The organism is Brucella sp. LJL56, from assembly GCF_054871705.1.
On sequence record NZ_JBTXLQ010000001.1, the window covers coordinates 1,087,274 to 1,548,646 of the forward strand.

Below are 461,373 nucleotides of genomic sequence, written 5' to 3' on the forward strand. Positions count from 1 at the left end.
GGCGAAAATTATCAGCAGCTTTTCGCTGTCCTTAAGCGGCTTTTCATCAATTGCCGAAACAGCAAACAAACCTCTTTCCTCGGCATTGCCGAGGGATAGCTCACTCAAAGTCAGACGATCTTTCAGTTCGGCAAAGGCGATGGCCTCGGTTTTAGGTGTAACGACGTGCATCCGCAGCTTGTTACGATCGAGCCAGATTTGACCGGTAGCACTTTCAAACAAGCCCTGCGAAGGACTGGTTGCGTTATCATCCGCAAGAAGTCCTGCTGCCTTCAAGCGCTGCAACACGTTGTCGAGTGACACGTTCCGGTAGTCAACCGCGACCTTTTTCTGCAAGCCTTGCGGCGACGCAAGTTCCTTCGTGGCAAGACCAATCCCACCAAGAAGTGCTAACGGTTTCAACCGGGCCGGTTCTCGAAGTTCGAGCGATTCACCAAGGCTCGTCTCCCCTTGCATCGTGAATGGCACATCGAAAGCTGCGGTTTCCACGTCTCCCCGGCGAAACAGGAGCGCCGCCAGTGTTTCGCCGGCACGCGCAACAGGATCTACCGCGAAAGTGTACGGCACGATACGCTGACGAAAAGGAGCTGCCTCGTCAAATGCAAGCGTTAGCGGCCCCTGCCCATGACGGCAGATACCGTCCCAACCTTGCAATGCGGCATAGGCCGGAAACACCAGACCTGCCTCATACCGATAACGGTTCCAAAACAGATGCTCATACTCGGTCACAAGAAAGGGCCGGCCGATCCAGCGCCCGGCAGCGATCTCACTGATATAGGCAGCAGCGTCGGCAATCGAACTCGTATGCTTGATTTCCGTACCGGGACTGAGGGTTCCGATCCAGTCATGATAGGTGTTGGCGGCCACCACTTTCTGAGGCTGTCGCGAAAGGGCGGTCTGGACGGTGAACCAGTTGTTATAAGGGGCGATCAGACCACGATAGCCAAGATCGCGCAGCGCCTGCTCCATCCGTTGCGCCAGCAAACGTTCACTTTCGACGAGAAAGGCCTGAAAGTCATGGAGCCGCCTTCCACCACTGCTGCGGCTTTCGGGCAAATAGATGGTTTGCTGCTCCAGATTTTCGCCGGATGCCAAACCACCCCATGCTCTCGACAAGGCAGCGGTGTCGGCATAGCGTTTTGTGAGAAATGCATTGAACGCTGGACGATAACCTGGCCAGAATGTGGCCCCGTCGTCATTCTCATGCAAGAAGCTCGTAAACTCGATGCCGTTCTCGTTGAGCGGAATGACCAGAGCGAGTGCGGGGTCCTCAAGAGGTGAAAGGCCGGTATAGGGATTAACAGTGGCGTAGACTTCTTTCTGGAAGCGCAGCCAATGTTCGAATGCTTCATTTTCGACATAGGCCCGGCGTTTCAGATTACCCTCCGGACCCCAGCGATTAGTGTCCTTTCCGCCCAAAGCGCCGCTTTCGGAAGTAAGTCCGTCAATGATCCAGTAAATGCCCTCACGTTTGAGCGCCGCCATCAGGTAGCGCATCCGGTCGAGAGCTTCGGGACGGAAATCGAAATCGTCTGCCTGTCCCAGCATCAGATCGGCATCAACGAAATGAAACCGCGCTATATTGTAGCCGTGCAGGCGAAGCTGTTGGACGTAACGATCGATGAATGCATGGTCCACGATGCCTGAAGATGGAGGCCCCCAGCCAATCGCCGCACACTGTAGTCGCATTGCTTGGTCCGGCTTGTCGGCCTGTGCGAAATGCCCTGCAGTATTGGCGATCAAACGATTTTTTTCTTCAATCGGCGTATTTGCCAGAAACCTCGAAAAATCCAGCGGGCTTCCCGCAGAAATTTCGAGATTTTTTTCAGTGACCGGAAGCCATTCTTCAGCATCGGCACCGGGCATAGCGAGACCTATAAGCGAAGCAAATATGGCCAGCCGCAGGATTTTCATCAAGGTTCTCTTATAACCTTGCTTTCGATCCAGTCCGTTGGTTTGCGGCGGGGCTGAAAAAAGCCAAGCGGTAGCGCTGCTGCATGAAATATCCATGCGACCACCGCATAGATACCCAGTTCGATACTACGAGACCGGACAGACATCGCCACGAACGGAGCCGCAGCAATTACGGCCGCGATCAGAATTGCCAGCGGCCATCCTGGTACAAAAACAAGAGCTGTTATGATCGCCAGCCACCAAAAATAGACCGCCCCCCAAAGCCGGAGTTCCGGCAGCTCACGGAACAAGTTTTTCTGATGCGGCTGTCCAATCGCGGCACGCAACACTTCACCGGTTCCACGCAGATATTTGCTTTTCCAGCGTCGGACCAGAAGCTTGTAGGCATTCATCGTATAGCCAAAATGCTGCACGAAAGGACGATCCAATCGGTAGAGCTTCCAGCCATTGCTGCGCAAGCGAACGCCCGCGTCAAACTCTTCGTGACCATGAAGATTGCGATCCGAGAAATACCCCGCCTGTTCGATCGCGCTGCGCCTGTAAAGCCCACCGCCGTTCATGCGATCAATATCGCCTGCGCGCGCCTCCGGTGAATGGCGCTTCGCACGACGCTGGAACTCCAGACTTTCTAGAATCTGGTCCACGACATGGCCGGTCACCCCGCCCACGTCAGGATGTTTGTCGAGATAATCGAGGGCTGTCGGCAGGAAATCCGGCTCGAGTATCATGTCGCCATCAATCAGGCAGATATAGGGCTGTGTCGAATACTGGAAGCCTAGCTGCGGGCCGAGACCACAGCTAGCCTGCGCAGGAGGCTCGATCTGCACAATTTTGATCGGATAGGATCGTGCGATCTCTATCGTGCGATCGGTCGATCCACTATCCGCTACAATTACTTCCACCTGCCCGCCGGGCAGAGCTTTCAAGGCGCTCTCCACAGCCTCGGCGATGCGCTTTTCCTCATTCAAAGTTTTGATGATAATCGAAATAGACATCGTTGCCCTATTTGAGAGAAAGCATGTGCAAAGCAATCTAATGGCTCAGGCCAGTCAAGCCAGCATTTCATAGTTTCCTTTGGTTTCAAATCTACTAAACACTTCAACTATAAAATGAGATTCGGCAGGCTCACACCGTTGAGATTTCCCAAATTTTAGGATGCTCTGAAAGACCCTCATGCTGACCAATGATTTCGACATTCGGGTTTACAGCAGCACGAAGCAGCTATCCACCGACTGGCCGGATGCCGATGACAAAGCGGGCAGCGCATTTTTCGTGTTTCAAGCCAGATCCTTCCTGAAGGCATGGGAAGCGAGTTACGGGCAGAAACTCGGCGTACAGCTATGCTTGAGCGAGGTTCGCCAGAACGACGGTACCCCACTTCTTTTCCTGCCATTTGCTATTACCCGTGTCTACGGTTCCCGCGTGCTTTCATTTATCGATGAGGGTATGAGCGATTATAATGGGCCCGTCGTATTTCCAGCCGCAGCGCAACTATCACAAAATACGGTAATGCGTCTTCTCGAAGCTGTTGTCGCATCCGTCCCCGCTCACGATGCGATTGCGCTCCGAAAAATGCCGGAGCGTGTTGAAACCCTTGCAAATCCTTTGTGGCAGTTGACGAACCTCTCGTCAGAAGCCTCCACACATGCGATCTCTTTGGCACGTCCAATGGAGGCAATAGAGCAGTCTATACGAAGTATCCGTAACATAAAAAAGCACGGTCGAGCGCTTCAGCAGATGGAAGGATATCGTTTCTTTGTCGCGCATACCGAAGCTGAGCGGCACGCCATTCTGGAGGTTATGTTGCGTCAGAAACAACGGCGTTTTGAAGAAACCATGGTCCCTGGTTTCGATGCGCATCCTGAAAAGCAGCGCTTTTTTGAAGAAGCGACCGAACAACTGGCTCGACACAACGCCCTGCATCTTTCAGCACTCGCGATAGGGGAAACAATATTGGCCACCATGTGGAGCGTCGTCCGCAATGGTCACTACTGTGCAATGATCACAACGTTCGAAAATGGCAAATGGAGCAGGTTTTCGCCCGGAAAAGTCCTGATATTGCGCCTGTTATATGCACTGAAAACAGACGGCCACATGTGTTTCGATCTTGGGTTTGGCGACGAGCCATGGAAAATCGGCTTACGTGACCAAACGACACCACTGCGCGACTATGTTCGCCCGGTTACTTTCCAAGGGCGTATGTCGCTTATCCTCGCCCGCTCGTTGGAACGAATACGCGCGGTTTCCATCTATCAAAAACTGCGTCCGTTGAAATGGCAGTTGCTTCGTAAACTTAGATAGAGCTTATGCGGCTCGCTTTGGCAGCCGCACCGTGAATGTCGATCCTTCGCCCAATTGGGAGCGAACGACCAGACGGCCTCGATGGCGAGCGAGAATATGCTTGACGATGGCAAGCCCCAGACCTGTGCCCTTCTGAGCGCGGCTTGTCTCGACGTCAATTCGATAGAAGCGCTCGGTGAGACGCGGTAAATGCTCGGCGGCAATACCCGGACCGAAATCCTGAATTGACGTCACGACTTCCGCAGAACTGCCGCTATTGTCTTCGTCCAGCTTTACGATGACACGCTTACCAGCCTGTCCGTATTTACAGGCATTCTCGACGAGGTTCTGGAAAACCTGGATAAGCTCATCGCGCGCACCGGTAACATTCACAGGATGATCTGGCAGATCACGCTCGATACTGATATCGAGGCCTGCCGCCAATGGTGTCAGCGTGTCGGCAACGTGATTGAGAATGGAAGTCATGTCCACGCATTCATTGATTGCCAGATGCGCCCGCATTTCAAGGCGCGACAGGGACAATAGATCGTCGATCAGCCGTGACATCCGCTCGGCTTGTTTTTGCATGATATCCAGAAATCGATCACGCGCAGCCGTATCGTGTCGGGCTGGCCCTTGCAGCGTTTCGATGAACCCGCGAAGCGATGCCAGGGGCGTGCGCAATTCATGGCTTGCATTGGCGATGAAATCCGAACGCATGCGGTCAATGCGCCGCGTTTCACTCTGATCGCGAAACAACAGAACAAAAAGTTCAGGCCTGCCATCCTTGTCAGGCAGAGCCTTGACCATGGCTTTGAACCAGCGATCCATCGGGACACGCTCAAAATATTCAATGCTTCGCGCTCCGCCATCTGCAATAACCCCTTGAATGAGGGCATGCATTTCCGGCGCTCTGAAGCGCAAATAAAGCGCCGTGCCGGTTTCCAGCGACTGAAACGCGTCGAGAGCCGCAGAATTGGCGAATCGAACCGTGCCGCCATGATCGAAAACGACCATCGGATCGGTTAGAAGATCAGCCAGGCGCTCGCCAGAGACCCCCGCCATTTCATTGGGCACTATATTTTTCGTCGGTGCTTCATCCGACTCGCTGCTTGCAACTTCGCTTGAAAGCCATACAGCCCCAAGAACGACGACGGCCAGGAGTCCTGCGCGAAACCAGAATGGGAGATCGAGGGCCAACACGCAGACAGCAAGAACCATGCTGGCAATCACAACACCCTTGACCCGGAGAAGCGGTTCGAAAATCGACTTCTCGGCTTGTGGTTCTGGATCCGTGCGGTTGCCTGCCTCGCTCATGCTGTTTCCTTCTGCGGTTGTGGCATCGACTTTGTCCGGAAATGTTGGAACGTCCTTTACGCGGCTTCCAAACAGCCCATATCATGGTTTGCTATAAACGAAAGGGAATTGCCGTGGGTGACAGTTCAAAGACAGCTAACAAAAAGAAAGACAAAAAAGACGAAGCAAAGCCAGGCGACAAGGCGATCAAGCTCATAATTGACGGAGCAGCGCATTCGTTTGACATAAACGATCCGAAATTGCCGAAATGGATCGACGATAATGCACTGCAATCGGGCGGATTCCCTTATCCTTCCAAAATGAAGTCGGATGAATATGAGGAAACACTCGAGCGGCTTCAGATCGAACTTGTCAAACTGCAATACTGGCTTCAGGAGACAGGCGGACGCGTCATCAGCGTTTTCGAAGGTCGCGACGCCGCAGGCAAGGGTGGAACCATCTTTACAATCCGGGAGTTCATGAACCCCAGAACCGCCCGTAACGTTGCATTGCCGAAGCCGACAGAAACCGAACAAGGCCAATGGTATTTCCAGCGTTATGTCGCACATTTCCCGACCGCAGGTGAGTTCGTCACGTTTGACCGTTCGTGGTATAATCGAGCAGGTGTGGAACGGGTGATGGGCTTTTGTACGTCGACACAGCTTGAAACCTTCCTGACCGAGACACCCGATTTCGAGCGCATGATCGTTACAGATGGCATTCATCTTTTCAAATTCTGGCTGGATATTGGTCAGGAAATGCAGCTCAAGCGCTTTCATGAGCGTCGCCACAGCCCGCTCAAGAACTGGAAGTTCTCACCTATGGATGTGGCGGGCATTTCTCGCTGGAATGATTATTCCGACGCATTGCACATCATGTTTGAAAGGACCGATACAGGTTACGCGCCCTGGACAATCATTCGGTCGAATGACAAGAGGCGCGCCAGACTGGCTGCAATCCGGCGCATCCTTTTGACATTGCCCTATGAAGGAAGAGACCTTCAGGCAATTGGAGCCGAGGATCAATCGATCATCGGCCGCGGTTCTACATTCCTCACCTCGTCATTCGCAGAGATGTAAAACAGGCTGGGCTGGTGCGGAGTCTTTTCCCACAGATGCGGCACCCGCACCAGTTGCCATAGCGCACGCCAGGCCGATATCGAAATCAGTACCCAGTAAATCGGGATCGAAAGCAGGTAGGCATAACCTCCCAGTTCCGTCGGCTCCATAGTTCTGGAGCCAAGAAGATAAAAGCTCACATAAGCCATCAGAATGTTCATTACGTCGAGCGCCAGCAACCATATGCTGTGAGGCGTCAGCGGACCGAATGCTGTGCTCACAAGCAATGTGAAGAACATGACCAGCATAAGCGGATGCAACAATGCAGAGCCGATAATACCCAGGGTATAGATCTGATTGACGGTGAATCTGAACCAACCCAGTTCGCGCCAGGTATTATAAGGCTGGCGCCCGTGAACGAGCCAGGTCTGCATCCATCCCTTGAGCCAGCGCGTGCGTTGCTTTCTCCAAATATCATAGTTGACCGGTGCGTCCTCAATCGTTCCACGCGTGATGACACCGATACGATAACCAAATCGAGCGAGCCTCACACCTAGATCGGCATCTTCCGTGACATTGTAGGCATCCCAGCCACCGACCTCCTCCAGACACGACCGCCGGAAATGATTGGAAGTACCTCCGAGCGGAATGACAAGCCCTCGAGAAGCAAGCCACGGCAGGAGCCCGCGGAAAAGTGCGGCATACTCGAAGGCAAACATTCGCGTCAGCAGATTATGGCGAAAATTTCCGATAATCAGGGGCGCCTGTACACAGGCGAGCTTGTCGCCTTCTGCCTGAAAGGTCTGCCATGCTTCAAGCAACTGATCGGGATGGGGACGATCTTCAGCATCGAAGACCGCAACAATTTCGCCTCGTGCAAACTGCAATGCATAATTCAGCGCTTTTGGCTTTGTCTTAGGCCCGCCAGACGGCACGAGAACCAATTCGAAATTTGATGGCAGTCGCTCACGACGTATTGCAGCTATCGTATCAAAGTCATCCTTCTCGCAGACAAGCTTGATATCAAGTTTGCTTGCCGGCCAGTTCAGCCGCTTCAGGCTGATAACAAGCTGACCGATCACGTCCTGCTCCCGATACAGCGGGACGAGGACGGAATAGTTCGGTAAATCGCGCGGTCTGCATTTCTGAAGCTCAAGAAATTTCAATCTTCGTCCCGAGGCAGCCGCGAACAATCGGATCATCACGCAACCAAAGAAGAATATCGACAGCGTCACGTGAAGCACCAGAAGCGTTATCATCGGCCAGTTGAACATGCAGGCGAAGAACGCATAGATCGCCATAGCAATGATAAACGCCTGAGGCGTATCCAGAACGCGTGCCGCTGAAAGCGACTGCGGCGTCATTTCATGTGCCCGTGTGATCAGATCCTTCTGATGTCGCTGCCGCATGATTTGCTTCAAGAGGGTCGGTGTGCAGATGCGTATTCTGCTCTTCAATGTCGGCGTCGCCAGGATATGATCTCGAAGAGTTCCAATGCGATTTTCTGGCGGGGCGATGTAGAGATAACTCCCTCCATCCGTACCGAGCAGCATGACTTGTCCTACATCAACGAAAGCCGATGGTTTCTCCTCGCCCGATACGAAAATACGCGACGGTAAAGCCTCGCTTGTGAACTCCACTCCTAAAAAGTCAGCAATAGCTGCATAAACGACCGTTTCCGAGACGTCACCCCGCTGCACCAGTTCCACGCAAAACGATGTCCCATGGTGAATAGCCTCACTATAAGCCCCCAACAACACATCTCTGGACACGCCACATTGTTCCAATCTGGCTGATATAGCACTGCATATCTCCAGATCAAACGCAATCGATACACTACTCATAGCACCCCCGCACTACTGAATATCTATAATTATGTTTTAGGAATTTACATTTATACTTAATTTACCGATTGCTTTATTAGGAATTTATCTCGGTAAAACTACAATCAGAACGTAATATACTTAGAGCGAATTGCAACCTTTATTTTCATTGAACCTTAGTTGAGTATTGCTCGTCACTCGATTTTTCAGTTAATGCGAGATTATAGAGAAAAAGGCAGAAGCCGATCATGAAACGCTACCTCCCAAGGCTTCTAATCGCGCTGGTATTCGCATGTGGCACTCATGGTGCCCTCGCTTCAGACACTCAACCGGAGGCTCCATCCTTCATCAACCAGAAAGAACGCCTGCCATTGCCGTCCTTGCAAGCGCTCAATCGGTTGCGGTTCATCACGACCGTCGACTTCCCTCCGTTCAACATGCTGGGTGATCAGGCGCAGCTTTCCGGCTATAACGTCGATCTTGCCAAGGCGCTTTGCCATCAATTGGGTGTCGATGACATCTGTCAGATTGAAGCTGTGCCATGGAACGAGCTTGAAGGGCGTCTGCTTAGCGGACAAGCCGAAGCGATCATAGCCGGGTGGAAGCCGACCGAAGCAAACCGCGAACAATTTGTCTTCTCACGCTCCTATATGCGATTGCCTGCACGATTTGTGACGACCAATGCAGGCGCGTTTAGCGACGACGCAGTTATGGCAACGAAGGGAAAGAGTGTTGGCGTGATTGCGGGTACCGCCCATGAGCAGCTTCTGAAAAGCTATTTTCCTGAGGCAGTTGCTAAATCTTACACTGATGATTCACTCATGCTCGCCGACCTCAAAAACGGCAAGATAAGTGCTGTGTTCCATGACGGCATGTCACTTTCGATGTGGTTGAATAGCCCTGAAGGCCATGCATGCTGCACATTCGCAGGTGGCCCCTATCTTGCGCCGCAATATCTTGGCGGTGGCCTCAGCATTGCTGTAGCGCAGCAAAACATTCCCCTCGTCAATGCCCTCAACAATGCTCTCCAGGCCCTGCAGCAGAAAGGCACGCTAACGGAGCTCTATCTGCGCTACTTTCCCAACAGCTTTTACTAAGCCGAGCATCAAACGGATCTAGCCGCTAAAATCGGGCCTGTCATTGCGTGCCATTTTGACGCAGAGAAGATTCGGGAAAAACGAATTTTCAGATATTTTTGAAAATTCTGATATGTCGATACTTACAGCATGAAAGTAAAATTATTTTTTATCAAATATATAACTCGATCTGGTCGCATGAAAGCCGATACCAGTAGGCAATCTTCAGTACGAGTTGCGCCGCTTCTAACATAAAAAGCAAAATAAATACATCCATTTATTTTTACTTGAACAAATCATCCTCTCATCAATAATTAGATTGAGGGAGAAGGAGGATTTATACAATGTTCGATGGTGTACCTGCTCAATGGCACAAGACTCCGGAGCAAACAAAGCGCTCGCCTAATGAGGCTGCCTACGTGTTTCTTGGCATCATGCTTGCGGCACTGAGTGTGCCGGCAACTTTTCTAGGGTGGGCAATCGTTCAGAGCATTGCATCGCTGTTCTAGGATCTGCGGGGCTTCTTTTTCGAAGTCCTGTCGCAATGGAGTTCCAGTCTCACCTATGAGTGCAAGCATAGGCTGATGCAAAAAGCCCCGCCTTTCGGCGGGGCTTTTGTTTGAACTTCGAGACTGACTAGATTTGGTTATCCGTCTGCCCGTTCGGATCGGTCGTTGTTTCATTCACATCTTCATCCTCCGGCTTCTTCGGAGGCTTGCGCGCTATCAAACTATAGAACATCGGAATGAAGAACGTTGCGATAAACGTCGCCGCCAACATGCCGCCGATGACGCCTGTACCAATGGAGTGACGGCTTGCCGAACCGGCACCTGTGCTGATCGCAAGCGGCACCACACCGAGAATGAAGGCCAACGAAGTCATCACAATCGGACGGAAGCGCAGGCGAGCAGCCGACGCCGCCGCCTCAATGGCAGATTTACCGGTCTCTCGTTCAAGCACCGCGAACTCCACGATCAAAATCGCGTTCTTCGCTGCCAGACCTATGAGTGTCACCAGACCAATCTGGAAATACACATCATTGGTCAATCCGCGCAGATCGGTCGCCAGCAATGCACCGAAGATTGCAAACGGCACTGCCGTGATGACAGCGAGCGGCAAGCTCCAGCGCTCATACTGTGCGGCAAGAATCAGGAACACCATGACGAGACCGAAGATCATAGCCTGCGTGCCTGTGCCGCTGGTGGTCACTTCCTGATAGGCCGAGCCGGTCCATGCAATCTGATAGCCTTGCGGAAGAACTTCCGCAGCGACTTCCTGCATTGCCTTGATCGCATCACCGGATGTGAAACCCGGTGCCGGGTTGCCGGTAATTTTGGCTGCATTGAAGGCGTTGAAGCGTTCAAGCTGATCGGGACCGACAATACGTTTGACCGTCACGAGGGCATCGAGCGGGATCATGCTGCCGGAATTAGCCCGTACAAAGACGTGCTTGAGGTCGCTTGGATCGCGGCGGAACTCAGCTTCCGACTGTAGATTGACCTGATAGTTGCGGCCAAACAGCGTAAAGTCGTTGACGTAGAGGCTGCCGAATGTTGCCTGCATCGCAGTGAATACAGAGTTGATCGGCACACCCATAGCCTTCGCCTTTTCGCGATCAAGCTGGATGTCGTACTGTGGAACATTCGGATCAAACGTCGTGCGGACGCCCTGCAGCTCCGGCCGCTTGGCCGCAGCTTCGGTAATGAGCTTGGTTGCACGCGTCAGCGATTCCACGCCGCCGCCCGTACGATCCTGAACATAGAGTTCAAAGCCACCCGTGGTGCTCAAGCCCATGATTGGCGGAGGATTGAACGCAAGAACAAGCCCATCCTTGATGCCCGCATTCATCGCCATGATGGCACCGGGAAGATTGCGCGCGTCGGTTTCAGGCGTCGTGCGTTCCTTCCAATCCTTGAGCATGATGAACATCGTGCCCGCACTGGTTTTCAGACCACCCGACAGAAGGTCGAAACCGGATACCGCGAAGACACTTTCCACAGCCGGGCTCTTCCGGATATTCGCGCTCGCCTGATCGAGAACCGCCGTTGTACGCTCCAAAGAGGCCGCAGGAGGAAGTACGGCAACACTGAACAGGAAGCCCTGATCCTCATCCGGCAGCAGCGATCCTGGAACTCTTTCGAAAAGATAGTATGTCGCGCCGAGAAGACCTGCAAACAGGATGAGGCCGATTGCTGCGCGCTTCAAAAAGAAGCGAACACCGCTGGAGTAACCATCTGTCACCCGCTCGAAGAAGCGGTTGAAAATACGGAACGGCAACATCGGCTCGTGATGACCCGGCTTGAGGATCAACGCACAGAGCGCCGGTGTCAGCGTCAGAGCCACAAGACCGGACAACGTCACCGAGATCGCGATGGTGACGGCGAACTGCTTGTACATTTCGCCGACAAGACCGCCCATGAAGGCCACCGGAATGAACACGGCGCAGAGCACGAGAACAATCGCGATAACCGGCCCCGTCACTTCACCCATAGCCTTGATGGCGGCCTTGCGCGGCGAAAGTTTCTCGGTCGTCATGATACGTTCGACGTTTTCCAGAACCACGATAGCATCATCGACCACGATGCCGATTGCCAGCACCAGACCAAAGAGCGTCAAGAGGTTGATGGAGAAGCCGAGCACATACATGCCAGCAAATGTACCGATAATAGAGATCGGCACTGCGATGATCGGAATAAGCGTCGCGCGCCAGTTCTGCAGGAAGATGAACACAACCAACACAACAAGAATGATCGCCTCGATAAAGGTGTGAACCACTTCCTCGATGGAGACCTTGATGAACTTGGTCGTATCAAACGGGATCGAGTAATCGATACCAGCCGGGAAGCTCGCCTTCAGCTCATTCATACGGTTCTGAATGAGTTCCATCGTATTGAGCGCGTTTGCGCCGGGTTGCAGATAAATTGCAATCGGAACAGCAGACGTGCCGTTAAGATTACTGTCGACGAGATAGCTTTCTGTCCCCAGTTCGATGCGCGCAACGTCCTTCAGACGGAGAGTCGCAGCGTTGGGGCTTGAACGCAGGATAATGTTTTCAAATGCCGCAGCATCCGGCAGACGTCCCTGCGTGGTCGCCGTATAGGTGAACGGCCCGGCTTGCGGGTCCGGCTGGTCGCCGAAGCGGCCCGCGGCAAACTGCGCATTCTGTTCTTGAATAGCCGTCGAGACATCGCTCGGAGTCAGATTATACTGCGCCAGCTTATCCGGACGCAGCCAGATGCGCATCGAATAGTCGATATTGCCGAGCAACTGCACATCGCCGACGCCCTGCAAACGTTTGAGGTCATCGACCACGTTTAGAAGCGCGTAGTTACCGACATAGGTGCGGTCATAGCGATCGCTATCGGAGAACATGGCGACCATGCCCAGAATCGTGGTGGAGCGCTTGTCCACCGTGACACCGAGACGCTGCACTTCCTGCGGAAGGGACGAGGTCGCACGCTGCACGCGGTTGTTGACATTGATGGTGGCCTGATCCGGGTCAGTGCCCAGAGCGAAGGTTACCGTCAACTGCATGGTGCCGCTACCAAGGCTCGAGGACTGCATATAAAGCATGTTCTCGACGCCGTTGATCTGCTGTTCCAACGGTGCCGCAACAGTTTGCGCCACCGTTTCGGCACTTGCACCGGGATAGGTAGCACTGACGACCACCTGCGGCGGTGTCAATTCAGGGTACTGGGCGATCGGCAGGATCCGGATGCAGATCAGGCCAGCCAGCACGAGCACAATGGAGATGACCGCCGCGAAAACGGGGCGGTCGACGAAGAATCTATTCATTGCTTGCCTGCCGCCTGTTCTTTGCCAGCATCAACACCAGCCTTATCGGGCGATGTCTGATTGCTTGCTTCAGTAGCTGCGTCGACTGGATTCACGGGCTTACCCGGAGCTGCCTTGATAAGACCGTCGGTGATAACCCGATCACCTGCGTTAAGGCCCTCGGAAACGAGCCATGCGTCGCTCAGTTCACGAGCAACGGTGATCGGCCGCACTTCAACAACGTTGTCCTTGTTGACCACATAAACGAATTGCGTTTGCGGGCCCTGAAGCAACGCGGCCTTCGGGATCGTGATAGCGTTTTTGACCTGAATGCCGAGAATCACTGCGCGTACGAACTGACCAGGGATCAGGCGCCGATTCGGATTCTCTACGACCGCACGAGCGCCGAGCGTGCCCGTTTCGGTATCGAGCGACGACGAGGTGAAGTCGATCGTACCTTCATGATCGTAAGCCTGTCCGTCGCCGAACAGAACCTTGATCTTGAGGCGATCGGCATCTTCACCCGTTGCACCGCGTTCAGCGCGCAAACGGTTGATTTCGGCTGCTTCCGTGTCTGTGAAGGAGAAATTCACGTAAACCGGATCGAGCTGCATGATCGAGGTCAGGAGGCTTGAGGATGCATCGGTACCGATGAGGCTGCCCTCATTGACCTGTTCGAGGCTGGTGATGCCGCTGATTGGTGCGGTTACCTTAGTATAGCTCAGATTGAGCTCTGCCGTACGTAATTGTGCCTTGGCTGCTGCAACCGATGCCTTGTTCAAGTCACGGGTCGCAAAAGCTGAGTCGCGAACGGCTGTGCTCTGTACCTTCTGCTGAACCAATTGTTCGGCGCGCTCGGCATCTCGGATGGATTGCTGATACTGCGCTTCAGCCTGAGCTACTTGTGCTTGAGCCTTTTCAAGCTCCGCCTCATAAGGTGCAGGGTCTATTTCAAATAACACGTCGCCAGCTTTGACTTCCGTGCCTTCGGTGAAATTGCGGTGAAGCAATATTCCGCCCACACGCGCACGCACCTGAACATCACGATAGGCACTGATACGTGCCGCATATTCATAGGTAACGGGTACATCATGCGGCTTAACCGCGATAACGGATACCTGTGGCGGAGGTGGTGTTGCGCCTCCCGGTGCTTGCGCCAGAACGGGTTGCCCCGCAAAGACAAGAAATGCGGCCCCTGCCGCAAAAAGCCGAATAGAACGGTTCATAGTCATGATGGGAGTGCCCTTGCTGTCGCGCGGTGCTGCCAATTTAACATACACGAGTGTTTGTAAACACGAACTACTGTGTTATAGTCAATCACCTAATATTACAGATCACGAATGAGTTATCCAGATTTAGCGATAAATTGGGCCATTAGCCTGCATCCACCCGAGAGAAGTCATGCGAAGAACGAAAGCCGAGGCCGCCGAAACCCGGGAAGCCATTCTGGTGGCTGCCGAGCAGGTTTTCCTCGAGCGTGGTGTCAATCAATCTACACTGATGGAAATCGCCTGTCATGCCGGAGTAACGCGTGGTGCTATTTATTTCCACTTTCACGACAAGCTTGAGATCTTACGCACAATCATAGGCAGTGTGCGGTTCCCGCAAGAAGAAATCATGTTGCAGGCAGCGGCGGTCAATCACCCCAATCCGATGCATGTTCTGGAACAATCGATTATTCAAGCACTACAGCTTTTCTCGAACGATGAGCGCCAACAGAACATCTTCATAATCATCAACCAGCGATGCGAGTTCGTTGGCGAAATGGCCCCGCTCGAAGACCGCCTCAGAGAAGCGCGTGCCAATGCCCTCTCATTGTTCGCGGGATTGCTGGACGTGGCCGCAAGACGCGGCGAACTTTCGAAGGAATGGACATCTGATACGGCAGCACCAGTCCTGCTCTCCATATTGAGCGGACTTCTCAATGAATGGTTGCGAGGCGACAGAGGCTATGATCTTGTAACCTATGGCGGCAAGGCGATCTCAATACTCATTCGATCCATGAGAAATCAGGTGGCCGAAGCCCATTAGAGCGCATCCTGAAAAGTGTGAAACGGCTTTCGGAAAAGATGCATGTTAAAACAATTATTTAGAGTGCCGATCTGATTCAATCAGATCGAAACGCGCTCCAGAGGCATTGCCGGATACAATTGCGATATCGTTCGCCTGCCGGTCCCGCTATTTTCCCCAGTGGCGAGTTTCAACCTATTGTGATTGTCAAACTTCAAAATTGGGAAAGACGCTCGACTCTTTTATAATTTACGCTTACGTCAATGTAACTCTTGCGAAGAGTGTAAAACTCGACCACATTTATGAACGAGGAAGCTGTCCGTGGGGCGGACGGCTTGGGAGACGGCGGGCGCACAGGCTGCCCAATTTAAGACGGAGCAATCCGGGGAGAAGAAATGGCGAAAAAAACGACTGGGCGAAGTGCATCCGTAGTTGAATCCGTCGCGGCAGACTCAACAGGCAAGAATACGCCGACACAAGAAAAAATCTGGTTCAAATCATATCCGGCAGGCGTTCCGCACGAGATCGACCTCAGCAAGGCAACCTCCATTGGCGATATGATCCTGGCGTCTTGCCGACAATTCGCAGACAGCCCCGCATTTACCTGCATGGGTAAAGATCTTACCTATAAGGCACTCGACGAACACTCGCGCGCATTGGCTTCTTTTCTACAGTCGCGCGGCCTCGTCAAGGGTGACCGCGTTGCGGTGATGATGCCGAATATCCTGCACTATCCGATTGCCTTTACGGCAATTCTCCGTGCGGGCTTTGTCGTCGTGAACGTCAATCCGCTTTATACCCCACGCGAACTTGAGCACCAGTTGAACGATTCGGGCGCCAAGGCACTCATCGTCCTTGAAAACTTTGCAGCGACCGTACAGAAGGCTCTGCCTTCCATCCATGTACCCAACATCATTGTCGCGTCGATGGGCGATATGCATGGTTTCAAGGGGCACATCATTAATTTTGTCGTCCGCAAGGTGAAGAAACTTGTACCCGAATGGACGATCCCTGGCCATGTCCGTTTCAAGGACGCACTCGCGCAAGGGCGTGCTAAATCGTTCAACCCCGTGCCTGTTGAGGGCTCCGATCTCGCTTTCCTGCAATATACTGGTGGAACAACGGGCATATCGAAGGGTGCGATGCTCACCCACACCAATATCATCGCCAATGTCGAGCAGATGGATGCCTGGATAGCGGTAGCGTTCCGCAACAAGGGCAAACCGAAGGCGATGAATTTTGTGTGCGCGCTGCCGCTCTATCACATCTTCGCACTCACCGTGAATGCGATGACTGGCCTGAAACTCGGTGCACGCAATATTCTCATCCCCAATCCGCGCGATATTCCCGGCTTCGTCAAGGAACTCAAGAAATATCCGTTCCATATCTTTCCGGGGCTCAATACGCTGTTCAACGGGCTGATGAACAATCCGGATTTCCAGACGCTCGATTTCAAGCCTTTGCTTCTGACACTTGGCGGCGGCATGGCTGTCCAACGCCCTGTTGCCGAACGATGGCAGAAAATGACCGGCTGCGTCATCACCGAGGGTTACGGCCTGTCTGAAACCTCGCCCGTCGCCAGTGCTAATGTGCTTGATGCGACCGAGTTTTCAGGCACGATAGGCGTACCGATTCCGTCCACCGATATCGCAATACGCGATGATGATGGAAATGACCTCGCGCTCGGCGAAGTGGGAGAGATCTGCGTGCGCGGCCCGCAGGTGATGAAGGGATATTGGAACCGTCCCGACGAGACCAAACGCTCAATCATGCCCGATGGTTACTTTCGTACCGGCGATATGGGCTTCATGGACGAACGCGGATATACCAAGATCGTCGACCGCAAGAAGGACATGATCCTCGTATCCGGTTTCAATGTTTATCCGAACGAGATCGAGGAAGTGGCTGCCGGCCATCCCGGCATCGTGGAATCGGCCGCCATCGGCATACCGAACGAGCATTCCGGCGAAGTGGTGAAACTCTACGTCGTCAAACGCGACCTGAGCCTGTCCGAAGATGATGTGAAGGCTTATTGTGCTGAACGTCTCACCAACTACAAGCGCCCGCGCGAAATCGAATTCCGCGAAAGCCTGCCGAAAAGCAATGTGGGCAAGATTTTGCGTCGCGAACTACGCGACTAATGCATGTCTCCCAAAAGTGGGAACCGGTTTTGGGAGACATGCATGAAAACAAATGCTTAAAGCGTGTCGTACGAGTACGATAGAATGCGACACGCTTTAAGGTCATTGGCCTGACGCGATAACTGCCGGGGTTTTCATCCCGGCCACTATCTTTCGATCACGCCGACGGCGGAGCCAGCGGCTGCACAATTTCCTGAAATGGTGCGAGGGCCTCGCAGCGCCCCGCCAAGGTGGCCAACGCCGGATATTTCGTTTCGTCGAAAAGATGCGAATGCGCCTCGCACAGAAAACGCAAGGCGCAGGCCACCGCTATATCCGCGTGGCCGATATCGGCTCCAAACCAAAACGGCGAGCCACGTGCGGCAAGGTCCTGTTCGAGAACGTCCAGCACACGGCCGATCTGCATTTCGCATCGCTCCACCCAGACCGGCGATTGTTCGCTGCGCAGCAGTCCTTCATAGAGAAGGCTCACCGCCTTGTCGGCAAGGCCCGTGCCCAAGGCACAAATCTTAAGCGCCTGACGCCGTTCAACGCCGTGACCCGCAATTAGCGGCTTTCTGGCCTCGGCAATCTCATCAAGATAATCGAGGATGGCAGCACTTTCGATCAGCACATCACCATCGGCGAGCGCCAGGGTTGGCACGCGGCTGAGCGGATTATATTCCGCCAACCGGTCGCGGTCGCCGAATGTGGACCACGGCCAATGCTCGAAAGGCAGATCGTAAAGGCGCATGGCGATTGCGACACGTCGCACGAATGGAGAATCATATTGCCCGATAAGGATCATAGGTATCGCTCGGATCAGATTGTCATCCGAGCATGCTACCGCAGGTCCAGTCGTCCGCAAGAGCCGCCAGGATGAATTCTTCTGAAGACAGCATCAGAAAATGGAATGATTCAACCTTTAACTTTCAGCAGTTGCGGCAGACCCGCGACGGAATCGAGCACCACATCGGCATGCGGTTCCAGCGCCTCACGCGGGCTGTTGCCTGACAGAACGCCGACCGCAAGCCCCGCAGATGCCGCATGAGCGGTTTCAAGATCGTGCAGATTATCACCCACCATGGCAATGGCGCTTGGATCAAGTCCCAGCTTGTCGGCAAAATAAAGCAATGGATCTGGATAGGGTTTCGGGCGCGCCGCCGTGTCGTAGCCGATGATCACATCGAAGAAGCCTTCGATGCCGAGCGCCTTGGCGGTCGCATGTGCGCCTGCCTCGGAATCATTCGTCGCAATGCCAAGTCGATAGCCCATAGCACGCAATGCTTCCAACGTTTCGCGCAGCCCTTCGATGGCAACCGCCGAACGCGCACCTTCCTCGACCGCATAGCGGTCATATTCGCCGATCAGATGGCGCAGATCGGCGCCGTCCAGTTCCGGATGCCAGAGCGAGACGATGTCTTCCACCGTTCCCGCCGCAATCACCGAATTGGCACGAAAGCGCTTTGCCGTCCAGTCATAGCCACCGGCATCAAGCAGGGAACGCGCATGCGGTTCATCGCCCTTTCCCAATCGCTGGGCCGAACGTTGGGCCAATGTCCACGACACCGAAAACCAGGTGCGGTCGAAATCGATCAGCGTGCCGTCCTTGTCGAAAAGAACGGCACGGATTTCTTTCAGGCGATCGGCAAAGGACACCGCACTCATGCTTCGAGAGCGCCAGCACGCTTCTTGACAGAAGATGGCTTAGCGCCGAGCAGCTTGAGAAGATCGTCGCCCCGGCGTACATAACGCAGCGAGCGGCGCGTCAGGATGCGACCGGCCTGCGGTGCGGTCATGACGATGTCGTGCTCCGGTTCGCCCGGCACGGTAACAATCGTGACGAGCTTCGCGCCCGCTTCCACCACATCGCCCGGTTCGGCATGGAAGAACACCATACCGCCTTGTGGCGCGCGGACCATTTCGACATTCGAAAGCGGCGATATGAGGCCCTTATAGTCGAGGTCAAGCTTGACGCTCTCGTCGCGGATGACGCCGCGATGCACCAGGAACTTATAGAGACCTTCCGCGTCGCCCTTGCCCATATCGGCATAGACATCAGTCAGTCCGCGGAATTCCACCGTGGTCACTGCGCGGCGCTTCATGTCGCGCTTGTCCTTCGGCAATTGCAGAACGGGATGCGCGCAGGCTTCCTCGAAGGCAGCATCCGCCGTGGTGTCCCAGGCAAGGATTGCCGTGGAATTGAGCGCGACGGCCAGATCCTTCATGTCTTCAACGAAATCATCCGCGATATAGACATAGTTTTCGCTCTCATCGTCGCAATGCAGATCGAGCACGATGTCGTTCGGCAGTGCGAGTTTCAGAAGCGTCGCCTTGAGACGCTTGGCCAGCGCTTCCGGCGCATCGGGACCAGGCAGTTCCGACGTGTCGAAATCCGGCAGAAGCGGGAATGCGCGATTGAAGTTCACCGCCGAGAACATCTCGAAACGGCCCTGATGCTGATAGGCCTGCCATTGGTTCGACCCGATCGGATTGGCCTGCGGCACGACGGTGATGTTGCCCAGAATGCGCCCTTCTTCACCAGCCTTTTTCAGCATCGGGATAAGGAAATGAAGTGCAGCCTGCCCTGGCAGTTCCGAACCGTGCAGCGAGGATTGCAGATAAGCGGTCGGCGCATCGCCACCCTTGCCCGCAAAGCGCAGCACGCGCAGTTCGATGGCATTGCCCGGCACGTCGCCCGCAAATTTGATGATCTCAGTCTTCATTTCTCATCCCATTTCATTTTATACGAATGGAGCCGGGTTAGACCCGGCTCCACATCATTTCTATTCCGATGGATAATGGCGTCAAGCTTTGCGTCGTGCGTGCAGATGCGCGACAAGACCTTGCGTCGAGGCGTCGCGACCGCCAGCCGATTCCTTGCCGGAAACCACCGGCAGCAATTCGGTCGCAAGTTCCTTACCCAGTTCTACGCCCCACTGGTCGAAAGCATTGATGCCGAAAATCTGCGCTTCGACGAACACGCGGTGTTCATAAAGCGCGACCAGGCGACCCAGCGCATAAGGATCGAGCATGTCGTGAACCAGCGTCAACGACGGGCGGTTGCCGGAGAACACGCGATGCGGCGCAATGCGTTCGGCATCGGCGTCCGGCAGCTTTTTCGCCTGCAACTGGGCGCGGGCCTCGTCCAGTGTGCGGCCCTTCATCAGCGCTTCCGACTGCGCAAGGCAGTTTGCCAAGAGCATTTCGTGCTGATTGTCGAGAGCCGGTTCATGGCCCTTCGCAGCCACGATGAATTCCAGCGGTATCGTATCCGTACCCTGATGCAGAAGCTGGAAGAAAGCGTGTTGGCCGTTGGTACCCGGCTCGCCCCAGACAACCGGACCGGTCGGGCCGGAAACCGGCTTGCCGTCCACGGTCACGCTCTTGCCGTTCGATTCCATGTCGAGCTGCTGGAAATAGGCGGCGAGACGCGACAGACGCTGATCGTAGGGGATAATCGCCCGGCTGCCATAGCCGCAGATCGCCCGGTGCCAATAGCCGATCAGGCCAAGCCACATCGGCAGATTCTTTTCCATCGGCGCATCGCGGAAATGCACATCCATGGCGTGCGCACCGGCAAGGAACTTGCGGAAATTATCTGGACCGACAGCAATCATCACCGGCAAGCCGATGGCGGACCATACCGAATAGCGACCACCCACCCAGTCCCAGAAGCCGAAGACACGGTCTTCGGCAATGCCGAAGGCCGCGACCTTGTCGAGCGCCGTCGACACGGCAGCGAAATGCGCGCCAACGGCGGCTTCGCCCAGCGCATCGGCAATCCATTTGCGCGCAGTCTGCGCATTGGTCATGGTTTCAATGGTCGTGAACGTCTTCGAAGCGATGATGATCAGCGTCGTCGCCGGATCAAGCGGGGCCAGCGTGTCGGCAATATGCGCGCCATCGATGTTGGAAACGAAATGGGCGCGCGGACCATCGTGATAAGGGGCCAACGCAAGCGTCGCCATAACCGGACCGAGATCGGAACCGCCAATGCCGATATTGACGATGTCGGTGATCTTCTTGCCTGTCGCGCCCTTGATAGAGCCGGAACGGATGCCATCCGAAAACGCCGCCATACGGTCGAGCACTTCTTTCACGTCCGGCAGAACATTGTGACCATCAACAAGCACTTCTTCAGAGGAAGTATCGCGCAGCGCAACATGGAGAACGGCACGGTCCTCCGTATTGTTAATGTGCTCACCCGCAAACATCGCCGCACGACGGCCTTCAACATCGGCAGCAACGGCCAGTTCCTTGAGGAGCGTGATCGTTTCGTCGTTGACCCGGCATTTTGACCAGTCAAACAGAAGGTCATCCAGGGATAGCGAATACCGCTCGAACCGGCCTGGGTCTGATTTGAACGCCGCACGCATATCGTGCGGGGCCGAATCTGCCCAGTGCTTTTTCAGCTTTGCGACCGTTGCTTCAAGCTTCGTCGCGTCTCTTGCCATGATGCTACTCCCGAATCAAATCGATTTAATCGCGGATATTAGGGCAGTTTAAGAAAGTTTGTGACGATTAAATCACCGAAACTTACTATTTGGATAGATTGCCATATACATCTTATCAATCAAATTACATTGATAGCAGGACGCGTCTGGAGCAAAGCATGGACCTGACCGGTGAAGAACGCATAGCAGCGCCAAGACAGGCGGTGTGGGACGCGCTGAACGACATTGAGACGCTGAAAGACTGCATTCCCGGTTGCGAAGATATCGAGCGCATTTCGGAAACCGAAATACGCGCCGCCCTCAAAGTGAGCTTCGGAATCCTGAAAGTACGCTTTCACGGCATTCTGGAATTGTCGAATATGAAACCGCCGATCTCCTATACGATTTCGGGTCACGGTGAAGGTTCCATAGCCGGGTTTGCACATGGCGCGACCGATGTGCGACTGGAAGAAGATGGTGATGATACCGTGCTATCCTACACGATACGGGGAGATGCCGGTGGCAAGGTGGCCCAGATCGGGACTAAATTGCTCGGCTCGGTCGCGCGCAAGATCGCAGACCGCTTCTTTGCCAATATCGCAGAAGCGGCGTCGAACGCCGCCGCAAAAACGACCTGATCCAGCTACACCCTTATAGAACCGATAGTCCTGCCTTCCCTTTTCGCAATCCGGTATTCGATAATTCACAATACTTTCTGAAAGTCAGTCGGCATGAAACCGAGAGATATCGCGACCTATATTTTCCTTGCCCTGGCATGGGGGCTATCGTTCCTCGTGGTGCTGCGTGTGGTCGAAGCTTTCGGCTGGGTTGGTGCGGTTGCCTTTCGCTCCTTCATTGCTGCCGGAACGCTTTTTGCGATTACAAAACTCTCCGGACGTAAGCTTGATTTTCACGCTGGCTGGAAACCCTTTGCCGTTGTTGGTGCAACCACCGTTGCTGGCCAGTTGATCGGTCTTTCCTACGGCACGCCGCTGATCGGAACGGCGATGGCCGCGATCTGCGTTGCATCCATTCCGCTTTTCTCGATGGTCATCAGCCAGCTCTGGGGGCTTGAGCGCATTACATCACGCGGCCTGATCGGCCTGCTGCTTGGTGTCACCGGCATCGTGCTGCTGGTTGGCTTCCCGGCTGTTGCGGTGACGCCTGAATTTATCATGGGCTGCATTGCTGTGCTTTTCTCCTGCTTCTCGGCAGCATTCGGCAGCAATTATGCCAGCCGCCGCCTGTCAGACACCGGCTCATGGGAAACCACCATTGGCGCATTCGTCTTTGGCGGCATCCTGACCTTGCCGCTGATCGTTGCCATCCCTGTACCAGCTATGCCGGGACTTGTTGACCTCATCTACCTGCTGATTTCGGCCTGTGTGATGAGCGCCCTCACCTATGTGCTTTATTTCAGACTGGTCGGAAATGTCGGACCGACAAAAGCCATCAGCGTCGAATTTGCAGTCACGGTGATTGCGGTTCTGGTCGGTGCGGTTTTCCTGAAAGAACAGCTCTCCATCATCCAGTTTGTCGGCGCTGCCGTCATCATTGCTGGCTGTGCGCTGGTGCTAAGCTCACGCCCTGCCTTGCCTAAAGAATTGGCAACTTTCCCAAACGCAGAAGCGACAACGGAACCTGCGACGGGCGGCCTCAAGTCCGATCCACTCTGATTTCCCATCTCAGCTCAATGTCAAAGGCCCGCGCTTCCAAAGCCGGGCCTTTTCTGCATTTGTAGTGCGCGGCCGCCATAAATTGACCAGATGATAAAAAATTTGACCTTCCGTAAGAATCTGTCATCCTGTCATTAACGGGCATCATGCGACGGTAAAGATCGCAGCCCGGAACAACGTTCAAGGTGCGCAAAGGGAACCCGCGCCTGAATAAGCAAAAATGGGAGATGCGATCGATGAGATCAGCAGAGAATTCGCCTATTGATGCAATTGATAATTCGGGACACGCGAACGGGCCTGATATTCACGGCTCGCGGCTTCAGAAGGCCGATTATGCGCATGTTTTCGATGATCTGCATCCGCCGCTCAACAAGCATGAAGCTCTCGTTGAATCCGACCGCTGCTATTATTGCTATGATGCGCCCTGCATGAATGCATGTCCGACCAGCATCGACATTCCGCGTTTTATTCGCCAGATCAATACCGGCAATGCAATCGGTGCGGCAAAGACAATTCTTTCAGAAAACATTCTGGGTGGCATGTGCGCTCGTGTCTGCCCGACCGAGACACTCTGCGAAGAAGTGTGTGTTCGCGAAACTTCGGAAGGCAAACCGGTCAAGATTGGTGAATTGCAGCGTTATGCCACCGATGTTCTGATGGAAACCGGCAATCATCCGTTTAAGCGCGCACCCGATACCGGCAAGCACATCGCTATCGTTGGCGCAGGCCCGGCAGGTATCTCCGCAGCACATCGCCTTGCCATGCACGGGCATCAAGTGACAATGTTTGAAGCCCGACCCAAGGGCGGCGGTCTTAATGAATATGGTATTGCCGCCTACAAGACCGTCAATAATTTCGCCCAGCGCGAACTGGAATTCGTGCTGAAGATTGGTGCGATCAACATCGAATATAACCAGGCACTCGGTCAGGACATCACCATCGAGGCACTTAAGGCCGGATATGATGCTGTGTTCCTCGGCATGGGCATGCCCGGCGTCAACGATCTGGGGCTTGCTGGCGAGGACGCGCCCAACGTGATCGATGCTGTCGATTACATCGCCAATTTGCGTCAGGCAAAAGACCTCTCGTCCCTGCCCGTTGGCCGCAATGTTGTGGTTATCGGTGGCGGCATGACGGCGGTGGACGTTGCGATCCAGACCAAGAAGCTCGGCGCTGAAAACGTTACAATCGTTTATCGTCGCGGCCAGGAAAGCATGAATGCCAGCGCCTATGAGCAGGAACTGGCGCAGATTCACGGCGTGGTGATCCGTCACTGGTTGCAGCCGCACGCCCTTGAGCGGAGCGAAGACGGCACGGTCAATGCCGTGGTCTTTGAATATACCAATGCCGATAGCGGCAAGCTTTCAGGCACCGGCGAATATCTCATTCTTGAAGCCGATCAGGTCTTCAAGGCAATCGGTCAGAAGTTTGAACCAGAGCCAATTGCAGGTTCAGGCATCGGGCTCTCCAAAGGACGCATCAGCGTCGATGACCAGCGTCGCACATCCGTTGAAGGCATTTGGGCGGGGGGCGACTGCGTTGCGGGTGGTCAGGATTTGACTGTTGCATCGGTGGAAGACGGCAAGGTTGCCGCTGAATCAATCCACGCCACTCTTACCAAGCAACCGGAAGCAATCGAGGGCTTTGCCGATGCGGTACTGTCGGGCGGCGCGCTTCACGCGCCAACCCCGTCTGCTTCGCGTGACCGCAGTGTGCCTTTGGGCCAGGAACAGGGCTGAGGAGAGTAAACATGGCTGATCTTTCAACGAATTTCCTCGGTATCAAGTCTCCAAATCCGTTCTGGCTGGCATCTGCTCCACCGACCGACAAAGCATACAATGTCGAGCGTGCGTTCAAGGCTGGCTGGGGTGGCGTGGTCTGGAAAACACTGGGAGCTGAAGGCCCTCCGGTCGTCAACGTCAATGGTCCGCGCTATGGCGCTATCCATGGCGCTGACCGGCGTCTGCTTGGTCTTAACAATATTGAGCTGATCACCGACCGGCCGCTTGAAGTAAACCTTCGTGAAATGAAAGAAGTGAAGATGCGCTGGCCCGACCGCGCATTGATCGCTTCGATCATGGTACCGTGTGAAGAAGAAGCATGGAAAGCCATTCTGCCTCTGGTGGAAGAAACCGGCGCTGACGGTATCGAGCTGAACTTCGGCTGTCCTCACGGCATGAGCGAACGCGGCATGGGTGCGGCTGTCGGTCAGGTGCCGGAATATGTCGGCATGGTCGTCAAATGGTGCAAGCAATATAGCCGGATGCCGGTGATCACCAAGCTGACGCCGAACATCACAGATATCCGCAAGCCCGCGCGTGGCGCAAAGGCCAATGGCACCGACGCCGTATCGCTGATCAACACGATCAATTCCATTGTGTCGGTCGATCTCGACAGCATGTCGCCGGTTCCGTCCATTGACGGCCGCGGCAGCCATGGCGGCTATTGCGGTCCGGCAGTCAAGCCTATCGCGCTGAACATGGTGGCGGAAATTGCGCGTGATCCGGAAACGCACGGACTGCCGATTTCAGGCATTGGCGGCATTACCACATGGCGCGATGCAGCCGAGTTTATTGCACTGGGCTGCGGCACCGTTCAGGTTTGTACCGCTGCAATGACCTATGGTTTCAAGGTCGTTGAAGAAATGATCGACGGTCTTTCCGACTGGATGGATAGCAAGGGCTATCAGACGCTTGATGATTTCCGCGGCATGGCGGTGGGACATGTCAGTGACTGGCAGTATCTCAACCTCAATTATGTCACCAAGGCGCGGATCGATCAGGATTCCTGCATCAAGTGCGGTCGTTGCCATATTGCCTGCGAAGACACCTCGCATCAGGCAATCACCAATCTCGTGAATGGTGCGCGGCACTTTGAGGTGATCGATGAGGAATGCGTTGGCTGCAATCTTTGCGTCAATGTCTGCCCGGTCGAGGACTGCATCACCATGGAGCAGATCGGCGATTTTGATCCGCGCACAAAGGCACCGATCCCGGCACAATATGCCAACTGGACGACCCATCCGAACAATCCGATGGCCGTCAAGGAAGCAGCCGAGTAAAACAAGAACGCCGGGGGAAACCCCGGCGTTTTCTTTCTGATATTTGGTGTTAGCGACTGACGCGTTTGCCTTTTTCAGGCTCGAACACATGGCTGGTTGCCGGATCAATCGCAATGGTCAACACATCGCCTGGACGTACTGTCAGGCGCTCGCGGAACAGGCAGGTAATCGGCTGCTCACCGAGCTTGCCCATGACCATGATTTCCGAGCCGGTCGGCTCAACGATTTCGACTGTGACCGGCACGCCATTATCAGCAATCTTCATATGCTCAGGGCGAACGCCATAAACGGCCTTGCCTGAAAGGCTTGCATAATCCCCTTCGGGCAGCGGCATGCGGAAACCGCCGTCAGCGAGGAAAGTACCCTCGTCGATCTTGCCGTTAACGAAATTCATCGATGGCGAACCGATGAAGCCCGCGACGAACATATTAGCGGGGCGGTCATAAAGATCGAGCGGCGCACCAATCTGCTCCACTAAACCATCACGCATGACGACGATCTTGTCGGCCATGGTCATGGCTTCGATCTGATCGTGGGTCACATAGATTGTGGTGGTCTTCAGGCGCTGATGCAGGCCCTTGATTTCGCCGCGCATCTGCACGCGCAGCTTGGCGTCAAGGTTGGAGAGCGGTTCGTCAAACAGAAACACCTGCGGATCGCGCACAATCGCACGGCCCATCGCGACACGCTGGCGCTGACCACCGGAAAGCTGACGCGGAAAGCGGTCGAGCAGCTTGTTGAGGCCGAGGATTTCCGCTGCACGATTGACGCGGCTGTCGCGTTCTTCCTTCGGCGCGTTTTTCAACATGAGCGCGAAGCCCATATTGTCGGCCACCGTCATATGCGGATAGAGCGCATAATTCTGGAACACCATGGCAATATCGCGTTCCTTCGCGCGCAGGTCATTGACCACGCGCGGACCAATGGCGATTTCACCATCGCTGATTTCCTCAAGCCCCGCGATCATACGCAGAAGCGTGGATTTCCCGCAGCCCGACGGGCCGACCAGCACGACAAATTCACCATCTTCGATATCGACCGACACGCCATGCAGAACGCCGACATTGCCATATTTCTTGATTGCATTTCGGATGGATACAGATGCCATCTTGAACCTCAACTCTTATTTGACAGCGCCTGCAGTCAGACCCGCAACGATCTGGCGCTGTGCGAAAACTGTCAGCAACAGGACCGGCAATGTGACCACAAATGCTGCGGCGGCAAGCGGACCCCAGCTTACCTGTTCAAAGGACAGCATGTTGTAGACCGCGACCGGCAGGGTGCGTGTCTCGCGGCTTGCGAGCACGATGCCGAAAACGAAATTGTTCCACGAAAATATCACCGCAAGGATGAGCGACACCACAACGCCGGGCTTGGCAATTGGCAGTGCAACCTTCATGAAAACCTGCCACGACGATGCACCATCGATAATGGCTGCCTCTTCAAGCTCCATCGGTGTTGTCTCGAAATAGCCGATCATGATCCAGATCACGATTGGGACGGTGACAACAAGATGGATTATGATCTGCGGCCATAGCGTGCCGAGCAGGCCGAGCGTCTGGAACAAAAGGAACAGCGGGATCAGGTAAGACAGGCCCGGCGTCATACGTGCAATCATGATGACGATTGCCGACTTGTTGGCACGCAATCGTGCGATGCCATAGCCTGCCGGAACACCAACCAGCAGTGCCAGCAAGGTCGCGGTTCCTGTGACCAGAAGACTGTTCCAGAAATAGAGCAGGAAATCGTTGGTCTCGAAAATTCCGGTATAGTTCGACCACGCAATGCGGTCGGGGATCAGGATCGGCGGATAAGCGCCGTTGTCGATTTCGTATTTGAGCGAAAGCGACAGCATCCAAACGAAGAAGAAGATTGCAGGCGACACAATGATGAAAACCATGAGTGCCGTGCCAAACTTGGAAAGAATTGACTTGCGTGCCATGGTCGGTCCTCAAGCGTTCCACTTGGTCCGCTGGCGCAGAGCCAGAAGAACCATAGACATGGCGATAATGACAATGAAGAACACCACGGCAATCGCCGAGCCGTAACCAATGTCGTAATAGGAAAACGCCACGTTATAGAGATAGATATTGATGGTTTCCGACGCGGTTCCCGGACCGCCTTGCGTCATCGCATAGATGATGTCGAAGCTTTTCAGCGCATCAATCGAGCGGATGATGACAGCCACCATGATGAACGGCAGGATCATCGGAAGGGTGATGTAGCGGAATTTCTGCCAGCCATTGGCGCCATCGATTTCCGCGCTTTCAAACGGATCGCGCGGCATGGAGGCAAGGCCACCCAGCACGATCAGCATGACGAGCGGCGTCCATTGCCAGGTTTCAACAGCCACCAGCGACGGGATAACCGTGCTCTGGTTGAATATCCATTCCTGTGGGCCAATGCCGATCAGCGACAGAAGATAGTTCAGAACGCCGAGTTGCGGGTGATACATCATCGTCCAGACAAGGGCGACCGCCACCGGTGTTGCCATCATCGGCATGACGAAGATACCGCGCAAAAGCCCGCGCATTGGCAGTTTGCTGTCAAAGACAAGCGCTGCAATCGTGCCCAATATCATCGGGGCAACGACTGACAGAACCGTATAGACAACCGTATGCCACATGGATTCCCAGAAGCGCATGTCGGTTGCAAGACGCAGATAATTGTCGAAGCCGACAAAGCTCTGCTCTCCACCAAGCTGCCACTGGTTAGCGCTCATCCAGAGTGTGAACACCCATGGGAAGACGATCACCGCCCCGACAGTGATCAAGGCTGGAAGAACAAACGGCCAGTAACTGGGCCGCAAGCGGCTCGTGACCGACTTGGTGGAGGAAGCTGCTTTGGCAGCAGCTCCCATTTTTGCTCCTATCGGGGCGGCAGATGTCATTTTCCTTCGCTCCGTGCGAGGACTGGACGGAATTCTTCCGTCGCGCGTTTCATTTCAGCTTCTGCGTCAGCACCATTGAGAAGATTGGTAAGGCCGACACCGATGATGTCGCGGAATTCCGTGACGGGCACGATGACCGGCAGGCAAAGCTGGCTGATCGGAGCAGACTTCGAAAGCGCTTCTACCCAGCCTGCCGGCATGGTGACGCCCTTGCGCACTGCTTCATCGTCGATGACCGACTTGCGGAACGGAACGCCCGACCCAGATTGCAACAGGCGAGCACCCATTTCCTTGGAAATAGCCCACTGGCAGTAGAGATATGCAGCTTCCTTGTTCTTGGAAGCTTCGGTCACACCGATGCCGTCGCCGGTCGTTGGTGCTGCCTGTGCGTTCGGGCCTGCTGGCATGACGCCATAGCCAACCTTGCCGACAACGCGCGACTTGTTCGGATCTTCAAGCGGTGGCGCAAAACCGATACCGTCAAGCCACATGCCGACACGGCCCTGCAGGAAGTTCGACTGGCATTCAGCCCAGTTGAAGCCCGCAACGCCGGGAGGTGCCGATTTGGTCATCAGGCGTTGATAGAGCTTGGCAGCTTCAATACCTTCAGCCGAATCCGTCTGCAGGTTGCCATCCGCATCAACCGACTGCTTGCCATAGCCGAGCAGAAGGCTGGTATAGACCGGCGCATTGGCATTCTTCATGCCACGCGCAACGAAACCATAGGTGTTGGTCGATGGATCGGTGAGCGCTTCAGCGGCTGCAACCAGCTCTTCGAAGGTCTTCGGGAATTCAATGCCCTTGGCCGCGAACAGGTCCTTGTTCCAGTAGATGATCCAGTAATCGACCGAGAACGGCAGTGCGCCAAAGCGGCCATTGGCATCCTTGGCGAAGGTCAGACCGGCGCTCGCGAAATCATCTTCTGTAAGCGACGCATCGGTCAGCGTCGGGTCTTTCAGGAATGGGTTCAGGTCGGCAAGCCAGCCGCCCTTTTCAAACTGGCGCTTCTGAACGTGATAGCTGATATGGATGACGTCGAAGCTTGGACGGCCCGAAGTGAGCTCGATCACGGCCTTCTGGCGCTGCTGCTGTTCCGGCATTTGCTCGGAGTTCACCTTGATGCCGGTCAGCTCTTCGAATTCCTTCTGATATTTCTGAAGGATTTCGCCGCGCGGGCTCTTGATGAGATTTACTTCAAGCGTTGTGCCAGCATACTTCTTCCAATCGACGGTCGACTGGGCGAAAGACGGACTTATGCCCGTCATGCCAGACGCAGCGATTGCTGCTGTTCCCGCCAGAAACTGACGACGTGTTGGACGTAATAGATTCATTGCATGCTCCTCCCCTATAATTTTTCCGGCCCGGCAACTCCTCTTGCCCAGCCCTGGTCGTTAAATCTGCAAAGCCAGCTTCCGTGCGTTGTTGATATGAACGGCGATGGCATCCATGGCAGTCTGCGGATCTCGTGTTTCGATTGCGGCAAGGACGGCTAAATGTTCCTGCATGACCGGTATAACGCGCCCGGTTATGCGGAACCGCTCCTGATTGATCAGGCGCATCTTGATCGTGTTTGTCTGGTAGGCGCGCCAGATGATCTCATTGTCGAGCGAACCGACGATAGTGTCATGCAGGCTCCAGTCGATATTCTGTGCCCGTTCTTCAAGCTCCGGCGTCTCGCCTTCACTCATAGCCCGATTCAACGTATCTTCGTGCTCGGCGCGCAGCGACCGCAGCAATTCGTCGGAAGCCGACTGGCAGAAAATCGCAATCGACTCCTTTTCGATGAAAAGCCGGAACTGAAATGCTTCACGGATGAGATTAAGATCGATATGGGCGATCTGGAGCCCGCGCTGCGGTACAGTTTTGATAAGACCTTCCGCTTCAAGGCGCGGGATCAGTTCGCGGATCGCACCCAGTGGCAAGCCCGTCATAGTAACGAGCTGGCGCTGAGAAACGAATTGGCCCGGATGGAAATCACGTGCCAGCAAATGCTGGGTGAAGCTCTGATAAGCCTTGTCCCGCAATTTTACCGGTTCGTTGTGATCTTCCGCCAAAGTCTATCCCCTCCCAGTCCCGTTTGCTTATGCCGTGGTCAGGCCGCTTTTGCCATATGCAAACGGTCGAATACACTGCCAATTGCATTGAGATCCGCGTCGTTGAGTGAAACGAGCGGTGCACGCACGCGACGCCATTCCATATCGCCCGTATGACGGGCAACCATAGCCTTGACCGCAGGCGTGACCGGATAGTTCAGCAACTGCTGCACGGCGCTGACGAGTTCAGCGTCGTCCTGACCATCGTTGACCATGCGCAGAAGACGATCCGGGAACAGGTTGGCCATGCCGGAAATAGCGCCCTGCCCGCCGAGGCGTACACCGGCGGCAAGATCGCGCTCATCGCCGATCAGGATCGCAATGTCCTTGTGCGCTGCAAGCAGCTTTTCCGTATAGGCCCAGTTACCGGATGAATCCTTCACCCCAGTGATAATGTCACGGAAGGCTGCACGCAGACGGCTGATGAGATCGACCGACAATTCAACCGCCGTCACCGACGGGATATTGTAGAGAATGATGCTGCGCGCATCATCGCCAAGACCTTTGAAGACAGCAGAAAACCAGTTGAACAGGCCATCATCGGAAAGGTTTTTGAAATAGGACGGAGGTGCTAGAAGAATGGCCTTGCAGCCGCGACGGAGCGCATCACCTGCCTGCAGGATCGCATCGGCAACCGAGTTTTCCATAACGCCGACTACGATGTTGGAAGCCTCAAAGCCTTGAGCAATGAAGCTATCCAAAAGTGCCGCACGTTCGGCATCGGCGATCGACGAACCTTCGCCTGTGGTGCCAAACAAGGTCACGCTTGAGCAGCCATTGTCGAGGCGTGCGCGTGCATGGCTAAGCACACGACTAACATCGATTTTGCCGTCCGCATCGAATGGCGTCGTAAGTGCTGCAGAGAGCCCAAAGCGCTCCCGACCAGAATTATCTTGTGCCAAAACTGGCTCCTCCCAAATTTGAACTTTAAGTTTGCACATACTAACATGTTAGTAAATAGTCAATTCGGGTTCAGTGTGTAATCGCATGATTTTGGGAGAATGGGAGAGACAGCAAAATACCTGAAACGCGAGTCAGTTCAGAGCGCTGATATCTCCCTCCCTCATCCTGAGGAGCTGTTGCAAACAGCGTCTCGAAGGACGAGGGAAAGCGAACCAAATGCCTGCCCTATTCCTTCGACACGGTGCTGCGCACCAGCTCAGGATGAGGGAGAAAGATGTCCTACACTCGACCTATCGAGTTGGAACAACGCCGCTTTCGATAAACGAAAGAACTTCCGCTTTATGTGGTGAACCGGCCCGTCCGCCGAAACGCGTGCATTTAATGGCGGCAGCGGCATTGGCAAAGCGAATGATGTCCGTCATCGGTTTGCCCTCAACCAAACCATGTGCAAAAGCACCATGGAACACGTCGCCCGCAGCCAGCGTATCCACTGCATCGACCTTGAAGCCAGCCACATGGGAAACCGGTTTGCCAGCACCTTCCGCCCAATAGCAGCCATCTGCGCCAGCGGTGACTGCCGTGATTACATCATAACGATTGGCAAGAATACGGACACATTCGCTCAAATCTCTCGTCGCTGCCACGCTGATTGCTGCAGGTTCTGATGCTACAATATGGGTCGCAAGCGGCAGAAGCGTTTCGAGCAATTCGACCGGTGCTGTATCGGCATCAAGTATAGCCGGAATACTTGCATCGCGTGCCGCACGGAGTGCCGTTTCCGCGGCCCACGGCCAACGCACATCGGTCATGACAGCCGCATAGACACCCGTCGCAATCGGCGGCACTGGATCAGATGGACTTGCAAGCCTGCTATCATAAAAAGGCACGATGATGCGTTCACCGCTCACATCGACAAGGATCGAAGAAAATGCAGTGCGCGCGCCTTCCAGCCGCCGAATATAGGTGCAATCGATACCTTCAGCCTCTAGTTCTGCGACGGCACGATCGCCCACCGGATCAATTCCCGCAGAAGCCCAGAGCGCCACATCGCCGCCAAGCCGCGCGATGGCAGCGGCTGCACTTGAGGCCATGCCAGCAGCAATCTCAACCGCCTCGCGCGGCAGATATTTACCCGCCACGTGTGGGAGTTCATCAAGACGGAGAATGGTGTCCATGGTGAGGGCACCGACGCAGAGAATTTTGGACGTCATGATTACGAGGTGAGACCTTCCGAGCGAAGCGTGGTCCAGAAGTCATCCGGGATCATCTGCTCGAACCAGACGACATTCTGTTTGATCTGTTCTGGCGAACGGACACCGATCAGAATGGAGCTGACGGCCTCGTGCCTCAACGGGAACTGCATGGCAGCAGCGGCGAGCGGCACATGATACTCATCGCAAATATCATGCAGGCGATTGGTGCGTGCAATGATTTCTGCAGGCGCATCGGCATAATCGAATTTCTGTTCGCCGCCGCGCGGTGCCGCCAGAATACCGGAGTTGAACACACCGGCAATCACCAGCGCCATGCCACGCTTTTGTGCCAGTGGCAGAAATTCCTTTTCCGACACCTGATCAAGTAGCGAATAACGGCCAGCCAAAAGCGAACAATCAAGGTCAGCCTCTTCTAGCGCATCGCGAATGACCTGCCATTCGTTCACACCAAGACCAAAACCTCTGATGTTGCCTGCCTCGCGTAATTCGGTCAGCGCACGGAAGCCGCCACCCTTGGTCAGCGCATTCCAGTGAAGCTCGTGCCTGTCGCCATGAGTCACACGGCCAATGTCATGGACATAAAGCAGATCGATTTCAGGAAAGCCGAGACGCTGCTGGCTGTCATCGAAGCTACGCATGATACCGTCATAGCTGTAATCAAAAACCTCACGAAAATTGAGGCCATTGTGCCAGCCTGAATCGAACGGATTTTTTGGCAGCGGCGGAGGCAAAGTGCGGCCAGCGCGCTCATTGGCCATCAAGCGCCCGACCTTGGTGGAAACAACTGCGCGCTCGCTCTTTTCGCGCAGCATATCGCCAAGCAGATGCTCACAGCGACCATAACCATACATCGGCGCGCTGTCGAAATAACGGATACCGCTGTTCCAACCGGCTTCCAGCAAAGCATTCGCATTGGCACGGGACACAGGAGCATAAAGCCCGCCCAAAGGCGCCGTTCCCAAACCAAGCGCAGTTACGGTCAGACCGGTACGGCCAAGCGTCTGCTTTTCTGCTGCTTTTAACTGCATGCGATTTCACTCCCTTGCAACGCAAACAATACGCTGCCTCCTCACGGGATTGATAGGGACAACCTCTTCTGTCCGCAACAAGAAAAACTGCACATGCGAATGGCCCATTCACATGCAAATGAATTCGGCAAACTGGCCGCTTGACACAGATAGTTTTTCAACCATAGTACTATGATGTCAGACCAATTTAGTCATAATTGGGAACAGGTCTGGTCAAGCTGTCGTCACTAAAGCAGACAACAGGACAGGATTTGTAATGGGAGATGGGAAGCTTTCCATAGCACCTCTGCCGCCCATGGACCGGGCGCGGCAGGTCACGGAGGCACTTGCCACCTATATCCAGACTGCGCAGCTTCAAGCCGGCGATCGCCTGCCGGCTGAACGGGAACTCATGACCGCACTTGCCGTCGGGCGCTCCACCATTCGGGAGGCCATCCGACATTTTCAGGCCCTCGGCGTCATTGAGACCCGCAAAGGCAGCGGCACCTATCTTCTCAAGCCAATTACTGCGGCCACCATTCATATGCCGCTTTCCTTCAACCCCACCCAATTGCGCGATGCCTTGCTGCAAACGCTGGAGATACGGCGCGGCATAGAAGCCGAAGCCAGCATGGTTGCCGCCCGCAAACGAACTGCCGAAGACCTTGTGACAATCGAGGAAAAACTCAATGAGATGGAGCGTGTGCACCTCGCTAAGGGCACATCTGGCCCAGAAGACCTCGCATTTCACCTGGCGATCTATGACGCCACCCACAACCCATTATTTAGGCAATTGCTGGAACAGATGCGCGATGCCTTTGTCAGCTTCTGGTCGGAGCCATTTGACCGGCCTGATTTTGCACGACGGACCTTTCCATTTCACCGCACACTCTTCAACGCCATCGCGGCTCAAGATCCCGAGACCGCGAGGCAGGAAACTCTGAAAATCCTCGACATTGTCGAGGAAGACATCAAGGAAATGTCCAAATGACTGACGGGATAGCCCCGCTCGATTTCGCTGCACTGACAGTTGCACATGATGAGGGAAATGCCTTCGACGCGGTCGTACCGCCGATCGTGCAGACATCGCTTTTTACCTTCCCTAGCTATGACGACATGGTCGCCTCCTATCGGGGCGAGAAGGTGAGGCCTATCTATACGCGCGGCCTCAACCCCACCGTGCGGGCATTTGAAGAAATGCTGGCCAAGCTGGAAGGCGGAGAAGACGCGCTGGGCTTTGCGAGCGGCATGGCGGCGATCTCAGCAAGCGTTCTGGCTTTTGTTCAGCCGGGAGATCGTATTGTCGCCGTGCGCCATGTCTATCCCGATGCATTCCGTCTGTTCGGCACGATCCTGAAGCGGATGCGTGTCGAAGTCGACTATGTCGATGGCCGCGACGAAGAAGCGGTCGCGCAAGCCCTCCCCGGCGCCAAGCTCTTTTATATGGAAAGCCCGACGAGCTGGGTCATGGAAGCCCATGATGTTGGCGCGTTAGCCGCCATCGCCAAGCGCAATGGCGTCCTCACCATCATCGACAACAGTTGGGCAAGCCCGATCTTTCAGCGTCCGTTGACGCTCGGCGTCGATCTCGTGGTGCATTCGGCATCCAAATATCTCGGCGGACACAGCGATGTCGTGGCCGGCGTTGTAACCGGATCGAAAGTCCTCGTCGACATGATCCGCGCTGAAACCTATCCTTATCTTGGCGGCAAACTTTCGCCTTTTGATGCCTGGCTGCTCGTCCGCGGTATGCGCACATTGCCGACACGCATGAAAGCACATGAGGCGTCCGCGCTGGAAATCGCCAAACGCCTGCAAGCTCTCGATATTGTCGAAACCGTCTGCCACCCGGCGCTGGCCAACCGCCTGCCTGCCGGATTATCGGGCACATCGGGGCTTTTCTCTGTCATCTTCAACGACAGTGTTAACGTCCGAACACTCTGCAATCATTTGAAGCTGTTCAAACTCGGCGTGAGCTGGGGCGGGCATGAAAGCCTGATCGTCCCTGGCGAGGTCGTATTGCAGCAGCGTGCACAGCCCAATTCCGCGCATACGTTTGGTATCGATCCGCGCTCCGTCCGCCTGCACGTCGGCCTGGAAGGTACGGAGGCCTTGTGGCGGGACCTTGAGGAGGTAATCGCCGCATCCACAGCATAAACAAACAGTCGTGAGGATAATAAAGGGGAACGACACATGAAAAAACTGATCGCAACCGCATTCGCCGCCATGTTGATGAGCGGTACGGCCATGGCCGATACGACCTTGAAGCTGGTGGAAGTCATCACCAGTCCAGAACGCACCGAAACGCTGAAGTCTATCGTTGCTAAATTTGAAGCGGCAAATCCCGGCACGAAGGTGGAAATCATCTCGCTACCCTGGGGTGAATCCTTCCAGAAATTTGCGACCATGGTGTCGTCGGGCGAAATTCCCGACGTCATGGAAATGCCGGACACCTGGGTTTCGCTCTATGCCAACAACGGAATGCTGGAAAGCCTAGAGCCGTATCTGAAGGAATGGCAGACTACGCCGGACCTGACCGACCGCGCGCTGGAACTTGGCCGTAGCGTCAAGGATACGGCCTACATGCTGCCTTATGGCTTCTACCTGAACGCCATGTTCTACAACAAGAAGCTGCTCGCCGAAGCCGGTGTTTCCGAACCGCCGAAAACCATGGACGAATTCCTCGAAGCCTCGAAGAAAATTTCGGCGCTTCCGGGCAAAGCGGGCTATTGTCTGCGTGGCGGCCCCGGCGGCCTGAACAGCTGGGTTATCTTTGGCGCTTCCATGGCAGGCAACAATACGTTCTTCAACGAGGATGGCACCTCGACCATGAACAGCGACGGCTGGAAGAAGGGCATTGCCTGGGTCGTCGATCTTTACAAGAACGGCCTCGCGCCAAAGGACAGCGTCAACTGGGGCTTCAATGAAACCGTGGCCGGCTTCTATAGCGGCACCTGTGCCTTCCTCAATCAGGACCCGGACGCGCTGATAGCCATCGCCGAGCGTATGAAGCCGGAGGATTTCGGCGTGACCGTCATGCCGAAGGGGCCTGATGGCAAGACCTTCCCGACCATAGGCTTTGCCGGATGGTCGATCATGAGCGCCAGCCAGAACAAGGATCTGGCCTGGAAGCTGATTGCGACACTGGAAGGTCCGGAAGGCAATGTCACGTGGAACAAGCGAACCGGAGCATTGCCGGTTCTGAAATCCGCACAGGATGATCCGTTCTACAAGACGCCGCAGTTCAAGGGCTGGTTCGACGAGCTTGCCGACAAGGACGTGACGCCGACTGTTATGCCGACTTACCTCGAAGAATTCGCCTTCTTCAAGGATTCGCTCGTCATCAAGACATCGCAGCAGGCGTTGCTCGGCGAAATTACCCCTGACGAACTGGCTGACCAGTGGGCGGAATATCTGACCAAGGCACAGCAAAAATTCCTGGCTGGCAAGAAGTAAGCCGAGAAGACAGGCGCGGATCATCTGCGCCTGTCTCCTGAATTGGCGCGAACTTTCATGTCGCAGCCCATCCACGCTCCAACGGGAAAGCGAGTGATGACCACCACTATCCCCCAACAAGACAGACGCAGTTTCCTGCAGCGGTTTGCCCATGCATCGGAACCCTATCTTTATAGCGCTCCAGCATTGATCCTGATCGGTGCTATCATGCTCGTGCCGCTGGTTCTTGGCATTTCCTATGCGTTTCGCGACATCCAACTCCTCAATCCATTTTCCGGCGGTTTTGTCGGACTGGAACATTTTCGCACGCTGGCCGACGACCGCTCTTTTTATGGTGCGCTGAAAAATACCCTGTGGTGGACCGGCGGTTCCGTATTGCTGCAATTCATCTTCGGGTTGATTCTGGCCCTGCTCCTGGACAAGCCCTTTGCCGGACGTGGTATCGCTCAAGCTCTGGTTTTCCTGCCGTGGGCCGTACCCACATTCCTCTCCGGTTTGAACTGGGCCTGGCTCTTCAATCCCGTCATCGGCCCCCTGCCGCACTGGTTCTATGCGCTCGGTCTGATGAGCGAGCCGAACAACATTCTCTCCGATCCCAATCTGGCCATGTGGGGTATCATCACTGCAGGTGTCTGGTGGGGGATTCCCTTCTTCGCGATCACCATGCTGGCCGCGCTTCAAGCCATCCCGCGTGACCTCTACGAGGCGGCAGCTATCGACGGTGCCGGGCCGGTACAGCGTTTTCTCTCGATCACACTCCCCTATCTCGCTCCGACCATGGCCATAACCATTTTGTTGCGCACAGTCTGGATCGCGAACAGCGCGGACCTGATCGTCGTTATGACCGGCGGCGGGCCCGCCGACCGGACGCAGATCGTAGCAAGCTATATTTTCACACAGGCTTTCAAGCGTCTGGATTTCGGTTATGCCTCGGCAATTGCGCTCGTGCTGCTTTTGCTACTCCTCGTCTACTCCATGCTGATCGTGCTCCTGCGTCAGTCATTGCTGAACAAGGATTGAGGTCATGGCCGCTCGTAAACTTCTCCTAACCGGAGCCCACCGCGGTGCAATTCTGCTCTACGTGCTGTTTGCCCTGTTTCCGCTCTTCTGGGTTCTGAAAGTATCGGTCACACCCAACGACCTCCTCTACAGCGAGGGCGTGAGACTCTGGCCATCGCGCACCACGTTCGAGCATTTCGGTCATGTCCTGAATCACAGTTCGTTTCCGCTTTTCTTTCGCAACAGCCTGATTGTTTCCGGGTCGACGGCAATTGTCGTGACATTGTTCGCATCACTGTCCGGCTACGCTCTGTCCCGGTTCAATTTTCATGGCAAATACTGGATTGTCGCGCTGATGCTTTTGACCCAGATGTTCCCCCTGGTGATGCTTATCGCGCCGATCTACAAGATCATGGCACCGCTCGGCCTGACAAACAGCCTGTTCGGTCTGGTCGTCGTCTATTCGGCATTCAATGTGCCCTTTGCCACGTTTCTGATGCAGTCATTCTTCGACGGCATTCCGAAGGATCTTGAAGAAGCTGCCAAGATCGACGGGGCAACGCAGTTCATGGCTTTCCGTCAGATTATCCTGCCGTTGACCCTGCCGGGCATCGCGGCAACGCTCGGTTTCGTTTTCACCGCCGCATGGAGTGAGTTGCTCTTCGCGCTGATGCTGATATCGGGCAATGACGCTGCGACCTTCCCGGTTGGCCTCCTGACTTTCGTGTCCAAATTCTCCGTCGACTTCGGGCAGATGATGGCGGCAGGCGTTCTGGCTCTTATCCCGGCCTGCGTCTTTTTCTTTCTCATTCAACGCTATCTCGTTCAAGGCCTGACAGCCGGCGCAGTCAAAGGCTGAAAGGGTTTCCAATGGCTTCCATCAACATTCAGTCTGTACGCAAAAGCTATGGCGAACTGGCCGTGCTCCACGGGGTCGACCTTGAAATCGAAGACGGTGAATTTATCGTCCTGGTCGGCCCTTCGGGCTGCGGAAAATCCACACTCCTGCGCATGATTGCGGGGCTCGAAGAGATAACCGCAGGTCAGGTGCAGATCAGCGGCAAACGCATCAACGAGCTTGCACCCAAGGACCGCGACATAGCTATGGTGTTTCAGTCCTACGCGCTCTACCCGCATATGAGTGTCGCCGACAATATGAGCTACAGTATGCGGCTGCGTAAAACGCCGAAAGAGAAGATCGCAAGCGCCATCAAATCCACGGCCACCAAGCTCGGCCTTGAACCCTTTTTGGAGCGACGCCCCAAGGCATTGTCAGGAGGGCAGCGCCAGCGTGTTGCAATGGGCCGCGCCATCGTGCGCCAGCCAAAGGCATTTCTCTTTGACGAACCGCTTTCCAATCTCGATGCCCGGCTGCGCGAGCAGATGCGTGCCGAAATCAAGAAACTGCACGGCGAGCTGAAAGCAACCTCGATCTACGTCACCCATGACCAGATCGAAGCCATGACCCTTGCCGACCGCATCGTGGCCATGCATAGCGGCGTGGTGCAGCAGGTCGGCCCTCCGCTTGAACTCTATGACCGTCCGGCAAACCTTTTTGTGGCGGGTTTCATCGGCTCACCAGCGATGAATTTTCTGGATGTTACCTACCAGGAACAAGACAGCAAAGCGCATCTGAGCCTCACGGACGGAACGCAGATCGCATTGGCATCGCCCATGTCCCTTGACGACGGAGACAGGGCGACACTCGGCATCCGGCCAGAGCACGTGACGCTGGAGCAATCAGGCAGTCTTCCCACGCATGTGGATCTGGTCGAGCCAACCGGTTTTGGTATTATCCTGCACCTCAGCCTGCATGGATTGCCGTTCAAGGTTTTCACGCTCGATCGCGATGCACTGCGCGCTGAAGGTACAGTTCACGTGAGTTTTCCAACTCAACACCTGCATCTGTTCGACAAGGATGGAAATCGCGTAGAGCCGCGAAGGGCTCAGTAATCCTTCGCGAAACGCGCTTGAATGCTCTGTGACAGAAGCGCGACCGGACGCGTTGTGTCACCCGGCGGATTCCATAGAAGCTCTTCGATCTCGCTGGAAGCAACAGGCATCTGACCGTCTTTCAACCGGAGATGAAATAACTCCGCCTCGACCGTTGCATCGTCTTCGTTGGCGGCGGGCGCCGACATCTTTGCCGCATAGCGCAACTGGCTCTCGTCAATGAGAATGCCGAGCTCTTCCTCAATCTCGCGGATAAGCGCAATTTCAGGCTGCTCGCCTGCATCGATTTTGCCGCCTGGCTGAAAGAAAATATCGCTGCCGCGCTTGCGTACGAGAAGGAAACGGCCCGCTTCGTCACGGACAATGGCTGCTGCAATAAGAATCGTTTTCATGATGGCGGATTTTCGTTCCGGGGGCGGATGCCGTCAAGAATGATGGCGCTCAACGCCTTGGCCGTTTCGTCATAGAACCCAGCCTCCTCCGAACGCCGACCGAGAACGGCACCGACCTGTACAGAGAAATCCGAGTAATGCTGTGTTACCGCCCAAATGGTGAAGATCAGATGATAGGGATCGACGGGAGCCAGACGCTTTTCAGCTATCCATCGATGAATAACCCCCGCCTTTTCATCCACCAACTGCTTCAGATGTCCTTTCAGAAAATCGGAAATTGCCGGAGCGCCGTGTAGAATTTCATTGGCAAAAAGGCGCGAGGCCTCCGGCTTTTTCGCCGACATTTCCAACTTCACGGCGATATAACGGCGCAACTCGTCCAGCGGGTCACCCTCGGGGTCGATGTGCTCGAAAGGCTCCAGCCAGGTGGCAAGCGTATCTTCCAGCACGGTCACGTAGATGTTCTGCTTGCGCGGAAAATAATAAAGCAGATTCGGCTTCGACATGCCCGCCTTCTCGGCGATCTGATCGACCGTCGAACCGCGAAAGCCATAAGCCGAAAAAACCTCCAGAGCGGCATCGAGGATCAGCCTGCGATTTATACCCTGAATACGTGTCGCACCTTCCGATTTCTCGTTCGACATCTTCTCGTTTCCGACTGTGTCGGTCCGTGAGTCTGAAGGAGCTGTGGCCATTTGACACCTTTCAGCAGTGTAGAATTTTTCAAAAGCGCTTGACCATATTCAAACGCTCTTCTAGCCTGCAATTTGACCAACTAGTCAAGTTTTTGCGCGCAAGGCAAGAATATTGTGGCCAAAGAGCCGGGTCGTGGGAACATATATTGGCGGGTGGATGCGGGCTAGCAGTATAATGGCTCGAATTTGAACGCACATACATAATGCGGAGGCAGAGCGCATGGTGCTCACCAGCAATCTTAGAGTCAACGGCGATCGTCTTTGGGACAGTCTGATGGACATGGCCCAGATCGGCCCCGGTGTGCGTGGTGGTAACAACCGCCAAACCTTGACCGATGAAGACGGCGAAGGCCGTAAGCTATTTCAAAGCTGGTGCGAAAAATCCGGGCTTACCATGGGCGTGGACACGATGGGGAACATGTTCTTCACGCGCCCCGGCGAAGATGCCGACGCTGATCCGGTCTATATGGGCAGCCATCTCGACACGCAGCCGACGGGCGGTAAATTCGATGGCGTGCTGGGCGTTCTCGGCGGCCTCGAAGTCATGCGCACGCTCAACGATATGAATATCAAGACAAAGCGACCTATCGTCGTCGTCAACTGGACGAATGAGGAAGGCACGCGTTTTGCCCCGGCCATGCTCTCATCGGGTGTTTTTGCCGGTGTGCACGAGCAGGACTGGGCCTATCAGCGCACAGATGCCAAAGGCAAGAAATTCGGAGACGAACTGGAGCGCATTGGCTGGAAAGGCAATGAACCGGTCGGGCAGCGCAAAATCCATGCGATGTTCGAGCTTCATATCGAGCAGGGGCCGATCCTTGAGGCCGAGCACAAGGATATCGGCGTTGTGAATCATGGCCAGGGGTTGTGGTGGCTGCAGGTCACCTTGACCGGCAAGGAGGCACATACCGGCTCTACGCCTATGAAAATGCGCAAGAACGCAAGCCTTGGCCTTGGCAAGATGCTGCAGCTCGTCAACGAGATCGCCATGTCCCACCAGCCGGATGCGGTGGGCGGCGTGGGCCATATCGATGTCTCACCTAACTCGCGCAATGTGCTGCCAGGCCAGATCGTTTTCACGGTCGATTTCCGCTCGCCCAACCAAGATGTGCTGGACGACATGAAAACGCGGTTTGAAAAGGAAGCGCCGAAGATCGCCGAAGAACTGGGCATCGGCATCGAGATTGAAGTGGCCGGACATTTCGACCCGGTGACCTTTGATGACAGCTGCGTGGTGGCGATCCGCAACGCGGCGGAACGGCTCGGCTATAGCCACCGTAACATCGTTTCTGGCGCGGGCCACGATGCCTGCTGGGTCAATCGCGTTGCGCCGACTGCGATGGTCATGTGTCCATGCGTGGATGGGCTCAGCCATAATGAAGACGAGGATATTTCGAAGGAATGGGCGTCGGCGGGAACCGACGTGCTTCTGCATGCGGTATTGGAGACTGCTGAAATTGTAAGCTGATTTCACAACCATCCACTACTGCTACTGTTCGCAACAAAACCAAAAAGGGGAACGACGAACAATGGCAAAGGTCATCAAAGGCGGAACCGTCATCACGGCTGACCGCACCTTTAAAGCCGATGTTCTCATCGAAGGCGAAAAGATTGTTGCTGTCGGCGACAATCTCTCCGGCGATGAAGTCATAGATGCATCCGGCTGCTATGTCATGCCGGGTGGTATCGACCCGCACACTCATCTGCAAATGCCCTTCATGGGCACCTATTCATCCGACGATTTCGACACCGGCACCGCCGCAGCCCTTGCCGGTGGCACGACGATGGTTGTGGATTTCGTTCTACCTGGACCGGAAGGCAATCTGCTCGACGCATTGCAGGAATGGTTCCAGAAGGCAGGCAAAGCCCGCACCGATTATTCTTTCCATATGGCGATCACCGGCTGGAGCGAACGCGCTTTCAATGAAATGCCTGAAGTGGTGAAGCGCGGCATCAATACCTTCAAGCACTTCATGGCCTATAAGGGTGCGTTGATGGTGAATGATGACGAGATGTTCGCCTCGTTCCAGCGCTGCGCGGAGCTGGGCGCCATGCCGCTCGTTCATGCCGAAAACGGCGATGTCGTCGCGCAGTTGCAGGCCAAGCTGATGGCCGAGGGTAACGATGGACCGGAAGCCCACGCCTATTCGCGCCCACCGGAAGTGGAAGGGGAAGCAACCAACCGCGCCATCATGATCGCCGATCAGGCAGGCGTGCCGCTTTATGTCGTGCATGTTTCCTGCGAGCAGAGCCATGAAGCGATCCGCCGTGCCCGCCAGAAGGGTATGCGTGTTTATGGCGAGCCGCTCATTCAGCATCTGACGCTTGACGAAAGCGAATATCACAATCGGGATTGGGATTATGCGGCACGCCGCGTGATGTCTCCGCCATTCCGTGACAAGCTCAATCAGGATAGTCTTTGGGCCGGTCTAGCGGCCGGAAGCCTGCAATGCGTGGCGACCGACCACTGTGCGTTCACCACCGAGCAGAAGCGTTACGGCATCGGCAATTTCACCAAGATTCCGAATGGAACGGGCGGTCTCGAAGAACGCATGCCAGTGTTGTGGTCGCGCGGCGTGCGCACAGGGCGCCTGACGCCAATCGAGTTCGTGGCTGTCACCTCGACCAACATTGCCAAGATCTTGAACATCTATCCGCAGAAAGGCGCAGTGCTGCCGGGAGCGGATGCCGATCTTGTCATCTGGGATCCGGAGGCCACCAAGAAGGTTTCTGCAAAAACACAGCATTCCTCCATTGATTACAACGTTTTCGAAGGCTTCGAACTCAAGGGCCTGCCGAAGATGACCCTTTCACGTGGGCGTATCGCCTTCGACAAGGGCCACGTCACGGCAGAGCCGGGCGACGGGCGCTTCATCGAACGTGAGCCGAACGGTGCGGTCAATCGCGCGCTGTCGCAATGGAAGGAAATCGTTGCGCCGCGCAAAGTGGAGCGCAGCGCCGAACATATGCCGATAGGGGTCTGAGACATGGCCATCGTCCAGCTTCGGGAACCGCGCATGAGTTTGAATGACAGCATGGCCCCGGAGAGGGGCGAGGCAAATGCGCAGACAGTGATCGACATCAAAGATTTGTCGCTCGTCTTCGAGACGAATGACGGGCCGGTCCATGCGCTGTCCAACATTGATCTTGCCGTCAAGCGCGGCGAGTTCGTTTCCTTCATCGGACCTTCGGGATGCGGCAAGACCACGCTGATGCGCGTCGTGGCCGATCTGGAACAGCCCACATCAGGCTCCGTAACGGTGAACGGAAAGACGCCTGAACAAGCCCGCCTCGACCGATCCTACGGTTATGTATTTCAGGCGGCCGCTCTGTTTCCCTGGCGCACCATCGAAGACAATATCAGCCTGCCGCTGGAGATTATGGGGTTCTCCAAGGCAGAAAGGCGCGAGCGGATCGAAAAGAATCTCGCGCTCGTCAATCTCTCAGGCTTTGACAAAAAATATCCCTGGCAGCTTTCCGGCGGCATGCAACAGCGCGCATCGATAGCTCGCGCATTGTCATTCGATCCGGACATGCTGCTGATGGACGAGCCCTTTGGCGCTCTGGACGAAATCGTGCGCGATCATCTGAACGAGCAGCTTCTCAAGCTTTGGGCCGCGACCCGCAAAACAGTGATTTTCGTCACGCACTCGATCCCGGAAGCGGTGTTTCTCTCGACCAAAATCGTTGTCATGAGCCCACGACCCGGCCGCATTCATGAAATCATCGATTGCGACCTTGGCCCGGACAGGCCGCTTGAAATCAGAGAGTCCGAAGCGTTTCTGAAAATTGCCCATCGGGTTCGTGAGGGGTTACGTCTGGGGCATATCCATGAATGAGGGCGTTCATCAACGGCATCGCGCAGGAGATCGCCCATGAAAGGCTTCCTGCACGATAGGTTTATCCCCGTGGCAACCATACTCGCCGTCATTATTGCACTTTGGTACGGCCTGGCGGTGGTGCTCAACGCTCCGTTTGAGCGTGATCAGGCCACACGCGCAGGGACAGAAATCACCTTCTCGACGCTTGTTGCCAATACGATGCATCAGGACCGACCCGTCCTGCCCGCCCCCCATCAGGTAGCTGAAGAAATCTGGAAAACTGTCTTCGGGGTCAAGCCCAGTTCCAAGCGCAGTCTGATCTACCACGGATGGGTAACACTATCGTCCACCCTACTCGGTTTTGTGCTTGGATCGACACTGGGCGTTCTTCTCGCCGTGGGGATCGTTCATTCCCGCACACTCGACAAGAGCCTGATGCCGTGGATCATCACCTCACAAACGATCCCGATCCTCGCCATCGCGCCGATGATTATCGTGGTTCTGAACGCCATTGGCATATCGGGCTTGCTGCCCAAGGCTATCATCTCGACCTATCTGTCCTTCTTCCCGGTCGCTGTCGGTATGGTGAAAGGGCTGCGGTCGCCTGATGTGATGCATCTCGACCTCATGCGCACCTATAATGCATCAAGATCGCAGGTGTTCTGGAAACTGCGCTGGCCAGCGGCCATGCCGTTCCTCTTTACATCGATGCAGATCGCCGTCGCGATCAGCCTCGTCGGTGCAATTGTGGGTGAATTGCCAACCGGCGCGGTTGCAGGCCTCGGAGCGAGGCTGCTTGCAGGCTCTTATTATGGACAGACGGTCCAAATATGGGCCGCGCTTGTTGTCGCTGCCCTGATGGCTGCTGTGCTGGTTGCACTGATTGGAATTACAGCACAACTTGTGAATCGACGAATGGGCGCAAAGCCGGAAAGGGGAGCCGCATGATGACAGGCATTCTTTCCGTCATAGCGCTCATCGCTGTCTCATGGTTACTTGTCGGTTGGGTAGCAAGCCTGAAGACCCGCAATCCCTTAGGCCAAAAGCTTCTGGATATCGCAGTGCCAGCGCTCTTTGGCATCGCGATGTTATTGCTCTGGGAAGTAACCGTCCGGCTTTTCGCTATTCCTCAGGTTCTCCTTCCAGCACCGTCAGCAATCTGGGCACGCATAACGGCGTCCGTACCAATTCTCTGGGCGGATTTCCGACAGACTTTTCTGAAGGCCGTCATCATCGGCTATGTGGCGGGATGCGGTCTCGGTTTCATAACCGCCATCATCGCAGACCGGATTCCATTTCTGCGGAAGGGGCTGTTGCCGCTCGGCAATCTGGCCGCCGCACTTCCCATCGTGGGCGTCGCGCCAATCATGGTGATGTGGTTCGGCTTCGACTGGCAGTCGAAGGCGGCGGTCGTCATCATCATGACCTTCTTTCCTATGCTGGTGAACACGGTTGCGGGCCTTGCCAGTACCGGGTCGATGGAACGGGACATGATGGAGACCTACGGCTCAAGCTACTGGCAGACATTGTTTAAGCTGCGTCTTCCAGCGGCCATGCCATTCATCTTCAACGCGCTCAAGATCAATTCCACCCTCGCGCTTATCGGAGCGATCGTAGCGGAATTTTTCGGCACGCCGATTGTCGGCATGGGCTTCCGCATCTCTGCGGAAATCGGACGCATGAATGTCGATATGGTCTGGGCTGAAATTTTCGTAGCCGCTCTGGCGGGGTCGCTCTCTTACGGGCTGATCGCGCTGATCGAGCGGAAAATGACATTCTGGCACCCGTCTTACAGACGAGGTTAACGGAACAATTTGGCATCCGTCACCATAAGACGGAGCTAATAACCAGAGGAGAACTGAAATGAAAAAGGCAATTTCTTTATGCCTTGGAACAGCCGGACTGGCGCTCGCGCTCATGAGCAGCTCGGCAATGGCAGCCGACAAGCTGACCTTGCAGCTCAAATGGGTGACGCAGGGACAGTTTGCAGGCTATTACGTCGCCAAGGACAAGGGCTTTTATGAAGCCGAAAATCTCGACGTGGATATCAAGCCGGGCGGCCCAGACGTTGCTCCACCACAGGTGATCGCCGGTGGTGGTGCTGACGTGGTGGTAGACTGGATGCCTTCAGCCCTTGCCACTCGCGAAAAGGGTGTTCCGCTCGTCAACATCGCACAACCATTCAAGAAATCCGGCATGATGCTGACCTGCCGCAAGGACACCAACATCACCAAGCCTGAAGACTTCAAGGGTCGCACGCTTGGCGTCTGGTTCGGCGGCAATGAGTATCCGTTCCTGTCATGGATGAGCCATCTGAAAATTCCGACCGAAGGCGGCAAGGATGGCGTAACTGTTTTGAAACAGGGCTTCAACGTCGACCCGCTGATCCAGAAGCAGGCCGACTGCATTTCCACCATGACCTATAATGAATATTGGCAGGTGATCGACGCCGGGATTCCAGCCGACCAGCTCGTCGTCTTCCCATATGAAGAACAAGGCGTAGCGACACTGGAAGACGGGCTATATGTCCTTGATAAGAGCCTTGACGATCCTGCAATGGTCGACAAGCTTGCCCGGTTTGTCCGCGCGTCGATGAAGGGCTGGCAATATGCCTCCGAACATCCTGACGAAGCAGCCGAAATCATTCTCGACAATGATTCTTCCGGTGCGCAGACACAGGAAGTTCAGGAGCGTATGGTCAAGGAAATCGCCAAGTTGATCGACGGCTCGGACGGCACACTCGATGTCGCCGCTGCCGACCGTACGGTTGACACGCTTCTCGGTGGAGGCTCCGATCCGGTCATTACCAAGAAGCCGGAAGGGGCATGGACCGCTAAGGTCACCGATGCCATGAAGAAATAATCCTCGGCATTTCCATATGAAAAACCCGGAAGCGCGCTTCCGGGTTTTTGTTTGTCTACCTTATCGCTCTATTTCAACTTCTCTTCCAAAGCCACGGCCCGAACAAGCTCGCGTTCCAGACGCGCTTCTTCCTCTGCTTTGGGCTGCGTAAAGCGTCCCAGCAGCAGATAGGCGACCGGCGTCACATAGAGAGTAGCAATCGTTGCAAGACCGAGGCCGCCCACGATCACCCACCCCAAAGCCACGCGCGCTTCCGCGCCTGCCCCGCTCGCCAAAACCAGCGGCACGCCGCCAAGAACAGCGCAAATCATCGTCATGCAGACAGGGCGGAGGCGAATATTCGATGCCTCCTCGATTGCTTCGCGAACACTCAAGCCTCTGTCCCGCAACTGGTCGGCGAATTCCACGATCAGAATACCGTTCTTCGCCATGATACCGACCAGGAGCACAAGGCCTATCTGGCTATAGACGTTCAGGCTTGTACCCGTAAGCAACATCGCGAAAACCGCACAGCCAAGGCCCAGAGGAACTGTCGCCATCACAATCAGTGCGCTGATGAAGCTTTCGAACTGCGCGGCGAGCACCAGAAGAATGATGATGATGGCAAAGCCGAACACCATCGCAAGACCGCTCGATGTTTCGCTAAGCGTTGAAGCTTCTGCCAATGGGATGATATGGCTTCCCGGCGGCAGCAAAGGTGCTGCGATTTCCTGCGCCACCTTGTAGGCATCACCCAACGCAAAATCGTCGCGCAGATTTGTCGTTATAGAAACCGACCGCTGGCGCGTCTCGCGATTGAGCTGCGGTGGGACCGCTTTTTCAACAACCGTTGCAATGGACGACATCGGTACATAGCGGCCGTCCGTTGTTTTCATGAATATGTTTTCAAGATCAGTCGGGTCGTTGATCGGGTTGGTGGTGGCGACGAGTTTCACATCGAAACTGCGATCCCCTACATAGACCGATCCGATCTTGCGACCATCAAGGACCGATTGCACGGCATTCGCGAGCCCCGTGATGTCGATACCGAGATCGGAGGCCCGCTCACGATTAATCTCGACGGAAAGCTGCGGCTGGGTCGGTTCAACGGAAAGGCGGGGCTGCACAAAGCGCGGATCTTTTTCAAGTGCGTCGACGACCGCCTGTGCAGCAGGCTGTAGCTTGGCATAATCGCTGCCCACAATGGCAAATTGCAATCCGTTACCCGCACCACGAATACCGAGGCTGTTCGGCTGGGTCGTAAAAATACGCACCGCTGTTATGCCTTTGATGCGTTGGGTAATGTCAGCCATGATTTCCTGCTGGCTGCGTGCACGCTCTTTCCACGGTGCCAGCGTCAGGACAACAAAACCGTTATTGGACGATCCGCCCGAGCCCGCGATGGCATAGGTGGTGGTGATTTCACCACTATCGCGCAGAGGCTGGACCGCCTCCTCAATTTTATCGAGTTGCGATTGGAGGAATTCCACGCTGATACCCTGCGGCCCGTTGACACGCAGCAGTGCAACGGCACGATCTTCCGATGGCGTCAATTCCTGACGGATCAGGCCGTAGCCGATAAAGGATGCGCCTGCGAAAAGCGCGGCCACGAGCACAACAACGAACGGCGCCGACAGACAGATGTGCAGCGTCTTTTTATAAAAGCTCGCGAGCCCGCCGCCGATACGACGCAGGAAAAGCGGACCGTGGCCGCCATCTTCCCCACTTCCTTCCTTGAGGAAACGAGAAGCAAGCATCGGACAAAGCGTCAGCGCTACAACTGACGACAGAAGAACTGCAATCGCCAGCACGAAGCCGAATTCACGGAACAGGCCACCCGCCTGCCCCGGCAAAAACGAAATGGGAACAAAGACTGCCGCCAAAGTCAGCGTGGTAGCGATGACGGCAAAGAACACTTCCTGGGTACCAAGCACCGCAGCCGCGCGTGGCCCCATACCCTGATTGCGTCGTCGAACAACGTTTTCCAGCACGACGATGGCATCGTCCACCACGAGACCTGTGGCGAGCACCAGCGCCAGAAGGGTGAGAATATTGACCGAGAAGCCCGCCAGATAGATGGCTGCAATCGTGCCTATGAGGGCGACAGGCATGGACAAGGCCGGGATGAGCGTAGCGCGAATATCCCACAAGAAGACGAAAATGATCGCAACTACGATAATCACCGATGCGATCAGTGCGATTTCCACCTCGTGGATAGCACCATTGATGAAATTCGCATCATCACTGGTGACCGCAATATTGACACCCTCAGGCAAAGTCTTCTGCAAATTGGCAACCGCAGCACGTATGCCTTCCGAAATGTCGAGCGTATTCGACTGTGCCTGACGCACGATACCAAGACCGATTGCCGTCTTGCCATTGGAACGCACTGCAGAACTTTCGATATCCGGCCCAAGCGTAACGGTCGCAACATCGCGGATCTGCGTCCGTCCCTTGATATAAACGTTCTCGAAATCTTCAGGTTTTTCAAGATTTGCCGTTGCACGGACCACAATGGACTGATCAGCGCTGCGCAGGGAACCGGCAGGGGCGTCGAGCCCCATGGAAGAGAGCGCTGTGGTTATATCGGCAATGGTCAGACCGTAGCTCGCGAGGCGCGCTTGATTGATATCAATGCGGAAAATCTTGTCGCGGTCACCGTTGATCTGAACGTCGGCAACGCCAGGCACCGCTGACAGAATATCCTGAATCTGGTCTTCGACCAGCACCGTCATGTCATCGACAGACATGGTGTCGGAGGTCACTGCCAGACGCATCACCGGATCAGCATTGGAATCCGCCTTGATGATGCGCGATGGGTCTGCCTCTTCCGGCACATCGTTGGCGACGCGGGAGATAGCATCACGCATATCCGCGGCTGCAACGTTCAGGTCCACACCGTCGTTGAATTCCACCGTAACGCGGCTGCGTTCGAAGGAAGATGTCGAGGAAATAGACTTCACGCCTGAGACGCGTGCGACGGCGTTTTCGAGAACCTGCGTCAACTGACGGTCGATGGTTTCAGCGGAAGCACCACTGAAATCCGTGCTGATTGTCACGACAGGCCGGTCGACATCCGGCAGTTCGCGAATATCGACGCCTGTGAAAGCCGCAAGCCCCGCGACGATGATCAAAACATTGATAACGAAAGCAAAAACCGGACGACGGATAAATAATGCCGTCGATCCACCGTTGCTGGACGGAGAATTGTGACCTGTCACGTTCTCATCCTCATCCTGCAACGCGTTTTGACGGGGCGGGTTCAGCCAGCGCTGTGCCCTGTTCACCCTTTACACGCACCGGTGCATCGTCTCGCACGGTTTGAACACCTTGCGTAACGATCATGTCGCCCTGCTTCACCGGGCCATCAATGAGGATGTTGGTTGAATTGCGCTGAACGATACGCGCGACGATTTTCTTGGCCACACCATCCTCGATGCGCCAGATATAGGAACCCTCAGCTCCCCACTGAATGGCCAACGGGTCAACAGAGGGATAGCGATCACCGGGGAAGAGAACGGTGACAGAAAACGACATGCCTGCGCGTAGACGATCCTGCGTGTTTGGAACTTCTGCACGAACATGCAACGTGCGGCTCGCCTCATCCAGCATATTGTCAACCGCGTTGATCTCGCCGCTGTAGGTCTCTCCCGGGAAAGCGGTCGATTCTGCAGTCAATGGCTGGCCAACCTTGATTTGCGGCGCAAAGCGCTCCGGCACCCAGATATCGATCAGCACCTTGGATCGGTCATCGATACGACCGATGGAGGTCTGAGCAGTAATGTAGTTACCCACATTGACAGGGAGAATGCCGACGATACCGGAAATCGGCGCGCGAACCGTGCGGCGGCTCAAAGCAAGCTGCGCATCCTGTAAAGCAAGCTGCGCATTGGCGACCGCCAGTTCCGTCTCTACGACCTGAACTTCAGTTGCAGTATTCGTCGCCCTCAACTTCGCGATGCGCTGGCGGGTCGTCTGCGCATCCTTCAACGCTGTCTCGGCTTTGGCTACGGCAATCTTCTCGGTCTCGGCGTCAAGTTCGGCAATAGGGTCGCCTTCCTTCACGCTATCGCCAGCCTTGACATAGAGCTTCGTCATGTAACCGCTGGAATATGGTGTTATTGATACGGTACTGAGAGCCCGTGCCGAGCCGATAGCCGTCAAACGGTTATTGATGGTCTCTTCGCCGGCCGCCTCGACAACCACGAGCGGCGCTGAACGTCCGCCCTCGTCTTTTGGTGCTTCTCCGCCCGCCCCGACAGCCTTCACCACATCATTCTTGTTCTTGTATGCATACCAGCCGCCGACCGCGACCGCAGCTATGAGCAGGCACAAGGCAATCTGCTTCCAGGATTTCATTCAGCTCTCCGGCAAGGTTTACCGTCACCCTGACGGACCTCGTATTCGAATACCACTATGTCGGACGCGGAAAATGCCAGCAAATAGTATCAGAATGATGATTGCCTTCACATCACGCAAATCACACAACCCATAAGGATGCATGGATTTTTCCCGACCAAGATTTTGCACGCAGGACTTCAAGCCGTCGAGTTAAATTTCGGTAATGCTGTCCATGAGCGTTAAGTAGCGAGTGTGTTCTTAACCGATTGAACAAAGGCTGTTGGATTTATCGGTTTGCTCCATATATAGGAGGCTACCTTTATGTATTGCGTTTCGACGGCGCACCGGTTGAAGCACCGCGGCAATTAGGCCGGTGCGCTTTGAATTGGAAGCAGGCTATGGCGGTTGTTGAAAAGACCACAGACACAGGCACGCCTTCCCCTGAAGCGGCCTCTCGGACTGCGACCGTTGAACGGCTCTCACCAACTCAATTCACACGTTTGCCCTGGCGCAACCGGCTTTCAAGCAAACTGCTGCTCTTGACGGCGCTTGCAGTGCTGATCACTGAAGTTCTGATCTTTGTCCCTTCCGTCGCCAATATGCGTGTGCGCTGGATGAGCTCCAGACTGGATACCGTGGGGGCCGTCAGCGAGGTTCTCGCCGCCGGTGGCAACATGGATGTACCGCGCGATATTCAGGACAAGGTGCTTCTGGCAACCGGCACCAAGGCCATCGCTATGCGTGAAGCCGGTGCATCGCGTCTGCTCGCCATGTCGGAAGTTCCTGGCAAGATCGATCAAGTCATTGATCTCAACAATATCAGCGAAGCGGCTGCCATTTGGGACGCATTCGGAACATTGTTCAACGGCGGAAACAGGACTTTGCGAATCTATGGTTCGGTTTCCAGTTCTCCGGATCGAATCATTGAAATCGTGACCTCGGATGCTCCTCTCCGACATGCCATGCTCGTCTATGCGCGCAACGTGACTTTCATCTCGCTCATCATTTCGGTGATAGCAGCAAGCCTGATCTACCTGATTATTCACGAAATGCTGTTGCGGCCGGTGCGCATCATGCATCGCAACATGATCGATTTCGCCTCATCCCCGGACAATCCCGCGCTCATCCTCGTGCCTGAAAGCCGCAAGGATGAATTTGGCGTTGCCCAGCGCCAGATATCCCATATTCAAAGCGATCTTCAGAGAACACTCAAGGAACAAAAACACCTCGCCGACCTCGGCCTCGCCGTTTCCAAGATCAACCACGATATGCGCAATATTCTGGCTTCGGCGCAATTGATGTCGGACCGGCTTGCCGATACCGAAGACCCGATGGTGCAGCGATTTGCACCCAAACTCATTCGCACACTCAGCCGTGCAATCAGCTATTCGGAAAGCGTGATGGCCTATGGTCGCTCGCAAGAAGCACCACCACGCCCGCGCCGTGTTCTGCTACACACAATTATCGCGGACGTACAGGAAACCCTGAGCCCCAATTCAGAAAGCATCATAGAGTTCGAAAATCTTGTCCCGGAAGATTTCGAACTGAATGTCGATTCGGAGCAGCTATTCCGTGTACTGAGCAATCTCTGCCGGAATTCTGTGCAAGCGATGGAACGCGATCAGACCAACGATGAGGCGACCATCAAACGGCTCACAATTTCTGCTGGAAGAATTGGGACAACGGCGATCATCGGTGTTGAGGATACCGGTCCCGGCCTGCCACAAAAGGCACGCGACAATCTCTTCACGGCTTTCAAAGGATCGACACGTAGTGACGGCACTGGCCTCGGCCTCGCTATCGCACAAGAACTGATCCGCGCGCATGGTGGGACAATCGAGCTTCGGGAAGACCGTCCTGTTGGAGCGCATTTCGAGATTCGCATCCCTGATTTGCCTACGCAACGCGAAGACCGCAACAACCAGCGCACCGAAGAAAACGCCTGAGCAATCTGCCGTTGTGCCAGCTTGCAATCGAAAGGCCCGGAAATGCGGGGCCCGACAAGAAATCTTCACAGAACCACATTTTTTTCTAAGAAGACGCTTGCATTTGGCGATCTGTCCGATTATCAACCGCCCATCGCCGCAGCGAGCGGCACCAAGGCAAGCACCCGTAGCTCAGCTGGATAGAGCACCAGACTACGAATCTGGGGGTCAGAGGTTCGAATCCTTTCGGGTGCGCCATTTTTCTCAAATGTCGAATGACACGATATTTGGCCTTTTTGGCCACTATGTTGCCATTGGGTCAGCATCGCTGACCATTCTCCACGCCCCCTCGATCTGCGTCCGTTGGAAACTGCGACGCAACCTCGGCGCATAGATTTCGCCCATGGTCGGCTTCCGATCCCGCTCCCGCAGTTTACCGGGTTGATCGAAGCATTACTAATCGAACATGGTACGAAAGCTGAACACGTCGCAGGTTTTGGGATTTTTGCGACGATGCGTCAGAAGGATGAAGGATGGCTCAGCTGCATGAAATTCAGAATATCGCATCGGCCGCGAGACGATTTATCGAGCCCGTATGGCACCACTGGCATCAATCGCGAGGCCGAACCGTGCCACATCCCACGTCGAGATATACTTGCGGCAGAACCAGCTTGTTTCTACGGGACGTGCTGAGGCATGAGGGGCATCCTGCCGAATGGGTGAGCGGGACACCATATACCGGAGGCAGCGGCGCACCTGTTACCGCATGTGGCTACTATTCCGGAACACGATGGGAAGGTCATGCTTGGGTTATTTCTGAAGACACCATAATTGACATCACTGCCGACCAATTCGGCGGTGATCCTGTCCTCATTACTTCGGTATCCGACGCCCGCTATGTTGGCTCCATAGATTTGGCTGACCCTGATGCCATAAAGGCACGTCGCGAGGCTGTGGCAGCACTATGGCCGGATTGGATGGCCTTCCGCTCAAAATCCGATCCGTCGCACAAATCCTGATTTTTGCAACGGGACATGATACGAAATAATTATCCTTGGCCGTATGTGAAACTTATAGTCTTTGAGCATGTACCGATTGAAGCCCGGCATAAAAAAGGACCCCGTGCGCAGATGGGCGCTGCCTGATCGCGTTTTTTTTGGAAATGGGGCCTGCGCTATTCTTGCCGGTGTCTTCCTGCGAAAACCGCCCCTTCCCGGATTCTATGCCGAGCGGATTATTCCAACCGAAGGTTTTGCAGGGAACCATATTTATGTGACAGACGGTTTAATCGCATTCGATAACCATGGCTATTCACTAAGGCGACGCCTGCTGTTGTACCATACGTCGGGATGGTCGAGCCGCTACCCGGAAGGTTGGGCCTGCTCTCTGGAATTAGTAAGCTTCGATCTGCTTGATACTTGTGATCTCAATGACAACAAAATGTTGGGCCCGGATCAGTACCTTCACGATCCAATCATCCGCGCGCACAAATATCTCGCAAAGATAGATCACATAGAGGCGAGCGCCCGTGCGCGAGCTAAGCTTTCGCAAAATTCCTAAAACGTGCATCACGTCCGCAACGTGTCGCAAAAGTCAGTCGCACAAGTTTGACTTTTGCACATGATTTTTGCGACGGAAATTTCCCTGAAAAATCAGTGCTGATGATTTTGTCGCGAAACTTAGGAATTACGCGACATGGTAATTTCGCCCATGTATTGATCGAGGTGATTCTTCCATAGCGCAGGCTTGAACATCAACGCATGGCCCATGGGGGCAGCAACAAACTTTCCCTGTCCTCCGGCTGACAGAAACCTTTCGAAATTCCCTCTACAGTGCCCAATCCTGTAGTACTGGTCATAACTACCGTGCAGCCAGAGCGTTGAAATGCCGCTAGATGCGCCACGTTCGAATATTAGCGGGTTGACGATTTCATGGCTGGGGCAGCCTCTTCCAAGCCAACCGCCGTTGAAATTGATTGCACCCCGAAACGTGTTCGGCCGCATCCCCGCATGTGCTATCGCCAAGATGCCGCCGCGAGAAACACCCCCGATGACAAGCTGGTCCTGATCTACATCAGGTCGCTCGCGCAGATGACGCACCACAGCATCCACATCCTCTATGGCCCGCTCGAAGCCCGCAATCGCGACCTCAACATTGCAGGAATAGCCGGAGCCATCAGGAGCAAGTCCCTCTCCGTAGATTCCACCCGATTCCCCTCGTCCTCGGCGCTGCGGAAATAGAGCCATCCAGCCCCGTTCAACAAAATAGTTTCCTACGACAGTCGGACACATCGTTCTCGAATAGAGGGCCTTGTTTTGACCCCGCCCGGTAGAGCCGTGGTTGAAAATGATCGTCGGATATGGCCCGTCATGTTGGGGCTTGGCTGCAACGACTTCTAATTGAACCCCGGCCTCGCCAGATGGTATGAAAAACTTCTGATACTTCATTGAGCCTCATGCGCGATCATCTGCCGCGAAATTCCCGAAACATGCGACACTTAAGAGTATGACGGGTAAAATATCGTGGCAAAAATGGCAATTTAACTGCAACTGATAAAATTTGACCTCATGATTTTCAATGGGTTATACTAAGTGCAGAGGCCAAATATCGTGTCATTCGACATCAAAATTGTCGAATGACACGATATTTGGCCTTTTTGGCCACTATGTTGCCTTTGGGATAGTATTGCTGACCTTTCTCAACGATCCTTCCCTCTGCGTCAGTCCGAAACTGCGACGCAACCTCGGCGCATAGATTTCGTCCAGGGTGGGCTTCCGATCCCATTCCCGCCGCTCACCGGGTTGATCGAAGCATTACAAATCGAACATGGTACGATAGTTGAACGTGCCGCAGGTTCTGGGATTTTTGCGACATCAGTTTTTAGGCCAGTCATTGTTATTGAATGAGTTGGACGACCACGTCAGTATTCGAGCATGTCCCAAGAATCTCTACGCATCAGGCATGCCAGCCGAAATGACCTTCCCCGTCTGCTTGACCTATATCAGCATCTTGCACCCGGCGATGTGCGACCAACATCAGGTCATGCCGAGGAAGTGTTTGACCAGTTCATGGCCTATGGCGGCAGCGCAATCTTTGTCGGTGAGATAGGAGAGGTTCTGGCTTCATCCTGTTCGTTAGTGGTCGTGCCTAATCTCACCCGAGGAGGCAGCCCCTATGGTCTGATCGAAAACGTCGTGACGCACAGCGATTTCAGAAAGCGTGGATTCGGGAGAGAGCTTCTGAATGCTGCATCGGATGCGGCTTGGCAGGCCAGTTGTTACAAGGTCATGCTGATGACGGGATCGAAAAGGCCCGAGACGCTTAACTTCTACCTCGGTGCGGGCTTCGAGCAGACAAAGACCGGCTTCCAGAAACGCCGTTTCGAGTCGCATAAATCCTAAGTTTCGCGACAAAATCGGCGGCACTGAATTTTTCAGGGAAAATTCTGTCGCAAAAGTCGTGTGCAAAAGTCACACTTGCGCGACTGACTTTTGCGACACGTCGCGGCCCGGAATCCGGGCCGCCGCGGACGTGATGCGGGTTTCAGGAGTTTCGCGACAGCCGAAGGCGATGTCTGGTGGAATCCGGTCTGGCCGCTTATAGGTTATTCTTCATAGGACGCGGACATTCAATCGCCAGCAACATTGAGGTTGCGAGCTGTCGTTCGTCGGAGATCAGCACATTGAGGTTTCAGTCGGGTGATGAACGATCAGGTTACACGAGCATTGGCGCATCTGCGCGGAGGCAGCGCACAAAGTGTCGAGGACAAATCCTATCCAATCACGCTGAACTTTCACCCGGATATTTCGGTTGATGGCAATTTGGTCATCGATCTCCTCGCCCGGCACAGAACCTATCGTTCTCAATTCGAGACTGGCACAAGCAATGGCGGTCTCTCAGCTCATCCGGGCGGTGATCGATGGAATTGGGAAAGCCGGATATTCGGGGGCGTGTATGACGAGGGTCACCCATCGCTCCGACCGAAATATGGAGCCCTGAACTATCGCCTTGATCCTGTTGGCGGATCACGTCGCTTTGGATCATGTCACCTTCGCCTGGCGCTGCACGTCCGTTCCCGCACTTCATTTTGCTACCCCGACAGCCATTTGGAGCCGCGCCATTTCGCAGTCGATGATGTCCGTTCGCTTGTCGCTCTTGCCTCGGAAAATGAACTCGCTCTCGACCCTTGGCTCGACAACTACATCGAAGCGCATATTCATGGCTCGCTGAGCACGGCGGACGATGTCGATGCTGTCGTTCTCGATCCGTCGTTTCGCGGCACTTCGATAGAGGAAGCCGCTGGTTCGCTCGGTTGCCGGGTGGAATGGCACGACGGTTTCCGGTTGCCAGTGGAGCGGATTGCCGAATGCGAAGCATACCGGGGTCCGGTCGCGGTGAGCGCGATCACAAGGATCGCAGAGGACAAGGTGGTAACGCCCGCCATCCTCGGACATGCTCGCGACCGTCTGCTCGATTATCAGACGGCGAAATGGGTCTGGCACTGCATCGCCCGGTTTGGTCACGAGTAAGGGATCGATAGCATTTGGAAGGAAGAGGGGCGAAGCTACCGTTTTCGCGTCGCAAAATTCCCAAGACTTGCGACACTTAAGAATATGACGGGTAAAATATCGTGGCAAAAAAGGCAATTTAACTGCAACTGGCAGAATTTGACCTTAGGATTCTCAATGGGTTATACTGAACCCAGAGGCCAAATATCGTGTCACACGACACAAATGTCGAATGACACGATATTTGGCCTTTTTGGCCACTATGTTGCCATTGGGTCAGGATTGCTGACCTTTCCGAACAATTCCAGCCAAATGTGTCCGAGCCGTATCGTAGGATTGGATGTCCAGTGACTGGCGCGTGTCGGTGATGGGGTGGGTTCCCGACTGTCGGCTTATGGTCTCGGCCCTTCCAAAGCAGACATGCGTGGGTCTTTTGCCGTCCTCGCGTTGAATTTCATGAAATGCTTGCGGAAGGCGATGACTAGTCCATCATCCTTGGTGTCTTTGCACAGCGACAGAATTTCCGCACCCAGGCGCCAGCTGATCGTGTAGCGCGAAGGCCTGATTTCGCCCTTAGCCTTTTCAAGAAGCGCGATCGACTCTTCCGTAAGCGGCGCTGTGGTCCAAAATTCGAAATGCACGGGAAGATTCTTCCAGTCTGGGTGCTCTTTGGCGGCTTTGAAAAAGATCGGCACGTTGTGCTGAAGCCATTTCTCCACCTCGCTGTGAGGCGTCTCTCCATATGGAGAATGGCCTTTGCACTCGATAAAAGTTAGGGATATGTCGTCACGTACGGCGATAACGTCGGCCTCTGCTTCTTTCCCCCCGACCTTATAGATCCTGTTCAAGCGTACCTGGTGAGCGCCGGCCCTTCGGAAGACGTCAGCCGTCAGGTACTCGAACAATGTGCCTCGGAGCTGGTTGGCTGCACCTTCGATCTTGCCAAATTTGCTGAATAGCGCATCGAACTCGGTCGGATCGATCGTCGATAGTATCGCGGCTTTGTTCAACACCGCCGAAAGCTGCAGCAGCCCCGCCGCCACTTCTTCCCCGAAAAGGTTCGCCGGCGTCGCGGGTACGATGCCGTTCTCCTTGAATAGCTGAAAGGCATCACCATGGAACTTGCCGGCCACGAACATCTGCAAGCACGGGCCGACATTGCGAAGGTTTCGTAAGGTTCGGCACTTGCTCACGAACGGGCGTGCACCCGCGACGGTGACCGGATCTCCCAGATGAACGTCACAGGCGACGAAACCCGGCCTATTCTTACCATCCTTGCCGACTTTTATCATCGCGCCCAGATAGCTGGGTGCGGTCAAATCCCACGCGAACGTTCCCACGCGCGGCAATGTCTCTGAATCTCGTGTCGTCACCTTCCCATAGCTAACAATCCCGAGCTTCTTCAGCCAATCGCTGACGGCCGTCAGAAGAAATCCCTCCGTTATAAGGCGTGTTCGGACCATGGGTGCCAAGCCTTCGTAGAAGCCATCGGCCTGCACGATCGCAATGCAATCGCCAACGCCGGGCAACGTCACCCGTTTGAGAAGACCCGCCTCATTGAGCCGAGTAAAGATGGTTTCCGGTGACAAATGCCTGAGCTGTCTTACGGGTGCGCCGCAAATGATCGGAAATAGTCGCTCCGGAACGACGCCCCCTCGCTGCCGAAGCGCGGCTATGGCATCGCCGTAGGCCGATTTGGTCTGCATGAGCGCTGCGACGAGGTTCTCCCAATAGATGGGTGAGCCAAATTGCCGCTCGAGATACAAGAATCGGGCTTTGCGGGGGAAGGTGATATAGCTGAGACGCCGCACATTACCGGCCACTCTCGATACGCGCTTTCGCGCAGCGGCCTCGGAAACCCCGAGCGTTTTGACCAAGTGCCCCGCAACTTCGCCAGAAAGGCGGGGACCGCAACGTTCCAGGAATTGTTCGATCAGATCGCTCATGATTTTGGCACGTGTCACACAGCGCTGTTAATAATATGAATACATATACGGACGCCAGTTTTCGCGCGATCCGTACTTCTCGTTGAAATTACAGGATAATGCGACGATCAGATAAGCACGAAATCCGGTCCATGTCACAGTGGGGCTGTCCGATAGAAAATTTTCGGCCTCATGACCTGCCGGATTCGGCGCTCGTCGGCACGGCATCCGAGCAATGGGCGTGGTATCAAGGCTACAGATCAACAAACGACCAGCCCCTGTGGTCCGTGAGCGTTAACCTGTCCTGCTGAGAGATGCGATCGCGGTGCATCGCTATGCAGACCAGTTGCCGTGCCCTAGTAGTCGCTACGTACATCTTTTTCATAAAGGATGCTCTGATGGATGCGTGGGTGGCAGCATGAGCTGGGTCGAACACCGGTCTCTCCAACACCGGATTGATCAAGAAGGGCAGCATTTCCTTTACGTCAAAAAGAGCCCCGAACTTAGTTTCGAGGACGAGGGTGGCGTCGTGGGTTTCTCCTTTGACGGCATGAATGGTGGAAACCTCCATCGGGATGCCACCCGCGCTCAGATACACGTTGCCAGGCAACACCGCTTCATCAAACAATTCCGGCGCATGGTCCGCATAGGCCAGATATTCGGCAATGGCGATACGACCAATATCGATATCGCAGATATCGCAGAGCGTTTGCGCAATGTCTGTCCATTCGGCAGCCGTGAGTGTAGTGCGAAGCAGCAAGTCTGCCATCAGCGCATTGATCAAAGATGTCTTCTCCGAGACATCAAAGTAGCGCCTTAAATTTGCGCGCGTGATCGGCATAGCACCTCCGGATCGTCCGATGACAGTCTTACCGCCCAGACGTAAGAGTTCCACCAACCCTTGCCTCAGGTGCTGGTAGTGAGAGTGAACCGGCCCATTTTTCAAATCCAAGGTGCCCCTAACGCATTCACAGAAAGTATCAGGAGTCCTCCCCCGGTTCGCCTGATTCCGATCGAATGCCTGCCAGTAAGATTGTATGCTGAGTGCTCCGCCTTCGGCACGCCCTCCAACTGCTTTTACGATCCTGCGCTCGACTTCCGGAAGCCCGGCGAGTATCGCGCCGAACTGATCCAGAACGGCTCCTATCGTATCATTGCCATAAAGAATGAATGTACAGTCAGGAGCATTCACGGATGCAGGGCGGGAGCCCGTCAAAGCAATCCGCCTTGTACTGAGTCCGCAGAATTTGTCAGCTATGGTCGCGGTAAACCGGCCGCTGTCCGGGATGGGTGCAAGGTTCAAAGCCGCATTGAACGTTTCGTTTGGCGGCTCGCCCGCCATGCCGTCGAAAATCGCCTGATCGGGATCGCCAATCTTTTGTAGCGTGCACTCTGCAGCATCGCCAAACAGATGATTGATCAGTTCGTCCTGATATCTCTGCGTGTCCTGCATTTCATCGATTAGTATGAGAGGGAAGCGCTGTCGCAGGGCATCAATGATAGATGGATTGGCCGAGATCAGTTCTCTTGCGAGCGCGTACATTTCAGAGAAGAAAAAATAACCATTTTCGAGAGCCTGATTTTTTGCCGCGATCATATTCCGGTAGGAGGCTGTATGGGTGCCTGGCGATCCCGGGACGTCGACGGATAACTGGTCTTGAACCCACTTTAGGCGTAGTCCGGAAATGCTGGTATTCCTGTTGTCCAGATATGCGCGCGTACCGAAGGTCAGGCGGCGATGCATGTAGGCCGCTGTGGCCGTGTCATCGATCTGACGGATCGGGTATCCCTTGGAGCGACAGGCCGGCAGCGCGAGAAAAGTTTGTACGAAATCCTGGATCGTCCCGATGAAGTGCGGGTAGCTGAGCAGCGATCTCGCCGCAGCATTGGTGCCAACACGCTTTTGAATCTCATTCTTTGCCACATTCGTATGGGTTAGGACACATAGACCGCGATGGCGCCAGCGCCATTTGCGGGCAAGGAGGATCAGCTTCAAGCCGATGAGCGTCGTCTTACCTGCTCCGGGACAGGCATGGACGTGGTGGTGCTCCCGAATTACCGCACGCCTTGCCTCGTTAAGAGTCAGCGTTTCGTCCATCGACGCAGCATTGATCTCTTCAAGCAGCGCGTCAATGTCGGCGTCGTCTATGGCAGGTATCGGCATCAGCAAACCCCTATGCCGCTGCCACAGGGGCTTCATGCCCTGTCACATAATCTATAGCCCGCACGATATATGCTGGTAGTGCTGCCCGAAACACGGCTCTCCGTGCCGCAGTCTGCGCGTGGTCAGCTTGTTGTCTCACGTCAACCTGTTCGGGCGATTCATTCTCGAGAGCAGGCGTAATGATCGGCCCGAACTTTTCAGCCAGCACGCTCGATAGCGCGTAGGCCAACTTGGTCTTCGCACTGGATTGCGTAGCGACATCCTTGTAGATGGCAACTGCCCGCAATTCCGGATCAGCCGGTAGCTGGTCATAGCCATCGAGCGTGCCTTTCAGCGCTTGATATACTTCCGCTGCTAAGCCGGCCCGCACAAGCGCATACTCGAACGTCCAATGGTCCGCCACCTCGACCCTCACATTCTGCCCCGCAAGCAATTTGCGGTTTGCAATCCAATTCAATCGGCCTTGAACATCTTCCGCGTAGTGGCTTTCCCAGTACTGTTGATTACCGGGCTTTGCTTCCAGAAAGCCGTAAATGTTGCCTTCCGCGATGCGAGCCGGTTCGGGCCACAGATCGAGATCGCGCAGGCAAACGACGCGCGTACCAAGCCATGCGGCAACGTTCGCAGGATTGTCCATTCCCGTCCGTTGGAAGATGCGGGCGAAGGGCGCAAAGGCGATGCTGCCGACATTAACGACGGATACGCCAAAATCCTCGAATGGTCTCCCTAGAAGATCTGCAAATGTTGAAAGGAGGATATTCTCACCATCGCCCTCGACGATTATGACGCCCTTGGCGAAGAAGAGGTTGGATTTTGTTACATCCAAGAATTTCTCTAGATACACATAGTTCTGCGCATCCAGCTGCGTTTCCCCCTTGCGCAGGGAAAAAGCCTTGCCCTCCGCCATGATGATTATGTTTTCAAGCGGCGCTTTCGACGCCAGGTTCGGGCTGTGGGTTGTAAGGATACTCTGCAACGAGGAATTCTGCCCGCCAAACCCCTCTCTAAGTGCCCGTAGAAATTTCATTTGAAGCTGCGGATGAAGATGCGCTTCTGGCTCCTCGATTAGCAGAAGCGGAAAATCATGCTGCTCCTGCTCAAGAAGCAGGAGCTCCGTCGCCATAAACAGCAGATTGCTGTATCCGAGGCCTTGGTAGCGCTCCTGTGAATCGATGAGCAGTTGCAAGCGTTCCAGAATTGCGCGGAACATCTGTTTGCGTTCAGTCGCATCGAGTTGTTCGAGATCGGTTCCGCCCATGATGCTGATCAGCGGGCTTAAGGGTTTCGTGCGGAAATCCAGCCTGCGAATCTGCTCTTCAATACGTGCACGGGTTGCGCTCACTCCATCATTCTCGATGATCGCTGCGTTAGCCGCCATGATCGTCGTCAGCAGATTTTCAACGACGGCAGCTTCGCCGAACTGTTCAGAGGAGCCGAGAATCTGCGCCAGACGCGATCCGCGACCGCCCATTAGTTCGGCATCCGCATCGCGCAGGGGACGGAGATAGGTGGTTGCGAGAAAATCTCTCGTCTCTCGTTCCACCGGTGGGCCTTCTGCATTCGCGCCGGACCGCAACTCAGTCCGGATCTGCCGAGCACCGCGTATGAGATGTGTTGTCAGTTCCGCCTGATAGTTGAGATAGAGGACTGAGCGCCGGTTGTTGGTACCTGGGATCGTTTCGTGCGTCAGATGCTCAACGAATGCGGTCGCCTGCCGGGCAGTGATATCCTCAAACTTCAACTGGATTGAGAGCGATGTAGCCCCTCGACTAAAATCGCGGTCCTGAATCCGTATCCACTCCCCGGAGTTCACGGAAAGCGCATAACGTAGGGCATCAACAAGCGCTGTCTTTCCGCTGTTGTTCTCGCCGACAATCAAATTGATGCCGGGATTCAAACGCACCCTGAAATCTGTAAGGATGCGAAAATTCTTTATTGAAACGTCAGAAAGATACATTCCGATTCCCCCTCATCGATAGTAGTTCGTGAGGGGGTGATCTACAATCGCAGGTTTCGCCCGGCGTTGGAATTTTCCCGAACGGCGACAATTAAGGTCGGAGGCCGACGCGACCTTTCACGAACGCATTCACTTCTGCGAACGTTCTTTCGTGTAACGCATTTGGAATGCCGGAACACGAATCGCCATACATGACAAATTGGTGTCCGCCTGATTTCGGAAGAAGTGCGGTGATAGGTTCATCCGCCATCGCCTAACCTAATCCTCTATTCCGTTTGGTTATGGACGCGACCGTGTTTTTGCTAATACCGAGATCACGAGCGATCCACCGATAGCTTCGCCCTTCGGCGACTGATGCCATGACTCTCGGCGCGAGCCGATCAGATTTCGGGCGTTCTCCAGCCTGACGGCCGAGCTTTTTGCCGCGTGCCTTTGCTGCGGCGAGACCGGATTTGACGCGTTCGCTGATCAAGTCGCGCTCGAACTCAGCAATGCCAGAGAGAAAAGTCGCCAGCATGCGTCCGTGCGGCGAAAACAAATCGAAGGTCATGCCGTTCATAGCGATAACGGACACTTTCCAGTTTTCCAGTTCTCGCAGGGTATTTAGAAGGTCGATAGTCGAACGGCCCCATCGGGAAAGTTCGGTGACCAGGATGGCATCGATCTGTCTGGCTTGCGCGAGTGCCATCGCCTTCTTGCGCTCAGTACGATCGAGTTTCGTGCCAGAGCCTGTTTCCTTGAATATCGCGGCAACCTCATATCCGGCTCGGTCAGCGAAAGCAGCTAGGTCGCGTTCTTGCCGCTCGCATGACTGGTCGGCAGTCGAAACGCGGCAATAAATGACAGCGAGCTGTCCCAATTGAACCCTCATAGATTTTGGTGCCGGAAGGCCCCGATTTCTATGGGCTGATTGTTGTCCAAAATAGACCATACTTCAATGGGGACAGGTTTCCATTCGATGGCGCGGAAGTAACATTATTCGTCCGGCGTGTTCTGGTTAATCCTGCATCACCAGATCGCGTTTCGCCACCGTGGATGATCGTGGCAATCGACATGAAACAAGTTGTCGAGTGTCGATTATCACTATATCGTTCCTCCAACGAATACTTGGTAAGAATCACTGACGATGCACCCAGGAACGACAGTCCGGCAAGATTGCCTTGAACGAAACGGATTGAGCGTCACGGACGCCGCTCGGGTTCTTGGGGTGGACAGACAGACTCTTAGCAACCTGCTGAATGCCCGGTCGGGGATTTCGCCGGAGATGGCTGTCCGGTTGGAAAAGGCGTTTGGCACACCTGCCCGCGAGTGGCTGATACGGCAGCTCGATTACGAGCTGGCCGAGGTCATGCGCCGGGCCAAGAAGATCGAGGTCGAGCCTTTCCGTGCATCGACTACGGAAAGTGGGGGAACGCATGAACGCCGTCGAGATTGAAGAGGCTATATCCGTGCTCGCCGAGCAGCCGTTCGATGCGATAGAATTCCCTTATCTCTTCCTCGAAGCCTTCGGCAACAAGGCCACGACTATCAAGCGGCTGCGTTCTGGCGCATCGAACAAGTCTGACGTGGGCGGCCTTCTTCAGACCAGCAACATCCATATTGCCACCGCTGACGCTGGTAGCGTGACGGAAAAGCTCGCCGCGCTGCGGGCCAGTCCCGCCACAACGCGCGGCAAGGCCAAGTTCATCCTGGCCACCGATGGCGTGACATTCGAGGCCGAAGACCTCGAATCTGGCGAAACTGTTGCCTGCGCCTATGCCGATTTCCCAAACCATTTCGGCTTCTTCCTGGCTCTTGCCGGGATCACCACCGTCAAGCAGGTGCGGGACAGTTCATTCGATATCCGCGCTACGAGCCGCCTAAACAAGCTCTATGTCGAGCTGCTGAAAGACAACCCCGAGTGGGGAACCGCCGAGCGCCGCCCCGACATAAACCACTTCATGGCTCGGCTGATCTTCTGCTTTTTCGCGGAAGATACCGACATCTTCCACGGCACGGGCTTGTTTACTGCGACCATCGACCAGATGAGTGCACGGGACTCGTCCAATACGCATGAGGTGATCGGCGAGATTTTCCGCGCAATGAACACCAAGATCGCCGACCGGAAGGACGCAAAGCTGTCTCGCTGGGCAGATGTGTTTCCTTACGTTAATGGCGGGCTGTTTTCGGGTCGCCTCGACGTGCCGCGTTTCAGCCGGATCGCGCGAACCTACCTACTCCATATAGGCGGCCTCGATTGGCGGAAGATCAATCCGGATATTTTTGGGTCGATGATTCAGGCCGTCGCCGACGATGAGGAGCGCGGGGCCTTGGGGATGCACTACACCAGTGTCCCAAACATCCTGAAAGTGCTGAACCCACTCTTTCTGGACGACCTGCGCGAGCATCTTGCAGAGGCGGGAGATAATCCCCGAAAGCTGCTCAATCTACGCAATCGCATAGCCCGCATCCGGGTTTTCGACCCTGCTTGCGGCAGCGGCAACTTCCTTGTTATAGCCTACAAGGAAATGCGGGCCATCGAGGCCATCATCAACGATCGTCGCGACGAGGAAGGCCGGAAGTCTGATATTCCGCTCACCAACTTCCGGGGCATCGAACTTCGTGACTTTCCCGCCGAGATCGCTCGGCTGGCACTTATCATCGCCGAATATCAGTGCGACGTCCTCTATCGCGGGCAGCAACTCGCCCTGAATGAGTTTCTGCCGCTCAATGCCGAAAACTGGATTACCTGCGGCAACGCGCTTCGGCTCGACTGGCTGAGCATCTGCCCGCCGACCGGCACCGGCGTGAAGTTGGTAGGTGACGATCTGTTTCACACACCGCTGGACCAAGCCCAGATCGACTTCGAGAACGAAGGCGGTGAAACTTATATTTGTGGTAATCCGCCATATCGTGGCTCGACATGGCAAGATGAGCAGCAAAAATCTGATCTACAAGCGATATTCGAGGGTCGTGCGAATAGCTGGAAATCTCTCGACTATGTAGCAGGATGGTTCATTAAGGCAGCAGACTACGGCACACATACAAATGCCGCAGCGGCGTTCGTGTCCACTAATTCTATTTGTCAAGGCCAGCAGGTTCCGATCCTTTGGCCCCTTATCGCATCAACCGGCCACGAAATCGTATTCGCACATACCTCATTTCAATGGGCAAATCTGGCGAGCTACAACGCGGGTGTTACGGTCGTCATTGTCGGCATTTCGAGGAATTCTAGAAAAATTAGGCGCATATTCTCTATTGGAGATGATGGCAGGTCCGTTGTTAAGGACACAGACAATATTAACGCCTATCTCGTCGCCGGCCCCAGTTTAATTATTAATAAGCTGTCCGTTCCACCCGACGACAGAGCAACAATGACGTGGGGAAATAAGCCCGCTGATGGAGGAAATCTCCTCCTAGATTTTTCTGAACGTCAGGAGCTTCTCAACAGAAATCCAGAAGCTATCCAATTTATTCACCCGTTCCCCGGTGCTTCTGAGTTTATTCAAGGCGTTCAGCGATATTGCCTTTGGATAGACGACGATGATGTAGAACAGGCGAGACAGGTTCCAGAGATAGATCATCGATTGAACGCTGTTGCAACCATGAGAAGTCAGAGTCCGAAAAGGACTACACTGGAAGCCGCGAAAACACCTAACCGTTTTGTAGAGATCAGGCAGACTGGCGATGAAGAGATCATCGTTATTCCGGGCATTAGTTCGGAAAATCGACCATATTTGCCCTGCGGCATTGCAGAAAAGGGAACTATACTGAGCAATAAGAACTACGCCTTTTTTAATGCACCTCTCTGGAACATGGCGCTGATTGCGGCGCGCCTACATCTAGTTTGGATTGCAACGGTCTGCGTCCGACTGCGAACTGACTATTCCTATTCCAACACGCTCGGTTGGAACACCTTTCCGGTGCCCGCGCTAACCGAGAAGAATAAGGCCGACTTGACCCGTTGCGCCGAGGATATTCTGTTGGCGCGAGAAGCACATTTCCCCGCCACTATCGCGGACCTTTACGAAGTCAAAGACGGTGAAAACAAAATGCCCGCCGATCTGCGCGAAGCGCATGAGCGCAACGACGAGGTTTTGGAGCGCATCTATATCGGGCGGCGCTTTCGCAACGACACCGAGCGGCTGGAAAAGTTGTTCGATCTTTATACAAAGATGACCGCATCGGCGGGGACATCGCAGAAACGGAAAGCGGGGGCAACAGCGTGACCATAGAAATGAAATCAGTTCCTTCCGTCTCGGTTTCTTATGCCCACAACGGTAGTTCCAACAAGGCCAATTCACTTGGCATGAGGCCGATGCAGGAACGCGCCTACGAGAAGCGTGGCGAGCAATATCTTCTCATCAAGTCGCCCCCGGCGTCCGGCAAAAGCCGCGCCCTCATGTTCATCGCGCTCGATAAGCTGGCGAACCAAGGGCTGAAGCAGGCAATCATCGTCGTGCCGGAGAAAAGCATCGGCTCCAGCTTCGCCGACGAGCCGCTGACCAAGTTCGGCTTTTGGGCCGACTGGACCGTGACACCAAAATGGAATCTCTGCAACGCGCCGGGCGAGGACGGCGGCAAGGTCAACAGCGTAGGGGCCTTCCTTGAAAGCGACGACAACGTGCTGGTTTGCACCCATGCGACCTTCCGCTTCGCGGTGGACAGGTTCGGCGTGGAGGCGTTCGACAATAGGTTGATCGCGGTGGACGAGTTCCACCATGTTTCGGCCAATCCCGACAACAAGCTGGGTCTGCACTTGGGCCAGTTCATTACTCGGAACAAAGTGCACATTGTCGCCATGACGGGCAGCTATTTTCGGGGCGACGCTGAGGCCGTCCTTGCCCCGCAGGACGAGGCTAATTTCGATACCGTCACCTACACCTATTACGAGCAGCTAAACGGCTACGAGTATCTGAAATCGCTCGACATCGGCTATTTCTTCTACTCCGGCGCTTACTCTGACGACATCCTTGCGGTGCTGGACCCAGCCGAGAAAACCATTATCCACATCCCTAATGTCAATTCGCGGGAAAGCACCGGGCAAAAGATCAAGGAAGTTGAACACATCATCGAGGAGCTTGGCGAATGGCAAGGCATCGACCCGTCCACCGGCTTCCAACTGATCAAGACGCCGGAAGGCCGCGTCCTTCGCATCGCCGACCTTGTTGATGATGATGCAACCAAGCGGGATCGTGTGTCCGCCGCACTCAAAGATCCCACGCAGAAGAACAACCGCGATCATGTGGACATCATCATTGCGCTCGGCATGGCGAAGGAAGGCTTCGACTGGATTTGGTGCGAACACGCGCTGACGGTCGGCTATCGGTCCAGTCTGACCGAGATCGTGCAGATCATCGGTCGCGCCACCCGTGATGCGCCGGGCAAGACCCGCGCCCGCTTCACTAACCTAATCGCCGAACCGGATGCCGCCGAATCCGCCGTGACGGAGGCTGTTAACGACACCTTAAAGGCCATCGCCGCCAGCTTGCTCATGGAGCAGGTCTTGGCCCCGCGCTTTGAGTTCAAGCCCAAGAACCCAACAACCAGCACTGCCGAACCCGGCTTTGACTATGGCGACGCTGGCTATCAGGCAGACAAATGCAATGTCGGCTTCAACGAGGAGCGCGGCGTTTTCCAGATCGAGATCAAGGGGCTTGCCGAACCCAAATCCCCCGAAGCCACCCGCATCTGCCGCGAGGATTTGAATGAGGTCATCGCCAGCTTCGTGCAGGACAAGCCTTCTATAGAGCGTGGCCTGTTCGATGAGGAGCTTGTTCCCGAGGAACTTACCCAGCTTCGCTTGGGCAAGATCATAAAGGACAAATATCCCGAACTGGACGAAGAGGACCAAGAGGCCGTGCGTCAGCACGCCATCGCCGCCCTCAATCTCACCCAGCAAGCCAAGAAGATCGCCCTTGGCGGCGACGATTCTGACGACGAGCCGGGCGCGAATACAGCATTGATCGACGGCGTTCGCAAATTCGCGATGGACGTGCGCGAACTCGACATCGACCTGATTGACCAGATCAATCCGTTTCAGGAGGCTTATGCCATCCTCGCCAAGACCATGAGCGAGGAAAGCTTGAAACAAGTCGCTGCTGCCATTTCCGCTCGCCGCACCAGCCTCACCCCGGAAGAGGCCAAGCAGCTTGCCGTTCGGGCGGTCCAGTTCAAGAAGGAACGCGGGCGGCTTCCGTCCATCAGTTCTACCGACGCATGGGAAAAGCGCATGGCGGAAGGTGCTGCCGCTTTCGTGCGCTTCAAGGATGAGGGTCGCTATGATTAACCTCGATCTTGATGAACTGCGTGACGAACTGGCTGACTTCGCCCAGCCGGAGAAGAAGGTCGGGCGGAGTCCCCGCGAGGAACGCATCATCGCTGGGTTCGAGGAAATCCAGCGTTTCACCGATGAACATGGCCGCGCGCCGCAGCATGGCGAGGACCGCGATATATTCGAGCGGCTGTATGCCGTGCGGCTGGACCGGCTTCGTACCTTAGAGGGGTGCCGTTCGCTTCTAGCGCCGCTCGACCGTCAGGGGCTTTTGTCTACCGCGGAAGACGACGCGACCGCGACGCCCGAGGAAATGGACGCCGACGCGCTCATGGCCGAGCTTGCCGGGGCCGCAGGTGCTTCCCAAATCACCGAGCTTCGCCATGTCCGCTCCACCGCCGAGAAACGCGCTGCCGAGGAGATCGCCAACCGCGAGCCATGCTCCGATTTTTACAGGTTCAAGCCCCTATTTGAGCAGGTGCGGATCGACCTTGATACCGGTGTTCGCACAACGCGGCAGTTTGTGAAGGATGCCGGTTTCCTGAAAGCAGACATTACCGAGGGGCAGTTTTTCATCCTTGGCGGTCAGATCGCCTATGTCGCCGAAGTCGGCGAAATCTTTCGCGCTCCGAATGGACAAAATGACGCCCGGTTGCGAGTCGTCTATTCCAACGGGACTCAAAGCAATCTGCTTCTCCGTTCGCTCCAGCGGGCGCTTTACAAGGACGAGGCAGGACGGCGCGTCACCGAACCGAGTGCTGGCCCGCTGTTCGCCGGCGAAAGTGACGACGAGGATATTGCGAGCGGGACCATCTACGTCCTTCGCAGCAAAGCGGATCATCCACTCGTCGCCGCCAACCGCGACGTGTTGCATAAGATTGGCGTGACCGGCGGCGATGTGGCGCGGCGCATCGCCAATGCTAAGCTGGACCCGACATTTCTGATGGCAGACGTAGAGATTGCCGCCACCTACACGCTCTACAACATCAATCGCGCTAGGTTGGAAAACCTGATTCACCGGATTTTCGATTCGGCGCGTCTCGACATCGAGATCAAGGACCGTTTCGGCAATCCTGTCGTGCCTCGCGAATGGTTCCTCGTGCCGCGCTTTATCGTGGATGATGCAGTGGAGCGGATTAAGGACGGCACGATCACGGATTATATCTACGACCCGGCAGCGGCGCGGTTGGTACGCCAAAAAGAAAAATCAGGGGAACGCCCATGACTTCGATGCGGGGGGATATTGTCAATCGTGTGAAACGGCTCCCAAAACCGTCACTGGCGGCGGAGGCGCTTCAACCTGTGTTCGAGGCCGTCAGCAATTCCCTTCATGCCGTCGAGGATGCATTCGGCGACCAGTATCAGCAACAGGGAAAAATTACTGTCACCATCGCCAATCCCCGGTCGCCGGATGATATTGAAATCACGGTTGATGATAATGGCGTTGGGCTAGAACCGGCCCGATTTGAAGCATTTTGCACCACCGATACGGACTATAAAATCTCCCGTGGCGGAAAAGGAGTCGGGCGACTTCTTTGGCTGGACGCTTTCGACAGCATCAGGGTTGCGAGCATTTACCGTGACCAAGGAACGCTGTTCCGCCGGTCCTTCACCTTCCGTTTGGAAGCGCAGGATCAGATAACGGAGGAGCAAAACGAACCCGCAACTGGCGCGACCAGCACCGGCACGGCGATCACCTTCAAGCGACTTCGCGGAACGGCCTACCGCGACAAGTTTCCGAGCCAGACTGCTACCATCGTCAAGCATTTCGGATCGCATTTTTTCGCGGACTTTATCATGGGGCGGTCCCCGAGCGTCATTGTCGATATAGACACTAACGCGACGATATTTCCTCAAGAAATCCAAAATCTCCGGGTCGAGGACCGAGGCGTTGCCACCATAGAAAGCCACGAGTTCGGCACACTGTCTCTCGCAAGTTTCGTTTGTGACAAGGCAGCGAGTGCCAATTTTGACGGACTGCATCAGATGCACCTGGTCGCAAACGGGCGCACGGTTACAACCCGGAAGATCGACGGGCTGGTCGGGATCGGCCGTTTTGGCTCCGATGGCACGAATGTATATCATGGCTGCGTTACCGGAGATTTTCTGGATGAGCGCGTTAATCAGGAACGGACGCAATTCAACTTCGATGAAAGCATCATCGAAGCGATCGTGCGGGAGTGTTCCGACCATGTGCGGACGAATGCAATCCACGAGGAAATCACACAGTTCGACAACCAGCGCCTCGGAACGATGCAGGAGTTCATGCAGGAATATCCATCGTTCGCCTTCGAGGAAGCGCCTGAACTTCTGGCGAGGACGCCAAAGAACGCCGTAAAGCCGGAGCAATTTGCTCAAGCCCTGATCCCCATTCGGATACGTCGCGATAAAGAACGGAATGACACAATCCAAAAGATCGTTTCGCAGCTTGGAGGAAATGACGACGTGCCTGAGAACTTCGCCGAGGCCGTCCGCAAAGCCACAGACGACATTCGGGCCGAGGAACAACGACAACTTACAGAATATGTGTTGCGGCGCAAAACTGTCCTTGACGTGATGGAAGTTCTGACCCGTCGTATCCGGGAGCGTGCAGACGGATCACAGGATTTCCATCTCGAAGAAACGCTCCACCAATTCATTTGTCCTATGAAGCTACGAGGCGACGATCCATCGAAATTGGAGCGGTCAGATCACGATCTTTGGATCATCGATGAACGCTTGACCTTCACCAAGTATTTCGCGTCGGATGTGCCATTCACGCAAATTGTCGATGGCGAAACCAGCACAAAGCGACCTGACCTTCTCATATATAATCGCCTTTACGGACTCGGGGCAGAGGGTGAAGACCCGCTGAGACGCGTAATGCTTGTTGAGTTCAAACATCCTGGCCGGAAGGATTACGACGAGCGATACTCTCCGATGAGCCAGATCAGTGAGTATATTACAAAGCTCAAGAATGGCGAGATCATTGATTTTCGGGGCGGTCGAGTCCGTGTAGCGGACGATTGCATCTTCTACTGCTATGTCATCGCCGACATCGTTGGGAAGCTCGAAATCCATACAAACGGCTGGCGCACGACATCGAATGGCCGGGGTCGCATTCAGGAGTTGAGCGGGAAATTCCGGGGCATCATCGAAATCATCGAATGGGTCGATCTGCTTGATGACGCCCGCCTGCGGAACCATGCTTTCGTGTCCGCAGCGGGGCTTCGATACGAAAAACATCCGTAAGTAAAGACTATGGAATCTGTTACCGGGCGAGACAGTCTGTATGTCCGACGCCATGCGTTAATCAGGAAAGAAAGAACCCGGAGCAGCTGGTCACTGACTATCCGGGTCCTCATCTGTGAGAAAGGGGCGCGCTGTTAGCTCGCTTCCACTAAGAAAACCAATTTACCTCAGTCTATCAAGGGTTTCAAACAATCATCATGTGTCGGAGCCCACGACATTGAGTTCGATGTGGCCAGCCTCATGATCACCTTAAAGTGCAAGTGTCAGCAACGCTCGTTGATGAACATTTCGGTCTACGAGAGCGCCGACTTGAAAGGGCACGCAACGATGCCTCCGATTATACTTAACTGTTATAGTCGAGTAGTATGTTATTTTGCTCAAACTGCCAGCAATGCGCGACGAGGAACTCGACAAGGAGAATTAAGTGGCACGTTTTCAGTGCGCAGCATGTTCGTTTGATGATCATGCCACTTGGGCAGGAGAGCTTATTTGCCCGCGGTGTGGCAGTGCGACTGGAGTTCGCGCAGCGATCGGGATCGAAGAAATGACTGATCACGAAGCAGAGGCGTTCACAGCTCTGGCCGCTCAACTGTCGGAAGACCCTGAGGATGAAGAGTAATCCGCCACTGCCATAATGCCGAGAGGTCGCCGGCCCTGTTTATCGGCGCAATTGTTATCCGATACCACTGCCATCATGAGCATTTTGCGCACGTCTGTAGGCGATGTACCGATCACCGTGTTCGAAAATCTCATCCATAGTCATGACGCCATGGTTTTCGAGCGCGGAGAGAAACTCCTCGAAAGGGCCAAGTTCATTGCCTGAACCACGCATAATAGCCAGACTTCCTCGATGAGATTCACCGATCATCGCTTGGCAATGGCGTGAAAATACATGCAAGTCGCCGGTTTTATAGAACCTATCGATCACGGTCTCGGCTTGCTCGCGAGTGGTAATAACGTCAGGTACTGTATTCTGCATGGCCCACTTCTTTCTAAACCTATATGTGTATTAACGGCGGTTTTGCAAATTTAGCATCGAAGGGTGGTAAGGTTTCGTTGGAAACACGTCGGCTCACAATTCTCAAAATATCCACAGAATTATAGATGTAAATATTACACTGCAGTATAATTTATTGAAATTACTGCCATTTTTCCTTGAATGATCCGAATAAACCACCGTAATTTATTTTATAACTGATTCGCGAGATCCAACGATAAAGGATCTGTCATGTATGTTGACATTGAACGTCACGACGGGATCAAACGCCGCCTACGTGCAAAGGGTATAACTTTCACCCAGATTGCCGAGGAGCTCGGCATTACAAGTGTTGCCATCACAAGGGTTTGCCAAGGGCACGGTCGATCAGAGCGCGTTCAGTGCGCCATTGCTCGCAAACTCGGCACCGCACCCCACGAGCTATGGCCCGATCGATATACACATAAGGAGTATCAGATGAAAAAGTGACGAGAACCATAAATGGGAACGACCCCGGAAGCTGTAACTTCCGAGGCCGTTAAGAAAAATCGATTTGCGATCGATAGTTCTTTTTCCCCCTATCCGAACAAAGAGTCAAGTCTGCCCGCCGCATTCGGCGGCGGGAGGCCTTTTGTTAACTCACAGGACAGGAGGCGTCTGATTGATCATCAGACGAGAACGGCATGAATCATGCAATCACAAGCTCTTTTCGTTTTCCACGCCCAAGCCGGTCGACCCGGCACATATCACCGAGATCCAGAGCAAGCCTGCGTGGAGCATTGGTAGCTCAGCTACCGGCGGATCGGCATCCAAGACGTATCGTTTTCGAGAGCAAGCTGGAGCAGCGCGTTCTTCATCTGTTGCTGGCACGGCCTGATATCAAGGATATCTGGGACCAGCCGCCTGCTATCACTTATCGCGCTGAAGACGGACGGGAAAAGCGTCACGTCTTCGATTATCTTGCAACGTTCACGAGTGGGCGACGGGTCGCGATCGTCGTTAAGCCCGCTCATCGTGCCGCGAGACCAAGTTTCCGAAACGAGTTCCAATTAATCCGGGCCTCGACGAACGTCGCGTTTGCCCACGATGTTATTCTGGTCACAGACCAATCGTTTAACCCGGCCGACGCACGCAACGCAGCCCGGCTCCACGAATTTCGGCGTGTCTCCGATCCAGAAGCAGATACCTGCGTCCGGAACATCATTGCGACCCTTATAGGTGAGACGACGATCGCTGAAGTAGTTTCCAGCAGTGGTCTGGGTGGGCGCGGCTTTCGTGCCGTTTTCCGTGCGATCTATTCCGGCATCGTCCAAGCACTCGATGATGGGGATATCGAGACGACGACCCGTATAGCCAGGGGGATTGCGTAATGACTATCCGTTTCAGGCTCTCTCAAACTGACTGCATCAGTATTAACGGAGCCGATCATTTTCTCCACAGCCAGGATGAGAACGGTGTCAGGCTTTGGCGCGTCGACGATGGTGCGGCTTGTATATCTTTCACTCACGACCAATTGGTCAGTCTGATCGCATCACCAGAGGTTAGATATAAGCGAGGTTTCTTCTCGTCCGGACAAGCGGCCCTCCGGCTGCGGTGCGATCATCAATATCTCAATACCCTCAATCCGGACAAACGTACGGAGTTGCTGTGGAAGGCAGCATATTGCCAAGCTTTTTTAGAGGTAGAGGCCAAGGGTGACGCTTGCCGGACAGAAGAGTCCATACATTCCGCTCTTCCCCAGATGTCGGTACTGGTCAATGCCAGAGAAACAGAACGGCAGACCGCCGAACGAACGAACCTGGCTGCTGTAAAAGTTACACACCGCCTTCCTCCCTCCGCATCGACCCTGCGAAAATGGATCCGCAAGTTCGAAGCATGTGGGCATAGTCCGCTCGGCTTCTTGCGCAAGAGGCACAACGTTCCGACGTACACCCGAAAATTTTCTGTGGAGGCGGATAGGCTCCTCGCGAATTGCACCTCTGGTTATCTCTCCCGCAACGAACCGACTGTGAAGGAGATCATCAAAGAAACTCAGGGTGAGTTCAAAGAGGCGAACAGGGCCCGCGCAACAGTTGGTCTTTCGCCTTTCCAGATACCTTCCGGTCGCACCATTCGTCGCCGGATTGCTGCATTCGATCCGTTCGAAGTTGTCGCTCAAAGAAAGGGAGTAGAGGCCGCAAAGCGGAAATTCTCGTTCTATGAGAATGGTGTTGCTGCCAGCCATCCGCTCGAGCGCATCGAGATGGACGAGTGGCAGATCGACGTGGCTTCACTTTTCGGCAACTCGGGCACCCTTGATTCTTTGAAACCACAGGATCGGGCTCGGTTCGAAGTGGGCAGGCGATGGGCCTATGTTGCAATCGATTGCGCCACGCGATGCATCCTGTCGTTTCGGATCGCCGCCAATCCTTCAGCCGAAGACGCGATACGCGCTCTGGAATTGATTACATTGGATAAAACGCCAATCGCACAAGCCGCCGACTGCGATTCCCCGTGGAATTATTGTGGTGGCATTGGCTCCATTGTTACCGATCAGGGTTCAGCGTTCAGTTCTATTGAGTTTCGCACGGCGGTAACGGATCTGGGCGCCACATATGAAGCGCCGCCAGCCGGCGTACCAAAACTTCGTTCAACAATAGAACGTGTTTTCAGGACATTTGGCCAACAGCTGGCTCCAATGTTGATTGGACGCACCTTTTCAAACCCTCAGGAACGCGGCGACTATCCATCAGAGCAGTGGGCGTCACTGACGGACGATGAGCTTGCTGCAATATTCACCGTATTCATTGTCGACATCTATCACAACACGCCTCATTCGGGCCTCAAGGGCGAAACGCCTGCGAATGCCTGGAAGCGCCTTAATGCAGAGCAAGGAGTTACCACGCCACCCGACGCGAACAGCCGGCGCGTAGTTTTCGGTATCCCTCTGACCAGAAAAATCAGCAGGCATGGCATTCTGGCCCTGGGAATTCACTACACTTGCCCCGAGCTTCAGAAGGCACTGCTGACCGGCCATCCTCGCGAGATTCAGGTCAGGATGGATCCTCACGATCTAACCTTCATATCGGTTTGCCTCAACGAGAACTGGCACCCTGCCGAGGCAGTGCCGAAGGTCGTATGGGGGTTATCCCTCGCTGAATGGCAGGCGATCGTGCATGATCTGCGGACCAAACACCGCAATGAAGCTGTTCTGACAGAAGAGGTTATTCAGCGGGCCCGCGATAGGATCAGGGCGATCGATCAGCGCGCCAGAGATTTGATGCGCATACAGCCGACTACGCTGACTCCTGCTGATCTCAAGCGATACGAGCACGACCTGTACCTCGGGTTGCGGATTAAACCAGCTACCGAGCTATCCAGCGAACCGCCGGCTCAGATCGATGACCTACTTCGCGATCCGAGCCATGAGCAGTCTGAATCTCCGGCCAACGACGAGTCCAACTCGCCCATGCCTCGAGACAAAAAGCCTTGGGAGCTATCCGATGACTGACCGACAGACAGAAATTGCACGCCGGGTGCTCACGCTACGGCAGATTTTTGCTCACCATGACGCATACCAGCAGGCGCAGGAGCAGTTTCAACTGCTCCTCGACCGACGTCGCGCGGAGCTCGCAGCTGGCGTCGTAATGGAAACACGAGGCCTTGCAATCATCGGAGCCTCAGGATCCGGAAAAACCACCGCCGTTTCCCGGATTTTCACACATACACCAAGGCTGATTATCAAGGATCCCGAAAGTCCGCGCAGGGACGCTGTCAGTTGTCAGGTTTCCTCGCCGGCAACCCTTAAATTTGTGGGGCAAACAGTTTTGGAGGCGTTGGGATATCCGCTGCGACGGAACAAAACCGAAATGATCATCTGGGCAATGGTCAAGCAACAAATGCAGGCTCAGCGAACGCTCTTCCTGCATTTGGATGAAGCCCAGGATCTGTTGCGCCATCAAACCCCGAAGGGATTGCAATCGGTCGTGCGGACCTTGAAGTCTCTTATGCAGAATGGGGACTGGCCAGTGAGCATCATTTTGTCGGGCATGCCCGAATTGAAGGAACTGCTCAATCATGATCCTCAACTCGGCCGACGGTTCTTCCCGATAGAGTTTCCCAAGCTTCATCCGGATATTGACGGCGACAATGCGATCCAAATGACTGCGTCTTATGCTGATCGGGCTGGCTTGGGCGTAAGCGATCACTTTGACAATCGTTTTGCCGCACGGCTCATTCATGCTGCGGACAGCGAATTCGGCCTAATCATCGAGCTTGTCATCGGAGCGATAGAGGAAGCTCTTCTTTCTGACGCCAGAATCTTGGAAGCAAAACATTTTTCCTACAATTTTCGACGTCGATCGGGCTGTGTGAATGCACTAAATCCATTCATCGCAGAGGATTTCGAGCGGATCGATACACGACTGCTCTTGCAAGCCGAGGTGTTGCCATGAGCGCGCGGTCATTAGCCCTGACCTGCGATCTTGCAGAGCGGGAGACGCCAACATCTTTTGCGGCTCGCCTCGCGATCAGGAACATGTCAGGCGGCGCACAAGAATTTTGTCGAGATATGGGGTTGGACTGGAAGGCCCTGATCCGTGGAGAGACAACAGAAATTTTCCGCTTGGCTGGTTTAGCGAGAGCAGATGAAACCGCCTTGCAACGAAATGCATTCAAGATACTCAGCCATGGACATCTTCGAATAGGTTGTGAGGAGGTAAGAGCCGCGTCTCTGCTTCGTGCGCAAATCCGCGTCTGTCCGATGTGTTTGGTCGAACGGGTCGCAGCTGATGGTTTCGTCGGAGCCTACCGTCCTACTGACTGGCAGTTTTTGTCGATCCGGACCTGCGCGTGTCATGGAGTTCCGTTGACACGGCTCCCATCTGAACCCGCCCCAGTGCAGAACTACGACTTCGGCTTCATCGTTCAGAAGAACTGGGCAAAGATCAAGGAAACAGCGCCAAAAGTCCCCCGATGGAAACCGTCAAACTTGGAAATCTATCTCCGAAAACGGATTAGCGGCTGGAAGGGCCAACGCTGGATCGACCAAATGCCATTATCAATCATCGCCAAGGCTGCAGAAGTTCTCGGAGCCAGAGTGGAGTTTGGACCCGATGTCACCGCAAATGCCATTGGCGAGGAACAATGGCACCACGCGGGGAACTGCGGGTTCGATATTCTACATAACGGACCCGAGTGCCTTCAGCGTGCTCTATTCGATCTGATGGGTAAATTTGAAGGAGGAAGCGGATTTCATAACCGCGACCTTGGCATTTTTTACATATGGCTGAACCGTGCCCGTCGCTACCCGGGTATTGAAACCATAAAGAATCTCGTACTCGATCACATCGTGCAGAATTACCCGCTTGAGCCCGGCGTAATGGTTCTCGGCCAGCGTATTGAACGACCACGTTGCGTCACCTGGACAAATGCAAGGCGCAGGCTTGGCGTTCGGCGGGAACGGATGACCTATCTGGTTGGCGATTTGACAGGCTCCGCAAACACCCCCGGAAACAAGCCAATGAATCTGACTTCTCTGCAGATCGATGCCTTGCAGGCGAAGATGAACGACATGATCTCCATAACCAACGCAGAGAAAATTCTAGGCTGCGAATACGAATTGGTCGTGCGCTTCGTGGAGAGCGGAATGTTAAGCCGTTGGGGGGAAGCTTCGACAAGGCCCTATCTTTCCAGAGCGGAAGTTGAAGCGCTAGTTGCTCCCGTTCGAACGCTGGATGGCGCAAGCGACACGCTGAATTTAAAGCCCATGGAGAGGATTTGCGTAATCACTAAGGCAAGAGCCCACGAAATCTATAAATGTTTTCTGGAAGGCAGACTCAAAACTGCCTTTCGTGACAAGACAAAGGCCGGGCTTCGGTCATTACTGCTGGACCCTATGGAGGTGAAGTGCAGCCTTCCGGTTCACGATAAAACTGACCCGGCGATGCTGGACGTAGCGGCGACGTTAAAAACGAACACCAAGACCCTTCGTTATCTCGCACAACTTGGTGAGCTCCGAATTTATCGGGCACGCGATGCCACCACGCGATGTCTGCAAAGCTACGTGGGTGAAGATGAGCTTCGGCAATTCCAAGCAAAATTCATGACCATCGGCGAGGTGGGCGATTTTTTTGACATGCATTCGGGGCCGCTATCCGTCAAGCTCGATGCCTTGGGACTTCGCCCGAGACGAGTGCCTGCGCGCGTTAGTCGGATTTATCAGCGAGCAGACATCGAGCGACTCTCAACTTCATATTGGCGAAAGCTTTGAAAGCAAACCTGAATAGTCGCGCGTGCGGTCGCTAGGCACCCGGCTCGTACTCAACTCCGAGACAGTGGATCATCCGCGCTACGCCGCAATCGAGGGAAAAAGACATGGCTACTCTGACTATCCGAAACGTTCCTACCTCCGTGCATTCCAGCCTTCGCCGCATAGCCAAGAAGCATCACCGCAGCCTTGAGGCCGAAATTCGGGCCATTCTTACCTCCATCGCAGCCACCGAAATGGGTCAAGGGCTCGGGCAGCAACTTCATGCCCAGTTTTCTGACGTCTACGGTGACGAACTTTCAGAATTGCGGGATCAGTCGCCGGTGGAAGGAGCAGTCTTCAAATGATTATTCTCGATACCGATGTCATTGCGGAAATGCAGAAAGTTGATCCAGACCCAAACGTCATAGCCTGGCTCGACACTCTCGATTCAACGACGACCTATATCACCGCCATCACCGTGACCGAACTGCTCCTCAGAATTGAAAGGCTACCTTCAGGGAAACGTCGGACGGCTCTGGCTGAAACTGTCGACAGGGTTATTAATAGCGATTTCAAGGCCCGCATCCTGGCATTTGATGTGACGTCCGCTTCAATTTTCGGACACCTGGTCGCCGCTGCAGAAGGTTCCGGGTTCGCAGTCGGCTTCTCAAACGGGGCGGTCGCCGCCATTGCTCGAGCTAACAAATTCTGCACCGTCGCAACCCGCAATGAAACGGCGTTTGCTGCAATGCGGATCGAAACGATCAATCCTTGGGCCGGGCGGGTGCAACTGCCAGCTTGATCAATTGACATTGCCGGGTTTGTCCAAGCTACGCGGTGATGTAACGTAGGCTAGACGCTTGGAGCTGCTCAAATGGCACTGCATATTCGCAATCCGGAGGCCGATAGGCTTGCACGAGAGCTTGCGCGCATTGATCGCACAAGCATCACCGATGCTGTGATCGTCGCTCTTCGAGAAACCATCCGCAACCGGATAGGCCAGAAAGCGCCATGGGAGACAGCACAAAAGATTCTTGCCAAACATGGCCAATCTTTCCCGCAAGATCGAAAGCCCGTTCCTCCAGAAGCCTATCACGAGCTTGATCACGATCTGACGGATGACGAATAGTTTTCGTCAACAGGCACCGCTGTGCCAAAAATCCTGATGCCAAAAACCTGTTGTGAGGTACGCCTTTTCCGGATCGCGAACGCCTTAATTATTTCAAGGGCAAAATCTCGTGGCAAAAAGGGCAAAATATCTGAAACCAGTTAAATTTGACATGTTTGTTTTCAATGACTTAGAATAACCTCAAGGGCCAAAATTCGTGTCACTCGACACAAAACAATTCAGTGATTTGTTTCGACGCATGACGAAAATGTTCATGCGCTGCTTTGCATATTTCCCGAATTAACTGATCCCGACCTCGTGACGTTTTTTCTCTCTCCGCTATATGTGGGTCGACGTATCGGCATCACATTTCTGCAGTGGAATTTTTCTTATGAAGCATCACGCGCTTGTCTGGCTGCGTAACGATCTTCGAATCAATGACAATCCCGCGCTGGATGCTGCCGCAGAAACAGGTGGCCATATCACAGCGGTTTATATTCACGAGACTATCGAAGCAGTTCGCGCACCGGGCGGCGCGGCGCGGTGGTGGTTGGATCAAAGTCTGGAAGCGTTAAGAAAACAACTGGCTGACCGCAGCATCGAACTCGTTATTGAGACGGGTGACCCGAGGGATATCCTCCCTCAATTGCTCACAAAATTGGCCGTCACCGAGTTGTTCTGGAACCGTCGCTACGCACCGGCGGAACGCGAACTCGATGCAGAATTGAAGGCACAGTTCAAAGAAAACGGCACGCGTGTAACATCCCTTCCCGGCAATCTTCTCCTCGAACCCTGGGAGCTGAAAACGGGTAGCAATGCGCCGTATCAGGTCTTTACGCCATTTGCGAAAGCCCTGCGCCAGCATCATGTGCCCCGGCCGCTTCCGCGAAGGCGATGGGACATCAAACCCATGCAAGACGTCCGCCCATCGCACGATAAGCCTGCATGGTCAAAAAAACTGAATGGTCTTTGGGCCATTGGAGAAGATGCGGCGCGCGACTGCCTGACACGTTTTTTGAAGGACACGCTATTGACTTACGCCGGGGATCGCGATGTTCCCGGCACCGAGGGAACATCGAGACTTTCGCCTCATCTCAGGTTCGGTGAAATCAGCGCCCGTCAGGCGTGGTATGCCACGTTGGCGTTTATGGACGAGCATCATTCGGCACGTGCAGGCGGCGAAAAATTCCTGTCCGAGTTGATCTGGCGCGATTTTAACTATCACCAGCTCTTTCACCGTCCGGACATCAGCCGATACGATATGCGTGACACACTGTCCGGCATAGAATGGCGCAACGATCCAATTGCATTTAAAGCATGGCGTCGCGGACTGACGGGCTTTCCCATTATCGATGCTGGCATGCGTCAGCTTTGGGCGACGGGTTGGATGCACAACCGTGTGCGCATGCTGGTTGCATCTTTTCTTACCAAGAATCTGCTTATTGATTGGCGGAAGGGCGAGGAATGGTTCTGGGACACGCTCGTGGACGGCGATGTCGCCAGCAATCCGGGAAGCTGGCAATGGGTGGCAGGCTGCGGCATGGATGCAGCGCCCTATTTTCGGGTGTTCAATCCTATATTGCAGGGCGAAAAATTCGATGCCGAGGGACGATACGTCCGGCATTGGGTGCCAGAGCTATCCGGCCTGCCGAACAAATGGCTGCACAAGCCGTTTGAGGCACCCAAGGATGTGCTGGCCAGCGCTGGAATTGCGTTGGGCAGTACCTATCCCAAACCAATCATTGACTTGCAGGCCTCACAACGCGAGGCCCGCAAACGGCTCAACAGCCAGCCGTGATCAACGCGAATCCAGTCCACCATTCTCAACGATAAACTCGATGATTTCGGGGACGCCCTTGCCGCGATGGAGGTCGGTGAAACCGAATGGACGCTTGCCGCGCATGCGTGCCGCATCGCCTTGCATAATATCGAGATCGACATGAACGTGAGGGGCAAGATCGCTCTTGTTGATCACAAGAAAATCTGACCGCGTGATACCCGGACCGCCTTTGCGCGGAATTTCTTCGCCCTGACAAACAGAGATGACATAAAGCGTCAGGTCCGCCAGATCAGGTGAGAATGTGGCTGCGAGATTGTCACCGCCGGATTCGATGAAGACGATTTCCAGATCGGGAAATCGCCGGTTCATTTCGGCAATTGCCTGCAGATTGATGGAGGCATCCTCGCGGATTGCCGTATGCGGGCACCCACCCGTTTCGACGCCCATGATCCGGTCTTCTGACAAAGCCTGAGAACGCGCCAGAATGAGAGCGTCTTCCTGCGTGTAGATATCATTGGTAATCACGGCGACCGAGTATTTATCGCGCAGCGCTTTGCAAAGCTTTTCGGTCAGCGTCGTCTTTCCTGATCCCACCGGTCCACCGATACCGATACGCAAGGGTCCGTTTTTCTGTGTCATGTGCGAAAGAGCCTCGAATGTTGGGTTTCGTGTTTCATGGCCATGATATCGCTAATGTAAGTCGCGGAACCAAGGTCACTCAATGAAGTTTTTTCTATTCGCGCCGCTGTTTCGGCGAGAACCGGTTCCAAGTCTGACATTGTTGCAGTCACGCCGTTCTGCCCCATGACCGAAAGACGGATGGATGCCTGCAAAAGATTGATACAGAAGGCTTGCAGAAAGGCGGCGAGTGTCAATCCAAGCGATACTCTGTTGCCGCCCGCTACAGCACCGACTGCCACCGGATAGGGACAATCGGCTGGCAGGCGGTCGAAAACGGAGTTGGGCCAGCTTCGGGCTGCAGCCAGAAACGCCTCGCCCTGCAGCATCGTCTCCATATGACGTTCGCGCGAACCGGCCAGTGCTTCGGCCAGTTCTGCAACTTCGACAAGATCGCCTTCGGCAACCGCACGCCGCCAGCTTTCCGCGCAAAGCACGGCATCGTTCCAGCCGGAGCCACGTGTTACAAGCCAGCGCAGCCAATCGCCCATCGTGGCCGTGTCTGCGACATAGCCGTCATGGACGGCCCGCTCCAGCCCATGACTATAGCTGAACGATCCCACCGGAAAGACGGGCGACAGCCAGGCCATCAGCCGCAGCAAAGCGGTGGTGGTATCAGTCGTGGTGGTGGTGATTATGTTCATGATCGTGTTCGTGATGACCATGATGATGATGATGATGATCGTGGTCATGCCCATGGTCATGATGCGAATGGCCGCCGGAATAAGCACCGCGTAGCGGACTGAAAATAGCCGTGACATCCGTAACCGTCGCACCGAGCCCCTCAAGCATCGCCTTTATGACATGGTCGCGAAGAATGAAGATGCGATCACTCTCGATCTGAGCCGCAAGGTGGCGGTTGCCGATATGCCAGGCGAGTTCGGCAATATGCAGCGGATCACGCCCGCAGATTTCGTAAAGTTCCTCGCTTGCGGCGCGGATTTCGATCTCGCGTCCGTCATCGAGGACGAGCCGATCGCCGTGTTCGAGCACGATTGGCTCTGCAAAATCAACGAGCACCTTCTCGCCGCCTTCCAGAACGATGGCCTTGCGCCGCAAATGACGTTCATCGCGTTCGAGAACGGCGTGGCCCGCAGGCACAGCATCGATCACCTTATCTGCACGAATAATGGCAGTGGCACGAAACATTTGTTTGCCTTTCAAGATCAAAACATGAAGTAGCGTTGCGCCATTGGCACGACGTCGACGGGCTCGCAGGTCAGAAGTTCGCCATCCGCGCGCACCTCATAGGTTTCCGGATCAACTTCCATTTGCGGCATCGCATTGTTGAGGATCATGGAATGCTTGCCGATGCCACCTCTGGTATTGGCCACGGCAATCATCTGCTTGTCCACCCCAATCTTCTCTCGAAGCCCTTCATCCATTGCGGCCTGCGAAACGAAGGTAATGGATGTATTGGTGCGGGCTTTCCCGAATGAGCCGAACATCGGGCGGTAATGCATCGGCTGCGGCGTTGGAATCGAGCCATTCGGATCCCCCATCGGCGCGGTGGCAATCCAGCCGCCGAGCAGCACCATTTCCGGCTTGATGCCGAAGAAAGCAGGGTTCCACAAAACGAGATCGGCGCGCTTGCCGACTTCCACCGAACCGATTTCATGCGCCATGCCATGGGCGATAGCAGGGTTGATGGTGTATTTCGCAATGTAGCGACGCGCCCGGTAATTGTCATTGCCCGGCTTGTCTTCGGGAAGACTGCCGCGCTGCTTCTTCATCTTGTCCGCGGTCTGCCAACAGCGAATAATCATTTCGCCGACACGGCCCATCGCCTGGCTGTCGGAGGAAATGATGGAGAACGCCCCCATATCGTGCAGGATGTCTTCTGCCGCGATGGTTTCCTTGCGGATACGGCTTTCTGCAAAGGCAATATCTTCCGGGATTGCCGGGGACAAATGATGGCACACCATCAGCATGTCGAGATGCTCTGCAATCGTATTGACCGTGTAGGGCCGGGTCGGGTTTGTCGACGCTGGCAACACGTTCGGATACTGACACACGCGAATAATATCCGGAGCATGTCCGCCACCGGCGCCCTCCGTATGGAAGGAATGGATCGTGCGCCCCTTGAAGGCGTTGAGCGTGTCTTCGACGAAGCCGCCTTCGTTCAGCGTATCGGTGTGGATCGCAACCTGAACATCGAACCGATCTGCAACCGAAAGGCAATTGTCGATTGCGGCCGGTGTCGAACCCCAGTCTTCATGCAGCTTCAAACCGCAGGCACCGGCGCGGATCATTTCTTCCAATGCGCCGGGCAGCGAGGCGTTTCCCTTGCCGAACACACCGATATTCATCGGCAGCCCGTCGAACGACTGGATGAGGCGAGCTATATGCCACGGCCCCGGCGTGCAGGTGGTCGCAAGCGTGCCATGGGCCGGGCCGGTGCCACCACCCACCATGCAGGTGATGCCCGCATTGAGTGCTTCATCCACCTGTTGCGGCGAGATGAAATGGATATGCGTGTCGATACCGCCCGCAGTGAGTATTTTGCCCTCGCCTGCAATGATTTCGGTGCCGGGTCCGATGATGATCGAAACGCCGGGCTGCGTATCCGGATTTCCGGCCTTTCCGATCACCGCGATACGCCCGTCTCGCAGTCCCACATCGGCCTTGTAGATACCGGTATGATCGAGGATCAGGGCATTGGTAATAACCGTATCCATTGCGCCGTCGGCGCGGGACAATTGGCTTTGCCCCATACCGTCGCGGATAACCTTGCCTCCGCCGAACTTCACCTCTTCACCGTAGGTGGTAAGATCGCGTTCGACTTCGATAAAAAGTTCCGTATCGGCGAGGCGCACCTTATCGCCGACAGTAGGGCCGAACATCTGCGCATAGGTGGCGCGACTAATTCTGGCTGGCATGAAATGTCTCCGTCACCTGTTCTAAAGCTTTCCCATGACCATCTGGCGAAATCCGTAGATTTCGCGCTTGCCGCTCACGGGAACCAATGTCACGTCGCGCTCCTGGCCGGGCTCGAAGCGCACGGCAGTTCCTGCCGCTATATCCAGCCGCTGTCCGAGCGTCTTGTCGCGCTCAAAAGAAAGGGCCGCATTCACTTCGTAAAAATGAAAATGGCTGCCGACCTGGATGGGGCGGTCGCCAGTATTGGCGACCTTGATCGTGATGGTCGGCTGGCCCTGATTGAGTTCTATATCGCCGTCCTGCGTAATAATTTCGCCGGGGATCATGTCACACCTCACCCGGCCATCAACATCAGGCCGCCAAGTGCGGTAGCGCCACCCGCCAGACGCAAAGCAATTTTGCCATTCTTGCCCGCCATGAGGCGTCCTGTGGCAAGGCCGATACCCATGCCAGCGGCGTGTAGCAGGGCCGTGGCGAAAGCAAATCCAGCCGCATAGGACAGGAAGGCTGCGCCTCCGATTTCCCCGCCATGCGCATGGCCATGGAAGAAGGCAAAGAAGCCCGCGATGATGGCACCCACGACCGGGGAAACGGGCAGAGCAAGCGCCACCAGCAGGCCCAGTACGACGACCGAAGCCAAAATGACCGGCTCAACAAAGGGCAGTGGCATGCCCAGAAGTGCCGCCACAAAGCCAAGCAGCATCACGCCGACAAATGCTGCTGGCACGACGAAGAGTGCTCGTCCACCGAGCATGGCGGCCCAAAGCCCTACCGCAACCATCGCCAGAATATGGTCCGTACCGGAGAGCGGATGCGTGAAGCCCGCCGCAAACGAGCCATGTTCGGCCGGATTAAGATGGGCAAAGGCGGGGCTTGCGGTGAGCGCCATCGCTACCGCGGCGAGAACCGTAGTCTTCTTCATTATCGTACCTTTCAAAAAACAGGTTCGCTTTGGCGAAACCTGAAAATCAGCGAATTGGCTCGTGAACCGTTACGAGCTTCGTGCCATCGGGAAATGTGGCTTCGACCTGAATGTCGTGGATCATTTCGGCCACGCCTTCCATCACCTGTTCGCGGGTGATGACGTGCGCGCCTGCTTCCATCAGATCGGCGACCGTGCGCCCATCGCGGGCACCTTCAACGACAAAATCGCTGATCAGTGCGATCGTTTCCGGATGATTGAGTTTTACCCCGCGCTCCAGACGGCGGCGGGCAACCATGGCGGCCATGGCGATCAAAAGCTTGTCTTTTTCCCTGGGCGTCAAATTCATGACTTCGTTCCAAACTTCATACTTTCAAAGCGGTATGCATTCCGCTGGCGTTAAAAGCGGCGGGATTGCCGCGAACTCAAAATGTCCAAACTTTGGGCAGTCCTGCCTTGCCGTTAAGCAGGGCAAGCAATGGCCCCAGACGTTTGCGCAAGGCATAACTATCCGGCGCGTAAAGCCGCGCCATCAGCTTGGTTGCAGCACCAACCTGCCAAAGGCTGGCACCACCCTCCTCTCCAATGATCTGCCGGGCGGCTTCCAGATGTCTCCCGGCTTCGCCTGAAATCAAAAGCACGGTGGCGACGGCAAACGCTCCATCGGCCACTGGACGCGCTTGCAATTCGGCTCCAACATCTGGTCCCAGCCGAAACTCTTCGGCATGCACAAGCTGTCCACCCAACCGCACACGCCAACGATCACTGAACATCGCTTCATCAACCCGCTCACCCATGGCAAGGCGCCCGAATATAGTCGCCTCCACCACCAGGATTTCCGCCCCCTCCTCCAGTTCGACATCCAGCGTTCGTGACAACACGGATTGATTGAACAGAATGGTTTCCTGCGGAAGCCAAGCAAGACGCGTGCCTTTTGCAGCCTTCAAGCGCGTGGCAATGCGTGCCTCGCCGCCCCCTGAGCGATAGATGCGCTCACAGGCCTGCGTGGTAATGACGGCCGAAACGTTTTCGCCAAGCTCCACATCCCATCGCAGTCGGTCACCGCCCGTCAGCCCTCCTGATGTGTTGATCAGGATTGCTTCCAGCGGATCGCCTCCGACCTGCGGCATGCGGATCTTGGCTGCGCCTTCCTGGTAGAGCCTGGAAATGCGCGAACGCCCGTCCTTGAAATGTATCGAAAGCCCGCCCAGCCCGTTGACGCGCTGCGAGGAGAGCTCCGCTAACTTATTGTTATTTATTATCATCTGCGCGAATCTCGTATTGCTCTTCTAAAGCAGAACCGGGCGCAGAATAAAGGGGGGTGGGGGTGCGGCAGGACGCCGCCACACCTCAGAAAGTTTGAAAATGTTTCATCAAAAGTCATCGCAATCCCACCCGAAGCGATGTTTCGGATGGGATCTACCGGTCAATTCCGTCGTCAGCTACGTATTGGCGCTGGGCGCCTAACTGTCTTGCGATACAGATGCCAAGTCGCATGCCCAAGGATGGGTATTGCCAGCGCCAATCCGGCAAACATCGTGGCAAAACCCACGATCAGCATCACAGTTACGATTGCCGCCCAAAGCAGCGATTCCAAGGGATTGCGCATGACGACCCGCAACGATGTCGCAGTTGCCACCGCCGCACCACAGTCCTGATCGAGCAGCATTGGAAAAGTGACAATCGTCGAACACAGCACAACAATGGCAAAAAGCAATCCGACCCCGCAGCCCGCGAAGATCAAACTACGACCTTCTTCAGTCGATGATATCTGGTTCATCATCATGGAGAAGCTCTCGGGAGGCATCGGGCCGAAATAATGAATATAGAGGTTCTGGGCCACCAGTAGCCACGCGACAAAGATTGCGAAGAGAAAAGCACCGACAGCCAGGATAGAAGGCAATGCGGGAGAATGGGTCACATCAAGCGCACGTTTCCACGAGGTATCCAACTTCTCTTCACGACGTCGGCTCATCTCATAAAGTGGCAACGCAGCAATCGGCCCGATCAAAGCAAAACCTGACATCAAAGGGAACAAAAGCGGCAGCGCGTTTGCGTTCGTGCTCCAATAGGTGATGAGCAACCCCGCAAAGGGATATATGAGACAAAGAAAAACATAATGCGAAGGCTTTGCCCAGAAATCTTCAAATCCCAGACGCAAGGCCTCAAATACATCCACCATGCGGATGCGTTTAACTTCGGGGTAGAAGGTTGATTGGTCTCGTCCTGCAATAACATGAAACTGTGCCATGACGCTCCTCCTGCGGGTTAGGCAGTCCTGACGGCAAGGCAGCGGTCAGGACATGGCCTGCACGCAATTTTCGGCTTTCGCACGGTCGCCGGATAAGTCCGCCTGTCCGTGACACCAATCCGCCAGGCTGAAGCCCAGACGGTCTCATTCTATTCAACTGTCGCCCAGTATACATCGAAAAGACCGGTTGCGAAAGAAAAGCGCTTTCCACAATGACCAGCATCAATGGGAACCACGGGTAAAATCAAATTTTGGGATTTCAATCAGAGTATAATGGTGCTGCGAGAGAGGATTGAACTCTCGACCTCTCCCTTACCAAGGGAGTGCTCTACCACTGAGCTACCGCAGCAATCTCTTGAGTGCGGCGGACTTCTGCCACATCATTACGCAAATCGCAAGCAAGCAATTGCATTTCTTTTCACATAATGTGGAAATCTGTCGGGCATGCATTTGAAAGCAGCTTTTCCGGCCCTTTTTCCCGTAGTAGAAGACCGCCATGAGCGAAAATACGACCAGCAGAGGGAAACAATCCCAATCGGACCAGCGCAAAAAGCGCCGAGCCGAAGAATTGCGCGCGAATCTGATGCGCCGCAAAGCGCAATCGCGATCGCGTCGCGCAGGTGAAGCAGATGAACGCAACGATGGTATCACTGCTGCCAGCGACGATACCGACTGAGAATCACAACAACAAAGCCTTCCTTGATGATAGGGAGGCTCTACGGTAAAAGCTCATTTCTGTTCTTTGCAGCGATATCGTCCCATTGTGATTCGTTTTTGACGTAATTTGGCCGCAAGACTCGTAATTTCATGACGCAGCGCCACCGCGCCACAAGGGCTGCCGGATTTGGCGCAATTTTATCGGGCAAGGCATCCGCCCAGAAGGTGACACAGCATGGATCGCATCAAAATCGTCGGAGGCAACAAGCTCAACGGCATCATTCCAATCTCCGGCGCAAAGAACGCCGCTCTGCCGTTGATGATCGCCTCGCTTTTGACTGACGATACGTTGACGCTCGAAAATGTGCCGCATCTGGCCGACGTGGAGCAGTTGATCCGCATCCTCGGCAATCATGGTGTCGATTATTCGGTCAATGGCCGTCGCGAACACCAGAACGGTGCCTATTCGCGCACGATTCATTTTACCGCTCGCAACATTGTGGATACCACCGCACCTTATGAGCTGGTCTCTAAAATGCGTGCAAGCTTCTGGGTGATAGGCCCGCTTCTGGCGCGCATGGGCGAAGCAACAGTGTCCCTTCCAGGCGGCTGCGCCATTGGTACGCGTCCGGTCGATCTGCTGCTCGATTGCCTTCAGGCACTGGGCGCGGAAATCGATATCGAAAACGGTTATGCCAAGGCGCGTGCGCCGAAGGGTGGTCTTGTCGGCGGGCGGTATCGCTTCCCGAAGGTTTCGGTTGGTGCCACGCATGTCATGTTGATGGCCGCAGCTCTGGCCAAGGGTGAAACCGTGATCGAAAACCCGGCGCGCGAACCGGAAGTCGTCAATCTCGCCGACTGCCTCAATGCCATGGGCGCGAAGATTACCGGTGCCGGAACCGATACTATCCACATTGAAGGTGTTACCAGCCTTTCTGGCGCGCGCGTGCGCGTTATACCGGATCGTATTGAAGCAGGAACCTATGCCATGGCTGTCGCCATGACCGGGGGCGATGTGCTGCTGGAAGGCGCACAGGAAAGCCAGCTTTCCGCCGCCCTCGAAACGCTGCGGCAGGCGGGAGCGGAAATCACCGAGACCAATAGCGGCCTGCGCGTCGTGCGCAATGGTCATGGTATCCATCCCGTCGACGTTACGACCGACCCCTTCCCCGGTTTCCCGACCGATTTGCAGGCTCAGTTCATGGGCCTGATGACAAAGGCGAAGGGAACCTCGCGTATCACGGAAACGATTTTTGAAAATCGTTTCATGCACGTGCAGGAGCTTGCTCGCCTTGGCGCAAAAATCTCCCTGTCCGGCCAGACTGCAACCGTCGAAGGCGTGGAACGTCTGAAAGGTGCACAGGTGATGGCAACGGATCTCCGCGCGTCGGTGTCTCTTGTCATTGCTGGGCTTGCTGCCGAAGGCGAAACCATGGTCAACCGCGTTTATCATCTGGATCGCGGTTTCGAGCGCCTGGAAGAAAAGCTGTCTCGCTGCGGCGCAATAGTGGAACGTATCAGCGGTTGATATGACCGGGCCGGAGTGACGTTCATTGCTCCGGCTTTTTCTTGCGTAACGTTTGAGATTCCAGTTGAAGGGCGACAGGCTTGAAAAGTCTGTCGATTTTTTTGTTTTGACATGCCAAGTTGATAATTGGCGAAGTGGGTAATTGATTTTCCGCCCGCTGGAGCTGTTATTGACCGAAAACTGGAAAGTGGTGCTGGAATATGGATATGTTGAAGCTTGTGGCACTAGATGAGGAGGATTTGCAGGTCCTGTCGGCTCATCTTCAGGACGCAGTTTTGAAAGTATCTGATCTCCAGTATCTCGGGCACGAAAAACGTTTCGTGCTGACAGCAAACCGCTTCGTCTGGGAAGAAAGCAAACCGAAATTTCTGCGCAAACCGCAATACCAACGCCGGAAAACGGCCCTGCACTTCAATCGTGTGATAGCAGCCAAAGCAACTGGGATTGACCGCCAAAAACCGGATGACGTGCTTTCCCTGATGGCCATTCAGTTCACTGCCGGTGAAACACCTGCCGGAACAATAGAACTGACTTTTTCGGCAAATGCGGCTATCCGTCTTGAAGTAGAATGTATCGAAGCGCAAATGACGGACCTCGGCGCGGCGTGGGAAACGGAATCACTTCCTCGCCATAACGTCTGAGAGGGGGTCATACTGAACCGTCTTTCGTCAGCCAGACGCCAGTCGGGCAAAGCATATTTGAAGGAATAGAAGCGTGGTCAAGACGCTCAGACAAACCGATCCCGATTTCGAGAAGAATTTCGCTACATTTTTGGCCAGCAAGCGCGAAGCTTCCGAGGATGTAGATCGCGCAGCGCGCGAAATCGTTGATCGGGTGCGTCGTGAAGGCGACAGTGCACTCATCGATTATTCCCGCCGTTTTGATCGTATCGACCTTGAACAGACAGGAATTGCCGTCACCGAAGCGGAAATCGATGCAGCTTTCGAACTCGCTCCTGCCTCGACTATCGAGGCTTTGAAACTGGCTCATGAGCGCATCGAAAAGCATCATGCGCGGCAATTGCCCAAGGATGACCGCTATACGGATGCGCTCGGCGTGGAACTCGGCTCACGCTGGACAGCCATTGAGGCTGTGGGGCTTTATGTTCCGGGAGGGACCGCAAGCTATCCCAGTTCTGTATTGATGAACGCCGTTCCTGCCAAAGTGGCAGGCGTAGAGCGCATCGTCATGGTGGTCCCGGCCCCCGACGGCATCCTAAATCCACTGGTTCTGGTGGCAGCCCGTCTGGCTGGCGTTTCCGAAATCTACCGCGTCGGTGGTGCGCAGGCTATTGCTGCCCTCGCCTATGGCACCGAAACAATTCGACCGGTCGCCAAGATCGTCGGCCCAGGCAACGCCTATGTTGCCGCGGCCAAGCGCATCGTTTTCGGCACGGTTGGCATCGACATGATCGCCGGTCCGTCCGAAGTGTTGGTCATTGCCGACAAGGACAACAATCCCGACTGGATCGCGGCAGATCTTCTTGCACAAGCGGAACACGATGCTGCTGCACAGTCGATCCTGATGACCAACGATGAGGCTTTAGCTCTGGCTGTCGAAGAGGCTGTCGAAAGACAGCTTCGTAACCTGCCACGCGCGCAAACCGCAGCCGCGAGCTGGCGTGATTTCGGTGCAATCATTCTGATCGATGATTTCGAAGCCGCCGTCCCTCTTGCCAATCGCATAGCAGCCGAGCATCTGGAAATCGCCACAGCCGATCCGGAAGCCTTGCTGCCAAAAATCCGCAATGCAGGATCGATCTTTATCGGTGGCTATACGCCGGAAGTGATCGGGGATTATGTCGGCGGCTGCAACCATGTTCTGCCAACGGCACGCTCGGCGCGTTTTTCATCCGGCTTATCCGTTCTCGATTATATGAAGCGTACGTCGCTTCTCAAGCTGGGTCCTGATCAACTGCGTGTCCTCGGACCTGCAGCCATCGAGATCGCCCGTGCCGAAGGCCTTGATGCTCACGCGCAGTCTGTTGCCATCCGGTTGAATCTATGAGGTGACATGACTGCCGGTGTTCCAAATGCCCGCCTTGTTGACGTCGAGCTCGATGAGTCCATCGGGCGTTCGACGCCTGACGTCGAGCATGAACGTGCAGTGGCCATTTTTGATCTCATCGAAGAGAATTCTTTCCATCCTATCGGTGACGACACGGGCGGGCCTTACCGGCTGAAGCTTTCGTTGATGGAATCGCGACTGATCTTCGCCATCACCCGCGAAGCCGGCGAAGACGTCGCAACCCATATTCTCTCGCTCACGCCTTTGCGTCGTGTCGTTCGGGATTATTTCATGATTTGCGAAAGCTATTATCAGGCAATCCGTTCAGCCACACCGAGCAAGATCGAAGCAATCGATATGGGTCGTCGTGGACTGCACAATGAAGGATCACAAACACTTCAAGCTCGACTGAAGGGCAAGATCGAGGTTGATTTCAGCACTGCACGGCGGCTCTTCACACTTGTCTGCGTTTTACACTGGAGGGGCTGATCATCGATGGCCATCGCCGATGTACCTCCCGTGACTGTTAGTGCCGATGGCCCCGAAGATCATAAACAGCGCTTGCCAACATCGCTGCTTTTCGTCTGTGGCAAGAATGCAATTCGTTCACCAATGGCGGAATTACTTGCAAGACAGGCCTTGCCACCCAATATTTATGTAGCTTCCGCCGGTGTGAAACGGGGGGAGCGTGATCCTTTTGTCGATGCTGTACTTCAGGAAGAAGGCTTATCGCTCGACAATCGGCAACCACGTGGCCTTGAAGAACTTGCGGATGGTTATTTCGATCTGATCGTGACGCTCACGCCGCTCGCTCACCATACAGTGCTCGAGCGAATGCGCGGTTTCTCGGTCGATGTCGAATATTGGCCAACGCCGGACCCGACACTGGTGGCGGGTAGCAGAAGCCAGATCATGGCGGCTTATCGCGATGTGCGTGACCGTCTGAAGCGGCAAATCATGCAGCGTTTTGACAAGAACGGTTCCGGGTAATACGGAACCGCTCTAACTCTTTGTTTTGTCGCATTATCCTACACAAAACTGCTTCGCATTTTTGCGGGAAATGCTCCGGCATTAAGTTCGCGGAATTCCGTTGTTCACAAATGCCGCCTAATCATATAGGTTCCGCGCAAATTCCGACCTAAAGACCGCTCGAGAGCGGCATTTTATCAAAGAAAGAAACAGGTATCGCATGGCGAAAGAAGAAGTCCTAGAATTTCCGGGTGTTGTTACGGAACTGCTGCCGAATGCAATGTTCCGCGTGAAGCTCGAAAACGAACATGAAATCATCGCTCATACGGCAGGCCGTATGCGCAAGAATCGCATCCGCGTTCTGGCCGGTGACAAAGTTCTGGTTGAGATGACCCCATACGATCTGACCAAGGGCCGCATCACCTATCGCTTCAAGTAAGCAAACCGTCCCCGTTCCAGGAAATGTCTATTCGATGAGCGCGCAACACAAGCTGGTTCTTGCCTCCGGTTCTCCACGCAGGATCGAGCTTCTTGGGCAAGCAGGCATCGAACCGGACCATATCTATCCGGCCGATATAGATGAAACGCCGCAGCGCGCGGAACACCCGCGCTCGCTGGCGCGACGTCTGTCGCGGGAAAAGGCGCGCAAGGCACAGGAACAGCTCAAGGACGATGCGAGTTTCGCCGATGCGTTCATTCTTGCGGCCGACACGGTTGTGGCTGTTGGTCGTCGCATTCTCCCAAAGACCGAGATCGCCGACGAAGCACGAGAGTGTTTGCGTCTGCTTTCCGGACGTACACACAAGGTTTTTACAGGGGTAAGCCTTGTCTTGCCGAACGGGAATTTACGTCAGACGCTGGTTGAAACACGCCTGCGCTTCGAACGCCTATCTCGCCAGCAGATGGATGCTTATCTCTCGTCCGGTGAATGGCGGGGGAAAGCCGGCGGCTATGCTATCCAGGGACTGGCGGGTAGTTTCGTCGTGAAGCTCGTTGGCTCCTATACCAACGTAGTGGGATTACCGCTGCAGGAAACCATAAGCCTGCTGAATGATGTCGACTATCCGGTTTACGCGAACTGGGATAGCGGGAAGGTCTGAAGAACAAGCATGAGCGACAAGAAGGACATATCAGCAGCAGCAGGTGCACGCGTGACACCGTTGCGTCCGACACGCCCTTGCCCGGAATGCGGAAAACCTTCAGCACGCGAATCCTATCCGTTCTGCTCGCCACGCTGTAAAAGCATCGACCTCAATCGCTGGCTGTCGGGTAGCTATGTATTGCCGGGAAAGCCGATCGATGAAGAGGAAGAAGAAGGGAACTAGGCCTTCCGCAAAGCGGCTTCCTCCAATAAAATCAGTTATTTATCAAAGATGTGAGAAAAGCTGATAAAAATTGCGATACGGTGCTGGACAGCACGAAATTTAATGCTATAACCCACCCACTTCCGGCGGAAACCAACACCGCCTTGAACAAGCAAGCCGCTTGTTACGGATGCCCGGATAGCTCAGTTGGTAGAGCAGCGGATTGAAAATCCGCGTGTCGGTGGTTCGAATCCGCCTCCGGGCACCATTGAATCTTCATATATGTACATAGTTGTGCTTAGATTCGCCGAATCTTTCGTGTGTTAGACTATCGGCATGATCGTCTGGAATGTTGACCTATTGGGTTTTCTCTGCAAGTGCTCGTAGCTTAATAAGCGCCCTCCCAATTCTTCCCCAAGTGAGGAAATCTCCATGCTCTGGACTTTGTTCGGCATTCTTTCGGGTGCCTGTATCGCCATTCAGGCTCCCATCAATGCGGCGCTCGCGCGCGGACTTGGTTCTCCGGTCACCGCAGCAGCGATTTCCTTTCTGTCAGGCGCAGTCATTCTTGGCATGATCGCAGCCATAACCGCACGTGCAACGGGCGCGATGCCAGCATTCAATGTGCCTGCAGGCTGGCTGTTCGTGGCTGGCGGTGCGCTTGGCTGTATTTATGTGACCGCGTCTGTATTGCTCACACCACGCATCGGGGCTGCGGCTGTGATGGGGCTTGCCGTCGCCGGGCAATTGGTGGCGGGGCTTGCCGCAGATCGTATCGGTTTCATGGGGGTAGCAGTGCGCGAAATCACTGCAGGGCGCGTAGCCGGAGCCGTATTATTGCTGACCGGTGCCTTGATGATCCGCTTTCTCTAAAAGCAAAAGCCGCGCTGGATTTTTTCAGCGCGGCTTTTTTTATCAACCCTTGAAGGTGTATTCCGTAATCGACTGCGGCTTCATTTCAATCGAGAAGCCCGGCAGTGATGGCGGCATATAGGCCGCATCCTTGATGATGCATGGCTCGATGAAATGCTCGTGCAGATGATCCACATATTCGATCACGCGACCGTCCATCGTGCCTGAAACGGCAACATAATCGATCATGGAAAGATGCTGCACATATTCACACAGGCCAACGCCGCCCGCATGTGGCCAGACCGGCTTGTTGTATTTCGCAGCAATCAGCAGCACGGCCAGAACTTCATTCAGGCCACCCATGCGGCATGAATCAATCTGGACGATGTCGATCGCACCTTCTGCGATGAACTGCTTGAACATGATGCGGTTCTGGCACATTTCGCCGGTCGCTACCTTCACGTCGCCAATGGCTTCGCGGATTTTGCGATGACCTGCAACATCATCCGGGCTGGTCGGCTCTTCGATGAAGAATGGCTTTGAGAAAGCAAGCTTGTTGACCCACTCGATCGCCTGATCGACTTCCCATACCTGATTGGCGTCGATCATCAGATAACGATCCGGACCGATCACTTCGCGCGCGATAGTGAGACGACGAATATCGTCTTCAAGATCACGACCAACCTTCATCTTCACATGATTGAAGCCCTCGTCGATGGCTTCCTGACAAAGACGGCGCAGCTTTTCGTCGTCGTAGCCGAGCCAGCCTGCCGAAGTCGTGTAGCAAGGATAACCCTTGGCTTCGAGCTGAGCGATACGCTCCGCCTTGCCGCTTTCTGCTTTGCGCAGAATTTCAACGGCTTCGTCACGGGTCAGCACGTCGGTCAGATAGCGGTAGTCGACGATGTCGGCGATTTCCTCAGCCGAGAGTTCCGACACCAGACGCCAGACCGGCTTGCCGGACTGCTTTGCCAAAAGATCCCAGAATGCATTGACGACAGCACCGGTTGCCAGATGCATCGCACCTTTTTCAGGGCCTATCCAGCGTAGCTGGCTGTCGCTTGTCAGATGGCGCCAGAACTTGCCGGGTGCGGAGCGGACCACATCGAGATCGACGCCGACCACCAGATGGCGCATCGCAAGAATAGCCTGACAGCAGATGTCATTGCCGCGACCGATAGTAAAGGTGAGGCCATGGCCTTTCAGAGCCTCGTCATCCGTATCGAGGATAACATAGGCTGCCGAGTAATCCGGGTCCGGGTTCATCGCGTCAGAACCGTCCAGACTTTGCGAAGTCGGGAAGCGAAGATCGAAGACGCGAAGATCAGTAATTTTGGTCATTTGTAATTCCGCGATCCGAACATGATCCCCAAAAGTAGCAACACGTTTTAGGGATCATGCTCAAAAAAATTAAACGTCAGCGCGCACGTTCTGCTTCTGCGAGCCGAGGCCTTCAATGCCGAGTTCGACAGTGTCGCCAGCCTTGAGATAGCGCGGTGGCTTCATGCCCATGCCGACGCCGGGAGGCGTGCCGGTGGAGATGATGTCGCCGGGCTGCAGAGACATGAACTGCGAGAGATAGGAAACGAGGTAGCGCACGCCATAAACCATGGTCTTGGACGAGCCGTCCTGCATGGTTTCGCCATTGACCTTGAGCCACATGGCAAGGTTTTCCGGGTCGGCAATTTCTTCCTTCGTCACCAGCCATGGGCCGGTTGGACCAAAAGTGTCGCAGGATTTGCCCTTGGTCCACTGACCCTGACGCTCGATCTGGAATGCGCGTTCGGAGACGTCGTGGATGGTGCAGTAACCGGCGACATAATCAAGCGCATCGTCTTCGCTGACATATTTCGCGGTCTTGCCGATCACGATGCCGAGCTCCACTTCCCAGTCGGTCTTTTCAGAACCGCGTGGGATGAGAAGGTCGTCGTTCGGGCCAACGATGGCAGACGTTGCCTTCATGAAGATGATTGGTTCGGATGGAACGGTTGCACCCGTTTCCGCCGCATGGTCGGAATAGTTGAGACCAATGCAGATGAACTTGCCGGTGCCAGCAACGCAAGGACCAAGGCGCGGATTGCCTTCAACCTTCGGCAGCGAATTGACATCGAGCGCGCCGAGCTTGGCCAGCGCATCCGGGGCCAGAGCCGCACCCGAAAGATCGCCTACATGGGCGGACAGATCGCGGATCGAACCATCGGCATCGAGAAGGCCCGGCTTTTCCTGACCGGCTTCACCGTAACGAAGAAATTTCATGAGTTTACTCCTTTAAGGGGATAGTCGCAGCCGAACTTAAATAGTCCAACCGCCATCGATATTGTAAGCTTGTCCGGTCGTGTAGGTCGCACCGGCGAGATAAACTGCGAGATCCGCGATCTCTTCCGGCTGACCGATACGGCCAATAGGCTGACGCGCGATGAAGGCCGCGCGCTGCTCTTCATAATCGCCCTGCGCACGCAGGCGGTCCTGCAGCGATGGGCTTTCAACCGTACCGGGGCAAATGGCGTTGCAGCGGATGCCCTTGGCGACATAGTCGGCAGCAACAGCCTTGGTCAGACCAATGACAGCGGCCTTGGTGACACCATAGGCAAAGCGGTTCGGCACGCCCTTCACGCTTGAAGCAACCGATGCCATGTTGACGATTGCGCCGTCCTTGCGCTCCAACATGCCCGGCAGCACCGCGCGAATGGTGCGGATCATCGAGCGGATATTGAGATTGACGGCGAAGTCGAGGTCTTCGTCCTTCATTTCCAAAATCGAACCGCCATGGACAATACCTGCGCAGTTGAACAGGATATCGACCTGACCGATCTCGGCAACGAGTGACTTCACTTCCGCCTCATCAAGCACATTGAGCTTGCGGGTGATGATGCCCGAAACACCGTCGAGTTCCTTCAGCGCTGCTTCGTTGATATCGGTCGCATAGACCTTTGCGCCAGCTTCCGCAAAAGCCAGCGCACTTGCACGGCCAATGCCCTGAGCTGCGGCTGTCACCAGTGCGGTTTTTCCATCAAATCGTATCGTCATCTTTATGCCTTCCGTTCAACAAGCAGGATGTGGTCGCAAGCCAGCACCACTTCATCCCGCTGATTAAGCACTTCGCACCGCTCGGTAACGCGGCCCATATTTGCCCGTTTCGGGTCGTCTTCCTTAGCGCTGATCGTCACGCGCGTGCGGATCGTATCGCCGATATGAACCGGACGAATAAAGCGCAGACGATCATAACCATAGGAAAATGCAACCGGATTGATCAGCGTCGCCGTCAATCCGACGCCGATTGCAAAGATCATCGTGCCATGGGCAATGCGCTGACCACCCGGCAATGTCTTGGCAAATTCCGCATCCATATGGTGGGGGAAAAAATCGCCCGTATGTCCGGCATGCACCACGAAATCCGTTTCGGTGATCGTGCGGCCCGTGGTGAGGCGCACATGGTTCATTTCATAATCTTCGTAGTAGATTTTCTGTTCAGACATGATCAAAACTCCGGTTTTGCAGCAAGCGGCGTGGCGGGCGCAGCGCTTGACTGATAGGCCGCTTCGACCAGCGCCATGGTGTGCCAGGCATCTTCGACCGAGCCGATAAGCTCTGCGTCTTCGCCGGTCACGAAGCGCTGCAACTGCGCCATGCGGTTTAAGAATGCGTCCGGGAACCATGCGCCTTCAAGCGCGACCTGCACCCAGTCATCCCCGCCTTTTGGCTTGATCCAAAGCTCGTCCGGCTCACCGCGCGGATAGTCGAGATTGACGCCGAGTTTCACATAGGCCGCACCCTCGGTGCCACAGATGCGGAACTCGCAGGCCTGAAACTTGCGTCCAAAATCATGGTCATGATTGATCGACAGCGCACAGCGCACACGATTGCCATAATCAAGAATTGCAGCCGTGCGGGTCTGAGCGACTTCGTGGTTTGGATGGCCGATGGTCTTGGCATGAACACCAAGAGGATTGCCGAGCAACCCGCGCACAAAATCCAGATAATGGATCGAGTGCATGGCGATCTCGATACGCGGGAGACCTTTGAGGAACGGCCACAGACCCCAAGGCGTGGCGAGCGCCAGCCAGGCGTCAAAATCCACTACCTCGCCAAGCAGGCCCTTATCGACCGCGTCGTAAAGTGCCAACATCATCGGCGCAAAACGCAACTGGAAATTCACCGCAGCTTTGAGATTACGTGCGCGGCAGACTTTCAGGATTTCCGTTGCCGCGGCTAGATCGCTGCCCATCGGCTTCTGGATCAGGACGGCTGAGCCTTCCGGCAATTGCGCGAGGATCGAAGCATGAGCTGAGGGCGGTGTGGCCAGATCGAAGATCGCGCCTTCAATGGCAATCGCCTCTTCAAGACTTGCAAAAGCCTTCACGCCCCATCGATCGGCAAGCGCCGATGCCTTGTCCAGATTGGGATCGAAAATGCCTGCAACCGGAAAGCCGCCCTTCTTGTAGGCGGGCAGATGCGCGTCGCCGACAATGCTGCCCGCACCGAAAATCACAATCGGCTTTGGCCGTGCGGGCTTCGCCCACCACTGGCGCAGGGTTTTCGGATCAAAAGCTTCAGTCATGATGGAAAACCTCCTCCATCATTGCCCACCACTCGCCCTCTTTACGGGTTTCAAGCGGCTTCTGACATGGCATGCAGACGGACCACCATTCCTGATTTTTCGGGTTATCGGCCATCTTCTTCATATCGTCTTCAAAGTCGGTGCCGATATATTCCCATGTGCCAAACAGCAGGTTCTCCGGCTCTTTGAGAAAGATCGTGTAATTGGTGATATTGCACTGCGAAATGAGTGCCAGAATTTCCGGCCACACGCTCGCGTGCAGCTTCTTATATTCTGCGATTTTCTCAGGCTGAAGCCCGATCACCATGCCCATTCTTTGCGCCATTATGACCTCACGATCTCGCGGGTGAATTCGGAAACCGAACGCGCGCGCACGGCATCCCAATCCCACGAAATACCAATGCCCGGTTCGGATGGTGCAATGGCGTGGCCATCGCGGATTTCCATGCCCTTGGTGGTCAGGTCATCAAGCTGCGGGATATATTCGACATAGCGTCCGTTCTGTACCGCACAGGTCAGACTGACATGCAGTTCCATCAGGAAGTGCGGGCAGACAGGAATGTCGAAAGCTTCTGCGGCGTGTGCCACTTTCAGCCAAGGCGTGATGCCGCCGATACGCGCCACATCGACCTGCACGATGGAGCAAGCGCCCTTCTGCATATATTCGCGGAAATGACGGATCGAATAGATCGATTCACCCACCGCAATCGGTGTCGGGGTGGAACGGGTCAGGCGGATATGACCGTCAAGATCATCCGCCGGAAGCGGCTCTTCAATCCATGCCAGATCGAGCTCTTTCAGGCGTTCGGCACGGCGGATTGCCTCATCGACCGTAAAGCCCTGATTGCAATCAGTCATGATCTCGAAGCCATCACCAACGGCTGCGCGGACTGCTGCCAGACGCGCATAGTCTTCCGAACCATGCGGCTTGCCGATCTTCACCTTGGAGCCAGAGAAGCCCTTGGCTTTGGCGGCAAGCGCATCCTCGACCAGCGCTTCTTTCTCGATATGCAGCCAGCCGCCTTCGGTCGTGTAAAGCGGACAACGATCCTTGGCACCCCCAGCCAATTTCCACAGCGGCAGGTTCTGTTTCTTCGCACGCAAATCCCAGAGGGCAGTATCGATTGCAGCAAGCGCCAAAGCGGTAATCGCGCCAATGGTTGTGGCGTGGGTCGCAAATTCGAGTTTACGCCAGATCGCCTCGATGCAATCTGCATCCTCATTGAGGATCAACGGCACCAGATGATCGCTCAACAGCCGCATGACGGACGAGCCGCCCGTGCCGATGGTGTAGCTATAGCCCGTACCCACCGCACCATCGCTGTCAGTGATGGTGACGATTGGCGTTTCCTGGCTCACAAAGCTCTGGATCGCATCTGTACGCTTGACCTTCGGCGGAAGGTCAACCATGCGCAGTTCGACTTTTTCAATGCGTGCCATGATTATACCGCCAAACTCTTGCCGTTTGCCGCATCAAACAGATGCGCCTGCGACAGATCAAAATGCATGGAGATCGCTTCACCGGAATTGAGAGGGCGCGGGTTGAGCATACGCGCCACCCATTCCTTGCCGGCGAACTCGGCGAAGACCAGTGTTTCATTGCCGAGCGGTTCGGTGATCGAGACGCGCATGTCTTTTTCGTGCACGGCGTCGCCGGTGGAAATGCCGTGACCTTTCGGGAAGATATCGTCCGGACGCAGGCCGAATGTCACCTTGGCGCCGTCCGTGACCTTGGCCTTGAACTGTGCAGGCACTGGCAGGCGGTCACCACTGGCAAAGACCAGTTCCGAACCCTGCACGGTTGCCTCAGCCATATTCATGGGCGGCGAGCCGATAAAGCCCGCAACAAACTGCGTCGCAGGGCGCTTGAACACTTCATCCGGGGTTCCGACTTGTTCGATATGTCCGTCGCGCATGATGACGATGCGATCCGCCAGCGTCATGGCCTCGACCTGATCATGCGTCACGTAAACGACGGTGGACTGCACCTTGGCATGAAGCTTCTTGATCTCGGTGCGCATCTGCGTGCGTAGCTTCGCGTCGAGGTTGGAAAGCGGTTCGTCGAACAGAAACACTTCCGGATTGCGCACGATGGCACGGCCCATGGCAACGCGCTGGCGCTGACCACCCGAAAGCTGTGCCGGGCGGCGCTCCATCAGCGCTTCAAGGCCAAGAATGGCGGAGGCTTCATTGACACGTCGGTCGATTTCCGCCTGCGGCTGCTTGGCGATTTTGAGCGAGAAGCCCATGTTTTCACGCACCGACATATGCGGATAGAGCGCATAGGACTGGAACACCATGGAGATGTTGCGATCACGCGGCGGCAGATCGTTCACAACCTTGCCGCCAATTTCCAGCGCGCCGTCGGAAATGCTTTCAAGACCTGCGATCATGCGCAGTGTCGTGGACTTGCCACAGCCGGACGGACCGACCAGCGCCACGAACTCCTTGTCGGCAATTTCGAGATTGATGCCATGCACCACTTCGACATTGCCGTAGCGCTTGACGAGATTTTTAATGGAAAGCTGAGCCATTGTAATATCAACCTTTAACCGCGCCGAACGTCAGACCAGCAACGAGATGTTTCTGGACGATGAATGTGAGGGTCAGCGCCGGAATAATCATCACGACCGCCAGCGCGCACATGCCGCGCCAGTCGATGGTGAATTCAGCGGTGTAATCGAGAAGACCGACAGGAAGGGTCTTGGAATTGACCGAGCGAGTAAGCTGGGAAGCCAGCGCATATTCGTTCCATGAAGTGAGGAAGGCGAAGATGCCAGCAGTCGCAATGCCGGGACCAGCCAGCGGAAATTCCACCTGCCAGAAGGCCTGCCAGCGCGTGCAACCGTCAATCTGGGCTGCTTCTGCCAGGTCCTTCGGCACCTGACGGAAGAAGCCGTCGATCAGCCAGATCGTGAATGGCACATTGAGCGCCACATAGGTCAGGATGAGGCCGAAATGCGTGTCGATGATGCCGATACGGGAAAAGACCATGAAGAGCGGCAGCGAAAGCGCAATGCCCGGCACCGAACGCGTCAGCATGAGGCCGAGGAAGGTGGTCGACTTGCCCCAGAAGCGGAAGCGCGCAAAGGCATAGCCGCCCGAAACGCCAACGATCAGCGCGATGATGGTGGATGTGACCGAGATAATCAGCGAGTTGCGGAAATAATCCCAGACCGGAATACCGCCGCCGCCTGCGCCCGAGAACATGGCGCGATAAGCCTCGAAGGTGATTTCCTGCGGAATCCAGACCGGCGGCTTTGCCATGATTTCGACCGGCGGACGCAGCGAGGACAGCACGATCCACAGGCCGGGCAGGCAAATGATCGCCATCGCCAGAAACAGACCGATCAGGTAGGCGACTTTCTTGACGCGGCGCAGCAGGCGATGCTGATCATTAGAGAGTGTTGCGTGAGCCATGATTACCACTCCGCTCCAATTTGCGCGCGTGCGGCTGCAAGCTTGCGGAAGAACATTACGGTGAAGAGGATCGAAAGCAGGATCGCGACATAGGCCATGGCATTGGCCAGCCCCATCTGCGCATCCGAATAGGCGGTGCGTCCAACCAGCGTCCAGATCAGCTCGGTTCGGCGTGCCGGGCCACCATCGGTCATGATCTTCACGATGTCATAAGCGCGCGCCACATCGAGCGAACGAATGGTCATTGCAATGAAGGCAAATGGCATCAGATAGGGCCAGATGACATAGCGGAACGTCTGCCATGGCGTGCAGCCATCAACGCGCGCGGCTTCAACCGGGTCCTGCGGCATGGACAGAAGACCGCCCAGAATGAGGATTGCGAATACCGAGGTCGACATCCAGACTTCTGCCAGCAAAATCGCAAACAGCGCCAGATTGCCGTCGATCAGCCACGGAATAGCGGTATCGGTGATACCAAGCGATTGCAGCGCATTGTTCACGAGACCGATATTGTCGTTGAACATGAACTTGAACTGGAAGCCGACAAGAACCGGCGAAAACATCATCGGGAACATCATCAGCGTACGCAAAACACGCTGGCCATGGGTCGCCTTGTTGATGAGCAGCGCCAGTCCAAGGCCGAGCAGCATTTCCAGATTGAGCGCAATGGTGAGGAAGATCACCGTGCGGATGAATGCAGCCCAGAACACCCAATCGCTCATGATGCGCTGATAATTGCGCAGGCCGATGAATTTGAACAGGCTGTCAGGGCGCGTCAGCCGAAACGGCGTGAAGCTTGAATAAAGCGAAAGCGCGAGGGGAAACAGAACCACCGCTGCAAGGATGATAATGGCCGGAAGCAAAAGCAGAACCGGCGGGGAAATTCGTTTAAACATTGTTCTTCCGAAGCGGTGGACCAGCCAGAAAACCTGTCAAAACGGCCCGCCAATTGGTTTCCCAAGGGCGGGCCATGAAGTCACGAAGCGAGACTAGAGCTCGCCAGCATCCTCAAGGATCTGCGTTGCCTTCTTGGCTGCATCGTCAAGCGCCTGCTGCGAGGTCTTGTCGCCAAGAATTGCTGCCTGAAGCTCAGGATAGACGGCGTTGGAAATCTCGATCCATGACGGGGTCTGCGGAACCGGGAAAGCGGTCTTTGCCGTTTCCTGGAACACCGAGAGCACTTCCTTCTTGTATGGATCGGAAGCAGCCTGTTCGATGACATAATCCCAGACAGCGGTGCGGGTTGGCAGCGTGCCGGCGGCCGATTCCTGCTTCTGCGAATCCTCGTTGGTCAGGAACCAGACGAGCGAAGCAGCAGCTTCCTTGGTGGCGCAGGATTCGGTGACCGAGAAGCCGTGATGGCCCGACCAGCCGGTGCGCTTGCCGGAAGAACCTGTCGGAGGCGGAACGATACCGACATTGCCTGCGACCTTCGACGACTTTGGATCGTTGAAATAGGTCGCCCAGCCCGGCCAATCCAGGTTGATTGCGATGGTGCCGGATGCAAAGCCAGCGCCCAGCTCATCCCACAGATAGTTGGTGGTGCCTGCAGGAACGGCCTTGGCCTTGTAGAGATTGACGAACCAGTCGAGCGCACGGACACCGGCTTCAGAATTGAAAGCAGGCTTGCCGTCCTTGAGATATTCGCCGCCTTCAGCGACCAGCATTTCATAGAAGCGGCCATTGATGGCTTCTTCCTTGCCCGCAAACTGCGTGCCGTAGAAATTCGGCGGATCGGCAAAGAACACAGCCTGATCGGAAACTTCTTTCCAGGTCTTTGGCGGCGCCAGATCGTAGCCGTATTTTTCCTTGAACGCGGTCTTCTTGGCATCGTCTTCGTAAAGGCTCTTCTGGTAGTAGAGCGCCGAGACGTCGAACTGCGCGCGCGGCAGCATGACCAGCTTGTCGTTAAGCGTCGAAGCCTTGATTACCGATGGTACGAAGCCTTCGATTTCTTCTTTTGGAAGCAAACCATTCAGGTCGGCATAGAGATCAGGATATTGCGGCGCAAAAGACGAATGGTTGGAGCCGACGCACCAGTTGATCGAGCCCGACGCGATATCCGACTTGATTTCCTTGTCCAGTTCGAAATGGTTCTTCTTGGACAGGATGTTGACCTTGGCACCGGTCGCCTTTTCCCATTCGGCAATGCGCGAATAAAGCGCTTCATATTGCTGACCGCCGATCAGCTTGGCGTTTACGGTTACGCCTTCGAATTTACCCGGCAAATCGGCCGCGCCAGCGGACCCCACTGCCAAAGCCAATAGAGCCGTTCCTGCCAGGCAGGACGCTTTGAAACTCATCATGCTTCTCCTCCTCACGACGGACTTTTCCCCGGTCCGTCCCCAATTGTGAATTTGGTATTTATATGCAAACATATTATTCAAAACCGGTCAAGGCGAGTTTCCGCACATTTGCGACTTTCGCATTCAGGGTTGTTCGTATATGAAGAATAATATTCATGAGGGGAGCCAACTTGGAAACAGACGATCGCTACCGCGCGCCTGCGCTGGACAAGGGACTGGATATTCTGGAACTGCTTGCGAGCGTGGATGGCGGGCTGACACAGGCAGAAATTGCCAAGCACCTCGACCGCAGCCCCAACGAGTTTTACCGAATGCTCGACCGTCTGGTGAAGCGCGGTTACGTGACCAAGCTTGAGGGTGACCGCTATTCACTGACGCTCAAGCTGTTCGGTCTTGCACATCTTCATGCACCGGTGCGCAGGCTTGCATCCTTTGCCACGCCCTTCATGCGTGAACTTGCCGACCGCTCGAGACAGGCCAACCAGCTTGCCGTGTTTGATCGTGGTTCCGTCGTTGTCATTGCACAGCAGGAGGCTCCGGATTACTGGGGCATCTCAATCCGCGTCGGTTCGCATATCAGCCTGTTCGATACCGGTTCAGGCCATGTGCTTCTTGCCTTCCGTTCGCCGGAAGACCGCAAGATGATGATTACCGAATATGTGAAAGACAGCGAAAGCGTAAAGCTTGATGAGAATTTCTACGAGCGCCTCGACCAGATTCGCGAACGCGGCTATGAAATGATGCCCAGCGCCCAGGTGGCAGGCGTCTACAACCTCTCGGCTCCGATTCTCGGCCCGGATGGCACATGCATTGCCTCACTGACCTGTCCCTATGTGACACTCGTCAATTCGGCTTCAGCACCCGACATTACGCAGACCATCAGCCTGCTTCAAAAGACCGTCAAAGACCTGTCGAAGCTGGTCGGCTCCGACATCGGGGCAACCGACTAAGCAATGCCGATAATTCTTATTTGAAAACTCTCTTCTTTTTTGAAAGTATGTCATCGGAGGAGAGTTTTCATGATTATCGATACCCATCTGCATCTGATAGACAAAAGCGCGCTGACTTACCCATGGCTGGGGGATGTACCGGCGCTCGACCGCGACTTTCTGTTTGAGACCTATCGGAAGCAGGCTGAGCGCTGCGGCATCAAGGCGGCGCTGCATATGGAAGTGGATGTGGCGGTGGAGGCCATTCAGGCTGAAACGGACCACATTCAGGAGATATCCAGAAGATCAGGCGGTTTCATCAAGGGTGCAATCGCCTCCTGCCGCCCGGAAGAGCCGGGATTTGCGGAATATCTGGAGCGACAGCGCAGCAATTCTTTCGTCAAAGGCTTTCGCCGCGTGCTGCATGTCGTGCCTGATGACGTTTCCGAGGGTGCTCTTTTCCGCGAGAATATCAAGCGGCTGGAAGGCACCGGCCTGACCTTCGATCTTTGCACGCTGCCGCACCAGATCGACAAGGTGACGGCACTGGCCGATCTAGCGCCGGACATGCAATTCGTGCTCGATCACTGTGGCGTTCCGGACATCAAGTCAGGTGCGCTGGAAGTCTGGCAAAAGGGGATTACCGAGATTGCGCAGCACGACAATGTGACGGCAAAGATTTCCGGTGTGATCGCCTATGCCGATGCTGAAAGCTGGACCGTCGACACCGTGCGCCCCTATGTCGAGCATGTCATTCAATCCTTCGGCTGGGAGCGGATCGTGTGGGGAAGCGACTGGCCTGTCTGTACACTTGCAAGCAATGTCGATGCGGGGCTTTCGACGTGGGTGGCGACAACCCATGCGCTTCTTGAAGGATGCAGCGAAGACGAAAAAGCGCTGCTTCTCTCCGAGAATGCAACGCGTCTCTGGAAACTTTAAAATTGATCAGGCTGGCGGTAAGCCGCCAGCCTTTCCGTATAAATCAGAAGCTTTCGCGGAAAAGCCGGTTGAGATCGACAACGACATCTTCCGCCTTCTCATTGTCCAGCAAGCCCTTGTTGATGCGCTCGGAGGCCGCTTCCTGAAACGGCATATAGCCATCGTGACGCGGACGCACCCATGCACCTTCCAGCGTCGCGCGCGTGTCGCGATAGAAGTCGGACGTCGCCGCATTCACAGTGTCATCTTCCCAGGCTGTCGCATGTCCCGGCTGACCGTTGGAAGCCGCATAAAGCCCCTTCTGCACGTCACCGCTCGCCACCCAATAGGCAAAGTCGATAGCGGCTTCCGGATGCTTGCTGAAGGCTGAAACTGCAATACCAGTCCCGCCCAGAGCCGATCCTGCAACACCCGCCGCGCCCGCTGGAATATCGGCAAAGCGGATCAGGCGGTCGCGGAAACCCGGCATGGCGTAATTCACATAGCCGTAGATCAGCGGTGAGCAGGCAATATCCGAATCTGGCTTTGCCATTTCCTCGAACACGGCAATCGGATCCATGCCGAAGCATTCCGGCTTTACCAGCGAAGCGATCTCGCGCAGTTGCTCGAAAGCTTGTGAGCCATCCTCAACAGAGATCAGCTCGCCTTCAACCGCGCAAGGCGTTCCGGCATTGGCAACGAGTGTATAAAAGCACATCAGCGAGTGCGGCGAGCGCAGTGGCAGCAGAACTTTCCCGGCGCGGGCAAGACGCAGCACCTCGCCCCATGAGATGGCTGGTTTGTCCATGAGATCGGGACGCCACGCCTGAACCTGCGTGGCCGCATCCAGCGGAAATGCCCATTGCCGCCCCTGCCAGTTATAGCTCGGGAAGGATTGACCGACCGAACCATCGGCCAGCGCTTTCAGTTCGGCTTCGCGACCCGGCACATCAAGCGGCAGCAGACAGCCTTCCTTGGTGATCTGGCCCACATGCGGATGGTCGATCACGATCATATCGAAATTGCGTGCCAGTTCCTCGACCGGAAAGGTCTCGAAGTCCTGTAGCGACCGCTTTTCCCACTCGATTTCAACGCCTTTGTCCGCAAGCCATTGTTCGGCACCCGCAACCATCGGATCGTAGCCGCGCGGGTGGCTCCAGGTCATGCCTTTGAGCTTGATCGTGCTCATAGCCCGAACTCCTCGCGAATCTGCTGGCTACTCTCGCCAATGCGCGGCGCGGCGCGTGCCACCTTCGGGCGCTGTCCATTGATGCGCAGCGGGGAACGTGTCGTGGTGATGGAAACATCATCTTCGCGCGTTACCGTCTGGAGCATGTCGAGAACGGAGAAACCTTCGCTTGCAAGCAGTTCTTCCCAGTTGAGAACGCGGGCGCACCAAATATCAGCCGGTTCCAGAATGGCGAGCCATTCATCGACGGTCTTCTCGGCAATGCGATCAGCGATCAGGCGCTTGATGTCATCACGTTTGGCAAAAGCGCTCTTGGGATCATCGGCAAACGGGATGAGCGTATCCGCCTCCAACAGTGGCGCCAGTTTCGCAATCGGCATCATGGCGATGGCAAGATAACCGTCCGCAGCCGGATAGACGCCATAGGGCGCTGCAAGATAGGCGTGGGCGCTGCGGAAATCGGAGCGTTTTGGCAGGCGACGACCGTCGTTCAGGTGGGTTGTCAGCACTTCAAACTGGAAATCAACCAGCGCTTCGAGAAGGCTGGTTTCGACATGCGCACCCTTGCCCGTCACACCCCGGCGAACCAGCGCTGCGAGAATTCCCTGTGCGGCCGCAGCCCCTGCCAGCATATCGGCAACCGCCAGACCGAAAGGCACGGGCCCCTGTCCTTCATCCCCATTGAGCCACATGAGGCCCGAACGCGCCTGCGCCAGCAAATCCTGTCCCGGACGCCCGACCCACGGCCCCTCTGCGCCATAGCCGCTGATCGATGCATAGACGAGACGCGGATTGATTTCTTTGGCTGCCTCATAATCAAGACCAAGACGCTTGATGACACCGGGACGGAAGTTCTGGATCAGCACATCGGCCTGTGTGAGAAGCTTTTTCAAAGCAGCCAGATCATCAGGATTTTTGAGGTCAATCGCAAGGCTGTCCTTGCCGCGATTGATGGCATGAAAAATCGTGGAATCACCGCCAATCTCCGTGTCGCTCAGATAAAGCCTGCGCGAGAGATCGCCGCCATCGGGCCGTTCAATCTTTATCACGCGTGCGCCCAGATCCATCAGACGCAACGAGCAATAAGGCCCCGACAGAAACTGGCTCATATCGACAACAACAAGCCCGCTCAGCGGCAGTTCGCTTTCCGACATCGGGAAATTCCCTCCTCATGAATTTCTTATGTGAATATAGTATTCACATATGGATTTATGGAAGGCAAGACTGAAATTGGGCTTAGAATGCAAAAACGCCGCCCGGTTGGGCGGCGTTTTCAGTCCCGATTTGATGAATGGGCCCGATTTGATGAATTGGATTGTGTTAGACCTCGTTGCTGGCCAGTTCCAGCAAGGTCCAGACGTGATCCGCGAATGAGTTCCACACTTCGATCCGGTAGTGATCGGCATCCCACTTCAACAGAATGATCTGGGCATGATCGAAGATCGTGCGGGCAGCACCCGGAGCCTTCATCTGCGAAAGGTCAAGCGGGGAAGCGGCATTCAACAGCCATTCGGCCTGGGGACCGGAAATATCGATGCCGGTTTCGCGATGACTAACCTCAGTGAGGCTATGAGGCTCGGTTTCATAAAACTTGGCAAAGGCCTGCACGATAGCTGCGCCCTTGGTTTCCTCGGCCCAGATATACCATTCATCCGGTCCGATGCAGGCGACAGCAATATCGCCACTGCGCGTAAGACCACCGATCTTGGCCGGGATTTTTGCGCCCAGTGCCTTTTCAGCCTGGCCAAGTTTTGCCGGAGCAATGCGCAGGATGAAGCGGGCGGCGTCATCGGCGGCATGGATTTCCAGACGACCGGGAATGACGACCTTGCGGTTCGAATAAGGTTTGGTTTCAACAAGCATGGTTCAATCCTTATCCGTTCAGTTTCTTGCCTTCGGGATCATAGAAGACCATGCCCGAAACAACCGCTTCATGTACTGTACCATCCGGCATCGGCATATAAAGCGTTTCGCCCATACGATCCTTGCCGCCTGATACCACGGCCATGGCGATAGACCGGCCCATCGCCTCGCTCCAATAGGACGAGGTGACATGGCCGAGCATAGTCATCGGCAGCGCCTGCTTTGGATCGGCAACAATCTGCGCACCTTCTTCCAGCACCAGCTTCGGATCGTTGGTCAACAGACCCACGAGATGCTTGCGATCTGATTTCAGCATGTCCGGACGCGCCAGCGAACGCTTGCCAACGAAATCCGGCTTCTGCTTGCCGACAGCCCAGCCTAGGCTTGCATCATCCGGCGTAATTGTGCCGTCAGTGTCCTGACCGACAATGATATAGCCCTTTTCAGCGCGCAGAACGTGCATGGTTTCGGTGCCGTAAGGCGTGATGTCATATTGCTGGCCGGCCTCATAAAGCGCCTTCCAGAGTGACAGGCCATACCGCGCAGGCACGTTGATTTCATAGCCCAGTTCGCCGGTGAAGCTCATGCGGAACAGACGCGCTGGCACACCAAGGAATGTGCATTCCGCCACCGACATATGCGGGAAGGCTTCGTCCGAAATATCCAGACCTTCAACCATTGGCTCGATGAGCTTGCGCGCATTCGGGCCATTGATTGCAACCACTGCCCACTGTTCGGTGGTCGAGGTCAAAGAGACTTTCAGCTCCGGCCATTCGGTCTGGAGATAGTCTTCCATCATATTGAGAACACGCGCGGCACCGCCGGTTGTGGTCGTCACATGGAAGCGATCCTGTGTCAGACGTCCAACAACACCGTCATCGCGGATAAAGCCATCTTCACCAAGCAACAGACCATAACGGCAGCGCCCGACACCAAGCTTCGTCCATGGATTGGTGTACATGCGGTTCATGAACTCCGCTGCATCCGGGCCGACCACTTCGATCTTGCCAAGGGTGGAAGCGTCGAACATGCCGAGCGACTGGCGGGTCGCCTTGCATTCACGCGCCACGGCCTGATGCATGTCTTCGCCCGCTTTCGGGAAGTACCATGCGCGACGCCAAAGCGAGACCGGCTCGAAAGCAGCACCATGCTGTTCGGCCCAGCTATCAATTGGCGTCTTGCGCGTCACGTCGAATAGCTTACCGCGATTGTAACCGCAGAAAGCACCAAAGGTTGTCGGCGTATAAGGCGGGCGGAAAGTGGTGAGACCAACCTGCGGTGTGGGACGCTTGAGCGCGTCGGCTGCGACGGCCAGACCGTTGATGTTGGAAGTCTTACCCTGATCGGTTGCCATGCCATTGGTGGTATAGCGCTTGACGTGCTCGATGGAATGGAAACCCTCGCGCACCGCCAGACGAATATCCTTGGCGGTCACATCGTTCTGGAAATCGATGAAGGCCTTGGCCTTGCCCGGATCGCGATCGGTTGGCAGTTCGCGCACACTGATGCCATCGCAGATGAAATCACCGGCCACCGCATATTCAGATGCCTTGGTCTTATGCCCAGCATCATTGGCTGCCGCAGCACCCGCTTGTGCGCCTTCGTGCAACGCAGCCTGCAAATCGAAATTGCCATTGCCTGCACCGGCACAGCGGCTTTCCTCGGTGCGTTCGCCCGGCAGATAGATTTGGCGCGCCTCATCCCAGACGAGCGAGCCCTTTGTGTGCGAGAACAGATGCACGCTCGGATTCCACCCGCCAGACATCAGCAGCACATCGCAGGCAATCGTGCGCGCAGCACCAACCGAGCCGTTAGAAACCGGATTAGCGCGAACCGACGACACGCGATGGCGTCCGCCGGTATCCGTCACAGTCCAGCCGGTCAGCGTTTCGATGCCGAGCATTTTGGCGCGGTTGACGAGGCTGTCGGCAACGTTTGAACGCACATCGATGATGGCTGGAACCTTGACGCCTGCAACAGCGAGATCGAAAGCCGCAAGCCATGCGCTGTCATGCGAGGTGATGACGACGGCCTGATTGCCGACCTTGACGCCATAGCGATTGAGATAGGTGCGTGCGCTCGATGCCAGCATCACGCCGGGACGATCATTGCCTGCAAAGACCAGCGGCTTTTCAATCGCGCCCTGCGCCAGCACCACCTGTTTTGCGCGCACGCGCCACATGCGTTCACGCGGTGCATTGGCGGCAGGCTTTGCCTGATGATCGGTCAGGCGTTCGCAAAGGCCGACCATGTTTTGATGGTAATAGCCGATGGCCGTCGTGCGCGACAAAAGCGTGACATTCGGATTGGCCTTGAGCGCTTCTATGGTTTCATTGAGCCAGTCCCAGCTTGCGCGGCCATTGATGACCGGCTCCGGTTCCGACAGAAGCGAGCCGCCAAATTCGGCCTGTTCGTCAACGAGGATAACCTTCGCACCGCTTTTTGCGGCCTCTAAAGCAGCCGCCAGACCGGCAGGTCCACCACCGGCGATCAGCACATCGCAGAAGGCATAGCGGCTGGCATAGGTGTCCGGGTCCGGTTCGGAAGGCGATTTGCCAAGACCGGCAGCGCCACGGATGAAAGGCTCATAGACCTTGTTCCAGAAGCTTTTCGGCCACATGAAGGTCTTGTAGTAAAAGCCTGCCGAGAAGAACATGTAGAACGCATCATTGATCGCGCCGACATCGTGCTTCAGCGACGGCCAATGGTTCTGGGTTTCGGCCTTCAGTCCGTCATAGAGTTCCAGCACCGTGGCGCGGGTATTCGGCTCAAACCGGCCCGGTCCACGCGAGACACCCATCAGCGCATTCGGCTCTTCGGAACCGGCAGAAAGAATGCCGCGCGGGCGGTGATATTTGAATGAACGACCGGCCAGATGTTCGCCATTGGCAAGCATGGCGGATGCCAGCGTGTCGCCTTCAAAGCCGGAATAGGTCTTGCCGTTTAAGGTGAAGCGAACGGACTTGGCCTTGTTGACACGGCCTTTGTTATGAATGCGCATATCGGTCATTATTTCGTCTCCGCAGCCGGAGTTTCTGCCAGAGCAGGACGGGGTTCACCAGCCTTGTAGGTAGTGACGAACTTGTCGCTCACCGTATCGCGCACCGCATTGAAGAAGCGACCGCAGCCGTTGATATGCCGCCAGCGTTCAAAATGTGTGCCGCGTGGATTGGAGCGCGTGAACAGGAAATCGCGCCATTCATCATCGGAAAGCGTCGATGGGTCGGCAGGACGCGCAATATGCGCTTCGCCCGCATAGGCGAATTCAAGCTCTGGGCGTTCCATCTCGCAATAAGGGCAACGGATAAGAAGCATTTGTGTTTCTCTTATTTTTTCAACGCATTTCCGAACGGAAAACCGGTTTCCACTTTTCCTGGAAATGCTTTTAGTGCGCGACAGCGGCGGCGGCCGCTTCGTCGATCAGACGACCGGTGGTGAAGCGTTCCAGCGTGAACGGCGCGTTGATCCAGTGTGGCTCGTCGCGCGCGATGGTGTGAGCGAAGACATGCGCCGAACCCGGCGTCGCCTTGAAGCCGCCCGTGCCCCAGCCGCAATTCACAAAGAGGCCCGGCACCGGCGTCTTACCGATAATCGGCGAGCGATCCGGGGTGACGTCAACAATACCGCCCCATTTGCGCAGCATTCGCATACGGGTGAAGATCGGGAAGACTTCGCAGATGGCCGCAAGCGTATGCTCGATCAGCGGCAGACCACCGCGCTGGCTGTAAGACACATACTGGTCCGTACCGGAACCAATCACCAGCTCGCCCTTGTCGGACTGGCTGATATAGGCGTGAACCGTGTTGGACATGACCACGCAAGGGAAGATCGGCTTGACCGGCTCGGAAACAAGCGCCTGTAGCGGGAAGCTTTCAAGCGGCATACGAACGCCTGCCGTGTCCATGACAATGGATGTGCTGCCAGCAGCGGAAACCGCCACCTTCTTCGCCTTGATGAAACCGCGTGGCGTATCGACGCCAGTCACGCGACCCGATACATCGCGACGAATGGCCGTTACCGGACAGTTCTGGATGATATCAACGCCGCGCTCCGTCGCACCGCGTGCATAGCCCCATGCAACCGCATCATGACGGGCCACGCCGCCGCGCCGCTGCAAGGTGGCACCCACCACCGGATAACGGGCATTGGCCGAGATATCGAGCGGCGGGCAATATTCCTTCGCCTGCTCCCTGGTCAGCCATTCATTGTCGATGCCATTGAGACGGTTGGCATGGATGTGACGCTTGAAGCTCTGCACATCATGCACCGTATGCGCCAGCATCATCACGCCGCGCTGCGAGAACATGACATTGTAGTTGAGGTCCTGGCTGAGACCTTCCCACAGCTTCATCGCATGTTCGTAAAGATGCGCGCTCTCATCATAGAGGTAGTTGGAGCGGATGATCGTGGTGTTGCGCCCGGTATTGCCGCCGCCAAGCCAGCCTTTTTCGATGACCGCGACATTGGTGATGCCATGTTCCTTGGCCAGATAATAGGCGGCACCCAGACCATGCCCGCCCGCGCCGACGATGATTACGTCATATTCGGCCTTGGGTTCGGCATTCGGCCATTGCGGCTTCCAGTTCTTGTTGCCGGAAAGCGCATTTTTAATAATAGAAGCTGCAGAAAAACGGGACATGGACAACCACCAGTTTCGCGACTGCAAGCGCCATGTCGGCGCAAGCGAAGCCTTTGATGATATTTCTATTGTTTCCGTTTCAAACCCGACAGCAGGCTTGCGTCAAAAGACGCCACAAATACGACATGCCCACCATTTCGCGACATCTCGTCCGCCCATGCAATTGTGCGCGCGTCTGCAACCTGACGGTAAAGCAGTTTCAAAAATCGCCCCTGTAAAATAGGACAACATTATTGTCCTTTTCTCTTTTCTTTTATTGCGCAAAGGTCTAGGCATTCTTTCGTAAAATCGCGCCCAAAATAAAAGAAACGCAAGAAAGGTGATTCCGTGACTAAGGAGAATCTACTCGAAAGCGCACTCGTTCGTCTGGACGAAGCGGCAAGCCACATCAACATCGATGCGGATGTCATCGAGAAGCTGAAATATGCGCGTGAGACCATGAAAGTGCGTCTGATGATTCGTATGGATGACGGCTCGCGCAAATCCTTTCTTGCATGGCGCTGCCGTTATGACGATACGCGCGGCCCGACGAAGGGCGGCATCCGCTATCACCCGGAATCGACTGCGGAAGAAGTCGAGACGCTGGCCTTCTGGATGACTTTCAAATGCGCGGTCATGAACCTGCCTTATGGCGGCGGCAAGGGTGCGATCCAGGTCGATCCGCGCCAGCTCTCCAAGGCTGAGCTTGAGCGCCTTTCGCGCGCCTACATCCAGGCTTTCTCCGGCATTATCGGGCCGGATCGCGACATTCCGGCACCCGATGTCTACACCAATTCCATGATTATGGGCTGGATGGCAGACGAATATTCCCAGATTGTCGGACAGTCCTCGCCTGCCGTCATCACCGGCAAGCCGCTGGCGCTTGGCGGTTCGCTCGGACGCAATGATGCAACCGCACGCGGCGGCTTTTATCTGGTGCGTCATTTGTCGCACGATCTGGGCCTTGCTTCGCAGCTTCGCGTCACGGTTCAGGGTTTCGGCAATGCCGGTCAGTTCATCGCCAAGCTGATGGCAAGCGATGGTCACAAGATCGTCGCCGTATCGGATTCGGCCGGTGCTGTTTATTGCGCCAACGGCCTTGATCTTGATGCGCTTCTCGAAGCAAAGGCACAGAACAAGTCCGTTGTTTCAACCGCTGGCCAGAACGGCCATGAAGCCATCACGCCGGATGAGCTGGTTGCAGCCGAATGCGATGTTCTCGTGCCAAGCGCCATGGAAAACATGATCCACGCAGACAATGCGGCATCCATCAAGGCAAAGCTGATTGTCGAATTGGCCAATGGTCCTGTCACACCGGAAGCCGACAAGATCCTGGAGGAAAAGGGCGTCGTCGTTTTGCCGGACATTCTGGCCAATGCCGGTGGCGTGACGGTTTCCTATTTCGAATGGGTGCAGAACCGTCAGGGCTATTACTGGACGCTTGAAGAAATCCATGAGCGCCTGAAGACCATCATGGAACGTGAAGGCCGCGCCATCTGGAACCATGCCAAGCAGCACAAAGTAACAGTTCGCTCGGCAGCTTATGTCCATGCGCTGCAGCGTCTTGCACAGGCCATCGAGGCACACGGCACGCAAAACGATTTTGCTGCCTGATCCAGCCTTCTGACATCACCCCTCCTGCCAGCCTTCTGTCAGGAGGGGTGTCGAACGGCGGTTTCCTTTTCCCGCCCACGCTATAGTTTACCTTCACAAGGAACAACCAGCGCGATGGGATGAAAAGCATGTCGTACGGAAATCTATTCAAGGGAAGTGCTGTCGCACTTGCCCTCTTTGCGGGCGCAATTCAGTTTTCCAGCCTCGCGCAGGCACAGGTGGTCGTGTCTTCCAAGATCGACACGGAAGGCGGCGTCCTCGGCAACATCATTCTGGCCATTCTCAATGCGAATGGTATCCAGACGACCGATCGTATTCAGCTCGGCGCCACGCCGGTTGTTCGCAAGGCGATCACCGCCGGCGAAATCGACATCTATCCCGAATATACCGGCAATGCCGCCTTCTTCTTCAACAAGGCGGACGATCCGCTCTGGAAAGACCCCGCCAAAGCTTATGAGACTGCAAAGCAGCTCGATTACGATGCCAACAAGATCGTCTGGCTGGCGCCATCACCGGCAAACAACACCTGGGGCATTGCGGTGCGCAAGGATGTCGCCGATGAAAACAAGCTCACGAACCTGAGCGAATTCGGAAAGTACATTTCAGGCGGCGGGAAGGTCATTCTGGCGGCATCGTCGGAATTCGTGAACTCGGCAGCGGCCCTGCCAGCGTTCCAGACCGCCTATAGCTTTACCCTGAAACCCGATCAGCTCATCACGCTTTCAGGTGGCGACACGGCCGCGACCATCGCTGCTGCGGCCAACCAGACCAACGGTGCCAACGCGGCCATGGTCTATGGCACCGATGGCGGCATCGCGCCTTCCGGGCTTGTGGTTCTTGAAGACGACAAGCATGTGCAGCCGGTCTACCAGCCCGCCCCGATCATCCGTGAGGAAGTCTTGAAGAAGAATCCGAAAATCGAGGAACTGCTGAAGCCGGTTTTCGAAAAACTTGACCTGACCACCCTTCAGGAACTCAACGGTCGCGTGCAGCTTGGCGGCGAACCGGCAAAGGCGGTCGCCGAGGATTTTCTTAAAGCCAACGGATTTCTGAAGTAGAGAGCGCGATAACGGATAATTGCCGGGCATGAGTGCAACACACCAGACGATGCAGGCAAATGGCACGAAGGGCCTGTTTGCATATGTCGACAAGCTCGGATTGGTCATTGCGGCAATCGGCTTGTCGGGATTGCTTCTGCCATTTGCAAACTTTCGGGCAAACCGCATCGTTCAAGGCGAGCCGCGTTATCTTTTTGATGCACTGCCGACCGAATTGGCGCTGTCGCTCGCAGTTGTCGTCGCATTGGGGCTGCTGATCGGCATTATCCATAGTCGCAGCTTGTTGCGGCTATTCGCGGCTCTGTTCTGCCTCGCATCCGTCATGGTGGCAATCGGTCTGGCCGCGTCATACCTGTCGCCCGAAGGAAACAATTATGCGCGCGTCTCTCCAGCTTCCGGCTTCTGGCTGCTGTTCTTCGCGAGCGCTCTTTATGTTGCCGATGGGCTGGTCCGGTTGCGTGCCGGTCCGCTTTTACGCATCGGACTGCTGGTCATTGCGGGATTGCTGCTTGCCGCGCTGCTTTCTTCAGGGCTTTGGGACAGCATTTCATTCATGAAGGAATATCGAAGCCGCGCGGACAGCTTCTGGAACGAAGCAGAACGGCATATAACGCTGGCATTGGGATCGCTTGTAGCGGCTACGGCAGTGGGTATTCCGCTCGGGCTCATTTGCCATCGTCTGCCGAAACTGCGCGCTTTCGTGCTGAACAGCCTCAATATCGTGCAGACCATTCCATCAATGGCCCTGTTCGGTATTTTGATTGCGCCACTCGGCTGGGTCGCCACGCAATTCCCCTGGGCAGGAGCGCTTGGTATTCGCGGTATCGGTGCCGCACCTGCCTTCGTCGCGCTTTTCCTCTATTCGCTGCTGCCAATCGTGGCAAATACCGTCGCAGGGCTGGCACAGGTGCCGGAACCGGTGACGGATGCAGCCCGTGGCATGGGCATGACGCGTCTGCAACGCCTCTTCAAGACTGAGTTTCCACTGGCTTTCCCGGTCATTCTCACCGGCATACGCATCGTCATGGTGCAGAATATTGGCCTGACGACCATCGCGGCATTGATTGGCGGCGGCGGCTTCGGGACATTCGTCTTTCAGGGTATCGGGCAAACGGCGATGGATCTTGTTCTGCTGGGCGCCTTGCCTACCGTTCTCCTCGCCTTTGCAGCCGCCGTCATTCTCGATGCCGCGATACAAATCACCGAAAAAGGCAGCTCCCTATGATCGAGTTCGACCATATCACAAAGCGCTATAACGGACGCGCGGCTGTGGACGCGGTGAGCTTCACCATCGAACCTCACAGTATTGCTGCGATTGTCGGGACGTCCGGTTCCGGCAAGACCACCCTCCTGCGGATGGTCAATCGTCTGGTCGAGCCGACTGATGGAGAAATCCTTATCGACGGCCGCAGCATCATGGATGAGCCCGGTCATGTTCTGCGCCGGCAGATCGGCTACGTCATCCAGCAGAACGGACTGTTTCCGCATCGCACTGTCGCGGAGAATATTGCGACGGTTCCCCTTCTGCTTGGATGGCAGAAACAGCGCATCGATGCTCGCGTGGATGAACTGCTTGACCTCTTCCAGCTTGAACCAGCAGACTATCGCGACCGCTATCCGCATGAACTTTCTGGAGGGCAACAGCAGCGCGTCGGTGTGGCACGCGCACTCGCTGCCGGGCCGAACATCCTGCTCATGGACGAGCCATTCGGGGCGCTCGATCCGGTTATCCGGGCCAAGGCGCAGGAAGATCTGAAGGCGATCCAGAAGCGGCTCGGCACAACCATTATCCTTGTCACGCACGACATGGAGGAGGCGATATCGCTGGGGGATCGCATCGCCGTCATGGATGACGGAAAACTGCTGCAATATGGCCCACCGGCAGAAATTCTCGCCCGCCCGGCGACCGATTTCGTTGAGCGCCTTGTCGGGACAGGCGAACGGCCCTTCCGTCTCCTCTCTCTGATGGACCTGAAAACCGTGCTCCAGCCCGGTGATGCGGGCGGTGCAACAATGCCGGTAACGGCGTCGCAACGTGATGCCCTTGCCGAGCTTCTGTGGTCAGGACGAAAGGCCCTTCCCGTTCTTGACCATGATGGCAGACCACTTGGACAAGTCACGCTCGACAGGCTTCTGCATCAGGCAGAGCGCCCAGCAGAGCATCAGGCATGAAATTGTTCCTGTCCCTTGTTCCACGTGCGTTGCTTCTGGGCGTTCTGCTGCTGTTCCTGTGGTGGCCCCATCTTTTCGAGCCGGTGTTTCGACCGCTCATCGATGAGGGCGTCCCGGTCATTTATGATCGCGCCAACTTTGTGACGCTGACCTTGCAGCATCTCGGTCTGGTTGCTCTGGCAACACTTGCATCCACGATTGTAGCCGTCTCGATGGCGATCTTTGTTACCAGAAAGCAAGGGGCAGAGTTTCTGCCGCTCTCACGCAGCCTTGTGAATATCGGCCAAACCTTTCCTCCTGTTGCGGTGCTGGCACTGGCGGTGCCCGTCTTCGGTTTTGGAGACAAGCCGACCCTGATTGCCCTCTTCCTCTATGGCCTGCTTCCGATTTTTGAAAATACGCTGACAGGACTAACGACTTTGCCGCCTCCGGTTGTCGAAGCGGCGCGCGGCATGGGGATGACCAGCGCGCAACGACTTGTCAAAGTCGAAGTTCCGCTCGCTATGCCGGTCATTTTGGCGGGTATCAGGCTTTCTGCCGTGATTGGCCTTGCAACGGCCACCATCGGCTCGACTGTCGCTGCCAGAACGCTTGGAGAAGTCATCATAGCCGGGCTCATTTCCAACAATCTTGCCTTCGTTTTGCAGGGAGGGCTCGTCGTGGCCGCACTTGCCATACTCATCTTCGATGGGTTTCAGGCAATTGAGCGTTATCTCCTGAAACGTTCCGGGCGGGGCCTTTGAAAGACGCCACCGCATTCCTATATCCTTGCAAACGACTAGCCAGCGAGGAACGGGATGAACATCGGGCAGGCAGCCGCAGCATCTGGCATATCGGCGAAGATGATCCGCCATTATGAAACAATCGGACTGATTGAAGCTGCCGAGAGAACCGGTTCGGGCTATCGTGTCTATACGCAGAAAGATGTCGAGACCCTGCGCTTCATCCGCCGCAGCCGCGATCTCGGTTTTCAGGTTGAACAGATCAAGGAACTCCTGACGCTCTGGCGCGACCGCAACCGCGCATCGGCTGATGTCAAGAAGGTGGCGCTTGGGCATGTCGAGGAGCTGGAAGCCAAGATGCGCCAGCTTCAGGAAATGGCTGATACGCTGCGCTACCTCGCGAAAAACTGCCACGGGGACAACCGCCCCGATTGCCCGATCATTCACCAGCTCGCAGAAAACAGCGTGGAAAGCCGCAAACGTCCGGCTCCGCGCAAAGGTGAATTGCTGCACGGTAAAATTTGACGTCTGCAAATAAAACGCCGGGATCACTCCCGGCGTTTTTCTTTCATATCACCGACTCAGCCTTTCGGCAGAGTATAGGCGATCACGTAATCGCCGGGCTTGGTACCGACAGAACCATGTCCACCGGCAACCATCAAAACGAACTGCTGATCGCCGACCGTATAGCTCATCGGCGTTGACTGGCCGCCAGCAGGAAGCCGTGCTTCCCAGAGCTGCTTGCCCGAAGTCAGGTCATAGGCACGCAGATAGTCATCCACGGCTGCACCCAGGAAAGCAACGCCGCCTGCCGTGATCATCGGTCCGCCAATGCCCGGAACGCCGACCTTCAGCGGAAGTGGAACCGGTGACATATCGCGGATCGTTCCATTCCGATACTTGTAGGCAATCTTGCCGGTGCGCAAGTCAACCCCCGCCACATAACCCCATGGCGGTGTCTGACAAGGAATGCCGAGCGGACCGAGGAACGGTCCCATGAAGACACCATAGGGCGCGCCGTCGTTGCGGTTCAGCCCCTGTTCGCTGCCCTTTTCATCCTGACCGCGAGGCGGAATATCCGCGCGCGGCACCAGACGCGAGGTGAAGGCCAGATAGGTCGGCATGCCGAACATGACTTGCCGTACCGGATCGACCGCCACGCTGCCCCAGTTGAACACACCGAAATTGCCCGGATAGACAATGGTTCCGCGCAGCGATGGCGGCGTATAGCGCCCCTCATAGAAGAGCTGGTGGAACTTGATACGACAGGCAAGCTGGTCGAACATGGTCACGCCCCACATGTCGCTTTCACGCAAGGGCGGCGGACTGAAAGTAAGATCGGAGATCGGCTGAGTGGGGGCCGTATGGTCCTCAGGAATTGCACCTGTCGGAGCAGGAATTTCCCTGACCGGAGTGATCGGCTCGCCGGTTCGCCGATCCAGAACGTAGAGATCGCCTTGTTTCGTCGGGCCGACAAGTGCCGGAACCCCGTTGATTTCCAACAGGACCGGCTGGGCTGGAACGTCCATATCCCATAGATCATGGTGAACAGTCTGGCGCACCCAGCGAAGCTGTCCGGTATTTACGTCGAGAGCAACGATTGATGAAGAAAACTTCTCCACATTCTCGCTACGGTCCATACCAAGCTGGTCAGGCACCTTGTTGCCAAGCGGCACAAAGATCAGTCCGAGCTTCTCATCGACGCTGGAAACGGACCAGCTATTGGGGGAGTTGGTCGTATAATGTTCGCCCTCCGGCAGCGGCGTGGTTACATCCGGATTGCCCGAATCCCAGTTCCACAGCAGTTGACCGGTGCGGATATCGAATGCGCGGATGACGCCCGACTGTTCTTCCGTCGAGTAGTTGTCATTGACGGCGCCGCCAACGATGATCTTGTCGCCAACGACGACAGGCGGTGACGTGGAGTAATAATACCCTGCCGGATTGTATTTCATGCCATGGCTGAGATCGAGCGTACCGCCATTGGCGAAATCCGTGCAGATTTCTCCGGTGGCCGTATCCAGTGCAATCAATCGTGCGTCGGATGTCGGCAGGTAGACACGCTCGGCGCACTTCGTTCCTGCGCTTGCCGACGCATCCTTCCAGTAACTCACCCCGCGACAGGTCTGATGCTGACGGTCAGTATTGAAGCCGACCTTGGGGTCGAATTTCCACTTTTCCTTGCCGGTGGCCGCATCAAGCGCAATGGCCCAGTTATGCGGCGTGCAGAGATAAAGGGAATCGCCGATCTTGAGTGGCGTCACCTGATAGGTCGTTTCGCCCACATCCTGCGGCTGCTTCACATCGCCCGTCTGATATTGCCAGGCGACCTGAAGCTTGGAGACATTTTCCGGCGTGATCTCAGCCAGCGGCGAATAGCGCTGGCCATAAGGCGTGCGCCCATATTGATGCCACTCGCCGTCGGGCACGTTGCCGCCAAGATCGGGCGTTGCAGCCACCTTCTCAGTCGGCAGGTCTCCGGCAATGTTGTAGCTATCCTGCGTTATCGCATAGCCTGCAACCACAACCGCGATCACCGAGGCTGCCGCCAGCGGCAGACCGCTATCGCCTGCCCCATTGTTCAGCGGTTTCCTGATCCAGGGCGTCAGCATCCAGAAGCCGAGCAGAACGATGACGCCGCCGCGTGCGCCAAGCTGCCACCAATCGAAGCCGACTTCATAAACGGCCCAACCGAGCGATCCGAGAATGACAAGAGCGTAGACCCATAGCGCAGCGGCACTACGCCGGAAAAGCAAAACGGCGGTCAGCAGAAAGCCGATCGCCGCCAGAATATAGTACCAGCTGCCGCCCAGTGCGGCGAGCCAGATGCCTCCCGCACCAAGCGCGAGCCCGATCAGGAGGAGTACGATGGATGTCAACCAGATAAGCACGACGATGTCCCCTTTCAGGCCGTGTCACCATTCTTTCGGACACGTCCGTCAGAACCGATCATATGCTGCCTAATGGTTGACATAGGCGGTCACGGAAAAAATCTAGACGGCGGCAGAGTGTTTCTTTCGCCGGACAGATCGAAAGAGAAATGCCCATCCTTAATCAAGGCAGAACGAGGGCAAGGCGGTTTTTGCGCTTAACAGACTTAAAACGATACGAGAACAGGCCGATTTTCGCCCGTCAATTACGGCGAACGTGTGTTGAAATCATGTATATTGTGGCTATTCGGCGGCATCATGCCGAACTTCGCATGAAAAGCTGACTACCCAGATGGCGAATTTCGGACTGGCCGGACAAGGTGCTTTCTCGGCCATTGATACGGGAAAAAAGCATGTCGAGACCGAGCTGGGCAATCTGCCGGTAATCCTGCGCAACGGTGGTCAGTGCAGGACAGGTGAAGCGGCTGAGCGGATGGTCGTCGTGACCGGCAACACGCAAATCGCAACCTTCCTCGCGTCCGACCCGCAGCTTGCGTTCGAATGCCGCGGAAATAACGCCAAAGGCCAGACGGTCATTGGCACATAGAACCGTGCGCGTCGGAAAACCGCCACGATCAAAAATCCGGCCCGCCTCCTGATAGCCCAGTTCCTCGAAATTCCAGTTCTTCGCAGCTATGGGAAGGACGATCGGTTCAACGCCAAGCCTTTCCATGGTTTCGATATAGGCTGAGCGTCGTTCCACTGCATTCTGGTTCACAACAGGCATTTCCAGAAAGCAGGGATGTTCCCCCGTTCGATAAAGATATTCAGTGATATTCCCTATACTCTGGCGATTATCCGTACCGACGAACGGTTGGTCATCGCTGATGCGACTGTCCAGGAAGACCGCAGGTGTCGAGTTCGACAGACTGGAAAGAAGCTTCTCATCGGTATCGAAACCGAGCGGAGCCATCAGAACACCCGCAATCTTGAGAGACATCAACGTGCGCATCGCTCGCGCTTCGAGTTTTCTGTCACCATGAGATGACAGCACGATGGTCCAGTAGCCCTCCGCCAGACAACGCATTTCGATCTGGCGGATGATCTCCGCATAAAATGGATCAGAAATGTGCGGAACAATGACGCCGATGTTCTTCGGCTTCTTGCGATTGAGACTCACAGCAAAAATGTTGGGCTGATAATTATAGTCTTTCAGCGCCTTTTCGATACGAGCCCGCGTGGAAGGCTTTACGCTTTCAGGATTGTCGAAATATTTCGAGACCGTAGGTCGGGACAATCCGCTTGCTGCGGCGAACTCTTCCATCGTCCTGATCTTGTGTTCGGTCATGCCCTGCTTTTCCCATTGGGGTATCGAAGCGATTTTCCGGCGCCACCCACTTTTCTTTCCATGCGTAAATTTATTTCCGATCAGAAGCAACAAATTTCAACACGCCAGCGATCTGTAGCCCACGCCTTCACTTCCTTTCTGCGGCTCACGCCCGTGTGGCGCGCTCAAATTCAATCGTTATAATTTTTACACGTGAAAAATTTTATATTGACACACTGAACAAGCTCTAGCATGTCTAGGGGAGCTCAATCATGGGCTGAAGGCCCTGCCCTTCGGGAGGTTTGAAGTTGGCGACGACTGATGAACCAGCAGGAAAACCATTGTTCATGTCCCATAGAAGGACGTCCCGGCGAGCGCCGGTCATTCGGAGGAAATCATGTTTCGCAAATCGCTCAGCCGTATTCTCTTTTCCAGCGTAGCTCTGGCAATGATGGCAGGTGCTGCATCTGCCGAAGGCATCGGCGCATCGCTTCTGACCCAGCAGCATCCGTTCTATATCTCGCTCGCAGACGCGATGAAGAAGGAAGCGCAGGCAGAGAATGTGCCGCTGGAAGTCTCCATCGCCAATCAGGACCTGAGCAAGCAGCTCGCCGACGTCGAGGATTTCATCACCAAGGGCGTCGACGTCATCATCATCTCGCCGGTTGACAGCAAGGGGGTTCGCTCGGCCATCAACAAGGCTGAAAAGGCCGGTATCAAGGTCATCACGGTCGATGTTCCGGCTAACAATGTCGATGTGACTTCCTTCGTCGGCACGGACAACTTCGCAGGTGGCGAAAAGGCTGCCGAACTGATGGCGAAGTCCATCGGTGAAAAGGGCAATGTCGCGATTATCGACTACCCGACCGTTCAGTCGGTCGTCGACCGCGTTGAAGGCTTCAAGAAGGGCATCGCCAAATATCCGGACGTCAAGATCGTGGCGATCCAGCCGGGCATCACCCGTCCGGAAGCGCTTTCGGCTGCACAGAATATCCTTCAGGCCAATCCTGATATCGTCGGCATCTTCGGTTTCGGTGATGATGCAGCACTTGCCGCTGCCTCGGCTGTCAAGTCGGCCAAGCTTGAAAGCCAAGTCAAGGTGATCGGCTTCGACGGCATGGAAGAAGCCCGCAACGCCGTGAAAAACGATCCGGTCATGGTCGGCGTTATCGCACAGTATCCAGACCAGATGGGCAAGGTTGCAGTTGAAACTGCTGCCAAGGTCATCAAGGGCGAGGAAGTGCCTGCCAAGCAGCCGATCGTTCCGGGCGTTGTCACGAAGGACGGCGAAACCAAGTAAGACCGCGTGAAACAGCGACACTCCTCCCAGTCGCTGTTTCTTTTCTGCGTGCGGCGGCCCGGCGAACACCACGCGCCTTGCCGCCGCCGCATCCCTTTAGACAGCAAGCTAATGTGGCCCCGGTCGCATCCGGTTCATGGCAGGCTGCAGCAAATGGAGAGTGGAGGCCCCAAAGTGACAGCCACCAAATCCGAACAGAACACGGTAGCGGATACGGTCCTGGAAATCCGCGATGTCGCAAAATCTTTTGGCCCGGTCATCGCGCTGAAGCGCATGAACCTGACCGTTCGACGGGGCCGCGTGCATACGCTGCTCGGTGAGAACGGCGCGGGCAAATCCACGCTGATGAAGATTCTGGCTGGCGTTTTCAAGCCGACCTCCGGCACCATTCTGCTCAAAGGTGCATCGTATGCGCCCAAAGACCCGCGCGACGCTCGTGCGCATGGCATTGCCATTGTTTTTCAGGAACTGAGCCTGTCGCGCAATCTCAGCGTGGCCGAAAACATTTTCGCCAATCATGAGCCAAGCCGCTTCGGTTTTGTGCGGGAGCGCGAACTGAACGCCGCTGCCGACAAGCTTATCAATGAGCTTGGTCTGCCCGTCGATGCGCGTGCAAAGGTTGGCGACCTGTCGATTGCCCAGCGCCAGCTCGTCGAAATTGCCAAGGGATTGAGCCAGCCTGCTGACGTCGTCATTCTGGATGAGCCGACCTCATCGCTTTCCGACAGCGAAGCGGAAATCCTCTTTTCGATCATTGAGCGCCTGAAAGCCAGGGGCACAGCCGTTATTTATATTTCGCATCGCATGGAAGAAATCATGCGGCTTTCCGACGACATTACGGTCGTTCGCGATGGCGAATATGTAACGACCACCGAGAAGAGTGAGACCACGATCGAGCGACTGATCGCCCTGATGGTCGGCCGTGAGATGAACGACATCTATCCGCCGCGCGAAGCGCCGAGACCATCGGCAAGCGTGCCGCCCATACTTGAAACGAAGAACCTCTCGGTTGCGGGCAAATTCAGCGATGTTTCCATCGACGTGAAACCCGGCGAAGTTCTGGGGCTTTTCGGGTTGGTCGGTTCTGGCCGTTCGGACGTGATGAAGGCATTGTTCGGTATGCTGCGGCCCACCGGGGAAATCAGGCTCGACGGAGAGATCATCACCCTCTCCTCACCGACCGATGCCATTCGCAACGGCATTGCTTTTGTGACCGAGAACCGCAAGGAAGAAGGCCTCGTTCTTCCGCATAGCGTTGAACGCAATATCAACATGGTGGCGCTCGGCCAGCTTGCAGGAACTTTCGGCCTCATGCGTTCCAGAGCGGAACGCTCTGCCGCCAAAACGGAAGTGTTGCGTCTTGCCATCAAGACAGCATCCATCGACACGGTTGCCGGATCGCTGAGCGGCGGCAACCAGCAGAAGATCGTGCTGGCAAAGTGGCTGCAAACAAAGCCGCGCATCCTCATTCTCGATGAGCCGACGCGCGGTGTCGATGTCGGCGCAAAATTCGAAATCTATCGCATCATCCGTGAACTTGCCGCCAATGGCGCGGCGATCCTGATGGTTTCCTCCGAACTGCCGGAAGTGCTGGGCCTGAGCGACCGCGTGGCGATCATGCATAACAAGCATGTTGCTGCCATTGTCGATGCCGATAGCCTCACGCCCGAAACCGTCATGAGCTACGCAGCAGGAATGCATCAATGAGCAACACAGATATTCAGAAGAAAGCCGTGGACGCCGAAGTGCGCCGTTCGCTTTTCAGTTCACCACTGGTCCGTCAGTATGGCGGCATCATCATTTCGCTCGCAGTGCTGTGCGTCGTTTTCGCGGTTCTGAACCCGCGCTTTCTCGCTTTCAACAACTTCATGAACATCATGCAGCAGGTGGCGGTGATCGCCGTTGCCGCCTATGGCATGACCTATGTGATCTTGCTCGGTGAAATCGATCTTTCCATAGGCTCCATCATTGCGGTTTCCGGCATGGTGGCGGCGCAGGCTTTCGCCATGGGCTTCGGTTTCGTGCCGACCGTCGTTTTCACCCTTGCGGCGGGTGCCATCATGGGCGGATTGAACGGCGTGCTTTCCGCCAAACTGATGCTGCCCTCCTTCATCGTGACGGTTGCGACGATGGGCATTTATCGCGGGATGGTTAGCCTTCCGACCAATGGCGCGCCGGAAATCATCGAGAACGATACCTGGCTTGCCATCGGCTCGGAAAACTGGCTCGGCCTGCCGATCATCATCTGGATTGTTGGTGTCCTGTTCATCTTCAACTATATCCTGCTGTCGAAGACCGTTTTCGGTCGCCGCATCTATCTGTCGGGCGGCAACAAGGAAGCAGCGATCTATTCGGGAATCCGCGTCGACCGCATCAAGATCATCGTCTTCATGCTTTCTGGCGTCATGGCGGCGATCAGCGGCATTCTGCTTTCATCACGCCTTTCCTCGGCGCAGACCAATGCAGGCATGGGCTACGAACTCGACGCCATTGCGGCAGTCGTGCTTGGCGGCACCTCGCTTGCCGGCGGCGTCGGCACCATGGTCGGCACCATTCTCGGCGCGCTCATCATCGGCGTCATTAACAACGGCATGAACATGCTGTCGGTGCCTTATTTCTATCAGCTCATCGTCAAGGGCGTGGTCATTCTGGTCGCCGTCTGGCTCGACGTGCGCTCCAAGTCCATGCGTACGTAATCGCGGTGCACCTTATGAAAAAGATCATCACCATCGGCGAGATCGTCGTCGAGATCATGGCCGTGGAAACCGGCAACGGTTTCAAGTCCGCCATCCCGTTGATCGGTCCGTTCGCCTCCGGCGCACCCGCCATCTTCATCGATCAGGCCGCAAAAATGGGCCAGCCTTGCGGCATGGTCAGCGCGGTCGGCAATGACGATTTCGGGGCGCTCAATGTCGAACGCCTGCAAAAAGACGGCGTGGATGTATCGGCGATCGGCGTGCATCCGACAGCCGCCACCGGCAGCGCCTTCGTGCGTTATCGCCCGGATGGCAATCGCGATTTCATCTTCAACATCAAGCACAGCGCATGCAGCGCCATCGGCCTGACACCGGAAGCCGAAAAGCTTATCGAGACCGCCGATCACCTGCATATCATGGGCTCCGCCCTGTTTTCCGAAGGCATTGTTTCGGCAATCCACGAGGCGACGATCCGCATCAAGGCGAAGGGCGGCACCGTGTCCTTCGACCCCAATATCCGCAAGGAAATGCTGGAATTACCGGGCATGCGCCAGGCGCTTTTCCATGCGCTGGAAAACACCGACCTGTTCATGCCGAGCGGCCCGGAAATCCTTCTCTTCACCAAGGCGACAGAGGAAAAGTCGGCCGTGGAAGAACTGCTGGCGCGCGGCATCAAGGCTGTTGTGGTCAAGCGCGGCGCGGAAGGCGCAAGCTATTTCGACCAGTCCGGCGAAGTTTTTGCGCCTGCTTTCAAGGTGGAGGAAATCGACCCAACCGGCGCGGGCGACAGTTTTGGCGCCGCATTCGTCACCTGCTGGTTGCGTGACATGGCACCCAAGGAAGCCCTCCTCATCGCCAATGCCACCGGCGCACGCGCTGTCGGTGTCAAAGGACCGATGGAAGGCACCTCGACCATGGCCGAAATCGAAGCCTTCCTTCAGAAAAACGGAGTTCCAGCATGAGCAGCACGAAAGTTCTGAGCGCACTTCCCGCACGTTACGCCAGTGGAGTTCGCGGCGGCATCACGTCGATCTGCTCCGCGCATCCTCTGGTGATCGAAGCCGCCCTCCTCGAAGGCGTTGCGACCAATACGGACGTTCTGATCGAGGCCACCTGCAATCAGGTCAATCAGGATGGCGGCTATACCGGCATGACGCCTGCCGACTTCCGCCGCTTCGTTGAAGACATCGCCGCCCGCGTCGGCTTTGACACCAGGCGGCTCATTCTGGGCGGCGACCATCTCGGCCCGAACCCGTGGAAGCACCTGCCTGCCGAAGAAGCCTTGCTGAAGTCGGATGTCATGATCGATGCCTTCGTGCGCGCAGGCTTCACCAAGATCCATCTCGACACCTCGATGGGCTGTGCTGGCGAGCCGGTTGCGCTGCCCGATGCTGTCACCGCCGAGCGCGCTGCGCGTCTGGCCAAGGTTTCCGAAACGGCGGCCCGTGAAGCCGGATACGACCTGCCGGTCTATATCATCGGCACCGAAGTACCTATCCCCGGCGGGGCGATGGAAGAAATCGAAGAGCTGGAGCTGACCAAGCCGGGCGCGGCAGTTGAAACCGTCGCTATTCACCGCAAGGCTTTCGCGGCATTGGGGCTGGAAGATGCATTCGCCCGCGCCATCGGCGTCGTGGTGCAGCCGGGCGTCGAGTTCGGCAACGAGAATGTCGTGCTCTACAACAGCGAGAAGGCGACGGCCCTCAGCGGCGTTCTCGGCGAAATGCCGCAATTCGTCTTTGAAGCGCATTCGACCGACTATCAGCCGGTGGAAGCGCTTTCCGATCTGGTACGCGATGGTTTCGCCATTTTGAAAGTCGGTCCCGGCCTGACTTTCGCACTGCGCGAGGCGCTCTATGGCCTCGACCAGATTGTAGCTTTCCTCGACAAGCTGCCGGAAGAAGAAACCCTGCGCGGCAAGATGGAAGCACTGCTTCTGGCTGAACCGAAGAACTGGGAAAAATATTACCACGGCGATGCGGAGGAACTGCGCCTGCAACGCCATTTCTCCTATAGCGACCGCATTCGCTATTACTGGCCGCATCCGGTGGCAACCGCTGCTGTCGATGCGCTTTTGAAGCGTCTGGAAGGGCGCAAGATACCGGAAACGCTCATCAGCCAATATCTTGGCACGCTTTATCCGGCAGTCGCCTCGGGACAGATTGAAGCGACGCCGCATGCCTTGATGGTGGAAGCCGTCCGCAACGTGGTGCGGATTTACGGCAAGGCCGTCGGAACCCACTGAAAAAAGGCGCGGCCAAGACCGCGCCTTTTTTGTTGGATTATACTTCGATAGGGCTTTTGAAAGCCTTGAGCCGCAAGGCATTGCTAAGCACGAAAATGCTCGAGAAAGCCATGGCGCCTGCCGCCAGGACCGGCGACAGCAGCGTTCCTGTGAACGGATAAAGAACACCGGCCGCGACGGGGATCAGGGCGACATTATAGGCAAAAGCCCAGAACAGATTCTCGCCGATATTGCGTATCGTCGCCTTCGATATTGCAATGGCATTGACCACACCGCGCAGATCGCCCGACATCAGCACCACATCCGCGCTTTCAATCGCGATATCCGTGCCGGTGCCAATCGCGATGCCGACATCAGCGGCAGCCAGTGCAGGTGCATCGTTGATGCCGTCACCGACAAAAGCGATCCGCTTGCCGCCTGCCGAAAGCCGCTTCAGCGCTTCGACCTTGCCGTCCGGCAGCACTTCCGCAACCACCTCGTCGATGCCCAGCCTTTTGGCAATGGCTTCCGCCGTGCGGCGGTTGTCGCCGGTAATCATCGCCACCTTGAGCCCCTGTTCGTGCAGGGCAGCGATGGCCGCAGGCGTGGTTTCCTTCATCGGGTCGGCAACGGTCACTATGGCCGCAAGCTTGCCGTCAACAGCGACATAGAGCGGTGACTGGCCTTCATCGCCCAGCCTCTTCGCATCTTCTGCAAAGACAGCAACGTCATGACCGAGCTTCGCCATATAGCGATCGGCGCCGATGGCAACCTCATGACCGGAGACATGAGCCTTCAAGCCGAAACCGGGGACCGCTTCGAAAGCCGACACATCCGCAAGCTTCAATCCCTTCACCTTCGCTGCTTCCACGATCGCGTCGGCAATAGGATGTTCGGAGCGTGCTTCAACGGCTGCCACAAGCGCCAGAAGTTCGTCCTTATCAAAGCCTTCGACGGTCGCAAAATGCGCGAGTGCGGGCTTTCCCTGTGTCAGCGTACCGGTCTTGTCGACGGCAATAACGGAAGCATCGCGCAGGGTCTGCAAGGCATCACCACGACGAAACAGGACGCCGAACTCGGCTGCGCGGCCAGTGCCAACCATAATGGAGGTCGGCGTGGCCAATCCCATGGCGCATGGGCAGGCAATGATGAGAACTGCAATCGCGTTCACCAGCGCGTAGCCCAGCATGCCCGTGCCGCCGATTACAAGCCACAAAGCGAAGGTCAATGCAGCGGCTGCCATCACGGCGGGAACAAACCAGCCTGTCACCTTGTCGACCTTAGCCTGAATAGGCAGTTTGTCGGCTTGCGCATCCTCGACCATACGGATGATCTGCGAGATCACCATGTCGCGGCCAACCTTGGTCGCGCGGAAGGCGAAAGCGCCGGTCTTGTTGATCGTGCCGCCAACCACCTCCGCGCCCTTTTCCTTGGCAACAGGCACAGGCTCGCCGGTGATCATCGATTCATCGACATAGGACGAACCTTCAATCACTTCGCCATCGACCGGGACTTTCTCGCCGGGACGAACTTGAACGATGTCGCCAGCGCGAACATCTTCCAGCGGTACGTCAATAGCCTCGCCATCACGCAGAACCCGTGCGGACTTTGCCTGCAAGCCGACCAGCCGGCTGATAGCCGCACTGGTGCGTCCCTTGGCGCGCGCTTCCAGATAACGCCCGATCAGGATCAACGTGACAATGACAGCGGCAGCTTCGAAATAGACGTTTACCGTACCTTCGGGCAACACACCGGGAATGAATGTCGCAACGACGGAGAAGCCCCAAGCTGCAAGTGTACCCACCACGACAAGAGAATTCATGTCAGGTGTGCCGCGCAGGAGTGTGGGTATGCCTTTCCTGAAAAAGCGCAGGCCCGGCCCGAACAGAACCAGCGTCGTGAGCACAAGCTGCAGATACCAGCTATTCTGCATCCCGAGCCGGTCCATGACGAACATATGAACCGCCGGGATGAGATGCGACCCCATCTCGAGCACGAATACAGGCAATGTAAGAATGGCGGCAAGGATGACGCTTTTCTTCAGCTCAGCCGCTTCCGCATCGCGCTTTTCGGACTGGGTCTCCTGCTTGTCGCTGCCCTGCTTTTCATCAAGTGACCGCGCCTCATAGCCAGCAGTTTCAACTGCCTTGATAAGCTCGTTGACCGATACCTGCCCGGCCAGATCGACATGCGCCCGCTCCGTTGCGAGATTGACGCTGGCGTGGGTAACACCCGGCACGCCGCTCAACGCCTTCTCGACCTTGCTGACGCAGGACGCACAACTCATGCCCTCAATCGCCAGATCTATGCTGGCAGCCGGGACTTCGTAACCTGCCTTGCGAATGGCATCGATCACCGAGGGCAGGTCCGGCGCGCCCTTGAAAGTCACATCGGCGCGTTCCGTTGCGAGATTGACGGAAACCTTGTCGACGCCCGGAACTTTGGACACGGCTTTTTCCACGGACGACACGCAGGATGCGCAACTCATCCCTTCGACGGGCACAGGAAAACTGATGGTTTCGTGATTTACAGGCTTATTCATGGCAATCCCTTTCATTGCCCTGAAGGGCATAATTCGAGAGTTGCTCCTTAGATATTCCTTCCCACCGTTGGAAGGTCAAGCCCTTTTTGAAACAAGATGAGATTTGGGTTTTTGGTCTGGCGCGACGGCTCTTCGAACGCGGCTCAATAATAAGTAAGCGATATCCTAAATCGGCAATCTGTTTTGCGCCGCAGGCATTTCCAGACCAACATTGCTGCGGCTCTGGATAAAGGAATGCACGTCCCCGGCGGGCATAGGTCTCCCGGTCAGAAAGCCTTGCACTTCGCCAAAACGCTCTGTCTTCAAACGTTCCAGTTGTTGTGCGGTTTCCACGCCCTCAGCCGTGGTGACAATATTGAAGCCTGCGCCAAGCGTTGCTACAGCCTGGATGATTGCCAGATCGCGCGTATCGACCTCAATCCCCGAAACGAAACTGCGATCAATCTTGATTTTATCAAACGGGAATGCTCGCAGATAGCTGAGCGATGAATAACCGGTTCCGAAATCATCCATCGCAATACGAACGCCCAATCGGCGCAGTTCGAACAGAAGCTCGATATTGTTCTTGCTATTCGAAAGAAAGACTGACTCGGTGATTTCAAGCTCAAGCCTGTCGGGGGACAGGCATGCGGCTTCCAGCGCATCCGTAACTGAACGCAAGAGCGTCGTCTGGCTGAACTGGACCGGCGAGAGATTGACGGAAACTTTTATGTCCTCAGGCCACAACGCAGCTTCCCGACATGCCGCCCTCAAAACCCAGTCCCCGATCGGTCCAATCAGTCCTGTTTCTTCGGCTAACGGGATGAACTCTGCAGGCGAAACCATACCGCGGCCCGGATGACGCCAGCGGATCAGCGCTTCAAAACCGGAAATCTTACCGCTCTCAAGATTGAATATCGGCTGGTAATGAAGCTCGAACTGTTCGTCCAGCAGAGCCTGTCGAAGTTCGCCGGTCATGACATGACGCTTCTCCGCTGCCAGGCGCAGGGAATGCTGATAGAAACGGAATGTGCGACGTCCGCCTGATTTTGAAGCGTAAAGCGCAAGATCGGCATTGCGCATCAGCGCATCGGGGGTGTCGCCGTGCAATGGCGCTTGAGCAATGCCCATGCTGCAAGTGACAAACTCCGAATTGCCAACCAGTTTGAACGAATCCTGAAAAGCGGAAAGGATACGGTCAGCGAACATCGCGATCTGGGCCAGCGTTCCGCTGCGATAAACAATGGCAAATTCGTCGCCACCAAGTCGAACGATGAATTCATCTGAAGTCGTGATCTGCTTCAGCCGACGCGCCACTTCCTGCAGAAGCTGATCACCTGCCTGATGGCCGATGCTGTCGTTGATGTTCTTGAAATGATCTATGTCGAGATAGAACAATGCGAAGGGTTCGGAATCTCCGCCTTTTTTCAGCAGGCTCTCAACATGGTGCGCAAAATAGGCACGGTTCGGCAGGCCGGTCAGGCTGTCATGCATGGCGATATGTGCCATGCGCTCCTCGATCTCGCGGCGTTCGGTTATATCTTCAACAAGCCCAATCAAATAGCGAGGCTCGTTGTCCTCGACCGGCGGGATCGAGCATTTGATGATCCGCATCGTACGCGAAGTCCCATCCTTGCGCGCAACCTTGCGTTCAACGCTCAACACCTCGCGGCGTCGCATCGCCATGCGGTCCTGCTGGCTGAAAACAGCAGCCTCACGCTCGGGAAACAGATCAAGGTCGGTCGAGCCAATAGCTTCTTCTATCGGCTGTCCGCTCGCTATTGACGCAGCCTGATTGTAGAGCACATAACGGCCATCGTCGTGCATATCCTTGACGAAAACACCGAGTGGCAGATTGTTGACCAGACTGTCCAGCAAGGACTGGGCGTGACTTGCCTGACGATTGGCTTCCGCCAACTCCGTTCTATCCTGAACAATAGCCAGAATTGCTTCCTTGCCGTCGAACTGCACTTCCCGACCGTAGGTCAGAACCTCGATGACCTCTCCATCGGCACGCAAATGCTGCCAGCGTTCCGGGCGCTCCAGATCGCTGCGCTCGCGAACGGCGCTCAACATACGCTCGCGCTCGGTCTGCGGACGAATATCGAGAACAGTCATGCCCGGCAACTCATCGGGCGTGTAGCCGTAAAGCGCATAGGCCGCATCGTTCATGATGATGAAGCCCAGGGTTTTTGGATCGTAGACCCACATCGGCGTCGGATGGGTAGTGAAAAGAATGCGGAAATCCTGCTGGGACGTGCTCGTCATGGTGCATTCCGCCCGTTCCGGACCGGCTCTCCGCTTCGCCATCATGTACCCCTTGCTTCGAGCCGACACTTGTCGTCCGTCTAATTTAGCCAACAAAACCTTTCACTGGAACATCATATTCCGCATGAGTTCATGAACAGACAAGTTCACGAACCACAGGCGAGGATCACCACCTGGGCACACTTCCCCGCAGGGAGAGTACGACCAATGGTTTTAACAAACCATATATGAAAAGCCCTTTCATATAAGTTTTTCCTGACAACGGCATTTTATCGCGTCAGGCGCAGCACCAGACGCAACGGAAGATTGCCGAAGACCGCTTGACCGCCCAAAACTTCCGGCCTATGCCTATGGGAGCAAAATTCGTTGGGGTGCCTCGAAAGAGGCTGAGAGGCGCGTTCTCGCGTTAACCCATTGAACCTGATCCGGGTAATACCTGCGTAGGGAACGGAGTTTGACGCGTCGCGGACGGGGGGCACCCCACCAGGAGCTTATGCTCCACAAAGGTTCATGACGTCTCATCTTTCCGTTCGGAATGAGAGACGACATGATGAACCAGAACGACAGTTTCTCCCGAACCAAATCTAACAATGGCCAGATGCCATCTGTGCCCATATGCGTGACCCCCATCTGCGTGACCATTGCCGGTTCCGATAGTGGCGGTGGCGCTGGCATTCAGGCCGACCTCAAGACATTTTCGGCACTCGGCGTCTACGGCGCGAGCGTCATTGCCGCCGTGACAGTGCAGAACACCTGCACGGTGAGCGCGGTGCATGACATCCCGCCCGCCATTGTCGCCGGTCAGATCGACGCCGTTTTCAGCGATCTCGACGTCGCTGCGGTGAAGATCGGCATGGTTTCCGTGCCTGAAACCATCGAGGCCATTGCGCAGGGGCTTGCCCATTTTTCCGGCCCCATCGTTCTCGATCCGGTGATGGTCGCCAAGTCGGGCGACCGGCTTTTGAGCGAAAGCGCCATTGCGCTTTTGCGTCAGAAACTGGTTCCGCTCGCCACGCTTCTAACCCCCAACCGGCCTGAAGCGGCCTGCCTGCTCGGCAGCGATCTGGCGCTCGATGACGAAGACGCCGAACAACAGGGCCGCGCACTGCTCGAACTCGGCGCAAGGGCCGTTTTGATGAAGGGTGGCCATGCGGAGGGCGAAATATGCGTCGATCTGCTGGTGCGCCGCGATCAGCCGACGTTGCGTGTTGCAGCGCCACGTATCCTGACTGCCAACACCCATGGCACAGGCTGCACGCTTTCATCGGCGATTGCCGCAGAACTTGCCAGGAATCTGTCGCTTGAAAAAGCGGTGCTTAGCGCTCATGCCTATCTGCAAGGAGCAATTCGCGCCGCCGACGTATTGAAGATCGGACACGGCCATGGGCCGGTGCACCATTTCCATGCCCTCTGGAAAACCCGAACAGAGGAGATTGCGTGATGCGTGTCACCATCATCGGAGCGGGCGTGGCTGGCCTTGCCACAGCCGCGGAATTCACCGATCAGGGCCACGCCGTCACCATCATCGCCAAGAGCAGCGAGATCGGCTCGGATAGCTGCTCGTGGTTTGCGGGCGGTATGCTCGCACCGTGGTGCGAGGGTGAAAGCGCCGAGGAACCCGTGGTGCGCCTTGGACAGGAGGCCATTGGCTGGTGGGAGCGCCATGTCTCGACCGTCAGGCGCAAGGGTACGCTCGTTCTCTCCCACACGCGAGACATGAGCGAGTTGCGCCGCTTCGCCCGGCGTACCGAAGCCCATGACACTGTAGCCCAGCACCGCATCGACGCACTGGAACCGGACCTTGCCGGGCGGTTCCGGCAGGGCCTGTTCTTTGCCAGTGAAGGCCATCTCGATCCGCGCCAGACATTGATCGAACTTGCCGAACGGCTACGGAAGCGGGGCGTGGTCTTTCACCTCGGCGTGGACGCCAGGGACATATCCATGGAGGCGGATATCACCGTGGATGCGCGTGGGCTTGCCGCCCGCGATACCTTGCAGGATCTGCGCGGAGTCAAGGGCGAAATGCTGATTGTCCGCTCGCGCGACATCAATCTGAAGCGGCCCGTGCGTCTCCTGCATCCGCGTATTCCGCTCTATATCGTGCCGCGCGGTGACGGTGTGCACATGATCGGCGCGACGATGATCGAAAGCGACGATCGCCACGGCATCAGCGTACGCTCGACGCTGGAACTTTTGAGCGCCGCCTATGCGCTGCATCCAGCATTTGGCGAGGCGGAAATCCTCGAAACGGGCGTCGATGCACGCCCCGCATTTCCCGACAATCTGCCCCGCGTGAGACGGCGTGGCAAAACCATTTATGTCAACGGGCTTTACCGCCACGGCTTCCTGCTTTCGCCCGCTGTGGCGCGCATGGCGGTTGCGAGCGCGACCATGCCCGAAACCATGCCCGAATTTGTGGAGGACTATGCATGACAATCGTGCTGAACGGTGAGGTCATCACCACGGCAGCCGCCAATCTGGCAGCACTGCTGACCGAGATCGAGCTGGATGAAGCGGTTGTTGCAACCGCGCTGAACGGCGAGTTCGTGGCCAGCGACGAGCGCGCAGCCGCGACCCTGTCGGCTGGCGACCGCATCGAAGTTCTGGCCCCGATGCAGGGAGGCTGAGATGCTGGAATTCTATGGCCAGAAATTTGAAAGCCGCCTGCTGCTGGGCACGGCACAATATCCATCGCCTGCCATATTGGCGGATGCGGTGCGCGCTTCGCAAAGTGATATTGTCACCGTGTCGCTGCGTCGCGAAAGCGGCGATGCCCGCGCCGGACAAGACTTCTGGGCGCTGATCCGCGAGTTGGGCGTCGCCGTTCTGCCCAACACGGCAGGCTGCCACACGCCGCGCGAAGCGGTGACCACCGCCCGGATGGCACGCGAAATCTTCGGCACCAACTGGATCAAGCTGGAGGTGATCGGCGATCACGACACGTTGCAGCCCGACCCGTTCGGCCTTGTGGAAGCAGCACGCACGCTTTGCGACGACGGCTTTGAGGTCTTTCCCTATATGAATGACGATCTGGTCGTCGCGGAAAAGCTCATCGAAGCCGGTTGCAAGGTGCTGATGCCCTGGGGCGCGCCTATCGGCTCGGGCCGTGGCCTCAACAATCCTTATGCGCTGAAAACCATGCGGGCGCATTTCCCCGATATTCCGCTTGTCGTCGATGCAGGCATCGGCGTGCCTTCCCATGCCGCGGCGGCGATGGAACTGGGCTATGACGCCGTGCTCATCAACACCGCCGTTGCCAAGGCAGGCGATCCCATCGCCATGGCACGCGGTTTCGCGCTTGCGGTCGAGGCCGGGCGGCTTGCTTTCGAAGCGGACGCCATTGAAGCGCGCGATATGGCAGCGCCGTCCACCCCTCTTCTCGGAAAGGCATTTTTGTGATGGCCCTTGATCCGTTCTACCCGATCTTCGACAGCGCCAAGTGGCTGGAGCGCATGGTGCCGCTCGGTGTCAAGCTGGTGCAGCTACGCGTCAAGGATAAGACCGAGCCGGAACTGCGCAGCGAAATCCGCGCCGCACGGGAAATCTGCCTTGCACATGACTGCCAGCTCATCGTCAACGACTACTGGAAGCTGGCGCTGGAAGAAGGTTGTGACTTCATCCATCTGGGGCAGGAAGACCTCGATGACGCCGATCTGGATGCCATTCGCGCCGGTGGTTTGAAGCTCGGCGTTTCAAGTCATGACGAAGCCGAACTCGACCGCGCACTGTCGGCAAAGCCCGACTATATCGCGCTTGGCCCCGTCTATCCGACGATCCTCAAGAAGATGAAATGGCACGAGCAGGGTCTGCCGCGTCTTGGAGAATGGAAGGCACGGATAGGCGACATTCCGCTGGTTGGCATCGGCGGCATGAGCGTTGAACGCGCACCGGGCGTTTTCGAAGCGGGTGCCGATATCGTTTCCGTCGTCACCGACATCACCCTCAATGCCGACCCCGAAGCCCGCTTGCGCCAGTGGATCGAAACCACGCGCGCGTTCGCCGGAAAAGCTCTGGAGCAGACCCCATGAAAAAGATTGCCTTCGCCGCCCTGTTTGGCCTCGCCCTTACTGCCACCACGGCTCACGCCGACGACAAGCTCAAGCTCATTCTCGACTGGTATGTGAACCCCGATCACGGCCCGATCATCGTCGCCGACAAGCTCGGCTATTTCAAGGATGCCGGGCTTGACGTGGATATCGTCGCGCCCGCCGATGCATCAACGCCCACCAAGATGGTGGCGGCAGGACAGGCCGACCTCGCCATTTCCTATCAGCAGCAGGTGCATCTTCAGGTGCATGAAGGCCTGCCGCTTATCCGCGTCGGCACGCTGATCGACTCGCCGCTCAACTGCCTGATGACCCGCGACGACGGATCGGTGAATTCCATCGCCGATCTCAAGGGCAAGAAGATCGGTTATTCGGTCGCCGGGACCGAGGAAACATTGCTCGGCACCATTCTCGGCCAGCACGGCGTCAAACTCTCCGATGTCGAACTCATCAACGTCAATTTCTCGCTGGCGCCATCGCTGATGTCGAAGCAGGTCGATGCGGTGATGGGTGCCTATCGCAATGTCGAACTGAACCAGATGGCCGTCGAAGGCGTGCCCGGCAAATGCTTCTTCGTCGAGGAAGAAGGCGTGCCGGTCTATGACGAGCTGGTCTATGTCGCAGCTTCCGACAAACTGGACGCGGCGGACAAGGACAAGATTTCGCGCTTCCTGTCGGCCACAGAGAAGGCCGCGCAATATATCGTCAATCACCCGGACAAGGGTTACGAGCTGTTTTCATCCTACAGCACGGAACTCAAGGACGAACTGAACCAGCGCGCCTGGAAGGACACGGTTGCCCGCTTCTCGCGCGCACCTGCGAGCCTCGATTATGGCCGCTGGCGGCGTTACGAAGCCTATCTCAAGGAGCACAATCTGGTGCCCTCCATCCTGCCTGTCGAGAAATTCGCCATCGATGTCAACGCGGAAGGGAGCAAGTCATGAGCCAGCCGCAGCCCCATTATTCATCCGAACTGTTCACGCGCTTGCGTGCCGCGACGCTTGAAGACTGGAAGCCCTATATCGATCATGAGTTCGTGCGCGGACTGGGCGATGGCACGCTGCCGAAAACCGCCTTCCTGCATTATCTGCGTCAGGATTATGTCTATCTGCACCACTATGCCCGCGCCTTTGCGCTTGGCGTCGTCAAGGCCAATACATTACAGGAAACTAGGCTTTGCGCCCAGATCATGCATGGTTTGGCCGTGACGGAACTGCCGCTTCATGTCGGCATCTGCGCCCGTGAAGGGATCAGCGAAGACGAGCTTTATGCAACGAAGGAAGAGCCGGAAAATCTCGCTTACACGCGCTATGTGCTCGATTGCGGACAGGCGGGCGACTTTCTCGACCTGCTGACAGCGCTCGTGCCCTGCGCGCATGGTTATGGCGAGATCGGCCTGAACCTTACCGTGACCGCCCTGCCCGGTACGCCTTATCAGGAGTGGATCGACACCTATGCGGGGCCTGAATATCAGGACATGTGCCACACGGTCGGCAAGCTGTTCGATCAGGCCGCAAAGGACCGCATCGGCGACGACTTCGAGAAAAGCCCGCGCTGGCCGAGGCTCTGCCAGATTTTCGCAACGGCGAGCAGGCTCGAAGCCGATTTCTGGTCTATGGGTTTGAAGGCCGGATAGTGAACGAAGCACTCCCGAACCGAAGTCGGAAAAAGCGCGCTGCCGACGGCTTGCTGTCGGCAGCCATAGCGCTTGCCATCTGGCAGGCGGTGGTGAGCATCGGCCAGATGCCGCGCTTCATCCTGCCCGGCCCGCTGGATGTGGTGCAGTCACTGATCGGCAACGCCGGGCTGATTGCCGAGAACGCCGCCGCCACCATCGGTGAGGTGTTGGGCGGCCTCCTCCTTGGCAGCGCGGTCGGCATCGCCACCGCCATCGGACTGATGATGTCGCCGCTGGCGCAGCGGCTCGTCATGCCAGCGATGGTTTTCAGCCAGGCGATCCCGATCTTCGCGCTCGCCCCCATTTTGACTTTGTGGCTCGGCTACGGTCCCGCTTCAAAAATCGCGGTCACGGTACTGATGATCTTCTTTCCGGTTGTCTCGACCTTCTTCGACGGCATGCGGCGCACCGAAACGAGCCTGATCGACGCGGCGGAAATTCTCGGAGCCGGACGCATGGCAATCCTGTTTCGCATCCGCATCCCATCCGCCTTTCCTTCGCTGGCATCGGGCCTGAGCCTCGCCGCCGTCTATGCGCCCATCGGCGCGGTGGTAGGCGAATGGGTCGGCGCATCGAAGGGCCTCGGCTATCTGATGCTGCTGGCCAATGGACGCGCCAAGGTGGATCTGATGTTCGCGTGCCTGTTCGTGCTGGCCGCCTTCACTATGCTGCTGCATGGCACGGTGTCGCATTTCGCCCGCAAGCTTGCCGCCTGGCCGAAAAAAGCCGCATAAAAAAACCGGCGGTTTCCCCGCCGGTTTTTTTGCATTCACTCACACAACAATCAGGCCAGCGTATAGGCTGTCTTGACGGTGGTGTAGAACTCGGCGGCATAGCGGCCCTGCTCGCGCGGACCGTAGCTCGAACCCTTGCGCCCGCCGAACGGTACATGGAAATCGACACCCGCGGTCGGCAGATTGACCATCACCATGCCCGCTTCCGAATTGCGCTTGAAATGCGTGGCATATTTCAGGCTCGTCGTGCAGATGCCCGACGACAGGCCGAAGCTCGTATCGTTGGCGGTAGCAAGCGCTTCTTCATAATTCTTGACGCGGATGACCGAAGCGACCGGGCCAAAGATTTCCTCGCGGCTGATGCGCATCTGGTTGGTGGCTTCGGTGAAGAGTGCTGGCTGGAGATAGAAGCCCGGCGTTTCGCGGTTGAGACGCTCGCCGCCAAAAGCAAGCTTTGCGCCTTCCTTGCGGCCGATCTCGATATAATCCATATCCTGCTGGAGCTGGCTTTCATCCACGACCGGGCCGATATGCGTACCCTGCTTCAGGGCATTGTCGACCACAACGCTTTTCAGCTTTTCAATCGCAGCAGCGACAAACTTGTCATGGATGCCTTCCGTCACGATGATACGCGACGACGCCGTGCAGCGCTGGCCGGTCGAGAAGAAGGACGAATTGACCACGGACTCGACCGCGACATCGAGATCGGCGTCATCAAGGACGACAACCGGGTTCTTGCCGCCCATTTCGAGCTGGAAGCGGCGGTTGTGCTCGATGGATGCCGCCGCAACGCGCTTGCCCGTACCGGTCGAGCCGGTGAAGGTGACGGCCTGAACGTCCGCACTGTCCAGAATGGTCTGGCCGACGACCGAGCCCTTGCCCATGACGAGGTTGAGAACGCCCTTCGGAAGACCGGCACGATGCAGGATATCGACAATCGCCCAGGAGCAGCCCGGCACGAGGTCGGCCGGTTTGAACACGATCGTGTTGCCGTAGCAAAGTGCCGGAGCAATCTTCCAGGCCGGGATGGCAATCGGGAAATTCCATGGCGTGATGATGCCGACGACGCCAACCGGCTCACGGGTGATTTCCACACCGATACCCGGACGTGCAGAAGGCAGAACCTCGCCAGCCAAACGCAGGGCTTCGCCTGCGAAGAAATCGAAAATCTGACTGGCGCGGATGGTTTCGCCGATGCCTTCCGCCAGCGTCTTGCCTTCCTCGCGCGACAGGAGACGGCCAAGCTCGTCCTTGCGTGCCAGGATTTCGTCGGCAGTTTTGCGCAGGATGGCATGGCGTTCCAGAATGCCGGAACGCGACCAGGCCGGGAAAGCGGCTTTCGCGGCGGCAATGGCTGCCTTGGTGTCTTCGGCAGTTGCCCGGGCGTAGGTTCCAACGACATCATTGGTGTCCGAAGGATTGATGTTGGCGATCCCGTCGCCGCCGACCCATTCGCCCGCAATCAGATTTTGATGAACTGTCATGAACTCTCCCTGTGCGCCGCACGGCTCTGATATATCTCAGGACGACCCTTCACCCATGAGCGGCAGAATTGCAAGGCCGGAGCTGTCCTGTAACGGAAAAAGTGAAAATATCCGTTCGGCAAAGGGCTGAAAGCTGGATCAGCGCCCCTTAAAACAAGGCTTGCAAATTTGTCACAGTCAAATGGCTGGATAGAAAATTCGTCATTTTGCGCCTTGGCAAAAATTTTTGCTCATTTATTGTGCATTCATCTGCAACACTGGCAAGAGGTATGAGATGCGTGTCTATTACCCATTCCCCATGGTGCCCAGTGTTAATGCGGGCGCGTCCAAGCTTTAAGTCTTTGGCCCGCATTGCAGGCTGAGGCCTGAACGCCCTCCCTAAAAGGGCAAATTCCTAACAACTTCCAAATTTGCCGCAGCCGTCACCGGCTGTTTGTTTTGTCTTTGTTTTCACGCATTGTCCGACGCAAAACCGCTTCGCACTTTTGCTGGAAATATTTTTACAGGAACCAGAGTCCGTTTAAACACGGCCTGGTATTATAGATATGACTCGGTTTCGCATCGATTTCCGGGGACCTGCCTTCCGCAATGTCCTCGGCTACACTTTCGGCCATTGGCGAAGTCAGCCCTTGCGGCTGACGCTGATGATAATCGGCATGCTGCTTGCAACAGCCGCAGATGTTTTGACGCCGCTCTATTCCGGTCGGTTGGTGGACGCGCTTTCGTTGGGTAACGATGGCGCTTGGGATGCTGCCATCCACGCCCTGATCGTCCTGCTTGCGCTGGGCGCGCTGGCGCTGATTACGCGTCAGTTGACCTTCTATGTCATCACGGACTTCACCTTGAAGATCATGAGCGACATGGCAGCAAGCTCGTTCCGTAAGCTGCAGCGGTTTTCGACAGACTGGCACGCCAATGCCTTTGCCGGATCGACGGTGCGTAAGGTATCGCGTGCCATGTGGGCGCTCGACCTGCTCAACGATACGCTGATCGTGGCACTGCTGCCATCGATCCTGATGCTGGTTGGCTCCGTGGTGCTGCTATCGTGGTACTGGCCGATGATGGGGCTGCTGGTTGCAATCGGCTCGGTGCTGTTCATCGTCTGCACGATCGTGATCTCGCTTGGCTTTGTTGCGCCTGCGGCAACGCTTGCCAATAGCTGGGACACGCGTATGGGTGGTGCTTTGGCCGATGCCATTTCGTGCAATGCGGTTGTCAAGGCATTTGGCGCGGAAAGCCGTGAAGATGTGCGTCTTGCAAAGGTCGTTTCCAAGTGGCGCGGCCGCACACGCCGCACATGGCTGATCGGTACGCTGAATGGCTTCATTCAGGGTGCGAACCTGCTGGTGATGCGCGGCGTGGTTATCGCCTTTGCGCTCTATCTGTGGAGCCAGGGCAAGGCAACGGCGGGTGATATCACCTTCGTTCTGACAGCTTTCTTCATGTTGCAGGGCTATTTGCGCGACGTGGGTATGCATATCCGCAACCTGCAGCGTTCGGTCAACGACATGGAAGAGTTGGTCGACATCGAGGCACAGCCTTACGGCATTGCCGACGAGCCAGGCGCACCGGCGATCAAGATCGGAAACGGCGAGATCACGTTCGATCACGTCACTTTCCACTATGGCAACCACGAAGCGGCTCTCTATCGCGACTTTTCGGTCAAGATCGAAGCTGGCGAGCGGGTTGGTCTGGTTGGCCATTCTGGCTCGGGCAAGACGACATTCGTCAAGCTGATCCAGCGGCTTTACGATGTCAGTGGCGGCGCAATCAAGATTGACGGACAGAACATTGCCGAAGTCACACAGGCATCGCTCAGATCGCAGATCGCCATCGTGCAGCAGGAGCCAATCCTGTTTCACCGGACGCTGGCCGAGAACATCGCCTATGCCCGCCCCGGTGCGACACAGGCGGAGATCGAAGAGGCTGCACGCCTCGCAAGCGCGCATGACTTCATCATGCGTTTGCCAAAGGGCTATGCAACGCTTGTCGGTGAACGCGGTGTGAAGCTTTCGGGCGGTGAACGTCAGCGTGTGGCTATTGCCCGTGCATTTCTGGCAGATGCACCGATCCTTATTCTGGATGAGGCCACATCGAGCCTCGATTCAGAATCGGAAGTGCTGATCCAGCAGGCAATGGAACGGCTGATGGTGGGTCGTACAACGCTTGTCATTGCACACCGGCTTTCGACGGTCCGTGCGCTTGACCGGCTCTTGGTTTTCGACAAGGGCAATATCCTTGAAGAAGGCGATCACGACGCGCTTATCCGCAAGCCGGGTGGCATCTATCGCCGCCTGTTCGAGCGGCAGGCGCTGGAACTGACCAAGGGACTGGAAGACGTCTTTTCGTAATCCAATCTCCTATAAAGCCATGAACAGGGCCGGATCAATTCCGGCCCTGTTCTCATTTTAAATGCTCCATTCATCATCCATTCAGATCACGGTGCGTATCACTCGCGGCCCAAGCGTGCCTTGACATTTCCATGACAGAAATGTGACAGGCTTTTTGTGGAAGTTCGGGAGTTGGTGAGTAAAACATGCCGGGTGTGATGGAAAATACCGCAGCGCGTCGCTGGAGCGATGCCGCGATTTTCGGGCCTGCCCGTATTGCCTGGCCGCTGCGCCTCGCAGCAATTACGCTTGCTTCCATCGTGCTTTCGACGCTGCTGGTTTTCGCTGTCGAATGGATCGTGCGCGGCTCATTCACCGACACGATGCAGTTCTTCCGCACGCCGCATAAGCCTGCATGGACGACGGTTGCGCTCTTTGTCGTCGTGCTGACGGCGAGCGACGCCATTTTCGGACGCATTCACTATGGCTTCTTTGTTGTCGGCCCGCTGGCACTGATTGCGGCAACGACAGCACGCGAAAAGAGCCTTTATCTCGGTGACCCGCTTTATCCGAGCGATTTTCTCTATGCCCGCCAGATCGTCGATCTTCTGCCGCTTCTGGTGCGTGACCGCCCGTGGAGCGCGGTCGGCATAGGCCTGCTTCTCATTGCTTCGGCAGCAGTGATGATAACCGTGACATTGTTCTGGTGGCGGCGCTTCGATCCAATCCCGTGGAAGGGGCGGATGCTGCGTCTTGCCTTTGCGCTGCCATTACTCGCCTGGTTCGCGGTGATTTCTGACTATGCCAGTTTTTCGCTGGCGCGCGACCGTCTGCGTATTCTGCCGATCATGTGGGATCAGAAGGAAAACTACGCCCATAACGGCTTTACCATGGCTTTCATCCTGAATGTGCCCATGGCTACCGTCTTCGCTCCGGAAGGCTATTCTTCGGAAGCAATTGCCGCCATCGAACCGCCGGCGCAGTTGATCCCTGCTGCATTCGATACCAGCAAGCCTGACGTCATTATGGTGATGAGCGAATCCTTCTGGGACCCGACACGCCTTCCGGGCGTGGCTTTCAGCGCAGATCCGATCCCGACAGTTCGTGCGGAACAATCCGGCCATGTCTTCTCGCCGGAATTTGGCGGCATGACCGCCAATGTCGAGTTCGAGGCTCTGACCGGCTTTTCCAAGGCCTTCCTGCCCTCCGGCAGCATCCCGTATCAGCAATATATCCGCCGTCCCCTTCCCTCGCTTGCAAGCTTTTTCAAGGATCAGGGTTATACGACGCGGGCGATCCACCCCTATCGCCAATGGTTCTGGAATCGTGGTCCCGTCTATGAAAGCATGGGCTTCGACAGGTTCATGTCAGAAGAAAACATGCCTCCGCTGGAAAAGCGCGGCGCCCTGGCCTCCGACGCTGCCTTGACCGATGAAATCATCCGCGAAGCAGATTCCATGGATGCGCCATTCTTCTTCTTTGCCGTCTCCCTGCAAGGACATGGCCCCTACGAAGCCAATCGTTACCCGGATTCCAAACTTGAGGTGCAGACTGACGCCAGCGAACATACGCGCCAGTCGATCCGTTCCTATTCGCAAGGTGCGATGGATGCCGATGAAAGCCTGGCACGGTTGATGGAATGGGCATCGAAGCGCGACCGGGAAACCATTCTCGTCTTCTTCGGCGACCATCTGCCACCACTCGGTCCCGTCTATGTCGAGACCGGATTTATGACAAACCGCGTCGCAAGCCGTACGGCACCTGCCGCCGATATGATGCTGCAGCACGAAACGCCGCTTGTTCTCTGGTCAAACAAGCGTGGCGCCGAGCAGGGAACCGGCACGATCAGCCCTGCCTTCCTCCCATTGCACATACTGGACATGGCCGGGATGCAGCATCCCTATTACACAGGCTTCCTGCGTCAGTTGCACGAACAATACAGGGTTGTTGACAATCACGCGGTTTTTGACCGGTCAGAGAATGCCGAGGAAGGCTGGCAACAGAAGCCGCCATTCCCTCCGCTCCTGCGCGATTATCAGATGCTGCAATACGATATGATCTTCGGTCGCAATTTTGCCCGCGAGCGGTTCTTCCCCTCGCACCCGACACAGAGTTAAACAGGCCTATGCCGGTGCTTTTCCGGATGACTGGCGAATGATGAGTTTATACTCAATCCGCCGGGAGGCCGACAAATGACCGGTTTCGATCTGGTTCAGAAGCATATCCGCAGCGTCGCGGGTCATCTCGAAAATCGGCTGGCGAACGGTAGTGATCTGCGGCGAAACCATGCTGGCAATTGCACTGTCATCGAAGCCGACCACCGTTAGCTGATCAGGGATAGCGATATTACGGTCATAGGCGATCTGCATGACGGCAGCCGCCATATCGTCGTTCGACGCAAACACGGCGGTCGGTGGCTCCTCAAGCGAGAGCAGTTTCTTTCCCGCAGCAAGGCCGCTCGCAAAACTGAAGCCACCCTGCACCTCATAATCGGGATTACGCTCGATCCTGGCATCTTCCAGCGCACACCGATAGCCCGCGAGACGCAGCTCCGCTGAGCGGTGGGTTGGATCGCCAATGACGATTGCAATGCGACGATGACCGAGCTTCAGAAGATACTCCATGAGATCGACGGAAGCCGCCTCGTCATCGATTGTGACGCTGTCGGTCGGATGCACATTCACATCGCCTGCGACACGGGCAAAAGGCATTGCCGAGGCGGTCAATTCGGCCAGAATTTCAGGATCGTCCGACATGGGCGGCGTCACGATGATGCCGTCGAGGCCGGACGCATGTGCCGTTTCAATCAGCGAACCACGAATATCTTCACGATTTTCGACAGGAAAGATCAGCAATCGATATCGCGTGTCACGCAGCCGTTCCAGCGCACCCATCTGCAGTTCGGTGACATAGCTGGCGCTTGGATTCTCGAAGAAGAGACCGATCAGATGTGAACGCCGTTCAACAAGATTACGGGCGGCAACATTGGGTCGGTAACGCAATTCGCTTCCGGCTTGCCTGACCTTTTCGCGAATAGCTTCGCGCACATTCGGTTCGTCATTATAGACGCGCGAAACTGTCTTGATCGACACGCCGGCAAGGCGTGCCACATCATGAATGGTTGCTCTTTTTCCTGCAGCGGCCATTTGGGATCGTCTCCCTCCCTCTCCGATCTAACTAACCGCTTTGCCGCCAAACGAAAAGGAAAATTAGGGAATAGAACAGACCCGTGAGCGCGTCAGAAACCGAACCTCGCGTCCATTGTCGAGAGAGAACATGCCCCCACGCCCCGCAACGACATCGATGATGAGTTCAGTATGCTTCCAGACTTCATATTGCGGGCCGCTGATATAGACTGGAGCGCCACCGATTTCTCCAAGTTTTACGTCCGTGTCCCCGACGATGAATTCTCCTTGCGGATAGCACATCGGCGACGACCCGTCGCAACAGCCACCCGACTGGTGGAACATGATCGGCCCATATTCGGCCTGTAACTCGCGGATGAGATCGAGCGCTGCCGGTGTCGCACTGACCTGACCTCGACCTTCCCCAGGGTTTTCCTCCACCATATCGTCCTCCCAAGAAAATGAGCGGGCACTTTTCCAATGCCCGCTCCAAGATTAGCGCCTGGATATTATTGTGTCATATCCATTACGACGCGCCCTTCGATGTTCCCTTGACGCATATCGTCGAAGATGGAGTTGATATCTTCCAGCTTTTCAGTGCGGATAGTAGCGCGCACCTTGCCATCACCGGCAAAGTCCAATGATTCTTGTAAATCGAGCCGTGTACCGACGATCGAGCCGCGCACGGTGACGCCGTTCAGCACCATGTTGAAGATTGAGAGCGGGAAGTCGCCGGGCGGCAGACCATTCAGCGATACAGTGCCGCCACGCGATACCATGCCCAGTGCCTGTTCGAAGGCGACAGGCGAAACCGCTGTCACCAGTACGCCTTGCGCGCCGCCATCGGTTTCTCGTCTGATATAGGCCGCTGGATCTTTGTTCGTCTTGGCATTGACCGTCACTGTCGCACCCAGCTTGCGCGCCAGTTCGAGTTTCTTGTCGTCGATATCGACGGCGGCAACGTTAAGCCCCATCGCCTTGGCATATTGCACCGCCATATGGCCGAGACCGCCGACGCCGGAAATCACCACCCAGTCGCCCGGTTTGGTGTCCGTCATCTTGAGGCCCTTATAGACCGTGACACCGGCACAAAGCACGGGCGCGATTTCGTTGAAATCGATATTCTTCGGCAGATGGCCAACGAAATTCGGATCGGCGACCACATATTGCCCAAAGCCGCCATTGACCGAATAGCCGGTATTGAGCTGTTCCTCGCACAGTGTTTCCCACCCGCCGAGGCAATGACGGCAATGACCACAGGCCGTATAGAGCCACGGAACGCCAACGCGGTCGCCTTCCTTCACATGCTTGACGCCAGCGCCGACGCCGGACACGAAACCCACGCCCTCATGACCGGGAATAAACGGCGGATTGGGCTTCACCGGCCAGTCGCCTTCGGCGGCGTGAAGGTCGGTGTGACAGACCCCTGAAGCCTGGATGGCAACCTGAATCTGTCCCGGCCCCGGTTCGGGTATCGGCACTTCGTCGATTGTCAACGGCTTGCCAAACGCTCGTACCACTGCCGCTTTCATTGTCTTGGCCATAAAGTCTCTCCTTCGTTATCGAATTGAGTTTCTTTCAAGCTGTTTCCCGAAACGGGACGGAAGAAATGAGAGCAGGAATATGGAGCGCCGGGATACCGCGCCAAACCTACCGCGCAACGGCTGTTCTAGAGCGTCGATCCGATTGAATCGGATCATCGCTCTAAGTATTTGTTTTAACGCACATCTTTTCCGAAAGCCGTTTCACACTTTTCGGGATGTGCTCTAATACCTTCAAGGGTTGCCCGGGCATTTTCGCCCAGGCCCCTTCATGGTCCCCTTGGGAGGGTGAACCAATGCCGTTCTTCCAACGCAATACTGGCATGGAAGACGGGAATGCTCTTTGATTAGACGCAATGCGGAAACGCTATTCCTCCGCATCGCTTTCGCGCGTTAGAGCGCCCTGCGTCCGTTTGGACGCACAAAGGTCGCTCTAACTTTTTTAATCTACGCATCGTGCTTTCCAAAAATCGATTCCGATTTTTGGGCCGATGCTGTAGAGCGCGTTTCGATCTGATTGGATCAGATCGGCGCTCTAACTTCTTCTATTTCAAGCATAATCTTGATCGTCCTCGTTTCACTCCGGTCGAATTATGCTCTAAGGGCTCAGAAAAAGCCGAGTTTCTTTGGGCTGTAGCTCACCAGCATATTCTTGGTATTCTGGTAATGGTCCAGCATCTTCAGGTGGTTTTCGCGACCAATGCCCGATTGCTTGTAACCACCGAAGGCTGCATGCGCCGGATAGGCGTGGTAGCAATTGGTCCACACACGACCGGCCTGAATGGCGCGACCGAAGCGATAGGCGCGTGTCCCGTCGCGGGTCCAGATACCGGCACCGAGACCGTAGAGCGTGTCATTGGCAATCGACAGCGCTTCCGCATCGTCCTTGAAGGTCGCGACGGACACAACCGGTCCGAAGATTTCCTCCTGGAAAATACGCATCTTGTTGTGGCCCTTGAACACCGTCGGCTTTACGTAATAGCCGCCCGCCAGATCGCCCGGCAGAACATTGCGTTCGCCGCCGGTCAGCACTTCGGCACCTTCCTGACGACCGATGTCGAGATAGCTGAGAATCTTTTCAAGCTGCTCGCTGGAAGCCTGCGCACCAATCATCGTTGCCGGGTCGAGCGGATCGCCCTGCACGATGGCTTCCACACGCTTCAGCGCCTTTTCCATGAATTTGTCGTAGATCGATTCATGGATAAGCGCGCGGCTTGGACAAGTACAGACTTCACCCTGGTTGAGTGCGAACATGACAAAGCCTTCGATGGCCTTGTCGAGAAAGTCGTCATCTTCGGCAGCAACATCCTTGAAGAAGATATTCGGTGACTTGCCACCGAGTTCCAGCGTAACCGGAATGAGGTTCTGACTGGCATATTGCATGATCAGTCTACCCGTCGTCGTTTCGCCGGTGAAGGCGATCTTGGCGATGCGCGGGCTGGATGCCAGTGGTTTGCCCGCCTCAAGGCCAAACCCGTTGACGACATTGATCACACCGGGCGGGAGAAGATCACCGATCAGTTCCATAAGCACGAGGATCGATGCCGGTGTCTGTTCAGCCGGTTTCAGAACCACGCAGTTGCCCGCCGCAAGGGCCGGAGCAAGCTTCCATGTCGCCATGAGGAGTGGAAAGTTCCACGGGATGATCTGACCAACAACGCCGAGCGGTTCATGGAAGTGATAAGCGACTGTGTCGTGATCGATTTCGGAAATGCCGCCTTCCTGGGCGCGGATGACGCCTGCGAAATAACGGAAATGATCGATGGCCAGAGGAAGATCGGCAGCGGTGGTTTCGCGGATTGGCTTGCCGTTGTCCCAGGTTTCGGCGGCAGCGAGCGCAGGCAGATTTTCCTCAATCCGGTCAGCAATGCGATTGAGGATGAGCGCGCGTTCCGCCGCGCTCGTCTTGCCCCAGGCATCCTTGGCGGCATGCGCTGCATCAAGAGCCGCTTCGACATCGGCGGCATCCGAGCGGGCTACTTCGCAAAGCACCTGACCATTGACCGGCGAAGTGTTTTCGAAATAGCGGCCCGACTTGGGCTCGACCCATTTGCCCCCGATGAAATTTCCGTAGCGTTTTGCGAAAGCCGGCTTCACGGTCCGGCTGAATTCAACCTTGTTCATGACATTCCTCCCAAAACAACGCTGCTCCTACAGCGCTTCATGATTGAGGATCGCGCGGCAGCACGAAAGAGTCATCCCGCGTATTCAAGCTCGCAAGGCTATATGTCGCAATATTGAGACAGTTACGCCCACTTAATGCGGACGAATGATCTTCAACCGGTTAAGCTTGCGGTGGAGTGTGGCGCGACTGATGCCCAAAAGCCCGGCAGCGGCTGAAATATTCCCTTCTGCACGCGCAAGAGCGCGCAGAATTACGCTCCGCTCCGACTCCGCCATATCTTCACGTGGATCGGCATGCCAGCCGAGAAGATCGGCTGCGGGCAACGGAACGGCAAGAGCGGCATCGTCAAGCCCCATGGCCAGACGCGCCGCACGTGTGGCGCCGATAACCAGATCATCCTTGTCGACCGCGATCAGTGCGCCACCGGTTCTGTCGGGGCTTGGCGCCAGCATGATACGAGCCTCGGGAAAAGCCTGACGGAAATTTTCAGCCTCGATACGCCGTGCGGCATCAATCACAGCGACAGATATGAGTTGCGCAAACGCCTCGGTCAGATCGGCGCGACATGAGGAAACATCAAGCGCTGCCATCAGACGCCCCTGATGGTCATGGATCGGGGCGACCGTACAGGAAAGTCCGATATTGCGTGTATGAAAATGCTGGTCGCGATGAATTGTCAGCGGGCGCTGTTCGACAATGCAGGTACCGATGCCATTCGTACCTTCGCTCTGTTCGCTCCAGACTGCACCGGTCCAGAGTCCCCAGCGATAGAAGGTATCGTCATCGCCCGGCGCGCCGCGACGTTCGACCGGCACACCCTCGCTATCGGCCAGAAGCACACAACAACCGACCCCGCCAACGGCCAGATAAAGGCGGTCCATACTGGCTTGCGCAATACTCACGAGGCGTTCGACACGCTGATGAGCGGTCCTGAACTCACCATCGGAAAGGGTGCGCACCGACCCCAGTTCGGCAGGATCAAGCCCATGCAGTTCCGCCGAGCGCCGCCATGAGGCAACCAGAGCGGATCTTGCAGCCCCACCTGCCGTCATTATCGCGGATTGAATCCGATCGGCATGTATTCGGTCTTGCGGTGTGCCCATCTTTTCCTCCCAGGAAGGCTGGAACCCGCTGTCTGGAAGAATAATGACTGCTCAGAACACAACTGGCAAGTGTGACGACAGATCGAAGGCCGGTTTAGGCGACGCGTGCTGGCTTCAGATATTGCTCAAGCGAGGAAACATCCGCCGCATTGAGCTGAAGACCAAGTTTCGTACGCCGCCACAAAATATCCTCGGCGCTCACTGCCCATTCATTCTCAAGCAGATAACGAACTTCGGCTTCATAAAGATCGGCACCGAAATGCTGTCCAAGATCGGCAAGTGAAACGGCGTCCCCAAGCAGAACATGAATACGCGTTCCATATTGTCGGAACAGGCGCCGCGCATGAGCAGGCGTCAGGAAAGAATAAGCGACATTTACCTTTTGCAGCTCACGCTCAAACTCGACATCCACGAAATCACCACCGGGCAACGGTGCAGCATGGGTCCACGGCGTCCCTTTTCTGCCTAACCGATGCTCGATCTTCTCCAGCATATGTTCGGCAAGCCGCCGCGCCGTGGTCAGCTTGCCGCCAAAGACATTGATCAGAGGAGCAAGCCCATCGGGCGCATCTTCTTTCAGCACATAATCGCGGGTCGCTTCCTGCGCCTTGCTTGCGCCGTCATCATAAAGCGGGCGCACACCCGAATATGTCCAGACGATATCCTCGCGCCTGATCGGCTCCTTGAAATATTCGCTGGCTGCCGCGCAGAGATAATCGGTCTCGCCATCGGTGATCGCAACCTTGGCCGGGTCACCCTGATAATCCTGATCGGTCGTGCCGATCAGTGTAAAGTCGTCCTCATAGGGAATGGCAAAGATGATGCGCCCATCATTGTTCTGGAAGAAATAGGATCGGGGATCGGAGAACTTCTTACGCACCACAATATGGCTGCCCTGAACAAGGCGGACATTGTGAAGCTGTCGATCTCCCTCGACATCCTGCAGAACCTTGTCAGCCCAGGGACCGGCAGCATTGACCAGCAGGCGAGCCCTAACTTCCTCGCGCTCATGTGTACCAGTATCTTCCAGCGTAATGGTCCAGTATTCCCTGTCACGGCGCGCCGCCACGACTTTGGTTCGGGTTCTGATCATCGCGCCGCGATCTGCTGCATCCCGGGCGGTCAAAGCGACGAAACGTGCGTCATCGACCCAACAATCGGAATACTCGAATGCCTTTGTAAAAAGCGGCTTCAGGGGCTGCGCTGCCGGGTCTGAGCGCATATCGAGCGTACGCGTTGCAGGAAGCTTTTTACGCCCGCCCAAATGGTCATAGAGAAACAGCCCCAGCCTCAACAACCATGCTGGGCGCATTCCGCCCTTATGATACGGCAGCACAAACCGCATCGGGTGAATGATGTGCGGTGCGTTGGCCCACAACACCTCGCGCTCCATCAGCGCCTCTCGCACCAGACGAAATTCGTAGTGCTCCAGATAGCGCAAGCCCCCATGAATAAGCTTGGTTGCTCGCGACGAGGTGCCGCTTGCCAGATCGTTCACTTCGGCAAGGCCAACGGAAAATCCCCGACCAACCGCATCACGTGCGATACCGCAGCCGTTAATGCCGCCGCCGATTACAAAAATGTCGAATAGTTTCTCTTGCGCCATGGCGAACCCCGAAGACCACTCTCCGAAAACCAAAGCGAATATAATTCATTTAATACGAAAGCAAACCGAAAATGAAACGAACCTACACTCGTTTTTCTTCCGCCGGACCTTCTCCAAGGGTTTCGATCAGTTCAACCTCGCTTTCGCGGCACAATTCCAGCAACTGCTTCGACGGGCAGTGATCGGTGATGAAGGTATCGATCTGCGATATGTGGCCGATACGCACCGGCGCGGTCCGCTCCAGCTTTGTGGAATCGGTCACGAGAATTACATGCCGCGCATTGGCGATAATGGCCTGCGCCACTTTCACTTCGCGGAAATCAAAATCAAGCAGGGCTCCGTCCTCGTCCATGGCGGAAGCGCCGATGATCGCATAATCAACCTTGAACTGCCGGATGAAATCAACGGCAGCTTCGCCGACAATTCCCCCATCAGACGGGCGCACGACACCACCTGCGACCACCACCTCTATTGAAGGGTGGACACGCAGCGTATTGGCAACATTGATGTTATTCGTGATGACCATCAGATTGCTGTGATCGACCAGCGCCTGACTGACAGCTTCGGTCGTAGTGCCAATATTGATGAACAAGGAAGCACCGTCCGGAATGATCTCTGCGGCAGCACGTCCGATCGATTCCTTTTCATATGCGGCGATGCGGCGCCGCGCTTCATATTCCATATTCTCCACGCCAGACGGATAGAGTGCCCCCCCATGGATACGACGCAGCATCCGGGCGCGGCAAAGATCGTTCAAATCCTTGCGCACCGTCTGCGGCGTCACCTCGAAAGCCGCGGCGAGGTCGTCCACCAGAACCTGCCCTTGCTTGCGGGCGAGCTCAAGAATTGCGTTGTGACGGGGAGTGAGCTGCATTTTTATCCCAGAGCTGGAATTCTTCTGATTGCGTTCGGGTAATTTCGCGGTTTTTCAATAGAAAGCAACCGCTTCAGTTCGAATGGCATTGACTGCGCTCCCTTTCCAGCAGTTTTTGACATTCATCACCCCTTGCTCACGATTTACGAAATATCAGTATAAATTCAAATATAACCTTCGTTTACATTCTGAACGAAACAGATATTTCGTCGATCAAAGCTTAAACCCGAGCAACCCCTTCGATGGCCCCATAGAATTCTCATAAACCTAATGGTTATAGGAAAATCCAATATCTATATTCACCAAAAACCCAATAATACGTATTAATTCAATCATCTCTTGCGTCGAAAAGACTGAAATAAACAAGGGACAAGAGTGTAAATAGAGTATGATGCACTCATGCCAGCTCGACGTAAACGTACAAGCAAGACTATCGAGCTGTTCAATTCAGGTAAAAGAATGCGGGGAGTGGTGTGTGGTGTTGATGCGTAACAGGCCGAGTTTGTGATGGGCTCTGGAAGGCAGGGCGACGTCTCCGGCAAAGCCGGAATAAGAACCCAATAAAGAAACACCCCGCTCTCATTTATTATGGAGAGGCGATAACCAATTCGCTTCTCCAAATTTTTTAGGCGAACGGCACTGAACCAATGAAAATCGGACGGTTCAATCGAGATCGAATTTCTCGCCGTACATTCTGTGCAGTTTGCACGCTACTTCCGTGCGGTTCGCGGCGCCGATCTTCTTCATGATGTTGTGTACGTGCGCCTTGACCGTGCCTTCGCTCATACCGAGTTCGAATGCGATGATCTTGTTCGACTTGCCAATCCGGATGGCATGGACAACTTCGATTTCTCGCGCCGTAAGCAGTTCACCCAGAACATCATCATCGATATCGGTCGGCGCGGTCTGGAAAACCATCGAAGCGGGCACATACATGCCGCCAGCAGTTGCAAGATGAATGGCCTCGACGCAGACTTTTATATCGACTGAAGTGGGGATATAGCCGCGAGCGCCGATTTCCATGGCGCGCACGACCTGCGCCCACTCCTCGCGTTCAGCAAGAAAGACCACCGGAACCGGACGCCAGAGTTCGATCACAGCCTGCAATTTTTCCGAGAAAAATGGATCCGCCAATCGTTTCGAGCCGATATTGATGAGAACAACAGCAATATCGTCCGTTGGATCCGCGAGCTCTACCGCCGCTTGTGTTTCGACAGGAAGCTTGAGGCCATTCAGCACAAGCCCATTATAAAGGCACTGCCGCTCAAGGTTGCTTTTGCATACGAGCAACATACGCCGTCCACGCGCTGCCTCAATGCTTGCGGCGTTGCCCCTATCGCCGATGCTCTCCGAAACGGCCCAAAGGCTATCCCCTCTTGTTTCCAACATGTGATACTCCCGGCCTACTCAAGTTGCTCTATGTTTATGCACCCAACTATTACTTTCGTCAGAGACGAGTGATTTGCTGTGCCTGTCTGGATAGACCTATGGCCTTGACTGGGGTAAATATTGCTATCGGGAAATAATCGTGTCATTAACTTATGTTAGCAATGCAGAAAATTTATGACCGTCCATAAGAACGACTTGCAGAGCGGGAGGATATAGCCTCTATATCTTTCGTTTAGTTGGTTTTCGGGCTTACAGAATTTACCGACGTAGCATGGGGGCAGTTGCGTATTCCCAAATTCAAGAATACTCAAAATTCTGACGGACAATCATTTGATGGTTTATCCGTTTTTCCAAACGCAAGATCGCAATGTGATCCTGCCGGAAATGCTTGGGAACGCATTTCGATTTGATTGAATCAAATCGCGCTCTAACTGTTCGTTTTAACGCGCATCTTTTCCGAAAAGCTATTTCATGCATCTCGGAATACGTTCTAGTGGGTTAGAAATGCATAGTGGCAGGCAGACCACAGACCCATCGATTGAAGCGCTTATTGGTTTATTGGAGACGGCTCCAATTCTGGCCAAGCTTGAAGCGCGGGAAACAGACGCGCTTTCTTCGATCACGGTGATTGAAAACGATTTTGCCGCCGATGCCACGATCATCGAGCAGGGTGCGCGTGTCAGAAGCATCCATCTCGTGCGCTCCGGCTGGGGGTGCGTTTATCGCGATCTGTCGAGTGGCGAACGGCAGATTATCGACTTCCCCATGCGCAGCGATTTTCTCGGTCTTCGAACCGCCGATGGATACAGCTACAACACAATCGCGGCCATCACACCGATGTCGGTTTTCGAGATTCCGCTCGCCTCGCTTGAAGCCGCTATTGAACGCGCACCGCGCCTCAGTCTGATCCTTATCGAGCTTCTTGCACGTCAACGGTCCATGTTGATCGAACACCTTACCAATATCGGATGTCGCGCCGCTTTCGTCCGAACCGCACACCTGTTTCTTGAGCTTTCCGACCGTGTGCAATCGTGTGGGATGGGCGATCCAAACTCCTTCCATTGCCCTCTGACGCAATATCAGCTTGCCGATGCTCTGGGGCTGACACCGATTCATCTCAATCGGATGCTGCGTGACCTGCGGGAAGAGGGATTGATCCTGTTTCGTTCAAATCGTGTGGAAATACTGGATCGCAAACGCGTGGTTTCTCTCGCCGAATATGACGGCGAGTTCATGCGCATGTCGGTTTTCGGAAAGAAGGACTAGGCTGTGAGTGCCACCCTCATTCATCTGCCCGCAGAGCGATAGAAGGCCCGAAGCCGGGCCTTCTTTATTTTATGAGAGCGCATCCCGAAAAGTGTGAAACGGTTTTCGGATAAGGCGCGTTAAAAAATAGCCAGAGCGCTTCCCGTGACAAGCAACTGCCACCCGATCTCACGATCCAGTTCTCCCGGATTTATCGAGATCACGACACCAGTCTTGATGCGTCGCCGCAAGATGCTGCTTTCATCCGGTTCAATCCGAATTACTCCCCTGTCGAAAAGCGCCTGAAGGCTGGCACGAGAGATTTGAAGCTCGGTTGCCAAGAGACGATCGAGGCGTATGCTCACCGGCAAGGCCACCTGCAATTCGATCTCGATTGCCTTGGAGCTTGCAGTGCCACACGCGATGCCTTTCACAACTTCGCACTCTGAAAACTCATCAACGCGCTGCGATTTACGTCTCAGTGCTTGGATATCGAATGCTTCCGTCCAGATCCATTGCGGATCGTTGGACTGAAGTGCCTCCAATATCTTTGGGTCGATCTCGCGAACATTCTGTCGTTCGAAGATAGGCCAGTTCCATGTTTTGTCGCATGTCAGACACTTATAGATCAGCCACGCATCTAGCTTGCGGCCATTGGCATTCAGTCGAACCTTGCCGCTTGACTGGAAAGCCTTCAACTTGCCGCACCCACTGCACGCAATCCAAGGCTGAGGGGCAATTTTCGGTGTGACGGTCCACCGTACCCGAAGAGTATCGCTCATAGTATCTCGGTCTTCCATTTCGGAAGTTCACCAAGATGGCGAATGAGGTGCCCGTTCCGGGCGCGGTATGGCGATAATTCAAGTGGTTGAAGAGCAGAGACAGGCAAGCTGTTCCGGCACATTTGACAATGCCAAACCGGTCTCTACCGCCACCCGATGAACAAGTTCACATACCCGAAAGCTTCTTGCTAACAGGTTGCACAGGTGAAACTGGATTGAGACCGGTATTAATTAGGCAAAGTCTACCTCAATGCGCCAATGCTCTTCGAAGAAGCGATTAACACAGTATCAACTGCAAAGGTAGCCCACGCTGAAGTTCTGTTGCGGGAATTGCGTCGTGCAATTCGCATATAACGACTTATTGCAAGCCAATATTCTTTGTTACCACTGAACTGGAAGTGAAACATCAGATGAAAGAGCGCCTGCATCTCTCAAGAAAATGGTCGGAGTGAGAGGATTCGAACCTCCGACCCCCTCGTCCCGAACGAGGTGCGCTACCAGGCTGCGCTACACTCCGTGACCATGTGGCCGTAACCATTGAGGCGGCTTATAACGCCCCAAATTTCAAGCTGCAAGTGCATCTTGCCGTTTTTTTAAATGCCTGACTTGAAAAGTCGGAAACGGCTTTCAGGCGTTCTGCATATGAAAACAGGATACTTTTTCAGTTTGTTATCGATAGGCGTCACACAGCGGCAAAAATAGGCAATGCTCCACCGCCGAAAGCGACAAAATTAGGGTTGGCAAAACCAGCGACGCCTTCGCTAATGCGTTGACCGTAGAAGAGCGGCGCACCCTCGAACGTCGTGGTAAGGCCGCCAGCGGCGCGCAAAACGGCATCGCCCGCTGCCGTATCCCATTCCATCGTCGGGCCGAAACGTGGATAGATGTCGGCCTCTCCACTCGCGATCAGACAAAACTTCAACGACGAGCCAATGGAAACACAACTGCTGATCCCATTGTCGTTCAGGAATTTTTCCGTCTCAGGGTTCTTATGGGACCGGCTGCAGACGGCCACGCGCTCTGGCCCGTGAACACGCACGGCTATCCCACGCCGTGATCCAATCGCATGATCTTTGGTCGTTGTTATTTCTTCAGCGTCATTGCTGTTTCCAATAAACAAGCGATTGCGAACCGGTGCATAAACGATGCCGAGAACCGGAACGCCATCCTCGATCAGACCTATATTCACCGTGAAATCGCCGTTACGCAGCAGAAATTCACGTGTTCCATCCAGGGGATCGACCAATAGAAACCGCCGGCCCAACTGCGACGGCAAACGTCCCGCCGCCACTTCTTCTTCTGCCACAACAGGAATATCTGGGGCAACTGAAGCGATTGCCGCAAGAATGATGGCCTCCGCGTCACGGTCTGCTTCCGTGACGGGCGAAGCATCTTTTTTGCTCTGAACCGCGCAACCATTGGCATAGTGCCTCATGATAACGCGCCCCGCCTCCAGCGCAGCTTCCTGCAGGACGCCAAGCATTGCTTTGCCGTTTGGATCGGTTTTGGGGGAGGCTGAAATCTTCATTGCTCAGATTGACCAGGAATCGCTGCCATAACTGCCGATGATACCACGTTCGGCAAGATACTTTTCTACTTCTGCCACGAGTTCGTCAACGTCACCATCTGTCGTATTCAGGCGAAGTTCCGGTGAAATGGGTGCTTCATAAGGAGAATCAATGCCGGTGAAAGCCTTGATTTCGCCGCGCAGAGCCTGTGCATAAAGCCCTTTCGGATCGCGGGCGATGCATTCCTCTATCGGTGTATCCACGAAAATCTCCACAAACTCACCTTCCGGCAACCGGGCGCGAATACGATCCCGCTCGGCTCGAAATGGCGAGATGAAGGAGACCAGCACGACCAGTCCGGCATCAGTCATCAACCGGGCGACCTCTCCAACACGGCGGATATTCTCTGCCCGATCCTCCTCGGAGAAACCCAGATCGCTGTTGAGACCGTGGCGGACATTGTCGCCATCCAGCAAATAAGTGTGCTTACCGAGCGCATGGAGACGCTGTTCCAGTCGGTTTGCGATGGTGGATTTGCCGGAGCCGGACAGACCCGTGAACCACAGTACAGCCGGTTTCTGGAATTTCTGTGCTGCGCGTGTCTGCTTGTCGAGGTCGAAGGATTGCAGATGCACATTCGTCGCCTGACGAAGAGCGCTATCGATCATTCCAGCACCAACAGTCGCGTTTGTAAGCCGGTCGATCAATACGAACGCGCCCGTTACACGATTATCGGCGTAAGGATCGAACGCAATCTGATCCACCGTCTGGAGACGGCAAAGTCCGATCTCGTTGAGATCGAGGCGGGATGCTTCCTGACGGGTGAAGCTATCGACATCGGTTCGGTATACGATCTCGTTGATCGTTACCGGCGTCTGATCGGTCTCCGTACGCAGAATATAAGACCGGCCGGGATGCAACGCCTCCTCGCCAAACCAGACTATATTGGCCGAGAACCGGTCGGCCACTTCGGGCCGAGCTTCCGTTCCCACCAGCATATTGCCGCGCGAAACCTCGATCTCGTCCTCCAGAACCAGTGTGACAGCCTGCCCTTCGGACGCGCGCGGCAGATCACCGTCATAGGTGGCAATACGCTTTACGCGGGATGTCTTGCCTGATTTGGCAACCACGACAGAATCACCGACGCTGATCGAACCGGATGCCACGGTGCCGGAGAAACCGCGAAAATCGAGATTGGGCCGGTTCACATATTGCACCGAAAAACGAAAGGGCTTGGCCGCTGCCTCCGTGTCGATGCGCACGGTTTCCAGATGTTCGAGCAAATGCGGTCCCTCATACCAGTCCATGCGTGGCGATGGCAGGGTGACATTGTCGCCGAAACGCGCCGAAAGCGGAATCGGCTGGATGCTGACAAAGCCAAGTTCTTCGGCAAAGCTCATATAGTCCGCGACGATGCGCTCGAAGGCCTCTTGCGAAAAATCGACCAGATCGATCTTGTTCACAGCCAGTACGATGTGACGGATGCCAAGTGCGGCGGCAATGAAGGAATGGCGCCGCGTTTGAGTCAGCACGCCCTGACGGGCATCGATGAGCACGATAGCGAGATCGGCAGTCGAGGCACCGGTTGCCATATTGCGCGTATATTGCGCATGACCCGGCGTGTCTGCGACGATGAATTTGCGGCGTGGCGTCGAAAAGAAGCGATAGGCGACATCGATGGTGATCCCCTGCTCCCGTTCGGCTTCCAGCCCGTCGACCAGCAACGCAAAATCGAAGTCGTCATCCGTGGTACCGAACTTGCGGCTGTCGTTCTTCAATGAAGCAAGCTGATCCTCGAAGATCAGTTTCGTGTCGTAGAGCAGACGCCCGATGAGCGTTGACTTACCATCATCTACTGACCCGCAGGTGAGAAAGCGCAGAAGTGTCTTTCGCTCCTGATCGGCCAGAAAATCGCTAACCGCGGCATTGGTCGCAACAGGCTTGATTATCGCATTCATCAGAAATAGCCCTCGCGCTTCTTTTTCTCCATCGATCCGGCTTCGTCGCGATCGATCGCGCGGCCTTGCCGCTCGGACGTACGGGCAATCAGCATTTCTTCGACAATATCGGAGAGGTCTGCCGCGCTTGATTCAATGGCACCCGTCAGCGGATAGCAGCCAAGCGTGCGGAATCGTACCAGTCGGTTTTCTACCTGTTCGTCCGGACGCAACTTCATACGCTCGTCATCGACCATGATCAGCATGCCATCGCGTTCGACCACCGGGCGATGCGCTGCAAAATAAAGCGGCACGATGGGGATATTCTCCTGCAGGATATATTGCCAGATATCGAGTTCGGTCCAGTTCGACAGCGGAAAGACGCGGATCGACTCTCCGGCGGAAACACGCGTATTATAGATTTTCCACATTTCCGGACGCTGGTTCTTGGGGTCCCAGCCATGTTGCGCGTTACGGAAAGAAAAGATGCGCTCCTTGGCGCGCGATTTCTCCTCGTCGCGACGAGCACCACCAAAAGCGGCATCGAACTTGTATTTGTCGAGCGCCTGCCGCAAGGCGACTGTCTTCATGACATGGGTGTGGACATTCGATCCATGGCTAAAAGGACCAATACCCTCGCGCACGCCATCTTCGTTGATATGAACGAGCAGCTCAAAACCCTTTTCACGTGCCTGGGCATCGCGAAACGCGATCATCTCGCGAAACTTCCATGTCGTATCAACATGCAGAAAAGGAAAGGGCGGCGGCGCTGGATAAAATGCCTTCATCGCCAGATGCAGCATCACCGACGAATCCTTGCCGACCGAGTAAAGCATTACCGGATTGGAGAAGGTTGCTGCGACCTCGCGAAAAATATGGATCGCTTCCGCCTCAAGGCGCTGAAGATGTGTCAGGTTCTTGGTCAGGGATGCATGATGCACGACTACTTACTCCCGGCAACCGGATGGGGATTCGATACTGGCGGGAGGGATGGCGAATGCCTTCATCCGGCGCAGGTGCGGCAAAAGCCGCGATGCGCGCATTGTCGTGAAATGATGCGGGAAAGTGAAAGAACCCTATCGCGTATTGCGACCGGCTTGCGCGAAAAACTTACCGTATTTGCAAGCAGGGCCGGAACAAACTTGCGCGCGCTGGAAAAAGCTGGTTTTCGGCCAAGCCACGGAAAATCATACAATTTTTGTGATATTTAACGGCTTTTCGCTGTGGAGCTGCCCGTCATTCGGGCAGCTCCACAGCAAATTATTACTTGGCAAGGCTCGCCTGAACATCGTTGAGCGTCGCTTCGAGTGCGGACACCATCGTATCGATCTGCTGATCGTTGATGATGAGTGGCGGACAGAAGGCAAGCGTGTCGCCCATTGCGCGGGAAATGACGCCCCGCTCCTGAAGAGCCGCATTTGCCTGAGCTCCCAGCGCACCAGCCTGTTCAAGACCTGTCTTGGCCTGTTTGTCGGTGACAAGCTCGACACCGGCAATGAGACCAACACCACGCACTTCGCCGACCAGCGGGTGATCCTGCAACTCACGCAGGCGCTTCTGCATATAGGTACCGCGGTCGCGCGCATTGGCGACCAGATCACGCTCTTCGATAATGGCAAGGTTTTCCAGCGCGACTGCTGCTGCCACCGGATGGCCTGATGCGGTGAAGCCCGTACCAAGCGTGCCGATTTTGTGGCTTTCCTCGGCAATCGGCGCGTAGACACGCTCATTGATGAGGAAGGCCGATATCGGGAGATAGGATGACGATAGCTGCTTCGACATGACCAGAATGTCCGGCTTCATGTCAAAAGTCTGGCTGCCGAACAGATTGCCCGTCCGTCCGAAACCGCAAATGACTTCATCGGCGACCAGCAGAATATCGTAGCGCTTGAGAACTGCCTGCACCTTTTCCCAATAGGTTTTGGGCGGCACGACCACGCCACCGGCACCCATCACCGGCTCGCCGATAAAGGCGGCGATGGTGTGAGGACCCTCGGCAAGGATCAGTTGCTCCAGTTCATCCGCCAGTCGCGTTGCAAACTGTTCTTCAGTCTCACCGGCCAGCCCTTCGCGATAGTGATGCGGACAACCGGTATGCAGAATGCGGTCGATCGGCAGATCGAAGGAACGATGGTTGTTGGGCAGACCCGTCAGGCTGGCAGAGGCAATCGTCACGCCATGATAGCCACGCTTGCGCGAGATTATTTTCTTGCGTTCCGGTTCGCCGAGCGCATTGGAACGATACCAGATCAGCTTAATGACCGTATCGTTGGCCTCGGAGCCTGAATTGGTGAAGTAAGCCTTGCTCATCGGCACGGGCGCCATGGAGACAAGCTTTTCGGCCAGATCGATGACCGGGCCGTGCGAACGGTAGGAAAATGTATGATAGAAAGGCAGCTTCTTCATCTGCCGTGCAGCAGCTTCCGCCAGACGTGGTTCCGAAAAGCCCACGCCGACGCTCCAAAGTCCTGACATCGCTTCGATATAGCGCTTGCCCGATACATCTTCGACGTAAATGCCATCGCCACGCTCGATGACAAGCGGGCCTTCCGCTTCGAGGCGGACAGCATCGGTATAGGAATGGAGATGATAACGGATATCGCGGGCTTCTAGAGAGTTTGGCTGAGCAGTCATTCATTGATCCTCCGGGAAAGATAATGAATTAGTAGCCCGTTTCAGAAAAAGCGCAAACCGGAAAGCCGCTGAAAATTGCCCTTCGGATCAAACCGCCGAGGGACTTGGAAAAGATTTAGAGAAGACCAAACGTGCGGGCCTTGGCCACCGCCTGAACCTTGTTGACCGCAACCAGTTTTGTAAGCACGTTGCTGATGTGAAAATTCACCGTGCGTGTAGAAATGTTGAGGATGGTGCCGATGATCTCGGCAGTCTTTCCCTCACTCGTCCAACGCAGAATTTCCCGTTCACGCATCGTCAGGTTCACTTCCGAAACGCAATTCATCGTCGGAACATCGAGATGTTCATACATGGACAGATGCAGAAGATTGGCTGCGATCTGTATCTGACGCCGCAACATCGAAATCTCGCCAGAAGACAATGCCGGACCACTTCTCAGGAAAGACAACATTCCGAATACACCTTGAGCCGCCCAGCATGGCTGGGAAATTCCGACCTTGAGGCCGAAGCGCTGTGCATCCGCCCAAATCTGCGGCGCATCTGCAAACAGCTTTGGCGACCAGACCAAAGGCTCAATGCTGTTCAATGCCTTGCGAACCAATGGGTCCAGATCCGCATATTTTCTGGCCGCATAGTGATCGATCCATTCTTGCGGCAATGAACCAAAGCTAAGCCACTTGACCACACCGTTTAACAAAGGAACGCGCATGACATAGGCCGTATGTGCAAAACCGCACTGCTTGGCATAGGCATTTATGTATTCAAGGAGCTGTCCGGCATCGTCAGCAGATTGCATGGATTCATAAATTTGTTCCCATTTCATTGCAGACTTCCCAAAGAAAAATATAACAATTGATGATTATTGAAATTCGAAGCATTTAAATAAAATGCCAACAAATCGATAACACACTCCTGTAATCTTCTCCAAATACTAATCATAAATATGGGATTATTCATTAGCCAATATTATATTGTCCTAAATTACACTTAACTTTATTCTTCTCTTAATTATTACGTAAGGCGAAAATTCCGACGCTGCGATAGAGCCAGATGCTAAAATATGAAACGCCAAGCCGATGCAGCCGCGTCGGCTGGTTTGTAGCCGATGCATAAATACAAACCAGCCAAACGCGCGCAGCGCATCTGTCAAAACTACGAGTATATGAGATTAGGTTAATTTAACTGCGGCATTTATCACGCCGCAGCCTCTTCCGAACTCGCCCCCGGGGTGTAATTGAGGATCGGCGCAAGCCAGCGCTCGACCTCCTCAACCGCCATTCCCTTGCGGCTTGCGTAATCCTCGACCTGATCGCGCTCGACCTTGGCCACACCGAAATAATAGCTTTCCGGATGGCCGATATAGAGACCCGATACTGAAGAACCGGGCCACATCGCATAGCTTTCAGTCAGTTCCACGCCAGTGTTCGCGGTGGCGTCCAAAAGGCGGAACAGCGCGGTCTTTTCGGTATGGTCCGGCTGGGAGGGGTAGCCTGGAGCCGGACGAATACCCTTGTAAGGCTCGCCGATCAGTTCTTCGGGCGTATAGGCTTCGTCAGCCGAATAGGCCCAGAACTCCTTACGGACGCGCTCATGCATCAATTCCGCAAAGGCTTCCGCAAAACGATCAGCCAGCGCTTTCACGAGAATGGCCGAGTAATCGTCATTGGCGCGTTCGAAACGTTCGGCTATCGCCACTTCACCGATACCTGCCGTGACGACAAAGCCGCCGACATAATCCTGCTTCCCGCTTTCGACAGGAGCCACGAAATCGGACATCGCCACATTCGGACGACCATCGCGCTTGCTCAATTGCTGGCGCAGCGTGAAGAAAGTGGCGAGCTCCCGCTCGCGGCTCTCGTCGGTGAAAAGCCGGATATCATCGCCCACCGCATTGGCTGGCCAGAAGCCGACGACAGCTTTCGGCGTGAACCAATTTTCGTCGATGACTTTCTTCAGCATCGCCTGCGCGTCGTCCCAGAGCTGCCGGGCGGCTTCGCCCTGCTTCTCGTCTTCAAGAATTGCCGGATAGCGGCCTTTCAACTCCCAGGTCTGGAAGAACGGCGTCCAGTCGATATAACGGGCGATTTCGGCCAGATCGTAATCGTCGAAAGTCTTCGTGCCGGTGAATGTCGGCTTTGTCGGAACAAAGCTATCCCAGTCAAGCTTATGCGCATTGGCACGGGCACGAGCGATCGGCAGGCGCTGTTTTTCTGCTTCATTGCGCGCATGAGCCGCCGCGACCTTGGCATATTCTCCGCGCAGACCGTCAATATAGGCCTGCTTACCTTCCGGCGACAGCAGGCTCGAAACCACACCAACTGCACGGCTGGCGTCGATGACATAGACCGCCTGTCCGCGCTCATAACGCGGATGAATCTTCACCGCCGTATGGACACGGCTGGTCGTCGCGCCGCCGATCAGAAGCGGAATATCAAAACCCTCGCGCTCCATTTCTGCTGCCACATGCGCCATTTCGTCGAGCGAAGGCGTGATGAGACCGGAAAGACCGATGATATCCACCTTTTCGTCACGTGCGACTTGCAGAATTTTCTGCGACGGCACCATGACACCGAGATCGATGATTTCGTAATTGTTGCAGGCAAGCACGACCCCGACGATATTCTTGCCAATATCGTGCACATCGCCCTTCACGGTCGCCATCAGCACCTTGCCGGCGCTCTGACGTTCGCTGTCGCTGACCCCATTTTCAGCATTGCGGCGCTTTTCCTCCTCCATATAGGGCAGGAGGACGGCCACAGCCTGCTTCATCACCCGGGCGGACTTGACCACCTGGGGCAGGAACATCTTGCCCGCACCGAACAGATCACCAACCACGTTCATGCCGGCCATCAGCGGGCCTTCGATAACATGCAGCGGGCGTTCGGCAGACTGCCGCGCCTCTTCCGTATCGGCTTCAATATATTCAGTAATGCCGTTGACCAGCGCATGTTCAAGGCGCTTTGCCACCGGCCATTCGCGCCAAGTGAGATCCTGCACCCTGGCTTCCTTGGAACCTGAATCGCGGAAGCGCTCGGCGAGTTCCAGCAGACGTTCCGTCGCATCTGAACGGCGGTTCAGCACTACGTCCTCGCAGGCTTCACGCAACTCTGGATCGATGGCATCGTAAACCGCGAGCTGACCGGCATTGACGATACCCATATCCATCCCCGCCTGAATGGCGTGATACAGGAACACGGCATGCATCGCCTCGCGCACCGGCTCATTACCGCGGAACGAGAAGGAAAGGTTCGACACGCCACCCGAGACATGGACATGCGGCAAGGTCGCCATGATCTTGCGTGTCGCTTCAATGAAATCGACACCGTAATTATTGTGTTCTTCGATACCGGTCGCCACCGCAAAGATGTTCGGATCGAAGATGATGTCTTCCGGTGCGAAGCCGACCTGTTCGGTCAGAATCTTATAGGCCCGTGTACAGATTTCGATCTTGCGCGCCTCGGTATCGGCCTGTCCGGTTTCATCGAAAGCCATCACGACAACTGCCGCGCCATAGGCGCGAACGAGCTTCGCATGATGAATAAAAGCTTCCTCGCCTTCCTTCATCGAGATGGAGTTGACCACTGCCTTGCCCTGAACGCATTTCAGGCCAGCCTCGATCACCTCCCATTTGGAGCTGTCGATCATGATCGGCACGCGGGCAATATCCGGCTCGGCAGCAATCAGATTGAGGAATTCGACCATGGCCTTTTCGGAATCGATCAGGCCTTCATCCATGTTGATGTCGATGATCTGGGCGCCATTGACCACCTGATCGCGCGCCACATCAAGAGCGGCGGCAAAGTCACCGGCCTTGATCAGTTTGCGGAACCGGGCGGAACCGGTGACGTTGGTGCGCTCGCCGACATTGACGAAAGGAATATCCTCGGTCAGCGTGAAGGGCTCAAGACCCGAAAGGCGCATCAGCGGCGCGACCTTGGCAGGCTTGCGCGGCGGGTGTTTTGCAACAGCCTCAGCAATGGCGCGGATATGTTCCGGCGTCGAGCCGCAGCAACCGCCGACCACATTGACCATGCCATCACGCGCGAAGCCTTCGATCTGGGCGGCCATCGCTTCCGGCGTTTCGTCATACTGGCCGAACTCGTTCGGCAAACCGGCATTCGGATAGGCGCAGATGAACGTATCCGCGATCGTCGACAATTCGTCGAGATGGGCGCGCATGGCGTTTGCGCCGAGCGCGCAATTGAGGCCGATAGTGAACGGCTTGGCGTGACGCAGCGAGTGCCAGAAAGCCGTCGGCGTCTGGCCCGACAGGGTGCGGCCGGAAAGATCGGTGATCGTGCCGGAAATCATCACCGGCAGAAAGATGCCCTTTTCCTCGAACACTTCCTCCGATGCAAAGACTGCCGCCTTGGCATTCAGCGTGTCGAAGATGGTTTCGATCAGGATGATGTCGGAACCGCCATCGATCAGCCCCCGGATTTGCTCGGCATAGGCAATGCGCAGATCATCGAAGGTGACAGCGCGGAAGCCGGGATTATTGACATCCGGCGAAAGGGAAGCGGTGCGGTTTGTCGGCCCAAGAGCGCCCGCAACGAAACGGCGGCGACCGTCCTTCTGCTCGGCGCGCAAGGCGGCGCGACGCGCAAGGCGCGCACCGTCGCGGTTCAGTTCGTAGACCTGCTCTTCCATGCCATAATCGGCCTGGGCAATTGTCGTGGACGAAAAGGTGTTCGTTTCGAGAATATCCGCGCCCGCGATGGCGTAAGCGTAGTGGATTTCCTCGATAGCCTTGGGCTGCGTCAGGGTCAGAAGGTCATTATTGCCCTGAAGCTGACAGTCGCAGGCGCCGAAGCGCTCACCCCGGAAATGTTCTTCATGAAAACCAAGCCCCTGAATCTGGGTTCCCATCGCACCGTCGAGGATCAGGATGCGCTCCCGCGCTGCCTTGGTGAGAGCTGCAAGCACTTCTGAGCCATCCGGCTGCGCTGCCGTTGCACCAAAAAGATCTTCGAGGGAAGACGCCATAAAACACCGCCTGTATTCAATCTGTTATCAGGCAACAGAATTTGCTCGGACACGCAAACCCGAATTGCCCTTCATACGCATATCACGGAAGTCGCTTAATGACATAAACATATCTTTATGTCAATTCGGAGCAAATATTTCCCAGTTTGTTATTCGGGCATCACCGATCTATTGCCGAGACCAAGAAATCGTGACTGCGCAAGGCCACCGCTCTGCCACAATGTCCGGCCTAGAATAACCGCAGGGACGATATGTGTTGTTCATTTTTACGCGCATCTTATCCGAAAACCGTTTCACACTTTTCGGTATGCGCTGTGAGGAGAGACCTATGAAAAGGTTTGCTTATTCCCTGTTTGCCGCATGTTTGTCACTCGGCATGGGATTATCCGCTGTTGCCGGGACCGCGAATGCGGCACAGCCGTCTCTGATGACGACGCCGTCCGCACAGACCTCGGCACTGAATGTACAGAATGTTCAGTATTACGACTACCGTGGTGACCGCCGCTATTGGCGGGAGCATCGCCGTCACTGGCGGCATGATCGTCCGCGCTACCGTCCATACTATAGGTATGATCGCCGTTATTGGGGACCGCCGCCCGCCTATCGCTACCGTCCGGCTCCGATCTACCGTGGCGGCAACCCGCACGTGCGCTGGTGCTACAACCGCTATCGCTCTTATCGGGCCTACGACAACACGTTCCAGCCCAATTACGGGCCGCGGCGCCAGTGCTACTCGCCATATCTCTGAATCAAAAAAGCCCCGGATAGTCCGGGGCTTTTCCTGAATGAAATAATTTAGAAATCAGGTGACGTAGGCACCGATTGAAGCCGCAACCAGTCCGATCGCAACCGCGATCATCACGCCATAAACGCGCGGCCTGTCAAACAGGACGGCAAACGCCGCGAACCAACTGACAACCGCAGCACCCAGCGCGAATAAAAAGCCCGGCTTGTCACCGTGGTACAGGTTCGCCGCCATAAGGCCGCCGATAATCAGCGCACCAAAAACGATCATCAACCCTGTGGCATATCGCTCGTAATCGTCCATTTAAATTCCTCGGTTCCGCTCCCGCCGTGACAGGTGCCGGAAACTCTCGTCAATCCGTTTGGCCATTTAAGGGCATTGGCCGGTCGCCATCACACAATCATTATTCGTGTCGTTCTTCAACCATTTCACTGCGCCATTTTCCGCAATTGTTACGACTTTTCACGTGAACGTTCCTATCGTTACCCGATAACCGGCGTTTGTCCCGTTCAAAACCATGCTAATATTACTTCCATGGAATCGTCAGGCGTCACCATTTTCGAAACAGAGATCGGACCGTGCGGCATTGCTTGGCGCGGCCAGAAGATTGTGGGTGTCGAGATCGGAGACACTGACGAGAAGGAAACTCGTTATCGGCTCGGTGAGCGGTTTCCCGGCGCAGAAGATACCGACATGCCAGCTTTCGTTACCCAAGCAGTCCGGGGTGTGCGTGCACTTCTGACAGGCGCTGATGTCGATTTTTCAGGCACACCGCTGGCGCTCGATACCCAACCCGATCTCAACCGGCAGGTTTATGAAATCATTCTTGAACTAAAACCGGGCGAGACGACGACATATGGTGCGATTGCCAGGCGGATCGGGGATGTGAGCCTGTCGCAGGCTGTCGGCTATGCGCTGGGCAAAAACCCGTTCCCGATCATTGTACCATGCCATCGGGTTCTCGGTTCCAATGGCAAGGTAGGCGGCTTTTCGGCGGCAGGAGGGACTGCGACGAAACTGAAGCTTCTCAATATCGAGCGCGCCAAAATCTCTAGCGAACCCGATCTGTTCGGCGGCCTACCGCTGCAGGAAAAACCGCTGACCGACTGGTAATCAGCGCTTATCGGTCACAACATCTGCGGAAAGGCGCAATTCGCGCATCGGACGCACCAGTTGTGTCGTCGCGTCGTAGGTCGGATGTTTCTTGAAAGCGAAAAGCGCCTCCTCATCCTTGAACTCGGCATAGACGACGAGATCGATGCGGTCGCACATCGGATCGACCTTGGAATTTGGCAGAACTTCAAAAAGGTCAGCATGGGGAATGGTGGCAAGCTGCTCCAGCCCTTTCCTGACCGTCTCGATATCCTGACCTTGCCTGACGCTGAAAAAAACGATGTGCCGGATCACGCCTCGACTCCTTGAAACTATTGAGGCGTGTCTAGCGCATCAAAGCGCGCAGAAAAATGGCAAATTTGAGCGATGTGCCTAACTTGCCTGGACACGACGCCAGGCAAACCCGCCTTCCGGCACGGAACCGCGTCCGGGCTGATAATAGCCGGGCGTATCGACAAGACGATTTTCGCCGAGGCGGCTCTGGGCAACCTTGTTCGTCACCTGCAGGCTATCGAAGCCCGTGCGCAGCATCAGGGCGGCCTGATCGATCAGCACATCGCCAATGGCGCGCAATTCACCCGCAAACCCCTCGCGGCGCAAAATCTCGGCCTTGGAATAGGAGCGACCGTCATTGAAGGCCGGGAACTGCAAGGCGATCAGCGGCAGGCTGCCCAGATCACCCAGCAGCGGTTCGATGGCTTCGCCCGGTGCAACCGAAACGCCGATCCGGCGATTGGAGGCGCGGCGGCGCTCCTCATCCAGTCCAAGCCAGACGGCCAGCGGAATGATGATCGCCGGGGCATCGCCCGCCGCTTCAAGATCGTCGGCAAAGACATAATCGTCTTCGCGAAAGCCATCGGCAGACCAGAGTTTGGTTTCGTTGATATCGCTCATTTCCGGTCACCTGCTCCCAGATTCTTCAAGCTGTCGGACAGACCCGACAGATGGATGCCGCATTCTGTCTTTTCCGATCCCGCCCAGCGTCCGGCACGCTGGTCTTCGCCGTCGCTCACAGGCCGCGTGCAGGGCATGCAGCCGATGGAACGGTAGCCCTGCCCGGTCAGGGGATGCGGCGGCAGATCATGTTTTTCGGCATAGGCCTTCAGATCGGCTGCCTGCAAACGCGCCAGCGGATTGATACGAATACGCGGGCCGACCGATTCAAACGTTGCCAGGCTTTCGCGCGTCGAAGCCTGAAACTGCTTGCGACCCGTCATCCAGGCCCGATAAGGGGCCACGGCACGCGCCATCGGCTCGACCTTGCGGATGAAGCAGCAGCGGTCCTTGTCGGTCATCGACAGGGCGCCAAATGGATCGTCCGCCTTGAGACTATCCTCAAGCGGCAGGATATCCTGCACATCGGTCAATCCCAGTCGGTCCACCAGATCATGACGATAATCGAGCGTTGCCCGAAAGTGCTTTCCCGTATCGAGAAACAGAACCGGTGTCGCCGGATCAATTTCCGAGATCATGTGCAGAAGCACCGCCGATTCCGCCCCGAAGGAGGAGACGACCGCGATCTGCCCCTCATAAAGTTCGCGCGTGACGAGCGCGATCACTTCCTGCGGGGTAGACGCACCGTGGCTTGCCTCCAGAAGGCGGGCTTCGGCGCTGGCACTTTCTTCAGCATCAAGCTGCACGGCTTATTTCTCCATAAAGCGCGCGTTTGAACGGCTCCATGCCAACGCGGCGATAGGCGGCAAGGAAGGTTTCATCCGGGCTTTCCCGCAAGGACAGATAGGTGTCCACTACCGTTTCGATGGCATCAACCACCTCTTCCGACGAGAAGCCGCGACCAGTGATGTCACCGATGGTCGAATGCTCGTCCGCCGAACCGCCAAGCGTGATCTGATAAAGTTCCTCACCCTTTTTCTCGACGCCCAGAATGCCGATGTGGCCGACATGGTGATGGCCGCAGGCATTGATGCAGCCGGAAATCTTGATCTTGAGATCGCCGATTTCAAGCTGGCGCTGCTGGTCGCCGAAGCGCTCGGAAATACGTTGCGCCACCGGAATGGAACGCGCATTGGCAAGGGCGCAGTAATCAAGACCGGGGCAGGCGATGATGTCGGTGATGAGACCGGCATTCGGCGTCACCAGACCATCCGATTGCAGCAAATCATAGACGGCTGCGAGATCAGCTTTGGCCACGTGCGGCAAAACCAGATTTTGTTCGTGGCTGACGCGGATTTCATCGAAGGAATAGGTTTCGGCAATATCCGCCACCAGCTCCATCTGTTCAGCACTTGCATCACCGGGAATGCCGCCGATGGGCTTGAGTGAAATGGTGACGACCGCATAATCCGGGTTCTTGTGCGGTGTGACATTGCGCGCCACCCAGCTTGCAAATTCCGCATCGGCCTTCTGGGTAACGGCCAGCACTTCCCAGCCTTCCGGCCGTTGCGGCAGGTTCGGCATGCGAAAATAGCTTTCGATGGCGTCGATATCGCGCTGCGGCAGCTTCAGCTCACCGTGGCGGATATCTTCCCATTCGGCATCAATCTCGCGGGTAAGCTCTTCGACGCCCGTTTCATGGACGAGAATCTTGATGCGCGCCTTGAACTTGTTGTCGCGACGGCCATGCAGATTATAGACGCGCACGATTGCCGTCACATAGGTCAGCATGTCCTCGATCGGCAGGAAGTCGCGGATTTTCTTTGCCACCATCGGCGTGCGACCCTGACCGCCGCCAATATAGACTGCCAGTCCCAGATCACCTGCCTCGTTCTTCTTCAACTGCAAGCCGATGTCATGCACCTGAATGGCAGCACGGTCATGCTCCGAGCCGACAATGGCAATCTTGAACTTGCGCGGCAGATAGGAAAACTCTGGATGCAGCGACGACCACTGACGCAGAATTTCGGCGAAAGGACGCGGATCGGCCACTTCGTCGGCGGCAGCGCCCGCGAAATGGTCGGCAGTCACGTTGCGAATGCAATTGCCGGAGGTCTGGATAGCGTGCATCTCGACTTCCGCCAACTCTTCCAGAATACGCGGCACGTCCTTCAGGGCCGGCCAGTTATACTGGATATTCTGGCGCGTGGTGAAATGGCCGAAGCCACGGTCATAGACGCGGGCAATCGACCCAAGCCTGCGCAGTTGGCGGCTCGACAGCGTGCCATAGGGGATTGCCACGCGCAGCATATAGGCGTGCAATTGCAGATAAAGGCCGTTCATCAGACGCAGCGGCTTGAACTGGTCTTCGGTCAGCTCGCCAGTCAGGCGGCGCTCAACCTGATCCTTGAACTGGGCGACGCGGGCCGCAACAAAATCGCGGTCGAATTCATCATAACGGTACATGGTTTAATCCAAATTCAGGAGGCGCGCTTCAATTCAGGCTTTTCGAGTGGCAAATCGCCAAAGGTCACGATGGTCGGGCCGGAAAGGCGGATGCGCTCGCGCAAGCGGATCGGGTAAAGCCCCTCCTCGCGCTCCTCGACATCGATCACATTCACATCAACGACCAGATTGGCTTTCGCTGCAACCTTGCCGGCATCTTCAAGTGCCGCAACCGCTTCGGCGTGACGGGCGATCAGCACGCCATCGATGGTCTCCTGCCACGAACCATCGGCACCGAGCCACACAGCCTGTCCGTCGATCAGCCGGTTTGCAGTGAGAACTTTTACGACCATTTCCAAACTCCAAACTTTTGTTTTTGAGCGCATCTTGTCCGAAAACCGCTGCACACTTTTCGGGATGCGCTCTTAGGCTGCGACGGAAACCGGCTTGAGAGCCAGCGCTTCGGCTTTATCGATTGCGGCACCAGCGACCGCATCGCCAATGATCACCATGACCGGGCCGGAAAGCTCCCTACGGCTTTCCAGATCCGGCAAATCCTTCAGCGTGCCATGGAACAGGCGTTTGTCCTGTCGGCTCGCATTTTCCACCACCGCCACGGCGGTATCTTCGTGCAGGCCCGCACCAATCAGCCGCGCGGCAACCGATGCCGCGACCGTCGAGCCCATATAAACGGCAATCGTTGCACCGGAGACGGCGAGCTTCGCCCAGCCCGGCAGCACATCACCCGTCATGTCATGGCCAGTCGTGAACACCAGCGACGAGGCGACGCCGCGCAGCGTCAGCGGCAATTCCATATCGGCAGCGGCGGCAAAGGCAGAAGTGATGCCGGGCACGATTTCGAAACCGATACCAGCGGCACGCAGCGCTGCCATTTCCTCGCCTGCGCGCCCGAACACCAGCGGATCGCCGGATTTCAGCCGCACAACGCGCTTGCCTTCCCGCCCCAGCGTAACCAGCAGACGGTTGATCTCTTCCTGGCTTTTGGAATGGCAACCCTTGCGCTTGCCGACGGCAAGCCGCTCGGCGTCACGACGGCCCATGGCAATGATGCCTTCCGGCACCAGCGCATCATGCACGATGACATCGGCTTCCATCAAAGCGCGATGCGCGCGCAAGGTCAGCAGGTCTTCAGCACCCGGACCAGCGCCGACCAGCCATACATAACCGGCAGCATTGTCGCTCTGCTCGATCAGGTCGCTTGCAGCCTTGTAAGCTTCCACGTGGTCGCCACTTTCAATGGCGCTGGCGACACGGCCCGAAAAGAACCCGCGCCAGAAACTGCGGCGCGCCAGCCCCTTGGGCAGTGCGCGCTCGACCAGCGGCCGCCAGCTCTCGGCGAAATGCGCAAGCTCACCAAGGCGCGGCGAAAAGGCAGCATCGATACGTGCCCGAACCATCTGCGCCAGAACCGGAGCTGTCCCTTCCGAACCAATTGCAATCGTCAGCGGCGCACGGTTGACGATGGCAGGCGTCAGGAAGTCGCAAAGTGCTGGACGGTCGACGACATTGACCGGAACCCTCTCGGCCTTGACCACGGCAGCAACGGCGCGATCCTGAGTTTCATCGCCGGTCGCCACGAAAACGAGCTTTGCGCCGTCAACATGTTCGGGCGCAAAGGGTGCTGAAACATGCTCCACACCATGGTTCGCGATGAAATCGGCCAGATGATGTTCCGTTTCTTCGGCAACGATGCGAAGGCGCGCAGATGTCTGCGCCACGAGGCGCGCCTTGTTCAAAGCTTCCTCGCCGCCGCCAACGACGACAACCACCTCTTCCGACACCCGGAAGAAGGCAGGAAAATCAGCCAGTAAACGCTTTTGCGGTAGAGACACGGCGCGATCCTTGGGAGCATTTCCAGCGAAAGTGGATACCGGTTTCGCGTGCGGAAATGCATCTGGTAAAAAGATGGCGCCATTATCCATGGAGAGCGGGAGATTTATAAGAAACGGGCTTGCGCGTGAAAATCACGGCGAGCATCACTTTTTCTCAAAACAGCCGATTGCGGGATTTTCATTCCCCGGAATGATCCCAATATACCCCACAATTTTTATAGGATTTACATAAGCTTATAGGTAATTTCCGGCCGTGAAGAATGCCGGAACATGTTTGGGCCACCGTCGTGGCAGCACGGCAATCAGGTCGAAACGCAACGACAGACGGGCTTGGTCAGGCTGGCGTTGCAGCCAGAGATCGGCTGCGGCTTCGATACGACGCATGGCCTGCGGTGTGACGGCCAATTGCGCTGCTTCCAGACTGCTCCGCGCCTTGACCTCGACGATGAGCACCAGATTGCCTCGGCGCGCGATCAGATCGATTTCGCCAAGTCGCGTTCGATAGCGCCGCGCGATAATCCGAAAGCCTTTCAGAAGAAGAAGCACGGAAGCCAAGCGTTCGGCGGTGTGTCCGCGAAAGAAAGCAGTTCGCTTTTTCTCGCGGAGGTCTGTCATCGCTGATCCGATTTCAGTTGCATGAGGCGCTGATAGAGAACCGATTTCTGTCCGCCAGTCATGCGCGCGGCCTCGCCTGCAGCTTTGGATGGCGGCAGCTCGTCGGCAAGTGACAGGAGCAGCTTGTCGATGTCTTCCTCGCTTTGCGGAATGGTGTTGCCTGTCGGCGGGCCGACCAGCAGAACGACTTCGCCACGAATGCGATCCTCGCCGTCAAATTCCGTTGTAAGCTCGCCCAGCGGTGCAGTGCGAATGGTCTCGTAAGCCTTGGTCAGTTCGCGGCAGAGCGCGCCCATACGATCCGGGCCGAACACTTCAGCCATTTCCGCCAGCGTCGCCGCTGTCCGGTTTGGCGATTCATAGAACACCAGCGTTGCATCGATGCCCTTGAGGCTTTCGAGCTTCGTCTGCTTTTGCCCGTGCTTGGACGGCAGAAAGCCGCAGAACATGAAGGCGTCGGTCGGCAAGCCCGAAGCAGCAAGTGCGGCCAGAACGGCGGAAGCTCCCGGAATAGGAACGACGCGAATACCCGCCTCGCGCGCTTCGCCCACCAGACGGAAACCGGGATCGGAAACGAGCGGCGTACCGGCATCAGACACCAGCGCAACGCTTTTGCCCGCTGTGAGCGCCGCAATCAGCTTTTCACCGGCTTCTGCGGCATTGTGCTCGTGATAGCTGATCGGACGGCGGGAAATGCCGTAGCGGTCGAGAAGAACGCGGGTTACGCGCGTATCTTCACAGGCCAGAATATCGACGGAAGCCAGCGTTTCGATGCCGCGCAGCGTCATGTCGCCAAGATTGCCGATCGGCGTCGACACAATATAAAGCGCGGGCTCCAGCGGACGGGCACGCATGGCCGTGCCGCCCACCACATAATCGCGCCGTGCGTCGCCAATATTCTGGGCGCCTGTTTCTTCCGTCATTCTACGTCCTTTATGCGGCCAGATCGGCCACGAGCGCATCCAGCACCAGCGCACCATCCGGCGTTGCGCGAATGATGCTGCCGCCCATCGGCTCGATCATGCCCTCAGCGATCAGTTTCGCCAGACGCTTCTGGTCAACATCGTGACCCGACAGCCGCTTGTAGCGATCCAGATCGATGCCTTCGCGCAGACGAAGCCCCATCATCAGGAACTCGTCGCCCTCCTGCCCGCCATCAAGATATTCTTCCTCGATAATACCGTGGCCGTGTCGCTCAACCTTGTCGAGCCAGGTTTCCGGATGCTTTTCCGTAATCGTTACGGTGCGAACGTCATTTTCCACGAAACGGCCATGCGCGCCGGGACCGATCCCGACATATTGCCCATAGCGCCAATAGACGAGATTGTGCTGGGACTCACGCCCCGGCACCGCATGGTTGGAAACTTCATAGGCCGGAAGACCGTGCTCTGCCGTAATCCTCTGCGTTTCCTCATAGAGCGCTGCGGCGTGATCCGGCTCCGGCGTGGTCAGCTTTCCGGCCTTCCAGAGATTATAGAACTGCGTACCTTCCTCTATCGTAAGCTGGTAGAGCGAGAGGTGATCGGCAGCCAGTCCGATGGCCTCCTTCAGCTCTTGACGCCATGCCTCGATGCTCTGGTTCGGACGCGCATAGATCAGATCGAAGGACAGGCGCGGAAAAATCTCGCGCGCCAGACGAATGGCAGCCTTCGCTTCCTCGACCGAATGCATGCGCCCGAGACGGCGCAAGTCGGGGTCGTTTAGCGCCTGAATGCCGAGCGACACGCGATTGACGCCTGCCGCGCGATAGCCGCGAAAACGGTCGGCCTCCACACTGGTCGGGTTGGCTTCCAGCGTCACTTCGATGTCCGGTGCGACAGTCCAATGCGACGCAATACTGTCGAGTAGCGCGCCCACAGTTTCGGGCTGCATCAACGATGGCGTGCCGCCGCCCAGAAAAATACTGGTGACGGTGCGCGGGCCGGTGCGTTCGCGCAGCGTTTCCATCTCGCGCCGGAACGCTTCGGAAAAACGAGCCTGATCCACCGGCTTGTGACGGACATGGCTGTTGAAGTCGCAATAAGGGCATTTGGCCAGACAGAACGGCCAATGCACATAAACGCCGAACGCATTTTCCCCGTTTACCCGCGCGATAGGAAACGCGCTGGCAGCATCAATTGCCTGCAAATGGGGAAAGAGCTTGTTCATTTTGCGGAAGCCTGCTCCACGTTGAGCGCCTTTTCGGCAAAAAGCTTGAAGGCCCGGGCGCGGTGCGACAAGGCCGAAGCGTCGCCCGGCTTCCAGCCATGCTTTTCCTCGGCGGTCATTTCGCCAAAGGTCTTGTCATGGCCGTCCGGCAGGAACACCGGATCATAGCCGAAACCGGTCGTGCCGCGTGGAGGCCATATCAACACGCCTTCCACCTCTCCGCGAAAATATTCCGCTTCGCCATCCGGCCATGCAAGGCAAATGACTGAGACGAAACGCGCGCCGCGCTTGTCTGGGCCCGTGGCACCCTTTTCCTGCAGAAGATCCTCGACCTTGCGCATCGCCATGTCGAAATCACGCGTGCCGTCTTCAGTCTCGGCCCAGTTGGCGGTGTAGACGCCGGGCTCGCCGTCCAATGCATCGACCATCAGGCCGGAATCGTCGGACAAGGCGGGCAACCCGGTGGCTTCGGCTGCGGCAAAGGCCTTGATATAGGCGTTTTCCTCAAACGTGGTGCCGGTCTCATCCGGCTCCGGCAGGCCAAGTGCCGCAACAGAGCTGACATCGAAACCAAACGGGCCGATCAGCCCGTCGAATTCCTTCAGCTTGCCCGCATTGTGCGAGGCGACAATCAGCTTGCCCTTTTCCAGCGTTCTCATTTTCAATTCCATAGTTTGGGTTCGGCAATCTCCAGCGAATTGCCGGACGGATCGCGGAAATAAATCGAATGTGCGCCATTAGGCCAATCAAAATCGGCCTCAATGGCAACGCCATGCCTTTCCAGATGTTCCCGCCAGCCCTCGATCTCAGCGCGGCTTGCGGCAAAACATACATGACCCGGCCCCGTCGTGCCATGCGGTGGAACAGGCAGGTGGCCGGGCAAAGGCGGCTTCAAGGTTTCTTCCGCTTTGAAGAGCAGCAAAATGCCCTCGCCACAGCGGAAGAAAGCGTTGCGTTCGCTGATCTGGCCCACCGATTCCAGCCCCATCGTGTTGCGATAGAATTTTACCGCTTCCGCGATGTCGCGAACATAGAGTGCCGTTTCAAGAATACGTGCAGCGCGCATGGATCAGGTCTCGTCATTCAGATGGAGCAGACACTGTCCTATCAGAGCCTGTTCCAAAAGTCGTCCTGTGCGGCTGCAAATACGCTTTTTTGATTCGGGCTCTTAAGCTACCGCCATCTTCTGCAACGACACGAGGCGATCGACACCGCTGCGCGCCAGCTTCATCAGGTTCAGGAACTCTTCTTCCGAGAAAGGCGTGCCTTCGGCAGTGCCCTGAATTTCAACGATGCCGCCTGTGCCGGTCATGACGAAATTGCTGTCGGTCTGGGCGACGGAATCTTCCGCATAATCCAGATCGAGAACCGGTGCACCTTCATAGATGCCGCAGGAAATGGCTGCGACATGGTCCTTCAAAACCTTCTCGACCCGCACCATCTGGCGCGCTTCCATCCAGCTCAGGCATTCATGTAACGCCACCCAGCCGCCGGTAATGGCTGCCGTACGCGTGCCGCCATCGGCCTGAATGACATCGCAGTCCACCGTGATCTGTACTTCGCCAAGCGCCTGCATGTCCACGACGGCGCGCAGGCTGCGTCCGATCAGACGCTGGATTTCCTGCGTGCGTCCGCCCTGCTTGCCAGCGGCGGCTTCGCGGCGCATGCGGTCGCCGGTCGAACGCGGCAGCATGCCGTATTCCGCCGTGACCCAGCCCTTGCCGGTGTTGCGCATCCAACCCGGCACCTTTTCCTCAAGGCTTGCCGTACACAGAACATGCGTATCGCCGAATTTGACCAGGCAGGAGCCTTCCGCATGTTTGGAGATGCCGCGCTCGAAAGAGACGGCGCGCATTTCGTCGACAGCACGCTTGGATGGACGCATATATCAAATTCCTTGATCGAGTTTTTTGGGATTCAAAGTTTTCCGTGCGGCTTTTTAGGCTCCCCGAGCGCAAATAGAAAGGAATTTTGCGCTTCGATAACCCAAAGACATGTCGAGAAGTGTTGAGAGGAATGCCAGTCTGGAGCTAAAGCCTTTGACGCTTCGCGCCGCAACCTTATATTTAGGGCAAGCAATCAACAGGTTCGCCGCTCTATCATGATGAAATCGCCTGAACATCAGCTTCTGAATTCGCTCGACCAGCGGTCGCGCGAAATTTTCCGGCTGGTCGTCGAGAGCTATCTCAACGACGGCGATCCGGTGGGGTCCCGCAATCTGTCCCGCCTGCTACCGCATTCGCTCTCACCTGCCACTATTCGCAATGTGATGAGCGACCTGGAACATCTGGGCCTGATCTATGCGCCGCATATATCGGCGGGCCGTCTGCCGACGCAAATCGGCCTGCGCTTTTTCGTTGATGCCTTTATGGAAGTCGGCGATCTGCCGCCGGGCGAACGCTCGTCCATCGAGGCGCAGGTGCGCGCCGCCGGAAACAGCAATTCGGTGGAAAGCGTGCTGACCGAGGCAAGTCAGGTTCTGTCGGGCCTGTCGCGTGGCGCCGGCCTTGTGCTCGCCACCAAGACGGAAGGCGCGCTCAAGCATATCGAATTCGTGCGGCTGGAGCCGACCCGTGCACTTGCCGTGCTGGTGATGCAGAATGGCGATGTGGAAAACCGCGTCATCAATCTGCCGGTCGGCATCAGCGCATCGCAACTGGTCGAAGCCTCGAATTTCCTCAACGCCCATATTCACGGCCATACGCTTTCCGAAGCCAAGGCCGAGCTGAAGGTGCTGATGGAGGAAACCCGTCAGGAACTGGACCAGCTTTCACAGGAACTTGTCGAACAGGGCCTCGCCGTTTGGGGTGGTACCGGTGCGGACCAGCCGTCACGGCTGATTGTGCGCGGCCGCGCCAATCTTCTGGAAAACATTCACGCTCAGGAAGATATCGAGCGCCTGCGCCATCTGTTCGACGATCTGGAAACCAAGGACGGCATGGTCCAGCTTCTGGATCTGGCCGAAACCGGTTCGGGTGTGCGCATTTTCATCGGCTCGGAAAACAAGCTGTTTTCGCTGTCCGGCTCGTCGCTGGTGGTTGCGCCTTATCGTGACAGCGAACAGCGGGTGATTGGGGCGCTCGGCGTCATCGGCCCGACCCGTCTCAATTACGCACGTATCGTTCCGATGGTGGACTATACGGCGCAGATCGTGTCCAGGCTGTTGCGGTGAGATGCCAATCTTACCGGGTCAGCAGAAATTAAGCCTTGATTTTAATGGTATGAAACTCGATATCCGCCCCAGAAGATATTCAAGACGGAAGAAGCATTATGTCTGACGAAAAGAACAAAACCCAGAACCCCGATCTTGAGCAGCGCGACATCAACAATCCAAGGGATCGTGAGGCGCTGAACCGGGCTGCCGCCGATTTCCTGAAAGCGCGCAAGGCGGAAGCCAGCGCCGAGGTTGCGGAAGACGAAGCGGAAAACGCGGCTGATGAAACCGCAAACCGGCTTCTCGCGCTCGAAGCAGACAACGGCGAATTGAAGGACCAGTTATTGCGCGCTGCGGCAGAGATGGAAAATCTACGCAAGCGCACCCAGCGTGATGTGCAGGATGCACGCACCTATGCCGTGACCAATTTCGCACGTGACATGCTGTCGGTTTCTGACAATCTGCGCCGTGCACTCGAGGCTATTCCTGCCGATACGCTGGCAACTGACGCCAGTCTGAAGTCTCTGGCGGAAGGCGTCGAGATGACCGAACGCGCCATGCTACAGGCTCTGGAACGCCACGGCGTCACCAAGCTGGAGCCGGAAGGCCAGAAGTTCGACCCGAACTTCCATCAGGCCATGTTCGAAGTGCCAAATCCAGATCTGCCGAACAACACCGTCGTGCAGGTTGTGCAGGCTGGTTACGCCATTGGCGACCGGGTTCTGCGCCCCGCTATGGTCGGTGTGTCAAAGGGAGGCCCGAAGGTAGCTGTCGATAGTGGCGGGGCTGCTTCCGAGGGCAATGCCTGATTTCAGTAATAACTGATGAACCTGGAGCGGCGACTTTGTCTGCCGCTCTTTTCATATCTGCTGTCCAGTTTGCAATAATGTGCATATTGCTATTGCAGCGAACCGGTGAAAAGTTGTCACCGGATGTATGGAGGAGACCGGCAGCGTGACGATTCCTGAGTTTTTGAACTTCGCAGGCGTTTTCGTTTTCGCTGCGACCGGCGCTCTTGCCGCTTCGCGCCGCCAACTCGACATTATCGGTTTTTTGTTCCTTGCCAATATTACCGGCATTGGTGGCGGAACGCTGCGTGATCTTGTACTCGGCGCGCCGGTTTTCTGGGTTGTCGAACCCACTTATCTGCTTGCTGGTACACTGGCAGCCATCTTCGTTTATTTCACGGCTCATATGGTCGAATCGCGCTACCGTGTCCTGCTCTGGCTCGATGCCATCGGCATGGCGGCTTATACGGTACTGGGCGCGGCCAAGGGGCTCGCGCTCGGCTTCGGACCATCCGTCGCTATCGTGACCGGCATTTCCACAGCCACGCTCGGCGGCATATTGCGCGATATGGTGGCTGGCGAGCCCTCTGTGCTGATGCGCCGTGAAATCTATGTCACGGCGTCGCTCGCCGGTGCGTGTCTTTATGTTCTGCTTGCCTGGCTGCAAATCGAACCGGCCATATGTGCAATCGCCGCAGCTTTGACCGCGTTTGTCATTCGCGGGGGCGCACTTTATTTTGGCTGGACACTGCCCGTTTATAAAAGCCGCCCCGGGCGCACGGAAGAAGAGCTCCAGCGCGACCGGATTATCAGACCGGAGTAAACCTTATACGAGACCAGCCTGGCTCGCAGCAGCCTGCAAGCTGAGCTGCGGACGCGGTCCCATCTGTTGAATGATGAGACCCGCTGCCAGCGAACCAAGACGAGCGCAATCTTCAAGCGAACGCTCATTCGTGTAGCCATAAAGGAAACCGGCTGCGTAAAGATCACCGGCTCCGGTCGTATCGACCAGCGTATCGATTTCGATGGCAGGGACGGTCAGCGTCTGGTCCGGCGTGACGACGATCGCGCCTTTTTCGGAACGGGTGACGATCGAAAGCGCACAATCCATGCGCATGGCGGCAATCGCCGTTTCGAGCGATTTCGTCTTATACAACGACTTGGCCTCTTCCTCGTTGGCAAAGACAATATCGACGGTGCGCGAGCGCATGAGTTCCAGAAACTCCTCGCGATACCGATCGACACAAAACGGATCAGAAAGCGTCATCGCCATCTGGCGATTCTTCTCGTGCGCGATTTTCGATGCCATGACGATAGCTTCCTTAGCACGCGGCGGATCCCACAGATAGCCTTCGAAATAGGTTACCTTTGCATCGGAAACCTTGGAGGTCTCGACATCTTCCGGTCCGAGTTCCACGCAGGCGCCGAGGTATGTATTCATCGAGCGCTCGCCATCCGGCGTCACGAAAATCATGGAGCGAGCGGTCGGTGACCCTTTTTCCAGCGGGCGCGTGTCGAAGGCGACGCCCTGTGAACGGATATCATGCGCAAAAACACGCCCCAGATGATCGGTCGCCACCTTGCCGAAATAGGCCGAGCGCCCGCCGAGGCTTGCTACGCCTGCTGCCGTATTTCCGGCACTGCCACCCGACATTTCCGTCGCCGGGCCCGCAATCCGGCTATAGAGCAATTCCGCACGCTCTGCATCGATCAGGTTCATCGCGCCTTTGACGATACCGTTCGTTTCCAGAAAAGAGTCATCAGTGCGCGAAATAATATCGACAATGGCATTGCCGATGCAAAGAACGTCGAATGTGGCCATGAGCGCGAGAAGCTCCCTTTTTTTCAATTCTCCAGCCCACCCAACTATTTGGCGGGAGGAGGCTTTGGCGCCAGCTATCTACCTTTCGCATGATACGATCGGATAGATATTCGGGTGCGGGTTTAGCCGTTTGCAACCCCTTTGGCTACCCTGCACGCCTCCCGCATTGTGGGTAGTGCAGCTTGCGCCAAGGTAGAGGCATACCTATTTCCGTCTTCGTCCACACTCAGAATTGGGTCGAAAATGATCTTAGATGCTGCCTTGAAAGCCCTGAAACGTCTGACCACACCAGAGTTGCGTTCGGTTTTCTGGAAGACGCTCGGATTGACACTGTTGCTTCTGACTGGCCTTTGGGCCGCAGTCCGTCAAATCTTCTTTACTTTTGCCTGGCCGTGGATGGAACAAATACTGCCTGGCATGCCGGAATGGGCTGGCTGGCTCGGTATCGTTGCCGCCATCGTCGCCGGCCTCAGTCTGGCGCTCGTGCTCGCATTGATGATCGCACCAGTCACGGCGCTTGTGGCGGGCCTCTTTCTCGACGATGTGGCCGATGTAGTCGAGCGCGAAGACTATCCGAACGATCCCCTCGGCACACCATTGCCGACCGGTCGCTCCATCCTCGTTTCGCTGAAGTTTCTCGGCATCGTCATCCTCGGCAACATTGTCGCGCTGTTGATGCTCTTCATACCCGGCGTCAATCTGATCGCCTTCTTCGTCATCAATGCCTATCTGCTCGGGCGGGAGTTTTTCGAATTTGCAGCCATGCGCTATCGATCCGAGGCCGAGGCGAAGGCGCTACGGTCGCATTATGGTGTAACGGTTTTTCTGGCCGGGCTGCTGATTGCGGGCTTTATGGCGATCCCCATCGTCAATCTTCTGACGCCGCTTTTTGCAGCAACAATGATGGTGCACTTGCACAAAGCCGTCTCGCAACGCGAAGCCCAGTTCACGCCTGCGGCGGCAAGGGGATAAGCGGCGCGGGGATGTCACAGGTTTTCGCCGGATACTTGCAGATATCTGCAATCACGCATTTCTCGCATTCCGGCTTGCGCGCCTTGCAAACATAACGCCCATGCAGGATCAGCCAGTGATGCGCATGAAGCATGTATTCCGCCGGGATAACCCGGACGAGGATGGCTTCCACGGCCTCCGGCGTTTTTCCGGGCGCAAGACCAATCCGGTTGCCAATGCGCAGAATATGCGTGTCCACCGCCATCGTCGGCTGGCCGAAAGCCATGTTCAGCACCACATTGGCCGTCTTGCGGCCAACACCCGGCAGCTTCACCAGTTCGTTCCGGTCCCCCGGTACTTCTCCGCCATAATCGCGGATCAATGCTTCGGACAGGAGAGTGACATTCTTCGCCTTGTTACGCCAAAGACCAATGGTGCGAATGTAGTCACCGACTTTCTCTTCGCCGAGCGCCAGCATTTTCTGTGGCGTATCGGCAATTGCGAAGAGCCCGCGCGTCGCCTTGTTGACCCCGGCATCGGTGGCCTGTGCCGATAAAACGACCGCGACAAGAAGCGTGAAAGCATTCACATGCTCCAGCTCGCCCTTCGGCTCCGGTCTCTGAATGGAAAACCGGCGAAATATCTCATGAATTTCATCCGCTGTATAAAGCGTACCTCGCACCCGACGTTGAGAGCGGACAGTGGGAGAAGCGTTCACAGGCAATTTGATTTTGGCCTTTTCCATTCCGCCTCTATAATGGTTTCTCTATCGACAAAACAATCAGCAGCTTGACGCAGCCCCCTCAAAATGGCCCGACAATCTGCCAGATGACCTGAATGCCATGCATCATCCAGACGGCGCAGAACCTGACCGGTTCGACAAACCCATTTTCGAAGCCCTGCTCACCCCCTATCGTTCGCTGGGGCGGACGGGCTTCACCATCCTGATGGGAGCCCTGATCGGCTGCTGGATGTTTGTCGGCATTCTTTTCTGGTCCATCGGTGCGTGGCCGATCTTTGGATTTTTCGGCCTCGATGTTCTGCTGATCTATCTCGCTTTTCGCTGGAATTACCGTGCCGCCCGCGCACGCGAGGAAATCTCCGTGTCCCGCTCTGCCCTGCATATTCGCAAATATGCGGCGTCTGGCAAGATGACTGTACATCGTTTCAATCCATTCTGGACACGGTTCAAGGTCGCGCGAAAGCCGGATATCGGAATTACCGGCATGAGCGTCGAAAGCCGTGAAGCGAGTGTCGTGATCGGAAACTTCCTCTCCCCGGATGATCGCGAAAGTTTTGCAACTGCTTTCGGTGCAGCGCTTTCAGAAGCGCGCCGATAGCAACACTCCTAATCTTTCCGGGTATATCGCGCCTGAACTTCGTTTTACCCTGAAACGAAGGAATCCGGATTGGCCCTTGAAGTCCGGCTTTTCACAAGCCATATCAGTTAGCGAGGAGATACGCCGTAAGGGTTCTCCTCATAGCGGTCGCTTCTCATCAAGGACTGATGCAATGACAAGAATGACACCGTTTTCGAGCCCTTTGCTGCTCGGATTCGACACGATGGAAAAGACGCTGGAACGGATCGCAAAATCCGGCGACGGTTATCCGCCCTACAATATAGAACGCCTGCGCGGCGAGACGGGTTCCGAACGTCTGCGCATCACTTTGGCGGTGGCCGGTTTTGCCAGCGAAGACCTCGAAGTCATGACGGAAGACAATCAGCTCGTCATCCGCGGACGCCAGACCGACGATACCGAACGGGAATTTCTGCATCGAGGCATAGCTGCCCGACAGTTCCAGCGTGTTTTCGTTCTGGCAGACGGCATGCGGGTTCTCGGTTGCGATCTGAAAAACGGTCTTTTGGCCATCGATCTCGACCGTCCGGAGCCCGAGCGACTGGTTAAGCGAATCAACATAGCGGTGAAAGACTGATCTTGTTCAGTTTTTGTTCAGCACAATCCGCTATATTGAAGAAGTGAAGCTCTGATGCGGCATGGTCGCAAATGACATGCCGACGAAATGGAGGCTAAGACCATGAACAGACACATATTCACCGAAAACGAATTCGCCCATCTCGGCGAAGGTGAAGTTGCCTATGTGCGCAAGATCCGTTCAGATGACCTTGCCCGCAGCTTCCCTGCCCTCCCACCGATCGAGCCGGGCCTGGAACTCTGGGCGCTGTTTGGCGCCAGCGGTGAGCCAATTGTGCTCTCCGATGTTCGCGCCACCGCGCTACAGGGTGCACAAGACCACGAACTGCGCACGGTGATGCTGCACTAAGGTTTTGATGCGATACCGGCCATCGCCGGTATCGCCACTCCGCATGTACCTGTGCGGAAGTTTCCAGCGCAAGCCATCGTCAGGCAGCAATGTGTTTCTGTTTGGGTAGTATGTTTTCCCTGCAAATTGCTTCTGCAAGCAAACAAACAAAACCGCCGTTCGTGCTGAACGGCGGTTTTGTTTACGAGAAACTATTTGAACTCAGGCGGCGTTGGAAGCAGGCTGAGCGGTCAGGAATGAATAAAGTGCCTGCGCGTCATGTGTGCCGCGCAATTTGGCAACAGTGTCGGCATCGCGCAGCATACGGGCGATGCGCGAGAGAGCCTTCAGATGGTCCGCGCCGGCATTTTCCGGCGCGAGAAGCAGAAAAACAAGATCGACGGGTTGATCGTCCAGCGCCTCGAAATCGACCGGTGTTTCCAGACGAGCGAAGATTCCGGCTATTTTGTTGATATTCGCCAGCTTGCCGTGCGGAATGGCAACGCCATTGCCGACCCCGGTAGAACCGAGGCGCTCACGCTGGAGAATTGTTTCGAAAACTTCACGCTCAGGGAGACCGGTCAGTTCCGCAGCCTTCTCAGATAAAATCTGCAAAAGCTGTTTTTTGGAGCTGGCTTTCAGCGCCGGGATAATCGCCCCGGGCTGAATCAGATCACTAAGATCCATTCTCTCCGTTCCTTCTTCAATCAGGCCTTTGAAGCCCGGTTTTGGGAAGCGCACGCGGCCGCCTAATCGCGATCCGCTGCGTGCGCTTCAGGTTTGCCGTCAGGCGCGTGGCGCGGCTTGGCGGGTGACCATCGATGGATCAACCCAGCCGATATTGCCGTCCGCGCGACGGTAGACGATGTTAACTTCATCATTGCCGGCATTGCGGAACACCAGCACCGGATTTTCAATCAGGTCCAGCTCCACGACCGCCGACGCCACCGACATGGTGCGCAGGGCGACGGACGATTCCGCAACAATTGTCGGCGCGTAATCCGCCGGAAGATCCTCCTCTTCCTCCGACAGCGGTGCCATAACACGATATGCAACGTCATCATAGATCGCTTCCGGCTGCGTAGCCGGGCGCGACTTCAGACGGCGCTTATAGCGGCGAAGGCGGGTTTCGATCTTGTCCGCCGCTGCTTCAAAAGCCAACTGCGGATCCTGCGCGTCGCCAGTGCTTTGCAGGGTTGCACCGCTATCGAGGTGCAAGGTGCAATCCGCACTGTAACGCGAACCGGACTTGGTGACCGTAACCTGTCCGGAAAAGCCATGATCGAAATATTTGCCGACAGCTTCATTCACCCGATCAACGATCCGGGTTGTGAAAGCTTCACCGACGTCCATATGCTTTCCAGATACACGCAGAGTCATTTGGCACACCTCATTTGCGTTACACCACAGGACTCAGTCTAATCACAAGGCGAGCGAAGCGCAAAGCGAACCAGCATCAAAGATGCTTTTCGTCCTGTGCGTTTTCCAACTAAATTCGTAGTGCAAGCACACTTCCCAGGCGCACTCTCCGGCGAGGTGTTGAAACACCTTCCGAAAAGCCTTCGAAGTCGTGAATGCTCCAATCAATAGCCCCTTTACGGGATGGTTGCCGCACATCGCTCTTTTACGCAACGCCCCAGTAGCTGATCCGTTGCCCGGATTTTTCCGGCCGGTTTTCCCGGAACGTCACATTGCCCTTCCTTCAAACATATGAACAACCGCAATTTCTTCCAGAAATTACAGCGATATTATCAGACCTTGCCTGCAAAACGCATTCGCCGGAAACGTCCAACCCATGTCTTCATCCCAAAACCGGTTCTATTTCGAGGAGACATGCTTCAATTCTGCTTTGGCGTATTCTCGGTCGCAGAAACACGGGTGCTTCTGCTGACATCTCGCCAATTCACGCTGACGACTTATCAGGAAGCTCCGGAAATGAGGGGATCCAGATACGTGCCGCTGCGCGAGCGGGGCTTCTATTGGGTGAATTGGCGCTTGTCAATTGGTCCTCCTGCCAGTTGGTCGTATTGCAATGCCGTTCTTTCCACAAATCGAGATCGAATTTTTCTGAAAGAGCGGTGCTGCAGATCCAAAATTTTAGAGCATCTCTCCGTATTCGAATACGTGAATGAAGCCCCAGAGGTACAATCTGTAATTTAAAGCAACCCCTTCGTAGCGCAATCGTGGAGTTGCCCTGGCTACCGCATCGGCCCGAAAATCGGAATCGATTTTCGGAAAGCACGATGCGTAGATTCAATAGATTAGAGCGTCCTTTGTGCGTCCCATAGGACGCACGGCGCTCTAAGCAATCAAGAGGCCGACAGTCTTGCTTTCTTTTCACGCCTGCGCTGAACTGATGAAGCAATATTCATCGATTCCCGATATTTTGCGACCGTTCTTCGCGCGATATCCACACCGTCCTTCTTCAAGGCATCCACGATGGCATCATCGGAAAGTACATCGTCCGGCTTTTCGGCGTCGATCATCTGGCGGATACGATGGCGCACGCTTTCCGACGAATGGGCGTCGCCGCCCTCGGAAGAGGCGATCGAGGCAGTGAAGAAATAGCGCAATTCAAACACGCCCCGTGGCGTGGCCATGAACTTGTTCGCGGTCACACGGCTGATTGTCGATTCATGCATGCCGACTGCATCCGCGACTGTGCGCAGATTAAGAGGCTTTAAATGAGTCACCCCATGGCGCAGAAAACCGTCCTGCTGTCGGACGATTTCCTGTGTGACCTTGAGGATAGTGCGCGCACGCTGGTCGAGGCTGCGTACGAGCCAGTTCGCAGTCTGCATGCAGTCCGAGAGAAACGCTTTTTCCTCAGCTTTTACCGAGGTACTCACCTCGGCATAATATTCGTTGTTGACGATGAGGCGCGGCATTGCTGCTGAATTCAGCTCAATAGTCCAGCCACCGTCGCGCGACGGCGTCACAAGTGCATCCGGCACGATGGCATCCGCCACAGAAATCTCGAATAATGAACCGGGCTTTGGATCAAGCATGCGAATTTCGGTCAGCATATCGAGAATATCGGCCTGATCGACGCCGCACAGCTTCTTGAGCGTCGCGAAGTCGCGGCGCGCCAGAAGATCGAGATTGTCGACCAGCGCCTCCATCGCCGGATCGAACCGATCCTTGAGGCGCAACTGTATCGCCAGGCATTCCCGCAGATCACGAGCAAAAAGGCCAGGCGGATCAAAGCTTTGCATTGTTCCCAAAATGCGCTCGATCTCAACCGTTTCAACGCCCAGATTCTGTGCAAGCGCAACAATATCGATACGCAGATATCCGCCTTCGTCCAGAGCGTCGGCAAGTGCTGTCGCGATGAAGCGGTCTGTTGTTCTGGAAAACGTCAGCGCGATCTGTTCCGCCACATGTTCGCTCAGCGAAACCCGGCTGGCTGTGACTTGATCTATGTCATAGCCACTGCCTGAAACATATCCGTCGCCGATTGACGATTTCCATTGTGCGGCAAGATCGGGGCCGATCTCGTCAAAGCGACCCGGATCGTCTGGAAAGATATTTTCAAGCGAACTGTCGAAAGTGGATGAGAGATTTTCCGCGTCATCCGAAGCATCCGTTTTGAACCAGTCGCCGTCCGACATATCGTCGGATGCCAGATCGTCATCGCCGGTTTCGGTACTTTCCCGCACTGGCTCCGCGCTTGAAAAATCATCATTCGCTGCCTCAATTCGATCCAGCAGCGGATTTTTCTCGATTTCAACGTCGAGAAACTGTTCCAGCTCGACATGCGTCATCTGCAGCAGCTTGATCGACTGCATTAGCTGGGGTGTCATCACCAGCGATTGCGATTGACGGAAATCGAGCTTGGGCGACAGAGCCATGCGACGCGTTATTATCCCCCAGTTAATCCCTGCCAATAACTGCGGAGCACATGGTCAACACCAAGCTACCTTTTGACAGCCTCATTCAACTTCCAACGGCATTACATCGACATCAGCCCCAAGCCGACGCAGACGAATAAGCCGCCCGCTTACAGCCATTTCAAGCTGAAAGTTCGCTTCAATGAAAACTGGTATGAACCTTGCTTGTCAATTCAGAATGTGCGGGATTTGGCCTAAAAGGGAAAAAAGTCGCGCCTGAACGGCGCATTCTGCAACTTCGTACAAAACATTGCAGGCCTGAACCGGCAGCAGGAAGGCATTTCCGGAAAATATCTGACAATCTGAAAATGCCTGGATATCAAAGTGTGAATTGGTCGCCGAGATAGAGCCTGCGCACGTCGGGATTGGCAACGATTTCAGCGGGACGGCCATGCGTCAGCACCTGACCGGCGTGAATAATGTAGGCGCGATCGATAAGGCCGAGCGTTTCACGCACATTATGGTCGGTAATCAGAACGCCGATGCCACGGCTCGTCAGATGGCGAACAAGCTGCTGGATATCCGAAACGGCAATCGGGTCGACGCCAGCAAAGGGTTCGTCAAGCAGCATGAAGTTCGGGCGCGAGGCAAGCGCACGCGCAATTTCGAGGCGGCGGCGTTCACCGCCGGAAAGAGAAATGGCTGGTGCCTTGCGCAGATGGGCAATGTGAAACTCTTCCAACAGCGCATCCAGCTCGGAGGCACGCTTGGAACGATCTTTCTCCACCACTTCCAGCACGGCCTTGATGTTGTTCTCAACCGAAAGGCCGCGAAAAATGGACGCTTCCTGCGGCAAATAGCCGATACCGAGACGGGAACGACGATACATCGGCATCGAAGTGACGTCGTAACCGTCGATCTCGATGGAACCGGCGTCGGCCGGAACGAGACCGGTCACCATATAGAAGCAAGTGGTCTTGCCTGCGCCATTGGGGCCCAGAATGCCGACCGCTTCGCCGGCGCGCACGCCGAACGATACGCCATTGACGACCTGCCGACCGCGATAGCTCTTGCAAAGGCCGCGTGCTACCAGCGTGCCCTTGAGACGTGTTGATTTACCCGGTTGATCGGGCATGCCCCCTGCAACACCAGATGGTGCGTCCATAGTTTGCGATGCGACTTGCGGCCCGTCGGCCTTCTTGTTCCAGAACAATCCCACGCCTGCTCCGGTCAGTTCTGCTTGGGCGCGGCGCCGCCCTGCTGTTGATCTTTCGGGGCCATGATGATCGATACGCGACCCTTGGTCTGCCCCTTGCAGCTTTCGACATTGGCGCGACCTGTATCGAGATGCGCCGTCAGCTTGCAGCCGGTCACAACATTGTCGCCATCGGTCAGGACCACTTTCTGCCCCTGAAGAACCATCACCTGGTTTTTCGCGTCGTAACGACCGGTATCACCGGTTGCGACCTGCGTACCGGACTTGAGATAAACTTTCCCCGAGATGTCGATGTGATCAATGCTCGATGAATCGAGGCCGCCCACACCAGCACTTGCCGGTTCCGGGGCTTGTGCCTCGCCGTCTTTCTTGGCCTTGTTGTAGTAGACCGTCATCTGACCTGCCTTCAGCAGGGCGTCGCCCTGCGAAACGGCAACATTGCCGGTGAATATGGCAATGCCTTCCTTGTCGCGCATTTCCAGCTTGTCAGCATCAATCTTGACGGGCGCCTTGCTGTTGGAAAGCTTCAGACCGTTTACGGCTGCACCTTCCTGAGCCAGAGAGGCTGTCGGAGCCGCGGCCAGGCCGAGCGCCAGAACCGCAAATCCCATCCGCAAAGTGCGGGCCATCGTACCCTTGTTCATCTTGCCCGTCTCGCGTTTCATATATTTCAGCTCCCCGAAGCATTCAGCCATCCCTAGGCCGATATGCGGTCAGACGCAACTTTAAGCACTTTGCGACCAAATGGGAACATTTGGCATCGCAAAATGCGATCAAAAAAGCGGTTTAGAGCGTGTAGCATTCTGATTGCATCAAAATCACGCTCTAACAATTTGTTTTCGAGCACATTTCGATCCGAAAACCGGATTCAGAATGCGCTCAGGCGTCCGCACAGATATAAATCGGCTCGAACGCTTCCCCTATTCTCAAATCAAAGGCCCTTTTCAGGGAGCCTTGTTGGGCGAAACAACACTGCCGTCAACGGTCATTCGAACCTTGTTCTCGAAAATCAGAACTTTGCCGTTGTCCTTGACCTGCATGCTGTCGGCCAGAATATGCGTGCTGCCGCTGCGGATATCGACGGGCTTGTCGGTCGTGATCTGCCCACTCTTGAGGTTTACGTCCGCAGAACGCAGCACTGCACGTAAACCGTCATCCGTCGTAACAGTAAAGTCCTTATCAAGTTGCAAACGTCCGTTGGCATTGTCGTAAACACCCGACGTTGCCTCAACCTTGGCAGTGCCCTTTTCACCGACCGGCAGCTCGGCTGAGATACCTTCGAGCGAAATCGCGCCGCTGTTCTTCGCATCCTGCGTCGCCTTGGAAGCGGTCATCGAATAGGGACGGTTGTCCTTGGTGTATCCATTAAGGTGCGGGCTCGTCATGACAAGCTTGCCGCTTTCACCGCCGTTATTCACTTCCACCTTTATGGGCGTGTTCGGCGTTGCAAGAAACGTGTACCACGAGAATACGGCTCCCACGATAATCGCGGCGACCGGAAGAGCTGTCTTCAAAACACGAACACGGACCGAATGGCGCTGTGCAGCATGGAAGAGCGAATCGGCTTTCTCCGAGGCACCAAAGCGCATACCACCCGTGCCGCGACCGGAAGCGGTCGCGTTCTGCGGCGCATGGCTATGTGTGGTGTCGGCAGTCATGTTTCGTTCGTTTCCTCAACGGCTTTCATAGAATTCAATAATCAGCGCATCCCTATCGCGCCGTTTCATTTCAATACGGTTTATTTGGGGTGAAATAGCCTGTAGCTCAATAGCTTTATACCGCACAAAACACCGCACCCGCCTCGCAAACAGGCAGCAGGAACGGCTTATGCCTTTGATAATTCAGCCCAATTTACATTCCACCGAATTTAGGTAGAATGCTAATCAACTCTTTGATACCACAAAGCCCGGTCCAATTACAGCTCAACGTAATACAGACTTGGCGCGCTCGAACTGCTTATCAAATGATGCAATCAGAATCGCGAACTACTCATTACAATATATATTTCAGGCACTATCTCTCACCAGATGGCGACGCCAAAGATACTTGCCGCTAGCCTTCATTCGAGGCAAAAGGTGAAGTGCCGGGCCAAGCTGCGCTGGTTGAACGAATGGATGGACAGGAATGGCTCAAGACGCCGAAGCAATCATTGAACGTCGGAAACTGCGCAGGAAGCTGACCATCTGGCGTGCAGCCTTCCTGCTTCTGATTGCAGCCCTGATCGCCGTCTTCGCTTCATGGTTCATGCGCGGCACCAATTTCAACCAGCCGCATATCGCCAAGGTTCGTATCGAGGGCACCATCTTCGAGAACGAGGAATTGCTGAAGCGCCTCGACAAGATTGCCAAGGACGATGCCGTCAAGGGTGTGATTCTGGTTCTCGATTCGCCCGGAGGAACGACGGTGGGCGGCGAAGCAATCTTTGAAGCCGTGCGCAAGATTGCCGAGAAAAAGCCGGTCGTCACCCAGGTGGGAACGCTTGCCGCCTCTGCAGGTTACATGATTGCCAGCGCATCCGACCATATTGTGGCGCGACAAACATCTATCGTGGGCTCAATCGGGGTTCTGTTTCAATATCCCGATGTCTCGAAGCTGCTCGACACGATCGGCGTGAAGGTCGAGACCATCAAATCTTCGCCGCTCAAGGCAGAGCCCAATTATTTCAGTCCAGCCAGCGAAGAGGCCAAAGGTATGATCCGCAACATGATCATGGATTCTTATGCATGGTTCGTGGATATTGTCGAAAAGCGCCGTTCGTTTACGCATGAACAGGCGCTGGCGCTAGCCAATGGGGCAGTGTTTACAGGACGACAGGCACTGGACAAGAAACTGATCGACGGGTTGGGCGGTGAAGAAGAAGCCGTCGCCTGGCTTGCAAGCAAGGGGTTATCGAAGGATTTGCCGCGGCTGGAATGGAAACCGGTCAGCAGCGACACGGGTTTCTCGTTGCGCGATCTCATCATTCATGCCGGTGTCCGCCTTATCGGTGTGCCACAGGAAGCAGACGGCATGTTGAAGGAGATTGCGAAGGAACGCATCTTTCTTGACGGACTTCTCTCGGTTTGGCACGTTGACGGTACGCCTGAAGCGAATTGACGCCAGCCGGGCAAACTTACACAATATCCGGTAGATACCGGATCAAACAAACAGAAGAACAGGGGTTTAAAGCCGTGATCAAATCGGAACTCGTTCAGATTATCGCCAGCCGGAATCCGCATCTCTTTCAGCGCGATGTCGAAAACATCGTGGGCGCGGTATTCGACGAGATCACAAACGCCCTTGCCGACGGCAATCGCGTAGAACTGCGCGGCTTCGGTGCATTTTCGGTTAAGAACCGTCCTGCACGCAGCGGCCGCAATCCGCGCACCGGCGAAACGGTGGACGTGGAAGAAAAGTGGGTTCCCTTCTTCAAGACCGGCAAGGAGCTGCGCGACCGTCTCAACGGCGCAGTCTGATAGACACCATGGCGGCAAAACGCATCATCGCCATCATCGTTCTCGTGCCGCTTGCAGTGGTTCTGATTGCGTTGTCGGTTGCCAATCGCGCATCGGTGCAATTTACGATCGATCCGTTCAATCCCGGCAACCCCGCATTATCCTACAATGCGCCCTTGTTCCTGTGGCTGTTCGGTGCGCTTCTCTTTGGGGTCATCATCGGCTCTCTGGTAACATGGCTCACACAGGGCAAGCATCGCCGCAAGGAGCGGATGTATAAACAGGAAGCCGCGCGCCTGCTTGAACGCAGCACCGCCGCCGAAAAGCGTAATATATCGGTCGTGAACTCCTGAAACGCCCGCTATTCTCAAACCCGGAGGCAAAACTTCCGGGTTTTCATGGCCGAAATACCCTTTGTGAGCGTTTGAACGTCGTTTTCCCCTTTCGCGCTGGCCTTGTTTATCCTACCTAGACCCCAATCATGATGATTGGAGTTTCGGGTGAAAGCGCCAAAGGGAAAAGGCAAAAAGCCGTCGGGCGGCAAACAGGACCGCGGTTTCGAGCGCGCAAGACATGATGCGCCGCGTTCAGAAAACAAATTTGAAAGCCGATTTGATGGCAAGTCTGACAATAAAGGCTCGTTTTTCAAAAAGCCGCGTCCCCAATTCGCCAAGGCTGCACCCAAGCCCGTAGACGACAAGCCTGCCGCTCCGCTTCGCGAAATCAAGCCCTATGCCGGTGCACGTCCGGGAGAAAGACTACCGCTCATTCTCGAAACGGAGCCCTCGCCCGATTATGCGCTTCTCGATAGCGGCAACGGATTGAAGCTTGAGCAATATGGCCCCTATCGGATTGTCCGCCCCGAAGGTCAGGCAATCTGGTTGCCTAGCCTGCCGCAGAAAGAGTGGGATCAGGCCGATGCCGTCTTCACCGGAAATACCGACGAAGAAGGCTTGGGACGCTGGGCGTTTCCGAAAGTACCGCTCGGCGAAACATGGCCCATGCAGCATGACGGCATTTCCTTTCATGGCCGGTTCACCTCGTTCCGCCATGTCGGCGTGTTCCCCGAACAGGCCGCGCACTGGTCGTATATGGATGGGCTTATCCGGGAAGGGATCAAATCCGGACGTAACGTGAAGGTGCTCAATCTATTCGGCTATACGGGCCTCGCCTCATTGGTAGCGGCACGGGCAGGCGCGGAAGTGACCCATGTGGACGCATCCAAGAAAGCTATTCTCTGGGCGCGTGAAAATCAGGAAATGGCCGGGCTTTCCGATAAGCCGATCCGCTGGATCTGCGAAGATGCGATGAAATTCGTGCAGCGCGAGGAGAGGCGCGGCAGCTTCTACGACATTATCCTGCTTGATCCACCTGCCTATGGGCGTGGTCCGAGCGGTGAAGTCTGGCAGTTGTTCGAACATTTGCCCGCGATGGTCGATACATGTCGGTCCATCCTGACGCCAAAACCACTGGCCGTCATCCTGACTGCCTATTCGATCCGCGCCTCTTTCTTCGCCATTCACGAACTGATGCGCGACCGTTTCACCGGCCTTGGCGGCACCGTCGAATCGGGCGAACTTATTCTGCGCGAACGTTCCAACGATCAGACGGGCGGGCGCGCGCTTTCCACATCCATGTTCAGCCGCTGGGTAGCAAAATGAGCCGTGACGACGATTTTTCCAAAGGCGGCTCTCGTGCCGAATATTCCAAAGTGGGTCAGGTGAAGGAAGTCACCAGCCTCACCAACCCGATCGTGAAAGACCTTCGCTCGCTGGCGCTGAAAAAATTCCGCGACCAGCAGGGCGTATTTCTGGCCGAAGGGCTGAAGCTGGTTATCGATGCGCTGGAACAGGATTGGCGCATCAAGACGCTGGTTTTCGCCAAATCCGGCAAAGGCAACAAACTGGTCGAACAGGTCGCCGCCCGCACCTTCGCCAAGGGCGGGCTGGTACTGGAAGTAACCGAAAAAATCATGGCTGCCATCACCCGCCGCGACAATCCGCAGGTGGTTGTCGGCGTTTTCGAACAGCAGTATCGCCCTCTTGCAAGCCTCAAGCCGAAGAACAATGACGTCTATATTGCGCTGGACCGCGTGCGCGACCCCGGTAATCTGGGTACAGTCATCCGCACCGCCGATGCGGTCGGCGCCAAGGGCGTCATTCTGATCGGCGACACCACCGATCCCTATTCGCTGGAAACCGTGCGCGCCACGATGGGCTCGGTCTTTTCCATGCCGCTCTACAAGGTAACGGAAGCCGATTTCCTCAACTGGCGCAAAGGCTTTTCCGGCCTTGTTGTCGGCACCCATCTGAAAGGTGCTGTCGACTATCGCACCATTCCCTATGCCAACAAACCGGTTGTGCTGATGATGGGCAACGAACAGCAGGGGCTTCCTGACAGCCTTGCCGACACCTGCGGCAAGCTCGCGCGCATTCCGCAGGCCGGTCGTGCAGATTCTCTCAATCTCGCAATTGCCACCGGGGTCATGCTCTACGAAATTCGTCGCGACGCCCTCACGCTCGATGAAAGGACTTCCGGATGAAGCGGCACGCGGTCTGGTCCTCACTTTTCGTCGTCATTCTTGCCGTATTGATCGACCAGGGCGTCAAACATCTGGTGGAAACACGGATGGGCTACGGCCAGCAGATCGACTTGCTTCCGTTCCTCGCGCTGTTCCGCACGCACAATGAAGGCATCGCCTTTTCCATGCTGGCATGGCTGCATGACTGGGGACTGGTCGCAATTACCGCCGCAGTTATTTTGTTCGTGCTTTATCTGTGGTGGACCAACGCGCCGGACCGCATCTTCGCACGCTACGGCTTTGCACTCGTCGTCGGCGGTGCCATCGGCAACCTTATCGATCGCGTGATGCACGGTTACGTCGTGGATTATATTCTGTTCCACCTGCCGACCTGGTCGTTCGCGGTTTTCAACCTCGCCGACACGTTCATTACCATCGGTGCCGGCCTCATAATTCTGGAGGAATTCCTTGGCTGGCGGCGCGAACGGGCTGCCCGCTAACCCACCGGGTTGAACAGTTTCTGCCTTTCGCATAATTTGATCTCTTAAAATTAAAAGCTTTTTGAAGAGGATAAGGTCCAGTCATCCGAATTGACACATTGGTGACATGCTTCTGTCATCGTCGCGTAGCACTGAATCTGTACTGCTTCGGTCGAACTGGACACCTTGTCCATGCAATCGACTGAACGAGGATTGGAATTGGTTAGCTCTCGCTGAAATATCAGTGGGAAAGCCGTTCAGGAATACGTGAATAGACAAATCAGGAGCCATCATCATGACAGTACTGCTTGGAATGGACCAGCAAATCATTGATGATACGGTCATGTCAGGCTTAGAAGCACAACAGGCGCTGTTCGCGTCCAACGGCGACCCCATCGTTCTGGGGCGCATCGGATCGCTGGAAGTACGGCTTGCAAACTCAAGCGAGGCTATCGAGGCCGCGCAGGAACTGCGTTTCCGTGTCTTCTTTGACGAAATGGGCGCGCGCCGGGAAAGCATTGAAGCGGTCGAGCTTCGCGACGCCGACCGCTTCGACGCTATTTGCGATCATTTGCTCGTTTACGACACCGCCCTGCCCGTGCCGGAGCACCAGCAGATTGTCGGCACCTATCGTCTGATGCGCAGCGATCAGGCGGAAAAGGCGCTCGGTTTCTATTCTGCCGACGAATATGACGTGCAGCGTCTGGCCCTTTCGCGCCCCAACCTCCGCCTGCTTGAACTGGGACGCTCCTGCGTGAAGGCGGAATACCGCTCCAAGCGCACTGTCGAGCTTCTTTGGCAAGGTGCCTGGGCCTATTGCCGCCGCCATTCCATCGATGTGATGTTCGGCTGCGCTTCATTCCACGGCGCTGTGCCTGCAGCGCACGCGCTCGGCCTGTCGTTCCTCCATCACAACTGCCGTGCCACGGACGACTGGGACGTGCGCGCCTTGCCCAATCGCTATCAGGCCATGGACCTGATGCCGAAGGAAGCCATCAACAACAAGGTTGCATTGTTCTCGATGCCGCCTTTGGTGAAAGGCTATCTGCGTCTTGGCGCGATGATCGGTGATGGCGCGGTGATTGACGAGGCATTCGGCACGACCGATGTGTTCATCATCTTGCCGATCGAGCGCATTTCCAGCCGCTACATCACCTATTACGGCGCGGAAGCGAACCGTTTTGTGTAAGCAAAAAGGCGAAACATCTGTTTCGCCTTTTTAGTTTCACGCCCTGCCAGCCAGTTCCTTCAACTTGTAGATCAGGTCCAGCGCTTCCCGTGGGGTCAGTTCATCCGGACTGATTGCGGAGACAGCCTTGGCCAGTTCACTATCTTTCGCCTGAACCTGCGGTTTCGGCTTTTCCTGCTGCAAGACGACGGAGAACAGTGGCAAATCATCGATCAGCTTGTCTGCCTTGCCGGAGGTTTCGCCTGCTTCAAGCTGATGCAACACATCGCGCGCGCGATTGACAACCGCTTCAGGCAACCCCGCCAAACGCGCCACCTGAACGCCATAGGAACGGTCGGCGGCACCTTTCGCCACTTCATGCAGGAAGACGACATCGTTGTCCCATTCCTTGACCCGCATGGTGACATTGGAAAGCCGCTCGAGCTTTTCTGAAAGCGCCGTCATTTCATGGAAATGCGTGGCAAACAGCGCACGGCAACGGTTCTTCTCATGCAGATATTCGACCGCCGCCCAGGCAATGGACAATCCGTCGAACGTCGCTGTACCGCGCCCGATCTCATCGAGGATCACCAGAGAGCGCTCGCCCGCCTGATTGAGGATTGCAGCCGTTTCCACCATTTCGACCATGAAGGTCGAGCGCCCGCGCGCCAGATCGTCGGAAGCACCGACGCGGCTGAACAGCCGGTCCACCACGCCGATCTGTGCGGAACCAGCAGGCACGAAGGAGCCCATCTGCGCCATGATCGCAATCAGAGCATTCTGGCGCAGGAAGGTCGACTTACCGCCCATGTTCGGGCCGGTCAGAAGCCAGATGGCACCATTTCCGCCATCTGCTTGCGGCGAGAGATCGCAATCATTGGCGACGAACGGATTGGCTGCCTGACGCCGCAAGGCTTGCTCGACGACCGGATGACGACCGGCAACAATGTTGAATGACAGGCTGTCGTCGACTTGCGGGCGGCAATAGCCCTGCTCTTCCGCCAGCACGGCAAGCGCTGCCGAGACGTCGAACACAGCAAGTGCTGATGCGGCAGCGCGAATGCTATCGGCATGGGAGACGGCCTCTGCCGTCAGTTCCTCGAACACGGCAAGCTCGATGGACAATGCGCGGTCGGCGGCATTGGCGATCTTGCTTTCAAGTTCCGCCAGTTCGGTGGTGGTAAAGCGCATGGCATTGGCCATGGTCTGGCGATGGATGAAACGGCTCTTGGCTTCATCCGTATCCGTCATCGCCCCGGCATTGTTGGCCGTCACCTCGATGAAATAACCAAGCACATTGTTATGCTTGATCTTCAGCGATTTGATACCGGTCTCTTCGATATAATTGGCCTGCAGACCGGCGATCACCCGGCGTGACTGGTCGCGCAAGGCCCGCATCTCGTCGAGTTCGGAATTATAGCCCGCGCGCACAAAACCGCCGTCACGCTTCAAAAGCGGCAATTCGTCGGCTAAGACCCGGTCGAGATGGGCGGTAAAGATGGCGGGCATGGCACTGACGGCATCACGAGCATGAGCCAGTTCGTCGGGCAGCAAAGCGCTTTCCAGCAGGCTCGCAATGACATGCGCAGCCTCGAAGCCTCGGGCAAGGCTACCCAGATCACGCGGGCCACCGCGCCCGACGGCAAGGCGCGAAAGACCGCGCGGCATATCCGGCACGCCCCTCAGTTCTGCACGCATGGCTTCACAGAGCGACGGCTCGCTCAGGAACCAGGAAACGGAATCGAGCCGCAGCGCGATTTCCTTCGGATTGGTCAGCGGTGCGGTCAAGCGTTCGGCAAGGAGCCGTGCACCGCCGCCCGTCACCGTGCGATCAACCGCCTTCAGCAAACTGCCGTCTCGATTGCCCGACATGGTGCGGGCAAGTTCCAGACTGGCGCGTGTGGCCGGGTCGATAAAAAGCGTGCCGCCCTCATGTTCGCGTTCGGGCCGCATCAAGGGTGGGCGCTCGGAAATCTGCGTCTTCTCGATATAGGCGATTGCCCCGGAAATAGCAGAAAGTTCAGGACGGCTGAACTGGCCGAAACCATCCAATGTCGCGACGTTGAAATAGCGTTGGATACGCGTTTCCGCAGCCGCGCTGTCAAAGAGGGTCGCCGGTTGCGGCGTTACTGCCTTGCCGACCAGATCGAAGACCGGGCGCAGCTCCTCATCATGGAAGGCGCTGTCAGCCACGACCAGTTCGCGCGGGTCGACCCGCATCACATCGGCGAAAAGCCAGTCCGGCGTGGTTTCCGCCACACGGAAAGTTCCGGTAGAAATATCGATCCAGGCGAGCGCCAGCGCACCGTCGCCGCGCGTACGCCCCATCGCCATCAGGAAATTGGCTTCGGATGGGTCCAGCAATTTTTCTTCGGTCAGCGTGCCCGGTGTGACGAGACGGATCACATCGCGCTTCACCACCGATTTGGAGCCACGCTTCTTCGCCTCTGCCGGATCTTCCACCTGTTCGCAGACCGCGACGCGATAGCCCTTGGTGATCAGCTTCTGCAGATAATCGTCGGCAGCATGGACAGGCACACCGCACATGGGAATATCCTCTCCCAGATGCTTGCCGCGCTTGGTGAGCGTGATGCCCAAAGCCGCAGAAGCCTCCACTGCATCATCGAAGAACAGTTCGTAGAAATCGCCCATGCGATAGAAGAGCAGCGAATCGACATTCGCCGCCTTGATCTCAATATATTGTTCCATCATGGGCGTCAGGCGAACGGGCGCTGCCTCGGCGGTGTTTTCTTCCGCTTCCGAGCTATGTTCGTTAGCCGTCGTTTCCATTTAAAAACCTTCATTTATTGCTTAGCCGACGAGGCTAAAGTTATAAAATTTCGTATTCCATCGTTTTTGGATGAATATCTATTCCTCGAAGCACTGTTTACACGATGCGTGACTGGCGCTATCGAGGTTCTCCCGCAGATGAAACCGGAGGGAACATGCCAGCCTCGACGCCGAAGGGCAACACATCAGAACGCGCACCCACAGCCAGTGAGAAGGAAGCGCTAGACTTTCATGCGCAGGGCCGCCCGGGCAAGCTGGAGATCAATCCCACCAAGCCCATGACCACGCAGCGCGATCTGTCGCTCGCCTATTCTCCGGGCGTTGCCGTGCCGGTAAAGGCAATCGCCGAAGACGCCGCCCGCGCCTATGACTATACGGCCAAGGGCAATCTGGTCGCCGTCATCTCGAACGGCACCGCCATTCTCGGACTCGGCAATCTGGGTGCGCTCGCATCCAAGCCGGTGATGGAAGGCAAGGCTGTGCTGTTCAAGCGCTTTGCCGATGTCGATTCCATCGATCTTGAGGTCGATACGACCGACATCGATGCCTTCATCAATGCGGTACGCTATCTCGGACCGTCGTTTGGCGGCATCAATCTGGAAGACATCAAGGCGCCCGACTGCTTCATCATCGAGCAGCGCCTGCGCGAATTGATGGACATTCCGGTTTTCCACGACGACCAGCACGGAACGGCTATCATCGCCGCTGCCGGCCTCATCAATGCGCTGCATCTGACCGGTCGCGACATGAAGACGACGAAGCTCGTCTGCAATGGCGCGGGCTCGGCGGGTATTGCCTGTATCGAGCTTATCAAGGCGATGGGGTTTGCTTCGGAAAACGTCATCCTGTGCGACACCAAGGGCGTCGTTTATCAGGGTCGTGAAGAGGGCATGAACCAGTGGAAATCCGCACATGCCGTGAAGACCGACAAGCGATCCCTCGCAGACGCCATGAACGGCGCGGATGTCGTGTTCGGCCTTTCAGCCAAAGGCGCATTCACCGAAGACATGGTCCGTTCCATGGCACCGAACCCGATCATCTTCGCCATGGCCAATCCCGACCCGGAAGTCACGCCTGAAGAAGTGGCGCGCATCCGCGACGATGCCATCGTCGCCACCGGTCGTTCGGATTATCCGAACCAGGTCAACAATGTCCTTGGCTTCCCCTACATCTTCCGTGGCGCACTCGACGTTCGTGCAACCACCATCAACGACGCGATGAAGATCGCTGCGGTCAACGCGCTGGCTGAACTTGCCCGTGAGGATGTGCCGGATGATGTGGTTGCCGCCTATCAGGGCAGTCGTCCGCGTTTCGGCTCGAGCTACATCATTCCGGTGCCGTTCGATCCGCGCCTGCTTGCGTCCGTCTCGGCTGCCGTCGCCAAGGCCGCGATGGAAACCGGCGTTGCCGGACGCGCCATTGCTGACATTGAAGGTTACAAGCGCGAATTGTCGGCGCGTCGCGATCCGATCGCTTCCACCTTACGCGGCATCTATGAACGTGTCCGCCGTCAGCCGAAGCGCATCGTCTTTGCCGAAGGCGAAGAAGAACAGGTGATGCGTGCCGCCGTTTCCTACGTCAATCAGGGTCTCGGCACGGCTATTCTGGTGGGCCGCGAGGAACGGGTGAAGGATACGGCGAAGGCTGCCGGTCTGGATCTCGACCGTCCGGGCATCGAAATCATCAATGCACGCCTGTCGAGCCGCAATGCCGCCTATGCCGACTATCTCTACGAGAAACTGCAGCGCAAGGGCTATCTGACACGCGATTGCCACCGTCTCATCAACAATGACCGCAATCATTTTGCGGCCTGCATGGTGGCGCTTGGCGATGCCGATGGCATGGTGACGGGCGTGACCCGAAATTATGCGACGGGTCTGGACGACGTGCGCCGTGTGATCGATTCCAAGCCCGGCCACCGCATGGTCGGTGTTTCCATCGCGCTTTGTCGCGGACGCACGGTGTTCATCGCCGATACCGCCGTACACGAAATGCCGACCGCAGCCGAGCTTGCCGATATTGCGGTTGAAGCTGCAGGTATGGCGCGCCGCATGGGTTATGTGCCGCGTGTCGCACTGACCGCTTTCTCGACTTTCGGCCATATGGGCGGTGAACGTTCCGCGCGCATTCAGGAGGCCGTCCGCATTCTGGCGACGCGCCATGTCGATTTCGAATTCGACGGCGAAATGAGTGCAGACGTGGCGCTGAACCCGAAGCTGATGGAACAGTATCCGTTCATCCGCCTGTCGGGTCCGGCCAATGTGATCGTCACGCCGGACAATCATTCGGCCTCGATTGCCGCCGACATGCTGCAGGAACTGGGTGGCGCAACGATCATCGGCCCATTGCTCGTCGGCCTCGACAAGCCAGCGCAGATCGTCACCATCGGCGCGAAGGATTCCGACATCGTCAATATGGCGGCAATCACCGCCTATAATGCGACAAACTGAAAAATCAGCGAACAGTAATACAAAGGCCGGGTTTCCCCGGCCTTTGCTTTTGGATATTCATCATCCATAAAAGCGGCTATAGGATAGCCATCGTCCACTATCCTTTTCTCCGCAAACCGGATCTACATGCCGCATGAGCGCACACGACCTTAAGCTGGAAGAGATCGTCAATCCCGAGACGCTACGCCGCAAGCTCAACGAACTGGCGGATTCCACGGACGAAAGCTACACCAGTCTCACCGTGCGCAAAGTGGTGCTTCAGGCACTGAAGGATGCTTTGGTGCGTGGCCGCGCCAATGCGGAAGGCATGTTGATGAAGGATGGCGGCGGCACGCTCTGCGCCAAACGCCTTTCCTTTCTCATGGACACGTTGATCGAGGCGCTGTTCGAATTCGCCACTACCAAAGCCTATCCGATGATCAACCCGTCGAAGGCCGAGAACATGGCTATCGTCGCCGTTGGCGGTTACGGGCGCGGCGGGCTGGCGCCGGGGTCAGATATCGATCTTCTGTTTCTGCTGCCCTACAAGCAGACTCCCTGGGGCGAGCAGGTTGTCGAATACATGCTCTACATGCTGTGGGACATGGGACTGAAAGTCGGCCACTCCACGCGCAACATCGATGAGTGCATTCGTCTGGCGCGCGAGGACATGACGATCCGCACGGCAATTCTCGATGCGCGGTTTCTCACCGGCAATCGCGAGCTTTTCAAAACGCTTGTCACCCGCTTCGACGAGGAAATCGTCAAGGATACCGGCCCGGAGTTCATTCAGGCCAAGCTTGCCGAGCGCGACCAGCGCCATCGCAAGGCAGGCGAAACCCGCTATCTGGTTGAACCGAACGTCAAGGAAGGCAAGGGCGGCCAGCGCGACCTGCATACGCTGTTCTGGATCACCAAATACTTTTACCGCGTCAAATCGAAAGAAGAGCTGGTCAAGCTCGGTGTTCTGTCACGAGCCGAGCTGAAGCTGTTCAACAAGGCGGAAGATTTTCTCTGGGCGGTGCGGTGCCACATGCACTTCGCGACACTGAAAGCCGAAGAACGCCTTTCCTTCGACATACAGCCGGAAATCGCAGAGCGCCTTGGCTATACGGCGCATCCCGGACAGAACTACGTTGAACGCTTCATGAAGCATTATTTCCTCGTGGCAAAAGATGTGGGCGACCTCACTCGCATCATCAGCGCAGCGCTGGAGGAACAGCAGGCAAAGCATGTTCCGGGCTTCAACCGCATCTTCCTCACGTTCTCGCGGCGCAAGCGCAAGCTTTCCGCCGACGGCGACTTCGTTTCGGAAAATCACCGCATCAACATCGCACGTCCAGAGGTTTTCAAGGAAGACCCGGTCAACATCATCCGTCTCTTCCATCTGGCGGACAAGCACGGGCTGGAATTTCACCCTGAAGCGATGCAGAGCCTCACTCGCTCGCTGAAGCTCATCAATGCCGATCTGCGTGAAAATCCTGAAGCCAACAGGCTTTTCCTCGAAATCCTGACTTCGCCGCGCAACCCCGAACTCATTCTGCGCCGCATGAACGAATCCGGCGGGCTTGGAAAGTTCATTCCGGATTTCGGCAAGATCGTCGCCATGATGCAGTTCAATATGTATCACCATTACACGGTGGACGAGCATCTCTTGCGCTGCATCGCCGTCCTGTCGGAAATCGAGCACGGCGAACTGGAAAACGAGCATCCGCTTTCCAACCATCTGATCACCACGATCAAGCGCGACCGCAACCTGCTTTATGTGGCGCTGCTCCTGCATGACATCGCCAAAGGGCGCCCGGAAGATCACTCGACCGCCGGTGCGCGCATTGCCCGCAGGCTTGGACCACGGTTCGGCCTTACCCCTGCCGAAACGGAAACCGTCGAATGGCTTGTGCGCGAACATCTGACCATGAGCATGGTGGCGCAGTCGCGCGATCTCAATGATCGCAAGACCATCATTGATTTTGCCGATACCGTGCAGACCATGGAGCGCCTGAAGCTTCTCCTGATCCTGACCGTCTGCGACATCAAGGCAGTTGGCCCCGGCGTGTGGAATGGCTGGAAGGGCCAGCTTCTGCGCACGCTCTTCTACGAAACCGAGCTGGTCCTGACCGGCGGCTTTTCGGAGTTGTCGCGCGCCGACCGCGATCATCAGGCGCGGGAGGCACTGGCGGAACGGCTTTCCGACTGGCCGAAGGACAAGCGCGATGCCTATCTTGCTCTTCATTACACCAACTATTTCCTGACGGTCAGCCTTGAGGATCAGGTCCGGCACGCCCATTTCATTCGCGAAGCTGATCGCGAAGAACGGGCGCTGGCCACCATGGCCAAGCCGCATACTTTCGAGGCCGTGACCGAAATCACGGTGCTTGCGCCCGACCATCCGCGCCTGTTGTCGATCATCACCGGTGCCTGTGCAGCGGCTGGCGCCAACATCGTCGACGCACAGATTTTCACCACTGGTGACGGGCGCGCACTTGATACCATCCTCATCAGCCGCGAGTTCGACACTGACGATGACGAACGCCGCCGTGCTGAACGTGTCGGAAAGGTCATCGAGGATGTATTGTCCGGCAAGGCGCATCTGCCCGACGTGCTCGCCAGGCGTACCAAGCCGAAGAAGGCAGCCAAGGCTTTCAAGGTGGAGCCGCGTGTTGAGATCAACAACACGCTCTCCAACAAGTTTACCGTCATCGAGGTGGAAGGTCTGGACAGGCCCGGTTTGCTTTCAGAACTGACCGGCCTTATTTCCGATCTTTCGCTGGATATTGCATCGGCTCATATCACCACCTTCGGCGAGAAAGTGATCGACAGTTTTTACGTGACTGACCTTGTGGGCCACAAGATTTCAAACGCCACCCGCCAGGGCAATATCAGGCGCAAGCTGCTTGGTGTTCTGAGCGGAGATACTGGCAATAAGACAAACGGCCGCTCGTCGCAGGCCGCAGCATAGGTTTTTCAGTAAATGAGTTTGGTCAAAAAGTTCGCCACGGTCGCGTCCGGAACGCTGATGAGCCGCATTTTCGGCTTCACGCGCGAGATGTTCATGGCGGCAGCACTCGGCACCGGCCCGGTAGCCGACGCCTTCAACGCAGCCTTCCGTTTCCCGAACACATTCCGCAGGCTCTTTGCCGAAGGCGCGTTCAATTCAGCCTTCGTGCCGCTTTTTGCCAAGGAAATCGAGAAGAATGGTATGGACGGCGCGCGCCGTTTTTCCGAAGAAGTCTTCGGCGTGCTTTTTACCGTACTTCTGTTCCTGACCATCGTGATGGAACTTTCGATGCCCTTCATCGTGCGGACGGTGATCGCACCGGGCTTCACTGACGATCCGGTGAAATTCGACAATACAGTGCGTCTCGCCGTCATCATGTTCCCCTATCTCGCCTGTATGTCGCTGGCCGCGATGATGGGGGGGATGCTCAATTCACTGCACCGCTATTTCGCGGCGGCCATTGCGCCGGTGTTCCTCAACATCATTCTGATCGGGGTGCTGGCTTTCGCATGGTGGCGGGGCTATGACGCGCTTTCAGTCGGCTATGGCCTTTCCTGGGGTGTTATGGCAGCAGGTCTGGTGCAGCTTGCCATCGTCTGGCTCGCCGTGCGCAATGCTGGCATCAAGATCGGCTTCCGCCGCCCGCGCCTGACATCGAATGTCAAACGGCTGCTGGTGCTGGCGCTTCCCGCAGCGATCACCGGCGGCATCACGCAGATCAACCTGCTCATCAACACCAATATCGCATCGGGCATGGAAGGCGCAGTGTCGTCTCTCGTCTATGCGGACCGCATCTATCAGCTTCCGCTTGGTGTCGTCGGCATTGCGGTCGCGACCGTGCTTCTGCCGGAATTATCGCGCGCACTGCGCGGCGGCCACATGAAGGAAGCGTCGAACCTTCAGAATCGCTCGGTCGAGTTCACATTGTTTCTGACCCTGCCAGCCGCTGCAGCTCTTCTGGTCATGTCGGAACCCATCGTCCGACTTCTGTTCGAACGTGGCAAGTTCAGCCCGGATTCCACGCTCGTCGTTTCCAATATTCTGGCTATCTATGGCCTTGGCCTGCCCGCTTTCGTATTGATCAAGGCGTTCATTCCCGGTTTCTTCGCCCGCGAGGATACACGCACGCCGATGATCTTCGCCGCCATTTCGGTGGCGGTGAACGTCTCGCTTGCCATCACGCTTTTCCCGCATTTCGGGCCGACGGGTATCGCCACGGCGGAAATCATCGCGGGCTGGGTCAATACCATCCTGCTATTTGCGACACTGGTGAAGCGTGGCCATTGGGGACGGGATATTCCGCTGCTAACCCGTATTCCGCGCCTCCTCGTCGCTGCCGCGATCATGGCATTCGGTGTTCATTACGCCATCGGCTATTTTGCGTATGAGCTTTCCTCCGCAGCACCGCTTGTCGTGCGTGCGGGAACCGTGACCGCAATCGTTGTTGCCGCAATGGTGGTCTATTTTGGCTTTGCCTTCGGACTTGGCGGAGCCAATACGGGAATGATCCGTCGCAACATCAAGCGCGGCGCGGCCAAGAAAGCCCCTGAAAGCGAGCAATAATTCAAGCTTGAAAGGCGGCTGCGTCTCTGCGAAAAGACCAGCATTCAAAATCCCTGCTCTCCACCGGCGGGGCAATTTTCGCCACGCATTTCCGAACGCGAAACCGGTATCCACTTTCGCTGGAAATGCTCTTTCAGGATAAAGCCATGAGCACGTTCAAACCGCTTGTTTTCTCCGGCGTCCAACCGACCGGAAATCTTCACCTCGGCAATTATCTAGGGGCGATCAAGCGGTGGGTCGAGGTCCAAAAGACCCAGGAATGCATTTATTGCGTCGTGGACATGCATGCGCTCACCATTTCGCCCGATCCGGCTGAACTGATGCAGTCAACCCGCGAAGTCACCGCAGCGTTCCTTGCTGCTGGCATCGACCCGAAGAAGAGCATCGTTTTTAACCAGAGCCGCGTCATGCAGCACGCGGAGCTCGCCTGGGTGTTCAACTGCATCGCGCGCATCGGCTGGATGAGCCGTATGACCCAGTTCAAGGACAAGGCAGGCAAGGACCGCGAGAATGCTTCACTCGGCCTGTTCGCGTATCCAAGCCTGATGGCTGCCGACATTCTGCTCTATCGCGCCACCGCAGTACCGGTGGGTGAGGACCAGAAGCAGCATCTGGAATTGACCCGCGATATCGCGCAGAAATTCAACAATGACTATTCCGACCGTATCGCTTCACTCGGTGTGGGTGTGGATATGCAGGTGGGTGACGAGCAGGTTTCCGGCTTCTTCCCGATGACGGAACCGATGATCTCCGGCCCTGCCATGCGCATCATGTCACTGCGCGACGGCACCAAGAAGATGTCGAAGTCCGATCCGTCCGATCTGTCGCGCATCAATCTGATCGATAACGAAGACACCATCACGAAGAAGATCCGTAAGGCAAAAACCGACTCGGACGGTCTGCCCACGGAACTCGACGGTCTCGCCGGTCGTCCGGAAGCGGATAATCTGGTTGGCATCTATGCAGCCCTTTCCTCTCAATCGAAGGAAGAGGTGCTGAAGGAATTTGGCGGGCGCCAGTTCTCCGAGTTCAAGGCTGCATTGGCCGATCTGGCTGTGGCGAAGCTTTCCCCGATCACCCATGAGATGCGCCGTCTGGTTGCCGATCCAGCCTATATCGACAGCGTCCTGCGCGACGGTGGCGAGCGGGCTGGCGTGATTGCGGAACAGACCATGCGCCATGTTCGCGATATCGTCGGCTGGCTGCAGAACTAAATTTCTCATTTATCCAACGGGCGGCGACATTTTTTGCTGCCGCCCGTCTTCATTTGAAAATCAGCGTTCGATCCTCAAGCCTCCATCAAATGTCGGCTTGCAGACGATCAATCCCGATGGCAAATTGCGGCCATGGTATCAAAACGACTTAGCCGGGAAGCCGGTCACCGCCGCAAGTTTCTTGCCGTCATCGACGAGACGCCCGAATGCGGGCGTGCCGTTGCCTATGCCGCGCGCCGTGCAAAAAACACCGGCGGCTCGCTCATCCTGCTTTTTGTGATCGATGACTCCGATTTCCAGCAAATTCTGGGCGTCGGCGAGATCATGCGTTCCGAAGCACAGGATCGTGCCCGCACAGCGCTTGAAAAATTCGCAGCAACCGTGCGTGCGGATCAAGGGATTGAGCCTGAAATCAGCATCCGTGAGGGCGAAACCGCCGAAGAGCTCATGTCTCTCATTGAGGAAGATCAGGACATCGCCATTCTGGTTCTGGCTGCCGGTTCGGGCAAGGAAGGGCCAGGCCCTCTGGTGCAATCGCTTGCCGGCCGCTCCCAGTTCCCGATCCCGGTTACCGTCATTCCGGCAGGTATGAGCGACGACGACATTGATGCGGTGACCTAATCACCCTATATTGATGACAACTGATACGCGCATGATCGCGACGGCACTTGCGTCCATACGGATCTGCGCTTACGAGAATCGTTCCAAAATCTGAAAGCGGGACAACTGGCATGTTCATCCAGACTGAAACCACGCCGAACCCGGCGACCCTGAAGTTTCTTCCCGGCAAGGTCGTGATGTCGGAAGGCACCGCCGATTTCCGCGACGCCTCTGCCGCTGGCAACACATCCCCGCTCGCAGCCAAGCTCTTTTCGGTTCCGGGCGTGACCGGTGTTTTCTTCGGCTACGACTTCATCACCGTCACCAAGGAAGACGGTGAGTGGCAGCATCTGAAGCCGGCCATCCTCGGCACCATCATGGAACATTTCATGTCGGGCGCCCCTGCAATGGCAAGTAACGGCAATGTCGACGTCGCTGCCGCGCATGGCGAAGAAGAGTTCTTCGATGAGGCCGATACCGAAACCGTCGAAATCATCAAAGAGCTGATCGAGACTCGTGTTCGTCCAGCCGTTGCGCAGGATGGTGGCGATATCACCTTCCGCGGCTTCGAAAACGGCACCGTGTTCCTGCACATGAAGGGCGCCTGCTCTGGTTGTCCTTCATCGACGGCAACATTGAAGCACGGCATTCAGAACCTTCTGCGCCATTTCGTGCCGGAAGTGCAGCAGGTTGAACAGATCTGATTTGAGTGAACTTTGTAATGAAAAAGGCCGCTCAAAGCGGCCTTTTTTATGTCTGTTATTGTCTGGACCTATTGCTTCACGATGACCTTGGCACCCTGTTCCGTGCGGTCGTAAAGATCCATGATGTCCTGGTTCATGAGGCGGATGCAACCCGAAGACATCGCCTTGCCAATGGACCACCATTCCGGCGTTCCATGCAGACGATAACCTGTATCACCACCCTTGTTGTACAGATAAAGGGCACGCGCGCCGAGCGGATTCTTGAGGCCGGGGTCCATTCCATTGCGATATTTTGCCAGTTCCGGCTGGCGCTTGATCATCGCAGAAGGCGGCGTCCAGGTCGGCCATTCCCGTTTCATGGCAACGCGCGCCGAACCGGACCATTCGAAACCTTCACGGCCGACACCGATGCCGTAACGCATGGCCTTGCCTTCCGGCATGACAAGATAAAGGAATTTTTCCCGCGTATCGACGATGATCGTGCCGGGGGCCTCATCGGTTGGATACTTGACGATCTGGCGGCGATATTGCGCCGGTATCTTTGTACTTGGGATGGCCGGGACAACATAACCGGCATCAGTGACTGAAGAATAGGAGGCGGTATAAAAAGTGCCCCCCACGGTTGAGCAGCCTGCCAGGGCGCCTGCCAGAAAGAGAGCCGTCGTCAATTTTAGGACGCGAGAATTCATGCATTCCCCCAGATTGGTTCATTCCGTCAATGGGACCGCGATCGGTCGAAGATAGAAGCGAATCGCTCGTTCTTGTTGAAGATGGGGTAGTATTGTTAACCAGGCGTTAACCGTAAATTGAAAATTCCTTGAGAATGACATTTTTTAGCCATGTTTCGCCTTGTTGCCGCAGTTTTCGTGCAGCTCGCCCCTGCTTTCCGATTGTTTCGATTTGAAACCACGCACAAAATACATCCATGCCCATTGTGATTCCCAATCAGACCCATCCCCTTTCCGACGGCCGACAGTCTGAGAACGCCATGCTGGTGCGGCGCGGCGTGCAGCGCCTTTTTCTGGAAATGGGGCTCGCTACATTGCCCGAGCTACCGCTGGCATCCGGCAGGCGTGCCGACCTGATCGCGGTCAACCGCAAGGGCGAAATCTGGATCGTGGAAATCAAATCCTCGATCGAGGACTGGAAGGCGGACCGCAAGTGGCCCGAATATCGCGCTTATTGCGATAGGCTGTTCTTCGCCACCCATCCGGCGGTACCGCGCGAAATATTCCCGCAAGAATGCGGCTTCATCCTGTCAGACGGATATGGAGCGGAAATCCTGCGCGATGCGCCAGAGCACAAATTGCCCGGCGCAACACGAAAGGCGCTGATGTTGCGCTTTGCGCGGGCGGGCGCTGCGCGCCTGACAATCGCCGAACTCGCCGGTCTCGATGTGCCCGAAACCGAAATAGATTGATTAGAGCACATCCCGAAAAGTGCAAAGCGGTTTTCGGGATGTGCGTAAAACTCAACGCGGAGCGCGTTTCGCCAGGATGCGCTGCAATGTACGGCGATGCATGTTGAGACGGCGCGCCGTCTCGGAAACATTACGCTCGCACATTTCATAGACGCGCTGGATATGTTCCCAGCGGACCCGGTCGGCAGACATCGGATTCTCCGGCGGCGCAACTTTTTCACCGGGACGGCGGGTCAATGCTGCAAAGACCTCATCCGCATCGGCAGGTTTCGACAGATAGTCGATGGCACCAAGCTTAACGGCATTCACAGCGGTTGCGATATTGCCGTATCCGGTGAGAACGATGGCGCGCGTGTCGGCACGGCGCGAGCGGATAGCTTCGATGATATCGAGACCGTTGCCATCGCCGAGCCGCATATCCACGACCGCATAGGCCGGGGCGGCGGCTTTGGCGGCGGCAATGCCTTCCTCAACCGATTCCGCAGTCGTCACCTGAAACCCCCGGCTCTCCATGGCACGGGCAAGGCGCTGCAAGAAGGGCTTGTCATCATCAACCAGAAGGAGGGTCGGATCGTTGCCTATGGCTTCGGTGTCTTCCTGCTTCAAGTCGTCCATCGGGTGCTTCCTGCCTGTATTTTTCTTTCCTTATTGATACCCCTGCGTCAAAAAGTCAAATAGCCATTGAATTGTTGAAGCAATTTCAACATTCGCGGAGGCGTAAGAAAAGTGCAAACCTTTGTATTTTCAGAATATTTTGAAATGTGGACACAAGGATTTGATCGTAGAATCGTGAGTATGCAGTTAGCCTGATTCAGACGGACCAGTATTCCCGTGCCTCGGCAGAGAGCTCTGCCAGAAAGTCATCCAGCTTCACTTGATCGATATGCATCCGAAGCGCCTTGGCAACGTCGTAAATAGCTGAATCTGGTGCGAAATTATGATCTCTACGCAGAGATTGTGCTTCACGGGTCAAGGCTTGTCGGCTCAGAAATGGTCGTTTCGCCTCGTCAATATCCCAGTTCTCTACAAAAATTGCGCGAAGAACCGGCGGCAATATCGCGGCAAAGCGAATCGCCTGACCGACATCGAGCCGGTGGCGGAAGGTGAGCAGAACGGCCTCCACCATCGTATAGGCCTGATTGCGTGTGGCGAGCCCTGCCTCATCCCGAGCCATATGGAGAAACTTGTCGAACTCTTGCGTTGCCCTCTGGATTTCAAGCGGGATCGTCATGCGGCATCCTTCTTCAGCCGGATGTGAATGCGGAACGCGGCCAAACCACTTTTACTTCCGCCCCCTGCCCCGGATTGCTTCGATTACGAAAAGCAATGTGTGCACCGGAACGTTCCAGCAGGGTTTTCGCGATGAACAGGCCGAGACCAAGCCCACCGCCATTGCGGGTGTTGTCGCGGCTCGTCATATAGGGCTCGCCGATACGATCGAGGATTTCCGGCTTGAAGCCGCTGCCGTCGTCCTGAATGGTCACGCTGACCTGATTATCCGTCCAGCCCCAGGTGACACTGACATTGCCGCGCGCGAAATCGACCGCGTTTTCCACCAGATTGCCCAAACCATAAAGCAGTCCGGGATTGCGTCGTGTGACAGGTTCGGGCATTGGCCCCGCTACCTTCTGCACCTCAATGGTGATACCGAAATTGCGGTGCGGCGCGATTACCTCCTCGATCAGTGAGGATAGCGGCAGCCGCGACATGTGTTCCTCATTTTCCGAGGAAAGGCTGGTCAGCCTTCGCAGAATTTCACGACAGCGCTGCGTCTGTGAATGTAGCAGCGCAATGTCTTCGCCAAGACCCGCGTCGACGGGATTCTTGGCATAGGAGCGCTGCATTTCCTTCACCACCAGCGCAATGGTGGCGAGCGGGGTGCCAAGCTCGTGGGCGGCGGCGGCGGCAAGTCCGTCCAATGCCGTCAGGTGATGCTCGCGCTGGAGAATGAGTTCTGCGGCGCTCAGCGCATCGCCAAGCTGGCGTGCTTCTTCGGCGATGCGATAGGCATAAACCCCGGTAAAGCCGAGCGCCGATGCGATCGCGCACCAGATACCGATGACAAACATAAATGGCAGGTTCAGTGTTTCGCCCGGATACCAGGGCAATGGCTCATGCTTGATAGTGAGAATGGAAGTACAGGCCACGACCAGCAAGGCCAGCACCAGCGTGTGCCGCGCGGACAGCGAGGTAGCCGAAATGATGACCGGCACGATCATTAGAACGACGAAGGGATTTTGAAGCCCACCCGTGAGATAGAGCAGGCCAGCCAATTGCAGGATATCGAAGGCCAGCACAAGGCTTGCCGCAGCCGGATTCAGCCGGTGATTGGTGGGGAAGCGAAATGCCAGATACAGATTGAGCCAGGCAGAGCAGGCAATCAGCGCAAAACAAATCCCGACGGCAAATGGAAACTGCAGGTAAAGTGCCACCAGCATGACGGCCGCCGTCTGCCCGGCTATGGCAAGCCAACGCACACGGACCAGCGTGGTCAGACGCGGCCGGCGCGAAAGATTGGAAGCGCGATTCTCGAATTCTGCGTGCATTGATCCCTCTATCTTGCCCCTTATGGGGCAAGCGCGGACTGGAATGCAAGCGGAACTGCGTTATCCGGTCGCAGGTGGTGAATGCAATTTTTATGTGGCGCGTTACGTTCCGCGCGGCTTGGCCCGGCGTGTTGCTTCCGCATTGGCGGGATCTTCCGGCCAGACGTGTTTTGGATAACGCCCACGCATATCAGACCGGACGTCAGCCCATGATCCTTTCCAGAATCCTGGAAGGTCACGGGTGATCTGGATCGGACGATGGGCTGGCGACAGAAGTTCCAGCAACAAGGGCACCTTGCCGTTGGCAATGGAGGGATGCACGCTCAGACCGAACAACTCCTGCACGCGAACTGCGAGCACCGGCTCTTCGGCATCATAGCGGATCGGAATATTTGATCCGGTCGGCACCGTGAAATGCGTCGGCGCAAGCTGATCAACACTGCGCTGGAGATCGAAGGGCACAAGACTCATCAGGCCATTTTTCAAAACATGACCCGGTATGCGGTCGAGCTGCGCTTCGCCCGTCAGGAAAGGCAACAGCCAGTCTTGCAGCGTTTCCAGCAGAGGCTCGTCTTCCATGGACGGCCAGAGATCGCCCAGACCTCGATAGAGCCAACCAAGACGACGGCGCAGAATATCGGCTTCCTTACCCCAGGGCAGGATGTCCAGTCCATTTTCGCGCACGGCGGCAATCACGCCTTCATCGGCGGCACTTCCCGATGGCGCGGCCAGCGGCTTTTCCGAAAGAGCTATTGCGCCGATGCGCACGGCTTCTCGCGCCCGCAATGCATTCTTTTCCGGATCATAGACCACCTGTCGTCCACTCTCGATCCGGTCGCCGAGGGCTGCACGAATCTCCGCCTCCGACACTTCCGCAGCCGAAAGAATGCGCGCGCGTCCTGCCTTGCCGGACATATCCGCCACCACCAGCCAGGGCGCGCGGCTGAGACTAATCGTGCTATCCACCTCCCCGCCGCGACCATTGGCAAGCAGAAACTGCCCGGTCTGCCCCCGCGCTCTGGCAATGCGGTCAGGATAGGCGTCGATCAGCATATGCCCCACGCTGGAACTGGCAGGTTCAGCTTTGTTCGGCACACTGGCGGCAAGTCGCCTCGCCAGCCCTTTGGCTCTTTGGCTGCGGTCCGAACGGTCGTTGCGAAAACGCGAGAAACGCGTGTCGAGATCGGTCTCGTTGCCGCCCAGACCACGCTCCGTCAGAAGCACCGCGAGTTCGGCAGCCTTCGAGGCTTCACCACGTTTGCCTGCCTCGGCCACCATGTGTGCAAGACGCGCAGGCAAGGCAAGCGAACGCATCGCTTCGCCGTCGGGGGTCAGACGCCCGGCCTCGTCCAGCGCTCCGAGCCGCTGCAACAAAGCGCGGGCTTCGTTCAGCGCCGGTTTCGGCGGCATATCGAGAAAGGCAAGCGTTGCCGGATCGGTTACGCCCCATGCGGCACTATCGAGTACAAGGCCCGACAAATCAGCTTCCAGAATTTCAGGTGGAGAGAAAGCGGGCAGCGCGGCTGTCTGTCCCTGATGCCAGAGGCGAATGGCGATGCCGGGCTCCGTACGCCCCGCGCGACCTGCACGCTGATCGGCGCTCGCCCGTGAGGTGCGCACTGTTTCCAGTCGTGTCAGACCAGTGGCAGGTTCGTATTTCGGCAGGCGGGCAAGGCCGCTGTCGATCACCACACGCACGCCATCAATCGTGATGGAGGTTTCGGCAATCGACGTTGCCAGAACCACCTTTCGCTTGCCGTCAGGTGCCGGTTTGATCGCCGCATCCTGATCGCGACCCTCCATCGCGCCATAAAGCGGGGCAAGCATCACATGTGCCGGCACGCGACCTTCAAGAAGACGAACCGTGCGCTCAATCTCGCCCTGCCCCGGCAGAAAAGCCAAAATGCTGCCCGTTTCATCTACCAGCGCGTCGCGAATGCTGCGCGCCATAGCGTCTTCGATACGCTCGTCCGCTTTTCGTTCCCTATAACTGATATCAACGGAGAAGGTCCGGCCCTCGCTTTCGATCACCGGCGCGTCACCCAGAAGTGCAGCCACACGTGCGCCGTCAAGCGTTGCCGACATGACGAGTATCTTGAGGTCGTCACGCAGTGCCGCCTGCACATCGAGCGCCAGCGCCAGTCCGAAATCCGCATCAAGGCTGCGTTCGTGGAATTCGTCGAAGAGAACCGCTGCAACGCCCTGCAGGTCAGGTTCGTCCAGGATCATGCGCGCAAAGACGCCCTCGGTGACGACGAGAATTTTGGTTTTCCCGGACACCTTGCTTTCAAGACGCATCCGGTAACCGACCGTTTGCCCAACCTCTTCGCCCAAAAGCTGCGCCATACGGCGGGCGGCTGCGCGTGCTGCCAAACGACGTGGTTCGAGCAGCACGATCATGCCGTCCTTGCGCCAATCCGCGTTCAGCATATGAATAGGCACCAGTGTCGTCTTGCCTGCACCGGGCGGCGCAACAAGAACCGCACTCGCATGATGCGCCAATGCCTCATCCAACTGAGGCAGAACTTGTGTCACAGGAAGATCGGGCAGGCTCGTCAAATTATTTTCCGTCAGATAAGGCGTCCGCTTTCGTGCTTATCACACAAGGAGTGCACATGATCCATATTCGAAAATCGAGCAAGGCCGATACGCCTGCACTTGTCGAAATCTGGCGCGCCAGCGTTCTGGCCACGCATGATTTCCTGAGCAGCGATGATTTTCTGGAAATCGAAAAGCTGGTGGCCGAGCAATATCTGCCGAATGTCGAAGTCTGGCTTATTGAAGATACCGGCAAGCCGGTCGGCTTCATGGGTATGAGTGCGCATCATATTGACAGCCTGTTCATCGCACCCGACCAGCGCGGCAAAGGCATCGGCAAACAGATGATAACACATGCAAAAACACTCGGCAGTCCGCTGACAGTCGATGTGAATGAGCAAAACCTGCAGGGCGTAGGCTTTTACCGGCATATGGGTTTTGTCGAAACCGGACGTTCGGAGACAGATGATCAGGGACGCCCCTATCCGCTGCTTCATCTGCGGCTGACCACCGCCAATTGACATACTCCCCCATAGTATATAGATTCCACTGAAATCGGGAGATTCCATGCCGCATTCACCGGAAGACAAGAAGCGCGCCTTGACGCGCCTGCGCCGCATTCGCGGACAGGCCGAAGCACTGGAGCGCGCGGTGGAGGCTGGCACGGAATGCGCAGCGTTGTTGCAGCAGATCGCGGCACTGCGGGGGGCTGCCAACGGGTTGATGGCGGAAGTACTGGAAAGTCATTTCCGCGAGACATTTGGGCAGGAAACCAAAGCTGATCCCGATACACAAATCGACGAAATCATGCGGATTCTACGCACCTACCTCAAATGAGTGCGTTGCTCTAAGATAGACTGAAAGGGAGAAACATCGTCATGAAATCACGCGCAGCCGTTGCGTGGGAGGCAAAAAAGCCGCTCACCATCGAAACAGTCGAGATTGGCGGTCCACGGGCTGGCGAAGTGCTGGTCGAAATCATGGCGACGGGTGTTTGCCATACAGATGCCTACACCCTTTCGGGTCTCGATTCCGAAGGCAAGTTCCCGGCCATCCTCGGTCATGAAGGCGCGGGCATCGTGCGCGAAGTGGGCGCTGGCGTGACCTCGGTCAAACCCGGCGACCATGTTATTCCGCTCTACACGCCGGAATGCCGCCAGTGCAAAACCTGCCTGTCACAGCGCTCTAACCTGTGCACCTCGATCCGCGCCACGCAAGGCCAGGGCCTGATGCCGGACAAGACGACGCGCTTCTCCTGCGATGGCGGCGAAGTGTTCCATTATATGGGCTGCTCGACCTTCTCGAACTTCACCGTTTTGCCGGAAATCGCTGTCGCCAAGGTGCGCGAAGACGCGCCTTTCGACAAGATCTGCTACATCGGCTGTGGTGTGACAACCGGCATCGGCGCGGTGATCTACACGGCAAAGGTTCGCCCCGGTTCCAATGTCGTTGTGTTCGGCCTCGGCGGTATCGGCCTCAATGTCATCCAGGGTGCCCGAATGGTCGGCGCAGACAAGATCATCGGCGTGGACATCAATCCCGCCAAGGTCGAGATGGCGAGGAAGTTCGGCATGACGGACTTCATCAACCCGCGCGAAATTGGCAATGACAAGGTGGTACAGGCCATTCAGGACCTGACCGACGGCGGCGCGGACTATTCCTTCGACGCCACCGGCAATACCGATGTCATGCGTCAGGCGCTGGAATGCTGCCATCGCGGTTGGGGTGAATCGATCATCATCGGCGTGGCGGAAGCGGGCAAGGAAATCGCCACGCGTCCGTTCCAACTGGTCACCGGACGCGTCTGGAAAGGCACTGCATTCGGCGGCGCGCGCGGGCGCACCGACGTGCCGAAGATCGTCGACTGGTATATGGAAGGCAAGATCAATATCGACGATCTCATCACCCACACCATGCCGCTCGATGAAATCAACACTGCCTTCGATCTCATGCATGAAGGCAAGTCCATCCGCTCGGTGATTGTCTACTGATGAGTGAAAAACTTCTCGTTTCCCAATGGGATGAAATCGACAACCTGACCCCGCGCGCACTTTATGCGATGCTGAAACTGCGCGTGGATGTCTTCGTGGTCGAGCAGAAATGTCCCTATCCGGAAATCGACGGCAAGGACGCCGAGGCGTTTCACTTGCGCATTCTCGACGGTGAGAAACTTGCAGCCAGCCTGCGAGTTCTACCGCCGGAACAGGCTGGCAAGCCGGTGAAAATCGGACGTGTCGTCGTGGCGCCGGATTATCGCGGCTACAAGCTCGGTCAGCGCCTGATGAAAGAGGCCGTCGATTTTGCTCATGCCCGCTTTCCAGGCATCGCGATTGAGCTTGGAGGCCAGAGCCATTTGCAGAAATTTTATGGCTCGTTCGGCTTCGTGGCGATTTCGGAAGAGTATCTCGAAGACGGCATTCCGCACATCGATATGCGATTGGAACCAAGGGAAACGGTTGCCTGATGTTTCTGCTGCGCCGCCATATGTCGTTCTATCTTGGCGCCCTTGGCGGTGCTGCAGCGTTCATCATTGCCTGGCTTCTTAAAAGCCCGCTTGCGCCGGTCATCGGGGCAAACTGCTTCTTCGTACTCTATCTGGGGCTGTCTGCCTCTGCCCTGCCGAAGCTCACGGCAAACTTTTTGAAGAAGCACGCGGCAAGCGCTGACGAGCCCGTCTGGATCATCTTTCTGGTGACCTTTGCAACGGTTCTCGTCGCAATCGTCTCTCTGTTTATTCTCATCAACAGCGAAACAAAGGCCGATACATTCTCGCTAGTCATGACACTTGCGTCTGTGCCACTCGGCTGGTTCACCATTCATATGATGACGGCCTTGCATTATGCGCACGTATATTGGCAGCCGGGTGAACCGGCAGGCGACGACACCAGCCATGCCAGCCGTTATCGCGGCGGCTTCGAATTCCCGGGAACAACGGAACCCTCCGGTTGGGATTTTGCCTATTTCGCCTATGTCATCGGCATGACGGCACAAACCTCCGACACGAGTGTGACGACATCTGCCATGCGCAGGGTCACGCTCCTGCACAGCATCGTCTCCTTCTTCTTCAACACCGTGCTGGTCGCCGCTTCTGTCAATGTTGCGGTAGCGCTCGGAAGCTGAACAAAACTGAGGTCTTTCATGGAAACCATTTCGACCGCCAAGTGCTTTGATGGAACGCAGGGTGTCTATCGCCACAAGAGCGAGACGAACCAGTGCGACATGACCTTTGCCGTCTTCCTGCCGCCGCAGGCCGCAACCGGACCGGTGCCGGTGCTTTGGTATCTCTCGGGCCTCACCTGCACACATCAGAATGTAATGGACAAGGGCGAATATCGGCAATTGGCCGCAGAATTGGGAATTGCCGTTATTTGCCCCGATACGAGCCCGCGCGGTGATGACATTCCGGATGAACCGGACAACTGGCAGTTCGGCAAGGGTGCCGGTTTTTATGTCGATGCGACCCAGGAACCCTTCGCCAAAAACTACCAGATGTACAGCTACGTCACCGAAGAACTGACCGATCTGGTAGGACGCGAATTTCCCCTCGATATGTCACTACAGGCAATCACTGGCCATTCCATGGGCGGACATGGCGCACTAACGATTGCGCTTAAGAACCCGGACCGTTTCAAATCGGCATCTGCCTTTGCACCCATCGTTCAGCCCTCGACGGCAGGCTGGTCCAGACCGGCGCTCGAAAAATATCTCGGACCGGAAGAACGGGCTTGGCGCGCCTATGATGCCACGCTTTTGATCGAAGACGGCTATCGGTTCCCGGAGTTTTTGGTCGATCAGGGCACTGCAGACGGCTTTCTCGATGACGGCTTGCGTCCATGGTTTCTGGAAGAGGCATGCAAGAAGGCAGGCATTCCCCTCACGCTCAATATGCGCGAGGGTTATGACCACTCCTATTTCTTCATATCGACCTTCATGGACGACCATTTGAAATGGCACGCCGAACGCCTCAAGAGCTAATCAGCGCTTCAAAACCTTCATCGGCAGACCGCCCTGAGGCTGGGTAGTGAGCTTCTGAACGGGCCATGGCTTCGTTGTGTCCAGCACCTCGAAGCGACGTCCGTCGAGCAGGATCGCCAGAGCAATGACTGCCTCCTGCAAGGCAAAGCTCGCTCCAATGCAGACACGCGGGCCTGCCCCGAAGGGCAAATACTGAAAGCGATCCAGCCTGTCGCGGTTCTCAGGCCAGAAACGTTCGGGCATGAAAGCCTCGGGCTGGTCCCAGTAGAGCCTATGGCGGTGAATCACCCACGGCATGACCAGTACGGTCGCGCCCTTCGGGATTGTAAGATCGTCATACTTATCGTCGGTTGCAGCCTCACGATTGATCGATGGTGCAGGCGGATAAAGCCGCATAGCTTCTTCAAAAGCCGCACGCGTGAAAGCCAGCGAGGCCAGCCAATCCTGCGGCGGCAGCTCCCGTCCACCTTTTGCAAAAAAGCCGTCGATTTCCACTTCAATACGTTCGCGCTCGCCGGGCGCCTTGGCAAGCAGATAGAGCGTCCAGCCAAGTGCACGAGCGGTCGTTTCGTGACCGGCACCAATGAACGTAATGATGTTGTCCTCAATCTCGGAACGACTCAGGCCGTCCGGTCCTTCGGCGCGCAAAAGCAAAGTGAGGAAATCGCTTGGAACGTCCTCGCCCTTGTCCATGCGGGTTTTACGCAGCGCGATGGTGTCGGAGACCAGCTCACGGAAGAATCCGAGCGATTGCTGCCCACGCAGACGCGTCAAGCGCGGCAGCCAGTCGGGTAGCCCCAAGAGGTCGAACGGATCGACCCGTCCCATGGTCTCGAACAGCTTGTCGATCTGATGGGCGAAATCGTTGGGATCGCCCGCGATCTCGCCTGAGAACAATGTTTCGGCCAGAATGTCATAGGTCAGGAGCGTCATGTCATGGGCGACATCGGTGATCGTACCGGAGGTCTTGTATCGCTCGGCGAACTGGCGCGACCGGTCACGCATGGCCTCGGCAAAACCACCGATATGGCGTGGCGTGAAAACCGGTGCCATGGCTTTTCGCGACCGCTTCCACACCTGACCCTCGGCGGTCAGCAGCCCGTCGCGCAACAAGGGGCGCAGCACACGCTGGCGAATGGCGGACATGGGATAATTGGCGGCATTGTCGACCAGCACATGACGGATCAGCCCCGGATCGTTGGCGATGATGGTTTTCATGCCGAACCAGCTAACGGAAATCCACCGCTCATTGTAGGACGGCTCGCCCCACAGCTCGAGCGGGTTTTTGTAAACAACCCGCATCATCTCGAAACGCCCGACCGGCTTTTCGCGCGGGCGCGGTGCAGGCGGTACAAATGGACCCGGTCTTTCGCTCATGACGTTCGCAATTTCCATCAAGCGTTCCTTTCGTCATAAAACAGGTCGAGAACGCCCCCGTCAAACCGGATATAAGCGCCAATTGTGGCGGTTCCGGAAGCCGCGCCGCACCGGGATCGCCTCCATATGGGCAGGCTACCGGAATCCCCGGTAAATTTACCGCCAAAATTTGGAAAAACAGCCGTTAGCACCTATATTAAAGCCATGTTTGTCGCGTGATTCGACATATCTTTGAAGCTGCATTCGCAGCGCGTTTTTCGAAAGATTTTCATGAGCGAGATGCCCGAGATGAATTCCGAAGCCCCCGCCGAATATGGCGCGGATTCCATTCGTGTTCTGAAAGGTCTGGATGCTGTTCGCAAGCGCCCCGGCATGTATATCGGTGACACGGATGACGGCTCCGGCCTGCATCATATGGTCTACGAGGTCGTGGACAATGCGATCGACGAAGCGCTGGCAGGACATGCCACGCTTGTAACGGTCTGCCTGAATGCTGACGGGTCTTGCACCGTGACCGATAACGGTCGCGGCATCCCGACCGACATCCATAAGGAAGAAGGCGTTTCGGCGGCCGAGGTCATCATGACCCAGCTCCACGCTGGCGGCAAGTTCGACCAGAATTCCTACAAGGTTTCCGGTGGCCTGCATGGCGTCGGCGTATCGGTAGTAAACGCGCTGTCGATCTGGCTGAAGCTGAAGATCCGCCGTGCTGGCAAAATCCATGAGATGAGCTTTACCCATGGCGTGGCCGATGCTCCGCTCGTGGTAACCGGTGATGCTGGTGCGGAGACGGGGACGGAAGTCAGCTTCCTGCCCTCGCCTGATACCTTCAGCATGGTCGAATTCGATTTCGACACGCTGGAGCGCCGCCTGCGCGAACTTGCGTTTCTCAATTCCGGCGTGCGCATCAAGCTCACCGACCGCCGCCATGCGGATGTCGTTGAGCATGAGTTGCACTATGATGGCGGGCTTGTGGAGTTCGTGAAATATATCGACCAGAGCAAAAAATCGCTTCTGGAAGAGCCGATCTATATCCGCAGTGAAAAAGACGGCATGACGGTTGAAGTCGCCATGTGGTGGAACGATTCCTACCACGAGAAGGTACTGTGCTTCACCAACAACATCCCGCAGCGCGACGGCGGCACGCATCTGGCCGGTTTCCGCGGCGCGCTGACCCGTCAGGTGACGGGCTATGCCGATGCTTCGGGCATGACCAAGAAGGAAAAGGTGCAGCTTACCGGCGATGACTGCCGCGAAGGCCTGACCGCCGTTCTTTCGGTCAAGGTTCCCGATCCGAAGTTCTCGTCGCAAACCAAGGACAAGCTGGTTTCCTCGGAAGTTCGCCCGGTTGTGGAAAGCCTCGTCAACGAAGCACTTTCCACATGGCTTGAAGAACATCCGGCTGGCGGCAAGATCGTGGTCGAAAAGGTCATTCAGGCCGCTGCTGCCCGTGAAGCCGCCCGCAAGGCACGCGACATCACCCGCAAGAGCAATCTGAGCGTGACGTCCTTGCCCGGCAAGCTTGCCGACTGTCAGGAGCGCGATCCGGCCAAGTCTGAAATCTTCATCGTTGAGGGTGACTCGGCAGGTGGTTCCGCCAAGAGCGGTCGTTCGCGCCAGAACCAGGCCATTCTGCCCCTGCGCGGCAAGATTCTGAATGTGGAACGCGTCCGCTTCGACCGCATGATCTCGTCCGACCAGGTCGGCACGCTCATTACCGCGCTCGGCACATCGATCGGCAAGGATGAGACGCACGGTTTCAATCCGGACAAGCTGCGCTACCACAAGATCATCATCATGACCGATGCTGACGTCGACGGCGCGCACATCCGTACATTGCTGTTGACCTTCTTCTTCCGGCAAATGCCGGAACTGATCGAACGCGGTCATATCTATATCGCGCAGCCGCCGCTCTATAAGGTATCGCGCGGCAAGTCCTCGCAATACATCAAGAACGAAGCCGCTTTCGAGGACTTCCTGATTGAAACAGGTCTTGAGGAAGCCACTCTGGAAATGGCAAGCGGCGAAGTTCGGGCCGGACCGGACCTGCGTTCGGTGGTGGAAGATGCCCGAACCATGCGTCAGCTTCTTGCCGGCCTTCACACGCGCTATGATCGTCGCGTGGTGGAACAGGCGGCCATTGCCGGGCTGCTCAATCCCGACGCTTCGAAAGACAATGCAACCGCACAGCGTTCTGCCGATATTGTTGCAAAGCGTCTCGACATGATCTCGGAAGAAACCGAGCGTGGCTGGACGGCCCGTGTGACGGACGATGGCGGCTACCTCTTTGAGCGCATGGTGCGCGGCGTAAAGGACGTTGCCATTCTCGACATGGCGCTGCTCGGTTCTGCCGATGCCCGCCAGATCGACCGCGTGGCTTCGCGCCTTTCGGAAGTTTTCGCCGAACCACCAGTACTGCGTCGCAAGGACAAGGTGGAGACGCTTTCCGGTCCGATGGCCCTTCTCGATGCAATCTTTGCGACGGGCCGCAAGGGCCTGACCCTGCAGCGCTACAAAGGCCTGGGCGAAATGAACGCCGAGCAGCTTTGGGAAACCACGCTCGATCCGAATGTGCGTTCGCTGCTGCAGGTGAAGGTGACGGATGCAACCGATGCGGATTCACTGTTCACCCGCCTGATGGGCGATGAGGTGGAACCGCGACGTGAATTCATCCAGGAAAACGCACTGAGCGTTGCCAATCTCGACGTTTGATAAGGAAAAACCCCGAAAGGCCGGATAGCTTTTCGGGGGGGTGCCAGTAAAAAGCCCCGGAAATCCGGGGCTTTTTCATTTCTAATTATTTATTCGCCGCGACGCTTCTTGCTGTAACCGCCGCCTTCAGGCTTTTTGCCGCCCTTCTTGAAGCCGTCTTTCTTGAAGTCGTCCCCGCGGGAAAAATCACGTGGCTTGTCCCACTTATCGCCCTTCGAACGGTCGCCTTTATAGCCATCGCTCTTATAGCCGTCCCGGAAGCCACCTTCCTTGAACTTATCACCGCGTGGCTTGAAGCCACCCTTGCCTTCACGCGGAGTGGCGTCGCCCCCTGCACCTGCAACGGCAGTGCGGATCACAAGACCCTTTTCGCCGGTGCCGCGTTCTTCGACCGAACGGCGGAACTCATCAGCCTTCGAGGCCGTGATTTCGAAGCGGGTTTCATTGTCGAAAATCTTGATCGAGCCGACATCGCGCTTGGAAACATCGCCCGCCTTGCAGATGAGCGGAAGCAGCCATTTCGGATCGGCGCGATGCTTGCGACCGGCAGAAACCGAGAACCACACGCCATCGAACGATGCATTACGGTCGAAGCGTTCACCCGGTTCGCCGCGCTCACGGCGTTCGAAACGATCACCGCGATCTGAACGCTCGCCTTTTTCAAAACGATCTCTTGGCCTCTTGCCGCCAACCGGATGCACCGGTGCATCGGAAACTTCTTCCGCCGCCGGATAGGAAGCCACTTCGCGGTTGAGAAAAGCGGCGGCAATCTGTTCCGGCGTATAACGCTCGGTCAGCGCCTTCAGAAGATCCTGATATTCTTCTTCAACGGATTGGTTGAAGACTTCCGCGTTCAAAATGCGCTCATTGGTCTTGGCCTGAACCGCAGCAATGCTCGGTGCCGGAACCGTCTGCGCGTCGAGCTTGGCCATCTGCAAAAGACGCTCGGCAGTACGGCGGCGCGAGAACGGCACGACCAGAACACAGGTGCCCTTGCGACCCGCACGGCCTGTGCGGCCTGAACGGTGCAGCATCGTTTCAGGATTGTTCGGCAGATCGGCGTGAACAACAAGGTCGAGATTGGGCAGATCGATACCGCGTGCGGCAACATCGGTTGCAACGCAGACGCGGGCGCGACCGTCACGCATTGCCTGCAATGCGTTGTTGCGTTCGGTCTGGCTCAACTCGCCCGACAGAGCAACCACGGCAAAGCCGCGATTGGAAAGCCGGCTTGCCATGTGCTTCACCGCTTCACGGGTCGAGCAGAAAATGATCGAGTTCTGTGAATCGTAATAGAGCAGCGTGTTGATGATCGCGTGGTCGCGCTCATGCGGCGGCACCGGCATGGCGACATAGTCGATGTCGGCGTGCTGGCTGGTTTCGCTCTGAACTGTCAGGCGCAGCGCGTCGTTCTGGAAACGCTTGGCAAGCTGGGCAATCGGCTTTGGCACGGTTGCCGAGAACATCAGCGTGCGGCGGTCTTCCGGCGCTTCACCGAGAATGAATTCGAGATCCTCGCGGAACCCCATGTCGAGCATTTCGTCGGCCTCATCGAGGACGACGACGCGAAGCTCGGACATATCGAGCGCATTGCGGGTGATATGGTCGCGCAGGCGGCCGGGCGTGCCGACAACGATATGCGAACCGCGCTCAAGCGCACGGCGCTCGGTGCGTATATCCATGCCGCCAACGCAGGATGCGATGCGCGCACCAGTATCGGCATAAAGCCATTCCAGTTCGCGGCGCACCTGAAGCGCCAATTCGCGCGTCGGTGCGATGATCATGGCAAGCGGGCTACCTGCATCACCGAAACGCAGCTCGTCTTCGAGGATGGTGTTGGCCATGGAAAGGCCGAAAGCAACCGTCTTTCCCGATCCGGTCTGTGCGGAAACGAGAAGATCGGCATCGAGCGTTTCAGGCGCCAGGACAGCGTTTTGAACGGCAGTAAGCGTATTGTAACCGCGAGCGGCTAATGCTCCGGACAGAGCCGGAGCGATGGTTTCGGGCAAAGACATGAACCACTTTCACGAAAAAAGCTTCTCAAGTCGTATACCCATCGGTCGTGAACCCACTTGTTCACGACTCCCCTGACGACCACCGAAGCAACAGAATTGATGCTTCCCTATAGGGTTAGCATCGTGAGGTCAACCGGGAGAGACCCTAGAGCGCAGTTCGATCCGATTGAATCGTATCGGCGCTCGAGTCCTTTTTGACGCGCTTTTGGACCGAAAACCGTTTCACGCTTTTCGAAATGCGCTTTAATGGGCCTCATCCCAGTTGTGCGCTGCGCGCGCATCGACATGCAGTGGCACTGTAAGCGAGACGGCAGGCATCGCCGCATTTTCCATAACGTGGCGAACGACCGGAATGGTCTTTTCGACTTCATTATCAGGCACTTCGAAGATCAGTTCGTCGTGCACTTGCAACAACATGCGCGCGGCAAGGTTTTGCTCAGCCAGTGCATCTTCCATGCGGATCATGGCGCGGCGGATAATATCTGCGGCGGAACCCTGTATCGGCGCATTGATTGCCGCACGCTCGTTGAAAGCGCGGACCTGCGGATTGGATGCCCTGATATCGGGATAATGCGCACGGCGCCCGAAAATCGTTTCGACATAACCATGCTCGCGCGCGAAAGCCTTGGTCGCTTCCATATAATCCTTGATGCCGGGGAAGCGTTCGAAATAGGTGCGGATATATTGCCCGGCTTCCTCGCGCGGGATGGAAAGCTGGTTGGCAAGGCCAAAGGCGGAAATGCCGTAGATGATACCGAAATTGATCGCCTTGGCACGGCGGCGCACTTCCGAAGGCATGCCTTCGACCGGCACGCCGAACATTTCGGATGCCGTCATGGCATGAATGTCTATGCCGTCGGCGAAAGCCTGTTTGAGCTGTGCGATATCGGCCACATGCGCCAAGACACGCAGTTCGATCTGACTGTAATCGGCGGAAACCAGCTTGTTGCCAGGTTCGGCGATGAAGGCTGTCCTGATCTTGCGGCCTTCTGCAGTGCGAACCGGAATATTCTGCAGGTTCGGATCGGATGATGAAAGACGTCCGGTCGAGGTAGACGCCATGGCATAGGATGTATGGACGCGCTTGGTCTCAGGGTTGATGAATCCTGGCAGCGCATCGGTATAAGTGGATTTGAGCTTGGTGAGCTGGCGCCAGTCGACGATCTTGCGCGGCAGCGGATGGCCTTCGGCAGCGAGGTCTTCCAGCACCTGTGCAGAGGTCGACCATTGGCCGGTCTTGGTCTTGGACGCGCCCGGCAGACCCATCTTGCCGAACAGGATATCGCCAAGCTGCTTTGGCGAACCGATGGTGAACTTTTCGCCTGCCAGTTCGTAAATCTCGTCTTCATAGGCGGCAGCGGACTGCGCCAGATCGCCGGAAAGACGCGACAGCACCTGACGATCTACGGAGATGCCCCGCTCTTCCATGCGCGCCAGCACGTCGACCAGCGGACGTTCCAGACGTTCATAGACCGACATGAGGCCCTCGGCCGCCAGGCGCGGCTTCAGCACCTGCCACAGACGCAGCGTCACATCGGCGTCTTCTGCCGCGTAAGCCGTGGCGCGATCGAGATCGACCATATCGAAGCCGACGGCGCTCTTGCCGCTGCCCGCCACCTCTTTGTAGGGAATTGGCGTATGGCCGAGCCAGCGCTCGGACAACGGGTCCATGCCATGGCTGCCCGTGCCCGCATCCAGCACATAGGAAATCAGCATCGTATCGTCGAACGATACGGTATCGATCCCATGGCGGCGCATGACCAGCCAGTCATATTTCATGTTCTGCGCGATCTTGAGAACGGAGGCGTCCTCAAGCACGATCTTCAACGCGGCGAGCGCCTCACCCAGCGGAATTTGTCCCTCGACCATGCCACCGCCGAGAAGGTCGCCCGCACCGGATTTGTGCTGAAGAGGGATATAGGCAGCCTTACCGGGAGCCAGCCCCAGCGAAAAGCCGACCAGCTCCGCCTGCATCGGATCGAGCGAGGTTGTTTCCGTATCGAACGCCAGAACGCCGGTTTCGACCGCTTCGGCCAGCCAAAGCTTCAGCGTGGCTATGTCGCGAATGCAGCTATAGGCACTGGTATCAATCTTCTGTGCGGTGGCTTCTGCCGCCCGCTTCTCCGCGAGCCCCTTCGGCGTATAGCCCTGATCCGTTGCGGGAACAGCAGGAACAGAGGCCGTTGCCGGTTGCTGCCCGGCATCATCAGCCTTGGCGGGAACGTCAAGATCCGGACCATGAGCGTCCGCGCCCCAGTCAGTTTCCACATGACATGGCTCGACGGCAGAAGCGTCTGTGTCGGTTGCCTCGGCCACCCGGCGGGTAAGCGAGGTGAATTCCATCGCCTTCAGGAAGCCGATCAGCTTTGGCCCGTTCTGCGGCTCAAGCACCAGACCGTCCAGATCGACATCCAGCGGCACATCGGTCCTGAGTGTAACCAGTTCGCGCGAGATCTTCGTCTGATCGGCAAAGGCCAGAATGTTCTCGCGGCGCTTGTTCTGCTTGATTTCAGAAGCACGGGCTAGAAGCGTGTCGAGATCGCCGAACTCTTCCAGCAATTGCGCCGCCGTCTTCGGCCCGATGCCGGGAATGCCCGGAACATTGTCGGTGCTGTCGCCGGTCAGCGATTGCAGGTCGATCATCTTTTCCGGCGGAACGCCCCATTTCTCGATCACTTCCGGGATCGAAATCTGCTTGTCCTTCATGCTGTCATACATCGACACGCTTGGCGTCACGAGCTGCATGAGGTCCTTGTCGGACGAAACGATGGTGACATCACCGCCTGCCTGCTCGGCGATACGGGCATAGGTCGCGATCAGGTCGTCGGCTTCGAACCCTTCCTTCTCTATGCAGGGCAGATTGAACGCGCGCGTTGCCTGACGGATGAGACCGAACTGCGGAACGAGATCTTCCGGCGGCGCGGTGCGATTGGCCTTGTATTCAGGATAGATTTCATTGCGGAACGTTTTCGACGAATAGTCGAAAATAACCGCGAAATGGGTCGGCACCACGCCGACATCCGTATTGCGCGCATCCTTCAGCAGCTTCCACAGCATGTTGCAGAAGCCCGAGACGGCACCAACCGGCAAACCATCCGTTTTGCGGGTCAGCGGTGGCAGGGCATGATAGGCGCGGAAAATATAGCCCGAGCCGTCAACGAGAAAGAGATGATCGCCTTTTTTCATAAGATAGAATTAGAGGAAAGCAGCCATAAAGGAAACCGCTCCTATGTCAGGAGAAACATCCGTCCACGAAAGAAAAACGATCACGCCACGATAACACGTTTGTTACAGATTTGTAATCTTCCGTGCCCTTGAATAGCCACAGTTGAAAGGCCAAATTCAGGTCATCGACAGTTCGTCGGTCGCCGGTTTTCTGACCCGTCCCCCGTTGGATACCGGATGTTGGCGGCAGCCTCATTCCCCTCTCCGGGCTGCCGCTTTGAGTGTAGTGATATGGCCGTTACGGTAACCCCCTCACCGTAACGGCCAATTCATTTTCTGAAGGGCGGCCTTCTCTCAAATTGGGTTTCTTCTTGTCGACGCTGGTTGTACTGTGCCGCCAGTTTTACGACTCGTCAGGAAGTTTCCATGTCCACGCAATCGCTCGACAAAATTCTCGACCATCTCGACACCAATCTCGACAAGAGCCTCGATCGCTTGTTCGATCTTCTGCGGATCAAGTCGATTTCCACCGATCCGGCCTATAAGGCGGATTGCCGCAAGGCCGCTGAATGGTTGGTAGAAGACCTGAAGTCGATCGGCTTTGATGCCAGCGTGCGCGACACACCCGGCCATCCGATGGTGGTCGCCCATCACGAAGGTGCAACACCCGACGCGCCGCATGTGCTGTTCTACGGTCATTATGACGTGCAGCCGGTCGACCCGCTGAACCTGTGGGAAAACGACCCGTTTGCCCCCGCAATCAAGGACGTGGGTAATGGCCGCAAGATTCTGACCGGTCGCGGCACGTCCGACGACAAGGGCCAGCTCATGACATTTGTGGAAGCCTGCCGCGCCTATAAGGCGATCAACGGCAATTTGCCGGTCAAGGTCACGCTCCTGTTTGAAGGCGAGGAAGAATCCGGCTCGCCGTCGCTGAAGCCATTCCTCGATGCCAACAAGCAAGAGCTGAAGGCCGATGTGGCGCTTGTCTGCGACACGGCCATGTGGGACGCGGAAACGCCAGCCATCAGCGTCGGACTGCGCGGGCTGGTTGGCGAGGAAATCGTCATCAAGGCTGCCGACCGCGATCTGCATTCCGGCTTCTTCGGCGGCGCTGCAGCAAACCCGATCCACATCCTGTCTAAAATTCTGGCTGACCTGCATGACGAAACCGGACGCGTGACGGTTCCCGATTTCTACGACGGCGTGGAAGAAACGCCGACACAGATTCTGAAGTCATGGGAAAGCCTTGGCCGCACGGCTGAAAACTTCCTCGGCCCGATCGGCCTGTCCGTTCCATCCGGCGAAAAAGACCGCAGTGTGCTGGAACTGACATGGGCGCGTCCGACGGCGGAAGTCAACGGCATCACCGGCGGTTACACCGGTGAAGGCTTCAAGACCGTGATCGCGGCAGAAGCTTCCGCCAAGGTTTCCTTCCGCCTCGTGCACAACCAAGACCCCGCCAAGATTCGCGAAGCCTTCCGCACATTCGTCAAGGAACGTATCCCAGCCGATTGCTCGGTGGAATTCCATCCGCATGGCGGCTCGCCTGCCATCCAGCTACCCTATGATTCTCCGCTGGTTTCCAAGGCTAAGGATGCGCTTTCCGACGAATGGCCGAAGCCAGCCGTGCTGATCGCCATGGGTGGATCGATCCCGATTGTCGGCGACTTCGACAAGTTCCTTGGTATGGAATCGCTGCTGGTCGGCTTTGGCCTTGAAGATGACCGCATTCATTCGCCAAACGAAAAATACGAGCTGAACTCTTTCCACAAGGGCCAGCGCTCATGGGCCAGAATTATGGCCGCTATCGCTGCCAAATAAGGAACACGAGATGACTATCCGTTTTCATAAAAACGATCTGCCGAACCTCGACAATTATCAGGTCGACGCGGTCGCGATCGACACCGAAACGCTGGGTCTGAATCCGCATCGCGACCGGCTCTGTGTCGTACAGATTTCGCCCGGCGATGGCACCGCAGACGTGATCCAGATCGAAGCCGGCCAGAAGAAGGCGCCCAATCTGGTCAAGCTTTTGAAGGATCGCTCGATCACCAAGATCTTTCATTTCGGCCGCTTTGATCTGGCCGTGCTGGCGCACGCTTTCGGTACCATGCCGCAGCCTGTGTTCTGCACCAAGATCGCATCGAAGCTGACCCGCACCTATACAGACCGCCACGGCCTGAAAGAGCTTTGCAACGAGCTTCTCGACGTCTCGATTTCCAAGCAGCAACAGTCTTCGGACTGGGCAGCGGATATTCTCTCGCAGGCGCAACTCGAATACGCGGCTTCCGACGTGCTCTATCTGCATCGCCTGAAAGCCGTGCTCGAACAGCGGCTTGAACGCGATGGCCGCGCCAAGCAGGCCGAAGCCTGTTTCAAGTTCCTGCCGACGCGCTCTGAGCTTGATCTGATGGGCTGGCCGGAAGATGATATCTTCGCCCATAGCTGAGCGAAGATATCCGAACTCGAAATTAAACGGTGGCGGTAGCCGCCGTTTTCTTTTGCGGCACCTGATCGATATAGGCCCATGTCGGGCGGCGGAACAGAAACTGTCCGTAGCCGCTCCACTGGATAAGGCCATAAAGCATGACCGGGCCAATGACGCCGCTCGCTGTTGTCAGAAGTGAGATTGTGCCGATATCGCCGATGCCAAGTTTCAACAGCACCGTGCGGGCAATGGCCATCGGCAGGAAGAATGCCAGATAGACGACGATTGAATGTGCGCCGAGCCAGCTCAACCCTCGGTGCAACCAGTTGCGCGCGGGCAGAAGGCTGAGAAGCGAAGAGGTCGAAATAATCGCCAGCGCGCCCACCAACCCCAAGAGAAGTGAAACAACCGGCAGATCGCTGACAGCCCCACGCCCATCCAGAAGATCGCCTGCAGGCGTTATCAACGCGGCCAGGCTTTCCGGCACCGGCATGAAGACGAGCTTGTATTCGATAAAACCCCAGACGAGCAATCCGACAATACCGATCAGCGGGCGCTGGCGCAGCCAGTCTGCGGCCCGGAAAATGCCGGGAGCAAAGGCGTATCCCGCATAGAAATAGACAAAGCGCGAGCAGAATTCATCCACCATGACCCAGCCTGTATGAATCGGCAGGATTTCCAGAAATGCCAGCGCCGTAAAGGTCACACCCACCGGCACATGCTTCAAAAGCCGTGTCGCGATGAAGAAAACCGGCAGGATATAGATGAACCAGAGTGTTCCGAACGGCTCGATGAATGCCATCAGATAGGCATTCACGACACCAAGGATTCCTGCTTCACTGGCGATACCCGGAGCCTTGAAAGCGAACTGGATCGTCAGCCACAAAATATAGAAGTAGAGAAAATGCACGACTTTACGGTCAAGATAGCGCCGCCACGGCCTGTCAATGACAAGACTGAGGAAAAGGCCTGATATCATGAAAAAATCCGGCATTCGGAACGGCTTGGCGAAGGCGACCACATAGTGCATCCAGCCCTGCGCACCGGCTGCTTTTTCCACGCCGAGCGTGGAATGCATCATGACCACGAAGATGATGCAGATGCCCTTGGCAATGTCGACCCAGTCGATCCGCATTTTTATGCCGGTCACATCATGCATTTCCGTTTTCCCCGCAAGTTCTACCGCCTTCTATAACGTGAACGGCGGTGGAATTACATCCCGAACAGCAAGTGCAAGCCTGCGCCATATTGCGCCTGGCTCATCTCACGACTCCTCTCAGAGCACTCACGGGAACGTGTAATGCTTGGGCGACATTCCCCTTGATGTGTCCCGTTTGCTACAGACATTTGACAGTAATCGCTTATATTAAGGATAAATATTGGTTCTGAGACTTTCCTTCAGGAGGTTTATCATGAAGCTCAAGGCCCTTCTTCTTGCATCGACTGTCGCCCTCGTGGCCGCTACAGGCGCGAAGGCTGCTGATGCCGTCATCGAACAGGAACCAGTTCCGGTTGTGGTCGCTCCGTCCTTTACCTGGAACGGTGCCTATATCGGTGGCCAGATCGGCTACGGCTGGGGCAAGTCGAACTTCGATGGCGATCTCTATAGCTATGGTAACGTCAAGCCGGACGGTTTTCTCGGCGGCATTTATGCCGGCTACAATTTCGATCTTGGCAACAGCATCGTGCTCGGCATCGACGGTGACGTGACTTATAACGATGTCTCCAAGGATATCGATGTTTATAATGGCGACGTTGCTGTCGGCGATTTCGAAACCAAGCTACGCTGGTCCGGCGCCGTTCGTGCCCGCGTCGGCTATGCGGTTGATCGCTTCATGCCTTATCTTGCTGGTGGTGTGGCCTTTGGCAACATCAAGAACAGCGGTGAAATCGGTGGTGCTGGCTTCTCCGAAAGCAAGACGCTTACCGGCTGGACCGCAGGTGCTGGCGTCGACTATGCTGCGACCGACAACCTGATCGTTCGCCTCGAATATCGCTACACCGATTACGGCGACAAGGACATCGACTTAGGTGGTCTGAATGTCAATCAGGACTTCAAGACCAACGAAGTCCGCCTCGGCGTCGCATACAAATTCTAGTTCCGGTTGAACACGTCTTGAAAAAGGCCTCGCAGTGCGGGGCCTTTTTTCGTTAATCAAGCTTTGAGTTTCTTGCGACCAACTTTAAATACACCTAAAATATAAATCTTATATTCTGTTTATATAGAGATATATTAATAATACAAAATATAGTAATAAATTTTATTATATAAAGAAATAATCATGCAATATTTATGTTGCTATTATGTTACATACATTTCTATGCATCAATACTATATACAATGCTATATCGATTAAATTTTATAGGAGTTTTCGATGAAGTTCAGAATTTTACTCGGTACATCCCTGCTCGCAGTTGTTGCCAGCACCGGCGCCTATGCAGCGGACGCAATCGTTTCGCAGGAGCCAACTCCGATCGCCGCTCCTGCCTTCTCATGGGGCGGCGCATATATCGGTGGTGAAGTGGGCTGGGGCTGGGGCCGCGCCAAACTTGACGACAAATCCAATGACCAGTCCAGTGAATTCAAGCCGAACGGCTTTATCGGCGGCGTCTATGCCGGTTACAATTTCGACATGGGCAACAACGTCATTCTCGGCGTCGACGGCAACTTCGATTATAATGACATGAAGAAGTCGCACGACTATATCTCGAACGGCAGCGCTGTTCAGACCTCGGCTGAAACGAAGCTGCAGTGGTCGGGCGCCGTTCGCGCACGCGCCGGCTATGCCGTTGACCGTTTCATGCCTTACATTGCCGGTGGTGTTGCCTTTGGTGGTGTGAAGAACTCGCTCAATATCGGCGGCAGCAACTATAATAGCGACAAGACCTTGACCGGCTGGACTGTTGGCACCGGCGTTGATTACGCTGCAACCGATAATATTCTGCTCCGTCTCGAATATCGCTACACTGATTTCGGCAACAAGGATTTCGGCCTGGGGGACATCAACACCCGTGGCTCGTTCAAGACCAACGACATCCGCCTCGGCGTTGCTTACAAGTTCTAAGCGCAAGCCCGGCCATCGTTGCGAAAAGGCTCCGCCCCGGCGGAGCCTTTTTTGTGTATGGATGATTTACGTCCCTTTAAACTGCCGCATTTACCCTGCACCGGATTAGGCCCTTATTTGCTTTTGCGGCACAAAATCCCGTAAAGCACGCAAGCATTATTCAAAATGACCGGTCAGCATCACGATTGGACCGGCGAACGGGTGGGCGGATCCAGGCTGACATGGCATCGCGTGACGACAAGAACCGGCGCATCGAACCTTCCTTCGGTGGCGAAGAGAAAAAAGATGACGAGGTTTTTCGCGTCGACGAGGAGGACCGCATGGCTCGCAAGCAGCAGCGCCGAGGCAGGCAATCCGATGAACCGGAACCGCGCTCCTCGCGGCGCGGCAAGAAGAAGCCGCGCGGCTTCTTCGGCTTTCTGCGTCGGTCGATCTACTGGTGCCTCGTGCTGGGATTATGGGGCGGCATCGCCTTTGCGGGTATGCTGGTCTATTTCGCCGCCAAGATGCCGCCGACGACTGACTGGGCCATTCCTGATCGCCCGCCAAATGTGCGCATCGTCGACGTCAACGGCAATCTGATTGCCAATCGCGGTACCACAGGCGGCGAGGCCGTGGGCCTGCACGAGATGTCGCCCTTTATCCCGAAAGCCGTCATCGCCATTGAAGACCGCCGCTTTTATTCCCATTTCGGCATCGACCCCATCGGCCTTGCCCGTGCGGTTGTAACCAATGTCGTTTCGGGCCGAGCCGTTCAGGGCGGCTCCACGCTTACCCAGCAGCTTGCCAAGAACCTGTTTCTTTCTCCCGACCGCACGCTTGAGCGCAAGGTGCAGGAAGTCATGCTCGCATTGTGGCTTGAGCACAAATACACCAAGGACCAGATTCTGGAGATGTATCTGAACCGGGTCTATCTCGGTTCCGGCGCTTTCGGCGTCGACGCGGCCTCGCGACGCTATTTCAACAAACCGGCCAAGGACGTGAATCTGATGGAAGCGGCCACGCTTGCTGGTCTTCTGAAGGCGCCTTCGCGCCTTTCACCGGCCCGCGATCCCGAAGCCGCTGCCGCGCGTGCCAAGCTGGTGCTGGGCGCCATGCGAGAGGAAGGTATGATCGACGACAGCCAGATGGCCATCGCCGAAAGCGAACCGATGACGCGTGCGCCATCCTACTGGCAGGGTTCGGAAAATTATGTTGCCGACAAAGTCGTCGCAGAACTGCCCGAACTGATCGGCGAAACGAAGGTCGACATCACCGTCCAGACCACCATCGATCTCAACCTGCAACGCGCTGGCGAAGAGGCAATCAAGGACCAGATTTCCCAAAGCGGGAAGAAGATGAATGCCAGTCAGGGCGCACTTGTTTCCATCGACAGCACTGGCGCGGTTCGTGCGATGGTCGGCGGTGTCGATTACGCCACAAGCCAGTTCGACCGTGTTACCGATGCCCACCGCCAGCCTGCATCCTCCTTCAAGCCTTTCGTCTATCTGACAGCGCTGGAACAAGGCCGGACACCGGACTCCGTGCGCAATGATGCGCCCGTTCGCATCGGCAAATGGACGCCGAGCAACGATAACGGCAAGTATATGGGACAGGTAACGCTTGCGACCGCACTTTCCCACTCGCTGAACTCCGTTGCCGCACAGCTCGTGATGGAAGTCGGCCCGCAGACCGTGATCGACACCGCGCACCGGCTGGGCGTTCAGTCGAAACTCGAAGCCAATGCCTCGCTGGCGCTTGGTACATCGGAAGTGACCTTGTTGGAACTGACCGATGCCTATGTGCCGTTTGCCAATGGCGGTTATCGCGCGCCGGTCTATTTCATCACCAATGTGACGGATTCGGATGGCAAGGTTCTTTATCAGAAGGAAGATGGCGTCGGCCCGCGTGTCATCGACGAGCGCAATGTCGGCATGATGAACGCGATGCTGCGGCGCACGGTTGAGGACGGGACGGCAAAGCGTGCCGCCTTCGGCTGGCCCGCAGCAGGCAAGACCGGCACAAGCCAGAATTTCCGCGACGCATGGTTTGTCGGCTATACGGCCAACCTTACGACCGGTGTATGGTTCGGCAATGATGACGGCAAGGGCATGAAGCGCGTGTTCGGCTCGACCCTTCCCGTGGCAGCCTGGAAAAACTTCATGAAGGAAGCACACAAGGGCGTGCCCATCGCCGAACTTCCCGGCCATTACGACATTCAGAACATTGTCCCCGGCGGCAGCGACGGCATCGACCCGAATGCGCCTTACGATCCCAGCCTGATGCCGCAGGATTCCTATGGCAATCAGCCTATCGCCGGCAATGGTGATGACGGCTACTGGCCGCCAGCACCGGACTCTCCGGTACGCAGCGGCATCCAGCAGTCGGGCCAGACAGGACGCCCGCTTGCCGAACAGCCCGGCGCTGCGACATATCCTGCCAATGCCAACGAAAACTACCGCCCGGTGCCGCCTGGCGATGTGGGCGGTGGGCAGGCGCAACAGTCAGGAAAATCCACGACATTGCTCGACATCATCATGGGTAATTCGCAGTAGGATAAGTGATGGCCATCGCTACCGGTCGTCATTACTCGCGATCAAGTGAAGCAGCTTCAATGCAAGCTTGCTAATTCCCCTCGAAATCTTGAGCGGCTTGGTCTATTCAAGATTTGAGAGTGAGGTTTCCATGTCCCAAGTTACCAAATCAGACGTTGCCGGTTCCGATACTCCCAACACGGATAGTGAACGTAAAACTCTGGTCCTGACCGGTGCCAGCCGCGGCATCGGTCATGCGACAGTGAAACGTTTTTCACGGGCCGGTTGGCGCGTCATCACCTGCTCGCGTCAGGATTTTTCCGAGAATTGCCCCTGGCCAGCGGGACCGGAAGATCACATCAAGGTCGATCTGGCCGATCAGGAAGATGTCGGCAAGGCAATTGCCGAAATCCGCCGCCGTCTCGAGGCCAATGGCAGCAAGCTTCATGCCTTGGTCAACAATGCAGGCATTTCGCCAAAGGCCGAAGGTGGCCGCCGCATGAACTCGATGGAAACGCCCATGGCGGTATGGCGCGATGTATTTCAGGTGAACTTCATGGCGCCGATCATGCTGGCACGTGGTCTTTTCAAGGAACTGGAAGCAGCACAAGGCTCGGTCGTCAACGTGACCTCGATCGCCGGTAGCCGCGTGCACCCCTTCGCCGGAACCGCCTATGCAACCTCGAAGGCTGCATTGGCTTCATTGACCCGCGAAATGGCTTCCGACTTCGGCCCTTACGGCATCCGCGTCAATGCCATTGCGCCGGGCGAAATCGATACGGCGATCCTTTCGCCAGGAACCGACAAGCTGGTGGAGCAGCTTCCGATGCGCCGCCTTGGAAAGACGTCTGAAGTGGCGGAAACCATTTACTTCCTCTGCTCCGAAGCTTCATCCTACGTGACGGGGTCGGAAATTCACATCAATGGCGGCCAGCACGTCTGATATCCAGACATGGCACGGAGATTGAAATTCTCCGTGCTTTTGTGCTTATGTCTGTTTCAATCGATTTAACAACCGAGTTGTGCCTTCATGATCCTTTGTTGCGGTGAATCCCTGATTGACATGCTGCCCCGCGAGACCGCAAGCGGAGAGACTGCGTTCCAGCCTTTCGCGGGTGGCTCTGTCTTCAACACGGCCATCGCGCTTGGACGCCTGGACGTTCCAACCGGTTTCTTTTCTGGTATTTCGTCTGATTTTTTCGGCGAAGTGCTGCGTGATAATCTGGCGCGATCCAATGTCGATTATTCTTTTGCCGCAATCTCGGATCGGCCAACGACGCTAGCTTTCGTGCGTCTGGTCGACGGACAGGCACGTTACGCCTTCTACGATGAAAACACCGCAGGCCGCATGTTGACCGAGAGCGATATGCCCTATGTCGATGACGCCATCGATGCCATGCTGTTCGGCTGCATCAGCCTGATTTCTGAACCGTGCGGCAGCGTCTATGAAGCGCTGATGACGCGCGAAGCACCAAGGCGGGTCATGTTCCTCGACCCGAATATCCGTGCAAGCTTCATCACCGATCGCGAAAAACATCTGGCGCGCATGAAGCGCATGATCGCGCTTGCCGATATCGTGAAGCTCTCGGACGAAGACCTCGCCTGGTTTGGCGAAAAGGGCAGCCACGACGAAATCGCCGCCGAATGGCTGAAGCTTGGACCGAAACTTGTGGTCATCACCAAGGGTGCACATGGCGCTGACGCCTATACGACCAAGGCAACCGTGCGCGTGCCGGGTGTGAAAGTGGACGTGATGGACACCGTTGGCGCGGGCGACACGGTCAATGCGGGCATTCTCGCCAGCCTTCACAATCAGGGCCTTCTCGACAAGGACGCGCTTGCCGAACTGACCGAAGACCAGATTCATTCCGCCGTCGCGCTCGGAGTCCGGGCTGCTGCTGTGACCGTCTCGCGCGCAGGTGCAAACCCACCATGGGCGCATGAGATGAAGGATTGACGCACGGCAAAGCCGTGACATGATGCGTCCGGCCTGCGTCGGCCTTTTCCGACAAGGTCCAAACAGGAGTCCAGAACATCATGAGCATCGAATTTCTGCTGACATCCTTCATCATTGTTGCGTCCCCCGGCACCGGTGTGCTGGTAACGCTTGCGGCAGGTCTGTCCCGTGGCGCACGGGCCTCGGTCATTGCCGCGCTGGGCTGCACGCTCGGCATCGTGCCGCATATGCTGGCTGCTGTGACAGGGCTGGCGGCTCTGCTCCATGCCAGCGCACTGGCTTTCGAACTCATCAAATATGCGGGCGTCGCCTATCTGCTCTATATGGCGTGGATGACACTCAGGGAACACGGCACACTGAAGATCGAGACCGACAATGCGCCGCGTTCGGACCGCGAGGTCATCTGGTCCGCGATCCTCGTCAATCTGCTGAATCCCAAACTGTCGATATTCTTCTTTGCCTTCCTGCCGCAGTTCGTGAATACGCAGCAGGGCGGGACGGTGGTTCGCATGGTGGAACTATCGTTGGTCTTCATGGCGATGACATTCGTGGTGTTTGCGTTCTACGGTGTTTTCGCCGCTGCCGTCCGTAACCAGATCATCTCGCGCCCCGCCGTGCTTGCGTGGATGCGCCGCAGCTTTGCTGCCGCCTTCGTCGCGCTCGGGGCAAAACTTGCGCTGACCGAACGATAGACCATGGCCCAGAATATTTATGATCGTGATGATTTCTTCACCGCTTACAGCCAGTTGCCGCGTTCGGTACATGGGCTGGAAGGCGCGCCTGAATGGCCCTTTGTCCGCTCCCTTCTACCCGATCTGACCGACCGTGATGTTGCCGATCTCGGTTGCGGCTTTGGCTGGTTTTGCCGCTTCGCCCGCGAACAGGGTGCTGCCTCCGTCAACGGCTACGATCTTTCGGAAAACATGCTCGAACGCGCGCGCCGCGACACGCAGGACGATGCCATTCGCTATATTCAGACGGATATGGAAAAGCTGGAACTGCCGGAAGCAAGCTTCGATCTCGTCTACAGCTCCCTGGCCTTTCACTATATTCGCGATTTGCCGCGTCTTTTGAAAACGATCCATGCGGCTTTGCGGTCGGAAGGCCGGTTTGTTTTCACAATCGAGCATCCGATCTTCATGGCACCGCTTACACCGGGCTGGATAGAAGAAAGTAACGGCCAGAAACGATGGCCGGTCGATCATTATGCCGTGGAAGGTGAGCGACGAACTGACTGGCTGGCAGAGGGCGTCATCAAGTATCACCGCCGCCTCAGCACCACCGTCAACGCGCTGATCGAAGCCGGATTTGCCATCAATCGGCTGGAGGAATGGCGCCCGTCGCCAGACCAGATCGCGGCATGGCCAACACTGTCGGAGGAGATGGAACGACCTATGCTGTTGATAGTTTCCGCCAGCCGACAGACTGCTTGACCAGCCACATTTCACGCCTTTTATAGAGGTGGGCGGGACACGAATCAGACTGGCGAGGAGAAACCATTGGACGTGTTGCGTATTGCAGCCTTTTCGCAAGGCAATCAGGGTGGCAATCCCGCTGGAGTGTTGATCGCCGACCGACTGCCCTCCCCGCAAGATATGCAGAAAATCGCAAAGGAAGTTGGCTTTTCCGAAACAGCCTTTGCCGCGCCTGACGGCGATAGCTGGCGCGTTCGTTATTTTGCGCCGGAAATGGAAGTCCCGTTCTGCGGCCATGCCACCATTGCGCTTGGCGCAGCGTTGGCTATGCGCATGGGCGACGGTCGTTTCGCGCTCAAGCTCAACAACAGCGATATCAGCGTCGAAGGACGCAAGGAAGGCGAGCTGTTTGCGGCCAGCCTGCAATCGCCACCGACACGACAGCGTGCCGCCAATGACGCGGAAGTGGAACAGGCGCTGGCGCTGTTCAGTTTCGAAAAGGACGATCTGGCGCCCGGCCTTGCACCGGCTCTGATCCATGCCGGGGCGGACCATATCGTGCTTCCGCTGCGTTCACGCGAGAAGCTGGCTTCAATGCATTACGACATGGCGCGCGGACGCATCCTGATGAACCGGCAGGGCTGGACGACGATCCTGCTCATCTATTCCGAGACGCCGAAGCGCTTCCACAGCCGCAACCCGTTTGCATCTGGCGGGGTTTATGAGGACCCGGCTACTGGCGCGGCCACGGCGGCCTTTGCCGCCTATCTGCGTGATAGCGGCTGGCCGCATGGCGGCGAGATCGAAGTCTTTCAGGGCGAGGATATGGGCAGTCCGTCACACTTGCGCGCCCAGATCGGCAATGAGCGCGGCGGCTCTATCCGTGTTTCCGGCACAGCGCGGTTGATGGAATAGAGCGCATCCCGAAAAGTGTGAAACGGTTTTCGGATAAGATGCGCGTCAAAACAAAGGATTAGGGCGCCGATCTGATCCAGTCAGATCGAAACGCGCTTTAATCTCTCGTTGCAGCTCGTCACACACGGACGAGCTGCTCCACCCGCTCTTCATTTCCGAAGAACTTGAGATAACGCGCCACTTCCTTGGGGTCGCCGGTCGCCTTTTGCGGATTGTCGGAAAGCTTGACCGCCGCATGGCCGTTGGCATCCGTCACCTTACAGACCAGCGAAATCGCATTCAGCCCTTCGATTTCCTTCGGGGCGCAACCTGCAAAATCATTGGTGAGATTGGTGCCCCAGCCGAAGCTCATGCGCACACGCCCTTCGAAGTGACGGTAAGTCTCCTCAATCGTGTCCACATCAAGCGCGTCGGAAAAGATCAGCAGCTTTTCGCGCGGGTCCTTGCCGCGTGACTTCCACCATTCGATGATGCGCTCGCCGCCTTCGATGGGCGGGGCGCTGTCGGGGCGGAAGCCGGTCCAGTCGGCAACCCAGTCCGGCGCATTGCGCAGAAAGGCAGCCGTGCCGAAGGCATCCGGCAGCACAATCAGAAGATTGCCGCCATAATAGCGGTTCCAGTCCTGCAGTACGCGATAGGGTGCCGAGCGCAATTCATCGTCATTCTTGGCGAGTGCTGCCAGCACCATCGGCAATTCATGCGCATTGGTGCCAAGCGCTTCAAGGTCGGTATCCATGGCGAGCAACACATTGCTGGTGCCGGTAAAGGCATCGCCGATACCTTCCTTCAAAGCTTCGACGCACCAGCGCTGCCACAGGAAGGAATGGCGGCGGCGTGTGCCGAAGTCGGAAATCTTCAGGCCCGGAAGCTGGCGCAGGCGTTCGACCTTGCTCCACATCTTCGCCTTGGCGCGCGCATAAAGCACATCGAGCGAAAAAGGCCCGAGGTTTTTCATCGCCGCGCGCGAGCGCAGCTCGTTGATGATGGCAAGTGCTGGAATTTCCCACATGGTCGTGTGCGACCACGGTCCATGGAAATGCAGCTCGTACTGGCCATCCTTGCGGCGCAGATCATATTCCGGAAGCTGGAAATCGTGCAGCCAGTTCAGGAACTCGGGCTGGAATATCTGCTTGCGGCCATAGAAACTGTTACCCGCCAGCCAGATCATTTCCTTCTTGGAAAAGCGCAGCGTGCGCGCATGGTCAAGCTGCGCACGCAATTCGCCCTCGTCGATCTCATCGGCAAGGCGCACGGAGGTCGTGCGATTGATGAGCGAGAAGGTTGCATCCACCTTGGGGTAAAGGCCCCAGATCATCTGCAGCATCAAAAGCTTGTAGAAGTCCGTATCCAGAAGGCTGCGGACGATGGGATCGAGCTTCCATGCGTGATTGTAGACGCGGCGCGCAATATCAGTCTTGGCCATGACGGCCTCCATTGCATGATCATATGCTTCAACCAAACCAAATGCTTGGCAGCAAAAAGAAAGGCGGGTTTTCACCCGCCTTTCTAATCGGTTCACTTCCGTTTGGGAAGCTCTACGACGATTTCATGCTCGCCATCAGGTTTGATCGGCACGCCTTCATCCGGCTTGCCGACCTTGCGGCCGTTGAGCTTCACCGCCCTGTCCTTCGCACCGGCCACGACCTTCACGCGGTAGAGCGCTTCGCCAAAGCGGAGCTCTGCCTCGTAGCCATCCCATTCCGGCGGCAAGGCCGGATCGAGGTGCAGGCGGTCGCCGCGTTTTGTGACACCGAGGATACCCTCCGTCGCAACGCGATAGAACCAGCCAGCGGAGCCGGTGTACCAGGTCCAGCCGCCCTGTCCGCGACGCGGCTCGACAGAATAGATGTCCGCTGCAATCACATAAGGCTCGACGCGGTAGATATCCGGGTTGCGGCCATGGCTGATCGGGCTGATGAGCGAGAACAGACGCCATGCCTCGGCCGTCTTGCCCATGCGGGCGAGCGCCATGATGGCCCAGGTCGCGCCGTGCGTGTACTGGCCGCCATTCTCACGAACGCCCGGCGGATAGCCCTTGATATAACCTGGCTCCTGAATTGTCCTGTCGAAAGGCGGCGTGAAGAGACGCAGCAATTCGCCTTCGTCATCCAGCAGGTATTTTTCAAGCGAAGCCATCGCCTGTTCGGCGCGCTTCGGATCGGCAACGCCGGACAGCACGCTCCACGATTGCGCGATAGCATCGATCTGGCATTCGTCGCTGTCCTTCGAGCCAAGCGGCGCACCATTGTCGTAGAAACCGCGGCGATACCATTGACCATCCCAACCATCGCGGTCGAGGGCCTTCGTCAGGCTTTCCAGATGCGCTTTCCAGATATCGACGCGCTTCTTGTCCTTGCGGGCTTCGGCAATCGGGATGAATTTGCCGAGCGTATAGGCGAGGAACCAGCCGAGCCACACGCTTTCGCCCTCTCCCTTCACGCCAACGAGATTCATGCCGTCATTCCAGTCACCGCCCAAGATCAGCGGCAGACCGTGCTTGCCGGTTCGCTCGACAGCAAGATCGAGCGCCAAGGCGCAATGCTCGTAAAGGCTTACTGTGTCCTTGGAGATTTCCGGCTGATAGAAGGCATCGTGTTCACCCTCTTCCAGCTTGCGCCCTTCGAGGAACGGCAGCTTTTCATCAAGGATCGAGCGGTCGCCCGTCGTCTCGACATAGAGCGAAGCGCCATAGCCGAGCCAGACGACATCATCCGAGATCAGCGTGCGGACGCCTGCACCCGTTGCCGGCAACCACCAATGCTGAACATCGCCTTCCGGGAACTGGCGCGATGCGGCATTGAGGATCTGCGCGCGGGCAAGCGTCGGATCGATCAGAAGCAGCGACAGCGTGTCCTGCAACTGATCGCGGAAGCCGAACGCACCACTTGCCTGATAGAAGGCAGCGCGCGCCCAGATACGGCAGGCAATCGCCTGATAGGGCAGCCAGCCATTGACCAGAAGGTCGAAAGCCGGGTCTGGCGTTTTTACCTGAACACGGTCGAACAGGCCTTCCCATTGCTGTCTGGCGGCAGCGAGCTTGTCGCCGAACGAGACCTTGCGGGTTTCGGCGATCAACGCCTTGGCCTGTTTCTGATCGGCGGCATTGCCCAGCAGGAAGACGATCTCGCGTGCTTCACCCGGCCCCACTTCGATATCGAGGGCGAGCGCGGCGCATGGATCACGACCTGCTTCAACCGTACCCGAAAGCGCCTTGCCAGCGAGCACGACTTCCGGCTTGCCCACCGAGCCGGTGGTACCGATGAACTCGCTGCGGTCAGCGGTGACGGATTGCGGCTTTTCGGTTGCAGCAAAGAAGGCGATCTGCCCGGACTTGTCCGGATGATACGGATTGCCTGCAAAGAGCGCGCCCAGTTCCTCGTCCTGCGAAGGTACGATGAACGGCACATTCTTGGAGCGTTCATTGCCCAGCACCCATTCCACATAGCCATAGACGCGCAGCCTGCGCTTGGAACGTCCGTTATTGGTGACGGTCAGGCGCGACAGACGCACCGGCTTGTCCGCATCCACGATGTGGGTGAGATCAAGTGCCAGTTCGCCATGCTGTGCTGCGAAGCTCGAATAGCCGTGGCCATGACGCGCTTCATAGGTCACTGCCTCGTCGCGCAGCACGCTTGCCGTCGGCGCAAAGGTGCGGCCCGTTTCACGGTCGAGGATATAGATCGCCTCGCCCGGACGGTTGGTCACCGGATCGTTCGCCCATGGGGTGAGCTGATAATCGCGGCTGTTGCCTGCCCAGGTGAAGGCCGAGCCTTCCGCCGAGACATGGAAACCGAAATTCGGATTGGCGATCACATTGATCCACGGATGCGGTGTGTTGGTGCGATTGTTGATGCGCACCACATAAGAGCCATCCTCGGCAAAGCCACCATAGCCGTTCCAGAAGCGAAGATCGTCGCCGGACGGAGCAGGATGCCCCGGTGCCGTTTTGACCGCCGGTGTGAGCAACGGGCGGCGTTCTTCCGTTCCGCGCTCGATGACGACAGGTGCCAGTCCTGCGGCACTGGTACTCCCGGACGCCTGACCGGCAATTGCGGTCTTGGCATCACGTGCCGCCAGATCGACGGTGATTTCCTCACTGCGGCGCAGTTGTTCGGCCAGCGAGCCGTTCTGCGCGTGCATGACGATGCGGGCCGAAGCGAGCAGCGTGTTGTAGCTTTCGTCGCTCATCTGGTCGCGACGCACCGCAAAGATGTGCGGCTGGCCCCCACCCCGGGCGCGGAAACCTTCCACGATCCAGTCAATGGCGCGCTGCGTGTCCTGCGCATAGGAGAACGCACGCTCGTTAACCGCCACGACATCGACTGTGAGGCCTTTGCTGCGCCAGTATTCCTGCGCGCGCAGCACACCGCGCAACACGTCGAGATCAGCTTCATTGTCGATGCGCAGCGCAAAGATCGGATAGTCGCCGGAAATCGACATCGGCCAGAGGTCGGACTGCTTGCCGAGGCCGCTGGCGATAGTTTCTGGCGGCTGGCGCAATGTCCGCTCCGGATAGAGCAGATAGGCAGCCACCTTCTGATAATCTGCAGCTTCGGCAGGCTTGATGCCGATATGGTAGAGCTGCACCTGCGAACTTGTCCACGACAGTGAATATTCGCGAGCGAAGGTTTCCGGATGGCGATGAAGCGCCACCGCATGTTCCACCGCATCGCGGCTTCCACCGGCGAAGGTCCAGAAAACAAGGCTTACCTTTTTATGCGCCGGAACGCGGACGCGTGTGCGCACCGAAGCGATCGGGTCGAGCACGCAGCCCTGACTGCCGGTGAACTTGGCGCCCTGATCGAAGGCGGCCGCATCGCGCAAGCTGCGACCACGCCCGACAAAGGCACGGCGGTCGGTTTCGACTTCCGTTTCGCGGATCGAGCCGGAAAGATCGGTCACGAAATGCGCGACATGAATATCCGGATCGGACGGCGCACGCTTGCGGCGCTTGGCATAGATGGTCGAACCGTTATCGGAGATTTCGGTTTCCACGAACATCTTGGCAAAGGCCGGATGGGCGGCATCGCTGTCGCTATCGTTCAGCACCAATTCCGCATAGGAGGTGACCTCGATCATGCGGTCGCGGGCGGACGTGTTGATGATGTCGAGCCTGCGGCCTTCGCCATCGGATTCCGACGACACGATCACTTCCATGACGGTCTTGATGTCACCGGCGGTCTTGTAGAATTCCGCCTTGTCCTCGGTGAAGACCGTCTTGGTTTCCTCTTCCGGGTTGCGGACCGGTTCGCCGGTCGCCGACCACCAATAGCCGCTTTCCATATCGCGCAGGAACAGGAACGTGCCCTGAAGGTCTTCCGACGCATCGGCGTGGAAGCGGGTAATGTCCCAATTGTGCCAACGGCTGTAGCCCGAGCCGTTGGCCGTCACCATCAGCGCATATTGGCCATTCGACATCATATGCGTGGTGCGCGGCGCCTTGAACGGCTTGTCGACAATCCGCATCGGCGCATCGTCGAAGCCGCCGGAATCCACGCGCATCGGATTTTCCGTCTTGGCGTAGATCATCGGGATTTCGCGTGGCGCCTTTTCCTGCAGCAGCAGTTCGGCAGCCTCGATCACCGGATCGGAGTGGAAGCGCTCGCGCATCCGGCCTTCAAAGATCACGTTGTTGACTGCGATGATCGCCATGCCGTGGTGGTGGGCGTAATAGTTCTTCACCACTGCACAAAGCTCGCCTTCGCGAACACGAGACGGCGTGAAATCCACCGAATCGTGGAAGCCATAGCGTCCGAGCGCACCGAGCTTGGCGAGGCGCTTCAGGTTCGCGACAGCGGCAGCAGGCTGATATTGCGCGGCAAGCAGGCTCGCATAAGGCGCAATGACCGCGTTGCGCGACAGGCCGCGCTGCAGGCCGAGGTTCGGCACACCGAAGTTGGAATACTGATAGTTCATATGCGCGTCGCGCGCATTGAATGCCGCTTCCGAAATACCCCATGGCAGACCGCGCGAGGTTGCGTAGTCGATCTGGCGCTGTACCACGAGCTTGTTGGTCTGGTCGAGGAGCGAACCCAGCGGCTCGGACATGACCAGAGGCGGCATCAGATATTCAAACATCGAGCCGGACCAGGAGAGCAGAGCGCCCTTCCAGCCTACCGGCACCAGAAGACGGCCAAGCTTGAACCAATGTTCGACCGGCACGTCGCCCTTGGCGATGGCGAACAGGCTTGCCAGACGGGCTTCGGACGCCAGAAGATCGTAGCAGCTTTCGTCCAGTTCGTTTTCCTGCACGCGGAAACCGATGGAGAGAAGGCGACGTTCTTTCCGTTCAAGGAAGCCGAACTGCATGTCGAATGCGAGCTGGCGCGAGCGGGTAGCAAGATCGCGCAGACGCTCACGCAGCGCGTCCGTATCGTGCTCGCCGATGGAATCATCGGTATGCGCCTTGCAGGTATCGACCAGAATGCGCGCCCATTCCACGGCTTCAGCACTTGCCGGTGTTTCGATTTCGCCATCGAGTTCGTCCATCAGGCGAACAATATCGGTCGCGAAGAGCGACAGGTTGATGGTGCGGAACGACGCCGTTTCCGGCTCGTCCTTGATGGACAGTACGGCGCGGCGGAAATTGGCAATCCGTTCTTCCAGGCGACGGCGCAGCGGACGCAGGATCCGGCGGTCATCGGGGATTTTCGCGATTGTCTCTTCAAGAATATCGTTCACATCGAGAATGCCATCAAGATCGCCCTGCATATAGACCGAAGGCGCTTCCGCCCATTCTTCCATGGCCGAAGACAGGGTAACCAGATGACCGGCAAGATTGCCGCTATCGACCGCCGAGACATAAAGCGGGCGCATCGGCGTCAGCGTGTTGGTCTCGTACCAGTTGTAGAGATGGCCCTGATATTTCTCCATCTTCTCAAGCGTATCGACGGTGGCTTCGACACGATCCAGCGTTTCACCGAAACCGATCCAGCCGAAATCGCGCGCGGCGACGACGGACAGGAGATAGACGCCGATATTGGTCGGCGACGTGCGCTGCGCGACAATCGGCGCCGGTTCTTCCTGGAAGTTGTCCGGCGGCAGGTGGTGGTTTTCCTCATTGGCGAATTCGGCAAAATAGCGCCAGGTCCGGCGCGCATAACGGCGCAGGTCGGACTTGTCGGAAGAAAGCACTTCCAGCGTGTCCTGCGGCTTGGCCGAACGGCTGACCAACCAAGCAATCAGCGGCGAGGCAAACCAGATGACGGCAAACGGCGCTGCGATCATTGCCGCATGACTTTGGGCGGCAAGCGGGAAGAAGATCGCCAGACCCGCAATCGCTATGGCGGGCCACATGAGCTGGAAATAGTAAAGCAGCGTATCGGGCGAGGTTCTCGCCTGCGCCGCCGTGCGCCATTCCAGAAGATTGCGATGCGAAACGAACAGGCGATAGACGGTGCGCGCAATGGCATCCGCCATCAAAAACGCCGAATGCGCAATGAAGGTGGTGCGCAGCGCCACGTCCGCCGTGCCGAGCGCGATGTCGGTCAGCACCGACTGCGCATGGCCTTTCAGCGAATAGTCCATGTTCGATGGAATAAGATTGGTGACAATGCCGAATGTCGGCGCGACGAACATGGACAGAATGAGAAAGCCCTGCCAGACGGCAGCAGGCCCGATCGGCAGCACGCTCCAGCCGACAACGGCTGCAATCAGCCACAGAATCGGATTGAGCGAGCGACGCAGATTGTCGATCATCTTCCAGCGCGTGATGTGGCTGACGCCACGGCTCGTCGAAAACAGCCATGGCAGAAGCTGCCAATCGCCACGCGCCCAGCGATGGTGACGCGATACGTCGACATTGTAGCCGGTCGGATAATCCTCGACCACTTCCACGTCGCTGACGAGAGCCGCGCGGGCATACCCGCCTTCGAGAAGGTCATGGCTGAGCAACGTGTTTTCCGGCACACGGCCCTTCAACGCCGCTTCGAAAGCGTCGATGTCGTAAAGTCCCTTGCCGGTGAAGGTGCCTTCGCCAAGCAAGTCCTGATAAGTGTCGGACACGGCGAAGACGTAAGGGTCGATACCGCGATTGACCGAGAAGACACGCTGCAGGAACGACGCCTCATCGCCAGTGGTGAGCGACGGCGTGACGCGCGGCTGGAGAATGCCATAGCCGCGCACGACCTTGCCGGTCTTTTCGTCGATGATCGGCCGGTTCAGCGGATGGCTGAGCTTGCCGGCCAGATGTGTAACGGATTCCGGCGTCAGACGCGTATCGGCGTCCAGCGTCATCACATATTTGATTTCCTTGGGCAGGCGCTCGTCCGCCGGGAAGAAACTCGTATCCTGATCACCGCGTAAGAGCAGGTTCAGCTCGTGCAGCTTGCCGCGCTTGCGCTCCCACCCCATCCAGCAATTCTGCTTCTCGTTGAACAGGCGACGGCGGTGCAGGAGGAAAAAGCGCGGCTGGTCGCCGCCGGTATAGTGCTCATTGAGCTTGGCGATTTCCTCGCGGGCATATTCATAGATTTCCATGTCCGCGGGCGTGATTTCCTGCTTCGCATCGGTCCAGTCGCTGACTAGCGCAAAGTAGATTTCGCCACGTGGATTGGTGAGATAATGAACTTCCAGATTGCGGATCTGCTCGTCGATGGAATCACGCGAGGTGATGAAGGTCGGCACCGCCACCAGCGTGCGCGCTTCCTCTGGCAAGCCTTCCTTATATTCGAAACCGATCAGCCGTGTCGGCTGAACGAACCACGGCACCAGCGCGTTGAACAGCGAATAGGACGCATCCATTGCCGGGAAGATCGCCAGAAGCGTGAACAGCGTGCGCAAATCCGTCGATAGACCGGCGCGGATCATGCAGTAATTGACGAGCAATAGAATCAGGATCGTGAAGATCGCGGTTGGAATGAACAGGCCGAACAGTCCAAGGCCGCGATAGAAGCGCAACGCCTTGACACCGAATGGTGCCTTGTAGCCGCAGACTTTCTCCAGTTCCTCGCGGCCTTCTCCGGAAAGGTAATAGGCGATTGCACCCTTGCCTTCCGCCTCCGGATGGCCTGCCTTTTCCGCACGATGACCATCCTCGGCCAGCTTGAGAGCAGCCCAGGTGATGTCGATTTCGCTCATGTCCGAATAGCGGGCGAGCTTTTCAATGGTCACGCGATAGGCATTGCGGGAGCGGAAATCCAGAAGTTCGAAATCGCTGTGGTCGCGCAGGATCGCATCAACCTCGTTGACGGTTTCGAACCAGGTTTCCCAGTCCACATCGTCAATGGATTTGAGCGAGCGGATGACGTTGCCCATCGTGACGCCGCCAGTTGACTGGCGGGCATGTTCCTCGACGATGGCATCTTCCGGATTGCTGCCCTCTTGCTCCAGAATCCGTTCCAGCCAGCTTGCTGCAGCCGTGGTGTCGGTTGAAGAGGAACGCAGGCGATAAAGAAGATGGGTCGCGAACGTGCTGTCGCGGGCGGCGTCGGCATATTGCGCCAAAACCGAATCCAGTTCGGCTCCGTCGGCAGCGACCACGATGCGGTCGGCAGCCGTATTGGCGAGATTGCGCATGATGCGCGCGCGGTCGACGCGCAGCGCCAGACGGCGCGCATTCTCGATCAGGAAATAGCGTACTGCAGATGGCAGCGCCCACAATTCGCCGATCTTCAGCGGCTCGACAGTCTGGAAACCCTTGACGATGGCCGTCAGCGTCTTCAGCGAGAAATTGCTGTCCGTATGGGCGACATAAAGCCAGGCCAGCGCGAAAATACGCGGCATGCCTTCATATTTTTCGACCGGGGCCTTGTAGAGCGGTAGCTGGCGAATGAAGCGGCGCGGCAGGTCGCGACGGGCCTGCTGCACGTTCTTGTCGATCTGGTAGTGATTGTCGAGCAGCCATTGTGCGGCTGGCGTGATGGTTTCCCCCGCACGCGACGCGGCATCGGATGCACGATAGGCATGCAGGATCAGCTTGCCGTTCTCGGACAGGCGCTGATCGAACGGGAAGGCAATATAGCCCGGCAGCGGAATGTCTTCGCCGCGCGCTACGGCTGCGGCAAGCGCGCCAAGCTCTTCCTCGGTCTTGTATAAAGCCCGGATGGGGGATGGTTGTTCTGGCGGAATCCGGCCCGACGCATCGGGCTCGCTGGATTTGGGTTCCATCGAAGATTGCGGCATCGGCGATTTATTCTCGGTAGAGGTTGAATTGGAGAGCGAAGAAGACAATTCCGGCATCTGCCTTAACAGCCTTTCCGAAGGAAATGAGTTATCTGCGGCGGGTGGATACTGACATTATTTCGAATTTTCATTTCAGGGAAACGGCAGTATCCGTGATCGGTTCCCTGAATGTCGACCGCATTTGGCCAAAATGCGACGGCGCAATGTGCTGATCTTCAAACCGTTTGAATCGCAACGCACAATTCTTTCCGCCCATTAATGTTGCGTTATGGAACACCCCGTTTTCTGCAACCCTAACATATTGAAAATAAAAATAATACTACCGCAGGTAACGCGCCGGAAAATTTCACCGCACCCGACTCAGGGCCTTCAATACAGAAAAGCCCGGCGGGCTTGCGGGAATCACCGCGCATCTGCCGGGCTTTGTGTTTCGGTTCACCGGAAAGTGACGATCAGGAACCAGATTGCGAACCGGTTGCTCCTGCCGGAAAAAGCTTCCAGTAACGTGGGCGGAAAGCGATGCGGCTTTTCTCCGCCGCCGGATGTTCGGCTGGAATTTCGATCTCGACCCGCTCGCGTGCGCCGCCAACTTCCAGTTCAACGCGCCGCTTGCCGCCCGAACGGCGGCTTGCCACCACGGTGCCTGCGATGCAGCCGCCGCAGCCATCCAGCAATTCGACATCATGCGGACGGAAGAAGAGCTGTGCGTCACCATCCGCCTCATCTTCGACCCTCAGGCCGATATTGCGATCCACCAGCCAGATCTCGCCCTTTTCGACCCGCACCGGAAGCGTGCTGGACTCACCGATGAAGCCATAGACGCCGGGGGAATTCGGGTTGTCATAGACTTCGTCCGGCGTGCCGACCTGCTCGATACGGCCCTGGCTCATCACCACCACGCGGTCGGCAAGCTCCAGCGCCTCGTCCTGATCGTGAGTCACGAAAACGGTCGTGTGGCCGGTCTTGTCGTGAATCTCGCGCAGCCAGCGGCGCAGTTCCTTGCGCACCAGCGCATCGAGGGCGCCGAAGGGTTCATCGAGAAGCAGGACCTTCGGTTCAATCGCCATGGCGCGGGCAAGCGCCACGCGCTGGCGCTGGCCGCCGGAAAGCTGCGCCGGGTAGCGCTTCTCCAGTCCCTGCAGCTGAACGAGATCGAGCAATTCCAGCGCGCGGTTGCGAATATCGTCACTCGACGGACGCGTCGCGCTTGGGCGCACCTTCAGACCAAAACCGATATTGTCTGCCACCGTCATATGGCGGAACAACGCATAATGCTGGAAGACGAAGCCGACATTGCGCTCCTGCACGCTCTTCTGCGACGCGTCTTCGTCGCCGAAGAAGATGGTGCCTTCGGTCGGTGTTTCCAGCCCGGCAATCAGGCGCAAAAGCGTGGTCTTGCCCGAACCGGAAGGCCCCAGCAAAGCGATCAGCTCGCCGGAACGAATATCCAGCGAGACATTATGCAACGCCGGAAAGCGAGCGAACTCCTTACGCACACCGGCAACACGAACTTCCATTCTCAATCCTTCCGTCTGCCATAGCAGGACTATGCTTTATTTCTGCCGCCGCGCGGCCAATTGCTCGTTTAGATGTCAGTGCCCGTTTCCGCTGCCGGCCAGTTCATCGCCATAACGCAGTTCCAGCGCCGTCTTGATGGCGAGTGTCAGGAGCGCCAGAAAAGCCAGCAGCGACGCCACCGCAAATGCACCGACGAAATTATATTCGTTGTAGAGAATTTCCACATGCAGGGGCATCGTATTGGTGAGACCGCGAATATGTCCAGAGACAACGGAAACAGCGCCGAACTCGCCCATTGCACGGGCATTGCAGAGCAGCACGCCGTAAAGCAGCCCCCATTTGATATTGGGCAGCGTCACATAGCGGAACGTCTGCCAGCCATTGGCACCAAGCGAAATGGCTGCTTCTTCATCGCCGGTTCCCTGTTCCTGCATCAGCGGGATCAGTTCGCGTGCGACGAACGGAAACGTAACGAACACCGTCGCCAGCACGATGCCGGGAACGGCGAACAATATCTCGATGCCGTGCCGTGACAGCCACGGCCCGAGCAGGCTGTGACTGGAAAAAAGCAGCACGAAAACAAGGCCTGAAATGACCGGCGACACAGAAAAGGGCAGATCGATCAGCGTCGTCAGCAGTGCCTTGCCCTTGAATTCGAACTTCGCGATTGCCCAGGCGGCTGCAATGCCGAAGACCAGATTGAGCGGCACGGCAATGGCCGCCACCATGAGCGTGAGCCTTATCGCAGCCCAGGCATCCGGCTCGATCAGTGCCGCCAGATATTCGCCTGCTCCCTTGCGGAAGGCTTCCACGAAAACCGCGATCACCGGCAGGATGAGGAAGAGGGCCAGAAAAGCCAGCGCGATAGCGATCAGCGTGATGCGTGTCGGCAGACTTTCGGTGACAGCGCTTCGGCTGTGGCGAGGAGCGGCAGAGACAGGTTCATTCGCCATGACCATATTTCCTCCGTGTCCACGACTGGATGAGATTGATGAAAAGCAGCATTGCAAAGGAAAGCGCCAACATCACCGTGGCAAGCGCGGTCGCCCCGGCATAATCATATTCCTCCAGCTTGATGACGATCAGAAGCGGCGCGATTTCCGAGACATAAGGCGTGTTGCCCGCAATGAAGATGACCGAGCCATATTCGCCGACGCCGCGCGCAAAGGCGAGCGCGAAGCCGGTCAGGATGGCGGGTTGCAGGCTCGGCAGCAGCACCCGCCAGATGGTCTGGAACCGGGATGCGCCAAGCGTTGCCGCCGCCTCTTCAACCTCGCGGCTGATCTCCTCCATGATCGGCTGGACCGTGCGCACCACGAAGGGCAGACCGATGAAGATCAGCGCAATGATGATGCCCGCCCGCGAAAAGGCGATGCGAATGCCGAACGGAGCCAGCAGGCTGCCGATCCAGCCATTCGGTGCATAGATCGCGGCAAGCGCAATACCGGCCACTGCCGTCGGCAGAGCGAAGGGAATATCGACGATTGCATCGACGAAGCGGCGTCCCGGAAAGCGATAGCGCACCAGAACCCAGGCAAGGATGACGCCAAAGACCACATTGACCAGCGCCGCGATGAAGGCAGTGCCGAAGCTCGTTTCAAGCGCTTTCAATGTGCGCTCGTCGGTGACGAGGCGCCAAAAACCGGAAAACCCGACTTCGGTGGAACGCAGCACCAATGCCGCCAGCGGAATGAGAATGAGAAGGGTCAGATAGGCAACACTGAAGCCGAACGTCAGCCCGAAACCGGGAATGACGCTCGGCTTTCTGAAGTGCGACCCTGCTCTGGCCCGTGCAGGGAGCGAAGACATGCGTTGGTTTGTTCCCTCTTCAGTACTTACTGTTACTGATTGCGCTCGAACTCCGGATTATTTTCCCGGCTTGTAGAGCTGGTCGAACGTTCCTCCATCGCCAAAATGATAGGGCTGTGCCTTGGCCCATCCGCCGAAAATCGGATCATCGATCGTCACCAGCGTCAAGTCCGGAAACTTGCGCTGCTTGTCGGCTGGGATGATGTCAGGCTTCGACGGACGGTAGAAATGCTTGGCGGCAAGCGTCTGCCCTTCCGGCGAATACAGATATTCAAGATAGGCCTGCGCCAGCTTGGTGGTGCCGTTTTCCTCGGCATTCTTGTCCACCACCGCGACCGGCGGTTCAGCCAGAATGGACTGCGGCGGAACGACGATGTCGAATGCATCCTCGCCAAATTCCGCGACCGAGAGATAGGCTTCGTTTTCCCAGGCGAGCAGCACATCACCAAGCTGGCGCTGCACGAAAGTGGTTGTCGAACCGCGCGCGCCGGTGTCGAGCACCGGCACATGGCGGAACAGTTCGCCGATGTAATCCTTGATCTTCTGCTCGTCACCACCGTATTGCTTGTAGGCCCACGCCCACGCGGCGAGATAGTTCCAGCGAGCACCGCCAGAAGTCTTCGGGTTCGGCGTGATGACCTCAACGCCGTCCTTCACCAGATCGCCCCAGTCCTTGATACCCTTGGGATTGCCCTTGCGCACAAGGAAGACGATGGTTGACGTATAGGGAGCCGAATTGTTGGGCAGACGCTTGCGCCAGTCCTTGTCGATCTTGCCCGAAAGCTCGGCAATGGCATCGATATCGCTTTCAAGCGCCAGCGTAACCACATCGGCCTTGATGCCGTCGATCACCGAACGCGCCTGCTTGCCCGACCCGCCATGGGATGCGCGAATGGTGACAGTTTCGCCGGTTTCCGCCTTCCAGTGGGCGGCAAAAGCGGCGTTGTAATCCTTGTAGAGTTCACGCGTCGGATCGTAGGACACGTTCAGAAGCGTCTGATCGGCAAAGCTCGGCCGAACCGTTCCAGTCAGCGAAGCCGCAGCCACCAATGCTGCCAAAGTGAGTGAAAATCTCGATATCTTCATGACCGCCTCCATGGTTCATTGGTCAAGACAGTATCAGAGCTCTTTGAAGACAGGATGCCACAAGCCGGTCGTTATTTGAAACGACTTCGAAAAATCTACTCTCCCCTATCAGCCATTGCGAAATATTTTTTCCGCCAGGCTTCATAAGCCGCCCTTGGACGCAAAGTTTAGAACGTGCACTATGCTGCCCGACAGGACCAATTACCCATGGAGGTGAGGCCCGGACTGGGGTTGCGGGGGGCAAGTATTCATCCGGGCCTCGGCCAGTCTCACGACAATCTCGCGACTGGCAGGCTAACAACGGACGAAACTTGTTTCGGTTGCAGGAAATCTCGGCAGCCTGGTGATTATTTTTCGCAGCCGTATTGCAACCATATCATGCTCCATAATCGCTCTTGAACGATATCACTGAAGGGGTATTTTTCCTGTATTGATTGGCTGACCAGAGGATTTTTCACATGGCATATGGCAAGCGTTACCTCGGTACCCTTTTCTTGATTGCGGCAGGTCCGGCGGTGCTGTTTGCACCGTCCGTTTCGGCGCAGGCTCAGGATGTGAACCCCATCGAGCGGGTCGATTATATCTGCGAACGCGGGGTCGTCGTGCCTGTCACCTATATCCGCAATGGCAGCGTGCCCGGATTTGCCGTCCTCGATGCTGAAGGCAAGATGATTGCGCTGCAATGGCACGACAATCTCAAGAAATATGTCGCCATCGATGAGCAGGACAGCTACCGCTGGAACGATAAGGACGGTCATGCCGTGCTGAGCCATCTCGAAGCCGATCATACTGCCAAGGAAGTGACGCTGCTATCAGCCTGCCGTTCGGACGACTCGGAAGAATAGAAACCCAGTTATGGGACGAGGTAATGCTTGTCCCACTGGTTCTGTGGCACTTCATCACCGATATCGTAACGGAACGAAACGATATTGATGTGATCCTCGTCCGTCTTGCAGACGAAGGACAACTTGTACCAGTGCTCGCGGCTGCGGAAGGCAGCGCCGTCGGCTTTGATGGAATTCTTTTTGGTCACCGGATCGGAAAAGGCATAGGCCAGAACCTTGTCGACCGAAAACTTGTTCTGTTCGCGCGTGATGCGTTCCATGGCCTCCACGTCGCAACGTTGCTCCAGGCGGGTCGCCAGGTCGAGTTTCTCAAGCTGGGCCTTTTCAGAGGCATTCATCGCAAAAGACGGGGAAACCGCCGCACAGAAGAGGAAAAGGCTGGCAATAGCGGACGCAGGCAACACAACGGACATGAATTTCATCGGACTTTCGGGAACTCCTCAGCACTCTCATTATGGACGGTGATAATAAGCATGATTTGCGGCAATGTGCGGATCATCACCGGAAAGTTATCGAAGGCCAACCCTAAAAACCGCCATCCCCAAAATTCGTCCCTTCTTATGAACTAATCGGCGCTGTTCGAGGTCACCCCTTCCACATAGGTGCGGTTGCGCCCTTCTTTCTTGGCGGCATAGAGGATTTTATCGGCCTTATCGACCGTCTGCCAGAAATCGCCCTGTTCCGGCATGCGGACGCAGCCGATGCTGCATGTCACACTGGTTTCCTTGGACAGGCGCTGGAAACGATGTCTCTCGATGTTCTGCCGCACCCCTTCCATAAGCTGAAGAACATTCTCGGCGTGCATATCGTCGAGGCAGATCACGAATTCCTCGCCGCCGGTGCGGGCGATCAATGGCCGTTCGCCGATGAGTTTGCGCAGAATCCCGGCAAACTCCTTCAAGACCGTATCACCCGCCGCGTGGCCATAGGCATCGTTCAACGCCTTGAAGTAATCAATATCACAAACAGCGACCCAGCCCGGATCGCCCTTTCTCGCCTGCGAAAACGCTATGTAACGCTTTTCCAACCCACGCCGGTTGAGAAGTCCCGTCAAGGGATCGCTGTCACGTTCATGCGACAGCTCGCCAATCCGGTCATAACCGGCTGCGGCCAGCAAAGCGAAGCCGGTGAGCACTGCGGCGACCGCCGTGGAAAACACCGTCCATTGCCAGAACACCGTCATTGCGAAATTTTCGCCGTCGACCTCCCCGAGCAGGGAGCGAGCGGTGAGAAGCGTGCGTGGCACGAATTGCAATGCCACCAGAACGAGCATGACCAGCAGCAGTTTGTCGACCAGTGCCCCCTTGAACAGGCGTCGTGCCTGCCATGCGAAGGAAAGGATCAGCGTGGCCATGCCGAGATTGAGCACATAGACCCGCGACAAAAGATTTGGCTCGATATAGCAATAATACCAGACGCCGCCGACGATGAGCGCGAAGCTCAGTATGTAGAAGGCGGATGTAAGACGCAAAGCGCTGCGCTGCAGAATGCCATATCCGCCGACCAGCGTGCCCCCCACATAAAATGCCGACGAAAGCACTGTGTTCAGATTGTCATCTGCAGGAAAATTGCCGAGCTGGACCAGCATGGCGATACCGATCAGCAGGAAACACGCGCCGCAGGACAGCAGAAACTTGCGGCCGCGATCGGAAAACCACGCCGTAAAAAAGGCAAGCGAGAACAGCAGCAGAACGGCGGGGAGTACGAACTTCATATAATCGGGCGCGCAAATTACAATTTCTGGGAGAAGTCTTATTGCGTCCTCTCAAGAAAATTACAATTGAGTAAATTGAAAACGTTCTGTGAACCCGCCATGCGTACCGGGCAGGCCTGCAAGACGCGAGGCCGTAACTCACCGTGCTTTCGCTCTTGATTTCATCAGGCCGTCCGTGTTTGTAACCTGCAAACATTGCCGTGATATGCGCTATCATATGCGCCACGCAGTCCCGTCGCGAAAGGAAGAGACATGAAGCCCGTTTTCCTGCAACTGCAGTGCACGCCCGGTAAAACCTATGAGGTCGCCGATACGCTCTTTCAGCGTGAAATCGTCTCCGAGCTTTATTCCACCAGCGGCGAATTCGACCTTCTGGCAAAAATCTACATCGCCGAAGATCAGGATATCGGCAAGTTCATGAACGAGAATGTCTTTGACATTCCCAATATTGTCCGCTCGCTGACGACGCTGACCTTTACCGCCTTCTGACATCGGCCCGAAGCCGATAGAAAGCCGGTAAAGGTTTGATTCACCATTAACGAATTATCATGTCGGCGATGGGAACCTCTGCTTGCGCTCGCGCATTTCTTGCGTGAAGGGCTTACCTCAAAAAGGGAGGCAGCGAGACAAGTGATGAACAATCTTGAACAGCGGCGGGTATTGGTGGTGGAAGACGAGATTTTCGTCGCCCTCGATGTCGCCGCGACTGTCGAGGATGCGAACGGAACCGTTCTCGGTCCGGTCGGCACCGTCCGACAAGCGATAGATATCATCAATCGCAATGAAGTCGACGCCGCCATTCTCGATGTAAACCTCGCGGATGGCGATGTGGAAGCCGTGCTGGACCGGTTAATGAGCCGCCACGTCTTCGTGGTCATTCACACCGGCGGCGGACTGCCTGCCCGCCTTGCAGCACGCTATCCGGAAGTGCCCGTCTTCCAGAAGCCGATCCCGCCATCCGTGCTGACACGCACGCTGGCTTCCGCCCTCGTTTCGCAAGTGGTTTGACGAGGCAGGATGCAGTCGACATTTCCCGATTTCGCAACGGTTCTGAAGGAAGTCGAGGCTGATGCAGGCCCGGCGGACGACATCCGCCGACCGCAATTCGGGTTTGCATCCGCGATCTTGTCCGCGAGCCTCGGCGATGCACCACCGGTGTCCCGCCAGCCGGACGATCTGGAAAACCTGTTCGACATTGAAAGCTTGCCGGAGACCGTAATCGAGCCTGAACAGGAAAGACAGGAGCTGGCCACGCGCATGGAGAAGCAGTCACCAGATGCGATCCGCCACGAGCTGGACTTGCAGCCGGGCTTGAAACGCGCCGAACTTCAGCGCAGGCGCCGCAACTTTGCCGCCGGCAATCATCCAGACCGCCTGCCGGAAGAGTTTCGCCCCGCTGCCGAACAGCGGATGAAGACGGCCAACGCCCTGCTCGACACCGCCATGGCCGATGCCCCGTCTTAGACGAGCAACTTCCTTACGTTTTCAGCGCGAAATCTTTTGCATTATAACAATAATGTGCTAGTTTGCCTTGTCTGCGCCTGCGAAAATCGTCGCACGCCGGAACCCTTTCCGTTGTCCGAAAGCCTGCAAACGGTGCCGCCCCTCCCGAAAATACCGGGCCATATGGGGCAAATTGCGCTTTGCTCTGCGGAAACGGTTCTGTCATAACGGTTACAATTAGAATAGTTCCTAAAAGGTTTGAAAATGCCTCCTTATCGTTCGCGAACAACCACCCACGGCCGCAATATGGCGGGTGCGCGCGGCCTATGGCGCGCCACCGGCATGAAGGATGAGGATTTCGGCAAGCCGATTATTGCTGTGGTGAACTCGTTCACCCAGTTCGTGCCCGGTCACGTTCACCTCAAGGATCTCGGTCAGCTCGTCGCGCGCGAAATCGAAAGCGCTGGCGGCGTGGCCAAGGAATTCAACACCATTGCGGTCGATGACGGCATCGCCATGGGGCATGACGGCATGCTCTATTCGCTGCCATCGCGTGAACTCATCGCCGACTCGGTCGAATATATGGTCAATGCCCATTGCGCCGATGCGATGGTCTGCATTTCCAATTGCGACAAGATCACCCCCGGCATGTTGATGGCCGCTCTGCGCCTCAATATTCCGGTGGTGTTCGTTTCGGGCGGTCCGATGGAAGCAGGCAAGGTCGTCTGGGACGATCAGGTCAAGAAGCTCGACCTCGTGGATGCGATGGTTGCAGCCGCTGACGACAGCTACACCGACGATCAGGTCAAGGCCATCGAGCGCTCGGCCTGCCCGACCTGCGGTTCCTGCTCGGGTATGTTCACCGCCAATTCGATGAACTGCCTCACCGAAGCGCTCGGCCTGTCGCTGCCTGGCAACGGTTCGACGCTCGCAACCCATGCCGACCGCAAGCGCCTCTTCGTGGAAGCCGGTCATCTAGTCGTCGATCTCGCGCGCCGTTATTACGAGCAGGACGACGAAAGCGTGCTGCCGCGCTCGATTGCAAGCTTCCCGGCTTTTGAAAACGCCATGACGCTCGATATCGCCATGGGCGGCTCGACCAATACGGTTCTGCATCTGCTTGCAGCCGCGCAGGAAGCCGAGATCGACTTCACCATGGCCGACATCGACCGCCTGTCGCGTCGCGTGCCGGTTCTCTGCAAGGTCGCGCCTGCCGTCGCCTCCGTTCATATGGAAGATGTGCACCGCGCGGGCGGCATCATGGGCATTCTGGGCCAGCTCGAAAAGGCAGGCCTGATCAATACCGATCTGCCGACCGTCCATAGTGAATCCATGGGTAAGGCGCTCGATCATTGGGACGTGACCCGCACCAACAGCGAAATGGTGCACAAGTTCTATTCGGCGGCCCCTGGCGGCGTGCCAACGCAGGTTGCCTTCTCTCAGGAGCGCCGTTTTGACAGCGTGGATTCTGACCGTGAAAAGGGCGTCATCCGTTCCAAGGAACATGCATTCAGTCAGGATGGCGGTCTGGCCGTGCTTTACGGCAATCTGGCCGAAGATGGCTGCATCGTGAAGACGGCAGGCGTGGACGATTCCATCCTGAAATTCTCCGGCCCTGCCCGCATCTTTGAAAGCCAGGATTCGGCTGTGCTCGGCATTTTGAACGGCAAGATCAAGCCGGGCGACATTGTGCTGATCCGCTATGAAGGCCCGCGTGGCGGCCCCGGCATGCAGGAAATGCTCTACCCGACCAGCTATCTGAAGTCGAAGGGCCTCGGCAAGGCTTGCGCGCTCATCACCGACGGACGCTTCTCGGGCGGCTCCTCGGGCCTCTCGATCGGCCATGTTTCGCCGGAAGCGGCCGAAGGTGGCACGATCGGTCTGGTGCGCGAAGGCGACATCATCGATATCGACATTCCGAACCGCAAGATCCACCTCGCTGTTGATGATGCAACGCTGGCCGAACGCCGCGCCGAGCAGAATGAAACAGGCTGGAAGCCAGCAGAGGAACGCAAGCGCAAGATTTCCACCGCGCTGAAGGCCTATGCTTCGATGGCAACCAGTGCCGCCAAAGGCGCGGTGCGGAAACTGCCGGATTGATCTAATATGAAGAAAAGCAAAAGCCCCGCACATGCGGGGCTTTTTCATTTTTGCATCGTCGTAAACCTGTTGTGTCTGCCCTCATCGTGAGGAGGGGCTCTGAGCCTGCGAAGGCCTCCCCTCGAAGGACGAGCGCGGCGACCTGTGCATTTCCCCCAGCCTTCGAGACGCTGTTTCCAACAGCTCCTCAGGATGAGGGAGAAGAGCGGCGTATCAACGTCCGTGTTCCCCCATAAGTCATCACACTTTAGGGGCGGCTTTATTACTGAAGGACCTTCTCTACCGCAGGCATCAGATCGTTCTTCACCGACTCCGGCGTAAACGGCCCGACATGCTTGTAGACGATCTTGCCGTTCTGATCGACGAGGAAGGTTTCTGGCACGCCGTAGACGCCCCATTCGATAGCTGAGCGCCCGGCGCGATCGGCACCGACTGCTGCAAAGGGATTGCCGAGATCGCCGAGGAAGCGGCGCGCATTTTCCGGCTGGTCCTTGTAATTGAGGCCAACCACGCGGACGCGCTCATCCTTGGCGATTTCCATCAGCAGCGGATGCTCCTGACGACATGGAACGCACCACGAACCCCAGACATTCACCAGTGTCAGCTTGCCCTTAAAATCTTCGCTGTTGAGGCCGGGAACAGGCGCGCCATCACGCATCAGGCCTTCGACAGGCGGCAGGTTGGTCTGCGGCGCCTGTTTGCCGATCAGCGCGGAAGGTATCGTCGTATTGTCCTTGCCCGACAGAAGCTGGACCGCAAACACCGCAGCCAGTCCGACGAAAATCGCCAGCGGCAGCAGGGCAACCCATGTGGAGCGCTTTTTCGGCGCGGCTGGCTTCTCGGTCGTTTCCGTCATTGTACTTTACCGGGGGCTTTTGCAGAACGGCGGCGCACGCCCTGCGCTTCCAGCCGTTTCAATTCGTTTTTCTGGATACGCTGATCGATCAATATCCAGCCGATGGTGACGGCAAGTGCGGCAACCGTGATGCCATAGGAGGCGAGAACAAAGCCGAGATGGTTCAAAGCACGCCCTCCTGTGCCTTGCGATTGCGGTCGGCATTGCGTGCGGCAAGTTTTTTCATCGACGCGACGCGACGGCGCCAGATTTCATTGCGCATGGCCATCATGTACAGGGTGAAGAACAGAAGCGAGAAGCCGATGGCCATCACGAAAAGCGGGCGCAGCATGGATGCATCGATGGTAGGGCCGTCCATGCGGAACACCGAAGCCGGCTGGTGCAGCGTGTTCCACCAGTCGACCGAGAATTTGATGATCGGAATATTGATGAAGCCGACCAGCGTGAGCACAGCCACAGGTCTGGCGCTTTTTGCCGGATCGTCCATGGCGCGCGACAGCGCGATAATGCCAAGATACATCAGGAACAGCACGAAAACCGAAGTCAGCCGCGCATCCCACACCCACCATGTGCCCCACATCGGCTTGCCCCAGAGCGAACCTGTGGCCAGCGCAAGCGCGGTGAAGACGGCACCGAGCGGCGCGGCGGCGCGGATCGACACATCGGCCAGCGGATGCCGCCAGACCAGCGTACCCAGCGCCGACACCGCCATGATCGAATAGCACATCATGGAAAGCCATGCGAAAGGCACATGAATATACATGATGCGGACCGTCATGCCCTGCTGGTAATCCTCCGGCGACTGGAAGAAGACCATATAGAGGCCCGCTGCCAGAAACAGCGCCGAAAGCCCGGCCAGCCATGGCAATAGCTTGCCTGCAAAGGCAAGGTATCGCGTGGGATTGGCCAGATCGAGCCAGCTCGTGGTTTTAACGGCATCTTTGGTCATGTCTTTTTCCATGGCCTATACTTACCTTCCGCCCCCGTGCCATTCAATTGACCGTAATCAACTGCGTCAATCCGCCGAACTTTTCAGCGCTGCGCTCGCGGCCAGAGGCCCGAGAACGGCAAAGAACAGGGTGAGTGCTGCAAGAATGAGAAAGGGCGCCAGAAAGGGCGCATTGTCTACTGTCGCCCCGTGCGAAGCTGATACACCGAAAATGAGCACCGGAATGGTGAGCGGCAGAACGATCACCGATACCAGCAACCCGCCACGCGGCAGCGCCACGGCAAGGGCTGCACCCACAGCGCCGATGAAGGCGATGGCAGGCGTTCCCACCAGAAGCGTCAGCGATGTTGCGCCGATTGCCGATGCGTCCATGTTCATGAACAGGCCCAGCATCGGCGATGCGATCACCAGCGGCAGCACACTTGCCACCCAATGGGCCACGCATTTCACAAAAACCGTGAAGGCCAGCATGTGACTGTCCGCGCCGATCAGCAGCAGGTCGAGCGAACCGTCCTCCCGGTCAGCCTGAAACAGCCGGTCGAGCCCCAGTAGCGTTGCCAGCAACGCGCCGATCCACAGCATGGCCGGGCCGATGCGTGCCAAAAGGTTGAGATCGGGTCCGACACCGAAGGGCATGACGGCAATGACCGCGAGGAAGAACAATATGCCGATCAGCGCGCCGCCACCGGCGCGGAAACTGAGGCGCAGATCTCTTAGGAAAAGCGCCGGCATCAGGCGGCCTCAACTGAATAGGCAGCCATGTCGAGCGAACGCACGCCTTCAAGGCCAAGAGGAATATGCGTTGCAGCGACAATCATGCCGCCTTCCCGCATATGCCCGCGCATGATTTCTGCAAAGCGGGCTTCGGACGCCTTGTCGAGACCGGCGGTCGGCTCGTCGACAATCCAGAGCGGACGATGGCTGACCAGAAGCCTGGCGATCGAAACGCGGCGCTTCTGCCCCGTCGACAGATAGCCGAACGGCAGATGCTCCACACCGGGCAGATCGACCGCCTCCAGCGCCTCATCGATCTCCGCTTGCGCAGCGCCGTTGAACTTCTGCCAGAAGGTCAGGTTTTCGCGCACGCTGAGCGCCGGTTTCATCGCATTCTGGTGCCCGAGGTAATGGCAGGCGGCGCGCACCGGCAAAACCGTGCCATCCTCGCGAAACTCAACCTTGCCTGCTTCGGGCTGAAGCAGGCCGCAGATGATTCGCAGCAGCGTGGACTTTCCCGAACCGTTCGGGCCCGTCACCACCAGCGCCTCGCCTTCACTGAGAGCAAAAGACAGGCCCGCGAAAATCGTTTCGCCGCCTCTTTCACCAGCCAGATTTTCGGCTTCCAGCCGCATTTTATACCCTCTAAGCCCCGATGGATAATTGCCAGATCAATAGAACCGGAACCCCGGAAGGTCTATGGAAAGGCATCGCAACATTTCGCCGCAAGGGGCCGAATTCACGATATTCTGTCTGGAATCGTTTTAGAAAACTCTCTATATGAGGGCTACCACGCCAGCGGTCGGCGTGGAAACCATTTTTGGCCGATCTCAACCTGTTGCCCTTAAGGACGCAGGCATCGGGACGGACAGCGGAAATGACTGCACCCGCACCTTGGCGCGTCCTTGAAACGCAGCAGAGGCGTTCGTCCTGGTTTTCCGGCCAGTAGCATGAAGGACGAACGCAGTGTCGCACATCGACAGCTTTAAATGCCGCAAAACACTTACCGTGGGCGGTAAGGATTATGTTTATTACAGCCTGACCGAAGCCGAAAAGAACGGCCTCGAAGGCGTTTCCAAGCTTCCATTCTCCATGAAGGTTCTGCTCGAGAACCTGCTCCGCTTCGAGGACGACCGCTCCGTCAAGAAGTCGGACATCGAAGCTGTTGCCAAGTGGCTGAACGACCGAGGTTCCGCAGGCGCGGAAATCGCCTACCGCCCGGCCCGCGTGCTGATGCAGGACTTCACCGGCGTTCCTGCCGTCGTTGACCTTGCAGCCATGCGCGACGGCCTCAAGGCGCTCGGCGGCGATCCGGAAAAGATCAATCCGCTCGTTCCCGTCGATCTCGTCATCGACCACTCGGTCATCGTCGACGAATTCGGTAATCCAAGCGCATTCAAGGCCAATGTGGACCTCGAATATCAGCGCAATGGCGAACGCTACCGCTTCCTCAAGTGGGGTCAGCAGGCATTCAAGAACTTCCGCGTCGTTCCTCCAGGCACCGGCATCTGCCATCAGGTGAACCTCGAATATCTGGCCCAGGCTGTCTGGACCAAGGAAGAAGACGGCGAAACTGTTGCCTATCCCGACACCTGCGTCGGCACCGACAGCCACACCACCATGGTCAACGGCCTTGGCGTTCTGGGTTGGGGCGTTGGCGGCATCGAAGCTGAAGCGGCCATGCTCGGCCAGCCGGTTTCCATGCTTCTGCCGGAAGTCGTCGGCTTCCGCCTGACCGGCAAGATCAAGGAAGGCGTGACCGCGACCGACCTCGTTCTCACCGTCACGCAGATGCTGCGCAAGAAGGGCGTTGTCGGCAAGTTCGTCGAATTCTTCGGCGAAGGCCTCGAAAACATGACGCTCGCCGATCGCGCAACCATCGCCAACATGGGTCCGGAATATGGCGCGACCTGCGGCTTCTTCCCGGTTGACCGCGAAACGCTGAACTACATGAACACCACCGGCCGCGACGAGCATCGCATCGAACTGGTCGAAGCTTATTGCCGTGCGCAGGGCATGTGGCGTGACAAGGGTGCAGCCGATCCGGTCTTCACCGACATTCTCGAACTCGACATGGGCGACGTCGTTCCATCGATGGCTGGTCCAAAGCGTCCGGAAGGCCGCATTGCGCTGGAAAATATCGGTTCCGGCTTCGCAACCTCGCTCGAAACGGAATACAAGAAGACCACCGGCCAGACTGCGCGTTACGCCGTTGAAGGCGAAGACTACGATCTCGGCCATGGCGATGTGGCAATTGCCGCCATCACGTCGTGCACCAACACCTCGAACCCGAGCGTGCTGATCGCGGCCGGCCTTCTGGCCCGCAACGCAGTTGCCAAGGGCCTCAAGACCAAGCCTTGGGTCAAGACCTCGCTTGCTCCTGGTTCCCAGGTGGTTGCCGCCTATCTCGAATCCGCTGGACTCCAGAAGGATCTCGATGCGCTCGGCTTCAACCTCGTCGGCTTCGGCTGCACGACCTGCATCGGTAATTCCGGTCCGCTGCCTGCCCCGATCTCCAAGACGATCAACGAAAAGGGCCTGATCGCGGCTGCCGTTCTTTCCGGCAACCGTAACTTCGAAGGTCGTGTTTCGCCGGACGTGCAGGCAAACTACCTTGCTTCGCCGCCGCTCGTCGTTGCTCACGCTCTTGCCGGTACGGTCACCAAGGACTTGACCAAGGAGCCGCTTGGTGAAGATCAGGACGGCAACCCGGTATTCTTGCGCGATATCTGGCCTTCCTCTCAGGAAATCCAGGAATTCATCGCCAAGAACGTCACCCGCAAGATCTTCTCGGAGAAATATGCGGACGTGTTCAAGGGCGACGAAAACTGGCAGGCCGTTCAGGTTCCTGCTGGCCAGACCTATGCATGGGACGACAACTCGACCTATGTGCAGAACCCGCCTTACTTCGTCGGCATGGGCAAGTCGGCCGGCACGATCGGCGACGTCAAGGGCGCCCGCATTCTGGGTCTCTTCGGCGACAAGATCACGACCGACCACATCTCGCCTGCCGGTTCCATCAAGGCGCAGTCGCCGGCTGGCAAGTACCTCATCGACCATGGCGTCGTCATTGCCGACTTCAACCAGTACGGTACGCGTCGCGGCAATCATGAAGTGATGATGCGCGGCACTTTCGCAAACATCCGCATTCGCAACCACATGCTGGGCGAAAACGGACGTGAAGGCGGCTACACCATCCACTATCCGTCGAAGGAAGAAACCTCGATCTATGATGCTGCCATGCAGTACAAGGCCGAGGGCGTGCCGCTCGTCGTCTTCGCTGGTGTCGAATACGGTAATGGCTCTTCGCGTGACTGGGCTGCCAAGGGCACCAACCTGCTCGGCGTCAAGGCCGTGATCGCGCAGTCCTTCGAGCGTATCCACCGTTCCAACCTCGTCGGCATGGGTATTGTGCCTTTTGTCTTCGAGGAAGGCACAAGCTGGCAGACGCTCGGCCTCAAGGGCGACGAAATCGTCACCATCGAAGGTCTTGCCGATGTGCGTCCACGTCAGAAGGTCGAAGCTTCCATCACCTATGCCGACGGCACGGTGAAGAAGGTTCCGCTCATCTGCCGCATCGATACGCTGGACGAGCTCGACTACATGAAGAACGGCGGCATCCTGCAGACCGTTCTGCGCGACCTCGCCGCGTAATCGGCACAGGTTTAAAAATCAGAAGCCGCCGGAGAAATCCGGCGGCTTTTTTATTTTGGAGCAGACATGGACATTATCGGCCTGAACGGATCATTTCCCTGACTTTCACCGCTTTTTCAAAGTGATCGAGGGTATGGGTCTTGATCCACCACTCGGCAGCCTCCATGAGCAGTTCCGGCTCCGTGTTCTTGTTGGCAAAGAAGGCATAGAACGAAATACCGACCTGCTCGCCCTTTTTCGCTATCTTCTCATCGCAAATTACGATGGCTTTTTCTCTCAAGCTCGATCTCATGTTCAACCAGCCTCGTTTCCGCACAATCTGTTGTGGCTGATATTGATAGGAGATTCGCAACCTCTGCGAATCTCACCGCAACGTGAATTCCTATTGATTGCAGGACTTCTTACATAATAGATGTCAGCGACAATTATTGCAGGATGAAACGAAGTGATACTCCACGCCCCTTTCTATGGGACAGGTCCATGGCTTACCGGCGAGCATCTGCCCGGCTGGCGTAGCATCTGTGCCGTTCTGGGGCTGGCATTCACGGGCTGCATCTCCATGCAGGGACAGGCCAAGGCACAGGACAGCAACAAAAAGACCGCCGTTCTGGAGCTTTATACCAGCCAGGGCTGCAAGTCCTGCCCTCAGGCTGACCAGAATTTCGCGAAATATGCCGACGATCCCAATGTTCTGGCGCTGTCGTTCCATGTCAATTACTGGGATTATATGGGATGGCGCGACACGCTTGCCACCCAGGAGAACACCGACCGGCAGAACGCTTATCGCAATTCCTTCAATGCGCGCATGATCTATACGCCGCAGGCTATCATCAATGGCACGGCGGAAGTCAACGGTCGCGACGGTGAAGCCGTACAGGCGCAAATTGCCGCCAACAAGCTGGATGTGCCGGTTTCGATCACACAGCTCGATGATGGGCGCCTGTCCATTGAAATCGGCGCAGGCAAGAAACCGGAAGCGCCTGTGCATGTGGTGCTGTTCTATTTCCGCGATTCCGTGACCATTCCTATCACCGAGGGTGAAAATGCCGGTCAGGCTGTCACCTATCGCAATACGGTTCGCGATACGAATACGATTGGCATGTGGGATGGCAAGCCGCTGAAGATCGAAATCCCGGCTTCGGAACTGAAGCGCAAGGACGTTTCGGGCTGTGCCGTGGTGCTGCAGGAAACCCGCGACGACAACTCGCTCGGCCCCATCCATGGCGCAGCCATGTTCAAGCAGAAGAAGCCGATCGGCCTCTGAGCTTTCTGCGGTCCTCACCGCTCCCGCGTGATTTACAGCGAGAAATGCGCGTCGATCAGATCGAACAGATTTTCATTTTGGGCTGATGTAGTGTCGGGCACCTGGGCGCGTGTTGCAACTTGGTTCAGCGGAGGCTGGAGAAGGTTGGTTCGGCTCGGGCAGTCCTTTGGGCGGGGGGCTTGGGGTCGGACATACCCGAACCGAACCGTCTCAGGCAACGTGTAGATGCTGAAGCCATAATCAGGCTGGAATGCGAAGCTGACAAGGCGAAAATGTGGCCGACAATCACCATTGCAAACAGGCATTCTCTTTTCGTGAATAGCTAATATAGGGCCTCTAACCCCTATTTATTGGGGCTTTTCCCGGTGAATAGTTGGTGGCGAAAACGAGCCCGCAGAAGCCTCCCCTTGAAATTGCTTCACAAAAGCATCACCCTGTTGTCATGCGCCGGTTCGGTTCGCTTCTTCGCCATTGCCGAAAATCCAAACCGGTCGCGCGCAGTTTGTTTTTGAGCCTGCCCGGTTTTCGGTCTGCGCTCTGCAAAAGGCTGAAAGGAAGGAAATGGATACGTCAAGCGCAGCGAATGAGGATTTGTCATCCCCTGCTCCCTCGTCTGCTTCGCCAAAGGTCGTTCCTCTCGACCGTACGCGATCTGCTCCCGTCAGTTTCAATCGGCATGAACTCGGCAAAATCCTGAATATCTACGGCCGCATGGTCTCTTCCGGCACGTGGCGCGACTACGCCATCGACCATCTGAGCGACCGCGCCGTGTTTTCCATCTTTCGCCGTGCAAGTGAGGTACCGCTTTTCCGCATCGAAAAGAATCCGAAGCTGGCGCAGAAGCAGGGTGCTTATTCGGTCATCGCTGCAAGCGGGCTTATCATGAAGCGCGGCCACGAGCTGGAGCGCGTGTTGCGCGTGTTCGACAAAAGCCTCAAACTCGTGGAAAGCTGATTTAGGCAGCGACTAACAGAATCATGAAAGCGGTGGCGTACCCGGCTCGATTGAGCGCCCGCCATTGAGCGGTAGCTGCATCAGCACCGTATCGAGCCAGCGTCCGTGCTTGAAGCCGGAACCTTCGATGCGTCCACAATGGGTGAAGCCAAGGCTCTCATGCAGCTTGACCGAACCGATATTGTGTTCGCCGTCGCCGATCACCGCCAGCAATTGTCGGAAACCCAATGCAGCAATACGTTCGATGAGTTCGCGCAGCAAAAGCTTGCCGATACCCTTTCCCTTCGCATCCGGGGCAATATAGATCGAATCCTCCGCAAGCCAGCGGTAGGCAGGCCTGACGCGGAAATAGCTCGCATAGGCATAGCCCAGAACCTGGCCGTCCTCCTCCGCGGCGAGGATTGGAAAGCCCTGCTCTACGAATGCCTCAAAACGCTTGACCATTTCGTCCATTGTCGGCGGCTCGATCTCATAAGAGCCCGCGCCGGTCAGAACGGCTTCCGTATAGATGGCGGTGATTGTTTCGATATCGGCAGGCTGGAAATCACGAATGACAGGCATGGGAGAAACCGGGGGATGATTGTTTGACGGCTGTCAGAATGCACAACGAAATTGTTTTATAAAAGCAAAAAGGGCAGCGTTTCCGCTGCCCTTTTTATTCTGTCACTCTTCAGCCGACTATTCGCGGTTGCCCATGAACTGCAGCAGGAAGGTGAACATGTTGATGAAGTCGAGATAGAGACGCAGCGCGCCCATCACGACCTTGCGGCCATGCGCATCCGAAGAATCGCCTTCGTAGTACATTTCCTTGATCGACTGCGTGTCGTAGGCGGTGAGGCCTGCGAAGATCAGAACACCGATCACCGAGATCGCGAACTGCAGCGCGGTGGAGCCGAGGAAGATGTTGACGACCGATGCCAGGATCAGGCCGAACAGGCCCATGATCAGGAACGAGCCCATGGCGGACAGGTCGCGCTTGGTCGTGTAACCATAGAGCGACAGCGCGCCGAAGGAAGCAGCCGTCACGAAGAAGGTGCGAACGATGCTCTGCCCGGTGAAGACCAGGAAGATCGACGACAGCGACAGGCCGACGAGAGCTGCATAGCCCCAGAAGACGGCATTAGCGGTCGAAACCGAAAGACGTTCGATGCGGAAGCTCAGGAAGAACACTGCCGCGAGCGGCGCAAGCATCACCACCCAGCGAAGCGGGGATGTGTAGAGCGCCACACCGAGACCGGTGAGCATCTTGCCGTTGGCGAGCTGGGCGACGGCTGCGGACGGGTCCGTGGTCGTTGCGAGCGCGGCAACGGCAAATGCGGCAAGGCCGGTAACGGCCAAGCCGATAGCCATCATGTTATAGACGCCGAGCATATAGCTGCGCAGGCCCTGATCAATGCCTGCATCAGCACGAGCGCCGCCTACCGGCCTCTGCTGCGCCTGAATATTGCGAAAGTCAGCCATGACTTAAATCCTCTTGCCATGTCCCGTCCGGTGTCGGGGCGCTCAAAAGGCCGAGCCGCCGCCAGGCGCCGCTGGCGGGACCCCAGCATGCCTGCCTGACATTATGGGGATTTCGGCCTTCGCGTACAAGTACCACCTGTAAAAAAACGTGATACGCGGAATTGTATTCTAAAACACATTCCCCATGCGATCCAAAGGGTTAAGCCTCACATTACAAATGCTTCATATCGTTCTCAACACTTGGGCGGGCTTCTGGCCGAGAATGCGCCATGTCCCTGCCAAGCCGAAACCGACGGTCAGCACCAGCGCCATGGCAACGGTCATCAGCGCGACATCGGGCAGGAAGCTTGCTTTCAGCTTCATGATTTCCACGACGACATACCAGCCCGCCACGCTGCCCGCGACGAGTGCGAAGAGCGCCGTTGCAAGCCCAAGCAGCATATATTCAAGCACATAGGCCGTAATCAGCGTGCCGCGCGTGGCACCCAGCGTCTTCAAAACGACCGCATCGTGGACACGGGCGCGGTTGCCCGCCGCCAGTGCCCCGCCCAGCACCAGAACCGATGCGGCCAGAGCGATGGAGGCCGCAGCGCGAATGGCGGTTGCAAGCTGGCTGATGAGATCATTCGCGACATTGAGCGCATCGGTCACACTGACGGTCGTGACGGCGGGCCATGTCTTGGTGACCTGCCGCAGCACATCAGGCGCCAGGTTCTTCTGGCTGTCGGGAATGGTGAGTGTCGCCAGCCATGTCGCCGGTGCACCGGCAAAGGTATTGGGCGAAAACACCATCACGAAGTTCATCGCAAGCGTTTCCCACTGAACCTGACGGAAACTTGCGATCTTCGCATTGATGTTGCGGCCAAGCACATTGACCGTCACCGTATCGCCGAGCTTGAGGCCCAGTTCCTTGCCCTCGCGCTCCGCGAAGGACACCAGCGGTTCGCCGCTATAATCGGCCGGCCACCATTCGCCTTCGCTCAGCGTCGAGTTATCCGGCACCTTGTCGGCAAAGGTTATGCCGCGATCGCCGCGCAGCACCCAGGCTGCTTCCGGCGGGATGGTCATGTCGCGCACATTGGTGCCGTTGAAGGCAACGATGCGTCCGCGCAGCATCGGACCGGAGGTGAGCTTGCCATCGGGCACGATGCCGCTCACAAGCTTGCTAAAATCGCCAATGTCGCGGTTTTGTATATCGACGAAGAAGAAATCAGGCGCCTGCGCCGGAATGTTTTCCGTCACCTGACGGCGCAGATTGCCATCGATCAGCGCGATTGCCACCATCAGCGTCAGGCCAAGGCCCAGCGAAAGCACCACGGAGGGCGTGAGCGCGCCGGGACGATGGATGTTACCCACTGCCAGCCGAAGCGCTGTCGAACGCACGCGCGGAACCCGGCGGGCAAGCCAGCGTATGCCATCGGCGACAAGCCGCAGCACGCCGAAAGCCGCAATGGCCGAAACGATGAAGATGGCCGCGATGCGCCGGTCATAGGCGACGTAAAGCGCCAGCCCGGCGAGTGCAGCAATCAGCAGAACCGCAAGGCCGAGATATAGCAGTGGTGGCAGGCCACGCTGCTCAAAACCCTGCTCGCGGAAAAGCGCCGTCGCCGGAATATCCCGCGCCCTGCCAAGCGGAATGATCGCGAAGGCAAGCGTGGTGATGAGGCCGAAGACGGCAGCAAGCGCCAACGCACCGGGGAAGAAACCGCCGCCACCGGCGACCGGCAGATAGTTGGCGAGCGCCATGGCAGCGGCATAGGGGATAATCGCCGCCAATATCAGCCCGAGAACGATGCCGATCAGGCCGATCACCATAATCTGCACGAGATAGACAAGCACCGCGAAGCGCGCGGGCGCGCCGAGCGACTTGAAGGTGGCGATCACGCCGCGCTTGCCGTCGAGATAGGCGCGCACCGCATTGGCAACGCCGACACCGCCGACGATCAGTGCTGTCAGCCCCACCAGCGTCAGGAATTGCGAGAAGCGCTCGATATTGGCGCTCAGCGCCGGAGCGGCATTGGCGCGGGAACGGATGTTCCAGCCTGCATCAGGAAAATCGGCGGCAGCCTGCCGCCTGACATCGGCAATTGCTGAATCCGGCGCGCTGCCCGGAAGAGCAACCTTGTAGATATGATCGACAAGGCTACCCGGTTGAATGAGGCCGGAAGCGCGCAGGCCATCCAGCGAAACCAGAAAGCGCGGCGCAAAATTGAAACCCGAGGAAAGCAGGTCCGGCTCGCTCTCGATCAGGCCACGCAGCTCAAACGTCTGCGAACCGAGCAGAACTTTCGCACCCAGCGACAGGTCCATGCGATTGAGAAAATCTTGGGCGACGGCAGCGCCATAAATGCCGTCCTTCTTGATCGTCATGTCAGCGAGCGATTGCTGCGGCTGGACCTTCAACTGGCCATAGAGCGGATAGGCAGCATCGACAGCCTTCACCTCGACCAGCGACTGGTCGGAGCCGTCGGGCATGCGCGCCATGGAACGCATCGTGGCGCTCTCTGCCACCTTGCCCTGCTTTTCGATGAAGGCGCGCTCTTCCGCTGTCACTTCGCGCTGATTGAGCGCAAAGCTGACATCGCCGCCCAGAATGCTCTGGCCTTCCGATGCGATGCCGGTGCTGACCGACCGCGCCACCGAATTGACGCCGCCGATGGCGGCAACGCCAAGCGCGATACAGGCGAGGAAAATATAGAAACCGGTCAGGCCGCCGCGCATTTCACGCAGCGCAAACCGGAGAGCAAGTGAGAACGACCTTGCCGCGCTCATGCGCCAGCCGCCAGCGATTCGAGAACGGAGCCGCCCTGTGCAGGCTCCTCGATCCGGCCCGAGCGCACCGGAATCTCGATGTCGCAGCGCGCCGCAAGCGCCGGGTCATGGGTGACAAGTACCATGGTGAGGCCGTTCTCGCGCTGCTTGGCGAACAGGAGATCGGCAATCTGGCGCCCCGTCGTGGTGTCGAGATTGCCGGTCGGCTCATCCGCGATCAGGATTTTCGGGCTTGGCGCAAGTGCGCGCGCAATCGCAACGCGCTGCTGTTCGCCGCCGGAAAGCTCGGATGGATAATGGGTGAGGCGCTCGCCAAGCCCGACAGCGCGCAATTCGCGCTCCGCCACCTCGAACGCATCTCTGCGTCCGGCAAGTTCCAGCGGCACGGCGACATTTTCAAGCGCAGTCATATTGGGAATGAGGTGAAAGGACTGGAACACGATGCCGATATTGGCACCGCGGAAAGCAGCGGCCTGATCTTCGCTCATCTGGCTGATCGTCTCACCTGCAATCTTCACAGTTCCGTTATCGACATGCTCCAGACCGGCCAGAACCATCAGCAGCGTGGACTTGCCGGAACCGGACGGACCAACGATGCCAGCCGACTGTCCTTGCGCGATTTGAAGGGAAACGCCCTTCAGCACATGCACCGATGAGGCGGCGTGACCAAGGGTCAGATGAACGTTCTCAAGTTCGATAATCGGGCCAACAACCTGTTCCGTCACGCGGTTTTTATCCTATATGAATATTCAGAACCAAACAGCGCGCCACAAATTTGAACTTATGTTGCGCCAATTATTGAAGAGAAGTCCGGCGGGCCAGTTGCCCACAGCCCCTCAAATATGGGTTTTCGACGATGCGTTTCAAACTCTCAATTCCGGCATGGCTTCCGATTTTTGCGGCGATTGCGTCTTTTATGGCGGCAAGTCCCATCATTGCGGCGCATACGCAGGAAGAACCGACCGGTCTCGAAGACGCTCTGCCGACCGAGCAATTATCGCAAGTGAGAATCGTCGGCTTCGGCGACAGCCTCATGGCGGGTTATCTGCTGCCGTCCAATGCCGCCTTTCCGCAGCAGCTTGAAAAGGCGCTCAACGACAAGGGTGTCGAGGTTTCGATCGAGAATGCGGGCGTGTCGGGCGACACGACCACGGGTGGGCTTTCGCGCATCGACTGGTCCGTTCCCGATGGCACCGATCTCGTGATCCTTGAACTTGGCGCCAACGACGCGCTGCGCGGCATCGAGCCCGACATTACCGAAAAGAATCTCGACGAGATGCTGGCGCGCCTCAAGCAGCGCGGCATTTCGGTCATTCTTGCGGGCATGATGGCCCCGCCCAACATGGGCAAGGACTATGCCGCCAAGTTCAACCCGATCTATCCCAAGCTGGCACAGAAATATGGCGTGCCGCTCTACCCGTTTTTCCTCGACGGCGTAGCAACCAGGAAGGATTTTCTGCTCGAGGACGGAATGCACCCCAATGAAAAGGGCGTCGAAACGATGGTGTCCAACTTTATGCCCACTATCGAAAAGAGCCTGACAGAAATACAAAACAAGGGGACATCGGGAGGCTGACGCCGGTCGGGAGCATAAACAGCTTGCTCCCGAACTCAAACTTTGATTCGCTGAGTTTGCATCGGCAAATATCGAATCATCTTCGATGGAACGATGCACTGACTCTCTAAGCTAGAGTGTCCTTTATGCATCCTTTGGATGCCCGGCGCTCTGGCATGGAACGCTTCGAGGAGGATGCCTTATGCCGCGTCTTTTCACTGCCCTCGAAATCCCGCGCGACGCCGCGCTTTCGCTCTCGTTGTTGCGAGGCGGTCTCCCCGGCGCACGCTGGATTGATGTCGAAAACTACCACATAACGCTGCGTTTTATCGGAGATGTGGAAGGCCACGTGGCCGACGAGATCGCCAATGCGCTGGATCGCGTGCGGCGGCCTGAATTCATGCTCAATCTGTCAGGCGTCAATGCTTTCGGCTCCAAAAAGCCGCACAGCATCTATGCGGGTGTATCCCCATCGCCTGACCTCAACGCTTTGCAGGCGGAAATCGAACGTATCTGCCAGCGGCTTCACATTCCCGCCGATCCGCGCAAGTTTACGCCCCATGTGACACTGGCGCGGTTGAGAAATCCCCGCATCGAGGATGTGGTGCGCTATCTCTCCTCACGCGGCAACTTCGCGACGCTGCCCTTCAAGGTGGGACGGTTCGTGCTGATGTCGTCACGCGATTCCGTCGGTGGCGGACCCTACATCGTGGAGGAAGCCTGGCCTTTGGTTGCCCGTTCTGGCCAGAACTGGTCGGCAAGCGCGATGGAAGCTGCCAGAACCATCCGGTAAACCTTTTCGAAATCCCCGGTCCCGCCATAATAGGGATCGGGGATTTCAACCGCCTGCCCTTCGGCAATCTCGGTGAAAAGCCCGATTTGCGCACTTGCATTTGCAGGCTGCCGCTCAGCGATCATCCGCATATTGTAGCGGTCCATACCGAGGATCAGATCGAAACGGCTGAAATCAGATGCGATCAACTGTCGGCAGCGCTGTGCGGAAATATCGAGACCGTGGCGCGCTGCAACACTGATGGAGCGTTCATCCGGCTCCTCGCCGGTATGGTAACCGTTGGTTCCGGCAGAATCGACCCGCACGTGGCGGATGCCGCGTTTTTCTAGCACATGGTCCATCACGCCTTCGGCAAGCGGAGAACGACAGATATTGCCTGCACAAACGAAAAGAATGCTGGTTGGGACTTGTGCGGCTACGGATACGATCACGGAACTCTCGCGTTCATGATAAGTTAATTCAGGAACCGCAACATAGGCGAAAGACGATGGCACGCAACCGGCTGACGGAAAATGAACTGAACGAAGCGCTCAACGAACTGGATGGCTGGCAGAAGGTCGACGGACGCGAGGCGATTGCCAAAAGCTTCAAGTTCAAGGATTTCAATGCCGCCTTCGGTTTCATGGCGCGTGCAGCGCTCCATGCGGAAAAGCTCGATCATCACCCCGAATGGTTCAATGTCTACAACCGCGTCGATGTTACGCTCGCCACCCATAGCGAGAACGGCATTACGGAACTGGACATCAAGCTTGCGCGCAAGATGAACGCCTTGGTCTAAGTTTAAAGCTTTGAGATGTATACGTAAATCTTCCGGCGGTCATAATTGAAGCTGCCGTCGGGGTTGCGGCTGGAATAGGGAAGAACGCGAGTCAGATTGATGCGGTCCTGCCAGTTCTGGCCGAGCTTGCCGCCATGGACACCGCGGATATGGACATCGCCAAGCGAAATGGCGGCATGGAAGATGTGCCCGGCCTGAACGTCGTAAAATCCGATTGCCTGACCGAACGGCAGCGCTGAATAGCCGTTCCATTGTTCTCCCGCCCTGAAATTCAGGATGGGTATCCAGTTTTGGCTGGACGTGCCGCGCAACGTATTGAGCGAAATTCCGGCGCCAAAGAGAAACCGCAGATAAACGGCGGCATCGTAGCATCCCGCCTCGAACAGATCGACGGTGATGTAATTGTCTTCGCTTCCGGCCGCCAATAGCTGGTTGCCACGAAACAGCCGTGTTGAACGGTCGCTGCGGATGAAGTTTTCCCCATAGCCGGTCAAATGCATCAAAACCTCCACTCAGCAATGGACCATCGCGCGCCAGAAATGCTTTGGGAGCGATCTGGGGAAGCGATCTGGTCGAATCTGTATTTTGGGGATTTGGCGCGGACGTTGTAGCTGATGCTTCTTGCAGGTGACCTGGGTGATGGAATCATCATGGTCTTGCAAGGACAGCACAAACTCCCCATTTTCTATCGGTCACAACCCGTATTCAACGATTGGAAGCGGGACGACAGGAGTTGAACGAGAATGGATGACGTCAGAATCGGTGAAATCCTCGAACCCGGAAACGAGAGCGAATTCAAGAAGCGCAGCGAACGGGTGAAGAACGGATTCTGGAAGGCCGCGCGCCGCGCCGGTCGCATGGTGCCCTTCATGGATGAGGTGGTGGCAGCCTATTACTGTGCCCTCGACCAGAAGACGCCAACCCGCGTGCGCATGACGCTGATGGCCGCACTTGCCTATTTCGTCCTGCCGTTCGACGCCATTCCCGATATTCTGGCCGGTATCGGCTTCACAGACGACGTTGCCGTGCTGATGGCAGCGCTGACAGCCGTTCGTGCCCATATCACGCCTGCGCACCGGCTCGCCGCGCGGCAGGCACTCGAGGATGAGGGAGTAAGGGAGTAAGGGAGTAAGGGGGCTGTTCACAGCTATGTGATCGTGACAACCCTGCATCACTTACGCCCGTTTTCACCCTTATTTTCCTATTCCCGTACTCCCCTATTCCCTTATTCCCTTTTTAACATACTGCCTTAATCCTCTACTGCCCTATTGCCTTATCCTCACGAACAAACTCTCGCCGCTTTCTTTTAATTCAACTGGAACCAAGGGATGGCGGGGCGACTTAGCTGCTCATTCAAGTTTTCTTTCGAAACTTCACCGTTTGGTAACCCAGATTAAGGCAATTTAATCGGCAACTGAGCGGGACGGCGTGATGAACGGCGGCATCCCGATATTCAAGTTTGAAGCAAACGAAAGAGAACCGGTAAAAACCAATGCTTGGAAAATCGATCGTCGCGGCTTCTGTGTTCATGATTGGGATGGCGGGCTCGGCACTCGCCCAGACCCCGAGCCAGATCAGCCAGTTCAACGCCTGGGGCGCCTACAGCTATCAGTCGGGCAACGGCAAAGTCTGTTATGTCCTCTCCGTACCGACCCAAAAGGCTCCGGCCAATGTCGATCACGGTGACAACTTCTTCCTCGTGAGCCAGAAGCCCGGCCAGAACATTTCGTTCGAACCGCAATTCATGGCCGGTTACGACCTCAACACCAATGCCAAGGTCGTCGTCTCCATCGGCAACCGCAACTTCAACATGTTCGTCAACGGCAAGTCCGGCTGGATGGAAAATGCAGCCGAAGAGCCGCAGCTCATCGCAGCCATGCGCGGCGGTTCGGAAATGAAGGTGCAGGCACAGTCGAAGCGCGGCACCAAAACCAATTACACCTATTCGCTAAAGGGTATTTCGGATGCGCTGAAAGCCATCCAGAAGTGCAAATAATCCACGCGATTGGAAGTCTTTCAAAGCCGGGTGCACAACCCGGCTTTTGATTTTATAGCTTCGCTCCCCGCCGTCCTGCATACAGACCGGATTTCATGTGGCCGGATTCATGTGGGATGACGAATGCGATATTGTGTGCTAAGAGCGCGCCCAACAGGGGTCGCAAAGCCAAGTGCCGGACCCTATTTATCCATGCATTCGGGCCAGATTATCTGGCGAAGCTTATCGACGCGCTTCAGCCGTCGTCTCCAACAGTTGAAAACAGATGTCTATTTCGTTCGACCTTACCATTGATGATACGCGCGACCAGCTTGCCCGCCATGCGCGCGCCAGCCTGGAGGCAAAGCCGTCGCTTATCGGCATGTCGCGCGAGGAAATGGCCGAAGCGCTGATAAAGGTCGGCGTGCCGGAGCGGCAGACGAAAATGCGCATCAGCCAGCTTTGGCACTGGCTCTATGTGCGCGGCGTTTCCGATTTCGCCGACATGCGCAATATTTCCAAGGATTTGCGCAGCCTTCTGGCGCAGCATTTCACCATTGCGCGCCCGGAAGTGGTCGAGGAACAGATTTCGCAGGACGGCACCCGCAAGTGGCTGTTCCGTTTTCCACCGCGCGGCGCAGGCCGTCCGGTTGAAATCGAATGCGTCTATATTCCCGAAGAAGGTCGCGGAACGCTGTGCATTTCCAGCCAGGTTGGCTGCACGCTGACCTGCTCTTTTTGCCATACCGGCACGCAGAAGCTGGTGCGCAATCTGACCTCGGAAGAAATTCTGGCGCAGCTTTTGACCGCCCGCGACCGCCTCGGCGATTTCCCGGACAAGGATACACCCGACGGCGCCATGGTTCCCGCCGAGGGACGCAAGATCACCAATGTCGTGATGATGGGCATGGGTGAGCCGCTCTATAATTTCGAGGAAGTGAAGAAGGCCCTGCTGATCGCCTCCGATGGCGACGGCCTGTCCCTTTCCAAGCGCCGCATCACGCTTTCGACCTCCGGTGTCGTGCCGGAAATCTATCGCACCGGCGACGAGATCGGCGTCATGCTCGCCATTTCGCTGCACGCCGTGCGCGACGAGTTGCGCGACATTCTGGTGCCGATCAACAAGAAGTATCCGCTGGAACAACTCATCAAGGCTTGCCGCGAATATCCGGGCCTGTCCAATGCAAAGCGCATCACCTTCGAATATGTGATGCTGAAGGACATCAATGACAGCCTTGAGGATGCCAAGCGCCTGGTGAAGCTTTTGCAGGGCATTCCGGCCAAGATCAATCTGATCCCGTTCAACCCGTGGCCCGGCACGAATTACCAGTGCTCGGAGTGGGAACAGATCGAGAAATTTGCCGATTATGTGAACGCAGCAGGCTATGCATCGCCGATCCGCACCCCGCGGGGTCGCGATATCCTTGCTGCCTGCGGCCAGCTTAAGTCGGAATCGGAGCGCATGCGCAAGAGCGAACGCCTTGCGCTCGAAGCCATGATGATTGCCGGGCATGGTGAGTAAACCGATGGGTAAGCGCGCTTGAACGATACTTTCGACTACATAACGCGTTTCGTCATCGTGGTATTCGGCTATTGCTGCGGTGTATTGACGGCAGGCTGGTTTCTCGCCGCTATCCTTTTCCGCACCCTTGGGGTCGATTCCTTCATGAACGATTTCGTCATGATGGCAAGCGATGCGGATGCCGGTTCGTTTTTTGCAGCCACCAGCTTCTGGAGCGCCGTTTTCGTCGGCGGCTTTGTCTTTTCGGTCATGGCTGGCGGATTCAGCTTTGTGCCCGCGCTTATCCTCATCATCCTGGCTGAAGCGCGCGGTTACACATCATCGCTGTTCTACTGCGTTGCGGGCGCCCTGATAGGGCTTGCAGCCGCGGGCGCATCGCTTCCGTTCAGCGATGGCCGAAGCGTTCCGGAAAGCTCGCTCTGGATCGCAGCCATTGCAGGTGCCGGTGTCGTCGGCAGCTTCGTTTACTGGCTGCTGGCAGGGCGCAATGCCGGGCGGCTTTTAACCCGCCCGACTGAATAAAATCCATCTTCTTTTTCGCATTGTCCTACGCATCGAAGCGGGATCAGAAATCAGTCCAGTGGACTGATTTCCCCGCGGAGACGCTTCGCACTTTTGCTGGAAATGGCTTTTTCATTCGCATTATCCTACGCAAAACCGCTTCGCACTTTTGCTGGAAATGCTCTATTTTGCCTGTGCGGTGATGATCTTCAGTGCGAAGGCCGAGAATACGCCCGCAAACATCCAGTCCACGATGCGCGTCACGGTCGGGTTCTTTTTCAGGAGCCCGGCGAAACGATCTGCCGCCACCACCATCGGAATGGTGAAGGGGAGCGCCATCGGAATGAACGACAGGCCGAGGAAGAACAATTTGCCCATGGCGTGCGGGTCATGCGCGGAGACGAACTGCGGCAGGAAGGTCATGTTGAACAGGATGATCTTCGGGTTCAGAAGGTTGATGCCAAGACCAGTCAGCCAGTTCTGGAACAGCGTATGCTTCTTGCCGCCGTTCTTTTCGGGCGAGAAGGCCGATCCCTTGCGGATCGCCTGCACGGCCAGCCAGACCAGATAGCCCGCCCCCACCACTTTCAGCGCCGTAAAGGCTGCGGGAGACGCCAGAATGAGCGCCGAAAGGCCGAGCGCCACCATGGTTGTGTGAATGACGATGCCGGTGCTGGCGCCAGCCATGCAGGCAAAACCTGCGGCCTTGCCTTCGGACAGGGCGCGCCCGACGAAAAGCGTCATGTCAGGACCGGGCGTGATGGAAAGGATTGCGGTTGCTATCGCGAACTGGACAAAGATCGTCCATTCGGGAATGAAGGTCAGGTTTGTCAGAAAAGACATCGAAATGTGCTCCAAGAGATGGCGCACGCTAGAATAATTTCCATGCAAATGGAACAGTGGAATGGAGGCCGAAATGCTGCTGATCATAGGGACTGTCCGCCTGCCGCCGGAAAATCTTGACCGGGCGCGCGAGGCCATGCAGCGCATGATCGTGGCCAGCAGGGAGGAGGATGGCTGCGTGAACTATTTCTATGCCGCAGACATTCTCGTACCGGGTCTCATTCATGTGAAGGAGATGTGGCGCGACCGCGCTTCGCTCGACCGGCATTTCACCTCCGCCCATATTGCCGAATGGCGTGCGTCCTGGCCTGAACTTGGTATCGGCGACCGCAATCTCGTTGTTTATGAAGTTGGCGAACCACAGATCACGTAATACGCATGAGTTTTCGCGATAAGTCGCAGCCCTTCGGCTTGCACGCGGCTTGGCAACTGATAAAAGACTTGCGGATATATCTGTTGGAGTTCCCGCTCCAACCGCACCGCATCAGACGGAAGTGAACTATGAGCAAGTGGAAAGACGTTAAGAAAGTCGTTCTCGCCTATTCGGGCGGCCTCGACACCTCGATCATTCTGAAATGGCTTCAGACGGAACTCGGCGCGGAAGTTGTGACCTTCACCGCCGATCTCGGTCAGGGCGAAGAACTTGAGCCAGCCCGCAAGAAAGCGGAAATGCTGGGCATCAAGGAAATATTCATCGAGGACGTGCGTGAAGAATTCGTGCGTGATTTCGTTTTCCCGATGTTCCGCGCCAATGCCGTCTATGAAGGCGTCTATCTGCTCGGCACCTCGATTGCCCGCCCGCTGATCTCCAAGCACCTGATCGAAATCGCCAGGAAGACCGGCGCCGACGCCATCGCGCATGGCGCGACCGGCAAGGGTAACGACCAGGTTCGCTTCGAGCTTTCGGCCTATGCGCTGAACCCGGACATCAAGATCATCGCCCCATGGCGCGACTGGTCGTTCAAGAGCCGCACGCATCTGCTCGAATTCGCCGAACAGCACCAGATTCCGGTTGCCAAGGACAAGAAGGGCGAAGCGCCGTTCTCCGTCGACGCCAACCTGCTGCACTCCTCGTCCGAGGGCAAGGTTCTGGAAGATCCGGCTGTCGAGGCGCCTGAATATGTGCATATGCGCACCATTTCGCCGGAAACCGCTCCCGACAAGGCAACGATCATCAAGATCGGCTTTGAAAAGGGCGATGCCGTTTCGATCAATGGCGAGCGCCTGTCGCCTGCCACGCTTCTTGCCAAGCTCAACGACTATGGCCGCGACAACGGCATCGGTCGTCTCGACCTCGTGGAAAACCGCTTCGTGGGCATGAAGTCGCGCGGCGTCTACGAAACGCCGGGCGGCACGATCCTGCTGGCAGCGCACCGTGCCATCGAATCGATCACGCTCGACCGCGGTGCGGCGCACCTGAAAGACGAGCTGATGCCGCGCTATGCCGAGCTGATCTATTATGGCTTCTGGTTCTCGCCGGAACGCGAAATGCTGCAGGCGGCAATCGATCACAGCCAGCGCCATGTCGAAGGCGAAGTCACGCTCAAGCTCTACAAGGGCAATGTGATGGTGATCGGCCGCGAATCCGACAAGTCGCTCTATTCCGACAAGCTCGTCACCTTTGAAGACGATCAGGGCGCCTACGACCAGAAGGACGCAGCAGGCTTCATCAAGCTCAATGCACTGCGCCTGCGCACGCTTGCTGCGCGCGATCGCAAATAAGCATCGCTAATCCAAACAAAAGCCCGCCTTCCGGCGGGCTTTTTTTATAGCAGGACGTGAATTTTGTCTTTCTATCTGGCCCTGCCTGCCTGCATTCTGCTTGGCATTTATCTGCTGGTCCGCTGCATTCTCATCCTCTGGAAAGTGATCGCGCCCGATGTCCGGCACCAGTTTGCGGGTAACGACCGGCCACATAGCTTTCATTTGCCGAAAGCCGGGCGATACGCGATCAGCATCGTATTTCCACCGCTTACCGTTTTCACCGGAACAGCTTATTTCTCAACGCAATTTGCCATCAAGGCGCGCGCGACCGGTATCCCGATTGCCTATCATTCCACAAGCCGTTTTCTGTTGAGCGTCCGGCGGACGGATATGCGCGGCAATGCTTCTCACGCCTTGGGTTATTTCGACTGCACGGCACCCGGCGATTACGAAATCACCTGCCTGACCCCTGAAAAGATCAGGGCGAATTTCCGGCTGGAAATAACGCCCCATATTTCGTTCCTGAAACTCGCACCTGTCATCGCAGGGACTATTCTTGCCGCTGGAATGAGCCTGGGCGGAACGATTGTCTTTGTGCTCTGGATGACCGGCAGAATCGCATGAGATCAAGCAGCGTGTTTCACACCAGCGAGCATCTTTTCTTCGCCGGGGCGCAAGGTCAGCACCCGCACGCCATTCGCGGTAACAGCGACTGTATGCTCGAACTGCGCTGACAGTTTTCCGTCGCGCGTCACCACCGTCCAGCCGTCCTTTTCGGTCTTCACCTTGGCCGTTCCCTGATTGAGCATCGGTTCGATGGTGAACACCATGCCTTCGCGCAAACGAACGCCGGTGCCGGGCTTGCCGAAATGCAAAACCTGCGGTTCCTCGTGCATCTCGCGACCGATACCATGGCCGCAATATTCCCGCACGATGCTGTAGTCATGCCGCTTGGCGTGACGCTCGATGGCATGGCCGATATCGCCCAGCGTCGCGCCGGGTCGCACGGCAGCAATCCCCTTCCACAAGGCCTCATAGGTCACACGGACCAGCCGCGAGGCAAAGGGAGCAACGTCGCCGACCATGTAGGTCTTGCTGGAATCGGCAATATAGCCGTCCTTTTCCAGCGTAATATCGAAGTTGATGATCTCGCCGTTTTCAATGATCTCGTCATCCGACGGCATGCCGTGGCAGACGACTTCGTTCTTGGAACTGTTCAGCACATAGGGATAGTCATATTGCCCCTTGCTGGCAGGCCGCGCCTGCAATTCGCGGGTAATATAATCCTCGACCAGATCGTTGATCTGCATCGTGGTCATGCCCGCCAGCGGCGTGCGGTCGAGAAGCGCAAAAACAGAGGCGAGCAGCGCGCCGGATGCCGCCATTTTCTCCACTTCGGCAGGTGTCTTGGTCATGACGATTGCACCGCCAGAACCGGCAGTTCGACCTGTGCGGCGCGCAACTGCATCTGCACGATCTCGTTGAACGACAGGTCGGGATGGGCCTGCGCCAGCATGCCGATCTTCATCCAGTATTCAGCCTGCGCATTGATCGAACGGCACATGACGTCACTCGCCTTGCGCAGTTCCTCATGCAGTTCGTCACCGATTTTCACGATACCCATAGCATTGTCCAGACCATACGGTTCATATATGGATCATATATAAGCCGTATATATCTATCGATCAAGCTCTCCCGACTTTCACTTGAACATTCAAACCCGCTTGCATTTAGTATGGCACCATATTATATGCCACCGTATGGAAGTAATCGAACAAAAGCATCGCGCCCTTCTGGGCGAAACGGAGCGCCGGCACAGCCCGTCCACCGACGCGCTGAAAGTCTGCTTTGAGGTTTTGTCGCTTGCTGCGGCCATTGACCGGGATTGCGCCAACCGGCTGGCGCCGCACAAGCTTTCGGAAGGCAAGTTCGTCCTGCTGTTTCTGCTGCACGATGCGCCCGACGGCCTCTCGCCGCACGAGCTTTCAGAACGCGCAGGTGTCACGCGCGCCACCATCACCGGCCTGCTGGACGGGCTGGAGCGCGATGGTTTCCTCAAGCGCCACGCGGATAGCGAGGATCGCCGCAAGCTGATTGTCCGGCTGACATCCGCAGGGGTACTGCTGGCGCAACAGCTTTTCGAACAACATACCGCATGGATTGCAAGCCTGATGAGCGATCTCTCGTCAGGCGAACAGCAGCTTCTCAGCACCTTGCTGCGCCGCATCTGGAGCCGCACCGATGCCGGTCGCTCCTTCAAGATCAATGAAACCCTAAGGGATATGACATGACCTATTACCTCGCCGAGCTTTATTCCCCGAAATCGAGCTGGCACGCGCTTGATGCTGAAGGCAGGCAGGCCTTTTTTGAGAAAGTCGGCGCGGGTATGGGCGGTCTTGCGGCGCTCGGTATCGAGGCTTTGGCATTAGGTCCCGTCGACGCGACAAAGCCTTTTGCACCCGACCAGAGTTTCTTCGCCATCTGGCGCTTCCCGGATGAAGCAGCTCTCGACATGCTGATTGCCGGAATCACCGCCACCGGCTGGCATGATTATTTCGACACGATCAATGCGGCGGGTGCTGGTACCGACCTTCCCGGCCATCTGGCGCAACTGGCAGGCGTGCCTTTCAGGGAAGCCGCCTGATCCAAAACCGCTATCGCGATGATAGAGCGTATCCCGAAAAGTGTGAAACGCCCACGCAAGGAAATCAGTCCACTGGACTGATTTCTGATCCCGCTTGACTCTTGCCTCGCTCGATTCAATACTGGAACATATAGAGAACAAAAAGATGGAATCTAGACGTGAGCGGCATCGACATCGCGGCGCTGCGGCGCATGGTTACGACCATAGAAGGCAACGATCCGCAAGGTAGTTTTGCAAATCAGGGACAAACGGGCTTCGGGCGCGCGCGCAGTTTCACGCTCGGTCTTGCCGGGGCCGATGCCGCCTTTCCGCATGGCCTTGCAGGCGATGCGCTGCATGAGGTTTTTGCCGAAAACCCCGGCGCGCATATGGCCGCGACCGGCTTTGCGCTCGCCTTTGCCGCCCGCGCGGCAGAGCGTGCAGCAGACCCCCGGCGCCCGATCATCTGGATCGAGGAAGAAAGCGCTGCAAGTGAATATGGCGGGCTTTATCCACCGGGACTTCATGCCTTCGGGATCGACCCGTCGCGACTTCTGATCGTGCGCTGCCCCACGGCACAGGATGTGCTGAAGGCGGCAAATGATGCGCTGGAAGCTGGAAGCGGCGGCAAGGCCTCGCATCTTGTTTCCGGCGTCGTCGCCTCGGTGACAGGCCAGCCGAAATGCCTCGACCTGACCGCCTCGCGGCGTCTGCTTCTGGCAACCGAAACCGCGCAACTGCCCGTCATCCTGCTCAGGAGCCACCGGACGGCTGTGCAAAGCGCTGCCGTCAGCCGCTGGCGGGTGGCGCCCGCGCCATCCCGTTCAAGCGGAGCAAACGCACCCGGCAAGCCTGTTTTTTCGGCGGTTCTGGAGCGCAATCGCCACGGCACATGCGGGCAATGGATCATGGAATGGAACAATGAAACCCAGGAATTTGGTACAAGAGAACGGGATGGCAGAACGTCTGTTTCTCGCCCTCTGGTTTCCGTTTCTGCCGACCGACCGGCTTCGCAGCAGCGTTCCGCCTGACGGCAAACCGCGCCTGCCTTTGGTAGTGACCGAGCGCACGGCCAATGCGCTGCGCCTGACAGCGGTGGATGCGACAGCGGCAAAGCTTGGTCTTTTTCCCGGCATGGCGCTGACCGATGCGCGCGCCCGCGTGGAAAGGCTTGAAGTGGCAGCGGCAGCACCGGACCATGATGCGGCATTGCTCAAGCGTCTTGCCCATTGGTGCGAACGCTACACGCCGCTTGTCGCCTTCGATGAGCCGCATGGGCTGATGCTCGACATAACCGGCTGCGCGCATCTTTTTGGCGGGCTCGACGCCATGCGTGCCGATGCAATCCGGCGTCTGGAACGGGCCGGGCTTGGCGTACAGGCGGCGATTGCCGATAACAGTTTTGCCGCGCGGCTTCTGGCACGGGGAACGAAGGGCGGTGTCTTCAGCAGGACAGAGGCCGACCGGTTGCTTCCCCGCCTGCCGCTCTCCGCGCTTGAACTGACGCAAGCTGCCGAAACCGGCCTCAAGCGCGCCGGGCTGAAACGCATCGGCGATGTGATGAGGCTGCCCCGCTCTGCCCTCACCGCCCGTTTCGGCACCGATCTTGCCACCAGGCTCGACCGGCTGGCGCGGCAGGAGCGCGCGCCGATTTCCCCCATGCGCATCATGCCGCTCAGTGCCGTCGAGCGCCGCCTGTCAGAGCCGGTTACCGCAATGGAACTGATCGAACACATCTTGCAGGAACTGGCGCAGGCGCTTTTTGTGCAACTTGAACCGGGGGGCAAAGGCGCGCTTCTGATTGAGGCTTCCTTCTTCCGTGTCGATGGCGAAGTGCGTCATATCCACATCGAAACCGGCCAGCCCTTGCGCAACGACAAGGTTTTCCTGCGCCTTGCGCGTGAAAGGCTTAACGCCCTGACCGACCCGCTCGATGCCGGGTTCGGCTTCGACATGATCCGGCTGGCAGCGCTGCGCAGCGCGCCAATCGCCCAGCACCAGACGGGGCTCGACCAGCATGAAGAGGACGAAGCGGGGTTCGGCCAGCTTGTCGACCGGCTTTCGGCGCGGCTTGGACAGAATCGCGTTCTCGTCTCCTTTCCGCGCAACACGCATATGCCGGAGCGCGCTTTCGGCCTCGTCCCTGCCTTGCATGGGTCGCGAAAAACCGAAGCCGATTATCGCAGCCAGACGGAACTGCCGGGCGACCCGCCAGCGCGTCCCATAAAACTGTTTCGCCCGCCGCAGTTGATCGAAAGCGTGGCGGAAGTGCCTGACAGTCCGCCGTCGTTCTTCCTGTGGCGACGGGTGCGCCATCATGTACGCCTTGCCGAAGGACCGGAAAGGATCGAGCCGGAATGGTGGCTCGCAATCGGTCATACGGTTCCGGAACTGCGCGATTATTACCGGGTGGAAGACGAGAACGGCCAGCGCTTCTGGATTTTCCGCGAAGGACTTTATGACGGCGCCAATCACCCGCGCTGGTTTTTACACGGACTGTTTGCGTGATGACCCGTTACTTTGAAATGGCTGCTGCCAGCAATTTTTCCTTCCTTTGCGGCGCGTCGCATCCGCAGGAACTGGTAGAGCGTGCGCATAAACTTGGCCTGCCCGGCATCGGCATTGCCGACCGCAACACGCTGGCCGGCGTGGTGCGGGCCCATGCGGAATGGAAGGATATTCGCAAGAAAAGCGATTTCCGCCTTTTCATCGGCTGCCGCCTGTCCTTCACCGACGGCACGCCGGATATGGTCGTCTATCCGCGTGATCGTCCGGCCTATGGGCAATTGTGCCGCCTGCTGACGGAAGGCAAACAGCGCGCCGCCATCAAGGGCGAATGCCATCTCGAATGGGCCGACCTCTTGTTTCGCGCGCGACAATTTCAGATCGCTGTCTTTCCGCCTGACGAAGACAAGCCGGATTTTGCCGAACGCCTGACGGAGATTGCGCAAGCTGCCCCTGGCTCGGTCTGGCTGGCGCTCGCCATGCCGCATCAGGGCCATGACGGACGCCGGGCAGAACGCATCGCCCGTTTTGCAGCCGAAGCCAATGTGCCGCTGCTCGCCACCAATGACGTGCTTTATCATCATCCCGACCGCCGCGCGCTTCAGGATGTGCTGACGGCCACGCGCCATCACACAACCGTCTTCGCAGCCGGACGGCTTCTCGAGAAAAATGCCGAACGTCACCTGAAGCCGCCTGAGGAAATGCTGCGACTGTTTCGCGACTACACTAAAGCCATCGAGGCAACCGCCGATTTCGCCGCGCCTATCACCTTCCAGCTTGATGAGTTGAAATATGCCTATCCCGATGAACCCATTCCACCCGGCAAGACAGCACAGCAACATCTCTATGATCTCGTCTGGGAAGGTGCAGCCCGTCATTACGGCGCGGCCACTATCCCGCCAAAGGTACAGAGCCTGATTAACAAGGAACTGGCGCTGATTGCCCAGCTTCAGTACGAGCCCTATTTCCTCACCGTCTATGACATTGTGAGTTACGCCCGCCGAGAAAAAATTCTGTGTCAGGGGCGTGGTTCGGCGGCCAATTCCGTCGTCTGCTTCTGCCTTGGCGTCACCGGTGTGGACCCGACACAGGTTGATCTCCTGTTCGAGCGCTTTCTTTCGGTGGAGCGAAAGGAACCGCCGGATATCGACGTCGATTTCGAGCATGAGCGGCGCGAACAGGTGATGCAATATGTCTATGAGCGCTATACCAGAGATCGCGCGGCCATTGTCGCGACCGTCATCAGCTATCGGTCGCGTAGCGCGATCCGCGATGTCGGCAAGGCGCTGGGCCTGACCGAAGACGTGACGGTAGCGCTTGCCAATACGGTCTGGGGCATATCGGGCGGCGGCATCGACAAGCAGCATATCAGGCAGGCGGGGCTCGACCCCGATAATCCCATCATCCGGCGCGCGGTGGAACTCGCCATCACGCTGATCGGTTTTCCGCGCCACCTGTCGCAGCATGTCGGCGGTTTCGTTCTGACCCGTGATCGACTGGACGAGACCGTGCCTATCGGCCCGGCGGCAATGGACAAGCGATCTTTCATCGAATGGGACAAGGACGATATTGACGAGGTGGGGCTGATGAAGGTCGATGTGCTGTCGCTTGGCATGCTCACCTGCATCCGCAAGGCTTTCGACCTCATTCATCAACACAAGCCGCAGCTTTATGGTGGCGAGAAGCTGACGCTGGCGGCCGTGGAGCAAAAAGACGAAGCCGTTTACGACATGCTGTGCAAGGGGGATTCGCTCGGTGTCTTTCAGGTGGAAAGCCGCGCCCAGATGAACATGCTGCCGCGGCTGCGCCCGCGTAAATTCTATGACCTTGTCATCGAGGTCGCCATTGTGCGCCCCGGCCCCATTCAGGGCGACATGGTGCATCCTTACCTGCGGCGGCGAAACGGACAGGAACCCTGCACCCTGCCATCGCCCGCACCGGAACATGGCCCACCTGACGAGCTGCTGCAGATTCTCGGCAAGACCAAGGGCGTGCCGCTGTTTCAGGAACAGGCGATGCGCATTGCCATGGAGGCTGCAAAATTCACGCCGGATGAGGCCAACCAGTTGCGCCGCGCCATGGCCACTTTCCGCAAGATGGGCACCATCCACACGATGGAGACAAAGATGATCGAAGGCATGGTCAATCGTGGCTACGACCGGACCTTTGCCGAAAACTGCTTCAACCAGATCAAGGGTTTCGGCGAATATGGCTTTCCCGAAAGTCATGCGGCAAGCTTTGCCCATCTGGTCTATATTTCCGCGTGGATCAAATGCCACCACCCGGAAGTGTTCGCCGCCGCGCTTCTCAATTCCCAGCCCATGGGTTTTTACGCACCCGCCCAGATCGTGCGCGATGCCCGCGAGCATGGCGTGACGGTGCTGCCCATCGATGTTAATTTCAGCCAATGGGACAATATTCTGGAGGAAACGCTCGATATTCGACCAGCGCTCCGGCTCGGCTTCCGCCAGATCGACGGATTTTCTAAGGACGATGTGAAGCTGCTGATTGCTGATCGGCAGGAGCCTTACCGCACCATTGAAGACATGCATCGGCGGCTCCGGCTCGACCGGCGCGCCTTCACGCTTCTGGCCGATGCCGATGCCTTCGGCTCGCTCGATATCGACCGCCGCGCAGCACTTTGGGCCGTGCGCCGTCTGCCCAACGACGAAACCCTGCCGCTGTTCCGCGCCGCCGCGATCAGCGAACTGGCGGAGGAACCGCGCACAAAACTTCCTGAAATGGCCGCCTCCGAGCATGTGATTGCCGATTACGAGACGACGCGGCTCTCGCTGAAAGGGCATCCGCTGCAATATCTGCGCGAGGGGCTGGCGGCAGAAGGTGTTTCCACTTGTCACGCGTTGCAGGAAGATGCCGACGGACGTCGCATGAAAGTGGCGGGCATCGTCACCGTACGCCAGCGCCCCGGCAGCGCCAAGGGCGTGGTGTTCCTCACCATCGAGGATGAAACCGGCATCGCCAATATCGTCGTCTGGCCGAAGATCATGAAGGCATTTCGCCGCGAAGTGATGGGCGCGCGGCTGATCCATATCGAAGGCCGCATCCAGCGCAGTCCCGAAGGGGTCGTGCATCTGGTGGCGTCAAAGCTGCAGGACCGTTCATCGGCATTGATCGAAATGAGCGGACGCGAAGCACAGCGCCTCGTCGCTCCATCCCAGATGGCGCATCATCCGCGGAATGTTAAAATTATGCCGAACTCGCGAGACTTTCATTGAGCAATCACGCGCTCCGAAGCACGTTCGCTATTTTGGCTATGACGCGACGAAAATGGTGCAATTCGAGACCGGAGCGGAGTATACTTTCAAGCGTGTCGCATTTTATCGTAGTCATACGACACGCTTTAAGTTTTTGTTTTCCTGCATGTCTTTATCCCAAAACCGGTTCCCACTTTTGGGAGACATGCATTAGATACATGAGCACCGGAAGCGCAGAAGTGCGCCATTTGCAGACCGTCAGAGCCGAAATAGACCGGGCTTCAGTTCCATGCGCCGACAAAAAACACCGCACAGTAATGCAGTGTCGCGCCCACCACGACAAAACCGTGCCAGATGGCGTTCTGAAACCGCAGGCGCTCCCAGACATGGAAGATCACACCCAAAGAATAAACCATGCCACCGGCCGCGATCAGCCAGAAAACGGCTGGCGGCAGTGACTGCACCATGGTGTCGTAGACCATCACACCACTCCAGCCGAGCGCCAGATAAAGCAGGATCGACAGCCGGTCGAAACGCCCCGGCATGAACAGTTTCAGCATGATGCCAACGAAAGCCACGCTCCAGACGAAGAGAAGCAGCGGCAGTGCGCGGTCGCCCATATGCATGGCAAAAGGCGTGTAGGTTCCGGCGATCAGAAGATAAATCGCCGAGTGATCAAAACGGCGCAGGAACCATTTGGTCGGCGAAACCGGCCAGATATTGTAGACAGCCGAAATTCCAAGCGCTGCCAGAAGGCTCGCGAGATAGACCCCCGACGAAATCGAGGTCGCCGCAGGCATGTTCGGCAGGAAATAGATCAGCATGGCAATGGCGCCCGCAAGCGCCAGCCCGACACCCAGAACATGGATGACGCCATCGGCCCACAATTCGGCCCGGTCATATTTCCATTTGACTGGATGAGGCAGTCTTACATTCATAAAATTTCCCTGTCGTCGGTTCCAGAGCGCGTTTCGATCTGATTGGGTCAGATCGGCGCTCTAGTCCTTTGTTTTAACGCGCATCTTTTCCGAAAACCGTTTCACACTTTTCGGGATGCGCTCTCAACAGGAAACTGCCATCGCTTTGCAGCGTCAAGATGACAGTTGGTTGATAGGAAGTTTATTGCGCTGCCGGTGCGTAGGAAGCCTGAATGGGAGCGACACCGGGGAGCGGTGCTGCCCCGCCTTCCGGCAAGGATGCCGGTTGGATGGAAGCGGCTGCATCACGGGTCGGGCCGCTGCGCTTCCAACTGCCGTCGAGGCCGGTTTCCTGCAACAGCCCCTTGCGCTTGGCATCGTAATAATAGCCGCGCGCATAGTAGCGAACTGCCTGGCTCTCATTACCACCGGCTACCTTATAAGCGCCGGACAGATAGCGAACCGCATATTTCAAATTGGTTTCCGCATCGAGCAGGCCCTTGGCCGCGCCCGTATAGCCCATGCCGCGCGCGGTCGGATGGCTGATCTGCATCAGCCCCCAATAGGGGCCGTTGCGGGCGCCCGGATTGAACCGGCTTTCCCGATGCACGACCCGGCGCACCAAGCGCTCCGGGACGTCATAGGCGACGGAATATTTGGTGATCAGCGCATCGAGTTCTTCCGGCGCATGATCGGGCGTTTCGAACGCCATATTGGCGGCAACGGATGCCGGCGACGCGGCAGCCTGCGCACCGGCATAGGCCATCATCGGTTCGGACTGGCCACGAATGCCGGGAATAGGGACGATAGCAGGCAGGACCGGATCGGAAGGATCGGTCACCGCTGCAACAGTCTGTGTTCCGGCAACAGCGCCTGCATCGGCTGTCGCCGTGCCTGCGGCATTGGACGTGGCACCGGCAGCGCTGCCAGTCGCGGAAGCGGTCTGGCTGGATGCATTATCGGTCTGCGTGATCAGCGCCGTCTTCACGGGCTTGCCGTCATTGGTGGTGTTGCAGGCACTGAGCGCCACGGCACAACCAAGAAGCATGAGGCCCTTGCGGACCAGAGCGGCAGATGAAGAAGAGGAAAGCGCGTAACGCATGACCGGACCCGTTCTCAGGAATCGAAATCTTTTTCGATGCGTTTTTCAAGCTCGACCAGATCTTCAGGCAGAGGCAAACCGCTGGCCCGCAGCGCATTGAGCTTCTCGCGAACCGTTTCACGGATTTCATGAGCGTCCTGCGGCTGATTCACCATTTGCTCGAAAAGCAGCGCAATTTCCGCCTTGATGTCCTCGAATGCCATCCAGATCCTCTTGGCTTTACGGGCATCGGAAAGCGCCCGTTTCAGTCAATATTCTTTCGGTCGATGAGGATCATGTACCATGCAAAAGACGGCTAACGGAAGCGCTAAACGTCGGGGCTTGGCCAAAATGAATATTTCAAATGGTAACAAAAAGATTAACGCACTCACAGAATGCGTGGCAGCATCATATCTACCGCATTGAAATCCAAAGCGAAAATCCCAAGATCATCGAAGTCCAGACCGCCATTTGGATCGAAGAGATAAATGCTCATCCAGACGAGCGCGATCACGAGCAAAATTGCCAGAATCGTCAGAATCAAAAGGCGTCGCCCGAGCGCGGTCTTGCGACCCGCTCCTTCCGGCGGCTGTTTGGCCATAGTCAATTGCTGCCTTGTTCAATCGTCATTGGTCGCGTTCAGTTCATCCGGCGGTGTGCCGTGTTCGGGCTCTGCCGACAGATAGCCCTCGCGCACCAGCCATTTGCGCAGGATCAGCGTCATCGCCTCGGTCTGGTTGAGACCGGGATGCTTTTCGGCGATGAAGCGCTCCAGAGCGTCGTGCACGTCATCGGGAAGATAGATGCTCATTCATGCTCCTCCACGTGAAGAGAATCAGACCACGGTAACGGTGAGGGTTGCCACGCCGTCGACCTTGCCTTCCAGACGGTCGCCGCGCTTCACCGGTCCAACGCCCGCAGGCGTACCCGTAAAGATAAGATCGCCGGGCTGCAGCTCAAAGAGCGAAGACAGGTAGGAAATGGTTTCCGCCACCTTCCAGATCATCTGGTTGAGGTCGCCCGACTGGCGGGTTTCGCCATTGATGGAAAGCGAAATCGCAGCCTTTTCCGGGTGACCGACTTCCGACACCGGCACGATGGCCGAACAGGGCGCGGAATGCTCGAAAGCCTTTGCGACCTCCCACGGACGACCGGCCTTCTTGGCCACGGCCTGCAGGTCGCGGCGCGTCATGTCGATGCCGACGGCGTAACCATAAACATGGTCCAGCGCCTTTTCGACAGCAATGTCGGTGCCGCCGGCCTTCAGCGCCACCACAAGTTCGATCTCGTGATGCACGTCCTCGGTCTTCGGCGGATAAGGGAAATCTCCGCCCTCGATCACGAGGCAGTCCGGGTTCTTCTGGAAGAAGAAAGGCGGATTGCGGGTCGGGTCACCGCCCATTTCGATGGCGTGATCGGCATAGTTCTGGCCGACGCAATAGATGCGATGCACGGGAAAGCGCGCATCCGTTCCCTTCACAGGCAGAAATGGCTGCGGGGGCGACGCAAAAACATAAGTCGTCATGGGGAACTATTCCGGTCGGAAACTGATGAAGCGATTTTCGCCATCATGCAGAGGCAAGCGCATCGCCGCAACCCTTGAAAGGCGCAATTCCCTGTTATCATGCATCGGCTTTGACGATAAAATCTGCCTTGCGCGACTGAGAAACAACAAGTTCCGCATTGGGAATATCGTTGGAACGCGCACGGTTTCGGGCGGTTTCGGCATCGAAGCCGAAGCCGAGCCAGCGTTCGATCAGGCGACGCTCCAGCTCTGCAAAGGGCACATCCAGATAGATCGTCATGTCGAAAAAGGGAGCAAGCTTCGACCACGGTTCTTGATCGAGCAGCAGATAATTGCCTTCAACGAGAAGCACGCGATGTTCCGGCCCGACCACGGATGCGGCGGCGCGCGAAAGCTCCAGCGAGCGGTCGAAGACCGGGATGAAGATTTCGCCCTCTGCCTGTTTCAGACGCTGCAGCAACACTGCAAACCCGGCACAGTCGAAAGTGGGTGGTGAACCCTTGCGGCTCAGCAATCCGCGCTGATCGAGAATCCCGTCATCAAGATGAAACCCGTCCATGGGCACGACGATGGACGGCGTTTCGCCGCCCTTGTTGATGGCATGGAGCAGATAATCGGAAATGGTGGATTTCCCGGCTCCCGGCGGGCCAGCAATGGCCACGATCAGGCGCCCGTCGGTTTCCGCCAGCCGCGCAAGAATTTCCGAAGGCAGGGCTTCGCGCTCAATAGGCGTCATGTCCGGTTTCCGTGATTCGTCCTGTCACCTTATCAGAAGCTTAAGCTGCTTCCTTCGGCCTCATCGCGCCGGTCATCAGCGCCACGGCATCCGACATGGAATATTCCTTCGGGTCGATGAGTGTCAGGCGGCGCCCGAGCCGGTGAATGTGGATGCGATCGGCAACCTCGAACACATGCGGCATGTTGTGCGAGATGAGCACGATGGGCATGCCGCGCCGCTTCACATCCAAAATGAGTTCCAGCACGCGGCGCGATTCCTTGACGCCCAGCGCCGCCGTCGGCTCGTCCATGATGACCACCTTGGAGCCGAAGGCAGCAGCACGCGCCACCGCAACGCCCTGGCGCTGGCCACCCGAAAGCGTTTCCACCGCCTGGCCGATGTTCTGGATCGTCATCAGGCCCAGTTCGGAGAGTTTTTCGCGCGCGATCTTTTCCATCGCGCCGCGATCCAGCATGCGGAACAGCGAGCCAAGCGGTCCCTTGCGGCGGATTTCGCGGCCAAGAAACAGATTGTCGGCGATGGAAAGCGCAGGCGACAAAGCAAGGTTCTGATAGACCGTCTCGATGCCCGCCTGCCGTGCCTCCATCGGCGAATGAAAGCTGACCGGCCTGCCGTCGAGCAGGACTTCCCCCTCATCCGGCTTGATCGCGCCGGACAGTGCCTTGATGAGCGAGGACTTGCCTGCGCCATTATCGCCGATGACCGCGAGGATTTCGCCCGGATAGAGGTCGAAATCGGCATGGTCGAGCGCGGTGACGCGACCATAGCGCTTGACCAGACCTTTGGCAGACAGAACAGGCGTGATGTTCGTTTTCATGCGGCAGCCTTTCTGATCCACTGGTCGATGGCGACGGCGGCAATGATGAGAACGCCGATCAGGAGATAGGTCCATTGCGGATCGGTGCCCCATAGGCGCAGGCCCAGCGAAAACACGCCAACGATCAGCGCGCCAAACATGGTGCCGAGAATGGAACCGCGTCCGCCGAAGAGCGAAATGCCGCCGATCACCACGGCGGTGATGGATTCGATATTGGCGAACTGGCCCGCTGTGGGTGAAACGGAACCGAGGCGGCCAATCATCGCCCAGCCTGCAAGGGCGCAGATGATACCGGCCAGACCATAGACCGACATGAGGATCGGCTTGACCGAGACACCGGAAAGCTGTGCCGCTTCGGGATCGTCGCCAATGGCATAGACGTGCCGTCCCCAGGCAGTGTGGTTCAGCACATACCAGAACAGCAGAACCAGAAGCACCATGGCAATGACGCCATAGGTGAAGACTGCGCCGCCAATGCGGATGCTCTCGCCAAAGAATTGCAGGATCGGCGCCTCAGCCGTGATTTCCTGCGCGCGGATGGTCTCATTGGCTGAATAAAGGAAGTTGGTGGCGAGGATCACCTGCCACATGCCGAGCGTCACGATGAAGGGCGGCAGGCGGACATAGGCCACCAGAAAGCCGTTGATGAAGCCGCACAGCGCGCCGGTGGCAAAGCCGCACAGAACGGAAAGTTCGGCGGGCAGACCGTAGCGGAAGGTGAACTGGCCCATCACCACCGATGACAGCACCATGATGGCGCCAACCGAAAGATCGATACCCGCCGTCAGGATCACGAGCGTCTGTGCCACGGCAATGATGCCGGTGATGGCGACCTGCTGCAAAATGAGCGTGAGAGCGAAGGCGGAGAAGAACTTGCCGCCAAGCGTGATGCCGAACACCAGCAGCGACAGGACGAGCACGATCAGCGGCACAGCGGCGGGATTGTGATGCAAAAAATTACGCATCCGATAAAGCGCCGACTGGTCGCCCGCATCGAAGGAGGCGACATCAGCCGCACTTTGCGACAACGTCTTTTCATAGTCCTGCATAGACGTTTTTTGTGCAGCGGAAGCCGCCTGTGGCTCACTCATATCTGTCTCCTGCCTTCACCTGCAGAAAGGTCCGGCAAATCTTTCGATCTGCCGGGCCAGAACCTCAAAAGCCGATCAGCCCCAGCACTTGTCGAGCCCGGCCTTGGTGTCGATGGACGGAACGCCTTCCACCGGCTTGTCGGTGACAAGCGACACGCCGGTATCAACAAAGTCCTTGCCTTCGGTCGGCTTCGGCTTTTCGCCTGAATCAGCGAATTTCTTGATCGCTTCGATGCCGAGTGCCGCCATCTGAAGCGGATATTGCTGCGATGTCGCGCCGATAATGCCTTCCTGCACGTTCTTGACGCCGGGGCAGCCGCCATCGATGGAAACGATCAGCACGTCCTTTTCGCGACCGACAGCCTTCAGCGCCTCATAGGCACCGGCGGCGGCAGGTTCGTTGATGGTGTGGACGACATTGATATTCGGGTCCTTCTGGAGAAGGTTTTCCATCGCGCGACGTCCGCCTTCTTCATTGCCGTCGGTCAGGTCGCGACCGGCAATGCGCGGATCATCCTCGTCACCGAGCTTGGTCTTGTCCTTCGGATCGATGCCGAAGCCGGTGGCAAAGCCCTGATCGCGCAGAACGTCGACGCTGGGCTGCGATGCGGTGAGGTTGAGGAAGGCCACACGCGCGTCCTTGGCCTTGTCGCCAAGCGTCGCCGCCGCCCATTTGCCAACCAGTTCTCCGGCAAGGAAATTGTCGGTGGCAAAGGTTGCGTCAGCCGCGTCGGCAGGTTCAAGCGGCGTATCGAGCGCGATGATGAGCATGCCCGCATCGCGCGCCTTCTGCAGCGACGGCACAATGCCCTTGGTGTCTGAAGCGGTGATGAGAATGCCCTTGGCACCGTCGGCGATGCAGGTTTCGATCGCCGCGACCTGGCTTTCGGAATCGCCGTCGATCTTGCCCGCATAGGTCTTGAGATTGACGCCCAGCTCCTTGGCCTTGGCAATGGCGCCTTCCTTCATCTTGACGAAGAACGGGTTGGTGTCGGTCTTTGTGATGAGGCACGCGCCGACATCGGCGGCATTGGCCGAACTCAATGGAATGGCGGCAGCGCCAAGCGCGAAGGCAGCAAAGGCTGCCGACAGAACTGTCTTCTTCATGGACTCCTCCCAGATTGAAACCGGTCCTCTTCCCCCGGCAGACGAGAAGCAAAACACGGCTTCAAAACAGAGTCAATTAATAAATCCACTTGATTTATTAATATGCTGTGTCACTCTGGAAGGCGGAGGAGAGAGGACCGGCAAAGGCGAACGGCAGGCTGGTCGTTTCATTACGTGGTCTATCTTAAGCGTTTGTTTTTATTTTATATCCCTTGCAAAGAGGGCTTTTTCTCCTTCGATGGTTGGTTTAGGAATTCCGGCATTCCATGGCTGCATTTCGAGATTGCATTCCATGGCACGGAATCTGGGAGAGGCTATGGTCAGGCATAAAGTTGAAGGCGAACCAGACAGAGGGTCTGCCGATATGCTTTCCAGCACCCTTTCCGGCACTCCGGGGCCTGCCATGCTGCAATTTGCCGGGCCGGGCGCGAGCGTCAATCGCGGTTCAAACCAGATCGGCGTGCGTGCCTATAATGAGCGGCTGGTTCTGGCGCTTGTGCGCCGGCATGGCCAGCTTGCCCGCGCCGACATTGCCCGCCTGACCGGGCTTTCGGCGCAGACGGTTTCCGTCATCATTCGTGCGCTGGAAAAAGACGGCCTCATTACGCAGGGCGAACGGGTGCGCGGTCGTGTCGGCCAGCCTTCCATGCCGATGCGCCTTGCCGCCGACGGGGTTTTCTCCTTCGGTCTCAAGATCGGGCGGCGCAGCGCGGAAATCATCCTGATGGATTTTCTGGGCACGATCCGCGAACGGCGGCACATTACCTATCGCTGGCCTGTGCCGAGTGAAATCCGTCGTTTTGCCATCGACAGCGTCGCCGCTTTCACCGAAGCACTCGATCCCGGCAAGCGTGACCGCATCGCAGGACTTGGCATCGCATTGCCCTTCGAATTGTGGAACTGGGTCGAAGAAGTCGGTGCACCCGCCGAAGATCTGGATGCATGGCTCGGCGCTGATCTGGTCAGCGATTTTGCCAAGGCGTTTTCGTTTCCGGTCTTCGTGCAGAATGACGGCACGGCGGCTTGCGGCGCAGAATTGACCTTTGGTCGCGGGCCTGAATTCACCGACTTCGTCTATTTCTTTATCGGCTCGTTCATCGGCGGCGGTGTGGTGCTGAACAATACGCTCTATCCGGGCCGCACGGGCAATGCGGGCGCGCTCGGCTCCATGCCGATGCGGATGCGCGGCACGTGGGAGCGCGGCGAAACCTTGCAGCTCATCGATACGGCTTCACTGTTCGTCCTTGAACGCATGTTGCAGGAACGCAATCTGCCTTCCGACGATCTGTGGCTTTCACCGGAAAACTGGCGCAACTTCGGCACTCCACTCGACGAATGGGTGGCGCTTGCCGCACGCGGGCTGGCCCATGCAACGGTGGCGGCCGCCTCCGTCATCGACTTTCCCGCCGCCGTCATCGATGGCTGGCTGCCGGGCAATGTGCGCCACCGCATCGTGGAAGCGACGCGTGTGGAGCTTTCATGCCTCGACTTGCAGGGCCTGCGGGCGCCGAAGATCATCGAGGGCAAGGTCGGCGTTCATGCCAAGGCGATGGGCGCGGCGAGCCTGCCGCTTTCCAACCGCTATCTGTTCGACCAGAGCGTCCTGTTCAAGGATGCAGGCTAGAACCCTTGATGGCCTTGTCGATATCCTTCTTGGGGCCGTAAAGCGCAAGGCCGACCAGATCGGGCACGTCGGCATTTTCCGCCTTGAATACGGCACGGTTGGCGACATCATGCCCGGTCTCAAACATGGCCCGCACATAGGGCGCACGGATGAGATCGCGCTGGATCGATTGCTGCCATGCCCGTTGCAGGACATCTGGCGTCGCCGAGAAGATCAGCATCGGTTGGCCGAGCAGACGCGCATGTTTGCGGCCTGCCGCATCCTCATAAGGATCGCCCATGGCGTGCGGCACAGCGCCGGATATGCCGGTTGCGATGAAGGCGGTGACGTTGAGCTTCTGCCAGACAGGGAGATCGTGCAGGACAAGAATGGCTACTTTGGTATCGAAAATCATCGGTTCTTCCTCTTTTCGAGAGAAGACCTAGCCCTTTATGGCTGCAATTTCTGGAACGTTTGTGCGTCCCCGGCGATAGGCGGCGGGCGTCATGCCATAGGCGCGGCGGAACCAGCGCCCCATATGGCTCTGGTCGGCAAAGCCGCTGAGTGCCGCCGCCTCTGCCGGAGGCGTCTTTTCCCGCAACAGACGCCGTGCTTCGGCAAGCCGCAACTGCACCAGGAAGGCATGGGGCGATGTGCCGTATTCGCGCCGAAACCCGCGTGAAAGCTGGAAACGGTCGGCGGCCCCAACCGCTTCCGCCAGTTCATCAAGGCCGAACTCCTCGTCGAAGCGCGCCCGCAGATAGTCCATCGCACGGGCTGCGACCGGGTGCGGAGCCGAGCCTTTTTCTGTCGCCTCCTGCCCAAGATGCCGGGCAAGATGGTTCGTCACCTGATCGCGGCAGTCTTCGATCATCAGGCGCGGGCGACCGCATGGAACAACTGTTGGTCATCGGCCAGCGTCTCGCGAAAGCCGATATGGGCATCGTTGCCACCCATCGCGCTTCTGACCAGCGATTGCGGCATGTAAAGCATGTTATAGGCAAAACCGTCCGCCGCAACCGCCTGCCCGTCATGACGCTCACCCGGCTCGATGAGAATCACCCGCCCCGGAGTGCTCTGCCGCCGCCTGCCCCGGCAGAAAAAATCCTGCACGCCCGAATGGGTCACGCCGACGAGCCATTCGTCATGAAAATGCATGTCATAGGCATGGCTGTGAAAGTGGGCCGCCACCGCTTCGAGGCCGGTAGCGTCGTCGCGTTTCAGCCGCATCACGTCGCGCGGGCCATTGATGGGGCAAGCATTGTCGGTCATGGCAGAATTTGTAGCATGGCCAGCGACAACCACACAGTTTGTTATTTTCAATCAATAAGTTTGATCTATGTTGTCTTGCAATGACCGCAAATGCCAACACATTGACTGCTTAATTCATTTAATCGAACGGGAAAGATATGACCGTCAAGACAATCGCCACCACGCCATACCAGGACCAGCAGCCGGGCACTTCGGGCCTGCGCAAGAAGGTTCCGGTTTTCCAGCAGCCCAATTATGCCGAAAACTTCATCCAGTCGGTTTTCGATGTGCTGGAAGGTTTTGCCGGCAAGACGCTCGTGGTCGGCGGCGACGGACGCTATTATAACCGCGAAGTGATCCAGAAGCTCATCAAGATAGCCGCCGCCAACGGCTTCGGGCGCATCATGGTGGGTCAGGGCGGCATTCTTTCGACGCCAGCCGCCTCCAACATGATCCGCAAATACAAGGCTTTCGGCGGCATGATACTTTCGGCAAGCCACAATCCCGGCGGGCCTACGCAAGATTTCGGTATCAAGTACAATATCGGCAATGGCGGACCGGCACCGGAAAAGATCACCGAGGCGATCTTCGCCCGCTCCAAGGTGATCGACCAGTACAAAATTGCCGATGTCGCAGATGTCGATATCGACAAGATCGGCACGAGCCGGATCGGCGATACCGAAGTCGTCATCTTCGATCCCGTCACCGATTATGCCGAGCTGATGGAAAGCCTGTTCGACTTCGACGCCATCCGCTCCATGATCAAGGGCGGTTTCGGTCTCAAATTCGATGCCATGCATGCGGTGACCGGGCCTTACGCCAAGGAAATCTTCGAACGGCGTCTCGGCGCCCCGGAGGGCAGCGTCGTCAATTTCATTCCGTTGCCAGATTTCGGCGGTCACCATCCCGATCCGAATCTTGTCTACGCAAAAGATCTCTACGATCTTCTGATGTCTGATCATGCACCGGATTTCGGCGCGGCTTCCGATGGCGACGGCGACCGCAATCTCATTATCGGGCGCGGCATTTTCGTGACCCCTTCCGATTCGCTTGCGATGCTCGCCGCCAATGCGCATCTGGCGCCGGGCTACAAGGACGGCATCAAAGGCATCGCCCGTTCCATGCCGACCAGCGCCGCCGCCGACCGCGTGGCTGACAAGCTCGGCATCGGCATGTTTGAAACGCCGACCGGCTGGAAGTTCTTCGGCAATCTGCTCGACAATGGCAAGGTCACGATCTGCGGCGAGGAAAGCTCCGGCACTGGCTCCGACCATGTGCGCGAAAAGGACGGCCTGTGGGCCGTGCTGCTCTGGCTCAATATTCTGGCGGTGCGCAAGCAAAGCGTGAAAGACATCGTCGAGGAGCATTGGGCGCGTTTCGGGCGCAACTATTATACCCGCCACGATTATGAAGCGGTCGATTCCGATATCGCCAACAAGCTGGTGGCCGATCTGCGCGGCAAGCTTGCGAGCCTGCCCGGCACAACCGTCAACGGCCTCAAGATCGAGAAGGCCGACGACTTCGCCTATCACGATCCGGTCGACGGCTCGATCAGCCAGCATCAGGGCATCCGCATCTATTTCCCGGATGGCGGTCGTGTGGTGCTGCGCCTGTCCGGCACCGGCACGTCGGGCGCAACCATCCGCATCTATATCGAGCGCTACGAAGCAGATGCCACCAAGCACAATCTCGATACCCAAGAAACGCTGGCCCCGTTCATCGAAGCGGCAGAACAGATCGCCGAGGTGAAAAAGCGTAGCGGGCGGGCGGAGCCGTCGGTGGTTACCTGATTAGGGGAATAGGGAATAGGGAATAGGGAATAGGGAATAGGGAATAGGGAATAGGGAATAGGGAATAGGGAATAGGCTGATTGACGCGGAAACGCCTATCAAGTCCTTTCTTCACGTATTCCCCTACTCCCTTACTCACTTACTCCCCTAGTCAAAGACAATCGCCGGCGCGGGCTTTCCAGCCCCCTTGCCGCCCTTCATGTTTTCCCAGACCTTCCGGGCAATATCGCGATAGATGTTCGCGTGTTCGCTGTCCGGCTCCTTGACGGTGATCGGCGTGCCCGCGTCCGAATAGGCGCGCACATCCATATGTAGCGGCACTTCGCCCAGGAACGGCACATCGAGACGTTCCGCCTCCCTGCGCGCGCCGCCATTGCCGAAAATATCGTAGCGCGCGCCGGTGTCGGGCGCGATGAAGTAGCTCATGTTCTCGACGATACCCAGAAGCGGCACATCCACCTTGCGGAACATGTTGAGCCCCTTGCGCGCGTCGATCAGCGCCAGGTCCTGTGGTGTCGAAACGACCACGGCACCCGCCAGCGGCACCTGCTGTGCCATGGTGAGCTGTGCGTCACCGGTGCCGGGCGGCATGTCGACCACCAGAACGTCCAGTTCGCCCCAGGCAACTTCGCGCAGCATCTGCGTCAGCGCCGACATGACCATCGGACCGCGCCAGATCATCGGCGTTTCCTCATCGACCATGAAGCCCATCGACATGACCTTGAGCCCAAAATTTTCCATCGGCTTCAGAATGCGGCCCTCGACGGTTTCCGGACGACCGGAAAGGCCGAGCAGGCGCGGCATGGACGGTCCGTAAATATCGGCATCGAGAATGCCGACCTTCAGCTCGTTGGCGGCAAGACCGAGCGCAAGATTGACCGCGGTGGTGGACTTCCCGACGCCGCCCTTGCCCGATGCGACGGCAATGATCGCGCCAACGCCTGGAATGCCGGGCTTCGTCGCGGCACGCTGCGGTGGCGCGGGATGGCGGTGCTGTGCAGGTGCGGCGGCAGCCGGACGCACCTGATGGGTGGATTGCGGCTTTGGTGGTGGGGGCGCATCGTCGCTGGTACGTCCGCCTTTCTTTTCGGCGGTGAGCGTGACCAGCGCGCCGGTGACGCCCGGAATTTCCTTCACGGCCTTTTCAGCGGCAAGCCGCATGGGCTCCAGCGCATCGGCGCGCGCTGCCGGAACCGTGATGGAGAAGAAAACCTTGCCGTCGGCAATGAAGATATCCGATACCAGTCCGAGCGACACAACATCGCTTTCGAAGTCCGGCCCAGTCACGGTCTTCAACCGTTCCAGAACCTGTTCGCGCGTTACGCTTGCCATTTCGATTCCCTTGTCAGGGGAGTAAGGGAATAGAGAGTACGGGAGTATGTTCCTCGAAACGAACCCACCGCGTGACCACCTATTCCCTTACTCCCCTATTCCCATATTCCCTTACTGTTACTGCCTTATTCCCTTTTCACCAAGAGGCCAATGCCTCATTCAGGCTGCTTCCTCACAGACAGCCGTCTCGGGGCGATGCCCCATGAGGTAAAGCGCGCAGGTGGTGCGTAGCATGGATGCAAAATTCGGGATCGCGCCGTTGGCCTCCAGCGCTTCATCGTAGAGCGTCGAGATGAAGCGTGGTGTGGTCAGGTTCTGGCTGGCTGCGATCTCATCCAGCAGTCGCCAGAACGTCACTTCCAGTTGAATGCTGGTGGAATGACCACCTATGCGCACGGAGCGGTTGATCTGCCGGTAGCCTTCCGGGTCCTGCTCGGCGAAAACCTTGCACATGGGTTCCTCCATTCATTAAGAGCACGAACTTGGCTGTGGTAGCCGATTGCCACCACGCCGTCGTTTTTTCTTTCATAATCGACAACCAGCAAGACAATCGCAAGCCGCTTTTGACGAAGCGGCATAAGAAACAGGAGTAGCTTGTGGCTAAAGCCATCCATTCGATGATCCGTGTTCTCGATGAGGAAAAATCCGTTTCCTTCTACAGCCGAGCTTTTGGCCTCGATATCGCCGAGCGCATCGATTTCGAAACCTTCACTCTGATCTATCTGCGCAATGCCGAAGCCGACTTCGAAGTCGAGCTGACGGTCAACAAGGGGCGCACGGAGCCTTACAATCTGGGTGACGGTTACGGCCACCTCGCCGTGGTCGTAGACAATGTCGATGCGGAACATGCCCGCTTTACCGAACTCGGCTTCAAGGTCGGCAAGCTTGTCGATTTCAAGAATAACGGCGTGCAGCTCGCCCGTTTCTTCTTTGCCGAAGACCCGGACGGCTACAAGATCGAAGTTCTGCAGCGCGGCGGTCGTTACCAGTAATACCAGGGCGCTAAGATGCTGACGCATCACGCCCTGAAAATGCTCAATCGCCGCATGGGCTTAACCAAACCTCGATGAGTCGATCTCATTGAGGTTTGGTATAAGCCGCCCGGCACCTGTATCGCCTGCCATGGCCGAGAGGAGCGGCCACGACAGACGCCAGCGTTCCCGGTGGTAAAAACCTTCGGGTGCGCGCAGCCAGTCCATCCATTCCGGATGGGCAAGCAAAGGAGGAGAACCGAATGACAACCGTTTTCGACGGTCTTTCCACCCATGAAAAAAACAAGCTCTCCCGCCGCGACCTCTTGAAGCGCGGTGCAGGCCTGAGCCTTGGGGCCATGCTGGTCATCAGCGGCAATGCCGTTATCTGCCCGCAATTCGCATGGGCGCTTGAAACCACCACGCTCAAGCCCGAAACCATGGCGACACTCATCCAGCTCGCACGCGATATCTATCCGCACGACAAGCTGCCCGACCGTTTTTACGCCATTGCCGTCAAGCCCTACGACACGGATTCCGCCAAGGACGAAACGCTTAAAAAGCTGATCGAGGACGGCGTGACTGATCTGAATAAACGGGCCGGAACCGGGGGCTATCTGGGGATCGGCTGGGAGGAAGAGCGCGTCGCGATCCTGCGTGATATCGAAAAAGGCCCCTTCTTCCAGAAGGTGCGCAGCGGACTTGTGACCGGCCTTTATAACCAGAAGGATATCTGGCCGCTCTTCGGTTACGAAGGCGAATCCTATTCCCAGGGCGGTTACATCAAGCGCGGCTTCGACGATATCGAATGGCTTTAAGGGGCTGATCAAGCTCAACCAATTCAAAGCGGCACCACCGTCCTGCAAGCGCCTTGCGTTTTGCGGAAACGGCGAAGCATTGGGAGGAAACCATGGCTGCTCCATATGATCTCAAGGACGACAAGGTCGTCGTCATTATCGGCTCCGGCGCAGGCGGCGGCACGCTTGGCAACGAGCTGGCGCAGAAAGGCATTGACGTCGTTATTCTGGAAGCCGGAAAGCGCCACGAGTTCGAAGATTTCATCAATGACGAATGGGACAGCTTTGCGCAGCTTGCCTGGCTCGACAAGCGCACCACGTCCGGCGACTGGCGGGTCGCGAAGGACTTCCCAAATCTGCCCGCATGGATCGTGAAAGCCGTCGGCGGCACCACCACGCACTGGGCCGGCGCATCGCTGCGTTTTCAGGATTACGAGTTCCAGACCCTGACCCATTACGGCAAGGTCGAAGGGGCAAATCTGCTCGACTGGCCGATCACGCTTGCCGATCTGGAGCCTTATTATACCAAGGCCGAAGACAAGATGGGCGTGACGCGCACCAACGGCATTGAAGGCCTGCCGGGCAACAACAATTTCAAGGTGTTGAAAGCCGGTGCCGACAAGCTTGGCTACAAGGAATGCCATACGGGTCGCATGGCGATCAATTCCGCGCCGCGCGACGACCGCATGGGCTGTCAGCAGACCGGCTTCTGCTTTCAAGGCTGCAAATGGGGCGCCAAATGGTCGACGCTTTATACCGAAATTCCAAAAGGTGAGGAAACCGGCAAGCTGGAAGTTCGCCCCGAATGCACGGCGCTCAAGATCGAGCATAATGCGGCAGGCAAAGTGACGGGCGTGCTCTATGCCGACAAGGACGGCAAGCAACATCTGCAGAAAGCGCGCGTCGTCTGCGTAGCAGGCAATTCGATCGAAAGCCCGCGCCTGCTGCTCAACTCCGCCTCATCGAAATTTCCAGACGGGCTTGCCAATTCGTCGGGACAGGTCGGGCGCAATTATCTGCGCCATACGACCGGCTCGGTCTATGCCTCATTCGAAAAGCCGGTTCATATGTATCGCGGCACCACCATGGCGGGCATCATCCGCGACGAGGCTGCGCATAATCCGAAGCGGGGTTTTGTCGGCGGCTATGAGATGGAAACAATCTCGCTCGGCCTGCCCTTCATGGCCGCCTTCCTCAATCCCGGCGGCTGGGGGCGCAGCTTTACCTCGGCTCTGGATGACTATGTCAACATGGCGGGCCTGTGGATCGTCGGCGAAGACATGCCGCAGGAGAAAAACCGCATCACGCTGAGCAAGGACGTAAAGGACGAGCATGGCTTGCCCGTTCCCGATGTTTATTACGACGATCATCCGAACGATATTGCCATGCGCACCCATGCCTATGCGCAGGGCAAGGCGCTCTATGAGGCTGTCGGTGCCGTCCGCACCTTCCCGACGCCACCCTATCCGTCGACGCATAATCTCGGCACCAACCGGATGAGCGAAAAGCCGCGGGATGGCGTCGTGAACAAGCACGGACAAACGCATGACATCAAAAATCTGTTCGTTTCCGATGGCAGCCAGTTCACAACAGGCGGGGCGGAAAACCCGACCCTGACCATCGTGGCTCTCGCCATCCGACAAGCAGACTATATCGCGGAACAGATGAAGAAGCGGACGATCTAGAGCATGTCTCCCAAAAGTGGGAACCGGTTTTGGGAGAAAGACATGCGTAAAACAAACTGGTGCCCCCTGACGTCGCATGGGGCAGATAGGGCGAAAGCGCGAGCTTGTGAGCGCATCTGCTCCAATGTCCGGCCTATTCTCCCCCCGACCGCCCAAAAAGAGAACCGGCGCGACCAATTCGCGCCGGTTCTGTTTGATGCTTGGCAAAGACGGCCCTCATAGGCTAGGTAAACTCGGCTTGAATGGAGAAGCTTTGAGTTGAAGACGAGCATCGGCCAATATCGGGTGTCTCTGGCAATACGCATCTTGAGCGTATTCGCCCTGATGTTCGTCGCCTTTGCGCACAAGCCGGTCGACCTCAATGCCCTCGACAGCTATCAGCTTGCCCAATACAAACTGCCGGACGGAACCTACCCGGTTCTCTGCATCGGCGATCATAGCTCCGATCCGAGCCAGAAGGATCACGACAAGCACCTGAGCAACACCAGTTGCGAAGCCTGCCGGATTTCTTCAGCCTTCCTGTGCCCTGCGCCTGCGGGTTCCAGCAGCGCAGTCCCACATATTGCCATGGCAGACGGGATCGTGCCGCCGCAGCCCATCCTGCGGCACAGCACTTACCCACCCTCTGCACCGCCACAAGCGCCACCCCTCGCCTGAATATCCCATTTAGAGCGCGTTTCGATCTGATTGAATCCGATCGGTGCTCTGACTGCTTGTTTTAACGCGCATCTTGTCCCGGTGTGCCTTCCAAAGATTATTCAGGTTTGAAACAATGAAAAACTGTCGTCTTTTCGCCTCCGCCATCTCGATTGCCGCTCTGTGCGCTTCCGCCGGTATCGCCACGGCCCATTCCTCGCTCGACCAGAGCGAAGCCAAGGCGGGCAGCTTTTACAAAGCAACCTTCCGCGTTCCGCATGGCTGCGACGGCAAAGCCACGACCGAATTGAAAGTCGAGCTTCCCGAAGGCTTCATTTCCGCCCAGCCGCAGGTCAAGGCAGGCTGGAAGATCGAAACCGTCAAGGGTGACTATGCCCAGAGCTATAAGGTACACGGCAAGGATGTGACCTCGGGCGTCCGCGAAGTCCGTTTCACCGACGGCAATCTGCCTGGTGATTTCTATGACGAATTCACCGTTGTCGGGCAGCTTGCCAAATTCGACAAGGATACAACCCTGTCCTTCCCCGTGACGCAGGTCTGCGGAAGCGACGCTTCGGTTGCCTGGACGGAAGTGCCCAAGGATGGTCAGAACCCGCACGATCTTGCACATCCTGCGCCGCAACTGCTGGTGAAGGCTGCTGGTGCCGACGATGGTCACGGCGGGCATGGTGGACACGACAAGATGGGCCAGATGGACCATGGCTCCATGCAGGCAGCAATGCCGACGAAGCTTGGCGAACTGGAAATCACGGCGCCTTCGGTGCGCGCCATGGTCCCCGGTGCCAAGGTTGCAGGCGGCTTCCTGACCATCGCCAATGACGGCAAGGATGCCGACAAGCTGGTTTCCGTCACCACCGATGGCGTCAAACGCGTCGAAATCCACGAAATGTCGATGCAGAACGACGTGATGAAGATGCGTCAGCTTGAAGGCGGTCTGGATATTCCGGCAGGTGAAAAGGTCGAGCTGAAGTCCGGCGGCTATCACCTCATGTTCATCCAGCCGGAGAAGCCCTACAAGGAAGGTGAGAGCGTACCGGTAACGCTGGAATTCGAAAAGGCCGGCAAGGTCACGATCGATTTCCCCGTCACCGCACAAAGCGGTCAAAAGGGCGACCAGAAAGACGGAGAGCATTCGGGTCACTAAGCGAACCAGCCGTTTCCGGTAAACCGCGCTATCTGTGCGGTTTCGGGAAATGCCTGAAAGTTCAATCGCGAAGACCGATCCCTTAGCAAAAGGGCGAATGATCCGCGTCTCTCTCCTTCGCGCATTATGCGCCCGTTTGCCGCAACCGCTGCTCCCCCACAGCGGTTGCGTTCTTCGTTGAATGCTGTAAACATGACAATTAGAGTCTAGAATAATTCTAAATAATTGAAATCTAATATGATTTTAAAGTTGAGGAATTGACTCCAGATGAATTTTCATGCTTTATCCATGGTGCAAGTTCACAACCTTTGATGTCTGGGCCTTGAACCCTTTCGATTGGAGGACCAATGATTGGTCTCGGCGAATGCCGGTCCGCAAATGTCGACGGCCTGCCTTGGCAGCTCGGTCTCTTGCCGACCGGATATTGCAATGTGCGGGGGGAAACCGAACGCCCCTCGGCGGAAAAGCAGGGCTCACGCCCCGCATCTGTACGCGTGTCTTCATTGCGCAGCCTCCACGGGAGGCAGACATGAATATGCGCATATCCCAACTGAACGGTGCCAATAGTGCAGGCTATTTCGATCGCCTGCCGGAGAAGCTGGTGCTGGAAGGTTATCGCCGCTGGACGGCGGGTTTCGAGACGGGCTCGATCATCCCGTGGGAAATGACCTGGGGCCTCTATTCGGAAGTGCTTGGGCCTTCGGAAGCAAAACGTGCGGTGGGCGAGCTGTCGCATTTCATTCGCGTGCTGCGCCATTGTGCCAGTTGCCAGTTGCGCGCTTTCCCTTTCGACTCGCACCATGTCTGCCGCGAGGAATGCCTGACGCTGGGGCTGATTTCCGGCATCCAGAATCAGGACGCGCTGCTGCTCAATACCTGCCTTGAAGCGATTGCCTGTCATCGCCGCTGCGACGATGTGGCAGGGGCTGCACGCAATTTTGCCGACACGCTGGCTGATTTCGGCCAGACTTTGTTGCCAATACCGATCCATGCCATCGACAGCGCCTTGAATTTTACGCCGCGCGCGACTTTTCACTGATCGGCCCCAAATCAGCCTTCGGCCGGGAAAGTCCCAGCGTTTTGCGAATGAACGTGATTCCAGATTTTAAGTCGCCGTTACCCGGCGCAAGGAGATAGAAATGCAGGCCAGAACCGAACGACGCCTCGGCATTGCCGCCGCCCTCGTCCTGACCGCAGGAGCGTTTGTCATGCCGGGCGTATCCACCCAGATCGTGCAGAACGATGTTGCGCCGCAGAGCCAGATCCATATGGCTTCGGCAGAAAATCTGCGCGCCGAGCTCCGCCATTTCGTCAATCTCGGCGAAGCCATGCCCAAATCGGCGCGCTACGAATAAACGCATTTAGACTGAAATAGAAAAGGCCGCGCCGTATCTGGCGCGGCCTTTTTTGTAGCAAACCAATTGCTTATCCGACGATGATCGGGGCCTTGCCCTGCACGCGATTATAGAGATCGATAATGTCCTGGTTCATCAGGCGGATACAGCCGGATGACATGGACTGGCCGATCGACCACCATTCCGGCGAGCCGTGGATGCGATAGCCGGTGTCCTGCCCATTCTGGAAAATGTAGAGCGCGCGCGCTCCCAGCGGATTTTGCGGACCGGGCTCCTGACCGTTGCGGTATTTCGCCAGTTCCGGCTTGCGCTGGATCATTTCCGGCGGCGGCGTCCAGACCGGCCATTGCTTCTTGTACTGGACATTGGCGGTGCCCGACCATTCGAAGCCCGCCTTGCCGATACCGATGCCGTAACGCAGCGCTTCGCCGCCCGGCAGAACGTAGTAGAGAAGATGATCCTTGAGGCTGACGACGATCGTTCCCGGCGCCTGTCCCGTCGGGTCCGGCACGATCTGGCGGCGGAATTGCTTCGGCACTTTCTCGTACGGGATTGCGGGCAGTGAATACGGCCCTTCCTGCACGGCGGCGTACATGACATCCGGCGTCGTGATATCGCGATCAACACTGATCTGCGGACGCATCGGTGTGATCCCGCCCGTCGACATCGGATCGATATTCATCTGGAAGGCCGACATATCCATCGTTTGGTTACAACCGGCAGCACCGGTGAGGAGGATGGCGCCGGTGCCGAACAGGAAACGGCGGCGGCTCAGATCGTCAATGAACTTGGTCATGCAAATTACCCGGACACAAGGGTTGAAACACAGTCGCCAAGCGACCGCTGTACTCAACAGCAATTTGCGTTCTTATGGTTGAAGAACGGTTAAACAACTCGCGCAAACGTGTCTGAAAATTCCGTTTGAAAGCATAAATTGCAGTGAATGCGAAAATTTAATCGATTTAGAATCCAAGGCAAATGCGGCGAACATATGTATCGCGTGACTATTTGATGGCTTAAATGTGGCTTTTACGTGAAATCACCATTCTGGATTGCATCCAGATAGCAAAAGGCCGGGTCATGAAACCCGGCCTGGATTGCCTTCAATAATTTGCGGCAATCAATAATCTTTTTCGTAGAAGATACCGCCACTAGAATCGCCTTCAGCGCCCAGCGATCCCTTGGCTTTCAGGTTGCGGGTGATGTCGAGATTGACAGTGCCCTTGGTCGAGCCACCGGAACCTGCTTCAACGCCGAGATAGATATTGTCGCGGATATAGCGACCGGCGCGAACTGCCGTCTGGCCCTTGTCATCCGTCACGACATCGAGATCGTCGAGACCTGTTCCGGCGCGCAACTTGTTCATCAGCGAGTTGTTGGAACCGCCCGCAAGTTCTGCCGCCGCAGCGGCAAGCTGCGCGATCTGGAACGCCGACAATTCGCCGATGGAGCGCTTGAAGATGAGCTGGGCCAGCACTTCATCCTGCGGCAGTTCCGGTGTCGACGAGAACTTGATATCGAGATTATCGACTGTACCCGTCACCGTCACGATTGCAGTGATTTCATTGCCTTCCGAACGCGCAACGAAGTTGAGCTGCGGATTGAGATCACCCACCAGCGTGACATGGCCTTCATCGAAGGTAATGCGCTGACCGAGGATACCGATGCGACCGCGGATCATGTCGAAGGAGCCAACCGGCTTAATGTCGGTGACCGGTCCCGTCAGGCGAAGACGTCCGCCCAGCTCCGTATCAAGACCGCGACCGCGCACGAAAATCTGGTTGGGTGCGTTGATGAGAACATCGAGGCGCGGCACGGTCGGACGCGCTGTCGGCGTCGGCACCCGGCTGCGGCGCGTTTCGACCTTGGCGCGATCAAGCGTCACCTGAACATTCTTCGGCGTGTTCTTGTGGCGAACCGGGACATAGGCTGCGCCGCCGCCGAGATTTTCAGGCACCGAGATTTCTGCCCTGTCGACATCGATGCGGCCTGAAATCAGCGGATCGCGCATCAGCGGTCCATTGATCGTGATCCCACCGTCGACGGTCGCCACGACCAGCTTGCCGTCGGCATAGCGGGCGCGATTGAGCTTGATCTCGATATTGGCCGGGAAATTCGCTTCCGCATTGGTCGAAATCGTACCGCTGGCGGAAACCGATCCGCCACTGCCAAGCGCCGCATTGACCTGGCGCAGCGTGACGGTTTCTCCGTCCAGGCTGCCCATGACATTGATGTTGTTCAGGCGGACATTGGTGTCCGGATCGACAAAGGTTGCGCCATTGGTGGAGAACATGCCGCGCAATTGCGGACGGTTGAAGCCGCCCGAAACGCTGGCCGTCAGCGTCAGCGTACCGTTTGCCTGCGCACCGCGATCCGCCAGGAAGCGGTTGGCGAGCGCCAGCGGAATGCTGCCATTGACATTGACGCCAAGCCCCTGCCCCGAAAACGGCACCTTGCCATTGGCGGTAACATTGAGGCCGCGCGGACCATCGACGGTCAACGACGAAAAATCGATGGCCATTGCCGCATAGCTGCCTGCTGCCTGCAGGGTCAGAGGCGCAAGCCCGTTATCGCGCAACGGCTTGGCCGCAAGACCGGTGCCGCGCAGATTGAACGTCGCCGCAGGATTGGTGAGCGGCCCGGTAACACGTGCCGTTCCTGTCACATTGCCAGCCAAATCCTGTCCCTTGACCGCACCGTTCAGCGCCGTCAGCGGAAGATTGGCGAGATTGACGTCGATGGCAAGATCACCTTTGCCAAGTGGCACGCCGCCATTGGCGCGCACATCGATGCCGCCGCCTCCGGTTACATGCGCATCGACATTGAGCCGATTATTGGCCGAAGTACCCTTGGCATCCGCATTGAGAGCTGCAATGCCCTGCTTTTTAAGCTCGGCTGCGGTCACGCCGCGCGCCGCCATGTCGAAGGCGACATCGGGCGCTTCTTTCGTGCCGGTGATGCGAGCCATGCCGTTGATCGTGCCGCCCAGCCCCAGTTCCGGCTTGAACGTATTGGCGAGAGCCAGCGGCAGGTTGGAAAGGGCAACCGACAGATCGAGACGACCATCGACCACGCCATTGACCTTGACCTGACCGGCACTGGCATCCGCGCCTGTATTGATGATGATATCCCCGAAGGAGATTTCCTCGCCCTTCATGGAAATGGTGGCGGGCGCGGCCAGATTGGCGCTGAGCGTGCCCTGCTTCACATGGGCCGAAGCGAGCCCCAGTTCGAAACCGCCATCCTTCGGTTCCAGCGAACCGGCGGCACTGGCGACCGTGCCGATCTTCAGCTTGGTGTTGGCAGTAAAATCGGTCTTCGACCCGGTTGCGTTGGCCTTGGCATCGAAACTGTCGATGCCGAACGTGCCGACCATGATGTCGCGCGCCGCAGCATTGCCGTCAACCACCGGCACCCCGAACAGGTCCTTTGCCGTCAGGGCAATGTCAGCCGAGGTGATATGATTGCCATTGACCTTGATGTCCTTGGCATTGGCTGTAACGATTGCGTTCTGGCGGCCGTCATTGGCGTCAAGCGTGATGTCGGCATTGGCCGCACCGGTTGCCTCTGCCAGCGCCAGGGCTGCAGCCGTGGAAATATCCGGCGCATCAAGCTTCAGCGCGCCGGTCAGGAGACCTTTCGCCGTCTGGGTGACATTGCCCGAAAGATGCGCACCGCCTGCATTGAAGACGAGATCGGTCAGGCGCTTTTCGTCATTGACGATGTCGATCAGCGTTCCAAGATCGACACGCTCGCCATTGAGGAATGCGCTGCCAGCAAGCTTGCCGGAAAGGGCAGCACCTGTCTTTGCATTGCCGTCAAGCATGGCATTGAAATCAAGGCCGCCTTCGGAAAGCTTGCGTCCGGCCAGCGTGCCTTCCGGCGCATCGGCGCGCAATGCGAGTGCGATCAGCTTGTCGTCGCCGCGGGCGCTGCCCTTGACTGTCATCCGGCCCGATGCCTGATCCGAAAGAAGCTTGAGATCGGACAGCATGACGCCAAAATCAAAACTTGCCTTGTCGGATGCAAAGGAACCATTGGCGGTGATCTCGCTCAACTCATTGCCGATGCGGAAATCACGCGCCGAAAAACCTTCCGCGCTGCGGCCAAGAGCACCGCTGAGATTGACGGCACCGTCGAGAATGCGGTCAACCGCTTCTGTGCCGGTGCGCATGTTCTGCGCCGTGCCGTTGAGGTCGAGCTGGAATGCGCCGCTGACCGGGCGAACAATGCCCTTAGCGTTGACATCGATACTGCCTGCAAGGTCACGGTCGGCCAGAGCGCCGAACGGCGCAAGGCTTGCAATCTTGGCAGCGATATCGCCATTGAAGGCAAAATCGTCAATATTGCCCTTGAGGTCGAGGCTGAGGCCGTTACCGGCAATATTGGCCTGCGAAAGCTCGACCGGCGAACCGGCGCGCCATGCGCCGTCGATGGCAAGCGCAATCTTGCTGCCAAGCGCCTCGGCGATTTCCGCACGTTCTGCCGAAATGCCTTCCATCCCGCCATTGACCTTGAAGGTGATATGGCGATTGGCGGCATCGCTCAGGTTCTCGGCAACGCCGCCCATGTCGAGGGCGATGCTCTGGGCGGAAATCGTTGCGTTCTTGAGACCGGCAATGGCAAGCGTTCCCGTCCAGTCATTGGTCGGGCGATCACCGTAAGCGACCTGGAACTTTGCATTGTCGATATAGGTTTCAGCGCCCTTGACCGGCAGGAGGACACGACCCTTGCTTTCATCGGCAATGGAAGCGTCGATGCGCAGCTTGTTCAGGAAGCGGTCATTGCCGGTTTCAGCGGAGGCTTTCAGTTTCAGCGCGGCGCTGTTCAGCGCCAGATCGTCGAGACGGAAACCGCCTGCATCCTTGAGGAGGCCGTCGGCGGAAAGAACCGTTTCGGCACCGAAGAAATCGCGGAACACCGGCGGCACCAGAACCGCAATCGGGCCATTGAAACGGGCAGAGAAAACACGTCCGCCATCGGGCGCCTCACCTTGCCGGTTGAGCGCGAATGCGCCTGTCAGCGTGCGGCTGCCATTGGTATCAAGCGCAAGATCGACCTTCAGCTCGTCAAGCGGACCAGCACCGGTCAAAGTCAGATCGACCGGAGGGCGGCCATCGATATTCAACAGGTTGGCGACAATGCCATTGGCCGGTTCCGAGACTTTCAGGTCGAGATCGACCTTCTGGTCGGCATTGGCATAGGCCGCGCGAAGAGCGAAATTTCCGCCCGGACCGTCGAGACGCTTGAAGTCGAAATTGGAATCCAGCGAACCATCGGCAAGCGACAGGCTGCCATTGGCCGACACTTCCGATTCAAGACCGAAAATGTCCGGCCCGAAATGCAGGCGCGCAATGGCAAGCTGGTCGAGATTGATCGAAATCGGCAGGTCCGGCAGGCTGAACGTCGACGATTCCGGTGACGGCAGGCTGTTGTCAGGCAACGGCTTGCGAATGATATCGATGCGCTCGGCGGCCAGCGACTGGATGCTGAGGCGACCGACGAGAAGCGCGGTGCGACTCCAGTTCAGCTTGGCATTCTCGATGCGCAGCCAGACGCCTTCGCGGTCGGCAATGGTGATCGAGCCGACGGTTGCTTCCGAAGACAGAACGCCGCTGATGCCGGAAATGGAAATGCGGCGGTTCGGCGCGGAAAGCTGGCTTTCCACGAAGGAAAGGAAATAGGATTTCTCTTCTTCTGCTGGCGCTTCTGCCTGCTCCTGTTCAGAGGCTTGTTCTTGAGCCTGAGCGGGAACTTGAGCTTGAGCCTGCAACTGCTTCTGCTGTTCCGGCCAGCCGAAGATGACTGCCGTGACGGCGAAAGCGACGAAGGCGATGATTGCGAGAAATCTGGTCAAAACGCCTGTCCTATACCTACGTACAAGCCATAGCTCGGATCACCCGAGCGGCGGTTGAGCGGAACAGCGACATCAAGGCGGATCGGTCCGAGACCGGTCAGATAGCGCAGACCGCCACCGACGCCGACACGCATTTGTTCCGAGAAATCGGGAAACGACTTTTCGCCGACATAACCGGCATCGACAAATGCGACCGCGCCGATGGAATCGGTGATGCGGGTGCGCACTTCGCCATTGGCCTCAACCAGCGAACGCCCGCCGATGATCTCGCCATTGCCCGCGCTGACCCCGATATTGCGATAGCCGTAACCGCGAACCGAGCCGCCGCCACCTGCCAGGAAGAGCTGGCTCGGCGGCAGGTCTTCGATAGAGGCACCCACGATCGAACCGACCTTGACGCGACCTGCGAGGATCACGCGATCCTTTGCGCCAAAGCCGTAATAAGTGCGGCCTTCGGCAGTGAAACGGGTGGCGAAATTGCCGTACTGAAATTCGTAGAAGGGCTGGATATTGCCTTCCAGATAGAAGCCCGAACTCGGGTCCGGCTTGTTGTTGCGGCTGTCATAGAGAAGATTGCCCTCCAGTCCCGCCGTCGTGAAGCTGCGCGAACCGAAGACGTCGTCGTCAAAGTGGCCCTGGCTCGCCTTGGCATAGAGCGCACCTGACAATTCGTCGCTGAATATCTGCGTGAAGCCGGTCTTCGCATTGATCGAGGTTTCGGTATAGGCATCCAGCACTTCGCGCTTGGCGTCGAGTGCGGCGACAAAATCCGTATCCGGCGTATAGACGCCCGGCTTCGTGAAGCTTGTGCCGACGAGATAGGTAAAATTCTTCGGATCGAAGGAATTGTCCTGCGTGCCGCCAATGCCGCTGATCTTGGCGTCGAAACGCAGGCGTTCGCCGCGCCCGAAAAGATTGCGATGCATCCAGTAGCCGGTCAGACCGAAACCGTCGATGGTCGAATATTCGGCACCGAAGCCGAAACGGCGCGGCTTGCGCTCCTGCACGTTGAGCGTCATCGGCAGGCTGCCATCCGGCTCGATCTTTTCGGCTTCCTCGAAACTCATGGCGCGGAATACTTCCATGCGACCGAGACGCTTCTTGGCTTTCTCGATATCGTCCGGATCGAATTCCTGACCCTCTTTCAGCCCGGTCATCCAGGCCACGAATTGCGGGTCCATGCGCGCCGTTCCGACGACGCTGACCGGGCCGTAATGCGCCTTCTGGCCGGGGTCGAGCGAAACATCGGCGGAAACGCGATTATCTGCATGGTCGGCGACGATGTCCTCGCCAGTAACCCGCGCTTTCGCATAGCCCTGCTGGCGCCATGCCTCGACGGCAAGGCGTTCGGCCTTGATGACCGTGCCGGATCGCGCCACCTGTCCGGGCGCGAAACCAGCATCTTCAGGGGACTGCACCTTATCGCGTTTGTTGACCGGTGGCGGCGCAATATTGGAAATCGCCGTGCGCGAGAACAGGAATTGCGGGCCGGGATCGACGGTGATCGCAACCTTGGCATCATTGGGGATTTCCGCGTCGGGCGGAATGTCGTTTGCCTCGCGGCCGTCAACGAGAATAGAAATCGTGCCGCCATAGCGGCCCTCGCCATAGAGCGCGGCCAGAATGCGACGATAATCGCCGCGCGCCTTCGCCAGCAGACCAGCCGAGCCCGAAGCCGGTTTCTCGGCATCCGATACGAGGCCTGAAGCGCCTTCAATGGTGGATTTCAGATCGGCTTTCGTGCCGTCCGCATTTTTGCGGTCGCCCGTAGTCGTGACCTCGACCGTGTAGGTCTTGGGATCAATGATATCGGGATCTTCCTTCTTGTCCTCGCCCCACAGACGAACACCGAAGATCTCGAACGCCAATGCAGGCGACATCGCGAAGGAGGAAAAATGCGCCGCCAGCAAAAGCACGGCGATGCCCCTTCCCTGTATCGTCCTGTTACTCCAAGTCATACGCGCTACTGTCCGGTTCCTGTCTATGCGGTCGCCTGGCGGCGTCCCGTTCATCACCCCCAAGCCCAGGACGATTCAGGGATTACCATAGGGAGAACGGAAGTCCAAGCAACAACGCTAGATATGGACCATTTCAGTCAATGGAGTATTAACGTTACCACACCATTGCAATTTCCCGCGTTGATTGAAACTCTTGCATTAGCTTTCCGCATTAATTGCGGAAGGGTGGACAGAAAATCATAACGGCTCGCCGGCGGGGGTGCTGCCGACGAGCCGCTCATCAGGTCATTGGGAGGAGGGAGGAACGACCTGATCAAGACGAACCTTATATCGAACGACTGGCGACGACCTGTCAGCGCCCGGCATGCATCGGACGCATATTGCCGAAATGCATGCCGCCACCGCCCATTCCGCCTCTGAAACCGCCGAAGCCGTTATTGGCAAATGCCGGACGGTTGAAGCCACCAAAGCCACCCTGACGGATCACCGGACCAGGGCCCCAGTTGCGACGTATCTGGCCATTGGGCCATCCGTGTCCGCCCCATCCGCCACGGCCATTCCACTGCGGGCCATGGCCCCAATGGTTATTCCAGCCACCGCGATTGGACTGGCAGTTACGCCCGATGCAGCCGTTGACATAGTTCGGTCCGCCGCGCCAGCCCGGTCCCCAACCACCACCCCATCCAGGCCCCCAGTAGCCGCCAGTCGCCCAACCGAGGCCGAGCCCCAGACCGAAACCGTCAGCATATCCGTCATTATTGACGATTACCGTGGTGCTGGACGGCGCTGCATAGGCGGGGCCGCTATAGGAGCCGAAACGGACATAGCGTGCCGATACGAAGCCGACGCGGTTGCCGTTGTAGATCTGGCACCAGCCATTGCGACAGGAACCGGCATTGACGGTTGCGCCGGCAGGGAGCGCAGCCAACCGTGCGTAATTGGAGCCCGGCCCCGAGCGGACATTGACAGAAGCAGAGACATAGGCCGTCGCAGCAGAAGCGATAGCGGGCGTGATCAGTGTCGCCGCAACGATAGCCGCACCCAGTATATGATTATTAGTAAGCACTCTCTTAAATAAAAACATCGCATCTTCTCCAGATTAGCGACAAAATAGAGACGCATTAAGCATCAAACATGAGCTCATATAAGACAATACTAGAAGTAACGCAAATAATCATCATTATAATGGTAAATTTATGGCATATATTATTATTTTCTACATCTTGATAATAAAAGTAATAATCTTTTTTGCACTCAATGACATTGAATTTACATCAAATTTATTAAAATTATACGGAATTTATTTTATCCTCGTGCCGCTGCAACTCACCCAAAAAGAAAGGCGCCCCGGAGGGAACCGGGACGCCACGCGGCTTTGGGGGGAGAGAGGGAGGATAAAGCCGCGATCACGGGCCGTCAGGCCAGTTGTTTTGCGAGGCTCACACACGCATTCCCCGCAGCGTTGTGATGCAGGGAAAGCTTTGACAAACCTTGTTACGGCAGATTGCGCACGTCTTCCGGCGACATGTACATCGGCATCATATTGGTATCGAGGTGATGCATGACCCAGATGGAGCCGGCAAGCACGATAGCCAGAATGATGATCGTGAAGATGAGCGCCAGAATGTTCCAGCCGCCTTCCGACTTCGGATCGAGATGCAGGAAGTAAACCAGATGCACCAGGATCTGGACGACGGCGATACCGAGCACGATGGCAGCGGTGGTTCCCGGCGTGAAGTAGCCATTCATGGCCATCATGAACGGAACGACGGTGAGGACGACCGCCAGCACAAAGCCAATCAGATAGGACTTCAGGCTGCCGTGGCTTGCGCCGTGGTCATGTGTTTCGTGTGCAGAGCTCATCACAGTACACCCAACAGATAGACAAGAGTAAAGACGCCGATCCAGATAATATCCAGGAAGTGCCAGAAGAGGCTGAGGCACATCACGCGCGTCTGGTTCTTTTCCGTCAGACCGTCACGCAGAAGCTGGGCGGAAAGCACCAGAATCCAGATCAGGCCGGACGTGATATGAAGACCGTGGGTTCCCACCAGCGCAAAGAAGGCCGAGAGGAACGCACTGCGGCCCGGACCTGCGCCTTCATGGATCAGGTGATTGAATTCATAGATTTCCATCACGAGGAAGGCAGCGCCCAGCAGGAAGGTGACGCCCAGCCAGAACAGAACGCCTGCGCGGTTCTTCTTGAACATCGACAGCGTGGCCAGACCATAGGTCAGTGACGACACCAGCAGGAGCATGGTTTCGATCAGAACAAAGTTCAGATCGAACAGTTCACGGCCGGTCGGGCCACCCGCGAACTGATGCGCCAGAACGGCATAGGTAGCAAACAGCCCCGAGAAGAGGACGCAGTCGCTCATCAGGTAGATCCAGAAGCCGACCAGTGTGGTCGACCCTGCATCGTGATGGTCTTCGTGAGCGGGGTGCTCGTTTCCGCCCGTGAACGGGGCGGCGGTTGAAATGCTTGCGCTCATCGGAATCAGGCCTCCTGAGCAGTCAGTTGCCGGGTACGGAGGTCTTCGACTTCCTGCACCTCTTCGGCCGAGACGTAAAAGTCTCTGTCATTATTGAAGGAGTGAGCGATGGCAACGGCCAGCACAGCGAGGGCAGAGGCGATTGCCAGCCACCAGATGTGCCACACCAGGGCAAAGCCGAGCGGAATGTTCAGAATGCCGATGATGAAGCCGGTGCCGGTGTTCTTCGGCATATGGATGCGCGCGAACTTTTCGGTGCGGCGCACATAGCCGTTCTGCTTCATATCCCACCAGCCATCATGATCGCGCACATGCGGAACTTCGGCGAAGTTGTAGAAGGCAGGCGGCGAAGCCAGCGACCATTCCAGAGTACGGCCCGTACCCCAGCTATCGCCGTTGTTGTCGCGCAGCTTTTCGCGGTCGCGGATCGAAACCGCGATCTGCAGAACCTGGAACACGATACCGCAAAGGATGATCGCAACGCCGATGGCGGCAATGATGAGGTAGATGTGCCATGCCGGATTTTCGGTATGGTTCAGACGACGGGTCATGCCCATCAGGCCGAGCACATAGAGCGGCATGAAGGCCAGGATGAAGCCGACGAGCCAGCACCAGAATGCATTCTTGCCCAGACGTTCATTCAGCTTGAAGCCGAAAGCCTTCGGCCACCAGTAGACGAGACCGGCAAAGCAGCCGAACAGCACGCCCGAGATGATCACATTGTGGAAGTGGGCGATCAGGAACACCGAGTTGTGCAGCACGAAGTCTGCCGGCGGAACTGCGAGCAGAACGCCCGTCATGCCGCCAACGACGAAGGTGCACATGAAGCCGATGGTCCACATGACCGGCGTTTCCATGCGAACGCGGCCCTTATACATGGTGAAGAGCCAGTTGAAGACCTTCGCCCCTGTCGGAATCGAGATGATCATGGTCGCCACGCCGAAGAAAGCGTTGACGTTGGCGCCACCACCCATGGTGAAGAAGTGGTGGACCCAGACCAGGAACGACAGGATGGTGATGGCAACGGTGGCGTAAACCATCGACTTGTAGCCGAACAGGCGCTTGCCGGAGAAGGTTGCCACGATTTCCGAGAAGATGCCGAAGCACGGCAGAACCAGAATATAGACTTCCGGGTGACCCCAGATCCAGATGAGGTTCACATACATCATCGGATTGCCACCGGCATCATTGGTGAAGAAGTGGAAATCCAGATAGCGGTCCAGCGAAAGCAGGGCCAGCGTGACGGTGAGGATCGGGAAGGCCGCGACGATCAGCACGTTGGAGCAGAGCGCGGTCCAGGTGAAGACCGGAACCTGCATCATGCCCATGCCGGGCGCGCGCATCTTGATGATGGTGGTGATGAGGTTCACGCCCGAAAGCAGCGTTCCCATACCGGAAATCTGCAAGGCCCAGATATAATAATCCACCCCGACATCCGGGCTGAATTCCTTGCCGGAAAGCGGCGGATAGGCCAGCCAGCCGGTCTTGGCGAATTCGCCGACACCGAGCGAGATGTTGATGAGGATCGCACCGGCAACCGTCAGCCAGAAGCTGAGCGAGTTGAGGTAGGGGAAAGCCACGTCGCGCGCGCCGATCTGAAGCGGCACGGCGAAGTTCATCAGGCCGACGATGAAGGGCATCGCCACGAAGAAGATCATGATCACGCCATGGGCGGTGAAGATCTGGTCATAGTGGTGCGGCGGCAGGAAGCCTTCATTGGCACCTGAGGCCATGGCCTGCTGGGCGCGCATCATGACGGCATCCGAGAAGCCGCGGAACAGCATCACGAGTGCCAGAATGATGTACATCACGCCAATGCGCTTGTGGTCGACCGACGTTAGCCAGTCGTTCCAGAGCGGAGCCCATTTGCGATAGTAGGTAATGGCTGCCAGAATAGCGAGCGCCCCGCCAGCCACCGCGGCCAAAGTGACCATGATGATTGGTTCGTGATAGGGTATCGCTTCGAGCGTAAGTTTTCCGAACATTTTTATCACGCTTCGATTGGAGCAATTCCGGGGCGGCGCAAGAGCGCCATCTTTCCGGAACCGCGTGAAACAGGGGGTGAATGCGGATGGCCGTGACCTCTTTCGAGATCACGGACCTATCAGCACATCAGTTTTCGAGCTGCGAAAGGCGCTGCGGCTGGACTGCGCAGATGATGTCGCTTGCCCATTGGCTGAAATCGACAGGCGAAGACTTGCGCAGGTTGGCGCGCGCTTCGCGGATCATCTGTTGACGATGCATTTCATCGTCGAGGCAGACGGACTTGCCGTCCCAGCAGCGGTTCACGATATTGTGGAACAGCGCCTGGTCACTATAGGTGAAGAACTGCGGCGGAACCTTCTCGCTCGGCTGGACCAGCGAGGCATAACGGTCGCGGCTCAGCTCTTCGCCATTGGCCTTTGCCTTCACATCAGCCACCCACTTGTCGAAGTCGGCCTGATTGTAGGCATGTGCCTTGAAGCGCATCTGGGCAAAACCCTGACCGCTATAATTGGCGGAGATACCGTCGAACTCGCCTGCATGGTTGGCAACCAGATGCAGCTTCGTCTGCATGCTCGGCATGGTGTAGACCTGACTGCCGAGCTGCGGAATGAAGAAGGAGTTCATGATGTTGCTGGAGGTCAGCTTGAAGTTGACCGGCACATCAACCGGCATTGCCATTTCGTTGACGGTGGCGATGCCCTGGTCCGGATAGATAAAAAGCCATTTCCAGTCGAGCGCAACGACTTCGACATTGATCGGCTTCGCATTCGATTCCAGCGGGCGATACGGATCGAGCTTGTGCGTGCTGATCCAGGTCACCGTGCCCAGAACGACAATGATTGCCATCGGGATGAGCCAGACGGCAAGCTCGATCTTGGTCGAGTGGTGCCAGTCGGGCTGGTAATCCGCCTTCTCATTCGAGGCGCGGTACTTCCATGCGAAGTAAAGCGTCATGAAGATGACGGGAAGCACGACGAGCAGCATGATGCCGGTCGCAAAAAGGATGAGATCGCGTTCTGCCATGCCGACTTCCCCTTTCGGGGAGAGCAGGACCTGGTTCTCGCAGCCGGCGAGAAACGCCGTGAGGGCCAAGACGGCGAACGAAACGATCGTCCGGGGGGTGCCGTGTTTCATTTGTCTTTCCATCCTGCGCGCAGAGTGTCATCTCCGGCGCATGCGTCATTTCCTAGTTTTCGGTAAATTCTGAAATTTCCAAAAGTACCGTTATAACGAATAATCCCGTTTGTCACGTGTCTGACGAAAATTGTGCTGGATCGTAATGTCGCGCCTAAAACTGGGCATTTTGTCTAAATAATCCGGCCTGATCGCAGATGCGGCGATGTCTTGGGCCGCCTCTCAAGCCATATCTCGGGCAATGCGTAGTGCGATAAATCCAACGATCAGGGTATCAAAGGCCGAGTATCAACGGATCCACTCTCTGACGGATTTTCTCGAGATATAGCCAACCGTCAGACGCGGCGGAGCGAATAGGCCCAAAGGATGGGGTTTGCAAGATGAAAACCGCCGTCTGCCCCCGAATGAACGGGATCGTGATGGAAATTTACCGGAATCACAGCAAATTAAGCGGGTAAATTTGAAGATACTTATGTAATTCACCGGTTTTCAGGCAACCGCCCTGATCCACCCCCACCGTCTCATCGGTGGCGTGATACCGGTAAAATGACGGGCAGCGAAGAACGGTTTATCCTCTGCGCTTTGTATGCTTATACCAAGGCGCTGAGATGCTAACGCATCACGCCTTGAAAAAGTTCAATCGCCACTCGGGCTTAACCAAAGTCCAGTGAGTTTCACTCAATGGACTTTGGTATTAGAGGGCGTTTCGATCTGGAACATTTCCTGTTTTCCTGAATCATTGGAGATGCTCTATTGAAAGAGCTGCGAGGGAATTGGGGGGAGAAATGATATTTGCCGAAATGCCGCTCGATGAAGCCGAAGGAACAATTCTCGGCTATGCAATCACGGCAGGTGCGCTCACTTTACGCAAAGGCACAGTTCTTGATGCCTTCAATCTCGCTCTGCTGCGAGAGGCAGGCATAGGCTCGGTTCTGGCCGCGCGTCTGGAAAAAGGGGACATCGGCGAGGATGAAGCAGCCCTCACCATCGGGCGCATGCTTGCTTCCGCCGAGATAGAGATCGGCAATGCCACAACCGGGCGGGTCAATCTCCATGCCCGGCGAAACGGCGTATTTTCTGCCGATACCGACCGTATCGATAGGGTCAATGCGCATGATGTGCGTGTTTCCGTAGCGACGCTGCGCAATCATATGCGGGTGGAAGCCGGGCAGATGATCGCCACCGTCAAGATCATTCCTTTCGCCGTGCCGGAAACCCTGTTGCAGGAGATCGGCCTTGATAGACAACCGGCACTTCATGTCTATTCTTTCAACGGCTTACGGATCGGGATGATCCAGTCGCGCCTCCCCTCGATACGCGAAACGGTTCTGGAGAAGACGCGCGAACTGATGGAAAAGCGCGCTGTCCGAAATGGTGGGACGCTTGTTTGCGAAAAACGCGTCGCGCACGATCCGGCCGCACTGGCGGTGGCAATCGCGGAGGTCAGCCAGGCCTGCGACATTATCGTGATTTTCAGCGCTTCGGCTGTCGCGGACGAGGCGGATATCGTACCGCAATCGATCCGTATTTCGGGCGGCGAAATCCTGCGCATCGGCATGCCGGTCGACCCCGGCAATCTGCTGGTTCTTGGCCAGCGTGACGGCAAATATATTGTCGCGGCCCCCGGCTCGGCCCGTAGCGCCCGCGAAAACAGCCTCGATTGGGTGCTGGATCGCCTGATGGCGGGGATTGCGCTTTCTGCCGACGACCTTTCCCGCATGGGGGTGGGCGGACTGGTGCTGTAGCCTGTATCGTCGCGCACCGCACGGCTTCAGCAAGTCTCAGATCGCGTAGTCGAAAACCAGTATCCCCTCAATGCCGCCTTCGGCTGCTTCGACAAGGCTTTTGCCAACCTTCGCGTGTTCGGGATGTGGAAGATAAGCATCCCGCGCCGCACCATCCGTGAAATCGACGACGAAGCCGTGCCGGAATCCCTTTTCGAGACTTTCCGGGCTGTTGTTTTCGCCAGCGGTAATGGACAGGATGCCGCCGATTTTGTCCTTGAGGGCGACAACTGCCTGCAGCTTTTCGTCAATTTGCGTGACTTCGAGTTCCGGCCTGAATTTGATGAGAACGATATGGCGTATCATAAACTGCTTCCGTGATCGAAAATGATGTTTCAAGAGCGGTTCCAGCCAATGTGGAGCATCGGAACCGCACCAGTTTTTCGCTTTGACGCCTAACTTTGCCCCGAAACCGGTTCCCGCTTTCGAGAAACATGCTCAAAACAACCGCGATAGCGGTGTGCCTCGCCTTTTCATACGGCATTTATTGAAACGAGAAAATGCTTCCGTCATCTGATACAGGGCAGAATAGCATCGAACGCTCGTGACGCGGACCGTTGGCATCCCATGCATGACCAGCCGAAAAGTGTGCGCTATCAGCGCTGGAGCGCGTTTCAACCTATTGAACCAGATCGGCATTCTGGCCATTTTTGACGCTCATCCAATCTGAGTGAAGCCGGATCATGGGGCGCCTTTCGATCTGAATATTGTTTTAGAGCATAATCCGACCGGAGTGAAACGAGGATCGATAAGATTATGCTTGAAATAGAAGAAGTCAGAGCGCCGATCCGATTCAATCAGGTCGGAACGCGCTCTAACGCGCATCTTTTCCGAAAACCGCTCCACACTTTTCAGGATGCGCTCTAATTCAGTCCTGTGAACAGATTTGCCGGCGGAAGGGGTTCATCCTTTTCGCGATGCGCCCAAAACGAAAAAGGCCGGGATGAACCCGACCTTCCGCTTTCACCTGAGTTTGCGCCAGTACATCCGTGGTCGCGATCCCAAGTGAATTCCCGATATGCCGATGAATATAATCCATCTGCATTTCAGGAATATGACATTGCGGGCAGTGGCCAGATTGCTCCAAAACCGGTTCAATCCGGCCCTGCCCCGACAGTCCCGACACACAAACCGTTGCCTGAAACTGCCGTATTCGCCCGATAGGCGTCTCTTTCACGCCCAATTCTATCCCCGTCAAACCCGCTTCCGCAGATTGACGTCTATATTTCCCGCTTCAGGCACCCCGATCCATCGCCCGACAGATATGGTTGGCAACCGACCGTCCGCGCGATCAGCGCCTTTACTCGAAACGTTTCTTTGCCAAGCCGTCATCGGCTTAGGCGCAGGTTTGCCGCCTTGCCGCCTTGCCGCCTTGCCGAAATGCTTTGCACCCAGCGGGCCGTCGAACAAGTCGTTCAGGCCGCCATCGGCGTTTCCGCCAGATCGGGATGGTTGTAATTCCACACCTCGATCAGGCATTGTCGCATCAAATCAAGATCGACCGGACCGATCCGGCTCAGTACAAGATCGAGTTCGTCGGGCTCTACGCCCCGGTTGAGTAACTCAACAATCGCCTCAATCAGAATTCGTTTATCGTCAAATCTGTAGCGCTGCATAAACCTGCTCCGCTAGCTGCCCCAACACATGGTCATAGATTAAACGGTCATGGTTAACCGAAGCTTAAGCCACGAAAAACCAACGCAATTTACCGACGCCACGAACTGACACAGATGCTGCCCCCAAACAATGTTCCCCAACGCATCCCTGGGAATTTTCCAAATAACTCAAACAGAACAAATGAAATCTCTTCTTCTTTCGAACAAGATTAAGTCTAAATCTTATTATATTCCAACCGAAAGCCAAGAAGAAATTTCCAGCCAGCTATATTTTATTATTTACTTGCGTTTGAATGAGGCCCCTATGTCGTTCTTTCGGAAATACGTCGAATGGTCCTTCAGCTATGCCAGGCTGGCCGGGCTTGGGCTGCTTATCGGATCGAGCATCATGGGCGGCTATCTCTATACGCTGCAATACAAGGGCAACGTTCACACTATCATCGACGGGCAGGCTTATCGTTCCAACCAGCCAGACCCGGCGCGCATCGCATCCTTGCAGAAGATCTACGGCATCAAGACCATCATCAACCTGCGCGGCCCCGAACCGGGTTCCAAATGGTATGATGAAGAGATCGCAGCCGCAAAGACGCTTGGCATCAAGCACGCCGATTTCGAAATGTCGTCTAGACGACAGTTAGACCCCGCACAAACCAGACAGCTTATCGCCCTGATGCAGAATGCGGAAAAGCCGGTTCTCATCCATTGCAAGTCCGGCGCCGACCGCACCGGCCTGGCTGCGGCGCTCTATGTGGCTGCGGTGGCGAAGGGCAGCGAAAGCAAAGCCGAACGGCAAATGTCCATCGCCTACGGGCATTTCGGCTTTCCCCTCAGCCCCACCTACGCGATGGAAAAGACATTCGAGGCCATTGAAGCGGAACTCGGCTATACAGGTTCCTAGAGCATTTCCAGCAAAAGTGCGAAGCGGTTTTGCGTGGGATAATCCGACATAACAAATAGTTAGAGCGGTTCCGGTGATTCCGTGTCAACCGGAACCGCTCTAACGTGGCTTCAGCTTCACAAATGCAAAACGCCGGGGATAATCCCCGGCGTTTTTCTATCTTAAAACCACGACGATCTTATTCGAGGCCGACGATCTTGCCGTCATCCCACTTGAAGATGTCGAAGCTCGGCGAGCTGAGATCGCCGTTTGCGCCATAGGTCAGCGTGCCGATAGCGGTTTCGATCGGCTTGCCGTCATGTAGCGCCTTGGCAACCGCAGCGGAATCGTCAGCCGAACCGGCGCTCTCGATACCAGCCTTGATGACTTCCACAGCAGCATAAGCATTCATGGTGAAGGCTTCAGCCGGGATGCCCTTGGCCTTGAGCGCTTCGATAGCATCCTTGGAAGCCGGGTTCTTGGTGGCATCCTTGGCATTGGTGAACAGCGTGCCCTGTGCGTTGGTGCCGCCGATTGCCCAATATTCGGTGTTGGACAGGCCTTCACCGCCGAGTACCAGCGCCTGCATGCCAGCATCATGCAACTGACGCGACAGGAGACCGCCTTCGGCATGGTAGCCGCCGAAATAGACGATTTCGGTGCCAGCAGCCTTCAGCTTGGAAACGAGCGCGCTGAAGTCCTTGTCGCCGGGGGTAACCGAATCATATTGAACTTCGGTGACACCGCCCTTGTTGATCGCAGCCTTGAAAGCGTCAGCCAGACCCTTGCCATAGGCACCCTTGTCGTGGATCACGGCGACCTTCTTGTCCTTGAAATTCTTCAGGACATAGTCGGCCATGACTTCCGCCTGCTGGTCGTCGCGACCGCAGGTGCGGAACACGTTTTCCAGATTGCGTGCAGTCAGATCCGGGCCGGTGGCGGTCGGGGTGACCATCAGGACGCCGTTTTCCGAGAACACGTCGGAAACGGGGATGGCAACGCCGGTCGTGACCGGGCCGACGACGAACTTGATACCGTCGCCGACGATCTGGTTGGCGGCGGAAACGCCCTGCTTCGGTTCGCCGGCATCGTCGGCAAACTTCAGAACGACTTTCTCGCCCTTGATGCCGCCAGCCTTGTTGATGACTTCAACGGCGGTTTCCGCACCCTTCTTCACCTGGTCACCGAAAGCGGCGACAGGGCCCGTCAGCGGTGCGACGACGCCGATGGTGATGTCAGCATAGGCGGCGCTGGCAAAGCCGAGTGTAGCTGCAAAAGCCACGCTGGACAGAAGTTTCAGGTTCATTCTTTTTCTCCTTTGGTGGGGCAGCGTCCTCCGACGGCCCCGAGACAACCCTTGCCGGTCAAATCTCAGCGCATCCGCGCTGCCGAATTGCCGGGCCCTCCCTTTTGTTCATCGCATGATCTCAAAGGGTCAATCCAAAAGCACGCTGTCCCACACGTTGAAGAGGCTGGAGCCATAATATTATCCAAAATCGCATCAGCTCTTTCGGAATCATGCTCCAGACCGGGAGCGCGCTTTCATGATGTAATAAGAATGCATTTCCGGCTTCCGATTGCAAGGGGCCAAGTGCCCGCAACTACAACGAAAATCGGCTCCTCCCAAAGTCTTAGTTCCCTCCCTTCCATGATGGTGATTTCTTCGCAAAAAAGGCCGCGATTCCCTCCGCGGCCTCTGGCGTTTCCCATGTGTCGGCAAGACGGGTCAGCGTCATTTCGATGACGGCCTCGTCTATCGGCGCGCCCAGCGCATGAACCAGCCTCTTGGAGGCGGCAACCGCTGCGGGCGCTGTGGCAAAATAGGGTTTGATCTCCGTCTCCACCGCCGCATCGAGACGTTCGGCCTCGACCACGTCATGCAGGAGGCCGATCCGCCGCGCTTCCTCGGCATCGAACAGCCGCGCCGAGGTGAATGTGCGCAGCGCATTTGCCTGTCCGATGCGCGCTACCACATAGGGGCTGATGGTGGCCGGTATCAGGCCGAGCTTTGTTTCCGTCAGCCCGAAGCGTGCGCCGGAAACGCTGATCGCAGCATCGCACACGCTGATGAGACCCACACCGCCGCCATAGGCCTGACCGTTGATGCGCCCGATCAACGGTTTTGGCAGATCGCGCAGCGCTTTCAGCATGAGGGCGAGCTTGCGCGCCTCCTCAATCCGCTGGGCGCGCGTGGCTTTCACCTGTTCCTGCATCCATCCGAGATCACCGCCCGCGCAAAAGCTCGTGCCATTTCCGGTCAGGACCACGACACGCACGGCTTCGTTGTCCGCCAGATGCAGCGTCGCCGTCAGAAGCTCATCGATCATCCGACCGGACAGCGCATTATGCTGCTCTGGACGGTTGAGCGTCAGCGTGGCGACACCGCGCTGATCGACGGCAATCTGGATCGTCTCGAACGCGTTCATGCGGCTTTATCCTGACGCAGCGCCTGTGCAAACAAAGCCGCCGATCTGAGCTTGTCCAGATCAAGGCCGGTTTCAAAACCCATTTCGTGCAGCATTTCGACAACGGAAACCGTATCGACATTACCCTTGGCGCCCGGCGCGAATGGACAGCCGCCGAGACCGCCGACAGAGGCATCGAATACCCGCAGGCCCTTCTCTAGACTGATGCGGATATTGTCGAGCGCGCGGCCACCCGTGTCATGATAATGGCCGGCAAGGCTATGCACGGGCGCAATTGCCAGCACCGCATCAAGCATGGCTGCCACCTTGTCCGGCGTGCCGCGTCCGATCGTGTCGCCAAGACTCACCTCGTGACAGCCGAGCGAGAAGAGTTGCTCCGTCACATCGGCAACCGACTGCGGCGCAGTCGAACCATCATAGGGACATTCGACCACGCAGCTCACATAGCCACGAATGGCCAGACCGTCATTGATGGCAGCGCCGATGACCGGCGACAGCCGCTCGATGCTTTCGGCAATCGTGCAATTGATATTGGCTTTCGAAAAACCTTCCGAGGCGGAAATGAAAACCGCAATCTCATCGACATTCGCAGCAGCGGCAGCTTCATAGCCCTTCATGTTGGGCACGAGTACCGAGTAGCGCACGCCGTTGGCGCGGCGAATCCCGGCCATGACTTCCCCCGCATCGGCCAGTTGCGGCACCCATTTGGAACTGACGAAACTCGTCGCCTCGATGCGGGCATAACCGCAATCGGACAGGCGGTCGATCAATGCAATCTTGTCAGCCGTCGGCACAAAACGTTTCTCGTTCTGCAGGCCGTCACGTGCTGCCATTTCAACGATTTCGACGTGTTCAGCCATGTTCTTCCTCCAGTTCAACCAGCAGTGCGCCTTCATTGACCTGATCGCCCGCTACAACGGTTACGGACGCAATCTTGCCGTCGCGCGGCGCAGTCAGTGACAGCTCCATCTTCATCGCCTCCATCGTCACCAGCGGATCACCCTTGGCGACGCTGGCACCCTCCACGGCGGATACGAGCCGCACCAGTCCCGGCATCGGCGACAGGATGCGGCTTTCGCTTGAGGCGTCCTCTTCCGCGCCAACAGACTGCACATGATGAAATATGGTGTCGCGACCTTCGACTTGCACCGTCACATCATGCCCGATGCGCAGGACGGACGCTTCCGACACACGACCATCGACAGCAAAGCGAACCTGCCCGTTCTTATGCTCACGAATTTCGATGGTGCCGAAAGCAAAGCCGAAATGCCTGTCGCCCCTGGTCGTGAAGCTGACCGTGTGACGCTCGCCATGATGATCGATCAGAACCGAACGCGATGCCTCGCCCCAAAGCCTGAACCCGCGCAGGCTCGACCATGGGTCGCCTTCTTGTGACGCATCCAGCAGGTCGAGAGCGCCGAGTGCGGCCAGCGCAATGGCGATATCGGAAGGCTGCTCATCCGTGAAAAGCGTCGCCGTCTCGCGCCCGATCAGCCCGGTATCGACATCGCCGGTGCGGAAAGCATCCAGATTGCTGAGCGCCGACAGGAACTGGCGATTGGTAACGAGGCCCGCAATCCGGGTCTTGTTTAATGCCGCATCAAGCCGGTTCAGCGCCTCGTCGCGCGTTGCGCCATGGGCGATGATCTTGGCGATCATCGGATCGTAGAACGGCGTGATCGTGTCGCCGGTTCGAACACCGGAATCGACACGCGCATTTTCAGGCGGCGCGAACAGAGCAAGCTTGCCGGTTGCAGGCAGGAAATCCCGCGCCGGGTCTTCTGCATATAGCCGAGCCTCGAAAGCCCAGCCGCTTATGGAAAGCTCGTCCTGACGTTTCGGCAAGGCTTCGCCCGACGCAACGCGCAATTGCCACTCGACCAGATCAAGGCCGGTGATCGCTTCCGTCACCGGATGTTCGACCTGTAGCCGCGTATTCATTTCCATGAAGAAGAAGCGGTCAGGCCGCAGCCCTTCCGAAACATCGGCGATGAACTCCACCGTGCCAGCTCCGGAATAGCCAATCGCCAATGCCGCCTTCACCGCCGCCTCGCCCATGGCTGCACGCATATCCGGGGTCATGCCGGGCGCAGGCGCTTCCTCGATGACCTTCTGGTGGCGGCGCTGCAGCGAGCAATCGCGCTCGAAAAGATGCACCGCATTGCCGTGACTGTCGCCAAAAACCTGCACCTCGATATGGCGCGGTTTCGCCATGTATTTTTCGACCAGCACGGCGCTATCGCCGAAAGAGGCTTCCGCCTCGCGGCGCGCGCTGTCCAGTGCCGCCGCAAAATCGGCGGCCTGATCGACACGGCGCATGCCCTTGCCGCCACCGCCCGCACGCGCCTTGATGAGCACGGGATAGGTGATCCGGTCGGCCTCGCTTTTAAGGAATGCTCCATCCTGATTATCGCCGTGATAGCCCGGAACGACAGGCACGCTCGCCTTTTCCATCAGCGCCTTGGCAGCATCCTTCAGCCCCATGGCGCGAATGGCTCTTGCCGATGGGCCGATGAAGGTGAGCCCCGCCGCCTCGACCGCATCCACAAAACCGGCATTCTCGGAGAGAAACCCATAGCCCGGATGGATCGCCTGCGCGCCGGTTTCCAGCGCGGCCCTGATGATAGCCTCGACGTTCAGATAGCTTTGCGCAGAAATGGCAGGGCCGACACGCACCGCCTCGTCGGCCATTTCGACATGCAGCGCGTTGGCATCCGCATCGGAATAGATCGCGACAGTGGCAACGCCCAGTTCACGCGCCGTGCGAATGACCCGGCAGGCAATTTCTCCGCGATTGGCAATCAGTATCTTTTGAAACATCTGATTGTCTTCCTACATTCTGAAGATGCCAAAACGCGTCGGCTCGACCGGCGCATTCAGCGTGGCGGAAAGCGATAGTCCCAGCACTTCGCGGCTCTTGCGCGGATCGATGATGCCATCGTCCCAAAGCCGCGCCGAGGCATAGAGCGGATGGCTCTGGCGCTCAAACATCTCCAGCGTGGGGCGCTTGAACTCCGCTTCCTCATCCGCCGACCACGTGCCGCCGGTGCGCTCGATCCCGTCGCGCTTGACGGTTGCCAGCACGCCTGCCGCCTGCTCGCCACCCATCACCGCGATGCGGCTGTTCGGCCAGGTCCAAAGGAAGCGCGGCGAATAGGCCCGCCCGGCCATGCCGTAATTGCCCGCACCATAAGACGCGCCGATCAGCATGGTGATCTTCGGTACATTGGCGGTCGCCACCGCCGTCACCAGCTTTGCGCCGTGCTTGGCGATGCCGTCGGCTTCATATTTGCGCCCGACCATGAAGCCGGTGATGTTTTGCAGGAACACCAGCGGAATATTGCGCTGGCAGCAAAGCTCGATGAAATGCGCGCCTTTCAGCGCGGCTTCCGAAAACAGCACGCCATTATTGGCAATGATGCCAACCGGCATGCCGTAGACGCTGGCAAAACCGCACACAAGCGTGGTGCCGTAGCGCGCCTTGAACTCATCGAAATCCGAACCGTCGACCAGCCGTGCGATCACTTCGCGCACGTCATAAGGAATGCGCGTATCGGCGGAAACTAGCCCCAAAATTTCCTCCGGGTCGTAAAGCGGCGCAGCGCCGTCGCCTCTCGGAATGAAGCTGCGTTTCTCACTGTTGAGATTGGCGGCAATGGCGCGTGCGATCTGCAATGCATGGGCATCGTCATTGGCCAGATGATCGGCCACGCCGGACAGCCTTGTATGCACATCGCCGCCGCCAAGGTCTTCCGCCGTCACCACTTCGCCGGTTGCAGCTTTCACCAGCGGTGGACCGGCCAGAAAGATCGTGCCCTGCCCCCGCACGATCACCGTCTCGTCGCTCATGGCAGGCACGTAAGCGCCGCCTGCCGTGCACGAGCCCATGACCACGGCCACCTGCGGAATGCCCGCCGCCGACATCTGCGCCTGATTATAGAAGATGCGCCCGAAATGGTCGCGATCCGGAAACACCTCATCCTGATTGGGCAGGTTGGCCCCACCGGAATCAACCAGATAAATACACGGCAAGCGATTCTCGCCCGCGATCTCCTGCGCCCGCAGGTGCTTTTTCACCGTGACCGGATAATAGGTGCCGCCCTTCACCGTCGCATCATTGCAGACGATCATGCATTCGCGGCCCGATACGCGCCCGATGCCGGTGATGATCCCGCCGGAAGGGGCCGCGCCGCCATACATGCCATGCGCTGCCGTAAGCCCGACTTCGAGAAAAGGCGAACCCGGATCGAGCAATTGCGCCACGCGTTCGCGGGGGAGCAATTTTCCGCGCGAAACATGACGCTCGCGTGCTTTTTCGCCACCGCCGTCGATGGCAAGGCGAGATGCCTCGGCCACAATATCGATGGCCTCAAGCATGGCTTTGCGATTGGCTTCGAAGCTGGCGCTGCGCGTCGAGATTTCAGATTTGAGAACCGGCATCAGCGGGTCTCCTGAAAGAGTTCCCGTCCGATCAGCATGCGCCGGATTTCCGACGTCCCCGCACCGATTTCATAGAGCTTGGCGTCGCGCAAAAGGCGGCCCGTCGGATAATCGTTGATATAGCCGTTGCCGCCCAGCGCCTGTATCGCCTGCAAGGCCATCTGCGTGGCATTTTCTGCCGTATAGAGAATGCAGCCCGCCGCGTCCTTGCGCGACGTCTCGCCCCGGTCGCAGGCCGCTGCCACCGCATAGGTATAAGCGCGCGAGGCGTTGAAGATCACATACATGTCGGCAAGCTTGCCCTGCATCAACTGGAACTCGCCAATCGGCTGGTCGAACTGCTTGCGCTCATGCACATAGGGCACGACGACATCGAGACACGCCGCCATGATGCCAAGCGGACCGCCAGCCAGCACCACACGCTCATAATCGAGACCGGACATCAGCACGTTGACGCCCTTGCCTTCTGCCCCGAGCAGGTTTTCGGCCGGCACTTCACAATCCTCGAACACCAGTTCGCAGGTGTTCGAGCCGCGCATACCGAGCTTGTCGAGTTTCTGCGCCGTCGAGAAACCCTTGAAGCCTTTTTCAACGATGAAGGCGCTGATGCCACGCGGACCCGCAGCCGGATCAGTCTTGGCATAGACCACCAGCACATCGGCATCCGGGCCGTTGGTGATCCACATCTTGTTGCCATTGAGAATATAGCGATCACCGCGTTTTTCGGCGGTAAGCTTCATCGAAACAACGTCGGAACCGGCACCCGGCTCGGACATGGCGAGCGCGCCGACATGCTCGCCGGAAATGAGCTTGGGCAGATATTTTGCGCGCTGCTCGGGAGAACCGTTTCGCTTGATCTGGTTGACGCAGAGATTGGAATGCGCGCCATAGCTGAGGCCGATAGAAGCGGAAGCGCGGCTGATTTCTTCCATCGCGATGCAATGGGCAAGATAGCCCATGCCTGCACCGCCATATTCTTCAGGCGCCGTAATGCCGAGTACGCCAAGCTCACCCAGTTCACGCCAAAGATGCATGGGAAATGCATTGTTGCGATCGGTTTCAGCGGCCAGCGGCGCAATGCGGCTTTCCGCAAAACGGCGCACCGTATCGCGAAGGGCTTCGATCTCCTCGCCAAGACCGAAGTTTATACCCGATGCAAACATACTCGTCCTCCACAAGTTCTGCCCGGCGGCCATCCTTTGCAGGATGGCTTATGTTGAAAGGCAGAGTGTCCCGTGAATGTCGAATAGGCAACCGTTTTGCGTGGCGTTCTGTGGCTATTTATTGCCGGATAACGAAATTTTGTTGCGTCCATTATCCGGCAACCAAATCAATCCTCTTGAAGCTCTACAATATCCCGATAAAGCTCCAGCGCTTCCGGGTTGGCCAATGCTTCGCGGTTCTTCACGTCGCGCCCATGCACGATATCGCGGACGGCAAGCTCCACGATCTTGCCGGACTTGGTGCGCGGAATATCCCGGACGGCAACGATTTTTGCCGGAACGTGGCGCGGCGTCGCCCCGGTGCGGATTTTCGCCTTGATGCGCGCCTTGAGGTCGTCATCGAGCATCACACCTTGGGCGAGGCGCACGAACAGCACCACCCGCACATCCTTGTCCCAATCCTGCCCGATGCAGAGCGCCTCGGCGATCTCCGACATCTGCTCGACCTGATTGTAGATTTCCGCCGTACCGATACGCACGCCGCCGGGATTGAGTGTCGCATCCGAACGGCCATGGATGACGATGCCGTCATGTTCGGTCCATTCGGCAAAATCGCCATGACACCAGATATTGTCGAAACGCTCGAAATAGGCTGCCTGATATTTCGCTCCGTCCGGATCGTTCCAGAATTGCAGCGGCATGCAGGGAAAAGCCTTGGTGCAGACCAGTTCACCCTTTTCGCCACGCACCGGCTTGCCATCGTCGTTCCAGACATCGACGGCCATGCCAAGGCCAGCGCCCTGAATTTCGCCCAGCCAGACAGGTTCGGTCGGAACGCCCAGCACAAAGCATGACACGATATCCGTTCCACCAGAAATGGACGCAAGATGCACATCGGGTTTGATCGCCTCATAGACGAAGGCAAAGCCTTCCGGTGATAGCGGCGAGCCGGTCGAGGAGACGGTACGCAGTGCCGACAGATCATGCGTTTCGCCGGGCTTCAATCCGGCTTTCAAAACGGCGTCGATGAATTTCGCCGAAGTACCGAAATAGGTCATGCCTTCGGCGGCGGCATAATCGAACAACACATTGCCATCGGGATAGAAGGGCGAGCCGTCATAAAGCAGCAATGTGGCACCGGAGGCGATGCCCGACGCAAGCCAGTTCCACATCATCCAGCCGCATGTGGTGAAATAGAAGAAACGGTCGCCATCGCGAATATCGGCGTGCAAACGGTGTTCCTTCAGGTGCTGCAGCAGCACACCGCCAGCCCGGTGCACGATGCATTTCGGTATGCCCGTCGTGCCCGAAGAAAACAGGATATAAAGTGGATGATCGAAGGGGAGCCGCGTGAATTCCACGTCCTTGGCCTTGAACGGTTCCAAAGCCGCGTAAAGCGCAATGCCCTTTTCCGCTCTGGCCGCAACGGCTTCCGCTTCGCCGAGATAGGTGACGATGACGGCGCGTTTCAGTCCCGGCAATTTTGCCGTCACTTCGGCGATCTTGTCGGCCACCTCGATGCGCTTGCCATTGTACCAGTAGCCGTCGCAGGCGAAGAAAAGCTTCGGCTCGATCTGTCCGAAACGATCCAGCACGCCTTGCACACCGAAATCCGGCGAACACGACGACCAAACCGCACCGATGGACGAAGCGGCCAGCATCAGGGCTACGGCCTCCGGCATGTTGGGCATCATGCCCGCCACGCGGTCGCCAGGCCGAACGCCTTCCGCCAGCATGAATTGCTGCAGCTTCGAGACCAGCGCATGAAGATCGTCCCATGTCAGGCGGCGCTCGACCTTGTCTTCGCCACGGAAGACAATGGCTTCCTCTCCGCCGTGGTAGCGCAACAGGTTTTCGGCAAAGTTGAGCCGCGCCTCGGGGAAGAACTTTGCCTCGCGCATATGCCCCTTGTCGACAAGGACGGTATTGCCACGCTCACCGATGACCGCGCAGAAATCCCATACAAGCTGCCAGAACCCGACGCGATCCTCGACAGACCAGCGATGCAGCGCGGCATAATCCGGCAGGCTCAAGCCCGTGCGCTGTTCTGCACGAATGCGGAATTGTTCCAGATTACTGGCGGCTTTGCGCCCCGCATCCGGTTGCCACAGCGGATGGTCATGCGAAAACTGCGTGGGAACTGCGTTGGTGCTCATCATTCCTCCCGGTAACGGCCAGTAACGGTGTGAAGTCCGCCCCTCTCCCGATGGACTTCGTCACGAGTTTCTACAGCATCGGCCCAAAAATCGGAATCGGTTTTTGGAAAGTACGATTCGTAGATTCAACCATTTAGAGCGACCTTTGTGCGTCCAAATGGACGCACGGCACTCTAGGAGCATATTCCGACGGGATGAAATGACGATCGACAGGATTGTCGTTTCAGCGGGAAATTTTTGGATGACGTTCTATTTATCAATTTCAAGGCATTGTTGAGCGCAATTTAGGCGTGCAAGGTGCCTGATGCGAGAATTTCGATGCACGCGTCAGTCTGCGGCAGCGAAATGCTCCATCTGGTCGGTAAAGGCTTTCTGGAATGCGGGCCGTGTCGTGGCGCGCGCGACATAGGCACGGCAAGCAGGATGCTGCGCCAGTCCGTCGAAGTGATCGACCAGACGCAACACGTCAGCCATCAGAATGTCGGCAACCGAGAAACTGTCCGTCAGCCATTCACGGCCTGACAGTGCCTGTTCCATATGCCCCAGCCGACCGGCCAGGAAACTGTCCATGAGCTGACGTCCCGGTGTCTGCTCTTCATCACCGGTGAATTTATAGAGGGCGAGTGGCAAGGCGGCCATTTCGACCGAATTCAATGCAGCAAACAGCCATTGTATGACCTCGTTTCGCGCCCTCGCATCGCCCGGCAGGAGCGCATCGCTCTTCTCGGCGATATGAAGCAGGATAGCGCCGCTTTCGAAGACCGACATATCGCCATCGATCAGCCATGGCACCTGCCCGAAGGGCTGATGGGTGAAATGTTCGGGCCCCCGATTCTTGAACGGAACGCCTTCGACGCGATAGGGCAGCCCGGCTTCCTCCAGCGCCCAACGCACCCGGAGATCACGCACAAAGCCGCGCGGCATTTTGGGAACCCAGTCAAACGTCGCCAAGATCATCTCTGTCATGGGAAACGACATAGCGCTCCAGCCGGTTTTGTCCAATGACGGTCATCGGCCTGGCGGGACATGCAAGGAAAACGCAAAATATCGCTGACTTTCAGCGACATGCGTTAGAACTTTTTAGGAAGGAAAATTTGGTGGAGCCAAGCGGGATCGAACCGCTGACCTCCTGCATGCCATGCAGGCGCTCTCCCAGCTGAGCTATGGCCCCATCAGACCTCTTTCGAGGCGCATCGGGCAGGACTTGCTGCCCGGTGTGGCGGCTTATTAAATGGCGTTCGTCAGAAGATCAAGAGCTAAATCGCAACTCTTTTCACATCTGCCAAAAATAATTCACAGATCGAGCTGAAGCACCCATGCGGATGCGCTTCAAACGAAACGAGGCGCCCCGAAGGCCGCCTCGCAAAAAGCATCAGATCTTGATCCGCAGACGGATCAACCCTCTTCGTCGTCGCCGCCGACACCACCGCCGAGAATGCCCGACATGTCGTCGTCCTCGTCTTCCTCTTCTTCGAGGAAGGTGTCTTCATCGTCGTCGCCGAGATCAACATCGTCGTCGTCGCCCAGATCCGGCAAATCGTCGCCGCTGCCTTTGGCTTCGTCGTCGGCATCCTCGAGCGAAACGAATTCCGGCTTTTCGAGCGCCGTATCGACTTCTTCCTCTTCGGTTTCCTCTTCGACAATGCGGCTTTCAAGCGTGGAGTCGAAGTACGAACGCGGATAGGAAATGCCGGTATAGGGCGAAACGATCGGATCGCGATTGAGATCGTAAAATTTCTTGCCCGTTTCCGGGTCGATACGCTTGGTACCTAGTTCAGCTTTTGTCACGTCTAGCCTCGTTAATTTGCACGGGGACACAAATTCATAAAATCGCGCCGAGATGATTGCCTTGAAGCATGTTGCCTAACACCATGCTGTTCACTCAAACATATGGCAAGAGGCAAGTCTTAAGCGCATTTATATTGTTGTCCGGTGCATAAACGCAATTTGGCGCGTTTGTCAAAGCCAAACGCAACGGGACATGCAGACTCTTGAAACTCCGTGTCGCCCACGCCGCGTATTCGCGGATGACCCCGGCTTTATCCTATGCTAGGGAAGCCCCGCTTATCTCTCAATCCCGGCGCGTGTCCGCGCCAAAAATGTGACTGTGAAAAATCCATGTCCCATTCTGCATTCCCGAAACCAGCAACTGCCCGCCGCTCGGAGGCACTCACGGGCGAAATCCGCATTCCGGGCGACAAGTCCATCTCGCATCGCTCCTTCATGTTTGGTGGCCTTGCATCGGATGAAACCCGCATCACCGGCCTCTTGGAAGGTGAAGACGTCATCAATACGGGTCGCGCCATGCAGGCCATGGGCGCAAAAATCCGCAAGGATGGTGATGTCTGGATCATCAACGGCGTCGGCAATGGCTGCCTGTTGCAGCCCGAAGCTGCGCTCGATTTCGGCAATGCCGGAACCGGTGCGCGCCTCACCATGGGCCTTGTCGGCACCTATGACATGAAAACCTCCTTTATCGGCGATGCATCGCTGACCTCGCGCCCTATGGGCCGCGTGCTGAATCCCTTGCGTGAAATGGGCGTTCAGGTGGAAGCAGCCGAAGGCGACCGCATGCCATTGACGCTGATTGGCCCCAAAACAGCCAATCCGATCACCTATCGCGTGCCGATGGCTTCCGCACAGGTGAAGTCCGCCGTGCTGCTCGCCGGTCTCAATGCGCCGGGCGTCACCACCGTGATCGAGCCGGTCATGACCCGCGACCATACGGAAAAGATGCTGCAGGGCTTTGGCGCCGATCTTTCGGTTGAAACCGACAAGGATGGCGTGCGTCATATCCGCATCACCGGCCAGGGCAAGCTTACCGGCCAGACCATCGACGTACCGGGTGATCCATCCTCGACGGCCTTCCCGCTCGTTGCCGCCCTTCTGGTCGAAGGTTCGGACGTTACCATCCGCAATGTGCTGATGAACCCGACCCGCACCGGCCTGATCCTGACGCTACAGGAAATGGGCGCCGATATCGAAGTGCTCAATGCCCGTCTTGCTGGCGGCGAGGATGTTGCCGATCTTCGTGTGAAGGCCTCGAAGCTCAAGGGCGTTACCGTTCCGCCGGAACGTGCACCGTCGATGATCGATGAATATCCGGTTCTGGCGATTGCCGCCTCCTTCGCGGAAGGCGAAACCGTGATGGACGGTCTGGACGAGCTGCGCGTCAAGGAATCGGATCGTCTCGCAGCCGTTGCACGTGGCCTTGAAGCCAATGGCGTCGATTGCACCGAAGGCGAGATGTCGCTGACGGTCCGCGGCCGCCCCGACGGCAAGGGACTGGGTGGCGGTACGGTCGCAACCCATCTCGATCACCGCATCGCGATGAGCTTCCTCGTGATGGGTCTGGCATCGGAAAAGCCGGTGACGGTCGACGACAGCACGATGATCGCCACGTCCTTCCCCGAATTCATGGACATGATGCCGGGACTGGGCGCGAAGATCGAGCTGAGCGACGCGCAATGACGCCGTTCATTGTCGCTATCGACGGACCAGCCGCCTCGGGCAAGGGAACCCTTGCCCGGCGCATCGCCATTCACTACGGCATGCCGCATCTCGACACGGGACTGACCTATCGCGCCGTCGCCAAGGCGCTTATCGACAAGGGGCTGCCTCTCGACGACGAAGCGGTGGCGGCGGACGCCGCGTTGAACCTCGATCTGCGCGAGATGGACAAGGCCGTGCTTTCGGCTCACATGATCGGCGAAGCGGCATCGAAAGTCGCGGTCATGCCGAAGGTCCGGCGTGCGCTTGTCGAAGCGCAGCGCAATTTCGCCAATGCCCTGCCCTCGAGCGTGCTTGACGGGCGCGATATCGGCACCGTCGTCTGTCCCGATGCAGCCATAAAGCTCTTTGTCACGGCTTCGCCGGAAGTGCGCGCCGAGCGTCGCTATGAAGAGATTGTGGCGCGGGGCGAGAAGGCGGATTTCGCGGAAATACTGGCTGACCTCAGAAAACGCGACGAACGCGACACGAACCGCATCGATTCTCCACTGAAGCCTGCAGAAGACGCGCACTTGCTTGATACGAGCGAAATGAGTATAGAAGCGGCATTTCTGGCCGCAAAAAAGCTGATCGATCACGCTTTGGCGCAGCATCGGGGATGATCCGGCAGGTTTAAGCTTTAGGTTTTAAGCTTTCCGGGCTTCATTGTGCCCCGAAAAGCTGGACAATCCTGAGTTCGGACCTATATAGGCTGCACTCATACTGAAAAGCCTGACTTCGCGTTCCACGCGCCGGTTGTCTGCAAAGACGGGGCCGAGGTCGGGCATAACGCAACACTAACCCCCGGCGCCGCATCCGATGAATTTTCCGGATGCACCAGGAGTATTCATGTCAGAATTCAATCCATCCCTCGCAGACTTCGAATCGCTGCTGGCGGAATCCTTTGCAACGAACGACCTTGCTGAAGGTTATGTCGTCAAGGGCCGCATCGTGGCCATTGAAAAGGACATGGCGATCATCGACGCCGGTCTGAAGGTCGAAGGCCGCGTGCCGCTGAAGGAATTCGGCGCAAAGGGCAAAGACGGCACGCTGAAGCCGGGCGACGAAGTGGAAGTTTACGTCGAGCGCATCGAAAACGCTCTGGGCGAAGCTGTCCTGTCGCGCGAAAAAGCACGCCGTGAAGAAAGCTGGGTCAAGCTCGAGCAGAAGTTCGCCAATGGCGAGCGCGTCGATGGCGTCATCTTCAATCAGGTCAAGGGTGGTTTCACCGTCGACCTCGACGGCGCTGTTGCCTTCCTGCCGCGTTCGCAGGTCGACATCCGCCCGATCCGCGACGTCACCCCGCTCATGCACGTCCCGCAGCCGTTCGAAATCCTCAAGATGGACAAGCGTCGCGGCAACATCGTTGTCTCGCGTCGTACCGTTCTCGAAGAGAGCCGTGCGGAACAGCGTTCGGAAATCGTCCAGAACCTTGAAGAAGGTCAGGTCGTTGAAGGCGTCGTCAAGAACATCACCGATTACGGTGCGTTCGTTGACCTCGGCGGCATCGACGGTCTCCTGCACGTGACCGACATGGCATGGCGCCGCGTCAACCATCCGTCGGAAATCCTCACCATCGGCCAGACGGTCAAGGTGCAGATCATCCGCATCAACCAGGAAACCCATCGTATCTCGCTCGGCATGAAGCAGCTCGAGAGCGATCCTTGGGATGGTATCGGCGCGAAGTACCCGATCGGCAAAAAGATCACCGGCACCGTCACGAACATCACCGACTACGGTGCATTCGTCGAAATCGAGCCGGGCATCGAAGGCCTCATCCACGTTTCCGAAATGTCGTGGACCAAGAAGAATGTCCATCCGGGCAAGATTCTGTCCACCACGCAGGAAGTCGAAGTCGTTGTGCTCGAAGTTGATCCGGTCAAGCGCCGTATCTCGCTGGGCCTCAAGCAGACCCTCGACAATCCGTGGACGACCTTTGCCCAGAAGTACCCTGTCGGTACGGTTGTTGAAGGTGAAGTCAAGAACAAGACCGAATTTGGCCTGTTCATTGGCCTCGACGGCGACGTTGACGGCATGGTTCACCTCTCCGACCTCGACTGGAACCGTCCGGGCGAACAGGTCATCGAAGAGTACAACAAGGGTGAAGTCGTCAAGGCTGTCGTTCTCGACGTTGACATCGACAAGGAACGCATCTCGCTCGGCATCAAGCAGCTTTCCGGCGACAAGGTCGGTGAAGCAGCAGCTTCGGGTGAACTGCGCAAGAACGCCGTTGTAACCTGCGAAGTGACTGCCGTTACCGACGGTGGCCTCGAAGTCCGTCTCGTCGACCACGATCTCGACAGCTTCATCCGCCGCTCGGATCTTTCGCGTGATCGCGATGAACAGCGTCCGGAACGCTTCACGGTCGGTCAGAAGGTTGACGCCCGCGTCATCGCTTTCGACAAGAAGACCCGCAAGCTGCAGGTCTCGATCAAGGCACTCGAAATCGCCGAAGAAAAGGAAGCAGTTGCTCAGTACGGTTCGTCCGACTCCGGTGCTTCGCTCGGCGACATTCTTGCTGCAGCCATGAAGAAGTCGGAAAAGAACTAATCTTTTTCCTTCGACTGAACATGAAGAAGCCCGCCTCCCGGCGGGCTTTTTCTTTATTAAATAAATTTAAGAATTTTCGTTTGCCACGAAATGGTCACGAATTGGGCCGACCCTTTGTATCAGATCAGTACTGATCCAAAACTGTATTTCAATCATAACAGTCAAATAACCGGTAATTTTTCTACAATAATAATGGAGGATAAAAGCTTTCAGACAGCCATTCATCTTAAATATCCAAAACAGTTATTTTAGAACGGATTGCATACGATGATTAGCAAAACCAATTCCCTGCCCGTTATTCTGCTTTCAACCGCCCTGCTGAGCGCTTCCTTTGCAGCGCCCAGCTTCGCTGATGATACGGCAAAGCCGAAGGCTGCTGCAGCACAGAGCACGAAAGCTGCACAGCAGGACACCATCAAGAAGCTGGATGCGATTTCCGGTGACGGTCTTGCAGCGGTGCGCGGCGTCACACTGGCGCGACTGGCCATTTTTCAGGGAACGCCGGACCAGGCAAAGATCATCCTGACGACCGTCAAGGACGATCTGGACAAGGCGCTGAAAGACACCCCTTCACTGCTCGACAAGATGAAAACGGCCGGCGCTTCGGCCGATGAAATCGCCGAGGTTCAATCAGGCACACTGCCGGTCGATATGGAAGTCGGCGTCGTCGATGACTACAAGCTGACGCCGGAAAAGGCCGCGCATCTCAAAAAGGCCAACGAGCATATCCAGAATGGCCGCAAGAAAGAGGCGCAGGAAGAACTGAAGCTCGCGGATATAGATCTGGTGATAACCGAAACGACGGCTAATCTGCCCGCCATCGACAAGGACGTCGATCTGGCTTTGGAGCAACTCGCAGACAGCAAATATTACGAAGCCAATCTGACACTCATCAAGGCCGAACATATGGTCACGATCCGCTCCAATATGTCGATGGACGACAATAAGGGCGCTGGCAAAACGGCCAATGCGCCAGCGAACGAAAAGCCCGCCGACGCTACCAAACCGGCTGACGCCGCCAAGAAAAGCTGACAATAAGCTGTAGGAGAATAGCCGGGATGTGAACCATCCCGGCTTTTTTATGCAACACTGAGCATATGGATCAGGCCAAGGCTGATGGCGCAGAGGGCCACGAGCGAAAGTACGGCGGTCAAGGTGACCCGACCGCCTGCCGATGCGACCGAACGGATGTCCACACCGAGGCCGAGAGCTGCCATCGAAATGATCGTGAGAAGGGTCGAGGCATATTGAATACCGGGCAGAATCGTTTCCGGGATCAGATGCAACGAATGCAGCGCCATCATGCCGAGAAAGCCGATGATGAACCACGGCACCAGTTGGAAGAAACCTGGCTTGACCTCCGCATTCTTGTTACCGGCGAGAAGCGCCAGTGCGAGAATGACCGGCCCAAGCATCAGCACGCGCACAAGCTTCACCAATGTACCAAGCTGCACGCTGATCGTCGCGACCGGAGCGGTCGCGGCCAGAACCTGTGGCACTGCGTAGACAGTCAGGCCCGCCAGCACGCCATATTGCGTGTGCGACAGCCCCAGAAGCGGTACCAGCAGCGGCAGGAGCAGCACGACGACCACGCCGAGAATTGCGGTGAAGGCGATGGAGGCCGCCACGTCTTCACTTCCAGCACCAATGACCGGCGCAGTCGCAGCAATGGCGGAGTTACCGCAAATGGAATTGCCGCAGGCGACCAGTACGGCCATGCGATGCGGAAGCTTCAGCAAACGCCCGATCCCGTAGCTCAGTGTAATCGCCAGCACCACCACACCTGCAATGCCGAAGATGAGCCCCGAACCTGCAGCCACCACCGCACTGGCGCTGATCGATGCACCGAGCAGCACGACGGCAATCTCCAGAAGAAGCTTGGCGGAAAAACCGATGCCCTTGTTGAATTGCTTGCCCGGACGCAGGAACGTGCGCACCACGGTACCGAGGAGAATGGCGATCACCAGCGCTTCGAGCCAGGCGCGCCCCGCATAATGTTCCTCGACTCTTTCAAGTCCAATCGCCGCTATTGCGACGGCGACACTCAAGCCAAGTCCTGGGAGGATGTTCTGGATTTTGGAGTAGGTCATTTTCAGCATTTCAAAGTGAATGAGAATTATTTTCTCACCAAATGCCCGATTTTCCCTGTTCAATCCATTTCATTATATGTCATATTTTATTCGATAAAATCGAATGATAGATGCTATGACACTGGAACAATTGCGAATTTTCATTGAAGTGGCCGAACGAGAGCACCTCACGCGGGCCTCGGAAGCCTTGCACCTGACGCCTTCGGCGGTCAGTTCGGCTATCCGCACGATGGAAGACCGCTACGGAGCGACGCTCTTCAACCGTATTGGGCGTCGGATAGAACTGACCGGCGACGGACGCATGTTTCTGGACGAGGCGCGCTCCACACTTTCACGCGCTCGTTCCGCCGAGCAGATGCTGTCGGAACTTGGCGGCGGCAAGCGCGGCATCCTCGCCATTCATGCCAGTCAGACCATCGCCAGCTATTGGCTGCCGTCCTTTCTGGCACGGTTCCACGCCGCCTTCCCCCTCATCGACGTGCGGCTGACGCTCGGCAATACGGAAAGCGTCACCGAAGCGACACAGGAAGGTGTTGCAGATATCGGCCTTGTGGAAGGCGCTGTGCAGGCGCCGTCGCTATCAATCAGCAAGGTTGCAAGCGACCAGCTTATTCTGGTGGCGCGCCCCGATCATGACTGGGGTACAGGCGGCAAGCTCACCTGGGATCGGCTTTTCGAGGGAAAATGGATTCTACGTGAACAGGGATCGGGAACGCGCAGCGTTTTCGAGGATGCGATGCGCGCTTCCGGTTACAATCCAGCGCGTCTGCATGTAGCGCTGGAACTGCCCTCGAACGAAGCCATCTGCTCGGCGGTGCGTTCGGGTGACTATGTAACAGCCATCTCGGAACTTGTCGCCGCCCCGCATCTTGCTGCCGGAACACTGGTAAAGGCGGATTTTGCTCTCCCACAGCGCCAGTTTCTCATGCTGCAGCACAACGACCGTTACAGAACGAAAGCGCTGCAGTCTTTCGCCAACTTGCTGAGCGGCGGGGATCAGCGGATCTGACGTAATAGCTCCGGCTGCGGGAAGCAGGTTGACTCCATGCCGTTTTTCGCCTGCCACAGGCCAATCGAGCGGCGCGTCTTGAAGCCGGGCAGACCATCCGGCTTGCCGACATCATAGCCCAGCGCCTGCATGCGTTTCTGCATTGCGCCGATATCAGAGCGATACATGGAGCCGACATCGCCCCATCCACGGCTGAAATCGCCCGCACCATAGGCGATACGATCACCGACGTGACCGATGAAGAGCGCATAGAGATCGCTCATATTATAATCTTTGAGCACGTAGAAATTCGGGCTCACGACAAAGGCCGGACCGTAGCGACCGGCGGGCATGAGCAGAAAGCCCTCGCCCTTCATTTCATTGGCCGGGAATGGTTTCCCATTCACCCGCGTAATGCCGAGCTTGGCCCATTCGGCAATCGTCTTGCCCTGATCTGGCCCTTCCAGCGAGCAGGACACGTTCTGCGGAACGCTCACTTCAAAGCCCCAGTCGCGCCCCTTCTGCCAGCCATGCAGCTTCAGATAATTGGCGATGGAGGCAAGCGTATCCGGCACCGAGTTCCAGATGTCGCGCTTGCCGTCACCGTCGAAATCGACGGCGTGCTTCAGATAGGAAGTCGGCATGAATTGCGGCTGGCCGAGCGCGCCCGCCCATGAGCTTTTCATCCCGCTTTCATCGATATAACCCTTCGAAGCAATTTCGAGCGCAGCGATCAGTTCCTTGCGGAACATGTCCTTGCGGGTGGCCATAAAGGCCTTGGTGCCGAGAACCTCATAGGCATTGTAGGGAATCTTCACCGTGCCGAAGCCGGATTCACGGCCCCATACGGCAAGCAGGACAGGCCCCGGAACACCGTATTTCTGCTCGATACGCTTCAAGAGGTTGGTATATTGGCCATAGCGCGCCTTGCCGCCGCTTGTGACTGCGCCCATGGTCTTCGCGTTGAAATATTTGCCGGGCGCACCGAATTCCGCCTGTTTCTGCTCTTTCGGTGTCGAAGGCTTTTCGCCGGGAATGACAAGGTCCGGCAGCTTCCAGTTGATCGAGACACCGGCAAAAGCCTGATCGAACACGGCGCGGGATACGCCTGCCGCCTTCGCTTCCGGCCAAAGGTCCTTTTCGAGCCAGTTGCGATACTGGCTTTCAATCTGCACCTTGGACGGTGCGGCAATGGTGGGAGAAACAGCAAGACTGGCAGCCAGTGCGAGACCAATCTTCAGGCTACGCTTCCAATTTCCCGCTGCCATGCATGTCTCCAAACCTAGAGTGTCGTTCGTGCCCGCAAGGCGGCAGCCAGCGTGCCTTCATCCAGATAATCGAGTTCGCCGCCGACCGGAACGCCGTGCGCAAGCCGCGTGACGCGCACGTCGAAGCTCGATAGCTGGTCGGTGATGTAATGCGCGGTGGTCTGGCCTTCGACGGTGGCATTGACCGCGAGAATCACTTCCTTGATTTCACCGGTGGCAACCCGTTCCACCAGACCCTTGATGTTGAGATCGTCCGGGCCGATGCCATCGAGCGGCGACAGGCGACCGCCGAGGACATGATAGCGCACATTCATCGTGCCAGCCCGTTCCAATGCCCAGAGATCGGAAACGTCTTCCACCACGATGAGGGTTGTCGGATCGCGACGTTCATCGGTGCAGATCGTGCACGGATCGGACGTATCGACATTGCCGCAGCACGAACAGATGCGCACCTTTTCGGCAGCTTCCTGCATGGCGCCGCCAAGCGGCACCAGAAGCGCTTCCTTCTTCTTGATGAGGTGCAGCGCCGCACGGCGGGCCGAACGCGGTCCAAGCCCCGGCACGCGGGCCAGAAGCTGGATGAGACGTTCGATTTCAGGACCGGCTATTCGTTTGGACATCTTTTAAGGCAATAAGGCAGTAGGGCGATAGGGCAATAGGGAAAGCAGAGGCAGCAGCGTTTCGGGCAGAAAAACATACTGCCCTAATGCCTTACTGCCCTATTCCCCTAAAACGGCAGCTTAAACCCCGGAGGAACCGGCAGACCCGCGGTGAGCGACTGCGTCTTCTCAGCCATGGCCGCTTCGAGCTTGGCCTTGGCATCGTTATGCGCCGCGATAATCAGGTCTTCGAGGATTTCAACCTCTTCGTCCTTCATCAGCGACGGGTCGATCTTCAGTGCCGACAAGGTGCCCTTGCCGGAAAGCGTGATCGTCACCAGCCCCCCGCCCGAAGAGGCCGAGGCTTCCAGATTGGCGATTTCATCCTGCATGGCCTTCATCTTGGCCTGCAATTCCTTCGCCTGCTTCATCATGCCCATCATGTCACGCATGGGTTCACTCCATCATTCCGTAATTCAGTCGTCTTCAGACGGTGCGTCCGGTGTTTCCACCACAGCATCGAGGTCAATGTCCTCGTCGTCATTCTGTTCCGGCACGGCAATGCGCACGTCGGTAATCTTCGCGCCCGGAAAGGCCGCGAGAATAGCGGCGACATCGGGATCGGCACGGGCGTCGGTCACCAGATTGTCGCGTCGCTCGGTTTCCGCCTCCGAAATGGTCTGCCCCGCCACGTCGCGCGCGACGGTCACCACCCAGCGAATGCCGGTCCAGTTCAGGAGGCGTTGCGAAATGTCGCTCGGCAGCGATTTCGGCGCATCGTCGGTCAAGCCGATTTCCAGCCGTCCCGGCACGATGGATGCCAGCCGCACACAGCTCTTGACCAGAATCTTGAACTGCATGTCGCGATGCTTGTCGGCCAGTGCAACGATGTCATGCAGGCTGTTGACCGGCACGGAAGGCTGCGGCGCATTCTCGACGAATTGCTGCGGTGCAGCAGACGGCTGAATCGGTTGTGGCGGCGTTTCCACGATACGCATGGCCGTTGCCGGTCCACCGGAGACGGGAGCCATCGAGGACGAACCAACCGCATCGGTGGCAAAACGCGCTTCAGGGTGACCGCCGCCGCCATTTGGCCGCGGATTGCCCGGCTGCGAACGCGGCGCCGAAACAGAGCCATTATCGAGACCACGGATCGCTTCCTCCAGCGTCGGCAGATCGGCTGCATGGGCAAGCCGGATCAAAAGCATTTCTGCAGCCTGAACCGGTCTCGTCGCCGTATCGACTTCCGCAATGCCCTTGAGCAGCATCTGCCAGGTGCGCGACAGCACACGGACAGAAAGTTTCTGCGCGAATTCCCGACCGCGCACGCGCTCATCTTCCGACAGGGACACGTCTTCGGCCACATCCGGCGTGAAACGCAGGCGTGTCACCAGGTGGTTGAAATCGGCAAGATCGGTCAGCACGACCGACGGGTCGGCACCCACATCATATTGCGCACGAAACTCTGTCAGTGCGCCAGCTACATCGCCGCGGATCAGCATCTCGAAGAGGTCGATGATACGGGCACGGTCGGCAAGGCCCAGCATGGAGCGCACGGCTTCGGCTGTAACGGTGCCCGCACCATGCGCAATGGCCTGATCGAAGATCGACAGCGAATCGCGTGCCGAGCCTTCGCCTGCGCGTGCGATCATGGCGAGCGATGTGTCATCCACCGCAATCTGTTCCGCTTCCGCGATGCGACGCAGATGTTGCGCCAGCGTGCCCGATTCGATGCGGCGCAGGTCGAAGCGCTGGCAGCGCGACAGGACCGTGATCGGAACTTTTCGGATTTCGGTGGTGGCAAAGATGAATTTGACGTGCGGCGGCGGCTCTTCCAGCGTCTTCAACAGGCCGTTGAAAGCCTGATTGGAGAGCATGTGCACTTCGTCGATGATATAGACTTTATAACGCGCAGAAACCGGGCGATAGCGCACCTGCTCGATGATCTCGCGGATGTCATCGATGCCCGTATGCGAGGCGGCGTCCATCTCGATCACATCGACATGACGGCCTTCCATGATCGCCTGGCAGTTTTCGCCCTGCACGGAAAGATCGATAGTCGGCTGGTCGACCGTATCGGTCTTGTAATTGAGCGCGCGCGCCAGAATGCGCGCCGTGGTCGTCTTGCCGACCCCGCGAACGCCGGTAAGCATCCAGGCCTGCGCAATGCGGCCCGTCTCGAACGCGTTCTTGAGCGTACGAACCATCGGCTCCTGGCCGATAAGGTCGTTGAAATTCTGGGGGCGATATTTGCGGGCGAGAACGCGATAGGCGCCATCAGCGGATTTTGTGTCCATGAGCTGCCCTTCCGTTCTTCCTGTTCCGCTTTTTTTCTCAGTCGCCAGTTTGGACCGGACGCATGAGCGGCGTCAACCAAAGAGGCAACCCATCAACAGTCGTCGGCGTCGTGAGAAAGGGTGGGAGGCTGGCACGATGACCCGTGCCGTGGCTCGTTAGGGCTGCTTCCTTCCGGACCTGACCCGGTTGGCGAGTGGCTCGTCCACCACCAACCTCCCGACTTGCATATCGTCAATTGCCACGCAAAAAGCAAGCGCCGAACGAAAAAAACTGATAAGAATCGGCTTATGGAACAATTCGAACTCGATAAACGACTTCATGCCGACACTTTTTCTGTCGCCAAGCTTGGCTTGTGCGAGCTTCGGCTGATGAATGACAAGCGCTGGCCATGGCTGATCCTGGTGCCGCGCCGCCCTGGTCTCACCGAAATTCACGACATGACCCCGCTCGACCAGACCATGCTGACCTTCGAGACCGGCATTGTGGCGCAGGCGCTCAAGACAGCGACAGCGTGCCAGAAGATCAACACAGGCGCGCTCGGCAATATCGTCCGACAGCTCCATCTGCATGTGATCGCCCGCAATGAGGACGATGCGGGCTGGCCCGGCCCTGTCTGGGGCTTCGGCACTCGCGAGACCTATGACGAAAAAGCCGCCCACCAACTGATCGCCGACATTCGCGCGGCGCTTTAGTTTTTTCACGCGCATCTTTTCGGGATGCGCTCTGTTTTCCCCCAATACTTTCCAGAGAGCATCATGGCTTTCCGTCTCTATGACCTGCCGGAAATCGAACCGAGCCGATCTGTCGGATTTTCCGGCAATCGAATCGACCGCCAATCCGAAAAGCGACAGGATGATTCTGCCTTCACGGCGCTGGAACTTCCCGAAACGCGAATCATGCTGCTGGGCGGCAACAGGTTGCTGCTCGACTATGCCGATGAGAAAGCGCCGCGCGCCCTGTTCCGCCTTGGTGAGGTGAAGGAGTTTGCGCCCGATCTCAATGAACCCGTTCTGCTCGGACTTCAGGACGGCGTGCCGCTTGTCGCGTTGACGACACCGCTCGACCCCGAGACGATGGAACAGCCTTTCCGCCTGCAGGATTATCGCAGCATCTATACGGAAGGGCTGGTATCTGCCGATCTGCTCGGCGCGCTGGCGCAAGCCGCCGCACTCACCGCATGGCATGCCAATCACCGTTTCTGTGGACGTTGCGGCACGAAAACCGAAATGCGCGCCGGCGGGGCCAAGCGGCAATGCCCGAACTGCGGCGCCGAACATTTCCCGCGCACCGATCCGGTCGCAATCATGCTGCCGGTGCGTGGCGAAAAATGCATTCTGGCACGCGGGCCCCATTTTGCGCCCGGCTCCTATTCCTGTCTCGCAGGCTTCATCGAGCATGGCGAAACGATCGAGGCCGCTGTGCGCCGCGAAAGTGTCGAGGAAATGGGGCTCGCCATCGGTCGCGTCGCCTATCATGCGAGCCAGCCCTGGCCGTTTCCCTATTCGCTGATGATCGGCTGCCACGCGGAGGTTCTGAGCGACGACTTCACCATCGACCGCTCGGAGCTGGAAGACGGTCGCTGGTTCTCGAAGGCCGAAGTGCGCACCATGTTGGAAGGCACACATGCAAATGGGTTGCGGGTGCCGCCATCCGGCGCCATCGCAACCCATCTCATAAAGGCCTGGGCCTACGACGCGGGCTGATTATTCGGCGGCGAGCAACTGTGTGCCGCGAATATCGCTACCCTGATAGACGCCGAGAATGCGCACTTCCTTGGTGAAGAAGCGGAGCTCCTCCAGCGCGAGTTGCAGGTTGTGGTCCTCCGGATGTCCTTCGACATCGGCATAAAACTGCGTGGCAATGAAGCGTCCGCCGATCTGATAGCTTTCGAGCTTCGTCATGTTGATGCCATTGGTGGCAAAACCGCCCAGCGCCTTGTAGAGCGCGGCCGGTACGTTGCGCACGCGGAAAACAAAAGTCGTCACGATGCGCTCGCCATTTTCAGGACGCGGCGCCCACTGCTTGCTCTTGGACAGGACCACGAAGCGAGTCACATTGTCTTCCGCATCCTCGACATTTTCTTCCAGAATATCGAGACCGTAGAGCTCGGCTGCAAGGCTTGGCGCCAATGCCGCCATGGAGCGATCGTTCATATCGGCGACGAGACGCGCGGCTCCCGCCGTATCGCCAGCAATGACGCCCTTCCAGCCGTTCTGACGGATGACGTTGCGGCACTGGCCAAGCGCATGGACATGGCTGTGAACGGTCTTGATTTCCTCGCGCTTGACGCCCGGAAGCACCATCAACTGAAAATGGATCGGCAGGAAATATTCGCCGATGATATGCATGTCGGCCAGCGGCAGCAGATAATGAATATCGGCGACGCGACCGGCCAGCGTGTTCTCGATCGGGATCATGGCCAGATCGGCGGCACCGGTTTCAACCGCGTTGAAGGCATCCTCAAAAGTCGGGCACGGCAACGGCTCCATATCGGGAAACATGTTGCGGCACGCCGTATCGGAATTTGCGCCCGCTTCACCCTGGAAGGAAATCCTGTTGGTTTTCATCGTACCATGCTTTCTCAAATACCGCTCACAAGCGGCCTGTCAGATACCCTTTGCGACAAGAAGGCGCGCACGGTCAAGATCGGCCTGCGTGTCGACGCCGAGCGGCACCGTTCTCACAAGTTCCACATCGATGCGCATTCCGGCTTCTAGAGCCCGCAATTGTTCGAGTTTTTCGCGCTTTTCCAACGGCGATGGCCCAAGCTTCACAAAGCGCTCCAGCGCTGAGCGGCGATAGGCGTAAAGGCCGATATGGTGATAGAGCGGGCCTTCGCCATAAGGCGCTGTCGCGCGGGTGAAATAAAGCGCACGCAGACGGCTGTTACCGGCAAGCGGGGAACCGACGATCTTCACCACACTAGGATTTGTCTTTTCCGATTCTTCCTCGATTTCGACGCCGAGCGTCGCAATGTCGGCAGGCCCGTCTTCGAGCGGCAGAAGCGCGCGGCGGATGATATCCGGGTCGATGGTCGGCAGATCACCCTGAACATTCACCACGGCATCGACCTCGCCCGCCGGATCGACTTTCATCAATGCTTCATAGATTCGGTCGGAACCGGATTCATGATCCTCGCGCGTCATGATGGCTTCATGGCCATGCGCGGTAACAACTGAAAAAATCTCTTCGCTGTCGGTTGCAACCACGGTCCGGCCCAGCTTTGCAGCCGCTGCACGATCAGCCACATGGACGATCATCGGCTTGCCGCAAATATCGGCAAGCGGCTTGTTCGGCAGCCGCGTAGACGCCATTCGCGCCGGGATAAGAGTGAGTGTCTTTAATGTCTGAAGCATCATCGCCTCTTGAGATCGATAGGTCGCGGACGTCTTGTAACCCGCTTTGCCAATGCTGGAAATGCATCAAAAGTGTCAAAAAGTCACGGGTCCAGTCACCCTTATAGGTGTTGCATCGCCCTGGTAAAAGACCTAGTTTCCGCCCGATGCCGGGGAGAGAATTGCGACCTTTATTAAAGGTTTGCATGCCGGCTAGGAGAGCGTTCTCGGGGAGAGCGTTTTGGTAGAGGGAGCGCTGACCGGCGATGAATTCAACCCGGACTAACAAGTTTATCATGGCTTTTCTGGCAACGGTTTTCGTTGTCATGACGACAGGCATCCTGTCCGATTCGCTGTTTCACTCGCCTGCGCCTGAAAAGCCGGGCTTTATCATCGAAGCGGCGGAAGCCTCGACCGGTGAAGGGGGAGCTGCGCCAGCCAAGGAAGAAGTTTCCATTGCAACGTTGCTGCAGTCTGCCGATCCGGCACGCGGTGAAACCGTCTTCAAGCGTTGCGCTGCATGCCATACCGGTGAAAAGGGTGGCGCCAACAAGGTCGGTCCGCATCTGTGGGATGTCGTGAACCGTCCGGCTGCCTCCGTTGAAGGTTTCGGCTATTCGGCTGCCATGAAGGAATTCGGCGCTGGCGGTAACAAGTGGGATTTTGAACATCTCAACAAGTTCCTGACCTCGCCGAAGGGCTTCATCAAGGGCACGGCCATGGGCTTTGCCGGCGACAAGAAGGACAATGAACGCGCCGATCTGATCGCTTATCTGCGCACGCTGTCCGACAATCCGGCTCCACTGCCGACCGCTGATGCGGCACCCGCAGCAGGCGGCGATGCCAAGCCGGCTGAGGGCGGCGAAGCCAAGCCCGCTGAAGGCAACGCTCCAGCAGGCGAAAAGCCGGCTGAAGGCGCACCGGCAGGTGGCGAACAGAAGCCTGCGGAACCGGCACCCGCCAACTAGGCTGACAAGATGGAAACACGATCAAAGCCCGGTTCGCCGGGCTTTTTTCTTGCCCGCATGAATTTTCTTGCCCCAATGCCTTTCTTCCTCCGCAAAAACCCATAAGACTTCATCCCAATATATCCGAAACAGAAACGGAGAGGCTGGATGAAAGCTTTTTGGGCGGGTGCGTTCGCGGTGGCCATGCTCGCGAGCACGGTTTCAATGGGGCGAGCGAATGAGGCGGAACCCCAATGGCGATATTCCTCCAGCCTGCTTGGCGAGCCCAAATATCCAGCCGATTTCAAACATTATGACTATGTGAACCCCGATGCGCCAAAAGGCGGCACGCTGAACATGGTCGCTGTCGGCACCTTCGACAGTCTCAACCCGTTCGTGGTGCAAGGCGTTGCTGCCGCTGGCCTGTCCGATTTCGGCGGCGGGATGCTTTACGATACGCTGATGACGGATTCGCTCGATCAGGGATCGACCCAATACCCGCTCATTGCCGAAGCCCTGCAATATCCCGACGATTTCTCCTGGGTTAAATTCAAGCTCAATCCCGATGCCAAATGGCACGATGGCCAGCCGATCTCCGTCGATGACGTGATCTGGTCGTTCGATGTGCTGAAGAAACAGTCGCCGATGTACAACAAATATTATGGCGACGTGGAGAAGGCGGAAAAGACTGGCGAACATGAGGTGAAATTCACCTTCAGCCAAAAGGGCAACCGCGAACTGCCGCAGATTTTGGGGCAGCTTGCCGTTCTGCCCAAGCACTGGTGGGAGGGCAAGGATGCGCAGGGCAAGCAGCGCGACATCACCCGCCCGACGCTTGAAATCCCGCTCGGTTCTTCCGCCTACAAGATCGACAGTATGACGCCCGGACGCTCCATCATCTGGGCGCGCGTCGATGATTATTGGGGCAAGGATTTGGGCGTAAATGTCGGACGCAATAATTTCGACCGCATCGCTTACGAATATTATTTCAACGAGGACGCGACCTGGGAAGCCTTCAAGAAGGGCGGCCAATACGATTATCGCAACGAAAACCGCGCCCAGCGCTGGGCCGAACAGTATAATTTCCCCGCCGTGCAACGCGGCGATGTCGTGAAGGCTTCATTTCCCTTTCATGCCGCCGGACGCATGCAGGGCTATTTCCTGAATACGCGCCGCGACAAGTTCAAGGACCCGAGGGTGCGTCAGGCACTGACCTACGCCTTCGATTTCGAATCGATGAACCGTCTGCTGTTCTTCAACCAGTACAAGCGCATCAACAGCTATTTCGCAGGCAATGAACTGGAACTGAGCGGCCCGCCGACGCCAGAAGAACAGGCCATTCTAGAGACGGTGAAGGATTCGCTTCCTGCCGACGCGCTGACCAAGGAGTTCAAACTGCCGGTCTATGACACGCCGCAGGCCACCCGCGAAAACCTGCGTACTTCGCTGAAACTCTTCTCGGAAGCAGGCTGGACATTGCAGGGCAACAAGCTGGTCGATGCCAAGGGCAATCCCTTCACTATCGAATTTCTCGGCAAGGACCCGACGGACGAGCGCATTTACAATCCGTTCGCAGCAAGCCTGCGCAAGATCGGCATCAATGCGACCGTGCGTATCGTGGACGCCGCGCAATATCAGGCTCGCGTCAACGATTTCGACTATGATGTGGTCACCTCCATCATTCCGCAGAGCAGTTCACCCGGCAACGAACAGCGCGATATGTGGGGCTCGAAGGCTGCCGACTTCAAGGGCAGCCGCAACTATGCGGGTATTCAGAACCCGGCCATCGACAAGCTTATCGACCGTGTCATCTATGCCAAGAATCGTGACGAGCTGGTCGCCTCGACCCATGCGCTCGACCGGGCGCTCTTGTGGAACTATTACGTCATTCCGCAATGGTATTCCGACCACATCAACGTGGCTTACTGGAATAAATTTGGAATGCCTGAAAAGCAGCCAGACTATCTTGGGATTGACCCGTTCTCCTGGTGGATAGACCCTGCGAAGGAAGCCAAGCTCAAGACCGGCAGTGAATGAGGGCTGAGCAAGAATGACAATCCTTCGCATGAACCGCCGCCATTTTCTGGGGCTTTCGGGAACTGCCGCCATTGCGGCCCTCCTGCCGCCAAGGGCCTTTGCCGACATACCGACGGGCAAGGCACTGCACGGACTTTCGGCTTTCGGTGACCTGAAATATGGTCCCGATTTCTCCCATTTCGACTATGCCAGTCCCGAAGCACCGAAGGGCGGCACGTTCAATTTCGCGCCGTCGAGCTGGGTCTGGAACCAGAATACCGATACGTTCAACACGCTGAATACCTTCACCTTCAAGGGTGATGCGCCGCCGCGCATGGAACTGACATTCGATACGCTGATGGCTTCGGCGCTGGATGAGCCCGATTCTGTCTATGGCCTGATCGCGGAAAATGCGACGCTTTCGAAAGACCGCCGCAGCTGCACCTTCAAGCTTCGCAAGGAAGCGCGCTTTCACGACGGCTCGCCGATCGAGGCGAAAGACGTGCTGTTCACCTATACGACCATCAAGCAGAAGGGCCATCCGACCCTGCGCCAGTCGCTAGCAGGAGTGGAAAAAGTGGAGGTAACCGGCAGCCGAGAAGTGCGCATGCGCTTCGTCGAAGGGCGCGGGCCGAACGCCATTCTAGATGCCGTTACCGTGCCGATCCTGTCGGAAAGCTGGTTCAAGAACCGCGATTTCGAAGCGACAACCATGCAGCCGGTGCTCGGCTCCGGCGCTTACAAGGTCGGGAACTTCGCCGCCGGTCAGTTCATCGAATATGACCGCGTCGAGGATTATTGGGCGAAAGACCTTCCGACACAGAAGGGCTTCAACCATTTCGACCGCATTCGTATCGAGTTTTTCCGTGACCGCCAGCCGCAATTCGAAGCCTTCAAGAAGGGCAGCATCGATTACCGCGAGGAGAGCGTCTCCAAGAACTGGGCGACGGGCTATGATTTCCCGGCCATCCAGCAGGGAAAGGTCATCAAGCGTACCTTTCCGCGAGAAAAGCGCCCGCTGATGCAGGCATGGGCGCTGAACCAGCGCCGCGAACGGTTCCGCGATCCGCGCGTGCGTGAAGCAATTGCGCTCTGCTTCGACTTCGAATGGACCAACGAGCATCTCTTCTACAAAGTTTATGCCCGTTCGCAATCCTGCTTCAACGGATCGGATTTTCAGGCAAGCGGCCTGCCGACACCTGATGAGCTGAAAGTCCTTGAACGCTATCGCGGCAAGCTTCCGGACGCTGTCTTCAGCGAGGCTATACTCATGCCTGTATCGGATGGGACAGGCCGCGACCGAGCGCAGTTTGCGCAGGCCATCAAACTGCTGGAGGCGGTCGGTTTCGAACGCAAGAACGGCCAGTTCCACGACAAGGACGGATCGAAGTTCGCGCTGGAGATTTTGAGTAACTCCGAAGGCTTCACCCGAGTCTATAATCCGTTCATTCAGAAATTGCGGGCCATTGGCATTGATGCAAGCCAGCGTCTGGTGGATACAAGCCAGTATCAGGCGCGAATGCAGGATTTCCAGTTCGACATGGTGGGTATGGCGCTGCAGTTCAGCCCCACGCCAACACAGGAATCGCTTGCCGGCATGTTCGGCTCCGAATCGGCCAAGGTGCCGGGCAGCTACAATCTTCCTGGCACGGAAGATCCGTTGATCGATGCGCTGATTGCGGATATCGGCAAGGTTTCGAGCCGTGAAGAACTCGTCGCCACGATGCGGGCGCTTGATCGGTACTTGCGTATCCGTCGCGACTGGATTCCAAATTGGACGACAGCGAATCATCTCGCGGCCTATTGGGACCGGTTCGGCTTCAAGGAACCCAAGCCCGATTACGGCTTTCCTGTCGAGACGCTGTGGTGGATAGATAATGAAAAGGCACAAGCTGTTGGCAAGCCATAAGACAAACCTGAACCTGCGGAGAAAGCCGAGCTGATGGGCGCTTACATTCTCCGCCGTCTGCTTCTGATGATTCCGACGATTCTCGGCATCATGGCTATTTCCTTCGCTGTGGTTCAGTTCGCCCCCGGCGGTCCGGTCGAGCGCGTGATTGCGCAGCTTTCCGGCCAGGGCGGCGACGCTCTCGACCGCCTTTCGGGCGGTGGCGGTGATTTCGGCCAGAGCGCCGTCGATAGCGGCTCGGTCAACTCCAAATATCGCGGCGCGCAAGGGCTCGACCCGCAATTTATCGCCGATCTGGAAAAGCAGTTCGGTTTCGACAAGCCGCCGCTGGAACGGTTCGGCCAGATGCTATGGAACTATATGCGCTTCGATTTCGGCCGCAGCTATTTCCGCGATATCAGCGTGATCGACCTAATCAAGGAAAAGATGCCCGTCTCGATCTCGCTCGGCCTGTGGCTGACTTTTCTGTCCTACATGATCTCCATACCGCTCGGTATTCGCAAGGCGATCAAGGAAGGCACCCGCTTCGATACATGGACCAGCGCCGTCATCATCGTCGGTTACGCGATCCCAAGCTTCCTGTTCGCGATCCTGCTGATCGTGCTGTTCGCAGGTGGATCGTTTTTCGACTGGTTCCCGCTGCGTGGCCTCACCTCGCCCGATTTCGCGCAAATGTCGTTCTGGGGCAAGATCGGCGACTATCTGTGGCATATGGTGCTGCCAGTCACAGCACTCGTTCTTTCCGCCTTTGCCACGACAACGCTTCTCACCAAGAATTCGTTTCTGGAAGAAATCCGCAAGCAATATGTGACGACCGCCCGCGCCAAGGGGCTGACTGAGAATCAGGTTCTCTATCGTCACGTCTTCCGCAACGCGATGCTGATCGTGATTGCCGGGTTTCCGGGCGCCTTCATATCGGCCTTCTTCACCGGGTCGCTTCTGATCGAGACCATCTTCTCCCTCGACGGGCTTGGACTGCTGGGCTACCAGTCAGTCATCAACCGCGACTATCCCGTGGTCTTCGCCAACCTCTTCATCTTCTCGCTGATCGGCCTTCTGGTCGGCCTCCTGTCCGATCTCACCTATACGTGGATCGATCCGCGCATCGACTTTGACCGGAGGGACGTGTGATGACCGACACCACCCTCCCCCCTGCCGTGCAACCTGTAAAGCGCCCATGGCTTTCGCCACTTAACAAGCGCCGTTGGCAGAACTTCAAGGCTAACAAGCGCGGTTACTGGTCGCTGTGGATTTTCCTGTTTCTGCTCGTCGCAGCACTTTGCGCCGAATTCATCGCAAATGACCGGCCCATCCTCGTTTCCTACAAGGGCGAGTTGCTGATGCCGGTTTTCGTCGATTATCCGGAAGAGAAATTCGGCGGCTTTTATGCCGTTACCGATTATCGCGACCCGGTGATACAGGACGAGATCAACAGTAATGGCTGGGCCATCTGGCCCCCGATCCGCTATTCCTACAACACCGTGAACAACGAGATACCGGAAGCAGCGCCTTCGAAGCCGTTCTGGCTCTATTCGGCGGAAGAACGCTGCCAGCGTTATCCGCAAGGCGTAAACGATCCCAATTGCCGTTTCGGCAATTTCAATCTGCTCGGCACCGACGATCAGGCACGCGACGTCTTTGCACGCGCCCTCTACGGCTTCCGCATTTCGGTGCTGTTCGGCCTGATCCTCACCTTCTTCTCGGCCATCATCGGCGTGACGGCAGGCGCGGTTCAGGGCTATTTCGGCGGCTGGGTCGATCTGATCTTCCAGCGCGTCATCGAAATCTGGTCCTCGATCCCGGTTCTCTACCTGTTGCTGATCATCGCGGCGATATTACCGCCCGGCTTCTGGGTGCTTCTGGGCATCATGCTTTTGTTCTCATGGGTGGCGTTCGTCGGCGTCGTGCGCGCTGAATTTCTGCGTGCTCGAAACTTCGAATATGTGAATGCGGCGCGCGCGCTCGGCGTGAAGAACGGCACGATCATGTGGCGGCATCTGTTGCCCAATGCCATGGTCGCGACGCTGACATTCCTGCCCTTCATCCTGAACGGCTCTATCACCACGCTCACCTCGCTCGACTTCCTCGGCTTTGGCCTGCCACCCGGCTCGGCTTCGCTCGGCGAGCTTCTCGCCCAGGGCAAGAACAACCTGCAGGCACCGTGGCTCGGAATTACCGGCTTCGTGGTCATCTCGCTGATGCTGTCGCTTCTGATCTTCATCGGTGAAGCAACACGTGACGCCTTCGATCCGCGAAAGGCTTTCCAATGAGCGGATCAATGAATAACACGCTGCTATCCGTCCGCGATTTGTCCGTGGCATTCCGCCAGAACGGCGAGGAGCGCATTTCCGTAGACCGGGTATCCTTCGACATTGCCGAAGGTGAAACGGTGGCGCTTGTCGGCGAATCGGGATCGGGCAAATCCGTTTCGGCGCTGTCTATCCTGAAGCTGCTACCCTACCCGTCCGCCAGCCATCCTTCCGGAGAAATTCTTTTCAACGGCAAGGATCTGATGAAGGCCTCGGAACCGGAACTGCGCCGCGTGCGCGGCAACGACATCACGATGATCTTTCAGGAACCCATGACATCGCTCAATCCGCTGCACAGTGTGGAGCGGCAGATCGGCGAAATCCTGAAAATGCATCAGGGTATGGGAGTTGAGGCAGCGCGGACACGAACGCTGGAACTTCTCAATGAAGTCGGCATTCGCGACCCGGAAAAGCGCCTGTCGGCTTTCCCGCACCAGCTTTCCGGTGGACAGCGCCAGCGCGTCATGATCGCCATGGCGCTTGCGAACAAGCCAAAACTGCTGATTGCCGACGAGCCGACCACAGCGCTCGACGTCACCGTGCAGGCGCAAATCCTGAAGTTGCTTGCCGAGCTGAAAGCCGCGCAGGGCATGTCGATGCTCTTCATCACCCATGATCTCGGTATCGTGCGCAAGATCGCCGACAAGGTCTGCGTGATGAGCAAGGGCAAGATTGTCGAGGCCGGGCCGACCAAGGAGATTTTCGAAAACCCGCAGCATCCTTACACCAAGCACCTGCTTGCGGCTGAACCCAAGGGCGAACCGCCGGCTGCCGATCCTGCGGCCAAGACGGTGATGGAAGGCAAGGATATCCGCGTCTGGTTTCCGATCAAAAAGGGGTTTATGCGCAAGATCGTCGACCATGTGAAGGCAGTGGACGGCATCGACGTCAATCTGCGTGCAGGCCAGACGCTCGGCGTCGTCGGCGAATCGGGTTCAGGCAAGACGACGCTTGGCCTGGCACTTTCGCGCATGATTTCATCCAAGGGCGAGATCAGATTCGACGGGCATGATATCGCCAAGTTCAGCTTCAAGGATATGCGTCCGCTGCGGCGCGAGATGCAGATCGTGTTTCAGGACCCGTTCGGCTCGCTCTCGCCCCGCATGACCATCGCGGACATCATCGCCGAAGGGCTGCTGGTGCATGAGCCGAAACTGTCGGCAGATGACCGCGATGCGCGCGTCATTGCCGCGCTCAACGAGGTGAACCTCGACCCGGAAACCCGCTTTCGCTATCCGCACGAATTTTCCGGTGGCCAGCGCCAGCGCATAGCCATTGCACGCGCCATGGTGCTGAACCCGAAATTCGTCATGCTGGATGAACCGACCTCAGCGCTCGACATGAGTGTGCAGGCGCAAGTGGTCGATCTATTGCGCGCATTGCAGAAGAAGCATGATCTCGCCTATCTTTTCATAAGCCACGATCTGAAAGTGGTGCGGGCACTGGCCAATGATGTGCTGGTGATGCGCAACGGCAAGACGGTTGAATATGGTGCGGCGAAGGATGTCTTCGCCCATCCGCAGACCGACTATACCAAGGCGTTGATGGCGGCAGCTTTCCATATGGAAGCGACCGAGGGAGGAGTACAACAATGACGAACAACGATAAAGGCAATATCCTTCTGGCGATCACCGACTGGGATCCGGAAATCTGGCTGAAGACGTTTCGGGATCACGCGCCGGATCGTCCGGTGGTGACGGATCGCACGGAAAACGATCCCTCCGTCAAATATGCGCTCGTATGGAAGCAGAAGCCGGGTTCGCTTGAGAATCTGCCCAATCTGAAGGTCATCTTCTCTCTGGGCGCAGGCGTCGATCACGTCTTCCGCGATGACCGGATTCCCGATGTGCCACTGGTGCGCATCATCTCCGACGATCTCACCATGCGCATGACGGAATATGTTGTCTGGCAGGTACTGGACCATCACCGCCTCGGACAGCGCTATCGCAAGCAGCAGCAGAATCATGTCTGGCATGAAGACCGCCGCCAGCCCGCCGCCCACGAGGTAACGGTCGGCATTATGGGCCTCGGCGTGCTGGGACGCGATGCAGCGGAAAAGCTGAAGGTACTCGGCTTCAACATAACCGGCTGGAGCCGTCGCCCGCAGGAGATTGAGGGCGTGCAGACCTATCACGGCAAGGACGGCTTTGGGAAATTCCTCAAGACGGCCGACATATTTGTCTGCCTGCTGCCGCTGACGCCCGACACAAAGGGCATCCTTTCCATGTCGATGTTTGCGCAACTGAAGAGCGACGGACCGCTCGGTGCGCCGGTGCTGATCAATGCCGGACGCGGCGGTCTGCAGAACGAAGCGGATATTCTGGCCGCGCTTGATCGCGGCCTTCTTTCGGCAGCTTCGCTCGACGTGTTCACGCAGGAACCGCTACCGACCAACAGCCCCCTCTGGGATCATCCGCGGGTGACCATCACCCCCCATGCGGCGGCAAGCTCATCCGCGACCGCCCTTGTGCCGCAGATTATCCGACAGATCGAAGCTTTTGAGCGCGACGGGACGCTGGAACACATCGTCGACCGCAACACGCAGTATTAAGCAGCGATCCCAATCGCTCCATTCTCGCCGACCGTCACCCGATGGCCGGCGAGTTGCTTTTGCGCTTCACGGTCGAGCTCGACGGCGATAGGCACGTCATGCCCCATTTCACGCGCCACGATGAGGCCAAGGAGCAGGATCGCATCCGGTTCATGCAAGACAATGGCTGCAGGGGCATGACCGCTATGGACCAGCTCCAGAAGCACGGCAGCGGCTGATGACGACCCGATGGTTCCGGGCAGGCACAGCACACGCCCGGCAATGCTCAATCCATGCTCCGGGTGACGTACATCGGCAATGCGCCCGCTCTTTGGATCGACACCACCCCAGAAGCTGATTGGAGCGGAAAGAACCAGCGCGTCCGCATTTGCGCCCCTGCCTGCAACGAGTACGGAACTTTTCCCAATGCTCATGCTGCCTGCCTCCCGAAAACCGGTCTGCCCGCGACAGCACTTTCCACGCATTCTTCCAGCGAACCGTAAAGCACGCCATAGCCGGTATTGCCGGGTGCATAATGGGCGAACTTGCCGGAATTGGTCATCAAAACGGCATCATCCTTGAGCGGCAAAATGGGTGTAACGACCACGCATGTATCGGCGACAATGACGACGCCTGCTTTTTCAAGCGCCTGCCTGCGTCCGTCTTTCTCCAGTTCGACCAGCGTATGACGGCCCGTGCAGGCATAAAGCGGCACTGCGAGCTTGCGTTCTGCTATGGCGCGCTCCAGACGGCCGAATTCCATTATCGAAAGATGCGGACTGCCAATGGCGACTGCATCGATATGATCCACCTGACCGACCGTTGAAAGCCGCTTGCGCGTCGCCTCGATCATGCCTCGCGTGACGCGGATGACACCTTCCGGCTTCTGATGTTGCAAGGCCGTCTCGAGGTCGGGAGCTTCCGGCGTTACGCCCGCGACGTGAAACAGACCGACTGCGCCCACCGATGCGGATGCCGCGCCGAAAGCCTTCAGATCGTCTTCATCGGGATGGACAGGACTACCCGCAACGACACCGATATTCGGGCCAACGCTGCGACCAAACAGATTGCCGAGAATAGGCCAGGCCACTTCTGAAGACAGGAAAGCCGGATCGAGTGCCGAAATATCGATCACCACAGTGGCACGACGGTTTTCGCTGCGATGCAAACCATAGTCCGGCGCGCAGCCTGCAATGGCGCAGGCTATATCGAGAAAGTCGCCATAGCGATTGGTACGCGCGCCGAGAACCGAATTACAGAACACGACCGCATTGGATTCGCCCCAGGCGACATCGGTGCCCTCTGCGGGCCTGTGCCCGGCCTGATAGGGCGCACAGGTCCAGGTCGGCTCACAGGCGAGTTTGATATAAGCGCGCATCATGCGCTTGGCCATGTCGGCCTCGTGAGCCGGCAAAAGATTGCGCGAGCAGCCCGTCAGATCGATGGAACCGACATTGAGTGTAGAGCGGACTTTGACCTTTGCGCCACCCTCAACCAGCTTTTCTGCAAAAAGCGTTCCGCTGTCGCCGTGATAAAGCGCACCGTCAATATGTGCTGATGCAATCGGGATGAGGCGCGGCGCACCCATCAATCTTGCAGTGTCGGCCACGATGCGCATGGCCATCGCGGTCCCTTCTCCCCGTTCCCCGGCGGCTATCGACCGCTCTTCATGGGTTAATGTCAATGCCACGCGTGATCTCCTTGCGCATGGTTATGGATGTGGGGCGACTATAGCCCGGATGCGTGGTCTCGGCGATCTTGCTGTAGCCGAGTTTTTCAAATACCGCCCTGTTGCGCGTAAGCTCGACACGCACCTGCAATTCAATCCGGGGCTTGCCTTTCGCAACCGCTTCCTCCTCCGCCGTCTGCATCAGCAACCGACCGATACCTCTTCCTTCAAAGGCAGACGCAACGGCAAGCTTGCCGAGATAGAAGCAGTCCGCTTTCTCCCGGATAAAGGCACAGCCGATCAGTTCATTGCCAATGAATGCGACAAAACCGGTTTCTTCCTGCGCCTTCTGCCTCAGATTTTCCACCCTCAACAGAATTGCCGATGAAGGCGGATCGATCACGCCGTCCATATAGGCGAAGCTGTCGCGGATGAGGTGGAGCAGTTCCTTCCATTGCCAGAAATTCTCGCCAATCGCTTCAACCCGCAGAGCTGTCATTTGGATTTGCGCGCCTTGTAGCGAATGGTTTCGAAGCGGACATTGAGCGCATTATAAAGCAGCAAACGACCAACCAGCGGTTCACCGATGCCGGTGATGAGCTTGATGACTTCCATCGCTTGCAGACTGCCGATCACACCTGGCAAGACGCCAAGCACACCGGCTTCCGCACAGGTCGGCACCGTTCCCGGTGGCGGCGCTTCGGGAAAGAGATCGCGATAAGACGGATTCTGTGCGCCATCTGGACCAATCCCATAGGGCATCAGGACAGTCACCGTCCCATCGAAACGGCCCATCGCACCAGTCACCAACGGGCGCCCAACTTTCGCGGCAGCATCGGCCAGAATATAGCGTGTGGAAAAATTGTCCGAACCATCCACCAGGACGTCATAATTGCCGATCAACGCTTCGACGTTGTCGGCATCGAGGCGAAGCTGGTGTCCCTCCACCTTCACATGCGGGTTGATGCGGGCAATAGTGGCCAGCGCGCTTTCCACCTTTGGCTGGCCCACGCTTTCCGTATCGTGAATGACCTGCCGCTGCAGGTTCGACAGCGAAACGGTGTCGTCATCGACAATGCCGACCGTACCGACGCCCGCAGCCGCCAGATATTGCAGCACGGGCGCGCCAAGACCGCCTGCGCCGACGATCAGCACACGGGCGGCCTTCAGCTTCTGCTGGCCCGGCCCGCCGATTTCCGGCAACACGATATGGCGCGCATAGCGCTCAAGTTCTTCGGACGAAAAAGGTTTGGATGGTGCATTCATACCGCCAAACATATGCCTCTCCCGAGGCGCTGTCAGCGGATATTTTGCCTCAGAGCCGCGTGAGCGTGCCAGACGACACGTTGAAAAACTGCGCCTCCCCTTCAAGCGCTTCGAAAAGCGCGCGATCGGTCCCGGTCATAAAAGCCTGTCCGCCAAGCTCATCGAGGATGCCAAATAGTGCCGCACGGCGACCGGTATCGAGATGCGCGGCAATTTCATCGAGCAGGAGTATGGGAGCCATGCCGGAAAGCTCTGCCGTCAGTCGCGCATGGGCAAGCACCAGACCGATCAGCAGTGCCTTTTGCTCGCCTGTGGAACAAAGCGCGGCTGGCATGGCTTTGGGTCTGTGCTGAACAATCAGATCGGTGCGATGCGGGCCATCGAGCGTGCGGCCTGCCGACCGGTCTCGCGCGCGGCCATCGCGCAGGGTACGGCGGAAATCTTCTTCGAGATCAAGTGCCGCCTCGACACTGATTCTCTGTTCCAGTGTCCCTTCCAGAAAGCAATCGGCTTTTGGAAAGGGCCCCTCGGCTGGCAGCCGTTCGATCATGGCCGCGATCAGGCGCATGGCTTCAGCACGGGCGGCGGCAATAGCCGTGCCCAGTTCCGCCATCTGGCTTTCAATCGCATCCAGCCATTGGTCGTCATTATTGCCGTCGTTCAGCAACCGGTTTCGGCTGCGCATCGCTTTTTCATAATCGAGCACGCGCTTGCCGTGAGCAGTATCGATGGCAAGCACCATGCGATCAAGAAAACGCCGGCGATCAGAAGCGCCTCCGGTGAAAAGCCCATCCATCGATGGCACGACCCAGAGGATGCGCGCGTAATCGAGCATATCATCGCCAGAGGCCGCAATACCGTTGATACGAACCTTGCGACCGCCATCGCCACCGCCTGTCGTGCCGGTCCCGATTTCAGCCTCTCCATAGATCATGCAGTCGAGTGCCGCATGAATGGCAAAACCGTCGAGCGAGTTGGTGCGTGCGACATCGTCATAGGCGGCGCGGCGCAGGCCGCGCCCCGGCGATAGAAAGGAAATCGCTTCGATGAGGTTGGTCTTGCCGGAACCATTTTCACCGGTCAGCACCACATGGCCGGGACCAAGCGGCAGCGACAATTCTGCATAGTTGCGGAAATTGACCAGCTTAAGCCGCCGGATCGAAACACGGTCCGGGCGGCTTTGATCAGGCTCAGACATATTCACGCTTGAGTACTTTAGACGCGCATCGGCATGAGAACGTACAGCACATCTTCATCGCCGGTATCGCGCACCAGCGTCGGCGAGCCGGCATCAGCCAGCATGAAGACGGCATCCGAACCCGAAAGCTGGCTGGTAATGTCCAGCAGATATTTGGAATTGAAGCCGATATCCAGCGGATCGGAATCATAATCTGCAGCCAGCTCATCGGTCGCGCTGCCCGAATCGGGATTGTTGACCGTCAGCGTTAGCTGGCCGTCGGCAATCGAAAGCTTGACCGCTCGGCCACGTTCGCTCGAAATGGTCGAGACGCGATCCACGGAGGCCGCAAATTCCTGGCGACCGATGGTGAGTTTCTTGTCGTTGCCGGAGGGAATCACGCGCTGGTAATCCGGGAAGGTGCCGTCGATCAGCTTCGAGGTGAGGACCACCGATCCAACGGTAAAGCGGATCTTGGCATCAGACAGTTCGACCGTGACGACCATATCCGGCACATCAACCAGTTTCTGCAGTTCGGCAACCGTCTTGCGCGGGATGATGATGCCCGGCATGCCTTCCGTGCCGGACGGCGCTTCCAGTTCGGCGCGTGCCAGGCGGTGACCGTCGGTCGCGACGGCGCGCAGCTTCAGGGCGCCGTCGCTTTCGATGGCGTGGAAGAAAATGCCGTTGAGGTAATAACGGGTTTCTTCCGTCGAGATCGCAAACTGCGTGCGGTCGATAAGACGCTTCAGCGCCTGAGCCTCGATCCGGAAGGAATGGGTGAAGGCGCCTGCGGTCAGCTCCGGGAAATCGGACTGCGGCAGGCACTGAAGACGGAAGGACGACTTGCCGGAAATGACCGACATGGAACCACCATCCGGATTGGTCGACAACATGACTTCAGCGCCATCCGGCAGCTTGCGGACGATGTCATAGAGAAGATGCGCCGGAACCGTCGTCGCGCCAGCCTGCTCCACCATGGCGGCAGTCGCTTCGTTGACCTCGAGATCAAGGTCGGTTGCCTTGAGTGCGAGGCTTGCGCCCTCAGCCTGCAAAAGCACGTTCGACAGAATCGGTATCGTGTTGCGACGCTCCACGACGCGGTGGACGTGGTTGAGAGATTTGAGAAGGTTCGATCGCTCTAGGGTAACACGCATGTTCAAACGCACTCGCTCGCTGGGACAGGGCAACTGCATCTGACGGGCAGGCAGGCGGCCCCTGTCGATAAGGCGCCAGAGGCGCCAGAAGGTCCGTTAAAGTGGCAGATTTTTAAGGAGAAAAGCAAGCCCGCGCCGTGTCGGAAAGCGACAGGGCCCGGGCTTTTTGTTGATAACCACCGTTGATAGCGGGGATGGTTTACCGATCAGGCAGCCTGATCGTTGATGAGGCGCTTCAGAAGCTCGAGTTCCTGCGCCAGTTTGGTGTCGGCTCCAACCAGATCCTCGATCTTGCGCACGGCATGAAGAACCGTGGTGTGATCGCGTCCGCCGAAGCGGCGGCCGATTTCCGGCAGGGAGCGCGGCGTCATCATCTTGGCGAGATACATCGCTACCTGACGCGGCTTGACGATGGTGCGCGTGCGGCGGTTGGACAGCAGATCCTGCTTCGAGACATTGTAATGACGTGCCACAATGCGCTGGATTTCCTCAATGCGGATACGCTTTGGCTCGCCAACGCGGGTCAGATGGCCCAGCAGTTCATCGACGCGATCAATGGAAATATTCGGCTCGAAAGACTGGCGGAACAGGAGCTGGTTGAAAGCGCCTTCCAGTTCGCGGCCCGATCCGGTGACGGTGCGGGCAACGTGAGAGAGAATCTCTTCGCTAATGGTAAGGCTCGAATCTTCTGCCTGTGCAGCAGCCAGACGGCGGCGCAGCATCTCGACCCGCATATCGTAGTCAGGAGCCGCCACCTCGAGCGCAACACCACCCTGAAGACGCGAACGAACGCGGACATCGAGCGATTCCAGTTCGGAAGGCGCGCGGTCGGCAGCAACCACGACCTGCTTGGCGCTGTCGAGCAGCGTGTTCAGGAGATGGCAGAACTCGTGCTGGATCGACTTGCCCTGCAGGAACTGCATGTCGTCAATGACGAGAAGGTCGATATCGCGTAGCTGTTCCTTGAAGGACAGCGCATTGTTGTCGCGGATTGCGGTTGCGAAGCGCCACATGAAATATTCAGCCGTCAGATAGACAACGCGAGCCTTTTCCTGACGCTGGAGCGCAGCGGCGGCAATTGCCTGCAGAAGGTGCGTCTTGCCGAGACCAACAGAAGCATGGATGAAAAGCGGATTGAAACGCACGGCGCTGGAACCGGCTTCCGCGATGGTGCGGGCTGCGGCAAGCGCCACGCGATTCGATGCGCCGTCGACAAAGCTGTCGAACGTATAGCGTGGGTCGAGCGGCGACCCCAGAACCGAGCCCGAAGCCGATTCTGCAACCACTGCAGAGCCGCGCTTTTCGCCGAAAGTCTGCCCGCCAAAAGACTGTCCAAGAGGAAACACCATCTTTTCGCGCGGAGCGATGGCGGGCTTGCTGTCTGCCGCATCGCAGGTTTCCACCGGAGCTGCACTGCGCACCACCCGGCTCACACCCCGAACGACAACTTCAACCTTGAGAATCTGGGCGTTTTCTTCCTGCCACAGTTCAGTCAGAAGTTCGGAATAATGATTGTTGATCCAGGAGCGCAAAAAAGCCGTCGGAACCGACAGGCGAACAATGCTCTTGGAGATGTCGTCAAGCTTCAGACGACCGAACCAACTGGAATAGATCTCGGTTCCGACGCGGGCTTTCAGCTTTGCCGTCAGGCGCTCGAAAACCTCGTCACCGGCATTGCCGCTCAACTCGACCAGGCTCTTGTCGTTTCCGGTAGCAGAAGATCCGCGGACGCGGTTCGCATGTGCATCATCACCCGTCGTTGCCGTCGATTTGCCGGTCATCATTGCCATCGTCTCGCCTGCCTTCACATTCGTACGCGCCCTTTTTCGGCGCTTGTCATTTTTTTCCTGTCCGAACTGCGGATTATTATCCGTCCTGTCCGACAGGTACTCACTCACAAAGCCCGGCTCTACAGCTCTGGGCCAAACACAAACTCAAACGGTCCCATCAGGACCAACACCCGGATACTCCTTCCCGGCGACCTTTTTACGACTCACAACACTTTTACCGGAGGCTGATTGCCCGGAACGAAATCCGCCACAACCATTCAATTGTCGGGGACATGCCTAAAACGGCATTCCGGTTAATGAACGGTAAGCAAACAACCATGAGGAACAGTACCTTACGACCAGAATATAACACCCGCGGGCCGTGACGCCCACGCCAACAAACTCTCTATTTGATGCTAACTCCGAGCCGGTGGCTCACCCCTCTTATGCCCTGACTTTAGCGAAGCCTCGCCGCAAAGGGCAAGCCTCAGAAAGCCACATTTTTTTGCTGAAAGCCCTTGCAGGGGGGCTTGGCAAATCGAGGGAATCGGATGCCAGCGAAATAACACCTTTGGATTCAATGCGTTTTCAGAGGGCAATTTTTAGGTGGTCCTGATATGTTCTGCCTGAAAATAAATTTAAAAATTTCCCTTGACTCAAACCCCCTTCCGAGTCCCTAAACCAGCCTGTGGATAACAGTGGATAAGAATCTACAACCTTTTGAAAACACTGGCTAAATCCGTGGGAACACGATTGACCGCCCTCCGAAATATTCCAGCTAGGCATTGAAATATCTCTACAATTCAAGGTGGAGTGAAAGAACACAAGTTCTCCGAAAATCGCTCAAAAAAGAAAACCCGGCTAACAATGAGCCGGGTTTCGAAACTGATCCATAAGAATGGATGAATGTTTAGGCGTTCAGAGCCTTAACGCGCTGGGCAAGGCGAGACACCTTACGCGAAGCGGTATTCTTGTGCATCACGCCCTTGGAAGCAGCGCGCATCAGTTCGGGCTCAGCAGCCTTGAAAGCGACTTCCGCAGCCTGCTTGTCGCCGCTCAGCAGAGCGTCTTCCAGCTTGCGCACGAAGGTGCGAACGCGCGAACGGCGGGACTTGTTGATTTCGGTGCGGGCAGCGATCTTGCGCACTGCCTTCTTGGCCGAAGGAGTATTGGCCATAAATGCCTCTCTTTTTTCTGTCAGCTAGCCAGGGGCATAAACCGCCGGGCACAAAACCTCTAGGGCAGCCGAGAAAATCCCTTGAAGATCCCTGGGGGCCGCCGATCCGTGGCGGGCTTATAGATCAGCTTTGGCGCGGCGTCAACGTGGATTCTGCCCCATGGCGCGATCAAAAACCCGCAAACCCGGCCCGAAAGCCTGCCAAAAGCAGCTTGGAGGCTTCCGGACAGCGGTCATCGGGGCGGCCTTTCGACCGCCAGCCGACCAATCAGCGATTCTTGAACGCTGGCGTACGCTTGTCGATGAAGGCTGCCATGCCTTCCTTCTGGTCTTCCGTCGCGAATAGCGAATGGAACTGGCGACGCTCGAAGCGAAGTCCTTCACTCAACGTCATTTCATAAGTACGGTTGACTGCTTCCTTGACCATCAGCACGGACGGGCGTGAGAAGGATGCGATGCGTTCGGCGGCCTTCAATGCCTCGTCCAGAAGCTCTTCCGGCGCGACAACCCGCGAGACGAGACCGCTGCGTTCTGCTTCCGCCGCGTCCATCATGCGCCCCGTCAGGCACATATCCATCGCCTTGGACTTGCCGACATAGCGCGTGAGACGCTGCGAGCCGCCCATGCCAGGCATCACGCCGAGCGTGATTTCCGGCTGGCCGAACTTGGCGTTGCTGCCCGCGATAATGAAATCGCACATCATGGCCAGCTCGCAGCCTCCGCCAAGTGCATAGCCGGAGACCGCTGCGATGATCGGCTTGCGAACCCGATCCACCTTCTGCCAGTCGGCGAACATATCCTGAAGATAGGCATCCACAAAATCGATCGGCTGCATTTCCTTGATATCCGCGCCAGCGGCAAAAGCCTTTTCGGAGCCCGTCAGGACGATTGCGCCGATCTTGCCATCCGTATCGAAAGCGCCGAGAGCTTCCGTCAGATCGTCGAGCACTTTGCGATTGAGGGCATTGAGCGCCTGCGGGCGGTTGAGGCGGATGAGGCCGACGCCGCCACGTGTCTCGACGATGATCGTTTCATAGGCCATGAATTTGAACTCCTCCTTCAACGGCAAGCTTATTGGCGGGCAAAGTGGACCGGCGCAGCTTCTTTTTCAAGGCCTCATTGCTGACAGGAAGCGCAGAAAAAAGTCGACCGCCCCGACTGAACTGCCCGTTCCACAATGCCGTTGCAGGCGGGATTTCTGCACGGTTCGCCCTCACGCCCGTAGACAGAAAAGGAATGCTGGAAATAACCGAGCGCGCCGTCTGCCTGAATATAGTCCTTGAGAGTCGAGCCGCCCGCAGCAATGGCATCAGCGATCACAGAGCGTATGTCGGAAGCCAGCCGCTCAACGGCTTCGGGATCCTGCGTGATGGACCCGGCGGCGCGCATGGGTGACAGGTGACTGCGCCAGAGCGCTTCACAGACGTAAATATTACCAAGACCGGCGATCAGCCGCTGATCGAGCAGAGCAGCTTTGAGCGGCGCTTTGCGCCCCGAGAAGAGTTCCGTCAGGACAGCGCCGGAAAGCAGATTGCCTGTCGGCTCGATGCCGAGGCTTGCCAGAAACGGATGACTGTCGAGCGTGCCTTCCTCGGCAAAGAGCATGAAGCCAAAGCGGCGTGGATCGTTGTAGACCACGCGGGCAGGAGCGCCATCGGCACGCAGAAGGTGAAACACCACATGATCATGCGCGCTCAGCTTGGAGCGCTCGTGATGAAACGCACCCGGTGTGCCGCCATCGTCATCCGTCTCGATGCGGAACGAACCCGACATGCCGAGATGGCTGATGACGGAAAGGCCGTCGTCAAGATGGATCGTCAGATATTTCGCACGGCGACCGAGTGCTGAAATGCGACGACCAGAAAGCCGTTCGACAAATCGATCGGGAAAAGGAAAACGCAGATCCGGGCGCCGCTGTTCGACTTGGCTGACGGTCGCCCCTTCCATGACGGGCTGCAGACCACGGCGAACCGTTTCGACCTCTGGCAATTCGGGCATTGAAAACTGATCCTGAACAAGTGCCGTATATCGGCTCTGCCCTTATATGTTCAGTTTTGCCCATAATGCCAAGATGTTCAGCATTTGGTGCAGGGAATTGTGTTGGTATAGCGCGGTGCCAGATAATAGGTTTCGCTCATCGGAATGCTGGTGGAAATCCATGCATTGAGCGGCTTGTAGTCAAGTTCGACATCGACTTTGATGAAGTACGCCCCTTCTCCCACGAGGCTTGAGGGAAGATCGCCGACAGTACCCTTTTTTACGACGAAGTCCGCGACATTGGCATAGGACCAGTCGACCTTCGGCATCAGATTGTTGGCGGTTGCCGTTCCTTCGATCCTGATTGCCGTGATCCTTATCTTCGGACTGCTCCGACCATAGGGCAGAAGGGACACGCGGCTGATATTGAACATATCGTTCAAGTCATCCGGCGTTACCGACAATTGTCGGGCGACCAAATCGGCAAGACTGCTCGCCGAGCGAGACACTTTCTTGTTCGTGTCCATCCCATCGGCAAGATCGACGGAGCCTAGATAAATCAGAAGCAAGAGCGGGACGATCAGGGCGAATTCAACCGCTCCCACCCCGCGCCGATCGTACCGAAATTTCCGAATATAGTTACGCATGACAATCGATCGCTCCAGAGCGCATTCCGAAAAGGGTAAAACGGTGTCCGGGTGCGCATCGGTTGTTTCAATTTGGGAAGGGCTCGTTCTGCCAGGTGAGGGTAGCAAAAAGCGGCATGGTGCCGCCTGCCGCATGTGGGCTCCCGATCAGATAGAGGATGTTCGTCAATACGGGCCAGGCATAAACCACGTTGAGCTGGTTGATCGTGGACGTCCCGCTCGTCCCGGTAAAGCCTGTCCGCGTCAGCTTGCCCTCGCCATCGAGAATCTGGTCCGTCGGAACCTTGTCGAAACCCTCATAGGTTCCCAGATTGAACGAAAGATTGGGGCAGTCTTGTGCAACCATGAACTGCATCTGCTGGCACAGTTCGGTGCGGAGAGTTTCTTCGCTGATCCCAGCCCCTCTGATCTGGCCTGTCTGCAATCTGCGCGCTACTGTCTCCGTCGCATTGGCTATGACCTGACGTGCCGCAAAACTCACGCCGACCTCGATCGTCGCAAAGACGATGATCAGGAACGGAACGATGAGCAGCGCGAACTCCACCGCCGCCACACCGGTTTGCGCACGAGCGAAACGGCGCAAGTTCACGCTCACACCTGCAAGGTGGCGCGCCAAAATCCCGGAAGTCATAACCCCACCCAATTCCACATGAATTCAGTTGGGCGTATCGTTACAACAGGACAACCTGAAAGAGTATTAACGGAAGCAGGAACTCACACATGATTATTGCTATTTGTCGTCAAAGCCGTTCTTCGTCGAGGCTTTTTCACAATAGGGTGTGCAGGAAAGCGTTTGTACTTCTGCCTGACGGTAAATCCGTGTCGTTCCGCGTGCATTGCGAGAAACCACCAGTTCCCGGTCGAGGATCGGTTCGCCCTGCTTGTCCATGACGACGATATTGGTTACGCCGAAATCCTTGCCGGTCAGAACGATGGTCTGCGCATCCTGAACAACCGCGTCGGCAATCGAGGGGTTCCCGATCACCACGCTGTCGGCAGGACGCGCCAGCCGCAGAATGCGGGCCTGACTTGTTTCAAGGGCAATATAGTCTTCCGCAGACGCCGGTGCGGCGACAAAGACGGCCATAAACGCAACGCCCATGGCAGATACCATGCCTAAGCCGCCCAAAGAAAACAAACGACGCGCCACGCGACATTCCCCGCTGATAGAACGGGGCCGCTGATATAATGAGCCCCACCAATATAATGAGCAAAGAATGAACGGGATTGGTGAAGGAAGAATTAAGTCACTACCCTTCCGTGCAGGCCGTATCCGCAATTCGCCAGACATTAACCAATCACGCAACGGTCGCGGCTTTCCAAGCCCCGAAACACTTCATTAACCCTGATTGTTAAGAGGGCCACAATTCCTCTCTCCTATGCTTGAGCGCATCCGAATTTAAAGCGCATTCTAAAAACCAGCGCGATCGGAACAGCGAGGAGCATGCGATGCCGACATTGATGACGCGTTTCATGAAGAACAGGGCCGGTTCGACAGCGATCGAATATGCGCTGATCGGCACGCTCGTCTCTATTGCGATCATCAGCGGCGTAGCGCTCGTGGCCGGAAATGTCGGCGAAAAATTCAGCGACACGGCCATACGGTTCGAACAGGCAACAAACCGCTAGTCACTATAGCGTAATTCCGTGCAAACGGTGCCAAATGGTGGGATGACAGGCGACGCGGGGGCATCGGCAATGACAGCAGCAGCCATGACGGCAATCTTCGCTCTGGCAATGGTGACCGCCATGATCACCGACCTGACCTCGATGACCATCCGCAACCGCGTTTCGATCGGACTGACACTCGGCTTTGTCCTGCTCGCCCCACTCCTGGGGCTTCCTCTTTCCGATTATGCCTGGCATCTCGGTGTCGGTGGTATCACGCTGATCATCACCTTTTCGCTCTTCTGCCTTCGCGCCATGGGCGGCGGCGACGCCAAGCTCATCGCGGCAACGGCCTTGTGGTTCGGCCCCACGATCAGCCTCCTGGATTATCTTGTGATGGTTTCGATCCTCGGCGGTATTCTTACGCTCACACTCATTCTCTACAGAATGATCCCACGCCCGCTCCTGGCCGATCGCTATTCCTTCATGGGAACGCTCGCCCGCAAGGATGTGGGCATTCCCTACGGTATTGCTCTCGGCGCTGCCGGTCTCTGGACGTTTCCGCTGTCGCCGGTTGGCGAATCGGTGAAGGCCTATTTGGCGGGAGCATTTTGAGCGAATTTATACGCAACGCTTACGTGTACTCCCAATCTTTCTTTATTCGAATAAGATTATATTAACCATAATTACACGATTGCCAGTGCAATTTTGGAACACGTCATCGTGACGTGGGGATTTGCGCGGGGCACATCATGAAATCAGCTCGACTGCTCATTTTAGGAGTGGCCGTTCTTGCGGCTGGTGGGGCTGGCTATATTGCCATGAACCTCGCCGCACCGCCGCCCGCACCCATTGTCGCCGCGCCTGAAACACCGCAGATGAAACTGGAAGACGTGCTCGTCGCCACCGAAAACCTTGGTGTCGGCGCAGAACTGACATCGCAGATGCGCTGGCAGCCCTGGCCTGTGGATGCAGTCAGCGACGGCTACATCACCCGCACAAGCGAACCCGACGCCATCAATCAGCTAAGCGGTGCAACCGTACGGCTGCAGTTCTTCACGGGCGAGCCGATCCGCAAGACCAAGCTCATCGGTCCGGGGCAGAGCTTCATGTCGTCGATCCTGCCGCCCGGCATGCGCGCCGTCGCGACGCAGATCAATGCCGAGAGTTCGGCTGGCGGTTTTATTCTTCCCAATGATTTTGTTGACGTCATCATGACCCGCCGCAAGCCGGACAATGGCGACAAATCACTGACACCCTTCACCACGGAAACCGTGTTGCAGAACGTGCGCGTTCTGGCCATCGATCAGGCCATTCAGGAAGACGAGCAGGGCCGCAAGGTCATGGTCGGCCAGACCGCGACCCTCGAAGTCACGCCGGAACAGGCCGAAATCATCACCGTCGCCCAACAGATGGCTGACCGTCTGACGCTGGCGCTTCGTTCGACACAGGACGTTGAGGACAAGGATATCAAGCAGGCTGATTATCTGGTTTCCTCGCCGACCCGCAGCGGGACGGTCAAGGTCATCAAGTCCGGCAGCGTTACAGAAATAGGACCGCGCTCATGAGAAAGATAAAACGCGTGCGCCCTTATTCGGCAAAAATCGCGCTGGTAGCCAGCGCGCTTGCCGCATTTTCACTGCCACTCTCGGATATGTCCGCCATGGCGGCGGCTGGTATCGTCAAGGTCGGAGGCCAGCAGCGTTCACAGACGATCAAGCTTGGCCTGAACAAGTCGGTGGTTCTCGATCTTCCGCAGGATGCCTATGACGTTCTCGTCTCCAACCCGACCATTGCCGATGCAGTGACGCGTACGTCGCGGCGCATCTATCTTTTCGGCAAACAGGTCGGGCAGACCAATATTTTCGTTTTCGGTCCGAATGGCGAGCAAGTCGCATCCATCGATGTCGAAATCGAGCGTGATGTGAGCGGACTTTCCGCCCAGCTCAAGCGTCTCATTCCCGGTTCCGAAATTCGCGTCGAATTGATCAACGACAATGTGGTACTGACCGGAACCGTGCAGACCCCGCAAGATTCGGCGCAGGCCGCAAAGCTCGCCGGTCTTTTCGTAACCGGTGGCGAAGCGACGACGGGGCAATACTCGACCACGGCTTCGGCTCCAACCGATGGCGGGGGCGTCGCCATCAACAACCCGGACTGGGGACGTCGTCAAAGCGCCATTGTCAACATGCTCACTATTGTTGGCGAAGATCAGGTGACATTGAAAGTCACCGTCGCCGAGGTCAGCCGTTCGGTCATGAAGCAGCTTGGCGTCAATATGAGCGGCGGTGGCGTTTCGAATGGTATCTCCTATGGCGGAATTTCCGAGAGTATTGCCGGAGCCATTGGCAACAACCTGTCCGATACCGGGTTCGGCCTCGCGACGAGCAACTTTTCCGCCTATCTGCGGGCGATGGAATCAGCCGGCGTGATGAAGACGCTCGCCGAGCCGACGCTGACCGCGATCTCAGGCGAAAAAGCGGCTTTCAATGTCGGAGGTGAGTATAACGTCATCAACAGCGTGAAATATGATGACGACGGGAAGCGCACCAATGAGCTGGCCAAGATCAACTACGGGATCGGTCTCGAATTCATGCCGACCGTGCTGGGACCGGGACGCATCAGCCTGAAAATCAGAACCTCCGTCTCCGAACCGACGACGGAAGGCGCAGGCACGACCAACAAGATGGATGGCGTCGGCGCAAGCATTCTGTCGCTGCGCAAGCGTGTGGCTGACACGACGGTCGAACTCCCGTCCGGTGGTTCCATGATGATCGGCGGCCTGATCCGCGATGAAGTGCGCCAGTCTGTTTCAGGCTTTCCGGGCCTCACCAAGATTCCAGTTCTCGGCGCGCTGTTCCGCAGCAAGGATTTCATCCGCAATGAATCCGAACTGGTGGTGATCGTGACGCCTTATCTGGCGCGTCCCGTAGCCCGCCAGCAGCTTGCGCGACCTGACGACAATCTCAACCCGGCCAGCGATGGCGCAGGATACATCCTTGGCAAGGTCAATCGCGTTTACGGCACGATGGAAACCAAACTGCCGCCCGGTCGCTACAACGGCGTCGTCGGTTATATCTACAAGTGAGCGGGGACAGATCATGACCTATTCAGTCAGAGGCTTTTGCAGGATTTCCGCCCGACCAGCGCTCCTCGCCTTGTCGGTGGCCCTTCTCGCGGGCTGCGCGAATCGCCAGCACGTCACCGTCGGTGCCCTGCCGGATGATTATCGCACCAATCACCCCATCACGATTGCCGAACGGGAACAGGTCACCGATATTCCGGTCGCGCAGACCGACCAGAAGCTCAGCCCGATGCAGCGCGGCATCATTCAGGGAGCCATCGCCAATTATCGGCGCGGCGGCTCCGGCATGCTCTATGTTCTGGTGCCATCAGGTGCATCCAATCAGGCTGCGGCCTACCGGCTGAGCACCGAGGTGTCTACCGTGTTGCGGCACGGCGGCATCAAGGCGAACAATATTGCCATTGAGAATTATCCGGTTGAAAGCCCGGATGCGGCAGCGCCCATCCGCATCAGCTATTACGCGATGACGGCGGGTACGACACCGTGCGGACGCTGGCCAGACGATCTCGCCAGCACACCTGAAAACAAGCACTACGCCAATTTCGGCTGCGCCTCGCAGAATAATCTTGCCGCACAGGTTGCCAATCCGGCCGATCTTCTTGGGCCGCGGGCTATGTCGCCCATCGATTCGGATCGCACGACGGAACGTCTCAATGGCGATCAGGGCTATGTGAAAATGTCGCCGGCACAAACGAGAAACTGGCGCGAACCTCGCAGTGAACAGGCCAATTATTAAGAGGGCGCCATGAGCAACTTCGCGTTCGAACCGGCGGAAGAAGAACAGGGCATCGAGACGGGCCGCGCGCCGATCATGCTTGAAAATGTGCGCCCCATTCCGCGCATTTCGATCCAAGCGTTTTGCGTCAACGAAAGCGTTGCCATCCCGATTGAGCGCGCAGGCGGTGACCGGCGCATGGCAAAGACGCATCTCAAGGTTATGATGGGTGGTGTTGCGGCTGCAATCGAGTTTTATCAGACCGCCTCCACGCCCAATCTGATCATCGTCGAATCGTCCTCCGAGCCTAATGTGCTGCTTGAAGAACTGCAGCAATTGTCGGAGGTATGTGATCCCGGATCGAAAGTCATGGTCATCGGCCATTCCAACGAGGTCTGGCTTTATCGCGAACTGCTGCGCCGGGGCGTTTCGGAATATATCGTGGCGCCGGTCGCGCTCGCAGACATTCTGGCCATCGTTTCCTCGATCTTTCTCGATCCCGGCGCGGAGCCGCTGGGGCGTTCCATCGCTTTTATCGGCGCAAAAGGCGGTGTCGGCGCTTCGACCATCGCACACAATGTCGCCTGGTCGATTTCGGATCTGTTCCGGCACGACGTCGTGCTTGCAGATATGGATCTGCCTTTCGGCACGGCGAATATCAATTTCGATCAGGACCCGACGCTCGGCATCGCCGACGCCGTCTTCTCGCCGGAACGGATTGACGAGGTTTATCTCGACCGGCTGCTTGTTCAGTATGGCGACCATCTGTCGATCCTCGCTGCCCCTTCCAGCCTGGAGCGCACGTTCGATTTCGGCGAGGACGCCTTTGCCGAGCTGATCGATGTTGCACAGCGCAATTCTCCGCTGATCGTGCTGGACGTGGCACATGGCTGGAGCGGCTGGACCCGTACCACATTGATGCGTGCCGACGAAGTGGTGATTGTCGCCACGCCCGATCTCGCCAATCTGCGCAACACGAAGAACCTTCTCGACACACTGGCACAACTGCGCCCGAACGATGTGAAGCCGCATCTCGTCCTGAATCAGATGGGTATGCCCAAACGACCGGAAATCGCGCTCGCCGATTTTTCCGAGCCGCTCGGCATCGATCCCATCGCAACCATCGACTTCGACCCGCAACTTTTCGGCAACGCAGCCAACAATGGCCGGATGATCGCCGAAACCAATCCAGAAAGCCCGGTTGCGGGAGCCATCAGCCATATTGCGCATGTTGTGACCGGCAGGGCCGATGTGCAGCCCCGCAAGAAGACCGGCATTTCGAGCCTTCTCGGCAAGTTTGCACGCAAGACCAAGTAACGGCAGGAAATCATGTTCGGCAGAAGAGGCAACGATACGGGAAACAAGCCGGAAAGCGGAATGCGACCGGCTGCGCCGAAACCTGCCATTTCGGCTGCAATATCCGCTCCGGCCCAGCCGGCAGTCCAACCATCCCGTATGCAGGCCGCCGTCCCGACGACACAGGCCCGATCTCCCGCCCAGCCAGGTACACAGGGCCGCGAAAAGACCGAAAGTTACTACGACACCAAATCGCAGGTCTTCTCGGCACTGATCGACACAATCGACCTGTCGCAGCTTTCCCGCATGGCGCCGGACGCCGCGCGTGAGGAAATCCGCGATATCGTCAACGACATCATCGCCATCAAGAACTTCGTCATGTCGATTGCCGAGCAGGAGGAACTGCTCGATGATATCTGCAACGACGTTCTGGGCTACGGCCCGCTGGAACCGCTTCTTTCCCGCGACGACATTGCCGACATCATGGTCAACGGTTCGCGCCGGACCTATATCGAAGTGGACGGCCTGCTGCAGGAAACAGGTATCCGTTTCCGTGATAACCAACAGCTTCTGAACATCTGCCAGCGTATCGTGAGTCAGGTCGGGCGCCGCGTCGACGAATCGAGCCCAATCTGCGATGCCCGTCTGCCAGACGGCTCTCGCGTCAACGTTATCGCGCCGCCGTTGTCGCTCGATGGCCCAACCCTGACCATCCGTAAATTCCGCAAGGATAAACTGACGCTCGACCAGTTGGTGCGATTCGGCGCTATATCGAATGCCGGAGCGGAGCTGCTGCAGATCATCAGCCGTGTGCGCTGCAATGTGATTATTTCGGGCGGCACCGGTTCAGGCAAGACGACGCTTCTCAACTGCCTGACCCGCTATATCGACACGCACGAACGCATCATCACCTGCGAAGACTCGGCTGAACTGCAATTGCAGCAGCCGCATGTGGTGCGTCTGGAAACCCGCCCGCCCAATCTGGAAGGCGAAGGCGAAGTCACCATGCGCGATCTGGTGAAGAACTGCCTGCGCATGCGTCCCGAACGCATCATCGTCGGCGAAGTGCGCGGCCCCGAGGTTTTCGACCTCTTGCAGGCCATGAACACAGGCCATGACGGTTCAATGGGGACAATCCATTCCAACAGCCCGCGTGAATGCCTCAATCGTATGGAAGCCATGATCGCCATGGGCGGCTATGTGCTGCCGCAAAAAACCGTGCGTGAGATCATCGTCGGCTCGGTCGATATCATTATTCAGGCCGCACGCCTGCGCGACGGCACACGCCGTATCACGCACATTACCGAAGTGGTGGGACTGGAAGGCGACGTCATCATCACCCAGGATCTGGTTCTGTACGATATCAAGGGTGAAGACGCTTCCGGCCGCATTCTCGGCAGTCATAGCTCGACCGGCATCGGACGTCCTGCCTTCTGGGAACGCGCCCGCTATTACAATGAGGACAGCCGCCTTGCTTCCGTGCTCGACAGCATGGAAAGGACAAATGCATGACCGGTTCCGGCGCCAGCATTTTGATGTTCATCGTACTTGCCGTCATCGCCTGCGCGGCTTTGTTCTATGCGCTTTTCTATGAAAAGCTCGGCAAGAAGGATCACGCGGCACGGCGCTTCGAAACCGTGCGCAACAGCGGTTCCGAACGGGCGATAACACGCAGCGAGCGCGACAGAAACGCCGACATATTGAAGCGCCGCAGACAGTTGCAGGACAACATCAAGGATCTGGAAGCGCGGCAGAAGCAACGCGAGAAGAACCAGAAATATCCGCCGCTGCGCATTCTTCTGGCACAGGCGGGCTTAAATCTGACCTTGCAGAAATTCTACACCTATTCCGGTGTGGCCGCGTTTCTCACAACATTCATCGCGCTGATCTTTGGCGCGCCGCTGCTTTTCCTGCCGGGCATCGCCATTGCCGGTTTCTTCGGCCTGCCGCGCTGGTTCGTGCTGCAGAAACGCAAGCGACGGCTGAAGAAGTTCCTCGAAGAATTTCCCAACGCACTTGATGTCATCGTACGCGCAACCCGCGCCGGGCTTCCGCTTAATGACGGTCTGAGGCTCATTGCGAGCGAGGCGGTGGAGCCGGTCAAAGGCGAGTTCAAGAAGGTTGTCGAAGCACAGCAGATCGGACTTTCGATCCCCGAAGCGGTTGGTAAAATGCCTGATTCCATGCCGTGCCCGGAAACCAACTTCTTCGCCATCGTCATCCAGATTCAATCCCAGGCAGGTGGTAATCTTTCCGAAGCGCTCAACAACCTTTCGAAGGTTTTGCGCGATCGAAAGAAGATGAAAGCCAAGGTCAACGCGCTATCCATGGAAGCCAAGGCTTCTGCCGCGATCATCGGCACCCTGCCCTTCATCGTTACGTTTCTCGTCTACCTGACCAGCCCGCAATACATGACGCTGCTCTTCACCTCTTCGACCGGCCATATGCTTCTGGGCATTGCAGCCGTTTTGATGCTGACCGGCATCTTCATTATGAAGAACATGATCAACTTCGATATGTGAGGCACCGGACATGTTTTCTCTCCTCACACAAAAACTGACCGACCCGCAGTTTCTAATCGGCGCTTTGATTACCATTGCGGTTTTTGCAACCGTGGTGACGATCCTCATGCCGGTTCTGAGCGGCAGTGCGCTCAAGTCGCGGATGAAATCGGTTGCTACCGAACGTGAAGCCATTCGCTCGCGTGAGCGTGCCCGCCTTGCTGCGGAAAGCGACCGTCGCAACAGCCTGCGCCATCAGCAAAAGCAGGGCATCCGCGAATTCGTCGAAAAACTTGACCTCAAGCGTGCGCTTGCCGATGAAAAGACGATTGCTTCGCTCAGGCAGGCAGGCTTCCGGGGGCAGAACCCGCTCAACATCTTTCTGTTCCTGCGCTTTGTGCTGCCTTTCGGCACGATGATAGTCGCCGCCATCTACATTTTCGTGCTCGGTGTCCTTGCCGATCAAACCTTCTTCGTTCGCCTGCTTGTCTGCATTTTCGCAGGCTATGCCGGCTTCTATGCACCCAATCTCTATGTTTCGAACAGGGCGACCAAGCGCAAGCAATCCATCCGCCGCGCATGGCCGGATGCGCTCGATCTGATGTTGATCTGCGTCGAATCAGGCATGTCCACGGAAGCTGCGTTTCGCCGGGTGGCCGATGAAATCGGCATTCAGTCCGTGGAGCTTGCCGAAGAATTGATGCTGACCAATGCCGAGCTTTCATTCCTGCCGGAACGCCGCCAGGCTTATGACAATCTCGCCAATCGCACGGGTCTGGAGCCGGTGAAATCCGTAACGCAGGCGCTTATTCAAGCGGAGCGTTACGGCACACCGGTCGCACAGGCGCTGCGCACGCTTTCTCAGGAAAGCCGCGATCTGCGCTTGCTGGAAGCCGAAAAGAAGGCTGCGGCCTTGCCGCCGAAACTCACCGTGCCGATGATCGTGTTCTTCCTGCCCGTGCTCTTTATCGTTATCCTCGGCCCGGCCTTCATCCAGATTTCGGCGCAGGGCGGATTGTTCGGCGGCAACTAAGCGCGATCTGATCGAAGAAATCAGCCCTTCGGCTTGTCCTTGAGCATGTTCCAGGAATTCTGCTGCGCCAGCATGGAGCGGAGATAATCCGTATTGGCCTTGGCCTGCTGCGGAGAAATCTCGCGCGCGGCAATCGCTTCGGCTTCCTGAAAACGCCCCTGCAGGCCGACTGAAAGGGCTAGGTTCTGACGCACACGACTGTCCGCACCGGGCGCGGCTGCAGCCTGCTTGAAATAGGTTTCCGCCGTTCGCGCATCACCGGCCAGAAGATAAGACATCCCCATATTGGAGATGATGGACGGTTCATTCGGCTGAAGCTGCAACGCCTTCTGATAAGTCGCGCGCGCTTCTTCCTTCCGGCCCATCTGGTCGAGAATGGCACCTTCTGCAGAAACCAGTTTCCAATCGGGATAGGCCGGGTTCTGTGCACGGCGAACGGCATCAAGCGCGCCGTCGAACTGGCCAGCGCCTGCAAGCGCCTTGCCATAAGCCGCAAGAACGGTCTGATCCTTCGGATGGACGATAGCGAGCGCCCGCATCACAGCCAGCGCCTGATCGTTGCGGCCAAGGCGAGCCAGCACGTTGGCATAGTTGAGCGCTGTCTGCCGATCCTTCGGATTGCGTTCATATTGCGCGCCGAGCCGCCCGGCCATGGCTGCAAGCTGGGCGTCGTTCATGTGATCGAAAGTGGCGACGGTTGCCGCGCGCCGCACTGAACCGGTCGTGGTCCGGTCAACCGATGTGCAGCCGGAAAGTATAAGTACCGAAAGAATGCAGACGAAGCCGAGACGTGGTGCGATAGCGTCTTTTCGAACGATGTTCAGCATCCCGCCTCTCCTGCTAAAGCGTGTCGCGCATCCAACATGCTTTAGTCACCCTCAAGCCCAATTCCTGTTAAATCAATAATCTGTTAACCCTAATGATTGGTTAATAAAGCGATTGCGGTTTCTGTTTCCGCACGGCAATAATCGCGCTATCTGTCTGTTTTAGCGCGCATCTTATCCGAAAACCGTTTCACACTTTTCGGGATGCGCTATCTGTTTGTTTTTATAAACTTCCGACAAAACCCCAGCGCTTTTGCCGGACATCGCTTACTGGTCAGAAAGAGCATCATGTCTGTCGAACTTCTTTCCCGAAAATCCGAACAAAGCCGCCCGATCTGGTTTACGCCGAAAGGCGGATTGGAAGCCTCCAGCCTTCCCGCCGATGCAATTGCATGGGCCAAGGCCAATGGCTTTGACGGCGAAGCTGGTCGTGTCCTCGTCGTTCCCGGTGCTGGTGGATCGGTGTCGGGTGCACTTTTTGGAACAGGGGATGAGGAAAAGGGCAGTCAGTCACAACTTCTGGCCGGAAAGCTTGCGCGCGGTCTTCCGGACGGAGACTGGCATCTTGACGGTGCGATCGATGACGCGGCGCTTGCAGTTCTGGGCTTCTTGATGGGGGGCTATAGTTTTACGCGCTATCGCAAGGCAAACGGCAAGGTTATCCGCCTTGCCTTGCCGGATGGCGTGGATGAGGCCGAAATCAGCCGCATTGCCGATGCGGTCAAACTGGTGCGCGATCTCATCAACACACCGACCAACGATATGGGGCCGGATGCTCTCGAAAATGCCGCTCGCGAACTGGCGAAGAGATACAAGGCCGACATTGCCGTCACCGAAGGCGATGCGCTTCTGGAGAAGAATTTTCCGATGATCCATGCGGTCGGTCGAGCTGGTGCTATTGCGCCACGCCTGATCGATCTTAGTTGGGGCAAGGCAAGCGATCCGAAAATCACGCTGGTCGGCAAGGGTGTCTGCTTCGATACCGGCGGTCTCGACATCAAACCGGCAAGCGGCATGCTTCTGATGAAGAAGGACATGGGCGGAGCTGCCAATGTGCTGGGCCTCGCCTCCATGATCATGGATGCGCAATTGCCGGTGCGGCTGCGCGTGTTGATCCCGGCAGTGGAGAATTCGATTGCCGGAAATGCCTTCCGTCCGAGTGACGTGCTGCAAAGCCGCAAGGGGCTGACCGTCGAAATCGGCAATACCGATGCGGAAGGCCGTCTGGTTCTTGCCGACGCGCTTGCGCTCGCCGATGAAGAAGAGCCTGCACTCCTGATCGACATGGCAACGCTGACGGGGGCTGCGCGTGTTGCGCTTGGCCCCGACCTGCCGCCATTCTATACGCATGATGACGGACTTGCCGCTTCGATTGCGCAAAGCGCGGATGTGACGGCAGACCCGCTATGGCGGATGCCGCTCTGGAAGCCCTATGCGCAAAAGCTGTCCTCGCGGATCGCCGACATCAACAATGTCACCACCGATGGCTTTGCCGGATCGGTGACGGCAGCTCTCTTCCTCGATAAATTTGTCGAAAAGGCTCGAGCATGGGTGCATTTCGACATTTTCGGCTGGGTGCCGGTCGAAAAACCCGCCTCGCCAGTCGGCGGAGAGGCGCAAGCCATTCGCGCACTTTACCAGCTTTTGAAGGAACGATACCCCGCGCGATGAATTCGCTTGCCTGAAACGCCGAAAGCGGATTGAATAAAACGGTTCCGAAACAATCCCCGTTTTGGTGGAACCGGATGCCAATTGAGCTGAAGCCGTTGCAGGCGCTGACATTGCTGAGAACCCTGTCGCTGGAACAGGTGCGTGACGAGATGCCCGATCTCACGACGCGACAGGCAGCCATTCTCCTGACCATCTATCTGGAGCCCCCGCCGCATACTGTGCGGGGACTTGCAGCAAAACTGAACGTCACCAAGCCGGTGATTACCCGCGCGCTCGACACGATGGGCGCGCTTGAGCTCGTCTCCCGGCATCGTGATGAAAAAGACCGGCGAAATGTGCTAATGAAGAGGACTGTCGCCGGTGCACTTTATGTTGAAAGACTGGGTGATCTGGTGATCGCCAAAGCCAGGGAGTTACCACTTTGACCATGCTCGACCGCCGCCTCAACGCCTATCGCCCCGATCTCGCCGATGAACGGCTGACCGGTCAGGTGGAAGCGGCGCGTTTCACCGCCGGAACACCGATGCAGGTTTCTGCGTCCGTTGTCGATCTGCGCTCCGAACCGCGTATGGATAGCGGACCGCAGACACAGATGATCTTTGGCGATCACGTCCGCGTCTTCGAGGAGATGGACGGTTGGTCGTGGGTGCAGGCAGAACGCGACGGCTATACGGGTTACGTCTCCTCTGCGGCGCTGGAACAGCCCGCTGGAATCGAAACACATCTGGTCATCGTGCCACGCACCTTCGTTTATCCCGGCGCTGATCTTCGCTTTCCCCATACCAAGGCGCTATCGCTCGGTTCACGCGTGCGTATCGTTGGCGCGGCAGAAACGCGGGGCACGAAATACGCACTTCTGGAAAGCGGCGAGGCGCTGATCGCCAGCCACCTTGCGCCAGTCAGTGAACATGCCGCGGACTATGTGTCCGTCGCAGAAACCCTTCTTCACACGCCTTATCTGTGGGGCGGCACGTCGGGCTTCGGCATCGATTGCTCCGGCCTCGTGCAACTTTCCATGTGGGTGGCAGGCCGCGAGGTTCTGCGCGATTCGGACATGCAGCAGAATACGCTTGGCGAAATCGTCGAACCCGATGCGTCCTATTCGAACCTGAAGCGCGGTGATCTCGTCTTCTGGAAGGGCCATGTCGCCATCTGCGCCTCCCCCGACATGCTGATCCATGCGAGCGGTCATACGATGACGGTCACACTGGAACCGCTTCAGGATGCAATCAAGCGAATTGCCTATCTCTATGATCTGCCGACGCTTATCCGCAGACCCTGAAAATGAGACCGGGGATCCATGAAGGGAAAGACGACATTAACGATAGCCACCTTGCTGATCGGCTTTGCTTTGTCTTTTCCCTCCCCCGTTTCGACTGAGAGAATTGCGCGCATGACCATTCCCGCGTCCCCTGCCGCCTTTGCCGAAGTCAACGGCATCCAGATGTATTACCGGATCGTCGGCAAGGGATCGCCGATCCTGCTTATTCCCGGCGGCTTGTCGGACCAGCATGTGTGGGATGCGCAGCTTCCTATCCTTGCACGTCATCACACAGTGATCGTTGCCGATAGTCGCGGACAGGGACGCTCCACCCGCACCGAAGATCCGATCACCTATGGATTGATGGCCGATGATTATGTGGCGCTGCTCGATTTTCTCCATATCGACAAGGTCGATCTTGTCGGCTGGAGCGATGGCGGCATTATCGGCCTCGATATCGCCATGCGTTATCCGGAACGGCTGAAAAGCCTGTTCGCGCAGGCGGCCAATGTCACACCCGAAGGCAATACCGGTTATGTCGAGGCTCGCGCCGAAGGAAAGCTGATACCGGAAATGCGCCACTATGAGAGCATCGACAAGGAAATCCATGCACTCTGGGCAAATGAGCCGAACTATACCGGTGAGGACCTCTCGGATATCCATGTGCGCACCGCGATTGTCATCGGCGACCGAGACACTGCCATCACGCGCGAACATACGGAATTCATTGCCAGCCAGATTCCGGGCGCGGAATTGATCATTCTGCCCGATGCCGGGCACGGCGTTCCTGTCGAGAATCCGCGCCTTTATGCGCATACGGTCCTGCGTTTCATCGACGGCAAGAACGCCGAGAAAACGAAGACCGCAAGCCGAAAAAGTTAAACCCTGTTTGGCAATACGCGGTCGGGCGGGCGATGCCCGTCGACAAATGCCTTGATATTGATGATGACCTTGTCGCCCATATCGATGCGGCCTTCCATGGTCGCCGATCCCATGTGCGGCAGCAGGACAACCTTGCCTTTTTCGGCAAGCGCCAGCAAGCGAGGATTAACCGCCGGTTCGTTCTCGAACACGTCCAACCCTGCTCCGGCAAGCTTGCCCTGCTCAATCAACTCTATCAGCGCATTCTCGTCGATGATCTGGCCGCGCGCCGTGTTGACCATATAGGCGGTCGGCTGCATCAGCGCGATGCGGCGCGCAGACAACAGATGGAATGTGGCAGGTGTAGATGGGCAATTGACCGAGATGATATCCATCCGGGCCAGCATCTGGTCGAGGCTATCCCAGTAGGTCGCTTCCAGCTCTTCCTCGACCTGTGGGTTGACGCGCTTGCGGTTGTGATAGTGAATGGAAAGCCCGAAAGCCTTGGCGCGGCGGGCAACGGCTGTACCGATACGTCCCATGCCGACAATGCCGAGGCGTTTGCCCCAGATGCGCCGTCCGAGCATCCAGGTCGGCGACCAACCCGGCCATTGTCCATGGCGCTCATTGAGCACAGTAGCGCCTTCCACCAGACGTCTTGGCACCGATAGCAGCAGCGCCAGGGTCATGTCGGCAGTATCCTCGGTGAGGACATTCGGCGTATTGGTGACGGTGATGCCACGCTTTGCAGCGGCGGCGACATCGATGTTGTCTACGCCATTGCCGAAATTCGCGATCAGCTTGAGATTGGGGCCGGCCTGTTCAATGGCCGCAGCATCGATAACGTCGGTGATGCAAGGCACCAGAACGTCCGCCTCCTTCATCGCAGCAATGATTTCCGGCTGATTCATGCGGTGGTCGTCTATGTTCAGACGCGCATCAAACAGTTCCCGCATCCGGGTTTCCACTGGGTCCGGCAATTTTCGCGTCAGAACGACCAGCGGTTTCTTCTTGTTCGACATCTCCACCCCATCGTTGAGCAAAGCCCCTGGAACAGCCCGTATTGTAACCAACTGATCGGTTGCGCTCCAAGAAATTTCCTGCACATTCCCAGCGGAAAACCGACTCCCACTTTTCCGGGAAATGCGTTAACCGAAGCCTCATGTTGAGACCTCCTTAACCAAGGCGGTGCAATATGGGATATTGCTTCGGCTGAACATCTCTATCAAGGCGAAGCCACAAAGACAAAGAAAAACCGGAATCTTCAGATGCCTCTTGGAAAATCAACGATGTTTTTCTGAAGAGATACATTTAAAATCAAACAATTAGGTCGCATTTCGATCTGTTGCACACAGATGGATGAACGACCTGGAAACAGGACGGCAACGTCGCCTCGCAGCCCCCTTAAACTGCCGAAGCTACTACCGTTCTGTCGTGACAGGACGGCGAGAGGTCGCAGTTTGTACAGAGTACTTTCGCAACGCTTTTTGATAGCCACGCTTGGCTTTCTGGCATTTTTTCTCATTCTGGCACCGCTTGGCGCCTCGAACAGGCATGGCGCACAGGCCGCAGAGCCCGCAGGCACCACTGTCGGCGCAAGCGGGCTTCCCGTGCCGCGTTTCGTCAGCCTTAAACCTGCTCGCGTCAATCTGCGTATCGGCCCGGGGCGCGATTATGCGGTTTCATGGCTCTTCATGAAGGCAGGACTGCCGGTCGAGATCATCCAGGAATATGACAACTGGCGCCGTATCCGCGATGCGGACGGTACGGAAGGCTGGGTCTATCAGTCGCTTCTTTCCGGCAAGCGGACCGCCATCACAGCACCCTGGCTCAAGAACAATCAGGGGGCGATGATCAATATGCGTCGCGACGCCAGCGACACATCGGGACTTGCCGCAGAGATTGAGCCGGGCGTAGTCGGCACGGTGCGTGAGTGCACAGGCCAATGGTGCCGGTTGGATATGGGTGGCGTCCGCGGCTGGATAAAGCAATCGGATCTCTGGGGCGTTTACCCGGGCGAAGTGTTTGACTGATAAACAGAAAGGCTCCGGCCTGTACGATAAATCCGGAGCCTGTAGTTATTTTACCAGGCAGGGATCACCGATCCCTTGAACGTCGTGGCGATGAAGTCCTTCACTTCATCGCTGTGATAGGAGGAGATCAGGGTTTTCACCCAATCGGCATCCTTGTCGGCGGTGCGAACGACGAGAATATTGACGTAAGGCGCTTTCTCGCCTTCCCGCACCAGCGGATCGGTTGCCGGGTTCAGGCCAGCTTCCATGGCATAATTGGTGTTGATGACAGCAGCATCGACATCCTCCATCGAACGCGGAAGCTGTGCCGCATCGAGTTCAACGAATTTGAGGTTCTTCGCATTCTCGATGATGTCGAGGGCGCTGACCTTCAATCCCTTGGCAGGATCGAGCTTGATGATGCCGTTTTCAGCAAGAACGAGCAGAGCACGACCGCCATTGGTCGGATCATTGGGGATCGCAATCGTCGCGCCTTCGGCCAGCTCGGAGATATTTTTCAGCTTCTTCGAATACATTCCCATCGGAAAATTGACGGTCTCGGCAACGCTCACAATGTCGAAGCCGCGATCGGCGACCTGATTGTCGAGATACGGCTTGTGCTGGAAAGAGTTGGCTTCCAGCGCGCCATCCGCGAGCGCCATGTTCGGGATGACATAGTCGGAAAATTCCTGAATATCGATTTCAAGACCGTTCTTTTCAGCGACTTCCTTCACCTTTTCCATGATCTGGGCGTGCGGTCCCGGGGTAACTGCGACCCGGACTGTTTTTGCAAAGGCGCTGCCGGCGGTAAAAATGGCGAGAACGGTCGCAGCGATGAATAGCTTACGCATGATATCTCCTTGGAATGTGCCAGGCTGAAACTTGGGAGGCGATTCAGCCTGGACCGGAAAACTTTCTCCCTTTTCAGCCTCACGCAATCCAATACGCAACAAAAAAAGCGGCTGTAGCCGCTTTCTTTTAAATCCGGTGTGCGTGTCGTCCGTTACTGGCTCTTGCGGCGCAGGCGAACGATAATATCCACATTGACGATTTCCATGCCCTGCGGTGCTTCCGGCATGTTGGCAACCGTCGGCTGCCCACGCTCGCCATGCGGAATATCGAACACGACATTTTCGCCTTCGAGGAAGAAATGCTGGTGATCCGAGATATTGGTATCGAAATAAGTTTTCGAGCCCTCAACCGCGATAATACGCAGCATACCGGCTTCCGTGAACTGGTGCAGCGTGTTGTAAACTGTCGCCAGAGACACCGGCACGTCGGCCATCACGGCCTCTTCGTGAAGGTCTTCGGCAGCCAGATGGCGATCGCCCCGGGCAAAGATCAGGCTCGCAAGCGCAACGCGCTGACGCGTCGGGCGCAAGCCCGCATGGCGGAGCCGCTCTTCCATCGAGACCGTCGAGTGGGTATGTGAAGTTTGCATATTCACCGTTGGTTCCGTCACAAGCTTGTAGCAAAATCATCAATCGTCAAACGGGCTGTTGCCCATTGCATACTGACATTGATATATGCCGTTGCGAAATAACTATCAATAGCTTTGGGAATTGCCCGCTTTTTCGGATAAACCCCCGAATAAACCCATTGCATGATTTTACTGCCGGAAACAGTCTGTGGTAGGGATGTTCCGGTGAAACCTACAACCGGGCCGGATTGCCGGTCGATACAGAATGAACCTCAAGGGAGGCGTAATGGCAGAACAGAAATCAAGCTACGGGTATGAAGAACTCCTGGCCTGCGCACGCGGCGAGATGTTCGGCCCCGGCAATGCTCAGCTTCCCCTGCCTCCGATGCTGATGGTCCATCGCATCACCGATATTTCCGAAACCGGCGGCGAGTTCGACAAGGGATATATCCGCGCCGAGTATGACGTGCGTCCCGACGACTGGTATTTCCCGTGCCATTTCATGGGCAATCCGATCATGCCGGGCTGCCTCGGCCTCGACGGCATGTGGCAGTTGACCGGTTTCTTCCTCGGCTGGCTCGGCGAGCCGGGCCGCGGCATGGCTCTGTCCACCGGTGAAGTCAAGTTCAAGGGCATGGTGCGTCCGCATACCAAGCTTCTCGAATACGGCATCGACTTCAAGCGCGTCATGCGCGGTCGCCTCGTGCTCGGCACGGCTGACGGCTGGTTGAAAGCCGATGGCGAAACGATCTACCGGGCGTCTGACCTGCGCGTCGGCCTGTCGAAGGACAGCGAGGGCCAGTAAGGCACCTCAATCATCATCATCCACGAGCGCGACTGCAAAAAAGTGAACAGTTTTCATGCGGCCGCGCTCAAAACATGCGAAGATCGCACCTATGTAACCGCGAAGAGGCGGCAGTCCGCATGACGGACACGTCGCTCACGGATCAGGTGTAAAGGAGAACGCGATGCGGCGTGTGGTCGTAACGGGTATGGGGATCGTATCCTCGATTGGTAACAACACCGAAGAGGTCACGGCTTCACTGCGTGAAGCAAAGTCCGGCATCTCCCGCGCTGAGGAATATGCCGAGCTTGGCTTTCGTTGTCAGGTGCACGGCGCTCCGAATATCGACGTCGAAGCACTGGTTGATCGTCGCGCGATGCGCTTCCATGGCCGTGGCACGGCCTGGAACCATATTGCGATGGATCAGGCTATCGCGGATGCGGGGCTTTCCGAAGAGGAAGTCTCCAACGACCGCACCGGCATCATCATGGGCTCCGGCGGTCCTTCTACCCGCACCATTGTCGATTCTGCCGACATCACCCGTGAAAAAGGCCCGAAGCGCGTCGGCCCGTTTGCCGTGCCAAAAGCCATGAGCTCGACGGCTTCCGCGACTCTGGCAACCTTCTTCAAGATCAAGGGCATCAACTATTCGATCTCCTCGGCCTGTGCGACGTCCAACCATTGCATCGGCAACGCGTTCGAAATGATCCAGTATGGCAAGCAGGACCGCATGTTCGCAGGCGGCTGCGAAGATCTCGACTGGACGCTTTCGGTTCTGTTCGACGCCATGGGCGCCATGTCGAGCAAGTATAACGACACGCCGTCCACGGCATCGCGCGCCTATGACAAGAATCGCGACGGCTTCGTGATCGCGGGCGGCGCCGGTGTCCTGGTGCTGGAAGACCTCGAAACCGCACTGGCCCGCGGCGCCAAGATTTACGGTGAAATCGTCGGCTATGGCGCAACCTCCGATGGGTACGACATGGTGGCTCCGTCTGGTGAAGGCGCGATCCGCTGCATGAAAATGGCGCTTTCGACCGTCAAGGGCAAGATCGACTACATCAACCCGCACGCGACCTCGACGCCTGCGGGTGATGCGCCGGAAATCGAAGCGATCCGCCAGGTCTTCGGCTCGGGCGATGCCTGCCCGCCGATCGCTGCGACGAAATCGCTGACCGGCCACTCGCTGGGTGCAACCGGCGTGCAGGAAGCGATCTATTCGCTTTTGATGATGCACAACAATTTCATTTGCGAAAGCGCACATATCGAAGAACTGGACCCTGCCTTCGCGGACATGCCTATCGTTCGCAAGCGCATTGACAACGCTCAGCTCAACACCGTGCTCTCCAACTCCTTCGGATTTGGCGGCACCAATGCGACGCTGGTTTTCCAGCGCTACCAGGGCTGAGGGAGAGGGAAATATGGAAGGTTTGATGAAAGGCAAACGCGGCCTCATCATGGGGGTCGCGAATAATCATTCACTCGCTTGGGGAATTTCAAAACAACTCGCAGCACAGGGCGCCGAACTGGCCTTTACCTATCAGGGCGATGCACTCGGCAAGCGCGTAAAGCCGCTTGCTGAACAGGTCGGCTCTGATTTCGTACTGCCTTGCGATGTTGAAAATATCGATTCGGTCGATGCGGTCTTTGCCGAAATCGAAAAGAAGTGGGGCAAGCTCGATTTCATCGTTCACGCCATCGGCTTTTCCGACAAGACTGAACTGAAGGGTCGCTACGCAGACGTCACCACGCGCGAAAATTTCAGCCGCACCATGGTGATTTCCGCCTACTCCTTCACGGAAATGGCACAGCGCGCCGAAAAGCTCATGAAGGACGGCGGTTCGATCCTGACGCTGACCTATGGTGGCTCCACACGCACCATCCCGAACTACAACGTCATGGGCGTTGCCAAGGCTGCGCTTGAAGCCATGGTTCGTTATCTTGCCGCCGATTACGGTCCGCAGGGCATCCGCGTCAACGCCATTTCGGCAGGGCCGGTGCGCACGCTGGCAGGCGCTGGCATCGGCGATGCACGCGCGATCTTCAGCTATCAGCGTCGTAACTCGCCACTGCGCCGCACCGTCGATATCGACGATGTGGGCAAATCGGCAGTCTATCTGCTGTCCGATCTTTCCAGCGGCGTCACCGGGGAAATCCATTATGTGGATTCGGGTTACAATATCGTCTCCATGCCGACGCTCGAAGAGTTGAAAAGCTCTGACGCGGAACGCGGCGAATAAGCTTCGCTCGTTTGAACAAAAAGGCCGCCTTCCAGGCGGCCTTTTTGTTTACTTCTTCGCATCGTAGATTTTGAAGCCATTCGCCTCTTCAAGAAGCGTCACATTCTTGAACAGACCCTTGAGGGTCGTTTCATATGGCAAATGACGGTTCGCGACCATCAGCAGACGCCCACCCGGTTTCAGACGCGACGCAGCGGCAGTTATAAATGCCTGACCGAGCGATACGTCCGTCACCCGCCCCTCGTGGAACGGTGGATTCATGATCACGGTGTCATAAATACCCGGCATTTTTTCACTGGTCACATCGAACCAGTTGAAGCCAATGGGAACCGATACCCCTAACCGCTCCAGATTGCCGCGTGCGGCCTCCAGTGCCTCATAATCAGCTTCGAAAAGATCGATGGATTTGATGCGATCCGCAAACTTAAGACATTGCGCAGCAAGATAACCCCAGCCCGCACCAAGATCGGCAACGTTGCCGAAAACGATCTTTTCCATATGTGGGACGAGCAGCGCCGAACCCTTATCGATCACGCCGTGCGAGAACATACCGGGTTCGGTCCGGAATACGTCGTCAATATCGGTCGCAAGCGGTTTCAGAGCTGTGATGAAGTCATCGGTGAGATCGGCGGGCCTTCTCAGCCAGAAGACCACGGCATGGTTCTTCGACATGCGGTCGCTGATCTCGGCAATATTGCCGACCCATTTGCGGAAACTGTCGATGCCGAGCTTCTTGTCGCCAGACACTGCAATCCATCCGCCCGGCTCAACACGCGCCAGAAGCTCCGCAAACCACGCCTCATTGCGTCCGCGATGTTTTCCGAGCAGAAGCAGCCCGCCGGAAAAACGCCGCTCCTCGTCCAATCTGGAGCCCAACCTGGGAACGACATTGAGGCCTTCCTTATCCAGCGCCAGCCAGTCCGGGCGCCAGGGCTGCAGGAAGGTCAGCGCCTGCTTCCATTCATCGTCAAGACGCCGATCAGCAGAAAGACCGCAGGCGAGGAAGGATTGTCCCACTTCAGGCATATCCAGCATGCCCTGATCGAAGGGGAGAAAGAGTGTTTGTTGTGCCGGTGTCATCATGCTTCACCCATGCCGATCAATTGTTCTACGCGCAACAAAAAAAGCGCGCCCCAAAAAGACTTGGGGCGCGCTCTTTCTCAATTGATTGCAGAGTACAACGCTTATTCAGCGTCTGCTTCTGCCTTCTTTTCAGCAACAACTTCCTTGCCGGTTTCCTGATCGACGACCTTCATCGACAGGCGAACCTTGCCACGTTCGTCGAAGCCCATGAGCTTGACCCAGACCTTCTGGCCTTCCTTGACCACATCGGTAGTCTTAGCAACGCGGTCAGAAGCGAGCTGCGAGATGTGAACCAGACCGTCACGCGGACCGAAGAAGTTCACGAAAGCGCCGAAGTCAGCGGTCTTGACGACCGTGCCTTCGTAGATTTCGCCGACTTCCGGCTCGGCAACGATCGAATGAATCCACTTCTTGGCGGCTTCGATTTCCTTGCCGTTCGACGAAGCGATCTTGACCGTGCCGTCGTCTTCGATGTTGATCTTCGCGCCGGTCTTCTCGACGATTTCGCGAATAACCTTACCGCCCGAACCGATAACATCACGGATCTTGTCGGTTGGGATGTTCATCACTTCGATGCGTGGAGCGAATTCGCCCAGTTCTTCACGCGACGTGGAAAGAGCCTTGCTCATTTCGCCGAGGATGTGAACGCGACCACCCTTGGCCTGCTCCAGCGCGACCTTCATGATCTCTTCGGTGATACCGTCGATCTTGATGTCCATCTGAAGGGCAGTGATACCGCTTTCGGTACCGGCTACCTTGAAATCCATATCGCCGAGGTGATCTTCGTCGCCGAGAATGTCAGAAAGAACAGCGTAACGCTCGCCTTCCTTGATCAGACCCATAGCAATACCAGCAACCGGACGGGTAATTGGAACGCCTGCATCCATCAGCGCCAGCGACGTGCCACAAACGGTTGCCATCGACGAAGAGCCATTCGATTCCGTGATCTCGGAAACAGCGCGGATCGTGTAAGGGAACTGTTCAGCAGCAGGCAGCATTGGATGGATTGCACGCCATGCGAGCTTGCCATGACCAACTTCACGACGGCCTGGCGAACCCATACGACCGGTTTCACCGACCGAATATGGCGGGAAGTTGTAATGCAGCATGAAAGATTCTTTGTACGTACCGGTCAGAGAATCGATCATCTGTTCGTCTTCGCCGGTGCCGAGCGTGGCAACAGCGATTGCCTGCGTCTCACCGCGGGTAAACAGCGCCGAGCCGTGTGTACGTGGCAGAAGGCCGACTTCCGAAACGATTGCGCGAACGGTCGACAAATCGCGGCCATCGATACGATTGCCGGTGTCGAGGATGTTCCAGCGAACAATCTTTGCCTGCAGGTGTTTGAAGACAGTTGCAAATTTTTCAGCCGAGAATTCAGGCTCTTCAACGCCCTCTGGGAAGAAATGAGCCTTCGCCTTGGCCTTTGCAGCGTCAACAGCGACGTAACGAGCCTGCTTTTCGGTGATCTTGTAGGCGTCGCGCAGGTCGTTTTCGACAACTGCGAGCATCTTGGCTTCGAGGTCCGACAAATCTTCCGGCTGGAAGTCACGCGGTTCCTTGGCAGCAACTTCAGCGAGCTTGATGATCGCATCGATAACGGGCTGGAAACCCTTCTGACCGAAAACAACAGCGCCGAGCATAACTTCTTCGGAAAGTTCCTGTGCTTCTGATTCAACCATCAGAACAGCGTCAGCCGTACCGGCAACAACCAGGTCGAGCTTCGATTCCGGCATTTCGTCGATATTCGGGTTCAGAACGTATTCGCCGTTGATGTAGCCAACGCGCGCGCCACCGATCGGACCCATGAAAGGAACGCCGGAAATGGTCAGCGCTGCAGAAGCTGCAACCATCGACAAAACGTCTGGATTGTTCTCAAGGTCATGCTGAATGACGGTCAGAACAACCTGTGTGTCGTTCTTGTAGCCATCGACGAAGAGCGGACGGATCGGACGGTCGATCAGGCGCGAAACGAGGGTTTCGTTTTCGCTCGGACGGCCTTCACGCTTGAAGAAACCACCAGGGATCTTGCCGGCGGCATAGGTCTTTTCCTGATAGTTTACGGTCAGCGGAAAGAAATCCTGACCCGGCTTTGGTTCCTTGGCAGAAACGACAGTCGCCAGAACGACGGTTTCGCCATAGGTTGCCAGAACTGCACCGTCAGCCTGACGGGCGATCTTGCCGGTTTCGAGCGTAAGCGGACGACCGCCCCATTCGATTTCCACTTTATGGGTATTGAACATATCTTGTCCTCATATGGAGACGCCGCGCAAAGCGCTAGGGCATCTCCTGGGTTGGCAGACAGGCCACGGGCAAGACAACGGGAAGTTCGTTATGTGTCAGAACATTCATTCCCGAATATTCCCTGACACGAACTGCCTGCAATCCTGCCCCATGACTGGTCCAGGTCATGAGCCGTATGGCTCTTCATCGGCATGACGGAATGCACCGGGTGCGCCGTCTCATGCCAGCGGGCATTCGCCCGATATTGTCGCATTTTGATCTGTCAGCGGCTATCCGCACGACAAAATGCTCGATAAATCAAACGGGCGACGTTTGAAGACGTCGCCCGATTTTACCGTTAGCGGCGCAGGCCGAGACGGCCGATCAGCGCCTGGTAACGTGCCTGGTCGATGCCCTTGACATAGTCAAGAAGACGACGACGCTGCGAAACCAGCTTCAGAAGGCCGCGACGCGAATGATTGTCATTCTTGTGGCCCTTGAAATGATCCGTAAGGTTGGCAATACGCTCGGAAAGAACGGCGACCTGTACTTCAGGAGAACCGGTATCGCCTTCCTTGGTGGCGTATTCCTTGATAAGTGCTTGCTTGCGCTCAGCAGTAATCGACATCGTACACCCTTTCTTGATGAGAGGAAAAAGAGACGCCCAGGCCGGGATGTCGTCCAGCGCGGGCCATTTACACGATCTGACATGCTTTCAGGCATGATCGATGAGGGGCATATAGTGTAAAATTGGCAAGAATGCCAGTCTCAATTCAATTGGCCGCCTCATCGCGATCTTCTGACGAAACGTCAGCTCGCCGTGAAAACGCGCTTCGGTTTGAACTGTCCATGCTCGATATAGCCGATGGCGAGCAATTTTCCGCGTGTCGTGACACAGGCTTCCTCGGCTTCCAGAGGCGCGTCGCGCCCACGCAGGATGACCGGATTGCCCAGACGCACGCGTTGCGCCTGATCGTCGGAAAGCGGTATCTGCGGCAGGCAGTCCAGTGCCGCACCTGTGTCGATGACCAGCGCGTCAATCGCCGAAAAGTCGCGACGCGGTGCTGGTTCCACGATATTGCCGTCCTCATCCTTCGGCGGAAGCGGCGGCCATGCCTGTTCGAGTTCTGCCAAGGTGACGGAATCCTCTTCCGTGAACGGTGCCACTTCGATGCGGCGCAGTTCCGAAATATGGCCGTAGCATCCAAGATCTCGGCCCATATCGCGGGCCAGAGAACGCACATAGGTGCCCTTGGAGCATTCGACCTCGAATTCGGTGCGGTCGGCATCCGGAATGCCTACAATCTCCAGCCGGTCGATCTCTACTTCGCGGGAGGGGATCTCGACGGTCTCACCTTCGCGAGCAAGATCATAGGCCCGTTCGCCGTCGATCTTGATGGCGGAAAACTGCGGCGGCACCTGCGAAATGACGCCGGTATAATTCGGCAGCAATGCCTCTACATCTGCACTTGACGGGCGCTTGTCAGAGGTTTTGGTCGGCTGGCCTTCCAGATCGTCCGTCGAACGTTCTTCACCCCAACTGACCGTAAAACGATAGATCTTGGTCCCGTCCATGACATAAGGCACAGTCTTGGTGGCTTCACCCAGCGCTATGGGCAACATGCCGGAAGCAAGCGGATCAAGCGTACCGGCATGACCGGCTTTTTCGGCGTTGAACAGCCACTTGATCTTCGAGACCGCTTCGGTCGATCCCATACCTTTCGGCTTGTCAAAAATAACCCAGCCGGAAACCGGACGGCCTTTTTTCTTGCCCCGTCTTGCCATGCTTTATTCGTCTCCATTGCGGGAAGCCTTGTCTGCCTCCCGGTCTTCTTCATCGTCATGCCCAAGATCGCGTGCGACTTCCGGCGAGCGGAGCAGTGCATCGATCTTGGAAAAATTGTCAAAGCTGGTATCTGCCCGGAAGCGGAATTCCGGCATGTACTTCATCTGGCTGAGGCTCGGAGCGATACGACCACGAATGAATTTCGCATTCGCAGCCAGCGCCTTGATAACGGCCTGCGTATCGGCATCGCCAAGAGGGGTGATGAAGCAAGTTGCGATCTTGAGGTCGGGTGACATACGCACTTCCGAGACGGAAATCACGGTGCGGCTGATCAGATCGTCGCGGATTTCTCCACGCTGAAGCACCTGTGCCAATGCGTGACGCACCTGCTCGCCCACGCGAAGCTGGCGTTGGGAAAGGCCACCTGAGCCTTTTGGATCCGGAGAACGTGCCATAGCTATATCCTCGATAAACAGCCATTAATCGGCACCCAGCCCAAATGGCTGCCCGAAGAAACGGCTAAAACTGAACGGTGCAATTTACCACAGTTCAGACGGGAGTCAGACCCTCGGAACCGGGTAATGAAAAACTGGACCGCCCATGACAGGACGGTCCAGCATATAGGCATTAGAGCGTGCGCGTAATATGTTCGACGCGGAACGCTTCGATCGTGTCGCCTGCGCGAATGTCGTCGTAGTTTTCGAACGCCATACCGCATTCCTGGCCCATCGGCACTTCTTGCACTTCGTCCTTGAAGCGCTTGAGCGTCTTGAGCTTGCCTTCGTGGATAACCACGTTGTCACGGATGAGGCGGACGCCTGCACCACGTTCAACCTTGCCGTCGATAACCCGGCAACCGGCAACCTTACCAACCTTGGTGATGTTGAAGACTTCAAGAATCTCAGCATTACCAATGAAGGTTTCACGGCGTTCTGGCGACAGAAGACCCGACATCGCTGCTTTAACATCTTCGATCAGATCGTAGATGATGTTGTAGTAGCGGATTTCGGTGCCCTGCTGGTCGGCTGCATCGCGTGCCTGCTTGTTGGCACGAACGTTGAAGCCGATGATTGCTGCATTGGAGGCTTCGGCCAGTGACACGTCGCTTTCCGTGATACCACCGGCGCCCGAATGGACGATGCGTGCACGCACTTCGTCGGTGCCGAGCTTGTCGAGAGCCGTAATGATCGCTTCGACCGAACCCTGCACGTCACCCTTGATGACGAGCGGGAATTCCTTCAAGCCATTCACCTGAAGCTGGCTCATCATCTGCTCAAGCGAGCCGCGCTGGCCAGTCTGACGGGCAACCGCCTTATCGCGAGCAAGGCGCTGGCGATAATCAGCAATTTCACGAGCTTTGGCTTCGTTAGCAACAACTGCGAAGCGATCGCCTGCCTGTGGAGTGCCCTGGAGACCAAGGACTTCAACCGGCATTGCAGGTCCTGCTTCCTTGACGTGTTCGCCACGGTCGTTGACCAGAGCGCGCACACGGCCCCATTCGTTACCGGCAGCGATAATATCGCCCGGATGCAATGTACCCTTCTGAACCAGAACGGTTGCGACCGAACCACGGCCACGATCGAGCTGCGCTTCGATGACAACGCCTTCAGCGGTACGGGCCGGATCTGCCTTGAGATCAAGAATTTCTGCCTGCAACAGGACTGCTTCAAGCAACTTGTCGAGGTTGATCTTGTTCTTGGCCGAAACTTCGACGTCGAGAACTTCACCGCCCATCGATTCCACGAAGACATCGTGCTGCAGAAGGGCAGTGCGAACCTTCTGCGGATCGGCAGCAGGCTTGTCGATCTTGTTGATTGCCACGATGATCGGAACACCAGCCGCCTTGGCATGGTTGATGGATTCAATCGTCTGCGGCATCACGCTGTCGTCAGCGGCAACCACCAGAATGGCGATGTCGGTCGCCTGCGCACCGCGGGCACGCATTGCGGTAAAGGCAGCGTGGCCCGGCGTATCGATGAAGGTGATCTTCTGGCCGTTCTGCTCGACCTGATAAGCACCGATATGCTGGGTGATGCCGCCGGCTTCGCCTGACACCACATTGGCGTGACGGATCGCGTCGAGCAGCGAGGTCTTGCCGTGATCGACGTGACCCATGATGGTCACGACCGGAGGACGGGAAACCAGCGCGGCCTCGTTATCGGCGACACCGAAGATACCTTCTTCAACGTCCGATTCCGCAACGCGCTTGACGGTGTGGCCGAATTCTTCAGCAATGAGCTGTGCCATATCGGCATCGATCACATCGCCCGGCTTCATCATCTGTCCCTGTTTCATGAGGTACTTGATGATGTCGACAGAACGCTCGGCCATACGCTGTGCGAGTTCCTGAAGCGTGATGGTTTCAGGAACAGTCACTTCGCGAGAAATTTTCTCGCGTGTTTCCTGCATCTGCGAACGCTTGAACTTTTCCTGACGGCGACGCATCGCCGAAAGCGAACGCGAACGGCCTTCGTCTTCCAGATTGCTGGAGATGGTCAGCTTGCCGCGACGACGATCATCTTCGGTCTTAACCACTTTCGGTGCGCGGACTTCCGGCTTTGCCGGGACGCCACGACGAGCCGTCGACGGACCACGACGATCATCGTCGTCACCCGTAGAACCAGGCTTGCGCTGCTGGCTCTGTGGAAGAGGCTTGTTTGCCGTTGGAATAACGTCTGCAATCGCTGGCGATGCAGGACGCTGTCCCTGACCGGGACGACCGCCCTGCGGAGGACGACCCGAATGCTGCGGGCGACCGCCCTGCGGTGCAGGACGGGAATCGCCGCGCTGCTCCGAACGACCTTCCGACTGCGGCATGCGCTTGTTTGCTTCCGCTTCCGCGCGAGCCTTAGCCTCTGCTTCTGCCTTCAGACGTGCTTCTTCCTCTGCCTGGCGGCGAGCGGATTCTTCACGTTCCTTGGCACGGCGTGCATCTTCTTCTGCGCGGCGCTTTGCTTCTTCAGCAGCGCGAACGCGATCAGCCGCATCACGAACCTGCGCTTCTTCAAGCGCCCGGCGACGCGCATCCATTTCAGAGCGCGACAGCGTATTCAACACCATCCCGGAGCGATCAGACTGGCGTGGACGCTGCGACTGCTGGCCGGGGCGCTGCTGATTACGCGGCTGCTGCTGCGCAACATGCGGCTTTGGTGTTGTTACAGGAGCTGCCGGTGCGGGTGCCTTTGGCTGTTGCGGTGCGGGCGCTGGTGCTGCTGGCGCAGTTGCCTGGGAAGCAACAGCCGCTGGAGCTGCTGGCGCGGGCGCCGATACAGCAGCCGCTGGTGCCGCCGGGGTGGAGGTCGCAGGCGCAGGAGCCGCTGGTGTCGGAGCTGCAGGCTGTGGGGCCGCTACCTCGACTTCCGGCTTCTCGTCAGGCCGCGAGAATTTGCGCTTCTTCGTTTCAACGACGACAGCCTTCGTGCGGCCGTGGCTGAAATTCTGGCGCACGGTGCTCTGCTCGACGCCTGGCCGCTTCATGGTCAGCGTCTTCTTCGTATTAACGCTCAGCGTCTTGTCGTCGTTCGTTTTATCGCTCATTACGTTTCCGTTTCCTTCGCGGCTCCGGCCGCTCTACTCGAGCATTATCCAACGCGACCTGGTCATGTTGGATAAAGCTCCAGTCATCCGCTTCAACGCGCAATCCGATCCAGGGTCTGCCAAGCCCCTCCACAGTTGCGCTCTAATCCAGGTTCGATGCGCTTTCACCGCGATAGCGATGCAACATAAGCGCCCGCTTTACGAACCCGGCCGCCGCCTTTCCTTCAAGTACGGCTGCATGTATCACATTTCCGCCCCCAAATGCCAAATCCATTTCTTCCCCTGTAAAAAGGGTGAAGGCCGGGATTTCGGGGCCATCAAGATGCACCACGGCGCGGCGGGCCTGATCGAGCTTGCGCACGCCATCGGCTGCGGCTTCCTGAGCGTGCAGTACCATGGCGGCAGCCCCGGTACGGATCGCCTGATCCACCTTGGTCGAGCCTGTTACCACAGCGCCAGCCTTGCGAGCCAGAGCGAGGCTACCGAGAGCAGATTTCGTCAGCAACTGGTCCACCAGCGCGCCAAGATCCGCCTGCGGCGTCACACCTTCTTTCAGCGCCCGCGCAAAGAGTTTGCGCTTGACCGCTTCATCCACCAGACGACGCTCGGCTTTGACCCAGCATCCTCTGCCTGGCAGATTCCTTTTCAAGTCCGGCACCACGGAACCGTCGGGACCGGCCACGAAACGGATCAGATCATCGGCAGAACCGCTTTCGCGCGTGACGATACAGGTTCTGTCATTCATATCCTGCTCCACGCGAACTCCAGTTTTGCCATAACGGCGATATCGGGCGGCCATATCGGGGCCGCATTCCGAACTTGTACCAATGTCATGACCGGCTCGGCTACATCGCTCTTGCATGAGCGACGAAATTGCTACGCGAGCACCAGTTTTGGACCATATCCAACGCATCAGACCTGATGCGTGGCGCTGTACCAGAGCAAAAGCCCCACCACAACCCGTAAGATGGCCGGAACTTCATTCGAAACCCGAACTGGCCGATCAATTCAGATGAACGACGGCCATTTTTCAGGGATCAATTGCGAGAGCCGCACAGCTTACGCTTGAATTGCCTCAGACGTAAGAAGCCATACGGCTCTTCTATTCCAGCACCCTTCTTAGGAAGCGGCTTCCTCTTCACTGGCTTCAGCTTCGGCTTCTTTTTCCTGAGCCGATGCCAGTTCTTCCTCCGTGATCCATCCTGCCTTCAAACGCGCAGAAAGGACCATCTGTTCCGCATCGACACGCGAAACGTCGAAGGAAGAGAAGATGCCGCTATGAGCAACGGTTTCGCCGTCCTTGCGTTCACGCCAGCCGACCAGATCGTCGACGGCATAACCGGCAAAGTCGTCCATCGTCTTGACACCGTCTTCACCGACTGCCACCAGCATCGCCGTGGTGATGCCCGGCAGTTCACGCAGTTCGTCCTCCACGCCCAGCTCCTTGCGGCGGTCATCCTGTTCGCTTTCGATGCGATCCAGATATTCCCGGGCACGTTCCTGGATTTCGCCGGCCGTATCCTCATCGAAACCGTCAATGGAGGCGATTTCGCCCGACTCGACATAGGCCAGTTCTTCAACAGATGCGAAACCTTCGGAGGCCAGAACCTGACCGACCATCTCGTCAACGTTGAGAGCATCCATGAAGAGGGTCGAACGTTCGGTGAATTCCTTCTGGCGACGTTCGGATTCTTCGTCTTCCGTCAGGATGTCGATGTCCCAGCCGGTGAGCTGGGAAGCAAGGCGCACATTCTGACCGCGACGACCGATTGCAAGTGATAGTTGGTCATTCGGGACGACAACTTCAATACGCTCGGCATCTTCATCGAGCACCACCTTGGCAACTTCAGCCGGTTGAAGCGCGTTGACGATGAAGGAAGCCGCCTCCGGAGACCACGGAATGATGTCGATCTTTTCACCCTGCAATTCGCCGACAACGGCCTGAACGCGGGACCCGCGCATACCGACGCAGGCGCCAACCGGATCGATGGAAGCGTCACGCGACACGACCGCAATCTTGGCTCGGGAACCCGGATCGCGGGCAACGGACTTGATTTCGATGATGCCGTCGTAAATTTCCGGCACTTCCATGGTGAAAAGCTTCGCCATGAAGGACGGATGGGTGCGCGACAGGAAAATCTGCGGGCCACGCTGTTCGCGGCGCACATCGTAGACATAGGCGCGAATGCGGTCACCGTAGCGGAAAGCTTCGCGCGGGATCAGTTCATCGCGGCGCACGATGGCTTCACCACGACCGAGATCGACAATCACATTGCCGTATTCGACGCGCTTCACAGTACCGTTGACGATTTCGCCAACGCGATCCTTGTATTCGTCATACTGACGGTCACGCTCGGCTTCACGCACTTTCTGCACGATAACCTGCTTTGCCGACTGGGCGGCGATACGACCGAAATCCATCGGCGGTAGCTGATCGGCGATGAAGTCACCGACCTGCGCATCCGGATTGCGATCGCGAGCGGTGAAGAGCGAAATCTGCGTCGCGTAATCCTCGACATGCTCAACAACTTCGAGCAGGCGCTGCAGCTTGATCTCGCCAGACTTCGCATTGATGTCCGCGCGGATGTTGCTTTCCTGGCCGTAACGCGAACGCGCCGCCTTCTGGATCGCATCGGCCATGGCCGCAAGAACGATCTCGCGGTCGATCGACTTCTCGCGTGCGACCGCGTCGGCGATCTGCAGAAGCTCCAGCCTGTTAGCACTGACTGCCATTGGACTCTCCTTGGTGTCGCATCCGGCTCCTCAAGATACCGGATGCCTGAAACTTATTTCTTCTTTTCGGCTTCGCCCGATGCGGCTTCGTCAGACCCAGCTTCGCCGGACTGTTCGTCCATTTCGGCTTCCTGATCACCACCCAGATCGTCGCCGGGAATACGGCCTTCGCGCAGGGCCTTGTCCTTGCGCAGCGCATCGCGGATCAAGTCATCAGTCAGCACGAGACGTGCATCCGAAATCAGATCGAATGGAATGCGCACGACAGGTTCGTTGCCGTAGGAAATCTGATCGCTTTCAATGACAACGGTTTCCTCATCGCCCAGAACGATACGCCCGCGGAATTTCTTGCGGCCCTCGTGCACGATGGAGGTTTCCACCTTTGCGATGTGACCGGCCCAATCGACAAAATCCGATTTACGGACCAGCGGACGGTCGATACCCGGAGACGAAATCTCCAGATGGTATTTTCCGTTGATTGGATCTTCCACATCGAGCACCGGCGCAACGGTGCGGCTGACCAGTTCGCAATCGTCGACGGTCATCGTGCCATCGGGACGCTCGGCCATGATCTGCAAGGTCTGACCGTTCAGCCCCGAAAGGCGCACGCGCACCAGCCGGAAGCCGAGCGTATTGATGATGGGCTCGATGATGAAAGCCACTTTCGCATCAATGCCCGTCTCGCGAATGATGCGCTCATCCGCACCTGTTGCGAGCACTTCTGCTTCGTTTGCCTGAACCTGTTCCGTCAACCTAAAAACCTTTCGAGAGGCAGGAAAAGCCTCTTCAAGCAGGCCGTAAGTAACAAAAAAGAGCGGGACCGGGTGGACCCACTCTTGTTCAAACGACCAAGAATTTGAGACATATATACCAGTGGAAGCTGATTTTTTCAAGACCGCTTCTGACGTTCGATTGATGTGTTCTCCGCTGGCAGCTTCAACGGCGAATGAAAGTCAAATAGGCAGCGCGCCGACCTTCGCGAAAAGCCTTTGCTTCATAGCGCGTGCCTGGCCAGGCTTCATAAGGGTTGTTCCAGTCGGACGGGCCTTCGGCCTGCCAGTCGAATGCCGGATGACGGCGACAATGCTGGAGCGTCCAGTTGACATAATGCTCGATGTCGGAAGCAAAGCGAAATTTTGCACCGGGCTTCAGCACGCGGGCGAAGCGGTCGAGATTGGCATCGCTGACGAAACGGCGTTTCCAGTGACGTCGCTTGTGCCAGGGATCGGGATAGAAAAGATCAATGCCCGAAAGAGACGCATCGGGCAGCCAGTCGAGGACCGCCGTTGCATCCTCGTCATAGAGACGCAGGTTCGGGCGCGGTTCTTCATCAAGTGCCGCAAGCATCTTTGCCATGCCGTTGACGAAGGGTTCGACACCGATGAAACCCGTCTGCGGATAGCGACCTGTCTCATGGTGAAGATGCTCGCCGCCGCCGAAACCGATTTCCAGACGTACAGCGTCGACCTTCGTTTCAAAAAGCGCATGCAGATCCTGCGGTGCCGGGCTTTCGATGTCGATCTTGATACGCGGCAGAAAATCCTCGAACAGATTCTTCTGATGGCTCCGCAGGGGCTTGCCGTGACGACGGCCGAAAAAATTTCCGGCACCGCGCAGAGGATGAGATTCTTCGGTCATATTTTATCCGTCGGCATCATAGTGAATAATAAAGCACGTTTCGATCTGATTGAAGCAGATCGGCGCTCTATCTATTTGTTCAGACGCACATCTTGTCCGAAAACCGTTTTACATTTTTCGGGATGCGCTGATAGCAGAAGAGCGCGATCCAAGACCGCGCTCCTCGAAAATTGTCGGGACACATAACGCCAAGCGGCGTGCGATGCAACTTTCCGGGGGAGAAGTTACGCCACTGCTGCCTTCAGCACCTTGGTGAGATCGGTCTTCTCCCAGGAGAAGGAACCGTCGCGACCCGGCTTGCGGCCGAAATGGCCATAAGACGAGGTCTTGGCATAAATCGGCTTGTTGAGGTCGAGATGCTTGCGGATGCCCGTCGGTGACAGATCCATGACTTCGCGAAGCGCTTCCTCGACTGCGGATTCGGCCACTTTGCCGGTACCATGCAGATCGACATAAACCGAAAGCGGCTGCGCCACGCCGATGGCATAGGAAAGCTGGATCGTGCAGCGGTCGGCAAGACCGGCAGCAACGACGTTCTTGGCGAGATAGCGCGCGGCATAGGCTGCGGAGCGGTCGACCTTGGTCGTGTCCTTGCCGGAGAATGCGCCACCACCATGAGGAGCGGCACCACCATAGGTATCCACGATGATCTTGCGGCCAGTCAGTCCGGCATCACCGTCCGGTCCGCCGATGACGAACTTGCCGGTTGGATTGATATACCAGTTGCAGGTGGCTGCAATCGGGAGCTCGCCGAGCGCTTCCCGGATATAGGGTTCGACAACCGAACGGACTTTCTTTGAATCCCAGCTTGCATCCAGATGCTGCGTGGAAAGAACGATCTGCGTAACCTCAGCGGCTTTGCCGTTCTCGTAACGCACCGTGACCTGGCTCTTGGCGTCGGGGCCGAGCTTGCCCGCATCGCCCTCGCCCTTATGGCGGGCTTCGGAGAGCTTTTCGAGGATCTTGTGCGAATAGTAGATCGGTGCCGGCATAAGATCCGGGGTTTCGCGGCAGGCATAACCGAACATAATGCCCTGATCGCCTGCGCCTTCTTCGCCCTGACGGTCAGCGGCATTGTCCACGCCCTGCGCGATATCGGCGGACTGCGGATGCAGAAGCACGTCGATCTTCACCGTCTTCCAGTTGAAACCGTTCTGTTCGTAACCGATTTCACGGATCGCCTTGCGGGCTGCCGAGCGGAAGCGCGAAGGATTGATCAGCGGATGTCCGGCCGCATCGTGGGCGACAGTGCCGTCCTTATTCTTCTTCAGGAAAGTATCCGGAACGCGCACTTCGCCGGCAATGACCACGCGATTGGTGGTGGCAAGCGTTTCGCAGGCAACACGGACAGACCATGGATCGACACCGGTGCGGCGCGCTTCCTTGTAGATCATGTCCACGATTTCATCGGAGATGCGGTCGCAAACCTTGTCCGGATGTCCTTCGGACACAGATTCGCTGGTGAAGAGATAAGAACTGCGCGACACGGGTAACCCCTCTTGAAAATCCAACGGAGAATATCTCCGCCATGGAAACACAGTAGCGCCCGGAACAGGTTCCAGCGTTCCGGGCACAGTAATGTGTTAGCGAAATTGGGATTAAACCGTCAATGCATATTCTTGTTGCGACAGCGCCCCGGCGGGAAAATTCGTTTCAGACAGCATTTCCTACCGGTTCAGGCGCCGCAAATCGTAAGCCTCCGGCGAGGCACGCCTATGTCCCGCTTTTTCTGCGCTTCTCAAGAACTGAAATCAGTCAGCGTCCGCAGCGAGCGACTTCACGAGATCGATGATCTTGCGGCGCACTTTCGGATCTGAAATTTTCGTGAACGCGCGGGTCAACTGCACGCCTTCATTGGAATTCAGGAAATCGACCACATAGGTCGCTTCATTGTCCTCTGCAAAACCAGCCTGGGTTGAGGAGCCTGGTGCATCTTCAAAAAAGAAGGAAACCGGGACATTCAGAATTGACGAGATTGCCTGAAGCCGGCTTGCACCGACGCGATTGGTGCCTTTCTCGTATTTCTGGATCTGCTGAAACGTAATTCCGAGGCTTTCGCCAAGCTTTTCCTGACTGAGGCCCAGCATGTTGCGGCGGAGACGGATGCGGCTACCGACATGCACGTCAATGGGATTGGGCTTCTTTTTATTCTCAATCATACAATTGTCACTCCTCGCAACTGCGAGCTTTCATTCATGCTCTGTTCATCTGAACAGCGATAACAATAAGTTTTGGGAGGTAGTCTGACGATTTTTCCGCAAAAACCGTCGCCGCGGGGCCATAACAGCGTAACAATATTAGTCTGTCAATGAAAACGCCTGCCGAATGGCAGTCGGAAAGCCATGCTCACCACGAGTAAGGTTAACAGCGCTACCAGAGATTGCCGTGCATCCTGTGGCGTGCCCCAAAATGGTGCACGAGATGACGGTAGGTAAGCGTCGATTACCCCGACGGCATCGTGGGCCAGCCCATCAGTGATTCGACCATAAGCATCAACGACAGCCGAAAGACCATTATTAGCTGCACGAATGAGCGGCAGGCCCTGTTCCACGGCGCGCACCTGCGCCTGGCGGAAATGCTGGTACGGGCCCGGTGTATCACCATACCATGCATCGTTTGTCACATTGATGATGGCGCTGGCTTTTTGGCCCGTATATCCAAGCTCATCCGGAAAAATTGCTTCGTAGCAGATCAGCGGCAGAAAGGTCCGACCGTCTTTCACGTTCAGCGCGCGACGCGATGCGCCGGCGGTAAATCCACCGGGCATTTCCACCACTTCCTGAAGTCCGAGCCTGCGCAGGAAACTCTCGTAAGGGAGATACTCGCCGAAGGGAACCAGATGCACCTTGTCGGCAGCGTCGACAATGACACCACGGTCATCGATCGTATAAATCGAATTATAGTAGCGCGGTTCACCGCCGCCGGTCGCCTTCTCTTCACGAACCGCGCCAGCCAAAAGCACCTGCCCGTCCTGCAAAACTTCACCTATGCGCGACAGAGCCTCGGGCGTCGAGGTGAGGATATAAGGAACTGCCGTTTCCGGCCATATGATCACGTCCGGCTTTGGCTTGCCTTGGGCAGGCGCCTCCGCCGTCAGCGACACCAATGTGTCGAAGATCGAGCGGCGCTCGGCATTGTCCCATTTCATGGTCTGGGCGATGGAAGGCTGTACGATACGAACCGCGAGCGTTCCTTTTTCCTCATCAATCGCCGGTGCCTGTGAAAGCGTCCAGGCACCAAAGCCAACGTGACCAGCGATGAGTAACAGGGCAAATGCGATGCCCGTCTTTGCAAATCGTCCGCCGATCAGCAGAGCCGGTGCGGCGAAGACAAACACCGCCAGGGCGCTCATTCCGATCAGGCCCAGCACGGCAACCGATTGCATCAGAAGCGGCGTCGGCATGGCGGCATAGCCGATGGCGTTCCAAGGGAAACCGGTGAACAGGAAAAGGCGCAGCCATTCCGCCAGGGCAAAGCCGAATGCAAGCGCGAAGATGCGCCCTAAGCCGTCCGACCAGAATATGCGCGCAACCATGGTTGCAAAGGCATAGAACAATGCGAGAAATGCAGGCAGGCCCAGAACTGCGAGCGGCAGGGCCCATGCGAATTGGTCCGCATCGACCAGCAGCGCCGTACCGATCCACCACAGCCCGGAAATGAAATAGCCGAACCCGAACCACCAGCCAACCATGGCTGCGGGAAGAAGGCGTCGAACAGGTCCAGCGTTCGCTTCAGCAATAGCGCCGTCGATCAGCCAGACAAGAATGGGGAAGGAGATGAAGCCCGCGACGAAAACATCAAATGGCGGCTGGGTCGGCGTGGCGAAGGCACCGCTCAGAAAAGCGGCCAGCGCACGACGCCAGCCGCTCGAAAGAATGATCCTCCCCGCGAGCCTTTCGATCATCAGGCCTCTTTGGGATTGTCGGTTGCAGCTTCTGCGTCTGTCGGCTGCTCTCCCGGCTTGGCCGATACGACCGCGCGCTGCTGGCGGCGACGGTCAGCCGCGGAAAGCGGTACGATGCGCACTTTCTTCACCCGGCGCGGATCGACTTCCAGCACGTGGAATTCATAGCCAGGAATAGCCTGCACGACTTCGCCGCGAACCGGAATACGCCCCAGAACCGAGAAGATGAGGCCGCCGACCGTGTCGACATCCTCGCCATGCTCGCCCACTTCGAAGGACGGGCCTATTTTTGCGGTCAGTTCTTCCAGATCGGCGCGCGCGTCGACAACGAACACGCCATCGGCCTCTTCAGCGATCATGATTTCTTCGTCGTCATGTTCGTCTTCGATATCGCCGACAACCATTTCGACGATATCTTCCAGCGAAACCAAACCGTCCGTGCCGCCATATTCATCGATGACCAGCGCCATCTGGATATGGGTCGCCTGCATGCGCGCCATCAAGCCGCTTGCCATCATGGACGGCGGCACGAACAGGACCTTGCGCATAAGATTGAGTTCACCGATCGTCTTGGTAAGATCGATACGGCTCATGTCGAATTTGGCGGCTTTGTCTTCCGCAGTCGCCTTGCGCGTGCTGCTGCGGCGAGTGGTCTTCTGACGGGCCTGCTTGGTGATAAAGTTCAGCACATCGCGGATATGGATCATCCCGCGCGGGTCGTCCAGCGTCTCGGCATAGACCGGCATACGCGAATGGCCGGATTTTTCGAAAAGTTCCAGCACTTCCCAGAGCGGCGTGGAAATTTCCACGGCCTCGACATCGGCGCGCGGAATCATCACGTCTTCGACGCGGATTTCGCGCAAGCGAAGGATGTTGTGCAGCATCGCCTTTTCTTCAGGCGAGAATGCTGAATCCTGCTCGCTTGCCGTGCTGGAAAGGGCATCGGCCAAATCTTCGCGCAGCGAAGATGACTGGCGCGAGCGCATGAACGGGAAAATATTAGACAATAGGGAACGCTTCTCGGCCACTACGGGCCGCTGCGTACTTTGCCCTTCGGCGTCTTGGGTCTCGCTGCGATTCTCGCCAGCGGACGGAGGATGCGATGTTTGATCAGCCATGGTCAATCGTTGTTAGTGTCTTCATCGGATACAGCATAAGGGTCGGGGATGGCAAGAGCATGAAGGATTTCACGCTCGCGGCCCTCCATCACTTCCGCTTCCACATCGGTTTCGTGATCGTAACCCAAAAGGTGCAAAAAGCCATGCACGACGAGGTGAGCGAGATGGTTTTCGAGCGTTTTTCCCTCTTCATGGGCCTCGCGCTCGACAGTCTCCCGCGCGATGATGATATCGCCCAGCATCGGCCCCGGTTGCGCTCCAGCTTTGACCGGAAACGCCGGAAATGACAGCACATTGGTCGGCTTGTCCTTGCCGCGCCATTCTGCGTTCAAGGTCTGAATAGAGGCATCGTCGGTAAAAACGACACTCAGCTCGCTTGTCGCGCTTTTCAGGCCAAGGTTGGTCCAGGCAGCTTCGACCGACGTTCTGACGAGCCCTTCAAGGGTAGCCTCATCCGGCCAGTTGCCGGCTTCGATCATGATATCAATATGAATCGCGTTATTTGACACGTTCTACAGCAGCTCCCCACATCGAGTAGCCGCTTCATCCTTTCAGTTACAAGAAAGCTGCCTGCCCAAAGGGCAGACAGCATTTTTTAAATCGTGATTCCGACAGGCAATTGCAAGAGCACTCAGCCTGTTCGCTCTATTCCGAACGCGCGTGCTGTTTGCCGTCGCGGTCGTAAGCGCCGACGATTGCCGCTACTAGCGGATGACGAACGACGTCTTTCTCCGTAAAGCGTACCTTGATAACGCCCTCGACATCGTCCAGCACGCGAAGTGCCTCTACCAGCCCGGATTTCTGGCCGGGCGGCAAGTCGATCTGGCTCGGATCACCGGTCACGATCATGCGTGATCCCTCGCCCAAGCGGGTCAGGAACATCTTCATCTGCATGGAAGTCGTGTTCTGAGCTTCATCGAGAATGACCGCAGAATGCGCCAGCGTGCGTCCGCGCATAAAGGCCAGCGGCGCGATCTCGATCACGTTCGCAGTGATGGCACGCTCGACTTTATCAGCGGGCATCATGTCGTAAAGTGCATCGTAGAGCGGACGCAGATAGGGATCGACCTTCTCCTTCATGTCACCCGGCAGGAAGCCCAATCGTTCGCCTGCCTCGACAGCCGGACGCGACAGGATGATGCGCTCGACGAGGCCGCGTTCAAGCAACATCGCCGCATGGGCGACGGCAAGATAGGTCTTGCCGGTACCGGCAGGTCCGACGCCGAGCACCAGTTCCGACCGGTCGAGCGCACGCATATAGGCGTCCTGCGTCGGCGTGCGGGCAAAGATTGTCTTCTTGCGCGTGGAAATCTGGGCTGCCGAAAGCTTGCCCTTGTTTTCCATGGTCGGTAGCGTCAACTGGTCATCGGCAGCGATTGCCATGCGCAATGCTCCGTCGACATCCGACGTCGTCAGTTCATGACCCTTTTGCAGCGTTTCATAAAGATGATCGAGTGTACGCCGCGCCTGCTCGGTCGCGGTCGGCTCGCCGCGGATCGAAAGCTGGTTCCCCTTGGAGCGGACATCCACGCCAAGCTTCTGTTCGATACGGGCCAGATTTTCATCGAACTGACCGTAAAGCGCGCTGGCAAAACGGTTGTTGTCGAAGGTGAGCACGATGTGCGCCATATCAGAGGCACCGGTCGTCGGGCTTTTTTGCGTTTGATTGGTTGGCTTGGCAGACTTCAGCTTTTCCGTAGCGCTCAACCGTATCTCCTTACAGCACAATCCTGAAAAGTTGCAGGCTTTTCAGACCAGATTCTGCGTGAACACAAACGGTTCACGCATTGCAATCACCGTCTCGACAGGATTACCGGCAAGCGACTCAAAACGCCGAAATTTTCTGCCTCAACACCATCATGCCTTCAGGTCAGTTTTTGCGCAATAAGGCTATTGGTGCCTGTGGACGTGATTTTCACATGAATAATGTCGCCAACGCCGTCACTGCTGCCGTCGATGACGACCGGCAGAAGCCAGGGCGAGCGCCCTACCATCTGGCCCGCCTCACGGCCCGGCTTTTCGATGAGCACGTCCATCTCGCGACCGATCATGGAAGCTTGAAACGCATATTGCTGCTCGGACAGAAGCGCCTGGAGGCGCTGGAGGCGCTCATCCTTCACCGCTTCTTCCACGTGATCAGGCAGATCGGCACCCGGTGTTCCGGGGCGCGGCGAATATTTGAACGAATAGGCTTGCGCATAATTGACCGCGCGCACCAACCGCATCGTATCTTCGAAATCCTGATCGGTTTCACCGGGGAAACCGACGATGAAATCACCCGACAGCGCCATATCCGGCCTGACTTCGCGGATGCGTTCGATCAGACGTACATACTCATCCGCCTTGTGGCGACGGTTCATCGCCTTGAGAATGCGGTCCGAGCCGGATTGCACCGGCAAATGCAGATAGGGCATCAACTGGCGCAGGTCACGGTGGGCGGCAATCAGACTGTCGTCCATGTCGCGTGGATGGCTTGTCGTGTAACGAAGACGGGCAACGCCCGGGATGCGCGCTAAGCGAAACAGAAGTTCGCCCAAGCCCCATTCGCGACCATCATCACCGGCGCCGTGCCAAGCATTGACGTTCTGTCCGAGCAAGGTCAGCTCGCGCACGCCGCTATCGGCGAGGCGCTCGGCCTCTGCCACGATCTGCTTCACGCTGCGCGAAACTTCCGAGCCGCGCGTATAGGGAACCACGCAGAAGGTACAGAATTTGTCGCAGCCTTCCTGCACTGTCAGGAAAGCAGAAACACCGCGCTTGCGGGTTTCCTCACGCTTTGGCGACGGCAGATGCTCGAACTTGTCCTCCAGGGCATATTCGGTCTCGACAACCTTTTCGCCGCCGCGAACCCGTGCAAGCGCGTTCGGCAGCCGGTGATAGGTCTGCGGACCGATGACGAGATCGACATTCGGCGCGCGGCGAAGGATTTCCTGTCCTTCAGCCTGCGCCACGCAACCGGCAACGCCAATGGTCAGTTCCTTGCCATTCGCTTCGCGCGCATCCTTCATCTTGCGTAGTCGGCCAAGCGCGGAATAGAGCTTTTCCGACGCCTTCTCGCGAATATGGCAAGTATTGAGCAGAACCAGATCGGCATCGTCCGGCGTATCGGTTGCGACATAGCCTTCCGCTGCAAGGCTGTCGGCCATGCGCTGGCTATCGTAGACGTTCATCTGGCAGCCATAGGTTTTTACGAAAACCTTGCGCACATTGGGGCGCTCTGCCGTTGGTTCAAGATCGGTGATATTGTCGCTCATGCGCGGCTATCTACAGCTTTTGTCGTCATTTTGAAAGGTGACATTCTAGCCAATCGGCTCGTCAATTGGCCGAACGCCTGATCGAGCGGCTGTTACTCTTCCGGAATCTCGCGCCCCAGCAACGCACTTTGCAAAAGTGCGCGCACCCGGTTTTCCATCTTACGGGCCAGTGCCTTGCGGTCAGTCTTGGCGGTCACGACGACCGGTTCGCCGAAACGCACCTCGACATCAATGGCGCCCTCGCGCAAAATACCTTTCAGGTGCGGCATCAATTCGACGTCGCCCGGCCAGGAGGCGATCGGGCGGAAGTAACGGCCCATCGCCATGCCGTGAACACCCGTATAGGCAACGGCAACCGGCTGAACCACGACTTCGGGCACATTGGCTTCCTTGATCGCAGCGTGTGCGGCACCGAAAAGTGCCGTCTTGAATGGCAGGACGCGATTACCATCCGATGTTGTGCCTTCTGCAAACAGCACCATCGCATCATCTGTTGCCAGCCGTTTGGCGATTTCCGATGTTTGTTCAGCCGTCTTGCCTCGCCGTTCCCGTTCCACGAAAACGGTTCGTTGCAAAACGGCGAACATACCGAAAACAGGCCACTTTCTGACTTCCGACTTGGCGATGAAGGATACCTGACCGACCGTCGAAAGAACGATGATATCACTCCATGAGGTGTGATTGGCAACGAGCAGAAGCGGGCGTCCCTCATGCATCTGGCCGATAGTCTTGATGCGGAAGCCAAACAGGCGTGCAACGGTACGATGGAAAAAAGTCGGTAGACGTCGCTTCCAGCCATTCTTCAGTTTCAGGAATAGATACTGGAGCGGAATGAGCGACAAGCTCAACAGGGCCATAGCCGCAACAACGAGAAAGATGCGGATTGCTCCGATCATCGCGGCCCCGCCGATGCACGGCTCAGGTCGCGACGCAGTATCAGCGCGGCCGAACGCCCATTCGCTGTTTCGTAATAAGCGGGTCTGTCACCAACTTTCTGGAAGCCGAGACGGCGATAAAGCGCCTGTGCAGCAATATTCGCTTCATCCACTTCCAGAAAAAGCGTTTCGGCGCGCTCCTGATAGAGATGCCGCAGCACAGCATCCATCAGCACGCGCCCAACGCCCTGACGCTGTAGATCGCGAGCGACAGCAATCGTCAGTATTTCCGCTTCTCCCGCAACCAGACGAGCCAGCACGAAGCCACAGGCGTCTTTCGGCTTGCCTTCCAAACGGGCAACGAAGCCGAAAACCGTATCCTGCGCGATCAGCGACCTGAAATCATCGGAACTCCAGCCATGATGGAAAGCAACGGCGTGGATGCGCTGGATCGCATGACTGTCTTGTGCGCTCAGCGGTTCGACTGAAACCTGTCTGCGGCCAAAACGACCGAACGGCAAGCCCATCATCGGCTATTCTCCAGCCTGCCTGCGTGGCAAGGCAAACCCGACCTGCGGCTTCGCATCGGGTCCGCGCATATAAAGCGGCTTCGGTGCATCGCCCGACTGGCGCGTGCATGCCAGACGCGCATAGATGCCGATTTTCGCCGTCGATTCCACCGGGCCTAAGGCGAAACGACTGCCGATGGCTTCATTGATCGCCGGTGCTGCGGAACCCGCGAGAACCGTGTTCTCCGCTTGGGACACTGCGAGCGCCTCGGCCTCTTCCCGCGACAGGACCAGAGGCTTCAGGTTCGGCCCACCTTCCGCATCGAATGCTTGCGCATAAATCTCGCCTCGATGCGCATCAAGGAGGATCAGCGCTGGCTTCTCCGGCAATAGGGCCTGCGCTTCCGCCGCCAGCGCTTCGAAAGCTGTAATGCCGATGGCGGGAACACCTAGCGCCAGTGCAAAACCACGTGCCGCCGAAACACCGATACGAACACCGGTAAACGATCCCGGACCGATATTGACCGCCACTCGATCCATATCGCGAAGCGATAGTTTCGCCTCTGTCACGGCACGTTCAACGTAGCCCATCAATAATTCCGCATGCCCCTTGCCGATGTTTTCGCTCACATCGGCAAGCACGACATCGCCATCGAAGTTGTAGACGGCAACGGAACACCACGAAGCGGCAGTATCAAGCGCAAGTATCTTCATGTGCAACCGGGTAAATCAGATTTTGCGTCGCGACAAGCCAAGTCTTGCCCAAAGGCCGGATCGTGTTCGTTTTTAGCCGTTCTCGTGGAACAAAAGCCGGCGATATGCATTTCGTCATCGGGTGCGGGAATGTTTTTATGTTGTCCTGACGGCGACAAAGGCCCATCCGGCAATCGAACCTCATAAGGATCTGGCGGGTTCGTTTGCGTTTGGAATAGCTGCCCGTGACTATGAGCGATACTCCCCCAGTCGTTCCAAGCCGGATCGAGCAAAAGGATATGAGGATAAAATGTCCAAGAAGTCGATGCATGCAACCCGCAACGATCTTCCTTCCAACACGAAGACGACAATGATCGCGCTGCTTAACGAAAATCTTGCCGCGACAATCGATCTTGCCCTCATCACAAAGCAGGCGCACTGGAACCTCAAGGGGCCGCAGTTCATCGCCGTTCATGAAATGCTCGACGGTTTCCGTGACGATCTCGACGAACATGTCGATACGATTGCCGAGCGCGCCGTGCAGATTGGCGGGACGGCCTATGGCACCACGCAGGTCGTGGCCAAGGAAAGTAAGCTCAAGCCATATCCGACCGATATCTATGCCGTTCACGACCATCTGCTTGCCCTGATCGAACGCTATGGCGATGTTGCCAATCTCTTGCGCAAATCGATCAAGGATGCGGACGATGCAGGCGACGACGATACAGCGGATATTTTTACCGCCGCATCCCGCAGCCTCGATAAGGCATTGTGGTTCCTGGAAGCCCATGTCCAGGAAAAGAACTGACCTCACAGATGCAATGAAAAGGCCGGGCAAATCCCGGCCTTTTCTGTTCCTCGATAGTTAGTTAGCCCATTCGCCGCTTCGCATCACCGGTTCGCGAGTTCCATCCTGGTTGATTCCATCGACGTCGATCTGGCCAGAGCCGATCATCCAGTCGATATGGATGAGACTTGAATTGCCACCTTGCACCTTGATCTGTTCCGGCGTGAGTTTTGCGCCATCGACAAAGCATTTGGAATAGCACTGGCCGAGCGCAATGTGGCTTGCAGCATTTTCATCGAACAAGGTGTTGTAGAACAGAAGCCCGCTCTGCGAAATCGGTGAGGAATGCGGCACAAGTGCCACTTCACCCAGACGACGGGCGCCTTCATCCGTATCCAGCACTTTGTTGAGAACTTCTTCACCGCGATTGGCCTTCGCCTCGACGATCCGTCCGGCTTCAAAGCGAACCGCAATATTCTCGATCAGGGTGCCCTGATGCGACAGAGGCTTGGTACTCGTCACATACCCCTCGACACGCAGTGCATGAGGCGTGGTGAACACCTCCTCCGTCGGAATGTTCGGATTGCAGGTGATACCATTTTTCGCGGTGGAAGCACCGCCATGCCATTCATGACCATCAGCAAGTCCGACCGTCAGGTCAGTGTTCGGGCCTTTGAAATGCAAGGCCCTATAAGTCTTGCCGTTCAGGAAGCGGGTGCGCGTACGAAGCGTTGCATTGTGTGCCGCCCAGGCACCGACCGGATCGTCGACATCGACACGTGAAGCTGCGAAGATTGCATCGGCCAGCTTGCGGGCCGCAACGTCCTCCGGTTCGTTTGGAAACATGAGCTTCGCCCATGCCGGGTTGGGATAAGAGACGATGTTCCAGTTGATGTCGAAACCGGCGATCTTCTCGAGTGCCGGCTGATACGCCTTCGAATTGGCGCGGTTAGCGCGTGAAACCTTTGCAGGGTCCTGACTGGAGAGAAGCATCGGATTGTCGGCTGCGATGGCGAGACGCGCGGCACCATCCGAATAGGCCTTTGCCATTCCTTCATAAAGCCAGTTTGCTGCGCGGTCGAAACTCGGGTCAGGTGCGTTCTCGTAACGAGCGAGCGCCATTTCATCGTCCGCGAAGAATGGCGTTACCAAACCGGCGCCAGCCTTGTAGGCATGTTTGGCGATGAGGCGAACCAGCGGCAGCGCGACGACCGGTGCCGTGATGACGAGATCTTGTCCCTCGCGCAATTGCAGGCCAACGCGAACAGCGACTTCCGCCAGACGTTCAAGTTTCACCGGGTCGATGATTGGGTTCAGCTTTTCATGAGCCATGGGTGGAAGACCTCTTTGGATATGGAATCACTGACAGTTTATCAGACGGCATAATTTCACCACCTTTTTTCCTGCCATTGCGCTATAGTATTCATGCGGTCAGTTGCAGAAGAAAGCAGTTCGTAATGAATAAGAAAGTGCTTATCTTACTGGGCATTACCGGCCTACTTGCAGGCTGCGTGACCATGACGCCCGAACAACGCCGCGCCGCCGACGAACAGACCTGTCGTAGCTATGGTTTCAAGGCCAAGACCGACGCTTTCGCCAATTGTCTCATGCGATTAGACCTCGATCGCAGAGCCGACCGGCGCGCCTGGCAGAACCAGGTCGATTTCTATGACACGCCGATGGTGATCTATCGTCCAATCTACCGGCCCTGAAACCAGCACCGGAAAGCGACGGCAGCCAGCCATCAAATCAAAACGCCGATCTGAATGAAATCAGACCGGCGCTTCAGTTTATCCGAGTATAAACACGCTTCTTATAACGGTGCTTCGGGACGGTCCTGGGACAGAAGGAGCGCGCCGATGGCGTCAACCTGCTTCTGGCTTGCAGGGGCATAGCCGAGCGATGTCGCCTGCGGAGCAGTCGTATCGAATTGCGACTGGTAGGAGGCCATCTGCACCGGCTGCTCCTGTTGAGGCGCAGCAACACCGCGATGGCGCGCCAGACGGTCGCCACGAGCCTGCGGACCAGCACCGACATTCTGTTCGACGCTTTGAGCCTTTACAGCTTCCGCGAGTGCCACCTGAACGGTCGGTTCCGTACCTGGAATCGGACCGGTCTGCGGCAGGGTCACATCATAGGACGGATCCTGCGGAAGCGACGGCGATTGCGGCGAATAGGCCAGAGCAAGATTGTAGGGTTCCTGCGGAACCGGACTTTGCAGCGAGCCGTCGCGATTACGCTTCTCGTAGAAGGAATTGCCACCCGCAACGAGCACATAGTGCATGTTGTTATAGGGGAATTTCAGACCAGCCGTGTGGAAGAACATGGCATTCTTCAACTTTGGATGCCGTTCTCCTTTGAGGACTGCGGCGGCGGCGGCCTGAACGTCCGGTAGCGCTTTGGAATTCATTTGGCGTGAAAGAACACCAGGTGCAAACTGGTTCTTCTGACCGACGACACCACAAATCGTATCCGGATAACGGCCCGATGCGAGGCGGTTCATGACGACCGTGCCGACAGCCAGAAGGCCATCGGAACTCGAACGGTTGGATTCGAAGAACATCGCGCGCTCAAGACAATTCTTGTCCCGTGCGGTGTAGGTATAGGTCTTCACGCCATTGACGGTCTTGACGTGGCTTGCCGCCGTCTTTTCCGAATTGGCTTTTCCCGAGGTTCCGGTCGTCGTGCAACCGGTCACCACGAAAGGCGCAACCACCAGCCCGATAAGAACGGGCAATTTCCACTTCGCGGCGCGCGTCAATGGCTCAGTCTCATATTAGGACCCTTAACTGATCCAGTCATCCGTTCAGGCAAACACATCTGGAACGATGCGCTCGAACGTTCGACTGCGGTGCAAGTCAAAGAGGACGAAGATCAAAATCACACGCCCTACTGTCGCTCAATCGAATTCAAGGTTTTGGAATTTTTAGGCCAAAAAAAGGCGAAGGGTCAAATCCCAACAATGCTGAAGGCGGCTAAAAAGCCCTAAAACAATTCCGAATCGAGAATGCGAATATGCTCACAAGCCCTTTAAATATATTAACAATTCCTTAACATGACCTATCAATTCAGATAAGATATTGATTTAATGAGATTCAAAGTCTCGCAATACACGCCATATCGCTGCCTTAATTCGCTTTTGCTTGCGCAGTTTTTGCAAGCACATTCGTGGTGTTTCAAATGATCTACGGAATTTCTGTTCACAGAGAGGTTCCGTTGCTCCATGTCAACTTTGGAAACAGATGTGTAACATCGCGTGAGATCGGGCTTTCAACGCCTGTTTCGACCGTCCCAATGCGAATCGGACGAGCCCGATCTGCGCTTCACAACGCTTCGCCGCAAGCAAAAACGGTCCACCACGAGAGCCGTGACGGACCGGATAAGTTCAATTCCTGAAACTGTGGATGACAGAGTCGATCAGCCGAAAGAATAACCGGCGCCGCGGACCGTGCGGATCAGATCAAGTGCGCGACCGACATTGATTGCCTTGCGCAACCGTCCGACATGAACGTCCACAGTGCGATCGTCCACATAGATATCCGGTCCCCAGACCCCATCGAGAAGCTGGCTTCGCGAGAAAACACGACCAGGCGACATCATGAAATATTCGAGCAGGCGGAATTCCGTCGGCCCAAGGCGAACTTCCTTTTCCTTGCGATAGACACGATGCTGCTGGCGATCGAGAACAAGATCGCCCACTTTCAGCACGTGAGAAAGAATGCTTGGATTGGACCGGCGCAGCATCGCCTTGACGCGCGCCAGAAGTTCCGGCGTCGAAAATGGCTTCACGACATAATCGTCCGCGCCGACACTCAAGCCGCGAACACGTTCGCTTTCCTCGCCGCGCGCCGTCAGCATGATGATCGGCAGACGCTCCGTTTCGGGCCATTGACGCAGGCGGCGGCAAAGCTCGATGCCCGATACGCCCGGCAGCATCCAGTCCAGAATGAGCAGATCCGGCACGTTCTCGCGCAAGGCGATTTCGGCCTCGTCGCCGCGCAGCATCGTATCGACCTGGTAGCCCTCTGCCTCGAGATTGTAGCGAAGCAGAACGCTCAGCGCCTCTTCGTCTTCTACCACAGCGATTTTGGGTGCCTGTGACATCCAGTATTTCCCTATCCAAATTCGGCGGGCGGTGGATACAATCCCCCAATCGACCGCGTGCCGCCGCGCTATTCACTCATTCTCAAACGCCGGACCGAAGTTCGGCCGGCTGTGGTTCAGGGTTTACGCGCCTCATCCACGACTATGCCGTGGCTCAGGTCTTCCTTGGGTCGTTCGGCCGGCATTTGCAGGCCGGTCACGATGTAATAGACGGTCTCCGCGATGTTGGTCGCGTGATCGCCGATGCGCTCGATATTCTTCGCGCAGAACAGAAGATGCGTGCAGGCGGAAATATTGCGCGGATCCTCCATCATGTAGGTAAGCAGTTCGCGGAACAGTGACGTGTACATGGCGTCAATCTCGTCATCGCGATCGCGAACGACATTGATCTGCTGCACCGAGCGCGACGCATAGGCGTCGAGCACATCCTTGAGCTGGGTCAGCGCCAGTTCGGCCAGGGTTTCAAGACCGCGATAAAGCTTTACCGGCTGGCGTGATTCAGAAACGGCAGCCACGCGCTTGGCAATGTTCTTGCCCAGATCGCCGACGCGCTCCAGATCGGCGGAGATGCGGATCGAGCCGATGATTTCACGCAGGTCCACAGCCATGGGCTGACGCTTGGCAATGATCATCACGGCCTTATCGTCAATCTCGCGCTCACTGGCATCGAGGATGAGATCGTCGGAGATAACGCGTTGTGCAAGCGCATTGTCCGCATTGACGATAGCGGCGACCGACTGCTCGACCATACGTTCCGCATGTCCGCCCATTTCGGCGATCTTATGGGTGAGAAACTTCAATTCCTCATCGTAGGAGCGAACGGTATGCTGAGACGGCATAGTAGACCTCGTAATATAAATTGCGGGGAAGCCGCACTGTCTATCTGTTTGAGCGCAGTTCCGGATTAGCCGAAACGTCCGGTAATGTAGTCCTGCGTGCGCTTTTCGGTGGGTGCGGTGAACATGGTTTCCGTGTCGCCCACTTCGACCAGATTGCCGAGATGGAACATGGCAGTGCGCTGCGAAACGCGGGCGGCCTGCTGCATGGAGTGGGTGACGATCACGATCGTATAGTTCTGGCGCAGTTCGTCGATCAGCTCCTCCACCTTGGCGGTAGCAATCGGGTCGAGCGCCGAGCACGGTTCGTCCATGAGGATGACTTCCGGGCTCACTGCAATCGCGCGCGCAATGCAGAGGCGCTGCTGCTGGCCGCCGGAAAGGCCAGTGCCCGCATCGTGCAGACGATCCTTCACTTCCTCGAACAAGCTCGCCTTCTGCAGGCTCGTCACGACGATTTCCTCCAGATCGGCCTTGGTACGGGCCAGACCGTGAATGCGCGGGCCGTAGGCGACATTTTCATAAATCGACTTCGGAAACGGATTCGGCTTCTGGAACACCATGCCAACGCGGGCGCGCAGTTCGACGACATCGATCTTCGGATCGTAGATGTCCTCATTGTCGAGCGTGATCTTGCCGCCGACCTTGCAGCCTTCGATCGTATCGTTCATGCGATTGAGCGAACGCAGGAAAGTAGACTTGCCACAACCGGAGGGGCCGATCAGCGCCGTGACCATCTGTTCCTGGATATCCAGATCGACGTCGAACAGCGCCTGCTTCTCGCCATAAAATACGCAGACCTTGTCGCCGCGCATCTTTATGGAATTGGCGTTGGCGTTCATTTTTTCTCCTACGGCTTTTTCGAGAGATCGTTCAGTCATCAGATTCATAGCTTTCGACTCCCGTTTTACCAGCGGCGCTCGAAGCGGCGGCGCAGAATGATTGCTGCAATATTCATCACGGCAAGGAACAGAAGCAGGACAATGATAGCGCCTGACGTGCGTTCCACAAAGGCGCGTTCTGCTTCATTTGCCCACATATAGATCTGCACCGGAAGAGCAGTCGACGGGTCCATCGGCGTCGACGGTACGTCAGCGACGAAAGCCACCATGCCGATCAGCAGGAGCGGTGCGGTTTCACCAAGCGCGTGGGCAAGACCGATGATCGTGCCGGTCAGGATGCCGGGTGCGGCGAGCGGCAGGACATGGTGGAACACCATCTGCGTTTTCGACGCGCCAAGGCCAAGAGCTGCGGCGCGGATGGAAGGCGGCACTGCACGAAGAGCGGCGCGCGTTGCTATGATGATAGTGGGAAGCGTCATCAGCGTCAGCACCAGACCGCCGACCAATGACGCAGAACGCGGCAGGCCGAAGAAGTTGATGAAGACCGCAAGTCCAAGCAGACCAAACACGATGGACGGAACCGCTGCCAGATTGTTGATGTTCACCTCAATCATATCGGTGAACCGGTTTTTCTTGGCGAACTCTTCCAGATAGATCGAAGCAGCAACGCCGATAGGCAGCGACAGGCCAAGAACGATCAGCATCATGTAGAGCGAACCGACCAGCGCAACGCCAAGACCAGACGTCTCCGGACGGCTGGAAGCACCGAAGGTGAAGAGACCGGTGTTGAAGGCCTCCTTCATCACGCCTTCTTCCGAAAGCGTCTTCATCCAGCCAACCTGACGGTCCGAAACCTTGCGGCTCGTCTCTGGCACGGAAAGGTCAATCTGCCCCTTGAAGGCGGAATCGATGTCGGCGCCAGCCAGAACCGGAACGGTCTGTGTCGTGCCGATAAGCGATGGATTGTCCATCACCATTTTGCGCAACTGAATGCGCACCCCGTCCGAATAGAAACGGCCCAGATCGCGCATTGCCGGACGGTCTGTCGTGGCAACACCCAGCTTTTCAGCCAGCGCATTGCGCACCAGCAGCGGATAGTTGGCCCTGATCAGCACATTCGGATCGGTTGCGCGCTTGTTGCCCGGATCGATGATCTGCTCGTTGAGCTTGACCGGCAGATAAAGCGTCGTCTGCCAGAAGGCCGTATAGCCCTTGGAAAAGACAGAAAACAGGAGCGCGCAGAGGAAGAACACGCCGATGGAAATCGCTGCAATACCGTAGTAGCGGAAGCGACGTTCAGCGGCATAGCGACGCTTGATTCCGATATCGCGGCGTGCCGGTCGTACCGTCGTACCGCTGGTGTTGAGGGTCGTATCGGTCATTATTCGTACTGCTCCCGGTACTTGCGCACGATATGCAGCGCAAAGATATTCATAATCAGCGTCAGGACGAAAAGCGTGATGCCGAGCGCAAATGCCACCAGCGTTTGCGGCGAGTTGAACTCAAGGTCACCGGTGAGCTGGTTGACGATTTTCACCGTAATGGTGGTCATCGCCTCGAAGGGGTTGATGTTGATACGGGCCGCAACGCCTGCTGCCAGAACCACGATCATGGTTTCACCGATGGCGCGGGATGCAGTCATCAAAAGCGCACCGACGATGCCGGGCAAAGCGGCCGGAAGGATCACGCGCTTGATGGTTTCAGAGCGGGTTGCACCGAGACCGAGCGAACCGTCGCGCAACGTCTGCGGCACGGCGGTGATGATGTCATCGGAAAGCGACGACACGAACGGGATCAGCATCACACCCATCACGAGACCTGCAGTGAGAACGCTCTGCGCCATGATAAAGCCCTGCCCTCCTGCAATGGCAATCGAAAGATCGCGCAGGAATGGCCCGACAGTCACAAGAGCGAAGAAGCCGTAGACGATGCTGGGAATACCGGCCAGAAGTTCGAGGACCGGTTTTACAATCGTGCGCACTCTTGGTGACGCATATTCTGCCATATAGATGGCCGAAAACAATCCGACAGGAACCGCGAACAGCATGGCCACAAGCGCGATATAGAGCGTGCCGGCCAGAAGCGGAATGAGACCGAACTGGCCTGTTTCGCCACCTGAACCGGCAGCGGCAAAGCGTGGATCCCACACTGTGCCGAAGAAGAATTCCCACGGCGAAACGGATTGGAAGAAGCTGATGGTCTGGAACAGCATCGAGCAGATGATGCCCACGGTCGTCAGGATGGCGATGCCTGATGCTGCGATCAGGCCCCAGAGAACGATCCGCTCGACATTGTTGCGCGCGCGCATGCGGCGGCTGATCGTGGAAAGGCCGAAGATCAGGCCTGCAACGGCGATCACCAGGGAAACAGCGGAACCGATGGTGTGCGTCAGTGCTGTTGCCTTTTTCAGGTAAAGCGCGATCGGCACCATGTAGTCCTGGCCTTCGGTCGCGAGCGCCACGCCCTTGGATGCCAGAAGTGTGCGGGCATCCTGATAATTCGGCGGGAAGCTTTCCAGTTCGGCAGGCGTCAGCCGGTCAAGCCCGTTGGCGAGGCCGCGCACCATGCCAAGCTGCAGGCTGCGATTGGTGAAAGAACCGCCCTCGACGGCGTCCGGCAGACGCGCGGTCGCACTGTGATCGAGATAAACCGACGTTCCAACGGCCCAAACAGCGAGGAACAGAACTGCAGGCAACGCAGAAACGAGGAAAACCCACCAACCATGATAATGCGGGCGGGAATGCATTTTCTCGGTCCGCGAGGCTTGCGCGGAAGCAGACTGGATCTTGTCCAGTGCAATAGCCCGCTGGCGGCCTATGAAGAATCCAATCAGCCCGATTGCAACGATACTGACGAGAACCAGAAAGAAGGACATTCAATTTCCCCGGTTGCCCTGATAATTTGGACCAGCAGCAGGTGCAGCGTCCACCCTTATGCCGTTCCACGCGGATGCGCCTGTCTTAGTACAAAGGCGCGAAAGGAGAAGAACGCGGAGATTTGTCATCCCCGCGTTCCACAGATTAAAACTTACTTCGCAGCCATCGTCTTGCCGTCGGTGAAGGCAGCGCGCTGTGCTTCACGTTCTGCATCCGGAGCCGGAACCAGACCGTATTCGGCGAGCGGGCCGTCAGGACCGATCATCTGGTCGTTCAGGAAGAACTCAACATATTCCTTGAGACCCGGGATAACGCCGAGGTGAGCCTTCTTCACGTAGAAGAACAGCGGGCGCGACACCGGATACTCACCCGAAGCGACGGTTTCAGCCGACGGCGTGATGTCGTTGACGGTGGCAACCTTCAGCTTGTCGGCATTGTTTTCGAAGAAGTAGAGGCCGAAAATGCCAACGCCGGTCTTGTTGGAGTCGATGCGGGCCAGAGTTTCGGCATAGTCGCCGTCGATGTCGACAGCCTTGCCGTCCTTGCGCACTGCGATACAGGCGGAGGCGGCAGCCTTGTCATCGAGACCGGCCTTCTTGATTTCATCCAGAGCGCCGGAGTGCTTGCAGCCGTCGGCGAGAACTTTTTCCTCGAACACTTCACGGGTGCCGTGCTTTTCGCCCGGGATATAGGCAGCGATGTCCCAATCCGGAAGGTTCGGGTTGACCTGGTTCCACTTGGTGTTCGGATTGTCGACCAGCTTGCCGTCGACAACAACCTTGGCGGCCAGAGCCTTGTAGACATCTTCCGGCTTCAGCTTCCAATCCGGACCCTTGGCGTCGGTCGCGAAGACGATACCGTCATAGCCGAAACGAACTTCCTGAACGTCCTTGACGCCCGCGTCGATGCAGGACTTCAGTTCCGAGTCCTTCATGGCGCGCGATGCATTGGCGATATCGATGGTGTTTTCACCGACGCCCTTGCAGAATTCCTTGATGCCTGCACCCGAACCGCCCGATTCAACAACCGGCGTCTTGAAATTCGGGAAGGTTTCACCGAACGTTTCAGCGACGATCTTTGCGTAAGGCAGAACGGTCGAGGAACCGGCAACCTGAATCTGATCGCGCGCCTGAGCGGCCGAAACCGACATAACGGCAGCGATGGCAAGCGCTGCTGTCGAGGAAATCATCTTGTTCATGAGCTGCGGCTCCTGTTGTAAAAGACATATGACGATGTGGCGTCGTTAGCCCTCTACGCGCTCTATATTACATTCATATGACACTATTGTTACAGGTTTGTATCAGAGCCGCTTGCCAGTGATTTTGTGGGGTTTTTGCCAGTCCTTGAACGGGCAAAGATTTCAGGCTCTAGAAATGCGGCAAACGCGCACCGAGAGCCTCTATGCCGGAGACATCGACATTGGCGAAGGCAAAGCGCAGAAATGCCTCCTGCTCCTCACCGAAGAACCGGCCCGGCAAGGTGACGATGCCAAGCGACTTTGCAAGACGTTCGGCAACCTCGACGGACGAGACATCCGGATAGGGATGACGAACGAAAGCGAAATAGGCTCCAACCGCCTCTACATGCCAGCCTTCGATATTGGACATGACAGACCGTAATGCAGAGGCGCGCCTTCCAATCTCACCGCGATTATCGTCACGCCAGCCGGTTAAGGGTTCGATGGCGCGCGCGACAGCAATCTGTGGCGCACGGCTTGCGCATATCTGCAAATTGTCCATGACTTTTGCGACATTCTCGACCATCGCCTCACCCGCGACAATCGCACCAAGCCGGTGCCCCGGAATGCAGAATGATTTTGAAAAGCTGTAAAGCTGGATCAGATGCGATGGCCAGTCCGCCTCGTCAAAAAGACGATGCGGGGGCTCATTGGCGTCGGCCAGAAAATCACGATAGGTCTCATCGAGAATAAGCCAAGTCCCATTGTCGCGGCAAAGCCGATAAATCTCGGACAAAAGCCCGACTGGATAAATCGCCCCGGTTGGATTGTTGGGAGAAACGAGCGCCAGTGCCGCGATGCCCGGACGGAGCGCAGCCCGGACGTCCACCACACTGGGGATGAAACCATTCTCGGCATGGCAGGGCACCGAACCCGATGTGATGCCAAGCATTTCCAGCGATGAACGATGATTGAAATAGAACGGATCGGTGGTCAGCACCGTATCGCCACTTTGCGCCACACACATGATGGCGGCGATGAAGGCCTGATTACAACCGGATGTGATATGGACGTTGGCGGCATCGATCTGCGCGCGATAAAGCTGACCGACATGCGCCGCATAAGCCCCGCGCAAAACCTTTTCACCCTCAATCGGACCGTAACCGGCGGAAGCGACCGAGCCTGCCGCCTCGCCGAGAAAGCGCAGCATATCGGGATGCGGGGGATAGCCGGGGACTGCCTGCGACAGATCAATCAGCACGCCATGCGAACCATCATAGCCCCGCGCCCAGGCTTGTACCGCTGGAATGGGTGGTACGGAAAGACGATCGATCAGCGGATTAACGGCAGGCAAGGACATTGGCGGCTCCCATTTTTGTTAGCCACTCTTATCGTGAACGCTTGCATGGTTGAAGGTGTTAATCGCTTGGACGCGAAAGTACATAAGCAGCGGAACCAACCATGAAGACCGTAACAACTGTAGCCAGCAGCCAGCCGGGTTTCGCACCCCACCAGAACAGGCCATAACCGACCGTCATGCCGATACAGGCGTAAAGCTTCGCGCGCGGCGGGATGGCTCCACGCTCGCGCCATTTAATGACCAGCGGACCAAAACGCTGATCGGCAAGCAGACGCGCTTCAAGCTTCGGCGATGATCGCGCAAAGAACCACGCGGCAAAAATGATGAAGATCGTGGTCGGCATGACCGGCAGGAAGGCACCGATAATACCAAGCCCCAGCATGAGGAAACCAAGACAAAGATAGAGTATCCGCTTACCTGTTGAAATTGCGGGTGAAGCGGTTTCGATCCTGTCTTTTTCCGGGTGATCCTGCATGGCGTTCCGTCGTCTGATCCGCACGCTTATAGCAGGAATTTCGCGCTTTCGTGCAGGTTCACAGCAGTCAAAGAAACGTCATCGCACCGTCACTCAACCCCTGTGGATAACTTCCGAGCCTTGGTAAGAATTTATGAAACACAGTCATAAATTGCAATCTGCCCCCAAAATGCCTTATTTCGTCAACTTTGGCACAATACCCCAAAACTTGCCATACAAATAGAAATTGCAATTCGGAGATGCCAGACCGGCAACCAGCCAAGCAGCTTTTCTTGCAATCAGCACGCGAAAACAAGGCATAGCAAAGGCTTGCCGCAGATTCCTAACGAATCGTAAATGATTTTACAGCAACAAAGCTGAATCTTTCCTAATATTCCTTGGCTATGCTTATGTCTTTAAGTAAACAACGCTCAGTATAGGATGATTTTCCCGAAGCGATATAGATTCAGTTATCGTACAATGTTCTCATTCGAACCACGCCAGCGCCACATTTAGATTCCAGTTCGCAACTGTCTTTCTCAGCAACAACTGTGGGACACCCCGTTAACAACTAGTGGATCTGGCATGACTTTCAAGACCCGTATGGCTATGCTTGCCGTTGCGGCAACCGGTCTTCTCGCGGCCACCGCAATCGAGGCTTCAGCACAGCAATGCGGCGGTGCCTCCTGGTACGCCCTCACTTCCCGCACGGCTTCGGGTGAACGTATGAACCCGTCCGGTCTGACCGCAGCGCACCGCACCCTGCCACTTGGCAGCAAGGTCAAGGTTACCAATCAGAGAAACGGCAAGTCGCTCGTCGTGCGTATCAATGATCGCGGCCCGTTCATCAAAGGGCGCGTCCTCGACCTGTCGAAGGGTGCCGCGGGCCGTCTCGGCTTCATCGGCGCAGGGCACACCAAGGTCTGCTTCACGCCTCTGTGATTTCAGCGAGGATTCACCCGGCTGCTGGATTTATTTTCGATCCAGCCGATCGGTGAACCAGCGGGTCAGCTTGATCCAGACCTCGTCCTTTTCGGCGGCATCCTCGATCCCATGTTCAAGATTGGGATTGTCGTTGACCTCGATCACCACCACGCCATCGTCCGTTTCCTTCAGATCGACGCCATAAAGTCCGTCGCCGATACAGCGCGCCGCACGCAGCCCGGTTTCCAGAACCGGTGGCGGCGCATCTCCCAGGGCGTAGGAACGAAATCCGCCTTCCAGCGGCTTGCCGCCTGTATCATGCTTGACGATCTGCCAGTGGTTCTTCGCCATCATATATTGGCAGATGAAAAGCGGTTTGCCATCGAGAACGCCGACACGCCAGTCGAACTTCGTCGGCATATATTTCTGTGCCAGCAGAAGATCGCTATCCTCCAGCCATAAAGTGGCAAGCGCTTTCAGCTCGGCAAAATCCTTTACCTTCTTCACGCCGCGCGAAAATGACGAATCCGGTATCTTGATGACCATTGGAAAATCGAGCGTGTCGGCAGCCCGCTCCAGATCCTCCTCGCCCGCAATCATCACCGTTGGCGGAACTGCCACATCGTTGGCCTGCATTAATTCGTGCAGATAAACCTTGTTGGTGCAGCGGATCATGGAAATCGGATCATCGATCACCGGCATGTTTTCCTGCTGCGCCCGCCGGGCGAAACGGTAGGTATGATTGGAGATCGACGTCGTCTCGCGGATGAACAGTGCATCATAATTGGCAAGGCGCGGCAGATCGCGCTTGCCGATCGGTTCCACTTCCACACCAAGCCGCGCCGCGATCCTCGCCCAGTGCTTCAACGTCGAGACTGTCGATGGCGGCATAGCTTCCTTCGGATCGCACAGCGTCGCGAAGGAATAGCGTGCCGGAACCTTTGGGCGTGCCGCACGCCACTCGCGCTGTGTATAACGATCAAGCGCCTCTTCGAAGCGTTCCTTCTGGGCTTTGGAGAACTTGGTGATATTCGCAAAGGCGATCTTCTGGATCCGCGCCCATTCACCCGGCTTGACGGTGACTTCCAGCGAGGGAGCGCGGAACCAGTCGAAGAGCAGCCGGCCAAAGCGCTCAAAATCAGGATTTTCGGCAAGGCCGAAATGCACATGGATCATTTCCGGTGCTTTTTCCGGATGCTTGCCAAGCGCCTTGTTCAGCATGTCTTCGAGCTCGGGAATGGCGTTTTCATAAAGCCGCCGTTCCGACAGATCGATCATGGTTTCCACAGAGGGAATGATGCGATGCCCCCGCGCTTCGGCCAGAAGTGAAGCGTAATAGCCGCGGCTCTGATAGGCGTAGGAGCGCGACAGGTTGATGATGCGCGGGCGCAATTGTCCGTTGAACAGCGCGGGATGCGCGAGATAGTCGCGCGTGGTCATGACCTTGTGCGGCGTCGCCCCATTATCGATATCCGAGAGGCGCCCTACCAGAATGACGCAGATCGTCATCAGTCCGTCCTTTTTTCCAGAATAACGGCTGCCCTGAGCCCATCACTGCCGAACCGTGCGATGCGGTCGAAAATATGGAAGGGAACAGGGACGTTTGCAGCATCGGCGATGGTTTCGCCGAGCTCTTCCTCCACCCAAGGGTCATGAATGAGAATGTGCCGCCCGTCTTCACCATGGGCAAGCACCCAGTGCGGCACTTTCTTGCCGAACATAAGATAGCCGCTGACCAAGACGATCACTGCCGCCCCGCGGCGCAGAGCGTCCAGAATGTCGTGCAGCGTGAAGCCACGATAGTCCACCGCGATGGCATAGGCTTCCGTACGCTGGCGAAAGTCTGTCTGGGCCAGTTGCATGATCTTGCGCTTTTCTTCCGAGCGCACCGATTGCAGGAAAAGCATGTCCTCGATGGATACGATGATCGACGCTTTCAGACCGCGCTCATGCGCAGCGACCGCAAGTCCGAAAGGCTCGCAACCGCCCGGCCCCGACATCATATAGATCGTCGTCGCATCGCGCCAAAGACGGACTTCCAGCACGGGATCGAGCCGCGTCTCCCGATTGTGTCGGGCAAGCACCATCATCAGGCAAGCTGCACCGCAGGTAAAATCGGTCGTCTGCTCGTAATAAGGGAAGGCTGTGACCGGTGAAATGTCACCGCGAACCGTCTTTTCGAAACGCAGCGCATCCGAATGATCAGCGTAGTAGTCGAGATAACGCCCGATGGGGCGATAGCCGTGCCGCTTGTAGAGCGCGATGGCGCGTTCATTATCCTCGCGCACTTCCAGCCGCAGCAATGGACGGTCGTGGTCGTAAGCTGCCGTTTCCGCCGCCTGCAGCAGAAGAGAGCCGACACCCTTGACCTTGGCCTCCGGGTCGACGGCTATCGAGTAAAGCCTTGCAAGCGCAGTGCCATGACGAAACAGGATCATCGCATAGCCGATGACGGTCCCTTCCATTGTTGCAACGATGGTTTCTGCGGTCGGTCGCGCGATGAGGGCGCGAAATGAACGGCGGGAAATCCGGTCTGTCTCGAAACAGCGCTCTTCGATGCGCAGGAGCGCATCTATGTCGTCTGCCGTGGCCTTGCGCGTCGTTGCGCCCGTCATCTTTTGGCCTTTGCAAAGGGATCGTTACGATCCGGTCGAACACCAACAATTGGCTTATTCGAGGCAAAAGACAAGCGCCCGGACCGTGGCAAAATTATGAGTGATTTTCACCGCCCAATCCGCTTCGAAAAGCTTACAAATTCAACCAGTAATTGCATTTTTTAAGAATACCCTCATTAACCATTAATTAAGAAGTCGGGCGGCCCCGAGGCGAACTGAATTGACTCCGGAGTATTTCAGCCATTAACGTTTCGTTAATAAATGAGTAAATGGCGAAAGCCAAAGGGCGTTGAGTATGTTTTGCGTTGTTCGCTCGACCACAAAGATTATGGCAGCCGCCGGTTTCGCTGCTTCGCTGCTGATGGCAAGCTTTGGTGCACAAGCCGCCTCCGGCGACTTCATGCAGACCGGCAAGCTGACCTCGCAGCCGATCGGACATTATGAATTCTGCAAGCGCGAAGCCAAGGAGTGCGGCATTACCAGCCGTGACACCCGCGCGCTGCAGCTCAACCATTCGAACTGGCAGCGCATCGTCGAGGTCAATCTTTCAGTCAATGAAAGCATCAAGCCGATGACCGACATGGAAATCTACGGCGTCGAGGAATACTGGGCTTACCCGACGACCGTTGGTGACTGCGAAGATTACGTATTGCTGAAGCAGCGTGAATTGCAGAAGGCAGGCATCCCGATTACCGATCTTCTGATTACTGTCGTTCGCAAGCCGGACGGCGAAGGCCATGCGGTCCTCACCGTTCGCACGGATCGTGGCGACTTCGTTCTCGACAATCTGACTGACGAAGTCATGCGCTGGAACGAGACGGATTATACCTATCTGAAACGTCAGGCCGCCAATGATACCGGTCGCTGGGTCACGATCGAAGGCCCGGACAATCTTCTCGTCGGCGCAGTGCACTGATATCGAAACGTCCCGATTGATTTTGAAGACGGTCCCGGAATGTGTTATTCATTCCGGGTCTAAAAAGGAGAGGTCGGTGCGGTTAGCCCGATCCCCGTTGCAAAGCGGGCCCTGGCCTTCGCAATTGCTTTCATTTCGGCATATGCGTCGAGTCCCTTGACCTTCCACTCCGATGCAATGGTGCATTGGAGAACAAAGGTCTTGGTCATGAAACAGCAAATCTCCGTCATTACACTTGGTATCGCCGATCTTGAGCGCTCGCGTCGCTTCTACGCCGAGGGTTTCGGCTGGGTGCCCGTTTTCGAGAATGACGAAATCATCTTCTACCAGATGAACGGTTTCGTTCTCGGAACCTTTCTGAAGGCCTCCCTCGAAGTCGATATGAACCGCGGCGGTCTTCTGCAGCCCGGCGCATTTTCCCTGGCGCACAATGTGGAACAGAAGGCGGATGTTGCGCCGCTGATAAACCGGCTGGTTGAAGCCGGCGGCAAACTGTTGCGGTCTGCCGATGCACCGGTCCACGGCGGCTTTCGTGGCTATGTCGCCGATCCCGACGATCACGCCTGGGAAATTGCCTGGAACCCCGCCTGGGCCATCGACGAGACTGGCTTGGTAACATTCGGAATATGAACCCGATGAGATGACGACAGGGCGCTTTTCGCGCCCTGTGGTTCATAAAGATGCGACTATTGGGGACCTCATGACAAAAATCTATTTCATCTCGCATCCGGAAGTGGTGATCGATCCCGCAAAGCCTGTTCCGTCATGGAGCCTGTCGGAGCGTGGCATTGAACGCATGCATTTCTTTGCCAGCCAGCCAGAGCTGCAATCGATCACCTCGATCTGGTCCAGCAGCGAAACAAAGGCTATTGAAGCGGCTGAAATTCTAGCTGGCGCATTGGGACCGAGCCCATCAACGGACCACCGCTTTAACGAGATCGACCGCAGCGCCACCGGCTTCCTACCTGCCGAACAACACGAGATTGTCGCCGACCAATTCTTTTCAGCGCCTGAAACGAGCATTCGTGGTTGGGAGCGGGCCATTGATGTGCAAAGGCGCACCGTAGAAGGTTTCGAAGCAGTGAAACGACCGACAGCCTCCGGGAATATCGCTATTGTCGGCCATGGCGGTGCCGGGACGATCCTTCTTTGCCATCTGGCCGGACTTCCGATCAGCCGCCAGTATGACCAGCCCTTTCAGGGGCATTACTGGTGCTACTCATGCGAAGACAATGCCATCCTCCATCACTGGGTGCCGATAGCGCCACGCTGACTACTCTGCCCCCAGTTCAGGCTGCAGAAACCAGCCTCTCCGCGCCCATGCGATAGGATATGGCGCTGGCCAGATGGATGCGGCCGACTTGGTCGCTCCCATCCAGATCGGCCAGCGTGCGGGCGACCTTCAGAATGCGATGATAGGCGCGGGCGGAAAAACGCATCTGCTCGCTTGCGTCGCGCAAAAGCTTGAGACCGGCTGCATCCGGCTCGGCGACTTCCTCTATCAGCTTCGCCGAACAATAGGCGTTGGTCATGGACGGTTCCAGACCACGCGCGGAATAACGCGCGGTTTGGATTGCGCGGGCACGGGCGACGCGTTGCGCGACCGTCTCGCTCGATTCCGATCGGGATGGCTTGATGAGATCGAAGGCGGAGACAGCAGGCATGTCCACACGCAAATCGATACGGTCGAGAAGTGGGCCTGAAATGCGCGCCTGATAGTCGGACTGGCAACGGGGTCCGCGTGCGCAGACATGGCCGGGTTCACCGGCCATGCCGCAACGGCAGGGATTCATGGCCGCTATCAGTTGAAAACGCGCTGGATAGCTGGTGCGATGATTGACGCGAGCGATGAGGCATTCGCCGGTTTCCAGCGGCTGGCGCAGCGAATCCAGAACCTGCGGCGAAAACTCCGGAAACTCGTCTAGAAACAACACGCCGCTATGCGCAAGCGATACCTCGCCGGGCCGCGCACGCAGCCCGCCGCCAACCATTGCAGCCATCGAGGCCGAATGATGTGGCGCTCGGAACGGCCGGCGATCTGATAGTTTTCCACCCGAAAGTTCACCTGCTATCGAGGCGATCATCGACACGTCCAACAACTCGCGCGGGGAAAGGCGGGGCAGAATGGATGGCAATCGCTGGGCAAGCATGGACTTGCCTGATCCCGGCGGCCCGACGAGCAGCAGATTGTGATTGCCCGCAGCCGCGATTTCAAGCGCACGCTTGGCGGTTTCCTGTCCCTTTATGTCGGCAAGATCGAGTTCCGTTTCACCGGAAATCCGCATGGATGGTTCCGGCCGGGTCAGGACCTGTGTGCCGCGAAAATGATTGGCAAGGGCGATCAGACTGCGCGGAGCAAGGATATCGATGTCAGCACCCGCCCAGGCTGCCTCCGGCCCGCAGGCATAAGGACAGATGAGCCCTTTCTCGTCCCGGTTCGCGCCGATTGCAGCAGGCAGGACACCTGCCACCGATGTGATCGAGCCGTCCAGTGACAGTTCGCCCAGAACGAGATAGGACTGGATCGCATCCGCCGGAATGGCGCCGATTGCCGCCATAAGCCCGACAGCAATGGGCAAATCATAATGCGACCCTTCCTTCGGCAGATCGGCAGGCGCCAGATTGACCGTCACCCGCTTGGTCGGCATCGACAAGCCAGAAGCATGCAATGCCGCTTGCACACGCTCACGGCTCTCCGCCACGGCTTTGTCTGGCAGGCCGACGATGGACATGCCCATCTTACCCGGCGCAACCATTACCTGCACATCGACAGGCACAGCCTCTATACCTTGAAATGCAACCGTTCCAACCCGCGCGACCATGTGCCCCCGCTCGCCACGCACCACATCTCTTAAGTGAGTAAATCCTCAAATACAACTTAGAGAGTTAAGCACGGACGAGCGGCAAGTTCAAGAACGTTAGGAGAACAAATTAACGCTTGGCTTCGACCGCGTCCCAGAACAGGGCTGCAATATTGGTTCCGTCAAAGCGCTGGATTTCGCGGATACCGGTTGGAGAAGTGACATTGATTTCGGTCATGTAGTCACCGATCACATCGATGCCGACCAGAATGAAACCACGCTCTTTCAGTGATGGGCCAATACGCTCGCAAATCTCGCGTTCACGCGGCGTGAGTTTGCTCTGTTCGGCACGCCCACCGACATGCATGTTGGAACGGGCATCAGTTTCCGAAGGCACGCGGTTAATTGCGCCGACAGGTTCGCCATCGATCAGGATGATGCGCTTGTCACCAGCGCGCACGTCTTTCAGATAGCGCTGTGCAATGAAGGGCTCCCTGAAGAGCTGACCGAACATTTCCAGAAGCGAGGTGAGGTTACGGTCACCATCGGCAAGATGGAAGACACCCGCACCGCCATTACCGTAAAGCGGCTTCAAAATGATGTCGCCAAACTCGCGACGGAAATCCATGACTTCCTGCGGATCCTTGGTGATCAGCGTTTCCGGCATCAGGTCAGGAAACTCCGTCACGAAGATTTTTTCCGGGCTGTTGCGCACCCATGCCGGATCGTTGACCACCAGTGTTTTCGGGTGAATCCTCTCCAGAAGATGGGTGGTGGTGATGTAGTTCATGTCGAAGGGCGGGTCCTGACGCAGAAGCACCACATCCATTTCCGACAGATCACGGCGCACCGCTTCGCCCAGTGTGTAGTGATCACCCTTGACGTCGCGCACTTCCATTTTTTCGACACGGGCGGAAACGACGCCATCGCGCATTGAAAGTCGGTCGGGCGTATAATGATAAAGCTCATGACCGCGTTTCTGCGCCTCGAGCGAAAGGGCGAATGTGGTATCGCCGGTAATGTTCACCGTGCTGATATGGTCCATCTGGACCGCGACTTTGAGAGCCATGATTTCCTCGCGATTCGAAGTTGCGGGAAATCTAAAACGGAATGATCAGGCAACATAGTCCTTTCTCTCAATCCGCCTTGGACATCGGCTGTGCTTTTCCAATGTGTGAAGTTCAACTGGATCGGCTTTCATCCGTTGTCTATGCTGGCTGTAATCGGTTCGGCCGTTTCGGGAGGAAAAATTGACCGTCGTTAAAACTACCTTGTTTGCTGATCATGTAGCGCAACTCGGCGAAGGCCCCGGCTACGATCCTCTGAGCGGAAACGTTTGGTGGTTCGACATCGTCGGCCAAAAACTGATCGAGAAAAACTGGGACAGCGGCGAAATCCACGTTCACGCACTCGGCATGAAAGCCAGCGCCCTTGCCGTCATCGATCGCGACCGGCAGTTGATCGTCAGCGAGCATGGATTGTTCATTCGCGAGCGCTCCAATGGGCGATTATCCCTTCATCATCCGCTTGAAGCCGATAATGAAATCACCCGCTCCAACGATGCGCGCGTACATCCATCGGGATCGTTCTGGATCGGGACAATGGGCAAAAAGGCCGAGGCCGACGCAGGCTCGATCTGGTGGTATCGCGAGGGCCAGGTAATAAAGCTTTTCTCCGGCATTACGATCACCAATTCGATCTGTTTTTCTCCCGACGGAAAAATCGCCTATTTCGCCGATACGGATCGCAATATCATCTGGCGGGTCGACACTGATCCAGAAACCGGTTTGCCGATATCGGACAAAAGCGTCTTCCATCATCGCGTCGAAGACGGCGGTGTCGATGGCTCGGTTGTCGATGCGGAAGGTACGCTGTGGAATGCCTGCTGGGGCGGCTGTGCGCTCAATGCCTATTCACCGCAGGGGCGACTGATCCGTTCGATTTCGCTGCCTGTCCGGCAGCCTTCCTGCCCGGCATTCGTCGGGCCGGATGCAACGGTGATGATCGTGACGAGCGCCAATGAAGGGCTTGATGAAGAGGCACGCCGTTCAGACCCTCATGCTGGGAAGGTGCTGCTGCTTGATCTCACGCTTGCCGGGCGGCACGATCCGCCGGTCCGGCTTTAGAGCGCAATGAAAAAGGGCCCTTCCGGGGGCCTTATGATTTCAAACACCTTCGACGATCATGATCTCACCGTCGGCAACTGTCTGGCGGATCGCCTTCGCCGCCTGATATTCCGGCGAATTGTAGCAATCGAGCGCGTGTTGCATGGTCTCGAATTCGATGATCACATTGCGAGCGCGGCCCTGCCCCTCGACCGCCTCAGCCTTGCCGCCGCGCGCGATGAAATTTGCACCATAACGCTCAAACGCCGGTTTTGCGGTCGAAACATAGTCCTTGTATCGCTCGGGATCACGGACATCGACACGGGCAATCCAGTAGGCTTTCGTCATATTCTCTCCTCCGAGTTCTTTCACGCAACCGAGCGCATTTCGTCGAGAATGGCAAGGGCTGCTGCTTTGCGATCAACCGCACCGACAATCGGGCGGGCAACGACCAGATGGCTGGCGCCGGCCTTCAAGGCGTCGGCAGGGGTCATGACCCGTTTCTGGTCGCCGACTTCTGCACCTGCCGGACGAATGCCAGGCGTCACTATGGCCATGTCAGGTCCCACTGCCTGACGAATGGCTGCCGCTTCGGCGGCCGAAGCAACGATGCCGCCCATACCCGCCTCGCGCGCCTGCCGGGCGCGTTTCAGCACCAGCGTTTCCGCATCGTCAGAATAACCGGCTTCCAGCAGGTCGCCATTGTCCATCGAGGTCAGAACCGTCACGCCCAGAAGGCAGAGGTCCGATCCCTTTGCTGCTTCGACCGCTGCCCGCATCGCTTTCGGATAAGCATGCAGGGTGAGCATGGAAACACCCATCTTCGCAACATTCTCAACGCCCTTTGCAATGGTGTTGTCGATGTCGAGCAGTTTCATGTCGAGGAAGACTTTCTTCTTCGCCGCGACAAGGCTCTTTGCAAAGTCGAGACCGCCCGCAAAAACCAACTGATAACCGATCTTGTAGAAAGAAACAGTATCGCCCAGCTCTTCGACGGCCTTCTCAGCCTCGGCAATGGTCGGCACGTCGAGGCCCACGATCAAATGATCGCGCAAATGTGTCGTCGTCATGAGAGTCTCCGTGGTGATTTTTACTCTCTTCGCACAACAATGCCCGATACGAAAGATGACGGTGTGGCGAATCCGAAATTCGTATCACTTTAGAGCCGTGTTACGAAAGAAAAGGTATCAGCTTTTTGCCTCTTCCACCCGCTCGATAAGACTGCGGCAGACGGCAGAGAGCATTCTGGCGCTGCGCTCTTCTTTCAATGTTCCGTCCTCGTTGAACGCTGCGGATGCATGCCCCACCGAGCATTGCTCGGTGACGATCTGCACGCCGACATTCATCAGAACCGCACGCAAATGGTAAAGTCCGCGCATCCCGGCGAACATGCCGTCAGAACTGGAGCACAGGCCGACCGTCAGACCGGCATAGGGCTTGAACGGCCTGTCCCCGTCCCTGGAAATGCGGCTCACCCAATCGATGGTGTTTTTCAGAAGTGGCGGGATCGAGGCGTTATATTCCGGCGAGCAGATCATCAGCCCGTCCTGTTCCGCGAACAGGCGCCCGAGGCGCATGGCGTTCTCGGGAACGCCATGCTCATTCTCCAGATTCTGATCCATGATCGGCAGCGGATAATCGGCAAGTGTGATGCGCGTGACCTGCGCACCCTGCACCTGCAGTTCCTTTTCAGCAGCATCCGCCATATAGCCGGAGAAAGCGCCTATGCGAACTGAACCCGCAAAAACGAGAATACGTGCGGTCATACCGGAACTCCGCAATGAAAAATCTAGACCAACGGACTGCGATAAACCCAAAGCTGCGCCGGAGGCACGTTCCGCACCACGAAATCATAGTGCTGGACAATATAATTGCCGCGCCCAGCGGGAACCGGCGGCAAGGGACCATAGGTGATCTGTATCAGCGGACGTCCGCGCGGAACACGCGAAAGCAGGCTTTCCACCAGCTTAATGCGCTGATCCATCGGGAAATTGAGCATCGGCACAGCAGAAATGATGCAGTCGAATTTCTGGTCCTTCTTCTCGCCCAGCGCAGTGTCGAGATCGAATGCATCACCCTGAATGATATTGACCTCCGGAAAGGCCGTATTCAGGTGATCCACGAAGTCCTGCGAATATTCGATGGAATAAAGGTCGGCCGGTTTGACGCCCTGTTTCAGGATCGCCTTGGTGATAACACCTGTGCCGGGTCCAAGCTCCAGAACCGGAAGGCCGGAGCCGGTGTCGATGACGCTTGCCATGCGGCGCGCGGTAATGGAGCTCGTCGGCAAAATAGCGCCGACCGCTTTCGGCCCGTCTATCCATCCCTTGAAAAAACGGATCTCCTCATCGAACTTAGCGGCCAGTTTCCTGCCGAGCTGTCCTGCCATGCTTGCTGCTCCCATTGTCGTTATTGGACAAGTTTATGCCGCTTTGAATTCCCTAAGCAAGGCGGGAATAAGGAAAAGAACAAAAAAGGGAGCCCAAAGGCTCCCTTTATTACTCTCCGATACCTTCGAAGAACTCTTTCATCCTTGAGAAGAACCCCGCTGATTTCGGGCTATTCTCCTGCGAGGAAAGTTTTTCGAACTCTTCCAGCAGTTCACGCTGGCGTTTGGACAGGTTCTGCGGTGTCTCAATGTCGATCTGGATATAAAGATCGCCTACCGCAGCCTGTCGCAAAACCGGCATGCCCTTACCCTTGAGGCGGAACTGCTTGCCATTCTGCGTGCCGTCCGGAACTTTGACCCGCGTCTGTGTGCCATCGAGTGTCGAAACTTCGAACTGGCCGCCAAGGGCTGCCGTCGTCATCGAGATCGGCACCTTGCAATAAAGGTCGGAGCCGTCGCGCTGGAAAAACTCATGCGGCTTGACCGACAGGAATATATAAAGATCGCCCGACGGGCCACCGCGTGTTCCAGCTTCGCCTTCGCCTGCGAGACGAATACGGGTGCCATCTTCGATACCAGCCGGGATGTTGACCGAAAGCGAGCGCTCTTGCGTCACACGGCCCTGACCATGGCACTTGCCGCAAGGGTCCTTGATGATCTGTCCGCGACCGTTACAGGTCGGGCAAGTACGTTCAACCGAGAAAAAGCCCTGAGCAGCGCGAACACGGCCCGAACCCGAACACATTGTACAAGTGGTCGGCTGGGAACCGGCTTTTGCGCCGGAGCCAGAGCATTCGTCGCAAGTGATGGAGGTCGGAACGCGGATTTGCGCAGTCTTGCCGGAATAGGCTTCTTCCAGCGTCACTTCCATATTGTAGCGCAGATCGGCGCCACGCTCGCGTCCACCATTGGAGCGACGGCGACCACCGCCCATCATCTCGCCAAAAATATCTTCGAAAATATCGGCAAACCCACCGGCCCCACCGAAACCACCACCGCCAAAGCCGTTGCCCATGCCACCATTTTCAAAGGCTGCATGACCGAAACGGTCATAGGCTGCGCGCTTCTGCGGGTCTTTCAGCGTTTCATAGGCTTCGCCGATTTCCTTGAACTTGCGTTCAGCTTCCGGATTATTCGGATTGCGGTCCGGATGGTACTCCATGGCGAGCTTGCGAAAGGCGGTTTTGAGCACCTTATCGTCTGCAGTTCGCTCCACACCCAGAGCTTCGTAGTAGTCGATCTTCATCAGTTCGTTATCCCGGCGACAGGAACGCGCCTTTTGCTTTCACGGACATCGTATCCCGAAACCGGTCCCCAGATTCGTGCGACACGCCCCGAAGCGTTCAACACTTGTCAGGGGCCAGCGTTTCCAATTGTTCATTTATCGAAGCACCATCCGACACACTATGTCGGAGCAACACTCCGGGTTCCAGCATCAACACCCACTTTGCCCGAAACCGTCTCATGCTAATCAAGATGTATGCAGGCCAGAGCGACTTTTCAAACAGAAGCTGATTTTCCCGATACTTCCATCGGTCTTTTCACTGACACCGGCCAACATGCAGGCTTATACAAAACCTGCGAATATGAACATCTCAAAAATTGGCAAAAGCCCGGGGCAGGGCCCCGGGCTTGAGCGTATTGAGCCTAGAATTACGACTTCTTCTTGTCGTCGTCGATTTCTTCGTAATCGGCGTCGACAACATCGTCGTTCGAAGCCGCCTCTTCGCTACCGCCGGCAGCGCCGGTTTCAGCAGCCTGAGCGGCTTCATACATGGCCTGCCCGAGCTTCATCGAAGCTTCGGCGAGTGTCTGAGACTTGGCCTTGATATCCTCGGCATCGTCGCCTTCAAGCGAGGTCTTGAGGCTTGCGAGCGCATCCTCAATGGCCTTCTTGTCGTCAGCCGAAACCTTGTCGCCATATTCGCCCAGCGACTTTTCGGTCGAATGAACGAGGCTTTCGCCCTGGTTCTTGGCTTCAACGGCATCGCGACGCTTCTTGTCGGCTTCAGCATTCGCCTCGGCGTCCTTGACCATCTTTTCGATGTCGGCATCGCTCAGACCACCGGATGCCTGAATACGGATCTGGTGTTCCTTGCCGGTGCCCTTGTCCTTGGCCGTCACGTTGACGATACCATTGGCGTCGATGTCGAAGGTCACTTCGATTTGCGGCACGCCACGCGGTGCGGGCGGAATGCCGACGAGGTCGAACTGGCCGAGCATCTTGTTGTCGGCAGCCATTTCACGCTCGCCCTGGAAAACGCGGATCGTCACAGCCGACTGGTTGTCCTCGGCGGTGGAGAAGGTCTGCGACTTCTTGGTCGGGATCGTGGTGTTGCGCTCGATCAGACGAGTGAACACGCCGCCCAGCGTTTCGATACCCAGCGAAAGCGGGGTCACGTCGAGCAGCAGAACGTCCTTGACGTCGCCCTGCAGAACACCTGCCTGAATTGCCGCGCCCATGGCGACGACTTCATCAGGATTGACGCCCTTGTGCGGTTCCTTGCCGAAGAAGGCCTTTACGACTTCCTGAATCTTAGGCATGCGGGTCATGCCGCCAACCAGAATCACTTCGTCGATTTCGCCAGCCTTGAGACCGGCATCCTTCAGCGCTGCCTTGCAAGGCTCGATGGTGCGCTGGACGAGATCGTCTACCAGGCTTTCGAACTTGGCACGCGACAGCTTGATGGCAAGGTGCTTCGGACCGGTCTGGTCAGCCGTGATGAACGGCAGGTTGACTTCGGTCTGCTGCGACGACGACAGTTCGATCTTGGCCTTTTCGGCAGCTTCCTTGAGACGCTGCAGAGCGAGCTTGTCGTTCTTGAGGTCGATGCCGCTTTCCTTCTTGAACTCGGAAACCAGGTATTCGACCAGACGCATGTCGAAGTCTTCACCGCCGAGGAAGGTGTCGCCGTTGGTCGACTTCACTTCGAAGACGCCGTCGCCGATTTCGAGCACCGACACGTCGAAGGTGCCGCCGCCAAGATCATAAACAGCGATGGTCTTGCCTTCGTTCTTGTCGAGACCGTAAGCGAGTGCAGCAGCAGTCGGCTCGTTGATGATGCGCAGCACTTCGAGACCGGCGATCTTGCCGGCATCCTTGGTTGCCTGGCGCTGAGCGTCGTTGAAGTAGGCCGGAACGGTGATAACCGCCTGCGTGACCGTTTCGCCGAGGTAAGACTCAGCGGTTTCCTTCATCTTCTGAAGGATCATCGCAGAAACCTGCGACGGGGAATATTTCTTGCCGTGGACTTCAACCCAGGCATCACCATTGTCGCCCTTGACGATCTGGTAAGGAACCAGGTCCTTGTCCTTGGTAACCATCGGGTCATCAAAGCGGCGACCGATCAGGCGCTTGACCGCAAAAATGGTACCTTCCGGATTGGTGACGGCCTGACGCTTTGCAGGCTGACCGATGAGACGTTCGTCACTATCGGAGAACGCAACGATCGAAGGGGTTGTACGCGCACCTTCGGCATTTTCGATGACCTTCGCGTTTTTACCGTCCATGACGGATACGCAGGAGTTGGTCGTTCCCAGATCGATACCAATAACTTTAGCCATATTTCTCTCCATTCAGCAAACCGCCAAGACCTCTACCGAGCGTTCCACGGGCGGTTCCTATAGGTTTCACAATGCTTGCTTCCAGATGCACGTCCAGACACCGAACCGGTTTCTGGCCTGACATCAATGCCCTGTGCGTGGCGTATATAAGAAACGCGGTTTTTTACTGCAAGTCACAAGAGCCACGCTAATGCAGATTCCACACCCGGAAACCCTGACAGGGGCCGTTCACTGTACAAAATAGGGGCCGCAGCACAACATAGTGCGCACCGGCCATCATACCATAGTCGATCCACCGTCTTTTGCCGCACGATAGATCGCGTCGATGAATTTCTGGTTCGCTTTCGAATTTTCAAGCGAGAAAAGCCGCGCATCCTTGTCGCCGCGTGCCACGCGCGCAAAGCTTTCGGCCTGAAGTTGATAATGATTGGCGTCGCCGAACGACCATTCCGTCGCCTTCGTATGACCGGCATCGAAAAGCGCGATGCTGCCATGACCGTATTTGCCGGTATTGAACGGTGCATAAACCTCGATGAAGCCTTTGTCGCCGTGGAAAACCATCGTCTGGCGAGCGCCAAGCTGCGTGGCGACATAGAAGGTCAGGTCGAAGCCGTCGAACCGGGCTGAAACATTGGCATAACGATCCGTGCCAAAGGCCGGGTCATATTCGATCGACGCCTGGACCGATACGGGTTCCTGGCCGGTGACCATGCGGGTTACCACGGTCGGATAGACGCCAATGTCCGGCAGAGCGCCACCACCCAGTTCCGGTTGGTTGCGCATATTGTCCGGATCGACGTTGAAATAGGAAAAAGCGCCCTGCACATGGCGAAGCCGGCCGATAGCGCCTTCGGCCAGAAGTTCCTGCAACTTGATCCATTGCGGGTGGTAGTAGACCATGAAGGCTTCGGCCAGCGTGACCTTATGCTTGTCGCGCGCTGCGATGAGCTGGTCGATATCGTCGGCCTTGAGCGCGATCGGCTTTTCACACAGAACATGCTTGCCCGCTTCGGCCGCCTTGAGGCTCCATTCGATATGCTGCGAGGTCGGCAGCGGTATATAGACGCCGTCGATAGCGTCGCTGGCCAAAAGTTCTTCATAGGAACCGAATGCCAGCGGTGCACCGAAACGGTCGGCGACGGCGCGTGCCCGCGACAGGTCGCGGCTTGCAATGGCATGAACAATGCCATTTTCGGACGCGCAAAGCGCTGGAATTACCTGCGTGACGCCAATCTTGGCAGTTGAAAGGATACCCCAACGAAACATGCTGTTCCCTCTTTCATTCAAAGCAAGAACCGGACTCATTCCGGCGTGTCCCAGTCCTGAACTCTCAGTTCCGGCCAGAATTTCAGCGCGCGGGTTGCCTTGATCTCATGCGTTTCGCGGTTATCGATGGCACGATTGGGCCGAATGCGAAACGAAAAAATATCATCGAGGCCGAAAGGGGCGTGGATGAGCAGCCTGCAATCTGCCGGCTCGTTGTCTTTTGCCAGCCGTGCGCCCACGCAATGGGCAATCGTCGCATAGCGCTCTATCGATTCGGTCGCGGAACGAAGCGGAGCGTAGGGTTGTCCGAAGCGCTTTTCGAACCACAGATGCACCCGCGCCTGATTGCGTATCTCCACCGGAAGCGGAAAATCGCGGAAGACATCTGCTCCACGCGCGATGACCGCATCCTCCGCTTCCCAGGAAAGATCGCTGCCGTCGAAATAGATGATGTCGAGATCCTTGAGCCCGTGTAGCACCGGTCGCCCGGTTAGCTGATTCCAGATGGTGTTATAGAGCGCGCCCGAGACGAGCCAGAATTCGGATGCCTCTCCCGCCAGTTCTTGCAACCGTTGCAGTGCATCAGCCAGCATCGGGCTTTCCAGAATCATCTGTGAAAAGATATTCCGCTGTTCTGTGGACGACAAACCCGCATGACGCAGGTGATCCGGCATTCCCTTCATTGACCGTTTCCCGATACGTGGCGATAAAAGTCGATGAATGCGCGCAGCGCCGGGCGCATCTGACGACGGCTTGGGTAATAGAGATGAAGCCCGGCGAAAGGCTGGCACCAGTCTTCCAGAACCCGGACAAGCCGCCCTTCCGCCAAAGCGTCGTGAACGTAGGC

At 56.9% G+C, this 461,373-nt stretch carries 416 protein-coding genes, 5 tRNA genes, 1 other RNA gene, 1 pseudogene and 1 riboswitch (2 of these 424 only partly in view); of the genes and pseudogenes, 188 read left to right on the forward strand and 235 right to left on the reverse strand.

The genetic code is table 11. The annotated features are described in order from the left end of the window. Positions 1-1,914: the 5' portion of a glycoside hydrolase gene (locus ACYSN1_RS05335; protein ID WP_461724706.1), read on the reverse strand. It extends 279 nt beyond the left edge of the window; only the first 1,914 of its 2,193 coding nucleotides appear in the window; the start codon lies at positions 1,912-1,914; the stop codon falls past the left edge of the window. Continuing rightward, entirely contained in the window at positions 1,914-2,909 is a 996-nt protein-coding gene (locus ACYSN1_RS05340; protein ID WP_461724707.1) for a glycosyltransferase family 2 protein, read from the reverse strand. The genes ACYSN1_RS05335 and ACYSN1_RS05340 overlap by 1 nt, the downstream gene beginning before the upstream one ends. A gap of 178 nt (positions 2,910-3,087) precedes the next feature. On the opposite strand from ACYSN1_RS05340, the gene ACYSN1_RS05345 reads away from it, so the two are divergent. After that, positions 3,088-4,215, forward strand: coding sequence for a GNAT family N-acetyltransferase (locus tag ACYSN1_RS05345; RefSeq protein ID WP_461724708.1), 1,128 nt, complete (start codon positions 3,088-3,090; stop codon positions 4,213-4,215). Positions 4,216-4,218: 3 nt separating this feature from the next. On the opposite strand, the gene ACYSN1_RS05350 is transcribed toward ACYSN1_RS05345, so the two are convergent. Beyond that, complete coding sequence (locus ACYSN1_RS05350; RefSeq protein WP_461724709.1) at positions 4,219-5,511, reverse strand: ATP-binding protein; 1,293 nt, start codon at positions 5,509-5,511, stop codon at positions 4,219-4,221. A 113-nt stretch (positions 5,512-5,624) separates the two neighbouring features. Here ACYSN1_RS05350 and ppk2 point away from each other — a divergent pair, with 113 nt between their 5' ends. Continuing rightward, positions 5,625-6,569 carry a polyphosphate kinase 2 gene (gene ppk2, locus ACYSN1_RS05355; protein WP_461724710.1) on the forward strand — a complete coding sequence of 315 codons (945 nt, stop codon included), beginning with the start codon at positions 5,625-5,627 and terminating at the stop codon, positions 6,567-6,569. Here ppk2 and ACYSN1_RS05360 read toward each other — a convergent pair. Further along, on the reverse strand, positions 6,512-8,392 hold the full coding sequence (locus ACYSN1_RS05360; RefSeq protein ID WP_461724711.1) for a glycosyltransferase family 2 protein: 1,881 nt from the start codon (positions 8,390-8,392) through the stop codon (positions 6,512-6,514). The genes ppk2 and ACYSN1_RS05360 overlap by 58 nt on opposite strands. A 227-nt stretch (positions 8,393-8,619) precedes the next feature. Here ACYSN1_RS05360 and ACYSN1_RS05365 point away from each other — a divergent pair, with 227 nt between their 5' ends. Continuing rightward, on the forward strand, positions 8,620-9,468 hold the full coding sequence (locus ACYSN1_RS05365; RefSeq protein WP_461724712.1) for a transporter substrate-binding domain-containing protein: 849 nt from the start codon (positions 8,620-8,622) through the stop codon (positions 9,466-9,468). A 615-nt stretch (positions 9,469-10,083) separates the two neighbouring features. Here ACYSN1_RS05365 and bepE read toward each other — a convergent pair. Continuing rightward, a complete protein-coding gene (bepE, locus tag ACYSN1_RS05370; RefSeq protein ID WP_461724713.1) occupies positions 10,084-13,242 on the reverse strand; it encodes a multidrug efflux RND transporter permease subunit BepE in 3,159 nt (1,052 codons plus the stop codon). Further along, entirely contained in the window at positions 13,239-14,453 is a 1,215-nt protein-coding gene (locus tag ACYSN1_RS05375; RefSeq protein WP_461724714.1) for an efflux RND transporter periplasmic adaptor subunit, read from the reverse strand. The genes bepE and ACYSN1_RS05375 overlap by 4 nt, the downstream gene beginning before the upstream one ends. 169 nt (positions 14,454-14,622) lie before the next feature. Here ACYSN1_RS05375 and ACYSN1_RS05380 point away from each other — a divergent pair, with 169 nt between their 5' ends. Together ACYSN1_RS05380 and ACYSN1_RS05385 are read left to right on the forward strand one after the other, a co-directional pair. Beyond that, positions 14,623-15,252 (forward strand): TetR family transcriptional regulator, encoded by a 630-nt coding sequence (locus ACYSN1_RS05380; protein ID WP_461724715.1) that lies wholly within the window; start codon positions 14,623-14,625, stop codon positions 15,250-15,252. Between the two features lie 374 nt (positions 15,253-15,626). Continuing rightward, positions 15,627-17,372 (forward strand): long-chain-fatty-acid--CoA ligase, encoded by a 1,746-nt coding sequence (locus ACYSN1_RS05385; RefSeq protein WP_461724716.1) that lies wholly within the window; start codon positions 15,627-15,629, stop codon positions 17,370-17,372. A gap of 157 nt (positions 17,373-17,529) precedes the next feature. Here the strand turns inward: ACYSN1_RS05385 and ACYSN1_RS05390 are convergent, their stop codons facing one another. The 4 genes from ACYSN1_RS05390 to pgi all read right to left on the reverse strand — a co-directional run bounded on the left by ACYSN1_RS05390 (position 17,530) and on the right by pgi (position 21,808). Continuing rightward, positions 17,530-18,159: a glutathione S-transferase family protein gene (locus tag ACYSN1_RS05390; protein WP_461724717.1), complete on the reverse strand. Its 630-nt coding sequence runs from the start codon at positions 18,157-18,159 to the stop codon at positions 17,530-17,532. Between the two features lie 110 nt (positions 18,160-18,269). Then, positions 18,270-19,019 (reverse strand): HAD family hydrolase, encoded by a 750-nt coding sequence (locus ACYSN1_RS05395; RefSeq protein ID WP_461724718.1) that lies wholly within the window; start codon positions 19,017-19,019, stop codon positions 18,270-18,272. After that, a complete protein-coding gene (locus ACYSN1_RS05400) occupies positions 19,016-20,077 on the reverse strand; it encodes a M14 family metallopeptidase (RefSeq protein WP_461724719.1) in 1,062 nt (353 codons plus the stop codon). Before ACYSN1_RS05400 ends, ACYSN1_RS05395 begins: the two co-directional genes overlap by 4 nt. Before the next feature lie 81 nt (positions 20,078-20,158). Further along, a complete protein-coding gene (gene pgi, locus ACYSN1_RS05405; RefSeq protein WP_461724720.1) occupies positions 20,159-21,808 on the reverse strand; it encodes a glucose-6-phosphate isomerase in 1,650 nt (549 codons plus the stop codon). A gap of 158 nt (positions 21,809-21,966) precedes the next feature. Here pgi and ACYSN1_RS05410 point away from each other — a divergent pair, with 158 nt between their 5' ends. The 4 genes from ACYSN1_RS05410 (at position 21,967) to preA (ending at position 26,524) form a co-directional block, all read left to right on the forward strand. Next, positions 21,967-22,425 carry an SRPBCC family protein gene (locus tag ACYSN1_RS05410; protein ID WP_461724721.1) on the forward strand — a complete coding sequence of 153 codons (459 nt, stop codon included), beginning with the start codon at positions 21,967-21,969 and terminating at the stop codon, positions 22,423-22,425. Between the two features lie 93 nt (positions 22,426-22,518). Then, a complete protein-coding gene (locus ACYSN1_RS05415) occupies positions 22,519-23,463 on the forward strand; it encodes a DMT family transporter (RefSeq protein WP_461724722.1) in 945 nt (314 codons plus the stop codon). Between the two features lie 227 nt (positions 23,464-23,690). Further along, positions 23,691-25,202 carry an NAD(P)-dependent oxidoreductase gene (locus tag ACYSN1_RS05420; RefSeq protein WP_461724723.1) on the forward strand — a complete coding sequence of 504 codons (1,512 nt, stop codon included), beginning with the start codon at positions 23,691-23,693 and terminating at the stop codon, positions 25,200-25,202. 11 nt (positions 25,203-25,213) lie between these two features. Next, positions 25,214-26,524 (forward strand): NAD-dependent dihydropyrimidine dehydrogenase subunit PreA, encoded by a 1,311-nt coding sequence (gene preA, locus ACYSN1_RS05425; RefSeq protein ID WP_461724724.1) that lies wholly within the window; start codon positions 25,214-25,216, stop codon positions 26,522-26,524. Between the two features lie 49 nt (positions 26,525-26,573). Here preA and ACYSN1_RS05430 read toward each other — a convergent pair whose 3' ends face one another. The 8 genes from ACYSN1_RS05430 to ACYSN1_RS05465 all read right to left on the reverse strand — a co-directional run bounded on the left by ACYSN1_RS05430 (position 26,574) and on the right by ACYSN1_RS05465 (position 34,652). Continuing rightward, complete coding sequence (locus ACYSN1_RS05430) at positions 26,574-27,632, reverse strand: ABC transporter ATP-binding protein (RefSeq protein WP_461724725.1); 1,059 nt, start codon at positions 27,630-27,632, stop codon at positions 26,574-26,576. A 15-nt stretch (positions 27,633-27,647) separates the two neighbouring features. Further along, on the reverse strand, positions 27,648-28,466 hold the full coding sequence (locus ACYSN1_RS05435) for a carbohydrate ABC transporter permease (RefSeq protein WP_461724726.1): 819 nt from the start codon (positions 28,464-28,466) through the stop codon (positions 27,648-27,650). A gap of 9 nt (positions 28,467-28,475) precedes the next feature. Continuing rightward, positions 28,476-29,384 carry a carbohydrate ABC transporter permease gene (locus ACYSN1_RS05440; protein WP_461725284.1) on the reverse strand — a complete coding sequence of 303 codons (909 nt, stop codon included), beginning with the start codon at positions 29,382-29,384 and terminating at the stop codon, positions 28,476-28,478. A 26-nt stretch (positions 29,385-29,410) separates the two neighbouring features. After that, positions 29,411-30,745, reverse strand: coding sequence for an ABC transporter substrate-binding protein (locus tag ACYSN1_RS05445; RefSeq protein WP_461724727.1), 1,335 nt, complete (start codon positions 30,743-30,745; stop codon positions 29,411-29,413). A gap of 60 nt (positions 30,746-30,805) precedes the next feature. Further along, entirely contained in the window at positions 30,806-31,468 is a 663-nt protein-coding gene (locus tag ACYSN1_RS05450) for a GntR family transcriptional regulator (RefSeq protein WP_461724728.1), read from the reverse strand. Between the two features lie 38 nt (positions 31,469-31,506). Continuing rightward, a complete protein-coding gene (locus ACYSN1_RS05455; RefSeq protein WP_461724729.1) occupies positions 31,507-32,409 on the reverse strand; it encodes a dihydrodipicolinate synthase family protein in 903 nt (300 codons plus the stop codon). Positions 32,410-32,700: 291 nt separating this feature from the next. Then, entirely contained in the window at positions 32,701-33,621 is a 921-nt protein-coding gene (locus ACYSN1_RS05460; protein ID WP_461724730.1) for a PfkB family carbohydrate kinase, read from the reverse strand. A gap of 2 nt (positions 33,622-33,623) precedes the next feature. Beyond that, on the reverse strand, positions 33,624-34,652 hold the full coding sequence (locus tag ACYSN1_RS05465) for an aldo/keto reductase (protein ID WP_461724731.1): 1,029 nt from the start codon (positions 34,650-34,652) through the stop codon (positions 33,624-33,626). A gap of 256 nt (positions 34,653-34,908) precedes the next feature. On the opposite strand from ACYSN1_RS05465, the gene ACYSN1_RS05470 reads away from it, so the two are divergent. The 6 genes from ACYSN1_RS05470 to ACYSN1_RS05495 all read left to right on the forward strand — a co-directional run bounded on the left by ACYSN1_RS05470 (position 34,909) and on the right by ACYSN1_RS05495 (position 41,039). Further along, positions 34,909-35,622: a FadR/GntR family transcriptional regulator gene (locus ACYSN1_RS05470; RefSeq protein ID WP_461724732.1), complete on the forward strand. Its 714-nt coding sequence runs from the start codon at positions 34,909-34,911 to the stop codon at positions 35,620-35,622. Next, entirely contained in the window at positions 35,619-36,788 is a 1,170-nt protein-coding gene (locus tag ACYSN1_RS05475) for a PLP-dependent transferase (RefSeq protein ID WP_461724733.1), read from the forward strand. Before ACYSN1_RS05470 ends, ACYSN1_RS05475 begins: the two co-directional genes overlap by 4 nt. Positions 36,789-36,824: 36 nt before the next feature. Next, the gene (locus tag ACYSN1_RS05480) at positions 36,825-38,087 is read left to right on the forward strand and encodes an ABC transporter substrate-binding protein (protein ID WP_461724734.1); all 1,263 of its coding nucleotides are present in this window, start codon (positions 36,825-36,827) and stop codon (positions 38,085-38,087) included. A 96-nt stretch (positions 38,088-38,183) separates the two neighbouring features. Continuing rightward, complete coding sequence (locus tag ACYSN1_RS05485) at positions 38,184-39,107, forward strand: carbohydrate ABC transporter permease (RefSeq protein WP_461724735.1); 924 nt, start codon at positions 38,184-38,186, stop codon at positions 39,105-39,107. A gap of 4 nt (positions 39,108-39,111) precedes the next feature. Then, a complete protein-coding gene (locus ACYSN1_RS05490; protein WP_461724736.1) occupies positions 39,112-39,945 on the forward strand; it encodes a carbohydrate ABC transporter permease in 834 nt (277 codons plus the stop codon). 11 nt (positions 39,946-39,956) lie between these two features. After that, entirely contained in the window at positions 39,957-41,039 is a 1,083-nt protein-coding gene (locus ACYSN1_RS05495) for an ABC transporter ATP-binding protein (protein ID WP_461724737.1), read from the forward strand. Here ACYSN1_RS05495 and ACYSN1_RS05500 read toward each other — a convergent pair. Together ACYSN1_RS05500 and ACYSN1_RS05505 are read right to left on the reverse strand one after the other, a co-directional pair. Next, complete coding sequence (locus ACYSN1_RS05500) at positions 41,033-41,431, reverse strand: NUDIX hydrolase (protein ID WP_461724738.1); 399 nt, start codon at positions 41,429-41,431, stop codon at positions 41,033-41,035. The two genes, ACYSN1_RS05495 and ACYSN1_RS05500, sit on opposite strands and share 7 nt — an antisense overlap. Next, positions 41,428-42,126, reverse strand: a complete 699-nt coding sequence (locus ACYSN1_RS05505; protein WP_461724739.1) for a TetR family transcriptional regulator C-terminal domain-containing protein — start codon at positions 42,124-42,126, stop codon at positions 41,428-41,430. Before ACYSN1_RS05505 ends, ACYSN1_RS05500 begins: the two co-directional genes overlap by 4 nt. Before the next feature lie 220 nt (positions 42,127-42,346). Between ACYSN1_RS05505 and ACYSN1_RS05510 the strand changes: the two genes are divergently transcribed. The 6 genes from ACYSN1_RS05510 (at position 42,347) to ACYSN1_RS05535 (ending at position 48,809) form a co-directional block, all read left to right on the forward strand. Beyond that, the gene (locus ACYSN1_RS05510; RefSeq protein ID WP_461724740.1) at positions 42,347-43,594 is read left to right on the forward strand and encodes a Zn-dependent hydrolase; all 1,248 of its coding nucleotides are present in this window, start codon (positions 42,347-42,349) and stop codon (positions 43,592-43,594) included. A gap of 61 nt (positions 43,595-43,655) precedes the next feature. Next, entirely contained in the window at positions 43,656-45,110 is a 1,455-nt protein-coding gene (gene hydA / locus ACYSN1_RS05515; protein WP_461724741.1) for a dihydropyrimidinase, read from the forward strand. 33 nt (positions 45,111-45,143) lie between these two features. Beyond that, on the forward strand, positions 45,144-45,965 hold the full coding sequence (locus ACYSN1_RS05520) for an ABC transporter ATP-binding protein (RefSeq protein ID WP_461724742.1): 822 nt from the start codon (positions 45,144-45,146) through the stop codon (positions 45,963-45,965). A 36-nt stretch (positions 45,966-46,001) separates the two neighbouring features. Beyond that, the gene (locus ACYSN1_RS05525) at positions 46,002-46,895 is read left to right on the forward strand and encodes an ABC transporter permease (RefSeq protein WP_461724743.1); all 894 of its coding nucleotides are present in this window, start codon (positions 46,002-46,004) and stop codon (positions 46,893-46,895) included. Further along, the gene (locus ACYSN1_RS05530; RefSeq protein WP_461724744.1) at positions 46,892-47,752 is read left to right on the forward strand and encodes an ABC transporter permease; all 861 of its coding nucleotides are present in this window, start codon (positions 46,892-46,894) and stop codon (positions 47,750-47,752) included. Before ACYSN1_RS05525 ends, ACYSN1_RS05530 begins: the two co-directional genes overlap by 4 nt. Positions 47,753-47,810: 58 nt before the next feature. Continuing rightward, positions 47,811-48,809: an ABC transporter substrate-binding protein gene (locus tag ACYSN1_RS05535; protein WP_461724745.1), complete on the forward strand. Its 999-nt coding sequence runs from the start codon at positions 47,811-47,813 to the stop codon at positions 48,807-48,809. Positions 48,810-48,877: 68 nt separating this feature from the next. Here the strand turns inward: ACYSN1_RS05535 and ACYSN1_RS05540 are convergent, their stop codons facing one another. Next, positions 48,878-52,009, reverse strand: a complete 3,132-nt coding sequence (locus tag ACYSN1_RS05540) for an efflux RND transporter permease subunit (protein WP_461724746.1) — start codon at positions 52,007-52,009, stop codon at positions 48,878-48,880. Between the two features lie 10 nt (positions 52,010-52,019). Continuing rightward, complete coding sequence (locus ACYSN1_RS05545; RefSeq protein WP_461724747.1) at positions 52,020-53,147, reverse strand: efflux RND transporter periplasmic adaptor subunit; 1,128 nt, start codon at positions 53,145-53,147, stop codon at positions 52,020-52,022. 380 nt (positions 53,148-53,527) lie between these two features. Between ACYSN1_RS05545 and ACYSN1_RS05550 the strand changes: the two genes are divergently transcribed. The 3 genes from ACYSN1_RS05550 (at position 53,528) to ACYSN1_RS05560 (ending at position 56,614) form a co-directional block, all read left to right on the forward strand. Beyond that, positions 53,528-55,075, forward strand: coding sequence for a sensor histidine kinase (locus ACYSN1_RS05550; protein WP_461724748.1), 1,548 nt, complete (start codon positions 53,528-53,530; stop codon positions 55,073-55,075). A 160-nt stretch (positions 55,076-55,235) separates the two neighbouring features. Further along, a tRNA-Arg gene (locus ACYSN1_RS05555) sits at positions 55,236-55,312 on the forward strand. A gap of 828 nt (positions 55,313-56,140) precedes the next feature. Beyond that, complete coding sequence (locus ACYSN1_RS05560) at positions 56,141-56,614, forward strand: hypothetical protein (RefSeq protein WP_461724749.1); 474 nt, start codon at positions 56,141-56,143, stop codon at positions 56,612-56,614. Between the two features lie 119 nt (positions 56,615-56,733). On the opposite strand, the gene ACYSN1_RS05565 is transcribed toward ACYSN1_RS05560, so the two are convergent. Beyond that, on the reverse strand, positions 56,734-57,501 hold the full coding sequence (locus tag ACYSN1_RS05565; RefSeq protein ID WP_461724750.1) for an alpha/beta hydrolase family protein: 768 nt from the start codon (positions 57,499-57,501) through the stop codon (positions 56,734-56,736). 486 nt (positions 57,502-57,987) lie between these two features. Between ACYSN1_RS05565 and ACYSN1_RS05570 the strand changes: the two genes are divergently transcribed. Further along, positions 57,988-58,455: a GNAT family N-acetyltransferase gene (locus ACYSN1_RS05570; protein ID WP_461724751.1), complete on the forward strand. Its 468-nt coding sequence runs from the start codon at positions 57,988-57,990 to the stop codon at positions 58,453-58,455. Positions 58,456-58,755: 300 nt separating this feature from the next. Continuing rightward, positions 58,756-59,583, forward strand: a complete 828-nt coding sequence (locus ACYSN1_RS05575) for a DUF3626 domain-containing protein (protein WP_461724752.1) — start codon at positions 58,756-58,758, stop codon at positions 59,581-59,583. Between the two features lie 371 nt (positions 59,584-59,954). Here the strand turns inward: ACYSN1_RS05575 and ACYSN1_RS05580 are convergent, their stop codons facing one another. The 4 genes from ACYSN1_RS05580 to ACYSN1_RS05595 all read right to left on the reverse strand — a co-directional run bounded on the left by ACYSN1_RS05580 (position 59,955) and on the right by ACYSN1_RS05595 (position 66,467). After that, on the reverse strand, positions 59,955-61,508 hold the full coding sequence (locus ACYSN1_RS05580) for a hypothetical protein (RefSeq protein WP_461724753.1): 1,554 nt from the start codon (positions 61,506-61,508) through the stop codon (positions 59,955-59,957). Between the two features lie 232 nt (positions 61,509-61,740). Further along, positions 61,741-63,651: a UvrD-helicase domain-containing protein gene (locus ACYSN1_RS05585; protein WP_461724754.1), complete on the reverse strand. Its 1,911-nt coding sequence runs from the start codon at positions 63,649-63,651 to the stop codon at positions 61,741-61,743. 10 nt (positions 63,652-63,661) lie between these two features. After that, positions 63,662-65,608 (reverse strand): ATP-dependent nuclease, encoded by a 1,947-nt coding sequence (locus ACYSN1_RS05590; RefSeq protein ID WP_461724755.1) that lies wholly within the window; start codon positions 65,606-65,608, stop codon positions 63,662-63,664. A gap of 253 nt (positions 65,609-65,861) precedes the next feature. Further along, on the reverse strand, positions 65,862-66,467 hold the full coding sequence (locus ACYSN1_RS05595) for a recombinase family protein (protein WP_461724756.1): 606 nt from the start codon (positions 66,465-66,467) through the stop codon (positions 65,862-65,864). 267 nt (positions 66,468-66,734) lie between these two features. Here ACYSN1_RS05595 and ACYSN1_RS05600 point away from each other — a divergent pair, with 267 nt between their 5' ends. The 5 genes from ACYSN1_RS05600 to ACYSN1_RS05620 are packed head-to-tail and all read left to right on the forward strand — an operon-like array spanning position 66,735 to position 75,092. Further along, positions 66,735-67,043 (forward strand): HigA family addiction module antitoxin, encoded by a 309-nt coding sequence (locus tag ACYSN1_RS05600; protein ID WP_461724757.1) that lies wholly within the window; start codon positions 66,735-66,737, stop codon positions 67,041-67,043. Beyond that, a complete protein-coding gene (locus ACYSN1_RS05605; RefSeq protein ID WP_461724758.1) occupies positions 67,024-69,816 on the forward strand; it encodes a class I SAM-dependent DNA methyltransferase in 2,793 nt (930 codons plus the stop codon). Before ACYSN1_RS05600 ends, ACYSN1_RS05605 begins: the two co-directional genes overlap by 20 nt. Positions 69,817-69,824: 8 nt before the next feature. Beyond that, positions 69,825-71,876, forward strand: coding sequence for a DEAD/DEAH box helicase (locus ACYSN1_RS05610; protein ID WP_461724759.1), 2,052 nt, complete (start codon positions 69,825-69,827; stop codon positions 71,874-71,876). Then, positions 71,869-73,086, forward strand: a complete 1,218-nt coding sequence (locus ACYSN1_RS05615; protein ID WP_461724760.1) for a GIY-YIG nuclease family protein — start codon at positions 71,869-71,871, stop codon at positions 73,084-73,086. The genes ACYSN1_RS05610 and ACYSN1_RS05615 overlap by 8 nt, the downstream gene beginning before the upstream one ends. Further along, positions 73,083-75,092, forward strand: a complete 2,010-nt coding sequence (locus ACYSN1_RS05620) for an ATP-binding protein (protein WP_461724761.1) — start codon at positions 73,083-73,085, stop codon at positions 75,090-75,092. Before ACYSN1_RS05615 ends, ACYSN1_RS05620 begins: the two co-directional genes overlap by 4 nt. A gap of 673 nt (positions 75,093-75,765) precedes the next feature. Here ACYSN1_RS05620 and ACYSN1_RS05625 read toward each other — a convergent pair. Continuing rightward, on the reverse strand, positions 75,766-76,071 hold the full coding sequence (locus ACYSN1_RS05625; RefSeq protein WP_461724762.1) for a hypothetical protein: 306 nt from the start codon (positions 76,069-76,071) through the stop codon (positions 75,766-75,768). Positions 76,072-76,320: 249 nt separating this feature from the next. Between ACYSN1_RS05625 and ACYSN1_RS05630 the strand changes: the two genes are divergently transcribed. The 9 genes from ACYSN1_RS05630 to ACYSN1_RS05670 all read left to right on the forward strand — a co-directional run bounded on the left by ACYSN1_RS05630 (position 76,321) and on the right by ACYSN1_RS05670 (position 85,203). Continuing rightward, positions 76,321-76,557 carry a helix-turn-helix domain-containing protein gene (locus ACYSN1_RS05630; protein WP_461724763.1) on the forward strand — a complete coding sequence of 79 codons (237 nt, stop codon included), beginning with the start codon at positions 76,321-76,323 and terminating at the stop codon, positions 76,555-76,557. A gap of 194 nt (positions 76,558-76,751) precedes the next feature. After that, complete coding sequence (locus ACYSN1_RS05635; RefSeq protein ID WP_461724764.1) at positions 76,752-77,438, forward strand: PDDEXK family nuclease; 687 nt, start codon at positions 76,752-76,754, stop codon at positions 77,436-77,438. Further along, positions 77,438-79,558, forward strand: a complete 2,121-nt coding sequence (locus ACYSN1_RS05640) for a transposase (protein ID WP_461724765.1) — start codon at positions 77,438-77,440, stop codon at positions 79,556-79,558. The genes ACYSN1_RS05635 and ACYSN1_RS05640 overlap by 1 nt, the downstream gene beginning before the upstream one ends. Continuing rightward, positions 79,551-80,501: a TniB family NTP-binding protein gene (locus ACYSN1_RS05645; RefSeq protein ID WP_461724766.1), complete on the forward strand. Its 951-nt coding sequence runs from the start codon at positions 79,551-79,553 to the stop codon at positions 80,499-80,501. Before ACYSN1_RS05640 ends, ACYSN1_RS05645 begins: the two co-directional genes overlap by 8 nt. Further along, positions 80,498-82,318 carry a TniQ family protein gene (locus tag ACYSN1_RS05650; protein ID WP_461724767.1) on the forward strand — a complete coding sequence of 607 codons (1,821 nt, stop codon included), beginning with the start codon at positions 80,498-80,500 and terminating at the stop codon, positions 82,316-82,318. The genes ACYSN1_RS05645 and ACYSN1_RS05650 overlap by 4 nt, the downstream gene beginning before the upstream one ends. 104 nt (positions 82,319-82,422) lie before the next feature. Further along, the gene (locus tag ACYSN1_RS05655; protein ID WP_461724768.1) at positions 82,423-82,662 is read left to right on the forward strand and encodes a FitA-like ribbon-helix-helix domain-containing protein; all 240 of its coding nucleotides are present in this window, start codon (positions 82,423-82,425) and stop codon (positions 82,660-82,662) included. Next, entirely contained in the window at positions 82,659-83,099 is a 441-nt protein-coding gene (locus tag ACYSN1_RS05660) for a PIN domain-containing protein (RefSeq protein WP_461724769.1), read from the forward strand. Before ACYSN1_RS05655 ends, ACYSN1_RS05660 begins: the two co-directional genes overlap by 4 nt. A gap of 72 nt (positions 83,100-83,171) precedes the next feature. Next, positions 83,172-83,426 (forward strand): type II toxin-antitoxin system VapB family antitoxin, encoded by a 255-nt coding sequence (locus ACYSN1_RS05665; RefSeq protein ID WP_036577579.1) that lies wholly within the window; start codon positions 83,172-83,174, stop codon positions 83,424-83,426. 370 nt (positions 83,427-83,796) lie between these two features. Next, positions 83,797-85,203: a cryptochrome/photolyase family protein gene (locus tag ACYSN1_RS05670; RefSeq protein WP_461724770.1), complete on the forward strand. Its 1,407-nt coding sequence runs from the start codon at positions 83,797-83,799 to the stop codon at positions 85,201-85,203. Here ACYSN1_RS05670 and ureG read toward each other — a convergent pair whose 3' ends face one another. The 10 genes from ureG to ACYSN1_RS05720 form a co-directional block, all read right to left on the reverse strand. Next, positions 85,204-85,824: an urease accessory protein UreG gene (ureG, locus tag ACYSN1_RS05675; protein WP_461724771.1), complete on the reverse strand. Its 621-nt coding sequence runs from the start codon at positions 85,822-85,824 to the stop codon at positions 85,204-85,206. Next, positions 85,821-86,507 (reverse strand): urease accessory protein UreF, encoded by a 687-nt coding sequence (locus ACYSN1_RS05680; protein WP_461725285.1) that lies wholly within the window; start codon positions 86,505-86,507, stop codon positions 85,821-85,823. The genes ureG and ACYSN1_RS05680 overlap by 4 nt, the downstream gene beginning before the upstream one ends. Continuing rightward, positions 86,479-87,012: an urease accessory protein UreE gene (gene ureE / locus ACYSN1_RS05685; RefSeq protein ID WP_461724772.1), complete on the reverse strand. Its 534-nt coding sequence runs from the start codon at positions 87,010-87,012 to the stop codon at positions 86,479-86,481. Before ureE ends, ACYSN1_RS05680 begins: the two co-directional genes overlap by 29 nt. A gap of 17 nt (positions 87,013-87,029) precedes the next feature. Further along, the gene (ureC, locus tag ACYSN1_RS05690) at positions 87,030-88,742 is read right to left on the reverse strand and encodes an urease subunit alpha (RefSeq protein ID WP_461724773.1); all 1,713 of its coding nucleotides are present in this window, start codon (positions 88,740-88,742) and stop codon (positions 87,030-87,032) included. 21 nt (positions 88,743-88,763) lie between these two features. Beyond that, positions 88,764-89,069 carry an urease subunit beta gene (locus tag ACYSN1_RS05695; RefSeq protein WP_461724774.1) on the reverse strand — a complete coding sequence of 102 codons (306 nt, stop codon included), beginning with the start codon at positions 89,067-89,069 and terminating at the stop codon, positions 88,764-88,766. An 8-nt stretch (positions 89,070-89,077) separates the two neighbouring features. Then, positions 89,078-89,665: a HupE/UreJ family protein gene (locus ACYSN1_RS05700; RefSeq protein WP_461724775.1), complete on the reverse strand. Its 588-nt coding sequence runs from the start codon at positions 89,663-89,665 to the stop codon at positions 89,078-89,080. A 46-nt stretch (positions 89,666-89,711) separates the two neighbouring features. Continuing rightward, positions 89,712-90,014 carry an urease subunit gamma gene (locus ACYSN1_RS05705; protein WP_461724776.1) on the reverse strand — a complete coding sequence of 101 codons (303 nt, stop codon included), beginning with the start codon at positions 90,012-90,014 and terminating at the stop codon, positions 89,712-89,714. A 76-nt stretch (positions 90,015-90,090) separates the two neighbouring features. Then, entirely contained in the window at positions 90,091-90,930 is an 840-nt protein-coding gene (locus tag ACYSN1_RS05710) for an urease accessory protein UreD (protein WP_461724777.1), read from the reverse strand. 173 nt (positions 90,931-91,103) lie between these two features. Continuing rightward, positions 91,104-91,916, reverse strand: a complete 813-nt coding sequence (locus tag ACYSN1_RS05715; protein ID WP_461724778.1) for a DUF2189 domain-containing protein — start codon at positions 91,914-91,916, stop codon at positions 91,104-91,106. A 274-nt stretch (positions 91,917-92,190) separates the two neighbouring features. Next, positions 92,191-92,265, reverse strand: a tRNA-Thr gene (locus ACYSN1_RS05720). A gap of 147 nt (positions 92,266-92,412) precedes the next feature. Between ACYSN1_RS05720 and ACYSN1_RS05725 the strand changes: the two genes are divergently transcribed. The 11 genes from ACYSN1_RS05725 (at position 92,413) to ACYSN1_RS05775 (ending at position 99,254) form a co-directional block, all read left to right on the forward strand. Then, entirely contained in the window at positions 92,413-92,592 is a 180-nt protein-coding gene (locus tag ACYSN1_RS05725) for a hypothetical protein (RefSeq protein ID WP_461724779.1), read from the forward strand. 216 nt (positions 92,593-92,808) lie between these two features. Further along, positions 92,809-94,101 (forward strand): UDP-N-acetylglucosamine 1-carboxyvinyltransferase, encoded by a 1,293-nt coding sequence (murA, locus tag ACYSN1_RS05730; protein WP_140020233.1) that lies wholly within the window; start codon positions 92,809-92,811, stop codon positions 94,099-94,101. A 200-nt stretch (positions 94,102-94,301) separates the two neighbouring features. Further along, entirely contained in the window at positions 94,302-94,742 is a 441-nt protein-coding gene (locus ACYSN1_RS05735; protein ID WP_461724780.1) for a DUF2948 family protein, read from the forward strand. A gap of 73 nt (positions 94,743-94,815) precedes the next feature. Continuing rightward, positions 94,816-96,108: a histidinol dehydrogenase gene (hisD, locus tag ACYSN1_RS05740; protein WP_461724781.1), complete on the forward strand. Its 1,293-nt coding sequence runs from the start codon at positions 94,816-94,818 to the stop codon at positions 96,106-96,108. Positions 96,109-96,114: 6 nt separating this feature from the next. Continuing rightward, complete coding sequence (locus ACYSN1_RS05745; protein ID WP_140020236.1) at positions 96,115-96,597, forward strand: UPF0262 family protein; 483 nt, start codon at positions 96,115-96,117, stop codon at positions 96,595-96,597. Positions 96,598-96,603: 6 nt separating this feature from the next. Further along, a complete protein-coding gene (locus ACYSN1_RS05750) occupies positions 96,604-97,098 on the forward strand; it encodes an arsenate-mycothiol transferase ArsC (protein WP_461724782.1) in 495 nt (164 codons plus the stop codon). A gap of 199 nt (positions 97,099-97,297) precedes the next feature. Beyond that, complete coding sequence (gene infA / locus ACYSN1_RS05755; protein WP_002965531.1) at positions 97,298-97,516, forward strand: translation initiation factor IF-1; 219 nt, start codon at positions 97,298-97,300, stop codon at positions 97,514-97,516. Between the two features lie 34 nt (positions 97,517-97,550). Further along, complete coding sequence (locus ACYSN1_RS05760) at positions 97,551-98,177, forward strand: Maf-like protein (protein ID WP_140020238.1); 627 nt, start codon at positions 97,551-97,553, stop codon at positions 98,175-98,177. A gap of 9 nt (positions 98,178-98,186) precedes the next feature. Further along, positions 98,187-98,402 (forward strand): DNA gyrase inhibitor YacG, encoded by a 216-nt coding sequence (yacG, locus tag ACYSN1_RS05765; protein ID WP_461724783.1) that lies wholly within the window; start codon positions 98,187-98,189, stop codon positions 98,400-98,402. A gap of 171 nt (positions 98,403-98,573) precedes the next feature. Beyond that, positions 98,574-98,649: transfer RNA gene (locus ACYSN1_RS05770), tRNA-Phe, on the forward strand. Between the two features lie 164 nt (positions 98,650-98,813). After that, a complete protein-coding gene (locus ACYSN1_RS05775; RefSeq protein WP_461724784.1) occupies positions 98,814-99,254 on the forward strand; it encodes a DMT family transporter in 441 nt (146 codons plus the stop codon). Between the two features lie 42 nt (positions 99,255-99,296). Here ACYSN1_RS05775 and ACYSN1_RS05780 read toward each other — a convergent pair whose 3' ends face one another. The 11 genes from ACYSN1_RS05780 to ACYSN1_RS05830 form a co-directional block, all read right to left on the reverse strand. Beyond that, positions 99,297-100,574 carry an L-fuconate dehydratase gene (locus tag ACYSN1_RS05780; protein WP_461724785.1) on the reverse strand — a complete coding sequence of 426 codons (1,278 nt, stop codon included), beginning with the start codon at positions 100,572-100,574 and terminating at the stop codon, positions 99,297-99,299. 69 nt (positions 100,575-100,643) lie between these two features. Continuing rightward, positions 100,644-101,489, reverse strand: coding sequence for a fumarylacetoacetate hydrolase family protein (locus ACYSN1_RS05785; protein ID WP_461724786.1), 846 nt, complete (start codon positions 101,487-101,489; stop codon positions 100,644-100,646). A gap of 36 nt (positions 101,490-101,525) precedes the next feature. Beyond that, positions 101,526-102,260 carry an SDR family oxidoreductase gene (locus ACYSN1_RS05790; RefSeq protein WP_461724787.1) on the reverse strand — a complete coding sequence of 245 codons (735 nt, stop codon included), beginning with the start codon at positions 102,258-102,260 and terminating at the stop codon, positions 101,526-101,528. Between the two features lie 2 nt (positions 102,261-102,262). Beyond that, positions 102,263-102,709, reverse strand: coding sequence for a MaoC/PaaZ C-terminal domain-containing protein (locus ACYSN1_RS05795; protein WP_461724788.1), 447 nt, complete (start codon positions 102,707-102,709; stop codon positions 102,263-102,265). Positions 102,710-102,711: 2 nt separating this feature from the next. Beyond that, complete coding sequence (locus tag ACYSN1_RS05800; protein WP_461724789.1) at positions 102,712-103,791, reverse strand: Gfo/Idh/MocA family protein; 1,080 nt, start codon at positions 103,789-103,791, stop codon at positions 102,712-102,714. After that, positions 103,784-104,116, reverse strand: coding sequence for an L-rhamnose mutarotase (locus ACYSN1_RS05805; protein ID WP_461724790.1), 333 nt, complete (start codon positions 104,114-104,116; stop codon positions 103,784-103,786). The genes ACYSN1_RS05800 and ACYSN1_RS05805 overlap by 8 nt, the downstream gene beginning before the upstream one ends. Next, a complete protein-coding gene (locus ACYSN1_RS05810; protein WP_461724791.1) occupies positions 104,116-105,231 on the reverse strand; it encodes a mandelate racemase/muconate lactonizing enzyme family protein in 1,116 nt (371 codons plus the stop codon). The genes ACYSN1_RS05805 and ACYSN1_RS05810 overlap by 1 nt, the downstream gene beginning before the upstream one ends. A gap of 2 nt (positions 105,232-105,233) precedes the next feature. Then, a complete protein-coding gene (locus tag ACYSN1_RS05815) occupies positions 105,234-106,325 on the reverse strand; it encodes an ABC transporter ATP-binding protein (RefSeq protein ID WP_461724792.1) in 1,092 nt (363 codons plus the stop codon). A gap of 7 nt (positions 106,326-106,332) precedes the next feature. Further along, positions 106,333-107,211 carry a carbohydrate ABC transporter permease gene (locus tag ACYSN1_RS05820; protein ID WP_461724793.1) on the reverse strand — a complete coding sequence of 293 codons (879 nt, stop codon included), beginning with the start codon at positions 107,209-107,211 and terminating at the stop codon, positions 106,333-106,335. A 2-nt stretch (positions 107,212-107,213) separates the two neighbouring features. Beyond that, on the reverse strand, positions 107,214-108,107 hold the full coding sequence (locus ACYSN1_RS05825) for a carbohydrate ABC transporter permease (protein WP_151646039.1): 894 nt from the start codon (positions 108,105-108,107) through the stop codon (positions 107,214-107,216). Between the two features lie 93 nt (positions 108,108-108,200). Further along, positions 108,201-109,514 (reverse strand): ABC transporter substrate-binding protein, encoded by a 1,314-nt coding sequence (locus tag ACYSN1_RS05830; RefSeq protein ID WP_461725286.1) that lies wholly within the window; start codon positions 109,512-109,514, stop codon positions 108,201-108,203. Between the two features lie 158 nt (positions 109,515-109,672). Between ACYSN1_RS05830 and ACYSN1_RS05835 the strand changes: the two genes are divergently transcribed. Both ACYSN1_RS05835 and ACYSN1_RS05840 read left to right on the forward strand, forming a co-directional pair. Further along, positions 109,673-110,467, forward strand: coding sequence for an IclR family transcriptional regulator (locus ACYSN1_RS05835; RefSeq protein WP_461724794.1), 795 nt, complete (start codon positions 109,673-109,675; stop codon positions 110,465-110,467). 69 nt (positions 110,468-110,536) lie between these two features. Next, positions 110,537-111,385: an amidohydrolase family protein gene (locus ACYSN1_RS05840; protein ID WP_461724795.1), complete on the forward strand. Its 849-nt coding sequence runs from the start codon at positions 110,537-110,539 to the stop codon at positions 111,383-111,385. Positions 111,386-111,428: 43 nt separating this feature from the next. Here the strand turns inward: ACYSN1_RS05840 and ACYSN1_RS05845 are convergent, their stop codons facing one another. From ACYSN1_RS05845 to ACYSN1_RS05870, 6 genes are all read right to left on the reverse strand, one after another. Then, positions 111,429-112,553, reverse strand: a complete 1,125-nt coding sequence (locus ACYSN1_RS05845) for an extracellular solute-binding protein (RefSeq protein WP_461724796.1) — start codon at positions 112,551-112,553, stop codon at positions 111,429-111,431. Then, the gene (locus ACYSN1_RS05850) at positions 112,550-113,707 is read right to left on the reverse strand and encodes a CaiB/BaiF CoA transferase family protein (protein WP_461724797.1); all 1,158 of its coding nucleotides are present in this window, start codon (positions 113,705-113,707) and stop codon (positions 112,550-112,552) included. Before ACYSN1_RS05850 ends, ACYSN1_RS05845 begins: the two co-directional genes overlap by 4 nt. A gap of 166 nt (positions 113,708-113,873) precedes the next feature. Next, positions 113,874-114,416, reverse strand: a complete 543-nt coding sequence (locus ACYSN1_RS05855) for a sarcosine oxidase subunit gamma (protein WP_461724798.1) — start codon at positions 114,414-114,416, stop codon at positions 113,874-113,876. A gap of 10 nt (positions 114,417-114,426) precedes the next feature. Next, positions 114,427-117,426 carry a sarcosine oxidase subunit alpha gene (locus tag ACYSN1_RS05860; RefSeq protein ID WP_461724799.1) on the reverse strand — a complete coding sequence of 1,000 codons (3,000 nt, stop codon included), beginning with the start codon at positions 117,424-117,426 and terminating at the stop codon, positions 114,427-114,429. After that, complete coding sequence (locus ACYSN1_RS05865) at positions 117,426-117,731, reverse strand: sarcosine oxidase subunit delta (RefSeq protein WP_313827857.1); 306 nt, start codon at positions 117,729-117,731, stop codon at positions 117,426-117,428. Before ACYSN1_RS05865 ends, ACYSN1_RS05860 begins: the two co-directional genes overlap by 1 nt. 70 nt (positions 117,732-117,801) lie before the next feature. Continuing rightward, positions 117,802-119,055, reverse strand: a complete 1,254-nt coding sequence (locus ACYSN1_RS05870; RefSeq protein ID WP_461724800.1) for a sarcosine oxidase subunit beta family protein — start codon at positions 119,053-119,055, stop codon at positions 117,802-117,804. On the opposite strand from ACYSN1_RS05870, the gene ACYSN1_RS05875 reads away from it, so the two are divergent. From ACYSN1_RS05875 to cueR, 7 genes are all read left to right on the forward strand, one after another. Next, positions 119,054-119,278, forward strand: coding sequence for a hypothetical protein (locus ACYSN1_RS05875; protein ID WP_181394217.1), 225 nt, complete (start codon positions 119,054-119,056; stop codon positions 119,276-119,278). The two genes, ACYSN1_RS05870 and ACYSN1_RS05875, sit on opposite strands and share 2 nt — an antisense overlap. Before the next feature lie 104 nt (positions 119,279-119,382). Further along, positions 119,383-120,648 carry a Glu/Leu/Phe/Val family dehydrogenase gene (locus tag ACYSN1_RS05880; protein WP_461724801.1) on the forward strand — a complete coding sequence of 422 codons (1,266 nt, stop codon included), beginning with the start codon at positions 119,383-119,385 and terminating at the stop codon, positions 120,646-120,648. A gap of 128 nt (positions 120,649-120,776) precedes the next feature. Beyond that, on the forward strand, positions 120,777-121,706 hold the full coding sequence (osmF, locus tag ACYSN1_RS05885; protein WP_461724802.1) for a glycine betaine ABC transporter substrate-binding protein OsmF: 930 nt from the start codon (positions 120,777-120,779) through the stop codon (positions 121,704-121,706). A gap of 28 nt (positions 121,707-121,734) precedes the next feature. Further along, positions 121,735-122,931, forward strand: coding sequence for an ABC transporter permease (locus tag ACYSN1_RS05890; protein WP_461724803.1), 1,197 nt, complete (start codon positions 121,735-121,737; stop codon positions 122,929-122,931). Then, complete coding sequence (locus ACYSN1_RS05895) at positions 122,928-123,878, forward strand: ABC transporter ATP-binding protein (RefSeq protein ID WP_461724804.1); 951 nt, start codon at positions 122,928-122,930, stop codon at positions 123,876-123,878. Before ACYSN1_RS05890 ends, ACYSN1_RS05895 begins: the two co-directional genes overlap by 4 nt. After that, on the forward strand, positions 123,875-124,621 hold the full coding sequence (locus ACYSN1_RS05900) for an ABC transporter permease (RefSeq protein ID WP_461724805.1): 747 nt from the start codon (positions 123,875-123,877) through the stop codon (positions 124,619-124,621). The genes ACYSN1_RS05895 and ACYSN1_RS05900 overlap by 4 nt, the downstream gene beginning before the upstream one ends. Positions 124,622-124,675: 54 nt before the next feature. Then, a complete protein-coding gene (cueR, locus tag ACYSN1_RS05905; protein ID WP_010658066.1) occupies positions 124,676-125,125 on the forward strand; it encodes a Cu(I)-responsive transcriptional regulator in 450 nt (149 codons plus the stop codon). Between the two features lie 56 nt (positions 125,126-125,181). On the opposite strand, the gene ACYSN1_RS05910 is transcribed toward cueR, so the two are convergent. Together ACYSN1_RS05910 and ACYSN1_RS05915 are read right to left on the reverse strand one after the other, a co-directional pair. After that, positions 125,182-127,491: a glucose/quinate/shikimate family membrane-bound PQQ-dependent dehydrogenase gene (locus ACYSN1_RS05910; protein ID WP_461724806.1), complete on the reverse strand. Its 2,310-nt coding sequence runs from the start codon at positions 127,489-127,491 to the stop codon at positions 125,182-125,184. Positions 127,492-127,786: 295 nt separating this feature from the next. After that, positions 127,787-128,818: a LacI family DNA-binding transcriptional regulator gene (locus ACYSN1_RS05915; RefSeq protein WP_461724807.1), complete on the reverse strand. Its 1,032-nt coding sequence runs from the start codon at positions 128,816-128,818 to the stop codon at positions 127,787-127,789. A gap of 427 nt (positions 128,819-129,245) precedes the next feature. On the opposite strand from ACYSN1_RS05915, the gene ACYSN1_RS05920 reads away from it, so the two are divergent. The 5 genes from ACYSN1_RS05920 (at position 129,246) to ACYSN1_RS05940 (ending at position 135,038) form a co-directional block, all read left to right on the forward strand. After that, positions 129,246-130,097: a substrate-binding domain-containing protein gene (locus tag ACYSN1_RS05920; protein WP_461725287.1), complete on the forward strand. Its 852-nt coding sequence runs from the start codon at positions 129,246-129,248 to the stop codon at positions 130,095-130,097. 153 nt (positions 130,098-130,250) lie between these two features. After that, positions 130,251-131,804 carry a sugar ABC transporter ATP-binding protein gene (locus tag ACYSN1_RS05925; RefSeq protein ID WP_461724808.1) on the forward strand — a complete coding sequence of 518 codons (1,554 nt, stop codon included), beginning with the start codon at positions 130,251-130,253 and terminating at the stop codon, positions 131,802-131,804. Beyond that, positions 131,801-132,793 carry an ABC transporter permease gene (locus ACYSN1_RS05930; RefSeq protein WP_461724809.1) on the forward strand — a complete coding sequence of 331 codons (993 nt, stop codon included), beginning with the start codon at positions 131,801-131,803 and terminating at the stop codon, positions 132,791-132,793. Before ACYSN1_RS05925 ends, ACYSN1_RS05930 begins: the two co-directional genes overlap by 4 nt. A gap of 14 nt (positions 132,794-132,807) precedes the next feature. Further along, positions 132,808-133,755, forward strand: a complete 948-nt coding sequence (locus ACYSN1_RS05935) for a tagatose kinase (protein ID WP_461724810.1) — start codon at positions 132,808-132,810, stop codon at positions 133,753-133,755. Beyond that, a complete protein-coding gene (locus ACYSN1_RS05940) occupies positions 133,752-135,038 on the forward strand; it encodes a D-tagatose-bisphosphate aldolase, class II, non-catalytic subunit (RefSeq protein WP_461724811.1) in 1,287 nt (428 codons plus the stop codon). The genes ACYSN1_RS05935 and ACYSN1_RS05940 overlap by 4 nt, the downstream gene beginning before the upstream one ends. 37 nt (positions 135,039-135,075) lie before the next feature. Here the strand turns inward: ACYSN1_RS05940 and ACYSN1_RS05945 are convergent, their stop codons facing one another. Together ACYSN1_RS05945 and ACYSN1_RS05950 are read right to left on the reverse strand one after the other, a co-directional pair. Next, the gene (locus ACYSN1_RS05945; protein WP_461724812.1) at positions 135,076-137,559 is read right to left on the reverse strand and encodes a heavy metal translocating P-type ATPase; all 2,484 of its coding nucleotides are present in this window, start codon (positions 137,557-137,559) and stop codon (positions 135,076-135,078) included. 165 nt (positions 137,560-137,724) lie between these two features. Continuing rightward, positions 137,725-139,848, reverse strand: a complete 2,124-nt coding sequence (locus ACYSN1_RS05950) for a putative bifunctional diguanylate cyclase/phosphodiesterase (protein WP_461724813.1) — start codon at positions 139,846-139,848, stop codon at positions 137,725-137,727. 315 nt (positions 139,849-140,163) lie between these two features. Beyond that, a riboswitch (TPP riboswitch) is annotated at positions 140,164-140,270 on the forward strand. Positions 140,271-140,356: 86 nt separating this feature from the next. Between ACYSN1_RS05950 and thiD the strand changes: the two genes are divergently transcribed. The 8 genes from thiD to ACYSN1_RS05990 are packed head-to-tail and all read left to right on the forward strand — an operon-like array spanning position 140,357 to position 146,264. Next, the gene (gene thiD, locus ACYSN1_RS05955; protein ID WP_461725288.1) at positions 140,357-141,247 is read left to right on the forward strand and encodes a bifunctional hydroxymethylpyrimidine kinase/phosphomethylpyrimidine kinase; all 891 of its coding nucleotides are present in this window, start codon (positions 140,357-140,359) and stop codon (positions 141,245-141,247) included. Further along, entirely contained in the window at positions 141,247-142,239 is a 993-nt protein-coding gene (gene thiO, locus ACYSN1_RS05960; protein WP_461724814.1) for a glycine oxidase ThiO, read from the forward strand. The genes thiD and thiO overlap by 1 nt, the downstream gene beginning before the upstream one ends. Then, positions 142,236-142,433, forward strand: coding sequence for a sulfur carrier protein ThiS (gene thiS / locus ACYSN1_RS05965; protein ID WP_061344887.1), 198 nt, complete (start codon positions 142,236-142,238; stop codon positions 142,431-142,433). The genes thiO and thiS overlap by 4 nt, the downstream gene beginning before the upstream one ends. Position 142,434: 1 nt before the next feature. Continuing rightward, positions 142,435-143,205, forward strand: coding sequence for a thiazole synthase (locus ACYSN1_RS05970; RefSeq protein ID WP_461724815.1), 771 nt, complete (start codon positions 142,435-142,437; stop codon positions 143,203-143,205). Next, complete coding sequence (locus ACYSN1_RS05975) at positions 143,202-143,834, forward strand: thiamine phosphate synthase (RefSeq protein ID WP_461724816.1); 633 nt, start codon at positions 143,202-143,204, stop codon at positions 143,832-143,834. The genes ACYSN1_RS05970 and ACYSN1_RS05975 overlap by 4 nt, the downstream gene beginning before the upstream one ends. Then, positions 143,831-144,796 (forward strand): ABC transporter substrate-binding protein, encoded by a 966-nt coding sequence (locus ACYSN1_RS05980; protein WP_461724817.1) that lies wholly within the window; start codon positions 143,831-143,833, stop codon positions 144,794-144,796. The genes ACYSN1_RS05975 and ACYSN1_RS05980 overlap by 4 nt, the downstream gene beginning before the upstream one ends. Next, positions 144,793-145,488 (forward strand): thiaminase II, encoded by a 696-nt coding sequence (tenA, locus tag ACYSN1_RS05985; RefSeq protein WP_461724818.1) that lies wholly within the window; start codon positions 144,793-144,795, stop codon positions 145,486-145,488. Before ACYSN1_RS05980 ends, tenA begins: the two co-directional genes overlap by 4 nt. Then, a complete protein-coding gene (locus ACYSN1_RS05990; RefSeq protein WP_461724819.1) occupies positions 145,488-146,264 on the forward strand; it encodes an ABC transporter permease in 777 nt (258 codons plus the stop codon). The genes tenA and ACYSN1_RS05990 overlap by 1 nt, the downstream gene beginning before the upstream one ends. A 50-nt stretch (positions 146,265-146,314) precedes the next feature. Here ACYSN1_RS05990 and ACYSN1_RS05995 read toward each other — a convergent pair whose 3' ends face one another. After that, entirely contained in the window at positions 146,315-147,748 is a 1,434-nt protein-coding gene (locus ACYSN1_RS05995; protein ID WP_061344881.1) for an aldehyde dehydrogenase family protein, read from the reverse strand. Between the two features lie 545 nt (positions 147,749-148,293). Here ACYSN1_RS05995 and ACYSN1_RS06000 point away from each other — a divergent pair. Continuing rightward, complete coding sequence (locus ACYSN1_RS06000; protein ID WP_461724820.1) at positions 148,294-150,099, forward strand: ABC transporter ATP-binding protein; 1,806 nt, start codon at positions 148,294-148,296, stop codon at positions 150,097-150,099. A gap of 185 nt (positions 150,100-150,284) precedes the next feature. Beyond that, entirely contained in the window at positions 150,285-152,195 is a 1,911-nt protein-coding gene (locus ACYSN1_RS06005) for an LTA synthase family protein (RefSeq protein WP_461724821.1), read from the forward strand. Positions 152,196-152,201: 6 nt separating this feature from the next. Here the strand turns inward: ACYSN1_RS06005 and ACYSN1_RS06010 are convergent, their stop codons facing one another. The 8 genes from ACYSN1_RS06010 to ACYSN1_RS06045 form a co-directional block, all read right to left on the reverse strand. Continuing rightward, positions 152,202-153,224, reverse strand: a complete 1,023-nt coding sequence (locus tag ACYSN1_RS06010; protein WP_461724822.1) for a LacI family DNA-binding transcriptional regulator — start codon at positions 153,222-153,224, stop codon at positions 152,202-152,204. A 63-nt stretch (positions 153,225-153,287) separates the two neighbouring features. After that, positions 153,288-153,647 carry a DUF779 domain-containing protein gene (locus ACYSN1_RS06015; protein ID WP_461724823.1) on the reverse strand — a complete coding sequence of 120 codons (360 nt, stop codon included), beginning with the start codon at positions 153,645-153,647 and terminating at the stop codon, positions 153,288-153,290. Positions 153,648-153,712: 65 nt separating this feature from the next. After that, positions 153,713-154,747 carry an alcohol dehydrogenase AdhP gene (adhP, locus tag ACYSN1_RS06020; RefSeq protein WP_461724824.1) on the reverse strand — a complete coding sequence of 345 codons (1,035 nt, stop codon included), beginning with the start codon at positions 154,745-154,747 and terminating at the stop codon, positions 153,713-153,715. A gap of 603 nt (positions 154,748-155,350) precedes the next feature. Then, on the reverse strand, positions 155,351-156,868 hold the full coding sequence (gene adh, locus ACYSN1_RS06025) for an aldehyde dehydrogenase (protein ID WP_461724825.1): 1,518 nt from the start codon (positions 156,866-156,868) through the stop codon (positions 155,351-155,353). Positions 156,869-157,000: 132 nt separating this feature from the next. After that, positions 157,001-157,972 carry a GAF domain-containing protein gene (locus ACYSN1_RS06030; protein WP_461724826.1) on the reverse strand — a complete coding sequence of 324 codons (972 nt, stop codon included), beginning with the start codon at positions 157,970-157,972 and terminating at the stop codon, positions 157,001-157,003. 94 nt (positions 157,973-158,066) lie between these two features. Then, positions 158,067-159,578: a glycerol-3-phosphate dehydrogenase gene (gene glpD, locus ACYSN1_RS06035; RefSeq protein ID WP_461724827.1), complete on the reverse strand. Its 1,512-nt coding sequence runs from the start codon at positions 159,576-159,578 to the stop codon at positions 158,067-158,069. A gap of 82 nt (positions 159,579-159,660) precedes the next feature. Beyond that, a complete protein-coding gene (locus ACYSN1_RS06040; protein ID WP_461724828.1) occupies positions 159,661-160,452 on the reverse strand; it encodes a DeoR/GlpR family DNA-binding transcription regulator in 792 nt (263 codons plus the stop codon). 663 nt (positions 160,453-161,115) lie between these two features. Continuing rightward, positions 161,116-161,841, reverse strand: a complete 726-nt coding sequence (locus tag ACYSN1_RS06045; protein ID WP_461724829.1) for a LuxR C-terminal-related transcriptional regulator — start codon at positions 161,839-161,841, stop codon at positions 161,116-161,118. Between the two features lie 504 nt (positions 161,842-162,345). Here ACYSN1_RS06045 and ACYSN1_RS06050 point away from each other — a divergent pair. Continuing rightward, positions 162,346-163,107 (forward strand): Crp/Fnr family transcriptional regulator, encoded by a 762-nt coding sequence (locus tag ACYSN1_RS06050; RefSeq protein WP_461724830.1) that lies wholly within the window; start codon positions 162,346-162,348, stop codon positions 163,105-163,107. A 119-nt stretch (positions 163,108-163,226) separates the two neighbouring features. On the opposite strand, the gene ACYSN1_RS06055 is transcribed toward ACYSN1_RS06050, so the two are convergent. The 8 genes from ACYSN1_RS06055 to metH all read right to left on the reverse strand — a co-directional run bounded on the left by ACYSN1_RS06055 (position 163,227) and on the right by metH (position 174,933). Next, entirely contained in the window at positions 163,227-163,886 is a 660-nt protein-coding gene (locus ACYSN1_RS06055; protein WP_461724831.1) for a DUF1062 domain-containing protein, read from the reverse strand. Positions 163,887-164,308: 422 nt separating this feature from the next. Beyond that, positions 164,309-164,385 (reverse strand) — tRNA-Pro (locus ACYSN1_RS06060). A gap of 165 nt (positions 164,386-164,550) precedes the next feature. Beyond that, a complete protein-coding gene (gene cysQ, locus ACYSN1_RS06065) occupies positions 164,551-165,396 on the reverse strand; it encodes a 3'(2'),5'-bisphosphate nucleotidase CysQ (protein ID WP_461724832.1) in 846 nt (281 codons plus the stop codon). 3 nt (positions 165,397-165,399) lie between these two features. Next, positions 165,400-167,334: a sulfate adenylyltransferase subunit CysN gene (gene cysN, locus ACYSN1_RS06070; protein ID WP_461724833.1), complete on the reverse strand. Its 1,935-nt coding sequence runs from the start codon at positions 167,332-167,334 to the stop codon at positions 165,400-165,402. Continuing rightward, positions 167,334-168,254, reverse strand: a complete 921-nt coding sequence (gene cysD / locus ACYSN1_RS06075) for a sulfate adenylyltransferase subunit CysD (RefSeq protein ID WP_461724834.1) — start codon at positions 168,252-168,254, stop codon at positions 167,334-167,336. Before cysD ends, cysN begins: the two co-directional genes overlap by 1 nt. A gap of 322 nt (positions 168,255-168,576) precedes the next feature. Further along, the gene (locus ACYSN1_RS06080) at positions 168,577-169,947 is read right to left on the reverse strand and encodes an aspartate aminotransferase family protein (RefSeq protein WP_151645954.1); all 1,371 of its coding nucleotides are present in this window, start codon (positions 169,945-169,947) and stop codon (positions 168,577-168,579) included. A 115-nt stretch (positions 169,948-170,062) separates the two neighbouring features. Continuing rightward, positions 170,063-170,770, reverse strand: coding sequence for a LuxR family transcriptional regulator (locus tag ACYSN1_RS06085; RefSeq protein ID WP_461724835.1), 708 nt, complete (start codon positions 170,768-170,770; stop codon positions 170,063-170,065). 371 nt (positions 170,771-171,141) lie between these two features. Next, a complete protein-coding gene (metH, locus tag ACYSN1_RS06090; protein WP_461724836.1) occupies positions 171,142-174,933 on the reverse strand; it encodes a methionine synthase in 3,792 nt (1,263 codons plus the stop codon). Positions 174,934-175,261: 328 nt separating this feature from the next. Between metH and ACYSN1_RS06095 the strand changes: the two genes are divergently transcribed. Next, positions 175,262-175,681 (forward strand): BA14K family protein, encoded by a 420-nt coding sequence (locus ACYSN1_RS06095; protein WP_461724837.1) that lies wholly within the window; start codon positions 175,262-175,264, stop codon positions 175,679-175,681. A gap of 54 nt (positions 175,682-175,735) precedes the next feature. Here the strand turns inward: ACYSN1_RS06095 and ACYSN1_RS06100 are convergent, their stop codons facing one another. Next, entirely contained in the window at positions 175,736-175,981 is a 246-nt protein-coding gene (locus tag ACYSN1_RS06100; protein ID WP_140020297.1) for a hypothetical protein, read from the reverse strand. Positions 175,982-176,212: 231 nt separating this feature from the next. Between ACYSN1_RS06100 and ACYSN1_RS06105 the strand changes: the two genes are divergently transcribed. Continuing rightward, positions 176,213-176,791 (forward strand): methylated-DNA--[protein]-cysteine S-methyltransferase, encoded by a 579-nt coding sequence (locus ACYSN1_RS06105; RefSeq protein WP_461724838.1) that lies wholly within the window; start codon positions 176,213-176,215, stop codon positions 176,789-176,791. On the opposite strand, the gene ACYSN1_RS06110 is transcribed toward ACYSN1_RS06105, so the two are convergent. The 12 genes from ACYSN1_RS06110 to rph all read right to left on the reverse strand — a co-directional run bounded on the left by ACYSN1_RS06110 (position 176,792) and on the right by rph (position 186,571). Continuing rightward, positions 176,792-177,085 (reverse strand): Dabb family protein, encoded by a 294-nt coding sequence (locus tag ACYSN1_RS06110; protein WP_461724839.1) that lies wholly within the window; start codon positions 177,083-177,085, stop codon positions 176,792-176,794. Positions 177,086-177,163: 78 nt separating this feature from the next. Further along, positions 177,164-177,685, reverse strand: a complete 522-nt coding sequence (locus ACYSN1_RS06115) for a DUF934 domain-containing protein (protein ID WP_461724840.1) — start codon at positions 177,683-177,685, stop codon at positions 177,164-177,166. After that, the gene (locus tag ACYSN1_RS06120) at positions 177,682-178,431 is read right to left on the reverse strand and encodes a phosphoadenylyl-sulfate reductase (RefSeq protein ID WP_461724841.1); all 750 of its coding nucleotides are present in this window, start codon (positions 178,429-178,431) and stop codon (positions 177,682-177,684) included. Before ACYSN1_RS06120 ends, ACYSN1_RS06115 begins: the two co-directional genes overlap by 4 nt. Continuing rightward, positions 178,421-180,091: a nitrite/sulfite reductase gene (locus tag ACYSN1_RS06125; protein WP_461724842.1), complete on the reverse strand. Its 1,671-nt coding sequence runs from the start codon at positions 180,089-180,091 to the stop codon at positions 178,421-178,423. The genes ACYSN1_RS06120 and ACYSN1_RS06125 overlap by 11 nt, the downstream gene beginning before the upstream one ends. Before the next feature lie 14 nt (positions 180,092-180,105). After that, positions 180,106-180,423, reverse strand: coding sequence for a DUF2849 domain-containing protein (locus ACYSN1_RS06130; protein WP_461724843.1), 318 nt, complete (start codon positions 180,421-180,423; stop codon positions 180,106-180,108). 72 nt (positions 180,424-180,495) lie between these two features. Further along, positions 180,496-181,923, reverse strand: coding sequence for a siroheme synthase CysG (cysG, locus tag ACYSN1_RS06135; RefSeq protein ID WP_461724844.1), 1,428 nt, complete (start codon positions 181,921-181,923; stop codon positions 180,496-180,498). Between the two features lie 234 nt (positions 181,924-182,157). Continuing rightward, the gene (locus ACYSN1_RS06140) at positions 182,158-182,538 is read right to left on the reverse strand and encodes a YraN family protein (protein WP_461724845.1); all 381 of its coding nucleotides are present in this window, start codon (positions 182,536-182,538) and stop codon (positions 182,158-182,160) included. Further along, on the reverse strand, positions 182,535-183,461 hold the full coding sequence (gene rsmI, locus ACYSN1_RS06145) for a 16S rRNA (cytidine(1402)-2'-O)-methyltransferase (protein WP_461724846.1): 927 nt from the start codon (positions 183,459-183,461) through the stop codon (positions 182,535-182,537). The genes ACYSN1_RS06140 and rsmI overlap by 4 nt, the downstream gene beginning before the upstream one ends. A gap of 10 nt (positions 183,462-183,471) precedes the next feature. Beyond that, positions 183,472-184,686, reverse strand: a complete 1,215-nt coding sequence (hemW, locus tag ACYSN1_RS06150; RefSeq protein WP_461724847.1) for a radical SAM family heme chaperone HemW — start codon at positions 184,684-184,686, stop codon at positions 183,472-183,474. Further along, positions 184,683-185,345 carry an RdgB/HAM1 family non-canonical purine NTP pyrophosphatase gene (rdgB, locus tag ACYSN1_RS06155; protein ID WP_461724848.1) on the reverse strand — a complete coding sequence of 221 codons (663 nt, stop codon included), beginning with the start codon at positions 185,343-185,345 and terminating at the stop codon, positions 184,683-184,685. Before rdgB ends, hemW begins: the two co-directional genes overlap by 4 nt. A 2-nt stretch (positions 185,346-185,347) precedes the next feature. After that, a complete protein-coding gene (locus ACYSN1_RS06160) occupies positions 185,348-185,752 on the reverse strand; it encodes a VOC family protein (RefSeq protein WP_461724849.1) in 405 nt (134 codons plus the stop codon). 102 nt (positions 185,753-185,854) lie between these two features. Beyond that, positions 185,855-186,571 (reverse strand): ribonuclease PH, encoded by a 717-nt coding sequence (rph, locus tag ACYSN1_RS06165; protein WP_140020309.1) that lies wholly within the window; start codon positions 186,569-186,571, stop codon positions 185,855-185,857. A 216-nt stretch (positions 186,572-186,787) separates the two neighbouring features. Here rph and hrcA point away from each other — a divergent pair, with 216 nt between their 5' ends. The 3 genes from hrcA to ACYSN1_RS06180 all read left to right on the forward strand — a co-directional run bounded on the left by hrcA (position 186,788) and on the right by ACYSN1_RS06180 (position 189,451). Next, on the forward strand, positions 186,788-187,858 hold the full coding sequence (gene hrcA, locus ACYSN1_RS06170) for a heat-inducible transcriptional repressor HrcA (RefSeq protein ID WP_461724850.1): 1,071 nt from the start codon (positions 186,788-186,790) through the stop codon (positions 187,856-187,858). 98 nt (positions 187,859-187,956) lie between these two features. Continuing rightward, the gene (gene grpE, locus ACYSN1_RS06175; protein ID WP_461724851.1) at positions 187,957-188,649 is read left to right on the forward strand and encodes a nucleotide exchange factor GrpE; all 693 of its coding nucleotides are present in this window, start codon (positions 187,957-187,959) and stop codon (positions 188,647-188,649) included. 145 nt (positions 188,650-188,794) lie between these two features. Beyond that, a complete protein-coding gene (locus tag ACYSN1_RS06180; protein ID WP_461724852.1) occupies positions 188,795-189,451 on the forward strand; it encodes a trimeric intracellular cation channel family protein in 657 nt (218 codons plus the stop codon). A 3-nt stretch (positions 189,452-189,454) separates the two neighbouring features. Here ACYSN1_RS06180 and ACYSN1_RS06185 read toward each other — a convergent pair whose 3' ends face one another. After that, positions 189,455-190,450 (reverse strand): adenosine kinase, encoded by a 996-nt coding sequence (locus ACYSN1_RS06185; RefSeq protein ID WP_461724853.1) that lies wholly within the window; start codon positions 190,448-190,450, stop codon positions 189,455-189,457. A gap of 243 nt (positions 190,451-190,693) precedes the next feature. On the opposite strand from ACYSN1_RS06185, the gene ACYSN1_RS06190 reads away from it, so the two are divergent. Beyond that, positions 190,694-191,422, forward strand: a complete 729-nt coding sequence (locus ACYSN1_RS06190; RefSeq protein WP_461724854.1) for a sulfate transporter family protein — start codon at positions 190,694-190,696, stop codon at positions 191,420-191,422. Here ACYSN1_RS06190 and nth read toward each other — a convergent pair. Next, complete coding sequence (gene nth, locus ACYSN1_RS06195; RefSeq protein ID WP_461724855.1) at positions 191,397-192,146, reverse strand: endonuclease III; 750 nt, start codon at positions 192,144-192,146, stop codon at positions 191,397-191,399. The genes ACYSN1_RS06190 and nth overlap by 26 nt on opposite strands. Positions 192,147-192,243: 97 nt before the next feature. Between nth and ACYSN1_RS06200 the strand changes: the two genes are divergently transcribed. From ACYSN1_RS06200 to ACYSN1_RS06210, 3 genes are all read left to right on the forward strand, one after another. Continuing rightward, complete coding sequence (locus ACYSN1_RS06200; protein WP_109985893.1) at positions 192,244-192,741, forward strand: DUF2244 domain-containing protein; 498 nt, start codon at positions 192,244-192,246, stop codon at positions 192,739-192,741. A 172-nt stretch (positions 192,742-192,913) separates the two neighbouring features. After that, complete coding sequence (locus ACYSN1_RS06205) at positions 192,914-193,336, forward strand: Hsp20 family protein (RefSeq protein ID WP_105540905.1); 423 nt, start codon at positions 192,914-192,916, stop codon at positions 193,334-193,336. 102 nt (positions 193,337-193,438) lie between these two features. Beyond that, on the forward strand, positions 193,439-193,684 hold the full coding sequence (locus ACYSN1_RS06210; RefSeq protein ID WP_010658006.1) for a BQ00720 family protein: 246 nt from the start codon (positions 193,439-193,441) through the stop codon (positions 193,682-193,684). A 201-nt stretch (positions 193,685-193,885) separates the two neighbouring features. On the opposite strand, the gene ptsN is transcribed toward ACYSN1_RS06210, so the two are convergent. The 6 genes and pseudogenes from ptsN to lptC form a co-directional block, all read right to left on the reverse strand. Continuing rightward, the gene (gene ptsN / locus ACYSN1_RS06215; protein ID WP_006465889.1) at positions 193,886-194,350 is read right to left on the reverse strand and encodes a PTS IIA-like nitrogen regulatory protein PtsN; all 465 of its coding nucleotides are present in this window, start codon (positions 194,348-194,350) and stop codon (positions 193,886-193,888) included. Between the two features lie 99 nt (positions 194,351-194,449). Continuing rightward, entirely contained in the window at positions 194,450-195,043 is a 594-nt protein-coding gene (gene hpf / locus ACYSN1_RS06220; RefSeq protein WP_461724856.1) for a ribosome hibernation-promoting factor, HPF/YfiA family, read from the reverse strand. Positions 195,044-195,972: 929 nt separating this feature from the next. Continuing rightward, the gene (gene rpoN, locus ACYSN1_RS06225) at positions 195,973-197,514 is read right to left on the reverse strand and encodes an RNA polymerase factor sigma-54 (protein WP_461724857.1); all 1,542 of its coding nucleotides are present in this window, start codon (positions 197,512-197,514) and stop codon (positions 195,973-195,975) included. Between the two features lie 358 nt (positions 197,515-197,872). Further along, positions 197,873-198,610: pseudogene (lptB, locus tag ACYSN1_RS06230) on the reverse strand (LPS export ABC transporter ATP-binding protein); the annotation flags it as partial. A 113-nt stretch (positions 198,611-198,723) separates the two neighbouring features. Further along, positions 198,724-199,374 carry an LptA/OstA family protein gene (locus ACYSN1_RS06235; protein WP_461724858.1) on the reverse strand — a complete coding sequence of 217 codons (651 nt, stop codon included), beginning with the start codon at positions 199,372-199,374 and terminating at the stop codon, positions 198,724-198,726. A 279-nt stretch (positions 199,375-199,653) separates the two neighbouring features. Continuing rightward, positions 199,654-200,367 carry an LPS export ABC transporter periplasmic protein LptC gene (gene lptC, locus ACYSN1_RS06240; RefSeq protein WP_140020321.1) on the reverse strand — a complete coding sequence of 238 codons (714 nt, stop codon included), beginning with the start codon at positions 200,365-200,367 and terminating at the stop codon, positions 199,654-199,656. A 466-nt stretch (positions 200,368-200,833) separates the two neighbouring features. Between lptC and sppA the strand changes: the two genes are divergently transcribed. From sppA to olsB, 7 genes are all read left to right on the forward strand, one after another. Next, positions 200,834-201,805 carry a signal peptide peptidase SppA gene (gene sppA / locus ACYSN1_RS06245; RefSeq protein ID WP_461724859.1) on the forward strand — a complete coding sequence of 324 codons (972 nt, stop codon included), beginning with the start codon at positions 200,834-200,836 and terminating at the stop codon, positions 201,803-201,805. Between the two features lie 74 nt (positions 201,806-201,879). Then, complete coding sequence (locus ACYSN1_RS06250; protein WP_061344837.1) at positions 201,880-202,164, forward strand: integration host factor subunit beta; 285 nt, start codon at positions 201,880-201,882, stop codon at positions 202,162-202,164. A gap of 8 nt (positions 202,165-202,172) precedes the next feature. Next, complete coding sequence (locus ACYSN1_RS06255; RefSeq protein ID WP_461724860.1) at positions 202,173-202,496, forward strand: lipopolysaccharide assembly protein LapA domain-containing protein; 324 nt, start codon at positions 202,173-202,175, stop codon at positions 202,494-202,496. Between the two features lie 147 nt (positions 202,497-202,643). Next, a complete protein-coding gene (locus tag ACYSN1_RS06260) occupies positions 202,644-203,804 on the forward strand; it encodes a class I SAM-dependent methyltransferase (protein WP_461724861.1) in 1,161 nt (386 codons plus the stop codon). Continuing rightward, entirely contained in the window at positions 203,801-204,685 is an 885-nt protein-coding gene (locus ACYSN1_RS06265) for a TrmH family RNA methyltransferase (RefSeq protein WP_461724862.1), read from the forward strand. Before ACYSN1_RS06260 ends, ACYSN1_RS06265 begins: the two co-directional genes overlap by 4 nt. Further along, on the forward strand, positions 204,682-205,164 hold the full coding sequence (gene lspA, locus ACYSN1_RS06270) for a signal peptidase II (RefSeq protein ID WP_109985885.1): 483 nt from the start codon (positions 204,682-204,684) through the stop codon (positions 205,162-205,164). The genes ACYSN1_RS06265 and lspA overlap by 4 nt, the downstream gene beginning before the upstream one ends. Positions 205,165-205,438: 274 nt before the next feature. Beyond that, positions 205,439-206,332, forward strand: coding sequence for a l-ornithine N(alpha)-acyltransferase (gene olsB, locus ACYSN1_RS06275; RefSeq protein WP_461724863.1), 894 nt, complete (start codon positions 205,439-205,441; stop codon positions 206,330-206,332). A 36-nt stretch (positions 206,333-206,368) separates the two neighbouring features. On the opposite strand, the gene mutS is transcribed toward olsB, so the two are convergent. Beyond that, a complete protein-coding gene (gene mutS, locus ACYSN1_RS06280; protein WP_461724864.1) occupies positions 206,369-209,101 on the reverse strand; it encodes a DNA mismatch repair protein MutS in 2,733 nt (910 codons plus the stop codon). Positions 209,102-209,256: 155 nt separating this feature from the next. Between mutS and ACYSN1_RS06285 the strand changes: the two genes are divergently transcribed. From ACYSN1_RS06285 to ACYSN1_RS06310, 6 genes are all read left to right on the forward strand, one after another. Next, positions 209,257-211,551: an NADP-dependent malic enzyme gene (locus tag ACYSN1_RS06285; RefSeq protein WP_010657993.1), complete on the forward strand. Its 2,295-nt coding sequence runs from the start codon at positions 209,257-209,259 to the stop codon at positions 211,549-211,551. Between the two features lie 133 nt (positions 211,552-211,684). Then, positions 211,685-214,489 (forward strand): [protein-PII] uridylyltransferase, encoded by a 2,805-nt coding sequence (locus ACYSN1_RS06290; protein WP_461724865.1) that lies wholly within the window; start codon positions 211,685-211,687, stop codon positions 214,487-214,489. Positions 214,490-214,501: 12 nt separating this feature from the next. Then, positions 214,502-216,091 (forward strand): murein biosynthesis integral membrane protein MurJ, encoded by a 1,590-nt coding sequence (murJ, locus tag ACYSN1_RS06295; RefSeq protein ID WP_461724866.1) that lies wholly within the window; start codon positions 214,502-214,504, stop codon positions 216,089-216,091. A 146-nt stretch (positions 216,092-216,237) separates the two neighbouring features. After that, positions 216,238-217,305 (forward strand): tryptophan--tRNA ligase, encoded by a 1,068-nt coding sequence (trpS, locus tag ACYSN1_RS06300; protein ID WP_461724867.1) that lies wholly within the window; start codon positions 216,238-216,240, stop codon positions 217,303-217,305. A 132-nt stretch (positions 217,306-217,437) separates the two neighbouring features. Next, the gene (locus ACYSN1_RS06305; RefSeq protein ID WP_461724868.1) at positions 217,438-217,926 is read left to right on the forward strand and encodes a universal stress protein; all 489 of its coding nucleotides are present in this window, start codon (positions 217,438-217,440) and stop codon (positions 217,924-217,926) included. Positions 217,927-218,036: 110 nt separating this feature from the next. Then, positions 218,037-218,609 (forward strand): NifU family protein, encoded by a 573-nt coding sequence (locus tag ACYSN1_RS06310; RefSeq protein ID WP_140020333.1) that lies wholly within the window; start codon positions 218,037-218,039, stop codon positions 218,607-218,609. Positions 218,610-218,677: 68 nt separating this feature from the next. Here ACYSN1_RS06310 and ACYSN1_RS06315 read toward each other — a convergent pair whose 3' ends face one another. Beyond that, positions 218,678-219,298, reverse strand: coding sequence for a L,D-transpeptidase (locus ACYSN1_RS06315; RefSeq protein ID WP_461724869.1), 621 nt, complete (start codon positions 219,296-219,298; stop codon positions 218,678-218,680). Between the two features lie 236 nt (positions 219,299-219,534). On the opposite strand from ACYSN1_RS06315, the gene ACYSN1_RS06320 reads away from it, so the two are divergent. Next, positions 219,535-220,029, forward strand: coding sequence for an MmcB family DNA repair protein (locus ACYSN1_RS06320; RefSeq protein WP_461724870.1), 495 nt, complete (start codon positions 219,535-219,537; stop codon positions 220,027-220,029). A gap of 51 nt (positions 220,030-220,080) precedes the next feature. Here ACYSN1_RS06320 and regA read toward each other — a convergent pair whose 3' ends face one another. The 4 genes from regA to hrpB all read right to left on the reverse strand — a co-directional run bounded on the left by regA (position 220,081) and on the right by hrpB (position 225,134). Then, positions 220,081-220,644, reverse strand: a complete 564-nt coding sequence (gene regA, locus ACYSN1_RS06325; RefSeq protein WP_006465866.1) for a global response regulator transcription factor RegA — start codon at positions 220,642-220,644, stop codon at positions 220,081-220,083. A 196-nt stretch (positions 220,645-220,840) separates the two neighbouring features. Next, positions 220,841-221,260: a DUF2267 domain-containing protein gene (locus ACYSN1_RS06330; RefSeq protein ID WP_461724871.1), complete on the reverse strand. Its 420-nt coding sequence runs from the start codon at positions 221,258-221,260 to the stop codon at positions 220,841-220,843. A gap of 13 nt (positions 221,261-221,273) precedes the next feature. Continuing rightward, complete coding sequence (locus ACYSN1_RS06335) at positions 221,274-222,575, reverse strand: ActS/PrrB/RegB family redox-sensitive histidine kinase (RefSeq protein ID WP_461724872.1); 1,302 nt, start codon at positions 222,573-222,575, stop codon at positions 221,274-221,276. Between the two features lie 102 nt (positions 222,576-222,677). Next, positions 222,678-225,134 (reverse strand): ATP-dependent helicase HrpB, encoded by a 2,457-nt coding sequence (gene hrpB / locus ACYSN1_RS06340; protein WP_461724873.1) that lies wholly within the window; start codon positions 225,132-225,134, stop codon positions 222,678-222,680. A gap of 56 nt (positions 225,135-225,190) precedes the next feature. Between hrpB and ACYSN1_RS06345 the strand changes: the two genes are divergently transcribed. The 6 genes from ACYSN1_RS06345 to fghA are packed head-to-tail and all read left to right on the forward strand — an operon-like array spanning position 225,191 to position 229,088. Next, positions 225,191-225,634 (forward strand): acetyltransferase, encoded by a 444-nt coding sequence (locus tag ACYSN1_RS06345; protein ID WP_461724874.1) that lies wholly within the window; start codon positions 225,191-225,193, stop codon positions 225,632-225,634. A 46-nt stretch (positions 225,635-225,680) separates the two neighbouring features. Further along, positions 225,681-225,950, forward strand: a complete 270-nt coding sequence (locus ACYSN1_RS06350) for a metal/formaldehyde-sensitive transcriptional repressor (protein ID WP_010657981.1) — start codon at positions 225,681-225,683, stop codon at positions 225,948-225,950. A gap of 41 nt (positions 225,951-225,991) precedes the next feature. Next, positions 225,992-227,104 carry an S-(hydroxymethyl)glutathione dehydrogenase/class III alcohol dehydrogenase gene (locus ACYSN1_RS06355; protein WP_461724875.1) on the forward strand — a complete coding sequence of 371 codons (1,113 nt, stop codon included), beginning with the start codon at positions 225,992-225,994 and terminating at the stop codon, positions 227,102-227,104. Further along, positions 227,104-227,577: a GNAT family N-acetyltransferase gene (locus tag ACYSN1_RS06360; protein WP_461724876.1), complete on the forward strand. Its 474-nt coding sequence runs from the start codon at positions 227,104-227,106 to the stop codon at positions 227,575-227,577. The genes ACYSN1_RS06355 and ACYSN1_RS06360 overlap by 1 nt, the downstream gene beginning before the upstream one ends. Next, positions 227,577-228,233, forward strand: coding sequence for a DUF1345 domain-containing protein (locus ACYSN1_RS06365; RefSeq protein WP_461724877.1), 657 nt, complete (start codon positions 227,577-227,579; stop codon positions 228,231-228,233). Before ACYSN1_RS06360 ends, ACYSN1_RS06365 begins: the two co-directional genes overlap by 1 nt. 18 nt (positions 228,234-228,251) lie before the next feature. After that, positions 228,252-229,088 (forward strand): S-formylglutathione hydrolase, encoded by an 837-nt coding sequence (gene fghA / locus ACYSN1_RS06370; protein WP_461724878.1) that lies wholly within the window; start codon positions 228,252-228,254, stop codon positions 229,086-229,088. On the opposite strand, the gene ACYSN1_RS06375 is transcribed toward fghA, so the two are convergent. Further along, complete coding sequence (locus ACYSN1_RS06375; protein WP_461724879.1) at positions 229,089-230,465, reverse strand: cytochrome P450; 1,377 nt, start codon at positions 230,463-230,465, stop codon at positions 229,089-229,091. 270 nt (positions 230,466-230,735) lie between these two features. On the opposite strand from ACYSN1_RS06375, the gene gyrB reads away from it, so the two are divergent. Beyond that, on the forward strand, positions 230,736-233,177 hold the full coding sequence (gene gyrB, locus ACYSN1_RS06380; RefSeq protein ID WP_461724880.1) for a DNA topoisomerase (ATP-hydrolyzing) subunit B: 2,442 nt from the start codon (positions 230,736-230,738) through the stop codon (positions 233,175-233,177). 89 nt (positions 233,178-233,266) lie between these two features. On the opposite strand, the gene ACYSN1_RS06385 is transcribed toward gyrB, so the two are convergent. Together ACYSN1_RS06385 and polA are read right to left on the reverse strand one after the other, a co-directional pair. Continuing rightward, positions 233,267-235,192 (reverse strand): DEAD/DEAH box helicase, encoded by a 1,926-nt coding sequence (locus ACYSN1_RS06385; RefSeq protein ID WP_461724881.1) that lies wholly within the window; start codon positions 235,190-235,192, stop codon positions 233,267-233,269. Positions 235,193-235,435: 243 nt separating this feature from the next. Continuing rightward, positions 235,436-238,378, reverse strand: coding sequence for a DNA polymerase I (polA, locus tag ACYSN1_RS06390; protein WP_461724882.1), 2,943 nt, complete (start codon positions 238,376-238,378; stop codon positions 235,436-235,438). A gap of 405 nt (positions 238,379-238,783) precedes the next feature. Here polA and ACYSN1_RS06395 point away from each other — a divergent pair, with 405 nt between their 5' ends. Both ACYSN1_RS06395 and ACYSN1_RS06400 read left to right on the forward strand, forming a co-directional pair. After that, the gene (locus ACYSN1_RS06395; RefSeq protein WP_461724883.1) at positions 238,784-240,181 is read left to right on the forward strand and encodes a dipeptidase; all 1,398 of its coding nucleotides are present in this window, start codon (positions 238,784-238,786) and stop codon (positions 240,179-240,181) included. A 10-nt stretch (positions 240,182-240,191) separates the two neighbouring features. Next, entirely contained in the window at positions 240,192-240,809 is a 618-nt protein-coding gene (locus ACYSN1_RS06400; RefSeq protein WP_140020755.1) for a ribonuclease D, read from the forward strand. Positions 240,810-240,831: 22 nt separating this feature from the next. Here the strand turns inward: ACYSN1_RS06400 and ACYSN1_RS06405 are convergent, their stop codons facing one another. Next, entirely contained in the window at positions 240,832-241,947 is a 1,116-nt protein-coding gene (locus ACYSN1_RS06405) for an acyltransferase family protein (RefSeq protein WP_461724884.1), read from the reverse strand. A 253-nt stretch (positions 241,948-242,200) separates the two neighbouring features. Between ACYSN1_RS06405 and ACYSN1_RS06410 the strand changes: the two genes are divergently transcribed. The 8 genes from ACYSN1_RS06410 to ACYSN1_RS06445 all read left to right on the forward strand — a co-directional run bounded on the left by ACYSN1_RS06410 (position 242,201) and on the right by ACYSN1_RS06445 (position 250,653). Further along, positions 242,201-242,887: an outer membrane protein gene (locus ACYSN1_RS06410; protein WP_461724885.1), complete on the forward strand. Its 687-nt coding sequence runs from the start codon at positions 242,201-242,203 to the stop codon at positions 242,885-242,887. A gap of 276 nt (positions 242,888-243,163) precedes the next feature. After that, entirely contained in the window at positions 243,164-243,853 is a 690-nt protein-coding gene (locus ACYSN1_RS06415; RefSeq protein WP_461724886.1) for an outer membrane protein, read from the forward strand. A gap of 221 nt (positions 243,854-244,074) precedes the next feature. Continuing rightward, entirely contained in the window at positions 244,075-246,387 is a 2,313-nt protein-coding gene (locus ACYSN1_RS06420) for a transglycosylase domain-containing protein (RefSeq protein WP_461724887.1), read from the forward strand. A 130-nt stretch (positions 246,388-246,517) separates the two neighbouring features. After that, positions 246,518-247,309 carry an SDR family NAD(P)-dependent oxidoreductase gene (locus ACYSN1_RS06425; protein WP_461724888.1) on the forward strand — a complete coding sequence of 264 codons (792 nt, stop codon included), beginning with the start codon at positions 246,518-246,520 and terminating at the stop codon, positions 247,307-247,309. Between the two features lie 87 nt (positions 247,310-247,396). Then, positions 247,397-248,323, forward strand: coding sequence for a carbohydrate kinase family protein (locus ACYSN1_RS06430; RefSeq protein ID WP_461724889.1), 927 nt, complete (start codon positions 247,397-247,399; stop codon positions 248,321-248,323). A gap of 80 nt (positions 248,324-248,403) precedes the next feature. Continuing rightward, a complete protein-coding gene (locus ACYSN1_RS06435; RefSeq protein WP_461724890.1) occupies positions 248,404-249,015 on the forward strand; it encodes a LysE family translocator in 612 nt (203 codons plus the stop codon). A 3-nt stretch (positions 249,016-249,018) separates the two neighbouring features. Further along, positions 249,019-249,756 carry a class I SAM-dependent methyltransferase gene (locus ACYSN1_RS06440; protein WP_461724891.1) on the forward strand — a complete coding sequence of 246 codons (738 nt, stop codon included), beginning with the start codon at positions 249,019-249,021 and terminating at the stop codon, positions 249,754-249,756. 66 nt (positions 249,757-249,822) lie between these two features. Beyond that, positions 249,823-250,653 (forward strand): PhzF family phenazine biosynthesis protein, encoded by an 831-nt coding sequence (locus ACYSN1_RS06445; RefSeq protein ID WP_461724892.1) that lies wholly within the window; start codon positions 249,823-249,825, stop codon positions 250,651-250,653. 118 nt (positions 250,654-250,771) lie between these two features. Here ACYSN1_RS06445 and pncB read toward each other — a convergent pair whose 3' ends face one another. The 6 genes from pncB to ACYSN1_RS06475 form a co-directional block, all read right to left on the reverse strand. Next, on the reverse strand, positions 250,772-252,076 hold the full coding sequence (gene pncB, locus ACYSN1_RS06450) for a nicotinate phosphoribosyltransferase (protein WP_461724893.1): 1,305 nt from the start codon (positions 252,074-252,076) through the stop codon (positions 250,772-250,774). Between the two features lie 92 nt (positions 252,077-252,168). Next, entirely contained in the window at positions 252,169-260,832 is an 8,664-nt protein-coding gene (locus tag ACYSN1_RS06455; RefSeq protein WP_461724894.1) for a GH36-type glycosyl hydrolase domain-containing protein, read from the reverse strand. Between the two features lie 395 nt (positions 260,833-261,227). Then, complete coding sequence (locus ACYSN1_RS06460; protein WP_461724895.1) at positions 261,228-262,292, reverse strand: sulfate/molybdate ABC transporter ATP-binding protein; 1,065 nt, start codon at positions 262,290-262,292, stop codon at positions 261,228-261,230. 75 nt (positions 262,293-262,367) lie between these two features. After that, the gene (gene cysW / locus ACYSN1_RS06465; RefSeq protein WP_461724896.1) at positions 262,368-263,252 is read right to left on the reverse strand and encodes a sulfate ABC transporter permease subunit CysW; all 885 of its coding nucleotides are present in this window, start codon (positions 263,250-263,252) and stop codon (positions 262,368-262,370) included. Next, entirely contained in the window at positions 263,236-264,102 is an 867-nt protein-coding gene (gene cysT, locus ACYSN1_RS06470) for a sulfate ABC transporter permease subunit CysT (RefSeq protein ID WP_010657957.1), read from the reverse strand. The genes cysW and cysT overlap by 17 nt, the downstream gene beginning before the upstream one ends. A 57-nt stretch (positions 264,103-264,159) precedes the next feature. Beyond that, the gene (locus ACYSN1_RS06475; RefSeq protein WP_461724897.1) at positions 264,160-265,188 is read right to left on the reverse strand and encodes a sulfate ABC transporter substrate-binding protein; all 1,029 of its coding nucleotides are present in this window, start codon (positions 265,186-265,188) and stop codon (positions 264,160-264,162) included. A 458-nt stretch (positions 265,189-265,646) separates the two neighbouring features. On the opposite strand from ACYSN1_RS06475, the gene ACYSN1_RS06480 reads away from it, so the two are divergent. After that, positions 265,647-266,033, forward strand: coding sequence for a lysozyme inhibitor (locus tag ACYSN1_RS06480; RefSeq protein ID WP_461724898.1), 387 nt, complete (start codon positions 265,647-265,649; stop codon positions 266,031-266,033). Between the two features lie 8 nt (positions 266,034-266,041). Here ACYSN1_RS06480 and ACYSN1_RS06485 read toward each other — a convergent pair whose 3' ends face one another. Together ACYSN1_RS06485 and ACYSN1_RS06490 are read right to left on the reverse strand one after the other, a co-directional pair. Further along, a complete protein-coding gene (locus tag ACYSN1_RS06485; protein ID WP_461724899.1) occupies positions 266,042-266,455 on the reverse strand; it encodes a DUF930 domain-containing protein in 414 nt (137 codons plus the stop codon). Positions 266,456-266,598: 143 nt separating this feature from the next. Continuing rightward, on the reverse strand, positions 266,599-267,747 hold the full coding sequence (locus ACYSN1_RS06490; RefSeq protein ID WP_461724900.1) for a GGDEF domain-containing protein: 1,149 nt from the start codon (positions 267,745-267,747) through the stop codon (positions 266,599-266,601). Positions 267,748-267,999: 252 nt separating this feature from the next. Here ACYSN1_RS06490 and ACYSN1_RS06495 point away from each other — a divergent pair, with 252 nt between their 5' ends. The 4 genes from ACYSN1_RS06495 to ilvD all read left to right on the forward strand — a co-directional run bounded on the left by ACYSN1_RS06495 (position 268,000) and on the right by ilvD (position 271,290). Further along, positions 268,000-268,236, forward strand: coding sequence for an Lrp/AsnC ligand binding domain-containing protein (locus ACYSN1_RS06495; protein WP_109989229.1), 237 nt, complete (start codon positions 268,000-268,002; stop codon positions 268,234-268,236). A 144-nt stretch (positions 268,237-268,380) separates the two neighbouring features. Continuing rightward, positions 268,381-268,755, forward strand: coding sequence for a response regulator (locus ACYSN1_RS06500; protein ID WP_461724901.1), 375 nt, complete (start codon positions 268,381-268,383; stop codon positions 268,753-268,755). A gap of 9 nt (positions 268,756-268,764) precedes the next feature. Beyond that, positions 268,765-269,211, forward strand: a complete 447-nt coding sequence (locus tag ACYSN1_RS06505; RefSeq protein ID WP_461724902.1) for a hypothetical protein — start codon at positions 268,765-268,767, stop codon at positions 269,209-269,211. Positions 269,212-269,454: 243 nt separating this feature from the next. Beyond that, positions 269,455-271,290: a dihydroxy-acid dehydratase gene (gene ilvD, locus ACYSN1_RS06510; protein ID WP_461724903.1), complete on the forward strand. Its 1,836-nt coding sequence runs from the start codon at positions 269,455-269,457 to the stop codon at positions 271,288-271,290. Between the two features lie 262 nt (positions 271,291-271,552). Here ilvD and ACYSN1_RS06515 read toward each other — a convergent pair whose 3' ends face one another. The 5 genes from ACYSN1_RS06515 to ccmA all read right to left on the reverse strand — a co-directional run bounded on the left by ACYSN1_RS06515 (position 271,553) and on the right by ccmA (position 274,444). Next, a complete protein-coding gene (locus ACYSN1_RS06515; RefSeq protein ID WP_461724904.1) occupies positions 271,553-272,146 on the reverse strand; it encodes a DsbE family thiol:disulfide interchange protein in 594 nt (197 codons plus the stop codon). Further along, entirely contained in the window at positions 272,143-272,313 is a 171-nt protein-coding gene (gene ccmD / locus ACYSN1_RS06520; protein WP_461724905.1) for a heme exporter protein CcmD, read from the reverse strand. Before ccmD ends, ACYSN1_RS06515 begins: the two co-directional genes overlap by 4 nt. Next, positions 272,310-273,095 (reverse strand): heme ABC transporter permease, encoded by a 786-nt coding sequence (locus ACYSN1_RS06525; RefSeq protein ID WP_461724906.1) that lies wholly within the window; start codon positions 273,093-273,095, stop codon positions 272,310-272,312. Before ACYSN1_RS06525 ends, ccmD begins: the two co-directional genes overlap by 4 nt. A 66-nt stretch (positions 273,096-273,161) precedes the next feature. Next, positions 273,162-273,827, reverse strand: a complete 666-nt coding sequence (gene ccmB, locus ACYSN1_RS06530) for a heme exporter protein CcmB (RefSeq protein ID WP_461724907.1) — start codon at positions 273,825-273,827, stop codon at positions 273,162-273,164. Continuing rightward, positions 273,827-274,444: a heme ABC exporter ATP-binding protein CcmA gene (gene ccmA / locus ACYSN1_RS06535; protein ID WP_461724908.1), complete on the reverse strand. Its 618-nt coding sequence runs from the start codon at positions 274,442-274,444 to the stop codon at positions 273,827-273,829. The genes ccmB and ccmA overlap by 1 nt, the downstream gene beginning before the upstream one ends. 331 nt (positions 274,445-274,775) lie before the next feature. On the opposite strand from ccmA, the gene acnA reads away from it, so the two are divergent. After that, complete coding sequence (gene acnA, locus ACYSN1_RS06540; RefSeq protein WP_461724909.1) at positions 274,776-277,463, forward strand: aconitate hydratase AcnA; 2,688 nt, start codon at positions 274,776-274,778, stop codon at positions 277,461-277,463. A gap of 73 nt (positions 277,464-277,536) precedes the next feature. Here acnA and ACYSN1_RS06545 read toward each other — a convergent pair whose 3' ends face one another. Then, the gene (locus tag ACYSN1_RS06545; RefSeq protein WP_461724910.1) at positions 277,537-277,755 is read right to left on the reverse strand and encodes a DUF6500 family protein; all 219 of its coding nucleotides are present in this window, start codon (positions 277,753-277,755) and stop codon (positions 277,537-277,539) included. Positions 277,756-277,992: 237 nt separating this feature from the next. Here ACYSN1_RS06545 and ACYSN1_RS06550 point away from each other — a divergent pair, with 237 nt between their 5' ends. Next, positions 277,993-278,727, forward strand: coding sequence for a DUF1223 domain-containing protein (locus tag ACYSN1_RS06550; protein ID WP_461725289.1), 735 nt, complete (start codon positions 277,993-277,995; stop codon positions 278,725-278,727). 561 nt (positions 278,728-279,288) lie between these two features. Beyond that, entirely contained in the window at positions 279,289-279,681 is a 393-nt protein-coding gene (locus tag ACYSN1_RS06555) for a DUF2794 domain-containing protein (protein ID WP_461724911.1), read from the forward strand. 21 nt (positions 279,682-279,702) lie between these two features. Here ACYSN1_RS06555 and ACYSN1_RS06560 read toward each other — a convergent pair whose 3' ends face one another. The 4 genes from ACYSN1_RS06560 to ACYSN1_RS06575 form a co-directional block, all read right to left on the reverse strand. Then, the gene (locus ACYSN1_RS06560; RefSeq protein WP_461724912.1) at positions 279,703-280,242 is read right to left on the reverse strand and encodes a GNAT family N-acetyltransferase; all 540 of its coding nucleotides are present in this window, start codon (positions 280,240-280,242) and stop codon (positions 279,703-279,705) included. A gap of 117 nt (positions 280,243-280,359) precedes the next feature. Beyond that, positions 280,360-281,142: a Bax inhibitor-1/YccA family protein gene (locus tag ACYSN1_RS06565; RefSeq protein WP_011982324.1), complete on the reverse strand. Its 783-nt coding sequence runs from the start codon at positions 281,140-281,142 to the stop codon at positions 280,360-280,362. A 222-nt stretch (positions 281,143-281,364) separates the two neighbouring features. Beyond that, positions 281,365-283,914: an ABC transporter permease gene (locus ACYSN1_RS06570; protein ID WP_461724913.1), complete on the reverse strand. Its 2,550-nt coding sequence runs from the start codon at positions 283,912-283,914 to the stop codon at positions 281,365-281,367. Next, positions 283,911-284,639, reverse strand: coding sequence for an ABC transporter ATP-binding protein (locus ACYSN1_RS06575; protein WP_461724914.1), 729 nt, complete (start codon positions 284,637-284,639; stop codon positions 283,911-283,913). The genes ACYSN1_RS06570 and ACYSN1_RS06575 overlap by 4 nt, the downstream gene beginning before the upstream one ends. A gap of 131 nt (positions 284,640-284,770) precedes the next feature. Between ACYSN1_RS06575 and ACYSN1_RS06580 the strand changes: the two genes are divergently transcribed. Together ACYSN1_RS06580 and thpR are read left to right on the forward strand one after the other, a co-directional pair. Next, positions 284,771-285,490 carry an arylesterase gene (locus tag ACYSN1_RS06580; RefSeq protein ID WP_461724915.1) on the forward strand — a complete coding sequence of 240 codons (720 nt, stop codon included), beginning with the start codon at positions 284,771-284,773 and terminating at the stop codon, positions 285,488-285,490. A gap of 181 nt (positions 285,491-285,671) precedes the next feature. Continuing rightward, on the forward strand, positions 285,672-286,262 hold the full coding sequence (thpR, locus tag ACYSN1_RS06585) for an RNA 2',3'-cyclic phosphodiesterase (RefSeq protein ID WP_461724916.1): 591 nt from the start codon (positions 285,672-285,674) through the stop codon (positions 286,260-286,262). On the opposite strand, the gene ACYSN1_RS06590 is transcribed toward thpR, so the two are convergent. Then, complete coding sequence (locus ACYSN1_RS06590; RefSeq protein WP_461724917.1) at positions 286,172-286,693, reverse strand: low molecular weight protein-tyrosine-phosphatase; 522 nt, start codon at positions 286,691-286,693, stop codon at positions 286,172-286,174. The two genes, thpR and ACYSN1_RS06590, sit on opposite strands and share 91 nt — an antisense overlap. A 56-nt stretch (positions 286,694-286,749) precedes the next feature. Between ACYSN1_RS06590 and ACYSN1_RS06595 the strand changes: the two genes are divergently transcribed. Then, complete coding sequence (locus tag ACYSN1_RS06595; protein ID WP_461724918.1) at positions 286,750-287,040, forward strand: 4a-hydroxytetrahydrobiopterin dehydratase; 291 nt, start codon at positions 286,750-286,752, stop codon at positions 287,038-287,040. A gap of 2 nt (positions 287,041-287,042) precedes the next feature. Here ACYSN1_RS06595 and ACYSN1_RS06600 read toward each other — a convergent pair whose 3' ends face one another. Next, a complete protein-coding gene (locus ACYSN1_RS06600) occupies positions 287,043-287,540 on the reverse strand; it encodes a hypothetical protein (RefSeq protein ID WP_461724919.1) in 498 nt (165 codons plus the stop codon). 243 nt (positions 287,541-287,783) lie between these two features. Between ACYSN1_RS06600 and ACYSN1_RS06605 the strand changes: the two genes are divergently transcribed. From ACYSN1_RS06605 to ACYSN1_RS06620, 4 genes are all read left to right on the forward strand, one after another. Beyond that, positions 287,784-288,164 (forward strand): YkvA family protein, encoded by a 381-nt coding sequence (locus ACYSN1_RS06605; protein WP_140020716.1) that lies wholly within the window; start codon positions 287,784-287,786, stop codon positions 288,162-288,164. Between the two features lie 368 nt (positions 288,165-288,532). Further along, complete coding sequence (locus ACYSN1_RS06610; protein WP_010657895.1) at positions 288,533-289,036, forward strand: invasion associated locus B family protein; 504 nt, start codon at positions 288,533-288,535, stop codon at positions 289,034-289,036. 265 nt (positions 289,037-289,301) lie between these two features. Further along, positions 289,302-290,537 carry a dual-specificity RNA methyltransferase RlmN gene (gene rlmN / locus ACYSN1_RS06615; RefSeq protein WP_461724920.1) on the forward strand — a complete coding sequence of 412 codons (1,236 nt, stop codon included), beginning with the start codon at positions 289,302-289,304 and terminating at the stop codon, positions 290,535-290,537. An 18-nt stretch (positions 290,538-290,555) separates the two neighbouring features. Then, positions 290,556-291,059 carry a hypothetical protein gene (locus ACYSN1_RS06620; protein WP_461724921.1) on the forward strand — a complete coding sequence of 168 codons (504 nt, stop codon included), beginning with the start codon at positions 290,556-290,558 and terminating at the stop codon, positions 291,057-291,059. Positions 291,060-291,221: 162 nt separating this feature from the next. On the opposite strand, the gene ACYSN1_RS06625 is transcribed toward ACYSN1_RS06620, so the two are convergent. Continuing rightward, the gene (locus ACYSN1_RS06625) at positions 291,222-291,881 is read right to left on the reverse strand and encodes a LysE family translocator (RefSeq protein ID WP_010657892.1); all 660 of its coding nucleotides are present in this window, start codon (positions 291,879-291,881) and stop codon (positions 291,222-291,224) included. A gap of 73 nt (positions 291,882-291,954) precedes the next feature. Between ACYSN1_RS06625 and ACYSN1_RS06630 the strand changes: the two genes are divergently transcribed. From ACYSN1_RS06630 to ACYSN1_RS06640, 3 genes are all read left to right on the forward strand, one after another. Then, positions 291,955-292,254, forward strand: a complete 300-nt coding sequence (locus ACYSN1_RS06630) for a putative quinol monooxygenase (protein WP_461724922.1) — start codon at positions 291,955-291,957, stop codon at positions 292,252-292,254. A 128-nt stretch (positions 292,255-292,382) separates the two neighbouring features. Beyond that, complete coding sequence (locus tag ACYSN1_RS06635; protein ID WP_040129026.1) at positions 292,383-293,603, forward strand: argininosuccinate synthase; 1,221 nt, start codon at positions 292,383-292,385, stop codon at positions 293,601-293,603. Between the two features lie 63 nt (positions 293,604-293,666). After that, positions 293,667-294,209, forward strand: coding sequence for a hypothetical protein (locus ACYSN1_RS06640; RefSeq protein ID WP_461724923.1), 543 nt, complete (start codon positions 293,667-293,669; stop codon positions 294,207-294,209). Between the two features lie 2 nt (positions 294,210-294,211). On the opposite strand, the gene map is transcribed toward ACYSN1_RS06640, so the two are convergent. Next, complete coding sequence (gene map, locus ACYSN1_RS06645) at positions 294,212-295,000, reverse strand: type I methionyl aminopeptidase (protein ID WP_461724924.1); 789 nt, start codon at positions 294,998-295,000, stop codon at positions 294,212-294,214. Beyond that, positions 294,997-295,209 (reverse strand): ParD-like family protein, encoded by a 213-nt coding sequence (locus ACYSN1_RS06650; protein WP_140020711.1) that lies wholly within the window; start codon positions 295,207-295,209, stop codon positions 294,997-294,999. The genes map and ACYSN1_RS06650 overlap by 4 nt, the downstream gene beginning before the upstream one ends. Before the next feature lie 136 nt (positions 295,210-295,345). On the opposite strand from ACYSN1_RS06650, the gene ACYSN1_RS06655 reads away from it, so the two are divergent. The 5 genes from ACYSN1_RS06655 (at position 295,346) to ACYSN1_RS06675 (ending at position 301,949) form a co-directional block, all read left to right on the forward strand. Next, positions 295,346-295,876: a MarR family winged helix-turn-helix transcriptional regulator gene (locus ACYSN1_RS06655; protein ID WP_461724925.1), complete on the forward strand. Its 531-nt coding sequence runs from the start codon at positions 295,346-295,348 to the stop codon at positions 295,874-295,876. Continuing rightward, positions 295,873-296,229 carry a DUF6616 family protein gene (locus ACYSN1_RS06660; RefSeq protein ID WP_109989204.1) on the forward strand — a complete coding sequence of 119 codons (357 nt, stop codon included), beginning with the start codon at positions 295,873-295,875 and terminating at the stop codon, positions 296,227-296,229. The genes ACYSN1_RS06655 and ACYSN1_RS06660 overlap by 4 nt, the downstream gene beginning before the upstream one ends. Before the next feature lie 158 nt (positions 296,230-296,387). Then, complete coding sequence (locus tag ACYSN1_RS06665; protein WP_461724926.1) at positions 296,388-297,239, forward strand: ImuA family protein; 852 nt, start codon at positions 296,388-296,390, stop codon at positions 297,237-297,239. Between the two features lie 25 nt (positions 297,240-297,264). Next, positions 297,265-298,716: a Y-family DNA polymerase gene (locus ACYSN1_RS06670; RefSeq protein ID WP_461725290.1), complete on the forward strand. Its 1,452-nt coding sequence runs from the start codon at positions 297,265-297,267 to the stop codon at positions 298,714-298,716. Continuing rightward, a complete protein-coding gene (locus ACYSN1_RS06675) occupies positions 298,716-301,949 on the forward strand; it encodes an error-prone DNA polymerase (protein WP_461724927.1) in 3,234 nt (1,077 codons plus the stop codon). The genes ACYSN1_RS06670 and ACYSN1_RS06675 overlap by 1 nt, the downstream gene beginning before the upstream one ends. A 260-nt stretch (positions 301,950-302,209) precedes the next feature. Here the strand turns inward: ACYSN1_RS06675 and trhA are convergent, their stop codons facing one another. From trhA to ACYSN1_RS06725, 10 genes are all read right to left on the reverse strand, one after another. Then, on the reverse strand, positions 302,210-302,866 hold the full coding sequence (gene trhA / locus ACYSN1_RS06680; protein ID WP_461724928.1) for a PAQR family membrane homeostasis protein TrhA: 657 nt from the start codon (positions 302,864-302,866) through the stop codon (positions 302,210-302,212). 181 nt (positions 302,867-303,047) lie between these two features. After that, positions 303,048-303,947, reverse strand: coding sequence for a transglycosylase SLT domain-containing protein (locus ACYSN1_RS06685; protein WP_461724929.1), 900 nt, complete (start codon positions 303,945-303,947; stop codon positions 303,048-303,050). Between the two features lie 14 nt (positions 303,948-303,961). Continuing rightward, the gene (locus ACYSN1_RS06690) at positions 303,962-304,150 is read right to left on the reverse strand and encodes a hypothetical protein (protein ID WP_061344759.1); all 189 of its coding nucleotides are present in this window, start codon (positions 304,148-304,150) and stop codon (positions 303,962-303,964) included. 164 nt (positions 304,151-304,314) lie between these two features. Next, positions 304,315-304,527, reverse strand: a complete 213-nt coding sequence (locus ACYSN1_RS06695; RefSeq protein WP_461724930.1) for a hypothetical protein — start codon at positions 304,525-304,527, stop codon at positions 304,315-304,317. Between the two features lie 18 nt (positions 304,528-304,545). After that, positions 304,546-304,737 carry a ribbon-helix-helix domain-containing protein gene (locus tag ACYSN1_RS06700; protein ID WP_010657878.1) on the reverse strand — a complete coding sequence of 64 codons (192 nt, stop codon included), beginning with the start codon at positions 304,735-304,737 and terminating at the stop codon, positions 304,546-304,548. A 24-nt stretch (positions 304,738-304,761) separates the two neighbouring features. Continuing rightward, positions 304,762-305,451: a fumarylacetoacetate hydrolase family protein gene (locus tag ACYSN1_RS06705; protein WP_461724931.1), complete on the reverse strand. Its 690-nt coding sequence runs from the start codon at positions 305,449-305,451 to the stop codon at positions 304,762-304,764. Positions 305,452-305,548: 97 nt separating this feature from the next. Next, positions 305,549-306,187, reverse strand: a complete 639-nt coding sequence (locus tag ACYSN1_RS06710; protein WP_461724932.1) for a nucleoside/nucleotide kinase family protein — start codon at positions 306,185-306,187, stop codon at positions 305,549-305,551. A 40-nt stretch (positions 306,188-306,227) separates the two neighbouring features. Further along, a complete protein-coding gene (locus ACYSN1_RS06715; RefSeq protein ID WP_461724933.1) occupies positions 306,228-307,007 on the reverse strand; it encodes an ATP-binding cassette domain-containing protein in 780 nt (259 codons plus the stop codon). Next, the gene (locus ACYSN1_RS06720) at positions 307,004-308,098 is read right to left on the reverse strand and encodes an ABC transporter permease (RefSeq protein WP_461724934.1); all 1,095 of its coding nucleotides are present in this window, start codon (positions 308,096-308,098) and stop codon (positions 307,004-307,006) included. The genes ACYSN1_RS06715 and ACYSN1_RS06720 overlap by 4 nt, the downstream gene beginning before the upstream one ends. 75 nt (positions 308,099-308,173) lie before the next feature. Next, positions 308,174-309,205 (reverse strand): substrate-binding domain-containing protein, encoded by a 1,032-nt coding sequence (locus ACYSN1_RS06725; RefSeq protein ID WP_461724935.1) that lies wholly within the window; start codon positions 309,203-309,205, stop codon positions 308,174-308,176. A 364-nt stretch (positions 309,206-309,569) separates the two neighbouring features. Here ACYSN1_RS06725 and ACYSN1_RS06730 point away from each other — a divergent pair, with 364 nt between their 5' ends. Continuing rightward, the gene (locus ACYSN1_RS06730) at positions 309,570-310,829 is read left to right on the forward strand and encodes an ROK family transcriptional regulator (protein WP_461725291.1); all 1,260 of its coding nucleotides are present in this window, start codon (positions 309,570-309,572) and stop codon (positions 310,827-310,829) included. Here ACYSN1_RS06730 and ACYSN1_RS06735 read toward each other — a convergent pair. The 3 genes from ACYSN1_RS06735 to ACYSN1_RS06745 are packed head-to-tail and all read right to left on the reverse strand — an operon-like array spanning position 310,813 to position 312,080. Then, positions 310,813-311,223, reverse strand: coding sequence for a DUF2000 family protein (locus ACYSN1_RS06735; RefSeq protein ID WP_461724936.1), 411 nt, complete (start codon positions 311,221-311,223; stop codon positions 310,813-310,815). The genes ACYSN1_RS06730 and ACYSN1_RS06735 overlap by 17 nt on opposite strands. Positions 311,224-311,250: 27 nt before the next feature. Then, entirely contained in the window at positions 311,251-311,682 is a 432-nt protein-coding gene (locus ACYSN1_RS06740) for a helix-turn-helix domain-containing protein (protein ID WP_461724937.1), read from the reverse strand. After that, on the reverse strand, positions 311,682-312,080 hold the full coding sequence (locus ACYSN1_RS06745; protein WP_461724938.1) for an AraC family ligand binding domain-containing protein: 399 nt from the start codon (positions 312,078-312,080) through the stop codon (positions 311,682-311,684). Before ACYSN1_RS06745 ends, ACYSN1_RS06740 begins: the two co-directional genes overlap by 1 nt. 137 nt (positions 312,081-312,217) lie before the next feature. Here ACYSN1_RS06745 and ACYSN1_RS06750 point away from each other — a divergent pair, with 137 nt between their 5' ends. After that, the gene (locus ACYSN1_RS06750) at positions 312,218-313,849 is read left to right on the forward strand and encodes an alpha-D-glucose phosphate-specific phosphoglucomutase (RefSeq protein WP_461724939.1); all 1,632 of its coding nucleotides are present in this window, start codon (positions 312,218-312,220) and stop codon (positions 313,847-313,849) included. Between the two features lie 147 nt (positions 313,850-313,996). Here the strand turns inward: ACYSN1_RS06750 and ACYSN1_RS06755 are convergent, their stop codons facing one another. After that, complete coding sequence (locus ACYSN1_RS06755) at positions 313,997-315,181, reverse strand: Mrp/NBP35 family ATP-binding protein (RefSeq protein ID WP_461724940.1); 1,185 nt, start codon at positions 315,179-315,181, stop codon at positions 313,997-313,999. A 159-nt stretch (positions 315,182-315,340) separates the two neighbouring features. Then, a complete protein-coding gene (locus tag ACYSN1_RS06760; protein ID WP_461724941.1) occupies positions 315,341-315,634 on the reverse strand; it encodes a ribbon-helix-helix domain-containing protein in 294 nt (97 codons plus the stop codon). Positions 315,635-315,777: 143 nt separating this feature from the next. Here ACYSN1_RS06760 and ACYSN1_RS06765 point away from each other — a divergent pair, with 143 nt between their 5' ends. The 7 genes from ACYSN1_RS06765 (at position 315,778) to ACYSN1_RS06795 (ending at position 321,790) form a co-directional block, all read left to right on the forward strand. Then, complete coding sequence (locus tag ACYSN1_RS06765; protein ID WP_461724942.1) at positions 315,778-316,173, forward strand: VOC family protein; 396 nt, start codon at positions 315,778-315,780, stop codon at positions 316,171-316,173. Between the two features lie 242 nt (positions 316,174-316,415). Continuing rightward, complete coding sequence (locus tag ACYSN1_RS06770) at positions 316,416-316,970, forward strand: gluconate 2-dehydrogenase subunit 3 family protein (protein WP_461724943.1); 555 nt, start codon at positions 316,416-316,418, stop codon at positions 316,968-316,970. Positions 316,971-317,062: 92 nt separating this feature from the next. Then, complete coding sequence (locus ACYSN1_RS06775; RefSeq protein ID WP_461724944.1) at positions 317,063-318,634, forward strand: GMC family oxidoreductase; 1,572 nt, start codon at positions 317,063-317,065, stop codon at positions 318,632-318,634. A gap of 258 nt (positions 318,635-318,892) precedes the next feature. Further along, a complete protein-coding gene (locus ACYSN1_RS06780; protein WP_461724945.1) occupies positions 318,893-319,291 on the forward strand; it encodes a hypothetical protein in 399 nt (132 codons plus the stop codon). Between the two features lie 115 nt (positions 319,292-319,406). Then, entirely contained in the window at positions 319,407-320,435 is a 1,029-nt protein-coding gene (locus ACYSN1_RS06785) for a DUF1775 domain-containing protein (RefSeq protein WP_461724946.1), read from the forward strand. 529 nt (positions 320,436-320,964) lie between these two features. Continuing rightward, positions 320,965-321,474, forward strand: coding sequence for a hypothetical protein (locus ACYSN1_RS06790; RefSeq protein WP_461724947.1), 510 nt, complete (start codon positions 320,965-320,967; stop codon positions 321,472-321,474). A 100-nt stretch (positions 321,475-321,574) separates the two neighbouring features. Further along, positions 321,575-321,790: a hypothetical protein gene (locus tag ACYSN1_RS06795; RefSeq protein WP_061344745.1), complete on the forward strand. Its 216-nt coding sequence runs from the start codon at positions 321,575-321,577 to the stop codon at positions 321,788-321,790. 70 nt (positions 321,791-321,860) lie between these two features. Here ACYSN1_RS06795 and ACYSN1_RS06800 read toward each other — a convergent pair whose 3' ends face one another. From ACYSN1_RS06800 to cyoA, 8 genes are all read right to left on the reverse strand, one after another. Beyond that, on the reverse strand, positions 321,861-322,586 hold the full coding sequence (locus ACYSN1_RS06800; protein ID WP_461724948.1) for a L,D-transpeptidase: 726 nt from the start codon (positions 322,584-322,586) through the stop codon (positions 321,861-321,863). Between the two features lie 324 nt (positions 322,587-322,910). Continuing rightward, the gene (locus ACYSN1_RS06805; protein WP_461724949.1) at positions 322,911-327,647 is read right to left on the reverse strand and encodes a translocation/assembly module TamB domain-containing protein; all 4,737 of its coding nucleotides are present in this window, start codon (positions 327,645-327,647) and stop codon (positions 322,911-322,913) included. Beyond that, on the reverse strand, positions 327,644-329,605 hold the full coding sequence (locus ACYSN1_RS06810) for an autotransporter assembly complex protein TamA (RefSeq protein ID WP_461724950.1): 1,962 nt from the start codon (positions 329,603-329,605) through the stop codon (positions 327,644-327,646). Before ACYSN1_RS06810 ends, ACYSN1_RS06805 begins: the two co-directional genes overlap by 4 nt. Positions 329,606-329,957: 352 nt before the next feature. Then, entirely contained in the window at positions 329,958-330,689 is a 732-nt protein-coding gene (locus ACYSN1_RS06815) for an SH3 domain-containing protein (RefSeq protein ID WP_461724951.1), read from the reverse strand. A 410-nt stretch (positions 330,690-331,099) separates the two neighbouring features. Continuing rightward, a complete protein-coding gene (locus ACYSN1_RS06820; RefSeq protein ID WP_461724952.1) occupies positions 331,100-331,468 on the reverse strand; it encodes a cytochrome o ubiquinol oxidase subunit IV in 369 nt (122 codons plus the stop codon). After that, on the reverse strand, positions 331,468-332,097 hold the full coding sequence (cyoC, locus tag ACYSN1_RS06825; RefSeq protein ID WP_109987153.1) for a cytochrome o ubiquinol oxidase subunit III: 630 nt from the start codon (positions 332,095-332,097) through the stop codon (positions 331,468-331,470). The genes ACYSN1_RS06820 and cyoC overlap by 1 nt, the downstream gene beginning before the upstream one ends. 5 nt (positions 332,098-332,102) lie before the next feature. Continuing rightward, positions 332,103-334,082 (reverse strand): cytochrome o ubiquinol oxidase subunit I, encoded by a 1,980-nt coding sequence (gene cyoB / locus ACYSN1_RS06830; RefSeq protein ID WP_109987152.1) that lies wholly within the window; start codon positions 334,080-334,082, stop codon positions 332,103-332,105. A 127-nt stretch (positions 334,083-334,209) separates the two neighbouring features. Then, entirely contained in the window at positions 334,210-335,217 is a 1,008-nt protein-coding gene (gene cyoA, locus ACYSN1_RS06835) for a ubiquinol oxidase subunit II (protein WP_109987151.1), read from the reverse strand. A gap of 785 nt (positions 335,218-336,002) precedes the next feature. On the opposite strand from cyoA, the gene ACYSN1_RS06840 reads away from it, so the two are divergent. Beyond that, positions 336,003-336,962, forward strand: a complete 960-nt coding sequence (locus ACYSN1_RS06840; protein ID WP_461724953.1) for a molybdopterin-binding protein — start codon at positions 336,003-336,005, stop codon at positions 336,960-336,962. Between the two features lie 36 nt (positions 336,963-336,998). Here ACYSN1_RS06840 and ACYSN1_RS06845 read toward each other — a convergent pair whose 3' ends face one another. The 3 genes from ACYSN1_RS06845 to ACYSN1_RS06855 form a co-directional block, all read right to left on the reverse strand. Next, complete coding sequence (locus ACYSN1_RS06845; protein ID WP_461724954.1) at positions 336,999-337,307, reverse strand: Dabb family protein; 309 nt, start codon at positions 337,305-337,307, stop codon at positions 336,999-337,001. A gap of 562 nt (positions 337,308-337,869) precedes the next feature. Beyond that, entirely contained in the window at positions 337,870-338,178 is a 309-nt protein-coding gene (locus ACYSN1_RS06850) for a hypothetical protein (protein ID WP_461724955.1), read from the reverse strand. Between the two features lie 238 nt (positions 338,179-338,416). Further along, positions 338,417-338,617, reverse strand: coding sequence for a hypothetical protein (locus tag ACYSN1_RS06855; RefSeq protein WP_140020677.1), 201 nt, complete (start codon positions 338,615-338,617; stop codon positions 338,417-338,419). Positions 338,618-338,921: 304 nt separating this feature from the next. Between ACYSN1_RS06855 and ACYSN1_RS06860 the strand changes: the two genes are divergently transcribed. Further along, positions 338,922-339,515 carry a tyrosine-protein phosphatase gene (locus ACYSN1_RS06860; protein WP_461724956.1) on the forward strand — a complete coding sequence of 198 codons (594 nt, stop codon included), beginning with the start codon at positions 338,922-338,924 and terminating at the stop codon, positions 339,513-339,515. 178 nt (positions 339,516-339,693) lie between these two features. On the opposite strand, the gene ACYSN1_RS06865 is transcribed toward ACYSN1_RS06860, so the two are convergent. The 10 genes from ACYSN1_RS06865 to ACYSN1_RS06910 form a co-directional block, all read right to left on the reverse strand. After that, a complete protein-coding gene (locus ACYSN1_RS06865) occupies positions 339,694-340,800 on the reverse strand; it encodes a branched-chain amino acid ABC transporter substrate-binding protein (RefSeq protein ID WP_461724957.1) in 1,107 nt (368 codons plus the stop codon). Positions 340,801-341,125: 325 nt separating this feature from the next. Then, positions 341,126-341,920, reverse strand: coding sequence for a crotonase/enoyl-CoA hydratase family protein (locus tag ACYSN1_RS06870; protein WP_461724958.1), 795 nt, complete (start codon positions 341,918-341,920; stop codon positions 341,126-341,128). Next, positions 341,917-342,780 (reverse strand): hydroxymethylglutaryl-CoA lyase, encoded by an 864-nt coding sequence (locus ACYSN1_RS06875; RefSeq protein ID WP_461724959.1) that lies wholly within the window; start codon positions 342,778-342,780, stop codon positions 341,917-341,919. Before ACYSN1_RS06875 ends, ACYSN1_RS06870 begins: the two co-directional genes overlap by 4 nt. Next, a complete protein-coding gene (locus ACYSN1_RS06880) occupies positions 342,773-344,740 on the reverse strand; it encodes an acetyl/propionyl/methylcrotonyl-CoA carboxylase subunit alpha (protein ID WP_461724960.1) in 1,968 nt (655 codons plus the stop codon). The genes ACYSN1_RS06875 and ACYSN1_RS06880 overlap by 8 nt, the downstream gene beginning before the upstream one ends. Positions 344,741-344,752: 12 nt before the next feature. Next, positions 344,753-346,360: a carboxyl transferase domain-containing protein gene (locus ACYSN1_RS06885; RefSeq protein WP_461724961.1), complete on the reverse strand. Its 1,608-nt coding sequence runs from the start codon at positions 346,358-346,360 to the stop codon at positions 344,753-344,755. After that, the gene (locus ACYSN1_RS06890) at positions 346,360-347,523 is read right to left on the reverse strand and encodes an isovaleryl-CoA dehydrogenase (RefSeq protein ID WP_461724962.1); all 1,164 of its coding nucleotides are present in this window, start codon (positions 347,521-347,523) and stop codon (positions 346,360-346,362) included. The genes ACYSN1_RS06885 and ACYSN1_RS06890 overlap by 1 nt, the downstream gene beginning before the upstream one ends. 167 nt (positions 347,524-347,690) lie before the next feature. Next, the gene (locus ACYSN1_RS06895) at positions 347,691-349,679 is read right to left on the reverse strand and encodes an acetoacetate--CoA ligase (protein ID WP_461724963.1); all 1,989 of its coding nucleotides are present in this window, start codon (positions 349,677-349,679) and stop codon (positions 347,691-347,693) included. Between the two features lie 327 nt (positions 349,680-350,006). Beyond that, positions 350,007-350,645, reverse strand: coding sequence for a glutathione S-transferase family protein (locus ACYSN1_RS06900; RefSeq protein ID WP_461724964.1), 639 nt, complete (start codon positions 350,643-350,645; stop codon positions 350,007-350,009). 129 nt (positions 350,646-350,774) lie between these two features. Beyond that, a tRNA-Ala gene (locus ACYSN1_RS06905) sits at positions 350,775-350,850 on the reverse strand. 224 nt (positions 350,851-351,074) lie between these two features. Next, the gene (locus tag ACYSN1_RS06910; protein ID WP_461724965.1) at positions 351,075-351,467 is read right to left on the reverse strand and encodes a TIGR02300 family protein; all 393 of its coding nucleotides are present in this window, start codon (positions 351,465-351,467) and stop codon (positions 351,075-351,077) included. A gap of 330 nt (positions 351,468-351,797) precedes the next feature. Between ACYSN1_RS06910 and aroA the strand changes: the two genes are divergently transcribed. The 4 genes from aroA (at position 351,798) to ACYSN1_RS06930 (ending at position 356,750) form a co-directional block, all read left to right on the forward strand. Further along, the gene (aroA, locus tag ACYSN1_RS06915; RefSeq protein ID WP_461724966.1) at positions 351,798-353,150 is read left to right on the forward strand and encodes a 3-phosphoshikimate 1-carboxyvinyltransferase; all 1,353 of its coding nucleotides are present in this window, start codon (positions 351,798-351,800) and stop codon (positions 353,148-353,150) included. After that, positions 353,147-353,791 carry a (d)CMP kinase gene (gene cmk, locus ACYSN1_RS06920; protein WP_461724967.1) on the forward strand — a complete coding sequence of 215 codons (645 nt, stop codon included), beginning with the start codon at positions 353,147-353,149 and terminating at the stop codon, positions 353,789-353,791. Before aroA ends, cmk begins: the two co-directional genes overlap by 4 nt. A gap of 226 nt (positions 353,792-354,017) precedes the next feature. Beyond that, positions 354,018-355,718 (forward strand): 30S ribosomal protein S1, encoded by a 1,701-nt coding sequence (rpsA, locus tag ACYSN1_RS06925; RefSeq protein WP_140020664.1) that lies wholly within the window; start codon positions 354,018-354,020, stop codon positions 355,716-355,718. A gap of 267 nt (positions 355,719-355,985) precedes the next feature. Further along, a complete protein-coding gene (locus ACYSN1_RS06930; protein WP_461724968.1) occupies positions 355,986-356,750 on the forward strand; it encodes a YfdX family protein in 765 nt (254 codons plus the stop codon). 47 nt (positions 356,751-356,797) lie between these two features. Here ACYSN1_RS06930 and ACYSN1_RS06935 read toward each other — a convergent pair whose 3' ends face one another. Then, the gene (locus ACYSN1_RS06935; RefSeq protein ID WP_461725292.1) at positions 356,798-357,817 is read right to left on the reverse strand and encodes a YeiH family protein; all 1,020 of its coding nucleotides are present in this window, start codon (positions 357,815-357,817) and stop codon (positions 356,798-356,800) included. A 106-nt stretch (positions 357,818-357,923) separates the two neighbouring features. Here ACYSN1_RS06935 and ACYSN1_RS06940 point away from each other — a divergent pair, with 106 nt between their 5' ends. Further along, positions 357,924-358,817 (forward strand): LysR substrate-binding domain-containing protein, encoded by an 894-nt coding sequence (locus tag ACYSN1_RS06940; RefSeq protein WP_461724969.1) that lies wholly within the window; start codon positions 357,924-357,926, stop codon positions 358,815-358,817. On the opposite strand, the gene ACYSN1_RS06945 is transcribed toward ACYSN1_RS06940, so the two are convergent. The 5 genes from ACYSN1_RS06945 to ffs all read right to left on the reverse strand — a co-directional run bounded on the left by ACYSN1_RS06945 (position 358,805) and on the right by ffs (position 363,178). Further along, on the reverse strand, positions 358,805-360,064 hold the full coding sequence (locus ACYSN1_RS06945; RefSeq protein ID WP_461724970.1) for a lytic murein transglycosylase: 1,260 nt from the start codon (positions 360,062-360,064) through the stop codon (positions 358,805-358,807). The two genes, ACYSN1_RS06940 and ACYSN1_RS06945, sit on opposite strands and share 13 nt — an antisense overlap. 14 nt (positions 360,065-360,078) lie before the next feature. Further along, a complete protein-coding gene (gene recR, locus ACYSN1_RS06950; RefSeq protein WP_151557116.1) occupies positions 360,079-360,684 on the reverse strand; it encodes a recombination mediator RecR in 606 nt (201 codons plus the stop codon). A gap of 107 nt (positions 360,685-360,791) precedes the next feature. Beyond that, on the reverse strand, positions 360,792-361,115 hold the full coding sequence (locus tag ACYSN1_RS06955; protein ID WP_461724971.1) for a YbaB/EbfC family nucleoid-associated protein: 324 nt from the start codon (positions 361,113-361,115) through the stop codon (positions 360,792-360,794). Positions 361,116-361,139: 24 nt separating this feature from the next. Then, on the reverse strand, positions 361,140-362,960 hold the full coding sequence (locus ACYSN1_RS06960) for a DNA polymerase III subunit gamma/tau (RefSeq protein ID WP_461724972.1): 1,821 nt from the start codon (positions 362,958-362,960) through the stop codon (positions 361,140-361,142). A 120-nt stretch (positions 362,961-363,080) separates the two neighbouring features. Beyond that, positions 363,081-363,178: signal recognition particle sRNA small type (gene ffs, locus ACYSN1_RS06965), an RNA gene on the reverse strand. A gap of 70 nt (positions 363,179-363,248) precedes the next feature. Between ffs and ACYSN1_RS06970 the strand changes: the two genes are divergently transcribed. Beyond that, positions 363,249-363,653 (forward strand): HIT domain-containing protein, encoded by a 405-nt coding sequence (locus tag ACYSN1_RS06970; RefSeq protein ID WP_461724973.1) that lies wholly within the window; start codon positions 363,249-363,251, stop codon positions 363,651-363,653. A gap of 63 nt (positions 363,654-363,716) precedes the next feature. Beyond that, a complete protein-coding gene (gene nudC, locus ACYSN1_RS06975) occupies positions 363,717-364,664 on the forward strand; it encodes an NAD(+) diphosphatase (RefSeq protein ID WP_461724974.1) in 948 nt (315 codons plus the stop codon). Here the strand turns inward: nudC and ACYSN1_RS06980 are convergent, their stop codons facing one another. Both ACYSN1_RS06980 and ACYSN1_RS06985 read right to left on the reverse strand, forming a co-directional pair. Further along, a complete protein-coding gene (locus ACYSN1_RS06980) occupies positions 364,665-365,528 on the reverse strand; it encodes a prephenate dehydratase (protein WP_461724975.1) in 864 nt (287 codons plus the stop codon). It lies immediately after the preceding gene. A gap of 39 nt (positions 365,529-365,567) precedes the next feature. Continuing rightward, a complete protein-coding gene (locus ACYSN1_RS06985; protein WP_461724976.1) occupies positions 365,568-366,317 on the reverse strand; it encodes a 3-deoxy-manno-octulosonate cytidylyltransferase in 750 nt (249 codons plus the stop codon). Positions 366,318-366,562: 245 nt separating this feature from the next. Here ACYSN1_RS06985 and ACYSN1_RS06990 point away from each other — a divergent pair, with 245 nt between their 5' ends. The 7 genes from ACYSN1_RS06990 (at position 366,563) to ACYSN1_RS07020 (ending at position 376,028) form a co-directional block, all read left to right on the forward strand. Continuing rightward, a complete protein-coding gene (locus tag ACYSN1_RS06990; RefSeq protein ID WP_461724977.1) occupies positions 366,563-367,264 on the forward strand; it encodes a c-type cytochrome in 702 nt (233 codons plus the stop codon). Between the two features lie 147 nt (positions 367,265-367,411). Next, positions 367,412-369,280, forward strand: a complete 1,869-nt coding sequence (locus ACYSN1_RS06995) for an extracellular solute-binding protein (protein ID WP_461724978.1) — start codon at positions 367,412-367,414, stop codon at positions 369,278-369,280. A 13-nt stretch (positions 369,281-369,293) separates the two neighbouring features. Beyond that, the gene (locus tag ACYSN1_RS07000) at positions 369,294-371,168 is read left to right on the forward strand and encodes an extracellular solute-binding protein (protein ID WP_461724979.1); all 1,875 of its coding nucleotides are present in this window, start codon (positions 369,294-369,296) and stop codon (positions 371,166-371,168) included. Positions 371,169-371,201: 33 nt separating this feature from the next. Next, positions 371,202-372,299 (forward strand): microcin C ABC transporter permease YejB, encoded by a 1,098-nt coding sequence (locus ACYSN1_RS07005; protein WP_461724980.1) that lies wholly within the window; start codon positions 371,202-371,204, stop codon positions 372,297-372,299. Then, positions 372,299-373,438: an ABC transporter permease gene (locus tag ACYSN1_RS07010; protein ID WP_461724981.1), complete on the forward strand. Its 1,140-nt coding sequence runs from the start codon at positions 372,299-372,301 to the stop codon at positions 373,436-373,438. The genes ACYSN1_RS07005 and ACYSN1_RS07010 overlap by 1 nt, the downstream gene beginning before the upstream one ends. Positions 373,439-373,446: 8 nt before the next feature. Beyond that, positions 373,447-375,072: an ABC transporter ATP-binding protein gene (locus ACYSN1_RS07015; protein WP_461724982.1), complete on the forward strand. Its 1,626-nt coding sequence runs from the start codon at positions 373,447-373,449 to the stop codon at positions 375,070-375,072. Then, positions 375,069-376,028 carry a 2-hydroxyacid dehydrogenase gene (locus ACYSN1_RS07020; RefSeq protein ID WP_140020648.1) on the forward strand — a complete coding sequence of 320 codons (960 nt, stop codon included), beginning with the start codon at positions 375,069-375,071 and terminating at the stop codon, positions 376,026-376,028. Before ACYSN1_RS07015 ends, ACYSN1_RS07020 begins: the two co-directional genes overlap by 4 nt. Here the strand turns inward: ACYSN1_RS07020 and ACYSN1_RS07025 are convergent. From ACYSN1_RS07025 to ACYSN1_RS07085, 13 genes are all read right to left on the reverse strand, one after another. Further along, positions 376,025-376,441 carry an aconitase X swivel domain-containing protein gene (locus ACYSN1_RS07025; RefSeq protein WP_461724983.1) on the reverse strand — a complete coding sequence of 139 codons (417 nt, stop codon included), beginning with the start codon at positions 376,439-376,441 and terminating at the stop codon, positions 376,025-376,027. The genes ACYSN1_RS07020 and ACYSN1_RS07025 overlap by 4 nt on opposite strands. Continuing rightward, entirely contained in the window at positions 376,438-377,697 is a 1,260-nt protein-coding gene (locus ACYSN1_RS07030; RefSeq protein WP_461724984.1) for an aconitase X, read from the reverse strand. The genes ACYSN1_RS07025 and ACYSN1_RS07030 overlap by 4 nt, the downstream gene beginning before the upstream one ends. Further along, positions 377,675-378,175 (reverse strand): GNAT family N-acetyltransferase, encoded by a 501-nt coding sequence (locus ACYSN1_RS07035; protein ID WP_461724985.1) that lies wholly within the window; start codon positions 378,173-378,175, stop codon positions 377,675-377,677. The genes ACYSN1_RS07030 and ACYSN1_RS07035 overlap by 23 nt, the downstream gene beginning before the upstream one ends. Beyond that, positions 378,172-378,954 (reverse strand): molybdopterin-synthase adenylyltransferase MoeB, encoded by a 783-nt coding sequence (locus tag ACYSN1_RS07040; RefSeq protein ID WP_461724986.1) that lies wholly within the window; start codon positions 378,952-378,954, stop codon positions 378,172-378,174. The genes ACYSN1_RS07035 and ACYSN1_RS07040 overlap by 4 nt, the downstream gene beginning before the upstream one ends. A 37-nt stretch (positions 378,955-378,991) precedes the next feature. Beyond that, a complete protein-coding gene (gene recF / locus ACYSN1_RS07045; RefSeq protein ID WP_461724987.1) occupies positions 378,992-380,140 on the reverse strand; it encodes a DNA replication/repair protein RecF in 1,149 nt (382 codons plus the stop codon). A 17-nt stretch (positions 380,141-380,157) separates the two neighbouring features. Continuing rightward, positions 380,158-381,276 carry a DNA polymerase III subunit beta gene (gene dnaN, locus ACYSN1_RS07050; RefSeq protein WP_140020644.1) on the reverse strand — a complete coding sequence of 373 codons (1,119 nt, stop codon included), beginning with the start codon at positions 381,274-381,276 and terminating at the stop codon, positions 380,158-380,160. 206 nt (positions 381,277-381,482) lie between these two features. Further along, on the reverse strand, positions 381,483-383,060 hold the full coding sequence (gene dnaA / locus ACYSN1_RS07055; protein WP_461725293.1) for a chromosomal replication initiator protein DnaA: 1,578 nt from the start codon (positions 383,058-383,060) through the stop codon (positions 381,483-381,485). Positions 383,061-383,955: 895 nt separating this feature from the next. Next, entirely contained in the window at positions 383,956-384,222 is a 267-nt protein-coding gene (rpsT, locus tag ACYSN1_RS07060) for a 30S ribosomal protein S20 (protein WP_010657809.1), read from the reverse strand. 268 nt (positions 384,223-384,490) lie between these two features. Next, complete coding sequence (locus ACYSN1_RS07065) at positions 384,491-385,264, reverse strand: enoyl-CoA hydratase (RefSeq protein ID WP_461724988.1); 774 nt, start codon at positions 385,262-385,264, stop codon at positions 384,491-384,493. 74 nt (positions 385,265-385,338) lie between these two features. Then, the gene (gene mutM / locus ACYSN1_RS07070) at positions 385,339-386,220 is read right to left on the reverse strand and encodes a bifunctional DNA-formamidopyrimidine glycosylase/DNA-(apurinic or apyrimidinic site) lyase (RefSeq protein ID WP_461724989.1); all 882 of its coding nucleotides are present in this window, start codon (positions 386,218-386,220) and stop codon (positions 385,339-385,341) included. A gap of 77 nt (positions 386,221-386,297) precedes the next feature. Continuing rightward, a complete protein-coding gene (locus tag ACYSN1_RS07075; protein WP_461724990.1) occupies positions 386,298-386,846 on the reverse strand; it encodes a TadE/TadG family type IV pilus assembly protein in 549 nt (182 codons plus the stop codon). A 67-nt stretch (positions 386,847-386,913) separates the two neighbouring features. Then, a complete protein-coding gene (locus ACYSN1_RS07080; protein ID WP_461724991.1) occupies positions 386,914-387,477 on the reverse strand; it encodes a TadE/TadG family type IV pilus assembly protein in 564 nt (187 codons plus the stop codon). A 99-nt stretch (positions 387,478-387,576) separates the two neighbouring features. After that, positions 387,577-387,960 carry a pilus assembly protein N-terminal domain-containing protein gene (locus ACYSN1_RS07085; protein WP_461724992.1) on the reverse strand — a complete coding sequence of 128 codons (384 nt, stop codon included), beginning with the start codon at positions 387,958-387,960 and terminating at the stop codon, positions 387,577-387,579. Between the two features lie 335 nt (positions 387,961-388,295). Between ACYSN1_RS07085 and ACYSN1_RS07090 the strand changes: the two genes are divergently transcribed. The 9 genes from ACYSN1_RS07090 to ACYSN1_RS07130 all read left to right on the forward strand — a co-directional run bounded on the left by ACYSN1_RS07090 (position 388,296) and on the right by ACYSN1_RS07130 (position 397,084). Then, the gene (locus ACYSN1_RS07090; protein ID WP_461724993.1) at positions 388,296-388,475 is read left to right on the forward strand and encodes a Flp family type IVb pilin; all 180 of its coding nucleotides are present in this window, start codon (positions 388,296-388,298) and stop codon (positions 388,473-388,475) included. A gap of 69 nt (positions 388,476-388,544) precedes the next feature. Then, positions 388,545-389,069 carry an A24 family peptidase gene (locus ACYSN1_RS07095; protein WP_461724994.1) on the forward strand — a complete coding sequence of 175 codons (525 nt, stop codon included), beginning with the start codon at positions 388,545-388,547 and terminating at the stop codon, positions 389,067-389,069. 137 nt (positions 389,070-389,206) lie between these two features. Next, positions 389,207-390,022 (forward strand): Flp pilus assembly protein CpaB, encoded by an 816-nt coding sequence (gene cpaB / locus ACYSN1_RS07100; RefSeq protein ID WP_461724995.1) that lies wholly within the window; start codon positions 389,207-389,209, stop codon positions 390,020-390,022. After that, positions 390,019-391,542 (forward strand): type II and III secretion system protein family protein, encoded by a 1,524-nt coding sequence (locus tag ACYSN1_RS07105; protein ID WP_461724996.1) that lies wholly within the window; start codon positions 390,019-390,021, stop codon positions 391,540-391,542. Before cpaB ends, ACYSN1_RS07105 begins: the two co-directional genes overlap by 4 nt. Before the next feature lie 13 nt (positions 391,543-391,555). Next, positions 391,556-392,275 (forward strand): CpaD family pilus assembly protein, encoded by a 720-nt coding sequence (locus tag ACYSN1_RS07110; protein WP_461724997.1) that lies wholly within the window; start codon positions 391,556-391,558, stop codon positions 392,273-392,275. A gap of 9 nt (positions 392,276-392,284) precedes the next feature. Then, positions 392,285-393,571 carry an AAA family ATPase gene (locus ACYSN1_RS07115; protein WP_461724998.1) on the forward strand — a complete coding sequence of 429 codons (1,287 nt, stop codon included), beginning with the start codon at positions 392,285-392,287 and terminating at the stop codon, positions 393,569-393,571. 12 nt (positions 393,572-393,583) lie between these two features. Further along, positions 393,584-395,062: a CpaF family protein gene (locus ACYSN1_RS07120; protein ID WP_461724999.1), complete on the forward strand. Its 1,479-nt coding sequence runs from the start codon at positions 393,584-393,586 to the stop codon at positions 395,060-395,062. After that, positions 395,059-396,072 carry a type II secretion system F family protein gene (locus tag ACYSN1_RS07125; protein WP_461725000.1) on the forward strand — a complete coding sequence of 338 codons (1,014 nt, stop codon included), beginning with the start codon at positions 395,059-395,061 and terminating at the stop codon, positions 396,070-396,072. Before ACYSN1_RS07120 ends, ACYSN1_RS07125 begins: the two co-directional genes overlap by 4 nt. Before the next feature lie 10 nt (positions 396,073-396,082). Next, positions 396,083-397,084, forward strand: a complete 1,002-nt coding sequence (locus ACYSN1_RS07130; RefSeq protein WP_461725001.1) for a type II secretion system F family protein — start codon at positions 396,083-396,085, stop codon at positions 397,082-397,084. Positions 397,085-397,104: 20 nt separating this feature from the next. Here ACYSN1_RS07130 and ACYSN1_RS07135 read toward each other — a convergent pair whose 3' ends face one another. Beyond that, positions 397,105-397,911 (reverse strand): tetratricopeptide repeat protein, encoded by an 807-nt coding sequence (locus ACYSN1_RS07135; RefSeq protein ID WP_461725002.1) that lies wholly within the window; start codon positions 397,909-397,911, stop codon positions 397,105-397,107. 285 nt (positions 397,912-398,196) lie between these two features. Here ACYSN1_RS07135 and ACYSN1_RS07140 point away from each other — a divergent pair, with 285 nt between their 5' ends. The 4 genes from ACYSN1_RS07140 (at position 398,197) to ACYSN1_RS07155 (ending at position 401,722) form a co-directional block, all read left to right on the forward strand. Next, complete coding sequence (locus ACYSN1_RS07140) at positions 398,197-399,579, forward strand: leucyl aminopeptidase family protein (RefSeq protein ID WP_461725003.1); 1,383 nt, start codon at positions 398,197-398,199, stop codon at positions 399,577-399,579. A gap of 74 nt (positions 399,580-399,653) precedes the next feature. Next, the gene (locus ACYSN1_RS07145; RefSeq protein ID WP_461725004.1) at positions 399,654-400,004 is read left to right on the forward strand and encodes a MarR family winged helix-turn-helix transcriptional regulator; all 351 of its coding nucleotides are present in this window, start codon (positions 399,654-399,656) and stop codon (positions 400,002-400,004) included. A gap of 2 nt (positions 400,005-400,006) precedes the next feature. Further along, positions 400,007-400,861, forward strand: a complete 855-nt coding sequence (locus ACYSN1_RS07150) for a C40 family peptidase (RefSeq protein ID WP_461725294.1) — start codon at positions 400,007-400,009, stop codon at positions 400,859-400,861. Positions 400,862-400,879: 18 nt separating this feature from the next. Next, the gene (locus ACYSN1_RS07155; RefSeq protein WP_461725005.1) at positions 400,880-401,722 is read left to right on the forward strand and encodes an alpha/beta fold hydrolase; all 843 of its coding nucleotides are present in this window, start codon (positions 400,880-400,882) and stop codon (positions 401,720-401,722) included. Here the strand turns inward: ACYSN1_RS07155 and ACYSN1_RS07160 are convergent. Beyond that, positions 401,719-402,723, reverse strand: coding sequence for a 2-hydroxyacid dehydrogenase (locus ACYSN1_RS07160; protein WP_461725006.1), 1,005 nt, complete (start codon positions 402,721-402,723; stop codon positions 401,719-401,721). The genes ACYSN1_RS07155 and ACYSN1_RS07160 overlap by 4 nt on opposite strands. Before the next feature lie 438 nt (positions 402,724-403,161). Here ACYSN1_RS07160 and ACYSN1_RS07165 point away from each other — a divergent pair, with 438 nt between their 5' ends. Beyond that, on the forward strand, positions 403,162-403,734 hold the full coding sequence (locus ACYSN1_RS07165; protein WP_461725007.1) for an SH3 domain-containing protein: 573 nt from the start codon (positions 403,162-403,164) through the stop codon (positions 403,732-403,734). A gap of 50 nt (positions 403,735-403,784) precedes the next feature. On the opposite strand, the gene ACYSN1_RS07170 is transcribed toward ACYSN1_RS07165, so the two are convergent. Both ACYSN1_RS07170 and irrA read right to left on the reverse strand, forming a co-directional pair. Next, on the reverse strand, positions 403,785-404,564 hold the full coding sequence (locus tag ACYSN1_RS07170) for a MetQ/NlpA family ABC transporter substrate-binding protein (RefSeq protein WP_461725008.1): 780 nt from the start codon (positions 404,562-404,564) through the stop codon (positions 403,785-403,787). 152 nt (positions 404,565-404,716) lie between these two features. Beyond that, positions 404,717-405,154, reverse strand: coding sequence for an iron response transcriptional regulator IrrA (gene irrA / locus ACYSN1_RS07175; RefSeq protein WP_461725295.1), 438 nt, complete (start codon positions 405,152-405,154; stop codon positions 404,717-404,719). A gap of 265 nt (positions 405,155-405,419) precedes the next feature. On the opposite strand from irrA, the gene fabA reads away from it, so the two are divergent. From fabA to fabI, 3 genes are all read left to right on the forward strand, one after another. After that, positions 405,420-405,938: a 3-hydroxyacyl-[acyl-carrier-protein] dehydratase FabA gene (gene fabA, locus ACYSN1_RS07180; protein ID WP_010657784.1), complete on the forward strand. Its 519-nt coding sequence runs from the start codon at positions 405,420-405,422 to the stop codon at positions 405,936-405,938. Between the two features lie 163 nt (positions 405,939-406,101). Continuing rightward, entirely contained in the window at positions 406,102-407,325 is a 1,224-nt protein-coding gene (gene fabB / locus ACYSN1_RS07185) for a beta-ketoacyl-ACP synthase I (protein ID WP_461725009.1), read from the forward strand. Between the two features lie 13 nt (positions 407,326-407,338). After that, the gene (gene fabI / locus ACYSN1_RS07190; protein ID WP_461725010.1) at positions 407,339-408,157 is read left to right on the forward strand and encodes an enoyl-ACP reductase FabI; all 819 of its coding nucleotides are present in this window, start codon (positions 407,339-407,341) and stop codon (positions 408,155-408,157) included. Positions 408,158-408,205: 48 nt separating this feature from the next. Here the strand turns inward: fabI and ACYSN1_RS07195 are convergent, their stop codons facing one another. The 20 genes from ACYSN1_RS07195 to tsaB all read right to left on the reverse strand — a co-directional run bounded on the left by ACYSN1_RS07195 (position 408,206) and on the right by tsaB (position 431,531). Then, the gene (locus tag ACYSN1_RS07195; RefSeq protein WP_461725011.1) at positions 408,206-409,240 is read right to left on the reverse strand and encodes a class I SAM-dependent methyltransferase; all 1,035 of its coding nucleotides are present in this window, start codon (positions 409,238-409,240) and stop codon (positions 408,206-408,208) included. A 101-nt stretch (positions 409,241-409,341) separates the two neighbouring features. Next, positions 409,342-411,483 (reverse strand): polyribonucleotide nucleotidyltransferase, encoded by a 2,142-nt coding sequence (gene pnp / locus ACYSN1_RS07200; RefSeq protein WP_461725012.1) that lies wholly within the window; start codon positions 411,481-411,483, stop codon positions 409,342-409,344. 338 nt (positions 411,484-411,821) lie between these two features. Continuing rightward, entirely contained in the window at positions 411,822-412,091 is a 270-nt protein-coding gene (rpsO, locus tag ACYSN1_RS07205) for a 30S ribosomal protein S15 (protein WP_024898336.1), read from the reverse strand. A 182-nt stretch (positions 412,092-412,273) separates the two neighbouring features. Beyond that, the gene (truB, locus tag ACYSN1_RS07210; protein ID WP_461725013.1) at positions 412,274-413,248 is read right to left on the reverse strand and encodes a tRNA pseudouridine(55) synthase TruB; all 975 of its coding nucleotides are present in this window, start codon (positions 413,246-413,248) and stop codon (positions 412,274-412,276) included. 3 nt (positions 413,249-413,251) lie between these two features. Further along, a complete protein-coding gene (rbfA, locus tag ACYSN1_RS07215; RefSeq protein WP_461725014.1) occupies positions 413,252-413,704 on the reverse strand; it encodes a 30S ribosome-binding factor RbfA in 453 nt (150 codons plus the stop codon). A gap of 172 nt (positions 413,705-413,876) precedes the next feature. Next, on the reverse strand, positions 413,877-416,786 hold the full coding sequence (infB, locus tag ACYSN1_RS07220; protein WP_461725015.1) for a translation initiation factor IF-2: 2,910 nt from the start codon (positions 416,784-416,786) through the stop codon (positions 413,877-413,879). 142 nt (positions 416,787-416,928) lie between these two features. Beyond that, a complete protein-coding gene (locus ACYSN1_RS07225) occupies positions 416,929-417,585 on the reverse strand; it encodes an RNA-binding protein (RefSeq protein ID WP_461725016.1) in 657 nt (218 codons plus the stop codon). Between the two features lie 320 nt (positions 417,586-417,905). Beyond that, positions 417,906-419,519, reverse strand: coding sequence for a transcription termination factor NusA (gene nusA, locus ACYSN1_RS07230; RefSeq protein WP_461725017.1), 1,614 nt, complete (start codon positions 419,517-419,519; stop codon positions 417,906-417,908). Between the two features lie 53 nt (positions 419,520-419,572). After that, positions 419,573-420,271, reverse strand: coding sequence for a ribosome maturation factor RimP (gene rimP / locus ACYSN1_RS07235; protein WP_461725018.1), 699 nt, complete (start codon positions 420,269-420,271; stop codon positions 419,573-419,575). Between the two features lie 184 nt (positions 420,272-420,455). Further along, complete coding sequence (gene trmB / locus ACYSN1_RS07240) at positions 420,456-421,157, reverse strand: tRNA (guanine(46)-N(7))-methyltransferase TrmB (protein WP_461725019.1); 702 nt, start codon at positions 421,155-421,157, stop codon at positions 420,456-420,458. A gap of 224 nt (positions 421,158-421,381) precedes the next feature. After that, positions 421,382-422,644 carry a methionine adenosyltransferase gene (metK, locus tag ACYSN1_RS07245; protein ID WP_140020609.1) on the reverse strand — a complete coding sequence of 421 codons (1,263 nt, stop codon included), beginning with the start codon at positions 422,642-422,644 and terminating at the stop codon, positions 421,382-421,384. 264 nt (positions 422,645-422,908) lie between these two features. Then, on the reverse strand, positions 422,909-423,316 hold the full coding sequence (locus ACYSN1_RS07250) for a helix-turn-helix domain-containing protein (protein ID WP_140020608.1): 408 nt from the start codon (positions 423,314-423,316) through the stop codon (positions 422,909-422,911). Between the two features lie 146 nt (positions 423,317-423,462). Next, complete coding sequence (gene lnt, locus ACYSN1_RS07255; RefSeq protein WP_461725020.1) at positions 423,463-425,061, reverse strand: apolipoprotein N-acyltransferase; 1,599 nt, start codon at positions 425,059-425,061, stop codon at positions 423,463-423,465. Further along, complete coding sequence (locus tag ACYSN1_RS07260) at positions 425,061-426,179, reverse strand: hemolysin family protein (protein WP_461725021.1); 1,119 nt, start codon at positions 426,177-426,179, stop codon at positions 425,061-425,063. The genes lnt and ACYSN1_RS07260 overlap by 1 nt, the downstream gene beginning before the upstream one ends. Before the next feature lie 2 nt (positions 426,180-426,181). After that, entirely contained in the window at positions 426,182-426,688 is a 507-nt protein-coding gene (gene ybeY / locus ACYSN1_RS07265; RefSeq protein ID WP_461725022.1) for an rRNA maturation RNase YbeY, read from the reverse strand. Positions 426,689-426,824: 136 nt separating this feature from the next. Continuing rightward, the gene (locus ACYSN1_RS07270) at positions 426,825-427,886 is read right to left on the reverse strand and encodes a PhoH family protein (protein ID WP_174977410.1); all 1,062 of its coding nucleotides are present in this window, start codon (positions 427,884-427,886) and stop codon (positions 426,825-426,827) included. A 158-nt stretch (positions 427,887-428,044) separates the two neighbouring features. Next, entirely contained in the window at positions 428,045-429,433 is a 1,389-nt protein-coding gene (miaB, locus tag ACYSN1_RS07275; RefSeq protein ID WP_461725023.1) for a tRNA (N6-isopentenyl adenosine(37)-C2)-methylthiotransferase MiaB, read from the reverse strand. Positions 429,434-429,525: 92 nt separating this feature from the next. Beyond that, positions 429,526-430,329, reverse strand: coding sequence for a lyso-ornithine lipid O-acyltransferase (gene olsA, locus ACYSN1_RS07280; RefSeq protein WP_461725024.1), 804 nt, complete (start codon positions 430,327-430,329; stop codon positions 429,526-429,528). Further along, a complete protein-coding gene (gene rimI, locus ACYSN1_RS07285) occupies positions 430,326-430,838 on the reverse strand; it encodes a ribosomal protein S18-alanine N-acetyltransferase (RefSeq protein ID WP_461725025.1) in 513 nt (170 codons plus the stop codon). Before rimI ends, olsA begins: the two co-directional genes overlap by 4 nt. Before the next feature lie 3 nt (positions 430,839-430,841). After that, the gene (gene tsaB / locus ACYSN1_RS07290) at positions 430,842-431,531 is read right to left on the reverse strand and encodes a tRNA (adenosine(37)-N6)-threonylcarbamoyltransferase complex dimerization subunit type 1 TsaB (protein ID WP_461725026.1); all 690 of its coding nucleotides are present in this window, start codon (positions 431,529-431,531) and stop codon (positions 430,842-430,844) included. A gap of 289 nt (positions 431,532-431,820) precedes the next feature. Between tsaB and dps the strand changes: the two genes are divergently transcribed. After that, positions 431,821-432,318, forward strand: a complete 498-nt coding sequence (gene dps, locus ACYSN1_RS07295) for a DNA starvation/stationary phase protection protein Dps (protein WP_140020600.1) — start codon at positions 431,821-431,823, stop codon at positions 432,316-432,318. A gap of 57 nt (positions 432,319-432,375) precedes the next feature. Here dps and ACYSN1_RS07300 read toward each other — a convergent pair whose 3' ends face one another. Next, on the reverse strand, positions 432,376-433,629 hold the full coding sequence (locus ACYSN1_RS07300) for an aminopeptidase (RefSeq protein WP_461725027.1): 1,254 nt from the start codon (positions 433,627-433,629) through the stop codon (positions 432,376-432,378). Positions 433,630-433,754: 125 nt separating this feature from the next. On the opposite strand from ACYSN1_RS07300, the gene ACYSN1_RS07305 reads away from it, so the two are divergent. Further along, complete coding sequence (locus ACYSN1_RS07305) at positions 433,755-434,009, forward strand: hypothetical protein (protein ID WP_140020598.1); 255 nt, start codon at positions 433,755-433,757, stop codon at positions 434,007-434,009. Between the two features lie 101 nt (positions 434,010-434,110). On the opposite strand, the gene ACYSN1_RS07310 is transcribed toward ACYSN1_RS07305, so the two are convergent. The 9 genes from ACYSN1_RS07310 to ACYSN1_RS07350 all read right to left on the reverse strand — a co-directional run bounded on the left by ACYSN1_RS07310 (position 434,111) and on the right by ACYSN1_RS07350 (position 443,967). Then, positions 434,111-435,058: a cell wall hydrolase gene (locus ACYSN1_RS07310; protein WP_461725028.1), complete on the reverse strand. Its 948-nt coding sequence runs from the start codon at positions 435,056-435,058 to the stop codon at positions 434,111-434,113. 656 nt (positions 435,059-435,714) lie between these two features. Beyond that, positions 435,715-436,401, reverse strand: coding sequence for a phosphate regulon transcriptional regulator PhoB (gene phoB, locus ACYSN1_RS07315; protein ID WP_105543056.1), 687 nt, complete (start codon positions 436,399-436,401; stop codon positions 435,715-435,717). A 116-nt stretch (positions 436,402-436,517) separates the two neighbouring features. After that, positions 436,518-437,240: a phosphate signaling complex protein PhoU gene (gene phoU / locus ACYSN1_RS07320; RefSeq protein WP_006468129.1), complete on the reverse strand. Its 723-nt coding sequence runs from the start codon at positions 437,238-437,240 to the stop codon at positions 436,518-436,520. A 65-nt stretch (positions 437,241-437,305) separates the two neighbouring features. Continuing rightward, positions 437,306-438,079, reverse strand: a complete 774-nt coding sequence (pstB, locus tag ACYSN1_RS07325) for a phosphate ABC transporter ATP-binding protein PstB (protein ID WP_461725029.1) — start codon at positions 438,077-438,079, stop codon at positions 437,306-437,308. A gap of 65 nt (positions 438,080-438,144) precedes the next feature. Beyond that, entirely contained in the window at positions 438,145-439,461 is a 1,317-nt protein-coding gene (gene pstA, locus ACYSN1_RS07330) for a phosphate ABC transporter permease PstA (RefSeq protein ID WP_461725030.1), read from the reverse strand. Beyond that, positions 439,461-440,954 (reverse strand): phosphate ABC transporter permease subunit PstC, encoded by a 1,494-nt coding sequence (pstC, locus tag ACYSN1_RS07335; protein ID WP_461725031.1) that lies wholly within the window; start codon positions 440,952-440,954, stop codon positions 439,461-439,463. Before pstC ends, pstA begins: the two co-directional genes overlap by 1 nt. 152 nt (positions 440,955-441,106) lie before the next feature. Then, positions 441,107-442,153 carry a PstS family phosphate ABC transporter substrate-binding protein gene (locus ACYSN1_RS07340; RefSeq protein WP_461725032.1) on the reverse strand — a complete coding sequence of 349 codons (1,047 nt, stop codon included), beginning with the start codon at positions 442,151-442,153 and terminating at the stop codon, positions 441,107-441,109. Positions 442,154-442,322: 169 nt separating this feature from the next. Continuing rightward, the gene (locus ACYSN1_RS07345; RefSeq protein ID WP_461725296.1) at positions 442,323-443,486 is read right to left on the reverse strand and encodes an aminotransferase; all 1,164 of its coding nucleotides are present in this window, start codon (positions 443,484-443,486) and stop codon (positions 442,323-442,325) included. A 64-nt stretch (positions 443,487-443,550) separates the two neighbouring features. Further along, positions 443,551-443,967, reverse strand: a complete 417-nt coding sequence (locus tag ACYSN1_RS07350; protein WP_461725033.1) for a YbaN family protein — start codon at positions 443,965-443,967, stop codon at positions 443,551-443,553. 564 nt (positions 443,968-444,531) lie between these two features. Between ACYSN1_RS07350 and ACYSN1_RS07355 the strand changes: the two genes are divergently transcribed. Next, the gene (locus ACYSN1_RS07355) at positions 444,532-444,888 is read left to right on the forward strand and encodes a septal ring lytic transglycosylase RlpA family protein (RefSeq protein ID WP_006468123.1); all 357 of its coding nucleotides are present in this window, start codon (positions 444,532-444,534) and stop codon (positions 444,886-444,888) included. Between the two features lie 30 nt (positions 444,889-444,918). On the opposite strand, the gene ACYSN1_RS07360 is transcribed toward ACYSN1_RS07355, so the two are convergent. Further along, complete coding sequence (locus ACYSN1_RS07360) at positions 444,919-446,379, reverse strand: RimK family protein (protein WP_461725034.1); 1,461 nt, start codon at positions 446,377-446,379, stop codon at positions 444,919-444,921. After that, positions 446,379-447,485, reverse strand: coding sequence for a peptidase C39 family protein (locus ACYSN1_RS07365; protein ID WP_461725035.1), 1,107 nt, complete (start codon positions 447,483-447,485; stop codon positions 446,379-446,381). Before ACYSN1_RS07365 ends, ACYSN1_RS07360 begins: the two co-directional genes overlap by 1 nt. A 295-nt stretch (positions 447,486-447,780) precedes the next feature. Between ACYSN1_RS07365 and ACYSN1_RS07370 the strand changes: the two genes are divergently transcribed. Further along, positions 447,781-448,401, forward strand: a complete 621-nt coding sequence (locus ACYSN1_RS07370) for a transglutaminase-like cysteine peptidase (RefSeq protein WP_461725036.1) — start codon at positions 447,781-447,783, stop codon at positions 448,399-448,401. A gap of 59 nt (positions 448,402-448,460) precedes the next feature. On the opposite strand, the gene ACYSN1_RS07375 is transcribed toward ACYSN1_RS07370, so the two are convergent. Further along, complete coding sequence (locus tag ACYSN1_RS07375) at positions 448,461-448,610, reverse strand: hypothetical protein (protein ID WP_461725037.1); 150 nt, start codon at positions 448,608-448,610, stop codon at positions 448,461-448,463. On the opposite strand from ACYSN1_RS07375, the gene ACYSN1_RS07380 reads away from it, so the two are divergent. Continuing rightward, positions 448,609-449,031, forward strand: a complete 423-nt coding sequence (locus ACYSN1_RS07380) for a VOC family protein (RefSeq protein ID WP_461725038.1) — start codon at positions 448,609-448,611, stop codon at positions 449,029-449,031. The two genes, ACYSN1_RS07375 and ACYSN1_RS07380, sit on opposite strands and share 2 nt — an antisense overlap. 70 nt (positions 449,032-449,101) lie before the next feature. Then, positions 449,102-449,674: a histidine phosphatase family protein gene (locus tag ACYSN1_RS07385; RefSeq protein WP_461725039.1), complete on the forward strand. Its 573-nt coding sequence runs from the start codon at positions 449,102-449,104 to the stop codon at positions 449,672-449,674. 16 nt (positions 449,675-449,690) lie between these two features. Here the strand turns inward: ACYSN1_RS07385 and ACYSN1_RS07390 are convergent, their stop codons facing one another. Together ACYSN1_RS07390 and gshB are read right to left on the reverse strand one after the other, a co-directional pair. Beyond that, the gene (locus ACYSN1_RS07390) at positions 449,691-451,223 is read right to left on the reverse strand and encodes a YifB family Mg chelatase-like AAA ATPase (protein WP_461725040.1); all 1,533 of its coding nucleotides are present in this window, start codon (positions 451,221-451,223) and stop codon (positions 449,691-449,693) included. 109 nt (positions 451,224-451,332) lie between these two features. Next, positions 451,333-452,271 carry a glutathione synthase gene (gshB, locus tag ACYSN1_RS07395; protein WP_461725041.1) on the reverse strand — a complete coding sequence of 313 codons (939 nt, stop codon included), beginning with the start codon at positions 452,269-452,271 and terminating at the stop codon, positions 451,333-451,335. Positions 452,272-452,452: 181 nt separating this feature from the next. Here gshB and ACYSN1_RS07400 point away from each other — a divergent pair, with 181 nt between their 5' ends. Next, entirely contained in the window at positions 452,453-453,328 is an 876-nt protein-coding gene (locus ACYSN1_RS07400; RefSeq protein ID WP_461725042.1) for an SMP-30/gluconolactonase/LRE family protein, read from the forward strand. A 39-nt stretch (positions 453,329-453,367) separates the two neighbouring features. On the opposite strand, the gene ACYSN1_RS07405 is transcribed toward ACYSN1_RS07400, so the two are convergent. The 9 genes from ACYSN1_RS07405 to ACYSN1_RS07445 all read right to left on the reverse strand — a co-directional run. Further along, a complete protein-coding gene (locus tag ACYSN1_RS07405) occupies positions 453,368-453,655 on the reverse strand; it encodes a DUF1330 domain-containing protein (RefSeq protein WP_105543043.1) in 288 nt (95 codons plus the stop codon). Positions 453,656-453,675: 20 nt separating this feature from the next. Then, positions 453,676-454,377: an orotidine-5'-phosphate decarboxylase gene (pyrF, locus tag ACYSN1_RS07410; RefSeq protein WP_461725043.1), complete on the reverse strand. Its 702-nt coding sequence runs from the start codon at positions 454,375-454,377 to the stop codon at positions 453,676-453,678. Between the two features lie 117 nt (positions 454,378-454,494). Beyond that, entirely contained in the window at positions 454,495-455,073 is a 579-nt protein-coding gene (locus ACYSN1_RS07415; protein ID WP_461725044.1) for an NADPH-dependent FMN reductase, read from the reverse strand. 23 nt (positions 455,074-455,096) lie between these two features. Further along, complete coding sequence (pmtA, locus tag ACYSN1_RS07420; RefSeq protein WP_140020581.1) at positions 455,097-455,696, reverse strand: phospholipid N-methyltransferase PmtA; 600 nt, start codon at positions 455,694-455,696, stop codon at positions 455,097-455,099. A 109-nt stretch (positions 455,697-455,805) separates the two neighbouring features. Beyond that, positions 455,806-456,942 (reverse strand): molecular chaperone DnaJ, encoded by a 1,137-nt coding sequence (gene dnaJ, locus ACYSN1_RS07425; RefSeq protein WP_461725045.1) that lies wholly within the window; start codon positions 456,940-456,942, stop codon positions 455,806-455,808. Positions 456,943-457,349: 407 nt separating this feature from the next. Beyond that, positions 457,350-459,260 carry a molecular chaperone DnaK gene (gene dnaK / locus ACYSN1_RS07430; RefSeq protein ID WP_461725046.1) on the reverse strand — a complete coding sequence of 637 codons (1,911 nt, stop codon included), beginning with the start codon at positions 459,258-459,260 and terminating at the stop codon, positions 457,350-457,352. A gap of 276 nt (positions 459,261-459,536) precedes the next feature. Next, the gene (locus ACYSN1_RS07435) at positions 459,537-460,526 is read right to left on the reverse strand and encodes a Gfo/Idh/MocA family protein (RefSeq protein ID WP_461725047.1); all 990 of its coding nucleotides are present in this window, start codon (positions 460,524-460,526) and stop codon (positions 459,537-459,539) included. Positions 460,527-460,561: 35 nt separating this feature from the next. Beyond that, positions 460,562-461,209 (reverse strand): nucleotidyltransferase family protein, encoded by a 648-nt coding sequence (locus tag ACYSN1_RS07440; RefSeq protein WP_461725048.1) that lies wholly within the window; start codon positions 461,207-461,209, stop codon positions 460,562-460,564. Beyond that, positions 461,206-461,373, reverse strand: the 3' portion of a protein-coding gene (locus ACYSN1_RS07445; RefSeq protein ID WP_461725049.1) for a LysR family transcriptional regulator. 735 nt of this gene lie beyond the right edge of the window; the window shows 168 of its 903 coding nt (coding positions 736-903); its start codon lies beyond the right edge, outside the window; the stop codon is at positions 461,206-461,208. The genes ACYSN1_RS07440 and ACYSN1_RS07445 overlap by 4 nt, the downstream gene beginning before the upstream one ends.

Coding starts and splice junctions, on each gene's coding strand:
- ACYSN1_RS06650 (WP_140020711.1), bottom strand. CDS start 295,209: ATGGGTATCGTGAAAATCGGTGACGAACTGCATGAGGAACTGCGCAAG.
- ACYSN1_RS06635 (WP_040129026.1), top strand. CDS start 292,383: ATGAGCAAGTGGAAAGACGTTAAGAAAGTCGTTCTCGCCTATTCGGGC.
- ACYSN1_RS05550 (WP_461724748.1), top strand. CDS start 53,528: ATGGCGGTTGTTGAAAAGACCACAGACACAGGCACGCCTTCCCCTGAA.
- ACYSN1_RS05395 (WP_461724718.1), bottom strand. CDS start 19,019: ATGAGTGCGGTGTCCTTTGCCGATCGCCTGAAAGAAATCCGTGCCGTT.
- regA (WP_006465866.1), bottom strand. CDS start 220,644: ATGGACGACTTGAAGCAGGAAGACACCGAAGCCATAGGCAACGATCCG.
- ACYSN1_RS07155 (WP_461725005.1), top strand. CDS start 400,880: ATGAAGGGAAAGACGACATTAACGATAGCCACCTTGCTGATCGGCTTT.
- ACYSN1_RS06310 (WP_140020333.1), top strand. CDS start 218,037: ATGTTCATCCAGACTGAAACCACGCCGAACCCGGCGACCCTGAAGTTT.
- ACYSN1_RS07115 (WP_461724998.1), top strand. CDS start 392,285: ATGAGCAACTTCGCGTTCGAACCGGCGGAAGAAGAACAGGGCATCGAG.
- ACYSN1_RS06595 (WP_461724918.1), top strand. CDS start 286,750: ATGGCACGCAACCGGCTGACGGAAAATGAACTGAACGAAGCGCTCAAC.
- dps (WP_140020600.1), top strand. CDS start 431,821: ATGTCCAAGAAGTCGATGCATGCAACCCGCAACGATCTTCCTTCCAAC.
- ACYSN1_RS05575 (WP_461724752.1), top strand. CDS start 58,756: ATGAACGATCAGGTTACACGAGCATTGGCGCATCTGCGCGGAGGCAGC.
- ACYSN1_RS05760 (WP_140020238.1), top strand. CDS start 97,551: ATGAGCGCGCAACACAAGCTGGTTCTTGCCTCCGGTTCTCCACGCAGG.
- ACYSN1_RS05415 (WP_461724722.1), top strand. CDS start 22,519: ATGAAACCGAGAGATATCGCGACCTATATTTTCCTTGCCCTGGCATGG.
- ACYSN1_RS06625 (WP_010657892.1), bottom strand. CDS start 291,881: ATGTCTTTTCTGACAAACCTGACCTTCATTCCCGAATGGACGATCTTT.
- pstC (WP_461725031.1), bottom strand. CDS start 440,954: ATGTCCTTCTTTCTGGTTCTCGTCAGTATCGTTGCAATCGGGCTGATT.
- ACYSN1_RS06690 (WP_061344759.1), bottom strand. CDS start 304,150: ATGGCATTCGAGGACATCAAGGCGGAAATTGCGCTGCTTTTCGAGCAA.
- ACYSN1_RS06740 (WP_461724937.1), bottom strand. CDS start 311,682: ATGATCGAAGACTGCCGCGATCAGGTGACGAACCATCTTGCCCGGCAT.
- ACYSN1_RS05940 (WP_461724811.1), top strand. CDS start 133,752: ATGAGCAGCACGAAAGTTCTGAGCGCACTTCCCGCACGTTACGCCAGT.
- ccmB (WP_461724907.1), bottom strand. CDS start 273,827: ATGCCGGCGCTTTTCCTAAGAGATCTGCGCCTCAGTTTCCGCGCCGGT.
- ACYSN1_RS06955 (WP_461724971.1), bottom strand. CDS start 361,115: ATGCGTGACATGATGGGCATGATGAAGCAGGCGAAGGAATTGCAGGCC.
- metH (WP_461724836.1), bottom strand. CDS start 174,933: ATGGCGTCTTCCCTCGAAGATCTTTTTGGTGCAACGGCAGCGCAGCCG.
- ACYSN1_RS06330 (WP_461724871.1), bottom strand. CDS start 221,260: ATGACGATCCCGCTTGAAATCCAGAGGGCAACGCAAGAGTTCGACAAG.
- ACYSN1_RS05915 (WP_461724807.1), bottom strand. CDS start 128,818: ATGACCGAACACAAGATCAGGACGATGGAAGAGTTCGCCGCAGCAAGC.
- ACYSN1_RS06290 (WP_461724865.1), top strand. CDS start 211,685: ATGAGCGCACACGACCTTAAGCTGGAAGAGATCGTCAATCCCGAGACG.
- ACYSN1_RS06185 (WP_461724853.1), bottom strand. CDS start 190,450: ATGGCCACATTCGACGTTCTTTGCATCGGCAATGCCATTGTCGATATT.
- ACYSN1_RS05710 (WP_461724777.1), bottom strand. CDS start 90,930: ATGATAATAAATAACAATAAGTTAGCGGAGCTCTCCTCGCAGCGCGTC.
- ACYSN1_RS05475 (WP_461724733.1), top strand. CDS start 35,619: ATGACTGACGGGATAGCCCCGCTCGATTTCGCTGCACTGACAGTTGCA.
- ACYSN1_RS06485 (WP_461724899.1), bottom strand. CDS start 266,455: ATGAAATTCATGTCCGTTGTGTTGCCTGCGTCCGCTATTGCCAGCCTT.
- ACYSN1_RS05790 (WP_461724787.1), bottom strand. CDS start 102,260: ATGACGATACGATTTGATGGAAAAACCGCACTGGTGACAGCCGCAGCT.
- ACYSN1_RS06725 (WP_461724935.1), bottom strand. CDS start 309,205: ATGAAGAAGACAGTTCTGTCGGCAGCCTTTGCTGCCTTCGCGCTTGGC.
- preA (WP_461724724.1), top strand. CDS start 25,214: ATGGCTGATCTTTCAACGAATTTCCTCGGTATCAAGTCTCCAAATCCG.
- ptsN (WP_006465889.1), bottom strand. CDS start 194,350: ATGGATCTTAGTGATCTGATTCAGCCCGGGGCGATTATCCCGGCGCTG.
- map (WP_461724924.1), bottom strand. CDS start 295,000: ATGACCAAGACACCTGCCGAAGTGGAGAAAATGGCGGCATCCGGCGCG.
- ACYSN1_RS05785 (WP_461724786.1), bottom strand. CDS start 101,489: ATGAAATTTCTTCGTTACGGTGAAGCCGGTCAGGAAAAGCCGGGCCTT.
- ACYSN1_RS06845 (WP_461724954.1), bottom strand. CDS start 337,307: ATGATACGCCATATCGTTCTCATCAAATTCAGGCCGGAACTCGAAGTC.
- ACYSN1_RS06235 (WP_461724858.1), bottom strand. CDS start 199,374: ATGAAACGCGAGACGGGCAAGATGAACAAGGGTACGATGGCCCGCACT.
- cmk (WP_461724967.1), top strand. CDS start 353,147: ATGACGCCGTTCATTGTCGCTATCGACGGACCAGCCGCCTCGGGCAAG.
- ACYSN1_RS06360 (WP_461724876.1), top strand. CDS start 227,104: ATGAGTGAAAAACTTCTCGTTTCCCAATGGGATGAAATCGACAACCTG.
- rpoN (WP_461724857.1), bottom strand. CDS start 197,514: ATGGCTCTGTCGCCCAAGCTCGATTTCCGTCAATCGCAATCGCTGGTG.
- ACYSN1_RS05435 (WP_461724726.1), bottom strand. CDS start 28,466: ATGGCACGCAAGTCAATTCTTTCCAAGTTTGGCACGGCACTCATGGTT.
- ACYSN1_RS05645 (WP_461724766.1), top strand. CDS start 79,551: ATGACTGACCGACAGACAGAAATTGCACGCCGGGTGCTCACGCTACGG.
- miaB (WP_461725023.1), bottom strand. CDS start 429,433: ATGAGCGACAATATCACCGATCTTGAACCAACGGCAGAGCGCCCCAAT.
- ACYSN1_RS06795 (WP_061344745.1), top strand. CDS start 321,575: ATGCAGGCCAGAACCGAACGACGCCTCGGCATTGCCGCCGCCCTCGTC.
- ACYSN1_RS05600 (WP_461724757.1), top strand. CDS start 66,735: ATGCACCCAGGAACGACAGTCCGGCAAGATTGCCTTGAACGAAACGGA.
- ACYSN1_RS05345 (WP_461724708.1), top strand. CDS start 3,088: ATGCTGACCAATGATTTCGACATTCGGGTTTACAGCAGCACGAAGCAG.
- phoU (WP_006468129.1), bottom strand. CDS start 437,240: ATGCCGTCTCAGCATACCGTTCGCTCCTACGATGAGGAATTGAAGTTT.
- ACYSN1_RS06930 (WP_461724968.1), top strand. CDS start 355,986: ATGATTAGCAAAACCAATTCCCTGCCCGTTATTCTGCTTTCAACCGCC.
- ACYSN1_RS05735 (WP_461724780.1), top strand. CDS start 94,302: ATGGATATGTTGAAGCTTGTGGCACTAGATGAGGAGGATTTGCAGGTC.
- ACYSN1_RS07125 (WP_461725000.1), top strand. CDS start 395,059: ATGACCGGTTCCGGCGCCAGCATTTTGATGTTCATCGTACTTGCCGTC.
- ACYSN1_RS05570 (WP_461724751.1), top strand. CDS start 57,988: ATGTCCCAAGAATCTCTACGCATCAGGCATGCCAGCCGAAATGACCTT.
- pgi (WP_461724720.1), bottom strand. CDS start 21,808: ATGGCAAGAGACGCGACGAAGCTTGAAGCAACGGTCGCAAAGCTGAAA.
- ACYSN1_RS06355 (WP_461724875.1), top strand. CDS start 225,992: ATGAAATCACGCGCAGCCGTTGCGTGGGAGGCAAAAAAGCCGCTCACC.
- ACYSN1_RS05835 (WP_461724794.1), top strand. CDS start 109,673: ATGAGGGGAGCCAACTTGGAAACAGACGATCGCTACCGCGCGCCTGCG.
- ACYSN1_RS05860 (WP_461724799.1), bottom strand. CDS start 117,426: ATGACCGATATGCGCATTCATAACAAAGGCCGTGTCAACAAGGCCAAG.
- ACYSN1_RS05635 (WP_461724764.1), top strand. CDS start 76,752: ATGAATCATGCAATCACAAGCTCTTTTCGTTTTCCACGCCCAAGCCGG.
- ACYSN1_RS06775 (WP_461724944.1), top strand. CDS start 317,063: ATGGCTGCTCCATATGATCTCAAGGACGACAAGGTCGTCGTCATTATC.
- ACYSN1_RS07375 (WP_461725037.1), bottom strand. CDS start 448,610: ATGACCAAGACCTTTGTTCTCCAATGCACCATTGCATCGGAGTGGAAG.
- ACYSN1_RS06760 (WP_461724941.1), bottom strand. CDS start 315,634: ATGTGCAAGGTTTTCGCCGAGCAGGACCCGGAAGGCTACCGGCAGATC.
- ACYSN1_RS06685 (WP_461724929.1), bottom strand. CDS start 303,947: ATGCGTTACGCGCTTTCCTCTTCTTCATCTGCCGCTCTGGTCCGCAAG.
- ACYSN1_RS06050 (WP_461724830.1), top strand. CDS start 162,346: ATGCATAGTGGCAGGCAGACCACAGACCCATCGATTGAAGCGCTTATT.
- ACYSN1_RS06790 (WP_461724947.1), top strand. CDS start 320,965: ATGAATATGCGCATATCCCAACTGAACGGTGCCAATAGTGCAGGCTAT.
- yacG (WP_461724783.1), top strand. CDS start 98,187: ATGAGCGACAAGAAGGACATATCAGCAGCAGCAGGTGCACGCGTGACA.
- ACYSN1_RS05440 (WP_461725284.1), bottom strand. CDS start 29,384: ATGGGAGCTGCTGCCAAAGCAGCTTCCTCCACCAAGTCGGTCACGAGC.
- ACYSN1_RS06305 (WP_461724868.1), top strand. CDS start 217,438: ATGGTATCAAAACGACTTAGCCGGGAAGCCGGTCACCGCCGCAAGTTT.
- ACYSN1_RS05650 (WP_461724767.1), top strand. CDS start 80,498: ATGAGCGCGCGGTCATTAGCCCTGACCTGCGATCTTGCAGAGCGGGAG.
- ACYSN1_RS07415 (WP_461725044.1), bottom strand. CDS start 455,073: ATGACCGCACGTATTCTCGTTTTTGCGGGTTCAGTTCGCATAGGCGCT.
- ACYSN1_RS07440 (WP_461725048.1), bottom strand. CDS start 461,209: ATGAAGGGAATGCCGGATCACCTGCGTCATGCGGGTTTGTCGTCCACA.
- ACYSN1_RS07035 (WP_461724985.1), bottom strand. CDS start 378,175: ATGACAGCTCTGCGGGTTGAAGCGATTGGCGAGAATTTCTGGCAATGG.
- tsaB (WP_461725026.1), bottom strand. CDS start 431,531: ATGAAGATACTTGCGCTTGATACTGCCGCTTCGTGGTGTTCCGTTGCC.
- ACYSN1_RS06565 (WP_011982324.1), bottom strand. CDS start 281,142: ATGGCTGACTTTCGCAATATTCAGGCGCAGCAGAGGCCGGTAGGCGGC.
- ACYSN1_RS06505 (WP_461724902.1), top strand. CDS start 268,765: ATGCAGTCGACATTTCCCGATTTCGCAACGGTTCTGAAGGAAGTCGAG.
- ACYSN1_RS05820 (WP_461724793.1), bottom strand. CDS start 107,211: ATGGCTCACGCAACACTCTCTAATGATCAGCATCGCCTGCTGCGCCGC.
- dnaK (WP_461725046.1), bottom strand. CDS start 459,260: ATGGCTAAAGTTATTGGTATCGATCTGGGAACGACCAACTCCTGCGTA.
- ACYSN1_RS07170 (WP_461725008.1), bottom strand. CDS start 404,564: ATGCGTAAGCTATTCATCGCTGCGACCGTTCTCGCCATTTTTACCGCC.
- ACYSN1_RS07090 (WP_461724993.1), top strand. CDS start 388,296: ATGCCGACATTGATGACGCGTTTCATGAAGAACAGGGCCGGTTCGACA.
- cpaB (WP_461724995.1), top strand. CDS start 389,207: ATGAAATCAGCTCGACTGCTCATTTTAGGAGTGGCCGTTCTTGCGGCT.
- ACYSN1_RS07385 (WP_461725039.1), top strand. CDS start 449,102: ATGACAAAAATCTATTTCATCTCGCATCCGGAAGTGGTGATCGATCCC.
- pstA (WP_461725030.1), bottom strand. CDS start 439,461: ATGACCGATACGACCCTCAACACCAGCGGTACGACGGTACGACCGGCA.
- ACYSN1_RS05615 (WP_461724760.1), top strand. CDS start 71,869: ATGATTAACCTCGATCTTGATGAACTGCGTGACGAACTGGCTGACTTC.
- ACYSN1_RS05360 (WP_461724711.1), bottom strand. CDS start 8,392: ATGAGTAGTGTATCGATTGCGTTTGATCTGGAGATATGCAGTGCTATA.
- ACYSN1_RS05625 (WP_461724762.1), bottom strand. CDS start 76,071: ATGCAGAATACAGTACCTGACGTTATTACCACTCGCGAGCAAGCCGAG.
- ACYSN1_RS06045 (WP_461724829.1), bottom strand. CDS start 161,841: ATGTTGGAAACAAGAGGGGATAGCCTTTGGGCCGTTTCGGAGAGCATC.
- fabA (WP_010657784.1), top strand. CDS start 405,420: ATGGCAGAACAGAAATCAAGCTACGGGTATGAAGAACTCCTGGCCTGC.
- ACYSN1_RS06545 (WP_461724910.1), bottom strand. CDS start 277,755: ATGAGATCGAGCTTGAGAGAAAAAGCCATCGTAATTTGCGATGAGAAG.
- ACYSN1_RS07080 (WP_461724991.1), bottom strand. CDS start 387,477: ATGACTTCCGGGATTTTGGCGCGCCACCTTGCAGGTGTGAGCGTGAAC.
- ACYSN1_RS06055 (WP_461724831.1), bottom strand. CDS start 163,886: ATGGAAGACCGAGATACTATGAGCGATACTCTTCGGGTACGGTGGACC.
- ACYSN1_RS06750 (WP_461724939.1), top strand. CDS start 312,218: ATGACCGTCAAGACAATCGCCACCACGCCATACCAGGACCAGCAGCCG.
- hemW (WP_461724847.1), bottom strand. CDS start 184,686: ATGAACAAGCTCTTTCCCCATTTGCAGGCAATTGATGCTGCCAGCGCG.
- hrcA (WP_461724850.1), top strand. CDS start 186,788: ATGATGAAATCGCCTGAACATCAGCTTCTGAATTCGCTCGACCAGCGG.
- ACYSN1_RS05465 (WP_461724731.1), bottom strand. CDS start 34,652: ATGCAGTTAAAAGCAGCAGAAAAGCAGACGCTTGGCCGTACCGGTCTG.
- ureG (WP_461724771.1), bottom strand. CDS start 85,824: ATGACACAGAAAAACGGACCCTTGCGTATCGGTATCGGTGGACCGGTG.
- ACYSN1_RS05970 (WP_461724815.1), top strand. CDS start 142,435: ATGCTGGAATTCTATGGCCAGAAATTTGAAAGCCGCCTGCTGCTGGGC.
- ACYSN1_RS06695 (WP_461724930.1), bottom strand. CDS start 304,527: ATGGCCAAACAGCCGCCGGAAGGAGCGGGTCGCAAGACCGCGCTCGGG.
- olsA (WP_461725024.1), bottom strand. CDS start 430,329: ATGATCGGAGCAATCCGCATCTTTCTCGTTGTTGCGGCTATGGCCCTG.
- ACYSN1_RS05400 (WP_461724719.1), bottom strand. CDS start 20,077: ATGAAGACTGAGATCATCAAATTTGCGGGCGACGTGCCGGGCAATGCC.
- ACYSN1_RS06255 (WP_461724860.1), top strand. CDS start 202,173: ATGGCGGCAAAACGCATCATCGCCATCATCGTTCTCGTGCCGCTTGCA.
- ACYSN1_RS06495 (WP_109989229.1), top strand. CDS start 268,000: ATGAAGCCCGTTTTCCTGCAACTGCAGTGCACGCCCGGTAAAACCTAT.
- ACYSN1_RS07040 (WP_461724986.1), bottom strand. CDS start 378,954: ATGTTTGGCGGTATGAATGCACCATCCAAACCTTTTTCGTCCGAAGAA.
- ACYSN1_RS06960 (WP_461724972.1), bottom strand. CDS start 362,960: ATGGACACAAAATCCGCTGATGGCGCCTATCGCGTTCTCGCCCGCAAA.
- ACYSN1_RS07340 (WP_461725032.1), bottom strand. CDS start 442,153: ATGAACAAGATGATTTCCTCGACAGCAGCGCTTGCCATCGCTGCCGTT.
- thpR (WP_461724916.1), top strand. CDS start 285,672: ATGCCGCGTCTTTTCACTGCCCTCGAAATCCCGCGCGACGCCGCGCTT.
- ACYSN1_RS07020 (WP_140020648.1), top strand. CDS start 375,069: ATGACGAACAACGATAAAGGCAATATCCTTCTGGCGATCACCGACTGG.
- ACYSN1_RS07140 (WP_461725003.1), top strand. CDS start 398,197: ATGTCTGTCGAACTTCTTTCCCGAAAATCCGAACAAAGCCGCCCGATC.
- cysN (WP_461724833.1), bottom strand. CDS start 167,334: ATGAATGCGATAATCAAGCCTGTTGCGACCAATGCCGCGGTTAGCGAT.
- ACYSN1_RS06265 (WP_461724862.1), top strand. CDS start 203,801: ATGAGCCGTGACGACGATTTTTCCAAAGGCGGCTCTCGTGCCGAATAT.
- ACYSN1_RS05715 (WP_461724778.1), bottom strand. CDS start 91,916: ATGGCACAGTTTCATGTTATTGCAGGACGAGACCAATCAACCTTCTAC.
- ACYSN1_RS06160 (WP_461724849.1), bottom strand. CDS start 185,752: ATGCGCGCTGCACGTATTCTTGAAACGGCACTCTATGTTCGCGACATC.
- ACYSN1_RS05495 (WP_461724737.1), top strand. CDS start 39,957: ATGGCTTCCATCAACATTCAGTCTGTACGCAAAAGCTATGGCGAACTG.
- ACYSN1_RS07160 (WP_461725006.1), bottom strand. CDS start 402,723: ATGTCGAACAAGAAGAAACCGCTGGTCGTTCTGACGCGAAAATTGCCG.
- trmB (WP_461725019.1), bottom strand. CDS start 421,157: ATGACCGAAGAATCTCATCCTCTGCGCGGTGCCGGAAATTTTTTCGGC.
- ACYSN1_RS05480 (WP_461724734.1), top strand. CDS start 36,825: ATGAAAAAACTGATCGCAACCGCATTCGCCGCCATGTTGATGAGCGGT.
- ACYSN1_RS06900 (WP_461724964.1), bottom strand. CDS start 350,645: ATGACAGAGATGATCTTGGCGACGTTTGACTGGGTTCCCAAAATGCCG.
- ACYSN1_RS07010 (WP_461724981.1), top strand. CDS start 372,299: ATGACCGACACCACCCTCCCCCCTGCCGTGCAACCTGTAAAGCGCCCA.
- ACYSN1_RS06190 (WP_461724854.1), top strand. CDS start 190,694: ATGATCTTAGATGCTGCCTTGAAAGCCCTGAAACGTCTGACCACACCA.
- irrA (WP_461725295.1), bottom strand. CDS start 405,154: ATGCAAACTTCACATACCCACTCGACGGTCTCGATGGAAGAGCGGCTC.
- ACYSN1_RS07075 (WP_461724990.1), bottom strand. CDS start 386,846: ATGCGTAACTATATTCGGAAATTTCGGTACGATCGGCGCGGGGTGGGA.
- infB (WP_461725015.1), bottom strand. CDS start 416,786: ATGAGCGATAAAACGAACGACGACAAGACGCTGAGCGTTAATACGAAG.
- ACYSN1_RS06700 (WP_010657878.1), bottom strand. CDS start 304,737: ATGAGCATCTATCTTCCCGATGACGTGCACGACGCTCTGGAGCGCTTC.
- ACYSN1_RS06895 (WP_461724963.1), bottom strand. CDS start 349,679: ATGAGCACCAACGCAGTTCCCACGCAGTTTTCGCATGACCATCCGCTG.
- ACYSN1_RS07130 (WP_461725001.1), top strand. CDS start 396,083: ATGTTTTCTCTCCTCACACAAAAACTGACCGACCCGCAGTTTCTAATC.
- ACYSN1_RS05805 (WP_461724790.1), bottom strand. CDS start 104,116: ATGGCGCAAAGAATGGGCATGGTGATCGGGCTTCAGCCTGAGAAAATC.
- lspA (WP_109985885.1), top strand. CDS start 204,682: ATGAAGCGGCACGCGGTCTGGTCCTCACTTTTCGTCGTCATTCTTGCC.
- ACYSN1_RS06475 (WP_461724897.1), bottom strand. CDS start 265,188: ATGAAGATATCGAGATTTTCACTCACTTTGGCAGCATTGGTGGCTGCG.
- ACYSN1_RS06560 (WP_461724912.1), bottom strand. CDS start 280,242: ATGCCTGTCATTCGTGATTTCCAGCCTGCCGATATCGAAACAATCACC.
- ilvD (WP_461724903.1), top strand. CDS start 269,455: ATGCCTCCTTATCGTTCGCGAACAACCACCCACGGCCGCAATATGGCG.
- ACYSN1_RS05655 (WP_461724768.1), top strand. CDS start 82,423: ATGGCTACTCTGACTATCCGAAACGTTCCTACCTCCGTGCATTCCAGC.
- ACYSN1_RS05640 (WP_461724765.1), top strand. CDS start 77,438: ATGACTATCCGTTTCAGGCTCTCTCAAACTGACTGCATCAGTATTAAC.
- ACYSN1_RS05390 (WP_461724717.1), bottom strand. CDS start 18,159: ATGATCCTTATCGGGCAATATGATTCTCCATTCGTGCGACGTGTCGCA.
- ACYSN1_RS05800 (WP_461724789.1), bottom strand. CDS start 103,791: ATGACTGAAGCTTTTGATCCGAAAACCCTGCGCCAGTGGTGGGCGAAG.
- ACYSN1_RS06210 (WP_010658006.1), top strand. CDS start 193,439: ATGAACAGACACATATTCACCGAAAACGAATTCGCCCATCTCGGCGAA.
- ACYSN1_RS06600 (WP_461724919.1), bottom strand. CDS start 287,540: ATGCATTTGACCGGCTATGGGGAAAACTTCATCCGCAGCGACCGTTCA.
- ACYSN1_RS06440 (WP_461724891.1), top strand. CDS start 249,019: ATGGCCCAGAATATTTATGATCGTGATGATTTCTTCACCGCTTACAGC.
- ACYSN1_RS07390 (WP_461725040.1), bottom strand. CDS start 451,223: ATGGTCGCGCGGGTTGGAACGGTTGCATTTCAAGGTATAGAGGCTGTG.
- ACYSN1_RS05725 (WP_461724779.1), top strand. CDS start 92,413: ATGAGCGAAAATACGACCAGCAGAGGGAAACAATCCCAATCGGACCAG.
- pncB (WP_461724893.1), bottom strand. CDS start 252,076: ATGGCCAAGACTGATATTGCGCGCCGCGTCTACAATCACGCATGGAAG.
- ACYSN1_RS05895 (WP_461724804.1), top strand. CDS start 122,928: ATGATCGAGTTCGACCATATCACAAAGCGCTATAACGGACGCGCGGCT.
- ACYSN1_RS07250 (WP_140020608.1), bottom strand. CDS start 423,316: ATGATTGAGAATAAAAAGAAGCCCAATCCCATTGACGTGCATGTCGGT.
- ACYSN1_RS06655 (WP_461724925.1), top strand. CDS start 295,346: ATGGAAGTAATCGAACAAAAGCATCGCGCCCTTCTGGGCGAAACGGAG.
- nth (WP_461724855.1), bottom strand. CDS start 192,146: ATGGAAAAGGCCAAAATCAAATTGCCTGTGAACGCTTCTCCCACTGTC.
- rsmI (WP_461724846.1), bottom strand. CDS start 183,461: ATGACGGAAGAAACAGGCGCCCAGAATATTGGCGACGCACGGCGCGAT.
- ACYSN1_RS05605 (WP_461724758.1), top strand. CDS start 67,024: ATGAACGCCGTCGAGATTGAAGAGGCTATATCCGTGCTCGCCGAGCAG.
- ACYSN1_RS06720 (WP_461724934.1), bottom strand. CDS start 308,098: ATGAGTGAGCCACAGGCGGCTTCCGCTGCACAAAAAACGTCTATGCAG.
- murA (WP_140020233.1), top strand. CDS start 92,809: ATGGATCGCATCAAAATCGTCGGAGGCAACAAGCTCAACGGCATCATT.
- ACYSN1_RS07000 (WP_461724979.1), top strand. CDS start 369,294: ATGACAATCCTTCGCATGAACCGCCGCCATTTTCTGGGGCTTTCGGGA.
- ACYSN1_RS06815 (WP_461724951.1), bottom strand. CDS start 330,689: ATGTTTTTATTTAAGAGAGTGCTTACTAATAATCATATACTGGGTGCG.
- trpS (WP_461724867.1), top strand. CDS start 216,238: ATGAGCACGTTCAAACCGCTTGTTTTCTCCGGCGTCCAACCGACCGGA.
- dnaJ (WP_461725045.1), bottom strand. CDS start 456,942: ATGAAGATCGACTACTACGAAGCTCTGGGTGTGGAGCGAACTGCAGAC.
- ACYSN1_RS07085 (WP_461724992.1), bottom strand. CDS start 387,960: ATGGTATCTGCCATGGGCGTTGCGTTTATGGCCGTCTTTGTCGCCGCA.
- fghA (WP_461724878.1), top strand. CDS start 228,252: ATGGAAACCATTTCGACCGCCAAGTGCTTTGATGGAACGCAGGGTGTC.
- ACYSN1_RS06875 (WP_461724959.1), bottom strand. CDS start 342,780: ATGGCTGAACACGTCGAAATCGTTGAAATGGCAGCACGTGACGGCCTG.
- ACYSN1_RS05980 (WP_461724817.1), top strand. CDS start 143,831: ATGAAAAAGATTGCCTTCGCCGCCCTGTTTGGCCTCGCCCTTACTGCC.
- ACYSN1_RS05565 (WP_461724750.1), bottom strand. CDS start 57,501: ATGAAGTATCAGAAGTTTTTCATACCATCTGGCGAGGCCGGGGTTCAA.
- ACYSN1_RS06335 (WP_461724872.1), bottom strand. CDS start 222,575: ATGCACGCAGAATTCGAGAATCGCGCTTCCAATCTTTCGCGCCGGCCG.
- ACYSN1_RS05340 (WP_461724707.1), bottom strand. CDS start 2,909: ATGTCTATTTCGATTATCATCAAAACTTTGAATGAGGAAAAGCGCATC.
- cysQ (WP_461724832.1), bottom strand. CDS start 165,396: ATGAAGATTTCAGCCTCCCCCAAAACCGATCCAAACGGCAAAGCAATG.
- recR (WP_151557116.1), bottom strand. CDS start 360,684: ATGTCCAAACGAATAGCCGGTCCTGAAATCGAACGTCTCATCCAGCTT.
- ACYSN1_RS07435 (WP_461725047.1), bottom strand. CDS start 460,526: ATGTTTCGTTGGGGTATCCTTTCAACTGCCAAGATTGGCGTCACGCAG.
- ACYSN1_RS06320 (WP_461724870.1), top strand. CDS start 219,535: ATGCCCATTGTGATTCCCAATCAGACCCATCCCCTTTCCGACGGCCGA.
- ACYSN1_RS07150 (WP_461725294.1), top strand. CDS start 400,007: ATGCTCGACCGCCGCCTCAACGCCTATCGCCCCGATCTCGCCGATGAA.
- ACYSN1_RS07135 (WP_461725002.1), bottom strand. CDS start 397,911: ATGCTGAACATCGTTCGAAAAGACGCTATCGCACCACGTCTCGGCTTC.
- ACYSN1_RS06675 (WP_461724927.1), top strand. CDS start 298,716: ATGACCCGTTACTTTGAAATGGCTGCTGCCAGCAATTTTTCCTTCCTT.
- ACYSN1_RS06405 (WP_461724884.1), bottom strand. CDS start 241,947: ATGCATGATGTGACCGGCATAAAAATGCGGATCGACTGGGTCGACATT.
- ureC (WP_461724773.1), bottom strand. CDS start 88,742: ATGCCAGCCAGAATTAGTCGCGCCACCTATGCGCAGATGTTCGGCCCT.
- ACYSN1_RS05545 (WP_461724747.1), bottom strand. CDS start 53,147: ATGAAATCCTGGAAGCAGATTGCCTTGTGCCTGCTCATAGCTGCGGTC.
- ACYSN1_RS05530 (WP_461724744.1), top strand. CDS start 46,892: ATGATGACAGGCATTCTTTCCGTCATAGCGCTCATCGCTGTCTCATGG.
- ACYSN1_RS07005 (WP_461724980.1), top strand. CDS start 371,202: ATGGGCGCTTACATTCTCCGCCGTCTGCTTCTGATGATTCCGACGATT.
- ACYSN1_RS05470 (WP_461724732.1), top strand. CDS start 34,909: ATGGGAGATGGGAAGCTTTCCATAGCACCTCTGCCGCCCATGGACCGG.
- ACYSN1_RS05445 (WP_461724727.1), bottom strand. CDS start 30,745: ATGAATCTATTACGTCCAACACGTCGTCAGTTTCTGGCGGGAACAGCA.
- ACYSN1_RS06080 (WP_151645954.1), bottom strand. CDS start 169,947: ATGACTGCTCAGCCAAACTCTCTAGAAGCCCGCGATATCCGTTATCAT.
- ACYSN1_RS05680 (WP_461725285.1), bottom strand. CDS start 86,507: ATGAACATAATCACCACCACCACGACTGATACCACCACCGCTTTGCTG.
- ACYSN1_RS07225 (WP_461725016.1), bottom strand. CDS start 417,585: ATGGCCGCCCGATATCGCCGTTATGGCAAAACTGGAGTTCGCGTGGAG.
- ACYSN1_RS07355 (WP_006468123.1), top strand. CDS start 444,532: ATGACTTTCAAGACCCGTATGGCTATGCTTGCCGTTGCGGCAACCGGT.
- ACYSN1_RS06730 (WP_461725291.1), top strand. CDS start 309,570: ATGCTTTCCAGCACCCTTTCCGGCACTCCGGGGCCTGCCATGCTGCAA.
- ACYSN1_RS06610 (WP_010657895.1), top strand. CDS start 288,533: ATGCTTGGAAAATCGATCGTCGCGGCTTCTGTGTTCATGATTGGGATG.
- ACYSN1_RS06820 (WP_461724952.1), bottom strand. CDS start 331,468: ATGAGCTCTGCACACGAAACACATGACCACGGCGCAAGCCACGGCAGC.
- ACYSN1_RS05520 (WP_461724742.1), top strand. CDS start 45,144: ATGAGTTTGAATGACAGCATGGCCCCGGAGAGGGGCGAGGCAAATGCG.
- ACYSN1_RS05485 (WP_461724735.1), top strand. CDS start 38,184: ATGACCACCACTATCCCCCAACAAGACAGACGCAGTTTCCTGCAGCGG.
- cysT (WP_010657957.1), bottom strand. CDS start 264,102: ATGTCTTCGCTCCCTGCACGGGCCAGAGCAGGGTCGCACTTCAGAAAG.
- pmtA (WP_140020581.1), bottom strand. CDS start 455,696: ATGGCAGGACAGCTCGGCAGGAAACTGGCCGCTAAGTTCGATGAGGAG.
- ACYSN1_RS05950 (WP_461724813.1), bottom strand. CDS start 139,848: ATGGCGAAGCGGAGAGCCGGTCCGGAACGGGCGGAATGCACCATGACG.
- ACYSN1_RS06985 (WP_461724976.1), bottom strand. CDS start 366,317: ATGCTTCAGACATTAAAGACACTCACTCTTATCCCGGCGCGAATGGCG.
- rimI (WP_461725025.1), bottom strand. CDS start 430,838: ATGATGGGCTTGCCGTTCGGTCGTTTTGGCCGCAGACAGGTTTCAGTC.
- ACYSN1_RS05490 (WP_461724736.1), top strand. CDS start 39,112: ATGGCCGCTCGTAAACTTCTCCTAACCGGAGCCCACCGCGGTGCAATT.
- dnaN (WP_140020644.1), bottom strand. CDS start 381,276: ATGCGTGTTACCCTAGAGCGATCGAACCTTCTCAAATCTCTCAACCAC.
- ACYSN1_RS06810 (WP_461724950.1), bottom strand. CDS start 329,605: ATGACTTGGAGTAACAGGACGATACAGGGAAGGGGCATCGCCGTGCTT.
- ACYSN1_RS06130 (WP_461724843.1), bottom strand. CDS start 180,423: ATGGTCGTAAAAGTTCTCACTGCAAACCGGCTGATCGACGGACAGGCT.
- gyrB (WP_461724880.1), top strand. CDS start 230,736: ATGAGCGAGATGCCCGAGATGAATTCCGAAGCCCCCGCCGAATATGGC.
- ACYSN1_RS05830 (WP_461725286.1), bottom strand. CDS start 109,514: ATGAGTTTCAAAGCGTCCTGCCTGGCAGGAACGGCTCTATTGGCTTTG.
- ACYSN1_RS05845 (WP_461724796.1), bottom strand. CDS start 112,553: ATGAGCACGATCAAGCTCAAAGGCATGACCTGGAGCCACCCGCGCGGC.
- ACYSN1_RS05670 (WP_461724770.1), top strand. CDS start 83,797: ATGAAGCATCACGCGCTTGTCTGGCTGCGTAACGATCTTCGAATCAAT.
- ACYSN1_RS05850 (WP_461724797.1), bottom strand. CDS start 113,707: ATGTCGGAAAGCGAACTGCCGCTGAGCGGGCTTGTTGTTGTCGATATG.
- ACYSN1_RS06395 (WP_461724883.1), top strand. CDS start 238,784: ATGTCCACGCAATCGCTCGACAAAATTCTCGACCATCTCGACACCAAT.
- ACYSN1_RS07405 (WP_105543043.1), bottom strand. CDS start 453,655: ATGACGAAAGCCTACTGGATTGCCCGTGTCGATGTCCGTGATCCCGAG.
- ACYSN1_RS05585 (WP_461724754.1), bottom strand. CDS start 63,651: ATGCCGATACCTGCCATAGACGACGCCGACATTGACGCGCTGCTTGAA.
- sppA (WP_461724859.1), top strand. CDS start 200,834: ATGGCTCAAGACGCCGAAGCAATCATTGAACGTCGGAAACTGCGCAGG.
- ACYSN1_RS07120 (WP_461724999.1), top strand. CDS start 393,584: ATGTTCGGCAGAAGAGGCAACGATACGGGAAACAAGCCGGAAAGCGGA.
- bepE (WP_461724713.1), bottom strand. CDS start 13,242: ATGAATAGATTCTTCGTCGACCGCCCCGTTTTCGCGGCGGTCATCTCC.
- murJ (WP_461724866.1), top strand. CDS start 214,502: ATGAGTTTGGTCAAAAAGTTCGCCACGGTCGCGTCCGGAACGCTGATG.
- nusA (WP_461725017.1), bottom strand. CDS start 419,519: ATGGCAGTCAGTGCTAACAGGCTGGAGCTTCTGCAGATCGCCGACGCG.
- ACYSN1_RS05840 (WP_461724795.1), top strand. CDS start 110,537: ATGATTATCGATACCCATCTGCATCTGATAGACAAAAGCGCGCTGACT.
- ACYSN1_RS05935 (WP_461724810.1), top strand. CDS start 132,808: ATGAAAAAGATCATCACCATCGGCGAGATCGTCGTCGAGATCATGGCC.
- ACYSN1_RS05780 (WP_461724785.1), bottom strand. CDS start 100,574: ATGACCAAAATTACTGATCTTCGCGTCTTCGATCTTCGCTTCCCGACT.
- polA (WP_461724882.1), bottom strand. CDS start 238,378: ATGAAAAAAGGCGATCATCTCTTTCTCGTTGACGGCTCGGGCTATATT.
- ACYSN1_RS06350 (WP_010657981.1), top strand. CDS start 225,681: ATGCCGCATTCACCGGAAGACAAGAAGCGCGCCTTGACGCGCCTGCGC.
- lnt (WP_461725020.1), bottom strand. CDS start 425,061: ATGATCGAAAGGCTCGCGGGGAGGATCATTCTTTCGAGCGGCTGGCGT.
- ACYSN1_RS07365 (WP_461725035.1), bottom strand. CDS start 447,485: ATGACGGGCGCAACGACGCGCAAGGCCACGGCAGACGACATAGATGCG.
- rbfA (WP_461725014.1), bottom strand. CDS start 413,704: ATGGCACGTTCTCCGGATCCAAAAGGCTCAGGTGGCCTTTCCCAACGC.
- ACYSN1_RS06855 (WP_140020677.1), bottom strand. CDS start 338,617: ATGCAGCGCTACAGATTTGACGATAAACGAATTCTGATTGAGGCGATT.
- ACYSN1_RS05535 (WP_461724745.1), top strand. CDS start 47,811: ATGAAAAAGGCAATTTCTTTATGCCTTGGAACAGCCGGACTGGCGCTC.
- rdgB (WP_461724848.1), bottom strand. CDS start 185,345: ATGAGAACGCTGGAAAAGGGCAAGCTGATTGTCGCCTCGCACAATGCG.
- ACYSN1_RS06570 (WP_461724913.1), bottom strand. CDS start 283,914: ATGAGCGCGGCAAGGTCGTTCTCACTTGCTCTCCGGTTTGCGCTGCGT.
- ACYSN1_RS06410 (WP_461724885.1), top strand. CDS start 242,201: ATGAAGCTCAAGGCCCTTCTTCTTGCATCGACTGTCGCCCTCGTGGCC.
- hydA (WP_461724741.1), top strand. CDS start 43,656: ATGGCAAAGGTCATCAAAGGCGGAACCGTCATCACGGCTGACCGCACC.
- ACYSN1_RS06990 (WP_461724977.1), top strand. CDS start 366,563: ATGAATTCAACCCGGACTAACAAGTTTATCATGGCTTTTCTGGCAACG.
- ACYSN1_RS05660 (WP_461724769.1), top strand. CDS start 82,659: ATGATTATTCTCGATACCGATGTCATTGCGGAAATGCAGAAAGTTGAT.
- ACYSN1_RS05590 (WP_461724755.1), bottom strand. CDS start 65,608: ATGTATCTTTCTGACGTTTCAATAAAGAATTTTCGCATCCTTACAGAT.
- ACYSN1_RS05995 (WP_061344881.1), bottom strand. CDS start 147,748: ATGACAGTTCATCAAAATCTGATTGCGGGCGAATGGGTCGGCGGCGAC.
- ACYSN1_RS05745 (WP_140020236.1), top strand. CDS start 96,115: ATGACTGCCGGTGTTCCAAATGCCCGCCTTGTTGACGTCGAGCTCGAT.
- ACYSN1_RS06885 (WP_461724961.1), bottom strand. CDS start 346,360: ATGCCGGTTCTCAAATCTGAAATCTCGACGCGCAGCGCCAGCTTCGAA.
- ACYSN1_RS05430 (WP_461724725.1), bottom strand. CDS start 27,632: ATGGCATCTGTATCCATCCGAAATGCAATCAAGAAATATGGCAATGTC.
- ACYSN1_RS06365 (WP_461724877.1), top strand. CDS start 227,577: ATGTTTCTGCTGCGCCGCCATATGTCGTTCTATCTTGGCGCCCTTGGC.
- ACYSN1_RS05890 (WP_461724803.1), top strand. CDS start 121,735: ATGAGTGCAACACACCAGACGATGCAGGCAAATGGCACGAAGGGCCTG.
- ACYSN1_RS05620 (WP_461724761.1), top strand. CDS start 73,083: ATGACTTCGATGCGGGGGGATATTGTCAATCGTGTGAAACGGCTCCCA.
- ACYSN1_RS05580 (WP_461724753.1), bottom strand. CDS start 61,508: ATGAGCGATCTGATCGAACAATTCCTGGAACGTTGCGGTCCCCGCCTT.
- ACYSN1_RS06870 (WP_461724958.1), bottom strand. CDS start 341,920: ATGAACGCGTTCGAGACGATCCAGATTGCCGTCGATCAGCGCGGTGTC.
- ACYSN1_RS06000 (WP_461724820.1), top strand. CDS start 148,294: ATGACTCGGTTTCGCATCGATTTCCGGGGACCTGCCTTCCGCAATGTC.
- ACYSN1_RS06970 (WP_461724973.1), top strand. CDS start 363,249: ATGGAACAATTCGAACTCGATAAACGACTTCATGCCGACACTTTTTCT.
- ACYSN1_RS05420 (WP_461724723.1), top strand. CDS start 23,691: ATGCGATCGATGAGATCAGCAGAGAATTCGCCTATTGATGCAATTGAT.
- ACYSN1_RS06315 (WP_461724869.1), bottom strand. CDS start 219,298: ATGAATTCTCGCGTCCTAAAATTGACGACGGCTCTCTTTCTGGCAGGC.
- ACYSN1_RS06735 (WP_461724936.1), bottom strand. CDS start 311,223: ATGATTTTCGATACCAAAGTAGCCATTCTTGTCCTGCACGATCTCCCT.
- ureE (WP_461724772.1), bottom strand. CDS start 87,012: ATGTTTCGTGCCACTGCCATTATTCGTGCAGATAAGGTGATCGATGCT.
- ACYSN1_RS05385 (WP_461724716.1), top strand. CDS start 15,627: ATGGCGAAAAAAACGACTGGGCGAAGTGCATCCGTAGTTGAATCCGTC.
- ACYSN1_RS05350 (WP_461724709.1), bottom strand. CDS start 5,511: ATGAGCGAGGCAGGCAACCGCACGGATCCAGAACCACAAGCCGAGAAG.
- ACYSN1_RS05930 (WP_461724809.1), top strand. CDS start 131,801: ATGAGCAACACAGATATTCAGAAGAAAGCCGTGGACGCCGAAGTGCGC.
- ACYSN1_RS06865 (WP_461724957.1), bottom strand. CDS start 340,800: ATGAACCTGAAACTTCTGTCCAGCGTGGCTTTTGCAGCTACACTCGGC.
- ACYSN1_RS05825 (WP_151646039.1), bottom strand. CDS start 108,107: ATGTTTAAACGAATTTCCCCGCCGGTTCTGCTTTTGCTTCCGGCCATT.
- dnaA (WP_461725293.1), bottom strand. CDS start 383,060: ATGATGACCGGCAAATCGACGGCAACGACGGGTGATGATGCACATGCG.
- ACYSN1_RS06890 (WP_461724962.1), bottom strand. CDS start 347,523: ATGTTTGCATCGGGTATAAACTTCGGTCTTGGCGAGGAGATCGAAGCC.
- infA (WP_002965531.1), top strand. CDS start 97,298: ATGGCGAAAGAAGAAGTCCTAGAATTTCCGGGTGTTGTTACGGAACTG.
- cyoC (WP_109987153.1), bottom strand. CDS start 332,097: ATGAGCGCAAGCATTTCAACCGCCGCCCCGTTCACGGGCGGAAACGAG.
- rpsO (WP_024898336.1), bottom strand. CDS start 412,091: ATGTCGATTACTGCTGAGCGCAAGCAAGCACTTATCAAGGAATACGCC.
- ACYSN1_RS07145 (WP_461725004.1), top strand. CDS start 399,654: ATGCCAATTGAGCTGAAGCCGTTGCAGGCGCTGACATTGCTGAGAACC.
- olsB (WP_461724863.1), top strand. CDS start 205,439: ATGACAGTACTGCTTGGAATGGACCAGCAAATCATTGATGATACGGTC.
- ACYSN1_RS06860 (WP_461724956.1), top strand. CDS start 338,922: ATGTCGTTCTTTCGGAAATACGTCGAATGGTCCTTCAGCTATGCCAGG.
- glpD (WP_461724827.1), bottom strand. CDS start 159,578: ATGGCGCAAGAGAAACTATTCGACATTTTTGTAATCGGCGGCGGCATT.
- ACYSN1_RS06705 (WP_461724931.1), bottom strand. CDS start 305,451: ATGACGACTTATGTTTTTGCGTCGCCCCCGCAGCCATTTCTGCCTGTG.
- ACYSN1_RS07015 (WP_461724982.1), top strand. CDS start 373,447: ATGAATAACACGCTGCTATCCGTCCGCGATTTGTCCGTGGCATTCCGC.
- ACYSN1_RS06995 (WP_461724978.1), top strand. CDS start 367,412: ATGAAAGCTTTTTGGGCGGGTGCGTTCGCGGTGGCCATGCTCGCGAGC.
- ACYSN1_RS05920 (WP_461725287.1), top strand. CDS start 129,246: ATGATGGCAGGTGCTGCATCTGCCGAAGGCATCGGCGCATCGCTTCTG.
- ACYSN1_RS05865 (WP_313827857.1), bottom strand. CDS start 117,731: ATGCTTCTTATCCGTTGCCCTTATTGCGAGATGGAACGCCCAGAGCTT.
- ACYSN1_RS07065 (WP_461724988.1), bottom strand. CDS start 385,264: ATGGCCTATGAAACGATCATCGTCGAGACACGTGGCGGCGTCGGCCTC.
- ACYSN1_RS06140 (WP_461724845.1), bottom strand. CDS start 182,538: ATGACAGACCTCCGCGAGAAAAAGCGAACTGCTTTCTTTCGCGGACAC.
- ACYSN1_RS06385 (WP_461724881.1), bottom strand. CDS start 235,192: ATGTCTTTGCCCGAAACCATCGCTCCGGCTCTGTCCGGAGCATTAGCC.
- gshB (WP_461725041.1), bottom strand. CDS start 452,271: ATGGCTCTCAAAGTCGCGGTCCAGATGGACCATATCAGCACGGTGAAC.
- ACYSN1_RS06105 (WP_461724838.1), top strand. CDS start 176,213: ATGGAATCGTCAGGCGTCACCATTTTCGAAACAGAGATCGGACCGTGC.
- thiO (WP_461724814.1), top strand. CDS start 141,247: ATGCGTGTCACCATCATCGGAGCGGGCGTGGCTGGCCTTGCCACAGCC.
- ACYSN1_RS05410 (WP_461724721.1), top strand. CDS start 21,967: ATGGACCTGACCGGTGAAGAACGCATAGCAGCGCCAAGACAGGCGGTG.
- lptC (WP_140020321.1), bottom strand. CDS start 200,367: ATGACTGCCGACACCACACATAGCCATGCGCCGCAGAACGCGACCGCT.
- recF (WP_461724987.1), bottom strand. CDS start 380,140: ATGTCTGAGCCTGATCAAAGCCGCCCGGACCGTGTTTCGATCCGGCGG.
- ACYSN1_RS05610 (WP_461724759.1), top strand. CDS start 69,825: ATGAAATCAGTTCCTTCCGTCTCGGTTTCTTATGCCCACAACGGTAGT.
- trhA (WP_461724928.1), bottom strand. CDS start 302,866: ATGAATGTAAGACTGCCTCATCCAGTCAAATGGAAATATGACCGGGCC.
- ACYSN1_RS07380 (WP_461725038.1), top strand. CDS start 448,609: ATGAAACAGCAAATCTCCGTCATTACACTTGGTATCGCCGATCTTGAG.
- tenA (WP_461724818.1), top strand. CDS start 144,793: ATGAGCCAGCCGCAGCCCCATTATTCATCCGAACTGTTCACGCGCTTG.
- ACYSN1_RS06125 (WP_461724842.1), bottom strand. CDS start 180,091: ATGTACCGTTATGATGAATTCGACCGCGATTTTGTTGCGGCCCGCGTC.
- ACYSN1_RS06515 (WP_461724904.1), bottom strand. CDS start 272,146: ATGACGGAAACGACCGAGAAGCCAGCCGCGCCGAAAAAGCGCTCCACA.
- ACYSN1_RS06710 (WP_461724932.1), bottom strand. CDS start 306,187: ATGACGCCTATTGAGCGCGAAGCCCTGCCTTCGGAAATTCTTGCGCGG.
- phoB (WP_105543056.1), bottom strand. CDS start 436,401: ATGTCACAGGCACCCAAAATCGCTGTGGTAGAAGACGAAGAGGCGCTG.
- ACYSN1_RS05525 (WP_461724743.1), top strand. CDS start 46,002: ATGAAAGGCTTCCTGCACGATAGGTTTATCCCCGTGGCAACCATACTC.
- ACYSN1_RS06460 (WP_461724895.1), bottom strand. CDS start 262,292: ATGGAAGTTCGTGTTGCCGGTGTGCGTAAGGAGTTCGCTCGCTTTCCG.
- ACYSN1_RS05665 (WP_036577579.1), top strand. CDS start 83,172: ATGGCACTGCATATTCGCAATCCGGAGGCCGATAGGCTTGCACGAGAG.
- ACYSN1_RS07025 (WP_461724983.1), bottom strand. CDS start 376,441: ATGAGCATTGGGAAAAGTTCCGTACTCGTTGCAGGCAGGGGCGCAAAT.
- ACYSN1_RS05375 (WP_461724714.1), bottom strand. CDS start 14,453: ATGACTATGAACCGTTCTATTCGGCTTTTTGCGGCAGGGGCCGCATTT.
- ACYSN1_RS05695 (WP_461724774.1), bottom strand. CDS start 89,069: ATGATCCCCGGCGAAATTATTACGCAGGACGGCGATATAGAACTCAAT.
- rph (WP_140020309.1), bottom strand. CDS start 186,571: ATGCGTCCATCCAAGCGTGCTGTCGACGAAATGCGCGCCGTCTCTTTC.
- ACYSN1_RS05700 (WP_461724775.1), bottom strand. CDS start 89,665: ATGAAGAAGACTACGGTTCTCGCCGCGGTAGCGATGGCGCTCACCGCA.
- rlmN (WP_461724920.1), top strand. CDS start 289,302: ATGTCTATTTCGTTCGACCTTACCATTGATGATACGCGCGACCAGCTT.
- fabI (WP_461725010.1), top strand. CDS start 407,339: ATGGAAGGTTTGATGAAAGGCAAACGCGGCCTCATCATGGGGGTCGCG.
- ACYSN1_RS05775 (WP_461724784.1), top strand. CDS start 98,814: ATGCTCTGGACTTTGTTCGGCATTCTTTCGGGTGCCTGTATCGCCATT.
- ACYSN1_RS06415 (WP_461724886.1), top strand. CDS start 243,164: ATGAAGTTCAGAATTTTACTCGGTACATCCCTGCTCGCAGTTGTTGCC.
- ACYSN1_RS05925 (WP_461724808.1), top strand. CDS start 130,251: ATGGAGAGTGGAGGCCCCAAAGTGACAGCCACCAAATCCGAACAGAAC.
- ACYSN1_RS06030 (WP_461724826.1), bottom strand. CDS start 157,972: ATGGGCACACCGCAAGACCGAATACATGCCGATCGGATTCAATCCGCG.
- cueR (WP_010658066.1), top strand. CDS start 124,676: ATGAACATCGGGCAGGCAGCCGCAGCATCTGGCATATCGGCGAAGATG.
- ACYSN1_RS06980 (WP_461724975.1), bottom strand. CDS start 365,528: ATGAAAACCAACAGGATTTCCTTCCAGGGTGAAGCGGGCGCAAATTCC.
- ACYSN1_RS06525 (WP_461724906.1), bottom strand. CDS start 273,095: ATGACCAAAGATGCCGTTAAAACCACGAGCTGGCTCGATCTGGCCAAT.
- ACYSN1_RS07195 (WP_461725011.1), bottom strand. CDS start 409,240: ATGATGACACCGGCACAACAAACACTCTTTCTCCCCTTCGATCAGGGC.
- adhP (WP_461724824.1), bottom strand. CDS start 154,747: ATGGCCAAGACAATGAAAGCGGCAGTGGTACGAGCGTTTGGCAAGCCG.
- ACYSN1_RS07110 (WP_461724997.1), top strand. CDS start 391,556: ATGACCTATTCAGTCAGAGGCTTTTGCAGGATTTCCGCCCGACCAGCG.
- ACYSN1_RS06940 (WP_461724969.1), top strand. CDS start 357,924: ATGACACTGGAACAATTGCGAATTTTCATTGAAGTGGCCGAACGAGAG.
- grpE (WP_461724851.1), top strand. CDS start 187,957: ATGTCTGACGAAAAGAACAAAACCCAGAACCCCGATCTTGAGCAGCGC.
- ACYSN1_RS06015 (WP_461724823.1), bottom strand. CDS start 153,647: ATGGTGGAGGAAAACCCTGGGGAAGGTCGAGGTCAGGTCAGTGCGACA.
- adh (WP_461724825.1), bottom strand. CDS start 156,868: ATGAACAAGGTTGAATTCAGCCGGACCGTGAAGCCGGCTTTCGCAAAA.
- pstB (WP_461725029.1), bottom strand. CDS start 438,079: ATGAACGCCAACGCCAATTCCATAAAGATGCGCGGCGACAAGGTCTGC.
- ACYSN1_RS05460 (WP_461724730.1), bottom strand. CDS start 33,621: ATGACGTCCAAAATTCTCTGCGTCGGTGCCCTCACCATGGACACCATT.
- ACYSN1_RS05510 (WP_461724740.1), top strand. CDS start 42,347: ATGGTGCTCACCAGCAATCTTAGAGTCAACGGCGATCGTCTTTGGGAC.
- cyoB (WP_109987152.1), bottom strand. CDS start 334,082: ATGTTCGGAAAACTTACGCTCGAAGCGATACCCTATCACGAACCAATC.
- ACYSN1_RS06400 (WP_140020755.1), top strand. CDS start 240,192: ATGACTATCCGTTTTCATAAAAACGATCTGCCGAACCTCGACAATTAT.
- ACYSN1_RS06715 (WP_461724933.1), bottom strand. CDS start 307,007: ATGAAAACGAACATCACGCCTGTTCTGTCTGCCAAAGGTCTGGTCAAG.
- ACYSN1_RS06660 (WP_109989204.1), top strand. CDS start 295,873: ATGACCTATTACCTCGCCGAGCTTTATTCCCCGAAATCGAGCTGGCAC.
- ACYSN1_RS07350 (WP_461725033.1), bottom strand. CDS start 443,967: ATGCAGGATCACCCGGAAAAAGACAGGATCGAAACCGCTTCACCCGCA.
- aroA (WP_461724966.1), top strand. CDS start 351,798: ATGTCCCATTCTGCATTCCCGAAACCAGCAACTGCCCGCCGCTCGGAG.
- cyoA (WP_109987151.1), bottom strand. CDS start 335,217: ATGAAACACGGCACCCCCCGGACGATCGTTTCGTTCGCCGTCTTGGCC.
- thiS (WP_061344887.1), top strand. CDS start 142,236: ATGACAATCGTGCTGAACGGTGAGGTCATCACCACGGCAGCCGCCAAT.
- rpsT (WP_010657809.1), bottom strand. CDS start 384,222: ATGGCCAATACTCCTTCGGCCAAGAAGGCAGTGCGCAAGATCGCTGCC.
- ACYSN1_RS05810 (WP_461724791.1), bottom strand. CDS start 105,231: ATGGCACGCATTGAAAAAGTCGAACTGCGCATGGTTGACCTTCCGCCG.
- ACYSN1_RS05380 (WP_461724715.1), top strand. CDS start 14,623: ATGCGAAGAACGAAAGCCGAGGCCGCCGAAACCCGGGAAGCCATTCTG.
- ACYSN1_RS06555 (WP_461724911.1), top strand. CDS start 279,289: ATGGATACGTCAAGCGCAGCGAATGAGGATTTGTCATCCCCTGCTCCC.
- ACYSN1_RS07105 (WP_461724996.1), top strand. CDS start 390,019: ATGAGAAAGATAAAACGCGTGCGCCCTTATTCGGCAAAAATCGCGCTG.
- ACYSN1_RS06435 (WP_461724890.1), top strand. CDS start 248,404: ATGAGCATCGAATTTCTGCTGACATCCTTCATCATTGTTGCGTCCCCC.
- ACYSN1_RS06205 (WP_105540905.1), top strand. CDS start 192,914: ATGACAAGAATGACACCGTTTTCGAGCCCTTTGCTGCTCGGATTCGAC.
- ACYSN1_RS05875 (WP_181394217.1), top strand. CDS start 119,054: ATGGACAACCACCAGTTTCGCGACTGCAAGCGCCATGTCGGCGCAAGC.
- rpsA (WP_140020664.1), top strand. CDS start 354,018: ATGTCAGAATTCAATCCATCCCTCGCAGACTTCGAATCGCTGCTGGCG.
- ACYSN1_RS05705 (WP_461724776.1), bottom strand. CDS start 90,014: ATGAATTTGACGCCCAGGGAAAAAGACAAGCTTTTGATCGCCATGGCC.
- ACYSN1_RS05870 (WP_461724800.1), bottom strand. CDS start 119,055: ATGTCCCGTTTTTCTGCAGCTTCTATTATTAAAAATGCGCTTTCCGGC.
- ACYSN1_RS05365 (WP_461724712.1), top strand. CDS start 8,620: ATGAAACGCTACCTCCCAAGGCTTCTAATCGCGCTGGTATTCGCATGT.
- osmF (WP_461724802.1), top strand. CDS start 120,777: ATGTCGTACGGAAATCTATTCAAGGGAAGTGCTGTCGCACTTGCCCTC.
- ACYSN1_RS06285 (WP_010657993.1), top strand. CDS start 209,257: ATGCCAGCCTCGACGCCGAAGGGCAACACATCAGAACGCGCACCCACA.
- ACYSN1_RS05795 (WP_461724788.1), bottom strand. CDS start 102,709: ATGTCTGAACAGAAAATCTACTACGAAGATTATGAAATGAACCATGTG.
- thiD (WP_461725288.1), top strand. CDS start 140,357: ATGAACCAGAACGACAGTTTCTCCCGAACCAAATCTAACAATGGCCAG.
- pyrF (WP_461725043.1), bottom strand. CDS start 454,377: ATGACGACGACACATTTGCGCGATCATTTGATCGTGGGCCTCGACGTG.
- ACYSN1_RS05945 (WP_461724812.1), bottom strand. CDS start 137,559: ATGAATAAGCCTGTAAATCACGAAACCATCAGTTTTCCTGTGCCCGTC.
- ACYSN1_RS07095 (WP_461724994.1), top strand. CDS start 388,545: ATGACAGCAGCAGCCATGACGGCAATCTTCGCTCTGGCAATGGTGACC.
- ACYSN1_RS05630 (WP_461724763.1), top strand. CDS start 76,321: ATGTATGTTGACATTGAACGTCACGACGGGATCAAACGCCGCCTACGT.
- ACYSN1_RS07305 (WP_140020598.1), top strand. CDS start 433,755: ATGAATAAGAAAGTGCTTATCTTACTGGGCATTACCGGCCTACTTGCA.
- ACYSN1_RS06480 (WP_461724898.1), top strand. CDS start 265,647: ATGGCATATGGCAAGCGTTACCTCGGTACCCTTTTCTTGATTGCGGCA.
- ACYSN1_RS06745 (WP_461724938.1), bottom strand. CDS start 312,080: ATGACCGACAATGCTTGCCCCATCAATGGCCCGCGCGACGTGATGCGG.
- ACYSN1_RS06345 (WP_461724874.1), top strand. CDS start 225,191: ATGATCCATATTCGAAAATCGAGCAAGGCCGATACGCCTGCACTTGTC.
- ACYSN1_RS06430 (WP_461724889.1), top strand. CDS start 247,397: ATGATCCTTTGTTGCGGTGAATCCCTGATTGACATGCTGCCCCGCGAG.
- ACYSN1_RS06095 (WP_461724837.1), top strand. CDS start 175,262: ATGAAAAGGTTTGCTTATTCCCTGTTTGCCGCATGTTTGTCACTCGGC.
- cysW (WP_461724896.1), bottom strand. CDS start 263,252: ATGGTCATGGCGAATGAACCTGTCTCTGCCGCTCCTCGCCACAGCCGA.
- ACYSN1_RS06115 (WP_461724840.1), bottom strand. CDS start 177,685: ATGAGCGATATCAACGAAACCAAACTCTGGTCTGCCGATGGCTTTCGC.
- ACYSN1_RS06200 (WP_109985893.1), top strand. CDS start 192,244: ATGCATCATCCAGACGGCGCAGAACCTGACCGGTTCGACAAACCCATT.
- ACYSN1_RS06100 (WP_140020297.1), bottom strand. CDS start 175,981: ATGGACGATTACGAGCGATATGCCACAGGGTTGATGATCGTTTTTGGT.
- ACYSN1_RS06375 (WP_461724879.1), bottom strand. CDS start 230,465: ATGAGCGAAAGACCGGGTCCATTTGTACCGCCTGCACCGCGCCCGCGC.
- ACYSN1_RS05500 (WP_461724738.1), bottom strand. CDS start 41,431: ATGAAAACGATTCTTATTGCAGCAGCCATTGTCCGTGACGAAGCGGGC.
- ACYSN1_RS06800 (WP_461724948.1), bottom strand. CDS start 322,586: ATGACCAAGTTCATTGACGATCTGAGCCGCCGCCGTTTCCTGTTCGGC.
- ACYSN1_RS06010 (WP_461724822.1), bottom strand. CDS start 153,224: ATGGCCGCTGCAGGAAAAAGAGCAACCATTCATGATGTGGCACGCCTT.
- ACYSN1_RS06770 (WP_461724943.1), top strand. CDS start 316,416: ATGACAACCGTTTTCGACGGTCTTTCCACCCATGAAAAAAACAAGCTC.
- ACYSN1_RS06040 (WP_461724828.1), bottom strand. CDS start 160,452: ATGCAGCTCACTCCCCGTCACAACGCAATTCTTGAGCTCGCCCGCAAG.
- ACYSN1_RS06880 (WP_461724960.1), bottom strand. CDS start 344,740: ATGTTTCAAAAGATACTGATTGCCAATCGCGGAGAAATTGCCTGCCGG.
- ACYSN1_RS05815 (WP_461724792.1), bottom strand. CDS start 106,325: ATGGCTCAGCTTTCCATTAAAAATCTCGTCAAGCGCTACGGCAATGTC.
- ACYSN1_RS07260 (WP_461725021.1), bottom strand. CDS start 426,179: ATGGCTGATCAAACATCGCATCCTCCGTCCGCTGGCGAGAATCGCAGC.
- ACYSN1_RS06580 (WP_461724915.1), top strand. CDS start 284,771: ATGCGTTTCAAACTCTCAATTCCGGCATGGCTTCCGATTTTTGCGGCG.
- ACYSN1_RS06785 (WP_461724946.1), top strand. CDS start 319,407: ATGAAAAACTGTCGTCTTTTCGCCTCCGCCATCTCGATTGCCGCTCTG.
- fabB (WP_461725009.1), top strand. CDS start 406,102: ATGCGGCGTGTGGTCGTAACGGGTATGGGGATCGTATCCTCGATTGGT.
- ACYSN1_RS06500 (WP_461724901.1), top strand. CDS start 268,381: ATGAACAATCTTGAACAGCGGCGGGTATTGGTGGTGGAAGACGAGATT.
- ACYSN1_RS06605 (WP_140020716.1), top strand. CDS start 287,784: ATGGATGACGTCAGAATCGGTGAAATCCTCGAACCCGGAAACGAGAGC.
- ACYSN1_RS06420 (WP_461724887.1), top strand. CDS start 244,075: ATGGCATCGCGTGACGACAAGAACCGGCGCATCGAACCTTCCTTCGGT.
- ACYSN1_RS06425 (WP_461724888.1), top strand. CDS start 246,518: ATGTCCCAAGTTACCAAATCAGACGTTGCCGGTTCCGATACTCCCAAC.
- hpf (WP_461724856.1), bottom strand. CDS start 195,043: ATGACTCTGCGTGTATCTGGAAAGCATATGGACGTCGGTGAAGCTTTC.
- ACYSN1_RS06840 (WP_461724953.1), top strand. CDS start 336,003: ATGATATTTGCCGAAATGCCGCTCGATGAAGCCGAAGGAACAATTCTC.
- ACYSN1_RS07360 (WP_461725034.1), bottom strand. CDS start 446,379: ATGACGATCTGCGTCATTCTGGTAGGGCGCCTCTCGGATATCGATAAT.
- mutS (WP_461724864.1), bottom strand. CDS start 209,101: ATGGAAACGACGGCTAACGAACATAGCTCGGAAGCGGAAGAAAACACC.
- mutM (WP_461724989.1), bottom strand. CDS start 386,220: ATGCCCGAATTGCCAGAGGTCGAAACGGTTCGCCGTGGTCTGCAGCCC.
- ACYSN1_RS06005 (WP_461724821.1), top strand. CDS start 150,285: ATGCCGGGTGTGATGGAAAATACCGCAGCGCGTCGCTGGAGCGATGCC.
- ACYSN1_RS05505 (WP_461724739.1), bottom strand. CDS start 42,126: ATGGCCACAGCTCCTTCAGACTCACGGACCGACACAGTCGGAAACGAG.
- ACYSN1_RS06630 (WP_461724922.1), top strand. CDS start 291,955: ATGCTGCTGATCATAGGGACTGTCCGCCTGCCGCCGGAAAATCTTGAC.
- ACYSN1_RS06490 (WP_461724900.1), bottom strand. CDS start 267,747: ATGAAGTTCGTACTCCCCGCCGTTCTGCTGCTGTTCTCGCTTGCCTTT.
- pnp (WP_461725012.1), bottom strand. CDS start 411,483: ATGTTCAATACCCATAAAGTGGAAATCGAATGGGGCGGTCGTCCGCTT.
- ACYSN1_RS06755 (WP_461724940.1), bottom strand. CDS start 315,181: ATGGCAAGCGTAACGCGCGAACAGGTTCTGGAACGGTTGAAGACCGTG.
- ACYSN1_RS06455 (WP_461724894.1), bottom strand. CDS start 260,832: ATGCCGGAATTGTCTTCTTCGCTCTCCAATTCAACCTCTACCGAGAAT.
- truB (WP_461725013.1), bottom strand. CDS start 413,248: ATGGCAAGACGGGGCAAGAAAAAAGGCCGTCCGGTTTCCGGCTGGGTT.
- ACYSN1_RS05560 (WP_461724749.1), top strand. CDS start 56,141: ATGTACCGATTGAAGCCCGGCATAAAAAAGGACCCCGTGCGCAGATGG.
- ACYSN1_RS07300 (WP_461725027.1), bottom strand. CDS start 433,629: ATGGCTCATGAAAAGCTGAACCCAATCATCGACCCGGTGAAACTTGAA.
- ccmA (WP_461724908.1), bottom strand. CDS start 274,444: ATGCGGCTGGAAGCCGAAAATCTGGCTGGTGAAAGAGGCGGCGAAACG.
- ACYSN1_RS06085 (WP_461724835.1), bottom strand. CDS start 170,770: ATGAAATGGGAACAAATTTATGAATCCATGCAATCTGCTGACGATGCC.
- ACYSN1_RS05855 (WP_461724798.1), bottom strand. CDS start 114,416: ATGCTTGTTGAAACCAAACCTTATTCGAACCGCAAGGTCGTCATTCCC.
- nudC (WP_461724974.1), top strand. CDS start 363,717: ATGGCTTTCCGTCTCTATGACCTGCCGGAAATCGAACCGAGCCGATCT.
- ACYSN1_RS05900 (WP_461724805.1), top strand. CDS start 123,875: ATGAAATTGTTCCTGTCCCTTGTTCCACGTGCGTTGCTTCTGGGCGTT.
- ACYSN1_RS07370 (WP_461725036.1), top strand. CDS start 447,781: ATGTTTTGCGTTGTTCGCTCGACCACAAAGATTATGGCAGCCGCCGGT.
- ACYSN1_RS06945 (WP_461724970.1), bottom strand. CDS start 360,064: ATGGCAGCGGGAAATTGGAAGCGTAGCCTGAAGATTGGTCTCGCACTG.
- ACYSN1_RS05750 (WP_461724782.1), top strand. CDS start 96,604: ATGGCCATCGCCGATGTACCTCCCGTGACTGTTAGTGCCGATGGCCCC.
- ACYSN1_RS06935 (WP_461725292.1), bottom strand. CDS start 357,817: ATGCTGAAAATGACCTACTCCAAAATCCAGAACATCCTCCCAGGACTT.